This is a genomic window from Agrobacterium sp. El2ro-1b, assembly GCF_048298475.1.
Lineage (GTDB): Bacteria > Pseudomonadota > Alphaproteobacteria > Rhizobiales > Rhizobiaceae > Agrobacterium > Agrobacterium fabrum.
On the sequence record NZ_CP103458.1, the window covers coordinates 564,371 to 1,016,788 of the forward strand.

Below are 452,418 nucleotides of genomic sequence, written 5' to 3' on the forward strand. Positions count from 1 at the left end.
GCCATGAGCCTCTACACCGTGCAATTGGTGTTTATTGCCGTCTGGCTCGCCGTGACGGGCAGCCTCACGCTGGCGAATATCGTCTTCGCCCTCATCGTTTCGACGCTGGCTCTCGGGCTGATCCGCCATCAGCTTCCTGGCGGGCGAAGCCACTGGCTCAAGCTTTTGCGTGTGGTGTCGCTGGTGCTGCTGTTCTTCAGGGAATTGGCGCTGTCGGCCTGGAAGGTCGCGGTGTTGGTGACGCGGCCGAAGCTCGACGTACAGCCCGGCATTTTCGCCTACCCGCTGACGGTGACGACGGATTTCGAAATCACGCTGCTTGCCAATCTCATCACGCTCACGCCGGGCACGCTCTCTGTTGATGTTTCGGCGGATAGAAAGACGCTCTACGTGCACGCAATTGATTGCAGCGATATCGAAGCCACGAAAAACGACATCCGAAACGGCTTCGAAAGAAAGATCATGGAGGCGTTTCAGATATGACGCCGGAACTCACAGTTTCATTCGCAACTATACTTGCAACGGTTATATTGTCGGTCGCCTTTTTGCTGACAGTCTATCGTGTCGTCGTTGGCCCGACCCTGCCGGATCGCATCGTTGCGCTCGACATGCTGGTCGGCATCGCCATCGGCTTTATCGCTGTTATCGCCATCCGCACCGGCTTTACCCTTTACATCGATATCGCCATTGCGCTCGGGCTGGTCGGCTTTCTGGCGACGGTGGCCTTTGCCCGTTTCGTCCTGTCGCGTGGTCCTGAGGATCGACGCAGGAGAGCGACGGTTCTCGATGGGGACAGGGCATCTGAAGTAATTGAAAAAACTATGGAAAACGATGCGCGGGGCAAGAAGGAGAGGGGCAGGCGATGATGGGCTGGATCGTGGCGATATTCGTTGCGGCGCTGACGGTTTCCGGCGCCCTCTTCTCTTTGATTGCGGCAATCGGGCTCAATCGGCTGCCTGACGTCTATACCCGCATGCATGCCGCTTCCAAGGCGGGAACGGTGGGGTCGGGCCTGTTGCTTCTGGCGGTGGGCATCCATTCCATGGAGCTGTCGACACTGGCGCGTGCATTGGCTGGTTTCCTGTTCTTTATCCTCACCGCACCGGTGTCTGCACATCTTCTTGCCATGGCGGCACATAAGGCAGGTTATCCGCTGGCCGATAAATCGGTAGTTGATGACCTCAAGAAAATGTGAAGTTGAAAATCCCCCCAATAATTGGGGGTATTCATTTTCAATTACTACTAGGCATAGTATTTTATTACCCGTAATTTTTTGTATTCGAATTAGACTGTTTTGAACTGAAAAATTGACACTAGGAATTTGACTTTTGCTGTTTTGCTGTTATCCAAATTAAGTGTAAAGTTGCTCATCGCGATTTGCATCTAGCCTCTTCATAGTCGGCATAGGCATTTTATTGATGTCTAATCTATGGCCCATCGGACCATTGCTGCCCATGTCGCCGGCCGTAAGTTGAATCTCGGATTAATTCGTTTCCGGTTTTCGCTTGAAATCTAGGGGTAGATTTCACGTTGGTTTCAACAAAGCGAAGGTGGGGCACCGGGTAACTTCACATCGCTCGACGCGGCGTTCGCCTGCGTCAGGGGATCAATAAACAGGAGATACTTAAATGACGGAAACTGCATACGGTAACGCCCAGGATCTGCTGGTCGAACTGACGGCGGATATTGTGGCTGCCTATGTTAGCAACCACGTCGTTCCGGTCACAGAGCTTCCCGGCCTTATTTCGGATGTTCACACGGCGCTCAGCGGAACATCGGCACCGGCATCGGTGGCGGTCAATGTTGAAAAGCAGAAGCCTGCCGTCTCGGTCCGCAAGTCGGTTCAGGACGATCACATCGTCTGTTTGGAATGTGGCGGCTCGTTCAAGTCGCTGAAGCGGCATCTCACGACGCATCACAGCATGACGCCGGAAGAATATCGCGAAAAATGGGATCTGCCGGTCGATTATCCGATGGTTGCTCCCGCCTATGCCGAAGCCCGCTCGCGGCTCGCCAAGGAAATGGGTCTCGGCCAGCGCCGCAAGGCCAGCCGCTGATTGTAACGACGCTCCGGCCTGTTCTTCTCCCCGCCGGGGAGAAGGCGGCAGGGCTCATCCGTTCCCGGATGGCCTGTCTTCGAGGCCGTTTCTTTCCGTATGAAAATGTCCAGCCGGTCCATCGACCGGCTTTTTTATTGCCGCGCGGAATTTCGGTAGAGGAAAAAAATCCTTCTCCGGCGCTGCCTCGATCCAAAAAATGATGTGAAATCAATTGGTATATTCGCGGGGGCAAATTCGCACTTCCCCGCATCCGTCAACAGGTGTATGAATTAATTCCTATTCGTAGAGGAGTTGCATATGCCGTCGGATACATTGCTTCTGTCTGCCGCCGCGCGGCCTCGCATGCAGGCCGTCGATCGCCCTTTCCGTCACTGGCCGCCGGCTGCCGGACGGGAGGAGGTTGTCCGTCTTTGCCGTCTGGTGCGGCAGCTCACCGGCGAGATGGTGCAATTGACGGGTGATCGCTTTGCGGCGCGCCGCGACCGCCGGCGCATCGAATGCCACATCCGCCAGATCGCCATGTATGTCTGCCATGTCGCGCTCGGCATCCCCATGTCGGATATCGGCCCCTGTTTTGGCCGGGACAGGACGACGGTGGGCCATGCCTGCCAGGTGGTCGAGGATCGGCGTGACGAGCCGGCATTCGATGAGTTCGTCGCCGTGCTGGAGCGGCTGGTCGTCGGTATTTTCAGCGTGATGAAAGGGGGAAGGGATGAGTGAATTGAAAAACGCCCCGACCGCTTCGGCTCATCGCGTCCTGCTGCGGCTTCTGCGTTGCATCGCATCCGGCGCGGCTGACATCACCGAGGAGGGGAACGAGATCGTCCTGCGCCGCAAGCGCCCGGGGCAGGCGGTTCAGCGGTTTCCGACCGAGACGGTGCGACTTGCCGTTTCCTCTGGTCTCGCCGAGTGGCGGCAGAACAGCCTTTCCGCCGCACCGCCGCTTGCCTCCTATCTGAAACGGGCCATGGCAAAGGACCGGGACGAGGTGTTTCAGGAGCAGCACCGGGATATACAGACCGTGGTGGTTGAGATCGATAAAACGAAGCAGCGGGCCCGGCGCAACCTCAACACCGCGCCGCTCACCAGCCTTTCACGATTGAAGGAGCGGGATGGCAGCGCATTTTTCCCTGAAGACGCGCTGGCGGCGGGCGAGCGCCTTGCTGCCGATTTTCATCGCGGCCATCTCAATCCCAGGGTCACGGCGACATGGGAACCGCGCATTGCCAGCCGCAGCAAGGGGGAGGCGGGAGGCACCCTTGATCTGACCGAAGCTGCAATGGCCGCAAGGACGCGGTTTTCCCGCGCGGCGGATGCGGTGGGTCCGGAACTTTCGGGCGTCGCCATCGATATCTGCTGCTTCGAAAAGGGGCTGGAGACGGTGGAGCGGGAAAGACTATGGCCGGCACGCTCGGCAAAATTATTGCTCAGGGCAGCGCTGCTCTCGCTCGCCCGCCACTACGCGCCGCCTGTTCCGCCTGCGCGGGGTAAGGACCGCCCCAAGGAACGCCATTGGGGCGACGCGGATTACCGCCCTTCTCTCACATAGGGATGGCAAGGGTATGAGGGCTCAGGCCGCCAGCAGCCGGGCTTCGTCGCGGATGCGCTTGATCATCGAGCGCAGGCCGTTGGCGCGCTGTGCGGAGAGGTGCTCCACCAACCCAATCTTGCTGAACACCTCGATGGCATCCAGATCGGCAATTTCGGATGCTTTTCTGCCGGAGTAAACGGTGAGCACGATGGCGACGAGGCCGCGCACGATATGTGCATCCGAATCGCCTTCAAAGGCCATGAGCGGGTCTTCCGCGCCATCGCTGTGGCTGACGAGCCAGACCTGGCTGGCGCAGCCCTGCACTTTGTTCTCGGGCGTGCGCTTCTCTTCCGGCAACTCGGGAAGGGCCTTGCCGAGTTCGATCACATAACGATAGCGATCCTCCCAGTCGTCGAGGAAAGCGAAGTCGTCGAGGATCGTTTCGAGAGAGGCCATGGGCACGCCGTATCATCCGTTATTCAATGTCTTTCCCAGCATATAGGGGAAGTGTGCGGGGTTTTGAACCATGGGCCATGAAAAAGCCCACGGAAAACAGGTTTCCGTGGGCAAGTCAGGCAGGCAGTGGGCGGACGGATATCTCCGTCTGCAAGTAAATGGCGCGGCGGTCGGCAGGATCAGTGCCGAAATCTTAGGGAGCAGGGCGCTTCTGCGGCAGGGGAATGACGGTGCCGGTCTTCAGCATGTCGGGCTTCCCGGGAAATTCGACGCTGACAACGGGTGCTGCCGCCAGTTTTTCGGCATCTGCGGCAATGTCGGCAACATCAGCGGGCTTTTCACCGGAGGCAAGCTGCTTGTCCAGCAGTTCATAGGCAACCTTTGCGCCTTCCTTTGCCCGCTCTCCGAGAGCATGGAAGGTTTCGGCGCCCTTGACGCAGACATCGGGTTTTTCGATGCAGATGGCGCTGACATAACGATAGGCTTCCCCTGCGGCCGAAACGGCGCTGGGAAGATCAAATGCCGAAGGTTCCTTGGCCGGATCGTTGCTGCTGCCGATATAGGACAGCGCCACGAGCACCAGCGAAAACCAGAATGTTCCTTTGATCAGAAACCACATTGTCAGACACCCTGCCAGATGATCTTTGTTTTCTAAAGCCCCGCCCGGTTTCGGATCATCGGCCTTTGTCCCGTTTTTCGGGCTTGTGATGAAGCTACAGGCGACCGGCGAACAGCCGATTGCAAAAAGCGGCGCAATTTAATTCAAATTGTATCTATTCTCCTCGTATCGGCACGCCCGCCATCAATTCATTCGCATTTTAACAGTCCATGTTAAGCATAATTGCGACAGAGCCCACGCGTTCCCGGGCAAAGCGGCGGCAAGCCTTGCCACAAAGGTTAACACGATGGCGAAAATGAAGCGAAATCCGTCGCTTACCCGTCATTAACCATGATTGGCAAAGCTTGGAATAAATGCCCCGTATTGGGACTGCGGCGCATTTGACAGACCTTTGGCGCCATTCTTTTTATCCATTCCTTAAGCCGCCGCCTTCTATTGTCGAGGCCGTTGGAACCGCCTTTAAGATTCGGGTTTGGTATTGCGTAATATGAGAGAAAAAGCGGTCGCACTGGTCGACCATGCCGCGGGCAGATGGCTTGCGCGCATGGAAGAGGACGCCGAAAGGCGCGCCGGAACCATTGCACGCCTGCGCCGGCTGATCGCCTTCAGCGCCGTCGGCCTTTTTATTGTACCAGCCTTGTTCAGCCTTGTTTTCAGCCCCGCCATCGCGCTGCCCATCGGCGCGGCCGTGGTGCTGGCGCTTTATCTCGCCGCCGCCGCGCTGCTGATTGCCTTTTCGCGTCCCGCACGCGGCTTCTCCTCGCCTTCGGCGCCTTCCGGTGATGAGGATATGATCGCGGCCGCGCAGGTGCCCGGCCTCGTTCTCACCCTCAATGAAAACGGTCTCGTCGAGCGCGTCTCCGGCCGCGACCGCGACAGTTTCCCCGCTGATCTCAAGGCCAGCAAGGGCGAGATCTTTGCCGAATATGTCTATGTGTCCGATCGCATCGAACTGATGCAGGCTTTCGACCTGCTGCGGCAGGGCGAGGACAAGGCGACGGCCGAGCTTCGGTTCGAAACGGGTGCAAAATCGCGCCAGACGCAATTCATGCACGTCCGTATCGAGATGACTGCAATCCGCGGCGCGACCGGCCGTCTGCGCCGCATCGTCGCCCAGCTTTCCGACGTCACTGAGATGGAGCGCCTGCGCCGGGACGTTGCCCGCAAGGCGGCGGAGGCGGAATCGGCCAATGACGCCAAGTCGCGTTTCCTTGCAGCCGTCAGCCATGAGCTGCGCACGCCGCTCAACGCCGTTCTCGGTTTTTCCGATATTTTGGCCGGCGAATATTTCGGCCGGCTGGAGAATGATCGCCAGCGGGAATATGTCGGCCTGATCCGCCAGTCCGGCGCGCATCTCCTGTCCGTCGTCAACACCATGCTGGATATGAGCAAGCTCGAAGCCGGTCGTTACGAATTGCTGATGGAAAGCTTCCCGATTTCGGAGACCATAGCGTCCTGCGAAGCCATGCTCGGCCTGCAGGCGAAGGAAAAAGGCCTGACATTGACCAGCCGCATCCAGCGCGGTATCGGCGAAATCTCGGCCGATCAGCGTGCCATCCGGCAGGTCCTCATCAATCTCGCGGGCAATGCCATCAAATTCACCGATACGGGTGGTGTGGTGTCGATCGATGCCGCGCGTGAAGGTGGGATGCTGAAGTTGACGGTGAGCGATACCGGCATCGGCATCGCGTCCGACAAGATCGAATTGCTGGGCCAGCCTTTCATGCAGGTTCAGAATGAATATACCCGTCGCTATGAGGGCACGGGTCTGGGATTGTCCCTGGTCAAGGGGCTTGTGGCACTGCATGGCGGCACTTTCGTCATCACCAGCAAGCCCGCCGAGGGAACGGTCGTAACGATCACCTTGCCTGCCGACGGTTCCGGCATGGTAGGTGGCGGTGAAAACGCTGAAACCGAATGCATGGTGGAATTCCCGCCACGCATCCGCCAACTCGGCGACATGGCTGCGAAAATGAAGAAGGATGGTGACGATGGCCCCGCGAAAGCGAAAATCGCCTAAGAAAACAACGGCCCAGATTGGCGCCGGGTTTGTTTCCTTGGTGGTTTCGGCCATCGGGCGCGAAATCCTGCGCCATCCGAAACTGGTCGGCGGCTGCGGTGCCTTTGCGGTCGTCTTCGGTTTTGTCGCCGCCAATGCGCTCTGGTATCAGCCCGGCGTCCACCCGACCCCCTTCCTGCGCACGCGCGATGCGGAAAACCCGAACGGCATTGCCGGTTATCGTCCCACCGAACCGCTCGGCACCCACGGCAACGTCACCACCTTCCGTATAGAGCGGCCGGCGGAAAACGAGACGGTGCAGCCTCCGGCCGCCGCTGAAACTGCGGCACTTCCCGCCGCCGATACCCAGAAGCCGCAGCAGATCGTCGCCGATATTCAGGCTGAGCTGAAGAAGCGCGGACTTTATGAAGGCGAGGCGGATGGCCGCATGGGGCCGAAGACCGCCGCCGCCATCATGTTCTTCGAGGAAACCCTCGGCATGGAACAGACCGGCGAGCCGACGACCCGGGTGCTCGCGGCGCTGAAGATCGACGGCGCGACCGTTGCCGCGATCCCGAAAGACCGGCCTTCCGACACCAACACCAGCGGCGGCGTCGAGATCGATCCCGTGGCAGCTGCCATCCGCAAGGCGGAGGCACCGCGCCCGAAAGCCGAGCCGGCCTCCCTCAACACTTCGGCCAATGCCGCCAAGCCGGTAAGCCGCGACCTGATCTCCAGGATCCAGCAGGGGCTGATCAACATCGCTTATGCCGATGTGAAAGTGGACGGTGTGGCTGGCCAGCAGACCCGCAATGCTATCCGCGCGTTTGAAAAACACTATCGCCTGCCGGAAACGGGTGAGCCGAGTGAGGCTGTGCTGAAGAAGCTGAAGTCGATCGGGGCGCTTTAGATTTTGACGGCAGCGTGGGGCGTGTGTGGCTTTACCCCCCTCTGCCCTGCCGGGCATCTCCCCCTCAAGGGGGGAGATCGATATGCGGATAAGTCTCGCCCATCTTAACGTTTGCGAATGAAGTGGTGGTAGTGCCTCCTGCCGATCTCCCCCCTTGAGGGGGAGATGCCCGGCAGGGCAGAGGGGGGTAAGCCACACGCACCTTCGGCAGCGTAAAATCGAAAGCAACCCCATGCGCCTCAAATCCGAAATGTTCGTCTCAGCCCTCATCCGCCGCGTTTTTGCCGCCGGTGGATTTGCCGCTGTCGAAAAGAAAGGCGCGGAGGCGGCGGGGGCGATCTTCATCCGCCAGCGGCTGCGCGACGGCCGCGAGAACCTCTATGGACCCGCCCCGCAGAGCTTCGCCGATGACGAGAACATCATGCGCGCCGAGCGCCGTTTCGAAACGCGTCTGGCCGGCGTGGAGGGCGAGGAGATTGCCGCCCTGCTGGAACGGGAAAGGCGGTTCGACAGCGACCTGTGGGTCGTGGAGATCGAGACCGATGAAATCGGAACGTTGCTGACGCTGGTGGACCAGCCGCAGGCCTAGAACTACCCGGCCAAAGGCCTGCCGTTTGAACGGGTGAAGGCGTGGACCTGCCTGCCTAACCCTGCGTCCCGGTTCTCTGCGTGGCCGGTGCGCTGCGGCTCTCCCGTTCGCGGCCATGCGTATAACTGTCGGCCCGACGCCAGCTTTCCAGCCGCTCTTCGCATTGCACGATGTCGAGGCCGTCGAGCAGGGCTTCGGCACGGCTCATGTCGCCGGCGGCGGCGGAAAGATGCGGATAGAAGCATTGCAGCACGAAGGCCGCTTCGGAAAATTCCATTCCGAGGCCGGTCAGCGTCGTCGCCAGCTGCACGCCTGATATATCGAGCATGATGCGCTCCGACAGCCAGTAGCTGGAGGAGAGAGAATCCGCCAGCGCCACCGCAAATTGCCGGGCGTTGCGCTCGCGCGCGAAACGCACGAGCAGCGCTTCCTGCACCTCGCTCAGGCGGCGAAGGCCGAGAATATCGTTTTCCGGGCGGTTGAGGTGATGCGCCATCTGCTTGATGCGCTGGCGCATTTCTTCTTCGAATGCGGAAGCGGCGGCGATGTTGTCGATCTTTTCTTCCGCTTTCGGCTCTTCAGGACTTGCTACCGCCTGCGGTTCGGCGACGTCAGCGTGATCGTCCGGCCGTTTCAGATCTTCCGCATGGCGAAGCCCGACAAGCGCATCGATGACGGTGGGGGAGAGGTCTTCGCGCCGCACGATGGTGCGCGCATGGGCCGCCCCTTGCGTGCGGGCAATGGTGATCAGCGTGTCATCGTCAAGGCATTTGGAGGAGATGAGGAAGGGTGCCGAAAGCGAAATCGGCTGGCAGGCAATGAAGAAGGCGACAGCCGAAGGCACGCTCGGATGCTGCGAGAGCGCGGCGATCGCTTCGCGCTTGGCTTCTTCGGTGGAGGCGTTGAAAAGCGGCATGAAAAGTTCGGCGAATTGCCGAAGGTCCGTTTTTGACGGATGGGACACAGACTCGAAATTCGTCACCGTGGCCATAAGCACCACATCTTTCTTCCTAATGGCTCTTGGCCTCTCAAGTTCTCGAAACCGGTCGGTCAACGCACTACCCAACAAACGCAAACACAATATCGGCTCAAATTAGAGCAAATGCGTTGACGTCCTGTTAACTATGGGGGGTGGCAAGAGGGAATCTGCCTCTTTCAACAAGGAAATTTTAAAACCTTGATGACGCCGGAAATCCGATGGAACTTTGCTGCATCGCCTTAGTTTTCAACGGGTCCGGCTCGCAGAGAAAGAAATGAGGGTCCGGCAATTAGGGTTAACGGATCATTAACCTCTGTCTGTTTGTAATTCCATGGGCAGTATTAGGATTCCATGTTATTCTGATCTACGAAATAAATACAAAAATGGCATGTGAAGCCTGAATCTGCGCACGATCCCCTTATAAGAATCACTTTGGATTTTTGGATCGTGCGAAAACCAGTCTGTGGACTGGCCTATGCGCAATGTGATGGTGATGACATTCCCGACGCAGGACGAGGCTTGCGCGGTTCCCATGGGCAACATTGACAATCATGTCCCGAAGAGGAGATGAGCATGGCAGAGATTATTGCAATTGGCGACGCCCGACGAAGCCTGCGCCCCGCTGGCGTGGTTGCACACGTTATCGGCCCGGCGAAGGTCGTGCTGTTTACCGGCGTTCGTTATGAGAAACGCGATACCGAACCGACCGGAAAAGTCGCGCACAAGGGCAAATCCGCAGCGGAAACCGCCCTCAAGTCCTGATTATCGACAATGAACCGACGTTATTTCCACGGCGTCGGCTGGCATTTCGCCTCGTTCAGGAACCGCTCCGCTTCTTCGCCGAAACTCGGCTGCGGCACCATGGTTCGCAACACCACATACCCTTCCGTCTGATCCGATTCCGCCAGAATGGCCTGCGAGAGCGCGGGCGGCTGTGCCTTGCGGATGGCGGCGATCTGCACCGCATCGGCCACCAGAATATCCATCTCGCCGCCGGCGGAGGTGCGGTCGTTCATGCTGAACACCTCGTTCGAGGCCTTGTCGTAAACCGCGACCGACCAGAAGGGCACGGCGCCGATGGCGGTGAGCCTGACCGGCTGTTCCTCGATATTGAAGGTGCAGACGGCCACCCGCATAAAGGGATCGCCGCTTCCGAGGGTCTTTTTCTCCGCCGTCTCCTCGAGCAGATGAAACACATGCGGTTTTCCTTCCGCCAGCGCGCGCGTATAGGCGTCGCGATTGCTGAAATGCGGTATCGCCAGAATGACGATGACATGCAGCACGGCGGCGGCAACGAGGCCGGTGACGATGGCGAGCAGGACCCTAAGCATTGCCACACCCCAGCTTGCGGATCTGCGGCATGGAAATGTCGATCAGGCCGGAACTGCCGGCAACCGGCGTATCCAGCAGCGTCATGACGAGTTTGAAGGTCTGGCCCTGCGGCACCGCCAGCCAATTATAGGTCTGGGCATCGGGTGCGATGGTGATATCGATGCCGCCATCGGCGCTGCGCAGCAGCGTGCGGGAGTTGAGCGCGAAGGGTCGCCCCGCATCTTCGGCCAGCACATTACCCTGCTGGTCGGCCGTATAGAGCGTCCAGAACCGCGCCGGTGGCACGGCGCCGGCCAGACGGTAGCGGCATTCACCGCTCAGGCGCTGGCCGTCGCTATCGACGGCGGCGGTGAAGGACAGTCCCTCGGCCGTGCCGTAAAGCAGCTTGCCGGCGTCGGCGCGGTGCGATTTCGCGTAAGGGTCGGCCTCGATCGTCTGCGCCTCGGGAAAGGCATCCCAGGAGCCGATGCGGATCGAGCCGAAACCGGATGTCGCTTCAAGCGCTGCCATCGTCGCGGCAATACCGCCGCCAAAGGCGATCAGAAGGGCGATGCCGACAAGAAATGGAACTCGGAACACGCTATTTTCCCGTTTTTGAACAGGTCGAGGACTATCACTGATTCCCCGTTTGGAAAATGGCGTGGCCTGTTTAGTCCTCTTGAAAGTGACGCTAGCGCGAAATTCCTGCCCTTATGCACTCCCCTATGCACCCATGACCAGCTTGAACGCGATGGCCCACATGGTGATGGCGATGACACCTTCGAGAATGCGCCAGGCGGACGGTTTTTCGAAGATCGGCCGCAGCCAGCGCGCGCCGTAACCCAGCGAAAAGAAGAACAGCAGCGAGCCGGTTGCCGCGCCGGCCGCAAAGGTCTTTTCGAAACCGGGAAACTGCGTGGAAATCGTGCCGAGCAGCACGACGGTATCGAGATAGACATGCGGATTGAGGAAGGTGAGCGCCAGGCAGATGGCGAGCGTCTGCCACAGGCTCGCCTCCCGCCGCTCGGCCACAGACAGCACCTCGGATGAACGCAGCGCCGAATACAGGCTTTTGGCGCCATACCAGAGGAGGAAAGCCGCCCCCGCATAACGCATGATCGGATCGAGCGCCGGCATAATCGCGCTGATCCGCTGAAAACCGAACACGCCGACCGTAATCAGCAGCGCATCTGATATCGCGCAGGTGGCGCAGACGGCAAACACATGCGAACGCGCCAGCCCCTGTTTCAGCACAAAGGCATTCTGCGCGCCGATGGCAACGATGAGGCTGAGGCCCATGGTGAGACCGGTGAAGAAGATCTGGATGTCCATGCGCGTCGAAGCCTCTGCCCTGTCCCTATGACATGCCAAGGGCGTCGCCTCGGCTGAGCGCTTGGATATTTCTTTCAGATGGTTTAATCCAGTTAAACAAATTCATTCCAGATAAGCTTTCCTAATGTCGCTCTCTCGAAACCAACCTCGATATCCGGTGCCATAATGCTCGACTATCCTTCCATGCGCGCCGTAGCGCTCGTTGCCCGGACCGGCAGTTTCGAAAAGGCGGCGCAGGTGCTGTGTGTCACGCCATCAGCCGTTTCCCAGCGCATCAAGCAGCTGGAGGAGCGGCTGGGCGTGGTGCTGATCGTGCGCGGCAACCCTTGCGTGGCCACGGAAAAGGGCGAATGGCTCTGCCGGCACATGGATCATGTCGGCATGCTGGAAAGTGAATTGTTCCGCCAGCTTCCGGCGCTCGCGGAGGCAGGCGATGCGCAGGAGCGGGTGACGCTCAATATCGCCACCAATGCCGACAGCCTTGGCACCTGGTTTCTGGATGCGGTATCGAAATTCACTGGCGGCAGCGATTATCTCGTCAATATCGCCGTCGACGATCAGGATCACACGGTGGAATGGCTGCGCGGCGGCAGGGTGCTCGCCGCCGTCACCGCCCACGACAAACCGGTGCAGGGCTGCCGGGTAACGCCGCTCGGCGTGCTGCGTTATCATGCCACCGCCAGCCCGGATTTCATGGCCCGCCATTTTCCCGAAGGCGTCACCCCCGCAGCCCTTGCCCGCGCGCCGGGATTGACCTTCAACCAGAAGGACAGGCTGCAGGCGAGCTGGATCAGGACGGCGCTGGGGGAGGATGTCTCCTATCCCACCCACTGGCTGCCTTCGACTGATGGTTTCGTGAAAGCGAGCCTTGCCGGCATGGGGTGGGGGCTCAATCCGGTACAGCTCGTCGGGCAACACCTGAAGGCGGGGCGGCTGGTGGAGCTTATGCCCGGCACGCCGCTTGATATTCCGCTTTATTGGCAGGTTAACCGGCTTGCCGGCGACCGCCTCGGCGTGCTGACATCGTATATGGTGGAAACGGCGAGGGCAGTGTTGTTGCAGTGAGGCGTTTTGCGCCGGGTTGCGGTTTTGCGATTTGGATAGACGGGAGCTGTAGAGCGAGTGGCTCACCCCCCTCTGTCCTGCCGGACATCTCCCCCTCAAGGGGGAGATCGGCAAGCGGCGTTACCGCCACTTCAGTCACAAAGGTTGAGATATGCGAGACCTCGCCGCATATCGATCTCCCCCCTTGAGGGGGAGATGCCCGGCAGGGCAGAGGGGGGTAAACCTCACCCACTGCCGGTAACCTCTCAACGCGATGTGTTATCACCGCCGCGTGGCGTCGATGCTCTCATGCGAAGAAGCATCCGCCACCTTCTGCGTCGTCACACTCAACGCCGTGGCTTCCTTCATCTTCCGGCCGATCGAGCGGATTACCCGCGTCGCCTCTGCCGAAAGCGAGCGCGGACGTGTGAGCGCCGGCATCGCGGGCGTGCCGGCGGATGCGGATGCGACTTCTGCCGAAGGTTGCGGGCGGGCGCCCGTCGGCAGCGGGTTCTGGATGCCGGGGATGGGGCGCAGCTCCATGCCCTGATGGGCATAATCCATCAGCCGCTTGTAGGTCATGGCGGGCAGCGCGCCGCCAGTCATGTTGTTCATCGGCGTGAACTCGTCATTGCCGAACCAGACGGCGGTCGTATAGTTGCCGGTAAAGCCCACATACCAGGCGTCGCGATAGGCCTGCGAGGTGCCGGTCTTGCCGCCGGAGACGATGCCGTTATCCAGTGCGCCGCGCCGGGCCGTGCCCATGACCGGAATGGTCACCAGCATCTGGTTCATCTTGGAATTGGCTTCTTCGGAAAGCACCCGTTTGGCGGGCGGCTCGTCATGGCTGAAATCGTAGAGAACCTTGCCCTCGTAATCCAGCACCTGCTCGATGCCGTGGCGGCGCGACTGCATACCATCGGCCGGGAACACGGCATAGGCGGTGGCCTGATCGAGAACGGTGACTTCCGAGGTGCCGAGCGGAATGGTCTTGTCGCTGCGCAAAGGTGTCGCCACGCCCATGGCCTTGGCGGTATCGACGATCACCTGCGTGCCGAGCACGTCCTTGGCGAGCCGAACAGGCACGGTATTGTAGGATTTGGCGAGCGCTACCTGCAGCGTCACCTTGCCGGCATAGGAACGGCCGTAATTCTGCGGCGACCAGCCGCGCCAGGTCACCGGCGCATCTGATATCAGCGTGTCCGGCTTCATGCCCTTTTCCATGGCGGCCGAGTAGGTGTAGACCTTGAAGGAAGAGCCCGGCTGGCGCAGCGCCGCCGTGGCGCGGTTGAACTGGCTTTCGCCATAGTCGCGCCCGCCGACCATGGCGCGCACGCCGCCGCCGTTCTCGATCATCACCATCGCGCCCTGTTTGACGCGGTAACCCTCGCCATATTCGCGCAGTTCCATTTCCATCGCCTGTTCGGCCGCCTGCTGCAGGCCGGTATCGATGGTGGTGCGCACAACGACGGTATGATCCCTAAACTTGCCTTCCGCGGCCAGCCGCTGCACCTCGTCGAAGGCCCAGTCGAGGAAGTAATCCGGGGCCTTCACATCGGCGCGGTCAATGACGGTGGCCGGGTTGCGCCGTGCGCCGATCACCTGGCCCTCGGTCATAAGCCCGCTCTGAACCAAATTGGAAAGCACGGTATTGGCGCGGGCGCGGGCCGCCGGCAGGTTGACATGCGGCGCATATTTGGCCGGCGCCTTGAACAGGCCGGCCAGAATGGCGGATTCCGAAAGCGTCACGTCGGTCAGGTTCTTGCCGAAATAAAACTGCGAGGCTGCCGCCGCCCCGAAGGTGCCGCCGCCCATATAGGCGCGGTCGAGATAAAGGCTGAGGATTTCCTTCTTCGACATGTTGCTCTCAAGCCAGAGCGCGAGGAAGGCTTCCTTGATCTTGCGCTCCAGCGAGCGCTCATTGGTGAGAAACAGGTTCTTGGCGAGCTGCTGCGTCAGCGTCGAGCCGCCCTGCACCACGCCGCCGGCGCGGGCATTTTCGCTCATGGCGCGGGCAAGGCCGATGAAGTCGATGCCGAAATGCTCGAAGAAACGCCGGTCTTCGGTCGCCAGCACCGCCTTGATGAAATGGTCAGGCATCTGGTCGATCGGCACGCTGTCTTCATGGATGATGCCGCGATGGCCGATGGTATTGCCGTAACGGTCGAGGAAGGTGACAGCGAAGTCGCCGCGATACCGCCAGTCCTTCTTGGTTTCTTCGAAAGCGGGCATCGCCAGCGCCAGAAGCACGACGGCACCAGCGGTTCCGAAGGTCAGCGCATCACAGGTGAGGTTGACGACAAGCTTCTTCCAGCCGCGCACATGTAATTTGCGCGAGGCGATGGTGACGTCTTCCCAGAAATCCACCAGCCGTGCCGCAGCTGTCCACAGGCCGCTATCGATGAAGCTATCGATCCGGAGCAGGATATGCCGCTTCCTGCGGCCTTTATTATCGTCTTTTTCTTCCTGCACCTGGCGATGTTTTCCTGTTCGAGGCAACGAGGCCGTCGGTATTTCTGCGTTTCAACCCATTCCCGACGCAAAACCATGGCATGCTTGTGTCGGAATTGCTTGACGCGGCGGCTTCTTGCGGGCCAATGACCCTCTGCCGTCCGCCAATCGTCATAAAATATCGTACAAACCAGCCCTTGGCGATACGATATAAATGATTAGGGGCCGGTTAAACACTCCCGTCCAAGAGATCAAAATGAAACGGAAATGTTAACGATGAATGACGCGCCGTTCTGGAAAACCAAATCACTCACCGAGATGACCGGCGAGGAATGGGAAAGCCTGTGCGACGGCTGCGGCCTGTGCTGTCTCAACAAGCTGGAAGACTGGGACTCCGGCGAAGTGGTGTTTACCTCGGTTCGCTGTGTGCTGCTTGATGGTGAGAGCTGTCGATGCTCCGACTATGAAAACCGCCGCGCCACCGTGCCGGACTGTATCCAGCTCGACCTGAAGAAGGTGCATGAGATCGGCTGGCTGCCGCCCACCTGCGCCTATGCGCTGGTGCGTGATGGCAGGGATCTCTACTGGTGGCATTATCTCGTCTCCGGCGATACCGAGACGGTGCATGAGGCCGGCATTTCGGCGCGTGGGCGCACCGTCAGCGAGGCCCATGTGGATGTTGACGACTTCGAGGATTATGTGGTGGACTGGCCCCTGACAGTGGGTGAGAAGGCGGGCCAAAAGCAGCGGACCTGACGGAAAAGATCAATTTTCGTTTTGGTCCTATTCCTGCCCCATCCGTTACCTAAACCGCTCCGGCCATTCCGGCAAATGATCCGCAAAAGCGGACGAGGGACATCAAAACGCATGCGCTACCGGCTGCCCGCCATCGTTCTTTCGTGCCTTGCCCTTCCGGGCCTTCTGCCGCTTTCCGCTTTTGCCCAGCAGCAACCGCAGGCCTTTGAATGCACATTGGTCACATCAATCGAGACGGGCGCCATCATCAACCAGCAGGGCGCCTGCGACCAGCGCGTGGCCCCGGCCTCCACCTTCAAGGTGCCGCTGGCGCTGATCGGTTTCGATGCCGGTATTCTTCAGGACGGCAAGACGCCCGCCTGGGACTGGAAACCCGGCACCGAGGCCCGCGCTTCCGACAGGAAGACGGTCGATCCGACGATCTGGGAGCAGGATTCGGTGCTGTGGTATTCGCGCGAAATCACCCGTCGGCTCGGCCCGGAAAAATTCGCCGCCTATGTGAAGCGCCTCGGTTACGGCAATGCCGATGTGTCCGGCGAACCGGGCAAGAATAACGGCCTCACCCATTCCTGGCTTGGCGCGTCACTTACGATTTCGCCGGTGGAGCAGGTGGGTTTCCTTCGCCGTCTTCTCGGCGGCAATCTGCCTTTCTCCCGCGATGCGCAGGCCAAGACGCGAGCCATCGTCCCCGTCTTCGATGCGCCGGAAAGCTGGGCCGTACACGGCAAGACCGGTACCGGCTATATGCGTGACGAAAAGGGCAATCCCGACCGCAATCGTCCCTTCGGCTGGTTCGTCGGCTGGGCCGAGCGCGAGGGCCAGCACATTGTCTTCGCAAGGCTGCGGGTCTCCGACAAACCATCGAACGAGCCGCTCGGGCCGGCGGTGCGCGATGCGTTTCTGCGCGATATTCCTCGGCTGGCCGTGCATCGGTAGCAAGATCGTGTCTTTCAGATTGCACATTTACCTGAAAAGCTCGGCATGCGTTCCCGCGCGGGTGAAGATGAGAAGGTTCTGCTTCTCATCGACTGTGTAGATCAACAGAAAATCCCCGCCGAAATGGCATTCCCGGTGATCGCGCCATTCTCCGGTCAGCTCATGGTCACGAAACTGCTTGGGTAACGGCGCGTCGTTGGCGATAAGAAGGAGCATGATTTCCTTCAGTCTCACCATGTCGTAACGCCCGGAATTGTTCAGCCGTTGCCAGTCTTTGATAAAGTGCTTGGTGAAATCCGACCTGCGCGGGAGGGTGGCTCGCTTCAATGCCGCGTCTTTTCCGTGATCTTTCTTATTCGTCACCGTTTGCCAGCGTCCAGCGCCTCAAACAATGCTTCCGACGTGCCGAAACGACTGCGCCCGGCGGCCGCGATGGCGCGTGCTTCTTCAATCGCGGCAAGGGTTTCAGCGTTTGGTTGTGTCAGTTCTATCGGCAGAGCTTTTTCTCGGGCAATGCGCGTCAGCATCATTCGCATGACATCTGAAACAGTCAGTCCCAGACTGTCCAGCACGGCCGTCGCGTCATCCTTGAGTGCCTGATCGATGCGCGCTCTTACATAAGCATTTGCGGTCATGATAGACCTCCTTTTGATAGTTCGATATGTAGCTCAAATGAGCATCATTTTCAATGACCGCTGCACAATTGACGGTGGGTTGCTGAAATCGGAAAGGACATCAGCATATGTCGGACGCCTCCCGCGAAGTCATCAAACTCTATACGGATCACGGCGCTGATTTCGACAAGGCGCGTGGCCGCTCCCTTGCCGAAAAAACCTGGCTGGACAGGTTCACCTCGCTCTTGCCTGACGGCGGTTCCATTCTTGATATCGGCTGCGGCTCCGGCGAACCGATCGCCGGTTATTTCATTGCCCAAGGTTTTGACGTCACCGGCATTGATGCGTCCCTGCCGCTGATCGAACTCTGCCGCAGCCGGTTTCCGGAAAATCTCTGGACCGTCGCAGATATGCGCGAACTGGCCCTTGGCCGCCGCTTCGACGGCCTGATCGCCTGGCACAGTTTTTTCCATCTGAGCCCCGAGGACCAGCGCGGAATGTTCGCCATCTTCCGCCAGCATGCCAATGATGGTGCGGCCCTGATGTTCACCGCCGGGCCAGGCTGCGGTGAAGCAATCGGCACGTTTCAGGGCAGGCCGCTTTATCACGCCAGCCTTGCGCGCGAGGACTATGAGAGCCTGCTCGCCGCCGATGGGTTCCGGCTTCTCGATCATATTGTCAATGACCCGCAATGCGGCGGGGCGACGGTTTATCTGGCCAGACGCGTGGCGGCGTGAGAGGCTGCTTGCATAGCCCTGGCGGATCGCGCATTGGATCCACAGGCCGGATGTTTCAGGGATTTCCCCATACTCGAAAAGCTCAAGCGATGGGCGAAATCCATCAAGCGGGATGTTCACGCCCTCTATCTTGCAGCACGCGATCCGTGCACGCCGTTTCTGGCCAAGGTGGTAGCGCTGCTGGTGGCCGCCTATGCGCTGTCACCGATCGATCTCATCCCGGATTTCATTCCCGTTATCGGATATGTCGATGACCTCGTGATCGTCCCGCTCGGTATCCTGCTGGCGGTGCGCCTCCTGCCACCGCCACTCCTGGCGGAACATCGGCTGGCCGCCGCCGCCGCGCAATCGCGCCCCGTCAGCCGTGTGGCTGCGGCCATATTCATCGTCCTGTGGCTGTCGGCTGCGCTCACGATTTTGTTGATGGCAAAATTTTTCTTCTTCCCTTGACCTTCCCATCATGGGAAGCCCTACATAATGTCTCGAAAGGGGATATCCCATGAACGAGACAGTCAGACACGCCCATCAAAATCAACTGGTTTCCGTGCCCGTGGAAGGCATGACCTGCGCCTCCTGCGTGCGGCGTGTTGAAACCGCCGCGGCCAAGGTGCCGGGTGTCGCTTCGAGCTCCGTGAACTTCGCCACGAAGAAGCTTACCGTCGAGCCGGCAGACGGTTTTTCGGCCAGGACGCTCGGCGCGGCCATCAAGAAGGTCGGTTACGATATCGCACCGGACCGGCATGAATTTGCCGTCGAAGGTCTGCGTAGCGATGCGGATGCCGGGCGGTTGAAGGCCGTTCTGGACGCCGTCGCGACCACCGTCGACGTGAAGGTCGACGCTGCTGCCGGTAAGGTCGCGGTGGAAACCATCGGCGGCCGACGGGAGCGGGATGCGCTGGTGGAAACGGCGAAGCTTGCCGGCTTTGCGTTGAAGACACCCAAACCGCACGGACATTCCGCCCATCAAGACCACAGCCAGCACCATGGGCATCATCAGGGCCACAGCCAGATGGCGACGGCCGGCGAAAGCGGTGGCCATGACCATATGCAACATGCCGGTGAGGAGGGCGCGCTGAAACGCGACCTGACGATTGCCGCGATCCTGACCGCGCCGCTTTTCGTGCTGGAAATGGGCGGCCATATTTATGAGCCGATGCATCACTGGCTGATGGGCATCATCGAGACGCAGAACCTCTATTACATCTATTTCGTGCTGGCGACGGCGGTGATTTTCGGGCCGGGCCTGCGCTTCCTCAAGACCGGTTTTCCGGCACTCCTGCGCGGCGCGCCGGAAATGAACTCGCTGGTGGCGCTAGGCGTCACGGCGGCCTATCTCTACTCCGTCGTGGCGACCTTCGCGCCCGATCTGCTGCCGGCGGAAGCCCAGTTCGTCTATTATGAAGCGGCAACCGTCATCGTGACGCTGATCCTGATCGGACGGCTTCTCGAAGCGCGTGCCAGCGGCCGCACGGGAGACGCCATCCGCAAGCTGATGAGCCTGCAGGCGAAGACCGCCCGGGTGGAGCGCAACGGTGCGACTATCGATATTTCCCCTGATGATCTGGTGGCCGGCGATATCGTCGTCATCCGTCCCGGTGAAAGGCTGGCGGTGGATGGCGAAGTCGTCGAAGGCTCGTCCTATGTCGATGAATCCATGATCTCTGGCGAACCCGTGCCGGTGGAAAAGACGGTCGGCGCAGCGGTTGTTGGCGGCACCATCAACAAGACCGGCGCTTTCAAGTTCAGGGCGACCAAGGTCGGCGCCGATACAATGCTGTCGCAGATCATCCGCATGGTGGAGGAGGCGCAAGGCTCCAAACTGCCGATCCAGCTGCTGGTCGACCGTGTTACCGCGCTGTTCGTGCCCGTCGTCATCGCAATCGCGGTGCTGACCTTCATCGTCTGGGCGATCTTCGGTCCTGAGCCTGCCTACACATTCGCACTGGTCAATGCGGTCGCGGTGCTCATCATCGCTTGCCCCTGCGCCATGGGCCTCGCCACGCCGACATCCATCATGGTCGGCACCGGAAGGGCGGCGGAACTGGGCGTGCTGTTCCGTAAGGGACAGGCCCTGCAGGAACTGCGCTCGGCGCAGATCGTCGTGGTCGACAAGACCGGCACGGTGACCAAGGGCCGTCCGGAACTGACCGATCTGGTGGTTGCGGAAGGATTTGCCGATAACGAGGTTCTGGCGCTGGTCGCCGCTGTTGAGGGCCGCTCGGAACACCCGATAGCCGAAGCCATCGTCCGGGCTGCGGAAGAAAAGAATGTGGCGACTCCTGCAGGACTCGCGCCTACCACTGTCGAGAACTTCGAAAGCGTCACGGGTTATGGCATCGCAGCAACCGTCAATGGTCGCAAGGTCGAAGTCGGCGCGGATCGCTACATGGCGAAACTCGGCCATTCCGTCGATATCTTCGCTGAAGCCGCCGCAAGGCTGGGCGACGAGGGCAAGACACCGCTTTATGCCGCCATCGACGGCAGGCTGGCGGCTGCGATCGCCGTCGCCGATCCGTTGAAACCCTCAAGCGTCACCGCCATCAAGGCGTTGCAGGCAATGGGCATCGAAGTGGCGATGGTGACGGGCGACAATGAACGCACGGCAAACGCGATAGCCCGGCAGGTCGGCATTTCCCGCGTGGTGGCGGAAGTGCTGCCCGAGGGCAAGGTGAAGGCGATCCACGAAATGCGCGCCGGCGGCAAGGTGCTGGCCTTCGTCGGCGACGGCATCAATGATGCACCGGCGCTCGCCGAGGCCGATATCGGCATCGCCGTTGGCACCGGCACGGATGTCGCCATCGAAAGCGCCGATGTGGTGCTGGTCGGCGGTGATCTTCTGGGGGCGGTCAATGCCATCGAGATGAGTCGGGCGACCATGCGCAACATCAAGGAAAACCTGTTCTGGGCTTTCGGTTATAACGTGGCGCTGATACCGGTTGCGGCGGGCGTGCTTTATCCGGCCTTCGGCATCACGCTGTCGCCGATGATCGGAGCGGGCGCGATGGCGCTGTCCAGCGTCTTCGTTCTTGCCAATGCGCTGCGGTTGAAACGGGCGAAGGTTGCGCACAGGGAGGTGACGTCGTGAATATCGGTCAGGCATCGGAAGCATCGGGCGTTTCCGCCAAGATGATCCGTTATTACGAGCAGATCGGCCTCATCACCCCCGCCGCCCGCACCGGCAATAATTACCGGGTCTACGGCGAGCAGGACGTGCACAATCTGCGCTTCATCAAGCGGGCGCGTACACTCGGTTTCTCGCTGGAAGAAACCGAGACGCTGCTGAAACTCTGGCAGGACAAGAGCCGCGAGAGTTCGGCCGTGAAGGAAATCGCGCTCGTCCATATCGCCGATCTCGAGCAGAAGATCGCCGAGATGAAGAGCATGGTGAAGACGCTCTCCCATCTCGCCCATTGTTGCGGCGGCGACCACCGACCCGATTGCCCCATTCTCGACGATCTCGCGGGCGCCGACAAGACAGACGGCAAGCCGGCAAGAACCCACTGAATTGCAATAGCCGGCGCGAAAAACAGGCGTGCCGGTCAAAAGGAGAAAACCATGAATGCAACCACTTTCCTCATCCCTGATATGACCTGTGGCCATTGTGAGAAAACCCTGCGCGGCGCACTTGCGGATGTACTTCCCGGTGCGTCAGTGGCCATCGATCTCGATGCCCACAAGCTGACCGTGACGGGCGACGCCGCAACCGCGGAGGAGGCTATCCGCGAAGCCGGTTATTCGCCCGAACGGGCGGGCTGACGCATCTCATCGCTGGAATGATGGGGAGGGATATGCTACTGAGCAGCATCGTCTTTCCGTTGAAGGTAGTACCCCAATGTCCGTCAAGGCGTCAGTCTCCATTTCCGATCAGCAGGACAGCTTCGCCCGCAGGCTGGTGGAGGAGGGGCGTTATGCCAGCCTTAGCGCTGTCGTGCAGCGCGGTCTGGATCTGCTTCGGCAGGAAACCGAGGTGAAGGATGCGGAGCTTGCGGCGCTTCGCGACCTGCTGGCCGAACGTGGGGAGGGAGAGTTCGTCTCGCTCAAGGACGGCAAGGACAGAACCGCAGCGATGATAGCAGCCAGGAAGGCCGGTTATGGTCTTTAAGATCCTGCGTTCGGCGCGAACGGATCAGGATCTCGGCCTCATTCTCGACCATCTCGTTCAATCCTATCAATATCTTGGCGAGGGCCTGCCAGAGGCTTTTGAGCGGGCAGCTCTGCGAATCGGCGATATCGAGGCGGATATGCAGGCGCTCGGCAAAGCGCCGTTTCAGGGGACATTGATGCCGGAATTGTTGCCCGGCCTTCGTCGGGTCACAAAAAATCAGGCGATCTTTTATTTCGATATCGATGAAGGCGAGAAGACCTTACGCATTCTCGCCGTCTTCTTCGGCGGACAGGATCATCAGCGTCACATGTTGAAACGCCTCGTATCCGGCTGGCCAAGCACTTAAACCTCGTCGAACGCTCCGCCTTCACGCGAAGGATTGCGGTCGATCACCCGCTCCTCGGCGTCGTCAGGCAGGGCCTCGTCGCTTTCCTGGTAGGGGTCGTCCTCGGTTTCGGCCTCTTCTTCCTCGATTTCCTGTTCGATCGATTGCGGAATTTCTCCCTTGGCGGGAAGGGCGTCGACGTCGAGATCGAGCAAATCCTCGTCCATGGCGTCTTCACTGCGAGGCAAGATCTTATTGCGGTCCATGACGGTATCCTTTCTAGCGGTTCACTCGGCAAACGACCGGCGGGGCAGGTGGGTTCCTGCCGCCGGTCAATTCCCTGATTTCGGATCGGATGAAAAGCCCGCTTGACCTCAATGGCGCTTGAGGTTCTAGTTTGCCCGCCGTATCGCAAAAATGGAAAGGATACGGCTTTGTCGAGTATGGAAATGGTGGAGAAAAACGGCTGGGGCGAATTGCTGAGCGGGGCTAACCTCTCGCTTCTGACCGTCATCTCCGCCGGTATAGGTCTGCACGCCTTTAATCAGTTTGCTGTCGTCACGGCCTTGCCCGTCGCCGTCAACGACATCGGCGGTGCGGGCTTTTATAGCTGGGCCTATAGTCTCTATTTCGTCGGCTCCGTGGCGGGCGGCGTTACCGCGGTGCTGTTTCGCGAACGCTTCGGCGCTCGCGCCATCCTGCTTCTGTGCTGCCTCATCTTTTCCTTCGGCTCGGTTCTTTCGGCCCTCGCCGGCGATTTTTTATGGGTCGTCGTCGGCCGGGCGTTGCAGGGGGTGGCGGACGGGCTGATCGTGGCGGTGTGCTACAGCCTCATTCCCGCCGGGTTCCGCTCCGGCCTGTTGCCGAAGGTCTTTGCCATCGAGGCGGCGATCTGGGCAGTCGCCTCCTTCATCGGCCCGCTGACCGGTGGTTTTGCCACCCAGCACATTTCGTGGCGCGCCACCTTCCTGCTCTCGGCACCGCTGATCATCGTGCTCGTGGTCTATACGGTGGTTGCGGTCTCCGCTGAGCGGCCGGTGGTGGCCACGCGCAGGCCGCTGGTGCCGCTGCTGCTCTGCCTTGTTGGCGCATTGGCCTTTTCCGCGCCTTCCGCCTTTGAGGATGCGAGCCTGCGGGCGATTTCGCTGCTGGCGGGCGCGGCCTTGCTGTGGGCTTCCCTGCGGGCTGGCATCCGGCCTTCCTCCGGCCTGTTCCCCAGGGATTCGTTCCGGCTGAAAACGGTGCTCGGCAGCGGCTTCTGGGTGCTGTTCCTGATGTCCTATGCCCATGCGCTGGGCAGCGTCTACCTCGCTTATGTCGCCATCAACCTTTGGCAGCATGAACCGACTTTTGCCGGTTTCATCGTCGTCACCATGCCGCTCGCCTGGAGCTTCGTGGCCATGCTGATCGGCAGCCTGCGCTCAAACCGCCTGCGGGAAATCTGCCTGCATTACGGCCCCTACCAGATGGTGCCGGGCTGCGTCCTGCTGGGGCTCGGGCTTGCGACGGGCAACTGGGGAGATATGCTGCTCGGGCAGGTGCTGATCGGCTCTGCCTTCGGCATGTCCTGGGCCGGTATCAGCCAGGCGGCCATGGAGGCCGCGCCGGAAGAGGAGCGCAAGATGACAGGCGCATTGCTTCCGACGGTCGCAACGCTGGGTTCGGCGGCCGGTGCGGGTGCCAGCGGCACCGTCGCCGCCGCGACCGATCTCGTCGTGCAGATCGATCGTGCTGATGTGACGACGCCTATGCTTTATCTTTATGGGCTGGGTGTGGTTGTGTCGCTGCTGGCGATCATGACGGCGAGGGGCCTGCGGAGCGCGCGCCGGTAGAGCATTTCCAGAAAAAGTGAACCCGGCTTTTCGTCCAAAAATGCGACAAAACCAGACGAAGGGCCGTTCGCCCACCCGGTCAGGACTGGGTAGTGGCGATGGTGATCGCCGCCAGATAAACGACGAAAGCCATGATCGCGACCGCGCCGATAATGATGATAATACCCTTGCCGGCGCGTTTCTTCTCCACCTTGTTTTCATTGGCTTCGGTCGGAAACAGGATGGGATCGCTGGTATCGCGGATTTTGGTCATGCCGTTTCTCCTTATCAGTGGATTGGGCGGTTTCGGTCTATCAACCGCCCAGTCCGCCAAAAGGTTCCTCACGGTTTCAGTGCCCAGCTGGTGGCATGAACCACCGCTCCGGGGTCGGCGCGAAGCAGCGCCGAGCGCACCGGTTCGAAACCTTCGATGCGCTTGGTGCCGACATAACGGCCGCGATTGGCAAAGACCTCGATGGAGCCGTAGTCGAGGAAAATGCGGATGCGGGACGCCCGCGCGCCCTTGGCGATGTAGTGGGGCGAAGCACCGTCGCGCCCGTCCTCATGGCGGATCCACAGTCCAGTCTCGTCGGAGACGAGACCGAGCGTGACGGTCGGATGATCGAGCGCCAGCTCGAAGGCCGCGCCTGACGAGGCGAGCTCGATTAATATTTCCACCGCGCCGTTGATGAAGGTGACGCGCTCACCGGCCGCCAGCCGCGTGCGGTCGAGAATATGGCTGCGCAGGCTTTCCGCCGCGCCGATCGGCGGGGTCAGAAGTTCGCCGTTCGCATAGTGAATTCGGCGCGGCAGGGTCATGGAGGTGGGGAAATCGATTTCCGGATTGGCATCCGCCCAGTTTGCCAGCCAGCCGATGCCGATGATACTGTCACCATCGAGAAAGGCCTGAAAGGCGTAATTATCGGTGCCGAAATCCAGCTCCTGACCAAATTCCTTGGTGAAGACCTTGCCGTCAAACCAGCCGACATCGGCCATGGTCAGGTTCTTGCGGCCGGTCTCCGGGTCTTCGGAATGCATCAGCCCGTAGATCAGCACCCAGCGGGTTGAGCGGGCATTGGCGGGGCCATCGAGGGGCAGCAGGCAGGGGCATTCGATGGCCGTGGTCTTGTAACGCGTTTCCACCCACAGCTTGCCCACATAGGTCCAGCCGGAGGCGGCCGTGGGGTCCAGCGTCTCGTAAAGCAGGATCACGCCGCCGCCATCGCTCTGGCTGCCGAGCAGCATTTTCCACAAGCCGTCTGGTCCGCGAAACACGTAAGGGTCGCGGAAGTCAGGTGTCAGACCCTGCCCATCCGGGCGGTGGGCGAGAATGACGTCTGCCTGCCCGGCCATGATGAGATCGGACGAGGTGGCGGTAAGCTGGATCTGCTGCTCGGGAATACGGTCCTGCACCTGCTCGGTGAAGAATACCCGGATGCCGGAGCCTTCCACCAGCGGAATGGTCGAGCCGGAATAGGCGCCGCCGCGTTTGTCCGGCCGTGTCGTCAGGTCCTCGGAGGGGAAAAGGAAGATCGGCAGATGCCGCCAGCGCAGATAATCCGAGGAGACCGCATGGCCCCAATGCATCGTGTTCCAGCGCAGCCCGTGCGAGTAATGCTGATAGAACAGATGCGGCCTGCCCTCGAAACGGCCAAAACCGTTCGGGTCGTTCATCCAGCCGAAGGGCGGGCGGAAGTGATAGCTGCCGGGGAGTTCGGGTGCAGCATTGTCCGGTTTGGTGTGGACGACAGTGATGCCGGTTTCCAGCACATCCGAAGCGGTGAACCAGTAGATGACGGAAACGGCCGTGGTCACCGTGTCGTAGCTCAGCTCCACATGGCCGCCGCCAAAGACCTGATAGATTCTAAAACTGAACTCTTCGGTATTGACGCTTGAAACTTCGGCGAATTTTCCATTCTGGTTGGAGAAGGAGACAGCGCCGGCTTCGGCGTCTTTTTTCGCCTTCAGCCACACATGGAAGGTGGCGTTGACCGGCAGGTCGGTGTGAAGAATGCGGATGGCGCTTTCCGGTTCTGCGGTTACGGCTTCAACGACGGTCATTCCCGTTCCTTTCGTTGCGGCAATTCTGGCTCAGAGAACGCAACGAATGGGACGAAAGAAAGTTCAACCGCCGCCATGCTCCCGCATCGCCGTTTCGTATTTACCGCCGACACCCCTCGCAACCGGAAGCAAAAACCGCCATACCAGGCAAAAGCAGGGAGTTTATCCGTGATGAAATTCGACAATTCCTATGCCCGCCTGCCGGAGCGGTTCAGCGCCGCCGTGCTGCCGACACCGGTGAAGGCGCCGCGCCTCATCGCTTTCAATCGGGCGCTGGCGGAGGAGCTTCTTCTTGACGTTGCGGACCTCGACGATGACAGGCTGGCGGCGATCTTTTCCGGCAATGTCGTGCCTGAGGGGGCAGAGCCGTTGGCCATGGCCTATGCCGGCCACCAGTTCGGCGGCTTCGTGCCGCAACTTGGCGATGGCCGCGCCATTCTTCTCGGCGAAGTGATCGACGCAAATGGCAAGCGGCGGGATATCCAGCTCAAGGGTTCAGGCCCGACGCCGTTTTCGCGCCGGGGAGACGGGCGCGCAGCACTTGGCCCGGTGCTGCGCGAATATATTGTTTCGGAAGCGATGTTTGCGCTCGGCATACCCGCCACAAGGGCGCTGGCGGCCGTTCTTAGCGGCGACAGGGTGCAGCGTGAAGTGGGCCTGCCGGGCGGCGTTTTCACCCGTGTCGCGTCAAGCCATATCCGTGTCGGCACCTTCCAGTTCTTCGCCGCGCGCGAAGATGACGAGGGCATCAGAAGCCTCGCGGACTATGTCATCGACCGCCACTATCCAGACGCGAAAAACACCGACAATCCCTATCTCGCTTTGCTGCGCGGCATTGCTGAAAGGCAGTGCGCCCTTATCGCCCGCTGGATGATGGTGGGCTTCATCCACGGCGTGATGAACACCGACAATATGGCGGTCTCCGGTGAGACCATCGATTTCGGCCCTTGCGCCTTCCTCGATGAATACCATCCGAACAAGGTGTTCTCGTCCATCGATGCGCAGGGCCGTTACGCCTACAACAACCAGCCCGGCATTGCCCAATGGAACATAGCGAGGTTGGCGGAATGCCTGCTACCGCTGCTCGATCCTGAGGTGGAGAAAGCAGCCGAACTCGCCAACGCCGTCCTGGCCGATTTCGCCGCCGCCTTTCCCCAACGCTGGCTCACCGGCATGCGCGAAAAGCTCGGCCTGACCACCGAGGAGGAGGGCGACATGGATCTGATCCAGTCGCTTCTTTCGCTGATGCAGGCATCGGAAGCCGATTTTACACTGACCTTCCGGCGTCTTTCCCATGCGACCAATGGCGATGCCGAGCCGTTCCGCGGCATGTTCATCGATATTGCCGGCGCGGACGCGTTTCTGACCCGCTGGCGGGAGCGAGCCGGTCGAGACGGGATTTCCGATTCCGAAAGGTCAGCGGCGATGCTGTCGGTCAATCCGGCCATCATTCCGCGCAACCACCGCATCGAAGAACTGATCGAGGCGGCAGTGGAGGATGGCGATTTCGAGCCCTTCCACGCCATGCTGACGGCCATTGCAACGCCCTTCGAGGAACGGCCGGACAATTTCGTCTACATGCAGCCGCCGATGAGCCATGAGCGGGTGTTCAGGACGTTTTGCGGGACGTAAGCGAAGGTTGAGCGGCAACGTTGGAGCGAGCGCGTGCCTCTTGTTTCTTCTCCCCGGTGGGGAGAAGGTCGCGGCAGCGGGATGAGGGGGGGCGAGGGTCGTGAGATACGGCAACGTTGCCCCCTCATCCGACCCTTCGGGCCACCTTCTCCCCGGCGGGGAGAAGAAATACGCGGCAGCGTTTTGCCCTAATAGCTAGTCTTCAATCACCCCACCCGGGCCAGCGGCTCATGCGCGCCGTAGTACCGGCCGAACCGGTTCTCGAGGAACTTCGGCAGCGCCACTTCCTCCTGTCGCACGAAACCCTTCTGTGGCAGGGCGCCCTCGGCCAGAAGGTCGAGAACCGTGCAGATGCCGGCGGCGGTGGTGATTTGGATGGCGCTCATCATCCGGCCGGAAACCGGGCCGGCATAGACCTTGTTGGCATAGGTTTCCTGCAGGAAACGGCCGTTGCGAGTGCCGCAGACGGTGACGAAGACGATGACCACATCCTGCATGGTGCCGGGCAGGGCGTTTTCGAACAGGTCCTTCAGCACGTCGCGGCGGTTGCGCAGGTTGAGGTCGTTAAGAAGTGCCTTCATGATTGCCACATGGCCGGGATAACGGATGGTGCGGTAATTCATCGTCCGCACCTTGCCTTCCAGTGTGGCGCACAAGGTGCCAAGCCCGCCCGAGGTGTTGAATGCCTCATAGGTGACGCCATCAAGCGAGAATTCCTCACGCTCTTCCAGCGCCGGAACGGCAGTGAGGCGGCCTTCGACGATGGCTTCGCAGGGTTCGATATATTCGTTAATCAGCCCGTCCGTGCTCCAGGTGAGATTGTAGTTGAGCGCGTTGGATGGATATTGCGGCAGCGCGCCGACGCGCATGCGCACACTGTCGAGCTTATCGAAGCGGGCGGCGAGATCGGCGGCGACGATGGAAATGAAGCCGGGCGCAAGGCCGCATTGCGGGATGAGCGCGCTTTCGGCCGTTTCCGCCAAGGCCTTGACCTTGCGGGTGGATTCCACGTCTTCGGTCAGATCGAGATAATGGGTGCCGACGGCGACCGCCGCTTCGGCGATGCCCGCCGTCAGATGGAAGGGGGCGGCGGAAAGCACGGCGAATTTGCCTTTCAGCAGTGCTTCCAGCGCCGGGCGGTCGGCGATGTCGACGATCTCGGTATCGACGCGCTCATGTGCCGGCACATTCGCCAGCTGATCTGCCGAACGGTCGGCGACGGTGATGCGGTAATCGCCCGTTGCGGCCAGCATCCAGGCAATGGCCGAACCGATGTTGCCTGCGCCGATGACGACGATGTTTTTCATATTTTTGTTCCCCGCAGAAAAATTCATAGGGCACAGTCATATTGCGGTTCTGCTACGATTCGAAGCTTCACTATGTGCATAGTGAAGTCTATTATTAGACGATAAGACGACAGGATTGAACACTATGGCAATCGCCGACAAGGACCGGGCGCTGCTGGCCCTGCTTTCCGAAAATGCCCGCATGCCGGTGGCGGAACTGGCGCGCAAACTCGGGCTTTCCCGCACCACCGTGCAGGCGCGAATCGAGCGGCTGGAGGCCGACGGTGTGATTGCCGGTTATGGCTTGCGGCTGTCGGAAAGTTATCTTTCCGGGCTGGTGCGCGCCCATGTGCTGATCACCATCGGGCCAAAGGCACTGCCGGCGGTAACGGCGGCGCTTGCCGCCATAAAAGAGGTGACGACGCTGCATTCGGTCAGCGGCACCTTCGATCTCATCGCCATCCTTGCCGCACCCTCGATCCTCGATCTCGATCGGCTGATCGACAGGATCGGCGCACTTGATGGCGTGGAGCGCACGCTGTCGTCGATCATTCTGTCGACGCGGATTTCGCGGTAGGGGGCGGTTGGCGTTTGATGAGGGCGTGCGGTAAACCCGACCTCCGTCATGCCGGACCCGATCCGGCATCCAGCCGACGCGCGTCTGCGCGGCAAGGAGAGTCCTTTCAGCCCAAGGACTTGGGCTGGCTGGATACCGGCTCAAGGCCGGTATGACGGAACGAGGCCCTAAACCGCCGCCCTCTCATCATAAGCCCTCTGCGCCGCCATCACCGCATCGATATTGCCTTCCGCCCAATGGGCGAGCGCGGCCACCGTTTCGGTCAGCGTCCGCCCCAGCGGCGTCAGCGAATATTCGACCGTCACCGGCACGGTCGGAAAGGCCTGCCGTGAAATCAGGCCGTCGCGCTCGAGCTTCTTCAGCGTCTGCGACAGCACCTTCTGCGAAATGCCCTTGATCTCCCGCCGCAGCAGGTTGAAGCGCACCGCATCCACCCGCAATTTGTCGAGTATCAGCAGCGCCCATTTGTCGGCGATCCTGTCCAGCACCATGCGGGTGGGACAGCGATCCTCATAGACGTCATAGATGTGTTCCATCGGTTTGTTCCGTGCTTTCAGCGGCATCTTTCGGGAGAAATCCGGTTTCCACGAGGAAACCAGATAACCGAAAAGTGCTCTCTTTTCATGATTTCTCTAACGCAGTATCTGTGTTTTCGAAACATGGTTTCCATTAGATACTAAGGATATTTGAGATGACAGGCAAGATACTCGTAGTCGGTTCGACAGGCACGATCGGCACGCCGCTGGTCAAGGCGCTGCTCGCCAAGGGTGAAAGCGTGAAGGCGGCGTCGCGCAGCGGCAACGCCACGGACGGCGCGGAAGGGGTGCGCTTCGATTATACCGACCACGCCACTTTCGCGGATGCATTTGACGGCGTTGATCGCCTGTTCCTCATGCTGGCCGGCGGGCGTCTGGATGCCATCGATGCACTGACCCCTGTCGTCGAGGAGGCGGCGCGCCGCAAGGTGAAGGTCGTGTTCCTCAGCGTCCTCGGTGTCGACGCCGACGATTCCATTCCCTATCGCCAGATCGAACTGAAGATCATTGCGTCAGGCACGCCTTACGTCATCCTGCGCCCCAACTGGTTTGCGGATAATTTCCACAGCTACTGGAAGGCCGGCATCGAGCACGGTCAGATCGCCGTTCCCGCCGGCGAGGGCAAGTCAAGCTTCATCGATGTGCGTGATATCGCCGACAGCGCTGCCGCCGCACTCACCTCCGACGCCTTTAATGGCAAGGCTTTCAACCTCACGGGCCCGCAGGCCTTCGGTTACGCCGAGGCGGCTGCGCTGATCTCGCAGGCGATCGGCAAGCCGGTGTCTTATAGCGCCGTTTCGGACGACGTCTTCATCGGCATCCTCACCGGTGCCGGCGTGCCGCAGGACTACGCGTCCTTCCTTGCCTCGATCTTCTATCCCGTGCGTGAAGGCTGGACGGCCGTGGTGACCGGCGACGTGGAAACGCTGACCGGCCATGCTCCGCGTTCGCTCCAAACCTATATTGCCGACAATCTGGACCGGCTGAAAGGCTGAGGCTCAAAGCGAACCCGCCGCGCTCACGCCGGATCGGTGGAGCCGCGGCGGGCCTTGAAGAGCATCTTCAACCGCTGGATATCCTCCGCATTCCAGCCTTGCGGCTGGGTCACCTCCATCCACGCATCGATATAATGCTCCGGCGCATAGACATGGCCATAACCCATCGGCGCCGTGGTCGCGGCGGCAACATCGAGACCGAGCTGCAGCAGGGTGACGACCGGGAACCAGCGGAAGGACGTGGAAACGTCGGGACCATGATGCACCATCCATTGCGGCCGCCGGTAAAGCGAGGCGGCCTCGAAGAAGGTGATGGGGTCGCTGGCATATTGCAGATAGACGATCCGCATCGGACCCCAGTTCACACCGGGCATGTGGGCTGTCGTATATTGGTTGGCAAAGCGGATGACGGAGGAATCGCGGAAACGCGGCAACCATTCCGGCGTGCCCTCCACCCGGCCATTTGTGGCCATGCGCCAGGTGGGACTGGAAAAGGGCGGGCCGCTCCACAAGGCGCCCTGGAACGGATCGGACAGCACATCGTAGAGATCGGATGATTTCTGCGAATTGAGCGAACCGAGGCTGAGGCCATGCAGGTAGAGCTTCGGCCGCGTCTCCTTCGGCAAAGTGGTCCAGTAGCCATAAACGGCTTCGAACAGGGCGCGCGCCGTCTCGACGCCGTAATCCGGTTCGGTCAGCAGAGCGATCCAGCTGGAGAGATAGGAATATTGCACGGCGACGCTGGCGATATCCCCATCATGCAGGTATTCCACCGTATCGAGCGCTTCCGGATCGATCCAGCCGGTGCCGGTGGGGATGACGACGAGCAGCACCTTGCGCTCGAAACCGCCGACGCGCTTCAACTCCTGCAGCGCCAGCGCCGCCCGCTCTTCGGGTGTGGAGGCGGAATTCAGGCCCGCATAGACCCGGAGCGGCTCCTTGGCCGGGCGATGGGTAAAGGCGGAAATCTGCGTGCCGGCCGGGCCTTCCGCGACGAATTCCCGCCCGCGGCGGCCAAGCGATTCCCATGTCATCAACGAGGCGCTGCTGCCGGTTTTCAGCGGATCGGCCGGGCGCGGCACGTCAGGTTCGATCAGCGAATCCACCTGTTTGAGCGAGGAATCGGCAAACTTCAGGCCGATATCGAAGATCAGCCCGTTGAGCAGCATCCATGACAGCACGATGGCGGCGGCGATGCCGAGAACATTGGCCAGCCGGCGCGGCAGGAAGTGACGGCTGCGGGCGGCAAAGAACCGGCGGATCAGCTGGAAAAGCCGACCAGTGCCGATGAGCAGGGCCGCGACCAGCACGGCAAGGCCGCCGGTCTTGGTGGGGTGGGCGCTGGGGAGCGGATCGAGCTCCATCAGCACACGAATGGAATTCTGCCAGTCCTTCGCCTGCCACAGGAAGGCAATCGCCGTGATGGCAGCGGCAAGGGCGATGAGAAACCGGACGCCGCGGACATTGTGGCGCGAGGGCTCGGGCAGCTCCAGATAGGCCCAGATGGCATGCAGGGCAACGCCGATCATGTAACCGATGGCGAAGGAAAAACCGCACAAAACGCCTTGCATCAGCCATGTGCGCGGCAGAAGCGAGGGTGTGAGAGACGCGCAGAAGAGTATCGTGCCAAAGACGATGCCGGTTGCCGAAAGACCTGCAAACAACCGCTCAACCCATTGTTTCACCAACTTGACTTTCCTTTTCTCTCACCGCTTGCGGCGTGAGTGTAATATGGGGCGATGCAGGGTGCAAATGCTGCTGGCAGGATAAAAATCACGAAGATAGGAAAATAATCCTTTGCAGCGTGACGGTGGTTTGATAGTGTTTGGTTACGGTCGGAGATTTGCGGCTAACAGGCGGTTTTGCCCCTTGCCAGCGCTCCTGAATAACCCATCATTTGCTCGCAGGCCAATCCGATGACAAGCTCACACGATTGCGACCCGGCGCTCTATGGAGCCTGGCCGGACAGGCCCGCTTATGCGGGTGAGGACACCGCGGAAGCGGCCCCCGAGACCAAATCGCGGGCTGACAGGCTGGCGGCCGAGGATGCGGCGCGCAATGGCAGTCTGCGACAATTGCTGAATGAGCTGACGGTGGAAATGCGCCAGCAATTCTCGGTGTACCGCAATCTGCGGCAGGCCGGAGAGGCGGGGCTTTTGCCCGATGCAGACGATGCGCAGGCCAAGCAGGCGCGCGCCGACGTGAAAATCGCAACGGATCAGCTGTCGCTTATCGTCCGCACGCTGGAACGGATCGATGCCCTGCAACGGGTGTTGGCAGAGGAACGGCAGGCGCTTATGGGCGAGGATGAAACCGATACCAAAGATTATGAGGCGGCGGTGGCGCATTTCCTTGGACGCATCGACGATTTGGCCGAGCAGAAATGCCGCGAGAGGCTGGAGGCGATCGCTGCGTCCGCCACTTCCGTCGGGTCTGGCTGAGGCATGGCGGAATTTTTGACTGAAACCCGCTTGCAGAAACAGGTCTTCAACCTCCTGCGCGACTGGCGTTTCATCGGCAACCTGCCGCAGCAGGCGCCGGAGGGTGAGTGGCGAACATGGCTGCTGATCGGCGGACGTGGATCCGGCAAGACCCGCGCCGGGGCCGAATGGGTGCACGCCGTCGCTTCCGCCGGCAAACAGTCGGATCTACGCATCGCGCTGGTGGCTGAAACACTGGGCGATGCCCGCGAGGTGATGATCGACGGCATTTCCGGCATCTGCCGCATTGCCCGCCGCCATCGGCCCGCCTTCGAAGTGTCGCGCCGCCGGCTCCTCTGGCCGAACGGGGCGATGGCGCAGGTGTTTTCCTCGGAAGACCCGGAAAGCCTGCGCGGCCCGCAATTCCACATGGCCTGGGCGGACGAGCTGGGCAAATGGAAATATCCGCAGGAGACGTGGGACATGCTGCAATTCGGCCTTCGCCTGGGCGACGCGCCACGGCAACTGGTGACCACCACGCCGCGGCCCATTCCGCTCCTGAAAGCGCTGCTTTCCGATCCGGCAAGCCGGGTGGCGCGGATGCCGACGGCCATGAATGCGCAGAACCTGTCGCCTGGCTTCCTGAAGGCCATGCAGGAGCGTTACGGCGGCACGCGGCTCGGCCGTCAGGAAATCGGCGGCGAGCTGATCGACGAACGGGAGGGCGCGCTGTGGAAACGCGCCGATCTGGAGGCGATCATAGAGGCGATGCATGAGCCGCTGTCACGGATCGTGGTGGCGGTCGATCCGCCCTCCGGGGTGGGCGAGAGTTCCTGCTGCGGGATCGTTGTGGCGGGGCTTGGCATGTCCGGGCGGCTCACGGTGCTGGCGGATTGCTCGGTGGAGGGCGAAACGCCGGCCGGCTGGGCGCGCGCCGTGGTCGCCGCCTTCCGCCTCCACGAGGCAGACCGGGTGGTGGCCGAGGTCAATCAGGGTGGCGAAATGGTGCGGGCCATGCTGCAAAGCATAGACGCCAACCTGCCGCTGACGCTGGTGCGCGCCAGCCGCGGCAAATTCACCCGCGCCGAGCCGGTCGCGGCCCTTTACGAGCAGGGCCGGGTGCGCCACGCGGGGAGATTTGAAAAGCTGGAGGACCAGATGACGGATTTCGGGCCCGATGGCCTGTCATCCGGGCGCTCGCCGGACCGGCTGGACGCGCTCGTCTGGGCGATCACGGCGCTGACGACAATGGTGGTGAATGAGCCGAGGGTGCGGGGGATGTGAGGTCGATGACTATGGCTCCCGCGAATGAGAGCCAATTACCGGTCGACCGGGTGCCACCTGTTTCTTCTCCCCGCCGGGGAGAAGGTGGCGCGCAGCGCCGGATGAGGGGGCCACCGTCAAGATGTGCTGAGAGAGCAGACAGATTCGGAGAGCTTGCCCCCTCATCTGACCCTTCGGGCCATCTTCTCCCCGGCGGGGAGAAGAAAAGTGAGGCACCCTCAACGCCCGATTTCGGGCGTCTGGTCGATATTACTTCTTTGGAGATTGCGCGGGCTTCGGCTGGGAGCCGGTTTCGCGCATCTGGCGCCACTCGTTTTCGAGGCGGTCATAAACGGTCTGGGGGATTGTCGCTGTCATGGTGGCATTCCTCCTTGATTGGTTAACGCAGCTGAACTGCGCGGTGAATGGAGTTAGCGCGCTAAGGTTCCGGAATTCAAGGAATTTTTTACCCCAAAACCCCGGGCGGCGGATTAAAATCGATTAAGGTTTTTTCAAATCGATTTAGTCGTGACGGCCGTCATGTGGAAAAACCGGGCGTCCTGTCGCCCGTCACTTTCAGGAGCCTGATATGGCCTATGACGAGGCGCGATTCTTCGCGTCGGTGCGAATTTCCATCTTTGGGGGCCGCCTGCGCGCCGCCCAGCTAGCCGGCACGAAAACGGTGCTTGCCGGTTTCGAAAAGGCGCTGCCGGGCGGCGATCCGCGCTGGCTGGCCTATATGCTCGCGACGGCCGTTCACGAGACGGCGGCGACAATGCAGCCGGTGCGCGAGACATTGGCGGCAAGCGATGCCGAGGCGATCGTGAGACTCGACCGCGCCTTTGCGGCGGGCAGGCTGCCCATGGTGCGCAAACCCTATTGGCGGCTCGATGCCGAAGGAAAAAGCTGGCTGGGGCGCGGTTTCGTGCAGCTGACCCATCGCCGCAACTACGAAGCCATGTCTGCGCTGACGGGCATCGACCTGGTGAAGCGCCCGGAGCGGGCCATGGAGGCGGACGTGGCAACGGCGATCCTGATCCACGGCATGGTGGCCGGCAGTTTCACCGGCCGCAGCCTTGCCGATTTCTTCAGCGGCGAAGACGAGGATTGGGATGGCGCACGCGCCATCATCAATGGCAGCGACCGGGCGCGGCTGATCGGCAGCTACGGACGGGCATTTCATCGCGCCCTTGTCACGGCACGGATTGTCACGGCCCGGATTGAACCCGCGTCGGCCAGATGATAACCCGTTACACCGTGCCGCTGAGGCCGCTCTTGAACTTTGCATGACAGGTGACACCGTGATCCGCCATATCGTCTTTTTCACCGTTCCCGAAGAAAACCGCGACGCCGTGCGCAAGGGGCTTTCGGGCCTCACCGCCATACCGCATGCGCTGAAGCTGGAAATCGGCGAGAACGTCAAGAAGGATCAATGGGGCAACTCGGTCGATTTCATCGTCTATGGCGAGTTTGAAAACGAGGCGGCGCTGGCGGCCTATAAGGCCGATCCGGCCTATGACCTTTCGACCCGCACGGTAAAGCCACTGCGCGAGACCCGTGTCGCGGCGGATTTCAACAGCGATACGGCGGTGAAGGCTCCGATCCGGTAACGTCTCGTTTCGTCTGCGAAGTGACGCGCATGCACATTTAGTCTGCTGACAACGGGCGCAAACCTTCCTCCGTCATAGGGCTCAGGCCCCTCCGCCCTCATTCCTGTGCTTGTCACAGGAATCCGGTCGACGCGTGTCTGCGCGGCGAGAGGACTCTTTTCAGCCCAAGTACTTGGGCTGGCTGGATCCCTGTGACAGCACAGGGATGAGGACCGGGCAGGAGGCTGAGCCGGAATAAAAACAAGGATAATTCCATGCGATTTCCTTTCTCCCTGCCGTGGCTGCGCCCGGCGGATGGCAAAGCCGTGCCTGAAAGCCGGAAAATGGCCGAGGGCTTCATGACCGTCGCGGTGCAGGGCGGGCAGGCCTTCTGGTCCGGCCGTTCCTATGCCGCTCTGGCCCGCGAGGGTTTCATGAAAAACCCGGTCGCCCACCGCGCTGCCCGCATGGTGGCGGAAACGTCCGCCGCCGTCAGCTGGCTGATTTATGATGGCGACGAGGAGCTGGCCGATCATCCGCTGCTGGCATTGCTGTCGCAGCCGAGCGCCCATATGGGCGGGCCGGATTTTTTCGAGGCGCTTTACGGCCATCTCATGCTCTCCGGAAACGCCTATATCGAACCGCTGATGGTTGGCGGGCGGTTGCGTGAGCTGCATCTCCTGAGGCCCGATCGGGTCAGCATCGTCGAGGGGCCGGATGGCTGGCCAGCGGCTTATGAATACCGCGCCGAGGGCCGTGCCGAACGGCGCATCGCCGCCGAGCGTGACGGGCTGGGGCTTCTGCATCTGAAGCTTTTCCATCCGCTGGACGACCGGGTCGGTTTTGCGCCGCTCGCCTCTGCCGGTGCGGCGCTCGATCTCCACAATGCCGCAAGCCATTGGAACAAGCGCCTGCTCGACAATTCCGCCCGCCCTTCCGGTGCGCTGGTCTATCAGCCCAAGGAGGGCGGCAATCTCTCCACCGAGCAATATGAGCGGCTGAAGCGCGAGCTGGAGGAGGGCTATCAGGGCGCCATGAATGCCGGCCGGCCGCTGCTTCTGGAAGGCGGGCTGGACTGGAAAGCCATGGGTCTTTCGCCGCGCGACATGGATTTTCTGGAAGCACGCAACGGTGCTGCCCGCGATATAGCGCTCTCGCTCGGCGTGCCGCCGATGCTGATCGGTATTCCCGGTGACAATACCTATGCCAATTACCAGGAGGCGAACCGCGCCTTTTATCGCCTCACCGTGCTGCCGCTGGTTTATCGCACGGCGGCAAGGCTCTGCGGCTGGCTGGCGCCGGTCTTCGGCGGCGGGTTGAGGCTGGAACCCGATCTCGACAGGATCGCCGGGCTTGCTGGCGAACGGGATGCGCTGTGGACACGCATCGGCGCGGCATCCTTTTTGAGCGACGAGGAAAAACGCGAAGCCGTCGGTTACTGAGCGGCCGGAACCACACCCTTGGAAGCGGGCGGGTTCAGTTGAATCACTTTCTGAAGAAGCGGACTCTCTTTGTGAGGTCTTCCGCACAAGCGATTACGAATATTCGAAAATAACCCATCACAGGCGTGCAGAAAACGCCGGCGGGCGGCGCGGCGCGTCGGCCCGATAACACCATCCTAAACGGGAATGATTACCCATGTCTGAATTCGCCAATGAGGCCGGAATCTGGGCCGCCCGCATCACCGGCGCCGTGGCGGGCGCGGGTGTCTCACTCGTTTACCTGCTGCCGAAAAGCAAACGCGAGGCGGCGAGCCGTTTCGTCACCGGCGTTTCCTGCGGCATGATCTTCGGCGGGCCGATCGGCCTGTGGATCGTGCAGCAGCTCGATATTGCCGGGGCGCTTTCAGGCCGGGAAATCATGGTGGCCGGCTCCGCAGCCGCCAGCATGGGCGCCTGGTGGGGGCTCGGCGTTCTGGTGCGCATTGCCGACCGATACGGCACACGCCCGCGCGCCTGAGAGCCCGGAGCCCGAGAGCCCGGAGCCTGAAACCGGCGTCGTTTTCTCCCTTCACATCGCAGGAGTTTTTCATGCACGTCTATCGCGGGCCGCGTCCCGCCACGCGCAAATTCGCCAGTCTGGAACTGCGCGGCATCACCAGCGACGGCACCTTTTCCGGTTATGCCAGCGTCTTCGGCGAAGTCGATCTCGGTAAGGACGTGATCGAACGCGGCGCTTTCCGTCGCTCGATCGAGGAGCGCGGAGCGGCGGGTATCCGCATGCTCTACCAGCATGATCCGGCCGAGCCGATCGGCGCATGGCGCACCATCCGTGAGGATGAACGCGGTCTTTATGTCGAAGGCATCCTCGCACCCGGCGTCAGCCGTTCCCGCGAGGTACATTCACTGATGAAGACCGGCGCGCTGGACGGGTTGTCGATCGGCTTTCGCACCGTTCGTGCCGGCAAGGGCGCGGGCAGTGGTGTGCGGCGGATTCTGGAAGCCGATCTCTGGGAAATCTCGGTCGTGACCTTCCCGATGCTGCCTTCGGCGCGGGTCTCCGACGTCAAGCATGCCCGCTTCTTCCGGGACCGCGAGACCGAACTGGTGCGCGCGATGCGCCGTGCCGCCCGCTCGCTGTTCAACACAACCTTCAAACGCTGACCCTCCAGGTATAAACGAACAAGGAAAACCACATGACGGACCAGATGACGACACCGGCCCCGATGACCGTTGCGCCGCAGGTGAAAGCCGTGCCGGATACGGTGACGGCCGCCTTCGACGACTTCATGGAGGCCTTCGAAGCCTTCCGCGAAACCAACGACCAGCGGCTTGCCGATATCGAGCGCAAGATGGGGTCGGATGTCGTGACCCGCGACAAGCTCGACCGCATCGACAAGGCGCTCGACGACAACCGCAGGATCATGGACGATCTCGCGCTCAAAAAGGCGCGACCCGCACTTGGCCGCAAGGACGCTCTTTCCCACGATGCCGGGGAGCATAAGGCGGCGTTCGAAGCCTATATCCGCCGTGGCGAGGAAGGTGCGCTGCGCGATCTCGAGGCCAAGGCCTTTGCCGGCTCGACTGGCGCGGATGGCGGTTTTCTGCTGCCGAGCGAGACGGATGGCGAGATCGGCCGGCGCATGACGGCGATTTCGCCGATCCGGGCGCTGGCGACCGTGCGGCAGGTTTCTGCCGCCGTGCTGAAAAAACCCTTCGCACTCGGTGGGATGACGACCGGCTGGGTTTCCGAAACGGCGGCACGTCCGCAGACGGCAACACCGCAGCTTGCCGAGCTTTCTTTCCCGACCATGGAGCTTTACGCCATGCCGGCGGCGACGCAGGGGCTGCTGGATGACGCGGCGGTTGATATCGAAGCCTGGATCGCTTCCGAGGTGGACATCGCCTTTGCCGAACAGGAGGCCGCCGCCTTCATCGCCGGTGATGGCGTCAACAAACCCAAAGGTTTTCTGTCCTATACCCCTGTCGCCAATGATGGCTGGAACTGGGGCAATATCGGTTATGTCGCGACCGGCGTTTCGGCCGGTTTCGCCTCGGCCGGGCCGATGGACGTGCTGCTCGATGCCGTTTATGCGGTCAAGGCTGGCCATCGCCAGAACGGCACCTTCCTGATGAACCGCAAGACGCAGGGAGCGCTGCGCCGCTTCAAGGATACCAGCGGCGCCTATCTCTGGCACCCGCCGGCCGCCGCCGGCCAGCCGGCCTCGCTGATGGGCTTTCCGGTAACGGAGGCCGAGGACATGCCGAATGTGACGGCCAACAGCTTTGCCATCGCCTTTGGCGATTTCCGCGCTGGTTACCTCGTCGTCGACCGTACCGGCGTGCGTATCCTGCGCGATCCCTATTCGGCGAAACCCTATGTGCTGTTCTACACCACCAAGCGGGTGGGTGGCGGCGTGCAGAATTTCGAGGCGATCAAGCTGGTGAAATTCGGAGTGAATTGATAGGCGCAGTGCTGCCCTTTTCTTCTCCCCGCCCGGGGAGAAGATGTCCCGAAGGAACAGATGAGGGGGCCAGCCCTCCGCATCTCTCTACCGTAGCCCCCTCATCCGGCGCTGCGCGCCACCTTCTCCCCGGCCGGGGAGAAGAAACAAGCGGCACTCGCCCGCTCCCCATTCGACCATCTTCTTTCCGGAGACCCCATGACCTATGCCCTCATTCATCCGCCTCAGGCGGAGCCGCTGACGCTTGCCGAGGTCAAGGCGCATCTGCGTCTCGACGGCGGCGAGGAGGACGCGCTTCTGGCCGCATTGCTTCGCACCGCCCGTGAGCATCTGGAGCGGGTGACCGGCCTTTGCCTCATCCGCCAGACCTGGCGGCTTTATCTCGACCGATGGCCTGAGGCCGGCGTGATTCTGATTGGCAAGGGACCGGTGCAAGCCATCGAAACGATTCTGGTTTTTGACGGTCAGGGCCGCGCGGCAGATGTCTCCGGCGCTGACAGATTGCTCGACGGCGTGGCGCGCCCGGCGCGGCTGTGGCTGCGCGATCCGCCGAGCCCCGGCCGGGCCATGAACGGCATCGAGATCGATTTTATCGCCGGTTACGGCGAGGCCAGCACGGATGTGCCCGACACGCTGAAACGCGCCATGCTGATCCATGTGGCACAGATGTTCGCCTTTCGCGGCGAGGTCGCGCCGGAAAACCAGCCTGCGGCGGTTCCTGCCGGTTATGAGCGGCTGGTGGTGCCCTTCTGCCGTCTGGGGCTTTGAGCCATGAACCTCGTTTTTCTCGACCCCGGCCAGCTGACCGCGCGGCTGGACTTGGAAATGCGCACCGACGTGCCGGACGGGCAGGGCGGCGCAACGGAAAGCTGGACTGTCCTGCGATCGCTCTGGGCCGCCATCGAACCGGTGTCCGAGGCCTCCCATGAGCGAGCCTCAGCCGAAGGTGTGACAATCACCCACCGCGTCTGGCTGGCCTTTCGCAGCGACGTCACTGCCGGCATGCGCTTTCGCAAAGGCCGTCGCATTCTGGCGATCCGGGCGACGATAGATCCCGACGAGACGCGCCGCTTCATCGTCTGCCGCTGCGAGGAGGAAAGCCGATGAGCGCTGCCAACGCGTTGATGCAGGCCATTTTCGCGCGGCTGATGGGTGATGCGGCGCTCGTGGCGCTTAACCCCGGCGGCATTGTCGACAGGCTTCTGCCGCGCGCAGTTCTGCCCTGCATCGTGATCGGTGATCTCGAAAGCCGGGACTATTCGACGGCGACGGAAAAGGCCGAAGAGCATTTCCTGTCGCTGCAAATCTGGAGCGACGCCAATGGCCGCAAGCGCGCGGGGGAAATCGCCGCTCGGGTGAAAAACCTGCTCGACGATGCGGCGCTGTCGATCGCAGGTGTCTCCCTCGTCAATCTGCAGCTTCTATCAATTCGCTCGCGGCGCGAGACGAAGACCCGGAACTTTGTTTCGGAGATGCGTTTCAGGGCCGTAACGGAATAGTGCTGCGTCAGGCTCGCTGGCGGACTGTTCTCCACAGCAGGATCAACAGCAGTACCGAAAGGCCGATCAGAATGGAGGCGATGCCCAGCATGGCTTCCACGCCGCCGCGATCCAGCGCCATCGTGAAAATGACCGGTGCGAAGGCGATGGCCAGATTTTGCGGAAGCGAGATGCGGGCAGCCTGAAGGCCATATTGCTTCGGGGAAAACACCGCGAGCGGCAGCACGGCGCGGCTGACCGTCAGCACACCCGCACCAAAGCCGAAAAAAGCGATGAAGCCGATGAAGGCGGGCATGGCCGGCGAAAAGCCGAGCAGCAGCACGAAGGAGACGAGCAGCAGACAGAGGCCGATCATGCAGGTGACAAAGGGATTGCCACGCTTTCCAAGCAGAAAATCCAGCCCTCGTGCCGTAATGGCAAGCACGCTGCGCACCGATGCCAGCTGGATGGCAAGTGCTTGCGAGGCGCCGGAATGGACCAGAAGCAACGGCAGGAGCGGTGAGAAACCAAAGGCGGTAAAGGCGCTGAGCGTCGTCATTGCTGCCAGAAGCAAAAATACGCGGCGCGTATCGGCTGGCGCCTCTGAGGCATCTGCCGTTTTCAAGCTGTGGTCGGTATTGGGTACCGTTCTTTGCGGAAGGACGAAAAGATAAAGCGGCAGAAGGATGAAAACCTGCAGACAGCCATAAAGGACAAGGGTGCCGCGCCAGCCAAGATGCTGGTCTGCAAAGGCGGTGACAGGCAGAAAAACAGCTGCCGAAAGGCCTGTGAACACCATGAGCAACGTTAGCGAGCGACCGCTTTTCGCCCCGACGCGTTCCACCACCGCCGTGTGGGCCGCCGTCGTCAACCCGCATGTTCCCGCAAGACCCATCACGGCCCAGCCGAGAAGATAGCTCACCACGCCACCCGCAAAGGCAAGCAAGCCAAAACCAGCCGCAAAGAGAATGGTGCCGGTTACCAGGACGGGGGCCGCGCCGTGTCGCACGAGCATGCGCCCAAGCAGGGGCCCGCAGAGCGCGCTGATCGTCATCATGACGGTGAGGCCGGCAAAAACGACTTCATTGGGAATGCCGAGTTCACTACCCATCCTCGGGCCAAGAATGGCCAGCATGTCGAAACCCGAACCCCAGCTGACGACCTGGCCAAGCGCAAGCACGCCGATAAGGCGCGAGCGGGACGTCAGGGAGGCGGCATCGGACATGGCGAGATCGCTGAATGCGAGAGGAAGGAACATTTTTGGTCGCAGGCCGCAAAAACCTGCAACCGCAATCGAAACGGAAGGAAACATGATGGTCGCGCAGAAGGGTAAGGATTTTCTGCTGAAATTCAACAATACCGGAACATATGTCACTGTTGCCGGGCTCAGAACCCAGCGGCTGGCCTTTAACGCCCAGGCGGTGGACATTACCGACGGCGAAAGCGCCGGGCGCTGGCGCGAGTTGCTGGCGGGTGCTGGCGTGCAAAGGGCCGCGCTGACGGCGTCGGGCATCTTCAAGGATGCGGCCAGCGATGCGCTGGTGCGCGGCGCCTTTTTCGCCGGCACCATTCCCGGCTGGCAGATCCTCATTCCCGATTTCGGCACCATTGCCGGGCCGTTTCAGATCGTGGCGCTTGAATATTCCGGCCGCCACGATGGCGAGGTGCAATTCGAGATCGCGCTGGAATCCGCCGGTCTTCTCACATTCGGAGTGCTGTGATGCCTGAGCGTTTGCGTTACGGACGGGCGAACCGTCATCGCGGCGAGATCGAGGCGCTGATCGACGGCGAAAGGCGCATCCTGTGCCTGACCCTCGGCGCGCTTGCCGAACTCGAAACCGCCTTTGCGGCCGACGACCTCACGGCACTCGCCGGGCGTTTCGCCAGCGGCCGCATGAAGGCCGCCGACATGATCCGGGTCATCGGCGCGGGCCTGCGCGGTGCCGGCAACGTTTATTCCGACGAAGATGTGGCCACGGCGACGGTGGAAGGCGGCATCGCCGGCCACGCCGCGATCGTCGCCGATCTCCTGACCGCCACCTTCGGCGGCCTGAAGGATGATGCAACACCGGACCCTTGAATGCCGCAGCAGGCGAGGCGGCAACACGTCCCTTTCCCTGGCCGGCGGTCATCCATGCCGGCCTCTGCCTGCTGCGGCTTTCTTCTGAAACCTTCTGGCGGCTGACGCCAAGGGAGTTCTTCGCGATGACAGGCGGCAACGCCGCTCCGCACGGCCCTGATCGTCAGGCGATGGAGGCCATGATGCGGCAGTTTCCGGATGGGTAATGGCGTCAGGGCATCTTTCGCGGCCGCCCGCCCTTGGCGCCGTTGGCGCGGCTGGCGGCCGTCTTGGCCGGGGAACGGGATTGCCCGCCCCTGCGCTGCGCTTCCATGAAGGTGCGGCTGCCAAAGATGCCGTTCATCAGGCCGGCGATCGTATAGTCGACATCGAGGTTCTCCCAATGCAGGCCGGTCTCGCCGAGAAGTTCGACTTCGGCGAGTTGCTCTGCCGTGGCGTCCTGCAAGCCTTCCAGCGCCCGGGCCGGAAACATGAAACAGGCGCCATTGGTGAAATCGACGATGACGCTCGCCGACGCCGCTTCGAAACGCACGGAGACCGGAATGGGACGCCCGGCGCGCTCCTTTTGCCAACGCTCCTTGGCGGCGGCGAGTTCGGTGTCGCTGACATCAACCATGATATCGTCTCCAGGTTTCCATAAACAGCGTCCGGTTCTCTTCGATCACGGCAACGGCGCGACGAACGTCCCGGTCCGACATGCCGCCCTGCGTGAGAACGGTGAGGCTGACGATATCGATACGGGCTTCACCCTCTCCATAGACATGGGCATGCGGCGGCTCGTGATCGGCCGTGTAGATGACGAAACGCATGCCATGCTGGCGCAGAACGGTGACCACGATAAACATAACCCATGAAGTTGGGTTTTGAAAGGACTTGGGCTGAAGCAATGGTTTTTTAAAAAGCTATTTCAGCACCATGCATTCCCCAGTTGAATCAGAAAGGCAAGCGCGATGGCGGGCGAAGGATCGATTGCGGAGAACCGGGAGGACGCGGAAGCGCTTTCCGAGGTGATGGGTGATCTCGAACGGCGCTCGGAGCGGTTCGGGGCGGCGCTGACCTCCGCCTTTCAGGCGGCGACGACGGGCGGCAAGGGGCTGGACGATGTGCTGCGCGGGCTCGGGCAGCGGCTGTCCGGTATTGCGCTTTCGGCCGGGCTGAAACCGCTGGAGAACATGATCGGCAACGCCGTCGGTGGATTGTTGAATGGCGGTGGTTCGCTCTTCGCCTTTGCCGAGGGTGGTGTGCCGGGGCGCGCCATCACGCCTTTTGCGGAGGGCGGGGTCGTCTCAAGCCCCGCCTTTTTCCCGATGGGCGGCGGGCTTGGACTGATGGGGGAAGCCGGCGCGGAGGCGATCCTGCCGCTGAAGCGTGGTTCGGATGGTGCTCTCGGTGTCGCCGCACCCTCGGGCGGCGGCGGGGCGCAGATCGTTTTTAACGTGACGGCGACCAATGCGGCGAGTTTCCGCAAAAGTGAAGGGCAGATTGCCGCGATGCTGGCGCGCAGCGTCGGGCGTGGCCAGCGGGGATTGTGACGCGGGCGCTGCCCGCTTCTCCTACGTCCCAACCAGCAAAATGAATCCAGGAACAACCACATGGCGGCATTTCATGAAGTGCGGTTTCCGCTGCGGCTGGCGCTCGGCGTCAGCGGCGGGCCCGTGCGGCGCACCGACATCGTCAATCTGTCCAACGGCCGGGAGAACCGCAACCAGCGCTGGCGGAATGCCAGGCGAGCCTATGATGCCGGCTCCGGCATCCGCTCCGTCACAGATCTCTACGAGGTACTGGCTTTTTTCGAGGCGCGGCGCGGGGAGCTTTATGGTTTCCGTTTTCGCGATCCGGTGGATTTCAAATCCTGCCCGCCGGGAGAGACGACCGCCGCGACGGACCAGAGGATCGGCACAGGTGACGGCGTGGTGACGGGCTTTCAGCTGGTGAAGACCTATGCCGATGCCGGCGGCTCATTCTCGCGGCGGATCGACAAGCCGGTCGAAGGGTCGGTCATCGTTTCGGTCGAGGGGGTGAAGGCAGCGCCGACCGATGTGTCCGTCGATCATGCGACCGGCATGGTGACATTCCGGGCGGGGCGTGCGCCGCCCACCGGTGCCGTGATCCGCGCCGGTTTTGAATTCGACGTGCCCGTGCGCTTCGCCATCGACCGCATCGACATCAACGTAACCGCCTTTGAAGCCGGCCGCATTCCCTCCATTCCGCTGATGGAAATCCTGCCATGAAGACCCTGCCAGCTTCCCTTGCCGATCATCTGAAAGCGGATGCGACGACCACCTGCCATTGCTGGCGGGTGACGTTGAAGGATGGCGTCGTGATGGGGTTTACCGACCACGACGAGACGCTATCTTTCGGCGGCACATCCTATCTCGCTGCCAGTGGTTTTTCGGCAAGCGACAGTGACAGCGAAACCGGCCTTGGCGCGAGCGCCGGCGAGGTGGCGGGTGGTTTTTCGAGCGAGGCGATTGCCGAAGACGATCTTGCCGCCGGTCGCTTCGATGGCGCCAGGGTGGAGCTTTTCCTCGTCAACTGGCAGGCGCCGGATGAGAATGTGCTGCTGAGCCTGCGCGAGATCGGTGAGGTGACGCGGGCGGGCGGGGCCTTCCGCGCCGAATTGCGCAGCATCGCTCATCGCCTTGGCCAACCGCAGGGCAGAAGCTATGGGCGGCGCTGCGATGCCGCGCTGGGCGACGGGCGTTGCGGTGTCGATCTCACACGGTTCACCGGCCATGGCAACGTGGCGGCGGTGGATGTTTCAGGCAAACTGCGGGTCTCGGGGCTCGATGCCTTTGCCGAGGGTTTCTTCAGTCGCGGCAAGCTCAGATTTTTGACCGGCAGTCTCGCCGGCAAGACTTTCGACCTCGACGGCCACGAGCGGCGTGACGGCGGCGCGCTTCTTTTCTTCTGGCTGACACCAGAGGGGATGCCGTCGCCGGGAGACCGCTTTTCGGTGACTGCCGGCTGCGACAAGAGTTTCGCCACCTGCAAGGCGAAGTTCGGCAATCACCTGAATTTTAGCGGATTTCCGCATCTGCCGGGGGCGGATTTTGCCTATTCCTACGCGAGCGGCGGCCAGAGCCACGACGGCGGAGTGCTGTTTCCATGAGCGACACGGCGGAAAGAGTGCTGGCGATGGCCGAAAGCTGGATCGGCACGCCCTACAGGCACCAGGCTTCGTTGTTGGGTGTCGGCTGCGATTGCCTGGGCCTCATCCGCGGCATCTGGCGCGGCCTTTACGGGCACGCACCGGAATTGCCGCCGCCCTATGCGCCTGATTGGGCCGAACGCGGCGGCGAGGACCGGCTGATGGCGGCGGCGAAGCGCCATTTTCTGACGGTGCCGGACATGGGAGAGGCGCAGCCCGGAGACCTGCTGCTGTTTCGCTGGCGCGCCGATGCGGCGGCGAAACATCTCGGCATCCTCGCCGGGCCGGAGCATTTCATCCATGCCTATGAGCAGGCCGCGGTGGTGCGGTCGGCGCTGGTGCCGGGCTGGAAACGGCGCATTGCCGGGACATTTCGTTTTCCCGATCCCTGAAACTCCTCGAGGCAAACATGGCGACAATCGTTTTTCAGGCGGCCGGTGCGGCGCTCGGTGGCATTTTCGGCCCCGTGGGTGCGATTATCGGCCGAGCGGCGGGGGCGCTGGCCGGCAATGCCGTCGACCGTGCACTGCTTTCGAATGGCCGCACGGTAGCAGGCGCGCGGCTTTCGACGGCGCGCATTCCCGGTGCGGATGAGGGCGCTGCTATCAACCGGCTTTATGGCACCGCAAGGATCGGCGGCACGCTCATCTGGGCGACACGTTTCGAGGAAAGTGTCGAGGTGCAGCGGCGTGGCGGCAAGGGCAGTCGCGGCCCGAAGGTGGAGAGCTTCCGTTATTTCGCCAATCTCGCCATCGGCCTCTGTGAAGGCGAGGCAGCCCTGGTGCGGCGCGTCTGGACCGATGGGCGTGAAGTTGATCTCACCGGCGTCGAGATGCGCTTTTATCCCGGCAGCGAGACACAATTGCCCGATCCGCTGATCGAGGCGAAACAGGGCACAGGCAACGCGCCGGCCTTTCGCGGACTTGCCTATGTGGTGTTCGAACGTCTGCCGCTTGAGAGCTATGGCAATCGTATTCCGCCGGGCGTGGAAGTGGCGGGCCGCGATGGGGAAACCACGCCCTGGTCCGTTGCCGGCCTTTCGCGCGGTGATGCGCATCTGGTCAGCCATCACGGTGGCGGCCCGGCCTATGGCGGCACGCCTGACGATGCCAGCGTGTTGCAGGCCATCGCCGATCTCAAGACCCGGGGCCTGCGGGTCTGCCTTTATCCTTTCGTGATGATGGATGTGCCCACCGGCAACGGCCTGCCTGACCCCTATGGCGATCGCGAGCAGGCCGCTTATGGCTGGCGCGGTCGCATCACCTGTTTTCCCGCACCCGGCAAAGCCGGCTCGCCGGACCGTAGCGCGGCTGCGCGGGCACAGGTTTCTGCCTTCTGCAACCGTGAGGAAGGCTATCGCCGTATGATGCTGCATTATGTGGCGCTTGCGGAGCGGGCGGGCGGGGTGGACACTTTCCTGATCGGCTCGGAACTGCGCGGGCTCACCGCCCTCCGGGACCAGAACGATGTCTTTCCCTTCGTAGAGGAGCTAGTGCGGCTGGCACGCGATGTACGCAGCATTGTCGGACCGGCGACGAAGCTGACCTATGCGGCGGACTGGAGCGAATATTTCGGCCACCAGCCCGCGGACGGTTCGGGCGACGTGTTTTTCCACCTCGATCCACTCTGGGCGAGCCCGGATATCGACGCCATCGGTATCGACAACTACATGCCGCTTTCCGACTGGCGTGACGAGGATGCCGCCAATGGCAATCCCGACGGCATGACCGGCCCCGATGATGCGAGCGTGTTCCGTCGCACTATTGCGGCAGGCGAGGGTTTCGACTGGTATTATGCCAGCGATGCCGACCGGGCCGCGCGGCGCCGCACGCCCATAACGGATGGGCTGAAAGGCAAGCCGTGGGTGTTCCGCTACAAGGACCTTCGCAACTGGTGGGGCAACCTGCATTACGATCGGGTGCGTGGTGCCGAAAAATCTACGCCGACCGCATGGGTGCCGGGCGCCAAGCCGATCTGGTTCACCGAACTCGGCTGCCCGGCGGTGGACAAGAGCGCCACGCGCCCCAATGTTTTTCCCGATCCGAAATCGGCCGAAAATGCCTTTCCCCATTTTTCCCGTCGCAGCCGTGCCGACAGCCAGCAGCGACGGTTTCTGGAAGCGCATCTCGACCACTGGGGTGACAGCGAGACGGCGATGGTGGATAAAGGCCGGGTCTATCTCTGGACCTGGGATGCACGGCCTTTCCCCGCCTTTCCGCAAAATGGCGCGGCCTGGAGCGATGGCGCAAACTGGCGAACCGGCCACTGGCTGAACGGCCGGCTGGGCACGGCCACGCTGGCCGACACCATTGCCGCGATCCTGACCGATCACGGCTTTTTCGCCTTCGACGTCTCGGCCGTCAGCGGCGATCTGACGGGGTATGTGCAGGGAGACATAACCTCGGCCCGCAACCTGCTGGAGCCGCTGATGGTGGCGTTCCAGGTGGATGTGGCGGAGGATGGCGGAACCCTGCGCTTCCGCTCCCGGAATACGGCAGTCATGCCCGTCCGCGATATCGCCGTGCTGGCGGATATCGAGGACGAGCCGCTCTGGTCGGAAAATCGCGGTCATGACAGCGATTTCGCGGCGGAAGCTGTCTTGACCTCGTTTAATCCGACGCTCGATTACGAGCAGGCGAGCGCGCGTTCCCGCCGCATCGACAATGCCGGCAGCCGGGTGTTGCGGCTCGATCTCAACGCCGCCTTGCCGGCGGAAACGGCGGAAATGGCCGTCGAGGCGCTGCTGCGTGACAACCGCCAGGCACGGCGCAGCCTGCGCTTCGCGCTGCCGCCATCCGATATCATGCTTGAACCTGGCGATTGCATTCGCCTGCCGGAGGGTCTCTTTCCGCAGGCGCCGGCCGGGCGGTTTCTGGTCAGCCGCATCGAGGATGGCGCGGTGCGGCAGGTGGAGGCGCGGGCTTTTTCCCCGGCCTTTTCAGCCGCCGCCGGCGGTGCGGAGGAGCGGCGCAGTGCCGGCGCAAGCGGCGCCGAAGGTTTCGCCCCGGAAGTGCTGTTTCTCGATCTGCCGTATTACGATGGCGCTGCGGCGGAACAATCGGCGCGGATTGCCGCCTTCGCTAAACCCTGGCGGCCCATCGTCGTGTCTTCATCATCAGGCACGGAAGGTTATCGCCAGCGCGTGCTGCTGGACCGGCCAGCAATGATCGGTGCGCTGGCAGAGCCGCTGATATCAGGCCCCTCCGGCCGGTTTGACCGCAAGAACACCATCCTGATCGATCTGCTCGCCGGTGAAGTGTCGTCAGCCGCAGAGCTTTCGGTGCTGAATGGCGAGAACCGTCTCGCCATCAAGGCCGCAAACGGCGTGTGGGAAATTGTCGCCTTCGCAAAGGCCGAGGAAATCGCACCTTCGCGCTGGCGGCTCTCCGCGCTCCTTCGGGGGCTTGCCGGCACGGAGGATGCGCTTGCCGCAGGTGCGCCGAAGGGGGCTCCGGTGGTGGTTGTCGATGCGGCGGTGCAGCCGCTCGGTCTTGCCACAAGCGAGCGCGGGCGACGGCTGAACTGGATTGCGGAAGCGGCGGACATGGCGGGTGCACCGGCCGGGCCTTTTGCCTTTGAGGGCGGCGTGCGGGCGCAGACGCCGCTTGCGCCGGTGCATCTTTCCGGTAAGCGCCGGCGGGACGGCATTCTCCTCAAATGGAAGCGTCGAGGTCGCATGGAGGCCGATGGCTGGGATGCGAGCGACATTCCGCTGGACGAGCCTTTCGAGCTTTATCGCGTCGAGGTGATGGACGGCGGGACCGTGCGCCGTGCGGTGGATGTGCCGGAACCCTTCTGGCTCTACCCCGCAGGGGACGAACTCACAGATTTCCCGCAGCTACGGGATCACATTTCCGTGCGTGTCCGCCAGCTGGGCCGCGCGGTGCCGCTGGGGGTGGTGTCTCAGGCCCTTCTCCCGCTCTGACATGTGCCTGAAAAACAACGCAAAGGACGAGATTATGGACAGTACCAAAGCATGGTATCAATCCCGCACGATCTGGGGCGCGCTGATTGCGGTTTTCGCACCGCTTTTCAGCATTGCCGGCTTCGATCTGCCCGCCGGCCTGCACGGGGAGCTCGCTGAAGGGCTGGTGACCGTTGCGGGCGGAATCGGCGGTCTGATCGCACTTTACGGCCGCCTTTCGGCAACCCGCTCCATCCGCTGACGGGGCTCACGAAAACGCCGGCCCCGCCGCGCACCGCGGCGGCGGGGCCGGCATTCATTTGCCATTCAGACGCTTTGCGCTACATATTCGCTCACACTAGGGTTCGAGACGCACCCGGTTTTTTGCGGAAGTTTGTAGAATGGCATCACCTCTCATCATCGCGACGCTTGCAGCCGGGCTTTCCGGTTTCACGGCGCCCGAGGCTGATCTGCAGGGCCACTACATTCTGGCTGCCAGCGATTGTGGCGCAGCCGTCGCCCGCGTGGTGCGCGAAACCGGTGGTCAGCTGCTTTCAGTCTATCCTTCCGGCGATGGTCAGTCCTGTGTCGTCACCGTTCTCGTCCAGGGGAATGGCGAACGTCCGCGCAAGGTAACGATGCGCGTGCCGATGTAGCTTGCCCGCATCGCCGAAATATCGGAAAACAACCCGACACATGTAGCATGACCGGCCACCCGCGTGGGCCGGGACGGAAGGAAAGGGCGGACAATGCGTATTCTCGTTGTTGAGGACGATGCCAATCTAAATCGTCAGCTGACCGACGCCCTGAAAGAGGCCGGTTACGTCGTCGATCAGGCATTCGACGGCGAGGAGGGGCATTACCTCGGCGATACCGAGCCCTATGACGCCATCGTCCTCGATATCGGCCTGCCGCAACTCGATGGCATCACCGTCGTTGAAAAATGGCGTGCGGCCGGCAAGGCCATGCCGGTCCTCATCCTCACCGCCCGCGACCGCTGGAGCGACAAGGTGGCAGGCATCGATGCCGGTGCCGATGACTACGTGACCAAGCCTTTCCATGTCGAAGAAGTGCTTGCCCGCGTGCGCGCGCTCATCCGCCGCGCCGCCGGCCATGCCTCTTCCGAGCTGGTCTGCGGCCCGGTCCGGCTCGACACCAAATCCTCCAAGGCGACCGTCAACGGCACGACGCTGAAACTCACCTCGCATGAGTTCCGGCTTCTGTCCTATCTCATGCATCACATGGGCGAGGTCGTTTCGCGCACGGAGCTGGTCGAACATATGTACGATCAGGATTTCGACCGCGATTCCAACACGATCGAGGTGTTTGTCGGACGTTTGCGCAAGAAGATCGGGGTTGATCTGATCGAGACGATCCGTGGTCTCGGTTACCGGATGCAAGCGCCGGCAGATGCGAAGTAACTCTCTCACCGCCCGCGTTCTGCTGCTCGCCTCTGCCTGGTCGGCGCTGGCGCTGGTGGTGATCGCCGTCGTGATCTCGACGCTTTACCGCCAGGGCGTGGAGCGCAGTTTCACCGATCTTCTGCGGGCACAGCTCTATAACGTCATCAACTCCGTGACGATTTCCAACGAAAATACGCTGGCCGGCAGCCCGCAGCTTGGCGATCTCCGGTTCTCACAGCCGGATACCGGCTGGTACTGGGTGGTGGAGCCGCTCGGTAATTTCCAGACCGCGCCGCTGGTGTCCTCCTCGCTCGGTGTCTCGACGCTGCCGGTGCCGAGCATTATCGACGCCCCCTTCGACAACAGATACGAGCGTTTTTATGCCGTGACCGACGAGGCCGGCAATCAGGTGCGCGTGGCGGAAACGGAAGTCGTGCTTGACGGTGAGGGGCGCGCGGCGCGGTTTCGTGTTTCCGGCAATCTGAACGTTGTGGAAGACGATGTGCGCGATTTCTCCAACAGCCTTTATCTGGCGCTGGCCGTCTTTGGTGTCGGCAGTCTGGTCGTCAACGGTCTTGCGATTCTCTACAGTCTGAGGCCTCTCGATCAGGCCCGCCGGGCGCTCGGCAAGATCAGAGGCGGAGAGGCGGAAAGCCTTGAAGGCGAATTCCCGCGCGAAATCCAGCCGCTCGCCAATGAGGTCAATGCGCTGATCGACAGCAACCGCCGCCTTGTGGAGCGCGCCCGCATGCAGGTCGGCAATCTCGCGCATTCGCTGAAAACGCCGATCGCCGTCCTCCTCAACGAGGCCCGCACGCTGGATCCGCAACATGGTGATCTGGTGCGGGCGCAGGCGGATGCCATGCAGGCGCAGGTGCAATCCTACCTCTCCCGCGCCCGCATCGCCGCCCAGCGCGGCTCGATCCTTGCCCGCGTGGAAGCGGAACCGGCGCTGGAACGGCTGGTGCGGGTGATGCGCCGCCTGAACCCCGACAAGCAGTTCGTACTGAATTTCGAACAGCCGGGCGCGGTGCTGGGCATGGAACAGCAGGATCTCGAAGAGGTCGTCGGCAATCTCCTGGAAAATGCCGCGCGTTTTGCCGAAACCAGAGTGGTCGTCACGCTTGCCACCGGCACGCATCCGTCTTCCGACGCCGAAATCGGCCGCCGCTCCTGGGTGGAGCTGACGGTGGAGGATGACGGCCCGGGGCTGGAGCCGGAACAGATCAGCGAAGCGATGAAACGCGGCCGCCGGCTGGACGAGAGCCGGCCGGGCACGGGCCTCGGCCTGTCGATCGTTTCTGAAGTGGTGTCTGAATACCACGGCCGCTTTTCGCTGTCGCGCAGCGCCATCGGTGGCCTGAAAGCCGATCTGATTTTGCCGGGCCTTTCGAAAGAGCTTGCGTGAGCCGCGAAAAAAGGCAAGAAATTCAATACCGGTACATGACAGCGTTTCCAGGGAAAGTGGACCCCGGTTTCCCGTCAGGAAATGCGGAAGAACAAAAATCTAGGGTGTTTTCACGGTTCGAAGAACAGCGAAAATGCTCTGGGTGCAATGCGATAGGAAAGAGGACAGGGTTTGGTTGACGTGTATGATGGCTGTCGCTCCGTGACGATGCGTTCGCTGGTGTCACGCCCGGCACTTCTCTCGATCCTGTGTGTCTCGATGCTGAGCGCCTGCACCACCACGGGCACCCGCCCCGCTGGCGGCGGCCTGTTCGGCCGTTCGGCCCAGCCTTCCACGCCTTTCCTTGCCAATCTGCAAGGCGGCATCGTCGGGAAAAGCGGCGTGGAGCTCGACAGGGGCGACCAGACCAAGGCGCTGGAGGCGGAATACAAGGCGCTGGAAACGGCCCCGGTTGGCACACCTGTTATCTGGACCGGTGATGACGTCAAGGGTCAGGTGGTGGCCAATGCGCCCTATCAGGTCGGCAACCAGAACTGCCGGCAATATTCCCATACGCTCACTGTCGACGGGCGCGACACCAGGGTGCGCGGCGCGGCCTGCCGTAATGACGACGGAAGCTGGTCTCCGCTGATCTGATCAGTTTGACGTAAATCAAGGTCACGGGCCTTCCGCGGTGACAGGAAGAGGCACGGCGGAACAGCGAAACGCGATCTCCGGTGCGGCGTGATGTCTCAAATTCACGTCATCCCCGCGCTTCGTGTTTCCATGTGCCGCGCATTCGAGTAATTGAGCCTTATGTTCTGGATTGTCGTTGCGATATTGACGGCGGCTGTCGCCATCGTCCTGATGTACCCGCTGATGCGGAAGACCGAGGCGCCGCAGACGCGCCGCGACGGTGAGGTTGCCGTTTATCGCGACCAGCTGGCCGAGCTGGACCGCGAACGCGCCGCCGGCCTGATCGGCGAAACCGAAGCGGATTATGCCCGCGCCGAAATCGGCCGCCGCCTGCTGGCCGCCGCCGAGGCGGAAGAGGCGACGACGAAAGAGGCCCGGCCGCGCCGGCACAATCTTGCCGCCAGTCTCATAACCATTCTGCTGCCTGCACTTGGCCTCTGTCTTTACATCTGGAACGGCAGTCCGGACACGCCGGACATGCCGCTCGAGGCACGTCTTGAAAGTCCCGGCAACGACATGAACCTGCTGGTCGCGCGGGCCGAGAGGCATCTGGCGCAGAACCCGGAGGATGGCGGCGGCTGGGATGTTCTGGCGCCGATCTATTTCAAGACGCTACGGCTTGGCGATGCCGAGCTTGCCTATCGCAACGCGCTTCGTATTCTCGGACCAAGCGCCGAACGGCTGACGGGCCTTGGCGAAACGCTCGTAGCCGGCAATGACGGCATCGTCATCGAGGCGGCGCGGGATGCGTTTTCTCAGGCCGAACAGCTGAAGCCCGGCAATCCGCGCGCCCGTTTTTATCTGGCGCTGTCGCTGGAACAGGCCGGCAAGGCGCAGGAAGCACGCGCGGCCTTTGCGGCGCTGGAGGCCGATGCGCCGGCCGGCGCGCCCTGGCTGCCGCTGGTGCGTGAACATATTGCCCGGACCGGCGGCGGAGCGACGCCTTCCGCACCCGGCCCGACCGCGCAGGATATGGCTGCGGCCAATGAGATGACGGCCAACGACCGGCAGGCGATGGTCGAGGGCATGGTGGCAAGCCTCGATGCCAAGCTGAAGGATAACCCGGCCGATTTCGAAGGGTGGATGCGCCTTCTGCGCGCCTATTCTGTGCTGAAGAACGAGGCCAAGGCCGGTGAAGCCTTGCGGGCCGGCCTGCAGGCTTTCCCGCCGGAGGGTGAAGAGGGCAGGCAGCTTCTGGCGCTGGCGAAGGAATTGGGCGTTTCCGCCGGACCGATCCGCATGGATGGGCAAAAGGATTCCGCGCCGCAGGGAGTGACGCAATGACCCGCAAACAGAAACGTCTCGCGATCATCGGCGGCGGCATGAGCTTCATCGTGGCGGCCGTGCTGCTGGTCATGTTCGCCTTCGGCCAGTCGATCGCCTATTTCTACATGCCCGCCGATCTGGAAAAGACGCCGGTCAATCCCGGCACCCGCATCCGCCTTGGCGGGCTGGTGGCGGAAGGTTCGATCAAGCGCGATGAGGGCCGCACGGTGAGCTTTACGGTGACGGATGGCGAGGCGACCGTGCCGGTCCGCTATACCGGCATCCTGCCCGATCTCTTCCGCGAAGGGCAGGGCGTGGTGACTGAAGGCATGTTCGATGCCGCCACCCACGGTTTCGTGGCCGACAGCGTTCTCGCCAAGCATGACGAGAACTATATGCCGAAGGAAGTGGCCGACCGGCTGAAGGACAAGGGCCTGTGGCAGCAGGGCGCTGAGGGCGAGGAGCCTTCCAATGCGACGCCGTCGACCAGTGCGGCTTCGGCCGACAAGACCGGAGCGACGAAATGATCAATGAGATCGGCCATTATGTTCTGGTTCTGGCGCTCGGTGTGGGGCTGATCGTCTCGACGCTGCCGGTCATCGGCGCGCGCCGCAACGACCGGGCGCTGATGGATATCGCCTCGCTCGGCTCCGTCATGATGTTCCTGCTGGTGGGTTTTTCTTTTGCCGCGCTGACGCGCGCCTATGCCGTCTCGGATTTTTCCGTGCGCAACGTCTGGGAAAATTCCCATTCGCTGATGCCGATGCTCTACAAGCTGACCGGTGTTTGGGGCAACCATGAAGGCTCCATGCTGCTGTGGCTGCTCATTCTGGTGTTTTTCAGCGCGCTCGTCGCCGCCTTCGGCCGCAACCTGCCGGAAACACTCAAAGCCAATGTGCTTGCGGTACAGGCATGGATTTCGGTTGCCTTCCTGCTGTTCATCCTGCTCACCTCCAACCCGTTTCTGCGGCTGGAGCGGGTGCCGGCCGAAGGGCAGGACCTCAATCCCATCCTTCAGGATTTCGGCCTCGCCATCCATCCGCCGCTGCTCTATCTCGGTTATGTCGGCTTTTCCGTCTGTTTCTCCTTTGCCGTCGCAGCACTTCTGGAAGGTCGCATCGACGCCGCCTGGGCGCGCTGGGTAAGGCCGTGGACGCTCGCCGCCTGGACGTTCCTGACCGCCGGCATCTCCATGGGCTCCTATTGGGCCTATTATGAACTCGGCTGGGGCGGCTGGTGGTTCTGGGATCCGGTGGAAAACGCCTCCTTCATGCCGTGGCTTGCCGGCACGGCGTTGCTGCATTCGGCGCTCGTCATGGAAAAACGCGAAGCGCTGAAAATCTGGACGGTGCTTCTGGCGATCATGACCTTTTCGCTGTCGCTGCTCGGCACGTTCCTCGTGCGCTCCGGCGTGCTGACCTCCGTGCATGCTTTCGCCACCGATCCGAGCCGCGGTATCTTCATTCTCGGCATTCTGACGATCTTCATCGGTGGCGCCTTTGCGCTCTTTGCCTGGCGCGCACCCTCGCTGAAGGCCGGCGGCCTGTTCGCGCCGATCTCGCGTGAAGGCGCGCTCGTCCTCAACAACCTCATCCTGACGGTTTCGACCGCCACCGTGCTGATCGGCACGCTCTATCCCCTCATTCTCGAAACCCTGACGGGCGAAAAAATCTCGGTCGGTGCGCCGTTCTTCAATCTCACCTTTGGCCTTCTGATGATCCCGATCCTGATCGTCACACCGTTTGGGCCGATGCTCGCCTGGAAGCGTGGCGATCTTCTCGGCGCCTTCCAGCGACTGTATGTGGCCGCGGCTGTCGCGGCTCTGGCCGGGCTGGGGCTCTGGTATATCGAAAATGGCGGCCCCGTGCTGGCAGCCCTTGGCATTGCGGCCGGTTTCTGGCTGATCTTCGGGGCGCTCACCGATCTCTGGTATCGCGCCAATTTCGGCAAACTGGCCTTCGGCATTGCATTTCGCCGCCTGAAAGGCCTGCCGCGTTCGGCCTTCGGCACGGCGCTGGCGCATATGGGCCTCGGCATCACCGTGCTCGGCATCGTCATCGTCACCACCTATGAGACCGAAACGGTTCTGGAAATGAAACAGGGCATGGTGGCGGAAGCGGGCGGCTACAGCCTGACCTTCGACGGCATCCGCCACGCCGTCGGCCCCAATTTCACCGAGGATCGTGGCCATTTCACCGTGCGCAAGGCGGGTGTTGAAGTGGCCGACGTCTGGTCGTCCAAGCGGCTTTATACCGCGCGCCGCATGCCGACGACGGAAGCCGGCATCCTGACCTTCGGCCTCAGCCAGCTTTATGTTTCGCTGGGCGATCCCATGGCCGATGGCGGCATGGTGGTGCGCATCTGGTGGAAACCCTTTATCCTCTGCATCTGGGGCGGCACGCTGTTCATGATGGCGGGCGGTTTCATCTCGCTCTCCGACAGGCGTTTGCGGGTGGGTGCGCCGACCCGCAAGGCGAAGCCTGTACGGGCTGCAATGCCGGAGGCGGCGGAATGAGTGTCGCCTCGCTACCCTCATTCCTGTGCTTGTCACAGGAATCCGGCCGACGCGCGTCTGCGCAGCGAGAGAGACCTTCCAGCCCAAGGACCTGGGCTGGCTGGATTCCTGTGACGGGCACAGGAATGAGGGAGTGTGTGGTGGCGCTCGGGCTGCTTCTCACCCTCATCTTCGCTGCAGCTTCTCCCGCTCTCGCCTTTAACCCGGACGAAGTCCTCAAAGACCCCGTGCTGGAACAGCGCGCCCGGAACCTGACGTCGCAGCTCCGCTGTATGGTCTGCCAGAACCAGTCAATCGACGACAGCAATGCCGAGCTGGCGCGTGACCTGCGCGTCCTCGTGCGCGAAAGGCTGGTTCAGGGTGACAGCGACAAGGCCGTCATCGATTATGTCGTGTCGCGTTACGGCGAATTCGTGCTCCTGAAGCCGCGTCTCAGCCTGCGCACCGTGCTTTTGTGGGGCGCGCCCATCGGCCTCACCCTTGCCGGGATTTTCGCCGTCTTCGTGTTTTCGCGCCGCCGCGCCACCCAGGAACACCCACAAAAACTGAGTGCGGATGAAGAAGCGCGGATTCGCAATCTCATTGAAAAATAACCTGATTTCATTTTCGTCCTCGGTTCTTTTTCAACATTACGGATTTTTCATTCCTCAGACACTTCGCCGTAAGGTGTTGCCTCCTATATCTTCATCATCCACCGCTTCCCCGGTCACACGGGTTTCAGTCTGAATGAAGAAAGAAGGTACACCATGTCTCATTCGCAAAACGGCCATTCCTCGCTGAAGACGGCCTCGCTGAAGACGGCCCTGAAGGCCACGACCGTTGGCGGCCTCGCGGCGCTGATGCTGTCGACCGGTATCGCCGCACCGATCCTCCACTCCTTTGCTGCCCCCGTCGAAGTGACCGCACCGCAGGTTCCGAGCTTCGCCAATGTGGTTGATGCCGTCTCGCCCGCCGTCGTTTCCGTTCGCGTCCAGTCGAACGTGCAGCCGGCTTCCGACGATTCCAGCAACTTCTCCTTCAATTTCGGCGGCCGCGGCCTCGACCAGCTGCCGGACGACCATCCGCTGAAGCGTTTCTTCAAGGAATTCGGCGGCCCCAACCAAGATCGCTCCGACCGTGGTCCGAACCGCCATCGTGACGGCAAGGGTCCACTGCGCCCGGTCGCGCAAGGCTCCGGCTTCTTCATCTCCGAAGACGGTTATGTCGTCACCAACAACCACGTCGTTGACGACGGTTCCGCCTATACGGTTGTGATGAATGACGGCACCGAACTCGAAGCCAAGCTTGTCGGCCGCGATCCGCGTACCGATCTGGCGCTGCTGAAGGTCGATGTGAACCGCAAGTTCACCTATGTGAAATTCGCCGATGACACCAAGATTCGCGTCGGTGACTGGGTCGTCGCCGTCGGTAACCCCTTCGGTCTCGGCGGTACGGTGACGTCAGGCATCATTTCGGCCCGCGGCCGTGATATCGGCTCCGGCCCCTATGACGACTATCTGCAGATCGACGCTGCCGTGAACCGTGGTAACTCGGGTGGTCCCGCCTTCAACCTTAACGGCGAAGTGGTGGGCATCAACACCGCCATCTTCTCGCCCTCCGGCGGCAATGTCGGTATCGCCTTCGCCATCCCGTCCTCGGTCGCCAAGGATGTGATCGCCGACCTGCAAAAGGACGGCAAGGTCGAACGCGGCTGGCTCGGCGTGCAGATCCAGCCCGTCAGCAAGGACATCGCCGAATCGCTCGGCCTTGCCGAAGCCAAGGGCGCGCTGGTCGTTTCGCCGCAGTCCGGTTCTCCGGGCGACAAGGCCGGCATCAAGCAGGGTGACATCATCACCGCCGTCAATGGCGACCCGGTCAAGGATGCCCGCGATCTGTCGCGCCGAATCGGCGGCATGGCGCCCAACAGCAAGGTTGAAATCTCGCTGTGGCGTGGTGGCAAGTCGCAGTCCGTGACGGTGACGCTCGGTGATCTCACCAGCGATGAAGCCTCCAAGGCGACGCCAAGCCAGAACGACGACAAAGGCGGCAGCCAGTCCTCCAGCGAGAAGGTGCTGTCCAGCCTCGGCCTGACGGTTTCGCCTTCCGATGACGGCAACGGCCTTGCCATCACCGATGTCGACCCCGATAGCGACGCCGCTGCCCGGGGCCTGAAGACTGGCGAGAAGATCACCTCTGTGAACAACCAGCAGGTGGCTTCCGCAGCTGATATCGAGAAGATCCTCGAGCAGGCCAAGAAGGACGGACGCTCCAAGGCGCTGTTCCAGATCCAGACGGATGACGGCAGCCGCTTCATCGCGCTGGATATCGACCAGGGTTGATAGGCTGAAAGGCGATGCCGGTTCCTTTGGCATCCGGCATCGCATCTCGCTCTTGAGACGGGGCGGTTGAGTATGGCACGGCGTCGCGGCCCGTTTCTTCTCCCCGCCGGGGAGAAGGTGGCCCGAAGGGTCGGATGAGGGGGCTAGCCCTCGTTTTATCTTGACCCTTGCCCCCTCATCCCGCTGCCGCGGACTTCTCCCCGGCGGGGAGAAGAAACAAGCGGCGACCACTCGCTCCACAGGTAGTCGCCCGTCTTGAAGTACGATGGTGCCAATGACCAAGTCTTCGGAGGAAACCTCATGGAAAACAAGGTTCAGGAAATGTCTGTCGCATCTGTTTCCGGTTGTGCGGAAAAGGGCGAGAGCGCTATTGTCCCGCACATGAAGATTCTTGTCATTGAAGACGACCTCGAGGCTGCGGCCTATATGACCAAGGCGTTCCGCGAAGCCGGAATTGTCGCCGATCACGCCAGCGATGGCGAGAGCGGTTTGTTCATGGGCTGCGAGAATTCCTACGACGTGCTGGTGATCGATCGCATGCTGCCGCGCCGTGACGGACTTTCCGTTATTAGCGAGCTGCGCCGCCGCGGTATCGAGACGCCGGTGCTGATCCTTTCCGCATTGGGCCAGGTGGATGACCGCGTGACCGGCCTGCGCGCAGGCGGCGATGACTATCTGCCGAAACCCTATGCCTTTTCCGAACTGCTCGCCCGCATCGAGGTGCTCGGTCGCCGCAAGGGCAAGCCCGAGCAGGACATGATCTACCGCGTCGGCGATCTCGAACTCGACCGGCTGTCGCATGATGTCCGTCGCAACGGCAAGGAAATCCTGCTGCAGCCGCGCGAATTCCGCCTGCTGGAATATCTGATGAAGAATGCCGGCCAGGTGGTCACCCGCACCATGCTGCTGGAAAACGTCTGGGATTACCACTTCGACCCGCAGACCAATGTCATCGACGTCCATGTTTCCCGCCTGCGCTCGAAGATCGAGAAGGACTTCGAGAAGCCGCTCTTGAAGACCATTCGCGGTGCCGGTTACATGATGAAGGACGAGGGCTGATTGGCGAAAATGGCCCGCCTCAAAATATTGTTCCGATCGACAGCGGTGCGCCTTTCGGCGCTTTATATCCTGCTCTTCGCACTCTGCGCCGCCTTCCTCGTCTTTTACGTCACCGCCCTCTCCGAACGGCTGCTGAACCAGCAGACGCGCGATGCCGTGTTGCAGGAAGTCTCGGATGTTCAGCGCATCTATAATCGCGGCGGCATCAACCCGCTGCTGCGGATGATGGAGCGCCGCGCCCGTCAGCCGGGTGCGAGCCTTTACATCATCGCCGGTCCGAACGGCGAAATCCTGGCCGGCAACGTCGCCTCCGTGCAGCCCGGCGTCTTCGACAAGGAAGGCTGGACGGGTTTCCCCTTCCGTTACGAGCGTTATTCCGAAAGCGGCGACAGCGTGCAACATCTCGCCACCGCCAATGTTTTCATGCTGGACAACGGTCTGCGCATCCTGATCGGCCGCGATCTTGGCGAACCGACGAAGTTCAGGGCACTGGTGCGCAATGCGTTGATGGTGGCGCTTGCGATCATGAGCGGCGGTGCCTTGCTCATCTGGTTCGGTATTGGCCGCAATGCGCTGAAACGCATCGACCGCATGTCGGCGGCGACAAAGAGGATCATAGCCGGCGACCTTTCCCAGCGCCTGCCGCAGGGCCGCTCCGGTGACGAATTCGACCGGCTGTCCGGCTCGCTCAACGCCATGCTCGGCCGCATCGAAAAGCTGAACGAAGGCCTGCGCCAGGTCTCCGACAACATCGCCCATGACCTGAAGACGCCGCTGACGCGTCTGCGTAACAAGGCCGCCGCAGCCCTCGATGACAATGACGAGACGAAACGGCGCGCCGCCCTTGAAGGCATCATCGCCGAATCCGATCAGCTCATCCGCACCTTCAATGCGCTGCTGATGATCTCCCGCGTCGAGGCAGGCTCTATCGCCGCTGAAATGACCGATGTGGACATGTCGGCGATTGCCGCCGACAGCGCCGAACTCTACGAGCCGGTGGCCGAGGATGCCGGCCTTGCGCTGGAATCGCAGATAGAGCCGGGCCTTTCCGTGCAGGGCAACCGCGAACTGATCGGCCAGGCGCTTTCCAACCTCATCGACAATGCCATGAAATATGCCTGCGAAGGCGACGGCGACAAAAAACTCGTCGTCCGTCTGGTGAAAGAACCCGAAGCAATCGTGCTCTCCGTTGCCGATAATGGTCCCGGCATTCCCGCCGACAAGCGTGGTGAGGTGCTGAAACGCTTCGTGCGGCTTGATGAGAGCCGTTCCAAGCCGGGCACCGGGCTTGGCCTCTCGCTGGTGGAAGCCGTGATGGAACTGCACGGCGGATCGCTGGTGCTCTCGGACACGGACGCCACCAATACGGCCTGCCCGGGACTGACCATTTCGATGGTTTTCCCCATTTCGAAGCCTTGGTCGAGCGATCTGCGATAATTCGCCGATATTCCCGCGGAAATCTTCCTTCGGGAAATAACTGTCTTTTGAGATTGAATTGAAAGACGAACGGAAGAATATTGTAAGTATTATTGCTGGACTTTATTGGTCGGTTGCATCGTAATCGACAAAGGGTGTGTGACGGATGGCAGGTATAATTCCTTCGGCAAACGGCCGGCATCAACCGATCATCCTGTTCGACGCCGAATGTGTTCTGTGTTCCGCCAATGCGCAATTCGTGCTGCGGCATGACCGGGCCGGCCATTTCCGGCTGGCCTCCATGCAGGGGGCTGTCGGCGCGGAAATCTACCGGCGTTACGGCATGGACCCGAAAAACCCCGCCAGCATGCTCGTTGTCGATGGCGACAGGATGCGGCAGGACAGCGATGCCGTCCTGAGCATCTACGAGGCGCTTGGCATGCCCTGGCGGCTGGTGTCCGTCTTGCGGATCATTCCCGCATTTTTGCGCGATCCCGTCTATCGCTGCTTTGCCCGCAACCGCAACCGCTGGTTCGGAAAGCGCGAACAATGCTGGGTGCCGCCGCCGGAATACCGGGACCGTATCCTTTGAATGGGGCAAGGACCACCCGATCAGGCAATCCCGGCATCGGCAAAAATGTGATGGCGACACGATGAAAATATTGATCCTTGGTGGTTATGGCGTGTTCGGCGGCCGTTTGACGGAATTGCTTGCCGATATTTCCAGCGTTGAAATTCTTGTCTGCGGTCGCAGCCTTGCACGGGCGCAGGCCTTTTGCGCTGGATGGCACGGAGAGGCGCATTTACGTCCCCTGATGCTTGATCGCCGCGATATCGCCGAGGCCTTGCGCATCTACAAACCCGATCTCGTGGTCGATGCCTCCGGGCCGTTCCAGAATTACGGCGACGCCTGTTACGCCGTGATCGAGGCCTGCATAGAAGCTGGAACCGATTATCTCGATTTTGCCGATGCCGCCGATTTCGTTTTCGGGGTGAGCCGGTTCGACACGCGAGCCAAAGCCGCCGGTATTTTTGTACTGTCCGGCGTCAGCAGTTTCCCCGTCCTGACGGCGGCTGTGCTGCGCGAGATGGCAAAAACCATGGAGATCGCCACCGTCGAGGGCGGCATTGCGCCATCCCCCTATGCCGGGATCGGTCTCAACGTCATGCGTGCGGTCGTGGGTTATGCCGGTGCGCCAATCAAGCTCTGGCGGCATGGCAGGCTGGCGCACGGCATCGGTCTGGCGGAAAGCATGCGTTTCACCGTGGCCGTGCCCGGCAGGCTGCCGCTGCGCAATATTCATTTTTCGCTGGTCGATGTGCCGGATCTGCAGGTGATCCCGCCCGAACATCCGTCGATGACGGATCTATGGATGGGTGCCGGTCCGGTTCCGGAATTTCTGCACCGCATATTGAATCTTCTCGCGAAAGTTCGGGCGCGGTTCGGCCTTCCTTCCTTCGCGCCGCAGTCACCGCTCTTTCATGCCATGCTGAACCGCATGCGGTTTGGCGAACATCGCGGCGGCATGTTCGTTCGCGCAAAGGGCAGGGCATCGGGCACGCCGGTGGAGATGAGCTGGCATCTGCTGGCCGAAGGCGATGACGGCCCCTACATTCCCTCCATGGCGATCGAGGCCGTTATCTGCAAGATGCTGAATGGTGAGCCGCCGCAGCCCGGCGCACGCGCCGGCACTGGGGCACTGGAACTGACGGATTACGACCGGCTCTTTCAAAGCAGAACCATCTTCACGGGGTTTCGCAGAGAAGAACCCGGTGCGCCGTTGTTCCGCAGGCTTCTCGGCCCGGCCTTCGATGATTTGCCGCCGCTTGTGCGGGAGTTGCACGACAGCAATGAAGCGCGAGAGTGGCGCGGCGTTGCAGACATACGACGCGGAAAAGGCGTGCTGGCGCGCATGATTTCCGCGGTTCTCCGCTTTCCGCCGGCGGGGAAACGGGTGCCGGTGAGCGTCGCCTTCACACCGGAAAACGGGACGGAGCGCTGGATACGGAATTTCGGCGGCAGACGCTTCTCGTCCATGCTTTCGGCAGGAACGGGCAAGGATCAATATCTGCTGGCGGAGCGCTTCGGTTTCGTCACCGTCGCCTTGGCGCTGGTGATCGATGGCGGCCGGCTGGCTCTCGTGCCCCGGCAATGGCGACTTCTGGGTGTGCCTTTGCCCGGCTTTCTTCTGCCCCAGGGCGTGAGCTTCGAGGCCGAAACGAACGGTCGTTTCTGCTTCGACGTTGAAATTTCCTTGCCCTTCGTCGGTCTCCTCGTTGCTTACAAGGGCAATCTTGAACCGGCTGCCGCTTCCATCGGGCGTAGCGGTCCCAGTGAAGCGCCGTGTAGCGCTTCACTGGGTTGAGGGGTGCGTAGGGGACAGGGACGCTTCCTCAAGGCATCAAGCGACACGACTGGCGGTGCATGGCCCGATTTTGCCGCTCAGAACGTGTAGGACATGCCGATCATGGCGAAGGGCTGGATGTCTTTCTTGGTCAGCGGGCTGTCCTTGGCGTCGCCAATCAGGAAGCCGGCACCACCCATCCCCGTCACCGACCAGTTTTCGGTCATCATGTAAGACTGGCATCGATGCGCTTGAAGCCGGCCTTGGCGTCATAGCGGCGAAGGCCAGAGCGGGCAGATTGCGCCGAAGTCACGCCAAAATAGGATTTCATATGTTTGTCATCGGCCCAGGTGGCGGAGAGGTCGGCGCCGAGGATGAACTGGTCGACCTTTTGCGAAACGCTTGCGCCGATGGTTGCGGTCAGGCCTTCGCTACCTCCAATAGTTTTGTCCACCTTGGCGTAGATTTCGAAGGGCTCGACACTATAGGCGATGACGCCGCCGACGACGCCGCCGGCCTTGATGTCGCCCAGACCGCGCAGGTTCTTCCGGTCATCCTTTTCCTTGCGGCCACCTTCCCAGCCCCCCTTGATGCCAAGCCTGAAACCGTTCTGGTTCAGGAGGTTGACGGTGGCGCCGCTGAAATCTGCGGTGAAGACGTCCCCGTAATTGACGGAGATAAGCGGGACGGCGCCCACTTCCAGCTTGTCCGAACCTTTATATTTCGGGGCGTAGGCCGCGCCGACGCCGAGCGTGATTTTCCACTCACTGGACTTGCTGTAGCGGGCATTGTCGAAACCCGTGCCCGGATCAGTCATGCGGTCCGATTTGCCGATATTGGCGGCAAAGGCCGGGGCATGGAGCGCCCCGACAATCGGCAGGGCGGCAAGGCAGAGCGCCGCAGCGCGCAGTTTTTTTGAAATATCATCTTAAAAATCTTCTTCATGATCCTATTCGTTGCAGCACCAGGCCTCGGAAACCGGGGGAGTCGGGTTTCGTTGAGGATGACGCTACGCGGGCACAATTGCGGAGACACTACGCGGTCACGGGCCTGGTAAAACATCGCCGTCGGCGGTTTTCTGGTCGCAAAGCGCGCGGCATTTGTTACAACGCCAGAGAGGCGCGCCGGCAGGCTTTGGCAGGACGGGCGGAAGAGGGAGAGAGACAGTGACGAAACGGGAAACCGTCGAAAGGCGGCTGAGCGAGGTTCTGCCGGGCGTGATCCGCCCCTATACGCAGACGGAACTGAAATCCGTTCTTTCGACGCTGAAGGACATCGGCAAGGCCGAGCCGGCGGTGGCCACGCTGCTGGCCGGCGAAAGCCCGCTAAAGGATTTCATCGCTGCCGCTTTTACCCTGTCGCCCTATTTGCGCGACATGGCGGCGGCAGATGAGGGGCTTCTGACGCTGGCGATTTCGAAACCGCTGGAGCCGCTGCTGACTGATCTGGTCCGTGACGCTCGCGATTGCTGGAAGCCCACCGAGGGCGCCATACCCGTCGAAAACGAGGTGATGTCACGGCTTAGAATCGCCAAGCGGCGGCTTTCCTTCGTTGCGGCCCTTGCCGATCTCGCCCGCATCTTCACCGCCCGCGATACGACGCGCTGGCTGAGCGACATGGCGGATGCATCGCTCTCTGCCGCCATCGACCACCTGCTGCTCTCCGCCCATGAAAGCGGCAAGCTGAAGCTGAAGAATGTTGCAGCACCCAGCGAGGGTTCCGGCCTGATCGTGCTCGGCATGGGCAAGCTTGGCGCGCGCGAGCTCAACTATTCCTCCGATATCGATGCCGTCGTGTTTTTCGAGCCTTCGGCCGGCATCATCGACGATCCCTATGATGCGACCGAGAATTTCGGCCGCATGATGCGCCGCCTCGTGCGCATCATGCAGGAGCGCACCGCCGATGGTTACGTCTTCCGCACTGATCTCCGGCTTCGGCCAGACCCCGGCTCAACGCCGCTCGCGATCCCCGTGGAGGCGGCGCTGCTTTATTACGAGGGCAGGGGCCAGAACTGGGAACGTGCCGCTTATATCAAGGCGCGGCCGGTTGCCGGCGATATCAAGGCGGGCGGGAACTTCCTGCGCGAGCTGACACCCTTCATCTTCCGCAAATATCTCGATTATGCGGCGATTGCCGATATTCACTCCATCAAGCGGCAGATCCATGCGCATAAGGGCCATGGCGCCATTGCGGTGAAGGGCCACAATGTCAAACTCGGGCGCGGCGGCATCCGCGAGATTGAGTTCTTCGCGCAGACGCAGCAGCTTATCGCCGGCGGCCGCATGCCGCCGCTGCGCGTGCGCGCGACCGAGGAGGCGCTGGCAGCGCTGACCGAGGCGAAATGGATCGACGCCGAAACACGTGACAGCCTGACGGAAGCCTACTGGTTCCTGCGCGAGGTGGAGCACCGCATCCAGATGGTGCGCGACGAGCAGACCCATGTGCTGCCGGATACCGAGGCCGAATTGAAGCGCATCGCCTTCATGCTCGGTTTCGAGGACACCAAGGCCTTTTCGGAAAAGCTGGAAGAGGTGCTGCGGTTGGTGGAGCGGCGTTATTCGGCGCTGTTCGAGCAGGAAACGAAACTTTCCGGAGAGGCCGGCAATCTGGTTTTCACAGGGCAGAAGGACGATCCCGATACGCTGAAAACGCTCTCCACGCTTGGTTTTCAACGGCCAGAGGATATTTCCCGCGTCATCCGCACCTGGCACAATGGCCGTTACCGGGCGACACAGTCGGTCGAGGCGCGTGAGCGGCTGACGGAGCTGACGCCCGATCTGCTCAGGGCTTTCGGCGAAAGCAAGCGGGCGGATGAGGCGCTGCTGCGCTTCGACAATTTCCTTTCGGGCCTGCCGGCGGGCATCCAGCTTTTCTCGCTGCTCGGCAATAATTCCGCACTCCTGTCGCTGCTGGTGACGATCATGTCTTCGGCCCCGCGTCTTGCGGAAATCATCGCCGCCCGCCCGCATGTGTTTGATGGCATGCTCGACCCGGCGCTGATGAGCGACGTGCCGACCCGCGATTATCTCGCCCACCGCATGGGCAATTTCCTCTCCAACGCCCGCCATTACGAGGATATTCTCGACCGGCTGCGCATCTTTGCCGCCGAACAGCGGTTCCTCATCGGTGTCCGGCTGCTGACCGGCGCTATTCGCGGCGAGGTCGCCGCCCGCGCCTTCACCCACCTCGCAGACCTGGTGATCGAGGCGGCGCTGAATGCGGTGCTTTCGGAAATGGAGGCGGCACATGGGCCTTATCCCGGCGGTCGCGTGGCCGTCATGGGCATGGGCAAGCTCGGCTCCTTCGAGCTGACAGCGGGGTCGGATGTCGATCTCATTCTGCTTTACGATTATGACGACACCGCCCAGGAATCCACCGGCGCCAAACCGCTTGATGTGGTGCGTTATTTCACCCGCGTCACCCAGCGGCTGATCGCCGCCCTGTCGGCCCCGACGGCGGAAGGCGTGCTCTACGAGGTCGACATGCGGCTGCGCCCCTCCGGCAATAAAGGCCCGGTGGCGACCCGCATTTCCGCTTTCGAGAAATACCAGCGGGAGGAAGCCTGGACCTGGGAGCACATGGCGCTCTCCCGCGCGCGCCTCATTTGCGGCGATGCTTCGCTGATGGAGGATGCCCGCAGCATCATCGCCTCCATCCTTTCGCAAAAGCGAGATGTGGCCAAGGTTTCCACAGACGTGCTGGACATGCGCAGCCTCATCGAGCAGGAAAAACCGCCGGAAAACAACTGGGATTTCAAGCTCATCAATGGCGGGCTGATCGACCTCGAATTCATCGCCCAATATCTGACGCTGATCGGGCCGGTAAAGGGCCTTGCTGTGCACGAACCGGGCCGCAACACGGCGGAAGCGCTGCAGGCGCTCGCCGCACCCGTGATGGAGAGCCAAGCCTTCGACGACTGCATGGCGGCGATGGGGCTCTACACGGAAATCTCGCAGATCGTGCGGCTGTGCATCGATGGCGCCTTCAATCCGAAGGAAGCGCCGGCCGGATTGATCGATCTTGTGTGCCGGGCCGGGGATTGCCCTGATATCCCGACGCTCGAGGGAGAGGTGAAGCGGTTGTCGAAGGCGGTGCGGAAGGCGTTTGTGGCGGTGGTGAAGAATGGCGGGTAGCTCGGCGGGTGCCGCTTCACCCCCCTCTGCCCTGCCGGGCATCTCCCCCTCAAGGGGGGAGATTAGCTAGAGGCTAGCGCTCACCCATTCGCAACGTAAGAGATGGCCGAGAGGCCGCCCCATGTCGATCTCCCCCCTGAGGGGGAGATGCCCGGCAGGGCAGAGGGGGGTAAACAGCACTCGCCAACGCAAAGGTGCGCAAACCACGCCCACCAACCTTCAATGCACCGTCCCACACACCCCCGCCGCATGCGGAATGATGATCGTCACCACCGTACCGCGGCCCTCACACGAGCGGATTTTCATCGTACCGCCATGCAGCTTCACCAGCGAGCGGGAAATCGCGAGTCCGAGGCCGGAGCCGCCCTGGCTCTTGGCATATTGGCTCTGCACCTGTTCAAAGGGCTGACCGATCTTTTGCAAGGCCTGCGCCGGAATGCCAATGCCGGTATCGGCGATGGTGAGGATCATCGCTGCCTCATGCACATGGGTGCGCAGCGCGATGCGGCCGCCATCGCCGGTGAATTTCACGGCGTTTGAAAGAATGTTGAGCATGATCTGCTTCATGGCCCGGCGGTCGCCCTGCATCGTTAGACCGGCGCAGACCTTCTGCTGCACGGTGATGTTCTTCTGCTCGGCCTGAATGGCGGTCAGCCGCAGGGTTTCCTCGATCAGCGGTGCGAGATCGATGGTCTCACGGTTGATGCGCATATGGCCCGCCTCAATCTTCGACATATCGAGAATGTCGTTGATGACGTTCAAGAGGTGTTTGCCGCTGTCATGGATGTCGCGGGCATATTCCGAATATTTCGGCGAGCCGACCGGCCCGAACATCTCGTTTTGCAGGATTTCGGAAAAGCCGAGAATGGCGTTGAGCGGCGTGCGCAGCTCATGGCTCATATTGGCGAGGAATTCCGATTTCGCCCGGTTGGCGGCCTGGGCGCGCTCTTTTTCGGCAAGATAATTGGCGTTGGCGTCGGAAAGCTCGGTCTTCTGCCGCTCCAGCTTGTGCTGTGAGGCGGAGAGATCGCCGATGGTAGCCATCAGACGGCGCTCGGAATCGCGCAGGCGTTCCTGATGGCGCTTCAGAAGCGTGATGTCGGTGCCGACCGAGACGAGGCCGCCATCGCGGGTGCGGCGTTCGTTGATCTGCAGCCAGCGGTCATCGGCAAGCTGCACTTCCGTGGTGCGCGACAGGCCGGACTGATCCGGATCGGCAACGCGCCGTTCCACGACCGGGCGGGCGGCGGCGGCATGGACCGTGCTCTTTTCGGTGCCGGCCACCAGCACACTATCAGGCAGGCCATAGGCCTTCTGGTAATGGATATTGCACATCACGAGGCGATCGTTCTTGTCCCACAGCACGAAGGCTTCCGAGGTGGATTCGATGGCGTCGGCAAGGCGCTGGTCGGCTTCGGCATAACGTTGTGCAAGACGGTGCTGTTCGGTGACATCCATGGCGATGCCGATGACGCGTGGACCGTTATTGGTGCGGATCACCTGGGCGCGGGCCCGCAGCCAGACATAGTGCCCTTTGGAATGACGCATGCGAAAAATCTGGTCGATCTGGCGCAGGTTACCGCAGCCGACGGCGCGTGCCAGTTCATAGAGGTTGCCGTCTTCGGAATGCATCATCCGGGCCGCATCGGAAAAGGAAAGTGGTGCGGCCTTCGGCGGCAGCCCAAGAATTTCGTAGAGCGAACCGGACCAGAACATGCGTCGGCTGGAAAGATCGAAATCCCACAGACCGCAGCGACCGCGCGAGAGCGCCGTCTCGACCCGCAGGTTCGATTCGGCGAAGATGTCGTCGGCATCGCGGGCGCGCTTCACCTGCATGTAATAGGCATAGAGCACGACGAGCAGGATGGAGGAGATGCCGGCAAACAGCGTCACGTTCATGGCGATTTCGCTGCGCCAGAATGAGCGAATAGGCTGCAGCGAGCGTGCCGCGATCACCATCGCGCCGTCATCGCCAAAGGGGATCATCGTCGCATAGTGCTGCTGGCCGTCTATATTGGTCTCGATGGTGCCGGGCGCACCGGGGAAACGCTGCACGATGGCGATTTCGGGAAGCAGGGCCGGCAGCGAGGTGCCGACATAAAGCGAGGCTTCCTTGCCGGCGCCCGCGAAGATGCGGCCATTGCTGCCGGAGAGCAGCACCATGGTGCCATCGGCAAGACTGCCCGACGGCAAGGCGGCGACAAGGCTCGCCTCGGCGCGGGTGCGATCCTGCGCGGTAAAGATCGTATCATTGTTGAGAAGCGCTGCCTTGGCGGTGAGCGCCGTCAGCGCGGTGGAGTGGCGGGCGGCTTCTTCCATGCGGCCATATTCTGCGGTGATGCCCAGCATGCGCGAGGCCGCGACGACGACAAGGAAGGCGAGGATGAGAATGGGGATCAGGCGTTTCAGCAGGGTCTCGACCTGCGGCATCGGGCGGTCGGAGCCATTCATCAAACCCATCAGGTCGCTGGAAAGCCTTTCGCCCCAGGCCGCAAGATCAGAAAATTTGGCATACGGCCGCTCATCGCCCGCAGTCGCCCGCCGCACGTTCGTCATTGTCCCGCCTTTTAGAAGTCCCCACTGATTCGAAGCGCCGCCGCTCGAATATCCCTAATGAATCAAATGCGATTCGCCGTGTCCAGAGGCAAAAGTTAAAAGAATTTTAACCCCTTGAACCGACTCCGTATTTTTTCGGGACAATCTGTGCCTGCCTTCGGGAAAGCGGGATTCATGAAGAAAAACAGTGAGCCGCACCTCAATTCCGGGCGGTGCGGGGATGTGGTTAAACGCCGTCGAAAGCATCCAGTGCAGGCCCGAGCGCGCCGATCACGCCATTGCCGGCGGCGGGGAGGCCGGTGAGAACCGCGCTGATGATATCCTCGCGGCTTGCACCGCGCGCCTTGGCTTCCATCACATGAAAACCGATGCCGCTTTCCAGGCGCAGTGCGGCCAGAATGCCGATATAGATCAGGCTCTGCGTTTTCACATCCAGCGTGGAGGCCGCACCGAGACCCTGAATGGCCTGAAACCATGCCGCCTTGTGGGCCGGGGCATCGGTCATGAAGCGCTGAAACGAAGCGCTGGTCCTCGACATGTCCGTCATCTGCAATTCCTTTCTGATCGCGGGCGCCTTCGGCCCTTCGCACAGCATGATGCCGCCCAATGCATGACGCCGCCTTGATGGAAATCAAGACGGCGTCATGGCATGGATCAGAATGGTAGGGCAGCTTCGGCGGATGTTCAGCCCTTCAGGATGCGTCCGACAATATCGCTCACATCCGTCGACAGGCCCTTTGCCTCGGCAATGGTCGAAAGCGCGGCTTTCGCGTGTTCGGCACGGCTTGCCTCCAGCGACCGCCAGGAGCGCATGGAGGTGAGAATGCGGGCGGCAAGCTGCGGATTGCGCTTGTCGATGGCGATGATTTGCTCGGCGAGGAAGCGATAGGCAGCGCCATCGGCACGGTGGAAACCGGTGGGGTTGGCGAAGGCGAGCGTGCCGACCAGCGAGCGCACCCGGTTCGGATTGGTGGCGATGAAATGTTTCGATTTCATCAGCGTCTTGATGCGGTCAAGCGCACCGTCGCCGGGAATGGCGGCCTGCAACGAGAACCACTTGTCGAGAACGAGCGCATTGTCGGCAAAGCGCGTTTCGAAGGCGGCAAGGGCTTCCTTCGTCTCGGCGCTGTCAGGGAAACGCTGGGTCAGGACACTCAGCGCATGTGCGAGATCGGTCATGTTGGTGGCGTCGGCATAGGCCTTCGCCGCCCGCTCCGGCGTTCCCTCGGCAAAGGCGAGGAAGCTCAGGGCGCCGTTTCGCAGGGAACGGCGGCCGGCGCTGTCGGCATCGGGGCTGTAGGCCTCGCCATTAGCAGCACCATCGGCAAGGCGCCGCAGCGTTTCGATGCCGGCCGCGGCAATCGCCGCGATCGTGGCATTGCGTGCCTTGTGGATGGCGTCGGGATCGGTGTTGCCACCGAGTTCGCGGGCGATATCCGTTTCGCTCGGCAGGGCCAGCGCCTGCGCCCGGAATGCCGGTTCCAGCGCGTCGTTGCCGACGATTTCGATAAGCGTGGCGGAGAGATCTGCATCCGTGCGGATTTCTTGGCCGTTCTGCACCGCCCTGGTGGCGGCAATCAGCGCCGGCAGGGCGAGATCGGTCAGCGCCTGGAAACGGGCGAACATGTCGGTTTCATGCCGGGCGATCTGCACCAGATCATCAGCATTCTGTTCGAAATCCAGATTGATCGGCGCCGAGAAACTGCGGTTGATCGACAGCACCGGCCGCGAGGAAATACCGGAGAAGGAGAAGGTCTGGTTGCGTTCGGTCAGATGCAGCACACCATCGCGATATTCGCCGCCTTCGACGGCCTGCGGTTCGGCGATCTGGCCGTTATCGAGGATCAGCGCCAGCGATAGCGGAATGTGGCGCGGCTGTTTTACCGGCTGGCCGGGCGTCGGCGCCACGGTCTGTTCCAGCGTCAGCTTGAAGGCGGCATTGCCGGCATCATAAGCGCATGAGACGGAGACGAGCGGCGTGCCAGCTTCCGTATACCACAGCGAAAACTGCGACAGATCGCGGCCGCTGGCGTCAGCGAAGCTCTTGACGAAATCCTCGACGGTTGCCGCTTCGCCATCATGACGCTCGAAATAGAGGTCCATGCCCTTCTTGAAATCGTCAGCGCCGAGAATGGTGGCGATCATGCGGGTGACTTCGGCGCCCTTTTCATAAACGGTCGTTGTGTAGAAATTGTTGATTTCACGATAGGTGTCCGGGCGCGGCGGATGCGCCAGCGGGCCGGAATCCTCCGGGAACTGCTCCGATTTCAGATGGCGCACATCGGCAATGCGCTTGACCGGGCGCGAGCGCATGTCGGCGGAAAATTCCTGATCGCGATAAACCGTCAGGCCTTCTTTCAGGCAGAGCTGGAACCAGTCGCGGCAGGTGATGCGGTTACCCGTCCAGTTGTGGAAATATTCATGCGCGATGATGCGCTCGATATTGGCGTAATCCGCGTCGGAGGCGGTTTCCGGGTCGGCGAGCACGAATTTGTCGTTGAAGACGTTGAGACCCTTGTTCTCCATCGCGCCCATGTTGAAATCGGATACGGCGACGATCATGAAGATATCGAGGTCGTATTCGCGACCAAAGCGCTCTTCGTCCCATTTCATCGAACGTTTCAGCGCATCCATGGCATAGGCCGCGCGTGGCTCCTTGCCGTGTTCGACGTAAATCTTCAGCGCCACAACGCGGCCGGACATGGTGGTGAAGGTGTCTTCCACCACGCCGAGATCACCGGCAACCAGTGCGAAGAGATAGCTAGGCTTCGGATGCGGATCGAACCAGGCCGCGAAGTGACGGCCTTCGTCGTAATTACCACCGCCGAGGAAATTGCCGTTCGAAAGCAGTAGCGGATTGCCTTCCTTCGCCGCGATGATCGTCACCGTATAGGGCGCCAGAACATCCGGGCGGTCAGGGAAATAAGTGATGCGGCGGAAGCCTTCCGCCTCGCATTGGGTGCAATAGACGCCATTGGTGCGATAAAGCCCCATCAGCTGCGTATTGACCTGCGGGTTGATGTAATTGGTGACGCAGATCTCGAAGGGAGATTCGGTCGGCAGGTCGCGGATCGTCAGGCTATCGGGCGTCGCCTCATATTGGCCGGCGGGTAGCTCCACCTGGTCGAGCAGCAGGCTGGAAAGCGTCAACTCGTCGCCATCGAGAATCAGCGGTGCCTGCTGGTCTGCGCCTTCGCGCCGGTTAAAGATCAGACGGGCTTCGACCTTGGTATTCTTGGGGTCGAGTTCGAAGGTGAGATCCACCCGCTCCAGAACGAAATCGGTGGGGCGGTAATCTGCCAGGTGAACGATCTGGCCCGTGTCTGTTCGCATGACTATCCCTGAATAACTTGGCGTGGTCTTCCCGGCATCATGTCGTCATAAGGCCCGGATGTAAAATAGGTGGAGTATTCGTCACGTTCATGTGCGCATCGGAGGACATTCTGTCCCGCCATGGAAGGCTTTGTCGGCCCTGCAGACGATCCTCCCGCCGCCGGACATCAGGACCATCGCAGCAAATGTTGAACGATTGCTGAAATTATATTTTATTTTCTTCAAATTTTAGCGGTGTCGCTAGCGCTCTGATTTTTTGTTCATCACGCCAGCTTGGATCAGGTGCCGGTCGATGCGTTTTACGCGCAGACCCGATCAACCGAATTCATGGGTAAATAACATTTTTTGTTGTAAAGCGGCCAGGGAATGCTCTAGCCTTGCGCCAATCCAATTCCCCCGCGTCGTCTCCCCCGCATGAAAACCTCCCGATGGCGTGTCTGCGCAGCCGATATGAGTAACTGCCAATGAACGCCGAACCGATGAGCCCCTTCCGCGGGATCAGCTTGAAGCTGATTTCGGTTGGCTTTTTTCTGGTCATGCAGACCTGTATCAAGGCCGCGGGCGATGTGCCTGCGGGTCAGATCACCTTCTTCCGCTCCGCCTTCGCGATTTTGCCCATTGTCGTTTATCTCGCCTGGCTGCATGCGCTGGCAAGCGCGCTGCACACCAACAATCTTCTCGGCCATTTCAAGCGCGGTTTTCTCGGTATTCTTTCGATGGTCTGCGGTTTTTACGGGCTGACCATGCTGCCGCTGCCGGAATTCATCGCCATCGGTTATGCTTCACCGCTGCTTGCCGTCGTTTTCGCCGCCTTCATCCTACGGGAGAAGGTGCGCATCTATCGCTGGAGCGCAGTCTTCGTCGGCATGATGGGGGTGCTGGTCATTCTGTGGCCGAAGATGACACTTTTGCGGGAAGGCGGCTTTGCTGCGGGCGAGGGGCTGGGCGCCATTGCCGTGCTGTGCGGCGCGGCACTCGGCGGGCTGGCGATGATCCAGGTGCGGCAGCTGGTGGAGACGGAAAAGACCCCGACCATAGTGCTCTATTTTTCGCTCACCGCCACATTGTTGTCGCTGATCAGCGTGCCCCTCGGCTGGAGCGCGCTGACGATGACGCAGGCCATGCTGTTGATCACCAGCGGCATCTGCGGCGGCGTCGCGCAAATCTTCCTGACGGAAAGTTATCGCCACGCCGAAGTCTCCGTCATCGCGCCGTTCGAATACAGTTCCATCGTCTTCGGGATCGCGGTTTCCTATATCCTCTTCGGAGATATTCCCACCATCACCATGCTGGTCGGCACGGCGATCGTCATCCTCGCCGGCATCTTCATCATTTTCCGTGAGCATCAACTGGGTCTGGCGAGACGGGCGGCGCGCAAGGCCTCGACGCCGCAGGGGTGAGGGGTGTTTATCCCCGCGGTACACTTGTCGCATTGTATCGAGTTGATGACGACGGGTCTCTCTTCTCTCGGCGTCATCCTCGGGCCTGTCCCGAGGATCTGCCAACGTTTTGATTTTGTTGAGGTGCTTAGATCCTCGGGTCAAGCCCGAGGATGACGTCAGAGCATGGGGGGCAAAAACCTCGCAACCCTCTCGCGAAAAAAAGCTCCACAAAATGCAAAAGGCGCCTTCCCGAAGAAAGACGCCAGCGCGCAATCATATCTATGGACCAGTGTTAAACTGGTCTGAGTGCTTCTCAGCCCTCGCGGAAATCCGCAAAGACTGCCGAGGGACGCGTCACGCGGACCTGCTGCATGGCAGCGCGTGCGGTCATCTGTTCGTTTGCGGCTGCGCCGAAACGATGGTAACCCTGACTGGAGCGAGGGCCGAGGCCCGCCAGGCGGAGCGTTTCAAAGCCGGAATGTACCGGACGGAAGCGTGTGGTCATTGCCTTGGTTCCTTTAACCGAATTCCTCCCAAGACACGTCCAGTATATCGCAGCGCAGCATGGATTCGGCAAGCCGGCCAAATGCGCCGCTGTTATGCGTAATGCGCATGGCTTTTTTCATAATTCATTTACATTGATCAGGAATGAGGCAATCAGCCTTCAGTGATCTTTGCCTGAAAAGCCAATAAATCCTGCCAGGCCAAGGACTTGCTGGCTGGCGCGTTGAGCAGTTCCTGGGGGTGCAGGCTTGCGAGCGCCGGCAGAATCAGGTGTCCGGCTGCGACATCACGCCACTGTCCGCGCAGCGTATGGATGGTGCCGGTGCCGCCAAAGAAGAAACGTGCGGTGAAGTTGCCGAGAAGCAACAGGTGTTTCGGCTCCGCCAGCGCGATCTGGCGCTCGATGAAGGGGCGGCAGATATCCATCTCGGCCTGAGTCGGCGGACGATTGCCGGGCGGCCGCCACGGCACGACATTGCCGATCATGATGGCGCTGCGTTTCAGGCCGATGGCCGCCAGCATGCGCTCGAGCAGCAGCCCGGTCTTGCCGGCAAAGGGCGTGCCCTCGCGGTCGTCATCGGCGTCAGGCATGGGGCCGATGACCATGATGGCGGAGGCGGGGTCGCCCTCGCTGAAAATCGTATTGCGCGCGCTGTTCTTGAGGTTGCAGCCGTTGAAACCCTCAAGCGCGGTTTTCAGTTCGCCAAGCGAGCGCGCGCTTTCCGCCGCAAAACGCGCGGCAGACACGGCCTGCTCGTCCGGTATGGCGACATTTTGCTGGATGGCGGGGGTTGCCGGTGCACCGCGCGCCGGAGCGCTCCGGCCTGGCGCTTGCCGTTGAGGGGCGTCGGCACGGTGATTGTCCGGGCTCTGCGCCTGCCTTGCCGGTGCGGCAGTGTCCTGCCCCGGCTCCCGTCCGGGCATCGGGCGGGCAGGACGGGCGGCGGCAAATTCGGCGAAGCGGTCGACCGGGTTCTCTTCCAGCATCCAGTCCACGCCCGCATCCGCATGGAAATGCAGGAGGGCGGCAAGTTCGGCCGGGGAAAGGTCGTGGGCGGCGATCATGGGTGGAAATTACCCCATGTTCGCCGCTCGCGATACCCGCTAATCACGCTGTCCAGCGCTGAATATCGCCGCTTTCGCCGATCATGGCGAGACCATGGGCGATCGAGAGCAGCTCGCCACCGCTTTCGATCCGGTCTGCATCGAAACGGCGGGTGAAAAGCTCCCGCACCGCCGGCACGAAGGAGGTGCCGCCGGTGAGGAACACCTTGTCGATCGCCTCTGGTGCAACTTTCGTCTTCTCCAGAACCTCGTCCAGCGCACCCTCGATCTTGGCCAGATCGTCTGCGATCCAGTTGTTGAAATCGCTGCGTTTCACCATCTTGCGTCCGGCCTTGCCGAGCGGCGAGAAGTTGAATTCCGCCTCTTCGGCAGACGACAGCGCCATCTTGGTGGCGGAAATCGCCTGATAGAGCGGGTAACCTTCATCATGCTCGACGAGGTCGATGAAGAGTTCCAGCTTGTCCGGCTCCAGCGCCGAGCGGACCAGCGATTTGAGGTCGGTGAATTCCTTGGAGGTCTTGAAGATCGACAGCTGGTTCCAGCGGCCGAAGTTCACGTAATAACCCGAAGGCACGTCCAGCACCTTGTCGAAGCTTTTGAACTTGCTGCCTTTGCCGATCTCAGGTGAGACCAGATTGTCGATCATGCGGAAGTCGAAATGATCGCCCGCCACGCCGACGCCGGAATGGCCGATGGGGGTGGCGGAAAGCTTGCCGGCATGGGTCTCGAAACGGATCAGCGAATAGTCCGTCGTGCCGCCGCCGAAATCCGCCACCAGCACGTTGGCGTCCTTCTTCAGGCTCTGGGCGAAATAATAGGCGGCCGCCACCGGCTCGTAGACATAGTGGATTTCCGGGAAACCGGCCCGGGTGAGCGCTTCGTTGTAACGGGCAAGCGCCAGCGTTTCGTCCGGATTGCTGCCGGCAAAACGCACCGGCCGGCCGGCGACGACGGTCGACACATCACCCGGCCATTCGGACCCCGCATAGGTCTTCAGCTTGCGCAGGAACACCTCCATCAGGTCTTCGAAGCTCTGGCGCTTGGCGAAGATCAGCGTGCCCTGAAACAGCGGCGAGGCCGCAAATGTCTTGATCGACTGCAGGAAACGACAGTCGCCGGCATTGTCGATGAATTGCCGGATGGCGGCTTGTCCCGCCTCCACATGCAGGGCGGCGGCACCCAGGCCGGCATCCTTCATGAAAGAGAGCGCCGTGCGCATGCTGTCATCCGTGCCCGCACTGCTGGTGAAGCGCATGGAATGGCTTGCGCTGCCAGTGTCGGAAAGAGCCATGACCGTGTTGGTCGTGCCGAAATCGAGGCCGAGAGCCCGCTTTTGCGTCATCGCCATATTCCTTGTGCCGATAGAAGAACCCGCCCGGCCCTTGGGCGGCCCGGCGTGAAGATAAGGGATGCCCTTGGCACCCCGATGTCAGAGGAGGGCGGTTGATTGCACAAGGCCAACGGAATGGCAAGCGCCGCCCATTGTTTTTGCGCCCTGTGCCGCCTGTCTTTGGTTTTTGAAAAGGGACGGCACCGTCGCGGCGCATGGTAAACAGAATGATTATTCCATGATGAAACAACACGGTAGTTTTGGAAAATAACTTTAGGGATTCGCTGCTAAGGTAATGCACATCAAGTAACAGGCATGAAGACAATGCTGATTTGTTATGTGAAATAAATATTTTATTCAATAATTGTATGTTTTTCTGGCGCAATTTATTTGATCGCCTGTCGTTTTCGTAGCCGTGGAAATTCGATGCCCTACAAGATCAGCCAATACGTATTGGACGAGGCGACGCCTGACCGCAGCGGTATCGTTCAGGGTGATATGGACGTTTTCATCCACCAGCTCATGACACTCATGGAGGTGTCGCAACAAGGCTTCGCGCTATTTGACGGAAATGATGAGCTTCGTTTCGCCAACAGCGCCTTCCGCGCCGCGCTTGGCATAGGACGGAGTGAATTCCCAAGCTGGGTGGATATGATGCGCAGCGGTTATCGCACGGCCACCGGCACGAGCATAGAGACTTCGGATTTCGAATTGTGGCTGCGCTCGGCAAAGACGCGGCGTGGCAAATTGCCGTTTCGCACCATCGAAACCAGCCTGAAGGACGGGCGGTGGATGCTGACGACCGAAACGACGTTGCCGGGCGGCTGGATGCTGTGCGTCATCACCGACGTGTCTGAACTCGGCATCGAATTGCGCGATCTGCGCCAGGAGCGGGACCGGGCGCTCAAATCCGCGCTGAGTGACGAACTGACCGGACTTGGAAACCGCCGTTATGCGATGGATACACTCAACCATCTGCTGGGTCCGAACAAGGCGCAGGCGCTCGCCGTCATCATCATGGATATCGACCACTTCAAGAGTGTCAACGACCGCTTCGGCCATGCCTATGGCGATCTCGTGCTGAAAGATTTTGCGGCCCGCCTTTCCGCCACCGCCGGCCGTGATGATCTTCTCGGCAGGATCGGCGGCGAAGAGTTTCTGCTGGTCCTCAGCGGGTCGCGGATGCACAGCGCCGATAGTCTGATGCGGCAGCTTTTGTCATCGCTGGCGCAGGCTTCGCCTTTTGGGGACAGGCCGGATTTCCGTTACAGTTGCTCCGCCGGCATCGCCTATGCCAATCCCGGCGAAAGCGCCAGCGACGTGCTGCGCCACGCCGATACCGCGCTTTATGAAGCCAAGAATACGGGGCGAAACCGTTACGTGATCTACGGAACGGTTCCTTGATTGGCCTTGAGGCGGAAGCCTTTAATTCGACTTCGCCGCACCGCCATCCACCCGCAGCATCGTGCCGGTAATATAGCTCGCCGGCACCGAGCAGAGGAAAGCGCCCGCGGCGGCAAATTCTTCCACGGTGCCGAGGCGACCGGCCGGAATGCTCTTGACCGAAGCTTCACGGATTTCCTCGACGCTTTTGCCGAGACGCTTGGCATTGGCGCCATCCAGCTCGTCGATGCGGTCTGTGTGGATGCGGCCGGGCAGCAGCAGGTTGGAGGTGATGCCGAAGGGGGCCACTTCGGAGGACAGCGTCTTGCTCCAGCCAACAAGCGCGCCGCGCAACGTGTTGGAAAGGGCGAGATTGGGGATGGGTTCGAACACGCCTGACGAGGCAACGGTGAGGATGCGGCCGAAACCCTGTTCCTTCATCTGCGGCAGCAGAGCGTTGGTCAGCGTGATGACGCGCAGCACCATGGACTGGAAGAAGGTGTCGAGCTTGTCAACCGTCATTTCCTGCGCAAGGCCGGGCGTCGGGCCGCCGGTATTGTTGACGAGGATATCGATGCCGCCGAGCTTGTCCTTGACGGCTTCAACCATGGCCGCGACGAAATTGTCATCGGCAAGATCGCCCCACACCCAGTCGGCCTTGCCCTTGCCGAGCGCATTGATCGCCTTGCAATTTTCCGCCAGCTTTTCACCGCTTCGGCCAACCAGAAGAACGTTTGAGCCTTCTTTCGCCAGCGCGGTGGCAATGCCCAGCCCAAGGCCGCGAGAGGAGGCGAGAACGAGGGCGCGTTTGCCGGAAATGCCGAAATCCATGGAGTTTGTCCTGTCCTGTGAGTGCCGTATGTGCTGTTTATAGGAAGGTGGCGTCCGATTTTGAAGGTCAAATACACGTCATGACAGAACAATCCCTGCTGAAGTTTTCCATCGCCGTCACGGTCCTGCTGGCCGCGTTCGGCATTGGCGCCGGCCTGTTTTCCGGTTCTTTCGCGGTGGTGTTCGATGGTGTTTATGCGCTCACCGACGCCTTCATGACGGTGCTGGCGCTGCTGGTGGCGCGGCTGATCGCGGCCTCCGCTGCGCCGCGCCCCGGTGGCCGGCTGGCGGAGCGCTTCACCATGGGCTTCTGGCACCTGGAGCCGATGGTGCTCGGTCTTAACGGCACGCTTCTGATGGGCGCGGCGATCTATGCGCTGATCAATGCCATCGACAGCCTGATGGATGGCGGCAGATCGATCGAGTTCGACTACGCCATCATCGTCACCTTCTTCAGTTTCGCCGTCTCGCTTGCCATGGCATGGTTCGTCAAACGGCAGAACCGCAGGCTGAAATCCGCCTTCGTTTCGCTGGACGCCAAAAGCTGGCTGATGAGCGCGCTCTTGAGCATTGCGCTGTTCGTCGCCTTCGCCATCGGCTACGGGCTGACGGGAACATCGCAGGCGTGGCTTTCACCCTATATCGACCCGGCCGTGCTGGCGCTGGTCTGCCTCGTCATCATTCCCATGCCGCTCGGCAATGTGAAACAGGCGCTCGCCGACATTCTTCTGGTCACCCCGCTGGAATTCAAGCAGCATGTGGACCGGGTGGTCGCGGAAACCGTGGAAAAATTCGGCTTTTCCTCGCATTATTCCTATGTCGCCCGCGTCGGCCGCGGCCGGCAGATCGAACTCTTCTTCATCGTCCCCAGGAACTGGCCACCCCGGCGCCTGGAGGAATGGGACGCGATCCGCGACGAGATCGGCAATGCGCTCGGCGGCGAGGGGAGTGACCGCTGGCTGACGATCGTGTTCACGACGGATGAGGAATGGGCGGTTTGAATGCTCCGTGCGTCAGCCTCAGTAGAACTGTATTTACGGTGCTGTAGCCGCTCTGCGATCTCCCGCCAAATACCACGCTACAGACATTATCACGATGCCGCCTCCCGTCAGGACGATGGGCGATATGACTTCATTGTAAAATAGCCAGACCCATACTGGTCCGAGAATAACATCCAGCATGGAAATTAATCCGGCCTCGCCGGCGTTTATACGCCGGGATCCTTGGAGCAGGAATATATAGCCGAATGCCGTGGTGAGGACGCCGTAAAGTGCGCAGGCGATGATCTGCGTCGCAGCGGGTATCTCAAATTGCATCAGCGGCAGCGCGACGCAAATGCAGATCAGGGCTGCAAGAGCGGTCATCAGGGTGGTGTCCATGTCCGGAAAGCGCTTCGCGATAACGATTTGCGTGGAGCATCCCGTGGTCATGATGAAGGCGGCAAAGATACCGAGCATGTCCTGGTGCGATACTGCCGCGCCAACCGAAATCAATACTCCGACGAAAGCCACGCAGCCAGCGATGACGAAACGGTAGGTAACCCGATCCCGCAAGCACACAAATGCGATGCCGGCCACTATAAATGGGAGTGTCGCATAGATCGTCATCACGTTGGCGACGGTCGTCCATCGCAGGGACGCGATATATGTAATCGCCGCGATCGCAGACACCAAGCATCCGGCAACGCCGGGGAAACCGAATGACATCGACGACCGTTGTCTGGCAAATCTATTTCGAAGCAGAAAAAACGCCCCGAGAGCCAAAAAGGTGAAGGCAGAACGCCACGCCACCATCGACCACATATCCATATCCGCCATTCGGACGAAAAGCCCAGCCGTGCTCCATAAAACTGCCGAGGCTGCTACAAGATATATGCCACTAGAACGTTCATGTGCTAGACTCATATAGGCATCGCTCCAAGGAGGGAAGTATGTATAATCAGCAATGTAGACGATCGGTCTAATTATGAGTGGTCAATCTGCGACGCGCACGCGTCTCATTTCGGAGGGAATGCGCCAGCTGCTCGCTCACGGGTATGAGGGCGTGGGGATCGGCCCGATCCTGAAGGAAGTGGATGTCCCAAAAGGGTCGTTCTATTACTTCTTTGCGAGCAAGGACGACTTCGTGGTGGCGGTCATCGAGGCCTACGAGCAAAAGTATGCGCATATCAGGGAGCGACTTTTTTCGGATACATCGTTGCGCGCGTTGCAGCGCCTATCGGTATATTTTGAAACGCTGGAACTGGAGCTTAAGCAAGACGGGCCTTATGCAGGGTGCCTTTACGGCGTCATTGCGCAGACTTCCGCCGGCCGTAGCGCTCTGGTTCGGGGCGCGCTTGCTATTTCATTCGGGCGATGGGAGACGAGTATTCGCGAACTGCTCACCCAAGCCCAATATGAAGACGATGTTGCCGACGATGAGGATGTTTCGGATCTTTGCGCTTGTATCATCGAGGCTTACGAGGGTGCGCTTATTCGCGTGAAAGCCACGGGCGATATAGCCGCTTTCACCCGGTTTAGAATCAAAGGCTTACAAAGGCTGATAGCGAACATGCAACACAATGACCGCGTGGTTTCTGAAGACGGGCGATAGGCTGACATTATTCAAGACGGTGCCTAACTCAAGGATCGAAAACATGCTTTTGCGATCTCTCGTTTCGAGACGTTAAACCAATCATACTTGACGGCCGAAGGGGCGGAGCCTATTCTTTTTGTTACGTGCACGTAAAAGTAATCCGTATTCATCAGGTTGTCTGACAATTGACTGGCGCACGACCTGATTTGGCATTATAGACGCTCGACAAAGGCGTCTCGCTTTGCGAAGACAGATGCCGATCGCTGCGGTGTCGCGGATGGGCTTTTTGTCTGGCGCAGGCGGTGCGACCCGGTGGTACGAAAGACGATAACAACAGCCGGATGGGACCGGCGATCTGAGAGGACAAGATGACGGAAGCGATGGAACTGCCCGAACGCGAAGCGATGGAATTCGACGTTGTGATCGTCGGCGCTGGTCCTGCTGGTCTTGCCGCTGCGATCCGTCTGAAGCAGGTCGAGCCGGAGCTTTCGGTCGTCGTTCTGGAAAAAGGCGCTGAAGTCGGCGCGCATATCCTCTCGGGCGCCGTGGTCGATCCCATCGGCATCGACCGGCTGCTGCCGGGCTGGCGGCAAGAGGAGGGGCATCCCTTCAAGACAGAGGTCAAGGATGACCAGTTCATGTTCCTAGGCCCGGCCGGCTCCATCCGCCTGCCGAATTTCATGATGCCGCCACTGATGAACAATCACGGCAATTACATCGTCTCGCTTGGCCTCGTCTGTCGCTGGCTGGCGGAAAAGGCGGAAGCGCTCGGAGTCGAGATCTATCCGGGCTTTGCCGCCACCGAAGTGCTTTATAATGACGAAGGCGCCGTCATCGGCGTCGCCACCGGTGATATGGGCATCGAAAAGAATGGCGAGCCTGGCCCCGCCTTCACCCGCGGCATGGAGCTGCACGGCAAATATGTGCTTGTTGGAGAAGGCGTGCGTGGTTCGCTTGCCAAGCAGCTGATTTCCAAATTCGACCTGTCGAAAGATCGCGAGCCGCAGAAATTCGGCATCGGCATCAAGGAACTCTGGCAGGTCAAGCCGGAGCACCACAAACAGGGCCTCGTGCAGCATTCCTTCGGCTGGCCGCTGGGTTTCAAGACCGGTGGCGGCTCGTTCCTCTATCATCTCGAGGACAATCTCGTCGCGGTCGGCTTCGTCGTCCACCTCAACTACAAAAACCCCTATCTTTACCCCTTCGAGGAATTCCAGCGCTTCAAGACCCATCCGGCCATTCGCGATACCTTCGAGGGCGGCAAGCGCATTTCCTATGGCGCGCGCGCCATCACCGAGGGCGGTTACCAGTCGGTGCCGAAACTCACTTTCCCCGGCGGCGCGCTGATCGGCTGTTCGGCCGGTCTCGTCAACGTGCCGCGCATCAAGGGTAGCCACAATGCCGTGCTGTCGGGAATGCTGGCGGCGGACAAGATCGCGGCAGCAATTGCGGCCGGCCGCGCCCATGACGAGGTGGCGGAGATCGAAGTCGAATGGCGTGACGGCGATATCGGCAAGGACCTGAAGCGGGTGCGCAACGTCAAGCCGCTCTGGTCGAAATTCGGCACGCTGGTTGGCGTCGGCCTCGGCGGTCTGGACATGTGGACGAACCAGCTGTTCGGCTTTTCCTTCTTCGGCACGCTGAAGCACGGCAAGACGGATGCGCAAAGCCTCGAACCGGCGTCAAAGCACAAGCCGATCGCCTATCCGAAGCCGGATGGCGTGCTGACCTTCGACCGGCTGTCGTCGGTGTTCCTGTCTTCCACCAACCATGAGGAGGACCAGCCGGTGCATCTTCAGGTGAAGGACATGGAATTGCAGAAGCGCTCCGAACACGACGTCTTTGCCGGTCCTTCGACGCGTTACTGTCCGGCCGGCGTTTATGAGTGGGTGGAGAAGGATGGCGAGGAAGTTTACGTCATCAACGCGCAGAACTGCGTGCACTGCAAGACCTGCGATATCAAGGACCCCAACCAGAACATCAACTGGGTGCCGCCACAGGGCGGCGAGGGGCCGGTTTACGCCAATATGTGACGGGGTGAACGTATCACTCTTCGTCATGCTCGGGCTTGTCCCGAGCATCTGCAACGAATGATTTTACGATACTTGGACGAATCCTCGGGACAGGCCCGAGGATGATGTCGGGACCGCGCGCGTGACCGAATGGACGGCCCCTGCGGAGCGTGCCGTTTCTGCCTGCAAAAACTCATTCCAACAACATAGACGCAATAAGCCCTCGCCGCCGCATCGCGTCCGCCATGACGCAACAGTAGCGACCATTGCCTCTTTTCCCTCAGTATTTGTGGATTGCTCTTCGATTTCTTACATATAGGATGTTGGGGTATTGTAACGTCATCCGGCCCGTGGATTGCGGGGCGATAATGCGGTAACGCCTTGAATGTGCATATGGTCCCGGTTCGGCTCAAGAGCTGTTGCGTTTGCGCCGTCGCCCGGCGACAGGGAGTGAAAGAATGTCCGGCTTTCAGAGGCTGAATATCGTAGGAAAGACACGGTTTGGCGCTGCTGTGGCGGCGGGGGTGGTTTTGGCGGCCGTTTTGCTGAGCGGCGGCCCGCTCGGGGCTGCCAGCTGCCGCACCGATGCCATGGCCGGCATCGACTGGCGCGAATGCAACAAGCGCATGCTGATGCTCGGCAGCAGCAATCTCGATTCGGCGATGCTTTACGGCACGGATTTCACCTATACCGACCTGCGCGGCTCGTCGCTGAAGGGGGCCAATCTTGAAAAGGCCAAGCTCATCCGCACGGCGCTGGGCGAGTCGAACCTGCAGGGCGCCAATCTGACCAAGGTGGAAGCCTATCGCAGCGATTTTTCCGCTGCCGACGCCACCAATGCCAAATTCATCAATGCAGAAATGCAGCGAACCAGATTCGAGAAGACCAAGCTCGACGGTACGGATTTCACCAAGGCCGAACTCGGGCGTGCGGATTTCGAAGGCGCGTCGCTGAACGGCTCGAAGTTTTCCCTGACCAACCTGTCACGTGCCCGCTTCGGCGGCGCCACGCTTGGCGGTCCGGTGGATTTCACCAGCGCCTTCCTGCTGCTTACCCGCATCGAAGGTGTCGATCTCTCGACGGCCACCGGCCTCGACCAGAAGCAGATCGACATTGCCTGTGGCGACGCCAAAACCAAATTGCCGAATGGCCTCACCGCGCCGGCTTCCTGGCCGTGCCCGGAAGATCCTGATGATGATTGATGGAACGGCCGCGCGGTTTTCGCGCGCGGCACGGATATCTCCTTAAGGGGCAGAGGCGTCCGCGATGCGGAGGCCTCGCCGTCGATCAGAAGCCCGAAAGCACGATCTTGCCCTTGGCCGTGTTGCTCTCGATCAGGGCATGCGCCTTGATGAGGTTTGCGGCATTAATGGTGCCGAAAACCTCCGTCAGCGTCGTCCTGATCTTGCCGGCGTCGACCAGTTCCGCGACGTGATTGAGCAATTTGTGCTGCTCGATCATGTCAGGTGTCTCGAAAACCGCGCGGGCGAACATCATTTCCCAATGGATCGACACGCATTTGCGCTTGAAGGCCATGACGTCGAAACCGCCGGCCGGATCGTCGATCAGCGCAAAACGGCCCTGCGGCGCAATCGTCGCCACGCTGTCGGCGGCGTGGATATCACTATGGGTGGTCGAGAAGACAAAGCCTGGCGCACCGAGGCCAAGCGCTTCCACCTGCGGCGCGATCGGCTTGCTGTGATCGATGACGTGGTGCGCGCCGAGTTCCTTCACCCACTCCATGGTTTCCGGCCGCGATGCCGTGGCAATGACGGTGAGATCCGTCAGGGCACGCAGAAGCTGGATGGCAATAGAACCGACGCCGCCGGCGCCGCCGATGACAAGAACGGCATTGGCAGCACCCGGAACCGGCTCCTTCACCCGCAGCCGGTCGAACAGAGTCTCGTAAGCGGTGATCGCTGTCAGCGGCAGGGCGGCGGCTTCTTCGAAATTCAATGATTTCGGCTTTGCGCCGACGATGCGCTCGTCGACCAGATGGAATTCGCTGTTGGAGCCCGGACGGTTGATGACGCCAGCGTAAAACACCTCGTCGCCCGGCTTGAACAGCGAGACCTTGTCGCCGATGGCCTTCACCACACCCGAAGCGTCGAAACCCAGCACGCGGGTGGCGCCATTTTCCGGCGACTGGTTGCGGCGCACCTTGGTGTCCACAGGATTCACCGAAACCGCCTTCACCTCCACCAGAATGTCATGCCCCTTGGCTTCCGGCTGGGGCAGATCGATGTCGATGAGGGCATCCGCCGCAGTGACGGGCTGGCTGGTCTTGTAACCGATGGCGCGCATGAACAGTCTCCTTTGCTTGTTTGCGTGCCTCTTACTTGATACATATGAACATCAATCGCAAGAATGCACATTTTGTGGTGATACATACAAAAAGGATACTGTAGATGTCGCGACCGCGCGCCAAGCTCACCGGCAACTTTCCCGGCTGCCCGGTGGAATCGACCTTGAGTTTTCTCGATGGCAAATGGAAGGGCGTGATCCTTTATCACCTCATCAACGAGGGCACGTTGCGCTTCAACGAACTGCGCCGCCACATTCCCAGTGTCACCCAGCGTATGCTGACCAAGCAACTGCGCGAGCTGGAAGAGGCGGGCCTGATTTCGCGCACCGTTTTCCCGGTGGTGCCGCCGCGGGTGGATTATGCGCTGACGCCGCTTGGCGAGACGATGCGGCCGGTCATTTCGGCGCTGAAAAGCTGGGGCGACGCGCATGTCGTGTGCAGGAACGGCGAGAAATATACGCGGGCGCCCACGGTTGCGGAGAAGGCGGCCTGAGAGAAATCACGGGTAAAAGCAAGGTCGCGCGCAGGCCATTTCATGGTGCGATGCAACACGGATTTGCCCCGATTGATGCATAATGCTGCGAAACTCGATTCGCAGCAGGGACATCAAAGCACATGAGCATGGGTTGGATGGAGGCCGGATTTCTCGGTCTATTGCAAGGACTTACGGAATTTCTTCCGGTTTCTTCAAGCGCGCATCTCAGGATCGCCGGGGAGTTCCTGCCATCAGGCGCAGATCCAGGCGCCGCCTTCACCGCCATTACCCAGATCGGCACGGAAATGGCGGTGCTGGTCTATTTCTGGTCCGACATCATGCGGATTGCGGCCGCCTGGCTGCGGCAGAACCTGCGCCTTGGCGAATATAACAAGGCCGATGCCCGGCTCGGCTGGCTGATCATCGTCGGTTCGGTGCCGATCGTGTTTCTGGGGCTGTTATTCAAGGATGCGATCGAACATTCGCTGCGCAATCTTTATATCACCGCGGTGATGCTGATCGTCTTCGGCATCGTTCTTGGCCTTGCCGACAAGATCGGTGAGAAGCGCTACAAGCTGAACCAGTTGATCTGGCGCGATGGTATTCTCTTGGGTTTCGCGCAGGCCATGGCGCTCATTCCCGGCGTCTCGCGTTCGGGCGGCACCATCAGCGCCGGCCTTCTCCTGGGGTATACCCGCGAGGCAGCGGCGCGGTATTCCTTCCTGCTCGCCGTTCCCGCCGTCTTCGGCTCCGGCTTCTACCAGCTGTTCAAGAGCATCGGCGAGGACAATCCGGTCGGCTGGGGCCAGACCGGGCTTGCCACTCTGATCGCCTTCATCGTCGGTTATGCCGTGATCGTCGTGTTCCTGAAGCTGGTCTCGACCAAGAGCTACATGCCCTTCGTCTGGTACCGCGTGGTCATCGGCTTCATTCTGCTCGCCCTTTTGGGAACGGGCGTCATTAGCGCCGGCGGCTAAAGGGGCGGGCCTCGCGCTTTTCCCGCTACAAATGAAAAGGCCCGCTCTTTCGAGCGGGCCTTTTGTCTTTAGAGCAACGTGCCGCTCAAAATAACCAGCGCCACCGAGAAGTAGATGACGAGGCCGCTGACATCCACCAGCGTGGCGACGAAGGGTGCCGAGGCGCTGGCGGGATCGAGCCGCAGGCGCTGCAGCAGGAAGGGCAGCATGGAACCGGCGAGCGAACCGAAGGTGACGATGCCGACCAGTGCCGCAAAGACGGTGGCACCGACCAGCAGCCAGTGTTCGCCGTAATTGTAGAAACCTGCCTGCTGCCAGATGGTCAGCCGCAGGAAGCCGATGGCGCCGAGGATGCAGCCAAGCGTCAGGCCCGTCGGGATTTCCCGAAGCAGCACCCGCCACCAGTCCGAAAGCTTGAGTTCGCCGAGCGCCAGCGCCCGGATGATGAGCGAGGTGGCCTGCGAACCGGAGTTGCCGCCAGACGACATGATGAGCGGAATGAACAGCGTCAGCACGACGGCTTTTTCCAGCTCGCCCTCGAAATGCTGCATGGCGCTTGCCGTCAGCATTTCACCGAGGAACAGGGCTGCGAGCCAGCCGGCGCGCTTGCGGATCATGTCCGGAAAGCCCATCGCCATATAGGGCTTGCCGAGCGCTTCCATACCACCGAACTTGTGAGCATCTTCCGTGGTGTCGGCGATCATGGTGTCGATCACGTCGTCAACGGTGACGATGCCGAGAATATGCGAGTGGTCGTCGACGACGGGAAGCGCCAGAAGGTCATGCTTGCGGATGAGCCGGGCCACATCCTCCTGCGACATCAGCGGGCTTGCATAGGCAATGCCCTCCTTCGACGCGACGGAGAGGATGGAAGCGCCGGGCTCGCCGGTCAGCAGGCGACGCAGCGTCACGACGGTCGTCAGCGTCCCGTCCTCAGCCAGCACGTAGATGGCATAGACCGTTTCACGCGACCGCTCGACGACGCGGATGTGCGAAAGGGTCTGTTCCACCGTCCAGTCAAGGGGCACGCTGACGAATTCCGTGGTCATGATGGAACCAGCCGTGCGCGGCGGATATCCCATCAGATGTTTGATGGAGAGCGCGGTCGTGCGGTCCAGCCGGGCAAACAGCTTGGCACGCGGCTCTTCTTCCATTTCCGCCATGACGTCGGCGACGCGGTCGTCGGACATCAGGTTGACGAAGCGGGCGGCCTGTTCAAGGGGAATGCCAGCAATGATGGCGGCTGCGTCATGCAGTTCCGGCCGGTCGAGAATGGCCACGGCCTTTGCCTGCGGCATGGCAAGCAGGGCAGCGACGGCTGCGTCGGTATCAAGCGTGTTGAGGTGCTCGACACGTTCTGCAATGGTGGTGGAACCGGCATTTCCGCTGCGGAGAAGACGTGCGGCCTTGCTGGCTCTCTGGGAGAGAGTGTGGAAGTTCATGATTGCTCACCTTTCCGTCGATTCGCCGATTACGGCGAACGCGGTGGTGAGCCGACAGAGGTCGGATCAGTTCCCGTTCGCCGCTTTCGGCAAAGGCAATCGACTACTACTGTCGCTAGACATCTAATGATGCTCCGTTGAAATCCGCACTGTGCCGGGTCACGGCCGGTGCGTAACGCCGTGTTGCGCCTGAAACGAAAAAGAGTCAAGCGAGCCGATTGTGAAATTTCCGTAAGGTTTATGAGGCGTGCCGGAGAGGGCGTTTTGACCGCTGAAAAACCGGCTGTCAGCCGGCTTTTGCGCGCCGTTCAACGGTGACCGAAACAAGGAAAACGCCAAGCCCGAGAAGGGAGAGGACCGCGCCGACATACCCTGTCGAGGCGTAACCGAAACCCATGGCGATGACGAGGCCGCCAAGCCAGGCGCCGAGCGCATTGGCAATGTTGAAGGCGGAATGGTTGGAGGCGGCGGCCAGTGTCTGCGCATCCTGCGCCACATCCATCAGCCGGGTCTGCACGGCCGGGCAGGCGGCAAAACCGCAGCCGATCAGGAACACGCAAAGGCACAGCATGAACGGGTTGTCCGCCGTCATGCCGAACACCGTCATGACCAGCACGTTGAAGGCCAGCATGCCGCCAATCGTGCCATTGAGCGAGATATCTGCGAGCCGCGAGCCGACCACATTGCCGACATTCATGCCGATGCCGAACAGCGCGAGCACCATGGAAACGGTGGAGACAGGCATCATCGCCACATCGGTGGTGGTCTTGGCGATATAGCTGAACACCGAGAACATGCCGCCGAAACCGACGGCGGCGATAGCGAGCGTCAGCCACACCTGCACGCGCCTGAATGCGCCGAGTTCGCGCCACACGCTTGCGCCTTCCTCCACCTTGTCACGCGGCTGGAACAGCCACAGAAGCGCGACTGTCAGGAGCCCGATGCCGCCGACCAGCATGAAGGCCGCACGCCAGGACAGGAGCTGGCCGAAGAAGGTGGCAAGCGGCGTGCCGAGCAGGGTGGCGATGGTGAGACCGAGCATGACGCGGCCAACCGCGCGGGCACGCTTGTGGATAGGCGCCATAGAGGCCGCCACCAGTGCTGCAACGCCGAAATAGGCGCCATGTGGCAGGCCGGTAACGAAACGCAGCAGGGTGAAGCTCAGAAAGTCAGGCGCAAGCGCACTCAGGATATTGCCGGCCGCAAATAGCCCCATCAGGCCAAGAAGCAGCGTGCGGCGCGTTATGCGCGCGGCGAGAACCGCAATGATCGGCGCGCCGATGACGACGCCCAGCGCATAGGCCGTGATGACATAACCCGCCTGCGGAACGGTGACGCCATAGGTGGTGGCGACGTCAGGCAGCAGGCCCATGATGGCGAATTCGCCGGTGCCGATGCCGAAACCGCCGGCGGCCAGCGCCAGTTCGATCAGCGCGATGGCAAGCGGTGAAAGGGCGACGGCTGGTGCTGCCGTGTAAACGGTTTCACTCTCCGCACCAGGGCGGGCTTCGGACATATTCGACTGGCTCATCGTGACCTGAAAAACGGGAAGGGCCCACAGAAAAAAGGGCAAGACCGTATGGGAACGGTCTGCCCTGACTGGAGATGCGCGGTCATGAAAATGACCTTAAGTGACCCCTAACATGAAATGACGCATTGCGGTAGAGCGATTCGCGGTAAAAAAACATCTTCACGCGATGGTGTTCGGAACTCTATTGGAAGCCAGGCATTTACGCGCGGCTGCGTTGCGGGATCGGGTTGGAAACATGAAGCTCATAGCAATTTTCAATCGCGACGGTGGCACATTTCGCACCACTGATATGGACGCCTATTGCGATCATGCTCGCGCGGTCTTCTCCCGCGCCGGCCACGAAATCGACTGCCGTCTGGTTTCCGGCAAGGACATCGTCAAGGAGATGGAACGCGCCGCCGAGGAGCCGGGCATTGAAGGCATCATCGCCGGCGGCGGTGACGGCACGATTTCCGCCGCGGCGGCAATCGCCTGGAAACACGGCATCGCGCTTGGCATTGTTCCAGCCGGCACCATGAACCTCTTCGCCCGCTCGCTGAAACTGCCGCTCGACATTCGCCAGGCCTTGGAAACACTGGCGCATGGCGAAATCGCCAGCGTCGACATCGCCAGCGTCAATGGCCGCCTTTTCGTGCACCAGTTTTCCGCGGGCCTGCATTCGCGCATGGTTCGCTATCGCAACAATCTCGCCTTCGCTTCCCGTCTCGGCAAGATCAAGGCGAGCATCCGCGCTGCCATCAGCGTCATCCTCAATCCGCCGGTCTTCGAGGTGGAATATACCGTTAATGGCAAAACTCAGCACCGCAAGGTCTCGGCGATCTCCGTCTCCAATAACGAGTTCGGCCAGAATTCCCTGCTCGTGGCGGAGAATGTCTCGGGCGGCCATCTCGGCTTTTACCTCACCGATCCGCTGCGCCCCTCGGGCGTTGCAAAACTCGCCCTCGACATTCTGCGCGGCAAGCTCAAGGAAAACGCTGCTGTGACGGCGATGACCGTAACGGAAGTGGAACTGCATTTTCCGAAGAAACGCCACGATGTGCGCTGCGTCATCGACGGTGAACTGTTGCCGATGGAGCGGGACGTCGCGCTGAAGGTTCACGCCGGCGAGTTGAAGGTACTGGTGGGGCGGGCGTTTTTCGCATAGCGCAACCGACTGTAAATTCAGGGGCTGCGCCGAGCCAATCAATATTCCCTTAAAAACCACCAGCCTTGCCAAATCGAAGCTGCCCGGCCATGTTCGGCGGGCGCGGTGGCGCGAGCGCCGTTGCCTTTATGGGAGTGCGATCTGTCATGAATGAAGTCTCCAAGCCGATGTCCAATCTCGCGGCCATCGATGCCGCCCATCACCTTCACCCCTTTTCCGACATGGGCAAGCTGAACGCTAGCGGCACCCGCATCATCGAACGGGCCGAAGGGGTCTTCATCTACGACAGCACCGGTAAGAAATATCTCGATGCCTTTGCCGGCCTCTGGTGCGTGAATATCGGTTATGGACGCCGCGAGATCGCCGATGTCGTGCAGCGCCAGATGAATGAGCTACCTTATTACAACGCCTTTTTCGGCACCACCACGCCGCCCGCGACGCTTCTGGCGCAAAAGATCGCCTCGCGCGCCGGACCTGGCATGAACCATGTGTTCTTCACCAATTCCGGTTCGGAAGCCACCGACACCTGGTTCCGCATGGCGCGGGTCTACTGGAAGGCGCTCGGCCATCCCACGAAGACCAGGGTGATCGCAAGACGCAACGGCTATCATGGCTCGACGGTCGCAGGCGCTTCGCTCGGCGGCATGAAATGGATGCACGAACAGGGCAACCTGCCCATCGAAGGCATCGCCCATATCGGCCAGCCCTATTGGTATGCCGAGGGTGGCGATCTCTCACCGGCTGAATTCGGCCTGAAAGTGGCCCGCGAACTGGATGCGAAAATCGATGAACTCGGCGAGGAAAATGTCGCTGCTTTCGTGGCCGAACCCATTCAGGGCGCAGGTGGTGTCATCGTGCCGCCGGAGACCTACTGGCCGGAAATCACCCGCATCTGCAAGGCGCGCAACATTCTGCTGGTGTCCGATGAGGTGATCTGCGGTTTCGGCCGTCTCGGTTCGTGGTTCGGATACCAGCATTTTGGCGTGGAACCGGATCTCGCTCCCGTCGCCAAGGGCCTGTCATCGGGTTATCTGCCGATCGGTGGTGTCATCGTTTCCGACCGGGTGGCGGAGGTGATGCTTTCCGAGGTCGGTGATTTCAACCACGGCTTCACCTATTCCGGCCATCCCGTCTGCGCCGCCGCGGCACTGGAAAACCTCCGTATCATTGAGGATGAGGGGCTGGTGGAGCGGGTACGTGACGATATCGGCCCCTATTTCTCCGAGGGCTGGAAAAGCCTTACCGATCATGAACTGGTGGGCGAGGCCGTGAATGTCGGCCTGATGGGCGGTTTGCAACTGACGGCGGACAAGGCAACCCGCAGACGTTTCGCCAAGCCGGACGATATCGGAACCGCCGTGCGCAATCATTGCCTGGCAAACGGCCTCGTCATGCGCGCCACGGGAGATCGCATGCTGGCCTCGCCGGCGCTGACCGTCAGCCGTTCCGAAGTGGACGAGATCATCGAGACGCTGCGCCAGGGGCTCAACCACCTGCGCGATACACGCGAGCATTTCTAGGAAAAGTGGACACCGGTTTTCCGTTAGGAAATGCGGAAAAAAGATTCCGAGGGAGGAATAATCACATGGCAGGACAGGAACATCATTACGCCGTGCAGGTGAAATGGACCGGCAATCGCGGCAAGGGAACGTCTGGCTACCGCGATTATGAGCGCGACTACACGATTTCCACGGCGGGCAAGGCGGATATCGCCGGCTCCTCGGACCCCGCCTTCCGCGGTGATCCCTCCCGCTGGAACCCGGAAGACCTGCTCGTCGCCTCGCTCTCGGCCTGCCACAAGCTCTGGTACCTGCATTTTTGCTCCGTCAACGGCATCATCGTCGAAGACTATGTCGACAATGCCGAAGGCACGCTTGTCATGGAAAAGGATGGTGCCGGGCAGTTCAGCGAAGTGGTGCTGAAACCGGTCATCACCATTTCGAAGGGTGATCCCGCCCGGGCGGATGAGCTGCACCATGACGCGCACGACAAATGCTTCATCGCACGGTCGGTGAATTTCCCCATCCGCGTGGAGGGGACGGTGAAGGTGGTTTGAGGTTCAGACAAATTGCAGACCGAGATGATCGGCCATCGGCTGAAAGTCCCGGTCATTGTGCAGCAATTTATGTCCGTGCTCGATACAATAGGTGCCGATGATGAGGTCGTTGCTTTTCCGTATGGTATAGCCGCGGCCGCGCAGAAAGCGATAATTTGCAGCAGCCTTGATCGCGAGTTGAGGAGACATCATCACAACGCAGGGAAATTCGCTCAGCATCTGTTCAAGATGGCGCGCATGATAACCATCGCGCGCGCCTCTCAGCACTTCCAGAAGAATGATGTCGCCGATCATAACTTCGCCCTGTGCCATCAGGGTGCGGAATTTGGCGGAAAGGGCAGGGGCGTCTTTTCGAATGAACGAAATCCAGGCAGAGGTATCTGCGACGATCATTTGGCGTTCTTCACGTCCCAATCCGTATCGGCATTCCAATCCGTCCGCATTTCATCCAGATTGCCTTCCCAGCCCATGCCTTCCAATGCATCGAGGGCGCGCATCTGGCGATGAATGCGCACGAGATCGCGCAACGCCTTTTCCACGGTTGCCTTCTTGGTAGACAGACCAGTGATTTCCATCGCTTCTGCGATCAAGGCGTCATCAAGCTCAATATTCGTGCGCATAGAAAAATCCTTGGTGTATCGATTTTCGAAATCATACACCAAAGCAGGGCGCCGCGATATCTGTTTTTACTGGAACGCCGTCTCGTAAAAACTTCTGAGCTTGCGGGAATGCAGGGTTTCCTTCTGCATGGCGGCTAGTTTCTGCACGGCGCGGATGCCGATCTGCAGATGCTGGGCGACCTGGGTGCGGTAGAACTCCGTCGCCATGCCCGGCAGCTTTAATTCGCCGTGCAGCGGCTTGTCGGAAACACAAAGCAGGGTGCCATAGGGGACGCGGAAGCGGAAGCCGTTGGCGGCGATGGTGGCCGATTCCATGTCGAGCGCGATGGCGCGGGACTGCGACAGGCGCTTGACCGGGCCGGCCTGATCGCGAAGCTCCCAGTTGCGGTTGTCGATGGTGGCGACGGTGCCGGTGCGCATGATGCGCTTCAGCTCGAAACCCTCGTAACCCGTGACTTCGGCGACAGCACCTTCCAGCGCCAGCTGCACTTCGGCAAGCGCCGGGATCGGCACCCAGACCGGCAGGTCGTCGTCGAGAACATGATCCTCACGCACATAGGCGTGGGCCAGAACATAGTCGCCCAGCCGCTGGCTGTTGCGCAGGCCGGCGCAATGGCCGACCATCAGCCAGGCATGTGGGCGCAACACGGCGATGTGGTCGGTGATCGTCTTGGCGTTGGAGGGGCCAACGCCGATATTGACGAGCGTGATGCCGGCATGACCCTTCTTCTTCAGGTGATAGGCGGGCATTTGCGGCAGCCGCGCCAGCGTCATATCGGTTGTCGGCCTGTCGGAACCGGCAAGCGTGACGATGTTACCCGGCTCCACGAATTCCGTATATCCTTCACCGCCGTCGGCCATCAATTTGCGCGCCCAGGCGGCGAATTCATCGATATAGAACTGGTAGTTGGTGAACAGCACGAAGTTCTGGAAATGGCTGGCGCTCGTCGCCGTATAGTGGCTGAGGCGGGCCAGCGAATAATCGATGCGCTGCGCGGTAAACGGCGCGAGCGGCGCGGGTTCGCCCGGCACCTGATCATATTCGCCATTGGCGATGAGGTCGTCCGTATTGTTGAGGTCGGGCGTATCGAACAGATCGCGCAGCGGCACGTCGGAGAGCGACGAAGCCGCCGCCGCCTCGACATAAGCGCCTTCGCCGAAAGCGAAATGCAGCGGAATGGGCGTGGCCGATTCCGCCACCGTGACCGGAACGCCGTGGTTCTTGATCAGAAGCCCCAGCTGCTCTTTCAGATAATGGCGGAACAGATCCGGCCGGGTGATCGTCGTCGTGTAGACGCCGGGGGAGGTGACATGCCCGTAGGAAAGGCGTGAATCGACATGACCGAAGGTGGATGTCTCGAGGCTGACCTGCGGATAGCAGGCGCGGTAACGGCCGGTAATCGGCGCGCCCTTGGCAAGGTCGGTGAAGGAATTGATCAGGAACGCCGTATTGCGTTCGTAAAGCGCGGTCAAAGCCTCAACAGCTTCTTTCGGGTCCGTGAAGGACTGCGGCGCGAAAAGCTCGGGGCTGATGAAGGTGAAGGGCGGAATCGTTGGTTTTGCTATTGTCATGGCCCATTATAAGAGGCCTATTTCGACAGGCAAGCGACAGAAATACGAAGAAACTGAAAAGAAACGGAAAAAGCTGCTGGATCGATGAAGGGTGCGCGAAATCTCAGCCGAGCGCGCCGCGTTGCAGGCTCATCAGCAGCACAAAACCGGCGCCCTTGGATGCCGGGCGGGGATCGGCCTTGTAGACGGCAAGTCCGGCTACCGGGCCGAGAAAGATCGAGGCCATCAGCACCAGCCGCAGGGCGGAGAACAGGCCGTTGGAAAAGCTTGTCGTCATCATCAGGTCCTCAGAGTACGACGGGGCAATTGGTGGCGGGCGCCGGGCTATGCTGGCAGGCAATCGCCGCACCGGCATTCACCCGCTGAAAGCTGCGGTTGGGATTAACGACGAGCGAGGCGAAGGACATGGCGAAGATCGCCATGAGAAACGCGAAGATTGCCAGCCGGCTGATCAACTTTGTCATGTCCATTCCCCTTTATTGGAGTTCATGGACAGAGTTTTGCCATAGTCGGACTGAACGGACCCTGAGGCCCCGGTTCATATGGTGTTCAGGGATGTTAACAGGTGCTGATACGGCGGCTTGATGCCGCAATGGCGCAGCGCGCGTCACAAATCCCGCGATTTTTCTTCAGGCAGGAGCAGCCGTTGCCCGCGCTGCGAGATCGGCCACGAAGGTTTTCAATGCTTCCGGGCTGGTCACATCGACAATCGGCAGGTGGTGTTCCCGCGCCGATGCCAGCATTTCGGTATTTTCCCGCAGCGAACGCTCGATGAAGGCGTCCATGATGTGCCGCTGGCCAGCCGTTGCATCCTCATATCGGGCGTGAGAGCGCATTCTTTCGAGAAGGAAATCATTCCCGGCATGAAGCAGGACGCCGGAAACCGTGCTGCCGAGCAGGGGCGATATGAATTCCGGGCGCAGGGCCGCACCCTCGAAGATTGCGGGATTGCCGGTATGGGAACTGCTGTCGATCATCGGGCGGATCAGCGGCCAGATGTTCTGATGATGCACCTTTAGAAACCAGTGGATCGTCTCGGTCGAGAGCACCGTGTAATATTCCTCCACCGGTGCCGGAATGCCTGACCAGGGCCTGCCGGGGTGGCGGGCGAGACTGTCGGTGGATATCGCCTGCCAGCCAAGCCTTGTGCTCAACAGGCCGGCAAGAGTGCTTTTGCCCACATGTGATGTGCCGGCAATCAGGATCGTCGAAAGGCTAGGGGGCATCGTCGTTCTCACTGATATTCGGCTCGAAGCAACGATACATCAACGGGCCTATGTGTTCCACGCGCGATGTCTGTGCAGGTCGCATGACGCCGTGCTGGCGGGCGGCTGAAAGCCTGCCCGCCGCTTTCTCGGTTACAGCCGTGTCCAGGTCTGCGATTTGCACAAAATCTTCAGCACGCAGCCCTTCATGCTCAGCGAATTGCCGGAAACGGTGCCGGTGCCGCTATAGGTCTTGTCATTGGCGGGGTCGGTGATATCGCCGGAATAGCTGTTTCCCTTGCCGGAAAGCTTGCCGATCTGTTTTCCGGCATGTTTGCCGGTCTTCAGCGTCACGCAGAAGGCGCCGCCACAGGGGCCGATCACGGCGGTTTCGCCGCTGGCCGTCTTCCAGTTGCCCTCGATTGCCTCGCCGGCAAAGGCAAGGTTACCGCTCATCACAAGGGCAGCCGCAATCATCATTATACGCTTCATAAAATTCCTCCCGAAATTCGCGCAGGCTTTCCTGAGCCGGATCGACCCGAAGACGCGGCTTGCGCAGATCAAACCTCTTTAGCGTGCCATGCGCCGTCTCTGGCCCAAAGCCGCCTTGCGGTGCAACGATTACTCCTCCCACCGCGCTATCCTGTACCCGCTTCATCCTCATGACGGGCAGGCGGATAGTATTTGACGTTAACGTAAAAGGAAACAAAAATTTGCGGCTGCGGCGTGGCATTTGCACCGGCGGAAAGAGGAAAAAAGGCCAATTTCGAAAATTGCTGTTTTGATCGTGGTGAAGGAAGGGTTTAAATCCAATTCTGAAGTTTTCGTAAAATTCGCCGCAAAGTCCTTAATTTCCGCGGCTCGTGATATTTAACAAAAACCCAATTTTACCAATCGTTTGCAGTTTGTTTGCGACGCATTAATCATGCCTTTTAAGCGAGCGTTGAAAGCCCCGTGGCATAGTGAAGTCATCAAAAGCGCAGGGAAAACCTGCCGGACGGAAGGACGAAAAAAGCCGCAAAAGACGGCGGGTCCGGACGATAGCCTCGACAAGAAGGCAGTGATGAAACAGGCAGAAGGACAGGGATAAAAACGATGGCACGCTTTGACATCAGCGATATCGAAATGGCTGCCGGTGGCGAAACCCGCGCCGACACTCTTTGCAATCTCGGCCTGGTCTATGCGACCGGCCGGGGCTGCAAGGTGGACCTGATCGCGGCCCATAAATGGCTCAACATCGCCGCGATCCGCGGATCGGAAAGAGCCGCTTCACTGCGCGCGGACCTCGCCCGCAACATGACGAAGGCGGAACTGGCCGAAGCGCTGCGCGCCGCCCGCGACTGGATGACGATGCACTGATTTACCCTTGGTATCATTGAGATTTCCGGTCCGGTTCCCTCCAGTCCCGATGACCGGTGCAAAGGAAAGTAAACCCGAAGGGGAACGCGGCGAGGGCTTTGAAAACAAGCTTTTGCGCTGACACATCAAACCGCGACCGGCAGGAACAAGGCCGGCGCGGTTTTCTTATGTCTGGCGGAGCAGAAAATGATTCGTGAACAGGGGTTTGTGAGGGGAAATTGAATCGATGCGTGCAACCCGCGGCATCCTCCAACCCTCATTCCTGTGACGAGCTAAGGAATGAGGGTGGGTTGGGAATTTACCCGATCGCCTTGAGAACCTTCGGCAGCGCCTGCTCGAAAAGATCGAGCTTGTCGCCGGTTCCGGCGCTCACACGAATGCAGCGGTTGAGGGGGGCAACGCCCGGCATGCGGATGAAGACGCCATGGTCCATCAGCCCATCAACGATCCCCCGGGCATAAGCGCCGTCGCGGTGGCAATCGATGGTGACGAAATTGGTGGCCGACGGCAGCGGCGAAAGGCCGTTATTACGGGCGATCGCGGAAATACGATCGCGGGCATCGGAAATCTTGCCAACCACCTCATGCAGATAGGCCTGATCCTTCAGCGCCGCCAGGGCGCCGGCGACGGAAATGCGGGCCATGCCGAAATGATTGCGGATCTTGTCGAAGGCTTCGACATTGCCGAGCGTGCCGATGGCATATCCCACGCGCGCGCCGGCCAGCCCATAGGCTTTCGAGAAGGTACGCATGCGCAGGATATTCGGCTGGCCGATCAGCGCGTCGATGGCCGGCACGGCGCTGGCGGGCCCGGTTTCGCAATAGGCCTCGTCCAGAATGAGCAGGCAGGTTTCCGGCAATGCGCGGGCGAAGGCGACGACTTCGCTCGCCTCCCACCAGCTTCCCATCGGATTATCTGGGTTGGCGAAATAAACGAGCGGCGCATTTTCCCGGATGACGAGATCGAGAAGCCCGTCAAGATTTTCGTGATCATCGACATAGGGCGTGGTGACGAGTTTGCCGCCAAAACCGTTCACATGGTAATTGAAAGTGGGATAGCCGCCAAACGAGGTGACGACAGGCGTGCCCGGCTCGACGATCAGCCTGGCGATCTCCCCCAGCAATCCATCAACCCCGCTGCCGATGGCAATATTGCCGCGCGCAACGCCGTGGTGGATGGCAAGCGCTTCCTTCAGCTCGAAATTTTCCGGATCGCTGTACATCCAGGTCTCCGCCGCCGCGTCCCGCATGGCGAGAAGCACTGAAGGCGCGGGGCCGAAGCCGCTTTCATTGGCGCCGATGCGCGCTTCCACCTTGAGGCCCCGGCTGCGCTCGATGGCCTCAGGGCCAACGAAAGGAACGGTTGAAGGAAGCGAGACGGCAAGCGGCGTGAGGCGTGAAAAAGCGGACATTGGCTGAAAGTTCCGGTAGCTGTGTTTGAAAACCCGGCTCACAATAGGTGCAAAAACACCGGACGCAAGACGCGCCCGGTTATCCAATGGCTGTTTTAGAAGAGTTTTTTCCTAGCGCGACACGGTAGGAATAGCTGCCGGCAAATCGCTGGCTCTGTGCGGCCGGCTCAGGCGCTGGTCTCGAAACTCAGCCGGCGGACATGGTGCAGGAATTCCGCATCGATCAGCATGTTGAAACCGATGGTGACCTTTTCTTCCTCCCGGCGGATCAGCGTGCAGCCGATCTCGTCGCGGATGCCGAGAATCTCCAGATAGAAATTGGTCGGCATTTCCAGTTCGGGGCTCACATCCAGTTCCGCACCGTAGAGGGAAATGCTGCGCACCAGGCAACGCATGGTGTCCTTGGCGCTGAGATGATGCCCGATGAAGGTGATCTTGCCGGGCCGGTCGATCGGAAATTTCTCGTACTTCTCGTCTTGGGGGACGTTCTGACGCGGATCCATATGCAAAGCCATGACAACCTCCCGGATTGCCTCTTACCTGTGCTGATTTTAACGCGGCTTCCTTGCCAGGTCGTGAAGGAAATCCGCGCGATTGTCTGTTGTGCGTCTCGACATGGGCCAATATTGCCTTCGCAAGCCGATGTTTCTTTTGATAGAATGCGTTCGGCTCGGTCTGGTTGCAGGCGTGTCGCAACCTGTGCTGATAATGTGTCATGCTTGCACCGGGCTGGCGTCGCGGTGCTGTTGACGCGGGCCGTACTTGGCGTTACGCCTGATCCGACAATATGGCGTCGCGCGCATGGCAGGATTGCCCGCCGCGATTCGAGTCTGGGAGTTTACTGTGACGGGAAGGCTGGTAATCGTCGGGGCGGGGCAGGCCGCTTTTGCGCTGGCGTCGAAGCTTCGGGCGCTGAAGGACGAGCGTCCCATCACCATCATCGGCTCCGAGGATACCTATCCCTACCAGCGGCCACCGCTCTCCAAAAAATACCTTCTCGGCGAGATGAGCTTTGACCGGCTGATGTTCCGCCCGGAGGAGTGGTACGCGGAAAACAACGTCGATATCCGGCTCTCCACCTGGGTGGAGGAGATTGACCGCGCGGCGAAAACCGTGCGCATGCAGGACGGCAGCACAGTTTCCTATGACAAGCTGGTGCTGGCGACGGGTGCGGCACCCCGCCTGCTGCCCGCCAGCATTGGCGGCGATCTCGAAGGCGTGTTGACGGTTCGCGACAAGCGCGATGCCGACCGGCTGGTGGAGGAGATGAAGCCAGGCCGCAGGCTGCTGGTGATCGGCGGCGGTTATATTGGCCTCGAAGCGGCGGCGGTTGCCCGCAAGCTCGGCCTTGAAGTGACGCTGATCGAGATGGCCGACCGTATTCTCCAGCGCGTGGCGGCGAAGGAAACCGCCGATATCATGCGCGGCATCCATCAGGCCCATGGCGTCTCCATCCGCGAAAAAACCGGCCTCGTGCGCCTTGTCGGCATGGATGGCCGGGTGGCCGCTGCCGAACTCTCCGACGGTTCGATACTCGATGTCGATTTTGTCATCGTCGGCATCGGCGTGACCCCGAATGACCGGCTTGCCCGCGAATCGGGCCTTGATGTCGGCAATGGCATCGTGGTCGACGCTCTTACCCGCACATCGGATGCGGACATTCATGCGGTCGGCGATTGCGCCATGTTGCCGTGGCGTGGTCAGCATGTGCGTCTCGAATCGGTGCAGAATGCCGTTGATCAGGCTGAGGCCGCCGCTGCCGTGCTGGCCGGCACCGAAGCCGCCTATGAGGCGAAACCGTGGTTCTGGTCGGATCAATATGAAGTGAAGCTGCAGATTGCCGGCTTCAATCTCGGTTATGACGAAACGATGCTGAGGCCCGGTGCGCGCGAAGGCAGCTGGTCCGTCTGGTATTTCCGCGACGGTCGATTCGTGGCTGTCGATGCCGTCAACGATGCCAAGGCCTATGTCGCCGGCAAGAAACTGCTCGATACCGGCGCGGAGCCGGATCGCGCCATCCTGGCGGACGCTGCCGCCGATCTGAAATTACTGCTTTCCTGAGGATATCATGCCCGCTCCCGAAAATCGTTTCAAAACCGCCATCCATGCGGGCAAGCCGCAGATTGGCCTCTGGCTCGATATGGGCGAGGCCATCACGGCGGAAATCGCCGGCACCGCAGGTTTCGACTGGCTGGTGATCGATGGCGAGCACGGGCCGAATGATCTGCGCAGCATCATCGATCAGCTGCGGGCGCTTGCCACATCGTCCGCCGAGCCTGTCGTGCGCGTGCCCGTTGGCGAAAGCTGGATGATCAAGCAGTTGCTGGATGCAGGCGCACGTACGCTCCTCGTGCCGATGGTTGATTCGGCGGAGCAGGCGAGCGACCTGGTCAGCGCTATGCATTATCCGCCGCGTGGCATTCGCGGCATGGGCGCGGCGGTGGCCCGTGCCTCCGCCTTCAACACGATAGCCGATTATGCCGACAGCGCCTCGGATGGCGTCTGCCTGCTGGTGCAGGCCGAAACGCGGGCGGCGATCAACGATCTCGACAATATTCTTGCGGTGGAAGGTGTGGACGGCGTCTTCATCGGCCCGGCCGATCTCGCCGCCGACATGGGTTATCTCGGCCGGATCGACGAGCCTGAAGTGCAGGCCGTGATCGAAGCAGCGATCGTGAAGATCGTCGCGGCCGGCAAGGCTGCCGGCATTCTGACCTTCAACGAGGCCTATAATCGCCGTTATCTTGAACTCGGCGCATCCTTCGTAGCTGTTGGTGCCGATGTGACGGAATTCGCCAATACGCTTCGCGCGCTCTCCGCCCGTTACAAGGGCGGAGCGGCACCTCAACCATCCAGATCGGGCTATTGATCAGTCGTCGTTGCTGGCGTTCAGCTTTTCCGGCGGAATGCCTTCTTCGCCGGAAGCGAGATAACCGCCGTTGATCAGAGCGGCGCGAATGATGCGCTGCACGGCTTCATCCCTGTCTATGGCGTGATCCCTCGCGAAATCCGACAAGGCTGTTTCAAGATCGTCGCTGAATCGCATATTCGCCCCCATTTTCACTGCGCTTTAAACCAACAGGCAAAGGCAAGGCAGGAGAGTCCCGCCTTGCCTGAACCCCAATTTATACGGCGATCAGCGCCAGCGATACAGGCTGCTGTTGGACGAGCTCTGCTGTGTGCTCGTGCCCACCGCATAACCGATCGCAAAACCGAGTGCGCCGACGATCGTCAGCAGCGAGGTTGCCGTACCCGGATTTTCCTTCACGGCTTCCACAACGTTCTGGCCCTGGGCGCGGACATTATGGGCAGCCTTGCGAACCCGGCCGCGCGCCTCATCCAGAAATTCGGACGCGTCTTCGCTCACACCTTCAGCGCGGGCGGAAACGGACTTCGAGAGAGACGAGATCTGCGAACGCAGCTCGGCAATCTGGTTTTCGATCGTATCTTCGACAACATTCAGTTTGGTCTGAGCCATGAGAACACCTCTTTTGTTACCGAAGCCAGAACGTGCCGGCCTGCAAGAAGTTCCCGAATCGCCTGCAAAGTTTCACTGAGCCCTATTTGCCAAACAGGTTTTTCGGCTTCTTGGCGAAAAAGCCTTGCATTCATTTTTTTTAAGCAATAATCAGGCCGCACCGGAGAGGTGGCCGAGTGGTCGAAGGCGCTCCCCTGCTAAGGGAGTATACGTCAAAAGCGTATCGTGGGTTCGAATCCCATCCTCTCCGCCATCAGTTTCTTTCAAAACGAATAGTCTCTTCGGCATGTCTCCCCGGCTGCAGGCCGAACGCGATATAAAACTTCGCTGTTTGAATAACGAAATGCCGTCGGTGACGGCGGGCCAGGTAGCTAACAGCCGGTTTCCTCCTGTAAATAGGCTTGCTACCTTCAGCAATTGTCTGCGTTCGTCAGCACTCGCGGTAAAGAACGAACCGACGCCTATGGATTGATCACGGATATTTTAGAAATTCGAGTCGATCTTTTATGCGGATGAGCCTTCAAGGCATCTCGTTCTTGGAAAAAGATCGCCTATCTAAATCTTCACCCGCACGAAGGAGATTTGATGATCGACGAATACGGTCCCTACACGCAGATGGCCACGCTTGCTGAGCAGATGGCTTCTCACTATCAGACGGACGCCAATCTGGAACTGGGTCCACACCTCGCACACTATATGGACGAGGTTGAAATCAACATATGCGCCCACCGCTTTGACCATGTGGGGTTTATGGAGAAGATTCGCGCACGGCTGACGACGACTTTGGAGAAAACCACCGCGCCTCGACGCCGGGAATTCCTGCTGGCCGTCGTGGTTGCGTTGCAGGAGCGAATCGATCGGCATTCAGTTACTGTCGCTCTGGACCCCACCTGAGTCCTGACACGGGCGCGGCTACACCCAACAGGAAAGTGGCGTCGTTGGTGGCATGCGGCACATGCCCAGGCACATCACCCAGTTAGGCTGAATATCTATCCATCCGTCGAATCGCTGCTTGGTGAATCAGCGTCGGGCAAGCGGTCTTTCCCGCTTTTGCCTCTCTGTGCATTCCAGATGCACTTTGATTCCAAATCTATCCACGCACAAAATCCCGATGTCGAGCTCCCCGAGAGCAAGGATTGGCTGGAAAGGCCGGTAGTTTAGAAAGACCTTGTTAACTTCGCTAACTAACGGATTTTCAACAAAAATCTTAACGCATTGTAAAAGCAGCCATCGCCCTGTTGCACAGGGTGTGTTGTTTCCGCAACAAACCGAAATGAAGCATATACGTAAATGCGCTTTATCGGATGTTGCCGATTGCAAGCAGCGAAACCTTTTGTATTTTCACGACCAGAAGCGAGGCGGTGGATCGTTTGGCTTCTAAGAACACGGGAATGGGGCAGGGAATGCTGTCCTTCAGCGAAAGTACCCAGACCCACTTAAAAACTTTGACTGGAGGTCAACCATGAACATCAAGAGCCTTCTCATCGGCTCCGCTGCGGCTCTCGCAGCAGTATCCGGCGCTCACGCTGCCGACGCTATCGTCGCTGCTGAGCCTGAGCCCCTGGAATACGTTCGCGTTTGCGACGCTTTCGGCACCGGCTTCTTCTACATCCCCGGCACCGAAACCTGCCTGAAGTTCCAGGGCTACGTTCGTTTCCAGACCGATTTCGGTCGCGACAAGTCCGGCACCTCTGACTGGGATTCGTTCACGCGCGCTCAGTTCGAAGTTGACACCCGCACCGACACCGAACTCGGCGCTCTGCGCGGCTTCATCGGCTTCCGCGGCAACGCTGACAGCGGCAGCGCATTCGCTTCTTCGACCAATCCGTCGAACACCGGTTCTGGCGTATTCGTTGACCAGGCCTTCATCGAACTCGGCGGCCTGAAGGTCGGTAAGTTCTACAGCTGGTGGGACGATGGCCTCTCTGGCGAAACGGACGAGCTGTCTTCCAACGCTCTGTTCAACTCCATTCGTTACACCTACGACGCTGGCTCCTTCTGGGCAGGCGCTTCGGTTGATGAACTCGAAGGCATCAACGTTCAGGGCTTCAACGAAGCTGACAACAACGTTGGTATCGCTCTCGGCGTTGGCGCCAAGCTCGGCGCAGCTTCGCTTCAGCTCATCGGTGGCTACGACGTTGACCGCGAAAACGGCTCGGTACGTCTGATCGCAACGGCTGACGTTGGTCCGGGTACGCTCGGTCTGGCCGGTGTTTGGGCTTCTGGCGCGAACGCTTACTACAACGTCTCCGAGTGGGCTGTTGCAGCTGAATACGCCATCAAGGCGACTGACAAGCTGACGATCACTCCCGGCGCTCAGTACTACGGCAACTACGGCCTCGTATCGTTCGACGACTTCTCGAACGACGACGGCTGGAAGGCTGGTCTGACGGTTGATTACAAGATCACCCAGGGCCTCTCCACGAAGATCGCTGTTAACTACGTCGACATCGACAACCGTGACGACCAGGTTACCGGCTTCGTTCGCCTTCAGCGTTCGTTCTAATCTGATCTGACATTGTCAGTGATGGAAACCCCGGCAAAAATGCCGGGGTTTTTGCATTTTTATCCTCTTGCAGATGTGACGGATATTGAGTTCAATCGATTGACGGGACTATTTCGATCGCGCTTACGCGCTCTGCCGAATCGGTCCCGTTGCGGTTGGGAATCGCAATTCGCCCCGTGCTTCTTTCGGCGAGATAACGAGATCATCGATACCGTGGCGTCGCAGATCAATTTTTGGACAATTTCCTAAGTCCGGATTGTGACCGGATTCTCCGTCAACATTTCTTTCGCTTCTGGTTAAGCGTTGAATTTATTAAGTAAGTGCTTGAAGTGAATGAGAAATTAACTGCTCATTAATAAATCGAGCGGGGTCCATTGGAATTGTAGCTATTTCGCAACAATGAAAAACTAAGGACACCTTACTGTCTTCCTTTTGTCATGATTACGATTGCCCATCCCGCCGGTTTTGGCTCTAATCAGCGTCATAAGCAGCACGCATTGATTTGTGTTTCCCACCCGCTGTTTACGAAGATTAAGCGTTTGACTGGAGGTCAACCATGAACATCAAGAGCCTTCTCATCGGCTCCGCTGCGGCTCTCGCAGCAGTATCCGGCGCTCACGCTGCCGACGCTATCGTCGCTGCTGAGCCTGAGCCCCTGGAATACGTTCGCGTTTGCGACGCTTTCGGCACCGGCTTCTTCTACATCCCTGGCACCGAAACTTGCCTGAAGTTCGGCGGTTACATTCGTTTCCAGACCAACTTCGGTCGTGATTCGTCTGGTACGTCTGACTGGGATTCTTTCACACGCGCTCAGTTCGAAGTTGACACCCGCACCGACACCGAGCTCGGCGCTCTGCGCGGCTTCATCGGCTTCCGCGGCAACGCTGACAGCGGCAGCGCATTCGCTTCTTCGACCAATCCGTCGAACACCGGTTCTGGCGTATTCGTTGATCAGGCATTCATCGAACTCGGTGGTCTGAAGGTCGGTAAGTTCTACAGCTGGTGGGATGACGATCTGAACGGCGAAACCGACATTCTGTCGACCAACACCCTGTTCAACTCGATCAAATACACCTATGACGCAGGCTCCTTCCAGGCTGCGCTCTCGGTTGACGAGCTTGAAGGCCAGTACGGCCAGTTCCAGTACGGCGCTGACAACAACGTCGGTATCGGCGGCATGATCGGTGGCAAGTTTGGCGCTGTTACGGCTAACCTGATCGCCTCCTACGACTTCGACGCAGAAAACGTTGCTATCCGCGGTATTCTGTTCGCTGATATCGGTCCGGGCACCTTCGGTCTCGCTGGTGTATGGGCTTCGGGCGACAATGCCTACTATGCAAAGTCTGAATGGGCTGTTGCAGTAGAGTACGCGATCAAGGCGACCGATCGTCTGACGCTTACCCCCGGCTTCGAATACCTGAGCAAGCTCGACGTCAACCCTGTTGATGGCGATTTCGTTGGCGATCGTGACGCTTGGACGGCTGGTTTGACGGTTGATTACAAGATCACCGAAGGTCTGAGCACCAAGATCACTGCCAACTATTACGACGAAGATGGCGCTGACGATCAGGTCACTGGCTTCGTTCGCCTTCAGCGCACGTTCTAATCTGATCTGACATTGTCAGTGATGGAAACCCCGGCAGAAATGCCGGGGTTTTTCTTTGAGCGCTTCCGGTGCCAGGAAAGGTTACCGGCGAGCGAAAACAAAAAAAGCACCGGGCGAGCCGATGCTTGAATGTTCTTGTAGTGATCACGGTTCGCCGAAGAATACCGCCCTTACCCCGCACGCCCATGTCGCAGGTCATCAACGATATCGGCCTGTTGTCCGAGCCGCGTCTTATAGACCTGATAATTCTCCATCACCCGCTGTACATAATTGCGCGTCTCGGGGAAGGGGATGCGCTCGATCCAGTCGACCACCTCGTCGATGGGCTTGCCGCGCGGGTCGCCATAACGGGAGATCCATTCCGGCACGCGCTTCGGCCCCGCATTATAGGCGACGAAGGTGAGGATGTAGGAGCCGCCAAAACTATCGATCTGCTCACCGAGATAGTGGGCGCCGAGCGTGGCATTGTAGCCGGCATCGCTGGTCAGCATCGCCTGCGTGTAGGGCAGGCCGTGGCGGCCGGCCACGCCTTTGGCGGTTCCAGGCAGCAATTGCAGCAGGCCGCGGGCATTGGCGGCGGAGACGGCAGCCGGGTTGAAGGCGCTTTCTTGCCGGGCGATGGCATAGGCGAGCGCCTTGCCGGAGCCGGCAATATTGGCGCTGGCCGGAATGACGCCGAGCGGATAGGCGAGTGCGGCCGCATCGATGCCGCGGCTGAAAGCCGTCTTGCCGATCTGCAGCGAAACCTGATGATTGCCGTTGCCCTCCGCCCGCGCCGCCAGAATCGCAAGTTCGCCGGGGCTGTCGAGCTGTTCGGCAAGCGACCGGTAAAGACTGTCGGCACGCCAGCCGTAACCTGCTGCCTCCAGCCGGTCGATGGCGCGCACGGCCTCACGGCCGGCAAAACGCTCCCGGTCGCCGTTGCTGGGGTTGGGGTAGCTGACGTTCAGGGTCTTGGTACCGATTCGCGCGGCGGCAAGCTGGCCATAGAATGTGCCGGGATGGGCGGCTGCCTTGGCGAAGAAATCACGGGCATTGCCCGGCCCGCCGGCTTCCGCCGTCCGTCCAAGCCAATAATAGGCGCGCGAGGCCGAAAGCGGCCGGTTCGAGGTTTGCAGCAGCGTATTGAAGTGGCGCGCCGCCGTCGCCGGATCACGCATCGCCCTCAGCGCATACCAGCCGGCATGGAACTCGGCATCGGCAATATCGACGGAGGAGGTTGCCGAATGATTGGCGACGATGCGATAGGCCTCGGCAAAATCGCCGAGATCGGCAACACCACGCGCGATGATGCGGCGCTCATTCCACCATTCGCCGGGATTGACGAGCTTGGCCGTGTCCTTCGGCGCCTGCCGCAGAAGGGCGGCGGCTTCGGGATATTTCTGCTGGTTGCGCAGGTTTTCGATGCGCGCGAAGAGATAGGTCGGATCGTTGCGCCAGGAGGCGTCGACCTTGCCCAGCAACGCTGTTGCATTGGCGGATCGCTGCAGCACCGCCGCCCAGGCATTATAGAGCGACTGCGCCTTGCCGAGATCGCCGAAACGCTTCGCCTGGCCGATGCGGCTGCGATACATCAGATAATCCATGCGCGCCTTGTGATCGGCCGGCGTCAGATAGGCAGGAAATTCGGCAAGCACACGGTCTTCCATGTCCTTGTCCATGCCTTCGCTGACCCAGAGCTGGCGAATGAGACGCTGTGATTCGTCTGTTTTACCGGACGAGGCGAGCGCCTTGGCAAGTACGACCGTGCCTTCCGCGGTTTCCGGCCGGCTGCTGCCGAAGGCTGAAAGCACCTGCGCGGCCGGAGGATTCTCGCGGTAAAGCGCCTTTTCGGAATTGGCGCGGAGGGTGGCGGCACCTGGCCAGCCGGCCAGTTCGCGCTGGGCGGTGGCGATTTCGGCTGATGGCACGTCCTTCTGGCCGGAAACGGCAATCGCCCAGGAGAGAATATGCCGGTCGACGCTGCCGCTCGGCATGGTGTTGCGCAGCGCGATTGCCCTGGCTGCATCGCGGCTGGACAGCGCGTCGAGGCCGGCCTTCAACTGGCTGGTATCATCGGGACGGTTGAGGCGCGGTATGGCGCCGGTGATTTCGGGCGAGGCGGGCATGAAAGCGGGAACGGCCGGCGCGTTCGGCTTGACATAGGAAAGGGGGGCCGCACCTTCCGGCAACGGTCCGGCCAGTGCGTTCCAAACGGTTGCGGCAAGCCCCGCCGCCATCAATCCCCAGACTGTCTTTTTCATGCCGCTCTTCATCGTGTACGGATTTGTCGACTTTCTTGTAATATCGCTTCATTGCAGCGGGATTGCCGAGAAGGTTTTCAGTCCCGCACCGGAATCTTGGGATTTCAGGCTTAATGAAATCTTAATTTCCGCCCTGCAATTCGATCAACTTTTATTCACCGGCCCGCGAGCGGCGTCGCTTTTCGGCGCCAGCTTTTTGCGCTCGCCGATCCCGGCCCGGAGACTGTCACACTTCCGACAATTTCGGACAAAATACGCTGCCTTTGCGCTTGTCGGCGCCAAGGGCTGGCTCTAATGTGTGCCGGTTTTAACCATCGAATGCGGCCGAAGCATGAACCGGCTCGGCGCCAGGAGCTTTGCATGTTCAAGGGATCAATTCCCGCCCTCATTACCCCGTTCACGGACAATGGTGCCGTGGACGAAAAGGCCTTTGCCGCCCATGTGGAATGGCAGATCGCCGAAGGCAGCAACGGCCTTGTGCCCGTGGGCACGACGGGGGAATCCCCGACGCTCTCTCACGATGAGCACAAACGGGTCGTTGAGCTGTGCATCGAGGTTGCGGCGAAACGGGTTCCGGTCATTGCGGGTGCTGGCTCCAACAATACCGATGAAGCAATCGAGCTTGCGCTGCACGCGCAGGAGGCCGGTGCGGACGCGCTGCTGGTCGTCACCCCCTATTACAACAAGCCGACGCAGAAGGGCCTGTTCGCGCATTTTTCCGCTGTCGCCGAAGCGGTGAGACTGCCGATCGTCATCTACAATATCCCGCCGCGCTCGGTGGTGGATATGTCGCCGGAAACCATGGGTGCGCTGGTCAAGGCGCATAAGAATATCGTCGGCGTCAAGGATGCGACCGGCAAGCTCGACCGGGTTTCCGAACAGCGCATTTCCTGCGGCAAGGATTTTGTCCAGCTGTCGGGCGAGGATGGCACGGCGCTCGGCTTTAACGCCCATGGCGGCGTCGGCTGCATTTCGGTCACCGCCAATGTCGCGCCGCGCCTTTGTTCCGAGTTTCAGGCGGCAATGCTTGCCGGTGATTACGCCAAGGCGCTTGAGTATCAGGACCGCCTGATGCCGCTGCACAGGGCAATCTTCATGGAGCCCGGCGTATGCGGCACCAAATATGCGCTGTCGAAGACACGCGGCGGCAATCGCCGGGTCCGTTCACCCTTGATGAGCACGCTGGAACCGGCAACGGAGGCGGCGATCGATGCGGCGCTGAAGCATGCCGGCCTGATGAACTGAGATACGCCTGAAGAGCTTGAAAGGCGCGCCATGGACCGCTTCGTAACAGAAGCTGTCCCGCGCGCCTTTTCTTTTTGCGGCGACAACATTAAATAGATGTTCGAAAACCGCTTTCGGCGGCAAGGCCGAAGGTGCAATAAGAAAAACAAGGGATTGAAATATCATGGCCCCCAAAGGCAGCCAGCGCGTGGTGAACAAGATCGTTGCGGAAAACCGCAAGGCTCGTTTCAACTATGAAATCATCGATACCTATGAGGCGGGGCTGGTACTGACCGGCACCGAGGTCAAGTCGTTGCGCGAAGGCAAGGCGAATATCGCCGAATCCTATGCCTCGGACGAGGGCGATGAAATCTGGCTGATCAATTCCCACCTGCCGGAATATCTGCAGGCCAACCGCTTCAACCACGAGCCGCGCCGCCGCCGCAAGCTGCTTCTGAACAAGCGCGAGATCAACCGCCTGCGCGCCGGCATCAACCGCGACGGCATGACGCTGGTGCCGCTGAAGGTCTACTTCAACGACAAGGGCCGCGCGAAGCTGGAACTGGCGCTTGCCAAGGGCAAGAAGCTGCACGACAAGCGCGAGACCGAGAAGGAACGCGATTGGAACCGACAGAAGTCGCGGCTGTTGAAGGGTGGCAACGCCTGAGCGGCAATAAATTTTGCCGGGCAGGGGGATTACTGCCTTTCACTACCTGTTCCTCCGTCATGCCGGACTTGATCCGGCATCCAGTCACGGCGCGTCTGCGCCGTGGAAAGAGTTCTTTCAGCCCGAAGACTTAGGCTGGCTGGATCCCGGCTCAAGGCCTGGATGACGAGGTGAATGTCTTCCTGCCGTTTCTCAAGCAGCCCGATACGTCCGCTCCACATGCGCCCGCGTTGCCGAAACGCTGAACCGGCTCACCAGCGCCGCCAGATTGGCGCTGACATCGCTCAGATTATGCGTGGCCGCATTGGTTTCTTCCACCATGGCCGCATTCTTCTGGGTCAGATTGTCCATGCTGTTGATGGCGGCGTTGATTTCCTGAATGCCGACAGACTGTTCCTGCGCCGCCTTTGTCAGCGAGACGATATGTTCCTGAATATGATCGACCTTGTTGCCGATCGTATTTAAGGATTCGCCCGTCTTGTTGACCAGCGAAACGCCCTGCATCACATCGTCGGAAGACTTGGCGATCAGCGTTTTGATTTCCCTGGCGGCATTGGCGGAGCGCTGCGCGAGCTCGCGCACTTCCTGGGCGACGACGGCGAAACCCTTGCCGGCCTCACCGGCGCGTGCGGCTTCCACGCCGGCATTCAGCGCCAGAAGATTCGTCTGGAATGAAATCTCGTCGATGACGGAAATGATCTGGGTGATCTTCTGCGACGATTCCTCGATGGCGCCCATCGCCTTTACCGCATCCGTCACCACATCGCGCGAGCGGGCTGCTTCGACGGCCGAGCTTTCGACGATGGCCTTGGCCTCTTCGGAACGCTGCGCTGAGAGTTTCGAAATGGTGGTGATTTCCTCGACGGCGGCGGCGGTTTCCTCCAGCGCGGCGGCCTGCTGCTCCGTGCGGCGGGCCATGTCGTCGGTCGCGGCGGTCAGCTCACGCGTATTGCCGGAAATCTTGTTTGCCTCTTCGACGATCTGCGCAAATGCACCCGAGAGATTGCCGACTGCGGCATTGAAATTGGCGATCAGCCCTTCGAATTGCGGCGCGGTCTTTTCGCCGATGCTGGAGGCGAGATCGCCATTGGCAAGCCGGTCGAGGGCGTTGTTGAGCAGTTCGAGAACGTGATCCTGCTCTTTCTTCATCTGCGCCTGTTCAGCCTCCGCCTTCTGTCGTTCCGTGGCCAGAACGTCGAGATAGACGGAGATCGAATAGTCCATGTCGAGAAGGGCGGCCTTGATGGTGGCGGAGAGGGCGTCCTTTACCTTCTTCGCCTTCTTTTCCATAAAAAGGCCCTTCAATTCGGACTCGATTATCGCCTTGACGATGCCATCAAGCATCAGGGCGTAACCGCCAATATACCAGCGCGGCTCCAGCCCCAGCCTCGCATGGGTGCGGCCGATGGCGGTCACGGCATTGGTGTAATCCTCGTTGAAAGTGCCGGAGGCGATCCTCGACCAGTGTTTGAGCTGCATGCTCTTGGCATGCTGGATATGGGCCTCGCTGGAGAAAAACTTCGCCGTCTCCGGCACGGAGCGCGCCTTCGCGTAAAAACGATCGAGGGAGGCGTCGAGGGATCCGGTAATGACGCCCTTCATGTCTGAAAGATTTTGCCGCTCACCGTGGCCAAGCCCCAGAAAATTCAGTCGTTCATCAAGTTGTCGATCGGTTTTTGCTTGGCCGTGCATGTCTAGTCATCCTGCTCTGACACCCCAATTCATGTCGCTGGTGTCTTTGCGTGATTTAGACACGTCTAAAATTAACCAAGATATAATTTCGACTGGCCGGATTTGATGTTTGTTAAGTTTAAATGCAAATTTTACTCCGGCCATCGGCACAAACAAAAACGCGCCCGTTTTTCAACGGACGCGTTTTAAAAGTCAGCGGTGCCTTAACCGGTATCAGACCGTCTCCGGACCTTCGGCGTGACGCACAGGGCGCTCGCTCGGATCGCGCCCGATTTCGGCCTTCAGTGTCATCAGATCGATGAAGTGGTCAGCCTGGCGGCGTAGGTCGTCGGCGATCATGGCAGGCTGTGTGGCCATCGTTGAAACAACGGAGACCTTGCGGCCCTTGCGCTGCAGCGCGTCCACCAGCGTGGTGAAATCGCCGTCGCCGGAGAACAGAACCAGGTGATCGACCGTCTCGGACTGTTCCATGGCATCGACTGCGAGTTCGATATCCATATTGCCCTTGATCTTGCGGCGGCCGAGCGCGTCGGTGAATTCCTTCGCCGGCTTCGTCACGACCTTGTAGCCGTTATAATCCAGCCAGTCGATCAGCGGACGGATCGAGGAATATTCCTGATCCTCGATAAGCGCGGTGTAATAATAGGCGCGCAGCAGATAGCCACGCTTCTGAAATGCCTTCAGAAGCTTGCGATAGTCGATATCGAACCCCAGGCTTTTTGATGCTGCATAAAGATTGGCTCCGTCTATGAAGAGCGCAATTTTCTCCCGTGGATCGAACATTCCATCCCATTCCTTTTTTTGGAAAGGCCATTATCTGGCTTTTATTTCCGGTCGCAAATGCAAAAAATCATGTGGTATCAACGAATTTTACGGTGCGCCGTTGCGTTTTAAGTAAGGTAACTTCACCCGTATTCCAAGACAATTCTTCTAGACATTTTGTTCATCAGACGCCAAACAAGGGCGATAAGTTGCCAAAAGACGCCAAAGACAGGAAAAACTTGAATTCCGCGGCCAATGGCTGTATCGGAAGCTGGAAGGCTTCGTCGCGAGGAATCCCAAGCGTTTTTCGCAAGGCACGAAGCGCAGATTCAATAGGTTAGAGCATCCCTTGTGCATCCCAAAGAAAGCACGGCGCTCTGATCCACGACATTACGACTCGCAAAGGACAGGCAATGGCCCGCGTCACAGTTGAAGATTGCATTGATAAAGTAGACAACCGTTTCGAGCTGGTGCTTCTCGCGAGCCACCGTGCGCGCCAGATTTCTCAAGGCTCTTCCATCACGGTTGACCGCGACAACGACAAGAATCCGGTCGTGGCGCTGCGCGAAATCGCCGACGAGACGCTGTCTCCCGACGACCTGAAGGAAGACCTCATCCACTCGCTGCAGAAGCATGTGGAAGTGGACGAGCCCGAGCCCGATCCGGTCACGCTTGCCGCCTCCGCTGCGGATGGCGAAGACGACGACCAGCCGGAAACGGTTACTTTCGACCAGATGTCGGAAGAAGAACTGCTGGCCGGTATCGAAGGCCTTGTGCCGCCGGAAAAAAATGACGATTATTGATCCGGTTTTATGATGCCTTTGGCAGGCGGTGGTTACCGTCTGTCAATAGTTGCCGTCATAATCTGATCCCTATTGATGCAGCATTGTGCGCCGACCCCAAGGTTGGCGCGCTTTCTTTTTGTGGAATATCGCATGATGCGGCAATACGAACTCGTCGAGCGGGTTCAAAAATATAAACCGGATGCGAATGAGGCCCTGCTGAACAAGGCCTATGTTTACGCGATGCAGAAACATGGCCAGCAGAAGCGGGCCAATGGCGACCCCTATATATCGCATCCGCTGGAAGTTGCCGCGATCCTCACTGAAATGCATCTCGACGAATCGACCATCGCGGTGGCGCTGCTGCACGATACGATCGAGGACACCACCGCCACCCGCGCTGAAATCGATGAACTCTTCGGCGAAGACATCGGCCGGCTGGTGGAGGGGCTCACCAAGCTCAAGAAGCTCGACCTCGTTACCCGCAAGGCCAAGCAGGCCGAAAATCTGCGCAAGCTGCTGCTCGCCATTTCCGACGACGTGCGTGTCCTTCTGGTCAAGCTCGCCGACCGCCTGCACAATATGCGCACCATGGAATACATGCCGGCCGACAAGCGCAGCCGCATTTCTGAGGAGACGATGGAAATCTATGCGCCGCTCGCCGGCCGCATGGGTATGCAGGATATGCGCGACGAGTTGGAGGACCTGTCCTTCCGTTATCTCAATCCGGAAGCCTACCAGACGGTGACCAACCGCCTGCTGGAACTGGAAACGCGCAATGAAGGCCTCATCAAGAAGATCGAGGACGAGTTGCGCGAGCTTCTGGTGGCCAACGGCTTGCTCGGCACCCACGTCAAGGGGCGTCAGAAGAAGCCCTATTCGGTGTTCCGCAAAATGCAGTCGAAGTCGCTCTCCTTCGAGCAGCTTTCCGATGTTTACGGTTTCCGTATTCTGGTGGATGATATTCCCGGCTGCTACCGGGCGCTTGGCATCGTGCACACCCGCTGGCGCGTGGTGCCGGGCCGCTTCAAGGACTATATCTCCACCCCGAAGCAGAACGATTATCGCTCCATTCACACCACCATCGTCGGCCCGTCGCGCCAGCGTATCGAGCTGCAGATTCGCACCAAGCGCATGCACGAGATCGCCGAATTCGGCATCGCCGCCCATGCGCTTTATAAGGACGGCGAAAACGGCGAGGGCGATCTGCTTTCGAAAGAAAGCAATGCCTATTCCTGGCTGCGCCACACCATCGAATCGCTGGCAGAAGGCGACAGCCCGGAAGAGTTCCTGGAGCACACCAAGCTCGAACTGTTCCAGGACCAGGTGTTCTGCTTCACGCCCAAGGGCAAGCTGATTGCCCTGCCGCGTGGCGCCACCCCCATCGATTTCGCCTATGCGGTGCACACCAATATCGGCGACACCACGGTTGGCGCCAAGATCAACGGGCGGATCATGCCGCTGGTGACCCGGCTCAACAATGGCGACGAGGTGGAGATCATCCGCTCCGGCGTGCAGGTGCCTCCCGCCGCCTGGGAAGAGGTTGTGGTGACGGGCAAGGCCCGCTCGGCCATTCGCCGCGCCACCCGCATGGCCATTCGCAAGCAATATTCCGGCCTCGGTTACCGTATTCTCGAGCGAACCTTCGAACGTGCTGGCAAGGCCTTTTCGCGTGAAGCTTTGAAACCCGTGCTGCATCGCCTGGCGCAGAAGGACGTGGAAGACGCCATCGCCGCCGTCGGCCGGGGTGAGGTCTCCTCGCTCGATGTGCTGCGTGCGGTGTTCCCGGATTATCAGGACGAGCGCGTGACGGTGAAGATGACCGGTGACGACGGCTGGTTCAACATGCGCAGCGCTTCCGGCATGGTCTTCAAGATTCCGGGTAAGTCGCGCTCCGTTCTGGAGGACGATGGCGCTGCCGAGATGCTGGACGGACCCGACCCACTACCGATCCGTGGCCTTTCCGGCAATGTCGACGTGCATTTCGGTGCGGCTGGTGCCGTTCCGGGCGACCGCATTGTCGGCATCATGGAAAAAGGCAAGGGCATCACCATCTATCCCATTCAGGCGCCGGCGCTCCAGCGTTTCGACGATGAACCGGAGCGCTGGATCGATGTGCGCTGGGATCTGGACGAGGCCAACAAGTCGCGCTTCATGGCGCGGGTAATGATCAATGCGCTGAACGAGCCGGGCACGCTCGCCTCCGTCGCGCAATCGATCGCGACGCTTGACGTCAATATCCGCGGGCTCAACATGGTCCGCATCGGCACTGACTTCTCCGAGCTGGCGCTGGATGTCGAAGTCTGGGATCTGCGGCAGCTGAACCAGTTGCTGTCGCAGCTCAAGGATCTCGATTGCGTGTCGACTGTCGCGCGTGCCTTCGATTGAGGCATTTTTGATCTTCTGCAAATACCAAAAGGCCGTTGTTATGCGTTCAATGCATGGCAGCGGCCTTTTCCTGTCTCTGGTCGTTGATGGGGTTTGCGACTATCTTCCTTTCAGAAATTGAAAACGGAAAACGCGGCGTGCCGGTGGTCCTACACCGATGAGAAACGCCATTTCCAAACTGAAAGGACATGAAACCATGTTTACTCCGCTTCGCAAGATCGCCCGTGCCGTTCGTGGCAAGACCACCCAGGAACGCGAATTCGATTATCTCAGCGGCTCCGTGTCGAATGTCGACCTCGAGTTCCGCCAGCGCGAAATCGACCGCGGCCTGTTCCGCCGGTAATGCGCTCAGCGCATGGCAGCCCTTCGCCATGCGTATGTGGTTCACGAGTTTCGCAGCCATTGTGACGCGGTCTCGTGCTCTGCCAGAAAAACAATGCGGATGCGCACCAACAAGCGCGCATCCATGACGGGAACATCCTTCTTACTCCCGTTCCCCGGAACAGTCCGGCTCAACGCCGGAACGATGGCGAGAAGAATGTCCGGCAAAAGTCCTTTGTCGTCTGCCAACCTCTTGGCGCGGCCCGGGCGATGAAATAAACTGCACCCCATGCCATTTCGTCGCCGTGAACCCGTTGGTTTTTCAGAGAAGATTCGTGACCTCTTCTGGCCGCGCACGGGTTTTTCCCGTTCGCTGCGCTACATGAAGCTGCGTCTGCTCAGGTTGTCGGCCTCTCCGCATTCGGTTGCCGCCGGTGTCGCCATCGGTGTGGGTGTGGCGTGGACACCCTTTCTCGGTGTCCACATCGTCATCGCCATGGCGCTCGGTTTTCTCCTGCGCGTCAATCTCGTGGCGGCAGCCCTAGGCACGACCTTCGCCAATCCGCTGACATTTCCGTTCATCTGGGCATCCACCTGGGAACTGGGGCACTTCATCCTCGGCCGGCAGAAGACGGAAAGTGTGGCGCATGTGGATTTCGTGGCGCTGTTCAGCCATCTCGAATTCCGGCAGATATGGACGCCGGTGCTGGAACCCATGACCATCGGCGCGTTGTTTCCCGCCGCCATCAGCGCCGTCATTACCTATATCGCCGTCTACGGCCTCATCAGCGGCTTCCAGCGACGCAAGATGGAAAATCTCGCCCACCGTGCCGCCAATAAAAATGCTTCTCTGGAGATGTTGAAATGATCATTGGATTGGGCAGCGACCTGATCGACATCCGCCGCGTCGAAAAATCGATCGAGCGTTTCGGCGAACGTTTCACCCATCGCTGTTTCACCGATATCGAGCGGGCGAAATCGGATGGCCGGAAAAACCGTGCCGCGTCTTACGCCAAGCGTTTCGCCGCCAAGGAAGCCTGTTCCAAGGCGCTTGGAACCGGGCTTGCGAACGGCGTTTTCTGGAAGGATATGGGCGTCGTTAATCTGCCGGGCGGCAAACCGACCATGATCCTGACCAACGGGGCAGGGGAGAGGCTGGCGGCGATGCTGCCCGCCGGTCACCGCGCCAATATCCATCTGACGATCACGGACGACTTTCCCTATGCTCAGGCATTTGTGATCATCGAGGCGCTTCCCGTGAATGGGTAAGGCGCGCTGCCGCCGTAAAGGCGCTCTATTTGCAGAGGTGTCACAGAAGCGCTTCCCTTCGGGCTGGAAAGGTTCTAGAGAAGTCGCAGAAATATGAAAGCGTTGCCGGCTGCGTGAAACAGCATCACCCGCCGCAGGCGCGATAAGCAACGGCCCGGGAGCTTCTGAAATCGAAGGAGCCGGGGAACAATCAGGCAGGTCTATAAGTGTCCGAAAAAGCTGAGAAGAAGCAGAACGCCCTTTGGGAGAACGTCAAGGTCATCATTCAGGCGCTGCTGTTGGCAATGGTCATCCGCACCGTGCTGTTTCAGCCCTTCACGATCCCGTCAGGCTCGATGATGCCGACGCTTCTGGTTGGCGACTATCTGTTCGTCAACAAGTTCTCCTACGGCTATTCGAAATACTCGCTGCCCTTTTCGCCGAACCTCTTTTCCGGCCGCATCCTCGAATTCAGCAAGCCCAAGCGCGGCGATGTCGTGGTCTTCCGCCTGCCGCCCAATCCTGAAGTGGATTACATCAAGCGCCTGGTCGGCCTGCCCGGTGACCGCGTTCAGGTGACGAATGGCGTGCTGTTCATCAACGGCCAGCCGATTCCGAAGCAGCCGGATGGCACCTTCACCTCCGATTATCGCGCCGATCCGGGCACCAATGTGCCGGTCTTCCGCGAAACGCTCGACAATGGCGTCACTTACGACACGCTCGACCAGTCGCCCGACTCGCGCGGCGACAACACCCGCGAATTCGTGGTGCCCGAAGGCCATTATTTCATGATGGGCGACAACAGAGACAATTCGCTCGACAGCCGTTTCGACGTCGGTTTCGTACCGGAAGAAAACCTGATCGGCCGCGCCAGCGTCATCTTCTTCTCGCTGGGCAATGACACGCCGTTCAGCCGCATTTGGGAATGGCCCGCCAACATGCGTTGGGACCGCCTGTTCAAGGTTGTGGGATGAGCAAGACCAAGCCGCTTTCCGCGGACGAAATTTCCCGTCTGGAAGCGTTGATCGGATATGAATTCAAGGAAAAGGCCCGGCTCGACCGGGCCTTGACCCATGCCAGCGCCCGGTCCGCCGCGGCCGGAAATTATGAGCGGCTGGAATTTCTGGGCGACCGCGTTCTCGGTCTTTGTGTTGCCGAACTGCTGTTTTCCACCTTCCGTAACGCCAGCGAAGGCGAGCTTTCCGTTCGCCTGAACCAGCTTGTCAGCGCTGAATCCTGCGCCGCGATCGGCGACGAAATGGGCCTGCATAATTTCATTCGCACCGGATCGGACGTGAAGAAATTGACCGGCAAGGCGATGCTGAACGTGCGCGCCGATGTGGTCGAAAGCCTGATCGCCACCATCTATCTGGATGGCGGCCTGGAAGCGTCGCGCAAATTCATTCTGAAATACTGGCAGGGCCGCGCAACCAGCGTGGATGCCGGGCGGCGTGACGCCAAGACCGAATTGCAGGAATGGGCGCATGCCCGATTTGCGGCGACGCCCGCTTACCGGGTTGACGATCGCTCTGGACCGGATCACGATCCGAGCTTCACCGTGACGGTGGAAATTCCCGGCGTGAAGCCGGAAACCGGCGTCGAGCGCTCCAAGCGCGCGGCCGAACAGGTGGCGGCAACCAGATTGCTGGAACGCGAAGGCGTCTGGCGGAAAAGCCCCACCGGAAACTGAGCACCCGACGACAGGGTGCTGCAACCGAGCGCATGGCGGACCCTCTGGCCGCATGTTGAATACCTCTGACCTTGATGGATATCATGACCGATCACGAAAACCCCGCCGTAACGGGCGAAGACAATGCCCTTCCGACCCGTTCCGGTTTCGTCGCCCTCATCGGCCCGACCAATGCCGGCAAATCGACGCTGGTGAACCGGCTGGTGGGCGCCAAAGTCTCGATCGTCAGCCACAAGGTGCAGACGACGCGCGCCGTGATGCGCGGCATCGCCATTCACAAGAACGCGCAGATCGTTTTCATGGACACGCCCGGCATCTTCAAGCCGCGCCGCAGGCTCGACCGCGCCATGGTCACTTCGGCCTGGGGTGGCGCAAAGGATGCCGATCTCATTCTGCTGCTGATCGACAGCGAGCGCGGCCTGAAGGGTGATGCCGAGGCCATTCTCGAAGGGCTGAAGGATGTTCCGCAGAAGAAGATCCTGTGCCTTAACAAGATCGACCAGGTGAAGCGCGAAGACCTCCTGAAGCTCGCCGCCGACGCCAACGAAAAGGTCGCGTTTGACCGCACTTTCATGATTTCCGCCACCAACGGTTCCGGCTGCGAAGACCTGATGGATTATCTGGTGGACACCCTGCCGGAAGGCCCGTGGTATTATCCGGAAGACCAGATTTCCGATCTGCCGATGCGCCAGCTCGCCGCCGAAATCACCCGCGAAAAACTCTTCCTGCGCCTGCATCAGGAACTTCCCTATGCCTCGCATGTCGAGACGGAAAAGTGGGAAGAGCGCAAGGATGGTTCCGTGCGCATCGAGCAGGTGATCTATGTCGAGCGTGACAGCCAGAAGAAGATTGCGCTCGGCAAGAACGGCGATGCGATCAAGGCGATCTCCACCGCCTCGCGCAAGGAACTGTCTGAGATCCTCGAGCAGCCGGTGCATCTCTTCCTGTTCGTGAAGGTGCGCGAGAACTGGGGCGACGACCCCGAGCGCTTCCGTGAAATGGGTCTGGAATTTCCGCGGGGCTAAAGCTGCAAGACATCCTCCCTCGACCCTGTGCCTGTCACGGGGTTGCAGCCGACGCGGCTCGCGCGCGGCGAGTAGAGCCTTTTCAGCCCAATGACTTGGGCTGACCAATTTCCTGTGACGAGCACAGGAATAAGCGGCGCAAGGGCTTTGAATATCTTCAACATTTATCGGGAACCGAATACGTTCGGGCGGGTTGTTCCAAAACGATTGGGCGCAACCTTTTTTGATGATGGATATTCATGTCGCCGAAAAAACCGAACGGAATTTCCACCACCCCCTGCCAGCAATGTCCCCTGCGCGACCTGCCGCATTTCCGGGACTTTTCCTCCCCTGAACTCGATTTCGTCTCCCGTTTCAAGACAGGAGAACTCGCGGTTGAAAGCGGCTCTGTCATCCTGATGGAAGGCTCGCATAGCGCCCATCTCTATACCGTTCTCCAAGGCTGGGCCTTCCGATACAAGACGCTGGAAGACGGGCGGCGACAGATCCTCAATTATGTCATGCCGGGTGACCTCGTCGGCCTTCAGGGCACGGTGATGGGAGAAATGGAGCATTCGGTCGAGGCGTTATCGCCGGTGACGCTCTGCGTGTTCGAGCGATCGCGGCTGAACAATCTCTTCACCGATCACCCGACTCTTGCCTTTGATCTCACCTGGATCGCGGCAAGCGAGGAGCGCATGCTCGACAACCACCTCCTCAGCATCGGCCGACGCACCGCACTGGAGCGCGCGGCCTATCTCATCGCCTTCCTGTATAGCAAGGCGAAGGCGGTTGATCTCATCCGCAACGAAACACCTATTCCCGTCACCCAGCAGCATGTGGCAGATACGCTCGGCCTTTCCATTGTGCACACCAACAAGACCTTGAGAAAGCTTGTTGATCGCGGCCTCATACGCTGGACGGACAAGGGTTGTCTGGTGCTTGATAATGCCGGGCTGGCCAATGTTGCCGGCTGGGAAAGCGACGAAAAGCGCCAAAGACCCTTCATTTGATCTTCATCCGACATGTCTTTTTTAAATGACGCTGGGGCCGTAATTTGCGACTTCTGTGGTGATATCTCGCTTGAGATCACGTCGCAGACTGCGACTTTGAGCCATGGGCTCTCTATTTAGGAAGAAGAAAAGATATGGTGCCACAACGGGTTATCATCGTTGAGGATGAATATCTGGTGGCCCTTGATGTCGAAGCGGTTCTCCAGTCCATGGGCGTGGAAACGATCGTGATCGCAACGACGCTTGGGCAAGCAAAGCAAGCCATCGAACAGGATGGTGCCGATTGTGTTCTTCTCGATGTTAGCCTGACAGACGGCAAGAGCTATGATTTCGCGCGCGGATTGCGGGCAGTGGGCATTCCCTTCGGTTTCGTCAGCGGTTACGGCGACACGACGGGTTTTCCCGACGATCTCTCGCATGCGCCTCTGCTCGGCAAGCCCTTCGGGGAAACTGAAATCATGGATTTTGTTCTTGGACTCGTCGGCATGCCGCGCGACGCCGTAAAAGAATAACGTTTCGCCGCCAGATCGGTTATGATCGGGCTTGAATCGAAATTCGGACAGGTTTCATGCAGTGGCAGGATGAGGCGATCATTCTCGGCGTTAAACGCCATGGCGAGACGAGTGTCATCGCCGAGGTGATGACCCCTTCGCGCGGCCGCCATCTAGGCATGGTGCGCTCCGGCCGTTCCCGCGCCATGCAGCCGGTGCTGCAGGCGGGAAACCGGGTGGATGTCATCTGGCGGGCGCGCCTGCACGATCATCTCGGTGAATTCCGTATCGAACCGCTGCAATTGCGCGCAGGACAGCTGATGGAGACGGCGACAGCCGTTTACGGTGTGCAGGCCATGGGCGCTTTGCTCAGGCTTCTGCCGGAACGCGATCCGCATCCGCATCTTTACCAGGCGCTCGATGTCATTCTCGACAATCTCCACGATCCCGTCGATGCCGGCGAACTGTTCGTGCGCTTCGAATTGGCGGTGCTGAACGATCTCGGTTTTGGCCTCGACCTCAGCGAATGTGCGGCGACGGGGCTGCGCAGCGATCTCATCTATGTCTCGCCGAAGACGGGCAGGGCGGTCTGCCGTACGGCGGGCGCGCCCTATGCGGCAAGGATGCTTGCGCTTCCCGCCTTTCTCGGCGAAGGCCAGTCGACGGCCGCCGATCCCGAAAGCCTCGCGGCGGCGTTCCGGCTGACCGACCATTTCCTCCACCGGCATGTTTATGATCCGCGCGGCCTCAATGAAAACGCCGCCCGCGACGGTTTCGTGCAGGCGGCGTTGAAGGCGCTGGAGCGTAAGGCGACACCGCCCGCTCTTGATAAGGCGATCTGATTAGGCCATCGCCGGCCGTGGTGCCGGTCGCTCCTGAATGGGCCAGTGCACGATGGCCGCAAAAATCCCGAGGCCAACGCCGAGCCACCAGACGATATCGTAGGTGCCGAACCTGTCATAAAGGAAGCCGCCCAGCCAGACGCCAAGGAACGAGCCGATCTGGTGGGTGAGGAAAACCACGCCGCCCAGCATGCCGAGATGGCGGGTGCCGAACATGATCGCCACCAGCGCGTTGGTAGGGGGGACGGTGGAAAGCCAGAGAATACCCATGACCGAGGCGAAGAGGATGACCGAAAGCGGCGATTGTGGCAGCAGCAGGAAGGCCGTGACCACGACCGAGCGGGCGATATAGATATAGGCCAGCAGATAGGGTTTCGAGTAACGCTGGGCGATAACCCCGGCGGCAAGCGACCCGATGATGTTGAAAAAGCCGATCAGCGCCATGGCGATGACCGCGTAACGTGGTTCGATGCCGATATCGCCGAGATAGGCTGGGAAATGCGCTGTTATGAAGGCCACCTGAAAACCGCAGACGAAGAAACCGGTTGTCAGAAGCAGATAGCTCTTGTGGCCGAGCGCCTCCTTGAGCGCTTCGCCCACCGTCTGCTGAAACTGCGCCTGCGACTGGCTGCCGGAGGAGGAATTGCCGCGCATCGGCCATGCCAGCAGCGGAACGAGCACCATCATGGCAGCCAGCCAGACGAGGCTGTCCGACCAGCCATAGGCGGAAATCAGCCCCTGGCTGATGGGCGCAAACAGGAACATGCCGGCCGAACCCGCAGCCGTGCCGATGCCGAAGGCAAGCGAGCGCTGCTGCGGCGTGACATGGCGCGCGAAGGCGGAAAGAATGACGCTGAAGGAACCGGCGGCAATGCCAAGCCCGACGAGCACGCCGCCGCCAAAATGCAGCCAGAAAGGCGAGGTGCCGAAGGACATGCAGACAAGGCCTGCGGCATAAAGAATGCCTGACAGAACGAGCACGCGGCCCGTACCGTATTTATCCGCAATCGCGCCGAAGAACGGCTGGCCAAGGCCCCAGAACAGGTTCTGCAAAGCCATGGCAAGACCGAAGGTGGAACGGTCCCAGCCGGTATCGGCAAGCATCGGCAACTGGAAGAAACCCATGGCCGAACGGGGACCGAAGGTCATGACCGCAATCAGCGACCCGGCTGCGATGATCAGCCAGGGCATGGTCTGGCGTGTGGCTTGCGACATGAACATTCCCCCATCGCAGCGTGCGCCCAAAAAGAAGGGCCATGGCTTGCTGCGGATTCCTCTATGATGGGATGAATATTATCTTTTGTCAGCCCGTCCCACTAGCGACTTTTCTTGACGGCCATTATTCATGGCGTTGATGGAATACGGTCGGAGCGACGACGATGAAACAGAATATCTACGATGACGCAGGCTTTTTCGAGCGTTACAGCGCCATGCCGCGTTCCATCGAGGGTTTGCGCCAGGCCGGCGAATGGCATGAGCTGCGCGCCATGCTGCCGGACCTGAAAGACAGGTCTTTTCTCGATCTTGGCTGCGGTTTCGGCTGGCATTGCCGTTATGCGGCGGAGCAGGGGGCGGCCCACATTGTCGGCGTCGATCTCTCGGAAAACATGCTGAGCCGCGCTGCCGAAATCAATGGCGGGCCGGGCATCGATTATCGCCGGGCGGCGATCGAAGACATCGATTTCCCGCAGGAGAGTTTCGACGTGGTGCTGAGTTCGCTCGCGCTGCACTACGTCCGTGATCTCGACGGGGCATTCGCAAAGATTTTCGCGGTGCTGAAGGCGGGTGGTGATTTCGTCTTTTCCATCGAGCATCCGGTCTTCACTGCGCTGGAAAAACAGGACTGGTTTTATGGTGAGGACGGCGAAATCCTGCACTGGCCGCTCGACAACTACCAGAACGAGGGCGTGCGCCACTCCAACTGGATGGCGGATGATGTGGTCAAATATCACCGCACCGTGTCAGGTATTCTCAACGGCTTGCTGTCCGCCGGTTTTGCCCTGACGCAGCTGGCGGAACCACGGCCTGATCCGGCTTTGATGACCGAGCGCCCGGAATTGAAGCACGAGGATCGCCGCCCGATCTTTCTGATTGTCGGGGCGAAGAAGCGGTGACTTGAGACTCCGCATCGCATTTGCGGGGTGTGAAACAATGATGGAGATCGGCGCGTCCAGCTCGGAGCTGGTTGTTGACCGATGACCGTAGCGCGCTCCTCCTCATCCCTGTGCTCGTCACAGGGATCCAGCCAGCCCAAGTCCTTGGGCTGAAAAGAGTCTCTCCGCCGCGCCGACGCGCGTCGGCTGGATTCCTGTGACGAGCACAGGAATGAGGGAGAGAGAGTGTGCCATCTATGAGAACATGGAGCCTGCTGCAGGTCTCGTTAGAACCAAGCCCCCGGCCTACCGCCGCTTGATCGCCCAGCCCTCCGGCCGTTCCTCGACCACTCTTGCCACATCGCCGACGGACAGACTGCCTTCCCCGCGCGGCGTCACGTTCCAGCCGAAGAGCGGCCCCGGCACGCGCCGGTCGCCGGACATGCGGATGCGGCCCATGGCTTTCATGGGGGAGGGCACGTCGCGGGAGCCGGTCATCTGGTCCTGCGTGGTCATGATGCAGCGGGCGCAGGGTTTGACGAGATCGAAGCGAATGCCGCCGATCTCGATGGCTGCCCAGTTATCCTCCGCCCAGGGCTCTTCCGTCTCCAGCACGATATTCGGCCGGAACCGTTCCATGCCCACGGCGTCCTCGCCATTTCCGTGCATATTGTCGTTCAGGGCAGCAAGCGAGGCGGTGGTAGTGACGAGGATCTGGTAGCCATCGGCAAAGGTAACGGGGGTTTCATTGCCCGTCCATTCGAGGCTTGCGATGCGGTTCGAGGTATCATCGAAGAATACCAGCTTCACCTCGCGCCCAAGCCAGGCCGAGAGTGTGTCGTTGGTTTCACCATCGGCGATATTGGCGCTGACGATCGATTTCCACACCGCCACATCCATACGCTGCCCGGAGGGTCTTGCGAAAATCTCGCCGCTGTTCTCGCGCGAAAGCGCCATGCCGCCATCCGCATGCCGTGCCAGCACGGTGGCGATGGCGGGCAGCTCGCGCTGGGTGATGAAATGGCCGGAAGGGTCGGTCAACATGGCGCGGCGGTCTCCCGGCAGGCCTTCGGCCGAAACGGCGCTTTCCTTAAGCGCAATGCCGCGCGCGCTCTTCAGCGGATAGATGTTGAGTTCGGTCACGCGCATCTTCGATATCCTCAAATCTCGTCGAGAAACAGGTCCAGCACCTGTTTCAGCCGCTCATGCCGGGCTTTGGCCATCTGCCGCCCCGTTTCGGTGCGGAAGCCATCGGCCAGTTTGAACAGTTTGGTTTCGAAATGGTCGATGGCAAAGGCGCGGTCGTCAAGCGGTCGCTCCTTTGCGAGCGGATCGGCCGGGTCGTAAAGCGCCGAGCCCATGCGCCCGGCAATATAAAAGCAGCGGGCCGCGCCCACCATGCCGATGGCATCCAGCCGGTCAGCATCCTGAAGGATTTTTGCCTCCAGTGTCCGCGGCTCGATATTGGCGGAAAAGCTGTGGGTGGTGATGGCATGCGCGGCGGCGTCGATATCCTGCTTCTGCCAGCCGAGCCCGGCCAGAATGCCTGATGCTTTTTCCGCTGCCAGTCGCGAGGCCTGCGCCCGCAAGGGAGAATTCTTCTCCACCGCCACGCAATCATGCAAAAGCACGCTCGCGGCCAGCACGGTGCCATCCCCGCCTTCGCCCGCATGGATGCGCATGGCGTTGCGGAAGACACGGTGAATATGGGCAAGGTCGTGCGAGCCGTCGCTGGTATCGGCGGCATGCGGTATCAGGGCTTCGGCAAGCGATTCGTAAGGCGCGAAAGATTGGGCCTGCATTGCAACTCCATCGGCTTTGGCCATGCTGTTTAGACACGGAATCGCACCCGCGCAATTGACATCATGTATCGGCTTGTCGCGGGTCGCGAAGGGCAGGCTTCCGGGTCAGGATTTTCTGGTAGAAAAGGCCGATACCGATCAGCACCGCGCCGAGGCCGATGAAGGACAGGGCTCTGAGTACACCTTCAAGGTTGCTCATGTCGATCAGGAAAGCCTTGGCAACCGAGATCAGCACGAAGGCGGCCGATGCCAGACGCAGGCTGCGGGCATTAAAGCGCGAGCCGAGCACGAGGAGCAGCACGCCGATCAGCAGCCAGACCACCGAATAGCTGTAGGTCTCGCCCTGCATAAAGCCTTTCCAGTCGGCAATGTTTTCGCCCTGCCAGAAACGCCGCACCGAAAGCGTGGCCCAGGCGAAGCCGAGTGCTGCACCCGCCACCGCCAGCATGCTGACATAGGGCGGGGGACGTTTTCCCCGCGCATAATAGGCAAGGCCGCCATAAGCGAGCGCCGGCAACAGGTAACCGATTAGCAGCAGGTTGAGGACTGGTATGCGGCCAGTATTTTCGCCGGTGAAATAGGGGTTGAGCGTGAAGAAATGCATCGTCAGCACGTTGATGACGGCGATCACGCCGGCAATCATCGAACCGTAACGGAAGACGGGGCTGGGGCTCTTGAGATCGAGGGTCATCAGCACGCCTGAGAAACCGATGGTCAACAGTGTGTAGATCGATTGTTCGCCAAGCGTCGGCACGCTGTTGTCAAGCGTCCCGCCATTCATCGCGTGGCGGATGAGGATGGCGACGGCCAGAAGACCCATGACGCTGGCAATCGCCTGCAGGAAATTCTTGGCCCTAACCCCCGGCCAATCACGCAGCAGCCAGGCAGAGGCGACGGCCAGCAGTGCCGGAATGCCATAACCCGGCAAAAGCGCGTTGAAGACCGGTGTGGTGCCGAGGTTCTGCGGCCCGACGATGGTGGGTTCCCAGGCGATGCGGCCGAGAACGGCAACACTTGCCACTGCCATCACCCAGGGCAGCACCTCCCACTTGCGGTAACGGCTGGCCAGCACATAGACAAAGCCGATGACAGAAAGCAGCACGGTTGTCACGAGCCCTTCCGTCAGCGTGTGCAGGCTGAGCGCGAAGGCGGCAAAGGAACCGAGCACGAGAATGTTGAGCGGCTTGCGATAGGCTTCATCGTTCTGGCGGTGCAGCCATTCGGCACCTGCAAGCAACACGAAGCCAAGCCCGAGGCCATAGGCCGCGTGCAGCCAGTCTCGGCCGAGATTGCCATATTCGACGAAGCTTGCCGTGGCGAGCCAGACCGGGAAAAGTGCTGCGATACCGGCCCAGAGCTGGGCGAAATCCGCATCTTCGGCGCCCTTGCGTTTGAGGAAGGAGAAGGCACACAGCACCAGGATCGCGCCGAGGCCGAGCGCCATGGCGATTTCCGCGGTGTAGCCTGTTCCGACGGGCGGAAGCGTGACGCCGGTATCATTGATGAGACCAATGAAGTCGATGCCCTGCCGCGACATCAGCGATACCGCAGCCTGCGCGCCGAGCGCGGCGATGATCGCGGGCCAGACCGCATAGTGGCGGGCAGCGCCAAGCGCGGCAAGTGCAGCAATGAGCGCCGAAACGATCAGGGCCGGATGGGTGTCGACGCTGCCCTCGGCAAACAGGAAACCGATGGCCGGCAAGATCACGGCCATGGATACCGTGAGATTGATGGCGAGTGACGGGCGCAGCAGAAGCCGCATGATGCGAACCGCGCGCCGCTCGGGAGCTGCGGTTTCGGCCGCTTCTGCGGGCGGGGTGTCGAGCTGCTTTCCGGGCCACAGGAAGATCGTGCCGGCCAGCATGACGAGCAGGGCAAGCGTCGGCGGTTCGGCTCTGATCGTATCGGAAAAGCCGATATAACCCAGCGCCCAGAGACCGATGCCGGCATTGGCAAGCGATGGAACCACCGTCCAGCCCTGCCGGCGCGCTGCCGCGGCGGTCGCCAGCCAAGAGATCGTCAGGAACACGAAAAGCGCCCAGATATTTGGCGTTTCGCTGGAAATCAGCGCCGGAGTCAGCATCGAACCGAGAAGGCCGAGACCGGCCAGCGCCTGTCCGTGCAGAAGCGACAGTCCGATGGTGGCAAAGGCGACAAGCCCAAGCAGGATGAAAGCCGTTCCAGACCCGATATAATCGTAAATGCCATAGGCCGCGTAGACCACGCCGAACAGCGTCAATGCGCCGGCTGCCGTCAGCACGCCCGGGATCATCGCGTTGGAATAGGCGGTGGCAATGCCCGGCACCGCCTTGCGGCGGATCGCCTCGCCGGCAAGCCCGAGAACGAGACCGAAAATGGCGGCGAGCGAAAGCCTGACCGCCGGGCTCAAGAGCCCCGATTCGATTGAATATTTGACGAGGAAAATGCCGCCAAGCGCAAGCGCCAGACCGCCGGCCCAGACCGCCCAACGTGCGCCGAGCAGGCTTTCGAAGCTCTCCTTCGCCGCCGGTGTTTCGACAATCGCCGCGGCAGGCGCAGGCTGTGCTTCTTCGCGTGCGACTTCTTCCGGTGCTGCCGGGGCTACCGTTTCGCCGGGCTCGGATGCTTCTTCAGCTTGGAAGGCTGTTGCTTCCGGTGCGGCTTCGCTTTCCGCTTCTGCTACCAAATCCGGTTTTTCCGCTGTTTCCGCGCTCTCTGCCTGCGTCATCGCCGGAGCGACCACACCCGCGGCCATCAGCCGCTTGAGGCTGTGAACCTCCCGTTCCAGAGACTTGATTCGGCCTGAGTTGCGGATGCTCGCGACCAGCGTGTAGATGAAGGCCGCGACGAGGGCGAGGATAAACAGCGGGATTTCCAAACGGACTCTCCAATTACGAAGCTGTTTTTAAAGCCCTTTTGGTGAATTTATGCAAGGCCCGGTTGATGGAGGTGTGGGTAACGGGGAGAGCGAGCGAGTGCCACTCTTGGGTGACACCCGAACCGCCTCGTATCAGGACGCATCCGCCAGCCAGCGCCGTGCCGCTTCGATATCGGGAAGCCCCAATTCGTGTCCATCCTCGACCGTTTCCACCTCAGCCCTCGCGCCGCTTGCCGCAAGCCTGCCTTGCAGCTCGCTTGCCCCGTCGCGGTATTTGTCGCGTTCTCCCGCTACAAGAACGAAATGGCGGCCGGAAAGATCGCTCTGCGGCCATGTTTCAAGAACCGGCATCGGGCGGTAGAGTAGGGCGTCGCCGGCAAGCGCCGGATAAAGCGCCGCAAAGGCCGCATAGAAGTTCGCGCCATTGGAATGGCCGATGAACCGCAGTTTCGAGCGATCGAGACCATAGGCGCGGATTGCCCCTTCCACGAAGGCGGCAAAGGCCTCCGCTTCCAAGAGGATATCCTTCTGGTCGAAGCTGAAATCGGGGAAGCGCCGGAACCAGCGGGCGATATCTTCTTCCGTGCTGCGTCCGCGCACGCCGAGAAGGGTGGCGCCGGGCGCCGCCCGGTGCGCGAGCGGCATCAGGCTCGTTTCGCTGCCGCCAGAACCATGCAGCAGGATGATGGTGCTGCCGTCAGGCTCCTCCGGCGTGTAGAAACGATGCACGAAAGGCAGGTCGCGATAAACGATCCGCTCTTCGCCCGGCATCGCAAATTGCGGCAGGGCAACGCGCACATCCGCTTCATCCTTCATGAACAGCGGTGGAATGAACAGTTCCTCGCCAAGCGTCGCCAGCGGCTCGTCCACCGTCATGCCGGGCGCATCGGTCGCCATCTCAATCAGCACGCCGCCCGGCTCGCGGACGTAGAGCGAGTGGAAATATTTCCGGTCATGGGCATTGGTGGTGCTGGAATTCAGCGATTTCAGCCCGGTGAGAACCGTGTTCAGCTCATCCATGTCCTTCGCACGGAAGGCGATGTGGTCGACCGTGCCGGTGCCGGGCGCGCTGGACCAGAAGCCGGTCGCATCGCGCACATCGATAATGTCGCCGCTGTCGGAAACGAGCCGGCGGATCGCGCCCGCCTGGCTTTCCTGCCGGTAACCGAAGTGTTTTTCCAGAAACGCCACGGTTTCTTCCGGCACCTCGCTCAGCATGGTTGCGCCATAGATTCGGCGAATGGCGTCTTCGGCGGAGATATCGGCCGTCACATGCGGCGTCGCATCGGCAAAGGCACGGGTGCCAACCAGCTTGACAATCAGGCCATCAGGGTCTTTCAACCGAATGACGGGCGCGCCGAATTCATCTGACGGTCCCTCGGCGCGCAGGCCGAATTTCAGCGCCCGTGTCAGCCAGAATCCGATCGCCGCGGGATCGATCGCCACGGAAATTTCCAGCGTCTGCCCGTAACCGACGCGGCCCTGGCCGCCATCTTCCCAGACCAGAAAGGTCAATAGCGAGCCGGGAGAGCCAATATCGTCGCCGTAAAGCAGGTGCAGCTGCATGGCGTCTTCGAAGCCGGCCGTGCGCTTGACCAGCCGCAGCCCCAGAAAGCCGGCGTAAAAATCCACATTCGCCTGCACCTTCCGGGTGATCATGGTGATGTGGTGTATGCCAAGTGCAGAATTCATGTCGCCGTCCCGCCGTTTCGCCTGCTGTTTGTGGCCCTATTTGTCCCAAGCTGCCCCTGATCCGCAACCCCGGCAAATGAGAACGATGTGTTCTCCGTGTGAACGATATTTCCGCACCTTCGTTGCACGCGGGGTGGGCAGAATTGCCAGCTGTTTGCCTGTATATCGATCATATTTGCATACAAAATAAGCATACAAAATAACGGCTATTTTGTATGCAATTTTATCTTGCCTTGAGGGTTGGAATTGGGTCTTATGCAACCAATCCAGCAAAACCATCAGGGGGAATAGATGATTTTAACGCGCAGGTTGTTGTCCAGAACGCTGGCCATTGCCGCCATCGGTGCGGTCGCTGGCTTTTCGCTGCCGGTGACGGGTGCTTATGCTGAAACGCCGGTGAAATTCACACTCGACTGGAAATTCGAGGGACCGGCCGCCGGTTTCCTGCTGGCGCTCGACAAGGGCTACTTCAAGGACGAAGGCCTCGATGTCACCATCGATAGCGGCAACGGCTCGGTGGAGGCGATCCCGCGTGTTGCGACCGGTGCCTATCAGATGGGTTTTGGAGATATCAACTCGGTGATGAAGTTCCTCGACGAGGATCCGAGCCAGAAGATCAAGGCCGTTTATATGGTCTATGAGCGCCCGACATTTGCCGTGGTCGGCCGCAAGTCGCTCGGTGTTACCGGCGATCCGAAGTCGCTGGAAGGCAAGAAGCTCGGCGCGCCGCCGCCGGATGGCGCTTTTGCGCAATGGCCGGCATTCAAGCAGGTGGCGGGCCTCGATGACAGCAAGATCAAGATCGAATCGATCGGTTTTCCGGTGCGTGAACCGATGCTCGCCAAGGGTGACGTCGATGCCGTCTTTGGTTTCGCCTTTTCCGTAATTCTCAATCTCAAGAAACAGGGCATTGCCGATGACGACATCTCGACCATCCTGATGGCCGAGCACGGGTTGAATCTTTATGGCAATGCGGTGCTGGTAAACACTGATTTCGCTGAGAAAAACCCTGATGCCGTGAAGGGTTTCCTGAAAGCACTGGCCAAGGGCTTCGCCGATTCCGTCAAGACCCCGGAAGAGGGTGTGGCGGCGGTGCTGAAGCGCAACGAGACGCTCGACAGCGCCATCGAGCTGGAACGCCTCAACATGGCCAACAGCATGAATATCAAGACGCCCTACGTGGTGGAGAACGGCATGGGCGGCGTCGATCCGGCCCGGCTTGCCGCCTCTCTGGATACACTCAAGGTTTCCATGGGCCTGAAGGGCAACGTCAAGGCGGAGCAGGTCTTCGACGCGACTTATCTGCCGGCCAAGGAAGAGCGCATGCTTCCCTAGAGGATAGAGTGAGTGGATGCCGCGAGCTTCTTCTCCCCGCCGGGGAGAAGTCCGCGGCAGCGGGATGAGGGGGCAAGCTCTCCGTATATCTCTGCGCTTGCCCCCTCATCCGACCCTTCGGGCCACCTTCTCCCCGGCGGGGAGAAGAAACAAGCGGCAATGCCGGGGGTAGCCGGCAGCCTTGGAATTGCGGCGGGAACAACGAAGGCCGTAAGCGTCCGTTCCCGCCAAAGACATAGGGGACTTCGTTGTCACATCTCGTGGAAATAGACAGTGTCGACATGCGCTACGGCGGCTCTGCCGGCACGCTTGCCGTCTCGGGCCTGAACCTGACGGTCGACAAGGGTGAATTCGCGGCCGTGGTCGGCCCGTCGGGCTGCGGCAAGTCCACGCTGATGAAGCTGGTGACGGGGCTGCATATTCCGCAGAAGGGCAATGTCATCGTCGCCGGACGGCAGGTCACCGAACCCGTCTCCATCGTCGGCATGGCGTTTCAGAACCCGACGATGCTGCCCTGGCGCACGACGCTGGAAAACATCCTGCTGCCGCTCGAAATCGTCGAGAAACACCGCCGCCGTCTGCGCGCCCATAAGGCGAGCTATGTCGCAAAAGCCGAGCGTCTTCTGGAAATCGTCGGCCTGAAGGGGTTTGGCTCCAAATACCCTTGGCAGCTTTCCGGCGGCATGCAGCAGCGCGCCAATCTCTGCCGGGCGCTGATCCACGAACCGGAACTGCTGATGCTGGACGAGCCTTTCGGCGCGCTCGATGCCTTCACGCGCGAAGAACTGTGGTGCGTCATCCGCGATCTGCACGCCGCGCAGCGCGTCACCATCATTCTCGTGACCCATGATCTGCGCGAAGCGACCTTTCTGGCCGACAAGATTTTCGTGATGAGCGCAAGGCCCGGCCGGGTGCTGGCGGAACATCGCGTGCCCTTCGCCCGTCCGCGCCAGCTCGATATCATGTATGACAAGGGTTTCAACGACATGGTGCAGGAACTGCATGGCGAAATCGCGCAGGCGAGGGTGGCGGCATGAGCGCGATCATGGAAAGCTCCGTGGCGGCCGAACCGCGCAAGCCGCTGATTGACCGGGTCAACTGGGTGAAGGCCGCGCCATGGCTCTATACGCTGGCGCTTTTCGCGCTGTGGGAACTGCTCGTTTATGCGCTGAAAATGCCGCCCACCATTCTGCCGTCGCCGATCAGGGTCGGGCAGGCCATCGTGCAATATTGGTCGCCGATCTGGAAGAATTCGCTGCAGACGCTCTACACCACGACACTGGGTTTTGCCATTGCCGTCGCCGCCGGTCTTGCCATCGGCCTGTTCATCGGCTGGTCGAAAACCATCTATGCCGGCCTTTATCCGCTGATGATCGGTTTTAACGCCATTCCGAAGGTGGCGCTGGTGCCCATCCTCGTCATCTGGTTCGGCATCGGCACCGTTCCCGCCGTTCTGACTGCCTTCCTGATTTCCTTCTTTCCCATCGTCGTGAATGTCGCCACCGGCCTTGCCACCATCGAGCCGGAAACGGAGGACGTGTTGCGCGCACTCGGTGCAAAGAAGATGGACATCATGCTGAAGGTCGGCATTCCGCGATCCATGCCCTATTTCTTCGGCTCGCTGAAAATCGCCATCACGCTCGCCTTCGTCGGCTCGGTCGTCTCGGAAACCGTCGCCTCCAATTACGGCCTCGGCAATATGATGAGTTCGGCGCAGAGCCAGTTCAACGTGCCGCTGGTCTTTGCAGGCCTGCTGATGCTCGCCGTGGAAGGTATTGCCATGTATGCGGTCATGGCCTGGCTGGAAAGGCGCATGACCGGCTGGGCCCATCGTTCGACCATGGGGCAGTGAGCGGTTGCCGCTTGTTTCTTCTCCCCGCCGGGGAGAAGGTGGCCCGAAGGGTCGGATGAGGGGGCAACGTTAGCGATAGACCGCACCCGTGCCCCCTCATCCCGCTGCCGCGACCTTCTCCCCAGCGGGGAGAAGGCGAAAGAGACACTCGCTCGGCATTCTTACGGTTACGGAAAACCGTGAGCCTGCGATGGCTCAATGCGCCGCCATTTCCTCAACGATGTCAGCGCCGTCCATCAGGAAGGGGTAATAGGTCGGCCAATTGGTGACTTCGTCCAGAAGCGCCTTGCGGTCGTTGCCCCAATAAAGATGATAATGTCCGGCCTTCTTCGGTGCGATGGTGTGGTCGCTAAACTGGATGAACTGCGGTGCGGCCTCGTCGCCGGCAGTTTTCTTGAAAATGTAACGGACACCGCGGTTGCCCTTCTTGTAGGTCAAAATCTCCTGACCGTCGCTGACATAGGTGCCCTTGGTCGGCTTGCCTTCCTTATAAAAGGTAACGCTGTCGGGCGCGATCACGATGCGGTTCACATCGGTCTTGTAGCCGATTTCGTAATAGGCGCGGTATTCTGCGGCGGTCTTGTCGCCATGAGCGGCCTTTTCAGCCATGACGGAATCCAGCGAACCGTTCAGCAGGTAAGGATAGACCGACTGCCAGTCGCCTTCCCAGTCCGTCAGCGGGCGCGGCTTTACCTGCGCATCTTCGAAATACCCCTTGTAAACCTGCTTTTCCGCCTCGGTCATCTGGCTGTGGTCATGACCATGGCTGTGGCTGTGAGCCGCGGGTTTGTCGCCGCCGGCAGCCGTTGCCGCGGCAGCCGCCAGCAACATGGAACCAAGTGCGAGCGCGCCGGTGACGCGGGTCAGTGTCTTCTGCATTGTTTCGGCCCTCTTCAGTCTGCGATCAAAAAGCGAGTAACGTAATAACATTACATTTCGACCTATAGAGGCGTCTTCGGCAGGATGCAAGGGCGGGCGTTGACGTCGGATCATGAAAAAACGCGATGGCTATTGAACCACCGCGCTTAAAATATACGGGCAGGATTAACCGTCAGGCCTCAGGCAGGCTGTGCGCTCACCTCGGCCTTGCGTTCGTCAAAAGCGAGCCGCATGGCTTTTGTCACGTCGCGCGTCGTTACGAAATAGTTGTCGCTGCGCACCCAATACCGCAATTTAACGGTGGCGCTGTCGGCGGTAACGGAATCCACGAATGTGACCGGGGCGGGGTCGAGCAGGATACGACTTTCCGAGCGCACCACGGTCATCAGCATATCCTGCGTGGCAGCCATATCCTCGTCGTTCTTGACAGTCAGGCTGAGTTCGTGGCGGCGTGAAGGAAAGCGGCTGTAATTTGTGATAGGCACGTTCCAGAGTGTGGAATTCGGCGCAAGCCGGTAAAGCCCGTCACTGGTCTTGAGTTCGGTTGCGAAAAGCCCGATTTCGATGATCGTGCCGCTGACCGTGTTGGTTTCGATATATTCGCCAACCCGAAAGGGGCGCAGCACAAGCAGCATGATGCCGGCGGCGATGTTCTGCAGCGTGCCTTGTAGCGCAAGACCGATGGCGAGGCCGGCAGCGCCGAGGGCAGCGAGAATCGAGGCCGTCTGCACCCCGAACTGGCCGAGCACCATAACGATGACCAGAATGAGCACGACATAACGGATGCCGCCCGCGAAGAAACCGGCGAGCGTCGCATCAAAACCGCGAATGCGCGACAGGCCCTGAAACGCCCAGCGCTGCAGGAAGGCGGCGGCCAGCCAGCCAATGATCAGCAGCAGCAGCGCACCAATGACCGAAAAGGAATATTGCACCGCCAGCGCGCTCGCTTGCCGTACGGCCGTCTGCGATGCGACCAGGATATCCGTTGCCTGTTGTTCCATGAATTATCCCGTGATTCTATTGCCGTTCAGGTTTGGTAACGAATGGGTGTCGCAGCGGTTCCGCCCAAAATCGGGCCTCAGCCGGCAAGCGGCAGCACGAAAGGCACGTTGCCGTCGGTATCCGCCCCCCGGCCGATCGCTTTGATTGCCTTGATAAGCCTACCTTCGCGCCCTAGCAGCCGGTCGCCGATGGCGATGATGCGGGCATTGGGCGTGGCATAGGGTGAAACGTTGCGCAGGCGTTGCGCAAGCTCAGTCTCGTCCTGATCGGGATAAAGGCTGAGTGCGGCGATGACGGCGGCGGCCGGCGAGCGCGAAATCCCCATCCAGCAATGGATGAGCAGCGGCGTGGACTGGTCCCATTCCCGCGCAAAATCGATCAGCTTCAGCACATGCGCATCATCGGGTGCAATGAGATCACCGGTGCCCTTGAAGGCGATATCGTTCATGGCAAGCGTCAGATGCCGCTCGGCGGCGATGACGGCCGGGCGGTGAAAGTTCTGCTCCTTGGCGATCAGCGTCACCATTTCTCGAGCCTTGTGCTTAACGGCCATTTCGGCGATCCGCGACAGCGGCGATACCACGATGGCCGTCATGTCGCACTCCCGGTTCTGGTCACGCGCAGCGTCTCGATTGCCTCGAAGCGGGCGATGAACAGTCTTTGCGCCTCAGTCGAGGGAAGGGGGATGATATCGAACATATCGCGGGTGATGCCGCGTGGCAGGCCGAAGAATTTCTGCGCCTCGGCGGTGGAAAAACCGGCAAGCTCGGTCGCTTCGAAAAAGGCGGCCACTGTGTCGGCCTTCTTGATGCGATCCTTCAATTCGCGCGATGCATGCGGTGGCAGGCCGAAACGCAGATGCACGGCGGCTTCCAGCCGCTTTTCCACGGTCTTGTAACCGCCGCCGACCACGGATTTGAACGGCGAGATCATGTCGCCGATCACATATTCCGGCGCATCGTGCAGAAGCGCCATCTGCATCTCGTCAGGCGTGGCACCCGGGCACATGCGGCAGAAAATGGTCTCGACGATGAGGCAATGCTGGGCGACGGTAAAGGCGTGGTCGCCGCGCGTCTGGCCGTTCCAGCGGGCGACGCGGGCAAGACCATGAGCAATGTCGGAAATTTCCACATCGAGCGGGGAAGGGTCGAGCAGGTCGAGCCGTCGTCCCGACAGCATGCGCTGCCAGGCGCGCGGACTTTTTGCGGGAGCCACTGTTAGTCCTCCGCCCGAGCCGCCGGATCGGCCGCCGGGAATGAAAGCCCGCTCCACGCTGGCAGGGCCACGCTTACCGCGACATTGTCGGCAAGAAGCGGCGTGCCGGCGGCAAGCGCATCGGCAACGCGGTCGGTCCGCACGATGGCAAGGGCCCTGTTGCCGTAGACGGTTCCCAGTGCACCGACGGGTTTTCCATTGGCGGTAATCTCCGTCCCGCTGGCGGGAAGCGTGCCATCGGCCGAAACGGTCACGACGCGCCGTCTTGCAGTGCCGCGATGTTTCATGCGGGAAACGACTTCCTGGCCAACGAAGCAGCCCTTCTTGAAGGAAACGCCGTCATTCATATCCATCAGCACATCATGGGGAAAAGCATCCTGCAGCGCATAATCTCGGCCGGATTCGGCAATGCCGTGCTCGACGCGCAGCGCCTCATAAGCTGCAGCCTCGCCAGAGGCGGATGCGCCGGGCACACGCCAGAGATCGACACTCGCCTTGGCGAAACGGTCATCGCGCACGCCTGCCTCCGGCACGCTTTCGCCCCAGAAAACGCTGATGCCTTCCAGATCTTCAGCTTTCAGCTCGACGGGCGCGCGCAGTTTGTACATGGTCAGGCGGCGCAGCAACGCGTCCTGTTCGGTGGCACCCGTTTCAACAAGATAATCTCCACCGTCGCGCCAGATCAGGAAATCGAACAGGATTTTGCCCTGCGGCGTGAGAAGCGCCGACGCACGGGCTTCGCCCTCCGGCAGATTTTCGATATCGGCCGTGATGAGATTGTTCAGAAACTCTTCGGTGCCGGTGCCGGAAACCCGGATCAGGCGGCGGTCGACAAGAAAGGCGGAAGGCATGGCGTCACCATTCGGTTCATCGAGACTGCGCGATATCAGGCAAAATGCAGATGCACTTTCCCTGGATGCTCATTTCGCACAGTTAGGATTTTTACCCGAGAACGGCAAGCGCCGGGATGCGATCAATCGCCGGCGGTGAAGAACTTCCATTTGCCATCGGGCGAAATGCCGATGCGGTAGAAGCTGTAATTGCCATATTCCTGCATGTCCGCCAGATCGCCCGCCGTGATGATGCGCAGCAGCTCCACCTTTTCCGGTGCAGTCAGCGTATTCAGCGGTTTCCCGGCGAAATAGGGAAAGACATAGGCTTCGTCAGGGGTGCCGGCATCGATATGGGCGTAACCGGTCGATAGCAAATCGATGATGATCGCCAGCACTTCCAGGCCATCAGGATCACCGGAATAGCTTTTCAATGCCGCGATCGGGTCTTCGCTGTCACTGCCTTCGATGCGGAATTGATTCTGTCCGGCAACGATGAAGGGCCGCAGTTTCTCGATATCGCCTGATGCGGCGGCATCGATGATCTGCTGGCGCAGCTTGCGCACGGGCTCGGACGCCTTGGAAATATCGTGCTCGATGACAACGGACATTTCCGGCGTCGTGTCGGGCTTGGCGGATTGCTGGTTCGCTTTGCCGGCGGAACGGTCGACCAGCGGGTCGGGCAGGGGAATGCCATCCGAATCGCCTTCGACTTCGTCGGGCTCCGCAGGCTGTGCCTGCTGCGGCTGTTCGCCGTTTTGTGCCTGCGGTTCGCTTTCGCCCTTTTGCGCCGGCTTCAGCTCGGAAAGGGCAAAGGCTTTTTCAGGCAGGCCGATAGGGCCGGCGGTGAGCGCAAGCAGGATGGACAGCAGGGCGGAAGAGCGCAAAAGCCCCTTGCTCAGGCAAGACATGATAGACTCCGGCTTTACTGTATGATCCGCTGCGGCGAAAATTCGCCCTGAAGCATACGCTGGCGCAGCGATTCCAGCATTGCTTCCGCGCCGGCCTCGCCGTGGATACGGATGGTTTCACGCATGGCCAGAGCGATCGCGGCATCGGCGATGATCTCAGGCTCGATGCCGTCGGCCATGCCGTCAGCCCATGCCTCGTTCTGGTGTTCCAGAGCGACCTGCATCTTTTCATGCACGATCATATCGTCGATTTCGTTACGGCTCGTCTGCATTTTTCATCCTCGACAGGGCGGGCAAGTCCTTACCACCCTGTTAACAACACTAGCAGCCTTTTATCAAAACGGCACGGGCTGCGGCGAAAAGAGGTTAATAAACCTTTAATTTCCGAACCTGGACGCGATTTCCTGCGCGAGTGTTGCCCCTTCGTTACGGTAGTTCTCTTCTGCCATGATGGCGGCGCGTGTGCAACTGGTGTGGATGGCTGCAAAGGAGCGGTATCCACGGTTGAATGCAGCCGTCATGCGCTGGCGTCGTTCGGGTTCGCTCGCCGTGTCCGCAGCCAGAAGGTCGCTCATCGATTTGCGCCAGTCCTCCGGTCCGGAAGAGGGGCACAGCGTTCTCAGATATTGCACCGCGCCCAATATTTCCGAAAGCCGCGCCAGCTTGTCGTCATAAGGGGCAGGTTTGGGCGGCGCCGCTTCCGCAGGACGTGCCTCGGAAGCGGATTTTGAAGGCTGCGCATAAGCGACGCCTTCCTGCCCTGATATGGCAAGCATTGTCAGAAAAAGAGACAGGAAGATGGTTGGTCGTATCAAAATTCTATTCTGCCCCACACATACTCGTGAACTGTTGGCTCGTGACCATCCGGCGGGCGGATCGGTCCTAGATAATAGCGATTCTGGCTGGCTGGCAATCATGCAAGCAGGCGCTCGGCACATTCGACAACGCTTTCGGGCGCCGGCAGAAGGCGAATCTCCGCCAAGGTGTACCAGCCCGCATCCGCCGCATCATCACCCACTGTCACCAGCGGATCTGCATCTGTTTCCACGGTGAAGACTGATAGGAAATAGTGGCTCGTCAGCACGCCTTTAGCGTCACGGGTGGGAAGATCGTAGGTCGCGAAAAGCTGCGGCCTGCGGGCGATGATACCGGTTTCCTCGTGCAGTTCGCGCAATGCCGTCTCGTCCGGAGTTTCCCCTTCTTCGGCCCGTCCGCCGGGAAAGGCGAACATGTCCTTGGAGGGCGGGTTGATACGGCGCACCAGAAGCAGCCGGTCTCCGTTCCTGACGATGGCGGAGGAGGCGGCACGGGGCTTGATACGAAGGGTCATGAATGGTTTCGCTTGTTTCGGCCGTTTCCGGCCTGTCTATCGTGGTATCGTGGCCCGGAAAAATCGATTCCGGTTTCCGCGCCGATGGTTATAGTCCGGAACTGACGAGATTGTGCAGACTAAAGACGGTGGAATGAAGGTCTATCTTATCTATGTTCTGGCGGCCGTTGCCGAAATCGCCGGCTGTTTTTCCTTCTGGGCCTGGCTGAAACTCGGCAAGACCGGCTGGATATTGCTGCCCGGCATGGTGGCGCTGGCCGCTTTTGCGTGGCTTCTGACACTGGTCCCGACAGAGGCGGCGGGCAGGGCCTATGCCGCCTATGGCGGGATCTATATTACCGCCTCGCTGTTCTGGCTCTGGGGCGTGGAAGGCCATGCGCCGGACCGTTGGGATATTGCCGGCGGCGTCGTCTGCCTTGCCGGCACCGCCATCATCCTGTTCGGACCACGGGGTTGAGGAGAAGGCCATGTGCGGGCGTTTCGTGCTAAAGGCAACGCCGGAAGAGATCGCCGATTATCTCGATCTGATCGGCCTTGAGGATTTTCCCGCCCGTTTCAACATCGCGCCGACCCAACCCATTCTGGTCGTCATGGAAGGCGAGCGGCAGGAGCGCGGCAGCAACCTGCCCAACCGCCGGGCCGTGCTGGTGCGCTGGGGTTTCATGCCGGGCTGGGTGAAGGATCCGAAGGACTTTCCGCTGCTCATCAATGCCCGTTCCGAAACCGCAATCGGCAAGGCCTCCTTCCGCGCCGCCATGCGCCATCGCCGCGTGCTCATCCCGGCAACCGGCTTTTACGAATGGCGACGCCCGCCAAAGGAGGAGGGCGGCAAAGCCCAGCCCTATTTTATCCGCCCGAAAAACGGCGGCATCGTCGCTTTCGCCGGCCTCATGGAAACCTGGTCTTCTGCCGACGGCTCGGAGGTCGATACCGGCGCGATCCTCACCACCGCCGCCAATGCCGCGATCGGCCGTATTCACGATCGTATGCCCGTCGTTATCGCGCCAGAGGATTTCAGCCGTTGGCTGGACTGCAAGACCCAGGAGCCACGCGAGGTCGCCGACCTGATGCGACCGGTTCAGGATGATTTCTTCGAGATGATTCCGGTCTCTGACAAGGTCAACAAGGTCGCCAATGTCGGGGCCGATCTCATCGATCCGGTGCCCGAAAGCGCGCCGCTGGCGAAGGTCAGGCCGGCGAAGGATGACGGGCAGATGTCGCTGTTTTGAGGCGTTTTCTGTGCCTAGAGACTAGAGCTGAGCGTTGCCGCGGCCTTCAGCCGTTCAGCCCGATTTTCTGCAGGCCTTCCTGGATCATGATGTCGGAATAAACGCGGTTGCGGCCATTCGCCTTGGCGAGGTAGAGCAACTGATCCGCCGCATTCAGCTGGTTGTCGAAGGGCTCTCCCTTTTCTATCTCCACGACACCGAGTGAAATTGTCAGTGCCAGGCTGCTGCCGCTCAGCTGCCGGCCGTTCTTTTCCACCCGTTCGCGCAGTTCCTCGCAGAAGGCATAGGCAGCCCGCGCATCCAGCCCGCGCAGGAACACGGCAAATTCCTCGCCGCCGAGGCGGGCAGGAATATGGCGTTGCTCGTCGCACATGTCATGCAGCAGTTCGGCCAACTTCTTCAGCGCCCTGTCGCCGGCATCGTGCCCCAGCGTGTCGTTGATCTTCTTGAAATGGTCAATGTCGAGAATGGCGACTGCGCCGCTCTCGTCATTGTCATTGATGACGTCCATCAGCGCCCGCGTGCGCTCGAAAAAGGAGCGACGGTTGGGCAGGCCGGTGAGGTGGTCCCGTTCGGCCAGTTCACGCAGGCGCTTGAGCTGCTTCAGTGTCTCGATATTGTTGTCGATGCGGCACTGCAATTCTTCCGGTACGAAGGGGCGGTAGACGAAATCCGACGCGCCGGCCTTGAGGAAGCTTGCCGAAAGCAGGCGGTCCGTGGAGGAGGATATGCCGATCACCCGCAGGTCTTCGGAGGACCTGCTGTCGCGGATGCGCCGCGTCAGTTCATAACCGTCCATATCCGGCATGTGGTAATCGGTAATGACGAGCTGGATTGACGGGTCCTGCGAGAGGATTTCCAGCGCCCGGTTGCCCGAATGGGCTTCGCTGACCTTGAAATTCTGCCGCTCCAGAATTTCCACGAGGCCGGAGCGTGCGGTGCGCGCATCATCGACCACCAGAACTGAAAAACGCTTGTTGGTCATAATCCGGTCGACCGTCTTGACCACGGCATCGACGGTGCGATGGCCGTCCTTGACAATATAGTCTATGATCTTCTTTTCGGCATAACGCTTGCGCGCTTCCTCATCCACCGTTGCAGTGAAGACGATGGCCGGCACCTTGCGCTCGGATAGAAGCGTCAGAATTTCCCCCTTGGGCGCATCGGGCAGGTTGAGACCCGTCAGCGCCAGCGTGAAATTATTGGCCTGCATCAGGGCATCGGCCTCGGCCATGCTGGCGCAATGGACGACCTCGGCTTCCGTTTCATCCGAAAGCCGCGTCCTCAGCAGCATGGAAAGAGCAACGGAATCTTCAATCAGAAGGATTTTATCCTGCATGCCGCCCAAGCCCCCCATGGCCGCGTTCTTGTTTTCCCGCAAAAGCTGAATTGTCTCGCGAGTGCATCTCAAGGTACTGAGAACCATATTCGCTGTATCAAGATGAATCGCTAAAGTAGAAAAACTTAAATTTTCAATAACGGAAGCGAAACTATCCGTATAGCCATCCAATGGGAATCGAATAGTTTACTCGGTTTCGTTGCTGTAATGTTACACCATTACGAATGCGGCCATGCGTTCCGTTTATACGGATCGGGTCATCAATAAAAAGAGACGGCGCTTTGATAGCGCCGCATCGTGTTCTCAGGTCGTATATCGGCTATTGTGGGCCGGAACGGACATCGTTGGCCCCAAGCATAAGCGGTTGTTTTCAGGCGATTTTGGCGGCGGGCTTACGCTTCAGCATCAGGGCTGCGGCAGCAACGGCCTTCAGTCCGAGCGGGCGGTAGTGGCTCTTGAGGTCGGGCTTCGCCTGCGGCTGTGCCTTCGTCTCGTTCGTCATTTCTCTCTCTCCACAATTCACGCCAATCGCCTTTGCGATGCGTGTGCGCCTCTTCTTTCGAGGCTAATCTTGACGGATTCGAGGCGAAAGAAACGAAGACGGTTTTTCAGGCTGCGACATTTTGCGTCACATCCTGCGCCGGCTTGTCTGGCAAAAAATAAACTTGCGGTTTTAAATACCGCGATCGAGGCCATTGCCGCCATTGGCATCGTCATGCGCGTCTTCCTCGATGGTCAGCGTACCGTAGCGGCGATGCCAGAGGCGGGCGCTGATGGGAATGAAGACGAGATAGGCGGCGACCGTCAGAACCAGAACTTCCCAGGTGAAGCTCATCAGCATCGCCACATAAAGCACGACGACGAGGATCATCGGCAGCACCAGATCACGGCGGATGCGGGTACTGGACTTTCCCGACCAGACCGGTAGGCGGCTGATGAGAAGATAACCGATCAGGACCGTATAGGCGGCGGCGACATAAGCGAAGGGCTTGTCCGGCTCCACGCCGAGGAAGCCGAGATAGACCGGTAGAAGCACCAGCATCGCGCCCATCGGCGCTGGCACGCCGACAAAAAATTCGCTCTGCCAGGGCGCCTTTACCGGCCGCTCGATCATGACGTTGAAGCGCGCCAGGCGAAGGCCGGCGGCAATGACATAGATGAGGGCGCCAATCCAGCCGATCGAACGCGCCTGATCGAGCAGATAGATATAGACGACGAGGGCGGGGGCGACACCAAAATTGACGATATCGGCAAGCGAATCCATCTGTTCGCCGAATTTGGAGGTCGCCTTCATCATGCGGGCAACACGCCCGTCCACGCCGTCGAGAAAGGCGGCAAGGAGTACCATGCCGACGGCGAGTTCAAAGCGGCCTTCGATGGCAAGGCGCACGCCGCTCAAGCCTGCGCAGATCGCGAGAACGGTGATCAGATTAGGCACCAGGAGGCGAAAGGGAATCTCCCGCAGCCGGGGCCCACGACCGCTATCACTGCGGCCCTCCTGTTTTCCGTTCTGCTGCGGCTCCGAAATCGGCGTTTCCATGCGCATGCCCTTCCTGTTTGTCCTCAGCCGCGACGGCTGAGGACCGGACCCTTGGCCGAGCCGAATTCGGCAAGCACGGTCTCACCGGCGATTGCCGTCTGGCCAACCGATACACGCGGCTCGAAACCTGCGGGAAGGAAGATATCGAGGCGCGAACCGAAACGGATAAGGCCGAAACGCTCACCGGCATCAACAGGTTCATTCGGTTTCACCCAGCAGACGATGCGGCGGGCGACCATGCCGGCGATCTGCACCACGCCGACCTTGCCATGCGAGGTCTCGATGACGAGGCCGTTGCGCTCATTGTCTTCCGAAGCCTTGTCGACTTCGGCATTGAGGAAGAGGCCGGGACGGTAAGCGACATTGACGATGCGGCCACGCACGGGCGCACGGTTCACATGGCAGTTGAACACGTTCATGAACACCGAAATACGCACCATCGGTTCCTTGCCGAGTTCCAGTTCCAGCGGCGGAACGACGCTCTGCACGGCGGAAACCTTGCCATCGGCCGGGCTGATGATGAGGTCGTCATCCTGCGGCGTGACACGCTCGGGATCGCGGAAGAAATAGGCGCACCAGGCCGTCAGCACGAGACCGACCCAGAAGAGCGGTTCGGCGATCCAGCCGAGCACCAGCGATGCGACGAAGAAGGCCGCCACGAAGACATAACCTTCCTTGTGGATCGGTACGATGGTGTTGCGAATGGTGTCGAACAGATTCATATGGTTCCTTGCTCCGGTTTTTGTCTGCGCCTTCATATGTGGTCTTCATACGACACGATCCATACGGGCATGCGACAAACTTCGCCTTGCTGGTTACAGCCAAACGTCCCGCCCGGCAATGGCCCGGCGGGTCTCCCACCCCGGTTCCCCCGGAGTTTATGCCGAGTTTATGCCGTCAATGCGCCGGTTCGCCGCGGTCCACCACGCCGAGGTCGTCGCTTTCGCGAACGTGGCGCAGCATCTCTTCGGCGCGGATCGCCTCGCGCTGGCGGCTCCACATCGAGGCGTAGAGGCCATCATGCGCCATCAGCGAGGCATGCGTTCCCCGCTCAGCAATCAGTCCTTCCTTCAGCACGATGATCTCATCCGCGTGGATGACGGTGGAGAGGCGGTGGGCGATGACCAGCGTGGTGCGGTTTTTCGAGACGATGTCGAGGGCACTCTGGATTTCCTGCTCGGTATGCGTATCGAGCGCCGAGGTCGCCTCGTCGAGGATCAGGATTGGCGGTGCCTTTAGAATGGTCCGGGCAATCGCCACGCGCTGCTTTTCGCCACCCGAAAGCTTCAAGCCGCGTTCGCCGACCATGGTGGCGTAACCGTCCGGCAGTTTGCCGATGAAGGCGCTGATCTGCGCCGCATCCGCCGCTGCCTTCAGCTCCTCGTCGGTGGCGGAGGGGCGACCGTAGCGGATATTGTAGGCGAGGGTGTCGTTGAACAGCACGGTATCCTGCGGCACCATGCCGATCACCGAGCGCAGGCTCTTTTGCGTCACGTCGCGAATATCCTGCCCGTCGATGGTAACGGCGCCCTCCTGAATATCGTAGAAACGATAAAGCAGCCGCGAGATCGTCGATTTTCCCGCACCGGAAGGGCCGACGATCGCCACCGTTTTGCCCGCCGGCACATCGAAGGAAATGCCCTTGAGGATCGGTCTTTCAGGGTCGTAGGCAAAATGCACGTCGCGGAAGGAGATCGCGCCGGGGCCGGCCGCAAGCGGCTTCGCATCCGGCCTGTCGGTAACTTCGGCCTCTACTTCCAGAAGATCGAACATCTGTTCGATGTCAGTCAGGCCCTGGCGGATTTCGCGGTAGACGAAGCCGATGAAATTGAGCGGCACGGAAAGCTGCAGCAGCAGCGCATTGACGAACACGAAATCGCCGATGGTCTGCTCGCCGCGCTGCACGGCCAGTGCCGACATCACCATCATGACCGTAGAGCCGATGCCGAAGATCACGCCCTGACCGAAGTTCAGCCAGCCGAGCGAGGTCCAGATCGAGATCGCCGATTTCTCGTAACGCTCCATGGCGACGTCGAAACGCCGCGCCTCCATTTCCTCATTGCCGAAATATTTGACGGTCTCGAAGTTGAGTAGCGAATCGATCGCCTTGGTATTGGCGTCGGTATCGCTGTCATTCATGGCGCGGCGGATGCCGATACGCCAGTTGCTGGCCCTGACGGTGAACCAGATATAGGCCCAGACGGTGACGACGGTGACCAGCACATAGGAAAAACCGTAGGACGCCCAGAAGATGATGGCCGTCAGCAGGAATTCGATGAAGGTCGGCGCGGTATTGAGAATGGTGAAGCGGACAATGGTTTCGATGCCCTTCGTGCCGCGCTCGATCACCCGCGACAGCCCGCCGGTCTTGCGCTCCAGATGGAAGCGCAGCGAAAGCCGGTGCATGTGCACGAAGGTACGATAGGCGAGCTGGCGCACCGCATGCTGGCCGACGCTGGCAAACAGCGAATCGCGCAGCTGGTTGAGCCCGACCTGGATCAGCCGCGTCAGATTATAGGCGATGACCAGCGCCACCGCGCCGAGCAGGAAGGCCGGAACCAGCCCTGCCATGTCGAGCTTGCCGTTCAGCGCATCCGTCGCCCATTTGAAGAAATAGGGAACCGCGATCAGCACCAGCTTGGCGACGATGAGGAACACGGTTGCCCAGATCACCCGCATCTTCAGGTCCCATCGGCCCTCTGGCCACATATAGGGCCAGAGATTGATCAGGGTCTGGGTCGGATTGCTGGAATCCGCCGAAATGGTTTTTTTCTTCGTGGCCATCATTCTCTCCGGTCACTGCCGGAAGCCGACAGCAGGACGGCGGCTTTGGTCAAGCCGCCGCGCGTGTCACAGATAGGATCGTTGCGGGTTCACCGCAACGTCTTCACATCCTCAGGAGCCGCTCTTCAGCCGCTTGCGGTGGAGTTCCTCCGCGTTCGGCAGTGCCTCTTTCGGCACGCCGAAAATCTGGCCGGGCTCGATCAGATCAGGGTTTCTGATCTGGTCCTCATTGGCGAGGTAGATCGTGGTGTAACGCACGCCCTGTCCGTAAACGCGCCGGGAAATCTGCCACAGCGTGTCGCCGCGGCGGATGATGACGCTGTTCTGGCTTTCGGCAAGCGGTGCCTGCTCGAAGGTCTGCGGGCCGGCAGGAGCCTGCGGCGCAGGGGCAGGCGGAGCGATGATGTGCAGTTCGGCAAGGCGGCTTGCCAGCGAGGCGATGCCCTTGCCGATGGCGGCCACATCGTTCGGCCAGGCTTCGACCGTCGCAAGCAGCTGACGCGCCTTGCCCGTGATATCGCCGGCAAAAGCGGTGAAGTCAGGCTCCGTGGCAGCGGCTGTGCGGAACTCGGAGAGCGATTTCAGCGCGATCACTACAGCGGAGCGGCCGGCAATGGCCTGATCGAGCGCCGGCGTCGCCTGATCCTTGTAGAGACTGGACAGGATGCCGAATGCCTTGGCGACATCGGTGCGCAGCTTTTCAAATGCGGCGCGGTCGCTTGCCGTGCTCTGGTTTTCAGGCTGTGCCGCGGTCGTGTTGGCCGAAGATGAGGCCGATGGGGCCTGCATGGCGACGGTTGCCTGATCGGTCTGCGGCCGCTCGAAGGGAACGCGTACGCGCACCTTCGCCGTGCCATCGGCATTCAGTTCCTCGACGGTGATGATGTGGCTGCCGATGGCCAGCTCAACATCGCCTTCGATGACGAAATGGCCGGAAGCCTCAGTCGTGCTCTTGCCGATTTCCTTGTCATCGACAAGCGCGCGCACGGTCGAACCGGCAGGCGCGGAACCCGCGACGAAGATCTTCGATCCCTCGAATTCGACGGCGGTGACCTGAACGCTCGACGTGAGCGGGGCAACGGCAGTCGATCCGGCAGCGGCGGGGGCGGCAGTGCCGGAAGAGGGCACGGGCGTATTGTTGGCGGTGGTTTCGGAGGTTGCCGCAGAGGGTTGCGACGGCGTGGCCTGCTGCGGCTGGAGCGCTGGAGGTGCTGCCTCGGGCATGGCCAGCACACGGCTTGCCTTGCCGGGTTTGGAAACCATGGCCAGAAGCTCGCCCGACTTGTTCTGCGGCACGGAAACGGTCGCCACTTCCTCGGACTGCGTCGCCTTGCCGTTGGCATCGGTTGAACGCAACACCAGCTCATGATCGCCGGGCGGCAGGGGATTGTCGAAAACGGCGGCGAAATCGCCCGTGCCGTCGATGGTCGTCTGGGCGATCACCTTGCCGTTGCTCAGAATTTCAAGCTTTGCGCCAGGCTGCGCCTTGCCGGCGATCACGGCCGAACCATCGGGCTCGACGCGCAGCACGTCGAAAGTCGGTGTGCCGGAAGAGGCCTGGGCAGCATCGGCAGGCGCAGCGGCCGGTTTTGCGGCTTCTGGCGCCCCATCGTCGGTGCCGGCGAATACGCCGGCCAGACGGCGGACCTGTGCTGCCGCGGCGGCCGCATTGTCAGGCAGGCCGCGCAGGAAGGCGGTGGTACGTTCGGCCGCGGCACGCGCCGTGGTGATGAGCCGCGACGTGGTTTCGTCCAGCGACTCGGGAATGTCGATATTCGTCAGTTCCTTCAGCGAAGCCTCGACCTTCTTGCGGGCGGCTGCGAAATCGGCGTCGGACGGAACCTTGTTGTCGGCGAAAAGCGAGGCCATGTCCTTGATCGACTGGGTTGCGGAAGCCGCACGGCGGCCGACCTTGTCGGCAATATTGGCCGTCTCCTCGGCCGCGTCGGAGAGGATGTCACCCGCCTTGTCGGCTCCCATTTCAACGCTGTTCTTCACCGCGTTGCCCGCCTCATTGATGGCGTCGCCGATCGGTTTGCCGTCGTTGGAAATCCTCGGCAGGACGAAAAAGATCATGAGCAGGGACGCAATGCCCAGCACGATCAGCGGCAGCAAACCGGCCTTATTGTTTTTCATCCTGGAATCTCCGGATATTTCAAGCTTTTCACACGAGTTGAGATTGCTAGCGTCTTACCCTTCGCCAGACAAGCGGCGAGTGGGCAAAAGGCCATATTTGCAAGGGATTTCCCAAATTTTCTTGACGTGCCGCATCGCACATTGTTCCTTCCCTCCATGACCGACAAAAATACAGCGATTCGATCCATCTGCGTTTATTGCGGCTCCCAGCCCGGACGTGACCCGGCTCATATGGAAGCAGGCCGCGCGCTTGGGAAATCCATTGCCGAAAACGGCATTCGCCTCGTCTACGGCGGCGGCACCAAGGGCATCATGGGCGCGGTTGCCAGCGGCGTTCTCTCCAATGGCGGCGAAGTAACCGGCATCATACCGGAATTTCTGGTCGATATGGAGGCAACACGCCATTCTCTCGGACAATTGAACGAGCTTGTCATCACCAAGGACATGCATGAGCGCAAACATATGATGTTCGAGCGCTCGGACGCCTTCGTGACCCTGCCCGGTGGCGTCGGCACGCTGGAAGAGATCGTCGAGATCATGACCTGGGCCCAGCTCGGCCGTCACGCCAAGCCGATGGTCTTCGCCAATATCAACGGCTTCTGGAACCCCATGCTGGAACTGGTGCAGCATATGCGCGACCAGGGGTTCATCCACCGCGCCCATCTTCTGAACCCGCTCATCATCGACGAGGTGAAGGACATCGTGCCCGCCATCATCGACCGGGCGCTGGCGCAGCAAAACCCGGACGGCGATCCTTCGGTGATTTCCCGGCTCTGAAGTGCGTCGCGTCTCGTCGTCTTCACGCGACGCGCTCATCCAGAACCGCCCCACAGTCTGGCAGACTCGCGTCATGCGCTACGATTGTTAATGGCGGCCCGGCGGCTCGTTACAATTTTAAGTGTATATTAATACAGATTTAACAGCGGCATCGTTTAGCCCGCTCTTTTCATGGTCCCGCGACTGATCCTGTGCCAGCCTCTCCAGAGGCGTTGGTGGTGCGGAATTTTCTTCTGCCGCCATGAAGTGGGTGGCATCAGACATGATTGCTTTTGTGATGCGGCTCAGGAGCCGGGCGCATTTTATTATTCAGAGACATCCCGGCAAGACTGGCGATGCCATCCTCGGTTCCGCCGCCCGCCGCCGGGTCGATGCGCGGGTGAGGCTCGGTATCGTGATCGCCGTCTTCGCCGCCATCTATGTCGTCGTCGCCGCGCGTCTCGTCCAATATGGCCTCGCCGAACCCGTGGCGACCGCCTGGATCAATACCGGGGCCAATGCGGTGGCTTCCCGGCCTGATATTGTCGACCGCAACGGCATGCTTCTGGCGACCGATCTCAACATGGTGTCGCTTTATGCGGATCCGCGCCGGGTGGTCGATCCCGATGAGGTGGTGGAGAAGCTCGCGAGCGTCATCCCCAATCTCGACTGGCGTGAAACGCATCGCCGGTTGCGCTCGGACACCGGCTTCCAGTGGCTGCGGCGCCAGCTGACGCCGCGCCAACAGGCGGATATTCTCAATCTCGGCATACCAGGCATCGGTTTTCGGCCGGAAAAACGGCGGTTCTATCCGGGCGGGCCGGCCGCTTCGCATATTATCGGCCACGTCAATGTCGACAATCAGGGTCTTGCCGGCATGGAGCGATATCTCGACCAGCAGGGGCTGGCTGATCTGCGCGCCGTCGGCCTTGCCAGCGGCGCACCGCTGGAGCCGGTGAAGCTTTCCATCGATATGCGGGTGCAGAACATCGTCCGCGAGGTCGTCGTGAAGGCGAAGAGCGCCTATGAGGCGGAAGCTGCGGGCTCGGTCATCCTCGATGTGGAGACCGGCGAGGTGCTGGCCATGGCCTCGGTGCCGGACTACGACCCCAACGAACCATCCCGCACCCTTGCCGATGGCAGCATCGACAGGGACTATGAAAAGGGCTGGTTCAACCGCATGAGCAACGCCACCTTCGAAATGGGCTCCACTTTCAAGAGCTTCACGCTCGCCATGGGGCTGGATGCCGGGGCGATCACCCTCAATTCGGTGGTGGACGCCTCGCGGCCGATCCGCATGGGCGGCTTCACCATCAAGGATTTCAAGGGCCGGAACCGCCCGCTGTCGATCCCGGAAGTGTTTCAATATTCATCAAATATCGGCACGGCGGCGGTGGCCGACAAGGTGGGCGTCGAAGGTCACCAGCAGTTCCTGACGAAACTCGGGTTGCTGACGAAAATGGACACGGAAATGCCTGGAGTCGCCACGCCGACCCAGCCGAGAGTGTGGAAGAAGATCAATTCCGTCACCATCTCCTTCGGCCATGGCGTTGCCACCACGCCGCTGCAGACGGCCGTGGCGGCCGCAGCCCTCATCAATGGCGGCAACCTGATGTCGCCGACTTTTCTGCCTCGTTCGAAAGAGGATGCGGCCTCGATTTCACGCAGCGTCATCGAGCAGAAGACGAGCGCGGATATGCGCTACCTGTTCAACTGGAACGGCATCAAGGGTTCCGGCCGGGGCGCGCAGGTGGAGGGATTTCATGTGGGCGGCAAGACCGGAACGGCCGACAAGGTCATCAACGGCCGTTACGCCAAGGATATCAATTTCAACGCCTTCGTCGCCGGATTTCCCATGCACAAGCCGAAATATGTCGTGCTGACGATGATCGACGCGCCGAAAACCGGCGTGAATGGCGGACGCACGGCGGCATCGACAGCTGCCCCCATGACCCGCGAGATCATCGCCCAGACGGCAGGGCTTCTCGGTGTGAAGCCGCGTTTTGGTTATGACGCGACGCCGCAATTGCCGGTGGATTATTGAGCCCCGGCTTGGTGAGGGAGGCGGCAGTACACCCGCCTACCGCTTGAGCCGCATCAGGCTGGAGCCGGTATAGATCGCCAGTGCCACCCAGATCATCGCGAAGGCTGCCATCCGCACCATGTCGAACGGTTCCTTGAAGATGAAGATGGCGATGAGGAAGATCATCGTCGGCGCGATATATTGCATGATGCCGATGGTCGACAGCCGCAGCAGCTTGGCGCCATTACCATAGAGAATGAGCGGAACGGCGGTAATCACGCCGCTTGCCGCCAGAAGCCATGTGTCGGCGGAATTGCCGCCCATGAAATGCGCCTGTCCGCTGAAGGCAAGCCAGATCATGACCAGCACGGCGGGAATGGAGAGAAGCATGACCTCCAGCAGGAAGCCCTGCGTCGCGCCGATCGGCAATGTCTTGCGGAAGAAGGCGTAAAAACCCCAGGACACGGTGAGCGCGATGGAGACCCACGGCAGGCTGCCCGCATGCCAGGTGAGGATCGCAACGGCCAGCCCCACGAGGCAGATGGCGGCGATCTGCGCCGGATAGAGTTTCTCCTTCAGGAGAACGGCGCCGAGGAAGATGCTGAACAGCGGGTTGATGAAATACCCCAATGCGGCATCCAGCGCGCGGCCCGCACCGATCGACCAGATATAGACGCCCCAGTTGATGCTGATGAGGGCTGCGGTCAGGCTCGCCATGGCCAGCATTTTCGGATTTCTCAGCGCGGTTCTGATTTCCGCCGTGCGCCCGAGCGCAATCAGCACGACCGCCGCAATCGGCACCGACCAGATGACGCGATGCACGATGACCTCGATCGGCGAAATATGCGCGACCGCTTTCATGTAAATGGGAAGGAAACCCCACAGCAGATATGCGGAGAGCGCGAAAGCAAAACCGCGCGCGCTATCGCCGCCCTCTTGGGCCGGGAGCGTTTTGTCGAGTGCCATGGGGACTACCGCCAATTGTTCGGATGGTATTTTATACCGGATCGGCACTGCGGCGGCCAATTCATTTCCGTGAAGGGTCCATGAGAAAAACTGCACGAATAACAGGCACGGTGCCCTTGAAATAAGCTCACGTCGCAACAGGCCGGCTGATCTTCGCAGGAACCCTGCTTTAAATCACGTGTGAATCAATGTCTCATCAGGCCGCCTCAAGCATCTGAAAAGACTCTTATTTCCCCGCAAAGCGATCGTTTGCGCGGATCAGCTGGTCAAGAATGCCCGGCTCGCTCAGCGCATGCCCGGCCGCCTCGATGATGTGGAAATCCGCCTTCGGCCAGGCCTTCGCCAGCTGCCAGGCATATTTCAGCGGGCAGGGCATGTCGTAACGCCCGTGCACGATAACACCGGGAATATCTTTCAGCCTGCCGGCGTTCCGCAGCAATTGCTCTTCCTCCAGCCAGCAGTCATTGACGAAGAAATGGTTCTCGATGCGTGCAAAGGCGATAGCGTATTTATCTTCACCGAAATCATCCACACGGCTGGGGTCGGTGACGAGAGCAATGGTCGCCCCCTCCCACTGGCTCCAGGCCTTGGCGCATTCCAGTTTTTTCGCCTCGTCGGCGCCGGTAAGATAGCGGTTATAGGCCTGCATCATCTCACTGCGCTCCGCCTCCGGAATGGGCGCAATGAATTTTTCCCAGTGGTCCGGATACATTTCGGAAACGCCGAACTGATAATACCAGTCCAGCTCCGGCCTGGTGACGGTGTAGATGCCGCGCAGGACGAGTTCGCTGACGCGGTCGGGATGGGTCTCGGCATAAGCGAGCGCCAGCGTCGAACCCCAGGAGCCGCCGAAAACAAGCCATTTTTCGAAACCGCAGAGTTCACGCAGCCTTTCGATATCGGCAACCAGATGCCAGGTGGTGTTGGCCTCAAGCGCCGCATGCGGTGTGGAGCGGCCGCAGCCGCGCTGATCGAACAGGATGACATCGTAAAGTGCGGGATCGAAAACCCGCCGATGGGTGGGGTTGACCCCGCCACCCGGCCCGCCATGCAGGAAAACCGCCGGTTTCGCGCCACGCGTGCCCACCCGTTCCCAATAGACCACATGCCCGTCGCCGACATCCAGCATGCCGGTTTCGAAAGGTTCGATCTCGGGATAAAAGCCGCGCAGTTCTTCAGTCATGTCTTATCGTTCCTCAGGCGGCCATTTGGCCGTGTCGTGATCCGGATGCTGGTAGGACGTCATCTGAGTTTCGTCCAGTCCCTGTTCCACTGCAGGTTTACTGAAGAGATTCTCTATCCAAGGTATCCGCTTGTGGATATTGACCTGCACCTGCGGCTCGATTTTTTCGGGATGGTCGAAAGCGCCGATCGCGATCTCAATGCCACCCGAATAATGATAGGTCAGCGGCGTACCGCATTTGTTGCAGAACCCACGGAGAATTTTGTCAGACGACCTGAAAAGGGTCGGCTGGCCGCGGGTCCATGTCAGATGTGCCTGATCGGCGGTGACGAGCGCGCCGAAGAAATTGCCGAAATGTTTCTGGCACATGCGGCAATGGCAGATGGAGGGCCGGCCGAGTTTGCCCGCATGGAACCGCACGGCACCACATTGGCAGCCGCCGGAAAAACCGTTTTCGCTCATTGTCTGTTCTCCGGTGGCCATTGTGTCGTGTCATGGTCGGGGTGCTGATAGGAGACGAGGTTGGTGAGATAGTCCACCGAGGTCAGGTCGTCGTCGGTCGGAACGGCGGGCAGCGTGTGAAGACTGTCGACGAAACCGATCTTGCGTTCCACCCCCCACTGGATTGTCGGCGGCAGTGCCGCTGGATCGTCAAACGCGCCGGCCGCAACCGCCACGCCATCCGGTGCTTCATAGGTCAGCGGCGTGCCGCATTCCGGGCAGAAGCCGCGCTTGACGACGCTGGAGGATTGAAACCGTTTCGGCTCGCCGCGCGTCCATTCGAATTCCACGTTGCGCACCGAAACCAGCGGCGCGTAATAGGCGCCGAAGGCCTTCTGGCACATTCGGCAATGGCAGATGGAGCTGTCTTGCAGGTCTCCGGTCGCGCGGAAACGGACCGCGCCGCATTGGCATCCACCGGTATGGGTGGTCATGATTGGTTCTCCTCTGCCGTTCGGATAATGTGGAGACAGACGTTGTCGATGTCTTTGAGGATATCATCGTTCCAGAAACGGAGGACGGTCCAGCTAGTTCCTCAAGTGTCCGTGTTCTCTGCTGGTCGTAAGTTGCCGCAGCATCTTCCGCGTGCTGAAATCCATCCAGCTCGACGATGATCTTATGAGATGGGCAGGCGAAATCAACGATGTATCCGGCGACAGGCAGTTGGCGTCTGAAAGAGAGGCCGTCGAGGCGATGAGCACGGACCGCGTTCCAGAATTTCAGTTCGGCGTCGGTCAGAGCCTTTCGCATTTGCCGCGCATGTTCACGATGCTGAGGTTTGACCTTGGCGTGGGGCATGAGCGGCTCGCGGCTTGACAGGGTGCGGCGAGATTGAAACATCGACAGGGTTAAAGCAAGGTCTCGTCGTGCGGCGTCACCCCCCTCTGTCCTGCCGGACATCTCCCCCTCAAGGGGGGAGATCGATATGCCGCTAGGTTTCGCCCATCTCAACGTTGGCGAATGCAGTGGTAGTAGCGCCTCTTGCCGATCTCCCCCCTTGAGGGGGAGATGCCCGGCAGGGCAGAGGGGGGTAAACCCCAACCACCAACGCAAGCCTACCGCTTCAACTCCCACGTCGTTGTCCGCTCCCCGGTCTCCTTGTCCTTGCCATCCTTCAGCTGAATGCCCTTTTCGGAAAGCTCATCCCGCAACCGGTCCGCCTCCGTAAAGTTCTTTGCCTTCAGCATTTCAAGGCGCAATTCCACCAGCGCATCCACAGCCGAAACGATGGCCTCGTCCATCTCCGTTTTCTTCGGCAGGACACCCAGCAGGGCGGCGCTTGCGGCGAAGGCGGGCAGCATGGATGGGTCGGTATTTGCCGCATGCGCCAGCGCATGCAGCGCCTGCACGGCGGCAACCGTGTTGAGATCGTCGGCGAGGGCATCCAGAACGGTGTCATGCGGCGCGGCGTCGGAGGTCTCGGCTGCCGGCCATTTGGCGAGCAGGCGTTCGGCCTCTTCCAGACGCTTGACCGAAAAATCGATCGGCTCGCGATAGTGCGTCATCAGCATCGCAAGGCGCAGCGCTTCGCCCGGCCATTGCCGTCCACCGAACTTGTCCGTGTGCAGCAATTCGTAGATCGTCACGAAGTTGCCCTCGGATTTCGACATCTTGCGGCCTTCCACCTGCACGAAACCGTTATGCATCCACACATTGGCCATGACATGTGTGCCATGGGCGCAGCGGGATTGCGCGATTTCGTTTTCGTGGTGCGGGAAGATGAGGTCGAGCCCGCCGCCGTGAATATCGAAGACTTCGCCGAGATAGCGGCTGGCCATGGCCGAGCACTCGATGTGCCAGCCCGGGCGACCGAGACCCCATGGGCTCTCCCAGCCCGGTTCGCTCTCGGAGGAGAGCTTCCACAGCACGAAATCGCCGGGGTTCTTTTTGTGGGCCTCCACCGCAACGCGCGCGCCGGCCTGCTGTTCGTCCAGCGGGCGTTTGGAAAGCTGGCCATAGTCGGCCATCGACCGTGTGTCGAACAGAACCTCGCCGCCCGCCTTATAGGCGTGGCCGCGTTCGATGAGCCTCTCGATGAGGTAGATCATCTCGGCAATATAGTCGGTGGCGCGTGGCTCCACGGTCGGCTGAAGGCAGCCGAGTGAGGCGACGTCATCATGGAACTGGTCAGCCGTCTTTTTCGTCACCGCATGGATGGCGTCGTTGAGCGGCAGATGCGGATAGTCGCGCAGTGCCCGCGCGTTGATCTTGTCGTCGAGATCGGTGATGTTGCGGGCATAGGTCACATGGTTTTCACCATAGACATGGCGCAGCAGGCGGAAGAGAACATCGAACACGATGACCGGACGCGCATTGCCGATATGGGCGAAATCATAGACCGTTGGCCCGCAGACATACATGCGCACATTATCACGGTCGATCGGCGCAAATTCCGACTTTTCGCGGGTCAGGGTATTGTGGAGTTTCAGGCGCAAGGACATGCGGGTGTTCCCTAAAGGCAGTCAATTGTCCTGACCGGACCGTTTGTCTGTTGGACCTTGCGGGAAGACGAAAACGATCTGGCCGGTGGCGAACCAGCAAAAATTATTCAGCAGCAGGTGCAGATCGTTGTTTTCATACCTTGCCTTATGGCGCGGCGGTTCTGTGTGGTCAAGCGTTTCTCGTGGGTGCCGCAATGACGCGGGCCAAAAGCTTATTCCGGCTGGCGATATTCCACGAATTTCCTGTCGCGCACCAGGAAGAGCTTGCCGGTTTCGGTAAGATCGGGCGAGGCGAGGGGAAGGATGGCGGCGGCAACTTCTGACGGATGTGGCACGGTTGCCGGGTCCTCGCCGGGCATGGCCTGCGCGCGCATGGCGGTGCGCGTGGCACCGGGATTGATGCTGTTGATGCGCAGCGGGGACTTTTGCGTTTCCGCGGCCCAGGTGCGGGCGAGCGCTTCCACGGCCGCCTTGGAGGTGGCGTAGACGCCCCAGAAGGGACGACAGCTATGGGCCACACCCGAAGACAGGATCAGCGCACGGCCGGCATCCGATTTCAACAGCAGCGGCTCGACCGAACGGATCAGCCGCCAGGTGGCGGTGACGTTGATGTTCATGACCCTTTCGAAGACCTTCGCCTCGATATGGCCAACCGGGGAAATCACACCGAGAACGCCGGCATTGGCGACCAGAATATCGAGCTTGCCCCAGCGCTCGTAGATATTGGCGCCCAGCGCATCGATGGCTTTCATGTCGGCGAGATCGAAGGGGACCAGCGTCGCCGTACCGCCAACAGCCTTGATGGCGTCGTCAAGCTCCTCAAGGCCGCCGACCGTGCGGGCGCAGGCGATGACATGCGCGCCAGCCTTGGCCAGTTCCAGCGCCGTGAAATAGCCGATGCCGCGCGAAGCGCCGGTAACGAGAGCGATGCGGCCCTTGAGATCGATAGTCATGGTCTCCCCCGAAATGATTGCGCTTCCTTCTACGAAGCGCTGCTGGCCTTTCGCAAGCGATCATATCGTCGCATGCGACGGCCTGAACAAAAGACAAGAAAAAAGCGGCCCCGGAAGCCGGTGGCCGCTTTGTCGTTGTTAAAAATCAGCCGTTGCTGGCCAGCATGGAAATCTTGCTGCCCATGGCCTCGCCGTTCTGGTCGAGAAGACGGGTCGGATAATCGCCGGTGAAATAATGGTCGGTGAACTGCGGGCGCGCATGGTTGCGGTTTTCACCGCCAACGGCGCGGTACAGCCCGTCGATCGACAGGAAAGCCAAAGAATCGGCGCCGATGAATTTCGCCATGGCGTCCACATCGGCATATTGGTTGGCGAGCAGCTTGTCGGCGTCAGGTGTGTCGATGCCGTAGAAATCCGGATGGAAGATCATCGGGCTGGCAACGCGGATATGCACTTCCTTGGCGCCGGCTTCGCGGATCATCTGCACGATCTTGACCGACGTCGTGCCGCGCACGATGGAATCATCCACCAGCACCACGCGCTTGCCTTCGATCATTGCCCGGTTGGCGGAATGCTTGAGCTTGACGCCGAAAGCGCGGATTTGCTGCGTCGGCTCAATGAAGGTGCGACCGACATAATGGTTGCGGATGATACCGTATTCGAAGGGAATACCGCTTGCCTGCGCAAAACCGAGCGCTGCTGGCGTGCCGCCATCGGGAACCGGAACCACGACATCGGCTTCCAGCGGTGCTTCCTTGGCAAGGTTCATGCCCATGTTCTTGCGCGTCGTATAGACGTTGCGGCCGCCGACGACGGAATCGGGGCGGGCGAAATAGACATATTCGAACAGGCAGAGACGTTCCGGCTGCGGCTTCGACGGCTTGCGCGCATCGATGGTGATAGAACCGTCAGGCTGGATTTCGCAGATGATGACTTCGCCGTTTTCCACGTCGCGCACAAATTTCGCGCCGATGATGTCGAGCGCGCAGGTTTCCGAGCAGAAGATCGGCTTACCATCAAGCTCACCCATGACCAGCGGGCGGATGCCGATCGGGTCGCGGGCGGCGATCAGCTTGGTCCGCGTCATCGCCAGCATCGAATAACCGCCTTCCATCTGCCTGATAGCATCGATGAAACGATCGGCGGTGGAAGAGTGGCGCGAACGGGCGATGAGATGAAGCACGACTTCGGTATCCGATGTCGACTGACAGATGGCGCCGGTGGCGATGATCTGGCGACGCAGCGTCAGGCCGTTGGTGAAATTGCCGTTATGGGCAATCGAAATGCCGCCTTCTTCCAGCTCGGCAAACAGCGGCTGCACATTGCGCATCGCCACTTCACCTGTCGTGGAATAGCGGGTGTGGCCAATTGCGATGGAGCCGGGCAGGCGGGCAAGGGTTGCCGGATCGGTATAATGATCGCCGACGAGGCCCATATGGCGTTCCTGGTGGAAGCGCTTGCCATCAAAGGAGACGATGCCGGCTGCTTCCTGGCCGCGATGCTGAAGCGCATGCAGGCCGAGAGCGGTCAGCGCCGAGGCATCGTCATGGCCGAGAATGCCGAAAACGCCGCATTCTTCATGCAGCGTATCGCCGTCGATCTCTTCCTTGAAAGTGGACCCAGAAAACGGGGAATGCGAAAGCGGCTCAATCATCCGGCTTGCCCTTGCTCTCTACCGAGAAAAAAGAAAGACCTCTCCGGTAAGTATCTCTTCCGGTCGGCCCATCTGTGTCGTGCTTGATATTTAGCACAAATAGCGCGCCTTGCATGCATTGCAAGGCGCGACACTGTGTCAATTATTCGTTGCCGGTTGATTTGTTGCCGGCACGTCTTCCGCAGGCGTCTGCGCGGCTGCCGGTTCCTGTGGTTTTCCAAGGATGCGGGCGCGGATCTGCGGTTCGATATCGTCAGGCAGAACCGCCTCCAGCTTGCCCACCAGCCCGTCGAGAAAGGGCTTGGACTTGGCCTGCGTCACCCATTGCGGCTGCGTCTTCACATCCACCAGCCAGTTCCAGAAGGCGACCGCGACGACCAAGAGCAGGATGCCGCGGGCCGCGCCGAACAGGAAACCGAGCGTGCGGTCCAGTGCGCCGATGCGGCTGTCGATGATGAAATCGGCAATGCGTGAGGTGATGAAGGAAATCACGATCAGCGAGACGAGGAAGACCACGCCTGCCGAACCGGCAATCGCGATCTTGTCATCATCGGTATAGTTGCGCGCATAGGGCAGCAGCACCGGATAAAGATAATAGGCCGCGGCGACCGAGCCGCCCCAGCTCGCAATCGACAGAATCTCGCGGGAAAAACCGCGCACCATCGCAAGAAGGGCGGAGAAAAGAACAACGGCGATGACGATGCCGTCGAAAATTGTAATGGGCATATACCAACTCCGGAGGTGCGACGCCTTGTCAGACGCTGCCTTGCCAATTTTGCGATCCTCTTACACCACTGTTTCCCTTGGCGAAAGGATCAATATTCGTCGTCCTCAACCTGTTTGAACCGGTTGCCGGAGCCGGCGATGCGGGCCACGAGGTCCGGAAGGCTTTCAATTTCCGTCCAGCGACCCTTGCCCGCTTTCGGCAATTCAGCCGAACCTGACGGCAGAAGTGCGGCGGAAAAGCCAAGTTTTTCAGCTTCTTTCAACCGCTGCACCGTATGCGCCACTGGCCGCACCGCACCCGACAGGCTGATTTCGCCGAAATAGACGCAATCGGCGGGCAGGGCAAGACCGGCAAGCGAGGAAACCAGAGCCGAGGCAATCGCCATATCCGCCGCCGGTTCGGAAATGCGGTATCCGCCGGCAACGTTCAGATAGACGTCATGCTGGCCGAGCTTCACGCCGCAATGGGCCTCCAGCACGGCAAGGATCATGGCAAGCCGCGAACTGTCCCAGCCGACCACGGCGCGGCGCGGCGTGCCAAGCGACGTGGCGGCGACCAGCGCCTGCACTTCGACAAGCACCGGACGGGTGCCTTCGATGCCGGCAAAAACCGCAGCACCGGGGGATTTTTCGTTGCGCTCGCCGAGGAACAATTCGGAGGGGTTGGAGACTTCCCGCAGACCGCCATCCGACATTTCGAACACGCCGATCTCGTCCGTCGGCCCGAAGCGGTTCTTGACGGTGCGCAGGATTCGATAGTGATGGCCACGGTCGCCCTCGAAGTAAAGCACCGCATCGACCATGTGCTCCACCACGCGCGGACCGGCGATCTGACCTTCCTTCGTCACATGGCCGACAAGCACCATGGTCGCACCCGTCTGTTTGGCGAAACGGATCATCGCCTGCACGCCGGTGCGCACCTGCGTCACCGTGCCGGGGGCGGAATCAGCCGTGTCGCTCCACAATGTCTGGATGGAATCGATGATGATGAGATCGGGCCGCTTGCCTTCCGAAACCGTCGCCAGAATATCCTCGACATTGGTTTCCGCCGCCAGAAGCACGTCGGTATCCGCCGAACCGAGCCGCTGGGCGCGCAGGCGCACCTGCGCCACCGCCTCTTCGCCCGAGACATAGATGACGCGGTGCCCGCGCCGCGAAAGGGCGGCCGCTGCCTGCATCAAGAGGGTGGATTTACCGATGCCCGGATCGCCGCCGATCAACACAGCCGAACCGCGCACGAAACCGCCGCCGGTCGCCCGGTCCAGTTCGCTGATGCCGGTCGGAATGCGCGGCGCTTCCTCGATTTCGCCGGACAGCGAGGTGAGTGTGACGGGTCTGCCCTTCTTCGGCACCTTGCCCGGCCCGGAGCCGATGCCGCCCATCGGGTCCTCTTCGACGATGGTATTCCACTCGCCGCAGCCTTCGCATTTTCCTGCCCAGCGGTTATGCACCGTGCCACAGTTCTGGCACACGAATTGGGTCTTGGCTTTGGCCATGTTTTGTCAGTTTTCTTCTTGTTTGAAATTGTCGGCGGAAATGTCTTGATGGCCGTGCAGCACTCGCAGCACATACATCTTCTTGTCATCGACAACGAAATAGATGCATCGATCACGATAGGGGAAAGCCCGCAAATTCGGCGCGAAGCTCCGAGGCACGCCTGTTATCCCGTATCGCGCTAGCGAGATCATTTTGATGTTGATGTCGTCCAGAAAGCGCTTGGCCGCGACGGGATTGAATTGCGCGATATAATTATGATCGGCGAGAAGATCGTCCAGCGCCCGTGCGGTGACCACTAGACGCCTTCGCTTCATTCTGCTCCTCCGCGAGCTTGATTATGTGCGCTGTTAAATCGTCCGCCGTGGAAAATGCCATCACCCGGCCAGCCTCCACGTCGTCGAGCCCTTCCTGAATCAGCCGTTGAAGCTCTACGAGTTTGCCTTCCTTGCTACCGAGCAAACGTAAACCAGCCGAGACGACCGAGTCCGCATCCTTGAAGATGCCCGCCGCCACCTGCTCCTCAATGAACTTCTCGTCCTGCTCGCTCAAATGGATTTCGGGCATTTCGATCTCCTTTTGTTCTCTTTTAACACAGGTCGCGTCGGCTTTCCAAGAGCTAAAGGCGGCGCTCAGTCATCCGCCATCAGATATTGCCGTTCGTAACGCAGGCCGAGCCCCGTCAGCATCTCGTAACCGATCGTGCCGGCCGCCCGTGCGGTTTCATCGACCGGGACGTTCGGGCCAAAAAGCTCGATATAATCGCCAGCGCGGATGGCATTTGCCGGAATATCCGTTACGTCGAAAATGGTCAGGTCCATGGTCACGCGACCGGCGACGGGCACTTTATGGCCGTTGACGACACCGTAAGCGCCGCCATGGCCCATTTCACGCAGCGGAATGCCCGAGCCTGAGAGCGAGCGCTGATATCCATCCGCATAACCGACGGATGCGATGGCAAGCCGGCTGGCGCGCTTGAGCAGGAAGCTGCCGCCATAGCTCACCGTCTGGCCTTCGCCTGCTTCGCGTATCTGGATGATCCGCGCCTCGGCCTTTGCCACAGGCCGCATCGGGTTCGCGACATCGTTGACCGCCTCGCCGCCATAAAGGGCGATGCCGGGGCGGGTGAGGTCGAAATGATAGTCGGGACCGAGAAAGATACCGGCAGAAGCCGAAAGGCTTGATTCGATACCTTCGAAAGCAGCGCTAATCCTGCGGAATGATTCGAGCTGGACCCTGTTCATCGGCGAAGATGGCGTGTCGGCACAGGCGAGATGCGACAGCACCAGAACCGGGTCGAAACTTGCCGGGCGGGTGACGTCGTCGGCCAGAAACAGCGCGTCATCGAGCGGCAGTCCCAAGCGGTTGAAGCCGGTATCCACATGCAGCGCGCAGGGGTGGTCACCCCGCTCGGCCACCGTCGCCATCCAGAAGGAAAGCTGTTCCTCGGAGGCCAGCACCGGCACCAGATCATTGTCGAAGACCTGCCGTTCCTGGCCCTGCCAAATGCCTGACAGCACGAAGATGCGCGCTTCCGGGGCGTAGGAACGCAGGGTCGCACCCTCGGCCACCGTCGCCACGAAGAAATCCCGCGCGCCGGCATGGTAGAGGGTCGCGCCACAATCCTCGATGCCGAGGCCATAGGCATCGGCCTTGACGACGGCTGCCGTCCGCGCGCTTCCGGAACGCTTCTTCATGTCTCGCCAATTGTCGGCGAGAGCGCCGAGATCGACGGTCAATCGCAGCGGGGCTTGCTCGAAAGCATCGGTTTCGTTTTCGGGAAAGCTGTCTTCGAAGTCGTCTGTCATGCCATTGCGTCCGGTTGATTTGGAACCGGCCAGACCCTAGCACTTTTGTTCAAGACGGTAAGGATCGAATGCTTTAAACCTCGCTCATGCACAATGTTTCGCAGAAACAGGCTCTGGATGTCATGCCCGTTGCCACGACGGAAACCACGCGTTTCTGGCGTGACCGGCGTTTTGGCGGCATGGAATGCCTGAGCGCGACGTTCCTCACCCATGAATATTCGCCGCATGCGCACGACACGTTTTCCATAGGCGCTATCGAAAGCGGCTCGCAGATTTCCACCATTCAGGGCACCACCGAGCAGACGGGGCCGGGACATCTTTATCTCATCAATCCCGACGAGGTTCACGACGGTGCGCCGGGCGGCGGCGGCTATCGTTATAGGATGATCTATCCCGACGCGGAACTGTTGCGCGACATCATCGAGGACGTGACGGGCCGGGTCTTTCACGGCATGCCGTCCTTTCCAAAATTCCTGCCGCGCGATCCGCAGATGGCCGCAGCCTTCCAGATGGCGCACCGGCGGCTGGAGGCTAAATCCGGCGCGCTGGAAGCGGATGAGGGCATGTTCTCGGTTCTCGCAGCTCTCTTCGGCAGGCACGGCAGCACCATTATCCTGCCAGTCGAAACGCGCGAAAAAACGGCGGTCTATACAGTCCGCGACTATCTTGCCGATAATTACGAAACCGATATCGGCCTCGAGGAATTGGCATCTATCGCCGGTCTCAGCCGCGCCCATCTTATCCGTGCTTTCCGGAAGGAATTTCACATCACCCCGCATGCCTATCTGACCGATGTACGCATCCGGCAGGCGCGCCGTCTGCTACGCGCCGGTGAGATGCCGGCCGAGGTGGCGGCACTGTGCGGTTTTGCCGATCAGGCGCATTTCACCCGGCATTTCAAGGCGCGCACCGGCGTCACGCCGGGCCAATTCCGGCTTGGGTGAGGGCAACGGTTTTCCATAAAAACCGTTCGGCAGCACTTTCGTTCAAGACCACCCTGGCGTCCCCGGCGTAATTCCTCCCGCCTGAAAGGGAGAATGCGATGTCCATATCGGAAAAACGAGCAGAACTGATTGCGGGGCTGAGGTCCGCCGCTCCATTGCTGGTTGCCATGGTGCCGATCGGCGTCGTGTTCGGTGCAGTCGCCATCAGCAAAGGCCTGTCGCCGCTCGAGGCCTCGCTGATGTCGCTGCTCGTCTTTGCCGGCGGCTCGCAGTTCGTCGCCATGGATCTCTGGACTCACCCGGCGAGCTGGACCGCGCTCGGTTTTGCGGCGCTGCTGGTCAATCTGCGCCATGTGCTGATGAGCGCCTCCATTGCCGGCAAGCTGGATGATTTCAAGGGCTGGCGGAAATACGCGGCCATGCTGGTGCTGACGGATGAATCCTGGGCCCTGGCGGAATTCCGGGTCATCGCCGGCAGGCTCACGGCAGCCTTTTTCGCCGGTGCCGCGCTCTCCATCTATCTCGTCTGGAATCTTGCAACACTCGCCGGCGCGCTACTCGGTGCGGTGGTGGGAGACATGTCGGTGATCGGTCTGGACTTTGCCTTTCCCGCCGTCTTCATCGTGCTGCTCATGGGCTTCTGGAAGGGCAAGGAAACCGGCTTGGTGCTTCTGGCAAGCGCATCCGCTGCCTGCCTCACCCACGCGCTGGTCCCAGGCGCCTGGTATATCGCCGCCGGCGCGCTGGCGGGGCTTGCGGTCGCCGCCTTCAGCCGTGAGGAACAGATAGAGCAGCTGGCATGACGCTCGACCTGAACACGCTACTGACGATCCTCGCTATGATGGCGGCAACTGTTGCAACGCGCCTTGGGGGCCTGCTGCTGGTCAGTCATTTCACCCTGACGCCGCGTCTGAAGAAGGCGCTCGGCGTGGTACCACCCGCCGTTCTGATGGCCGTGGTCACGCCGACGGCGCTCGCCAGCGGATTGGCGGAAACCATCGCCTGCGCCATAACCGCCGCCGCGGCGCTGCGGCTCAGCCTGCTGCCGGCAGCAGCCCTCGGCGTTGCATCCGTGGCGCTGCTGCGCGGAATCGGATTGTAAGAAAATCGCGCCAACGTCCTGAAAAGACTCTGGACTCGGCGTCTGGAATGCGGAACGGACAGCGAGGGTGAAAATACGTCACCCTCGCTGTGTTTTGGATCAATGCTCTTCGTACTGGGTGAAGCTCGGATCGGCCAGATCGGCGAAGCGTGTGAATTCGGACTGGAAGGCGAGTTTCACGGTACCGGTCGGTCCGTGACGCTGCTTGGCGATGATGACGTCCGCCGTGCCTTTCACCTTGTCGAACAGCGCTTCCCACTCGGCATATTTGGGGTCGGAAATATCGCGCGGCTCCATGTTCTTGACGTAATATTCCTCGCGGAACACGAAGAGAACCACGTCGGCGTCCTGCTCGATCGAGCCCGATTCACGCAGGTCGGAGAGCTGCGGGCGCTTGTCTTCACGGTTTTCCACCGCACGGGAGAGCTGTGACAGCGCGATGATCGGAACGTTGAGTTCCTTGCCCAGCGCCTTGAGGCCGGTGGTGATCTGGGTGATTTCCTGCACGCGGTTTTCGCCGCTCTTGCCGGCGCCGGTCATCAGCTGAATATAGTCCACGACCAGAACATCGAGGCCGCGCTGGCGCTTCAGGCGGCGGGCGCGGGCGGAAAGCTGGGCGATGGAGATACCACCGGTCTGGTCGATATAGAGCGGCACCTTCTGCATCATCTGGGAGCAGGCGACGAGCTTTTCGAAATCCGCTTCGGTGATGTCACCACGGCGGATTTTCGAGGAGGAGACTTCCGTCTGCTCGGAAATAATACGGGTGGCCAGCTGTTCGGACGACATTTCGAGCGAATAGAAACCGACGACACCGCCATTCTTCGCCTTGAACGAACCATCCGGCTGCACTTCCTGCTCATAGGAGGCGGCAATATTATAGGCGATGTTGGTCGCAAGCGAGGTTTTGCCCATACCCGGACGACCCGCCAGCACGATAAGGTCGGAACGCTGCAGGCCGCCCATGCGGCCATCGAGCGAATGAATGCCGGTGGAAATGCCGGAGAGGTTGCCATCGCGCTCGAAAGCGGCGCCCGCCATGTCGATCGCCAGCGCCACCGCATCGTTGAACGACTGGAAACCGCCGTCATAACGTCCGGTTTCCGCCAGTTCGAACAGGCGGCGCTCGGTGTCTTCGATCTGCGCCTGCGGCGGCATGTCGAGCGGCGCGTCATAGGCGATGTTGACGACATCCTCGCCGATCTGGATCAGCGCACGGCGCAGCGCCAGATCGTATATCGCCCGGCCGTAGTCTTCCGCGTTGATGATCGATACGGCTTCGGCCGCCAGGCGCGCGAGATATTGCGCCACCGTCAGGTCGCCGATCTTGTCATCGGCCGGCAGGAAGGTCTTGATCGTCACCGGATTGGCGGTCTTGCCCATGCGGATGATATCGCCCGCCACCTCGAAAATCTTGCGATGCAGCGGTTCGTAGAGATGCACGGGCTTCAAGAAGTCCGAGACGCGGTAATAGGCGTCGTTGTTGACGAGGATGGCGCCAAGCAGCGCCTGTTCGGCCTCGATATTGTTCGGCGCCTCGCGGTAATGCGGTTCCGCCGGTTGCGCGGGAGTGATCTTTCTCACAGCGTCGTTCATGGTTTGCGCGATCTCCCTTTGCCTTTGTCCTTAAACCTCGGGTTTGGCTTCCTGGGGCATGGCAGTCAATGATATTGTTGCAACACTATACGGCAGGCTGGTGTCCGGTCCGCAAAGCTGGATCACATCTTCAGTTGTCCCCAGCAATCCACAGGGGGGTGGGGACAAGGTGCCGGGAATTTTCCGGCAACGTGATTCGCTGCCATGAGTTTACCGCATGGCAGACCCGGCACGAAAGAAACTTGAAAATCGTCAGGCTTGCGAATAAATAGGCAGTAAATAAGTAGTGTGCTAATTATAAGGCTTACTGACATGTCCCGCGAGACCGACAAGGAGCAGCTTCTGGATGAAGTCTCCGCTTTCACCCGCAAACTGCGCGCGTTTTTCGATGCGCGGGTAGGGGAAAGCGGCCTGACGCTTGCCCGTGCGCGGGCGCTTTTTGCGCTCTCGCGGCGCGGTCCGCTGACGCAGACGGAACTTGCCGAGGAAATGGAAATCGAAACCCCGACGCTGGTGCGGGTGCTTGACGGCATGGAGAAACAGAACCTTATCGAACGTCGCTCCGATGAGAACGACCGCCGCGCCAAGCGCATCCATATGACTGAAGAAGGTGAGAAGACTTCGGGCACGGTGCAGGCGGTGGCAAAGTCGCTGCGTTCGGAAATCACCGCCGATATTTCCTCTGAAGATCTGGCCATGGCACTCGATGTGATGCGCCGCCTTTCGGCCAATCTGCAGAACCTCGCAGCGGGGAGGGCCCAATCGTGAGCAGCACGTTGCCGCAGACCACAGGCGATGCCACGTCCCAAAATACCGAGGTGACCGCCAAATCCTCGGAGCTTCCGGGAGAGGTAGCGACTGTACCGCAAGGTGCCGCCAGCGCAAACGAGACCGTGGTGGAAGCCGCCGTTCCCGCCGCACCACAGCCGGTGGAGCGGCCGTTATGGCTCCGGCTCTGTTTCATCTTTGCCGGCTTGTCGTTTTTCATCACGCAAGGGCTGGGCATGAACCTCGTCATGGCCAATATCTACCAGTTGCAGGGCGAATTTTCCGCGACGGTGGCCGAGGTCGCCTGGCTTTCCGCCGCCTATATGGCGCCCTATGCCACCTTTTCCATCGCGCTTTTCAAGGTGCGGGCACAATATGGCCTGCGGCCCTTTGCCGAACTCTCGATTATCGCTTTCGTCGTTGCCTCCTGCCTCAATCTTTTTGTGACGGACCTGCATTCGGCGATCGTCATCCGCTTCGTCAGCGGCATGGCGGCGGCGCCGATCTCCTCGCTCGGCTTTCTTTATATTCTGGAGGCCTTTCCGCCGGCGCGGAAATTCTCGCTCGGCTTCAGCATCGCGCTGACAGGCACCCTGTTGTCGGCGCCGCTGGCCCGCATCGTGTCGCCCTCCCTGCTGGAAATCGACGGCTGGAACGCGCTTTATTCCATGGAAGTGGGGTTTGCGCTGATCTCGCTCGCCGTGATCCATGTTCTGAAAGTCACGCCGCCGCCGCGCGCGAAAGTCATCGAGCGCATGGATATCTTGAGCTACGTGCTGTTTGCTGGTGGTCTCGGTTGCCTCGCGGTCATGCTGACGCTCGGCAGGTTTTACTGGTGGTTTGAAACGTGGTGGCTTGGGGCGCTGCTGGCGACATCCATTGCGCTTCTGACGTTGATGGCCTTCATCGAACTGCCGCGCAAGAACCCGCTGCTTGACCTGCGCTGGATTTTTTCCAAAACCAACCTGCATGTGATGGCTGTGTTGCTTATCTACCGCGCGGTTTCTTCCGAGCAATCCTCAACCGCCGTCAGCTTTTATCAGCAACTCGGTCTTTTGAACGACCAGACGACAACGCTTTATGCCCTTGTGCTGCTGGCGACCGTACTGGGCGGTGCGGCCTGCGCGTGGCTGATGTTGAGCAAATATGTCGATACGGCCCACGTCATTGCGCTCACGCTGATTGCTGCCGGTTCGTTTTTGGACAGCCAGTCCACCAATATGACTCGGCCGGAACAGATGTATTTCAGCCAGATGATGATCGCTTTCGGGGCAGCCATGTTCCTGCCGCCGGTCATGGCCAAGGGCTTTGCGGCTGCCCTTGGTCGGGGAGCGCCCTATCTGGTGAATTTCATTGCCATCTTTCTGTTCACCCAGATCACCGGCTCGATGCTGATGACTGGTCTGCTCGGCAGCTTCGTGACGCTGCGTGAAAAGTTTCACTCCAATATTCTGGTGGAGAATATTCTCCTTACCAATCCGCTGGTTGCCCAGCGCGTGTCCCAGCTTTCCGGGGCTTACAGCCACGTCATTACCGATCCGGCGCTGCTGAAGGCCGAGGGCCTGACATTGCTTGCCCAGCAGGTGAGCCGGGAAGCCTATGTGCTGGCCTATAACGATACGTTTCTGCTCATCTCCGTCGTTTCCGCGCTGGCGCTGGCAGTCCTTTTAATCCACCTTGTCTGGATGCGTGTCCGGCCTTTCCTATCGCGGGAAAAGACCGATACCGCGCCGGCGCTACAGTCATGAAAATTCCAAGAGTGACAAAATGCTGAAGAAGTTTTTTACCCCCGTTTCCATCCTCGTGCTGCTCGGCGGCATCGCCGGCGTTGCGCTGGTGCTTTACGCCTGGCGGCTGCCGCCTTTCCTGTCTACCGTCGAAATGACCGACAACGCCTTCGTGCGCGGTTATGTGACGACCATGAGCCCGCAGGTCAGCGGTTATGTCGTGGATGTCCCGGTGAAGGACTATCAGGAAGTCAAGCAGGGCACGCTGCTGGCCAAGATCGATGACCGCATCTACCACCAGAAACAGGCACAGGCGGAAGCCACACTCGATACCCACAAGGCAGCACTCGACAATTCCCGCCAGCAGGAAAATGCCGCGAATGCCAATATCCGCTCCAGCGAGGCGGCGGTTGACAGTGCCGAGGCATCGCTGAAGCAGGCGCAGCTCGCCTCCGACCGGCAGGATAATCTGATCAAGAGCGGCGTGGGAACTTCCAGCCTTCAGGAAGAGGCCCATGCGGCGCTTGAAAAGGCGCGCGCCTCACTGTCGCAGGCGAAAGCGGCGCTTGAGGTTTCACGTCAGGATTTGCAGACCATCATCGTCAACCGCAGCTCGTTACAGGCGGCCGTCGCCAATGCCGAGGCCGCCGTTGAACTCGCCCGCATCGATCTTGCCAATACCGAGATTCGCGCGCCGGTGGATGGCAGGCTCGGCGAAGTCGGCGTGCGCACCGGCCAATATGTCACCGCTGGCACGCAATTGATGGCCGTCGTGCCGCATGATGTCTGGGTTATCGCCAATTTCAAGGAAACCCAGCTTGCCGGCATGCAGGTGGGCCAGCCGGTGACGATTTCGGTCGATGCGCTGCATCGCCGCAAGCTGACCGGCCATGTGGAGCGCTTTTCGCCCGCCACCGGCTCGGAATTCGCCGTCATCAAGCCCGACAATGCGACCGGTAATTTCGTGAAGATCGCCCAGCGTCTTGGCGTACGGATCGTGATCGATGCCGATCAGCCGCTCGCGGCGGAACTTTCACCTGGTATGTCGGTGGTGGTGCATCTGGATAAGAGCAAGGCGCCTGATGGGGCGGAGACGGCGGCGAAGTAGTTGGTAAAGGTTGGGGGGGTGTGGTTTATACCCCCCTCTGTCCTGCCGGACATCTCCCGCTCAAGGGGGGCGATCAACAAGAAGCTCTCCCGTTGCTTCATTCTCAAATGTCGAGATTGCCGCGACCTCGCCGCGGGTCGATCTCCCCCCTTGAGGGGGAGATGCCCGGCAGGGCAGAGGGGGGGAAACCTCTCCGCAAACTCGAAGCCCGCAAACAAAAAACCCCGGATGTCGCCATCCGGGGTTTTCCTATGACCACAAGGGCCAGATCTTATTCGTCGTCTTCGTTGCCGTCAGCTTCCGGATCAAAGAAGTCTTCCGGACGCAGGGCATCTTCGTCAACGCCGTAGATAGCGTCAGCGGAGGTGAGGCTTTCGCCCTTGGACTGACGTTCGGCTTCTTCGGCGGAACGGGCAACGTTCAGCTCGACCTGAAGCTCGACTTCGGCGTGCAGGTGCAGGGTAACGTTGTGCAGGCCGATGGTCTTGATCGGCGTGTTCAGTTCAACCTGGTTGCGGCCGATGTTGAAGCCTTCGGCGCCGAGGATTTCGACGACGTCGCGGGCAGCAACAGAACCGTAGAGCTGGCCGGTTTCGCCAGCCGAACGGACGACGATGAAGGACTTGCCTGCAAGCGCTTCGGCAACCGTCTGGGCTTCCGACTTGCGCTCGAGGTTACGGGCTTCAAGCGTTGCGCGCTCGGTTTCGAAACGGGTCTTGTTGGCGGCGTTGGCGCGCAGCGCCTTGCCCTGCGGCAGCAGGAAGTTACGGGCATAACCGTCGCGAACCTTGACGGTTTCGCCCATCTGGCCGAGCTTGTTAATGCGTTCGAGAAGAATAACGTCCATCTTCTTGATCCTTTCTATGGTTTGGTTTCGTTCGTTGTGTCGGTTTTCCGTGCCGGCGTCAGAGAGATCGTGCTGCGCACGTCGCTCAGGCCGAGCACGAGAATGATGAACAGCGGAAAGACAAAGACCGCCGAGAGATAAGCGAGCATGAGAACCGGCAGCCGCCAGTCCTTTCCGCGCGCCTTTTTATGCAGCGAGGCATAACCCGCCATCAGGAAGCCAGCGCCGAAGGTGCCGCAGATGACGGCGCCAATCATGGCGGCGACGCCCCCGAAGAACATGGCGACGATGCCGCCAAGAAAGATGAAGATCGCATTGCGGTGCATGCGCAGCGCGGAAGCAATGTCTTCGCGCGGACGAAGGCCCTTGCCGAAGGAGCCGACCAGCCGGGTCGCGACATAATAGGCCGCAAACAGCAGGATGACCCACAGGCCACCCTGGACGATCGGCAGCATCAGCACCAGCAGCGACTTCGTCTGGGTAAGCGCTTCGGCATTGGGTTCGAACAGGGGTTCGCGGTTCTGCACCGAGGTCATCATGATGTCGACCATGCGGGCGACGAGATCGGGACCATAACCGATCATCCAGCCGAGAATGACGACGGCGACCGAGACCAGAATGCAAAGATGCAGGACGATGCCGGACAGCGGATACCAGGCGAGCAGATCATCAGGACCGCCGAGTTCGGAGGCCGGGCGCGCCAGATTGGCGAGATGCGAAAGCCAGCCCGCCGGGATCAGCGTGAAGATCGCAATGGTCAGCGCGAAAAGCGGCGACATGACGAGCGCGCCGATGATGGCGGTGGTGATGATCGCGATAATAGCGGCGCGGTTGCCCCAGCCCATGCCGGCGATGAAGATGGGCATGGCCGAACCGGCGTAAAGCAGGAAAGAAAGCGACGACTGTGCCGTTGCGCCAAGCGTCAGAAACGCGGCGCATATGCCGGCGAGAACGCCGGAGATCAGCACTGTCTGGTTCAACTTCTGCACGTCGCTGTCCTGCTGAAACTAAGCAGTTAGAGGATCGCTCCAGAGAGCCTCATCCCCAACATGGGTTTTATGGTATCGATCCGCGCCCAACGCGGAAGGATTGCAATTTCGACCCGCTGATTAAGAATCAGCTGGTCGAGAAAACGAGGCCGCGTTAAAAACGCAGCCTCGCTTCAATTCATTACGCTACGACGTAGGGCAGCAGGCCGAGGAAACGGGCGCGCTTGATCGCCTGGGCGAGTTCGCGCTGCTTCTTCTGGGAAACGGCCGTGATGCGGGAAGGAACGATCTTGCCGCGCTCGGAAATGTAGCGCTGCAGGAGACGAACGTCCTTGTAGTCGATCTTCGGAGCGTTTGCGCCGGAGAAGGGGCACGTCTTGCGACGGCGGTGGAACGGGCGGCGTGCCTGGGAAGAGGATGTATCAGCCATTGGTCAATTCTCCTTATGCACGGTCTTCGCGCGGACGGCGCGGACGGTCTTCGCGGTCGCCGAAGCCACCTTCGCGCGGTGCGCGGGGACCACGATCTTCACGCGGGCCACGGTCCGGACGGTCGCCATCGCGGCGCGGACGGTCGTCACGGTCGCGCTTCTGCATCATCGCGGACGGGCCTTCTTCGTGGGCTTCGACGGCGATGGTCATGTAGCGAAGAACGTCTTCGTTGATGCGCATCTGGCGCTCGACTTCATGAACCGCAGCCGCCGGAGCGTCGATGTCCATGAGAGCGTAGTGAGCCTTGCGGTTCTTCTTGATGCGGTAGGTGAGGGACTTCAGACCCCAGTTCTCGACGCGTCCGACTTTACCGCCGAACGATTCGATAACGCCCTTGTACTGCTCGACAAGTGCGTCGACCTGCTGGGCAGAAATATCCTGCCGGGCAAGGAAGATGTGTTCGTAAAGAGCCATTTAAGCTTTGCCTTTCTTGCGTTTCGTCCTTCACCCGGCAACGGCGCTAAGCCTCAACGACTGCTCTTGGGTTAGGCGATAAAGCCTTAAAGCAAGAAAAGCGTTGTTCGAGACGGTCGAGAGCGGAGACACGGGAGGCCGGAAAAACCTTATGGTTCCTGCTGTTCCGTTACCGGAACCAGCCCTCCGTTCAGCCACCAGCCAATTGGACCGGATGTTGTGAACAGCGCGCTTATACGCAAATTTGCCTGGAATGCAAGGGCAAAGGGCGAAAAAGCGCGCTGTGATCCCGTCAGATCGGCATCGGATATTGCCGGTGGATCGCCGCGATACCCTTCAGTAGGTCTTCCGACAGGGCCACATCCGCCGCCGCAATATCCACCTTCAACTGTTCCATGCTGGTCGCGCCGATGATGGCGGAGGCCATGAACGGGCGGGTGAGGCAGAAGGCGATGGCGAGCTGGGCCGGGTCTACCCCGTGTGCGGCGGCAAGGTCCAGATACGCCTTGACCGGCGCTTCCTGATGCGGCTGCAGGCGGCCGCCGAGATCCTTGTTGATGGTGCCGCGCGAGCCCGCCGGGCGGGCGCCGTTCTGGTATTTGCCTGTCAGCAGCCCCGCCGCCAGCGGCGAATAGGCGAGCAGGCCGACATCTTCGTGATGGGCGACTTCCGCCATGTCGAGGTCGAAGCTGCGATAGAGCAGATTATATTCGTTCTGGATGGTGGCGACGCGCGGCAGGCCGTTGGCCTCGGCGATATCGATATATTTCTGGGTGCCCCAGGCGCTTTCGTTGGAAAGGCCAATGGCGCGGATCTTGCCCGCCTTCACCAGTTCGCCGAGCGTCTCGAGCTTTTCGGTGATTTCGGCAAGCGTGCGCTTGGTGTCCTGCCCGGAAGCATCGAAACCCCAGGCGCCGCGGAAATGGTAGGTGCCGCGGTTAGGCCAGTGAATCTGGTAAAGGTCGATGTAATCGGTCTTCAGCCGCGTGAGGCTGGTCTCCACCGCCTCGCGGATCGAGGCGGCATCGATGTCGCGACCGCCGCGAATATAGTCACGGCCCGAGCCGGCGACCTTGGTAGCGAGCACGACCTGGTCACGCTTGCCGGTCTTTTCGAACCACGCACCGATATAGTCTTCCGTTCGTCCCTGCGTTTCGGCGGAAACCGGGGTGGTGGGATAAAGCTCGGCCGTATCGAAGAAATTGACGCTGTTTTCGATGGCGTAATCCATCTGCGCATGCGCTTCGGCTTCGGTGTTCTGCGTGCCCCACGTCATGGTGCCGAGGCAGATTTCAGACACGGAGATGCCCGTGCGACCCAATAGTTTCTGTTTCATGGAGGTATCCCGGTGCTTGGCCAGTTTTGGAAGGTGGTGTGAAACTAATCGGGAATTGCCGCAGTGCAAGAAAAAATATGACTAAAAGAAAGGGGAAAACAGGTTTGTAAAACCCCGGGCAATGGCGCGTTATAGGGCTTCAAGCTTGACTTCGCCGGCGGGAATGTGAATGGAAGTCGACAAGAATAAAGGCAACGCCAGACAAGAAGGACGACATCCCATGGGTATTGCATTCACATTTCCCGGTCAGGGAAGCCAGGCCGTCGGCATGGGCAAGGAGCTGGCGGACACCTACCCGGAAGCGCGCTCCGTGTTCCAGGAAGTCGATGACGCGCTCGACCAGAAGCTCTCCGACATCATGTGGAACGGCCCGGAAGAAACGCTGACGCTGACCGCCAACGCCCAGCCGGCCCTCATGGCCGTCTCGATGGCAGTGATGCGCGTTCTGGAAGCGCGTGGCCTGAAGCTGTCCGATACGGTGTCTTATGTGGCCGGCCATTCGCTCGGTGAATATTCGGCGCTCTGTGCCGCCGGCACCTTCTCGATCGCCGATACTGCGCGTCTTCTGCGCATCCGCGGTAATGCCATGCAGGCCGCCGTACCGGTCGGCGAGGGCGCCATGGCTGCAATCATCGGGCTCGAGCACGATGCCGTTTCCGCCATTTGCGAGGAAGCCGGCATTCTCGGCGTCTGCCAGATCGCCAATGACAATGGCGGCGGCCAGCTGGTCCTATCAGGCGGCAAGGCTGCCGTCGAAAAGGCGGCGGCGATCGCCTCCGAAAAGGGTGCCAAGCGCGCCATCATGCTGCCGGTTTCCGCACCCTTCCACTCCGCGCTGATGGCGCCGGCAGCGGAAGCGATGCGCGAGGCGCTGGGGAAAGTCGAAAAGCACAATCCGGTGGTGCCTGTTATCGCCAATGTGCGCGCCGCTCCCGTTTCGGATGCCAATGAGATCGCCGCTTTGCTGGTCGAGCAGGTGACGGGCCAGGTGCGCTGGCGCGAGACGGTGGAATGGTTTGCCGCCAACAACGTGACCCAGCTTTATGAGATCGGCTCCGGCAAGGTGCTGACGGGCCTTGCCCGCCGCATCGACAAGACGGTGAACGGCGTTGCCGTCAACGGTGCGGCCGATATCGACCAGCTGCTTGCCACGCTTATCGGCTAAGGCTGAAGAGCCGCCAAAATATTCATCGGGCGCGACAGCGCCAACCATTTGGTCCGAAGCTCTAAAGAAGGAATAGGACATGTTAGATCTGACAGGCCGCAAGGCTCTCGTAACCGGCGCGACCGGCGGCATTGGTGAGGAAATCGCCCGCCTTCTGCACAAGCAGGGCGCAACCGTCGGCCTGCACGGCACGCGCGTTGAAAAGCTCGAGGCTCTGGCGGCGGAACTTGGCGACCGCGTCAAGATTTTCCCGGCTAACCTTGCCGACCGCGCCGAGGTCAAGGCGCTCGGCGAAAAGGCCGAAGCCGAGCTGGAAGGCGTCGACATTCTCGTCAACAATGCCGGCATCACCAAGGACGGCCTCTTCGTGCGCATGAGCGACGATGACTGGGACAACGTCATCGAGGTGAACCTGACCGCGATGTTCCGCCTGACGCGTGAGCTGACGCATCCGATGATGCGCCGCCGTTTCGGCCGCATCATCAACATCACCTCCATCGTCGGTGTCACCGGCAATCCCGGCCAGGCCAATTATTGCGCCTCCAAGGCCGGAATGATCGGTTTTTCGAAGTCGCTGGCGCAGGAAATCGCCACCCGCAACGTCACCGTCAACTGCGTGGCGCCGGGCTTCATCGAAAGCGCGATGACCGGCAAGCTGAACGATAAGCAGAAAGACGCCATCATGGGCGCCATTCCCATGAAGCGCATGGGCACCGGTGCCGAGGTTGCGTCGGCCGTTCTTTATCTGGCTTCCAATGAGGCAGCCTACATGACCGGCCAGACCCTGCACGTTAATGGCGGCATGGCGATGATCTGACGGCGCTCCACGCCGTCGTGAAAAGGATTGCGGCGCTGTTTAAGCACCTTCTTGGGTAGCTTGCGCCGCAAGGCCCGACTTGCCGGTTTTCGGCGAAATTGCCTGTCATACGCTGTGCTTAGCGCGTTTTCAGGCTTTTCGACCGATTGAAACCATGTTAAGCGGGCCAAGACTGTGAACAGTCGTCCCGGAGAGACAGGAAGCCGTTGCGATTTTGCGTGACGATGTCTAGCTTGGACCGGGTTGAACGGGTTTGCCAGCGGTGCCGGATTTGAACGGCGCATGAGGGCTTCTAACAGGGCAGGGTGCCGAAAGGCATTCCCTTTCAAAATAAAGGTCGAGGAAACCGACATGAGCGATATCGCAGAACGCGTAAAGAAAATTGTAATTGATCATCTTGGCGTTGACGCCGACAAGGTTGTCGAAGGCGCCAGCTTCATTGACGATCTGGGCGCTGATTCGCTCGACACCGTTGAACTGGTCATGGCTTTCGAAGAAGAATTCGGCGTTGAAATTCCCGACGACGCAGCTGACTCGATCCTGACTGTCGGCGACGCCGTCAAGTTCATCGAGAAGGCCCAGGCCTGATCGACCTTCATCGGGAAGGTGACATATCTTCCCGTCTTGGCCCGGCTTGTCCGGGCCAATGTTTTATAGGCAGACGGTACGTGCCCCGAAGGGTGTGCGTTCCCGATGTCGCAATGGGTCACGGGCCGCGACAGCGCTGCCTGTAACCTTCATACAAAGATTGAGACATACTGCAGCCTGCCGTGCGTACTATCCCATGGCGCCCGGTGTTGCAGAAAGACCGATGATTTGGATAAGGGCGGAGCATTGGCGATGAGGCGTGTCGTTATCACCGGTACCGGCATGGTATCTCCTCTTGGATGCGGAACGGAAGTGACCTGGGAGCGGCTGTTGGCCGGCCAGAACGGCGCTCGTCTCGTGACTGAATTCGAGGTCGAAGACCTGCCCGCGAAGATCGCCTGCCGCATTCCCGTTGGTGACGGCTCCAACGGCACCTTCAATGCCGATGACTGGATGGAGCCCAAGGAACAGCGCAAGGTCGATCCTTTCATTCTCTACGGCATGGCTGCCGCCGACATGGCGCTTGCCGACGCAAACTGGCATCCGGAAACGGACGACGACCAGGTCGCCACCGGCGTTCTGATCGGCTCCGGCATTGGCGGTCTGGAAGGCATTGTCGAGGCGGGTTACACGCTGCGCGACAAGGGCCCACGTCGCATTTCTCCATTCTTCATTCCCGGCCGTCTGATCAACCTCGTATCCGGCCAGGTTTCCATTCGCCACAAGCTGCGTGGACCGAATCATTCCGTGGTAACGGCCTGCTCGACCGGCGCACACGCTATCGGCGACGCCGCCCGACTGATCGCGCTTGGCGATGCCGATGTCATGGTCGCCGGTGGTGCCGAATCGCCGGTCTGCCGCATTTCGCTTGCCGGCTTTGCCGCCTGCAAGGCGCTCTCCACCCAGCATAATGACGATCCGCAAAAGGCCTCGCGCCCCTATGACCGCGACCGCGACGGTTTCGTCATGGGCGAAGGTGCCGGCATCGTTGTTCTCGAAGAACTCGAACACGCCAAGGCGCGCGGCGCGAAGATTTACGCCGAAGTTGTCGGTTATGGCCTGTCCGGCGATGCCTTCCACATCACGGCTCCGTCCGAGGACGGCGACGGTGCGTATCGCTGCATGTCCATGGCGCTGAAGCGCGCTGGCCTCACGCCTGACGATATCGACTATATCAACGCCCACGGCACCTCCACCATGGCCGACACGATCGAGCTTGGCGCGGTCGAACGGCTTGTCGGCGAATCGGCTCCGAAGATTTCCATGTCTTCCACCAAGTCGGCCACCGGCCATCTTCTCGGCGCTGCCGGCGCGATCGAAGCGATTTTCGCGACGCTTGCGATCCGCGACAATATCGTTCCGCCGACGCTCAACCTCGACAATCCCGATGTCGAGACGAAGATCGACCTCGTGCCGCACAAGGCCCGCAAGCGGCAGGTCAACGTGGCGCTTTCGAATTCCTTCGGTTTCGGCGGCACCAACGCCTCGCTCGTGCTGCGTCGTTACGAAGCATAATCGCGGCGGCGACCCGCCGTCGCAGAGGGTGTCCCGCGCCGCAAGCCGTTCGTGGTTTCTGCGGCGCTCCCTGCGGGGCGCTGACAAGCATGTTCTTTCCTTTGAAGAACAGATTGCGGCTTGCGAAAGCCATTCCGCTTTTCGCGCCGATATTGTAGTCGTTTATGGAAGGCGCTTGGCGGTTCGGGATATCATCCGGCCGCGAACGGCTTTCTCCAGCGGCTTTGTCCGAAACGATGGTCGTGAAGCGCAATCGGGGCTTCACGATATCTCCATGTGGTGCGGGACGGCATTCCGAACCTGTTTTTGCCGCATTACCTGCGCAAAAAGCGCTGACAACGCCGAACTGAAAAGGACCGACGGTGAGCGACACGAATCAGAACAGCCAGGGACCATCAGGACAAAATGGCGCGGGCGAAGGCAATCGCGGCCCGATCATCCCGAAGTCCCCGACCGAGGCGCTGAGGCCGGAAAAAGTGCCGGCGCCGCCGAAGCGTTCCCGCAAGGCCCATGGCCAGCTGGTGATCTTCCTGAATTTTCTGATGACGCTTGCCGTTGCCGTCTGTGTGCTGGCCATTGCCGCCTTCTATTACATGATCAATTCGTTTCAGGAGCCCGGTCCGCTCGAAACGAACACCCATTTCACCGTCCGCAACGGTGCTGGCCTCATCGAGATCGCCAATAATCTCGAACGTAACGACATCATCTCCAACGCCCGCGTTTTCCGCCTGATGACCGGCAGCTATCTGCAGAAGGATCAAACGCTGAAAACAGGCGAATATGAGATCAAGGCCGGCGCTTCGATGAAGGACATCATGCTGCTGCTCGAATCCGGCAAGTCGATCCTTTATTCCGTATCGCTGCCGGAAGGCCTGACCGTGAAGCAGATGTTCGCGCGCCTTGCCGCAGACGAGGTGCTGGACGGCGAACTGCCCGCAACGCTGCCACCTGAGGGCAGTCTGCGCCCGGATACCTATCGTTTCACCCGCGGCACCAAGCGCGAAGAAATCATCAGCCAGATGAGTGCTGCGCAGGACAAGCTGATCGACATGGTCTGGGAGCGGCGCGATCCCGACCTGCCGATCAAGACCGTCGAGGAATTCGTCACGCTCGCCTCGATCGTCGAGAAGGAAACCGGCAAGGATGACGAACGCGCCCATGTCGCCTCCGTCTTCTATAACCGGCTGAAGAAGGGCATGCGCCTGCAGTCCGATCCGACGATCATCTACGGCCTGTTCGGTGGCGACGGCAAGCCTTCCGACCGGCCGATCTACCAGTCGGACCTGCAGAAGCAGACGCCGTTCAATACCTATGTCATCAAGGGCCTGCCGCCATCGCCCATCGCCAATCCGGGACGGGCAGCACTTGAGGCAGTCGCCAATCCATGGCGCACGGATGACCTTTATTTCGTGGCCGATGGGACGGGCGGCCACGTCTTTGCCAAGACGCTTGAAGAGCACAACGCCAATGTCCGCCGCTGGCGCAAGATCGAAGCCGAAAAGGCTGCTTCCGGCGGCAATCCCGATGTGGTCGTGGATGGCCAACCGGGCGGCGCCGAGGCGGAAAAGCCTGCCAACAACTGATAATCTCGATCGGGCCTTGTCATCCACAAGGCCCGTTTTGCGCTGCATGACAGGGGGCTTCCAGATATGACATTGCAATCGATGACCGGCTTTGCGCGCAGCGAAGGAACCTCCGGCCGTTACCGCTGGGCCTGGGAGTTGCGTTCTGTGAACGGCAAGGGGCTCGATGTGCGCCTGCGTCTGCCGACCGGTCTTGAAGCGCTCGAAACCGGCCTGCGCGAAATCGCCGGTGAGCATCTTTCCCGCGGCAATATTCAAGCGGGCCTGACGCTGGCGATTGCGGAAAACCGGCTTGAGGCCGTGATCAACCGCGATGCGCTGGCCGCCGTTCTGGCGCTCAAGAAGGAGCTTGGTGATGTCGTGGACGACAAGCCGCTGAGCTTCGATACCTTGCTCACCTTGCGCGGTCTGGTCGATTTTCGTGAGGCGGAAGACGATGCGGAAGCGCAGGCAGCGCGCAATGGCGATGTGCTTGCCGGTTTCGCCGCTGCCGTGGAGAAGCTGAAGGACATGCGCGAGCGGGAAGGGGCGTCGCTGTTTGCCATCCTGTCTGGCCATATCAACCGCATCGAGCAGCTCGTGGACATCATCGAGAATGATCCATCCCGCCAGCCCGAGCAGATCGCGGCACGGCTCGCCCAGCAGATCGCCCTCATCGGTGACGGCATGCACGGGCTCGACCGTGACCGCCTGCATGCCGAGGCGGCGCTGATCGCCACCAAGGCGGATCTGCGTGAGGAGATCGACCGGCTGCACGCCCATGTCCAGGCTTCACGCGAACTGTTGGAGAATGGCGGACCTGTCGGCCGCAAGCTCGATTTTCTTGCACAGGAATTTAACCGCGAGTCGAATACAATCTGTTCCAAATCGAATGCCAGTGCGGTAACCGCAGCGGGCATAGAGTTGAAAGTGGTGATCGACCAGTTTCGCGAACAGGTCCAAAATCTGGAGTAGACCCCATGGTCCCGGTGAATAATTCTCCCGTCACGATTGCCCGCAGAGGGCTGATGCTGGTGATTTCTTCGCCATCGGGCGCGGGCAAATCCACGATCGCGCGCAACCTGCTCGAAAAAGACAAGAATATCAGCCTCTCCGTCAGCGTTACGACGCGTCCGCGCCGCCAGAGCGAGATCGAAGGCATCCACTACCACTTCATCTCCAAGCGTGATTTCGAGCGCATGCGCGATGGTGACGAGTTGCTGGAATGGGCCGAAGTTCACGGCAATTTTTACGGCACGCCGCGCGAACCGGTCGAAGCGGCGATGGCCGCCGGCCGCGACATGCTGTTCGATATCGACTGGCAGGGCGCCGAACAGCTTCAGGACAAGATGAAGGCCGACGTCGTCTCGATCTTCATCCTGCCGCCGACCATGACCGAGTTGCAATCACGCCTGCACCGTCGCGCCGAAGACAGCGAAGAGGTCATCAAGACCCGCCTCCTTAACTCCCGCGCAGAGATCGAGCACTGGCGCGATTATGACTATGTCATCCTCAATGACGACCTGCAGGCCGCCTTCGAGGGCATAGAAGCGATCGTCAAGGCCGAACGCGTCCGCCGCGACCGCCGCCACGGCATGTTCGACTTCGTGCGGTCGTTGCTCGAGGAAGAGCCGAAGCTCGGTTGAAAGCCGTTTTGTTCTATTTCTGGAGTGAGGCCGGCAAATTGACTTGAATTCCCAACGGAATGAAGTGCTTAAGGTTTTCGGTTGTCACAGTCAGATTATAGACTTGAGCCGTGGCGGCAATGATCAGGTCAGCAAGGCCGGGATGACGGCCTTTGCTGTTTGCCACATCCTCCATCGCACCCGCTACACGGGCAACCGCGACATCCATTGGCAATATTCGATCCCCGAAGTTTCCGGTTAGAGAACTCAACCAGCCATTCAGACGGTTGGCGCGATCGACGGCGCCCTTGCGGACAAGATATCCTATTCCTTTTTGGATTTCGGCAACGGTCATTGCTGACAGATAAAGTGCATCAGCTTCGCCCTGTACATGGAACCATGTGCGGGTCGCTTCGAATGGGATGGGCTTGTCGGGAGCAAAACGGGATATGATATTGGTATCGAGCAGGAAGCCGTTACTCAAAATCGATTTCCCTCATAGTCGCTGGATTGCGCGACAGATCCACACCGCCCGGATAGGTTAGCAGGAAGTCACCGAAATTGGCGGGCGGGGTCTTCAGCGCCTTTTTTGCTGCTTCGGCGGCCTCAACGGAAACGAGCACCGCCGCCGGTTTGCCGTGACGTGTGATCGTCACGAACTCGCCCTTCGCTGCTTCATCGATCAGTGTGGCAAAACCGGCTTTTGCTTCGGCAACGCTCATGCTCGACATATCTGCCTCCAAAAATGACCATATATGGACATAATAGTTGAGCGCAGAATTGCAAGCAACCTCCGTCGGTGCCATCTGCCTTACCTTACAGGCAATTCGCCAACGTCACGAATTCTTCCACCGAGAGCGTTTCCGCCCGGCGCGTGGGATCGATGCCCGCCTTTTCCAGCAGCGTTTCTCCGCCAAGGCTCTTGACGCTCTGGCGCAGCATCTTGCGACGCTGGCCGAAGGCCGCCTCCGTAACCCTTTCAAGCTTCGCGACGTCGCAGGGCAACGGCTTGTCCTTGGGCAGCAGGTGCACGACCGTCGAAGTCACCTTCGGCGGCGGGCTGAAGGCCTGTGGTGGAACGTCGAAGGCCATTTCGGAAACGGTGCGCCATCCGGCGAGCACGCCGAGGCGGCCGTAGTGATTGTCGCCTTCTTCGGCGACGATGCGTTGGCCCACTTCCTTTTGGAACATCAGCGTCATGGAGAGCCAGAAGGGCGGCCACTCCTTTGGCAGCAGCCAGTTGACCAGCAATTGCGTGCCGACATTATAGGGCAGATTGGCGATGATGCGCACAGGCTCGCCGGCGGGAACCAGTGCCTCGAAATCCGTCTTCAGCGCGTCGCCCTCGATGACCTCGAGCCGTCCGGGATAATGTGCTTCGATTTCCGCAAGAACGGGCAGGCAGCGGCTGTCGCGCTCGACGGCGATGACCTTTTTCGCACCGAGCGACAGAATGGCACGGGTAAGGCCGCCGGGGCCGGGGCCGACCTCGATCACCGTCACCCCATCGAGCGGCCCGGCGGTGCGGGCGATCTTCTGGGTCAGGTTGAGGTCGAACAGGAAATTCTGGCCGAGCGATTTCTTCGCATCAAGCCCATGGCGCTGGATGACATCGCGCAGCGGCGGCAGTCCGTCGATGGCGGCCATTACGCGCCAACCCGGCTGCGGGTGGAAATCTCCGCGGCCATCTTCAGCGCCGCCACGAGGCTCGCCTCATTGGCAATGCCCTGGCCGGCAATGCCGAAGGCAGTGCCATGGTCGGGCGACGTGCGGATGAAGGGCAGGCCGAGCGTGACGTTGACCGAATCGTCAAAGCCGAGCGCCTTGGCCGGAATGAGTGCCTGATCGTGATACATGCACACCGCCACGTCATAACGCTTGCGGGCGGCATCGTGGAACATGGTGTCGGCGGGCAGGGGACCGAAGGCGTCGATGCCGTCCTTGCGCAACCGTATGGTCGCGGGATGAACCACATCGCGGTCCTCCGTGCCCAGCGCGCCATCTTCACCCGCATGCGGGTTGAGACCGGCGACAGCCAGACGCGGTGCAGTTATGCCGAATTTTTCCCGCAGATCGGTATCGATGATCCGGCAGGTCGTGACGATCAATTCTTCACTGAGGGCGGCCGGCACGTCCTTTATCGGAATATGGATGGTTACCGGCACGACCCGAACCTTGGGACCGGCAATCATCATCACCGGCATCACCGGCTTGCCCGTCTGGCGCAGGGCGAGATCGGCCAGAAATTCCGTATGACCGGGAAAACCGAATCCGGCTTCGTAAAGCACGGATTTCGCAATCGGATTGGTGACGACAGCCGCAGCCCTGCCTTCAACCGTCAGGGAAACGGCCATCTCGATGGCCTTGATCGTCGCGTGGGCAGCGCCGACATGCGGCTGACCCGCCTGCACGTCAAACCCGACAGGAAGGGGGAGTATGGGGAAAGCGCGCTCGAACAGGCCAACGGCGCCTTCCGGATCGCAGGTCTCGATATTGACCGGCACGCCGATCAGCGCCGCACGGCTCGCCACCACATCGGGATCGCCGATGAAGATAAATGGCGGCACGTCGTTCTCCCGGCGCTTCGCCCAGGCGTTGATGGCGATATCGGGGCCGATACCGGCTGGATCTCCCTGGGTCAGGGCAAGCGGCAGGGATGCATGTGTCACGGAAAGAACCGGCTCTCGTATCAATATCAGGTATTGACGATCTGCGCCTTCTTGCGCAGCTCATCCATGTATTTCTTTTCGTTCGGGTTTTCGCCGTCCTTGGCCTTCATCAGGTCTTCGGCCTTGAACACCATTTCCGCGGCGTAGTCGTCGGAAACCTGACGCTGCTTGCAGATGGCCAGATATTCGACACCCTTCTCGGTCACACGCGTGCCGGTGGTGCCGCCTTCCTTGGTCTTCTCCACCAGCGCCTTCCAGTCTTCCGGCAGTTCCGGCGCGAGAATGCGTCCGAGGTCCTTGATCGCCACGTCACGCATGGTTGCGGCGAAGCTCATGGCTTGGTCGCAGCCGGGGTAGCGCTTGCGCGAGGCTTCGGCCTCGGCCTTGCGCTTGCCGGTAATGGCGTTACGCTTTGCTTCCGGGATGACGAAGATGACCTGTTGCAGGAAATATTCCGTGGTCACGGGCTTTTCGCCGCGTTCCTTCAGGCGGGTGACGAGATCCTGGTTCGACATCTTGCCGCGTGCGCCATAACGGGCGTTGACGAGGCGCGGCCAGCTCATCTGAACGGCGATGAAGGCTTTGAAGTGCTCGGCGCCAACACCCGCCTGCGCAAGCACTTTCGTCAGTTGCTCGGGCTTCATTTTGTTATTGCCGGCAAATCGCGCGAATGCGGCGTCGACGTCCTGCGTGCTGACTGACATCTTCACGCGGCCGATCTCTTCGCGCTTCAGTGCCTCGTCAACCAGCTGTTCGCGGGCCTTTTCGTTGAGATTGCCCGACTGGCGCTGCAGCTTCAGGAAGGCGACGCGTCTTGCAATATCATCGTTGGTGATGGGCGTCTTGTTGACGACGATCTTGACGGTGCTGTCGGCGAAGGCCTGGCCGGCATAAGGCACGATGGCCATGGGAACGGCGAAAATCGCAAAGGCAAAAGCAGCGCCACGCAAAGCCGACTTTCCGAAATTCATCATATGCTTCTCCCTTTCGTCGGCCAGGGTCCTTGCCCTGTTCCGCCAATCTGTTCCGCCCGAAGCGGGGAATATCGAACTCCCCGGCTTTTCAGACCTGCACCTGCGCATCCGCACCGCGAATTTGCCACGTATATATCATCGCGATCCGCAAGACGGCAATGTGTCGGTTTGTTGAAAGAAAACCCGGTAGGTTTCATGTCCGGCCGACACTGGCGTGTTGTTGCGGCAAAACCGTGGCTTTACTGAGCAAATGGCAAAAGGCAGGCCACGATGCTGCGTGACCTGCCTTTAAACTCAGTAGTTGTTTGGTTTCCAGCCGATATCCATGTCGTTCCAGTCCTCATTGGCCGAACCGACGCTGACGTCGCCGAGCGTGCGGAAGGCGAGGCGCGCATTGATCGACCAGTCATTGGCGGCCTGGCGGCTGGAATTGATATTACCCTCGTCGGAATAGCTGACCGTCAAGATCGTGCATTCGTCCTGATAGGCAATGCCGATACGACGCTCTGCGGCAAATTTTCCGTTCAGATCGTAATTGATCGAACCGAATAGCGACCAGTTGTCGTCCATGCGCAGCGAACCGGAAGCCTGAATGATATCGCGGTTTTCGTTATATCCGTATTCCGGCTGTGCCTTGACCTGCGTGTAGCTGAGCTTGCCGTTGATGCGGCGATCCGAATAGCTGATGCCCGTTTCAGACCGGTTGATTTCGAAATTGTCCTTGTCGAGACGCAGGCTCGAGGACAGCGAAAGACCGATCGGGGCATCGAAGGCTGCCATGGCGACATAATCCGAACGATCGGATTCGAGGCCGGAATTGGCGCCCACATTCAGCAAGTCGTAGGAGGCGAAGGAATTTTCGCCCGCCAGATGGAAGGACTGACCGGCAATGGCGCGGATGCCGTAACCATTGTCAAACGTGCCGTTATAACGGAAGCCGATATTCGCACGCGTGCCGCCTTCGATCCGGTCGAAGCCGGAGAACTTGTCGCGCTCGAAGAGGTTTGTGGCGTCGAACACGAAGGCCTGCGCATCCTCGTTCGGGAAACGACCGGAATATTGCTCGTTTGGCCGCACGAAGATTTGCGCGATCGGCTCGATGACGTGATTGCTGTTCAGCGCCGTGAACAGCCATGGGTAACGCAGTTCGAGACCGCCGGTAACCATGCCGCGCAATGCTGCGTCGTCATTGATCATGCCCTCATAGGCATAGGATGTGCCACCGGAGGTGAAGCTTGCCGCGGTCATGTCGGTCCACAGCGCGTCGCCGCGCGCCGCGAGGATCGGCGTGATCTGCAGGCCGCTATCCATCGTGATGGTGCGCTTCCATTCCGCTTCGGTGGTCCAGCGCGTATACGACCCTTCCAGACCGTTGAAGCGCGGGAAACCGCCCATTGCGTAGGAATCCTGCGTCGAACGGCTGATGCTCGTGAAGTTCGTCGTCAGCGAAAGTTCGCCGCCATAGATCGGATCCGGAAGGAAGTAACGATAGTCTACAACAGGATGAACGATCGCCTGCTTGCGTTCCTTCAGCTCCGAATTATCCGTGTCCTGCACATTGAAGTAATAACCGCGGGCATCAAAGCTGTTACGTTCGCCCGTACCCGCCAGATAAATCTGATTGGTCTGGACGTCGTTCTTGTAGCCCTTCAGGTTGTAGGTACGCGAGAAGTTGTTGTCGGACTGCACCATGGCGTCCCAGCCGAAGGCCCAGCGTGGGTTGATGCTGAAATCACCCTTAGTCGCCACCATGCCGCGCTGATCGTTCAACGCGTCACTCGTTCCGGAGATGAACGTATCCGAAGACTGCTGGCTGATGCCGGCAATCGTCAGCGTGTGCATGCCGGTCTCGAAACGCTGGCGCAATTCGGCCTGAAGGAGCAGACCCTGCTTTGTGTAGTAGGTCGGCGTGACCGTGAGGTCGGACGTATCGGACAGAACCTGGAAATAGGGGACACCGATACCGAAGCCGAGCTTGTTGGTCATGCTCATCTGCGGGAACAGGAAACCGGACTTCCGCTTGACCGTATTATCCGGAACCGTGAGGAACGGAATATAGGCGATCGAATGGCCGAAAAGCTGCAGGCGGGCCTTTTCCAGCCGCACCGTATGGGTCTTGCCGTCCTGAATGACGCGCTCAGCCTTGACCTGCCATAGCGGCGCCTTTTCGGGGCGCTCGGCGCAGGGCAGGCAGGCGGTGTAAACGCCGTTATTAAGGACCATCGTGTCGCTGTTGAGACGCTCGGCGCTTTCACCCGCGATACGGGTATTGTCCGTGGTCTCGACGCGCAGGGCATTCACGAATCCCTGACCGAAGTCGTCGGTGACGTCCATTTCGTCGGCATAAATCTTGTTGCCGCCCGGCTCGATCAACTCGATGTTGCCATGGGCAATCACGCGACCGGTCTGCTGGTTGTATTCCACTTGCTGGGCCACCATGCGGTAGCCCGAATAATTCATGCGAACCACACCCTTGGCGATGACGCGCTGGGAATCGCGGTTATAGGTCAGTTCATTTGCTGTAAGCAGGAGTTTCGAATCGTCTTGGCTTGCCGACGCAAGCAGTCCATCCTGGCCGAAAGCGACCGGGCTGGATGCCAAATACGCGCACACAGCGGCACCTGTCAGAAGGGCCGTCCAAAGCCGCCTGATATTCCCGCGGTCATATACCGCCACTAGCCGTCCTCCTGATGAAGCAGAATGGTTGCCCCCAAAGCCAACGCCACGATAACTGGAACCCAGACCGCGACGGAGGGAGGGACAACACCACCACTCCCGAATGCCCTTACGAGCACGGTTACTACATAAAGCACGAAGCCGGAAACGATTCCACCCAGAATCACGGAGCGCGATTGGGCGAAGCGGCTGAACTTTAGTGAAACGGTCGCGGCGATCAAGGTCATCGCGACCAGAAGCAGGGGCGTCGATAGCAGGAAATGATACTGCGTCTCAAGCGCCTTTGAAGATAGTCCAAAGGACTTTGCAACTTCGATCTTGTGAGAAAGGTCAAAGAAAGCAACGGTTTCCGTCTGCGTCATGCGCTCCTGGACGAATTCCCGTCTCAGATTGGTACTGATCTGCATGCTTTCTTGCCGAACTGGCACATGTCCGGCGCGTGTTTCCGAAACGCCGTTAAGAAGCCAGTAACCATCTTCCAATTTAGCCGACTTCGCATCCTTTCGCGAGACGATGTTTCCGTCCTTGTCGAGGTCGATGAGAACCACGTCGAGAAGCATCGTTCCGTTGTCTTCGAAGCTCTTGGCGCCGATGATCGTATCCTGGCCGCCGCTCGACTGGCGCATCCACGGAATGATCTCCTGTTGGCGGCCGCCGCCTGCGTCGTTGCGCAGACCTGCCTCCATGGCCAGTGACTTGTTCTGGCCCCATGCGGCGATGGGGTTGAGGACCATGACGGACAGGATGCCGATGAAAACTGCGCCGAGCACGAAGGGGAGGATGAATTGCCAGGCGGAAATGCCCGCGGCACGCGTCACCACCAGTTCGTAACGCCGGTTGAGCGAGATCAGCGTCGTCATGCCGACGAAAAGCGCGATGAAAGGAACGGTTTGCTGCAGGATCAGCGGCAGGCGAAGCGCCGTCAGGCCAAGGGCGGCCGGAACGGAATAGCCGGGCAGGCCGGACATGCGCCGTGCCGTCTCGCTGAAATCGGCGAGATAGATGATCGACGATACGCCGAGCACGAACCAGATGGCTGTCATCAGATATCGCTTCAGGAAATACCGGGCGAGCGTGTTGAAAATCATACGTTACCGCTCCCCGGGTTTTTCACCATCCGGCTGGAGAAGAGACGGCGTAGGCGACCTGCCGCATCCGCAATCACCTTCGGCATTTTCGGCTTACGGCCGGTCATCAGCACGAAGGCGGCAGCGGCACCGCTGAGGCCCGGCACGGCATAGACCAGCGGAATGAAGGCAGCACTCTGCTTGACCTGATTGGTGACGTAAAAACCGAGCCAGCGCAGCATGAATGCCGTTACCAGCGCGGCGACCATCGGATGCAGGCGCGCTTCGCGGTGCGACCGGGAATCGGCGGCGATGGTGAGCGAAATCAGCGCGAAGGCGAAGGCGAACATCCAGTCCGACAGGCGCTTGTGCAACTCGCTGCGGAAGGTCTCCGGCGAGCGCTTGTAGCTCGCATTGTTCTCGTCCGGTGAGAGAAGGAAGCCGAGGCTCGCATCGCCGGGCGAAAGCGACGGCTCCGAATCCTGCTTTTCCGACATGGTCGAAAGGTCGAAGGCGTAGGACAGGAACTTGACGATCGAGACCTTGCCGTCGGGCGTCTTCTGCTGCACTTCGCCGTCGCGCATGGTCAGCGACGTGCCGCTTTCATCAATCATGCCTTCCTTGGCATAATAGATGAGGTCGAAATTCGGATCGCGGCGATCGGCCACGAACAGGCCCTTGAGGATACGGCCCTGCCGCTGGGCGATCTGCACGTAAAGGCCGTCCTGAATGGTGCGGAAGGTCTTTTCCTCGATGACCGAAGACAACAGGTCAGCATAAGCGGCGGCCACCATCTGCCGGGCGGAGTTGCGCGCTGGCGGCTCGATGAAATTGGTGATGGTGAAGGAAAACAGGCTCAGAACGGCGGCCAGAATGAGAACCGGGCGATACATCACCGAACGCGGCGCTCCGGCCGCATCGATGATGGCAAGCTCGGAATCATTGTTCATCGTCGTGAAGATCTGGGTGATGCCGATGACAAGTGCGAACGGCAGAACCACGGGGATAAGCGTCGGCAGAATCATCGTCGCGAGCGCCATGAAGGAACCCATCGACTGGCCCGTATCGGTCACGAGATTGATTCTCTGGAGAACCTGGATGGTCCAGATGATGGCCAGCACCGGCAACAGCGCGACCAGAAACATCTGCGTTGTCCGCCGCAGGATATAGTTCTCGAGAAGCTTCATACGGCCCTGTTCGATATTGTTTTTTCGTGCGATCGCTCGCCGAATTTCCGCCTATCTAATCGCATCGTTGGCAATTGGCTATTCCGGCATGCTCACAAATATGTTTTGCGCGATGATTTTTCCACGCCCTGTGTCTTTTTGTGAAACAAGCTGTCGGTTTCATGACGTGATGTCGTCTTCCACAAAAATGCCTTTCCTTTAACGACTGTAGGCCTTTAAAGAATGCGGGTTGCGCCCCGGGCCGAAAAGGCCATGATCACGCGCATCGTGCAAGTCGTCCAAGAAGAGCAGGAAAACATGTCCGCTAAATTCGATATTTCTTTCGCCAATTCCGCCTCGCTGGAAAATGCCCTGGCCATCGTGCTGCAGGCCTCGGGCGAGGCGCAGGCCGTTGCCGGTGCTTCTGAGGCCGATCCGGGTGGTGTGATCGAGAGGGCGTCGAAGATTTCCGGCTTTTCCGCAAAGTCGATGGCGACGCTAGACGTCATCGCGCCGCAGGGTTCCGCTGCCGACCGTCTGCTCGTCATCGGGCTCGGCAAGCCGTCGAAGCTGGTCGCCCATGACTGGCTGCGCGCCGGCGGCACCGCGACTGCCCATTTCAAGAAGGCGGACCGGGTCGTCATCTATCTCGATGCCCCGGGTGTCGAGATGAACGCAGAGGTGGCTGCGGATTTCGCGCTTGGCCTCCTGCTGCGCGCCTATAGTTTCGATGCCTATAAGACCAAGAAGAAATCCGACGATGAAAAGACGCCGAAGAAAGTCGATGTCACCATCGTAACCGCCGCCCATAAGGACGCGGAAAAGGCCTTTGCCGTGTCGGAAGCCATTGCGGGCGGCGTGGTTCTGGCGCGTGATCTCGTCAACCTGCCGCCGAATGTGCTTGGCCCGGTCGAATTCGCCGAAAAAGCGGAAGAGCTGCGCAAGCTTGGTGTCGATGTCGAGATTCTCGGCGAAAAAGAGCTGAAGAAGCTCGGCATGAATGCGCTTCTCGGTGTTGCGCAGGGTTCGGCTCGCCCGCCGCGGCTGGCAGTCATGCAGTGGAACGGTGGTTCCAAGAAAGACGAGCCCATCGCCTTCGTCGGCAAGGGCGTCGTTTTCGACACCGGTGGCATTTCGCTGAAACCCGGTCTCAACATGGAAGACATGAAGGGTGACATGGGCGGTGCTGCTGCCGTCACCGGCCTGATGCATGTGCTTGCGGCCCGCAAGGCCAAGGCAAACGTGATCGGCGTCATCGGCCTTGTGGAAAACATGCCTGATGGCAATGCCCAGCGTCCCGGCGATATCGTCACCTCCATGTCCGGCCAGACCATCGAGATCATCAATACCGATGCCGAAGGCCGGCTGGTTCTGGCTGATGCGCTCTGGTACACCAAGGATCGCTTCAACCCGAAATTCATGATCAATCTCGCCACGCTGACGGGTGCGATCACGGTTGCGCTCGGCAATCTTCAGGCCGGTCTTTTCTCCAACGACGACGAGCTGGCCACGCGGCTTGCACAGGCCGGAGAGGCGACGGCCGAGAGGCTGTGGCGCATGCCGCTCGGCAAGGATTACGACAAGATCATCGATTCCAAATTCGCCGATATGAAGAATAGCTCCGGCCGGCTGGCGGGTTCCGTCACCGCCGCGCAGTTCCTCAAGCGTTTCGTTGGCGAAACGCCGTGGGCGCATCTCGATATTGCCGGCACCGCCATGGGTTCACCGCTGACCGAGATCAACCAGTCCTGGGGCTCGGGCTACGGCGTGCGTCTGCTGAACGAACTCGTTCGTGCCCATTACGAAGATTGAAGCGAGCGGAGCGGCGCGTCTGCGAATGACTGAAATTCTGTTCTACCATCTGACGGAATCGAAGCTGGAGGATGCGCTGCCGCCTTTGCTCGAGAAATCGCTGGAACGCGGCTGGAAGGTCGCGATCCAGACTGTCGACGAGGAGCGCCGCGATTTCCTCGACACACATCTGTGGACCTTTCGCGACGATAGTTTCCTGCCGCACGCCACCGATGCGTCATCTGCGCCGCAGAACCAGCCGATTCTTCTGACGGCGTCGAGCGAGAACGGCAATGCGGCGAACGTACGCTTTCTGGTCGACGGCGCCGAGCCGCCAGCGGTGGAGACCTATGAGCGCGTCGTCTTCATGTTCGACGGATACGACGCCTACCAGCTGGAAATGGCGCGTAACCACTGGAAAACGCTGAAGGCAGAGGGGCATTCGCTGACCTATTGGCAGCAGTCTCCCGAAGGTCGCTGGCAAAAAAAGGCCTGACTGCCGCCCGGCCATATTCAGACCAGCCCACTGGAATGGACTGGTAAGAAATCGCATGTGGCATCGCTTGCAACCTTTTGCTCTATGAAGTGCTTAAATAATCGGCTTGATATCCAGTCGCAGGCTGAGGGCAAAAGCGTTTGCGGCGCGGTAAAATAGAAGGATCTGGCATGGGACAGGCGATTTCTAGACCGGATCGGGAGGTGGAGCGTCTTGTGGCCGTGCGGTCGGTTGTCGCCTTCAAGAATGCCGAAACTGACGAATTGAGGGCAATCTCCCAACTGGCGCAGGGCGTGTTCGACGTGGCACGCGCGGCAGTTCACATTCTGGACGAGGACTGGCTGCATATCGCCGAGCAGGCGGGCCTGCAATTTCAGGAGTGTTCCCGGGATATCGCCATCTGCGACCGCGTGGTCGTGACACAGAATGTTTTGACGGTGTCTGATCTGAGCGTCCACCCGGAATTCGGCTGGCTTCCCTATGTGAAAGGTAGCCCTGAATTGCGATCTTATGCGGGCGCGCCGATCGAACTTGAGCCCGGTCTCGTTGTCGGCACCTTCTGTCTGCTTGATCCCAACGTGCGTGACTATTCACCGGCCGAGATCGACAATCTGAGATATTTCGCGACGCTTGCCGGAGCGCTTCTGAGACTGCAAAAAGCCAATTTCACCATGAGCCTTGCCGCTCGTGAATTGCGCGACGCGGCCATGACCGATCCTCTCACGGGTTTCTATAACCGCAAGGCTCTGGATTCCATCGTTGATCTGGAACTTGGCGCAGCGCTTTGCGAGAAGGAAACCTTTGGTGTTCTCTATCTCGATCTCGACGGTTTCAAGGCCATCAACGATACGCTGGGTCATGCCGCAGGAGACAAGGTTCTTGTCGAGGCGGCCGCACGCATTCGCGACGTTGTCAGAGCTGAAGATACGGTGGTCCGTATGGGTGGTGACGAATTCGCGATATTCGTTCCGCGTCCGACGTCTGCGTCCATCATTGGCAGTCTAGCGGAAAGGCTGCTTGAAGCGTTTCGGCAGCCGTTTCATGTGGAGGGCGAAAACGTGCTTGCACGTCTCAGCATCGGCGGCGCAATTGCGCCGCAGGCCGGTGCCGATCGCCCGACACTGCTGCGCAGCGTCGACGAAGCCCTCTATCAGGCCAAAAAATCAGGGCGCGACCGCTTTGTCAGCCGCGCCCTCTGAGGCTTGTATGTCTGGAAGCGTTGAGGCTTCTCAGTCGTAGAACGAATCCACGAATTTGTGGCGGCCGAGCAGGAAGGCGTCAGCCACATGGGTCAGCGGCGCAAGATCGACGTCGGAGCGGCCGGCCTTGATGATCTCGGCGAAGCGCTCGTAAAGCGCCGGATATTCCCGTTCCGGCTGGGACAGTTTTTCCTCGCCGTTGATCGAGAGCTTCGCGCCGCCTTCCGAAAGTACCATCCGTCCCGCTGCCGTTTCGGCAACAATATCCCAGCTCTGCTTGCCGGTCTGGCGCCAGTCGAATTCGGCATGGACGGGCGTTTTTTCAACGTCGGAAAAATGCAGGTCGGCGGCGATCGGGGCGTCGCGGTTTTCAGGGAATTCCAGCGTCGCCTTGGTCAGGAACAGTGCGCGGGGCAGGATATGGGTGATGATCGACAGCGCATTGATGCCGGGATCGAACACGCCGAGACCGCCCGCCTGCCAGATCCAGGCCTGGTTCGGATGCCAGTGGCGCACATCCTCTTTCCAGATGACATGCACGCTGTCGATTGTCGTCGAGGCCAGAAACGCCTTCGCTGCCTCCACCGCCGGCGCATAACGGGAATGCCAGCTGGCAAACAGCGAAAGACCCTTCGAATCCGCCAGACGAGCGAGATCCTGCACCTCCGAAAGCGTAGCACCCGGCGGCTTTTCAAGGAAAACATGCTTGCCGGCATTCAGCGCCGCGTAAGCTGCCTCGTAACGATATTGCGGCGGCATGCACAGCGAAACCGCATTGATTGCCGGCTCCGCCTCCAGCATGGCCTCGATGGTGCCATAGGAGGAAACACCGTCCACGGTGCCGTGGCGGCTGGCGGTGCAGATCAATTCGAAATCCGGATTGCCTGCGATGGCGGGGAGATGCTGGTCGCGAACGATTTTGCCGACGCCTACAATGGCAAGCTTGGTGGCTGACATGGAGAGGGATCCGTTTGAGTGCTTCATGGGATAAAGTGTGACTTTACAGGTTTTTAGCAGAAACAACCGAAGGGGCAAGGCGATGATCCCGCCCGTCGCGTCATTTTTGTATCGCCGGGATGTGGCGCAATATTCAAATGTATATTCGAAAATAATAAAGAGGCGAGGTGCAGTAAATATTTTTATATATAAATGTCATTCCATTGAAATTGATATTTCAATTATGATCTTTTTCGGTAATCTCCAATCGATATTGTTTGTTGTTTATTTTATTTTGATTTTTTATTTCCGGTGGAGGCGCTATGATTATATTGCGAAACTTAAGTGTAGGCGGTGTCTGCGATGCCGTTGCCCACGCTTAGGTCGGATTTTACCAATTGACCGCGCGTGAAATCCAGCATCCTTATCAAGATGTGCTGCAATTGCGCTGCTGCCGTCATCCGGCGGTGAAGTGCCAATGATGGAATTGGTCTTCCCCCAGCTATCCGCTTCAGTAGCCGAGCTTCCATTTCTGCTTCTTCAGGCCGCGGCTGTTGTCGGCATGGTGTCCATATTGATGTTGTTGCGGCGAGACGTGGCAATCACTGACGCGCGTTACAGAATTTACTACGGCTTTGTGTTTGGAGTGGCCGGCTTTTTATTGACGATGCTGGTTTCCGACTTCATCAAGCTGCCCTCGAAACCCTATATCCGTTCGGACCTGCTGTTTCTGGCAGGAGTGCTGGGCTCCTGGCAGGGAGGGCTGATCGGTTTCGCGTTAATCGCCGCGGGACGCTTCCTGTTCGGCGGGCCGGCATTGTTCGGTGCCGCAATTTTGGACATGGGCGTCATCTCGGCGTTTGGCATTGCCATGTATGCTTGGCTGCGCGGTCGCCCCCTGACTGACCTCGGCGTTCTGGAGATCGGCGGCGTTTTCGCGATCAGGATTTTCGCCGCCTTGTTCGCCGTGTCCCTGACCTATGGTTTCGACATGATTGGACAGGAGGTGTTTCTGAGCAATGTCGGGCGGCGCATTGTCGGCTCATCCGTGGGTCTGCCCATGATCGCATGCCTTTTCCTGCTGTTGCGCACTGAGGCGCGGGCGCGGGAGGCGGCAAAGAAACGTGATCTTGCCGCACTCACAGATCCCTTGACAGGTCTGCCCAATCGGCGTGCGCTTAAAGATCATATCGAACTGGCCATTCAGGGGACGCCTTCGGCCCCCCACGCGCTTCTTTTGATCGAAATTGTCAACATTGCCGATGTCGCGGCCCATCAGGGCGAGGATTGGGCGGATTTATTCTGGCCAAAACTGGCGCAAGAAATCTGCGATGGCGACAATGGGCTCTTGTCGAGGTTCCTGGCGCCGCAGAGCTTCATGTTCAGCGATGCAACGCTCGCGGTCCTCATAGAAGGGGTCTCGTTCGACAAGTCGGAGAGCGCCCATCTGGTCATGCATCTGCACGAGGCGCTGATCGCTTTTTCGCGCTCCACCGAGGCAGGCCCGGTTCCGTATCTGAAAATCGGGGCCGCGAATTTGGATAGGCTCTCCCATCAGAACATCGCGTCATTCCTCAAACACCTCAGCCTCGCCCTGCAGAGAAGCGAAAGTGCCGTGCAGATATTCCCTTTTTCTTTTGCCGAAAAAGCGGCACGGGACGAGGGGGTCCGGCAGATGCTGGTCCGGTGGATCAAGAACGGAAACCCGCCAATATTTTACCAGCCTAAGTTTGAAATCCATACGCGCCGCATGATTGGCGCCGAGGCGCTTTTACGTGCCGTCGATGCGCATGGGCAGACGCTTTCGCCCTACTACGTGCTGGAAATCGCCGAGCGTCACCGACTGCTGGCGGAATTCGAATGGGCGACTATCGACGCGGTGGTCCGAGACCTTGCGGCGTTACACGAGGTTGATCCTGGCTTTCATCTCGCCGTGAATGTCTCCGCTTCCTCCTTTGCGATGCCATGTTTCGGGGAGAGGGTGGTGGCATTGCTGCAGACGGCGGCGGTGCCGGCGCAGCGCCTGTCGATCGAGGTGACGGAAATGAGCAAGATGCCGAGCATCGATGCCGTGCAACACAACTTCGATACGCTGATTGCGGCTGGCGTAAGGCTGGCTCTCGACGATTTCGGCACCGGTTATGCGGCGCTCACCTTGCTGGCAAGGTTTCCCTTCGAAGAGGTGAAGATCGATCATTGGATGACATCACGGCTCGATCAGGCACGCTTCAGGGACGCTGTTGTCCTCGCCTTCGAAAGCGCCGAACGATATGGCGCCAAGCTGGTGACGGAAGGCATAGAGACCGAAGAGCAGTGCCGGATATTGATGCAGATGGGAATCCGCTTCGGCCAGGGTTATCTCTATTCGCCTGCAGTCCCGCTTCAAAACCTGCTTCGCCAGAAGAAATGCGCGTAACGCATTGCGCTAGAACGTCGCCGTGATCTTACCGTTGCAGCCGCAGGCATCGCGGAAGCTGGAGACCTTCGAAACGGGGGGATGTTACCCGCCCGTCGTTATCGCACGATCACTGCGCCATCGCATCCTCATATTCGCTCGAAAGCACCAGCCATTGCTCCTCGGCGTCGGAAAGCTTGGCAGCGGCCTCGCCGCGCTCCTTCACTTTCAGCGCGGCCTTGGCAGGGGCTTTTTCGTATAAAACAGGGTCCGCCAGTTCCTTGTCGAGCGCCTGAATCAGTTTCTCAAGCTTTGCCGTCAGGGATTCGATTTCGTTGATCTTTTTCTTGAGCGGCGCCAGCTGGGCGCGCTTTTCTGCATTGGCCTTGCGCTGGTCGGCTTTCGAGGTCTGGTCGGCGGCGGCCTCGGTCTTGTCGTCCTTCTTCCTGCCGGAGGAAATAACGAGATCGCGATATTCCTCCATGTCGCCTTCGAAGGTCTTGACCGTGCCGTCGGCCACCAGCCACAGCCGGTCCACCGTCGCTTCGATCAGGTGGCGGTCGTGCGAAATGAGGATGACCGCGCCGCTATAATCGTTCAGCGCCTCGATCAGCGCCCGGCGGCTGTCGATGTCGAGATGGTTGGTCGGTTCATCGAGGATCAGAAGGTTCGGCGCATGGAAGGCGGCAAGCCCCATCAGCAGCCGGGCCTTTTCACCGCCCGACAAGTCCTTCGCCGCCGTCGCCATTTTTTCCGTCGCAAGACCCATTTGCGCCACGCGAGCGCGCACCTGCGCTTCCGGCGCCAGCGGCATCAGCTTGCGCACATGTTCGACGGGCGTTTCATCCGGCACGAGGTCGTCGAGCTGATGCTGTGCGAAGAAACCGATCTTGAGGCTCGAGGCGACGCGAAGATCGCCCGCCTGCGGTGCAAGCCGGCCGGAGATGAATTTCGCGAAGGTCGATTTGCCGTTGCCGTTCGAGCCGAGCAGCGCGATGCGGTCGTCATTGTCGATCCTGAGATTGAGCTGTTTCAGGATGGATTTGCCCGGCTCGTATCCGACTGCGCCGCCATTGATGGCGACGATGGGGGAGGCGGGCTGCTTTTCCGGCTCGGGAAATGTGATCGGCTGGACATGGTCCTCGATCACGGCGGCAACGGTGCCCATGCGCTCCAGCGCCTTGATGCGGCTCTGGGCCTGGCGTGCCTTGGTGGCCTTGGCGCGGAAACGGTCGATGAAGCTTTGCAGATGTTTGCGCGCCGCGTCGTTCTTGACCTTGGCCTTCATCTGCAATTCGTCGGCCTCGGCCTTCTGCCGCTCGAACTGGTCGTAACCACCGCGATAGAAGGTCAGCTTCTTCTGGTCCAGATGCACGATGGAATTGACGGCATTGTTGAGGAGATCGCGGTCATGGCTGATGATGATGACGGTATGCGGATAACGCCGGATATAGTCTTCCAGCCAGAGCGTGCCTTCGAGGTCGAGATAGTTGGTCGGTTCGTCGAGCAGCAACAGGTCCGGTTCGGCAAACAGCACTGAGGCGAGCGCCACGCGCATGCGCCAGCCGCCGGAGAAGGAGGAGGCGGGCCGAAGCTGCGCCTCGTGATCGAAACCGAGACCGGCAAGAATGCTGGAGGCGCGCGCTTCCGCCGAATGGGCATCGATATCGACAAGCCGCATCTGGATTTCAGCGATCCGGTGAGGATCGGTTGCGGTTTCCGCTTCGGCCAAAAGCGCGCTGCGCTCCTTGTCGGCGGCAAGCACGATGGAAATCAGTGATTCCTCCGTGCCCGGCGCTTCCTGTGCCACCTGGCCGATGCGGGCGAGTTTCGGGATCGTCACCGAACCGCCTTCCGCCGCAAGATCGCCGGTGATGATCCGGAACAGGGTGGATTTTCCGGCACCGTTGCGGCCGACGAGACCCGCCTTCACACCGGCGGGAAGCGCCACGCTGGCATGGTCAAGAAGCAGACGCCCGGCGATGCGGGCGGAAAGATCGGTAATCGTAATCATGGCGCCGTTTTGGCCGAACTGTCTGGCCAAGGCAAGAGCCTCTGCGCCACACCGCGAGAGATTGCCGCTTCAGGAGCCGAGCTGTGCCAGATAGCTGTTGCGGCTGTGCTGCGCCACCTCCCGCGAGTAGCCGATAACGCAGTTGCGCGTGCCGCTGCGGGCCGAGAGCAAAGCGAGTTCGGCATGGCCGAAAAATTCGGCGGCTGTGGCGGTGCCATCCACCGCCGCGACACCGATCGAAACCGTCAGATGCTCGCCATCGCCACCACTGGTCGCGAAGTGCAGGGCCTCTACGCTTTGCCGCAGCCGCTCGGCGATCGCCTCGGCCGTATTCTGCGGTACCCCGGCAAACAGAAAGGCGAATTCATCGCCACCGATGCGAGCGACGAAATCGTCCTTCTTGATGGTCTTGCGAAACAGCGCGGCGAGCCGTCGCAGTGCCTTATTGCCGGCGGAAGAACCATATTTGCCGTTGATTTCCCGGAAATGATCGATGTCGAGCAATACCAGCGAGGTGGCGGACGCGGCCCGATCCTTTGCAAAAAGGGCGCCGAGCTTTTCCAGAAAGGCGGCCCGGTTGGGAAGCGCCGTCAAGCTGTCGCGCAGGGAGGCGGCCTGAAGTTCCACCCGGTTTCTTTCGGCTTCACGGATTTTCACCAGCCCCATGGCAATGAAATGCCGAAGGCTCGTCTGCTCCTCGTGAATGTCGCCCAGAAGCTCCAGGAAACGCTCCGTTGCCGGCGGCTCGCTGTCCTCATCCTGCTGGAGGGCGTCCATGAAGGTCTCGGTGCGTTTAAGGCTTGCCTCCAGCCGCGCGGAAATCTGCGTCAGCGTGTCGAAGGTCGCGCTCGCCATCTGTTCGGCTTCGATCCGGGAAAAGCCGGGCAGATTGTGCCGCTGGCCAATAATATCGATCTCGTGCTGCTGCGGCGCATTGCCGAGCGCTAGAATGTCGCGGCCCATGGCCGGGTTGTGTCCTGATAATATTTCATAGATCAGTTCGTAATTGCGCGGGAATGGCGCAATGTTCATCTTGGCGATGAATTGGGTGATTTTGGTAACGACAAGAGAACTTCTTGCCTGATCACGTTTCTTATCGCCCGCCGATGTCGTCACTGACAGCCCCAATACCGAGATTATTATGAATAGACCGGCGATAACCGATTGTTGAATGGGTTTATTCTTACAAGCAACGGTTTAAAATTGACTGAATCCGCGAAAAGTTTTGGCGCTGCGAAGCGAAAATTTTCACGCCGGACAGACGTGCGGACCGCACGCGTTTCCTGATCGATCACATGACAAATCCTGATTTGATTTCATGGCCCGGCCGTTCTTATATCGTTTCATCAATATTGCAGAAGAGGGTAGCTTATGACGAATTCCAGAACGCTCTACTCGTTGTGCGGAAGCGATATTTCCAGACCGTTTTCTCCCCATTGCTGGAAAACCGTGCTTTCGCTGGCCCATAAGGGGCTGGATTTCGAGGAGCGCCCCTTGCCCTTCACGGTCATTCCGACGGTGGAGGATGGGTTTTCGAAGACGGTGCCGATCCTGCGCGATGGCGACCAGCTGGTGAGCGACAGTTTCGAAATCGCGCTTTATCTGGATGACGCCTATCCGGAGCGGCCGTCGCTGTTCGATGGGGAGGGTGGCAAGGCGATGGCCCGCTTTGTTGAAAGCTGGTCACAGACGGTGCTACATCCGGCTATCACCCGTATTGCCCTGCTGGATATCCACAACATGCTGGATGAGCCGGATCGCCGTTATTTCCGTGACAGCAGGACGAAAGCGCTTGGCCGCCCGCTTGAGGACGTCACGGCGAACCGCGAGGCGGAAATCGCTGCTTTTCCGGCATTGCTCGCGCCGATCCGCCGCATGTTGAGCTTCCAGCCCTTCATTGGCGGCACGTCGCCGCTGTTTGCGGACTATATCGTCTTCGGCGCGCTGCAATGGGCGCGCATCACGTCAGGGGCGGATCTGTTTGCCGATAATGATCCGGTGCGGGACTGGTTCGAAGGCTGCCTCGATCTCTACGATGCGCGGGGCCGCAGTGTGACAGCGGCGTGAAATGTCTGGCGTCATCGTCGCAATCTCGTTGATCCCCCTTGTTTTCGGGCCTTTGGGCGGGTAAAGACCGCCCACTTTCTCTGAAGGAAAAGGAAACGGACACATGGCGATTGAACGCACATTTTCGATGATCAAGCCGGACGCAACCAAGCGTAACCTCACGGGCGCGATCACCAAGGTATTTGAAGACAACGGTCTGCGCATCGTCGCCTCCAAGCGCGTCTGGATGAGCAAGCGCGAAGCCGAAGGCTTCTACGCCGTTCACAAAGAGCGCCCCTTCTTCGGCGAACTCGTTGAAGGCATGACCTCCGGCCCGACCATCGTTCAGGTTCTGGAAGGCGAAAACGCCATCCTCAAGAACCGCGAAATCATGGGCGCCACCAACCCGGCCCAGGCTGCTGAAGGCACCATCCGCAAGTCCTTCGCGCTTTCCATCGGCGAAAACTCCGTTCACGGTTCCGACGCTCCGGAAACCGCCGCACAGGAAATCGCCTACTGGTTCGCCGAAACCGAAATCGTTGGCTGATTCAAAACCTCAACGGCTTGAATCGCTGTTGCAGGCGATTGGCTGAGACCGTTGAAAAGACTCGAAGAAACGGGGCCGAAAGGCTCCGTTTTTTGTTTGACAGGCGGTAAAGCAACGCCACTCCCTACGACGCCGGGCACCCCTGAACCGGGCGCATATCCGTCGTGCCGTCAGGCTTGAACACTTCCGGATTGGGCGTATAGAGCGGGCCGATCACCAGAGGCTTGGCCGGCAGAGCCGACTGGTCGGTATCGGAGCGGATCGTGGTCTCGATTGTCTGCATGACATCGCCATCCGGGCCCTTGATGCGGATGGTGACCCTGTAGGGCCGGTCCTGCTTCACGCATTCGACCGGCGGGCTCTGAACGCTGATCTTTTCGTCCTTCGGAAAAATTCTCTCCTTGGTCGTGAGATCGGGGCCGCCGCGCGGGTTTTCGAAAACCGCCTCCACGCTGCTGCCGTCGCGGATGGGGGCGATGCGCTGAAGCGTCACCAGATAGGTGGCGATGGCGACGCGGTAATTGAAGACGAACATCCGCCCGGACAGCTTGGCCACTTCACGCGGTTCATCGCGCTGGCAACCGGAAAGAGACAACATTGCTGCAATCGCCAGCAGGGCCAGGGCAATTCTCACGGCTGCACCTCCTTCTTGCGCTGATAATGCCGGCTGGCTTTTTGCCGGTTGCCGCACACCGCCATGTCGCACCAGACACGGCTTCTGTTTTTGCTGCGGTCGATGAACAGCCAGCCGCAATTGCCACAGATCCGCAGCCGTTCCCGTGTCTCGCTGGCAAGCAGCGACAGAGCGGAATGGACGGTGGCGTTGGCGAGACTTTCAGACGCCGGGAATAGCCGTAGCGCCGTGCCGCCCGCAGAGAGAAACCGCGCCAGCTTGCCATCATCATCCGCCCCGCCTGAGACAGACGAACGGAAGTGATCGTCGATCGCCTCGCGCAGTTCGAGAAAAATGGGCCGTTTGTCCGCCTCCGGCGCGATGAGGATAGGAAACCTGTCCCGTTCCGCACCAAGCCGCATTGCCGCTTCGGCAAAGGCGGCGATCTGCTCCGGCACGGCAAAACGGTCGAGCGTCCTTGCCGCGTCCGAGCGCAGGATCACGCTGTTGGCGACATCGAGCGCCAATGCTCCCCCTGCAAAACGATGTTCCGTCCAGCGAAATGTCATGCGCATATTATAACTATCAAAATGTGTTTTAACAGTTATAATCGTGGCAGGAGGACGGGCTTGGCTTATTTCCTGCAACAATTGCTGAATGCCGTGCCGGTCGCAGCCCTTTATGCGGTTCTGGCCTTCGGTTATGCCATCGCCTTTTCGGTCACGAAACGCGCCGATGTGACCTATGGCGCCATATTCGCCTTTGCCGGCCAGACCTGCCTCCTGTTTGCCGATTTCGGTTGGAACCGGCTGTGGCTCGTTCTGCCGGCAACATTGGCGCTGGGGGCGGGGGCAGGCCTGTTCGGCGGGCTTTGGGCCGCGGGTTTCATCGGCAGAGCGGTGATGCGGCCGCTGGCAAAGGCTTCTCCCAACGCGGTGACCGTCGCCGGCGTCGGCGTATTGATCGCGCTCACGGAAAGCGCAAGGCTTGCCGCCGATACAAGGCAATTATGGTTGCCGCCGCTTTTATCGCAGCCGGTGCGTTTCTGGACCGAGGGCGGCTTTGCCGTAACCCTCACACCGATGCAGATGCTGAACACGGCAATCTTTTGCCTGCTCATTCTCGCAGGCTCGCTTTATCTCAGCCATTCCGCCTTTGGCAGGCGCTGGAAGGCGGTGTCGGATGATGCCTTCGCTGCCTCGCTCTTCGGGGTGAATGCGGGCAGGGTGTTTCTGCTGTCCTATTGCGCGGCGGGTCTCGTTGCGGCCATCGCCGGTGTGCTGGCCACGTTTTATTACGGCACCATGGATTTCGGCGCCGGTCTCGTTTTCGGTCTGAAAGTCGTGCTGATCTCGGCGGCGGGCGGATATGCCAGCCCGCTCATCTGCGGCCTCGGGGCTGCCGCCGTCGGTTTTGCGGAAACATTCTGGGTCGGTTACGGCCCGGTCGCCTGGCGGGATGCGGCGGTTCTGGCTTTGCTTGTCGGCTGGCTGATCGTCATGCGCAGCAGGGTGGAAGCGCCTTAGGACATTCGAGGAAAAGCGGACTCCGGTTTTCCGTCCGCGAAAACAGGCGCTATCGCCACTTGTCCTTCGCCATATCGTCGGTCGCCTTCGCAACCACCCAGTCACCCGATGTGCCATCCCTGCCATGTTCCTTTTTCCAGAACGGGGCTGAGGTCTTGAGATAGTCCATCACGAAATTGGCACCATCGAAGGCGGCCTGTCGATGCGATGAAGCGGCGATGACAAGGACAATGTTTTCGCCGGTGGCGATCTTGCCATGGCGGTGGATGGCGGTGAGGCCAAGCAGGCCGAAGCGCTCCACCGCAAGTTTGGCGATGCGGGTGATTTCCGCTTCCGCCATGCCGGGATAATGTTCGAGTTCCAGTGCGGTCAGCGTGCCGCCATCGTCCCGGCAGAGCCCGGTGAAGGCCACGACGGCGCCGATGCTTCTGTCGCTTTGCGTCAACAGGCGTGTTTCGTCAGCGGCGTCGAAGTCTTCTGCCTGCACGCGAACCGTCGGCTGAGAGACTTTCTGCATCCGCTCATCCCCCCGTCATGGGCGGGAAAATGCCGATCTCGCGTGCGCCGACAATGCTCTCGTCATGCTCGACATGTTCCTGATTGACGGCGACCCTGATGACATTGGGAAACTCGAAGGCTGCTTCGTAATTTTCACCGCGTGTCGAAAGATAAGCGATCAGCTCGCCGGCGGTGGTGACGGAGGAAGGGATATCCAGCTCTTCCTCATCGGTGCCGATCTTCTCGCGAACCCAGGCGAAATAAACGATCCGCGTCATCACTCTTCGTCCACGATGTGCTTGAGGCCCGCCTTGAAGTAATCATAACCGGTATACATGGTCAGCGCCGCGGCGAGCCACAGAAGCGTAATCCCCATCTCGGTCGTATAGGGCAGCACCTTGTCGCCGGCAGGACCTGCGAGAAGAAAGGCGATGGCCACCATCTGGATCGTGGTCTTCCATTTGGCGATCTGGGTGACGGGGACGCTGACCTTCAGCGCCGCCAGATATTCGCGCAGGCCGGAAACCAGAATTTCACGGCAGAGAATGGTAATCGCTGCCCAGAGCGACCAGCCGGCAATTGTGCCATCCGCCGCCATCAACAGCAGCACGGAGGCGACCAGCAGCTTGTCGGCGATCGGGTCCAGCATGCGGCCGATATTGGACGTCTGATTCCAGATACGGGCGAGATAACCATCGAGAAAATCGGTCAGCGAAGCGACGATGAACAGCCAGAGCGCCGTCCAGCGCGCGAAATCCGAGCTTTCCAGCTTTCCTTCGATAAAGAAACACAAAACGATGACAGGAACCGCAAGGATGCGGGCATAGGTGAGGAGGTTGGGAATGTTGTATGCGCGCGAAGCCATGGGAAACCTGTCAGTCTGGATAAGCTGCCTTGATGCCGTCCCTGACGCATAGGGTCAACACGTTATTATGGTTTTTTAGCAGATCGGTCTTACCGTTCTGCGTCAATCGCTGCCGCTCTCGTGGAAGTGATTGTAAATTTGCCGCGCCACCGTCTCGGAAATGCCGGTAACCGTCATAAGATCGTTGAGGCCGGCACGGGAAACCGCCTTGGCCGTGCCGAAATGCTGCAACAGGGAACGCTTGCGCCCCGGACCTATCCCTGAGATTTCATCCAGCGGATTGCGCACCATTTCCTTCTTGCGTCGCGCCCGGTGAGAGCCGATGGCGAAGCGGTGGGCCTCGTCGCGCATACGCTGGATGAAATAAAGCACGGGATCGCGCGGCGGCAGGGAAAAGTCGCTGCGGCCATCCGCGAAGAAGCGCTCGCGCCCTGCCTCGCGGTCCACACCCTTCGCCACGCCGATGGCCGTCACGCAGTCGCGAATGCCGAGTTCGTCGAGAATTGCCCGCACCGCGGTCATCTGCCCCTGGCCGCCGTCGATCAGGATCACATCCGGCCAGGCGGGGAAGGGCAGGTCGGCGGCTTCTTCTGGTGTCGGCGTCTGCGTGCGATCAGGCTTGCCCTCTTCCTTCAGCAGGCGCGAGAAGCGACGGGTCATCACCTCGCGCATCATGCCGAAGTCGTCGCCGGGGGTGATGTCGGTCGATTTGATGTTGAACTTGCGATACTGGTTTTTGACAAAGCCTTCCGGCCCCGCCACCACCATGCCGCCCACGGCATTAGTGCCCATGATGTGCGAGTTGTCGTAAATCTCGATGCGTCGCGGCACGGTGGAAAGGCCGAAGGTCTCCGCAAAACCTTTCAGCAGTCGCGCCTGAGACGAGGTTTCCGCCAGCTTGCGGCCATGCGCCTCGCGGGCATTGGCCAGAACATGGTCGGTAATGTCCTTTTTCTCCCCACGCTGCGGCACGCTGATCGTTACCTTGTGCCCCGCCTTTTCGCCAAGTGCTGCGGCCAGCAGCTCCTGTTCTTCCACCGTTTCGGAAAGCAGGATCTGCTTCGGCACCGGCTTGTCGTCGTAGAACTGCGCGAGGAAGGCGTTGAGGATTTCCGAGCCGGGCAAGGATGGATCGGCCTTCGGGAAATAGGCGCGGTTACCCCAGTTCTGGCCGGTGCGGAAAAAGAATACCTGAATACAGGAAATACCGCCTTCATGGTGGATGGCAAAGACATCCGCTTCCTCGATGCCGGCGGGATTGATGCCCTGATGGCTCTGGACGTGCGAGAGCGCCGCCAGCCGGTCGCGATAGACCGCGGCGCGCTCGAAATCGAGATCCTCTGATGCCTCATTCATCTGCCGCGCGATCGCGGTCTTGACGCTCTGGCTCTTGCCGGAGAGGAAATCCTTGGCTTCCTTGACGAGTTCCGCATAGCCCTCGTCGCTCACCTCATGCGTGCAGGGCCCAGAACAGCGCTTGATCTGGTAGAGAAGACAGGGGCGGGTGCGGGTCTCGAACACGCTGTCGGTGCAGGTGCGGATCAGGAAGGCGCGTTGCAGCGAATTGATCGTGCGGCCAACGGCGCCGGCCGAGGCAAAGGGGCCGAAATAATCGCCTTTCCGCGCCCGGGCGCCGCGATGTTTGAAGATCGCCGGCGCGCGATTATCCGCGGTGATGAGGATATATGGAAACGACTTGTCGTCGCGCAAAAGCACATTAAAGCGCGGCCGTAAGCGTTTGATGAGATTCGCTTCCAAGAGAAGCGCCTCAGTCTCCGTGCGGGTGGTGACGAATTCCATATGGGTGGTGAAACGCACCATCTGGGCGATGCGGTTGGAATGCACGCGACCCTGGGCGTAGTTACCGACACGCTTCTTCAGCGAACGGGCCTTGCCGACGTAAAGAACGTCGCCCGCCTCGTTGAACATGCGGTAGACACCCGGCGAATTCGGCAGGTGTTTGACGAATTCGCCGATAAGATCCATGCCCTTCAGGCCGGATTCGTTCTTCCAGCCCGCATTCCAGTCCATGCCGGCAACGCTGCGCGACGCCTCGGCCGTATCTGTTGCGGCAAGGTTGGCATCGTCGTCTTCGTCGTCGGTTTCATCGAACAGAATACCGCCATCAGGCAGCTTCTTTCCGTTCATTCATTTATCTCCGCCACGTCAGGGGTTTCCCAGCCAAGGTGCTGGCCGCCGTCGAGCGCGATCATTTGTCCGGTGACCGACGGCGTATCATAAAGAAAGCGAATCGTCCGGCCGAACTCGTCCGGCGCGGGACCACGCTTTAATATAAGGCCGTCGATCTGCGCCTGAAAGTCCTGGGGCGCCTGTCTTTCGCTTTTGAAGGTGGGACCCGGCCCGATGGCATTGACCCGCACGCGCGGCGCAAAGCTCTGCGCCATGGTCCTTGTGGCGGTCCACAGCGCCGATTTCGAAAGTGTGTAGGAATAAAAACGCGGCGTGAGCGCAAGCACACGCTGGTCGATGATATTGACGATCAGCCCGGATTTCTCCGCAGGCAGTTGCTCGACAAAGGCGGCGGCGATGAGGGAAGGGGCCCGCACATGCACCGCGAAATGGGCATCGAAAACGGCCGGATCGGGCGTTTCGGCGGTATCTGCGAGAAAAACCGATGCATTATTGACGACGACGCCGATCGGGCCAAGCGCGGCGGCGGCCTTTTCGATAAGCGCCATGGTGGGCGCAGATTGTGTCAGATCTGCCTGAACGGCCGCGGCCCTGCCACCCTTTTGCCTTATTTCGTTAGCGAATTCCTCCGCCTGCGCCATGGATTCATTGGCATGGACGGCGATCGCAAAGCCGTGGGCGGCGAGATCGGTGGCGATCGCCCGCCCGAGCCGGCGGGCGGCGCCCGTTATCAAGACTGTCTTCGGTATATGTTCTTTCACGGCGGACCTGCATTTGCTCATACATGCCCTATTTGCTGGATATAAATGCAAATCGCAAGCTGTCACTCAGCCCCAAAAGAATTGGACGATTTTTTATTCACAATGCAATTTCGGTTTAATTTTAATATAACTAAGTTTAAAGGCGATCTATTGCTGGTTAGGCTTCTGTTAGGGTTAATAAAACCCTTGTGGCAATTAGGCAACGTCTAATTCTAGTCACGTCTCTGCCCCAAACAATTCACATTTTGGCTCTTTGATCTCCGCATTCTCCCATCAAGTTCAGTTTCCAGAGGGGCAAATTAACCCGACGATTTTACCGCGTCTGAAAACAATGTTTTGAGTGCAGAGCGGTCCTGAAAGGAGAATAACATGCGTATTTTCGTAGCAACCCTTATGGCTTCGACCATGGCAGCCGCCGGTTTTTCGGCTGCTTACGCTGCCGACGCCGTAAATGAAGTGCCGCAGGCACCGGTAGCCTACGACCAGCCCGCCGCGGTCAAGGATTGGTCCGGCGCCTACCTCGGTGGTACGGTCAACTATGACTGGGGTCGTTTCAGCTCCAGCAATGACGGTCGTGACGCCAAGGGCTTCGGTGGCGGCGTCTATGGTGGTTACAACATGCAGAGCGGCCAGATCGTTTACGGTGCTGAAGCAGACGTGAACATGGGCGACGAGAAGGGCTCCGCCGGTACGGTTGCCGGTCGCGCCGTCGAAGGCAAGCAGGGCGTCAACGGCTCGCTACGTGGCCGCGTCGGTTACGACATGAACCCGTTCCTGCTCTATGGTACGGCCGGTCTTGCTGTCTCCGACAACAAGGTTCGTGACGGTGTCAACAAGGACAGCGCCACTGCTCTCGGTTACACGGTTGGTGCCGGTGTTGAAGCCATGGTGACCGACAACATCACCGCTCGTCTGGAATATCGCTACAGCGATTACCAGAAGAAGGACTACACGCTCGGCAACGACGCCTTCTCGCGTGGTTTTGACGACCACTCGGTCAAGGCCGGTATCGGCGTCAAGTTCTGATCCTTCTCGGATCGGTCAAGGAAAAGCCGGGGTTTACACCCCGGCTTTTTTTGTTTCTGTGATTGGCCATCGCCGGTACGCCCGGCGGAAAGAACCGGGCGTTGTGTTCGGCGGGTTTAGGCGGCGGCTTTCATTTCCGCATAGGCGTCGAAACGCTTGCCGAAGGTTTCCGGCCACGCTGCCAGCGCATCACGTCCCTCGGCCCACTCACCGGCAAAACGCAGGTCGAGATAGCCGATCATAGCCGCAAGGGCGAAATGGCCGCCATGCAGCTTCTTGCCGGTTTTCGGCAGGTTGGCGTTGAGGTGATCGAGCCCGCGGACCACCTTGCTCCACTGCTTGTCGATCCACGGCTGGTGGATCTTGTCTTCCGGGCGGAAACGCCGTTCGTAAACGATGGCGAGCAGGCAATCCATGATGCCGTCGCACAGCGCTTCCAGGATTTCCGCTTCGGTGCGCTTGCCGTTCTTCTTGGGGTAAAGCTTGCCGCCCGAAAGACGGTCGAGATAATGCATGATCGTCACGCTGTCATAGACAGAGCCGCCTTCGTCCAGCAGCAGGACCGGGATTTTGCCGAGCGGATTGTTGTCCATCAGCGTGGCCGGCTCGGCATTGGTGTCGACCCGCACGGAGGTGACATCGATGTCGAGATGGCGGGCGGCCATGCGCACCTTGGCGGAGTAGGGGGAGGCGGGCGAATAAAGCAGTTCCATGGTCGGGTCCTATGGGGTTGATATGGGGTAATCAGCGTATGGGGATGATCTCGGTCGCGCTGGCGCGGCAGCCCTTGCGGTCCAGTTTAGGGCAATCGCGAAAGGTCATGTCCTTGTTGAGGCAGATGCGCACTTCCTCAAGGCGCCTGCCGTCACAACTGATCGAGACGGCGCGTTTCGACAGGCCCGGATTGGCGTCGGTGAAGGCGGTTTCGATGGCATCGGCGGAGAGCGTATTGGTCTGCGCGCCGGAGGAAATTTTCCCCGGCAACCGGATGGCCTGAAACGCCGCCCGTGTCGCGGCAAAATAATCCTTCTGCGACAGGCCGGAACAGGCGCCGTGTTTGCGCCATTGGTGGCCGATCAGGCCCATCGATGGCATGATGTCGAACATGCTGCGGCCGATCGCGTCGGGAACCCGCTCCGGCTCGCTGCTTTGGCAGAATTCGGGATAGCCGTTTTCGTTCTGCGGCCACAGCCCGTGCACCACGAAACCGTAACGCCTGTCGCTGCCGCATTGTTGGCGGTTGCCGGAACCTTCGGAGCTGGCACAGAAGGCTGGCGACCAGGACAGGGAGAGCACGTAGAAATCGAAACCCGTACCGCGAGGGGGGTGGGCATTGTCCGCATTCTGCCGGGCTGTATTCTGTTGCGGGCGTGCAGCGGGCTGCTGCTGAGCGGGCGTCTGCCGGTCGTTTTCCGGTCCTTTCGAAACGGGTTTTTCCTGCGCAAACCACAGTGCTGCAAGCGACAGAAGACCCAAGGCGATGAAACCTGCATACCGTTTCATTCCGTGCATGTTCCCCGGAAACTGGACCACTCCATATCGCCTTCGGGCGACGATCCGGTCTTACATAAATTTGTGAACGAGGCAAACGGGCAAAAAGGTTGAAAGCTTCGCCGCATAACGAATAGACTCTACCGAATCTTCCGCGAAAGACGGAAACAGGGCTGGGGCGATGTTGGGGGAAATAGGCGGCATGACCGCATGAAATTCAAAAAATACATCTGGCCCCTCGTTGGTTTCGCGACGATCGGTTTTTCCGCCTGGCTGCTCTTCCACGAATTGCGTGGCCTGTCGCTCGATGATCTCTGGGACAGCCTGAGAGCCATTCGTGTACGGGACTGGCTGTGTTCCGGCCTTGCAACCTTGCTGGCCTATGCCGCGCTGGCCGGTTACGACCGCATCGCGCTGCAACATATTGGCCGCAAGGTAAACTGGTTCTTCATCACGCTCACCTCATTCACCACCTATGCGCTGTCCCACAATGTCGGGGCATCCGTATTTTCAGGGGCCGTGGTGCGATACAGGGCCTATACGGCCAAGGGGCTGAGCGTTGCGGAAGTGGGCGTCCTCGTCGGCCTCTGCTCCTTCACCTTCCTCATCGGGACGATCATGCTGATCGGTCTGGTGTTGTTATACGAGCCCGACATCACCGAACGATTTACCGGCATCCTGCCCGTCGAAGCCTCCACCACGACGGGCATTGTGCTGCTTCTCTTCGTCAGCCTTTATGTCCTTGGCAGTCTGCTCAGGCTGAAGCCCTTGAAAATCGGCTCTTTCATGCTGCCTTACCCCGCGCCGAAGCTGGTGGCGCAACAGCTCGTCATCGGCCCGATAGAGCTGATCGGCGCGGCTGGCATCATCTATTTTGCCCTGCCGGAGGCCGGGAACCCCGGTTACATGGTCATTCTCGGCATTTTCCTGGTGTCTTTTTCGGCCGCGCTCATCTCGCATGCGCCGGGCGGGCTCGGCGTGCTGGAACTGGTCTTCGTCACCGGCCTGCCGGATATGAACCCCGCTGATGTCATTGCCGCACTTCTGGTGTTTCGCCTATTCTACCTCATCATACCCTTCATCATGGCGCTGTTCGTGATCCTGTTCTTTGAACGATCACAGCTTGCGCAGGCGCAGAAACGGGAAGGGTTGCGGTAGAACCTCAATCCTCTTCCGGCTTCTCCTCACCGCGCAGCCAGAAGGCGCGGTGCGATGCGTACCGGTCCTGCGCCATCACCGTTTTCAGGAAGGGCAGCAGCGTGTGTAGCTCGTCCTTCAGCGTATAGGGCGGGTTGACGACGATGAGGCCCGAACCGCTCAAGCCCTCGAGCCGGTCGCTTTTGACTGATAGTTCCGCACACAGCATCTTCGGAATATCGAAGGATTGCAGCCGCTCATGGAAATCCCTGATCGGCGCGCCTTTTTTCAACGGATACCAAAGGCAATAGGTGCCGGTTGAAAACCGCCGGTAAGCCTTGTTCAGACCATCCGCCAGCCGCTGATATTCATTCTCAAGCTCGAAAGGCGGATCGACGAGGATGAGGCCGCGCTTTTCCTTCGGCGGCAGATGCGCGCCGAGCGATAGCCAGCCATCCAGCTCGGTGATGCGAACCTGATAATCCCCCTCGAACAGACGTGACAGGGCGCGTGCGTCGTCCGGATGTAGTTCCATGGCCGAAAGCCGGTCCTGCGGACGGAACAGCATGCGCGCGAGTTTCGGCGAGCCGGGATAAAATTGCATGCCGCCATCAGGGTTAAGCTCCCTGACGGCGGCAAGATAGGGCTCCAGCAATTCGGCGATGGGGGCGGGCAGATCGGCATCCATCAGCTTGCCGATGCCGGTCTGCCATTCGCCGGTTTTCTGTGCCTCTTCCGAGGAGAGGTCGTAAAGCCCGATGCCGGCATGGGTGTCCAGCACCCGAAACGCCTTGTCCTTGTTCTGGAGATAACGCACGAGGCGGGCGAGAACGGCATGTTTGAGGACATCCGCGAAATTGCCGGCGTGATAGATGTGGCGGTAGTTCATGGATATGTCTCGCTTGCCGTTTACCGGGATGAATGGTCAGGATGAATATTCTTGATGGACGTCACTTCGGCCTTTTTGCCGCATCATTGATGCAATATACAAAAGGGATGAACGTTGCGACCCCGATTTCCGCTGAAAAAGCCGCCTCCAGGGCCGAAGTCCGTATTGGCCATACGGTCTGCCCGCATGACTGTCCGAGCGCCTGCGCGCTGGAGGTCGATATCAATGCCGATGGCCGCATCGGCCGTGTGCGCGGCGCCAATGCCAATACATATACCGCCGGCGTCATCTGCGCCAAGGTGGCGCGTTATTCCGAGCGCATCTACCATCCCGGCCGCCTGCTGACGCCGAAGCGTCGCAAGGGCGCAAAAGGGGCGGGCGACTGGCAGGAAATCTCCTGGGAAGCGGCGCTGGACGAGGTGGCCGACGCTTTCGTCAAGGCGGAAGCCCGGCACGGTGCCGAGGCCATCTGGCCCTATTTTTACGCCGGCACGATGGGGCAGGTGCAGCGAGACTCCATTGAACGTCTGCGCCACGCCAAGAAATATTCCGGCTTCTTCGGCTCCATCTGCACCAACATGGCCTGGACGGGCTATGTGATGGGCACCGGCGCGCTGCGCGGCCCCGATCCGCGCGAGATCGGCAAGGCCGATGTCGTCGTCATCTGGGGCACCAATGCGGTGGCCACCCAGGTCAACGTCATGACCCATGCGGTGAAAGCCCGCAAGGAGCGTGGCGCAAAGATCGTCGTGGTCGATATCTACGACAATCCGACCATGAAACAGGCGGATATGCGCATCGTCCTGCGTCCCGGCACGGATGCGGCACTGGCCTGCGCCGTCATGCACATCGCCTTCCGCGACGGTTATGCCGATCGCGATTACATGGCGCGCTTCGCCGATGATCCGGCGGGGCTCGAAGCCCACCTGAAGTCAAAGACGCCACAATGGGCATCCGAAATCACCGGTCTTTCCGTGGAAGAGATCGAGGCTTTTGCGCGGCTTGTCGGCACCACGAAAAAGACGTTCTTCCGGCTGGGTTACGGTTTTGCCCGCCAGCGCAATGGCGCAGTCGCGATGCATGCGGCGCTTTCCATCGCCACGGTTCTCGGCTCCTGGCAATATGAGGGCGGCGGGGCCTTCCACAATAATGGCGATATCTTCCGACTCAACAAGGCGGAGCTGATGGGCAGCTCTTACGCCGACCCTGAAGTTCGCCAACTCGACCAGTCGCAGATAGGCCGCGTGCTGACGGGGGACGCAGAAGCGCTGCGCCATGGCGGCCCGGTGACGGCGCTGCTCATCCAGAACACCAATCCCGTTAATGTCGCGCCTGAACAGCGGCTGGTGAAACAGGGGTTCCTGCGCGACGACCTCTTCGTTGCGGTGCATGAGCAGTTCATGACGGAAACGGCCGAGGTGGCCGATATCGTGATGCCCGCCACCATGTTCCTCGAACATGACGATATCTATCGCGCCGGCGGCCAGAACCACATTCTGCTCGGCCCCAAACTGGTGGAGCCGCCGGAAACGGTGCGCACCAACCTCTTCGTCATCGAGGAGCTGGCAAAGCGCCTCGGTGTCGACCATATGCCCGGCTTCGGCCTCTCCGCCCGCGAGCATGTCGACCGTATGCTCAAAGTCAGCGGCTGGGGCGATTTCGACACGTTGGCGGAAGAGAAATGGATCGATGCGCAGCCGCCTTTCGAGGTGGCGCATTATCTCGAGGGTTTTGGGTATGGCGACGGAAAATTCCGCTTCAGCCCCGACTGGGCAACCGGACCGTCTCCGAACAAGCCGCCGAAGAACATCGGCGTCATGGGGCCGGTATCGGAGTTTCCGAAATTTCCGGATCAGGTCGATGTCATCGAGGTTGCGGATGCGGACCATCCCTTCCGGCTGGCGACCTCGCCAGCGCGCAACTTCCTGAACTCAACCTTCGCGGAAACCAAAACCTCCGTGCAGAAGGAAGGCCGTCCGGAATTGATGGTCTGTCCCGAGGATGCGGCCAGCAACGACATTATGGATGGCGATATCGTCCGCATCGGCAATACACGCGGCGAAGTGCGCCTCCATGCGAAGATCGTGGAGGGCGCAAGGCCGGGTGTGCTGATTGCCGAGGGCCTGTGGCCGAACAGGGCGCATCTGGACGGCGAGGGCATTAATGTTCTGACCGGTGGCGACGCCGTTGCGCCTTACGGGGGAGCTGCCTTCCACGACAACAAAGTATGGCTCCGCCGCGACGACGAGGCCGGCGAGGCTTGATACGGCACCGCCATACAGACGATCTGAAGCAATCCCACGACAGGCAAGGACATATCCGGTGACACAGACGCAGGCGAAAAACTTCCCAGCCGACATCGATTCCGGCAGAATCCAGCTCGTGGAAAAAGAAACGGTGTGGAAGGGCTTCGTGCACATGCAGAAGCTCATTTTCGACCAGCGCATGCCCGATGGCAGGACGATGCGCATCGTGCGGGAAGTGCATGACCATGGCAGCGCCGCCGCCATTCTTCTTTATGACGTGAAACGCGACAGCGTGGTGATGGTGCGACAGTTCCGCCCCGCCGCTTTCGTGAACGGCGATCAAAGCTTTATGATCGAGGTGCCGGCAGGGCTTCTCGATGACGACGGTGCGGCCGATGCCATTCGCCGTGAGGCGATGGAAGAATCAGGCTACGCGGTCGAAAAGGTCGAGTATCTCTTCGACATGTATGCGAGCCCCGGCACGCTGACGGAGAAGGTCAGCCTCTTCGTCGCCCGCATCGACCTCGACGTGCAGGCCGGCGACGGCGGCGGGCTGGAGAACGAAGGTGAGGATTTGGAGGTTCTGACCTATGGCCTCGACGAGGCCTTCGCGATGATCGCCTCCGGTGAAATTACCGATTCCAAGACGATCATTCTGTTGCAATGGGCGATGTTGAATCGCGACCGTCTTCTTTCCAGAGCGTAATTTCATCCGCGGTTACGTTTGAGCGCCCTGAGCGCTCGGCCCGTATAGCGGCAATGAGCTTTGGGCGGGTCTGAGGGGTGCTGACTTTGACCAGACACGCTACGACCTCATCTTCGCGCTTAACCACCAACTCGTCCCCGCCCTTAACCTTGTTATCAAAACCGGCCTTTGACACCGGCGCCTACGAAAAGAGACTGGATATCGCCGCCCCCCGCATTATTGTAGACGAGGCCGGTTGAGCTTCCGAATGGCGTAGCGGTTTTATCGCCGCGAGAAAAACTGGTATATTCGTAAGCGCCGTCGAGATAGAGGGAGGCATTGTCAGTCAGGTCATAGGCTATCCCCGCTTTCGCTCCGAACATCCCGCCTATGTCGAACTTATCGGCAAAACGTAGCGAGCGCATCCAATGATCGTCCGTGGCTTTCGCATAGACCATTGCGCCGCCTTCAAGACCCGCATTCAGCGACCAGTTGCCGAATTTGCGTCCACCGCTCAGGTTGCCGTAAAACACCGGAATTTGCTGTCTGTAAGTAATCGCTTTTTCGCTGTTTCCGAACTCACCGACATTATCGCGGAAACCTCGGGAACTGTAGATGTAGTTTCCGCCATATGAGGACCATTGCACGTCGGTGTAACGAAAGCCGACGCCGGCGCTGAGGTGCTGCAGCGGGTCCTCCAGCAGGGTGCGGTTTAATTCTATACTTCCAGTCAGGTAGTGGTCCAGCCGCGTGTCGCCGTGCTCTGAACGGTGGCTCCATCCATTCTTCGATGTATCTCTGTAAAACGGGCTGAGCCAATCGTAGTCGGTCATGAAGCCATCACCTGCAAAGCCGATACGACCTTCCGTTTTGATGCGCCAATCGGGTGAAAGCTCAAATCCAAGCGATCCGCGCAGAGCCATCGCGTTTGTCGTTTTCCAGTCGAGCTGACTGTTTTTATGACTGCCGCTATAGAATTTTTCCGTTGCCTTAATGTTAAGAACGCCGACATCCAGTGAGGCAGTAATGCCGCTTTGTTCGGCGGCGAGTGGGAGGCTCGTGCCTATCAACAAAACCGCAGAAAGCGGCAGGGAAAATTTCGAAAATCGCATAATCGCTCCTGAATGACCGGAGGGCCTGAAATGGGGGCCGTTGCGGGCATTAAAGGTGATTATGGTAAATGATCGGTTTATTCGTAATAAATTACAATATTACTCGTTTTTTAATTTAGTAATTAAGAAATTATGAGGCGGATATTATGCTTTCACGTTCGGATTTAATCGCGCTGGAAGCAAATATAGTCTTGCCACCTTCCATTCGCACTTTGCCATCCGCAAGAAGTTTCAGCGCAAGCGGGTAAAGGTGGTGCTCGACGGTCAGAATGCGTGCCGCCAGCGTATCGGCCGTGTCGCCGGAAAGCACCGGAACAGCGCCCTGCGCGATGGTCGGGCCTTCATCCATGCCTTCGGTGACGAAATGCACGGTGCAGCCGGAAATCTTCATGCCGCTATCGATGGCGCGCTGATGGGTGTGAAGACCGGGGAAAAGCGGCAGCAGGGAAGGGTGGATATTGATGATCCGGCCCTCATAGGGGGCGATGAAATCCCCCGATATCAGCCGCATGTACCCGGCAAGGCAGATGATATCAGGCGCGATCTCGCCAAGCGCTGCCAGAATGGCGCCTTCATGTTCGGCCTTGCTGCCATAGGTTTTGCGTTCGAACACCAGCGTCGGAATGCCGAGGTCACGGGCTTTTTCCAGCCCGCCCGCGGACGCCTTGTCGGAAATCACGCAGGCGATTTCGGCCGGAAAATCCTTCGCCTGACAGGCCTTGGCCAGCGACACCATGTTGGAGCCGCCGCCGGAGATGAAAACGACGACACGTTTGCGACCGGACGACAAGGCGGCGCTCATCATAGGCCGAGAGTGCCCTTGTAGATCGTGCCGTGCGCGCCGTCTTCGCGGGCGACCATGCGGCCGAGCGGGAAGACGGTCTCGCCTTCCGCCGTGAGCGCCTCGGTGACCTTGGCAGCATTTTCAGCCGAAACGACGACGATCATGCCGACGCCGCAATTGAAGGTGCGCAGCATTTCATGGGCTTCGACGCCGCCGGTCTTGGCGAGCCAGGAGAAGACGGCCGGAACCTTGATGGCGGCAAGATCGATCTCGGCGGCGAGATGCTTGGGCAGAACGCGCGGAATGTTTTCCGGGAAACCACCGCCGGTAATATGTGCCAGCGCCTTCAGCGCGCCGGTTTCGCGGATCGCCTTCAGAAGCGGCTTCACATAGATGCGGGTCGGGGTCAGCAGCGCTTCGCCGAGCTTCTTGCCGTCAGCGAAGGGTGCGGGAGCACTCCAGTCCAGACCGGAGATCGATACGATCTTGCGGACCAGCGAAAAGCCGTTGGAGTGAACGCCGGAAGAGGAGAGGCCGAGAATGACGTCGCCTTCGGCAATATCGCCGGCCGGCAGAAGCTGGCCGCGTTCGGCTGCACCGACGGCAAAGCCGGCGAGATCGTAATCGCCATCGGAATACATGCCGGGCATTTCAGCGGTTTCGCCGCCGATCAGCGCACAGCCGGATTCGCGGCAACCGGCGGCGATGCCGGAAACGATGGCGGCACCCTGGTCGGGATCGAGCTTGCCGGTGGCGAAATAATCGAGGAAGAACAGCGGCTCTGCGCCCTGGACGACAAGGTCGTTGACGCACATGGCGACGAGGTCGATGCCGACGGTGTCGTGATAGTCAGCGTCGATGGCGATCTTCAGCTTGGTGCCGACGCCGTCATTGGCGGCGACCAGAACCGGATCGGTGAAACCCGCGGCCTTCAGATCGAACAGGCCGCCGAAGCCGCCGATTTCGCCATCCGCGCCGGGACGCCGCGTGGAGCGCACCGCCGGTTTGATCTTCTCGACCATCAGGTTGCCGGCGTCGATATCCACACCTGCATCACTATAGGTAAGACCGTTCTTGCCCGACTGGCTCATGGCTCTCGTCTCCGCTGGTTCCTTTGGCGTCGCCATTCGCACGGGACGGGGCCTGATGCAAGGGTTTGAGTGGCAAAAGCTCCGGTTTTTAACGGCTTTGGCATCGGCGGTGACCGGGTGTCGCCATGGCTGAGCCTGCGGCGGGGCAGGCCGCAACGGCCCCGTGGCGTCTTTCAATAGACAAGTCGTCCATGGCTTTGATGCTGCAGTCTTGACCATATGCATACGCACATCCTATCTCCATGATGGGCGATGACGGCATCGGCGACAGAAGGAAGAACGAATGCAACCCCATGTGAGCGGCACGAGCCTGCGCCGGCAGGTGTTTTTCTGGATTGGCGTGCTTGCCGTCTTTGTCCTCTTCCTGATGGTTTTCAGCTCCATTCTGCTGCCTTTCGTGGCGGGCATGGCGCTTGCCTATTTTCTCGATCCGGTGGCCGACTGGTTGGAGCGGCGGGGCTTGAGCCGGTTGATGGCGACCGTCGTCATCCTCGTTTCCTTCGTGCTGATCTTTGCGCTGTCGCTCATCATCATCATTCCGCTGATCGCCGCCCAGGCATCGGAATTCATCACACGCATCCCGCAATATATCTCGTCGTTGCAGCAGCTGATCGCCGGTGCAGATACCAATCTTCTGCCGGATTGGGTGAGCGGCCAGATCAACTCGGTAAAGGAGAATTTTTCAAAGCTCCTGACCGAGGGCGCCGGTTTCATCGGCACGCTTTTGACGCAGATATGGAATTCCGGCAAATCGCTGGTCGATGTCCTGTCGCTTCTGGTCGTCACGCCCGTCGTTGCCTTTTACCTGCTGCTCGACTGGGACCGGATGATCGACAAGGTCGACAGCTGGATCCCGCGTGACTACGTGCACACCGTCCGCCAGATTGCCCGCGACATGGACAAGACGATTGCCGGCTTCGTGCGCGGGCAGGGGTCGCTCTGCCTCATTCTCGGGGTTTATTATGCCGTCGGCCTGTCATTGGTGGGCCTGAATTTTGGTCTACTGATCGGCCTTTTCTCCGGCCTCATCAGCTTCATTCCCTATATCGGCTCCATGGTCGGCCTCATCCTCGCGGTCGGCGTCGCCATCGTGCAGTTCTGGCCGGACTATATCTATGTCTTCCTGACGCTCGTCGTGTTCTTTTCCGGCCAGTTCATCGAAGGCAACATCCTGCAACCGAAGCTTGTCGGTAAAAGCGTCGGCCTGCATCCGGTCTGGCTGATGTTCGCGCTCTTCGCATTCGGTGCGCTTTTCGGTTTCGTCGGCCTTCTGGTCGCGGTTCCCGCTGCCGCTGCGGTCGGCGTGCTTGTCCGCTTTGCATTGTCGCGGTATCTTGAAAGCGATCTGTACCACGGGCACGCCGCCAATCTTCCCTGGGACGCCAACCCTGCCCTGGAAGAACGGGAAGCGTCCGCTGGCAAGATTGACTCTCAGAGCTGACAATGACTGACCAAATCAAAACCGACAACGCCCGGTCGAAGGCCGAGCAGCTGCCGCTCGCATTTTCGCACCAGTCCGCTTCCGGCCGGGAGGATCTCCTCGTTTCCGCCTCGCTTGCGGCTGCCGTCAGCCTCGTCGATGAATGGCCCAACTGGCCGTCGCCTGTGGTGGTGCTGGCCGGGCCGCCGGGTTCGGGAAAATCCCATCTCGCCAATATCTGGAAAAACATCAGTGATGCCCGCGACATTCACCCGCATGCGGGCGCGGATGCCGCGCGTGCGGCTGAAACGGGGCCGGTTCTTTTCGAGGATGCCGACCGGCGGGGTTTCGACGATACGGAACTTTTCCATGTCATCAACAGCGTGCGCCAGCACGGCACGACGCTTTTGATGACCAGCCGGCAATGGCCCGCCGCATGGCCGGTGACGTTGCCGGACCTGCGTTCCCGCCTGAAAGCCGTCACCGTGGTGGAAACCGGTGAGCCGGACGAGGGGCTGCTGGCGCAGGTGCTGGTAAAACTCTTTGCTGACCGGCAGCTTTATATGGATGACAAACTCATAGGCTACATCGTCAACAGGATGGAGCGTTCGCTCGACACGGCGCAGACAATCGTGGAGCAGATCGACCGCCTGGCGCTTTCGCGCGCAACGAGGATCACCCGCCCGCTGGTGGCGGAAGTCCTCAACGCGATGGACAATGCGGCGGCAGGGGACGGGCCGGACGGCGATTGACTGTCACAGTTCCGTCGTCAAACTGTTATACGGGCAAGAAGGACGATCACGCGATGCAGCAGGATCACGGCACGGAAATCGGTCAGGGGATGGAACAGGGCATGGACGCTATCGCGCAGGAAGACTTCAACAAGGTTCAGCCGGTCGCTGAGGGCGAGAACCTCTGGGACAGCCCGGCGCGTTTCATCAACCGCGAATTCTCCTGGCTGCAGTTCAACCGCCGCGTTCTCGAGGAAACGCTGAACACGGATCACCCGCTTTTGGAGCGGCTGCGCTTCCTGTCCATCTCGGCCGCCAATCTCGATGAATTCTTCATGGTCCGCGTTGCCGGCCTTGAAGGCCAGGTGCGCCAGAAGATCACCGTCAGGACACCCGACGGCAAGACCCCGGCCGAGCAGCTGGAAGATATTCTGAAAGAGATCGACAATCTGCAGATGGAGCAGCAGGCCTCGCTTGCCGTCCTGCAGCAATATCTCGCCAAGGAAGAAATCTTCATCGTGCGGCCTGCCGCACTTTCCGAAGCGGATCGCACCTGGCTGGGTACCGAATTCGAGGAACGCATTTTCCCGGTGCTGACGCCGCTCTCCATCGACCCTGCGCACCCGTTCCCCTTCATTCCGAACCTCGGCTTCTCCATGGGCCTGCAGCTTGACAGCGTCAACGGCCGCGAGCCGATGACGGCGCTGTTGCGTCTCCCCACGGCGCTCGACCGCTTCGTTCGTTTGCCGGATGAAAAAAACGCCATCCGTTACATCACGCTCGAAGATGTGGTCGGCCTGTTCATTCACCGGCTTTATCCGGGCTATACCGTTCGGGGATTCGGCACGTTCCGCATCATCAGAGACAGTGATATCGAGGTGGAGGAAGAGGCGGAAGATCTGGTTCGCTTTTTCGAAAGCGCGCTGAAGCGCCGCCGCCGTGGTTCCGTCATCCGCATCGAGACCGACAGCGAAATGCCGCCGTTGCTGCGCCAGTTCGTGGTGCATGAGCTTGGCGTGCCGGATAACCGCGTTGCCGTTCTGCCCGGCCTGCTCGCGCTCAATACCATTTCGGAAATCGTGCGCGCACCGCGCGACGACCTGAAATTCGAGCCTTACAACGCCCGTTTCCCGGAGCGCGTGCGCGAACATGCAGGCGATTGCCTCGCCGCCATCCGCGAAAAGGACATGGTGGTTCACCACCCCTATGAAAGCTTCGACGTAGTTGTGCAGTTCCTGTTGCAGGCTGCGCGCGACCCCGAAGTGCTCGCCATCAAGCAGACTCTTTACCGCACCTCCAACGACAGCCCGATCGTTCGTGCGCTGATCGATGCCGCGGAAGCCGGCAAATCCGTGACCGCGCTGGTCGAGTTGAAGGCGCGTTTCGATGAAGAGGCGAATATTCGCTGGGCGCGCGATCTGGAGCGCGCCGGTGTGCAGGTCGTGTTCGGCTTCATCGAACTCAAGACCCATGCCAAGATGTCGATGGTGGTGCGCCGCGAAGACGGCAAGCTCAGAACCTATTGCCACCTCGGCACCGGTAACTATCACCCGATCACGGCGAAGATTTATACCGACCTGTCCTTCTTCACCTGCAACCCGAAGATCGCCCATGACATGGCGAATATCTTCAACTTCATCACGGGTTACGGCGAACCGGAAGAGGGCATGAAGCTCGCCATTTCACCTTACACGCTGCGCGCCCGCATCGTGAAGCACATCAATGAAGAGATAGAGCACGCCAAGCGCGGTGCGCCGGCGGCGATCTGGATGAAGATGAATTCGCTGGTCGACCCTGAAATCATCGATACGCTTTACCGCGCCAGTGCGGCGGGCGTGGAGATCGATCTGGTGATCCGTGGCATTTGCTGCCTGCGCCCGCAGGTGGCGGGCCTGTCGGATAATATCCGCGTCAAATCCATCGTCGGCCGCTTTCTGGAACACAGCCGCATCTTCTGCTTCGGCAATGGTTTCGGCCTGCCATCCGACAAGGCTCTGGTCTATATCGGCTCGGCAGACATGATGCCGCGCAACCTTGATCGGCGTGTGGAAACGCTGGTGCCGCTCACCAATCCCACCGTGCACGAGCAGGTTCTTTCACAGATTATGCTGGGCAATCTCATTGACAACCAGCAGAGCTACGAGATACTTGCGGACGGAACGTCGAGGCGCATCGAGGTGCGTAAAGGCGAAGAACCGTTCAACGCGCAGCACTATTTCATGACTAATCCCAGCCTTTCCGGACGTGGTGAAGCCTTGAAGTCCAGTGCGCCCAAATTGATTGCCGGGTTGATTTCGTCCCGCAAGAAACAGGCTGAATGACTCGATCAGAAGCACAGGGGCGGCTGACCGGCCTTGCCCCCGTTTCCGTCATAGATATTGGTTCGAACTCCGTTCGTCTTGTCGTATATGAAGGTCTTTCCCGCGCGCCCGCGGTGCTGTTCAATGAAAAGGTCCTGTGTGGCCTTGGCAAGGGACTGGCGCTGACGGGCCGCATGCATGAGGAAGGCGTCACCCGGGCGCTGATGGCGCTCAGGCGCTTCCATGTGCTTTCCGAACAGGCGCAGGCGCAGAAGCTTTATGTGCTCGCCACGGCGGCGGCGCGCGAGGCGGAAAACGGCCCGGATTTCATCCGCGAGGCCGAAGCCATTCTCGGCTGCGAGATCGAGGTGCTGTCAGGCGAGAAGGAAGCGCTTTATTCGGCCTATGGCGTGATCAGCGGTTTTTATCAGCCCGATGGCATCGCCGGCGACCTTGGCGGCGGTTCACTCGAACTCATCGACATCAAGGACAAGAGCTGCGGCGAGGGCATCACCCTGCCGCTCGGTGGCCTTCGGCTGTCGGAACAATCGGACGGTTCGCTCGAAAAGGCGGCCACCATCGCCAGAAAACACGTTAAATCCTTCGCGAAGCTTCTGGCAGCCGGCGAGGGGCGCACCTTTTATGCGGTTGGTGGTACATGGCGAAACATCGCCAAGTTGCATATGGAGATATCAGGCTATCCGCTGCACATGATGCAGGGATATGAATTGCCGCTGGAAGAAATGCTGAATTTTCTGGAGGAGGTTATCGTCTCCCGGGACAGCAAGGATCCGGCCTGGCAGGCGGTCTCCAAGAACCGCCGTTCGCTGCTGCCCTTCGGCGCCATCGCCATGCGTGAAGTTCTGAGAGCGATGAAGCCGGCCAAGATCGCCTTCTCCGCGCAGGGCGTGCGTGAAGGTTATCTTTATTCGCTGCTGACGGAAGCCGAGCGCGAATCTGATCCGCTGCTGGTCGCGGCGGATGAGCTTGCCATTTTGCGCGCCCGTTCGCCCGAACATGCGCGCGAACTGGCGGATTGGAGCGGTCGCACCTTTCCTGTCTTCGGTATCGACGAGACGGAAGAAGAAAGCCGCTACCGGCAGGCGGCCTGCCTGCTGGCCGATATCAGCTGGCGCGCGCACCCGGATTACCGCGGCCTGCAGGCGCTGAACATCATCGCCCATTCGTCTTTCGTGGCGATCACCCATCCCGGCCGCGCCTATATTGCGCTCGCCAATTATTATCGCTTCGAAGGCCTGAACGATAACGGTACGACTGAACCGCTCGCCGCCATGGCGGGCGAACGCCTGCAGGAACTCGGCAAGCTGCTGGGCGGCTTGCTGCGCGTCGTTTACCTCTTCTCGGCCTCGATGCCTGGTGTCGTTGACCACCTGAAATTCCGCAAATCCGACAACCCCGATATCGATCTGGAATTCGTGGTGCCGCATGATTATTGCGATTTCGCCGGCGAGCGGCTGGATGGCCGTTTGCAACAGCTGGCGAAGCTGACGGGCAAGCGGCTGGCGTTTGTGTTTGAGTAACGAACGGCAATGCCCTGTTTTGCGGCGCTGGCTACGACCAGCGCTCGCAAAAGGCTTCGATATCACCTGACTGGAAGTCGGCGAGCCGCGCCATGATCGTCTCGAATGGCCAGTCCCACCAGGCGATGGCGGCAAGCTTCTCCGCGATGGATCGTGAAAAGCGCTCGCGAATGATTTTTGCGGGAACGCCGCCGACGATGGTGTAGGGCGGCACATCTTTGGTGACAACGGCACCGGCGGCAAGAACCGCGCCGTCTCCAACCGTTACACCCGGCAAGACGATGACCCCGTGGCCGATCCAGACATCGTGACCGATGATGGCGCGATCCTGCTTTCGCTGGGCGAAGAAGGCGTCGTCGCGCACCGCATCGGCAGCGTAATATTCCGGGCAGTAGCTGAAACGATGCATGGATGGCCGGTCCATCGGGTGGTTCGGAGCGCCTATCCTGACCTCCGCAGCAATGGCGCAGAACTTTCCGATTATCGCATCACCCACCATGCAGCGCGGCCCGAGATAGGAGTAATTCCCGAGTTCAACATTGTGCAGCGAGGTGTCAGCCAGGACCTCGCAGCATCTGCCAATGTTCGAATCTCTTATGCTCGCCGTGGCATCAATGACGGTCTCTGCGAGTTTCGGGCGCTTGATCTGTACGGTCGAGTCCATTCCAGTCTCCGATTTTGCGCTTGCTTAACCGGGGATGATGAAGAGCCTGTGACGTGAGGTGGCAAAGCAGTCCGGTCGTAACAGGCTTTTTTTCAAGTGCGGATCAGGTGGGTTTCCTCATGCAGCATCTTCTCGTCATCGATGAATGTCACTCATCGGTGATATTGGCCGCCGAATCCTTTTTCTTCCAGTAATGCTCAGTTATGTTCTGAGCGTTCCGAATGATATGACCAGCGATTTCGGGGTCTCCGCCCTCGAAGGTTTTCGGATCGGCCCCACATAACATCAGAAAGAGCTGCTGATGTGCGACAGCGGCAAAATAGTCGTGAGGCGGTGGCTGCATATCTGAATCAACGGCCTGGAATGCGTCATTGACCTCTTTGCTGGCACGCTCAAGCGCTGCGTGAATGGTGGCCATCATCGCCGCTTCCTTGCGTTCCAGTATATCCTGAATTTGCTGTTCCGCCGGCGTCAATACCGGGCAACTCTCACTCATCAACGTCTCTCCTGTTGGAGCATCCATTGCGCCGGCGAGGATTATCGCATTGATTGTGACCGCTTTGCGGAAAGATGGAAATCGCGGTTGTGGATGAGGCGGGATGCCTGACCGCCATGCCTGAAATCGCCTGACAAACGCGCACGGCCGGCACTGCCGTGCAAAAGGCTCAGCTGTGCCCCAACGCCTTTCGGATGCAGGCGCTGAGATAGGCATATTGCAGCGGCGTTATCGTTGCCATGGCTTCCGTGCGGCTGGCGAGTTGGTCCTGATAACCGACCGGAATATCGAATTGGGCGAAGGTAAAATCCCAGCGGGTGCCTTCGACGATATTGTAGAAATGCTCGGCACCGTTGACAGCGGTTTTGGCAAGCTCGCCGCCGAAGATGTCCTGAACCACCAGCGCGGTCACGCTGCCTTGTCCCTTGGCAGGGTTTTCGCGTGACCAAAGGTTGCTGGTCTCACCCGACCAGCTTTTCTTCAGGGCGTAATAAAGTCTCTCTGCATGGTCCTGCATGAAATGCCTTCTTTTCCGCAAGCATGTTTCGGTTAGAACATTTCCAGCAAAACTGGGCTCCGTTTTGTGTCCGGAAATGCGTAAAAACAAAGAGTTAGAGCAATGGAGTTGAACCGGTGTTCACCGGAATTGCCCTGGCTCTGGAGAATCGGAACGGAGCGCCATGCAAATATTGGTCTGCGGGGCGCTCCGTGGGGATCATTCGCGGCTGCCAAAGCGATTGGCAGCAGCCCTGGTCTTACTTCGCGTCCAGCAGGTCCTTGACCTCAAGCAGGACGAATTCGTTGTCGTCAGCCTTGTCCAGCGCGCGGCCGGCAGAGAAGGGCAGGTTGTTGTCGTTGCCGACGATGATATGCGTGGCGTCAACGCGGTCGACATTCTCGATGGTGACGAAAGGCATGTCGTAATAACCATTGCCGCCGCCCTGACGCTTCTTGTTGTCGGGATCGGAGATTTTCAGAAGATCGATATAGCCGATCTTGCGGGCGGCCTTGCCGACATTGGCGTCATTAAATTCGATCTTGTAGATGCGCTTCACCTTGGCGGGCACGGCAAAGCAGTTTGCTTCCGGCTTTTTCGGGTCGGCGCAGGCCTTGTCGGCGGTGCCGGCACCATTGTCGCGTTCGATGACCAGTGCGGTGCTGTCATCAAGCATGTTGAAGTCGCCGATGGCTTCGCCGCCCTGTGCCAGCGGATAGAGCCAGGTGCGGCCGGTCCATTCCTTCTTGGCGGTGTCGAGTTCGATGATGCGCAGTGCGGTCGCGCCATCTTCGGTCTTCTCCACCTGGCCATCGGCCATGTAAAGCGGGCCTTCCAGAAGGCCGTAAAGCTTCGAGCCATCCTTGGAGAGCGCCATGCCCTCATAACCGCCTGACCGCTTCAGATTGAAGGCCGGCATTTTCTGCGTCGGGTTGCCGGGCAGGGCAAGCGTGGGATGATCGGGAGACTTCACCTCGATGTCACCGGCCTTGGTGGAGATGACATCGGTCAGCTTGCCGTCGCGGGTGAATTTCAGGATATAGGGGCCGAATTCCTCGCCCACCCAGAAACCATCGGCAACCGGCTGAATGGATTCCACGTCGAAATCCGCACCGGTCAGATAACGCTTGCTCGACCCTTCGAGAACGATGGGGAAGGGCGCCTTCATGTCGGGATCGGAAAGGAACACGGTTTCCAGCGCGTTGACCTTGCCGGCGTCCCAGTCGAACTTCAGGTGGTGAAGCATCAGCATCGCGTCGCTGGAATTGAGCTTGGAACCGAAGCCATTGTCGGAAAGGCTCCAGAAGCTGCCGTCGGGCATCGCCTTGATGCCGGAGAAACCCTGCATCGGCTGGCCGTTAAACGGCATGGAAAGACCGGTCAGTCGCACGCCATCCTTGCCCGGCACGGTGCCGAGACCTTCCGCGCGCTTGCGGTCGGCGGTGGTGAACTTGGCGGAGGTCTTGAGGTATTCAGGCGCGTCAGTGGGCGCCGGGATGATGGTGTTCGCCGGCAGGATGGCGTGGGAGACCAGCTTTGCAGGGAATTCCTGTTCGGCCGCGTGCGAGATGGAGGCGAACGCAAGGATGGCGCAGGACGCAAAAAGAATGTGCTTCATGATGGAGACCCCTCTCAATACCTGTTGAAGACAGGATTGACGCGATAGGGTCGCCGCATGACAGGCAGGTGATTGCCGTTTGAAGCTTTGATGAAATTTTGTGACGGCCGTCGCCGGCAAATAGCCTCCGGGCGCCGATAAGCCTTATGCGGCAGGGGCCTGATATTGGCTGAGCGTGCAGACGCCGAGCGTCTGGCCACGGCCTTTTACCGCATGTTCGCCGAGATATTCGCTGCGTACGCCCTTCGGAAGCACCAGCTGGTGGGCGAGATCGGCGGAAATCAACACCGGATGGCCGAGCATCTTGCTCAGTGATTCGAGCCGGGATGTCGTGTTCACCGTATCGCCGAAATAGGTGATCTTGTGGTGATCGACACCGATTTCTGCCGTGATGACCGGCCCGCCATGGATGGCGAAACGCAGGCGCGGCACTTCGCCGAAGCGGGAGAGCCACATGTCGCGTTTTTCCTCGATGGTCGCCTGAATGTCGAAAACGCAGCGCACGCAGGCCGCCCGCCGGATCGCCATATGATAGGGCCAGGTGATGATAGCGGCATCGCCGATGTAATCGTCGATGACGCCGCCATGCCGTCTGACCGGTGCTGCATAGCTGGCAAAGATTTCGCCGAGGAATTCCTGGGCCTTCAGGTCGCCATGGGTTTCGGCAAAGGAGGTGGAGCCGACGAGATCGATGAAGATGAAGACGCGGTCTTCGCTGACCGGGCGGCGATAGCGCCCAAGAATAAGATCGATGAAGATATCGCGGCCGAGAAGCTCGCGCACGCGCATGATAAACACGATGATGCCGCAGACGATAAGCGTGAAGATCAGTGTCTGCACTTCGGCATGCACCGCTCGCTTCCAGGTGCCGGGAAATATCCCGCTGAGCCACAGGATCGTGCCACCGAGCCCGAAGCCGCAAAAAACGAGAATGGCGTAAATGATAAGGCCGACGGCGATATAGGCCGGTGTCGGCAAGGCGCTCACCTGCCGCGACAGGCCGGGCAAGATGTAACCGCGCTCAAAGGCGAGAATCGGTGCGCAGGCGAAAAGCGCATAGGTCGCGCCGATCAACGCGCCGCCGCCATATTCCAGAAAGGCGTAGGCCACCCCGGCGCCGGCCACGGCAACGAAGAGCACCACGTAATCCAGAATGGGCAGCAATTTTCTCATGTCGGCTCTGATCTCGAAAAGGGAAGCCGGCGCTCCCTTCGGGCAAAGCTTCTGTTCAGGTCATATGCGACATTAGTGTGGAAAAAGCGCCGCAAAAAGTGAGCAATCGGTAAGGTTGCATGAAGGATTGGTAAGGCTGTTGCCCGGTTGCCGCAAACGCCTGCCGATGAGGCACTACTTCTAATAGGATGTTCTGTAATAGACGGTTTCAAGCGGGGATTGTGGCCGGTCGTCGGGCGTGTGGTTCGACCATTTGACCGGAAAGGCGGCAAAACGAAGCTTGTTGCCATCGATCCAGGCGCGGTCGAACAGGGTTTCCCCCTTGCGGGCAAAGGTGATGGCGGCGCAGGTGCGGCCATCGACGTCGAGGGCAATGTTCTCTTTCCAGTCGCTCAGGCCACAGCCCATGCCTTTCGGATCGCGATTATAGTGTTCGACGACATCGCCATCATTCGGGGTCATGGTGATCGAGGTGACGGTGTGGGCAAAGAGCAGGCTGTCCTGATCTTTCAGGCCGCCATCCAGCGTGCCCTCGTAACGCACCTGCACCGTCGGCCGCTGGCAGCCGTTGCTGGCATAAATCTGCGACACCGCATGTATGCGGCTATCGCGAATGGTAATGCGCGTGATGATGCCGTGGCGGTCGTTTTTGCCGATCTTCAGGCAGTCGGTCGTCCATTCACCCTGCAGATCGACCTTGTCCTGGGCCGCCCGGGCGGGAACAGAGGGGAGAATGCCTGCCGCCGCAACAAGTGCGGCGAGCAGCAGAGTGTGGGCAGGTTTCATGGCAAGACCCTCAAATCGCGCGACCATCGCCAAAGAGATGAGGCGCGATGCGGGCAAAATTGGGGTGAGAAAGGCGGGCGGTTACGACTCGCTTGCCGCAACCTCAACTTCCACGGCCTCGACCTTCTTACCGGCGAAACGCAGGGCCACTTCGCCATTGATGAGTTTCAGCGCCACATCGCCAAACAGCTCGCGCCGCCAGCCGGTCAGCGCCGCAACGGTTGCGTTTTCACCTTCGGACGCGATCTTGTCCAGATCGTCGCTGTTGGCGATGACCTTGGCCGCGACGCCGTGCTTGTCTGCCGTCAGTTTCAGGAGAACCTTCAAAAGCTCCACGGCAGCACCGGAACCTTCCGGTGCGTGGCTGTGGCGCGGTGCCTTCGGCATCTCTTCTTTCGGCAGCGCCAGCGCCGCATTCACCGTTTCGATGATGGCGGTGCCGGAGGCGGACCGTTCCCAGCCCTTCGGAATGGTGCGAAGCCGCGACAGCGCCTCGGCGTCCTTGGGCTGCTGCTGGGCGATTTCGAAGATCCCATCGTCCTTCAGCACGCGGGAGCGCGGCACGTTGCGCGACCGCGCCTCACGCTCGCGCCAGGCGGCGACGAATTTGAGGATGGCGAGTTCCGTCGGCTTGCGCAGGCGCGATTTCAGCCGCAGCCACGCATCGTCGGGATGCATGTCATAGGTGTCACGCGATTCCAGAATGTTCATCTCTTCGGTCAGCCACAACGAGCGGCCTTCGCGCTCCAGCTGCGTCTTCAGCGCCAGATAGACGTCGCGCAGATGCGTCACGTCGGCCAGCGCGTAATCCAGCTGCTTTTCGGTGAGCGGACGGCGGCTCCAGTCGGTGAAGCGCGAGGATTTGTCGATCTGCACATTCTTGATCTTCTGGACCAGCTGGTCGTAGGAGATCGAATCGCCGAAACCGCAGACCATGGCCGCGACCTGCGTGTCGAAAATCGGATGGGGAATGAGCCCGCCGAGATGGTAGATGATTTCGATGTCCTGCCGTGCGGCGTGGAAAACCTTCACGACGTTTGGATTGGCCATCAGTTCGAACATCGGCGTAAGATCGATACCCTTGGCCAGCGGATCAACCAGTACTTCGAGCGTCGGGCTCGCCATCTGTACGAGGCACAGCTCCGGCCAGAAGGTTGTTTCCCGCAAAAATTCGGTGTCGATGGTAATGAATTCCGATTTCGCCAGTTCCGTGCAGGCTTCGGCGAGGGCGGCAGTCGTTTCAATCATTGCAAATGGCCACTCGTGAAAATTATCCGTCTTACTTTCTCTTTGGCGGGCGCATGTCAATACAAAGCCCGCTTTTCCGGCCTCAAGGATCGTTTTTCTCGGGCGGATCGGGGTCTTTCCTGTCGTTTTTGGTAGGCGGCGGGGCCGCCAGCTTCTGAAAGTAGGCCGAGGTGCGCAACAGCGAGCTGAACCGCCAGTTCCGCTCCTCCACGGGTACGCCCTCGCGCACCCGCAGCCTGTATATGGTGTAGGCGATGAAAACGATCTGGATCGCGGCCGTATAGCTGAACAGCGCCTTGGGCCCGAACTGGTCGATCAGCAGCGAAGCGAGCAGCGGTCCGACCGTCGCGCCCACCGACCAGAAGAACAGCAGCCCGGCGGACATCATCGCATGTTCGCCTTCCCTGGCGTGATCGTTGCCGTGCGCGGAACTCAGCGAATAGAGCGGCAGGGCAAAGGCGCCGAAGACGAAGACGCCGATGATGTTGCTCCATTCATCCGTGCCGGCGAAGAAGGCGAGGAACAGGCCGACGATGACAGAGCCGGCGGTGGTGGCGAGAATGATGATGCGCCGGTCATAGCGGTCGGAATAGACGCCGAGCGGATATTGCAGCACCACGCCGCCGATGATGCCGGCGCTCATGAAGGTGGCGATGGCGGTGACGGACATTCCGATCTGTTCGGCATAGATCGGCCCCATGTTGCGAAACGCCGCCATGCTGAGACCGACGGCCACGCAACCGACAACGGCAAGCGGCGAGATGCGCCAGACCGCAAAAAGATTGAAGGGAATCTGCTTCGGCGGCGTGGGGTTGGATTTGTCGGCAATCGAGATTGGCACCAGCGACAGCGTCAGCGCCATGGCGATCAGCGAAAACACCACGGGTCCATCAATGCCGGCGACGGGAATTATATATTGGGCAAGCGTCACGGAACCGAGATCGACGAAACGATAGATCGACAACGTGCGCGCACGGTTGGAATTCGTCACCTGCGCATTGATCCAGCTTTCTATCGCGGCAAAAAGACAGGCGACGGCAATGCCGATGACGAAGCGCATCAACATCCAGAACAAGGGATGGAGGACGAGCGGCATGGCAATTGAGGCGGCCGATGCGACCGCCGCCATCGTGGCGAAGGTTCTGATATGGCCGATCCGGCGCATGAGCTGCGTCACCGAAATGCAGCCGAGCGCGAAGCCGATGCTATAGGCGGCGCTGATGAGGCCTATGGTGCTGGCCGAAAATCCTTCGGACAGGCCCCGCAGCGCGATATAGGTTCCCTGCAGGCCGTTGCCGCCGATCAGAATGCCGGCGGTGACGAGAAGCGGAATAAGAGGTCTGATCTGGCTCATTGCGGGCCGACTCGGTTTGGCGGGCTGGATTAGCCCTATCTAAAGCCAAGGCGGGCGAAAGGACAGGCGGAAGGCGACAATCTTGCGCTTTGCCTTGACAAATCAGGCTGGTCATGCGCTTTTCCGGCAAATTTCGACAGTGCCGCCGCTCTGGCCCACGACACGTTCCAGGATAAAAAAATGCATCGTTATCGCAGCCACACCTGTGCCGCTCTCCGCAAGTCCGACGTCGGTGAAACCGTTCGCCTTTCCGGTTGGGTTCATCGCGTGCGAGATCATGGCGGCGTTCTCTTCATCGACCTTCGCGACCATTACGGCATCACCCAGGTGGTGGCCGATCCTGATAGCCCGGCCTTCAAGGTTGCAGAAACCGTGCGCGGCGAATGGGTCATCCGCATCGACGGTCTCGTCAAGGCGCGCTCAGAGGACACCATCAACAAGGGCATGGCGACCGGCGAGATCGAGCTTTACGCGCAGGAGATCGAGGTTCTCGGCGTTGCCAAGGAACTGCCTCTGCCGGTGTTCGGCGAGCCTGAATATCCCGAAGACGTTCGCCTGAAATACCGCTTCCTCGATCTGCGCCGTGAAACCCTCCACAAGAACATCGTCAAGCGCACGCAGATCATCTCCTCCATGCGCAAGGGCATGGGCGATCTGGGCTTTGCCGAATATACGACGCCGATCCTCACAGCCTCCTCGCCGGAAGGCGCGCGCGACTTCCTCGTGCCCTCGCGCATCCACGAAGGCCAATTCTTCGCGTTGCCGCAGGCGCCGCAGCAGTACAAGCAGCTTTTGATGGTTGCCGGTTTCGACCGCTATTTCCAGATCGCTCCGTGCTTCCGCGATGAAGACCCGCGTGCCGACCGTCTGCCGGGCGAGTTCTACCAGCTCGACGTCGAAATGAGCTTCGTGACCCAGGAAGATGTCTGGACCACGATGGAGCCGATGATGACCGCCGTGTTCGAACAGTTTGCCGAAGGCAAGCCGGTGACGAAACAGTGGCCGCGCATTCCCTATGACGAATCGATCCGCAAATACGGCTCCGACAAGCCGGACCTGCGCAACCCGATCGTCATGGAAGCCGTGACCGAACATTTCGACGGTTCGGGCTTCAAGGTCTTCGCGAACATGATCGCTTCCAACCCCAAGGTCCAGGTCTGGGCGATCCCTGCCAAGACCGGCGGTTCGCGCGCTTTCTGCGACCGCATGAACGTCTGGGCGCAGAGCCAGGGCCAGCCCGGCCTCGGCTACATCTTCTGGAAGGAAGAAGACGGCAAGGTTGGCGGCTCCGGCCCGCTCGCCAAGAACATCGGCGAGGAACGCACCGAAGCGCTTCGCCAGCAGCTCGGCCTGGAAGTGGGCGATGCCTGCTTCTTCGTCGCCGGTGATCCCGCCAAGTTCTACAAGTTTGCCGGCGAGGCGCGCACCCGCGCTGCTGACGAGCTGAATCTGATCGACCGCGACCGTTTCGAAATGTGCTGGATCGTCGATTTTCCGTTCTTCGAATACAACGAAGAAGAAAAGAAGATCGACTTCGCCCACAACCCGTTCTCCATGCCGCAGGGCGGAATGGAAGCGCTGGAAGGGCAGGACCCGCTCTCCATCAAGGCGTTCCAGTATGACGCGGTCTGCAACGGTTTCGAAATCGCTTCCGGTTCGATCCGTAACCAGTCCCCCGAGCTGATGGTCAAGGCTTTCGAGAAGGTTGGCCTCTCGCAGAGCGATGTGGAAGAGCGCTTCGGCGGTCTCTACCGCGCCTTCCAGTATGGCGCGCCTCCGCATGGCGGTTGCGCCTTCGGCATCGACCGTGTGGTCATGCTCTTGGTTGGTGCGAAGAACCTGCGCGAAATCACGCTGTTCCCGATGAACCAGCAGGCGCAGGACCTTCTGATGAACGCGCCGTCGCCGGCAACGCCGACGCAGCTTCGCGAACTGGCGCTGCGCGTCGTTCCGTCCAAGAAGGACTGATCATGTTGAAGACGCTGCTCGAACGTGTTCGCGCAGCCTTCACCCGTGCATTGGCGGCCGCGCTTGCGGCCGCTTTTGCGTTCTGGATCGCGCATCGGTGGCTCGGCCATCCGCAACCCGTCTTTGCCGCGATCAGCGCGCTGATTTGCCTGTCTCCCGGCATTCCAAGCCATGTGCGTCAGGGGCTTGGGCTAATGGTCGGCGTCACCATCGGCATTCTTGTCGGGGAGGTCGCGCTTCTCGTGCCGCATGATTTCGCTGAAATCCGGCTGGCCTCTGCAACCTTCATCGCCATGATCCTCGCCACCCTGTTCGGCCTGCCTGCCGTCGTCCCGATACAGGCTGGCGCTTCGGCCATGCTCGTCCTGCTGATGGGGCCGCAGATCGCCGGTTTTGTCCGGTTTGTTGACGTCATCGTCGGTGTGGCAGTCGGCGTCGTCGTTGCGCTGGTGTTTTTCCGCGAGCGTCTGAAACTCTAGCTCCGCGTACGCTCATCGATTTGACCTCAAATCTCGCTATCATCGGGAGTGTCGAGTGTAGCCTCTACGCTCATCCCGGCATCGCCACAATTTTACCGCGAGATTTACCGAATTCCGCGAATAATCAGCCGAAATCCCATTCCAGTATAGCTCCTGTGTCCGCTTGGGCACGCAAAGCAACTCGATTTTAATCCGGGACGGCGCCAGCCAATCTTTTTTCCGGTTCTGGCGCGATCATATTTAAGAGGATTTCCGAATGGTAAACGAGACGGACAAAGACCCGGCGCCGGCGGTTGGGCCGCTTGCTTCAGCCATGCCGCGCGGCAATTTTGCCGCCAGCCTGCGTTCACCCGGCGCGAAGTTTCTGATGATAGGTTTCATTTCGTTGGTTCTGCTCGTTCCGCTCTTGCTCGTCTGGGGTTTGACGGAAGAGCGCGCCTCGCGGGCGAGGGAGGTTTCCGCCCGGATCGCGAACGGGTGGGGCGGCGATCAGGTTGTGAACGGCCCCTATCTTGCCGTACCCTTCGATGTCGATCGCCGCCGCGAGGTCGATGGCCGACCCATTGTGGATCGCACGACAGAATGGGCGCTGGTCATGCCGGAAACGCTGCAGGTGACGGCCGACCTCAAGACCGAGGAAAAGAAGCTCTCGATCTACAGCTTGCCTGTCTATAACGGTGCTATCGTGCTCAAGGGCCGCTTCGGGCAGGGCGTCCTGCAAGATCTCGCCCGTTTTGCCGGCACACCGCGTCTCGACAATGCCATCCTCGTCCTCAGCATAGGGGATATTACCGGCATAAGATCGAGCGCCGGGGTTCGCATAAACGGCGGCGCAGTTTTGCCCTTCGATTCCGGCATGCGCGATATGTCCGTTATCGCAAGCCGCGCCCTTGAAAATAACTCGATAAGATCAGATGCGGGCGTGCACAGGCCGATCGACAGGAACCTCATCGAGAGCGGCTTTGATTTCGATATCGCATTTTCGCTGAATGGTTCTGGCAGTTTCGCAGTTGCGCCGGCCGGCCAGACAACGAGCTTCACGGCAAAAGCCGACTGGCCGCATCCCGGTTTTGAAGGTTTGTTCCTGCCGGAGGTCAAAACGGTCACGGCTGCGGATTTCAACGCCAGCTGGACGATTCCCTATCTCGCAAGGGGAATAGATCGCGTGGTGGAGGGTCCGCGACTGCCGCTCTCCAACAGCCTGATGACGATCAATCTCGTGGAACCGGTGAAGTTCTATCAGGTCATCGCCCGGACACTGAAATATTCCATCGGCTTCATCTCGATTGTCTTCCTCGCCGTCTTCATTGTGGAACTCAAGGGCGGCAGCGTTGTGCACTGGATACAATATGTTCTGACGGGTCTGGCGCTCATCGTCTTCTATGTGCTGCTGCTCGCGCTCGCCGAACATACGGGTTTCACCGTTGCCTATGTCGCGGCCTCCTTCTCCACGGCGGCCCTGATTGCCTTTTATCTTGGCAGTGCCACCCGTAGTCGCAGGAACGGTCTTGCACTTTTCAGTGTTCTGGCAGTGGCCTACGGCGTGATGTATCTGGTTCTGAACGAGGACGAATATGCGCTGCTGGCCGGCGCGGTCATATCGTTTATCGCCATCGCTGCAACCATGTTTGCGACGCGCAGAGTCGATTGGTCTGGAGCCAATGCCGCCGCGAACAGCGAGTTCTCCAACCGCGCCTGACGCGAGATCGCATGGTCTGAAAAGCGGGCTGCTTAACTTGCGGCCCGCTTTTTTGCCGTTTATAGGTGGATTACTCACCACGGACCCGGTGAAATCCCGGGTGGCTCTTCTGGCCGCCGATCCGCCAGACAACGCAAAGCACCGACATTCCTTTTTAATCTACCGGACATAGCTCCGGCCGGTGCGTCATTCTTTGCGAAAAAATCAGATGAACAGATTTCAGACTTACAGACGTGAGTGGTTTTCCAATATTCGCGGCGATGTGCTTTCCGGCATCGTCGTGGCACTTGCCCTCATTCCCGAAGCCATCGGCTTTTCCGTCATTGCCGGTGTCGATCCGAAAGTGGGGCTGTTCGCCTCCTTCGCCATCGCCTGCGTTTCCGCCTTCACTGGAGGCCGTCCGGGCATGATTTCGGCGGCAACCGCCGCGACAGCCGTCCTGATGGTCACGCTCGTCAAGGAACACGGGCTGCAATATCTCTTTGCCGCCACTATCCTCATGGGCGTGCTGCAGATCGCTGCGGGCTTCGCGAAACTCGGCCGGGTGATGCGCTTTGTATCGCGCTCGGTGATGACCGGTTTCGTCAATGCATTGGCGATCCTCATCTTCATGGCGCAATTGCCCGAACTGATCGGCGTGCCGGTTGAAACCTATGTCATGATCGCGGCCGGTCTTGCGATCATCTATCTCTTTCCGCTGGTGACGAAGATCATCCCGTCACCGCTGGTCGCCATCGTCGCCCTGACCTGCGTGGCGGTTTTCTCCGGCATGGACATCCGCACGGTTGGCGATCTCGGCGAATTGCCCTCGACGCTGCCGATTTTCGCCCTGCCGCAGGTGCCGCTAACCTTCGAGACGCTGCAGATCATCTTTCCCTATTCGATTGCACTGGCTGCTGTCGGCCTGCTGGAATCGCTGCTGACGGCACAGATCGTCGACGACATGACGGATACGGGCAGCAACAAAAGCCAGGAATGCATCGGGCAGGGGACCAGCAACATCGCGTCGGCCCTCATCGGCGGCATGGGTGGCTGCGCCATGATCGGCCAATCCGTCATCAATGTCCGCTCCGGCGGCAGGGGCCGCTTGTCTACCTTCGTGGCGGGCGCTTTCCTGCTGTTCCTCATTCTGGTGCTGGATGATCTCGTGCGTATCATTCCCATGGCAGCGCTGGTGGCTGTCATGATCATGGTGTCGATCGGGACCTTCTCGTGGCGCTCCATCCTCGATCTCACCCGAAACCCGCCATCATCAAGCATCGTCATGCTGGTAACCGTCGGCACGGTGCTCGCAACGCATGACCTTGCAAAGGGCGTGCTGGCCGGCGTCCTTCTCTCCGGCGTGTTCTTTGCGGGCAAGGTTTCAAAGCTTTTCCATGTCCGGCCAGAGCTTTCAGCCGATGGCCGGGAGCGAATCTATCGCGTCGACGGCCAGATTTTCTTCGCTTCGACGGAAAGCTTTATCGCTGCCTTCGATTTTGCCGAAGAGGTGGAGGCGGTGACGATCGATGTCAGCCAGGCGCATCTGTGGGATATTTCGGCGGTTGGCGCGCTGGACAAGGTGGTCCTGAAGTTCCGTAAGGTCGGCAAGCGGGTCGAAGTGATCGGCGTCAATGAGGCGAGCGCCCATATGATCGACCGCTTCGCCCTGCACGACAAGCAGGAAGGCGCTGCGGCACCACTGCATTGAGTGCAAATGAAAAGCCCCGGTCTTGAACCGGGGCTTTGTCGTCCTATTCGTTTGCGGTCACCGTCACGCCGAGCATTTTCGGCAGGGTGTTCGGTGCGCCCATCGCAGCGCCCATGATCATCGGGAAAGGAACCGGCTTTTCCGGCTCGGCCGTGATCGAGAAGTTCTTCGGGTTGTCGATGTAGGCGTTGATGGCCGTCGACACCATGTTCTGCAATTCCGGAACGTTGAGCGAGGCCATCATGATCGGCGCCATGCCCTTGATGGTCTGGGCAAGCTGGTCGCCCGTCATGCCCTGCTGGCTTGCCGCATAGTCGATGGCGCGCTTGGTGATGCTGGCATCTTCGAAGCTAATTTCGGCATTAACGAAGGAAAGCTGCTGCATCAGGCCGAGCATGGCAAGGCTTGCCGCCTGGTCCGCCTGTTCCTTGTTCGGGTTGGCAGCCTGTGCCTTCACCGTCTCCTGCATCGACTTGATGAAGGCGAGCGTGTAGCCGGAGAAACCGAACGACATGTTGAGACGGCCGACGTCATCGAGGTCGATGGCGTATTCCTCGACGTCAACAGTACCGGAGGCGACTTCCCAGCTGCCGCTCATGGTCATGTCGCCGGAAAGCGCCTGCAGCTTCAGTTTTTCGATGGCGTCCTTGGTTGCCGGATCGTTGACTTCGCTGAGATCGGCCTTGAAGCCGGATGCATCCAGTTCGAAACCGATCGAGCTCTTGTCATCGCTGACGGACATCGTCGCGCTGGTTTCTTCAAGCGAGAAAGTCGGCTTGCCGTCGACGGAAACGGAGATCGGACCGCTATGGGCTTCGTCATAGAACATCAGCGCATCGACATTGCCCGTGGTCGCATCAGCCGGAATGACAAGGCCGGACATGTAGATGTCGCTCGCCTTGATTTCTACCTTTTCCTGCTTGTAGTCGATGTTGTCGAAACGGGCGTTCTTGATCTTGTAACCGCCGTTGTTTTCCTCGACGCCTTCAAGCGTGATGTTGCCGACCGGGATTTTCTTGGCCGGATCGGCGGCCGCGTTGAAGGTCACACCGTTCAGCGTCACCGTCGAGCCGTTGACGGCGACGGAGCCGGCGGCGATCTCGCCGCCCTGGGCGGCATAGGCTGCATTGATCTTCTTTAGCACATCCCCGCCATCCAGCGCAAAAGCCGGCGCCGAAAGCGTAAGAAGCGCGGCACTTGCGAAAAAAACCTGCCGGGTGGATTTCAGTCTCATGATGTTTCTTCCCTCAACGTACGGATGTGTTCCGTGTCTCAATGCTAATGGTGATACTTATATTCGCGATTATTCAAAGGTCTAGGGGATTTAGATCGATTCCCATGACGGCGGCATTGCGGCATTTGCAACGCGGTTAACAAAAAATCGCATGAAAGGGTTGCTTTCATCCACAGGTGCGCCCCCTGAATTTCTTGCCGGTTATCGGCATTTCCGCTAGTCAAGCACCATGGGAAAAAATCTTGTACCTCCGTCCGGCGGAGACGATAACATTCATCCGGTCGATTTGAAGGCGGCGCTTGAAGAGCGCTACCTCGCTTATGCCTTGTCCACGATCATGCATCGTGCGCTGCCGGATGTGCGTGACGGCCTGAAGCCGGTGCATCGCCGCATCATTCACGCCATGAGTGAAATGGGTATCCGCCCCAACTCGGCCTTCAAGAAATGCGCCCGTATCGTCGGTGATGTGATCGGTAAGTTCCACCCGCATGGCGACCAGTCGGTCTATGATGCGCTGGTGCGTCTCGCACAGGATTTCTCCCAGCGTTATCCGATTGTCGACGGGCAGGGCAATTTCGGCAACATCGATGGCGACGGTGCCGCCGCCTATCGTTACACCGAAGCGCGCATGACCGATGTGGCGGCGCTGCTGCTGGAAGGCATCGGCGAGGACGCGGTGGATTTCCGCGCCACCTATAATGAGGAAGACGAAGAACCGGTGGTCCTGCCGGGCGCTTTCCCGAACCTTCTGGCAAACGGTGCCTCCGGTATTGCCGTTGGCATGGCGACATCGATCCCGCCGCACAATGCCCACGAACTTTGCGACGCCGCGCTGCATCTCATCAAGCACCCCGATGCGACGGTTGAAAAGCTGGTGGAGTTCATTCCCGGCCCCGACCTTCCAACCGGTGGTATCATCATCGAAAGCCGTGAGAATATTCTCGATGCCTACAAGACGGGCCGCGGCGGTTTCCGCGTGCGCGCCAAATGGGAAACGGAAGATCTCGGCCGTGGCGGTTATCAGATCGTCATCACCGAAATTCCCTTCCAGGTGCAGAAATCGCGCCTGATCGAAAAGATCGCCGAGCTGTTGCTCGCCCGCAAGCTGCCGCTTCTGGAAGATGTTCGCGATGAATCCGCCGAAGACGTGCGTATCGTGCTGGTGCCGAAGAACCGCACCGTCGACGCGACGCTGCTGATGGAATCGCTGTTCCGCCTGTCCGACCTCGAAAGCCGCCTGCCGCTTAACATGAACGTGTTGTCGCTTGGCAGGGTGCCGAAGGTCATGGCGCTGAACGAGGTGCTGAGCGAGTGGCTGGCGCACCGCAAGGACGTGCTGGTCCGACGTTCGCGCTATCGTCTGGCCGCCATCGACCGCAGGCTTGAGATCCTCGGCGGCCTGCTGGTCGCCTATCTCAATCTGGATGAGGTGATCCGCATTATCCGCGAGGAGGACGAGCCGAAACAGGTGATGATGGCCAGGTGGTCGCTCACCGACAATCAGGCCGAAGCCATCCTCAACATGCGGCTGCGCAATCTGCGCAAGCTCGAGGAATTCGAGATCCGCAAGGAACACGACGACCTCAGCAAGGAAAAGTCAGAGATCGAAGGGCTACTCGCCTCCGATGACAAGCAGTGGCAGACCGTCGCCTGGGAAATCGGCGAGGTCAAAAAGAAATACGCCAAGGCAACCGAGATCGGCCGCCGCCGCACGCAGTTTGCCGATGCACCGGATGCCGATATCGAGGCCATCCAGCAGTCGATGATCGAAAAAGAACCGGTCACCATCGTCATCTCGCAGAAGGGCTGGATCAGGGCGCTGAAGGGGCACATGTCCGATACCTCGGCCCTGACCTTCAAGGAAGGCGACGGCCCGAAGCTCGCCTTCCCGGCGCAGACCACCGACAAGCTGTTGCTGCTGACGACGGGTGGCAAGGCCTATACGCTCGGCGCCGATAAGCTGCCGGGTGGACGTGGCCATGGCGAGCCGATCCGCATCATGGTCGATATGGAGAACGATCAGGATATCCTGACGGCCTTCGTCCACGACCCGTCGCGCAAGCTGCTGCTGGTCTCCACCGGCGGCAACGGCTTCATCGTCGCCGAAAGCGAAATGATCGCGAATACCCGCAAGGGCAAGCAGATCATGAATGTCGCCATGCCTGATGAAGCCAAGCTTGCCGTACCGGTGACGGGCGACCATGTCGCCGTCGTTGGCGAGAACCGCAAGCTCGTGGCCTTCCCGCTATCGCAGGTGCCGGAAATGTCACGTGGCAAGGGCGTGCGCCTGCAACGCTACAAGGATGGCGGCGTGGTGGACGTGAAGTGCTTTGCGCTCGCCGATGGCTTGAGCTGGTCGGATACGGCCGGACGTTTGTTCAACAAGGTCGGCGAGGAACTTCGCGAATGGCTGGCCGACCGCGCCACCGTTGGCCGCACCGTGCCAAAGGGCTTTCCGCGCAGCGGGAAATTTGGCGGGTGATATTTGAGCGGCGTCCCGGGAGATCATTCGGGACGTCTTTCATAGCGTCTGTTTCGCTATTCCAACTGAGTATTTTGTTTCAGGGCTACGCGACGCTTATTCTTCTTTGGGAGAGTAAATCTCCCACCCGCGTGGCGTCAGATGCTCCTGCGGATGGTAGCGGGTCTTGTAACCCATCTTTTCCGAACCATCGACCCAGTAGCCGAGATAGACATGCGGCAGGCCGAGGGCGCGGGTGCGGGTGATGTGATCGATGATCATGAAGGTGCCGAGCGACCGTTTTTCAAGCGCAGGATTGAAGAAGGAATAGACCATCGACAGGCCGTCGCTCATCACGTCGCTGAGCGCCACGGCCAGAAGCTCGCCACGCTTGCTGGAATCGATGCCGGAGCCGGGTTCGCGCACGCGGTATTCGATGATGCGGGTGTTCACATGCGTGTCTTCCACCATGATCGCATAGTCTAGCGCCGACATGTCGGACATGCCGCCGGACTGGTGGCGGTGATCGAGGTAGCGGCGGAAGAGGGCGAATTGTTCGGTGGAGGGTTCGGCAGCATGAACCGTGGCGACGACATCGCTGTTGGCGGCAAGAACGCGCCGCATCGATTTCGTCGGCTGGAATTGTTCGGTCAGGATGCGCACGGAGACACAGGCGCGGCAGGTTTCACAGGCCGGGCGATAGGCGATGTTCTGCGAGCGTCTGAAACCGCCCTGGGTCAGAAGATCGTTCATTTCGGAGGCGCGCGGGCCAACGAGATGGGTAAAGACCTTCCGCTCCATCTGGTTCGGCAGATAGGGGCAGGTGGCCGGCGCCGTAAGATAGAATTGAGGAGAGGGCGTCGCCTGCGTGTTCATCGAACCGTGATCGCCTCCTGCGTCAGTTGTGAAAGCGCGCCGCGATTTCACGGGGCCGGCGGCGGCGCTTCAAGCGACATGCATAATGTCACAGAATGGCAAAATGACGGAAAACGTCAACTGCGGGATGAGCTATTGGACGGGTAGAAAGCCACGTTTGCGCGGCTTTCTCCGATATCAGCGTGTTCTGACCATGACGGTGCCGAGCAGGAAGTCGTGAACGAGGCGCGAGCGCTCGGTAAACAGGCCTGCGAGAAGAATCAAAGGCGTCAAAACCGAGTTGATGACCCAGAAAAGCACGATGTGCACGGTGGCCAACAGGAAATCGATTCGCCGTCCGTCCATGCGCGCCATTGCGATGCCCATCGCCCGCATGCCGGGTGTGGCCTGTGAGGGACCGCCCAGCGAAACGCCGAAATAAAGCACCGCGACGATGACGAACAGCGCCGGGTAGAGGAAAAAGCCAAGACCCAGCGTGATCACGCCGAGAAAGAAAACGATCACGGCCGCCGGGATGCACAAGAGGAGAACGATCGCGTAATCGATCAGGAACGCGAAGACGCGCCGGCTCAGGACGCCGCTATAGGCGCGCCAGTCATCCGGTGCGGCATAGGTGGGGTTCTGGTCGAGGCTCATCGGTCGTTTTCTCCTGAGGGGATCTGACAGCGCGGCATATTTGCCGTGTCAGCAGACAATATGGGAAGAAAACGACCGAATACAATAAGCGCCGGCCTCAGCCCTTTGCCAGTTTGCGTGCTGCCTCGATGGCGAAATAGGTAAGGACGCCGTCGCAACCCGCACGCTTGAAACAGAGAAGCGTTTCCATCATCACGCGCTCGCCGTCGATCCAGCCATTCATGGCCGCGGCCTTGATCTGGGTATATTCGCCGGACACCTGATAGGCGAAGGTGGGCAGGCCGAAATTCTCCTTCAGCCGCCAGCAGATGTCGAGATAGGGCAGGCCGGGCTTGACCATCAGCATGTCGGCGCCTTCCTCGACGTCGAGTGCTGCGTCACGGATTGCCTCCATGCCGTTGGCGGGGCTGATGTAATAGCTGTTTTTGTCGCCCTTCAGCAGGCCGGCGGTGGAGATCGCCTCGCGATAGGGACCGTAATAGCCGGAGGAGAATTTCGTCGCATAGGCCATGATTCCGACATTCTGGTGCCCGGCGGCATCTAGGCCGCGACGGATGGCGCCTATACGGCCATCCATCATCTCCGAGGGGGAGATAATGTCCGAACCGGCATCCGCCTGCAGGATGGCGGCCGTGACGACCTGCTCGACGGTTTCGTCATTGACGATCTCGTCGCCCCGCAGAATGCCGTCATGCCCATGGCTGGTGAAGGGATCGAGCGCGACATCGGTGATCATGCCGATATTAGGGACGGCTTTTTTTACGGCGATCGTCGCCTGATTGATGAGATTGTTGGCCTCGAGCGCATTCGAGCCGGTGTCGTCGCGCAGTTCCATCTCGATATTTGGAAAGGTCGCGATTGCGGGAATGCCAAGACCGGCCGCTTCCTTCGCCGCTTCCACCAGCCGGTCGACGCTCATGCGGTTGACACCGGGCATAGCCGGAATGGGCTCGACAATATTGCTGCCAGGCACGATGAAAACCGGCCAGATGAGGTCATCAACGGTCAGCCGATTTTCCTGAACCAGACGGCGCGTCCAATCCGCCTTGCGATTGCGCCGCATGCGGCGATGGCCAGTGATCTCGTCGACCAGATGCGTTTTGTCCTGCATGTCAGAATGTCCTTCGATCAAATTTGGAAAGCTGCATACCATGAACATTGGCCCATGCGAATGCGACAATCTTCCCTCATCGGCTGCCTGACTGACGATGGTGTTTTGACAAGGCAGGCGGCGGGATTCAATATGGACTGGTCGCCCGCCCGTTGAGACCTTATCTTCCGGCCATGGAACCTGATTCTCAACCTCTGCCGAAACGCCCGCTGACGGAAATCCTGTTTCTGGTCTTCATGAGACTGGTTGCGGTTTCCTGTTTCTGGTTCGGCCTGCAATATTGGGCGATGCTGACCGGCTATTCGCTTGGCGGTCACGGGCGCTTCGATATGCTGAACCTGCCCTGGCGAGTAGCGGGCAGCGCGCTGGCGGTTATTTTCCCGGTGGCAGCTCTCGGCCTGTGGCTTGGCGCCTCCTGGGGGGCGGTCATGTGGGTCATGGGCGCCGGCACGCAGATAGCCATGTATAAGGTATGGCCGCATATCTTCGGTGCCAACACGTTGGTGCCCGTCATGCACGGTCTCGTGGCAACCATTTATATACTATTCCTGGTCGCTTTCTGGCTGGATCACCGCCAAAATGAAGAGCGCGCAAGAATTGATTTACCATAAGAATAAAGCAATTCGGCCTGTTTTCAGGCCGGTTTTTCCGCTTAAGTCATTGATTTATAACGTACTGGCTCTGAGCATTCCCGCTTCGCCACAAGTTCGGCGCCTTTGGGAAAATGCAGGTAACCATTTGTTAATCGTAGCTTTTAAGTAGAATTTTATGCGCATTGATTAGGTTCTCACTCAAGGCGGGAGACAAACAAACACACCGCCAAACAAAACAGTGAGGCAGTCATGATCAATAGCAAAGTTAAGCCGCAGGCCGTTGTTGCCGACGCACACGAAGATACCATCCGTTCGCTCTACATGGAGTCGCTGCATCTGGTGGAACGCCTCCACCGCCGCCTCCTCGATGTCATCAAGGACGAGTTCGACCGTCAGGGTCGCGATGACGTCAACGCCGTTCAGGCCCTGCTGCTGTTCAACATCGGCAACTCCGAACTGACGGCTGGCGAACTTCGTTCCCGCGGTTATTACCTCGGCTCGAACGTCTCCTATAACGTCAAGAAGCTGGTCGACCTCGGTCTCATCAACCACCAGCGTTCGCGTGTCGATCGCCGCTCGGTCCGCATCAGCCTGACCGAAGAAGGCCAGGCCATCGCCGAAACGGTTGCCCGCCTCTATGAACGCCACGTCGGCTCGATCGAAAAGGTCGGCGGCATCGGCACCGGCGAGTTCTCCGAAATGAACAAGCTGCTGCAGCGCCTCGACCGTTTCTGGAACGACTCAATCGCTTACCGCCTGTAATTCCGCGACGGTTTCACTGTTTAAGCCGGGGGCATCCTTTGCTCCCGGCCTTTGGATTCCGCGCCCTGCCGCCACGCTTTTTTGCCTGTCAAGCCCGACTGTCCATAACGCATTCGCCCTGTTTTTCAGGGGAACACAGCTTCGTGAGAAGAGGGCAGTGACACGAATCGGCCATATTGATATGGGACGCGCAAGTCTAAGGAGCCGGCTGTTTCTCCTGTTGTTGCGGCAAGTTGTCGACTGTACTGCCAGACATCAGCGCCCTGATGATGCGTATCGGGTATTACCGGCCGGCAGACACGTTGTACGTGTTTGTTAATCATATTGATTTAGGCATTGTTCAGAATGCCGAAGAGAGTGGCTGGTAGGTAGAATGACAAAGAAATCCGTTTCCGATTCCGTATCGCGCCGTGCGCTTCTGCGCTCTGCCGTTTCTGTTGGTGTTGCCGCGCTTGCTGCGCCGGCCTTGGCGCAGAACGCGCTCAACGATCTCATGGGCTCTTCGCGCCGCGGCAACTGGGATGACCAGTTCGACGCCAATACCTCGCGTTCGGCCGTGGGCGTTGTTTCCAACAACCCGGTTCTCGGACGGGAAGCGCCTGTCTACATGCAGCAGGCGATCATGCAATATCAGCAGATCGTGCAGAATGGCGGCTGGCCGGACGTGCCCACGTCCCAGCAGCGTCTCCAGATCGGCGTTTCCGATCCTTCCGTTCAGGCGCTGCGTCAGCGACTGATGGTATCGGGCGACCTGCCGCGTGAAGCCGGTATTTCCAGCGCCTTCGATTCCTATGTCGATGGCGCGCTGAAGCGTTTCCAGGCGCGTCATGGCCTTCCCGCTGACGGCGTCAGCGGCGAATACACCACCAAGGCGCTCAATGTTTCCGCGCAGATCCGTCTGGCGCAGTTGCAGACCAATCTCGTGCGCATCCAGTCCATGTCCGGCGATCTCGGCCAGCGTCACATGATGGTGAATATCCCGGCGGCTGCCATCGAAGCCGTTGAAAATGAACGCGTCGTGCTGCGCAATACCGCCGTTGTCGGCCGCGCCAGCCGCCCGACCCACGTCATCAACTCCAAGGTTTACGAGGTCATCCTCAATCCTTACTGGACCGCGCCGCGTTCGATCGTCGAAAAGGACATCGTGCCGCTGATGCAGAAGGACCCGACCTATCTGGAGCGGAATAACATCCGCCTCATCGACGGCAAGGGACAGGAAGTCTCGCCGACCACGGTCGACTGGTTCGCGCCGAAGGCTCCGAACCTGATGTTCCGTCAGGACCCCGGCAAGATCAACGCCATGTCCTCGACGAAGATCAACTTCCACAATCCGAACAACGAATATATGCACGACACGCCGCAGCAGGGCCTGTTCAACAAGCTGATGCGTTTCGAGTCCTCCGGCTGCGTGCGTGTGCAGAACGTGCGCGACCTGACGTCCTGGCTGCTGCGTGACACGCCCGGCTGGTCGCGCCAGGAAATGGAACGCGTCATCGCATCGCGCGTCAACACGCCGATCAAGCTCGCGCAGGAAGTACCCGTTTATTTCGTCTACATCACCGCATGGTCGGCGAAGGACGGCGTGGTTCAGTTCCGCGACGATATCTACGGCAAGGACGGCAATGCCGAACTGGCGCTCAACACCACCGCGGGCATGGAGCAGCCGGCAGGTGCAGTGGACGACGATCTCTTGCCGCGCAACTGATCGGGCTTTTTGCCGTCAGCGTGGAATTGTGGGCGAGGGGAGAGGTGATCGCTGGAAAGCCAGCCAGTCCCTCCGCCGTCATCCTCGGGCTTGTCCCGAGGATCTAATCACCTATCGTAAAATAGAAGCGTTGCAGATCCTCGGGACAAGCCCGAGGATGACGCGAGTGTGTGGCTTGGCCGCGCATCATCGAAGCGCCGCCTTTATTTTCCGTCGTATCCTGTTTTTCATAAAAACATCTGTCACTTTTCGCCGCAACGTCGCAGTTTGACGGGCAAATCTCGCTGCCCGTATTGCTCTTGTTCGGGCAGGGCGCTAAGACGCCATCGCATTACTGTTTCAGGAGCCTTCACCATGTCGAACACAGATGCTTTCTTCTCCCGTCCGCTTGCCGAAGTCGATCCGGATATTTTCGGCGCGATCGAGAAGGAACTGGGTCGCCAGCGCCACGAGATCGAACTGATCGCCTCGGAAAATATCGTTTCCCGCGCTGTGCTTGAAGCGCAGGGTTCGATCATGACCAACAAATATGCGGAAGGTTATCCGGGCAAGCGTTATTACGGCGGCTGCCAGTTCGTCGACATCGCTGAAGAGCTTGCCATCGAGCGCGCCAAGAAGCTGTTCGGCGTCAACTTCGCCAACGTCCAGCCGAACTCCGGTTCGCAGATGAACCAGGCCGTGTTCCTCGCGCTGCTGCAGCCGGGCGACACCTTCATGGGTCTCGATCTGAATTCGGGAGGCCACCTGACGCATGGTTCGCCAGTCAACATGTCCGGCAAATGGTTTAACGTCGTGTCCTACGGCGTGCGCGAAGGCGACAATCTGCTCGACATGGACGAGGTAGAGCGCAAGGCCAAAGAAACCCGGCCGAAGCTGATCCTTGCCGGCGGCACTGCCTATTCGCGCGTCTGGGACTGGAAGCGCTTCCGCGAGATCGCCGATGAAGTCGGCGCCTATCTTATGGTGGACATGGCTCACATCGCCGGTCTCGTCGCCGGTGGCCAGCATCCGTCGCCGTTCCCGCATTGCCATGTTGCCACCACCACGACGCACAAGTCGCTGCGCGGCCCGCGTGGCGGCATGATCCTCACCAATGACGAGGATCTGGCCAAGAAGTTCAACTCGGCCGTCTTCCCCGGCCTGCAGGGCGGCCCGCTGATGCACGTCATCGCCGCCAAGGCCGTTGCCTTCGGTGAAGCTTTGCAGCCGGAATTCAAGGACTATGCCGCACAGGTCGTCAAGAACGCCAAGGCGCTCGCTGAAACCCTGATCGAAGGCGGTCTGGATGTCGTCTCCGGCGGCACCGACAACCACCTGATGCTGGTCGACCTTCGCAAGAAGAACGCCACCGGCAAGCGCGCGGAAGCAGCCCTTGGCCGTGCCTACGTCACCTGCAACAAGAACGGCATTCCGTTCGACCCGGAAAAGCCCTTCGTCACCTCGGGTGTCCGTCTCGGCACGCCGGCCGGCACGACGCGCGGTTTCAAGGAAGCGGAATTCCGCGAAATCGGCAAGCTGATCGTCGAGGTTCTCGACGGCCTGAAGGTTGCCAATTCGGATGAAGGCAATGCCTCCGTCGAGGCCGCCGTGCGTGAAAAGGTCGTCGGCCTGACCGACCGTTTCCCGATGTATCCGTACATGTAAGGAAAGAAAAAAGATGCGCTGCCCATTTTGCGGTTCCGAAGACACACAGGTCAAGGACTCGCGTCCGGCGGAGGACAACACCTCCATCCGTCGGCGGCGCATCTGCCCGGATTGCGGCGGCCGCTTCACGACCTATGAGCGCGTGCAACTGCGCGAGCTGATGGTCATCAAGAAAAGCGGCCGCAAGCTGCCCTTCGACCGGGAAAAGCTGGTGCGGTCCTTCGAGATCGCGCTGCGTAAACGCCCGGTTGACCGCGACCGGATCGAGCGGGCCGTGTCAGGCATTGCTCGCCGCCTGGAAAGCTCCGGCGAGACGGAAATTCCCTCGGAAGAGATCGGCCTGCAGGTTCTCGAAGCGCTGAAAAGCCTCGATGACGTGGCCTTCGTGCGCTACGCCTCGGTCTATCGCGATTTCAGCCATGCCGAGGATTTCGAGAACGTGATTGCCGAAATCAACGCCAAGATCGCCCGCGATACGGACGCCGGAGTCTAGCCGTGACGAGCCGTGCCGATGACGAAAGGTTCATGGCCCGCGCCATCGAGGTTTCGCTTCGCCACCAGGGCCAGACGCTGACTAATCCCTCGGTTGGCTGTGTTCTCGTGAAAGACGGAAAAATCATTGCCGAAGCGGTGACCGCCATTGGCGGCCGGCCGCATGCCGAACGGCAGGCGCTGGAAATCGCCGGCGAGGCGGCGCGTGGCGCGACTGCCTATGTCACTCTCGAACCCTGTTCCCACTGGGGCAAAACCCCGCCCTGCGCCAACGCGCTGGTGGAATACGGCGTGGCGCGCGTTGTGGTGGCGGTGGACGATCCGGATGAGCGCGTTTCCGGCCGTGGTTATACGATTCTACGGGATGCGGGCATCGTCGTGGAAACCGGGCTGCTGCGTGCCGAGGGTAAGCGGGCGCTTGCCGGTTACCTCACACGGCAGATGAAAAAACGCCCGCATGTGATTCTGAAGCTTGCCATTTCTGCCGATGGCATGATTGGCCGGGAAGGCGAGGGGCAGGTGGCGATTACCGGTGCGGAGTCGCGTCGTGCTGTCCATGAACTGCGGGCGCGCTGCGATGGAATTCTCATCGGTATTCGTACCGCGATTGCGGATGATCCGGAGCTGACGGTGCGCATTGCCGGGATGGAGCAGCGCTCGCCGGTGCGCATCGTGCTGGATCGGCAGTTTGAGTTGCCGCTGATGTCGAAGCTGGTGCTGAGTGCGCGTGACGTTCCGGTGGTGGTTGCGGCGTTACCCCCCTCTGCCCTGCCGGGCATCTCCCCCTCAAGGGGAGAGATCGATGGAGCGCCCTCTAGCCCTGCATCAGGTGCCGGAGAGGCGAGATCGGAGTTAGCACGAGCGGCCAGCCCCTTGCCGATCTCCCCCCTTGAGGGGGAGATGCCCGGCAGGGCCGAGGGGGGTAACCGCGAGTCAAAGCGCCAACTCCTGACCGCCGCCGGCGTCGAAATCCTCGAAGCTACAACCCTCGAAAACCTCCTCCACATCCTCGCCGAAAGCGGCATGTCGGAACTTCTGGTCGAAGGCGGCGCCTTTGCCGCAAAATCATTCCTTGAAGCCGGGCTGGTGGATCGTATCATGCTGTTCGAAAGCCCTGTCGTGATCGGCGAAGGCGGCATTGAAACGCCGCTTCGCCGTGCCGATATCACGGGCGACTACGCTCTTGTCAGCGAGACAGCCTACGGGCCGGATCGCTGCTTCGATTATGAAAGGCCGATTTGATGTTTACCGGAATTGTCACCGATGTCGGAACCGTATCCGAGCTGGAAGCGCTGCCGGAGGGTGTCCGCCTGCGCGTGGCGACCAATTACGATCCGAAGACCATCGATATGGGCGCATCCATTTCCCATGGCGGCGTGTGCCTGACGGTGACGAAGCTGCCGGATGATGGCAGCAATGAGCGCTGGTACGAGGTCGAAGCCTGGGAAGAGGCGCTGCGCCTGACGACGATTGCCGGCTGGCAAAAGGGCACCCATGTCAATCTGGAGCGGGCGCTCAAGATCGGCGACGAACTTGGCGGCCACATTGTTTCCGGCCATGTCGATGGCAGGGCGGAAATCCTGTCGGTTGATCCGGAAGGTGAGGCGGTGCGCATCCGCCTGCGCGCGCCGGAGCATCTGGCGAAATTCGTTGCCCCCAAGGGCTCCGTGGCGCTCGACGGTACGTCGCTGACCGTCAATGCAGTTGAAGGCACCGATTTCGACGTGCTGCTGATCCGTCACACGCTTGCGGTCACCACCTGGGGTGAACGCCAGCCGGGTGATTTCGTCAATTTCGAGGTTGATACGATGGCCCGTTATGCCGCAAGGCTTGCGGAGTTTCCGTCTGCGTAAACCGACAAGGAACACGGCGGCTTATAATGCTCGCTGACGCCTCATCCACCCGTCATTCCGGCCATGAGCCGGAATCCAGCCAGCCCAAGTCCTTGGGCTGAAGAGAGTCTCTTCGCCGCGCAGACGCTCGTTGACTGGATACCGGCTCGAGGCCGGTATGACGGAGTAGAATGATCGGCATCGACGCTGACACACGTGCAATTGCTTCGCTTCCGGTCGAACAGGAAAGATTGTAAAGATGTCGTTCGGTCGTGTGAAATCGACTGCTGGCCGACGGGGTAGGGGAAATAAATCATGCCGTCTTTTGAACTACTGACAGCCTTTTTCATCACCACTGCCCTGTTTGCCTATATTCCCGGCCCGGCCATGCTTTATGCGGCGGCGCAGACCATGGCGCGTGGCCGGTTTGCCGGGTTAATGGCAGTGCTCGGCATCCATGTCGGCTGCTATTTTCACATTTTCGCGGCGGCTGCGGGCCTCTCGGTATTGTTTCAGGCGGTGCCGTGGCTTTACCTTGCAGTAAAGCTCTGCGGCGCGCTTTATCTCATCTGGCTAGGTTTCTCGATGCTGCGCAGCAAGATGGAAGGCGAGGCGGTCAATCTGACCATCGAGCCGAAATCGGCCCGCCGCGCCTTCATCGACAGCATCATCGTTGATGTGCTCAACCCGAAGACCGCGCTGTTCTTTCTGGCCTTCCTGCCGCAATTCGTCGATCCGGCGGCCGCCTTTCCGGTCTGGCTACAGTTCCTGATCCTCGGCATCGCCGTCAATTTCATTTTCTCCTCCGCCGATCTCGTCGGCGTGCTTCTCGCGGGCGCCATGGTCGGGCGTCTGAAAAGGTCCAGCGCCGTGCAGGCTCTCGCCCGACGTGCCGCCGGAACGGTGCTGATGGGGCTTGGTGTCCATCTGGCTTTCCAGAAAAGCTGATTTTTCAGCCTTGCCGCACAGACATTAAGCCTTGCAGCAGCCCGTGCAAACGGGTCATGCTGCGCGGGCAATGCATGAAAATACTTGCCAAGAACGGCCAGCCGTGGTTTGACCGCCGCAAATGCCGGTATGATCCGGCGTAAAGCTTTTCGGGAAAATCCCCCAGGAACCCTCACATGTCCAAACCCCATCTTCTTATCGTGGAAGCACGTTTTTATGACGATATGGCGGATGCCCTTCTCGAAGGCGCGAAGTTCGCGCTTGAGGAAACCGGCGCCACCTATGACGTCATCACCGTTCCCGGCGCGCTGGAAATCCCCGCCGCTATCGCCATGGCGCTCGATGGCGCCGACAATGACGGCACCGAATATGACGGTTTCGTTGCGCTCGGCATGGTCATTCGCGGCGAGACCTATCATTTCGATATCGTCTCCAACGAATCCTCCCGCGCCCTGATGGATCTCGCCGTTAGCGAATCGCTGCCGATCGGCAATGGCATCCTCACCGTCGAAAACGACGAGCAGGCCTGGGCGCGCGTGCGCCGCTCCGACAAGGACAAGGGCGGTTTTGCCGCCCGCGCGGCGCTCACCATGATCGAGCTGAAAAAGAAACTGGGTGGCTGAACGCATGTCGGATGTTGAAAACGGCGGCGAACCGCGCCAGCCTTCGGTAAAGCCCGCCAACCAGCGTGGCGCTGCCCGTCTTGCGGCCGTGCAGGCGCTGTACCAGATGGATGTCGGTGGAACCGGCGTGATGGAAGTCGTCGCCGAATATGAGGCGCACCGTCTTGGCCAGGAAGTCGATGGCGATACCTATCTGAAGGCCGATCCTTCGTGGTTCCGTTCGATCGTCTCTGGCGTCGTGCGCGATCAGACGAAGATCGACCCGCTGGTGCGCTCCGCCCTTCTGGAAGACTGGCCGCTCTCGCGTCTCGATGCCACCGTGCGCGCCATCCTGCGTGCCGGCACCTTCGAGATTCTCGAGCGCAAGGACGTACCGGTTGCCGTCATCGTCACCGAATATGTCGAAATCGCCCGCGCTTTCTTCGAACATGACGAGCCCAAGCTGGTGAATGCGGTGCTTGACCGCATTGCCAAGCAGGTGCGCGGCGAGGCAAAGCGCTAATAACAGGGCAGGTGAGGAAGAGATGAGCGCAGTTTCCGTCCCCGGACTAGAGGTTCAACTGGACGAGGCGAAGCGCAACGTCTTTCTTCTCACCATGGCGCAGGCGATCATGGGATCGGCCGCGCCCTTGAGCTTTTCGGTCGGCGCGCTCGCAGGGTATCAACTGCTCGGCGCCGACAAGTCACTGGCAACTGCGCCGCTTACCGGCTTCAATATCGGCGTGGCGCTTGGTGCGATCTGCGTTGCGGCCGCATCCCGTTTCCTTGGCCGCAAGGCCGGATTTATGGTCGGCGCGCTGATGTGCTCCATCGGCGGCGGCATCGCCTCTGTCGCGCTCTTCCGCTCGGATTTCTGGCTGTTTGCCGTCGGTCTGCTGCTGATCGGCATTTCCGGCGGCTTCACACAGAAAATCCGCTTTGCGGCGGCCGATGCATCGCCGTCCTTTTACAAGCCGAAAGCAATCTCGTGGATTTTGGCGGGCGGCATCATCTCCGCCATTGTCGGGCCGCAGCTTGCCATCTTCGGCAAGGATCTGCTTGCACCGGTCACCTTCGCCGGCGCGTTCATCGCACTGGTGCCGCTCGGTCTCGTCTCGATCGCCATTCTGTCATTTCTGAAATTGCCCGACCCGAAGGCCGCGTCCACCCATACGGAGGCGGTGAGGCCGCTTTCGGAAATCGTCCGCACCCAGCGTTTCGTCACCGGCATGATCTGCGGTATCGGCTCTTACGCCTTGATGACCTTCATGATGACCGGTGCGCCGCTTGCCATGGTGGTCGGCTGCGGTTTCCCGACCGAACTCGCGACGCTCGGCATCCAGTGGCACGTTCTGGCCATGTTCGCCCCGAGCTTCTTCACCGGCATGCTGATTTCCCGATTTGGTGCGGAAAAAATCGTGGCGGCTGGCCTCATCGTGCTGATGGCCTGCGCCATCGTCGCGCATATGGGCATAGAACTGTGGAATTTCTGGGCGGCGCTCATCCTTCTCGGTCTCGGCTGGAATTTCGGTTTTATCGGCGCAACCGCCATCATCACGTCAAGCTACCGCCCGCATGAGGCGGACAAGGTGCAGGGTTTCCACGATATCGTGCTGTTCGGCACGGTGGCGTTGTCGTCCTTTTCGTCCGGCAAGGTGTTTACGGCATGGGGTTGGTCGGTGATGAACCTCGTCATCTGGCCGGTTGCGGGCCTTTGCCTCGTGCTCGTCCTGTCGCTTCTGCTGAGGCAGCGCAGGAACGTCGAGTAAGGTCGCGCTCGTTCTCTACCCCTTTCATGTTTCAGGCAAATTTGTGGGCTTGACGCCGCACCTTTCGCCAACGCAATCTTGCCGCGCAGGTCGTTTTTCCTTGGGAGGGGAAGAATTGGCCAAGACAGGACCCGGCGTGCGTTTATCGCCCGGTCCTTGCACATGGTTCGCCACGCCGGGGAGGGAGTGAGACCCGGCCTTTTGGGAGGTAAGTGCGCATGACCGTAATACCCATAGTAATTTTATGCGGTGTCCTGTCCGTTGTTTACGCGGTATGGACCACCAAGAGTGTTCTCGATGCCGATCAGGGCAACGAGCGTATGCGTGAAATAGCTGGTTATATCCGTGAAGGCGCACAGGCTTATCTCACCCGTCAATATCTCACCATCGCCATCGTCGGACTGATCGTCGCCGTTCTCGCCTGGTATCTGCTGTCGGCCATCGCGGCCATCGGTTTCGTTATCGGCGCGGTATTGTCAGGCGTCGCCGGTTTCGTTGGCATGCATGTTTCCGTGCGCGCCAATCTGCGCACCGCACAGGCCGCATCTCATAGCCTTGGAGCCGGCCTCGATATCGCCTTCAAGTCGGGCGCCATTACCGGCATGCTGGTTGCCGGCCTCGCGCTGCTTGGCGTTTCAATCTATTATTTCGTTCTGACTTCCGTCCTTGGCCATCCGCCCGGATCACGCGCTGTTATCGACGCGCTGGTTTCGCTCGGTTTCGGCGCTTCGCTGATCTCCATCTTCGCCCGTCTCGGCGGCGGTATCTTCACCAAGGGGGCGGATGTCGGCGGCGATCTCGTCGGCAAGGTGGAAGCGGGCATTCCCGAGGATGATCCGCGCAATCCCGCAACCATTGCCGACAATGTCGGCGATAACGTCGGTGACTGCGCCGGTATGGCGGCCGACCTGTTCGAAACCTATGCTGTCTCCGTGGTCGCGACCATGGTCCTCGCCGCGATCTTCTTTGCGGGAACGCCGATTCTGGAAAGCGCCATGGTCTATCCGCTGGCGATCTGCGGCGCCTGCATCCTGACCTCGATTGCCGGTACCTTCTTCGTGAAACTTGGCACCAACAATTCCATCATGGGCGCGCTCTACAAGGGGCTCATCGCCACTGGCGTGTTCTCCGTCGCCGGCCTTGCCGTGGCAACCTATGCCACGGTCGGCTGGGGAACGATCGGCACGGTGGCCGGTATGGAGATCACCGGCACCAACCTCTTCTTCTGCGGATTGGTTGGCCTCGTCGTGACGGCGCTGATCGTCGTCATCACCGAATATTATACCGGCACCAACAAGCGGCCGGTCAACTCCATCGCCCAGGCATCGGTCACCGGCCACGGCACCAACGTCATCCAGGGCCTTGCTGTCTCGCTGGAATCGACGGCGCTGCCGGCCATCGTGATTGTCGGCGGTATCATCGGAACCTATCAGCTTGGCGGCCTGTTCGGCACCGGCATCGCCGTCACCGCGATGCTCGGGCTGGCGGGCATGATCGTCGCGCTCGACGCCTTCGGCCCGGTCACGGACAATGCCGGCGGCATTGCCGAAATGGCCGGCCTTGATCCCGATGTGCGCAAGGCGACCGATGCGCTGGATGCCGTCGGCAACACCACCAAGGCGGTGACCAAGGGATATGCCATCGGCTCGGCCGGTCTTGGTGCATTGGTGCTGTTTGCGGCCTATGCCAACGACCTGTCCTACTTCGCCGCCAATGGTGATATCTATCCTTACTTCAAGGACATTGGAGAAATCTCCTTCAGCCTCGCCAACCCTTACGTGGTTGCCGGTCTGCTGTTCGGCGGTCTCATCCCCTATCTCTTCGGCGGCATCGCCATGACGGCGGTGGGCAAGGCGGCAAGCGCCATCGTTGAGGAAGTCCGCCGCCAGTTCCGCGAAAAACCCGGCATCATGGCCGGCACGGAAAAGCCTGACTACGGCAGGGCCGTGGACCTGCTGACCAAGGCGGCGATCAGGGAAATGGTCATCCCGTCGCTTCTGCCGGTTCTGGCGCCTCTCGTGGTTTATTTCGGCGTTCTGCTGATCTCCGGCTCCAAGGCATCCGCCTTTGCCGCGCTGGGTGCATCCTTGCTGGGTGTCATCATCAACGGGCTGTTCGTGGCAATTTCCATGACATCGGGTGGTGGCGCCTGGGACAACGCCAAGAAGAGCTTCGAAGATGGCTTCATCGATAAGGACGGCGTGCGCCACGTCAAGGGTTCCGAGGCGCACAAGGCATCCGTAACGGGCGACACGGTCGGCGATCCCTACAAGGATACCGCGGGTCCGGCCGTCAACCCGGCCATCAAGATCACTAATATCGTGGCGCTGCTGCTGCTGGCGGTTCTTGCCCACTGAAGGCCAGCGTTTTGGACAAATGAAAAGGCCCGGGGAGCGATCCCGGGCCTTTGAATTTTTCGTTCCTGCTGAGGTCAGGGGGCGTTGTTGCCGCCCTGGCCGAGAATGCTCTTGGCGATATTGGCGCCCGAGGTGCCGCCGGAGAGCAGCTGCTGCAGGAAGGTGAGATCCTTGCCGCCGGTCGGCGTGGTGCGCGAAATCGAGTCGAAGACCTTGCCGTCCTGCAGCGTATAATTGGCCTTGCGCTCGATCACGCCGTCCTTGTTGAAATAGATCGCGAGAATGTTCTGCTCGACCAGCGACGGCTTCAGGAAGGCCGCGCGGCGCACGCGCTTCTGCGAGATGTAATAGAACACCTCGTTACCGAAAGTCGCAGTGGTGGAGGGCGTGCCCATGGTCAGGAGAACCTGTTCACGGCTCGAGCCTTCCGGGATCAGCTGCAGCGACTGATCGTCCATGACATAGCCGTTATGGAATACATCTGTCGTGCTGGTGCAGGCGGAAAGCAGGCCGGACGCGAGCACGATTGCGATGGCGGTTTTGCTCAGAATTTTGCCGTGACTTGCGGATTTCTGCTTGCTCAACTGCTTTTCCCCGACTGCGATCATGAATGGCACCTTCCGGCATTGCGTGGTGCACAGTGTCTGTGCACATGATTGTGTCAATCCGGGGACGGAAAATCCCGATCACCCCCCAAATTCAATGCTTTCCCGGCCTTTTGGAACTCCTCCGGTTCTCTTCGACTGTTTCAGCCAAAAGACGAACGTGACCGTGACAGCATTGCAATTCGTGGATGCTTCGGTAAACCAGCTTTGACGATCATGCAACAAGTGCGATGGGCGGTAAGCGCATTCACCCGTCCCCTTCGGAAAAAAAACGATGATATTCGGGCTGTTCAGACACAAAAACAACAACCGCACCATAGTCGACCGGCAATATGCGACCTTGACGGCGGCTGCCCGCACGCCCGCCTTTTATCTCGATCTAGGCGTTCCCGATACCGTCATGGGCCGTTTCGAGATGCTCTCGGTCATCATGATTCTCTATTTCCGTCGCACCAAATCATCAGGTGTCAGCGGGCAGGAAATCGCCCAGGAGATCGTCGATGCCTTTTTTCAGGATATCGATCATTCCATCCGAGAACTTGGTATCGGCGATCAGGGCGTGCCGAAACGCATGAAGAAATTCGCCGGCATGTTCTATGGGCGGCTCGAATCCTATGCGGCGGCACTGGATGCATCTGACCGCGCTGCTCTTGCTGCAGCGCTTCGGCGCAATATATATCCGCAGGTAGACGACGAGGCCCCCGAGATGGAGGGGCTGGCGGGCTGGATGATGGAAACATCCGATGCCCTTGCCGCCCAGTCCGAAGAGACGATAGCAACCGGAAGCCTGACGCTGCCCCTGCCTATATGATGAGGTTCACGATGAACGCGCGACACGCCGCAAATGACGACCTGCCTTTTTCCTATCCCGTCAAGGTAGGCCATATTTCCGCCAATCCGGTCAGGATTGGTCTCGAAGCCAGTGCTGAGGAGCTGAAGGCGCTGGCGAAATTCTGGGATGTGGTCTCCGTTGAATATCTGAAGGCGGAGCTGCAGGTTACCCGCTGGAAGAGGGATGGCATCAAGATCAAGGGCGAGGTGCATGCGGCGGTCACTCAATCCTGCGTCGTCACGCTGGAACCGGTTTCGAGCAGGATCGACGAGACCGTGGAACACATTTTCGTGCCGGAAGGATCGAAGCTGGCGCGGATGGTGACGAATGAAGAAGGCGAGATCGTACTCGATCCGGATGGCCCTGACATTCCCGACCAGTTCACCGGCGACAGCATCGATGTCGGTGCCGTGGTTGCCGAATTTGCGGCCCTTGCCATCGACCCTTATCCGCGCAAGCCGGACGTGGAATTTGCCGAAAAGGCTGAAAAAGAGACCGACGATGACAAGCCGCCATCGCCCTTTGCTGTGTTGAAAGATTGGAAAAAAGACTGAATGGCCCAGCCGGGCTGAAATAATTTTATTGTAACAAGAGCCGGAAAAGGTATTTTCGCGCGAAATCCGCTTGAGTGGCGGCAAGAAGGATAAGGGACGAGTGATCAGAATTGCAATTGACGTCATGGGTGGCGATTTCGGCCCAGATGTTGCCATACCCGGTGCCGCCAAGGCGCTTGAACGGCACAACGATGTAACTTTTCTGCTCTACGGGCAGAAGAGCAAATGCGACCCCATTCTGGCACAATATCCCGTCCTTCGGGAAAAGTCGGTCTTTCACGATTGTGAAGTCTCGGTCAGCATGGACGAAAAGCCGAGCCAGGCGCTGCGCCGTGGCCGCTACGTCTCCAGCATGTGGCGCGCCATCGAGGCCGTAAAGCTCGGTGAGGCGGATGTTGCGGTTTCCGCCGGCAATACCGGCGCGTTGATGGCCATGGCGAAATTCTGTTTGCGCACCATGGCGCGGGTGGAACGCCCGGCGATTGCCGGCATATGGCCAACGCTGAAGGGCGAAAGCATCGTGCTCGATGTTGGCGCCACCATCGGCGCCGATTCCCAGCAGCTTCTCGATTTCGCCCTGATGGGCGGCGCCATGGCGCGCGCACTTTTCGATATCGACCGTCCGACCGTCGGCCTGCTGAATGTCGGCGTCGAGGAGGTCAAGGGCCAGGAAGAGGTGCGTGAGGCCGGACGGCTGATCCGCGAGGCCGACCTCGGCACCATCGATTATCGCGGTTTCGTCGAAGGCGACGATATCGGCAAGGGCACAGTGGATGTCGTGGTGACCGAAGGTTTCACCGGCAATATCGCGCTGAAAGCCGCCGAAGGCACGGCGCGCCAGATCACCACGCTTCTGCGTGAGGCGATCTCCCGCAGCTTCTTCGCCAAGATCGGTTATATTCTCGCAAAAAGCGCCTTTGATGTGCTCAGGGAAAAGATGGACCCGCGCAAGGTCAACGGCGGCGTGTTTCTCGGCCTGAACGGCATCGTCATCAAGAGCCATGGCGGCACGGATGCCATCGGTTTTGCCTCCGCCGTCGATGTCGGTTACGACATGGTCCACAACGGCCTGACGGCAAAAATTGAAAATGATCTGAAAATTTACCACGCAAGACGGCTTCCGCCCCCGGCGCCCGAAGCTCTCGTGGCTGACGAGGAATAAGGGAATGATCCGCTCTATAGTCCGTGGTTTCGGGGCAGCGCTGCCGAAGCGTGTCATGACCAACAGTGAAATCGAAGGGGTCGTCGAGACCTCCGACGAATGGATCGTGCAGCGCACCGGCATCCGTCAGCGCTATATCGCCGGCGAAGGTGAAACCACCGCGTCTCTCGGCGAGGCGGCGGCGCGTGCAGCGCTCGACAATGCCGGTCTGACGCCCGACGATATCGACCTCATAATTCTGGCCACCTCGACCCCGGACAACACCTTTCCGGCAACCGCGGTGAACATCCAGAACCGTCTTGGCATGACCCACGGTTTCGCCTTCGACATGCAGGCCGTCTGCTCCGGCTTCGTTTACGCCGTGGCGACCGCCGATCTCTATATTCGCGGCGGAATGGCCAAGCGCGTGCTGGTAATCGGCGCCGAGACCTTCTCGCGCATTCTCGACTGGAAGGACCGCACCACCTGCGTTCTGTTCGGTGATGGCGCCGGTGCACTCGTTATCGAGGCCGGCGAAGGCGAGGGCACTTCAAGCGATCGCGGCATCCTGACGTCGCAGCTGCGCTCTGACGGTTCGCACAAGGAAAAGCTGTACGTCGATGGCGGACCGTCCACGACGGGCACGGTTGGCCATCTGCGCATGGAAGGCCGGGAAGTGTTCAAACATGCCGTCGGCATGATCACCGACGTCATCGAGCAGGCTTTCGAGGCGACGGGCACGACGGCGGACGATCTCGACTGGCTCGTTCCGCATCAGGCCAACAAGCGCATCATCGACGGATCGGCGAAGAAGCTCAATATCGATCCGGAAAAGGTCGTCATCACCGTCGACAAGCACGGCAATACCTCGGCCGCATCGATTCCGCTCGCGCTTGCCGTCGCGGCCAGCGACGGCCGTATCAAGAAGGGCGATCTGGTGATGCTGGAGGCCATGGGCGGCGGTTTCACCTGGGGTGCGGTGCTGCTGCGCTGGTAACCGCGCATTCCCGTCTCTGACGGGGTGCCGGCGCGAAATCGGTTATGTTTTTCGCGCTCACGCCCCGATCAGATGTGCCCAAGCGGCACCAGCCTGTGGCAAAACCGTACCGGCTGCTCTAAGCCCTTGCACTGATTGCCGAAAGCCTCAAATGAATCTGGAACAATCCCTTGACCGGTCGCCACAAGGGAAATAATCTCGGCGGCTCCTAGAGAAAAATTCAGACACGGTTTGTGGGGAAAAATGGCCGGGAAGACAGTGACACGCGCAGATCTTGCAGAATCTGTGTTTCGTAAAGTCGGGCTGTCCCGCACCGAATCCGCCGAACTGGTCGAAACGATCATCGACGAGATTTGTAACGCGATCACCCGCGGTGAGGTGGTCAAGCTTTCGTCCTTCGCCACTTTCCAGATCCGGGAAAAGAACGAGCGTATCGGCCGCAACCCGAAGACGGGTGAGGAGGTTCCGATTTCGCCGCGCCGTGTCATGACCTTCAAAGCTTCGAATGTGCTGAAACAGCGTATTCTCAAGGCCCATACGGCCCGCAAGGCCAAGCAGAAGGGCCAGAAGGCCGGGGTGTAAGCCGGACTTGAAGCCGCTGCGACACGCGCTTTTTGCCGTATCGCAAGCCTTTTTATCCATTCTTCCTGTGAACATACTTGAATTTCAACGTGCAAGCCGTTGAAATCCGGTCGACTCACATCATAATCAATTTTAGTGATTTGTATCTCGCCGCAATGGCGCCGGCGCGAAGGTCTGACGGACTTGCGCGTGGTATTTGACCGGTGAGTGTAAAGCGTTCTCGTTCAGTGTCCGGCCGGATGCATGGCGCCTCAGTTCGGATGGGAGTGGAAATTTGGACAAAAGCCCCGACGCGTTTCGGACGATCAGTGAAGTGGCGGATGAGCTGAACCTGCCGCAGCACGTGCTGCGTTTCTGGGAAACGCGCTTTCCGCAGATCAAGCCGATGAAACGGGGTGGGGGCCGCCGTTATTACCGCCCTGACGATATCGACCTTCTGAAGGGTATCCGCCACCTTCTTTATGACCATGGCTACACCATCAAGGGTGTGCAGAAGCTTCTGAAAACCAATGGCAACCGTTTCGTGGCGGCAATCGCGTCCGGCGATCTGGCAACCATGGAAGCCATCATGGCGGCGAGCGGTGAAAAGGAAGTCGCCGAACCGCGCGTCGTCGATCCGGACGGGGACGAGGTCGTTGGCCGTCCGAAGGCCAGGCCGAGCGGCCGCTTTTTCGGCTTCGGTGGCGGCAACAGCGATGCCGAAATATCGGTCGGCAAGTCGAGCATCGGCAAGGACGATCAGGCGCTGTTGCAGGAAGCCCTGTTCGATCTGCTCGAATGCAAGCGCCTGCTCGATCAGGTTCGCTGAGGCTTTATCCACAGCTGTTTTGAAATGCCAACCTTTCGGAAACTCCTTTGGCCGATAATGCGGCTCCGTTGAAAGGAGTCCGATCGTGAGCAACCGAAAATCGACAGCGCGACGCCGCACGGCGAAGAAATCGAGCGGCGGCAGCGTTTGGCCCTGGGTGCTGATGCTGGGCGTCGTTGCCGGCGGCATTCAGGCTTACGAATATCGCGACAGCCTTCTGCCGCAGCGGCATGCTGCGAAGGCGACATCGTCAGCCACAAATTCCCCGAAAGTCGCGACGGCCGCCAAACGCGATACCGTCACCACCGAGAAAGTGGCATCCATTCGCCCCGCATCACCCGTTCTGCCCGGCAATGGCCCTGTGCCGCCGCGTCCGATCGCCATGCCATCCGTCGCACAGCCAAGCCAGGTTGCCGCCATCCTGCCGGAAACGCGTCTATCGGTCGAAAAAATCTCTCTGGGCGAAAAAAGCGGTGCCTTTGCCTTCTGCGGTCGCTCCGGTCTTAATAACTGTGTCGCCGATGGCAATACGTTCTGGATGAAGGGCGTGAAGATGCAACTCGCCGGCATCGATGTTCCGCAGATCGACCGCGCTCGCTGCATGGAAGAGCGCCAGCGTGGTTTCATTGCAAAGGTCAGGCTTCGCGACATGCTGAATGCCGGCACCTTCGATGTGGCGTCCTCCAGCGATGCGGGTGGGCAAGCCACGGAACGCAAACGGCTTTCACGGTCGGGCGTCTCGTTTGCCGATCAACTCGTGCGGGAGGGGCTGGCGCATCCGGTCTCGGCAAAAAATCAGTCCTGGTGTGGCTAAGGCCCCGTTGACCGAAACCGCCCTGCCTGTGTAGATGAGGCTCCGTCGCGTTTGGGATCGGCCGTTTGGCCGGGCGCCCTGGGGATGACGGTTTTTTGCAGTGCCTTGGTCGCAAGGCGCGGCAATGCGGACGTGGCGAAATCGGTAGACGCAGCAGACTTAAAATCTGCCGACCATTGGTCTTGCGGGTTCAAGTCCCGCCGTCCGCACCACCTTACTTTATAGACGATGTGCGCCGTTCAACGCAGATGGAATCGGTTAGATCATAAAGGCGCAATTCATGTGTGTGCGTCGATTGACCTCATTCCTATTTGGTTCGCCTAAAAAATAAGCCTGCTCAAGTAATTAGCATTTTTCTCTGAAAATCACCCAAAAGAACCTCTTGACCTTGCCACGATGGGAAGCCCTATCTTTTTCGATATAAAGAAAAGAGGGGTCATACGCATGTCACAAATGGAGATCCGGGCGAGTCACCAGATTGCGATCGACGGCATGACATGCGCCTCCTGTGTGGGTCGTGTGGAGAAGGCGATCGCCAAGGTGCCGGGCGTTTTGAAGGCCTCGGTCAATCTCGCGACGGAACGCGCCGATATCTCCTTTTCCGGGCCACCCGATGTGCCCGCCGTGATTGCCGCTGTCCGGCATGCGGGTTATGGCGTCGAAGAAAAAACCGTCGAACTCGATATTGAAGGTATGACCTGCGCCTCCTGCGTCGGACGTGTCGAAAAGGCGCTGAAGGCTGTTTCCGGTGTTTCCGATGCAAGCGTCAATCTTGCGACCGAGCGCGCCACCATTCGTGTGGCGGGCAACGCCGCTTCCGCCGCCACCCTGGCGGAGGCGATCAAGCGGGCGGGCTACCAGGCGAAAGAGATCGTCGCCGACAAAGCCGGCGATGCGGAACAGGACAGGCGCGCAGCGGAAATGCGCAGCCTGAAAATCAGCCTTGCCGTCGCCGTTGTCCTGACATTGCCGGTCTTCGTGCTGGAAATGGGTTCGCATCTGGTGCCCGTCATCCATGATTTCGTCATGGAAACGGTCGGCATGCGGGAAAGCTGGTATCTGCAATTCGTGCTGACGACGCTGGTCCTGTTCGGGCCCGGCCTGCGCTTCTTCAAAAAGGGCATACCTGCCCTTATGCGGCTCGCGCCGGACATGAATTCGCTTGTGGTGCTGGGCACTGCCGCCGCCTGGGGATTTTCGGTAGTCGCGACCTTCCTGCCTGAAATCCTGCCGCGCGGCACGGCCAATGTCTATTATGAGGCCGCCGCGGTCATCGTCACGTTGATCCTGCTCGGCCGTTTCCTTGAGGCGCGCGCCAAAGGCCGCACCAGCGAGGCGATAAAGCGGCTCGTCGGCCTGCAGGCCAAGTCGGCCCGCGTGCTGCGCGACGGTGAGACCATCGATGTGCCTCTTCAGGATGTGCGAACGGGCGATGTGATCGTCGTTCGCCCGGGCGAGAAAGTGCCGGTCGATGGTCTGGTTCTCAGCGGCTCTTCTTATGTCGATGAATCGATGATCACGGGTGAGCCGGTTCCGGTTACCAAGACCGAGGGTTCCGAGGTCGTCGGTGGCACGGTGAACCGCAACGGCTCCTTCACCTTCCGCGCCACCAAGGTCGGCAGCGATACGCTGATCGCGCAGATCATCCGCATGGTGGAGGAAGCACAGGCCGACAAGCTGCCCATTCAGGCACTGGTGGACAAGGTGACCAACTGGTTCGTGCCGGCCGTCATGCTGGCCGCGGTCGTCACCTTCGCCGTCTGGTTCGTCTTTGGGCCCGATCCGGCCTTGACCTTCGCGCTCGTCAACGCGGTTGCGGTTCTCATCATCGCCTGTCCCTGCGCCATGGGCCTTGCCACGCCGACGTCGATCATGGTCGGCACCGGTCGCGCCGCCGAAATGGGCGTGCTGTTCCGCCGCGGTGACGCGCTCCAGACGCTGCGCGACGCCGATGTCATCGCGGTCGACAAGACCGGCACGCTGACACTCGGCAAGCCGAAACTGGTGCATTTCAACACGACCCAGGGTTTCGATGCGGATGAGGTGCTGCGGCTCGTCGCCTCGCTCGAGAACCGGTCTGAACATCCGATTGCCGAGGCGATCGTCGAGGCTGCAAAACATGGTGGCCTGACGCTTGCCGAGGCCGAAGCTTTCGAAGCGACCCCCGGCTTCGGTGTCGCGGCGATGGTCGATGGTCGCCGGGTAGAGGCGGGTGCTGACCGGTTCATGGTGAAACTCGGTTATGATGTCGGGGCCTTTGCCTATGATGCCGAGCGGATGGGCAGGGAAGGGCAGTCGCCGCTTTATGCCGCCGTCGATGGCCGGCTGGCCGCGATCATCGCCGTTGCCGATCCCATCAAGCAGACGACACCGGAGGCGATCGCGGCGCTGCATGCGCTGGGCCTCAAGGTCACGATGATCACGGGTGATAATCGCCGCACGGCGGAAGCCATTGCCCGTCGCCTCGGCATTGACGAGGTGGTGGCGGAAGTGTTGCCCGATGGCAAGGTGGAGGCGGTCAAGAGACTTGCCGCCGGCGGACGCCGTGTCGCCTTTGTCGGCGATGGCATCAATGATGCGCCGGCGCTTGCCGCAGCCGATGTCGGGCTTGCCATCGGCACGGGCACGGATGTTGCGATTGAAAGTGCAGACGTGGTGCTGATGTCCGGCGATCTGCGCGGTGTTGCCAACGCGATTGCTCTCTCCAAGGCGACAATCAGCAATATCCGCCAGAATCTCTTCTGGGCCTTCGCTTACAACGCCGCGCTTGTTCCCGTGGCGGCCGGCATATTGTATCCTGTCAACGGCGTTCTGCTGTCGCCAGTCCTTGCTGCCGGAGCCATGGCGCTTTCCAGCGTCTTCGTATTGACGAATGCACTGCGTCTGAAAAGCTTCCGTGCGCCGCTGGTGGACAGATCGCCCGACCTGCAGCTCGCAGCGGCGGAATAGGAGGCGGATGTGGTGATGCCTGGCAACACAATCTATCTGCCGCAGATCGGCCGCAGCATCGTGGCGGCTGAGGGTGAGACCGTGCTTCAGGCCGCGCTTGCCGCCGGCATTGCCTATCCGCATGGCTGTCGCATGGGCCGCTGCGGCGCCTGCAAATCGCACCTCATCTCCGGTGAGATCGATCTTCTCAAGCATACGCCGTTCTCATTGACCGAAGAGGAAAAGGCAGAAGGCCTCACACTTGCCTGCCGCGCCGTACCCGCGAGCGACGTGACGATCGGCTGGCTCGACGGCGAGGATGAATTTGCCGATATCCCGACCGGCCGTTTCGAGGGTGTGGTTGAGGAAGCGGTGGATGCGACCCATGATATCAAGCTCATCCGCGTCAGGCTTGAGGATCGCGCGCAGTTCACCTTCAAACCCGGGCAATATGTGCGCCTGCTTTATCCGGACTGTTCGCCGCGCGATTATTCGATCGCGAGCAGGGTGGACGAGGAGCTGATTGAATTTCACATCCGGCATGTTCCCGGCGGCATGACGAGCGGCCGCATCTTCTCGCTCGCCAGGGCGGGTGATCCCGTCACGATCGTGGGGCCTTTCGGCTCCTCCTTCCTGCGGGAAAAACATTGCGGACCGATCCTCGGTATTGCCGGCGGCTCGGGGCTTGCCCCCGTGAAGGCCGTGGTCGAAGCGGCGCTCGCAACCGGCCGCGAACGCCCGGTTCACGTCTATTTCGGCGCCCGCGCCGAGCGCGACCTTTATATGCTCGACCGTTTTCAGGACCTCACCACCCGGCACGGCAATCTGAGCTTCGTCCCGGTTCTCTCGAATGAGGACCATGCGAATATCCGTCGCGGTTATGTCGGCGCCGCGGTGGCGGATGATTTCGACGATCTCGATGGCTGGAAAGCCTATATTGCCGGCCCGCCGGCCATGATCGAGGCAACGGTGCCGCAGCTGCTGGCGCGCGGCATGCGGACGGCGGACATTCATGCGGATGTATTTTTCACCCCGGAAAGATAGGAGCAGGATCGATGAACATTGGCACAGCCGCCACCGCCTCCGGTGTTTCTGCAAAGATGATCAGGCATTACGAGATGATCGGCCTGATCAAATCGGCAAACCGCACGGATTCCGGCTACAGGGTCTATACGGCCAATGATCTGGAAACGCTGCGCTTCATCCGGCGCGGACGCGATCTCGGTTTTTCCATCGAAAAGATCAGGCAGCTCATGACCCTCTGGCGCGATCCGGGCGGTGCCTCCTGCGATGTCAAACGCATCGTCATGGAACATGTCATCGACCTGGAAGCGAAGATGGATACGCTGCGGGAAATGGCCGATACGCTCCGCAACCTCGCGACCTATTGCCCTGACAATGGTGAGCCGGAATGCCCGATCATTCATGACCTCGCCCATGCGGAAGACCTCGAATTTTCGGCGGTTGCCGTCGTGCCCAAACGCACCGGCATGCTGAAGGGGACATCAGGCCCGGCGATGGATTTACAGCGCCAGGCGAAATAAGCCGCCGGCTCCCTTTTGGGAGCGGGCATCGAATGCAGTGTAAACTGCCAATCTTGATGAAGGAAAGCAGGCCATGTGGATCCAGATAATACAGCGCTTCTTTATTCTGTGCCTGATGCTGGCCATTGTTTCCGTCATCGCGTTTCTGTTGCCCTATATGACGGGCGGTGACCCGGCACGCACGATCCTGTTTTCGCGCATGCGCGATACTGCGCTCGATCCGCATGCGGTGGAGGCGTTGAGGGTCAGTCTCGGGCTCGACCGGCCGCTTTACGTGCAATATTTCACATGGCTGTGGAATGCACTGCGCGGTGATCTCGGTTTTTCCTTCACCAGCAGTCAGCCCGTCGCCAACGAGCTTTTGCGCTCTCTCGGCGTATCGGTGACCCTGGCGCTGACGGCATTGGCCGTCGCGGTCGCCGTGGCGCTGCCGCTCGGCACGCTGGCGGCCATGCGTCCGGGCGGACGGCTCGACAATTTCGCGACGCTGATGATCCAGACTTTCGTCGCGACACCGGAATACTGGTTTGCGCCCATGTCCGCGCTGGTCTTTGCGCTTTATCTCGGCTGGTTGCCCTCTGCCGGATGGGACAGCTGGCGTTCGCTGGTGCTGCCTGCGCTCACCCTGACACTGCGGCCACTCGCCTATTTCACCCAGGTCACCCGTGCCGCCATGGCCGAGGTCTTGCGCGCGCCCTATATCACGGCGGCACGCAGCCGCGGCCTCGGCATGCATGGCACGGTCATGCGCCACGGCATTCGTAACGGCTCGCTGCCGGTGGTCACCTTCTTTGCCCTGTGGCTTGCGGGCCTACTCGGTGGATCGGTTGTGGTGGAAGTGATCTTCGCCATTCCCGGCATGGGCCGGCTTCTCTACGACGCCGTGATCAATCGCGACATCCCGATGCTGCAGGGCGGTTTCATCTGCATCGTGGCCCTGTCCATCCTGGTCAATACCCTGGCCGACAGCTTCTATGTCCTGATCAATCCAGCCATGCGAGGTCAACATGACCACTAGTCTTTTCCCGAGCGCGCCTGCCGCCGCCATGCCGATGACCTTGCCCACGCGCCCGTCGACACTCTCCCGGTTCACGGATTTCATCCGCCGGCGGCACTGGACCTTCTATGCGGGATCGGCAATTTTTCTCGCCATCGTCCTGCTCCTGGTGATTGCGCCCTGGATTTCGCCCTATAATCCGGCACAGCAGAACCTTCGCCTCAGGCTGAATGCGCCGAGCGCCACCTATTGGCTTGGAACGGATCATCTCGGTCGCGATGTCCTGAGCCGGCTCTTGATCGGCGGCCGTTTCACCGTCACGATTGCCGCCATCACCGTCATTCTGTCGGTTTCCATCGGCATCTTTATCGGCATCATCAGTGGCCGCAGCCGCGGTATCCTCGATGAAGTGCTGATGCGCGTGGTCGATCTGCTTATCGCCATACCCGATGTGGTGATTGCGATTTTCCTCGTGGCCATCTTCGGCCCCGGATACGGAACGTTGATCGCCTCGCTGACGATCGTCGGCTGGACGCCTTTTGCGCGGCTGGCGCGGGGACTGACGCTGTCGATCAATTCCCGCGAATATATCCGCGCCGCCGAGGTGCTGGGCTGCACGCGGCGCTTCATCATCTTCCGGCATATCATTCCCAATACGATCTGGCCGATCGCGGCCGTGGCGTTCCTGCGCTTTGGCCACAAGCTGATCACGGTGGGCGGTTTGTCATTCCTGGGGCTCGGCGTGCAGCCGCCGGCCGCCGACTGGGCGCTGATGCTGTCAGATGCTCAGGCCTATGCCGAGCGCATGCCAATTCTCGTCATCGCACCGGGTCTCGCGATCTTCCTGTCGGCACTCAGCGTGACGTGGATCGGCCATGGCCTCAACCTGGAAACGAAGAAAACGAACAATCATTGACGCCTGCAAACAGGCAAAAACAGATTTGACTAATGTCAAACATAGATGAGGCCGCAGGGCCGGAAGGAGAGTAATATCGTCTGAAGCCGCATGAATACGCAAATGCCTCCGATTCAATAAAAATAAGGGGAACTCTTATGAATATCGAAGGGCAAACGCTTGCCAACACGGGCCTGTCTCCCGAGCGCGCACCGCTTCTGGAAATCGAGGATCTGCACGTATCGGTGCCGACGCCAAATGGCCGCAAGTTTGTTATTTCGGGCCTGACGCTTTCCGTCAATGCCGGTGAAGTCGTCGCTCTTGTCGGCGAATCCGGATCGGGAAAGAGCATGACGGCTCTGTCGCTGATGCGGCTTTTGCCGCAGGGCGTGGAAATCGATTCCGGCCGCATTTCCTTTGCCGGACGCGACATTCTCGCTCTTTCATCCTCCGAACTCGATGCGCTGCGCGGCGCCGATATCAGCATGCTGTTCCAGCAGCCGCAGGCCATGCTGGACCCGACCAGCCGGGTGAGGACGCAAGTGGCCGAACCGCTCTGGATCCACCGCAAGATGAGCCGAAGCGCGGCACTGAACCGGGTCGTCGGTCTCCTGTCCGATGTCGGCATTCCCGACCCCTCGGCGCGGGCGCAATGTTTCGCGCATGAGCTTTCTGGCGGCATGGCGCAACGCGTGATGATTGCCGCAGCATTGTCGGGCAATCCGCAGTTGCTGATCGCCGATGAGCCGACGACGGCGCTCGATGTCACCGTCCAGGCACAAATCCTGCGCCTGCTGGATGATGAACGTCGCAAGCGCCGGCTGGCGACGCTGCTCATCACCCACGATCTCTCGGTCGTCGCCGCTTTCGCGGACCGGATCGCGGTCATGTATGCCGGCCGCATCGTCGAGGAGGGGCCAACGCAGGCGATCCTCAAGGCGCCGCAGCATCCCTATACCAAGGCGCTTATCAGTTGTTCCCTGCTGACCACGGACAGCGAGGGACATTTGCTGACGATCCCCGGCTCAAGCGCACAGGCCCATGACATGTCCTGCGGCTGCCGATTTCATCCGCGTTGCGCGCTCGCCAAGTCTGCAGGCATGGGAGGTCGCTGCATGGCGACCGAACCGGCTTTGAACGCCTTGCCTGAAGGGCGCAAGGCGCGGTGCTGGGCAGTCGGCGACGATCATGCCGATCACGACCATTCCAGCCATGCGGTTTGTTGAAGGAGGCGATGATGTTTTCCAAAGCCATGACACAGATGCCACCATCGGCGGCGAACGGCAGCCGGCCCTATGTGGTCGCGAAGAACCTCTGCAAATATTATCCCATATCGGGCCTCGGTCACCGCGTGGTGAAATCCGTCGACGATGTTTCCCTGACGATCGGCGAAGGGGAGGTGCTGGGCCTCGTCGGTGAATCCGGATGCGGCAAAAGCACCGTTGCCGGGTTGATCACGCGCCTGACACACGCGACGCGGGGTGAGGTCAGCATAGGGGATCACGACATATTGCATATGCAGGGCGAAGCGCTCCGGCGTGTGCGCCGGGTCGTGCAACTGGTGTTTCAGGATCCCTATTCCGCGCTCGATCCGCGTATGCGCATTGGCCAGAGCATGGAGGCGCCGCTTGCCCAGCACGGCATCGGCACCCGCGAGGAGCGCACGGCGCGTGTCTTCGGCATGCTGGAGGAGGTTGGTCTGGACGGTTCCTTTTATGATCGGTATCCGAGCCAGTGTTCCGGCGGCCAATTGCAGCGCGTCGTCATCGGCCGCGCGCTTCTTCTCAATCCGAGTTTCCTTGTCTGTGACGAACCGACATCGGCGCTCGATGCCTCGATGCGGACGCAGATCCTGAACCTCCTGATGGACATGAAGCGCCGTCACGGTCTCACGGTTTTGATGATTTCCCATGACTTGCGTGTCGTGCGTTATCTCTGTGATCGCATCGCGGTGATGTACCTCGGACGCATCGTTGAAATCGCTGATCGTGAAGAACTTTTCCGGGCGCCCAAGCACCCCTATACCAAGGCTCTTATCGCCTCGTCGATGCTTGACGAGACCGGGTTATATGCGCCGGAAATGCTTCTGGACGGCGATCTACCGAGTCCGCTCAATCCTCCAGGTGGCTGCAAGTTTCACACCCGCTGCAAATATGCGACCGCGATCTGCGGTGAGGTGGAGCCAGTGCTGGAAGGCGTTTCCGGGGAGCATTTTGCACGCTGCCATCGCTGGCGGGAATTGGGCTGAGGGCGACGCAGTTACAGTTTTCTGTTGCGGTAAAAACAGATGAATTGTGTGTTTGCGAATTAATATCGGAATAAAATTCCGAGTATAAAAACATAAAATGAATAATATTCAGGTGGATTTTCGAAAGATTTCCATGGGTATTATTTTTGTCTGTTGAATTATCGCAAGTATTGAGCAGAAATTCGTAAAATATGTGAATTGAGAGCGTTGTCATCAAAAATAAAAGGGGAATATTCTATGATGAAGCACGCACTTTTGGCGACATGCGCCATTGTCGTCTCGTTTGGAACGCATGCGGCGAACGCCGGAACGATCACCTATGACGATTATACGGGCGTCAAAACCGGCTGGCAAATGGCCTCCGACGATGCCTATCTCGGTTCCCGCGCAGGCTGCTTCGAAAGCCTGGTCCGCGTCGGTTATGACACGAAACTGGAGCCGGGGCTTGCCGAATCCTGGACGCAGACCGCGCCGAAGGTCTGGGAATTCAAGCTGCGCAAGGGTGTGAAGTTCCAGAATGGCGAGCCGCTCAATGCCGCGGCAGCCGTTAATGCGCTCACCAATCTCTTGAAGGCACCGGTTCCGGCCCGTGCCTTTTCGCCGAAGCTGATCGCGGCCGTCGAGGCGGGCGGCGACGATATCGTGAAGATCACGACCATCGAGCCATCGGTGCTGCTGCCGGCGCAAATGGGAAGCCCCGCGACCTCGATCCTCGCACCATCAGCCTATAAGGATGGCAAGATCGATCCCATCGGAACCTGCACCGGGCCTTTCAAGATCACCAAGGTCGACGCTAACCAATATATGGAGCTGACCGCGAACCATGAGTATTGGGCCGGTATGCCGAAGCTTGCGGGCGGCCGTGTGAACTTTATTCCGGATGCCGATACGCGCGCCACCCAGATAAGAAGCGGTGAAGTGCAGATTTCGCGCGTGATCCCACCCTGGGCGGTAAAGACCATAGAAGCCGCGAAGGGTGTCAAGGTCGCGCCGATCATCGTGCCCCGGATTACGGAGATGCTGCTCAATAATTCGAAGGCGCCATTCAAGGATATCAAGGTTCGTCAGGCGATCCGGGCCGCCATCGACACCGCCGGTATTGCCGACAGCATCTATGAAGGCGTGGTAAAGCCCGCAACGATGCCTTTCGCACCGGGAGAGCCTTGGGCACCGCAAAACGTCACGCCCGCTTATGACGTGGAGAAGGCAAAGGCTCTGCTGAAAGAGGCGGGAGTTGCTCCCGGCAGCCTGAAGCTGACGCTTCTGGCCTACACTGAAAGAACCGAACTCAAGGATGTTGCCGCCGTTATCCAGGCCCAATTGCAGGAAATCGGCATCAAGGTCGATGTTCGCGTTGCCGATTACACGGCGATCGAGCCCGATCTCTTGTCCGGCAATTTCGATATGGTCCTTCTCTCACGCGGTTATGCCACTGATGTTGCGGAACCGATCGGCTTCCTCAACGCCGACTACACTTGCGGAGGCGGCTACAACATCTCGCATTATTGCAGCGAGGAGACGGACAAGCTGATCAAATCGGCCTATGCGGTGGCTGAGCCGGCCAAGCGTTACGCCATCTATGCCGAGGCGGCGAACAGGGTTTTCGATGAAGCCGTCACAGTCTACCTCATCCATGAGACCGCTTTCGATGCCTATTCGGAAAAGGTCGAGAACTTCAAGCCGCATCCGATCAACTTATTCATCATGACCAAGGATCTGGCGACGAAATAAGCCGATGTGACTTGGCTGACGAGGTATGGCCCGGCTCGCAGGAGTCGGGCCATATTGCTGATACTCTGCCGCCATGCCGTGGCGGGATACTGTACGAGGCCCATCGCCGTCCGGGCTAAATTTCTCGACAATGTGCGCGATATTGATTTGCAATGACGCGCTACGCCAAACACTCCGACGTCATCATCGGGCTTGCCCCCGGGGATCTGCATTGGTCCCGTTTTGCTGACGTGTTTAGATCCTCGAGACAAGCCTGAGGATGACAGCGAGAGGCGTGAAACTGTCGCCACCGGTTTTTGGGAGAGATATCTGTTCGGAGGGCTGAAAGGACGAAAGGTGATGTCGTCCAAAGGCCGTCACACAAGGTTCAGCGTGAGGCGGGGCAGGCAGGCGACCCGGCGGCAAGATAAAACGCCGCCGGTATCTCTTCGGATCAGGCGCGTGCTTCCGGCGTATAGCCCGCAGCGGTGATGATTTCAGCAATGTGTGCCGCGTCGGAGACGCCGCCGACCACGACCGTGCGGCTTGCAGGGTCCGCATGCACAGCAGCACCGGGAACGGTCTTTTCGATCGCGCCCTTGATCACGCCGGCGCAGTGACCGCAGGTCATGTCCTCAACATGAAAGGAAAGGTCTGCGTTGACAGGGGCGGCGGCAGTTTCATGATGGTGCTGATGGCCATTGCACATAGGCGGTTCTCCATGGTTTGGAATTCTAACAGGTGGAGCCTGAACTATTCCAACGTGGGAAGGTCAAGCGCTTTATTCGCACCTGCGCGACATGTGTATCGACGGATCAGCTGCGCCAGAAAATCGGCATCAGCAGCACGAGCACCGTCAGGATTTCCAGGCGCCCGAGTAGCATCAGAACGGACAGGAGATAGAGCGCCGGTTCGCTGATGGTGGAGAAATTGCCGGCCGGGCCGATGATCGGGCCGATACCCGGGCCGACATTGCCTAGTGCCGTAGCAACGGCTGAGGTGGCGGTGAGAAAATCGTAGCCCATCAGGCTTATGGCGAGGCTACCGGCGATCCAGAGCGCGATGTAACAGCTGACGAACAGGAATATCGTCCGGATCGTATCGGGGTCGACCACCTGCTGCCCGTAACGCACTGAATAGACGGCGTTCGGGTAGATCAGTTTTTTGAGGCCGGCCCGCACCACGTTGAACATGATGAGAAAACGATATGCCTTGATACCGCCCGCCGTCGAGCCGGAACAGCCGCCCATGAAGGTCGCGAAAAAGGCGACGACAATGACGAAGGGTCCCCAGAGAGTATAATCATCGCTCGCGAAACCGCCGGTCGAGAGAATCGAGGTCATGTTGAAGAAGGAATGGCTGAGCGCATCGTCCAGCGGCACGCCGTTCCTGAGATGATGATAGACACCGACCGCAATCGAGATCGCGCAGAGATAACCGAGGAAGACGGCGATCTGCGGGTCACGCAGCGTCTCCAGTCGGCGGCGCACCGCAAGCAGGATCATCACCGAAAAGGGCAGGCTGCCGAAGATCAGGAAGATGGTGGCGATCCACAGAAGTGCGGTATTGTTGAAATAGGCAAAGGAGGCGTCGTGGGTGGAAAACCCACCGGTTGCGACCGTCGACATGGCATGGTTCAGCGCATCGAAATGTGACATGCCGGCAAAGTCATAGGCCATGGTGCAGGCGAGCGTCATGATGATGTAGATCGCCACGAAAGCCCGGGTGAAGCTTGCCAGCCGGGCGAAGGGCCGGTCGTTGCCGGTATCGGAAGACTCCATGCGGAAGAAGGTCATGCCGCCGACACGCAGGAGCGGCAGGATGAAAAGGCCGAGTGCGACGATACCAATACCGCCGAGCCAGCAGAGCAGCGAACGCCAGAGAAGAATGCCCTGCGGCGCGTGGTCGAGACCGGATATGGCGGTTGACCCTGTCGTGGTGATGGCGGAAACGGATTCAAAGAGGGCCTGGCCAAATGTCAGGTCTAGCTCGGACAGGTAAAGCGGTACCGCGCCGACGATGGAAAACACCAGCCACAGCAGGTTGACGAGCAGGAAGCCGAAACGTTTGTTGAAGGAGGTGATGGGGCCGCGGGTGGCGAGCGCGCAGGCCAGCGAGAAGCCGCCGCACATGAAACCCGAAAGCGCAAACACCATCCAGTCGTCATTGCCATAATAAAGATCGGTCAGCGCCGGCAGGAACATGGCCGTTGCGAGGTAGAGCCCGAAGATGGACGCCACATAGATGACGGAGCGCAGGAGGTTACTGTTCAAGAAATGAAACCCAGAGTTCGTGGCCGCGCTGAAATGAGTCTTTGTCTCCGACGCCTTCCTATGGCATAGCGGGTGCCATTATGAATTTCAATGGATTGACTATCGTGGACAAGCAGCTTGTGGAAGCAGCGCGGCGGGAAGTGCGGGAAATATTCCCGGAAACGCCGCTGCAGTTGAATGAACATCTCAGCCGTCGGTATGGCGCGTCGATTTGGCTGAAGCGTGAAGACCTGTCCCCGGTTCGTTCCTACAAGATTAGAGGCGCATTCAATTTTCTCCGCAAGGCGGTGGCCAAGGCTGGCAAGGACAAGGTTTTCGTCTGCGCATCTGCCGGCAACCACGCGCAGGGCTTTGCTTTCGCCTGCCGCCATTTCGGCGTCCATGGCGTCGTTTTCATGCCGGTGACGACACCGCAGCAGAAGATAGAAAAGACCCGCATCTTTGGCGGAGAATTCATCAAGATTCGTCTGGTAGGCGATATATTCGACCAGTGTTACGCCGCCGCGCGTCAACATGTGCAGGACAATGACGGCTACATGGTGCCGCCTTTCGACCATGAGGATATCATCGAGGGTCAGGCGACGGTCGCCGCCGAGATCATGGACCAGCTGCCGGAAGGCACGAAGCCTGACATCGTCGTCATGCCGGTCGGTGGTGGCGGTCTTTCTGCCGGCCTGACCGGGTTTCTGGCCGGCACTGTGAAGAAGGAGAACTTCGTGTTCTGCGAGCCTGAAGGCGCGCCAAGCCTGAAGAAGAGCCTCGAACGCGGCGAACCGGTGACGCTGAACAAGATCGACAATTTCGTCGACGGCGCCGCCGTTGCCCGCATTGGCGACCTGAACTTCAAGGCACTGAAGGATTTTCCGGCCGAGCAGGTGATGCTCATCCCGGAAAACGCGATCTGCGTGACGATCATCGAGATGCTGAACCTGGAAGGCGTGGTGCTGGAGCCTGCGGGCGCCCTGTCCATCACCGCGCTGGAAAAACTAGGCCGCGAGAGGCTGGAAGGCAAGACGGTCATCGCCGTGGTCTCCGGTGGCAATTTCGATTTCGAGCGCCTGCCGGACGTCAAGGAACGCGCCATGCGTTACACCGGCGTGAAGAAATACTTCATCCTGCGCCTGCCGCAGCGCCCCGGTGCGCTGCGCGATTTCCTCAACCTGCTCGGGCCGGACGACGATATCGCCCGTTTCGAATATCTGAAGAAATCCGCCCGCAACTTCGGTTCGATCCTGATCGGCATCGAAACCAATGCGCAGGAAAACTTCGCAGGGCTTCTGGAGCGCTTCGAGGCGGCCGGTCTCGGCTATGAGGATATTACCGAAAACGACATCCTGTCGAACCTGATCATCTGATCGGGAACGAACGACAGGGAAGGGCGGAGCATATTCGCCCTTCGAATGCGACATAGATCAGGGAGTGAAAGCCATGGCATCGTTTTTTTCCAAAATCCTCTCGGCCTTCGGCTCCGGCCAGCCGTCTTCCGACGCGCCGCAAAAGGTGGCGCAGGCCGAGCCGCATGCGCATGGCGACTATCTGATCTATGCGACCCCGATCAAGGAGGGCGGCCAGTTCCGCCTGGCGGGCCGTATCGAAAAAAAGGCCGGTGACGAAGTGCTGGTGCATGAATTCGTGCGCGCCGATGTTTTCACCAGCCTGGACGATGCCGTGGAGTTCACGATCCGCAAGGCGAAACTCATCATCGACCAGAACGGCGCATCACTTTTCCCAGGAAAATGATGACGTTTTCTTGCTCCGGACATTAAGATTCCGTTGTTTGCTTCGGCCTATCGTTCACAGAGCATTTCCAGCAAAAGTGTACTCGGTTTTGCGTCCGGAAATGCGCAGAACAAAGAGTTAGAGCAATTCCGGTGAACCGCGTTCACAGCAATTGCTCTAGAGGGCGTGGAGTCGCGTCAATCAACCAGCGCGATATGGATCGATAGGGCGTGTGCCGATGCAATGGGCAAATCTGGCCCTCTTTCTGACGGAGGCCATCGTCTATTTTTCGGTGATGACGGCATTCCTTCATTACCGGCATATTCTTGGCATCGGTGTTTTTCTCACCGCGCTGGGCGTCATGCATTTCCTTGAAACCTATCTCGCAGCCGTTTTTTACGTGCAGCTGCCCTTTGGCGTGGCATCGCCCGGCTCCTCGATCCTTTTTGCCGGCAAGCTGATGATGATCCTCATGCTCTATATGCGGGAGGATGCCGCCGTGGTGCGGCAGCCGATATACGGGCTGTTTCTCGGGAATATAGTGACCGTCATCATGGCGCAGATCATCCGTTTTCACCAAACGGTGGCGATTGTTCCCGGCCAGTCGGTCAGTACCGGCTTTCTCGATGAGATGGGCATCCTGATGGTCTGGGGAACCAGCCTTCTCTATCTCGACGCCATCGCCATTATCCTGTTTTACGAGAAGCTCGGGCGTTATCTGCAGCGCCATATCGTGCTGCGCTTCGCGATCTGCGGCGTCGTTATCCTGAGCTTCGATCAGGCGGGTTTTTATGGGGCGTTGCGGTTGTTGTTCAACGCACCTGTTGATGTCTTTTACGATGGCTGGAAGGCGAAGATGGCGGCGGTCTGCATCTATTCGCTGCTCTTTGCCACCTATCTCTGGCTGACAGCGGCCAAGGGCCGCTTTCTGACACGCCGCAGCGTTGCCGATGTCTTCAACGACTTGACCTTCCGTGAACGCTATGAGGAGCTTTTGTCCCGCTCGGGACGCGATATGCTGACCGGCGTATCGGACCGCGCCCGCATGGAGCTTGATGCGCCGTCCATCGTGCTGGACTGCACTGAGAAGAGACGGCCAGTCAGCGTGCTGATTGTGGATATCGACCATTTCAAGACCGTCAACGACAGCTTCGGCCATCTTCAGGGGGACGAAATTCTGCGGGAATTTGCGGCAGTACTGAAGCGAACCGTCCAGCCGCACGGGCATCTTTATCGCTTTGGCGGCGAAGAATTTGTCGCCCTGCTTCCGGCGATGAACCACGAAACGGCGCTCGCTTTTTCCGAAGGGCTGCGGGCCGCCGTACTGGCGGGCCTTCGCCGGCCTGATGGCACGCATCTCACAGTCAGCATCGGCGTGGCGACCGGTCTTGAGGATGGCCGCCTTTTTCTGGAACTTCTTTCCGAAGCCGATGCGCGGCTCTACGCGGCAAAAAATAACGGCCGGGACCAGGTCCACGGCCGTTATGGCATGTGGGTTGGCTGATACCGGCGCTAGCCCGCATCAGCCTTCATTCAACGGGAATCAGGCGGCCTGCGCCAGTTCTTCGACCTTGGCTTCGGCGGCCGCAACGGCCTTCTCGACGGCTTCCGGGCCGAACGCCAGGCCTTCTACATAGATGACTTCCACATCCGTCATGCCCATGAAACCGAGAACGGTCTTGAGGTAGGGAACGGCATGGTTCATCGAAACGGCCGGGCCTTCGGAATAAACGCCGGCAGCAGCAAGCACGATGTAGACCTTCTTACCGGTGGCGAGGCCAACCGGGCCGGTTTCGGTGTATTTGAAGGTCTGGCCGGCGCGGGCGACATTGTCGATCCACGACTTCAGGCCGGAATAGATGTTGAAGTTGATGAGGCCGGTGCCGATAACGACCGTGTCGGCGGCCAGAAGCTCGGCGACGAGCTTGTCGGAGTAATCGGCGGCGACCGATTCTTCGGCCGTGCGCTGGTCGGCGGGCTTGCGGATCGCAGCGGTCTTGACGGTGTCGAGATGCGGGATCGGATCTGCAGCGAGATCGCGGTGGACAAGGGTGTTGGAAGCCGACTTGGCCTTCAGCTTGCCAGCCAGCTCACCGGCGAACTTGTTCGAAACGGACTCGTCGCCGCGTGGGCTGGAGGTGATGAGCAGAATGTTGGACATGGTCTTTTCCTTGCTTGTGCGATGAATTGACGGGCGCCTTGGGAGGGCGGGAGAGCACGATGCCCTGCCTTTGCGCTCTATATGAAAAATTACTGCCATCAAGAAAACCGTGATAATGTGGAAGCAATCTATCGATGAAATGGATGGCACATGGACGCGAACCCGACGCTCGATCAATTGCAGGTGTTTTTGACGGTTGCGGAGACCGGAAGTTTTTCTGCCGCCGCCCGAGCGCTCAATCGCGCCCAGTCTGTGGTCAGCTACACCATCGCGAATCTTGAGGCGCAGCTTGAGGTGGTTCTGTTCGAGCGCAATGGCGTGCGTCAGCCCAGGCTGACCGATGAGGGCCGCGCCATGCTGGAGGATGCACGACGCATCGTCGCCGGCCTGCAGGAAATGCGCGCCCGCGCCAAGGGGCTGAAGCAGGGGCTCGAGGCGGAGCTTTCCGTCGCCATCAGCACCATGGTGCCGGCGGAGGCCGTCGTCGCAGTGCTGCGGGATTTCCGCGAACAGTTCCCCACCGTCACGCTCAGCCTCAATGTCGGCGAACTGGGCATGGTCATGGACATGGTGCTTTCCCGCAAGGCCGGCATCGGCATCGGCGGGGCGGTGTTGCGCCAGGACGATGACCTCGTCATGGAAAAGGTCGGCCATTCCTTCATGTTGCCGGTGGTTGCTGCCGATCACCCGCTGGCGCAGATCGAGCGGCCGCTGGTTCTCGCTGACGTGCGCGAGGAGGTTCAACTCGTGGTGACGGATGCCTCGGGCCTGACCAAGGGACGGGATTTCAACGTGCTGTCCTATAAGACATGGCGCGTCAGCGACATCGCCACCAAATACCAGCTCATCAAGGGTGGCCTCGGCTGGGGCGGTCTGCCTGCCTCGATCGTGCGTAATGATCTCACCAATGGCAGCCTGAAGGCGCTTGAACTCGAAGCCTATGAGCAGGGCGAATATCCGCTCTTCACACTGCGGCGCGTCGACTCACCGGCAGGACCCGCCGGCCAATGGCTCGCGCAAGCCTTTCAGCAGCGCCTGTCGGCCTGCCCGAATCATAAGGATTTCAACGGGATGCTGGAGGCGAGCAAGCAGAGGACAATGGCTGTCGCCGCAGAGTGACATCTGTTGTTGGCGTGACGATCAGACATGGTCTGGGAAAGCGCCGCTTGTTTCTTCTCCCCGCCGGGGAGAAGGTCGCGGCAGCGGGATAAGGGGGCAAGCTCTCCGCTTATCGCCAGCGTTGCCCCCTCATCCGACCCTTCGGGCCACCTTCTCCCCGGCGGGGAGAAGAAACAAACGGCATGTCAGTTCTTTGCCCCAGCGTCCAATTCATGTCTGAAGAAACACTCTCCCGCCGATATATTCGCCGGGAGAGCTGTGTCCCTAGAGAACCAGACGGAACTTCGCGAAACCTTCCGCACCGTCGCCGGCATCCTCGATTTTCGCGCCCTTGATTTCCGCCGCATAGTGGCGGCCCTTGGGGCCGGTCTCGAAGATTGCCGAGGTATTGGCCACCGGTGCAAAGGACCAGTTGGCATCCGCGGACGGATTGATGGTGCCCTGATCGATGATATAGCGCACGATCACGTCGCGGTTGGTATCGGGCGCTACGAAGATCACCTTGTCGCCGGCGATGTCGGGGAATTTGCCGCCGCCGCTCGCGCGGTAATTATTGGTGGCCACCACGAATTTCTGCTCGGGATCGATCGGCTTGCCGTTGAACTGAAGGTTCACGATGCGGTTGCTGTCGGGATTGACTGCCTTGCCGTCCTTGTCGAATTTCGCCGGCTTGGAAATGTCGATCTGATAGGTGACACCATCGATGACATCGAAATTATAGGACGGGAAGTCGGCATTCAGCAGCGGTGCGTCCTTGGCACCGGCCTCCACCGTGTTGAACATGCCGGCCGACATTTCCAGCCAGTTCTTCACCTGCGCGCCGTTGATCAGCACCGCCTGCACCGTATTGGGATAGAGATAGAGGTCGGCAACGTTCTTGATGGCGATGTCACCGGCAGGGACATCGGTATAATAATCCGCGCCCCCGCGACCGCCCGACTTGAACGGCGCCGCTGCCGAAAGCACCGGCAGATCCTTATATTGCCCTTCCTTCAGCATGTCCTTGATGTACCAGGTCTGGGCGTTGGAGACGATCTGCACGGACGGATCGTCGGCCACCAGCGCGAAATAGGAATAGAGCGGCGCGGAGGTCTTGCCCACGGGGCGGCGCACATAGGCGAGGGCCGCCTCGTGATCGGCTTTGGCGGCGGCGAGAACCTCGGGCTTGTCGGTGTAGTCGGCAACGACCTTGCGGCTGTCGTCACGATGATAGATCGGCCGGGCTTCGGAGGTGAAGTCGACGATCTTCCAGTTCTTGCCATCCTTTTCGAGCAAGAGATCGATGAGACCCATATGCGAACCCCAGAAACCGGCCATCACGGCCGGCTTGCCCATCAGCGTGCCCTTGACCGCATCGGCACCCTCGATGCCGTCCCAGGTCTTCGGACCGGGGAAGACAAGATGCTGGTGGCCGGTGAAGATGGCATCGATGCCTTCGACGGCGGCCAGATAAAGCGAGGCGTTTTCCATGCGCTCCGTCTGGCCCTTGCCGTCGATGCCGGAATGGGAAAGGGCGATGATGATATCGGCGCCTTCTTCTTTCATGACAGGCACCCAGGCTTTCGCCGCCTCGACGATGTCGCGCGTCTGGGCCTTGCCCTCGAGGTTCTTGGAATCCCACATCATGATCTGCGGCGGCACGAAGCCGATGATGCCGACCTTGACCGGGCTCGTCACGCCGCCGCCATCGCGGATCTGCTTTTCCACAATGACATAGGGCTTGAAGAAGAGCTCGTCGTTTTTTGGATCGGAAGCGAGCTGGCCCTTGGTGAGGTTGGCGCAGACATAGGGAAAACCGGCGCCCGCCAGCGTGTTCGACATATAGTCGAGACCGTAATTGAATTCGTGGTTGCCAAGCGTGCCGCAATCATAACCCAGCACGTTCATGGCGTTGATGACGGGATGCTTGTCGCCGGCCTTCATGCCCCGCTCATAGGCGATATAGTCGCCGAGCGGGTTGCCCTGCAGGAAGTCGCCATTATCCACCAGCATCGAATTGCCGGCCTCGGCGCGGATCTTGTCGATGATCGAGGCAGTGCGCGAAAGCCCCATCGTGTCGTTCGGCTTGTCGGCGTAATAATCATAGGGAAAGACGTGAACATGGATGTCAGTCGTTTCCATGATGCGCAGATGCGCCTGATTGGCCGCCGCGCGTGCGGCAAAGGGATGCAGCAGCACCAGTGCCGAGGAGGCCGCAATGCCGCCGAGAAGCGAACGGCGGGTGATGGGGTGGAGAGCGAGAAGCGACGACATGGGAACTCCTTCGGATGAAGCTTGCTCTGTCAGGAAAACGACAGGGTAGAAGCAATCGCCGAGGAGTCCATCACCAAAATGACAAGCCCGTGACAGTCTGGCCTGTTTTCAACCGTTTGATAAATTTTTTGTCAGGAGGCGCGGCGCACATGTCGGCGCACTCCGGTTTTGACGTTGGCGGATCAGCGGGCGAGGGTCGGTTTTACTTCTTCATGGAAGAAGCGGAAATAGGAGGAGAGCTGCGCCAGCGTGTTGGTGGAAAGCTTCAGCTGCAGGCCGAGGCGGTTCTGGTGCTGCCACTGCACCACACCCTCGATGAAGCCCAGATCGTCGCTCTGCACCTTGACCCGGCTGCCCTTGGCGGCGGCAAAAGGTCCGTCCAGTTCAAGCGCCATGCCGGTGGCGGAAAGATCAACCACACGGCCGCGGGTGGACTGGCTGAAATAATGTACCGTCGCAAAGATCCTCGTCTTGCTGCGGGCTGCGCTGCGGGTCACCATATTCAGGTTGTTTGTCATGTCGCTGCTCAAATCAATTTGTTTCCGATACCATGCATCATGCTGCGGAAAGCTTGAGAGCCATTTAGTTCTTCAGTTAAAATTGCAGGTAATTGCCGATTATGCTGTATCGATACGGCACTGATAGCAATTGTTGCGGGCGGAGCGCACATGTACATAAGCGACATCCGCACGCTCAAGAAGATGCCCCGCGCGCGACACGATCTCACCCGTCGCAGTCACCGCGCCGGTGCCGTAGACGATGCGATCGTCGGCCCCATATCCGCGCACGATATAATCCGGGCTGTCCAGCATCGGCGGAACGGCCGCCGTCTGCGGATAACGCTTACATGCTTGCGCATGCAGAAATACCGGCCCGGTTTCCGCATAGGGTTGAAGCGATGGAAAAGGCCGGTAGGCGAGGATCAGCATCGCTTCGCCTTCTTCGATTTGCGACAGGCAGTGGCGGCAGGGCATTCCACCCGGCGAAACGGCCTTTTCCGGCATGAGGCCGTAGGCGTCGGGAGCACCCGCCCGAAAGGCCTCTGCGTCCTTAGCCGGCATTGCAGTGAAGATAAGATCGGTCATGGTGGGGCCTCTTCAAGGTGGGGTCAGCGTTGCTTGTTTGCAGCTATGATCCCGAAATGGAGCGCTATCCACCCGATTCTTGACGGGTGATGCAACCAGCCCATTGCGTGACTCGTTAGCTTCGGGAATCAGTGGCGTTCCTCGTTTCCGGAAGGTCTGATTTTATGTTGCGTCGTTTTCTGGCCGCCGTTCCGCTGGCTTTCGTCTCGTTGACGCTTCCGATCGAGGCGGGCGCGCAGGTTGCCTCCGGTCTTGATGGCCTGTCAGACGATCAGCTGCAGCAGTCGGTCAATTTCGTCATCGGCAACGCGATCTTCTCGCTCTATCACGAGGGCGCACGCATGCTGATTTCGGATTTCGGGACGGCGGAGACCGCAAGCGTCCAGGCCCCGGCCGATCAGCTGGCTGGCACGCTCATCCTCCAGGCCAATGAGGAATGGCTCGACACCGCGCTCGTCAACGCCACAGACAGCTGGTATCTGGCGCGCGAGGCAGACACCTTGCCCGAGCACGAGGCCCCCGTTTTTTCCGCGCTGGTGCCCGACAGGAGCCGCGACCGCAACATGGCCTGCCTGATGGTGGGCCGCGACAAGGACGGTTATGGCGATCTGGCCGCGATGATGGGGCTTCCCAATACCGAATTCGACAAATGTGTTGCCGCCTATCCGGGTGTAGCCTCGGCCTGGGAGAATTTCCTCGCGCCTCACCGCAGCCAGACACCCTCGAAATTTTCCGTCAGCTACGTGCCGCCGCGTGATCCGGAACTTGAACCTTATGCCATCATGGTCAAGGAATCGAAGGTTCTCGATCTCATCAGCCGCAGTTTCAGTGGTTATGGCCTGAAGGGCGACGTCAAGCTGACGGCCAAGTCCTGCGGCCGTCCCGATGTCTACTGGTCGGCCGAAAAGCGCGAAATCACCTATTGCTACGAGCTTGGTAAATTCCAGGCGGAGCTGATCGCCGATCATCTCCTGAACAGTGTCACGGAAGACAAGGGCGCGGCCGGCGGGCAAATTCCCACGGCCGTCAATCTGGAACGCGAAATCTGAGGCTAGTTGCCGGACGCTGGTGAGCTGGCCTCCCTGATGGAGGAAAATGCCATGCCGAAGGTAGTTGTTCGCAATTTCGCCATTTCGCTTGACGGATATGGCGCAGGACCGGACCAGAGCCTGCAGAACCCCTTGGGCGTGAAGGGCGAAGAGCTGCATCAATGGGCCTTCAAGACCCGCACCTTCCACCGGATGTTCGGTAAGGAGGGTGGCTCGACCGGGACGGACGAGAATTTTTCCGAAAAGAGCTTCGAAAATATCGGCGCATGGGTTTTAGGCCGTAACATGTTCGGTCCCGTGCGCGGTGCATGGCCGGATGAAAGCTGGAAGGGCTGGTGGGGCGAGGAGCCGCCTTATCATGTCCCGGTCTTCGTCCTGACCCACCATGCGCGCCCTTCCTTCACCATGAAGGGCGGCACCGAATTCCATTTCGTCACCGATGGCATCGAGGCAGCGCTCGATCGGGCGCTAACAGCTGCGAATGGCAAGGATGTCCGCATCGGCGGTGGCGTCTCGACCATCCGGCAATATATGGCGGCGGGCATGATCGATGAGTTGCATCTGGCCCTTGCACCGGTGTTTCTCGGCAAGGGAGAGCAGCTTTTCGAAGGGCTGGATTTGCCAGCACTCGGTTATCGCTGCACGGGAACGGTGCCGGGCGAGGGCGCAACGCATCTGATTATCGAGAAGGTTTGAGAGCCTGCGTCCTTTCCGCCCATGCCGTGACAGCAATGGGCGGCGAGGAGACGGGCGTGGCGACATCTCAGTTCCGCAGTGAAATTTCCAGAAGCTCCGTATCGGCAAGCGGCTCCACCCAGGCCTCATAGGTGCCGACAGGCGAGAAGCCCATCATCTGGTAAAGCTGCAATGCGCGCGGATGGTCGAGCGTATTCGTGGTCACCGTCACCCGCTGCGGATTGTCCTGCCAGGCGGCGTAAAGCGCCTGCAAAAGGAACCATTTGCCGACGCCGGCGCCGATCGCCTCTTCGAGCAGCCCGAAATAGGAAAGCTCGGTCACTTCGTCGCTCGCCTTGTTCAGTTCGAAGAAACCGGCCGGCGCGCCGTTCATATAGAGAACCGTGACGCTGTTTTTCGGATCGCGCAGGATGGCGGAAAGCTCGGCATCGCTCATGCGCATGCGCTTCTGCCAATGCCAGCGTTTCCCCACCCGCCAGTAGAGATAGCGGTAGAAGTGCAGGGGGATGTTATTGACCCGCATCAGCGCCGTCTGGAGGTTGACCGGGATCGGCAGGCTGACCTTTGGCGGTGCGGTCATTTCCAGCTGTGTCACATGCGCCTTCAGCGGGCCATGGGACATGACGGGCAGGGGATCGGCAGCGCCGGTGACGACGGGCGTATCTTCCAGCCCACCCCATTCCGACCACGAGCCGTCATAGAGCGAATTATCGTGATGACCGAGCGATTCCAGCGCCAGCGTAACGACGGCGGCGGTGACGCCCGAGCCGCAGCTTGTGACCACGGGCTTGGAAAGATCGATGCCGGCATCGGTGACCATCTTGCGGATGGCGGTCAGATCCTTGAAGTGACCGTTTTCGGAAAAGGCCGTCGCAGGCAGGCTGCGCGCGCCCGGCATGTGGCCGGAGCGCATGCCGGCACGCGGCTCGACCTCGTCGCCGGTGAAACGTCCGGTCCCCCGGGCATCGGCAATCTGCTTCTCGCCGCTGTCGACGATACTGCGCATGGTCGATAGCGAGGTCACGCGCTTGTCGTTGAAGTCGGGTGTGAAGGTGGCGGGTTCGATCTCCGGCGTGCCGGTTTCAAGCGGCCGGCCTTCGCGTTTCCAGCCGTCGAGGCCGCCATCCAGCACATAGGCCTTGCGCACGCCCATCACCCGCAGCATCCACCACACACGCGGCGCGGAGAAGAAACCGGGGCCGTCATAGACCACGATCGTATCATTCTCGCTAAGACCAAGTTCGCCGGCCTCTTGCGCGAAGAACTCCGGTGAGGGCAGGGAATGCGGCAGGCCGGTGGTGTGATCGGCGATCTTGTCCTGATCGAAGAACACCGCACCCGGCAGATGCCCCGCCGCATATTCCTCCGCGCCGTTGCGCTTGTGCGCCGGCAGATACCAGGACGCATCAACGACACGAAACCCGGATGTGCCGAGTTGTTTTTCCACCCAGTCCGCCGAAACGACGAAACGGCTCTTATCCGTGCTCACGATGTCTCTCCTGATTTCAGGCAGCAGCTTCAGGCGCGCCGAAACGAATGCGGAACCGCCTGTTCTCCTTGCCCTTCTTTTCTATCTTGGCAATGTGAATATCGCCCACTTCCTGCGTTTCGGAAACATGGGTGCCGCCGCAGGGCTGGCTGTCTATGCTGGAATTTTCGCCGATGCAGACGAGGCTGACCCGGCCGAGGCCCACCGGCGGGCGTACATTCTTGGATTTGACGATGCCCGGATTGGCTTGCAACTCCTCGTCGGTGATCCATTGCAGGAAGACGGGATGGTTGGCTTTCACCAGCTCCATCAGCTTTGCCGTCACTTCATCCTTGTCGATAGTCTCTGACATGTCGAAATCGACACGCGATTCGTCCTCGCCGACCGCCGCACCCGTGATCGGCCACTGGCAGACGACGGAAAGCAGGTGGCAGGCGGTGTGCATGCGCATCAGCTTATAACGGCGCGGCCAGTCCACATGCAGGGTCAGCTTCTCGCCGATCTCGGGGGAAGGCTGGCCTTCCAGTGGTACATGCACGATGATGCTCTTGTCGGCACCATTTTTGGTGATGCCAAGCTCGATGCGCGAGCCGTCGGCCCGCTCGAGAAAGCCGCTATCGCCGGGCTGGCCGCCGGATGTGGCGTAAAAGCAGGTCTGGTCCAGTTCGATGCCGCCATCCTCATGCACCGCCGTGACGATCGCTTCTGCGGTAGAAAGATAAAAATCGTCACGGAACAGGGCATTCACAGGCATTTCGGCATGTCCTCAAACGGTTTCGTAGGGAACCGGAATCTCGCTCTTGGTCGCCAGCCACTGCGGCACGGGAAGCCCCTTGGAGCGCAGGAAATCCGGATTGAAAAGCTTCGACTGATAACGATTACCGTAGTCGCACAGTATCGTCACGATTGTATGCCCCGGACCGAGCTCGCGGGCAAGGCGGATTGCGCCGGCAATGTTGATGCCGGAAGAACCGCCGAGGCACAGGCCTTCCTTGGTGACGAGATCAAAGAGGATAGGCAGGGCTTCCGCATCCGCGATGCGATAGGAGAAATCCGGGGTGAAGCCTTCCAGGTTGGCGGTAATGCGCCCCTGGCCGATGCCTTCGGTAATGGAAGAGCCTTCCGACTTCAGCACGCCGTGCTTGTAAAATTCATAAAGGGCGGCACCTTCAGGGTCTGCAAGACCGATCTTGATATCAGGGTTGAAATCGCGCAGGCCGTCGGCTACGCCGGCCAGTGTTCCGCCTGATCCAACCGAGCAAATAAAACCATCCACCTTGCCGTCTGTCTGGTCCCAGATCTCAGGCGCGGTCGTTTCGATATGCGCCTGCCGGTTGGCGATATTGTCGAACTGGTTGGCCCAGATCGCGCCGTTTTCATCCGTGGCGGCGAGCTGTTTTGCCAGCCGTCCCGAGACTTTCACGTAATTGTTCGGATTGGAATAAGGAGCGGCCGGAACCTCGACCAGCTTGGCGCCGAGAAGCTTAAGCGCGTCCTTCTTCTCCTGGCTCTGAGTCTCGGGAATGACGATCACAGTCTTGTAGCCGAGCGCATTGGCGACCAGCGACAGGCCGATGCCGGTATTGCCGGCCGTGCCTTCCACGATGGTGCCGCCGGGGCGCAATTGGCCGCGCCGTTCAGCGTCGCGGATGATGTAGAGCGCGGCGCGATCCTTCACCGACTGGCCGGGATTGAGGAATTCCGCCTTGCCGAGGATTTCGCACCCCGTCGCTTCAGAAGCAGCCTTCAAACGGATGAGCGGCGTGTTGCCGATAGCACTGAGCGCAGAGGGATGAATGGTCATGATCGAGCCTTCTTGTCTGAGCGGAAATTAGGTGCCGTTATGTCCCGTTACAACCGCCTCAAGGCAAGAAATTATCTTCCCGGCTTCGGCTTAGCCACGCAAAATTTTGCCGATACCCAGTTTTATGTGGTCTTCTTCACTGCGGCATAGGCGGCAAGCGCTCTTTCCCGCGCCTTTCCATGGTCGACGATCGGCAGTGGATAAGTCTTGCCGAGTTCGACGCCCGCCTTTTTCAGCACATCTTTGGGCGCTTCGAACGGCTTGTGGATGTATTTCCGCTCAAGCTTTTCAAGCTCGGGCACGAACCGGCGCACATATTCGCCATCGCCGTCGAATTTCTCTCCCTGCAAAATGGGGTTGAAGATGCGGAAGAACGGAGATGCGTCCGCCCCCGAACCTGCCACCCATTGCCAGTTGGCGGCATTGGATGCCGGGTCTGCATCGACGAGCGTATCGCGAAACCACTTCTCGCCCTTCCGCCAGTCGATCAGCAGATGTTTGATGAGGAAAGACGCCACGATCATGCGCACCCGGTTATGCATGATGCCATGTTGCCACAATTGCCGCATGCCGGCATCGACGATCGGGTAACCCGTCATGCCGCGCGTCCACGCCTTGAAGGATTTTTCATCGTCCCGCCAGGGAAAGGCGTCGAAACTGTCGTTCCAGTTCCTCTCGTCCAGCTCCGGGAAATGGAAGAGCAGATGGTAGCAGAATTCCCGCCAGACGATTTCCTTGCGGAAACGGCTGACATCGTTGGAGGCGATATGTCGCGAAAGCCCTTTCGTCGCATGCCAGACGGCCGCCGGCGATATCTCACCCGCGGCAAGATGCGGTGAAAGCAGCGACGTCGCGGGTTTTGCCGGGAAATCCCGACCTTCTTCATAACCTTTCAGGGCGCCGTCGATGAAATCATCGAGTTTCTCCAACGCACCGTTTTCGCCGGGGGTCCAGATGTCACTGAAATCCTTCGCCCAGTCCGGCCTGGTGGGCAGCAGCTTCCAGTCGGCGAGTTTTTCGGACTTCGGCCACACCTCTGGCGCCTTGAGGCTCTTGGGCGCATCCGCCGGCGCATGTGGCTCCTCGCCACCCTCCAGCGCCCGCCAGAAGGGCGTATAGACGCGGTAAGGCCCGCCCGATTTCGTCTGTAACCGCGACGGCTCATGCAGCAGCTGGCCGGAGAAGCTTCGAACCGTCAGCCCGTCGTCCCGCAGCTTCTGTTTGAGCGCCTTGTCGGTGGCCATGCCGGTCGGATCATAACGGCGGTTCCAGAGCACGGTGTCTGCCCCGGTTTCGGATATCAGGTCACGCAGTATCCTCTCTGCATCGCCGCTTGCGAGCACGAGGCGGCTGCTGGCTTTTTCAAGCGAGGAGGAGAGAGCGGCAAGCGAATGGTGAAGCCACCATTCCTGTGCGCCCCCCAAGGGACCGGAGGATTCTTCCCTCACATAGACCGGGATCACCGGTCCGCCATGCTCCACTGCGGCGAGCAAAGCAAGATTGTCAGAAAGACGCAGATCCTTGCGGAACCAGACGATGACGGCGGCGGTTTTTAGCGACATGAGAGGTCCCGGTTCACTTCCGCTTGAACGAGTGTTGAAACGCTTTGTTCCGCAAATCGGCTACAATGAGAAGATGGGGCACATGGTTTTTCGAGGGTTATTTTTTCGCTCTTGAAGCCGCAGGCGGAGGGAACCAACTGGAGGAGCCGGCGTTTGTCGCGGGTTAATGAAGCATGGAAGTGCAATCAATGTTGCTGAATGATGTTAAGTGGGAAAAGCCCGTTACCATATCCCTTCAAAACGGTGCTCCCCGGATTTTCAACGGCGTTTACGAAGCCTTCGATTTTCTCCAGCACGAATGGCCTGCGCGCGGCGACAAGGCGCATGAGCAGGCTTTGCGCCTGTGCCGCGCCTCGCTGATGGGCGACGTGGCGGGTGAAATCGCCCGCACCGCCTTTGTCGCCGCCAGCCGGCAGGCGCATTGCCTGATGGAGGACAAGGCGGAGGCACCGAATACGATCGCATCCTGAGCGTATTCACGACCGATGCACTGGAAGGCCACCCGGCAAAATCGGGTGGCCTTGTTTTTTTGAGATAGGCTTTTTGGGAGATCAGGAAACGGGTTGTTTCGGATGCAGGATATGGCATCGTGTGCGCCCGAAAGCGGATGATGAATGCGATGACCAACCATTACGGCTATATTGTTTTTCCCACAGCGCTCGGCCATTGCGGCCTCGCATGGGGAAGGCGTGGCATCGCCCGTCTGCAATTGCCTAGTCCTGACGCCGGCGAAACCGAAAAGCTTCTCCTGCGCCGTCTGCCGTCATCCACGATTGCGGTGCCGGAAACACGCACGCGCGAAGTGATCGCGATGATCACCCGTTATTTCAGCGGTGAGGCGATCGATTTTACCACCGTGGAACTCGATCTGGCCGGACAGGAGCGCTTCTTCCTCGATGTCTACGCGGTTGCACGGCAGATCGGCTGGGGCCGCACGACGACCTATGGCGGCATCGTGAAAGACCTCGGCCTTGGCATGGAGAAAGCCCGCGATGTCGGTCAGGCGATGGCGAAAAATCCGGTGCCGCTCATCATTCCCTGCCACCGTGTTCTGGCCGCAGGCGGCAGGCTCGGCGGCTTTTCCGCACCGGGTGGAACCACCACTAAATTGCGCATGCTGGATCTCGAAAATTCCGGCCGCAGCCGTGCCGATGAGGCGCAGGGCAGCCTGTTTTGAAGCAATGACAGATCAGTCCCTATGAATAGGCGTCCGATTTTTGCCCATTTCTCGTCAAATTGTCGCTAAATTGTCACAATACACGGGCGCCCTCTAACATAAGGGCGAGACGTTTGAGAGTATCCGCGTTAATTCTATCCGTTGCCTTGTCTTTTACAGTCGTTGCATCGGCCTCTGCCGGTATGCTGAACCAGGCAGAAAAATACACCGGACTGCATGAGTCCAAGAACAATAAGAGCCTCAAGAACATTCTTGGCGCAAATCCGCGCAGCACTCCTTGGTGCGGTCTTTTCCTGCATGCGGTGGCCAGCAAGGCGGGCCGGCAGTCTCCTAAATCCTTTGGATTTGCGAAATCCTGGACATCCTTCGGTTATGCCGTTCCGGTCAACCAAGCCAAACCCGGCGATGTCGTCGTCATTCGTAACGGCCGCGGTTATCATGCCGGTATTCTAAAGAGCATGAGCGGCAAGACGGCCCAGATCCTCGGCGGCAACCAGTCCGGCCGGGTGCAGGTCTCCAATTTCAACCGCAAGGCCATCGTTTCCGTCCGTCGCTGACGAGGGGACGGCAGCATATTTCTGATAAAGGCGGGCTCTGACCCGCCTTATTCATTTCAACAAGCCTATGGCTGCTCCCTGACGCCAGGTGCCGCCTCGCGCTGGTCGTCGTCCTCAAGGTCCGTGGCGACGATGAAGGCGTCCTCGTGCTGCCGCGCCGCCTGCCGGCGGGCACGCAGGTTCATCGATTCATCCGGATAAATCTCGCCGTCCTTGCCTTTCAACTCACTGTCTGTCTCGAAGCGGGCCACGTCCTCATCGCGAATGTCGAGCGGTTCGGTTTCACTCTTTTTCGGGGTGGTCATGAAATTATCTCCTGAGGGTTTCTGCAGGACAAACGATCCCAAGTCTATGCCGGTTCCCTTCACGCGGAAATGCGCATTCGTTGGGGTCTTTGCGGAACAAACTCTGGCTTTTTCTGTTTTTTCAGTGGCACAATCGAAACCGGTGCAACAGGAAGAGGAGGCCCGTTATGAGCCATGACCGCGAAGCCGCAATCCGTGAAAAAGCGCGCGCAATATGGGAGAGGGAAGGAAGACCCGACGGGCATCATGAAAGACACTGGATCGAGGCGGAACGGGAAGTTTCCGCTGAAGCGGCAAAGGGCAAAAGCGGAAATGGCGTGAAGAAACCTGCCGCCGCGAAAGCTTCGACGGAAAAGGCGACGGCCAAGAAGATGCCGACGAAGAAGGCATCCTCGGCAAAAGCCAAATCCCCGGCGGTAAAATCCCTCGAGAAAGAGCAAAAATCTCCAGTCAAGGACAGGGAAGACGATCTGACCGAGAGCCTTGAGGAGAGTTTTCCTGCAAGCGATCCGCCAGCGTTGACCAACGCCGCGAAGGCGACGAAACGGGCGGTCAAGAAAAGCTGATCATCGGACCGGCGATTGACCGGGCAGAGACGAAAATCCCCGGGTAGGATCGGACGAATTGCGGCTGTGCGGTATGTTCCCCGAGATAGGCGCAGCCAGCGTCATTTGCCGACTGTCACGCACTTCCTTCCGCGAAGCGCATGTCTCGCTTGGCCGGTCACTTGGGCCGGCTAAAAGCAATATTGCAGCCGTTAACGGACAATCACGCCGTACATTTGAGCGTCAGAAGGTCCGCGGGGACGGTAACGATGATCACCGCGGTAATCCCGGCGATCGCGCCATTCTCTCTGGTGTCGCCAGTCTCGGGGGTAATAGTCGCGATAATATCTGTCTCGATCATAAGAACGATAAGAAATTCCAGACGAATAGTACCCGCCCGTCCGGTATCCACTGTCGTCAACGCATCCGCTCAGGATGCCAACTGATACAAGGCAGATTGCTGCGGTTAGAAGCTTCATGATCTCGTCTCCCAATGAGCGACTTTAACGCGCCCTGATCTGCTCAGTTCCATTGCCCTGAGAGTGGGACTGTCGTGCTGAACCTCGGCTGAACAAATTTACTTCCGCGATTAGCCCAACACAGCGCCATAACCACAATCAGGAGGACAACATGGCTCGGGAACTCTTGCCTTCGTTCTCGACCCTATGCTTGCCAGAAGGGCGGCTGGTCTATGCCCAATCGGCCCGCAGCGGTTGTTGCGGAGCAGATGAAGGCGATGATGCTGGAAAAGGTCACCAGAAATCTACCGCCGGTCCTGCCAGATGCCGGGCAATGAATCTTTCAGCATCTATTTTGAAACATCTTGCGACTTCGTCCGTTTCCCCACGGGTAAACGGGAATGTAGCCAAAAAGTATCTGAAATAGCAGCAATAGAAGTGGTGAACGACACCGTCTCGCGAGTATGGGCTAGGTAAGTGGACTATTGCGATGGGATAGTGAGCGGTATGTTACTTTTCTCATTCGTAGAAAAGTGGCTCCCCGGGCCGGATTCGAACCGGCGACCTGTCGATTAACAGTCGAATGCTCTACCGCTGAGCTACCAGGGAACGTACGCCGCTTGGCGCGGTGTGAGCGGGGTAATACAAATGCTTTTCCGATTTGCCAAGCGGTTTTTTCAAAAAAAACGCATTCCTCTTGTTTTATCTCGCCGGAGTCCCGATTTTCCGGGCTTATCGGCACTGAAAAAATTATCCACAGGCCAGATCAAAAAGGGCAGCAGGGAATGAAATTCGGTATGGACCACAGGACGGGTCGCCTCAACCTCGGAAAATGGAGCCTTGCCATGCCCCGCTCGCGCGTCGGCAGGATCGCCACCGGTTCCGCTCTGGTGGTCGGCGGAACACTTGGGTTTTTGCCCATTCTCGGTTTCTGGATGATTCCGCTCGGTTTGGTCGTGCTCTCGCATGATCTGCCGGCGGTGCGCCGCAGGCGGCGGCGGCTGACGGTGTGGTGGGCATCGCGGCAGAACCGCCGCGAGACCCGCAACAGGAACCGTTGAGGGGTTTAGCCGCCGATGGAGCTGCTGATGCCCTGTCCGGCCCAGAAGGCGGCATAGGCCAGCGCGGTAAAATAAATCGCCGTCAGTCCCAGAAACAGATAACCGCCGAGCACGGTGACGCCATCCCTCTGGATCATGCCGGCGGACAAAAGCAGGATCGCGACACCAGGCAATGTGTTGGAAAAGGGAATGAATCCAAGCGGCATCATCAGCAGCACGCCCGCCGTCATCAGTGCGAGCCCGTTTATCCGGTTGGTGACGACGCCCGTCGTCAGGGCTGGAATGCGCGGGCGGATATAACCATCGAGCTTGGAGACGATCGCGACGCCTTTCTGCAACGCGGGAACAAGCTTTGCCGTTTCCATCTGGCGGTCGAGGATTTTTGCCGGCAGCCATGGCAGGCGGTTCAGCGTGATTGCCAGACTGACAAGGATGATTGCCGCACCAAAGACCGTGCTGACGCCCGGAATGGAAACCGGAATGAGAAATGGCAGGGACGCAATCGCGCAGATAAGCAAAAGGCCCTGTTCGCCGATCGCTTCCATCAACTCGCGCAACGTGATCGTCTGGCCCTGCAGCTTTCCGATCAGCTTTTCAAGCGTCGTGCTGAGCTTTTCAGACGTGTCAGTGAATGCGAATTCGTTCGTCATGCGGTTTCCCGGGAGTTGTTTTACCTCCGGGATTGATAACATTCATCCGGCCACATGCCTATCACCGATAGAAACGCAGCCTTCACATTTGGTCGAGTGATCCCGGTAAGATCAGTGCGAAACCCAGCTGCTGTAAGCGCCTGCGAGAAGAACCACCAGCAGTATGACAAGTATGACCGGATTGATTGATGTAACGAAGCCTACATATTCCATGATAACTTCCTCCTCATTCCTCCATCTCTCATTCTACAGCAAAAGCGCGAGTTAATCTACCGCAGGCTGAAATTTCGCATTGCAGCAACCGGCTTTGGTGGGGGCTTGAATTGCTTGGCTTTATGATTTTTTGCGATGCAAAAATAAATCTTCCAACATTTGCCATTCTGTTGCGTTGTCTCTAATCCTCATCCGCAAGCCGGTCACACCGGCCCGCGGTCTGCCATCGGCAAACCGCATGACGCACCACCGATATGCCTGCACTCCCTTCGCAACATTTTTCCCGGGGACACGAAATGCTGAAAAACATCTATGCCTGGACGATGGCGCTCGCCGCGCGCAAAACCGCCGTGTGGTGGCTGGCGATCGTCGCTTTCGTGGAAAGCTCGGTTTTCGTCGTGCCTGCGGATGTGCTTTTCCTGCCCATGGTGCTGGCCAAGCCGAAAAAGGCGATGTTTTATGCGTTGGTGGCAACCGTCGCTTCGGTTCTCGGCGGCATTGCCGGCTGGTTTCTCGGCCATTATGCCTTTGAAAGCATCGCCCGGCCCATTCTTGAATTTTACGGCAAGCTCGACAGCTTTGAGCAACTGAAGAACTCGGTAAACTACGAAACCATCGTTCTGCTGCTGGTGACCTCGGGGCTCGCGCATCTGCCGCCCATCAAGGTCGTGACGATTCTCTCCGGTGCGGCCAATATCAGCCTCGGTCTGTTCATTCTTTCGGCCATCGTCGCACGCGGCGCGCGCTTTTTCATCCTAGCCGGATTGCTGCAGCGATACGGGGAATCGGTGCGCCACTTCATCGAAAAACGTCTCGGCGCCATAACGGCCGCCGCTGCTGCTGCCCTCATCGCCATCTATGCGGTTTACGTTTTCGTGCGTTGATCAAACGCAATTTTTTCACTCTTACAATACTGTCGCATATCTTTCAGCTTACTGTCAGAATCTACATGTATCCGTTCTCTCGTCCAATGAGGGAACCGTTTTATTATGCGAAGATTCTGGAAGTGCTCGCTTTGGGGCATGGGTTTTGTTGTGCTTGCGGCAGGCGGTTACCTCTACGCAATCCAGCTCCTCGGTAATTTTCACGAGGTTGTCGCGGGACAGTTTTATCGCTCCAACCAGCCCAGCAGTGAAGAGCTGGTTCGTTATACCGAGGATCACGGAATAAAGACCGTGATCAATCTGCGCGGTTCCAACGAAGCGGAGAGCTGGTATCGCGACGAGGTGGAAACGTCGAAGAAGCTAGGCCTGAACCACATCGATTTCGGCATGTCGGCCAGCCGGGAACTGGACATGAATCAGGTCAACCAGCTGGTTGCCATCATGCGCGATGCGCCGAAACCCATTCTCATCCATTGCAAGTCGGGCGCGGACAGAACCGGGCTGGCGACGGCGCTCTATCTCAGCCGCGTCGCACGTCTCGGTGAAGAGGAAGCGGAGAGCCAACTCTCCATTCGTTATGGACATGTCAGCATTCCCTATCTTTCCGCAGCTTACGCCATGGACCGCACCTGGGAAAATGCGGAAAAAATGCCGATCACCGACGACTTCGCCATCGCATCCAACGAATATTGAGCACGGCTTCGCACCTGCCTCGCAGGGGATGCCGTCGCCCTTCTTTATCCCTAAATTCCATCAGCGGCCATGTTGCCCTGAAATTGCCCCTTCGTCTTGTGGCCTAACGTCGACAGGGCGGGGGCTTTTGCCTGAATGCGTAACCGTCATAACGCAGGCTTGCCGGTGTCAGGGCGCCTGACAGGGGCCGGCTGCGAAGATAGTAATTTTAATCTTGCCCCGTGCCGGGCTTCCATCCGCGTGTATATCCTTTTCCCATGATGGCGACCGCAAGCGAAAGCTGTTCCTGCAAATGCTCGATTTCGCCGAGAAGGGCCTCGATGGCCGCCTTCGCATCGCCGTCGTGACACTGGATAACGTATCCCGCGATGTCGTCAGGCCTGATGGGGATGATTTTTTCAGCGTCGGACATATTGGGTGACCTCTCTTTTGTTCACTAAATGTTCTAATTTTAGCAGAGAGTCAACAAGGCAATGCGCGCCGTCCTTCGACGGTCGGCCAGGTTGAAATTGAGCTCATATTTTCGGGGATTTAACCGGAGAACGCCTGAGCAAAAGAAAAGCCGAGGGAGCCAAGGGCCGGAGGGGGACTTGGGCCCAAACTCTAAGGTTTGGTGTCACCGATCCCCGTCAATGCACCGATGGATCCTCGCCATCCAGAAAGCTGCGAATCCCATCTTTCTCACAGGTGGCCAGGAATTCTTCCCAGGCGTCCTTGTCGGTCGCGAAAGGTTCGTCCCAGGTGGTGACGTCGTCGTGCTCGCTGATGACCTCGAGCGTCCAGTCCTGCTGGGTGCCGGCGGGCCGGTAAATATCAACGAGAACGGTGATACCGTCATCCTCAAACTCGCCCGAGAATTCCGAGTGTTCTATTTTTGGTTCTTTTGCCATCTCAGCACACCTGATTATCAAGGCTAGGACAAATGCACACCCGAAACGGGTCTTTTCAATTCGCGCATAGCGCCGTCTACAGATAGCTAAAACAAATATAGCCAGCTCTGGGGGAACTGGCTATCTATCTGATTTTAATGGTCGGAGCGGCGGGATTCGAACCCACGACCCCTTGACCCCCAGTCAAGTGCGCTACCGGGCTGCGCTACGCTCCGAACCTGAAAGCCGTTTATATATAAGCCTGTTAGGGCGCAAGCGGAAAATGGTCTTTTCATAAAAAAAGGATCAAAGGGTGTGGATGGCGGGGGAGGGCCGGAATGGGGCAATGCCTCCTCCAGATGAACAACCGTCAAACGCTTGACATATCCTCTTCCCATCATGGCCGGAACAAGCCACCTTGTTTGGCGTTCAATCGCAACGGAATTGAAACTCAGGGAGACAACCATGTCCGAACTCGTCGTTGTTGGTTTTGACGGAACGGAAGAGGCCGATCGGGTCCTTCTGAAGCTTGCGGGTCTGCGAAAGGAATATCTGGTCGATCTTGAGGATGCTGTCGTCGTCGTTCGTGATGAAAACGGCAAGGTGCATCTGAAACAGAGCGTCAATCTGACGGCAATCGGCGCAAGCTCCGGTTTCCTGTCCGGCGGTCTGTGGGGCGGTCTCGTCGGCCTGCTGTTCCTCAATCCGCTGGCGGGCTTTGCCATTGGCGGGGCGATTGGCGCCGGCACGGGCGCGCTGGCGGGGTCGCTCACGGATTTCGGCATCGATGACGATTTCATCAAATCGCTGGGTGAGACCATTCCGAATGGCTCTTCGGCGCTCTTCGTGCTGATCCGCAAGGTGCAGCCGGAAAAGGTGCTGGCGGAACTGGAAGGCCTGCGCGGGCGCGTCATCAAGACCTCGCTGTCGCCGGAACAGGAAGCGCAGCTGCAAAAGGCGCTGTCCGGCGGAGGCGAACCGGCTGCCGCGCCAGCTATCTGAATGCGCAAAACAGCAACGCTGCGGCATGGTCCTCCATGCCGCAGCGTTTCGTTCGGGGTGCCGGAGCCATGAACTAGATAGTCAGGCTGCCGTTTTTCCCCTGTGGCCAGGTGAGATAATAATAACGGCTACCCACACTGCCGAAAAACGCATTGTCACCGGAGATGGTGTCGACATAGGCGCCGCTGGCACCCTTGGCATAGGTCGAACCATCGCGTTTCAGATGTTCCTTCAGAAAGTCGCTCCATCCAGCCGTGGTGATCTCACTCGAAGGTTTGGAGGTGGTTTCTGAATCGGATGCCACATCCCAGGCCTTGATCTGTACACCCTCGGCGGGATCGGAGACCGTCAGCGTTCCGGCCTTCAAGGCTTCAAGCATGGCGTTGGCCTGCGATGCCTTGTCCGGATCCTTGCTCAGCTCCTCCAGCATCCCCTTCAGCCCTTTCATGAAATCGGCCTTGGTGATGTCGCCGGAAGAAGGCTGCGTATCCGTGACCTCGGTCTGCGTGTCGTCGCCGGAAGCCTGGCCATATTGCGCCAGAAGCTGTGTCAGCCTGGTATTGGTGGAAGAAGAGCTGTCGAGCCCATAGGAGCCGAGAAGGGCCGTCCGCGTCGAAGAGGATTGGGCGACGGAACTGTCTTCCTGCTCCTTGATGGCCTTGAGGGCCAGTCTGGTGGCGGTGAGGCGGGTGGAAAGGTCGATGGAGGAGACCATAACGAGCTGTGTCCATGATCGGGCGATACGCATCATTCGTACCGAACCGGCTCGGCGGAAATTTATCCCGCCTTTCGTCTCCTCTCATAAGAAGACCGGGTGCATCCAGGCCGTATTTCGGCTTGGGATGCACCCGGTCTTAAAGGCCGGACTTTGCGCGACGCTTGCGGCTTAATTCTCCTGAACGGAAACGCCGTTCGGGCCGATATTCATCTCGATCCCCTTCGGCTTGCTTTCCTCATGCCAGACATAGGCTCCAAGGCCAACGAGGACCACAAGGAGTGCACCGATGATGAAATAGAGATTATTGGTCTGCGTCATAAGATGTCTCCCCGTTTGACGATCAGAATCGGGGGCTAAACGCATGAAATGGTGTAAGGTTCCGTAAGGGGAGGTCTTTATGCGGCGCGCGGGCGGCGGCGCAGGCTTTCACGTTTTTCCAGCGCCATGCACCCCCACAATATGCCGAGCAGCAGGAAGAAATGCCGCCAGTGGTCGGTATCGATGACGGCGCCGATCATTACATGCCCGACGAAGGTCACCCAGGAAATGATCAGGAACGACTGCCAGGGGCGTGGCCGCAGCAGATGTCGGAAACCGGCGGCAATCGTCCAGCAGATGAGGGTGAGATAGATGACGAAACCAAACCAGCCATGGGTAGTCAGGCTTTTCAGCCAGATATTATGTTCGGCGGCAGGAAAGATATCGTCGAACACCATCGGGCCAATGCCCAGCGGATGTTCCATGGCAAGCAGGAAGCCGAGATAGTGGCGGGCAAAACGCCCGAGATGCCCGCCATCATAAGATTGCACCGCCGAGGCACGGCTGGAGAACAGATCCGCCACCTGTTTGAACTGCAGCGCGATGATGACAGCCGCGACCATGAGGCCAGCCGCGACGAGGAACAACACAAGGATTTTCAGGCGAAATGCCGCCGTCCGCTCCTTCAGGAGCATGACAAAGACGAGGAGAATGGTGGCGAACAGAAAAAGGCCCCACGCCGCGCGTGAAAACGACAGGAAGATGCCAAGCGCGAGAATGAGCAGCCCGAGGATGCGCCAGGGCGCATGCATCGCCTTGCCGGTGAGAAGCCCATAGATGAGGTAAAGCGACGGTGTCACCAGAAAGGGACCAAAGACGTTGGGGTCCTGAAAGGCACCTTTGGCACGATCGTAAAGGGTGAAGACCTCGAAGCCCGGAATCGCGTGGAAATAACCGATGATGCCAAGCAGCGCGGTGATGAGCGCTGCCGTCAGCCAGGCCCGGAAAATCAACAACAGCCGCTGGTATTTGTCCTCCACGATCGCCGCATAAAACACCGAGGTCAGCGCCAGAAAGGTCGACACGGCGAGATAAAGCGGTCCCTCATCCAGATCGGCCATCGTGGTGAGCGAAAGATAACCGCCGACGTTGAAGGCAAGCAGCAGGCATAAAAGCAGGACGACGGTGCGCGAAAGGCGAAGGCCGAGCAGGAACCACAAGGCCACCTGTCCCACCATCATCAATTCGTAAGGTGCCGGTTCGGAAATGACGAAACCGGAGAGAAACACCCCAAATGCGATGAAGAACGCGCCGATGAGCCGCATGGTGGCCAAGGGTGCGTCAAAATCCGCCGCGTGCTGGTAACCGGTATGGGTCAATAGGCGTTTTCCGATTTCAGCAGCCGGATCGGCGTGAGGAATAGGATCTTCAGATCGAGAAACAGTGACCAGTTCTCGATGTAATAGAGATCATATTCGGTCCGGAACTTGATCTTGTCGCCGTGGTCGATCTCGCCGCGCCAGCCATTGATCTGCGCCCAGCCGGTCACCCCGGGCTTGACCTTGTGGCGGGCGAAATAATGTTCCACCACCTCGGTATATTTCAGATCGCCCGTCTGCGCGTGAACGGCGTGCGGGCGCGGACCGACCAAAGAGAGGTCGCCGTAGAGAACGTTGAAAAGCTGCGGCAACTCGTCCATCGAGGATTTGCGCAGGAAGCGGCCGACCGGCGTGACGCGCGGATCGTTCTTCGTGACGGCCTTTTTTGCCGTGGGATCGCTGAGTTCCGTATACATCGAACGGAACTTCCAGACGTTGATCGTTTCATTGTTGAAGCCGTGACGCTTCTGCTTGAAGAGGACCGGGCCTTTGGAGGTCGTTTTCACGGCAATTCCCGCAGCCAGCATCACCGGCCAGAAAAGGGCGATCCCCAGAAGGCTGAAAGTGATGTCGAACAGCCGTTTCGCCACCGAATCCCAGTCGCGGATCGGCTTGTCGAACACATCGAGCATCGGCACCTTGCCGACATGCGAATAGGCGCGCGGGCGGAAGCGCAATTTATTGGCATGGGCGGCGATGCGGATATCGACCGGCAGAACCCAAAGCTTGCGCAGAAGCTGGAGAATGCGCGCCTCGGCGCTGAGCGGCAGGGCGATGATCAGCATGTCGAGCTTCGTCAGGCGGGCGAATTCCACCAGTTCCGCAAAGGTGCCGAGCTTGGGATAACCGGCGACGACCTCGGGTGAGCGCTCGCTTTTCCGGTCGTCGAAAATACCGCAGATGCGGATGTCGTTGTCGGACTGCTGCTCCAGCGAACGGATAAGGTCTCTCGCGGCATCGCCGCCGCCGACGATGACGGCGCGGCGTTCCATCACGCCGTTGCGGCCCCAGTGGCGAATGGCAAAGCCGAGGATCAACCGACCGGCGAAAATCGCGATCGCGCCCGTTGCATACCAGATGGCGAAGGCCTGCCAGGACTGCAGCGTTTCGGGAAAGAAAAGGAGAAGGAAACAGGCAGTTCCCACGAAGGAAAGGCAGACGGCACCCTGAATGCGGGTGAACATTTTCAGCGGCGTGCGCAGCGTGGGAAGCTGATAGCAATCACTCGCCTGCAGCAGGAAGACGCAGAGTGCCGCACCCAGCACGCCGCCGCTGAAAACCTTCAGGAAGCTTTCAAGGCCGCGATCGGCTGCAATGCCGTTGACGACGGCAGCTATGACGACGAGCATCGTGAATTCGAGAAGCCGCAACTGCCCGATCACCATATTGGGCGAATGGTTGCCGGCGCGAAGCTGGTTGGCAATCTGCCGTGCAAGCGGATTGAGAACGACGGTTTCGGATGCCGCAGCCCCCCCGGCTTCGTAGTCGGAAAGTTTCTTGCGCAATGACGCCAGATCGAATTGCAGTCTGTCCTTGTCAGTCTTGGTCATTGCTTTGGTCCGCACCCTCCAGCGCATCGGCCCGAAAGTCGCATTCGATTTTCGACCGGACGATACGCAACTTCTAAGTGGTAAAGCCTCCCAGTCACGTCTGGATGGACGAAAGGGGGCTCTACAAGCTGGAAACTAGCCGAAACATGCTAAGAAACGTTTATGATGGATTTCTACAGGACGGCTGGAATATACAATTAAAAATCGTGTTTTTAAAATGACTTTAGGTCGTCAGCAGGTCACGATAGAGTTTCATCATCTCATCGGCCATAACAGGGGTTGAAAATTTCGCCTTGAAGCTGTCGGGATGGGGCATGACCCGCTGCGCCCAGTCGGCATCCTCTGCATCCTTGACCATGATCCGCGCCAGCGCATCTGCGTCACCGGCGGGAACAAGCGCTTCGCTATCTTCTCCGAGAACTTCGGGAATACCGCCAACATGCGAGGCGATGACGGTTTTCCCCGCCGCAAGCGCTTCCAGAACGATATAGGGCATGGCTTCGGCGCGCGAAGGCACCACTACCGTGGTGGCGAGTTCGAAGGCCTGTCTGGCGGGCATCGCCGCATGCATGGAAATCCGCCGGGAAAGCCCGGCCGTGGCGATCATCGCCGCATATTTGTCCCTGTCTGGTCCGTCGCCGACGATGACGCCGGACATGGGCTGGCCGATGCTGCGCTCCATTTGTGCGAAGGCCCTGATGAAGACATCGGGTCCCTTGAGGTCACGCAGCATGCCGATATAGAGGAAACGGGCAGCACCTTCGCGGGGAGGGACGGTTTCGAATTCGCTCTCCTGAACGCCGTTATAGATCATCGCGGTGCGGGTGCGCGGCTTGCCGACCTTGGTTTCGTAAGTCTCCTGCTCGAAATTGCAGACGAAACAGAGCGCATCGGTGAAATGCTCCTGAAAGCGCTCCAGCCGCAGGAAGAGCTGCCCCTTGAGGCTGTTTCGGGCATAGTGCAGGCTGCCGCCATGCGGTGAATAGAGGCGGGCTACGCGATACCTGTTCGCCCGCAGGAGTGAGCCGATCAGCCGGGCAAGAGCGCCACCCTTGGCGCTGTGCCCGTGCAGAATGTCCGGCCGCAAACTTTTGATGTGCTTATAGGATTTCCACAGCGCCAGGAGGTCGCCGGGGCTGATCGACCGGCGGATGGGCAGGCGGGTGAGGCCAAGCTCCAGCATCGGGGTGATCTGTGCGAAAAGCCGTTCCTCATGCGCACCGCCGGTGGAGCTGTCGCAGACGATGCCGACCTTGTGGCCTTGCCTGACATGTTCCTCGATCAGATCGCGCACATGGCGGAAAACGCCGCCCACGGGTGAGCGGAAACAATGAATGATGCGCAGGGGAGGGCCGTCATCCGACACGTTCACCGCTCCGTTTTCAGAAGAAGCGTTCGCGTACATAGACGGTATCGCCCGCCAGAATTGGCGCGCTGATCCCGATGCGGCCGGTCATCACCTCGGCATTGATCTTGCGGGTAATGTCGACATCCGCCTGGTTGGCGCGCGGGGAAAAACCGCCGGCAATGGCGATGGCGTTTTGCACGGTCATGCCCGGCACATAGGAATATTGGCCGGGGCGACCGACTTCACCCATGATGAAGACAGGACGGTAACGGTCGATTTCGATGGTTACGTCGGGATCGCGCAGATACCCCTGCCGGAGCTTGGCGGCGATCGCGGCTTCGAGCTGCGGCAGCGTCTTGCCGCGGGCGGGAACCTGACCGACAAGCGGGAAGGCGACGTAACCCGCCTGATCGACGGTGTAGGTATTGGTCAGCCCGACCTGTTCGAAAACGTTGATGCGCAGCCTGTCGCCGCTATCGACGTGGTAGGGTTGCAGCGCGGCCTCATTAAATGAGCGCGGTGCGGGTTGATATGCCGCGCAACCGGAAAGGGCCGTTAAAACGGCTAGCGTCAGTGCGGTGACATGTCGTGATCCGGCGAGCGGCATCTCATCTGGCTCCGAGTCGATCTTTGACCATTCTTATCGTTCTGTTAGGGTTAATGGCCGGTAAACATCAGGCGCGAGCGATGGTAATATCGGCTTTATTTCGTCGGATTCTCCGAGATTAACGGTTGTGTTACCGGCAAGACTTAAACTTCGCGAAAATTGGCCATCTATATTTGAGCGCCCGAGGTTTGTCTCGGTTACGGAGCTTACATGAACGGCGATCGCATGGACGACAGGGATGTGGATATCGACCTTGCGCAACTTGTTGCGGCGATATGGCGACGCAGGGGGCGGATCGCAGCGATCACCCTTCTCTCCGGAGGCGCCGCCTTCGTGGCTGCCAGCATGATGTCGCCCGCCTATAAGGGCGAGGCGCGCGTGCTCATCGAATCCCGCGCGGCCTCTTTCGGCGCGTCGCAGCAGTCCAATGCGCCAGCCGAACCCGTGCTCGATGAATTGACCGTTTCCAGCCAGGTGCAGATCCTGCAATCGGTCGACCTCATCAAGCAGGTCGCGAAAGACATGAAGCTTTATGAGCTTGATGAATTCGATCCGGAAGCCCATCCTTCCTTCGTCTCGCAGCTGCTGGTCGGGGTCGGTCTCAAAAAGGATCCGCTGCAGGTGCTGCCCGAGGAGCGTGTCTTGACGGCTTTCCGGGAGAAGCTGCAGGTCTATCAGGTCGAAAGCTCACGCGTCATCACGGTCGAATTCTCCTCGAAGGATCCGAAGCTCGCCGCCGCCATCCCCAATGAGATGATGAAGGCCTATATTGCGTTGCAGAGCGGCGCGAAGCTGGGCACCAGCACGGAAGCGGCACGCTGGCTGGAGCCGGAAATCGCCAGTCTGCGCGAGAAGGTGCGCGATGCGGACCGGAAAGTCGCAGATTATCGCGCCTCGTCCGACCTTCTCTCGGCCGGGCAGGGCGAAACGCTCGCCACCCGCCAGCTCAGCGATATCTCTACCGAACTCGGCCGTATCCGTGGCGAGCGCGCCAATGCGGAAGCGCGGGCCGAAGGCGTGCGCAATGCGCTGGCAAGCGGCCGCGCGCTCGATACCTTCCCCGATGTCGTCGCCTCCCCGACGATCCAGAGGCTGAAGGAAAACGAAACGTCGATCCGCAGCCAGATTTCCGATCTCACCTCCTCGTTGCTGGAAGGCCATCCGCGCATCAGGGCGCTGCGCAACCAGCTTGCCGGCATAGAGCGGCAGATTCAGGAAGAGACCCGCAAGGTACTCGCAAGCCTTGAAAACGAGGCAAACCTATCGCGCCTGCGCGAGCGCCAGCTCGTTCAGCAACTGAACGTGCTGAAATCGGAAAGCGTGCGCGCCGGCGAACAGCAGGTGGGCCTCAACGATCTCGAGCGCGAGGCCTCGGCCCAGCGGCAGCTTCTAGAAACCTATCTCGCCCGTTACCGCGAAGCGACGTCGCGGGCAGGCTCGGTGGATTCCACACCCGCCGATGCGCGTGTCATTTCGGCGGCGGTGGAGCCGCGTGAACCCTATTTCCCGAAAACCGGCGCCATCACCATCGTCGTGACGCTAGCAGCCTTTCTACTCTCCTGCATCGTCGTCATGCTGGTGGAACTCTTCACCGGCCGGGCTCTGAAGCCAGTGGGCCGGAGCCAGGTTCCGCCGCTCTCCGATCCGCCACCGCCGGCGCGCGCGCGCGTCGAAACGGATGAGGCCACGGACGTAGCGGAACAGCCCGTTGCCGCGCGTCATGAGACAATCCAGCCGGCTGCCCAAGCCATTCCGGTCGCGGCGCACCATAAGGTCGCCGAGGAAGAGCGACAGATGCCTGTCGCGGCCATGGCTGCGATACCGGCCTTGCCAAAGGAAGAAGTGGTTGCGGCGCAAGAGACAGCGGCGGAAGAGAACGTCGACACGTCAGACGATTTTTCAATCGATGCCGTTGCGGGCTTCCTTGCCACGCGGCTTGCCAAACCGGTCGCCGCTGTTGTATCCCCGGCCGGTGATAGCGGTTCGACCTCAACAGTGATGCTGGCGCGCGCCTTGTCCGAAATGGGCCGGTCGGTCGTTCTGGTCGACATGACGGCGTCCGGTTGTCCGACGCGGCTGATGGCACCGGAAGCCGGGCTTCCCGGTGTCATGGACCTTCTGGCCGGTGCGGCCGCCTTTGGTGAAACCATTCACGGAGACCGGCTGTCCGACGCCCATATCGTCCCGCGCGGCAACGCCCAGCCGCGTGAGGCCATGCGCGCCATAGACCGCCTGACGATGATCCTCAGTGCGTTGTCCGACGCCTATGATACGGTTCTTGTCGAATGCGGCGCGGTGCAGATTGCAAGTCTTGAAAAAATGCTACGCAATCTGCCGGCGGAAATTATCGTTTCCGTTCCCGGCCGGGATGGTGAGATGCTGGAAAAGACGCTCGATGACCTGGTGGCACAGGGCTATGAGCAGGCGTTGCCGATGACCGGCATGCGCAAGCCGGATCATCTGAGCGCCGCCTGACGGGCCGCGAAACCCGGCTCAGTCGGCGGCCGAGGCTTCCGCCCTTGGCCGACCGGCGCGAAAACGCTGGATCAATGCATAAAGCGCCGGATTGGATTTGATCAGGCTCTTCGTCCGGGCGATGGCGGCATAGGCGCAAGCCGCTGCCCGGCCTTTCAACGTTACCGGCAGGAATATATCGTGTTGCGCGGTGAAAAGCGGGCACCAGCTGCGTTTATAAAGTTGGTCGCCCACGCCGAAATCGAAAATCGCCGCCTTTTCGCGGCATGCCCTTTCGATCATCAGCCAGAACAGCAATTCGCCGGGGCTGAGCTCTGAAAAAGATTCATCGATCGAACCGAACTGGCAGATGATGTGATCCTGCTCGCGCGACAGACCGGCCACCGCAGTGATGATGCCTTCATGGGCGCCATGCAGGCGAATGGCATGCAGCTCCAGCAGGGTATCCGTCCCGGTTTCCGGAAAATTGGCGAGATCGTAGAAAAAGTCTTTTACCGATTGGTCACGAAATACATCGGGAATGCCCTGCGAGGCAAAACGGTTGGCCTTTTGCCGGAAGAATGTCTGCAATAATTCGCATTTTTCCTTCGGGGATCGGGCGATCACATGGGTGTAGCCGCCCATTTCCTCGGCCCTACGGCTCTGGATGCGAAATTTCTTCCGGCGTCTCTTCGCATTGACCTGCCGAAGCGTGGCTTCGAAACTGTCGAGCAAGGGAAGCTGGAAGGCCGGGTTCTGGTTTTCGACGGAGGCCAGATAGGAGAGCGGACTGGTCCTGCCGCGCCAGATCAAAGGGATGTTCTGCAGAGCGAGAATATCGGCCCGGCCATCAAGCAGCTTGCGCGCCTCGCGGGCAATCGCGGCGGCGATTTCCTGGCCGGCACGCGCTGCAAAGGCCGGTTCGAAAAGCCCTGTATTGATGTTGTTGAAGCGGCCGCCCGGAAAACGCGCCTTGCGGATGCCACCTTCCTGCACGATTTCGAGCGGCAGCAGGAAGATGGTCCTGCCATCCTGCCGGCCGCGCAGGGTCAGGAGGGCGCTCTCCTGCGTCTGTGCCCAGATGGAACACCAGCCAAAGCCCTGATGCAGCGAATTAAGCGGGTCCTTTTCCAGCTGTTCCCAGTCGGAGCGGATGGCCGTGGCGTCGTCGACGAGATCGATGACCAGACGATCGGCACCGCGCCGCTCGTTGTGCACGGCGATCGGCGCTTTATCCTCGCTGATTGTGACCGGCCCCTCAGCCACCATCCACTCTCTCCGGTTGTTTCGGTCGGACTATATCGTTGAGCGGCAAACAATCTGTTTATAAAATTGCGACCTCAGGGTGTCGTGTGGCCGCCTGCGATTAGCCCTGTTTTTTAGGACCGGCCATCCATTTGATAATCAGCATCGCCGGCAGGATCCACAGGATCCCGCTCAGCACGAAATAGGCGAGATGCACCCACCACGGCGATTGCGCCAGCGTCGCGGATGCGATGGCCGTCGCCGCGACGGCGTAAATGACGACGAGGCAGATAATGACGACGGTGCCGATGAGCGATCTGAGGCGAGGATGCATGAAATCTTCCGTTATTGAATATGTGGCGCGACTATAGCGCCGCGACCCCATGCCGCAAACCCTGAGGCCTTGTTTTGTAGTGCCGGTTGAGGCTAATCAACATGACTGTATGAGGGAGACCTGAAAGATGCGTTCGAACGGCATGACGATGGCAAATGGTTCTGTGGACATGGCGGTGGAGGCCGCCCTGCAGAAACAGGAAAAGGACCGCCGCCTGCTGCGCATCTGGCTGCGCGTCGTGCTTTTCACGCTATTCTGTCTGGTCCTCGTCGGCGGCGCCACGCGGCTCACCGAATCCGGCCTGTCGATCACGGAATGGAAGCCGATCCACGGCGCCATTCCGCCGCTTTCCGTGGCTGAGTGGGAAGAGGAATTCCAGCTCTACAAGCGTATTCCTCAATATCAGGAAATCAATAAGGGCATGTCGCTTGATGAGTTCAAGGCGATTTTCTGGTGGGAATGGGCCCATCGCCTGCTCGCCCGCACCATCGGCCTCGTCTTCGCCCTGCCGCTTGCCTTCTTCTGGCTCACCGGCAGGGTCGAAAAGCGCCTGCGCTGGCCGCTCGTCGGCCTTCTGGCGCTTGGCGGTTTCCAGGGCTTCGTCGGCTGGTGGATGGTGTCATCAGGCCTCGTCAACCGCACGGATGTTTCGCAATATCGCCTCGCCACCCATTTGACGATCGCCTGCCTCATCTTCGCGGGCTGCATGTGGATATTGCGCGGCCTGTCGCATCATTCGCCTGATGCGGCGGATGAGCGGACTGGCAGGGGCTTTGCCGCGCTGCTGACGGTGCTCTGTCTGTTCCAGATCTATCTCGGCGCACTGGTGGCGGGGCTGAATGCCGGCCTTTCCTATAATACCTGGCCGCTGATGGATGGTTCGCTGGTGCCGGGTGATCTCTTCCTGCAACAGCCCTGGTGGATCAACCTGTTCGAAAACCCGAAGACGGTGCAATTCATCCATCGCCTTGGTGCCTACACGCTGTTTGCCGCCACGCTGTGGCATATGGTGTCGATGGCCCGCGCCTTGCCCGGCACGCCACATGCCCGCCGCGCGGTGCTGTTCTTCGTGCTCATCTCCATTCAGGCGGGGCTCGGCATCACCACGCTGCTGATGCATGTCGATATCCACGTTGCGCTCGCCCATCAGGGCATGGCGCTCATCGTGCTCGGCTTTTCGGTCGCCCATTGGCGCGGTTTCATCGGTGAATATCCGGCACCCGTTGCGGTCGAAGTCAGGGACTGACCGCGCTTAAAACTGTTTGAGGACTGCCTTGATGGTTGCCGCGACGGCGAGTTCGTTGTCGCGCTCTTCCGCATTGCCTTCCTCTTCGTGCCACGTGGCGGAAAGGCAGCCATAGGCGAAGGCATATTGCAGCAATAGCCGTTCGTCCCGTTGCAGCGCCCTTGAAAAGATCGCTGCCATGGAGGCGATGCGGGCTTCGCTGCGGGTGAGGTCGAAACGGTCGAGCGGATTGGAGAACATGTTGGCGACATCGAGCGCCGCATCGCCGATCAGGCCGGCCGGATCGATGATGATCCAGCCGCGATCGCTGTGCATGATATTCTCATGGTGCAGGTCGCCATGCAGCGGCTTGATATCCCGCTGTTGGTCAATCAGCTCCTGCGCAAGCCTTGCTGCCTCGACAAAGGGGCTGTCGACCCCGTCGCGACGATCCTGTTCGGCCTTGCGGAACAGGCTTTCGAAATAGAGCGGCAGCGTCAGCAGGCTGGACGGCGGCGACCGCTTAGATGGCTGGTGATATTTAAGCAGGACCTCGGCGGCGATTTCTGTGGTGGCATCGTCGTTGCCATCGCGGAACAGCACGTCGCGAAGGGTCTCCGTGCCGGCATGTTCCATTAGCAGAATAGTGTCGGACCGGTCGAGCAGTTCGACGCAACCGATACCCGCGCGCCATGTGATGAAATCCGCGCCGCGAAGGCTGTCTTTCAGCACCTTCTTTTTCAGAACCTTGGCAATGGCAAGGGAGCCGTCCTTGCGCGTCAGTTCGTAAACAACGCCGGCCGGTGTATCGGCGATGCGTTTTGCGGCCTCGATATTCCACGAGGCCGGAAAAGACGGCGTATTGCTGCTCATGCCGAGAGCATCAATTCCATGTTTTGCACGGCTGCACCCGATGCGCCCTTGCCGAGATTGTCGAGCAGCGCCACGAGATTGATATGCTCACCGCCCGGCGTACCGAAAACGAAGAGCTTCATCGTGTCCTTGCCCGCCAGCTCCTCAGCGTCGATGCGGGAAATCCCCTTGCTTTCGGCAAGCGGCACGACGCTGACAATGTCCTGGCCCGCATAATGGGCGGTCAGCGCCGCATGGATTGTTTCGATCGTGGTGCCTTCCGCAAGGTCCGCTGCAAACAGCGGAACCTGCACGATCATGCCCTGCGGGAAACGCCCAACGGACGGCGCAAACAGCGGTGCGCGGTCGAGCTGGCCGTGAATGGTCATTTCCGGCACATGCTTGTGCTTCAGCGTCAGGCCATAAAGGAAATTATTGGCGCTGATCGCATCGTCGCGGCTTTGGTCCTCCATCTGCGCGATCATCTGCTTGCCGCCGCCGGTGTAACCGGAGACCGCATTGACGCTGACCGGATAACCGTCGGGCAGGATGCCGCTAGCGCGCAGCGGACGGATGAGGCCGATTGCGCCGGTTGGGTAGCAGCCGGGATTGGCGACGAAACGGGCCGAGCGAACCTTGTCGCCCTGGTCTCGGTCCATTTCGGCAAAACCGTAAGCCCAGTCCTGATGGACGCGATAGGCGGTGGATGTGTCGATGATGCGGACATTGTTGTTGCCGGCCACCATGGAGACAGCCTCCTTCGAGGCATCATCCGGCAAGCAGAGGATCGAAATGTCGGCGTTGTTGAGCATATCCTCGCGCATCGCCGCGTTGCGGCGCTCGGCCTCTGGAATGGACAGCAGCTCGATATCGCGGCGACCGGCAAGGCGCGTGCGGATCTGCAGACCCGTGGTGCCGTGTTCGCCATCGATGAAGATCTTCGCTGTCATGTCCTTGTCCTGCCTTTTCAAAGGGTTGCGAGGGTATTCGGAATCAGTTCGGCAAGTGCCGTTTTATTCGTCAGCCAGCCTTCGCCAGCCGTTCAGCACGCAGGCCAAGCATATACATTGCAACGGTGGCCCCGGCAATGGCGGTAATATCCGCATGGTCGTAAGCGGGTGCCACCTCCACCACGTCAGAGCCGCGAATATCGAGCTGTCCGAGCCCGCGCAGAACCGAGAGAATCTTGGCGCTGGTCGGTCCGCCGGCGACGGGTGTGCCGGTGCCAGGCGCGAAAGCGGGATCGAGGCAATCGATATCGAAGGTGAGGTAAGCAGGCATGCCGCCCGCGTGCTTGACGATCAGCGAAGCAATATCGCTCGCCCGCATGTCCTCCACCTCGTAGCCGTGAAGAATACGGATGCCGAAATCATCAGGCGCATGGGTGCGGATGCCGATCTGGATCGAACGGTCAGGATCTATCAGCCCGTCGCGCACCGCACGCGCGACGAAAGAGCCATGGTCGATGCGCTTGCCATCATCGAACCATGTATCCTGATGCGCGTCGAACTGCACCAGCGCCAGCCGCCCGTGCTTGGCCACATGCGCTTTCAACAATGGCCAGGTGATGAAGTGATCGCCGCCGAGCGTCAGCAGATAATCCGTCTTGGAGATGATCCTGCGCGCTTCCTTCTCGATCGTGTCAGGCGTTTTCCAATGGTTGCCGTAGTCGAGCATGCAGTCGCCATAATCGATGGTCGGCATATGGGAGAAAAGATCGCGCGCGAAGGGATATTGCGGATCATTGTCGAAGATCGCGGAAGCGCGGCGGATGGCCTGCGGCCCGAAGCGGGCACCGGGCCGGTTGGACGTTGCCGCATCAAAGGGAATACCCCAGATCGCCGTCGAAACGCCCTTGAGGTTCTTTGTATATTTGCGTCGCATGAAGGAGAGGACGCCCGCATGGGTCGGGTCGGTTGCGGCCGAGGTCAGCGTTGTCGCGGTAAAGGCATGGTCGATTGTTTTATCGGCCATTATTTTTCCGCCTTTTCAGCGAGATCGGCGAAATTGCGGATTTTGATCGCTCGGCCGTCGAAGCGCGCAACGATTTCCAGTTCGCCGCCCATCGCCTCGATAAAGCGGCGTAACGTCCCGACATACATATCAGCGCGCTTTTCCAGTTTTGCGACGGAGCTTTGACCGATATCCAGGGCCTGCGCTATTTCGTCCTGCGAGAGTTTTAGTGCCCTGCGTACATCCGCAAGGTCCATTTCTTCTTCGAGGCGATCTGCTTCGGCTTTCGATTTAACACGCGCGTCGCCTGACATCCGGTTGCGCAACTGCGCAAAACTATGTCTACCGCTCATTGTGTTTCTCCTTTTCAAGCTCCGCCAGATGCTCGTCGTAAAGATTGTCTGCAATCGGGATCATACGATCATAGAACCGCTTGTCGCCCGTTTTATCGCCGCCAATCAGCAAGATTGCGGCCCGACGCGGATCGAAAACATAAAAAATCCGCAGTGGCTTTCCGCTGCTTTGAATGCGCAATTCACGCATATGCGCGTGCCGCGATCCATGAATGCCGCTCGAGTAAGGGAACGGAAGGCGAGGGCCGCGTTCCTCGAGTTTCTGCACATAGGCGTCGATGCTGATGTGCTCGCTCTCGTCAAGCGTCTCCCACCATGTTCCGAATTCATTCGTATACTCGACGAGATAACTCATAAAGCAATATTATTCCCTTGGAGGAATAATTCAAGCCGCCGCCGATCATCAAAATAAAAAAAGGCGGAGCCGAAGCCCCGCCTTTTGAAGTTCTGATCGAACTGTTCCGATAAGCGATTAACGCTTGGAGAACTGGAACGAACGGCGGGCCTTGGCCTTACCGTACTTCTTACGCTCGACAACGCGGCTGTCGCGGGTCAGGAAGCCACCCTTCTTCAGAACGGGGCGCAGGCCCGGTTCGAAGTAGGTGAGAGCCTTGGAAACACCGTGACGAACGGCACCGGCCTGGCCGGAAAGACCGCCGCCTGCAACCGTTGCAATGATGTCGAACTGACCGGCGCGGGCAGCTGCGACCAGCGGCTGCTGGAGGATCATCTGCAGAACCGGACGTGCGAAATACGTGGTGAAATCGCGGCCGTTGATGATGATCTTGCCAGAACCGGCCTTCACCCATACGCGGGCTACGGCGTTCTTGCGCTTGCCGGTCGCGTAGGAGCGGCCGAGGGTATCAACCTTGCGGACGTGCACGGGAGCCGAAGCTTCCGATGCCGGGGCGAGGTCTTTCAGAGAGGAAAGATCGGCCATTATCAGGCGCTCCTTACGTTCTTCTTGTTAAGCGCGGCCACGTCGAGAACGGTGGGCTGCTGTGCTTCGTGCGGGTGGTTAGAGCCGGCGTAAACGCGCAGGTTCTTCATCTGGCGACGGCCGAGCGGGCCGCGCGGGATCATGCGCTCGATAGCCTTTTCAACGACGCGCTCCGGGAAGCGGCCTTCGATGATCTGGCGAGCGGTGCGCTCCTTGATGCCACCCGGGTGACCGGTGTGCCAGTAGTACTTCTTGTCGGAATACTTCTTGCCGGTGAAGGCAACCTTTTCCGCATTGATAACGATGACGTTGTCGCCATCATCAACGTGGGGGGTAAAGGTAGCCTTGTGCTTGCCGCGCAGGCGGGTTGCAACGATGGTGGCGAGGCGACCAACAACGAGGCCTTCGGCGTCGATGATGATCCACTTCTTCTCCACCTCAGCGGGCTTCTGAACGAAAGTAGACATGGATTTCACTTTCTAACGTGGACCCGTCACACTCTTGATTAAAGAGCATACGGGCGTTTCTTGTTGCTTGATTTGGTTGCCGTCAAAGGCAACCGTAAATGACCCTATTCCGGCTGGAATCCGATCTGGCGCGCTTATACGGTGTGTGCGTGAACGCGTCAATATGACCGACTTTGCTGGCCGTAAAAATAAATAAATAAAAACAGTACGTTAGATTTGGGGTATTATTTTACCCCATCAAGTCGACCCTTTTTAGCCGAGCCGCATCACCAGAACACCCGCTGCAATGATACCGCCGGCGAGATAACGCCAGATGCTGGCGCGTTCCTTCAGGATGACGACGGAGATCACCAGCGCAAAGAGAATGGAGGTTTCCCTCAGTGCCGCGACGACGGCGACGGGAGCCTTGGTCATGGCATAGAGCGCCAGACCGTAGGACAGAATGGAGCCGCCGCCGCCGATCAGGCCGCGCCACCAGTTGCGCTGCACATGCCGCGCGACCGGGCCGACGCCACGCTGGTAAAAGGCAAACCCGAACAGCAGTACCGGCGGCAGAAGCGACATCCACAGCGTATAGGAGATCGCATTGCCCGAAAGCCGCGCTCCCACACCGTCGACAAAGGTGTAGGAGGCGATCACGAAGGCATTGAGAAGAGCGACCAGGATCGCCTTTCCGCCGCCGCGCCGCGCTTCGAAAGCCAGCGTCAGGATGCCGCCGGAAATGACGGCAATGCCGGCGAGTGCGAGCGGGCTCAACACCTCGCTGAGGAACAGGCTGCTCGTTGCAGCAACGATCAAAGGCGCCACGCCACGCATGACGGGATAAACGAGGCCGATATCGCCGATCGTATAGGCGGCGGCGACAAGGCGGAAATAGGCGAATTGCAGAACGGCCGAGGCAATCAGAAAAGGAATGGCCACCGGCGCGGGAAAGGGCAGGAAAGGCAGAAAGGGCAAGGAGCAGGCCGCAGCCCCTGCCGCAATCAGCGAGGCGTCCAGCGATTTGTCGGATCCGGATTTGACCAGCGCATTCCATCCGGCATGCAGCACCGCGCCGAGGAGCACCAGAAGAAGAATGTCAAATGTCACAATAGAGACTCGCTCGCCGGCTACTTTGGGAAACCTATAACACGGGTTTGAAAACCGGAATCGATTTCCGGCGGGCGGCAAGTCTTTTGCGATTGTCCGCACACGCGTTTTCCACCGCAAGCGACCGAGGCGGCATGTGCCTGCCGCAAATATTGCTACACGCGTAAAATTTGCGCTTTGTCCATGTCGTGGGAAGGCGGAATGATTTTGCGCGGGTTCGATACCGGGTTCTGCTCATGATTTCATCTGTCGGACGCACGCATAGGTTCTGATTGCACGGCTTGTCGTTCCGCCAAGAGGCGTTTTCAGGCTGAAAATATGATCTGTTTCACCAAATGTTCCTGCTTATCCCTATCGGCGGATTGAATAAGAGATGCATCAATTGGGTGGCAAGATTTCTGAAAATAAATTTCAAATATTCTCGTGGTGATGAACTATAACGTTGTAGTGCGGTGTATTGATTGGTTTACGACATAACTTCTTGAAAATTAGATATAGCTAATTTAACTGTGAACGGAATGAAAACAAATAGGAGACGAACGGCGCATCAATTGCACGTCAATGTTGTTTGCACCTGTGTTTTGGTGCTCCTGCGACCCTCATGAAAACTGGACAGGAATAGTCAATAAACTCTGGATTCCTGTGCTGGGTGAAATCATTTTGCGTGCACGAAACCGGCTGCAGCAGAACGCAGAACCCTTCGTGGCGGCGATTTTCATGTGGGCAGGGGTTCAAGAAAACGGAGAGGCTGCCTAGATTGGAAGGGTGGGCGCAATCGCCGGCGTCAGGACTGTGTTCGCGAAATCATGCAGGAGACGCTACGCTTGCTGGGTTTTCGGATGGTGCATTTGTGCCGGCATTATTCAAACCAGGTGATGTTCCAGAAGGGAGAAGTTGACATGCAGCATGATACTTACGAGCCCGACTATCTCAGGAAAATTCTGACTGACGTCAAAACCATCGCCCTGCTCGGTGCTTCACCCAATCCCGACAGGCCGAGCCACGGCGTGATGCGCTTTCTGCTGTCCAAGGGATATCGCGTGTTTCCGGTCAATCCCGGCCAGGCGGGCAAGGAGATATTGGGGCAGAAGGTCTATGCCAGGCTTGCCGATATCCCCGAGGCGATCGACATGATCGACGTTTTCCGCGCGCCCGAATATCTGTCGGCCATCGTTGAAGAGGCGATATTGCTGCCTGAGCGGCCATCGGTGATCTGGGGCCAGCTTTCCGTGCGCGACGACAATGCCGCCGCCAAGGCGGAAGCCTATGGCATGGAGGTGGTGATGGACCGTTGCCCCGCAATTGAGTATCCGCGTCTCAATATTGCGCGATAGTTGGTACGGATTGCACTTATCATTTGGCGCCAAGGCATTATGATCCCTCCAAAATTCCAATGGAGGAAACATAATGTCGAGCAACAATCCCGGATTTTCGACGCTGGCCGTTCATGCCGGCGCGCAGCCTGATCCGACCACCGGCGCGCGCGCGACGCCGATTTATCAGACGACGGCCTATGCTTTCCGCGATGCCGATCACGCCGCCGCTTTGTTCGGATTGAAAGAGTTCGGCAATATCTACACCCGCATCATGAACCCCACCCAGGCGGTTCTGGAAGAACGCGTGGCGGCACTCGAGGGCGGCACGGCGGCGCTCGCCGTCGCTTCCGGTCACGCAGCACAGTTGCTGGTGTTCCATACGCTCATGCGATCCGGTGACAATTTCGTCGCGGCCCGCCAGCTTTATGGCGGCTCGATCAACCAGTTCGGCCACGCCTTCAAGGGTTTCGACTGGCAGGTGCGCTGGGCTGATGCCGCAGACCCAGCGAGCTTCGAGGCGCAGATCAATGAGCGCACGCGCGCCATCTTCATTGAAAGCCTTGCCAATCCCGGCGGCACCTTCGTCGATATTGCCGCGATTGCCGATGTCGCCCACCGTCACGGCCTGCCGCTCATCGTCGACAATACCATGGCGAGCCCCTATCTGCTGCGGCCGCTGGAACACGGCGCTGACATCGTGTTGCATTCGCTGACGAAATTCCTTGGCGGACACGGCAATTCCATGGGCGGCATCATTGTCGATGGCGGCACCTTCGACTGGTCGGCGACCGATAGATTCCCGGCGCTGTCGCAGCCGCGGCCGGAATATTCCGGCGTCGTGCTACACCAGACCTTCGGCAACTTCGCCTTCGCCATCGCCTGCCGCGTTCTGGGATTGCGTGATCTCGGCCCGGCAATCTCGCCCTTCAACGCCTTCCTTATCCTGACGGGCATCGAGACGCTGCCGCTGCGCGTTCAGCGCCATTCCGACAATGCACTCGCCGTCGCGAAATGGCTGAAGGCACATCCAAAGGTCGGCTGGGTGCACTATGCGGGCCTGGAGGACAGCAACAACCACGCCATCCAACAGCATTATTCGCCGAAGGGGGCGGGCTCCGTCTTCACCTTCGGCGTCAAGGGCGGTTATGCCGCCGGCAAGGCGCTGGTGGAAGGGCTGCAGCTATTCTCCCATCTCGCCAATATCGGCGATACGCGCTCGCTCGTCATCCACCCGGCCTCCACCACCCATGCCCAGCTGACACCGGAACAGCAGACGGCGGCCGGCGCCGGGCCGGATGTGGTGCGCCTGTCGATCGGCATCGAAGACGTCAAGGACATCATCGCCGATCTCGAACAATCATTTGCCAAGGTGTGAGGATCCTGCCGCGATGACAAATCTCCTGTCTTTTGAAAGCAGTGCGGTGGAGGTGGAGTACGGCGCGCCCGCGCCGGAAAGACTGATATCCGGTGATCCCAAGTTCACGACATGGAATCTGGAAGAGGCTCCCGGCGGCATCTATGCCGGCATCTGGCAGTCCACACCTGGCAAGTGGCGGGTGGTCTACGATGAATGGGAATATTTCAACATTCTCGAAGGCCATTCCATCCTGACCGAAGACGGCGGCAAACCGCGCGATCTGAGGCCGGGTGACAGGGTGGTCCTGCGCCCGGGCTTCACCGGCACCTGGGAGGTCGTGGAAACCACGCGGAAGGATTACGTCATCCGGCTTTGAGGCGGGATCACGGTTTGAAGCTGCTATTGCCCATCGAATTTGAGAATTGATGGAAGGAGCCCGGGAAAGCGGGCTTCCATGTCCTCGAGACGGACGACGCTGATGTTTTCGACGCCCTGTTTGTGGGTGCGGATCAATCCGGCCTCACGCAGAATTCGCATATGGCTGGAGAGGGTTGAGCGCGGCATATCCTGACAGGGCGCTGCCGCGCCGCAATTTTGCCCGGACTCGGACCCCCATAATTTGCGGATGATGCCCATTCGTGCCGGCTCGCCAAGGGCAGCCAGCACGGCCGTGAGCGATATGTCCTCGCGAGCGGGATGAAAAAACTGAACCATGGCTCGGCTCTAGCATATGGATTGACAGGCTTCAATATTTCAATAAAACCGAAATACCGAATTACGGTTATTCGGAAATTTAGATATTTTATGGAGTTTTTAATGTCTGGAATATTCAGCGGGCAAGTGGTCGTCGTCACGGGCGGATCGACCGGCATCGGCTTTTCAGTCGCCAAATTGTTTCTGGAAGGTGGGGCGTCTGCGGTCTATGTGACGGGCCGCAATTCGGCCAATCTCGATGCCGCCGTCGCCAAACTTGGGAAGGGGGCATTAGGCTTCGTTTCCGACGTTGCGAAGCTCTCCGACCTGGAACAGCTCAAGAGCCGCATAGAAGCAGACGGGCGGAAAGTGGATGTACTGGTCGCCAACGCCGGCATCGCGGAGAATAACGATCTTGGCGAGACCCACGAGGCACTTTACGACCGGATTTTCGATATCAACGTGAAGGGCGTATTCTACACGGTGCAGACTTTGTTGCCCTTGCTGCGCGATGGCGGTTCGATCGTATTGACGGGGTCGATCGTCGGCAACAAGGGGATGGAAAGGCTGAGCGCTTACAATGCCTCGAAAGCGGCGGTTCGGTCATTCGCCCGCAGCTTTGCCAATGACCTGAAGGGGCGGGGAATCCGTGTCAATACGGTCAGCCCGGGTGTCACCCGCACGCCGATCATGGAAAATGGACTGAAGATGGACGATGAAAAGATCGCCGGTTTCAAGGCCTATCTGAAGGATGCGGCACCGATCGGCCGGATGGCCGACCCCGACGAAATTGCCGAGGCGGTGCTGTTTCTGGCGTCTTCCAAGGCCAGCTATATTACCGGTGTGGAACTTTCCGTCGACGGTGGGCTGGCGCAAATCTAAGGGCGACGCTTCGCCACCCCGATCTACCAGCTGAGATCGAGCCGCTCCAGACCATGGAAATGATAGACGTCCTTCACCTTGGGCGGCTCGGCAATCTTCAGGCCCGGCAGACGTTTGAAAAGCAGGGGCAGGGCGAGGTTGAGTTCCAGCCTCGCAAGCGGCGCGCCGATGCAGAAATGGATGCCGGCGCCGAACGAGACGTTGGCGCCCTCGTTCCGATCCGGCTGGAAGGCCAGAGGATCGGAAAATTTCGCCGGATCGAGGTTGGCAGCGGCTAGGATGAGACTGACCTTGTCGCCACGCTTGAACTGCACGCCGTCGATCTCGACCGGTTCGAGAACCCAGCGCTGGAAGATGTGGACCGGCGCGCAGATGCGCAGCGTTTCCTCGACCGTGCGTTCCGTGGCGGTCTCGTCATGGAACAGGGTCTCGGGGTTGAGGCCGCTTTCCAGAATGATGCGCACGGAATTGCCGATCTGGTGCACCGTCGCCTCGTGACCGGCATTCAATAACACGATGGTGGTGGAGACCAGCTCGTCGTCTGTCAGGTACTGGCCCTTGTGCTCCGTATGGATCATGTGGCTCAGCAGATCGTCCTTCGGCTCCGCCCGCCGCTCGGCGACCACGCTGCGCACATAATCTGAAAATTCCTGCGCGGCCTTGTCGGCCAGAAGCTCGTCTTCGGGCGTGCGCTTGAACATGTACATGCCGACATAGGCATGCGACCACTTCAAAAGCTGCGGCCCCATCTCTTCGGGAATGCCGATCATGCGGGCGATCATCGTCACCGGAATGATGTCGGCATAGGAGGAGAGCAGCTCCGTCTCACCGTTCGCTTCAAAGGCGTCGATCAGGCGGTTGGCGAGTTCCTCGATTTCCGGCTTCATCTTGTCGACATGTCGCGAAACGAAGGCGCGGTTGATCAGGGTGCGCAGCCGCGTGTGCTCCGGCGGCTCCAGCTCCAGAAGCGAATGCTGCTCGGCGAGGTCGAAATGCTTCACATGCTCAAGCGGCTCCGGCAGGCCAATCTCTTCACGACTTGCTACATGCAATATCTGCCGCCCGAACCGGCGATCGCGCAGCAGGGTGCTGACATGGTCATAGGAGGTGAAAAACCATTGCCGCTGTTCTTCCCAGTAGAAGGTGGGACATTGCGCGTGCAGGGCGGCATAAACCGGGTTCGGATCGTTGTAGAAGGCCGGATCTCGGGCATCAAGGGAAACGCGGCGGGTGGCGGGGTCGATTTTGAGAAAGGGAAATGTCGCTGTCATGCTGATGGTTTAGTCCGCGTGTGGTGCTTTGAAAAGGGCGGGAAATGGCCAGTGCGTTCGCCGTCATCTGTCGCTGTACGGTGACATCCTCACCGGCTGGCGATGGCGGATATCCGGTTCAGCGCCGCGACCTGCCGGTCTGCATTGTTGTCCATCGGGTTTTCGTCCCGGTCCGGGGCGGGCACGACGACATTGGCCGAATTCACATGGATGACGGTCCGGTTGCGCCCCGCTTTCTTGGCGGCATAAAGTGCGCGGTCCGCCTCGGTCATCATCACGCTCAGGTCGGCATCCTTGATCATCGCTTCGGATATGCCGACGCTGGTCGTCACCTTGATGGCTTCGTTGCGTGCGGTGATTTTCGAGAGGCGCAGATTGCTACGGATGGCCTCCGCAAGTGTCACGGTGCTGGACGGGCTCTCGACTTCGGCCACTAGCGCAAATTCCTCGCCGCCCATCCGGACGAAAAGGCCGCGCTCGCCGATCACGCGTTGTGCGATATTGCAGAAATGCACAAGCACGGCATCGCCGGACTGATGTCCGTATCTGTCATTGATCTTCTTGAAATGATCGATGTCGAAGAGAACCAGCGCCACGTAGCGGTCGGAGCCGTGCGAGCGCTTCTTGATGCGGTCGAACTCCTCCAGCAGACCGCGCCGGTTGAGAACACCGGTCAGATGATCGGTCATGGCGAGCCGGTGGAGCCGCATCTCCGTATCCTCCATGATGATCTTGGCGCTGATCATGATGATGGCGGTGAAGCCGAGCATGCCGGAAATGGAGAGCGCCGATGTCATGGGAATGGCGTTGGGAACCGCGGCATTGGCCGGGATGACGATGGCGGCGACGATCGCTCCGGCAAAAGCCTGCAGGATCAGGATCGTGGCCAGCACCTTTCGGCTGCGTGATGCACGCGCCCTGCTGCCCAGAAGCACGCCGGCGAGCATGAAGTATCCGGTGGCCGCGCTGGCATGATAAAGCAGGATACGCGCGACCATGTCTTCACGCACGGATGGCACGAACATTCCGGCGATCCATAGCAGGGCCGGAATGGCGACCCAGCCGCCGAGTTTGCGCTGCTCCAGATATAACAGGCCTGCAAGCCAGAAACCGAAGGCGGAAAGTGCCAGCGTGTTGCTGACCTGGATGGATAAGAAACTGGAGATTTCTCCACGAAACGCCACCATGACGGCGCCGATGCCGGTAGTGAGGAATCCGGCGGCGAAACAGAGATTATGCCGGCGGGAAGGGCGGTGCAGCCACAGCGTTCCCAAAAGCACGGCAAGGGTGAACGTCTCCGCCGCCCACAGTAGCGTGCTCGTCTTTGCATCCAGCATTGCAAAATCCTATCTGCGCCATCATGCGGTAAAAGCGGAACCTTTCGCACGAGGTGCGTTATGCCCGCTGGAATTGTTGAGCTGCCATTTCGCCCGGAAGGGCCCATTCCCTGACGGGAACCGGAAATTCGCCGGGCAATATCAGCAGCAAATACCTAACGAGTTCTTGCCGGTGAGAAGTTATATCTGTGCATGGCAGGCGATTTTTGCCGTCGTTGCCCCGCATAGTAAAAAAATGGTGGCGGCAGGTGAAAGGGCCTCGGCAGGCGCCGTCCGGTTCAAAACCCTTGCCAGGCCGGGCCCCAACGGCCTGCAAACGCTGTTGAGCCGTTAAGGATATGCGGCTTCGTGTCTTGAAGTGCGGGGCAGGGACACTCTATGTAGGGAGAATGAAGGTTAGAAGTGATTCCGGAGCGGTTATCCGCGAAGGGCAGAGTTGACAAAGGACGGACATGAAAAATCCAGTTGATACCGCCATGGCTCTGGTGCCGATGGTCGTTGAGCAGACCAATCGCGGCGAACGCTCCTACGACATATTTTCCCGTCTTCTCAAGGAACGCATCATTTTCCTCACCGGACCGGTGGAAGACCAGATGGCCTCGCTCGTCTGCGCGCAGCTGCTTTTCCTCGAGGCTGAAAACCCGAAGAAGGAAATCGCGCTCTACATCAATTCGCCGGGTGGCGTCGTGACCGCCGGCATGGCGATCTACGATACGATGCAGTTCATCCGCCCCGCGGTTTCGACGCTCTGCGTCGGCCAGGCGGCCTCCATGGGCTCGCTGCTTCTGGCTGCCGGCGAAAAGGGAATGCGTTTCGCAACCCCGAACGCCCGAATCATGGTGCACCAGCCTTCCGGCGGCTTCCAGGGGCAGGCATCGGATATCGAACGTCACGCCCGTGACATCATCAAGATGAAGCGTCGCCTCAATGAAGTCTACGTGAAGCACACTGGCCGCACCCTCGAAGAGGTTGAAAAAACCCTTGATCGCGACCATTTCATGGATGCTGACGAGGCGAAGGACTGGGGCGTGATCGACAGGATCCTGACCTCGCGCCAGGAAATGGAAGGCGCCGCCGCGAATTGAGGCGCGCCGCTCTCTGACGTTTGTTTGACCCCGCAAAAGTAATTTCGGGGCTTTCAACCGCAACAGAAAGCGATATTAGTATATATAAAGGCTATGTTGAGTTTTTATGACGTAGCCTTGTTTGATGGGGAATTCGTTGCAGCCGGTGGTCAGCTCATGTATCTGATACCGGTTAGTACCCCGGGAAACGAGGCGGATACGGCGATGCACCCCAAGGCGAGCCGTATCGGCGGGCGGTAAGTTGACCGCGATCCGTTTGGCGGACCTGCGGCGTGCTGGAAGGAAAGTGATATGAGCAAAGTCAGCGGCAGCAACGGCGGCGACTCTAAGAATACACTCTATTGTTCATTCTGCGGCAAGAGCCAGCACGAAGTCCGGAAACTCATTGCCGGACCGACAGTATTCATCTGCGATGAATGCGTCGAATTGTGCATGGACATCATCCGCGAGGAGAACAAGACGTCGATGGTGAAGTCGCGTGAGGGTGTTCCCACCCCGCAGGACATCATCAAAATCCTCGACGAATATGTCATCGGTCAGAAACAGGCGAAGAAAATCCTGTCGGTGGCCGTTCACAACCATTACAAGCGCCTCGCGCACGCCTCCAAGAATGGCGATGTCGAGCTTGCGAAGTCGAACATCATGCTCGTCGGTCCGACGGGTTGCGGCAAGACCTATCTTGCCCAGACGCTCGCCCGCATCATCGACGTTCCCTTCACCATGGCAGACGCAACGACGCTGACCGAAGCCGGTTATGTCGGCGAGGACGTGGAAAACATCATCCTGAAGCTGCTGCAGGCTGCGGATTACAATGTCGAGCGCGCCCAGCGCGGTATCGTCTATATCGACGAAGTCGACAAGATTTCCCGCAAGTCGGACAACCCGTCCATCACGCGCGACGTGTCGGGCGAGGGCGTTCAGCAGGCGCTTCTGAAGATCATGGAAGGCACGGTCGCTTCCGTTCCGCCGCAGGGTGGCCGCAAGCATCCGCAGCAGGAATTCCTGCAGGTGGATACGACCAACATCCTGTTCATCTGCGGCGGCGCTTTTGCCGGCCTCGACAAGATCATCTCGGCCCGTGGTGAAAAGACCTCGATCGGCTTCGGTGCGACCGTCAAGGCGGAAGACGATCGTCGTGTGGGCGAGGTGCTGCGCGAGCTGGAACCGGAAGATCTGGTGAAGTTCGGCCTCATCCCGGAATTCATCGGCCGTCTGCCCGTTCTCGCGACGCTGGAAGACCTTGATGAAGATGCGCTGATCCAGATCCTGTCTGAGCCGAAGAACGCGCTGGTCAAGCAGTATCAGCGCCTGTTCGAGATGGAAGATGTGGAGCTGACATTCCACGAGGACGCGCTCCGCGAGATTGCCCGCCGGGCGATCACCCGCAAGACGGGCGCCCGCGGTCTGCGCTCGATCATGGAAAAAATCCTTCTGGATACCATGTTCGAACTGCCGACGCTGGAAGGCGTACGCGAAGTGGTGATCTCCAACGATGTCGTCAGCGGCGTCGCTCGTCCGCTCTACATCTATGCGGATCGTCAGGAAGAAAAGGCCAATGTTTCGGCTTGATTGACCGATCCGGCGCTTTGAAGAATTCGAAAGGCCCGCGCTCGTGCGGGCCTTTTCTGTTGTGGCAGGTGCGAAACTTGCAGCTAACTTAGAGTAACCCGATTTTGCGTTTGGAGCGGATTGCGCTTTGCTGATAAAGTCTTACAACTGATTTGCAGCGCGATATGACGGAAATGTGAATTGCCGTCGGCGACCCGGTTCCTGGCCTTCAAGGATAACCGGAAATGTCGGGAGTATAGCCGGCGCTGGGTTTTGTTGAATTTCACGGTTCTGCCGGTGCGCGGGACCGTCTCTTCCGGCGACTTGAAATCGGTGTTTCGAAACTCCACTTTCAGTCTCGAGAAATGAATGTGCCGGATGCCCCCAAGATGTCCGGCAAAGTGTCCCGAAAGGGACCAGGAAAGGAAATGATATGACGAACATCACGTCTGCGGCATCTGGCGGTACCTATCCGGTACTTCCCCTGCGCGACATTGTCGTTTTCCCGCATATGATCGTTCCCCTGTTCGTCGGGCGGGAAAAATCCATTCGTGCGCTCGAGGAAGTCATGGGCTCGGACAAGCAGATCATGCTTGTCACCCAGATCAACGCCAGCGATGACGATCCGGCTCCCGAAGCCATCCACAAGGTTGGCACGGTCGCCAATGTGCTGCAGCTTCTGAAGCTTCCCGATGGCACCGTGAAGGTGCTGGTGGAAGGCAAGGGCCGCGCCCAGATCGACAACTATACCGGCCGCGAGGATTTCTACGAAGCCTCCGCGACGCCGCTACAGGAACCTGCCGAAGACCCGGTCGAGATCGAGGCGCTGTCGCGTTCGGTCGTTTCGGAATTCGAGAGCTACGTGAAGCTCAACAAGAAGATTTCGCCCGAGGTTGTCGGCGCTGCCGGCCAGATCGACGATTATTCGAAGCTTGCCGATACGGTCGCTTCGCACCTGTCGATCAAGATCACCGAAAAGCAGGAAATGCTTGAAACCGTCAGCGTGAAGCAGCGGCTTGAAAAGGCGCTCGGCTTCATGGAAGGCGAAATTTCCGTGCTTCAGGTCGAAAAGCGCATCCGCTCGCGCGTCAAGCGCCAGATGGAGAAGACCCAGCGCGAATATTATCTGAACGAGCAGATGAAGGCGATCCAGAAGGAACTCGGCGACGGCGAAGACGGCCGTGACGAGATGGCCGAACTGGAAGAGCGCATCGCCAAGACCAAGCTTTCCAAGGAGGCCAGGGAAAAGGCCGACGCGGAAATGAAGAAGCTTCGCCAGATGAGCCCGATGTCAGCCGAAGCGACTGTCGTGCGCAACTATCTGGACTGGCTGCTTGGCCTGCCCTGGGGCAAGAAGTCGAAGATCAAGACCGATCTCAATGCCGCCGAGACGATCCTCGATCAGGATCACTTCGGTCTGGACAAGGTCAAGGAACGCATCGTCGAGTACCTGGCGGTACAGGCGCGCGCGACCAAGATTCGCGGACCCATCCTGTGCCTCGTCGGTCCTCCCGGCGTCGGCAAGACCTCGCTCGCCAAGTCGATCGCCAAGGCGACCGGCCGCGAATATGTGCGCATGGCGCTCGGTGGCGTGCGTGACGAGGCGGAAATCCGTGGTCACCGCCGCACTTATATCGGCTCCATGCCGGGCAAGATCGTCCAGTCGATGAAGAAGGCCAAGAAGGCGAACCCGCTCTTCCTGCTCGATGAAATCGACAAGATGGGCATGGATTTCCGTGGCGACCCGTCATCTGCGCTTCTGGAGGTTCTCGATCCGGAACAGAACTCCACCTTCATGGACCACTACCTTGAAGTGGAATACGACCTGTCCGACGTGATGTTCGTGACCACCGCCAACACGCTGAACATTCCGGGTCCTCTGATGGACCGTATGGAAGTGATCCGCATCGCCGGCTACACCGAAGACGAAAAGCGCGAAATCGCCAAGCGTCACCTGTTGCCGAAGGCGATCAAGGAACACGCGCTGCGTCCGGAAGAGTTCTCGGTCAGCGACGATGCCCTGATGGCCATCAGCCAGCAGTATACACGTGAAGCCGGTGTTCGTAATTTTGAACGCGAATTGATGAAGCTTGCCCGCAAGGCGGTGACCGAGATCATCAAGGGCAAATCCACGTCGGTTGCGGTCACGGCTGCAAACATCGAGGATTATCTGGGCGTTCCGCGGTTCCGCCACGGCGAGGCCGAGCGCGAGGATCAGGTTGGTGTCGTCACCGGTCTGGCATGGACGGAAGTCGGCGGTGAACTGCTCACCATCGAAGGCGTGATGATGCCGGGCAAGGGCCGCATGACGGTCACCGGCAACCTCAAGGAAGTGATGAAGGAATCCATTTCCGCGGCGGCATCCTATGTCCGTTCGCGCGCCGTGGACTTCGGCATCGAACCGCCGCGCTTCGACAAGAGCGACATCCACGTCCACGTTCCAGAAGGCGCAACCCCGAAGGACGGACCGTCCGCCGGTGTTGCCATGGCAACCGCCATCGTCTCCATCATGACCGGTATTCCGGTCTCGAAGGATGTGGCGATGACGGGCGAGATCACACTTCGTGGTCGCGTGCTGCCGATCGGCGGCCTGAAGGAAAAGCTGCTTGCGGCTCTGCGCGGCGGCATCAAGAAGGTGCTGATTCCGGAAGAAAACGCCAAGGATCTGGCGGAGATTCCGGACAATGTGAAAAACGAGATGGAAATCATCCCGGTTTCGCGCATGGGCGAGGTTATCAAGCACGCCCTCATTCGCCAGCCGGAACCCATCGAGTGGGACGGCAGCATCGAGACGCCTGTTATCGCAACGGTCGAAGGTGTCGACGACGGCAACCAGACGATCGCGCATTGATGGTGCGCATCGTCGCGGGGCGGGAATCGCCTTTCGCGACGGGCAGTGCATAGAATCAATGCGTTAGGTGTCAGAGCGCGTGCGCGGTGCTCAGCTCCGCGCAACTGATGCCAAATTGGCACGAATATGTGGAAGGCCGGCAGAAATGTCGGCCTTTTTTGTGAAAAAAATCGCAGACCCCTTGTTTTTCAGGCGATTCCAGCGCTTTTGAGTTGCTGTGCGCGGATGCGAATGTATTCTGCGCCGGCTTAATTTTAGTCGTTTCAAACCATTGAAAGGGGTGGAAACATGAACAAGAACGAGCTCGTCTCTGCTGTTGCCGAAAAGGCTGGTCTCACGAAGGCAGATGCTGCTTCCGCTGTTGATGCCGTATTCGAAACCGTACAGGGCGAACTGAAGAACGGTGGCGACATCCGTCTCGCCGGCTTCGGCAGCTTCTCCGTAAGCCGTCGTGAAGCCTCCAAGGGCCGTAACCCTTCCACGGGTGCTGAAGTCGATATCCCGGCTCGCAACGTGCCGAAGTTCTCCGCAGGCAAGGGCCTGAAGGACGCCGTCAACTCGTAAGGTTTCCGGAAAGTCGCGATGTCCGGCGGCGGGCATGCGGCTTTTCAGGCTCACGAGGAAACATGTTTTGACGCGCTCATGCCATTATCAGGTGTGAGGTGGCCTTCGAAAGCTCTTTGGGGCGGCCCGATTTCACCCCGTATGGTGTGAATTGAAAGTCTCGAGGCGCCTGTGTAGCTTCCATCCGGACACACGGCGTTTCGAAAAGCGGAATGTGCGCATAAACACGAAAGCCCGGCCTCCACGGCCGGGCTTTTTGATTCTCCGCCATGAAATGTCATGCCACTGTCACGTCTTTGACGCAGAAGCCATGGGGTGTTTCTGGATCCAAGGGGGATTAAAATGGCGTTCCGATTTTCTCATGTGGCTTTGACCGCGGCGTTGCTCACATCCGCTGCCTTTCCGGCCGCTGCCGAACCGGTTTTCAACCGCATCGCGTCTTTTCCTGTCGCGAAGAACCTGCCTGCGGACAAGGACGCCAAGTCCGTCACCTCGGCTGAAATCGTCACCGCCAGTGAAGATGGCAAGACGCTGATCTATTCGGACAGCCCGCTTGGCGGCATCGGTTTCATCGACATCACCGACGCAAAGGCCCCGAAGGCCGGCGGCGCGTTGCTGCTGCAGGGCGAGCCGACCTCGGTTGCCGTTGCCGGTGCGAAGGTTCTGGCTGGCGTCAACACGTCGGAAAACCGTGCCAAGCCCTCGGGCAAGCTGGTGACGGTCGACATCGCCACCAAGAAGATCGAAGCGAGCTGTGATCTCGGCGGCCAGCCTGATTCCGTTGCCGTTTCTCCAGACAAGACCTTTGTCGCCATCGCGATCGAAAACGAACGTGATGAAGAGGTGAATGAAGGCGCGCTGCCGCAGATGCCGGCCGGTTATCTGGTTACGGTTGGCCTGAAGGACGGCGCGGCCGATTGCGCGACGCTGAAGAAGATCGACGTCACCGGTCTTTCTGAAATTTCCCCTGAGGATCCGGAGCCCGAATTCGTCTCGATCAATGCCAATGGCGAGATCGCGCTCACGATGCAGGAGAACAACCATATCGTCATCATCGACGGCAAGACCGGCACGGTGAAGACGCATTTCTCCGCCGGCACCGTCAATCTGGAAGGCATCGACACCAAGACCGATGGCCAGCTGAAGTTCACCGACAAGCAGGAAGGCCGCAAGCGCGAGCCGGATGCAGTGAAGTGGCTGTATAATGACCGTATCGTCATCGCCAATGAGGGCGACTGGCAGGGGGGCGCGCGCGGCTTCACCATTTTCGACAAGACCGGCAAGCTTCTTTATGAAGCCGGTGCTTCGCTCGAACACGCGGTTGCGGCTATCGGCCACTATCCGGAAAAGCGCTCCAAGGCCAAGGGCATCGAGCCTGAAGGTCTGGAGGCAGCAACCTTCGATGGCCAGAAGTATTTCTTCGTTCTTGCCGAGCGCGCCTCGGTCGTTGCCGTTTACAAGGATACCGGCGCAGAGCCGCAGCTGACCCAGCTCCTGCCTTCGGGCATTTCGCCGGAAGGTGCTGTTGCCATTCCCTCGCGCAACCTTCTCGTCACGGCTAACGAGGCCGATCTGGCCGAGGGTGGCGGTGCTCGTTCGCATGTCATGCTCTATGAACGTGCCGAAGGCCAGGCGGCCTATCCGCAGCTCGTCTCCGCCACCGTCGATGGTGCGCCGATCGGCTGGGGTGCTCTTTCGGGTCTGGTTGGCGATGCCGAAAAGCCCGGCATTCTCTACGCCGTGTCCGACTCGGTCTATGGCAACCAGCCGTCGATCTACACCATCGACGCCACCAAGAAGCCCGCCACCATCACCAGCGTCCTGCGAGTGAAGCGTGACGGCATCGCGGCCCAGAAGCTCGATATCGAAGGCATTACCCTCGATGGCAAGGGCGGCTTCTGGCTGGCTTCGGAGGGCGACAGCGCCAAGCTCGTCCCGCACGCGCTCTACAACGTCAACGCCAAGGGTGAAATCAAGGCTGAGATCGCGCTGCCTAAGGAACTGCTTGCCGGTGATACCCGCTTCGGTTTCGAAGGCGTGACCATGGTCGGCAAGGGCGATGATGCCACGCTGTGGATGGCCGTGCAGCGCGAATGGGGCACGGATGAGAAGGGCTTCGTGAAGCTCGTCTCCTATAATCCGAAGTCCAAGGAGTGGGGCGCCGTGCGTTACCCGCTCGACAAGACCGAGGCAGGCTGGGTTGGCCTTTCTGAAATCACCGCGCAGGGCGATAATGTCTATATCGTCGAACGCGACAACCAGATCGGCGACAAGGCCAAGATCAAGAAGCTCTACCGCGTCGCGATCGCCGACCTGAAGCCGGGCAAGATCGGTGGCGAACTGCCGCTGGTGGCCAAGCAGGAAGCGCATGACTTCCTGCCCGATCTCAAGGCGCAGACCAACGGTTACGTCGTCGACAAGCTGGAAGGCTTCACCTTCGACAAGGCGGGAACAGCGTATGCCGTGACCGACAATGACGGTGTGGACGATTCTTCCGGCGAGACGCTGTTCTTTAAGGTCGAGATGAAGGCGATCAACTGATTGCGCCGAGTAGTATCGAAAAAAGAGAAAAGCCGGGCGATGCCCGGCTTTTTTGTTTGGCGAAGGGAGGCCCATAAGGGCTATCGCCGCTCTTGAACGATGCGTCATGAGGCAAGCCGCAACATCCGCGTTGCTCTTTCAGTATCGACTCGTGGTGAATTTCGTCCAGGTGCGATCCGTTAGAATGCCGCGGACCGATCCTGACAGATCAGCGTCCCATGGACTTCGGACTTTTGGGAGTATCTTGTTTTTCCGAGTCCTGCTGAACCCAGCGGAAAAAAATATAAACAGGCAGCGCAATAAGCGCGAGAGTTACAAACGCGTCGATCGACATGGTTTCATCCATCAGTTCAGCCGTTCATCATGAAACGGTACGCAAACAATGCCCGAAATCTCTTTAAAAAGTCTGAATCTGCTTATTTTTCGGTATGTTACGGAGTGGAACACAGATCCGGCCCACTTGTCGGAAACCGGAACAGGAGTCCCGATTTGGAATAGATGAGGGGCGGGAAAAAACGATTGCCGCCGTTCCGGAGTACGAATCCCGTCCTCTAGCGCAAAATCGGGGAGGGCTGTCTGATTCCCGTACGGGAAATTAAAGATGAAGTGCTTAGCGATGCGCAAAGCAATCGTCCTGGAGAACGTATATCGGGAGGTTTTAAGAAAATGGTGGGCGATGAGAGACTCGAACTCCCGACATCCTCGGTGTAAACGAGGCGCTCTACCAACTGAGCTAATCGCCCTTCGCGTCTTTCGGATCATGTCCGCCGCGTCGGTGGCCGTGATGTATTCGGATCGGAAAAAAACCGCAAGAGCTTTTATGAAGTTTTTTTGTTTTTTTTCCGGGCAGCTTTTCCGGACGCGAAAGGCGAGGGGCAAAAAGCCGGGAACTGCGGGCTTTTTGGCAAAACCAGGCCTCGGCGACGCCCTTACGGCTTTATAGAAAACCTGCGCTGGAGGCCTGAGGCTGTGGACAAGTTTTTTGTTTTCGTTGGGAAAAGCCCGGAAAACAGGGGCTTTGCAGCAATCGTGTTTAAAGGTCTTCCGGTTTTTCCCGATCAAAATGAAGAAGCTTATTCTTTTGTCGTGAAACCTGCTTGACACCCCCGCACGAACGCCGTAGTTAGCCGCTCAACGAACAGCCGAGGCTGGTTCGTACGGCGGGACAAGCTCCTGTCGTCAGGATAAGCGGGTGTAGCTCAGTTGGTTAGAGTGCCGGCCTGTCACGCCGGAGGTCGCGGGTTCGAGCCCCGTCACTCGCGCCATCCTGTTCCTCGGAAAATACGCAGACGAATGTCTGTGGAGCGCGGGTGTAGCTCAGTCGGTTAGAGTGCCGGCCTGTCACGCCGGAGGTCGCGGGTTCGAGCCCCGTCACTCGCGCCATTTCTCTCTCATGAAATGTCTCCCCAAAAACGAAGCAGTCGCCTCGAGCGCCCACTTTGGTGCCGGTGTTTCTGGTGGCTGATTCCAGCTTTTTATGCACGTTTTTTCCTGTATTTTTCAGTCAAGTTTCGATTCCCAAAAACCGTCACTTCACCGCCATTCCGACGTAAAATTCGTGTGACTTTTTTGCGGTTGCGTCCTTCAATCGATTATTATTGTATTTGAGGGGCTTAGGCCGGAATTGTGGCCCAAATTTGCGTCAATCCCGGCAATATTGTTGCCAATCAATGCGGCAGGTGTCTTGAATTGGTGCCTAAACTCTTGCAGAGAGGGCGCGGCTGCGCTAACCACTTTGGCGTTGCAACATATTTGTCCGCTCTTTGAGACTCCGGTCAAAAAGGCAGGTCCGGCACCCGGCCGGGCAAGGAAGAGACCATGACTGAACTCCTCAGTTCCTACATTCCGATCGCAATTTTCATTGGTATCGCTCTCGTCATCGGCCTGGCGCTTCTCATTGCGCCTTTCGCTGTCGCCTATAAGGCACCGGACCCTGAAAAGCTCTCCGCTTTCGAGTGCGGTTTCAATGCCTTCGACGACGCCCGCATGAAGTTCGATATCCGTTTTTATCTGGTGTCGATCCTCTTCATCATCTTCGATCTGGAAGTCGCCTTCCTGTTTCCCTGGGCGGTGTCTTTCGGCGAGATGGGTTGGTTCGGTTTCTGGTCGATGATGGTGTTCCTCGCGGTCCTTACCATCGGCTTTATCTATGAGTGGAAGAAGGGAGCGCTGGAATGGGCATGAGCCAGAACAACAGCACGCTCGTTGCGCCGCAGCCGAAGGGGATCATCGATCCCGCAACCGGCAAGCCGGTTGGCAGCAACGACGCCTACTTCACGGAAATCAGTGACGAGCTGGCCGACAAGGGCTTTCTCGTCACCTCGACCGACGAGCTGATCACCTGGGCGCGCACCGGCTCGCTGATGTGGATGCAGTTCGGTCTTGCCTGCTGCGCCGTTGAAGGTCTGATGCAGGCTTCCGGTCCGCGTTATGACATGGAGCGCTTCGGTGTCGCCCCGCGCGCCTCACCGCGCCAGTCGGACGTCATGATCGTTGCCGGCACGCTGACCAACAAGATGGCGCCCGCTCTGCGCAAGGTCTACGACCAGATGCCTGAGCCGCGTTACGTCATCTCCATGGGCTCCTGCGCCAATGGCGGCGGCTATTACCATTATTCCTACGCCGTGGTGCGTGGCTGTGACCGCGTTGTGCCGGTGGATATCTACGTTCCGGGCTGTCCCCCCACGGCCGAAGCACTGCTTTACGGCGTGCTTCTGCTGCAAAAGAAAATTCGTCGTACCGGTACGATCGAGCGCTAAGGGCAAAGGACGGATTTCTGAATGAGCGAAGCTCTCAATGATCTTGCTGCTTACGTCAAGGAAGCGCGTGGTTCTCTCGTGGTATCGGCCGATATCGCCTATGGCGAGTTGACGCTGAATACCACGCCTGAAAACGTGATCGCGCTTTTGACCTTCCTGCGCGACGACGTGCAGTGCGGCTTCGTCAACATCATCGATATTTGCGGCGTCGACTGGCCGCAGCGCGAGAAGCGCTTCGATGTCGTCTACCATCTGCTGTCGCCACGCCAGAACCTGCGCGTGCGCATCAAGCTGCAGGTTGCGGAAGACGAAGGCGTACCGTCTTCGACACCCGTTTACATGGGCGCGGAATGGTTCGAGCGTGAAGCCTGGGATATGTATGGCATTCCTTTCGAAGGCCATAAGGACCTGCGTCGCATCCTCACGGATTACGGCTTCGAAGGCCATCCGCTGCGCAAGGATTTTCCGGTTACCGGCTTTGTAGAAGTGCGTTACGATGACGTTCTGAAACGGGTTCTTTATGAACCGGTCGAATTGAAGCAGGAATTCCGCAATTTCGATTTTCTTTCCCCTTGGGAAGGAACCGAATATGTTCTCCCGGGTGACGAAAAGGCCAAGCAATGAGCCAAGCCCCCGCGACAGAGCATGGACAATGTCTTTGCGGCGCCGTTGGCTTCACAGCCACGCTCGGTGCCCGCGAATTCGGCGTCTGCCATTGCTCCATGTGCCGCCGCTGGTCCGGTGGTGTGTTCATGGCTGTCGAATGCACTGATATCGCCTTTGAAAACGAGCAAAGCCTCGGCGTCTATTCTTCGTCGGAGTGGGGCGAGCGTTGCTTCTGCAAGAACTGCGGCAGTACGCTGATGTGGCGTTCCAAGGATGGCAAACATTTTGCCGCTTCGCTGCAGGCTTTCGACAAGCCGTCCAGCTTCACTTTCGCGCAGCAGATTTTCACGGATGAAAAGCCTTCGAGCTATTCTTTCGCGCAGACCACGCAGAACATGACCGGCCCCGAATTCATCGCCATGATCACCTCGGCGGAGCACTAGAATGACTGAGCATAACGTCCGCAATTTCACGATCAACTTCGGTCCGGAACACCCTTCCGCGCACGGCGTGCTGCGTCTGGTTCTGGAACTGGACGGCGAAATCGTCGAGCGTGTCGATCCGCATATCGGTCTTCTGCATCGCGGTACCGAAAAGCTGATCGAGACCAAGACCTATCTCCAGGCCGTTCCCTATTTCGACCGCCTCGATTACGTCGCGCCGATGAACCAGGAACACGCTTTCGCGCTTGCCGTCGAAAAGCTGCTCGGCCTTGAAATCCCGATGCGCGGCCAGCTGATCCGCGTTCTCTATTCGGAAATCGGCCGCATCCTGTCGCACATCATGAACGTGACGACGCAGGCCATGGACGTCGGCGCGATGACGCCGCCGGTCTGGGGTTTCGAAGAGCGCGAAAAGCTGATGGTGTTTTACGAGCGCGCCTGTGGCGCCCGCATGCACTCGGCCTATGTGCGTCCGGGCGGCGTGCATCAGGACCTGCCGCCGGAACTGGTGGACGATATCGGCAAATGGTGCGATCCGTTCCTGACCGTCCTCGACAACATCGAAGGCCTGTTGACCGACAACCGCATCTACAAGCAGCGTAACGTCGATATCGGCGTCGTCTCGCTGGAAGATGCGTTTGCCTGGGGCTTCACGGGCGTGATGGTGCGCGGTTCGGGCGCTGCCTGGGATCTGCGCCGTTCGCAGCCCTATGAATGTTATTCCGATCTCGAATTCGACATTCCCGTTGGCAAGAACGGCGACTGCTATGATCGTTACCTGATCCGCATGCAGGAAATGCGCGAATCGGTGAAGATCATGAAGCAGTGCGTCGATCGTCTGTCAGGCAAGCATCGCATCGGCCCGGTCTCCTCGCTTGACGGTAAGGTGGTTCCGCCCAAGCGCGGCGAGATGAAGCGTTCGATGGAAGCTCTGATCCATCACTTCAAGCTCTATACCGAAGGTTACCACGTTCCGGCCGGCGAAGTTTACGCCGCCGTCGAAGCGCCGAAGGGCGAGTTCGGCGTTTACGTGGTCGCCGATGGTTCCAACAAGCCCTACCGCTGCAAGATCCGCGCGCCGGGTTATGCGCATCTGCAGGCGATGGATTTCCTGTGCAAGGGCCATCAGCTTGCCGACGTTACAGCCGTGCTCGGCTCTCTCGACATCGTGTTCGGGGAGGTCGACCGCTGATGCGTCTGCCGCTGGCCATACCGGCTTTTCTCGCTGCGATGTCCACCCCCGTTCTCGCCCAGACGGCGACGGATGAGGGCGGTATATCGCTGTCGAGCGGCGGCTCTTCGACCATCAAGCAACTTCTGTCGTCGGGATACGAGATCAAGGCCTCGGTTCCCAATGGCAGCAAGTTCATCGTGTTCATGCAAAAAGACAAGGCGGCTTACGCCTGCGAATTCGTCACGGTGGCGAGATCGCGTTGTGAGACGTTAAACTGAAAAGGCGTGAGGAAGTATGTCCGTTCGTCGACTAGCCGAAGATCAGTTCCAGCCCGTGGCATTTGCCTTCAATGCGGATAACACCGCATGGGCGGAAAAGACGATCCAGAAATATCCAACGGGACGCCAGCAATCGGCGGTTATCCCGCTGCTCATGCGTGCGCAGGAGCAGGACGGCTGGGTTACCCGCGCCGCCATTGAAAAAGTCGCCGACATGCTGGATATGGCCTATATCCGTGTCCTCGAAGTCGCGACCTTCTATACCCAGTTCCAGCTGAAGCCGGTTGGCACGCGCGCCCACGTTCAGGTCTGCGGCACTACGCCGTGTATGCTGCGCGGTTCCGAAGCGCTGATGGATGTCTGCCGCAAGAAGATCCACCACGATCCGCTGCACACCAATGAGAGCGGTACGCTGTCCTGGGAAGAAGTGGAATGTCAGGGCGCCTGCGTCAACGCGCCTATGGTGATCATCTTCAAGGATGCCTATGAGGACCTGACGCCCGAGCGTCTCGAAGAGATCATCGACACGTTCGAGGCAGGCAAGGGCGATACGATCAAGACCGGCCCGCAGATCGACCGTCACGAATCGGTTCCGGTCGGTGGGCTGACGACGCTGACGGAAGAGATCAAGCCTGATCGTTCCAATCTCGACAAACCCGCTGAAGCGCCTGCCGCGGCAGCACCGGCACCCGCACCATCTGAAGCCGCCAAGCCCACGACGACTGCGCCGGAGGCCGATGCCAAGCTGAAAACGCCGGTAACCGAGCCGAAGGCTGCGGAAGCTAACGCCAAGGCCGCCGAAAAGGAAGCTTCGGGATCTGCTAAGCCGTCGCTTGATTCCAAGGATCGTCCGGCCGGTATCGAAAAGCCGGCGACGCCTGACGACTTGAAGCTCATTTCCGGCGTCGGCCCGAAGATCGAGGGCACGCTGCACGAGCTCGGTATCTTCACATACGCGCAGATCGCCGGCTGGAAAAAGGCCGAGTGCGACTGGGTTGACGGTTATCTGAATTTCAAGGGCCGCATCGAACGCGACGAGTGGATCAAGCAGGCTGAGGCGCTCGCCAAGGGTGGCGAAGCCGAGTATATCAGGGTCTTCGGCAAGAAGCCGCGGTAAAGGGTGAAGCATGTTAAAAGATCAGGATCGCATCTTTACCAATCTCTACGGCCTCAAGGACAAGTCCCTGAAGGGCGTGATGGCGCGCGGCCACTGGGACGGCACCAAGCAGATCATCGAAAAGGGTCGTGACTGGATCATCAACGAGATGAAGGCTTCCGGCCTTCGCGGTCGCGGCGGCGCTGGCTTCCCGACGGGTCTCAAATGGTCCTTCATGCCGAAGGAAAATGACGGCCGTCCGCATTATCTCGTCGTCAACGCCGACGAATCCGAGCCCGGCACCTGCAAGGACCGCGAAATCCTGCGCAACGATCCGCATACGCTGATCGAAGGCTGCGTGATCGCCGGTTTCGCCATGGGTGCGCATACCGCCTATATCTACGTGCGCGGCGAATATATGCGTGAGCGCGAGGCGCTGCAGGCCGCCATCGACGAATGTTACGATGCCGGTCTGCTCGGCAAGAACAACAAGAACGGCTGGGACTACGACATCTACGTCCATCACGGCGCTGGTGCCTATATCTGCGGCGAAGAGACGGCGCTGCTCGAAAGCCTCGAGGGCAAGAAGGGCCAGCCGCGTCTGAAACCGCCGTTCCCCGCAAATATGGGTCTTTACGGCTGCCCGACGACGGTCAACAACGTTGAATCGATCGCTGTTGCGCCGACCATCCTGCGTCGTGGCGCTTCGTGGTTCTCGTCCATCGGCCGTCCGAACAATGTCGGCACCAAGCTGTTCATGGTCTCCGGCCATGTCGAGCGTCCGTGCACCTTCGAAGATGCGCTGGGCCTGTCCTTCCGCGAGCTGATCGAGCACCATTGCGGTGGCATTCGCGGCGGCTGGGATAATCTGCTCGGCGTCATCCCCGGCGGCGCATCCTGCCCCATCGTGCGCGGTGAGGACATGAAGGACGCCATCATGGACTTCGACGGCATGCGCGAAGTGAAGTCTTCCTTCGGCACCGGTGGCATGATCGTCATGGACAAGTCCACCGACGTCATCAAGGCGATTGCCCGCATCGCGGCTTTCTTCAAGCATGAAAGCTGCGGCCAGTGCACGCCGTGCCGTGAAGGCACCGGCTGGATGTGGCGCGTGCTGGAACGCATGGTCAAGGGTAACGCGCAGAAGCGCGAAATCGACATGCTGTTTGAAGTGACGAAGCAGATCGAAGGCCACACCATCTGTGCGCTCGGCGACGCCGCCGCATGGCCGGTACAGGCGCTGATCCGCAATTTCCGTCCGGAAATCGAAAAGCGCATCGACCAATATACCTACAGGGCCATGGATGATGGCGCTGTTCTGGAAGCCGCTGAATAAGCATCAAAGGCTTCGGGCGGAGCTGGAATTTCCGGCCCCGCAACACCATGAAGCGCCTGGCGAATTTCGGATGCCGGGTGTGATTAAGGATTTGTTGCGGACCGTGTGAGAGACACGGGACGGACAGGCAACAGGACGTAAGTAGAACCATGGCAAAGCTCAAGGTTGACGGTAAAGAGATCGAGGTTCCGGATCATTTCACGCTGTTGCAGGCGTGCGAGGAGGCTGGTGCCGAAGTTCCGCGCTTTTGTTTTCATGAGCGCTTGTCGGTCGCGGGTAACTGCCGCATGTGTCTCATCGAGGTGAAGGGCGGACCGCCCAAGCCCGCCGCCTCCTGCGCCATGGGCGTGCGCGATGTTCGCGGCGGCCCGAACGGCGAATTGCCTGAGGTTTTCACCAATACGCCGATGGTCAAAAAGGCCCGCGAAGGCGTGATGGAATTCCTGCTCATCAACCATCCGCTCGATTGCCCGATCTGCGACCAGGGCGGCGAATGCGACCTGCAGGACCAGGCCATGGCCTTCGGTATCGCCGGTTCGCGTTACGCGGAAAACAAGCGCGCGGTTGAAGACAAATATATCGGACCGCTCGTCAAGACGGTCATGAACCGTTGTATCCACTGCACACGCTGCGTCCGTTTCACGACGGAAGTTGCCGGCATTGCCGAACTTGGCCTGATCGGCCGCGGCGAAGATGCCGAAATCACCACCTATCTCGAACAGGCGATGACGTCTGAGCTTCAGGGCAACGTCGTTGACCTTTGCCCGGTTGGTGCGCTCACCTCCAAGCCTTTCGCCTTCACCGCCCGTCCGTGGGAACTGAACAAAACCGAAACCATCGACGTGATGGACGCTCTCGGATCGGCCATCCGCGTCGATACCCGTGGCCGCGAAGTCATGCGCGTCATGCCGCGCGTCAACGAGGCGATCAACGAAGAGTGGATTTCCGACAAGAGCCGTTTCATCTGGGACGGCCTGAAGACGCAGCGCCTCGACCGGCCTTACGTCCGCAAGGATGGCCGTCTGCAGCCCGCCACCTGGGGTGAAGCCTTCGGTGCGATCAAGCAGGCTGTTGCCGCAACATCCGGCAACAAGATCGGCGCGATCGCCGGCGATCTGTCCTCCGTCGAAGAAATGTTCGCGCTGAAGTCACTGCTCGCTTCGCTCGGTTCGGCCAATGTAGATTGCCGTCAGGATGGCGCAGCGCTTGATCCGTCTTTGGGTCGCGCCAGCTACATCTTCAATTCCACCATTGAAGGCATCGAACAGGCCGACGCCCTGCTGATCGTGGGTTCCAACCCGCGCTTCGAAGCGGCCGTGCTCAACGCTCGTATCCGCAAGCGCTGGCGCCGTGGAGGTTTCCCGATCGGTGTGATCGGCGAGGCCGGCGAGCTGCGCTACGATTACGAATATCTCGGCTCGGGTGCTGAAACGCTCTCCGATCTGGCCAATGGTTCGCACAGCTTCGTCGAGAAGCTGAAGTCCGCCAAGAACCCGCTGATCATCATCGGTCAGGGCGCTCTGGCACGTGCCGATGGTGCAGCGGTTCTCGCGGCTGCTGCAAAGCTTGCCGTTTCGGTTGGCGCTGTCAGCGAAGAGTGGAATGGCTTCTCGGTGCTGCACACTGCCGCTGCCCGCGTTGGTGGTCTCGATGTCGGCTTTGTGCCGGGCGAGGGCGGTGTCGCCGCAGCAGACATGGTCGCCTCCATGGATGTTCTCTTCCTGCTGGGCGCCGATGAACTCGACCTTTCGAACAAGGGCGCAAAGTTCACCGTCTATATCGGCAGCCATGGCGATCAGGGCGCGATGCACGCCGACGTCATCCTTCCGGGTGCGGCCTATACCGAAAAATCTGGTATCTGGGTCAACACCGAAGGACGTGTGCAGGTTGGCAACCGTGCCGGTTTCGCACCGGGCGAAGCCCGTGAAGACTGGGCGATCCTGCGCGCGTTGTCCGATGTTCTCGGCAAAAAGCTGCCGTTCGATTCGCTGTCAGCACTGCGCGGCCAGCTTTATGTCGCGCATCCGCATCTGGCGGAAACCGACGAGATCGTTGCTGGTAATGGCACGGATATCGAGGCGCTGGCTGGTAAAACCGGCTCGCTTACCAAGTCGGCGTTTGCCTCGCCGGTAAAAGACTTTTATTTGACGAACCCGATTGCGCGCGCCTCTGCTGTCATGGCCGAGTGCTCCGCATTGGCCCGCAACAATTTCCAGGCTGCGGCAGAGTAAGGGTAGGGGATTTATGGAACAGTTTTTCTGGAGCTACGTCTGGCCCGCGCTGATCATGGTCGGCCAGTCCCTGCTGCTTCTCGTTTGCCTTCTGGTGGCCATCGCCTTCCTGCTGCTTGCCGACCGCAAGGTCTGGGCGGCCGTGCAGCTGCGCCGTGGTCCGAACGTCGTTGGTCCTTTCGGTCTCTTCCAGTCCTTCGCCGACCTTTTGAAGTTCATCCTGAAGGAGCCCGTCATTCCGGCCGGCGCCAACAAGGCGGTCTTCCTCTTGGCGCCGCTGGTTGCCGTGACGTTGGCGCTCGCCACCTATGCCGTCATTCCGTTCGCTGATGGCTGGGTTGTCGCGAATATCAATGTCGGCATTCTCTACATTTTCGCGATTTCGTCGCTTGAAGTGTACGGCATCATCATGGGCGGCTGGGCTTCGAACTCGAAGTACCCGTTCCTTGGCGCGCTGCGTTCTGCCGCGCAGATGGTGTCCTATGAAGTGTCGATCGGTCTCGTCATCGTCACCGTTCTGCTTTGCGTCGGCTCGCTGAACCTGACGGACATCGTTCTTGCCCAGCGCACCGGTCTCGGCACCATGATGGGCCTGCCTGCCTCGTTCCTCGACTGGCACTGGCTGTCGCTGTTCCCGATGTTCATCGTGTTCTTCATTTCCGGCCTTGCCGAAACCAACCGTCCGCCCTTCGATCTTCCGGAAGCGGAATCGGAACTGGTCGCCGGTCACATGGTCGAATATGGCTCGACGCCTTACATGATGTTCATGCTCGGCGAATATGCTGCGATCGTCCTGATCTGCTGCCTGACGACGATCCTGTTCCTCGGCGGCTGGCTGCCGATCGTGGATGTGTGGTTCCTGAACTGGGTTCCGGGTATCGTCTGGTTCGCGTTGAAAGGCTGCATGGTCTTCTTCATGATCGCGCTCACGAAGGCTTTCGTTCCGCGTTACCGTTATGACCAGCTCATGCGCCTTGGCTGGAAGGTCTTCCTGCCGCTGTCGCTCGCCATGGTCGTTATTGTTGCATTCGTATTGAAGCTGACGGGGTGGGCCGGTTGATGTCCGTATTCCTCGCTCAGAAATCTGGAGACTGAGATGGCAAGCCTCTCCCAAGCCGTCAACTCGCTGTTCCTGAAGGAATTCGTAGGCGCGATCTTCCTGACCATGCGCCACTTCTTCAAGCAGAAGGCGACGATCAACTATCCTTTCGAAAAGGGTCCGGTGTCTCCGCGCTTCCGTGGTGAGCACGCGCTGCGCCGTTATCCGAACGGGGAAGAGCGCTGCATCGCCTGCAAGCTGTGTGAAGCGATCTGTCCTGCTCAGGCGATCACCATCGAAGCCGGTCCGCGCCGCAATGACGGCACCCGCCGCACGGTGCGTTACGACATCGACATGGTGAAGTGCATCTATTGCGGCTTCTGCCAGGAAGCCTGCCCGGTGGATGCGATCGTCGAGGGTCCGAACTTCGAATTCGCGACGGAAACCCGCGAGGAGCTTTATTTCGACAAGCAGAGGCTTCTCGACAATGGCGACCGCTGGGAGCGTGAAATCGCACGCAACCTCGCACTGGATGCGCCTTACCGTTAAGGTGCAACCGTCTTTCCGGGGGAGCCCCCGGAAAGCGATGAAAAAGTAAAATGCCTGCGCGGTTTTCGCCGGCGGGGACGAAACGGGTGAGGGGGCTACGAGCCATCTTCTCCCGATGAGGACAAGAAGGCACCAAGATGGGTCTGCACGCTGTATTCTTTTATATATTCGCTTTCGTCGCCGTGGCGTCTGCGTTCATGGTCATTGCATCGAAGAACCCTGTTCATTCGGTGCTCTTCCTGATTTTGACCTTCTTCAACGCAGCCGCGCTGTTCCTGCTGACGGGAGCCGAGTTCCTCGCCATGATCCTGCTTGTGGTCTATGTCGGCGCGGTCGCGGTGCTTTTCCTCTTCGTCGTCATGATGCTGGATGTGGATTTTGCCGAGCTTCGTTCCGGCGTGCTGCAATATGCCCCGGTCGGCGCGCTGATCGGCGTCATTCTGGCGGCTGAACTCATCGTCGTGGTCGGTGGCAGCGTGCTGAACCCGGTGGCCGCGAAATCGATCACCATGCCGATCCCGTCGCCGGCCGTGCGCACCAATACGGCAGCACTCGGTGATGTGCTCTATACCAACTACGTCTACTTCTTCCAGCTTGCCGGTCTCGTGCTGCTTGTGGCCATGATCGGCGCCATCGTGCTGACCCTGCGTCACCGCACCGACATCAAGCGGCAGGATATTTCCACGCAGGTCGGCCGTGACCCCAAGACCGCCGTCACCACGGTCAAGGTCAAGCCGGGCCAGGGCATCTGAAGGCGCGAACGGATCCAAGGAAACAGAATATGGAAATCGGTCTTTCCCACTACCTGACGGTCAGCGCGATCCTCTTCACGATCGGCGTCTTCGGCATCTTCCTCAACCGGAAGAACGTCATCGTCATCCTCATGTCGATCGAGCTTATCCTCTTGGCGGTCAACATCAACATGGTGGCGTTTTCGGCCTTCCTGAACGATATCGTCGGCCAAGTCTTCGCTTTGTTCATTCTGACCGTCGCAGCTGCCGAAGCGGCCATCGGTCTTGCAATACTCGTTGTCTTCTACCGCAACCGCGGATCGATCGCCGTCGAAGACGTCAATATGATGAAGGGCTGATAAGGCTATGATCTACAAGGCTATCGTCTTTCTTCCACTGATCGGCTTCCTGATCGCCGGACTGTTCGGCCGCTCTATCGGCGCCAAGGCCTCGGAATATGTCACCACCGGTCTGATGATCGTGGTCGCCATCCTGTCGTGGATCGTCTTCTTCAACGTGGCACTCGCCCATGGCGAGCCGGGTGAGGTGATCAAGGTCACTGTTCTGCGCTGGATCCAGTCCGGCGGCATCGACGTCGAGTGGGCGTTCCGCATCGATACGCTGACGGCCGTCATGTTCGTCGTGGTCAACACCGTCTCGACGCTGGTGCACCTTTATTCGATCGGATACATGCACCACGATCCGCATCGTCCGCGTTTCTTTGCCTATTTGTCGCTCTTCACCTTCGCCATGCTGATGCTGGTGACCTCCGACAACCTGCTGCAGATGTTCTTCGGCTGGGAAGGCGTGGGTCTGGCGTCCTATCTGCTGATCGGCTTCTGGTTCAAGAAGCCTTCCGCATCGGCCGCCGCCATGAAGGCCTTCATCGTCAACCGTGTCGGTGACTTCGGCTTCATCCTCGGTATTTCCGGCGTCTTCGTGCTGTTCGGCTCGATCAATCTCGAAACCGTCTTCGCTGCCGCCGGCACCTATCTGCCGGCCGAAGGTGCCGCTTCCACCGACACCGTGATCAACCTGTTCGGCATGCAGCTGGACAAGGCCAATGCGATAACGGGCGTCTGCCTGTTGCTCTTCATGGGTGCCATGGGTAAGTCGGCGCAGTTCCTGCTGCACACCTGGCTGCCGGACGCGATGGAAGGCCCGACCCCGGTTTCGGCCCTCATTCACGCCGCAACCATGGTCACCGCCGGCGTCTTCCTCGTCGCCCGCATGTCGCCTTTGTTCGAACTGTCGCCGGATGCGCTCACCGTCGTGACGCTGATCGGTGCGATCACCGCCTTCTTTGCGGCAACCGTCGGTCTCGTGCAGAATGACATCAAGCGCGTGATTGCCTACTCGACCTGCTCGCAGCTCGGTTACATGTTCGTGGCGCTCGGCGTCGGTGCTTATGGTGCCGCCGTGTTCCACCTCTTCACACACGCCTTCTTCAAGGCTCTGCTGTTCTTGTGCGCCGGCTCGGTCATCCATGCCGTCGATGGCGAGCAGGACATGCGTTACATGGGTGGCCTGCGCAAGCATATCCCCATCACCTTCTGGACCATGACCGTCGGCACGCTGGCGCTGACCGGCGTCGGCATCCCGGGCACGATGATCGGTTTTGCCGGCTTCTTCTCGAAGGACGTCATCATCGAATCCGCTTATGCGTCACATTCGGTGCTGTCGGGCTTCGCCTTCACGCTGCTGGTCATCGCGGCGCTGTTCACCAGCTTCTATTCCTGGCGTCTGGCGTTCATGACCTTCTTCGGCAAGCCGCGCGCTTCCGCCGACGTCATGCACCATGTGCATGAATCGCCGATGGTCATGCTGATCCCGCTCTTCATCCTCACGGTTGGCGCGATCTTTGCCGGCGTCCTGTTCGAAGGTCATTTCTTCGGTGAAGAATATGCCGAATTCTGGAAGGGCGCTCTGTTCATGCTTCCGGAAAACGAAATCCTCGAGGAGTTCCACCACGTTCCGCTGTGGGTGAAATGGAGCCCGTTCTTTGCGATGGCGCTTGGTTTCGTGACCGCATGGTACATGTACATCAAGTCGCCGGAGACGCCGAAGCGTATGGCAGCGACCCATCGTGGTCTCTACCAGTTCCTCTTGAACAAGTGGTACTTCGACGAACTCTACGACTTCCTCTTCGTTCGTTCCGCAAAGGCGCTTGGCCGCTTCCTGTGGAAGAAGGGCGACGTCGCCGTCATCGACCACTATGGACCGAACGGCATTGCAGCGCGTGTGGTTGACGTGACCAACCGCATGGTCCGCTTGCAATCCGGTTACCTTTATCATTATGCCTTTGCGATGCTGATCGGCATCGCGGCGCTTGTCACCTGGATGATGCTCGGGAGTGCCCTCTGATGACCGATTGGCCTATTCTTTCAACGGTCACCTTTCTGCCGCTCGTCGGCGTGGTGCTCCTGCTTCTGACAAATGAGAACGGCCCTTATGGTCGCCGCAACATTCTCAACGTCTCGCTGCTGACGACCGTCTTCACCTTCATCGTGTCGCTGTTCGTCTGGATCGGTTTCGACAATTCGAACCCCGGTTTCCAGATGGTGGAAAAACACGCCTGGTTCGGTAACATCGCCGCCTATCATTTGGGTGTCGACGGCATCTCCATGCTGTTCGTCATCCTAACCACCTTCCTCATGCCCTTCTGCGTGCTGGCAAGCTGGAATTCGATTGAAAAGCGCGTCAAGGAATACATGATTGCCTTCCTGCTTCTGGAAGTCGTCATGGTCGGCGTCTTCGTGGCGCTGGATACGGTTCTTTTCTACGTGTTCTTCGAAGCGACGCTGATCCCGATGTTCATCATCATCGGTGTCTGGGGCGGCAAGGATCGCGTCTACGCATCCTACAAGTTCTTCCTCTACACGCTGCTCGGTTCGGTCCTGACCATGCTCGCCATCATGGCGATGTATTGGCAGTCCGGCACGACCGACATGACCGAGCTGCTGAAATACGGCTTCCCGGCTGGCATGCAGACGTGGCTCTGGTTCGCCTGTTTCGCCGCCTTCTCGGTGAAGATGCCGATGTGGCCGGTCCACACCTGGCTGCCGGATGCGCACGTTCAGGCACCGACCGCAGGTTCGGTCATCCTGGCCGGCGTCATGCTGAAGCTCGGCGGTTACGGTTTCATCCGCTTCTCGCTGTCGATGTTCCCGCTGGCGTCTGACTATTTCGCCCCCTTCGTCTTCACCCTGTCGGTTCTTGCCATCATCTATACCTCGCTGGTGGCGATGATGCAGGACGACATCAAGAAGCTGATTGCCTATTCGTCGGTCGCCCACATGGGTTACGTGACCATGGGCATCTTCGCCGCCAATGTGCAGGGCGTGCAGGGCGCAATCTTCCAGATGCTGTCGCACGGCATCGTGTCGGGCGCGCTCTTCCTCTGCGTCGGCGTCGTCTATGACCGCCTGCATACCCGCGAGATTTCCGCCTATGGCGGTCTCGTCAACAATATGCCGAAATATGCCGTCGCCTTCATGATCTTCACCATGGCCAATGTCGGTCTGCCCGGCACCTCAGGCTTCGTCGGTGAATTCCTGACGCTGATCGGCGTCTTCCGCGCCAACACGCTGGTCGCGCTGTTTGCGGCAACCGGCGTCATCCTCTCGGCCGCTTATGCGCTGTGGCTTTACCGCCGCGTGATTTTCGGCGCGCTCGAGAAGGAAAGCCTGAAATCGATGCTCGATCTGTCGACCCGCGAAAAGGTCATCCTTTATCCGCTGGTTGCACTGACGATCTTCTTCGGCGTTTATCCGGCTCCGGTGTTCGATGCGACAGCCGCATCGGTCGATCTTCTGGTAAACAACTATACGGCTGCATTGCAGGCGGCGCAAAATGTTGCGCTCACTATGAATTGACGACAGGACCCGTTGGACATGACCGCTGAAATCCTTTTTGCCAGTCTGCACATCGCGACGCCCGAGCTGATCCTTGCGGTCGGCGCGCTGGCGCTGCTCATGATTGGCGTCTTCTCGGGCGACAAGTCGACAACGACGGTAACCGGCCTTGCCGTTGCCCTCCTGCTCGTCGTCGGTCTCTGGATCATCTTTGCCCCGGCATCGGGCGTGGCCTTCGGCGGTGTCTACATCGCCGATGCCTTCGGTAACTTCATGAAGGTGCTGGCGCTGATCGGCTCCATCACCGCCATGATCCTCGCTGTCGGCCAGGGCCGCTTCGAGCCGATCGGCCGTTTCGAATATCCGGTGCTGCTGGTGCTCGCGACGCTGGGCATCTTGCTGATGATCTCGGCCAACAACATGATCTCGCTCTACATGGCGCTGGAGTTGCAGTCGCTGGCGCTCTACGTCGTCTGCGCCATCAACCGTGAGAGCCTGCGCTCCACGGAAGCTGGCCTGAAGTACTTCGTTCTCGGCGCGCTCTCCTCCGGCATGCTGCTTTACGGCATGTCGCTGGTCTACGGCTTCACCGGCAACACCGGCTTCACCGAAATCGCCCAGGTTCTGGCATCGGAAACCCGCTCGCTCGGCCTCGTCTTCGGTCTGGTCTTCGTTCTCGCCGGTCTCGCATTCAAGATTTCCGCCGTGCCGTTCCACATGTGGACGCCAGATGTTTATGAAGGCGCACCGACCCCGGTTACGGCCTTCCTGTCGGCCGCACCGAAGATCGGCGCCATGGCGATCCTCGTCCGCATCGTCGTCGAAGCTTTCCAGCCCGTCTTTGCCGACTGGCAGCAGATCGTCGTCTTCATCTCGATTGCCTCCATGCTGCTCGGCTCCTTTGCCGCAATCGGCCAGAAGAACATCAAGCGCCTGATGGCCTATTCATCCATCGGTCACATGGGTTATGCGCTGGTCGGTCTTGCGGCCGGTACCGAAGCCGGTATCTCGGGCGTCATTCTTTACATGACCATCTACATGGTCATGACGCTCGGCACCTTCGCCTGCATTCTCTCCATGCGCCGCAAGGAAATCGGCAATGTCGAGAATGTCGAGGATCTTGCCGGTCTTTCGTCCTCCAACCCCTTCATGGCGGTTGTGCTGACGATCCTGATGTTCTCGCTTGCCGGCATTCCGCCACTCGCCGGCTTCTTCGGCAAGTATTACGTCTTCCTCGCCGCCATCGAAGCGAAGCTTTATCCGCTCGCCATCATCGGTGTTATCGGCTCGGTTGTCGGCGCCTATTATTATATCCGCGTCGTGAAGGTCATGTGGTTCGATGAGGCCAAGGACAAGTTCGAACGTCCGGCCGGTGAACTGAAAGTCGTTTATGCGCTTTCGGCCCTGTTCGTTGTCGCCTTCGTCGTCTTTGGCGGTGCACTTGGCAACGCGGTGACTGTTGCGGCGAAGACCTTCTTTTGAGCAGCACACACAAGCATACGGGTCGGATGTCCATCGATGACTTCCGGCACGAGGTGATGGCGGAGACGCCATCGACCAATCTGGAATGTTTCGCCCGGGCACGGGCGGGTGATGGCGGCAAACTTTGGGTTACCGCCATCCGCCAGACCGGCGGTCGCGGCCGTCGCGGTCGGCCGTGGGTATCTGAACCCGGCAATCTCTATGCCTCGCTTCTTCTGATCGATCCCGCGCCAGTTGAGCGTATCGGCTCCCTGCCGCTTGCTTTTGCGCTTGCCGTCTACCGCGCCATTCGCGCCGTGTTGCCGACAGCTGGTGAGCCGCTCGAAATCAAATGGCCGAACGACGTGCTGATCGGTCGCCGCAAGACCTGCGGTATCCTGATGGAGGCAGAGCTTCTACCAGACGGGCGACGCGCCATCGTCATCGGCATCGGCATCAATATTGCCCACAAGCCGGACAATCCGCTTTATCCCGTCACCATGCTCTCCGAGCACGGTGCGTCCTGTTCGTCCGACGAGTTGTTCGCTCATCTCTTTCGCGAGACGGCGGAGGTTCTGCGGAACTGGGATGAGGGCAGGGGCGTTTCCGGCATCATGACCGGATGGAGGGCGGCGGCCTGCGGTATTGGCGAACATATCACCGTCAATTTCCCGGACCGTTCGATCGGCGGGCGTTTTGTCGGCATTGATGATAATGGTTATCTGCTGCTGGATGAGGATGAGGGCGCAAGGCGTTCCATTGCCGCCGGCGACGTGTTTTTCGGATGAGGTGAACGGTGCGGCTCAGGAACCCGCGCCGAACCGGATCCCACAGGTTGGAGCTTTCCTGCAGCTCATGAAATGCAGGGTGACAAACCGGTTCCGCATCGGCCCGGTCGATCAGATGGTTCAACAGGTCCGATGCTGGATAAAGGTGACGGGCGCGGCAAATTGCCGACGCCTGTGCGCATTCGTGAATGGATAAGAAAAACAATGGCTAAACAGGACGAACTGGTCTTTGTGCCGCTTGGCGGCGTTGGTGAAATCGGCATGAATCTGGCGCTTTACGGTTATGGGCCGGAAAGCAAGCGCGAATGGATCATGGTGGATTGCGGCGTGACTTTCGCCGGCCCGGACCTGCCGGGCGTCGATCTGGTTCTGCCTGACATCAGCTACATCGCCGAGCAGAAAAAGAACCTCAAGGGCATCATCATCACCCACGCCCATGAGGACCATTATGGTGCAATGAACGATCTCTGGCCGGGTCTCAACGTGCCGGTCTATGCCTCGCCTTTCACCGCCGGCATGCTGGAAGCCAAGCGCGCCTATGAGGGCACGCGCGCCGAAATTCCTGTGACGATCTTCAAGGCCGGCGACCGTATCAATGTCGGGCCGTTCGAAATCGAGGCTGTTGGCGTCAACCACTCCATTCCGGAGCCGATGTCGCTGATCATTCGCACGCCGCTTGGCAATGTCATCCACACCGGCGACTGGAAGATCGATGAGGCCCCGTCGCTTGGGCCGTTGACGGACGAGGCCCGCTTCCGCGCGATCGGTGAAGAGGGCGTGCTGGCGCTGATGTGCGACAGCACCAACGCGCTGCGCGACGGCGTGTCGCCCTCCGAACATGAGGTTTCCGAAGGCCTGCGCCAGATCATCGAAAGTGCCGAAGGCCGCGTGGCCGTCACCACCTTCTCCTCCAATGTCGGGCGCATCCGCTCGATTGCGCAGGCGGCGGAGGCGGCTGGCCGCGAAGTATTGCTGCTCGGCTCCTCGCTGAAGCGTGTCGTGAATGTCTCGCAGGATCTTGGCATCATGGAAGGCATCAAGCCGTTCCTCGCCGAAGACGAATATGGCTATATTCCGCGCGACCGTGTGGTGGTGATCCTGACCGGTTCGCAGGGCGAACCACGCGCAGCGCTCGCCAAGCTTTCCCGCGACGAGATGCGCAATGTGGCGCTCGCTTCGGGAGATACCGTCGTATTTTCCTCGCGTGCCATCCCCGGCAACGAAAAGGCGATCATCGAGATCAAGAACGGCCTGATCGAACAGGGCGTTCACATCGTGACCGACAATGAAGCTCTGGTGCATGTCTCCGGCCATCCGCGCCGCAACGAGCTTTTGCGGATGTATGAGTGGACGAAGCCGCAGATCCTGGTGCCTGTCCACGGCGAGGCGGCGCATCTGGTGGCGCAGAAGGAACTGGCCGAGCAGGCCGGTATTTCCCAAGTGCCGAAGGTACGCAACGGCAACGTTCTGCGCCTGGCACCCGGCCCGGCGGAAGTCATCAACGATGTGCCGCATGGACGCGTCTTCAAGGACGGTAATCTCGTCGGCGATATGGACGAGATGGGCATCAGCAATCGCCGCAAACTGTCCTTCGCCGGCCATGTCGCCGTCAACGTCGTGCTGGACAGCCGTTACGACTTCCTCGGCGATCCCGATGTCGTGCCTTTTGGCCTGCCGGAATTTGATGACGAGGACGAGGCGATGGAGGACACGCTTTATGACGCCGTCCTCGGCGCCGTCGAAAGTATTCCGCGCGCCCGCCGCAAGGACCTGGCACTTCTGCGCGAATCGGTGCGCCGCGCCGTGCGCGCCGCCGCCAACCAGAGCTGGGGCAAGAAGCCGATCGTGACGGTTTTCGTAACGAAGGTATAACCCGGGAGATGAGGGTGGGGCTTACGCATCCTCCTTCGTCGTTTCGTTGAATTAAGGGGCCGTGCCGAAAAGCGCGGCCCTCTTTGTTTCTTTGTGGCTTTTTGCGCTTCTTGCCGAGAATTGATTCCGGTTCGCCGATGAATGCGTTACAAGAGCGCATTGTGCAGGAGGATCACATGCCGCTTCTTTCGGTCTTCGCCGTTTATTTCATCGTCTGGTGGACGGTGCTTTTCATCGTGCTTCCGATCGGCCTGCGCACCCAGGACGAGGAAGGCGATGTGGCACTGGGCACGGTCGCCAGCGCGCCAACCACATTCAAAGGCGGGCGGATCGTTCTGTGGACGACCCTGATCTCGGCGCTGATCTGTGGGCTTTGGTACGGCGCAACTTGGTGGTTCGGCTTCAGCCTTGACGACCTGCCGCGAATTATCCCAGTTTTCGACTGAAAAACGCGCTGACGATGTCGGCCGCGCCTGCATCCGTGCACTCAGCCTGACGGCAATCCGAAGTCTCTGCCCATGCATGTGGCAATTTCCGGCAGATCTGGCTGAGGCCCTGTCATATGGATGTCATATCTATCGTGCACACAGCAGCAACGTGGCCGATTGCGTGATTCATCGCCGTATTCTTGCTGGAACAATGGCAGGGAGCAGGGGCCGCGCGTAAAAGCAAAAAAAAACAAGGCATTTCAGCCTTGTTTTTCAGGTTTCGCGTGATCTGTAACCGTTGCCGGGGCAGCGACGAGCGCGCCTAAGATCTGATCCTCCCAAGACTGACCGCGAAAATGACAAGAATTTAAACTTCCTGCCTCTTTTGTAAGCTAAAGCTAGCCCAAACCCCCATGCTTGTCATCTCATTTTTTGCATATTTGTTACAGTCGGCAAAAAATTCTCTGTGGTGCATTATGTCGCACCCAATCAAGAATATTATTCCGGCCAAAGCGTTTTGACGCGAATTAGCTATCGCGAAAATACCTTCAAATGGCCTTTATCACTCTTTTCATGCCGGGTTTTCTTCTTGGCGGGAAACGGCTATATCCGGCGCCAATATCCCTCTATTCGGGGCGATTCCCGCGCCTTTGGTCGCTATCGTCCGTATCAATGGAAGCCGTCATGCGTCTTAGCCGTTATTTCCTGCCCATCCTCAAGGAAAACCCCAAGGAAGCCGAGATTGTTTCTCACCGCCTCATGCTGCGCGCCGGCATGATCCGGCAGCAATCGGCTGGCATCTATTCCTGGCTGCCGCTTGGCAAGCGCGTGCTGGACAAGGTCAACAAGATCATCCGCGAGGAGCAGAACCGTGCCGGCGCCATCGAGCTTCTGATGCCGACACTGCAAACGGCCGAACTCTGGCAGGAAAGCGGTCGTTACGATGACTACGGCAAGGAAATGCTCCGCATCAAGGACCGCCAGGACCGCCAGATGCTCTACGGCCCCACCAATGAGGAGATGATCACTGACATCTTCCGTTCCTATGTAAAGTCCTACAAGAACCTGCCGCTGAACCTCTATCATATCCAGCTAAAGTTCCGCGACGAGGTGCGTCCGCGCTTCGGCACCATGCGCTCGCGCGAGTTCCTGATGAAGGACGCCTATTCCTTCGACCTTACCAAGGAAGACGCGATCCATTCCTATAACAAGATGTTCGTGGCCTATCTGCGCACCTTCGAGCGTCTTGGCCTGCGTGCCATTCCCATGCGCGCCGATACCGGCCCGATCGGCGGCAACCACAGCCATGAATTCATCATTCTGGCCGATACCGGCGAATCCGAAGTCTTCTGCCACAAGAGCTTCCTTGACCGCGCCATCCCGGCCGAAAGCACCGATTTCGACGATGTCGCGGCGTTGCAGAGCGTGTTCGACGAGTGGACGGCCGATTACGCCGCGACCTCTGAAATGCATGACGAACCCGCCTATGATGCCATTCCCGAAGGCGAGCGCCTTTCGGCACGCGGCATCGAGGTTGGCCACATCTTCTATTTCGGCACCAAATATTCCGAGCCGATGGGCGCGAAGGTGCAGGGCAAGGATGGCAAGGAACACCCTGTCCACATGGGTTCCTATGGCATTGGACCGACACGCCTTGTTCCCGCCATCATTGAAGCATCGCATGACGAGAACGGAATCATCTGGCCGGCCTCGGTTGCTCCTTTCGATGTCGTGATCATCAACATGAAGGCTGGCGATGCGGCCTGCGATGCGGCTTGTGAAAAGCTGTATTATCAGCTCTCCAACGCCGGCAAGGATGTTCTCTACGACGATACCGACGACCGTGCAGGCCAGAAGTTTGCCACAGCCGATCTGATCGGTGTGCCGGTGCAGATCATCGTCGGCCCGCGTTCCGTTGCGAACGGCGAAGTCGAAGTGAAGAACCGCAAGACCGGCGAACGTGAAACCGTCACAATCGAGGCGGCAATGAACAGGGCGCTTGGCTAAGCGCAAAGGGAAAGATGGGAGCGGCCTTCATGTGAAGACCGCTCCGGTTTTATGGCACAGGCGCCGCTACGATTGGGACCGATCTTTGGAAAAGACCGATCCTGCAAATTGAGATCAGGGAGACGACATGGCAAAAGCCGATGCTGACAAGGGTGCGGCTCCTTCCGCCCGGGAAAGGACCGCCCGGCCTTTTTCCGCTTTTGAACGCATGGTAGCCTGGCGTTATCTGCGGTCGCGGCGCAAGGAAGCGTTCATTTCCGTCATCGCCGGTTTTTCTTTCGTCGGCATCATGCTGGGCGTGGCGACGCTGATCATCGTCATGGCTGTCATGAACGGTTTCCGCACCGAACTGATCTCGCGCATTCTCGGCATTAATGGTCACATGATCGTGCAGCCGATCGATCAACCGTTTAACAATTACGATGAACTGGCGAAGAAGTTTTCAGCCGTGCCGGGTGTCACCATGGCCTTGCCGTTGGTGGAAGGCCAGACACTTGCCTCCGGCCGTGGCGGTGCAGGCTCCGGCGCGCTGGTGCGCGGCGTGCGCCAGGAGGACATCGACAAGATCAAGGAAGTCGCGACCAACATCAAGACCGGCGATCTCGTCGGCTTCATGGCAGGTGACGGCGTTCTGGTCGGCTCAAGGCTGGCGGCGCAGCTGGGCGTGACGGCGGGCGACGATATCACCCTTATTTCGCCGGAAGGCGACGTGACGCCGATGGGCGTCAATCCACGCGTCAAATCCTACAAGATATCAGGCGTCTTCGAGATCGGCATGTCGGAATATGACGCCTCGATGATCTACATGCCGCTGTCCGAGGCGCAGCTTTATTTCAATGCTGACGGCATTGTGCAATCCATCGAGCTTTATGTCAGCCGGCCTGATGATGTCGACGGCATCCGACCGCTGGTGGAGCAGGCCGCCGAACGGCAGATCTATATCACCGACTGGAGACAGCGGAACCAGACCTTCTTCTCTGCCCTGCAGGTGGAACGGAACGTGATGTTCATGATCCTAACCCTCATCGTGCTGGTGGCGGCACTGAACATTATTTCCGGCCTCATCATGCTGGTGAAGGACAAGGGCAGCGATATCGCCATCCTTCGCACCATGGGTGCCAGTTCGGGCGCCGTCATGCGCATCTTCTTCATGACTGGGGCTGCCATCGGCACTGTCGGCACCTTTGCCGGCGTCGCACTCGGCGTGCTTGTCTGCCTCAATGTGGAATCCATCCGGCAGTTCTTCTCATGGGTATCGGGCACGGTGCTGTTTGACCCGCAGCTCTATTTCCTGAGCCAGCTGCCGGCCGAAATGGATTTGAGCGAGACCATCACCGTCGTCATCATGGCGCTGACGCTTTCTTTCCTGGCAACGATCTTTCCGGCCTGGCGGGCTTCCAAGCTCGATCCGGTGCAGGCCCTGCGTTACGAATAAGGACCGCTTCGCAATATGGCAAAAAAAACAGTGCTGCGGCTTACCGGTGTCGAGAGAACCTATGGTCAGGGCGAGACATCGCTTTCCATTCTGCGCAAGGCCGATTTTGAATTGAAGAGCGGTGAGATGGTGGCGCTTGTCGCCCCTTCGGGCACCGGCAAATCGACGCTGCTGCATCTGGCGGGGCTTCTGGAGCATCCCGATGCGGGTGAGGTCCTCATCAACGGTGCGCCCTGCAACGGCCTGCCGGATGAGGCGCGCACCGCGATCCGCCGCAGCGATATCGGTTTCGTTTATCAGTTCCATCACCTTCTGCCGGAATTCACCGCGGTGGAAAATGTGATGATGCCGCAACTTATCGCTGGCCTCACACAGGCGGAGGCACGCAAGCGTGCAAGCGCGCTGCTCGATTATATGCGGGTAGGCCATCGTGGTGAGCACCGTCCGGCCGAACTTTCGGGCGGTGAACAACAGCGTGTCGCCATTGCCCGCGCCGTCGCCAATGCGCCGCTGCTGCTGCTGGCCGACGAGCCGACCGGCAATCTCGATCCGGAAACCGCGCATTATGTTTTCGATGCGCTGGAGGCACTGGTGCGTCAATCCGGCCTCGCGGCGCTGATCGCGACCCACAATCACGATCTCGCCAACCGCATGGATCGCCGCGTGACGCTCGCCGACGGCAAGATCGTCGATTTTTAAAGCGCATTGCCGCGCGAGGCCTAACCCCGCGCATCGCACCTTGTGTCAGCTGTCGAACGGATGTCTTCCTTTTAGGAGACGGACCCCGAACTGCATGTCGCGAGAAACCGACTCCTTGGGTGCGCCTTGAGCACACCCGTTCCCCACATTTGATTTTTTCTCGGACCCGGAGGTGTTTTCACCTCCGGGTTTTTCGCTTTGGAGTCAGCGGCTTGCAATTCGCCCGGGCGGAACCGAAGGCGATTCTCGAACATTAGCAATAGCAATATCAGCAGAACCCTGTTGACAATCGAACAAAATGAGAACAAAGTTGGAACATAACGAGTAAGGAGAGACCAATGACCGATTTCATCCGTGACGTTGCCGCTTTCGCCTCCATCGCTGTCTTTGTTGCCAGCTTTTCGGTGATCCTCACCGCCCTGTGAAGAAGACACCGGCGCAGAAGACTGTATGGACGCCGCAAATTGGTGGACATTGAGCGCCGGAAATCGGAAAATCGCCCCCTCGATTCAGAATGACAGGAAGACGATATGGGCGATACGGTTGTGCGTGGAGAGACCTCTGGCGAAACGTTGAAGACCCCCGGTTTCGTCCATCTTCGGGTTCATTCCGCTTATTCCCTGCTTGAGGGGGCATTGCCCCTCAAGAAGATCATGTCCAAGGCCGTTGGGGACGGCCAGCCGGCCATCGCAATTACCGATACCAACAACCTCTTCGTCGCGCTGGAATTTTCCGAAAAGGCGCGGGACGAAGGTTTGCAGCCGATCATCGGCTGCCAGCTGTCCATCGACATGCAGGATGCGGCGGAGGATCGCCGCAATCATAACAGCCATTTGCAGAAACTTCCCGCCATCGTTCTTCTTGCGGCCGATGCGGAAGGATATGAGCGGCTGGTGGATCTCGTCAGCCGCGCCTATCTGGACGGTGAGGGCAGCAGCCATTCCGTGCACATTACCCGTGCATGGCTGGAGGAGGCCTCCAATGCCGGTCTCATTGCGCTGACCGGCGCTTCCGGCGGCCCCGTCGATATGGCGCTGAAGGAAGGCCACGCCGCGCAGGCGAAAGAGCGGCTGCTGACGCTGAAGTCACTCTTTGGCGACAGGCTTTATATCGAATTGCAGCGCCAGTCCGGTTACGACCGTTCCCATGAGCGGCGCTTGATAGGGCTGGCTTATGAACACGATATCCCCCTCGTTGCCACCAACGAGGCGTTTTTCCCGTCCAAGGCCGATTACGAAGCACATGATGCACTGATGGCGGTGGCACATAACGCCATCGTGTCCGATGACAGCCGGTTCCGCCTGACGCCCGATCATTATCTTAAAAGCCGTGACGAGATGACGGCGCTGTTTGCCGATCTTCCCGAGGCGCTGGAGAACACCGTCGAGATCGCGCTCCGCTGCTCCTATGTGCTGAAAAAGCGCGGGCCGATCCTGCCGCGTTTCACCGGCGCCAGCGACGATCCGGAAGCGGCGGAACGCGCCGAAACCGAGGAACTGCGCCGACAGGCGGTCGAGGGGCTGGATCAGCGGCTTGCCGCACTCGGCATGTCGCCCGGTTATACCGAACAGGATTATCGCGAGAGACTGGATTTCGAACTCGGCGTCATCTCGCGCATGAAGTTTCCGGGTTACTTCCTGATCGTTGCCGACTTCATCAAATGGGCCAAGCAGCAGGATATTCCGGTCGGCCCCGGCCGCGGTTCGGGTGCGGGCTCTCTCGTCGCCTATGCACTGACCATTACCGATGTCGATCCGCTGCGTTTCTCACTGCTGTTCGAACGCTTTCTCAATCCCGAACGCGTTTCGATGCCCGACTTCGATATCGACTTCTGTCAGGATCGCCGCGAAGAGGTGATCCGCTACGTGCAGCGCAAATATGGCCGCGAGCAGGTGGCGCAGATCATCACCTTCGGTTCGCTACAGGCGCGTGCGGCCCTGCGCGACGTCGGCCGTGTGCTGGAAATGCCCTATGGCCAGGTGGACAAGATCTGCAAGCTGGTGCCCAACAACCCGGCCAACCCGACGCCGCTTTCCAAGGCGATCGAGGAAGAGCCGCGCCTGCAGGAGGAGGCGGACAAGGAGCCGGTCGTCGCCCGCCTGCTGGATATCGCCCAGAAGATCGAAGGACTTTACCGCCACGCCTCTACCCATGCCGCCGGTATCGTCATCGGCGACCGCCCGCTCTCAAAGCTCGTGCCGATGTATCGCGATCCGCGATCCGATATGCCGGTCACCCAGTTCAATATGAAATGGGTGGAAAGCGCCGGCCTCGTCAAATTCGACTTTCTCGGCCTGAAGACGCTGACGGTTCTGAAAGTCGCCGTCGATTTCGTCGCCAAGCGCGGCATCAAGGTCGATCTCGCGGCCATTCCGCTTGAGGACGCCAAGACCTACGAGATGCTGTCGCGCGGCGAAACCATCGGGGTGTTCCAGGTGGAAAGTGCCGGCATGCGCAAGGCGCTGATCGGCATGCGCCCCGACTGTATCGAGGACATCATCGCGCTGGTGGCGCTTTATCGCCCCGGCCCGATGGAGAACATTCCGGTCTATAATGCCCGCAAACACGGCGAGGAGGAACTCGAATCGATCCATCCGACCATCGACCATCTCCTCAAGGAAACCCAGGGCGTTATCGTCTATCAGGAACAGGTGATGCAGATCGCCCAGGTTCTTTCCGGTTATTCGCTCGGCGAAGCCGATCTTCTGCGCCGTGCCATGGGCAAGAAGATCAAGGAGGAAATGGACCAGCAGCGCGAGCGTTTTGTCGATGGCGCCATTAAAAATGGTGTCTCGAAACCGCAGGCCAACACCATTTTCGACCTTTTGGCGAAGTTCGCCAATTACGGCTTCAACAAGAGCCATGCTGCCGCTTACGCCATCGTGTCCTACCAGACCGCCTATATGAAGGCGCATTATCCGGTGGAGTTCCTCGCGGCCTCCATGACACTCGATATGGCCAACACGGAAAAGCTGAACGATTTCCGTCAGGATGCCGGTCGTCTCGGTATCGAGGTTGTCGCCCCCTCGGTACAGACCTCCTTCCGCCAGTTCGAGACGGGCGAAAACCGCATCTATTATTCGCTGGCCGCCATCAAGGGCGTGGGTGAGGGGGCCGTGGAACACATCGTCCAGGTGCGTGGCGAAAAGCCATTTACGAGCCTTGAGGATTTCTGCCTGCGCATCGATCCCAAGCAGATCAACCGACGTGTGCTGGAAAGCCTGATCAATGCCGGCGCTTTCGATTGTTTCGGCCGTGACCGTGCAGAGCTGATCGGCGGGCTGGACCGCATCATCGGTTATGCCCAGATGGCGCAGAACAATCGCACCATTGGTCAGTCGGATATGTTCGGCTCCGGTGGCGGGACAGGCCCGGAAAAGCTCATTTTGCCGGCGTTCCAATCCTGGCTACCATCGGAAAAGCTGATACGCGAATATCAGGTGCTCGGTTTTTACCTCACGGCCCATCCGCTGGATACCTACCGGCCGCTGCTGGAAAAATTACGGGTACAGAATTTCGCCGATTTTTCCGCGGCGGTTAAGCAGGGGGCGTCCACGGTCGGGCGTCTGGCCGGGACCGTCACCGGCAAGCAGGAGCGCAAGACCCGGACCGGCAACAAGATGGGTATCATCACTTTTTCCGACGCATCCGGCCAGTATGAGGCAGTGCTGTTTTCCGAAGGGCTCGCCCAGTTCCGTGATCTGCTCGAGGTCGGCAAATCGCTGGTCATCAACGTCCAGGCGGAAGAACGCCCTGAAGGCATCGGTCTGCGTATCCAGACGGCTCAGTCGCTGGAAGAAAAATCCGTGCAGATGCAGAAGGCGCTTCGGGTTTATGTGCGCGATTCGGGCCCGCTGAAGACGGTGGCCCGTCATCTCAACACAAAGGGCGACGGATCGGTTTATTTCATCGTCATCAAGGATGAGGGCAGTCGCGAGATCGAGGTGGAGCTGACGGAGAAGTACCGCATTTCACCTGAAATCGCCGCCGCGCTACGATCCGCACCCGGCGTCGTTGATGTGGAACTGGTGTAAGGCGAAAGCCCTCACACCGGTCCCTCTTTCGTGACCGTGATAAAGTCGGTTCCGGTTCCTGTCTCCATCTGGTGACTGATATCGGAAACGGTGATCGAGCTTCCGCTTGAAAGCTCCTGCTCGATCCGGTGGCGTATCTCCGTGGGGATGTCGAGGCGACTGAGCACGGCGCTCAACTGGTCGAAGCCGCCGGGCGCTTCGGTAACGGTAATGCCAAGCCGCTTGCGGGCAGCGGCCGGCAGATGATTTTCGAGCGTCACGCCGTTCCATTCGGCGGTTCCGGCTGCGCGGTCCACGGAAACGGCCTCGAGGAAATGGGTGCCGAGCGCCACTTCCGGATTCTTGATATCGATGGCCGCTTCGAACAGCGGCTTGAAGTCCTGCCGCACCATGATCTGGCCATTCGGCGGATGATCCTCACCGGCAGACGCGTAAAGCGCCGTCACAAAGGCGTCGGTCAGAAGCGGTCCGGTGGTTTTCAGCCCTTTCCAGCGCTTGAACCCGTTGATGGCGTTCACCGTCATCTCGCCGGCATAACCATCGGCGGAACCGGCGTCGAAGCCGAGGCGGGTCAGCACGGTCTGGATATCGATCACCTTTTCCCGCTCGCCACGACGCGTAATGAGAATGCGCAGCGGCGAGGAGGCTTTGGTCTTTGCCGCCGGTTTGATGGCCTGCGTCTTTTCATTGACGGCAACCTCAACCGCACCCAATGCCGCATCGAAGGTCGCCGGACGCAACTCCACATCCGACAGAAGCAGTTTGCCGTCATCGGCATCGTCGCGTGGCGCAAACAGCGCCGGATGCTCTACGAAGCGCAGGGAAACCGGGCGATCGGTGATGATGACATGCACACCGGCCTGCGTGTCGCCGAAGAGTGACTTCGCAAATTTCGAGGGCAGGCGCACGCAGCCATGCGAGGCTGGATAATTCGGCACCTTGCCCTCGTGTAGCGCGATGCCGGACCATGTCAGCCGCTGCATGAAGGGCATGGGCGCGGCCGAATAGATATTCGACTCGTGGTATTTACGCTTTTCCAGAATGGAGAAGATGCCACTCGGCGTCTCGTGCCCGGCCTTGCCGGTGGAGACTTTCGAGGTAGCGATGATCTCACCATTTTCATAAAGCGAGAGTGACTGGTCGCTTTTGGACACCAGGATCTGCAGCGACCGGCTGTCGGCGGCAAGTGCCGGAAAGGCAAGAATGCTGGCCGACAGCATGCCGGTCAGAAGACGGAGGCGAAGGGACATGACGCAATACACCACATGCACAAAACTTCCCTCACTCAATCATGCGAAGTTTAATGAAGTTTAAGGAAGCGGCGACGGCAACATCACTAATTTGTGTAAAATCTAAAATACATTGGGCAGGGTGGTGGTCGGCGTGAGTGGAAAGGTTCGCATGGCCGTCTTCAAGCCCTATTTGCGGGTACCGAAGGTATAGCCGGTCTCGACGCTGCCCTTGCCGAACTTGTCGCGCAGCTTGTCCATTGCCGCCTCCGCCGCTGCCCGCCGTGTGGCCTGCCTGTCAACGAGATCGGGCGGATCGGCGAGGCCGGCATCGCGCAGATCGCTGACGCCGATGCCGATGAGGCGGAATTTGGTACCGTCGGTTTCTTTCTCCAGCAGCGCAAGGCCGGTGCGGAATATGCGGTCGGCAAGCTGGGTAGGGTCATCAAGCCTGCGGTTGCGGGTGCGGCTCTTGAAGTCCGCCGTTTTCATCTTCAGCACCACGGTCTGGCCGGCAATACCGCTTTTCTTCAGTCTCCAGGCAACTTTTTCGGAGAGTGATCGCAGGATCGGAACGAGGTCCTCATGGCGGGAGATATCGTTAAAGAAGGTGGTTTCGGACGATACGCTTTTGACCGGATCGTTATTATGCACATGCCGTTCATCAATGCCGCGCGAAAGCCGGAACAGCCGCTGCCCCATCACGCCGTAACGGCGCATCAGCTCGCTCTCCTCCATCTCCTGCAATTGCGCGATCATGCGGATGCCATCCGCCTCCAGCGTCGCTGCAAATGCCTTTCCCACGCCCCAGATGGTGGTCACCGGGCGCGCTGCGAGAAAGGACAGCGCCTCCGCTTCGCCGACAACAGAAAAGCCGCGCGGCTTTTGCAGGTCCGAGGCGACCTTGGCGAGAAACTTGCAATAGGAAAGCCCGGCAGAAACACTCACCCCCACCTCTTTTTCCACGCGTCGGGTGAACTTCGCCAGCACCCGCGCCGGCGGATCATGATGCAGCTTCTCGGTACCTGAAAGATCGAGAAACGCCTCATCGATGGAAAGCGGCTGCACCAGCGGCGTCAATTCCTGCATCATGGTCCGGATTTCACGGCCGACACGGCTGTATTTTTCCATGTCGGGCTTGATGACCACCGCGTCCGGGCAGGCTTCCAGCGCCTTGAACATGGGCATGGCGGAGCGCACGCCGTAGATGCGGGCGATATAACAGGCGGTGGAAACCACCCCGCGCTTGCCGCCGCCAACGATGACAGGCTTGTCGGCCAGTTCCGGATTGTCGCGCTTTTCGACAGAGGCATAAAAGGCATCGCAATCGATATGGGCGATGCTCAGATCGTAGAGTTCGGAATGGTAGAGAAGACGCGGGCTGCCACAGGCGCGGCAACGCCTCAGCCCTTCTGGCTGGCCAGCCAGACAGTCGCGGCAAAAACCGGGATCATAGCGGTGCGACGTGGACATGGGCCGAAAACAAAACCAGAACGTAGCCAACCATACTCCGGCTGTGGCGATGGCTCAAGAGCGTCCCGGACAAAGCCAGGATTTGGAGGCTGCGGCACGCTGGAAAAACTTGCATATCGTACAGAAATATTTGATCTTGATCCATATTGTAGTTACAATTGTAGATGATTTTTTACGCATGTTCGAATGGGATGAAGACAAAAACCGGTCCAATATCCGAAAGCACGGCGTCGGATTTCAGACCGCGATTCGAATCTTCGAAAACGCGGTTCTGTCCTGGGCCGATGAGCGCGCAGCCTATGGCGAGATGCGCCATCACACCATAGGCCAGATCGAAGGAGTTGTATTTCTGGCTGTCATTCATACCGATCGCGCCGGCAAAATCCGCATCATCTCCGCCCGGCCGGCGAACCGCCGCGAAAGGAAACGTTATGACGAAGAAATACGAAAAAGAGCTGAGCCTTGAAGAGCTTTCAGCCTTGCCCGACGAGAAGATAGACTACACGGATATTCCGGAACTGGATGAGAACTTCTGGGCGAATGCGACGCTCGTGGAGCCGGAAGGAACGCAGCAGATCACGCTAAGGGTCAAGAAATCCGTGATCGAGGCCTACAAATCCACAGGCAAGGGATACCAGACGCGCATGAACGCCGTTTTGGAATCCTACGCCCGCACATTGCGAAAACGCTGACTCTTGCTGCCTGCTCGTCCCGTCAATACACACCTGAATCCAGCCCCGGCCCGGAAAAATGGTGCCAGGCGGCGGCCACCGTTTCGGGGGATGTATCGGTGGCGGCGCAGAACGCCATCAGGTCCGGCTCGTGGCTCATCAGGAAATCCGTCAGCCCCGCCAGAAAGCCGGGATCATTGACGGCCTGGCGCAGCATATTGGCCTGTAACCCGCTCAAGGCCAGAAAACGCGACAGCATGTCCGGTTCGTTTGCCAGCCAGCCAAGTATGGCGGCCGCCGTTTCTTGCGGATCCTGGCCGGCATTGCCTTTGTTTTTTGTCTCGCGCAGCATTTCTTCCCCGAAGTTACCTATTTTGAAACCAAATCCCTCTAGCCTTGCGCAACGAATGGACGATGGAATCGGCATCCTGGCAACTTATATGTCTGGATGAAGGTTTCAAAGCGAAACGGGGACTGCCCACCATGCCCAAGCAGGTCATGATAGTCGAAGACAACGAGCTGAACATGAAGCTCTTTCGCGACCTGATCGAGGCGTCTGGTTATACCACCATACAGACGCGCAACGGTATGGAGGCTCTCGATCTCGCCCGCAAGCACCGCCCGGACCTCATCCTCATGGATATCCAGCTGCCGGAGGTTTCTGGGCTGGAAGTGACGAAGTGGCTGAAGGAAGATGACGAGTTACACGTCATCCCGGTCATCGCGGTCACGGCCTTTGCCATGAAGGGTGACGAGGAGCGTATTCGCCAGGGTGGATGTGAGGCCTATGTGTCCAAACCGATTTCCGTTCCGAAATTCATCGAAATCATCAAGACCTATCTTGGCGATGCGTAAGGCGGTTGGGGAACTGTTATGACGGCGAGAGTTCTGGTTGTTGACGACATACCCGCAAACGTGAAGCTTCTCGAAGCCCGGCTTGTCGCTGAGTATTTCGACGTCGTCACCGCAGAGGATGGTTTCAAGGCGCTGGCGATCTGCGATGAGGAGCAGGTAGATATCATCCTTCTCGATATCATGATGCCGGGCATGGATGGTTTCGAGGTCTGCGAAAGGCTGAAGGCCAATCCAAATACCGCGCATATTCCGGTTGTCATGGTCACCGCGCTCGATCAGCCATCGGACCGTGTGCGCGGCCTGAAAGCCGGCGCCGATGATTTTCTGACCAAACCGGTCAATGATCTTCAGCTGATCGCCCGCGTCAAAAGCCTCGTCCGTCTGAAGGCCGTCAGTGACGAGTTGCGGCTGCGTGCGGAAACCGCACGGCAGATCGGCATCGAGGAGATGCTGCGGAGCGATGGCCTGATGCAGACGCCGGGCCGCGTGCTGGTTGCGGATGGCCGCGCCAGTTCGCAGGAACGCATCATCCGGGCGCTGAAGCCGGTTGCGGAGGTCGATGCCGTCACGGAACCGCAGGCGGCCTTGCTCAAGGCGGCGAGCAATCCTTTCGAGCTCGTCATCGTCAATTCTAATTTTGAGGACTACGATCCGCTGAGACTGTGTTCGCAGTTTCGCTCGCTGGAGCGCACCCGTTTTCTGCCGTTGCTTCTGGTGGCGGAGCAGGGGGCGGATGAGATGGTGGCGCGTGCGCTCGATCTGGGGGTGAACGATTATATTCTCCGCCCGATCGATCCGAATGAACTCGTCGCCCGCTCGCTGACGCAGATCAGGCGCAAGCGCTACAATGAACATCTGCGGCTCAATCTGCAGCACACGATGGAGCTTGCGATTGTGGACGGGCTGACGGGCCTCAACAATCGTCGTTATCTCGATAGTCATCTGAAGATACTTTTCGACCGCGCCGCCGTGCGTGGTCGCCCGATTTCCATCTGCATGACCGATATAGACCGCTTCAAGCTGGTCAATGACACCTATGGCCACGATGTCGGCGATGAGGTGCTGCGAGAATTTGCAGCACGCATCCGCAGCACGGTGCGCGGTGCGGATCTCGCCTGCCGTTATGGCGGAGAGGAATTCGTCGTCGTCATGCCGGATACGCCCATGGAGCTTGCGGCAAGCGTCGCCGAGCGCCTGCGGGCAATCGTGGAAGACAAGCCCTTTTATGTTCGTTCCATCGATCGGGAACTGAGCATCACCGCCTCCCTCGGCATCGCCACCAGCAGCGGTGCCTTCGGCGCGCCGGACGAGATATTGAAGCAGGCCGACAAGGCGCTTTACGAGGCGAAACACGCCGGACGCAACCGCGTCGTGGCCGCCGCGGCCTGAGCCGGCCGCGGCCAATTAACCACGATTGTTTGCGCAGCCTCTCCGGCATATCCCGGCGAAATAGCTATTCGCAAATCGAAGCGGACGTCGCGAGACCGCAAGCTATTGACCCCAGATGTATTTTATCTCTTTGCAATGAAGGGATGAATTCGGGCGGCATCAATAGAGTTCAAGTTGAAAAATACGTTGAATTCAAACTCGCGGGGAACTATAGTGTGCCAGCTTGGTATATTTAACCATGTTTCTCAGGGAATGTATCTCTGGCTTAAGAATTTGTTGATTTTTATTTTACTTCTGCGCACACTCACAATCGAGAGTAACAGTTCTTCCGGCGGTTTGTCGGTCTTGCGATGATGGAATGATGCGGCTTTTGCCGTTTCGATTTCGCTCGTCAGGGGCTGGTATTGCGTAGTTTGAATGCCCCATGATGCTCAGGTCCGCCGCATCTCCTGAATCGTGGGGTCGGTCGGCTGACGATGTCCGAATCGGTTCCTCGTGCCGTAATCACATCGTTGGCCGACCGCCTTCTTCCCGAAAACAGCCCGTTGGTGGCGCTCGTATTGCGAGGTGCCAGTTCTTGTGCCGATTTCTGGCATGGCTGTGCGACGTCGATAGAGGGGCAGGGGGCGGATACAGGCCTGGGGGTGCTTGGAGCAGCCTTCGTGAATGCCCGCGGATATCTTGGCGATTTGTTTATTGAGCGGGCGGCAGACTCGAGCCCGTCAGTACCTTCACGCGTACTTTGCCAATGGCGGCAGGCAATTCCGCGGGCGTGTGGGGAGGCGCTGCCTTTATTTCCACGATAGGGAAGCCTGTGGACGCGAATAACATCTGAGTGGCTTCTCCTGCAGCACAAACAAAAAACGCGCCCATTGGGCGCGCTATTTGCCGGAGAACCGATCAAGAAATTACTTGATCTTGGTTTCCTTGAATTCAACGTGCTTGCGTACGACCGGGTCGTACTTCGTCTTCGTCATCTTGTCCGTGAACGTACGGCTGTTCTTGGTGGTGACGTAGAAGGTACCGGTGTCGGCTGTCGACAGCAGCTTGATCTTGATTGTTGTAGCTTTCGCCATGGTCGTCCTGCCTTTAAACAAATGAGAAGCCGCAGGCGCTTCTCACCTCGGCTAAATCTGGCGCGAAACTACGTATCGCGCCCAAAAAGTCAAGCCTGTTTTGCCCGGAAAACAAAACGGAACCCATAAAGCACCACGTAAAGCCCGAAAAATACGGCAAGCGCCCAGGCGAAACCGTCAGTGCCCGCAACATCCATGGAAATGCCGACGGCCTGCGGTCCGGCGATCGTACCCATGGCGTAACAGAAGATAAAGGCGGCATTGGCGGAGACCAGATCGGCCCCCTTGAGTCGTGAACCGAGATGGGTCAGGCCGACCGTGTACATGCCGGAGACGAGGCCACCCCAGAAGAGCAGCAGCGCCGCCACCAATATCCAGCTATCCACCAGGAGCGGCAATGCCAGTGTCCCGCAAACGCCCGCAAAGGCCATCAGGGCGAGCAGGGTGCGCCGATCCTTCAGCCGGTCGGAAAGCAGGCCAATCGGTATCTGGAAGACCATGTTGCCGATTCCCATCACTGTCAGCAGAAGGGCTGCCTGCGATTCGTTGAAACCCTCACGGGTGGCGTAGATGGGAAAGAGCGACAGGCCACCTGCCTGCACCGAACCAAACACGAAAGCTGCGGCCGATGCCATCGGCACCAGCCAGACGTAACGGATGAAATGGTGATTGGGGTGCTCGTCCAGTTCCGGGCTTTCGCCGCGCGCCATGAAGATGGGGATGGCGGCCAGAAGGATGATCGCGGCGCCAACGATAAAGGGCAGGATGCCTTCGCTGCCGACGACGGAAAACAGCAACGGGCCAACGGCAAAACCGACTGCAAGGCCGGTGGCGTAGATGCCGAGAACCATGCCGCGTTTTTTCGGCGGCGCGGTCATGTTGATCCAGTATTCGGAGAGAATGAACAGCGTGGTGGTGGCGCCGTGGAAAACGATTCGCAGCGGAAACCACATCCAGAAGGCATCGGCGAAATAGAAGCAGAGCGCGCTCAGCGCCGAAATAACCACGGCGAGCAGCATGGTTCGCGCCACGCCGAAATCATGGGCGATCTTGGTGGTGACCGGAGCCGCCATCATGGCCGCAACGCCGGCCATCGCCGAATTCACCCCGATCATGGTCGAGGAGATGCCGCGCTTTTCAAGAATGATCGATAGCAGCGGCAGCCCAAGGCCGATGGCGACACCGACTGCACTGATGGCGGAAATTGCGGCGATCAGTGAGGGCCAGTGGATGGCGTCCGCTTCTTCGCATTTCATTTGTGACATGACGGCCTTTATACAAACTCTCGAATGAACCGGCCGTGGCGCGTGACGTAGAGCCGCGCGGGGCTTTCAAATGGCAGTGAGGGATCACCTATCATGAGTTTTGTGACATCTTCGAGAACCGTGCGTGTGATTTTGGGCATGTTCAGACCGGAAAGGTCTGTCATGTCAAGCCATTGCACGTTGGAGAGTTCATTGGAATCACGGGTTAGCCGGACATCGAGCCCCAACTCGTCGCTATAACAGCAGAAGAACCGCGTGTCGTAGCGCCGCACATTGCCGGGCGGCGTGATGGCGCGTGCAACATATCTGAAACGGGAAAGATCCGGACCTCCGGCGCCCAATCCGAGATCCACGCCCGTTTCCTCGAAAAGCTCACGCGCAGCCGCAAGCGCCAGAGCTCTTGCACCGGCGGAACTGAGACGGCGCGCCGCGGAAGCGGTGAGGCTACGGAGGACGGCGGGATGCAGATCGCCGGAAAAGGGCAGCGCATGGTCGCGCGGATCGCGTTTGCCGCCCGGAAACACGTAAGTGCCCGGCATGAAGACATGGGCGTTGCTGCGCTGACCCATCAGCACCCTGAGTTGCGGGCCGGAACGGTCGAACAGGATGAGTGAGGCGGCATCGCGCGGCCGCAGAGGCGCGTGCACCGTCTCGGCATCCCGGGCGCGCTGAGGTTCATGCAAAGTCCGGCCCACGGTCAGTGAGAAGAGCCGTCTATCTGCACTTTTGGTTGTTTTCGGTCGAAGCCGTGCATCCGCAGCGCCCATTGCAGGCCGATGACGCCGCCCTTGATGGGTTGCAGCGTCAAAAGTGCAGCCAGAATGGTGATCGGCACCCAGATGGCAAAATGCGCCCACATGGGAATGTTCAGGATCATATCCGTCATCATGAAGCCGCCAACGGCGATATGGCCGATGATGACGATGGAGATATAAGGCGGCAGGTCGTCCGAACGGTGATGATGCATTTCTTCACCGCAGGCCGCACAGGCATCCACCGGCTTCAGGAAAGCCCGGAACAGGCGGCCGCTGCCGCAGGCCGGGCAGCGGTTGGCAATGCCCCGCATGATCGAGCGGCCAAGCGGCCTCTCCGCGCTGCTGTCTCCGAAGGTGACCGTTTCCGAGCCCTGATGTGCACTCATCCTTAAGTCCTTCTCCCGTTCTTGAACCGCTTCGCGGTCTTGTTAGCGTCGTCCTACCGTCGCCCTCTGGGCGGCCGCGTTCCGGGCTTCGCGCCAGGACGCGATGTCCGCCGGCCTGCCTTGTGGAACGACCGCGAGCCGACCGGCATCTTACGCCCAGGGCTCAGCATTTCAAAACGCAATGCGCCCGCAAGAGGCACCGCTTCTGCAAGCCGTACCTGAACCGTGTCGCCAAGCTGATAACCGAGACCGGTCTTTTCCCCCGTCAGAGCCTGATGGGCTTCATCATAGAAGAAATAATCGGTTCCGAGTGTAGATATAGGAACAAAGCCATCAGCGCCAAACTGCGGCAGCGCGACAAATAGTCCCGCCTTGGTGACACCGCCGACGCGGCCCTCGAATTCCTCGCCCACCCGTTCGGAAAGATGATGCGCGATCAGCCGGTTGACGGTGTCGCGCTCGGCCGCCATGGCGCGGCGCTCGAAGGTCGAGATTTCTGCGGCGATATCGTCCAGCGTCGCTTCTTCCTGCGGCGTGATACCGCCTTCGCCAAGTCCCAGCGAGCCCACCAGCGCACGATGCACGATGAGATCGGCATAACGGCGGATCGGTGAGGTGAAATGCGCGTATTTCATCAGGTTGAGGCCGAAATGGCCGATATTTTCGGGGCTGTAAATCGCCTGGCTCTGGCTGCGCAGCACCATCTCGTTGACCATGATCTGGTGCGGCGTGTCGAGCGCGCGTGCCAGAATGCCGTTGAAGGAGTTGGCGCGCATTGCCACACCCTTGGCCATGGAAATGCCGATGGTACCAAGGAATTCGCGCAGCACCTCCTGCTTGGAGAGTGTCGGGGCGTCGTGCACGCGGTAGACCAGCCGCTGCTTTTTCGTTTCCAATGTCTCGGCGGCGGCGACATTCGCCTGGATCATCATTTCTTCGATCAGCTTGTGCGCATCGAGGCGTTCGGGAATGACGACCTTATCCACCGTGCCGTCGGGCCGCAGCTGGATCTTGCGCTCCGGCATGTCGAGTTCAAGCGGCTGGCGGCGGTCGCGGCCGCGCTTCATCACCGCATAGGCATGCCACAGCGGCTTGAGGATCGGCTCCAGCAGCGTGCCGGTCTTGTCGTCGGGGTTGCCGTCGATCGCCGCCTGCGCCTGCTGGTAAGAGAGCTTGGCCGCGCTCTTCATCATGATGCGATGGAAGGTGTGGCCCGCTTTGCGGCCTTCCTTGGAGAACGTCATCCGCACGGCAAGGGCCGGACGGTCGACGCCTTCCTTCAGCGAGCAGAGATCATTGGAGATGCGTTCCGGCAGCATCGGCACGACACGGTCGGGGAAATAGACCGAGTTGCCGCGCTTCAGCGCCTCGCGGTCGAGTGGCGCGCCCGGCCGCACATACCAGGAGACATCGGCAATGGCGACGGTGACGATGACACCGTCAGGATTGTCGGGCGAGGGGTCCAGTTCGGCATAGACCGCATCGTCATGGTCCTTGGCGTCGGCAGGATCGATGGTGATGAGCGGCAGGTTGCGCCAGTCCTCGCGGTGCGACATGGTCGCTGCCTTGGCCGCATCGGCTTCCGCCAGAACATTCGACGGGAAGATATGCGGAATGCCATGCGCATAAATGGCGATCATCGAGATCGCCTTTTCCGAGGCGACCGAGCCGACGACGGACAGAACCTTTGCCCGCGTCAGGCCGTAACGGCCGCTATTGCGAGAGGTTTCCACCTCGATCAGATCGCCGTCCTTGGCATCGCCGACACCATCGGGATCGATGACCATTTCTTCGCCGCGCCGGTCGATCGGCATCAGCCGTCCGCCGCCGCCTTCCGTCTGCTTGAACACGCCAAGCAGCGCGTTCTGGCGACGGTCGATGAGCTTCACGACACGGGCCGTATAGGCCGGGCCGACGGTGTCCTTGGAAGGGAAAATCTTTGCCAGAATGCGGTCACCGAGACCGGCGGCGGGAGCCTTCTTGCCGCGATCCTGCGAAGACTGGCGGATCAGCACGGCGGGTGCAGCACCCATATCCTCCGGCCATTCCGCCGGCCGGCCGATCAATTCGCCGTCCTTGTCGCGGGTGGTGATGTCGAGAACCGTGACGGGCGGCAAGCCGCCTGGCCGCGTCAGCGACTTGCGGCTCTTGTGCACCATGCCATCGACTTCGAGTTCCTTCAGCAGGGCTTTCAGAACGATGCGGTTTTCGCCCTTCAGCCCGAAAGCCTTGGCGATTTCGCGTTTGGAAGCCTGCTGCGGATGGTCGGCGATGAATTTTAGCAGCACTTCGCGGGAAGGCACCTCACCATGGATGATGCCTTCACCTTCGCTCACCCGCTTGCCGCGCCCGGTGCGTCCGAAACCGTCACTGGCGGAACCCTGTCTCTGACGTGGCGCCTTGCTCACTCTGCTGCCTTCTTGGTTTTGGCCGCTGCCTTCGGCTTGGCGGCCGCCTTGCTCTTGGTTGCCGCCTTGGCCTTGGTGGTTTTCGGCTTTGCCGCTGCTTCACTATCGGCCTTCTTGGCGGTGGTCTTCTTGGCCTTGGCGGGCTTGCCGCCGGTGCCGGTCTTGGCGATGCGCTCGGCGATCAGCACCAGCGACTCGTCCAATGTCACAGAAGCCGGGTCCTGCCCCTTCGGAATGGTGGCGTTGACCTTGCCCCAGTTGACGTAAGCGCCATAACGCCCGTCGCGAACGGTGATGGCACCACCATCGGGATGGTCGCCCAGTTCTTTCAGCGCGGCCGGCGTGCCGCTGCGGCCCGGTCCCTTGGCCTGCTTTTCGGCAATGACGGTCACGGCGCGGTTGAGGCCGATCGAGAACACGTCCTCGATGCTTTCGAGGTTCGCATAGGAACCGTCATGCAGAAGGAAGGGTCCGTAGCGACCGAGACCGGCAGAGATCATCTTGCCAGTTTCCGGATGTTTGCCGATATCGCGCGGCAGATTGATGAGCGCCAGCGCCTTTTCGTGGTCGATATCCTCAGGCTTCCAGCCCTTGGGCAGTGAGGAACGCTTGGCTTCCTTGCCATCGCCGCGCTGGATATAGGGTCCGAAGCGGCCGGACCGAAGCGTCAGCTCCTCGCCGGTCATCGGATCGGCACCGAGTGCTTTCGGCTCGTTAGAGGCCGCAGCATCCGCTTCCGCACCATCGGAGGTGAGCTGGCGGGTAAAATTGCACTCCGGATAGTTGGAGCAACCAACGAAAGCGCCGTATTTGCCGAGCTTCAGCGAAAGATTACCCGTGCCGCAAACCTGACAGATGCGCGGATCCGATCCATCCTCGCGCTTGGGGAAGACCAGCGGCGCCAGAACCTCGTTCAACGCATCAAGCACGTTGGTAACGCGCAGTTCCTTGGTATCTTCGATCTGCGCGAAGAAATCCTTCCAGAAATCGCGCAGCACCTGCTTCCAGTCCAGCTCGCCGGCCGAAATGCGGTCGAGCTTTTCTTCGAGAGCGGCGGTGAAGTCGTATTCCACATATTTGGTGAAAAAGCTCTCAAGGAAAGCCGTCACCAGCCGTCCACGCGAATGCGGGATCAGCTTGCGCTTGTCTATGACGATATATTCGCGGTCGCTCAGCGTCTTCAGCGTCGCGGCGTAGGTGGAAGGACGGCCGATGCCGAGCTCTTCCATCTTCTTGATGAGCGAGGCTTCCGAATAACGCGGCGGCGGTTCGGTGAAGTGCTGGCTGGCATTGATCTTCTGCTTGGCGAGATTTTCGCGCGCATTGATCTGCGGCAGACGGCCTTCGTCGTCACCATCGTCGCTCTGTTCGCCATCTTCCTTCTGGTCGGTATAGGCGGCAATGAAGCCGTCGAACCGGATGACGGAACCGACGGCGCGCAGGCCGGCCTTCTCACCGTTCTTGTCCGCGAGGATTTCGACCGTTGTTCGCTCGATTTCTGCGGACGCCATCTGGCTGGCGATACCGCGCTTCCAGATCAGGTCGTAAAGGCGTAGCTGGTCGGCATCGAGATAACGCTTCACCTGGTCCGGCGTGCGCGTGAAATCGGTCGGGCGGATCGCTTCGTGCGCTTCCTGGGCGTTCTTGGCCTTGGTGGAATAGAAGCGCGCCTTTTCCGGCACGTAACGCTCTCCGAACTGCTCGCCGATGGCGAGGCGGGCAGCATCGATCGCCTCCGGCGCTATCTGCACGCCGTCGGTACGCATATAGGTGATCAGGCCGACGGTTTCTCCGCCGATATCGATGCCTTCATAAAGCTTCTGCGCTACCTGCATCGTCCGCGAGGCACCAAAGCCCATGCGCGAAGACGCGGCCTGCTGAAGCGTCGAGGTGGTGAAGGGCGGGCCGGGATTACGTTTGACGGGCTTTGCCTCGACCGTGTCGACAACATAGGTCGCGCCTTCCAGCAGCACCTTCAGCCGGTTTGCATCTTCGCCGGTCTTGATCCCGCGGCTTTGCAGCCGCTTGCCGTCGGCCGAAACCAGCTTCGCCTCGAACTCGTCACCGCGCGGTGTCTTCAAAAGCGCGCTGATGTTCCAATATTCTTCGGAGACGAAACGCTCGATCTCGGATTCACGGTCGCAGACAAGACGCAGCGCAACCGACTGCACACGGCCGGCGGAACGCGCGCCCGGCAGCTTGCGCCACAGAACGGGAGAGAGGTTGAAGCCGACGAGATAATCCAGTGCACGGCGGGCGAGATAGGCGTCGACCAGCGGCACGTCGATGTCGCGCGGGTTCGCCATGGCGTCCAGAACCGCCTTCTTGGTGATGGCGTTGAAGACCACGCGCTTTACCGGCTTGTCGCCGAGAACGCGCTTCTTCTTCAAAAGATCGAGAACGTGCCAGGAAATGGCCTCACCTTCGCGATCAGGGTCGGTTGCGAGAAACAGGCCATCAGAGGATTTTACCGCATCGGCAATATCCTTCATGCGTTTGGCGGATGCGCTGTCGACTTCCCAGGACATCTCGAAATCCTGGTCGGGCAGCACCGATCCATCCTTGGCGGGAAGGTCTCTGACGTGACCAAAGGATGCAAGAACCTTATAGCCCGAACCAAGATACTTGTTGATCGTCTTGGCTTTGGCAGGAGATTCTACGACAACGACATTCATATTGTTCTTCTCTGGAACTGGTCCGTTAACGTGGCCCCGGTCGCGGCGCGGTGCCGCAATTGGCCTTCTTTATAATTCGACATGGACAGGTAATGCCCGCGGGTCAAGAGGCAAGCCCGAATTTATCGCATCCAGGCGATTGCAACCTATGGATAATCTATCGTTGTATTGCAATCTTTGGTAAATTGGTTATGATGGGCAACATCATTTGAACAGACTTAATGCTTCCCGTTTCAGGCTGACTTTCCAGGATAAATATATGGTCCCGAACGCAACAAACAATAATGCCGATAATGAAGGGACCAAAGAGAGCTTGGCTTACATTCGCCAGATGCTGGCGGAGCTGCGCCAGGTCGCCAGCCGCGAGGGCGCCGACATGCTGTGTTACCTGATCGAGATGGCCTATGTCGAAGTCGGCGATATCCAGAGCGGGCGACGCAAACTGTCAATCCGCGACGACCAGCGAAACACGCCCCCCGGCATGCTGGTTTAGACGCCCGGCTATATCAAGCTCCAGCAGCACCAGATGAACGCTGGCAGCGGAAAAACCCGTATGGCGGATGATGTCGTCAATCTCGACGGGCGAGGGGCCGAGTGCGGAAGCGATGACGCTGCGCTCATCATCTCCGGGCGGTGACATGTCTTCGTCGGAGCGCGGTTCCTCGATCTTGCGGTCATAGGGCAATTGCGGCTCCATCAGTGGTCGCAGCGCTTCGAGAATATCGGCAGCGCCCGTGGTCAGCATGGCGCCTTCCTTGATCAGCCGGTTGGTGCCTTCGCAGCGTGCATCGAGCGGGGAGCCGGGCACGGCAAAAACCAGACGACCCGCTTCGCCGGCAAGCCGCGCCGTAATCAGCGAACCCGAACGCTCCGCCGCCTCCACGATGACGACGCCGAGCGAAACGCCCGCGATCAACCGGTTGCGGCGCGGGAAATCGCGGGCGCGCGGTTCCCAGCCAAAGGGCATTTCGCTGATCGTCGCGCCGCCCTGATCGTATATGTCCTGCAAAAGCCCGAAATTTTCCTGCGGGTAGGGCCGGTCGAGACCGCCGGCCAGCATCGCCACCGTGCCGGTTGCAAGGCTTGCCCGGTGCGCGGCCGCATCGATGCCGCGCGCCAGTCCTGATGCAATCGTATAACCGGCCCGTCCACAGTCGCGTGCCAGCATGGCAGCAAATTTCGCGCCGTTGATCGACGCGTTGCGCGAACCCACGATGCCGATGCAGGCTCTTGTCGCCGCGTCCGTCGACCCCTTCATGGCGATCAGCGGCGGTGCGCCATCGAGCTGCCGCAGGGCAGGCGGATAATCCGGTTCGCCGATACCCACGAAACGTGCACCAAATTTTTCGGCCGTTTCGATTTCGCCTTCCGCCTCCGACGGCGTGGCGATGCGCGGGCTGCGGGAGGAGCCGCCGCGCTTTGAAAGCTCGGGCAGGGCATCCAGCGCCTTTTCGGCGCTGCCGAAATGATTGATGAGTTCGCGGAAGGTGACGGGGCCGATATTGTCACTGCGGATCAGCCGCAGCCATGCGACTCGCTGCCGTGCGGAAAGCTCTATGCCCTGCCGTGTCGTTTCCTCATGCGGCATGGCATATCCTCAAGATGGGGTTTAGCCCTTTTTACCGATCCTGCTTTCGGTGCCGGCCATCAGACGCTTGATATTCTCGCGATGTTTCCACCAGGAAATTACGCTGAGCAGCGTCACCAGCAGTGCCGTCTTTTCAGGACCGAGCACCCAGAGCGCGACGGGAATGATCAGCATGGCCAGCAGTGCCGACAGCGAGGAGTAGCGGGTGATGAACGCGGTTGCGAGCCAGATCAGCGCGAAGGCCAGCATCATCAGCGGTGCCGCACCGAGAAGGACGCCGATATAGACGGCGACGCCCTTGCCGCCCTTGAAGCCGAGCCACACCGGAAACAGATGACCGAGAAAGGCGAAGAAACCGGCGACCAGCGACGCCTCGTAACCCCAGAGCGCATTGGCGACCAGCACCGCCGCGGTGCCCTTCAGCGCGTCGAGCAGCAGGGTCGCGGCGGCGAGCTTCTTGTTGCCGGTGCGCAGCACATTGGTGGCGCCGATATTGCCCGAACCGATCTTGCGCACGTCACCCAGCCCCGCCATACGGGTGAGGATGAGGCCGAAGGGGATGGAGCCAAGCAGATAGCCGATCAGCGCTGCCAGCGCGAGAAGGGCAGGCGCCGTCTGCCAGTCAGTCAAAGCACTCATTCAAACGTCCCCTCTGTCGCGCTGTCAGCGTGATCTCTTGCCGTGATCTTATGCCAAGGAATGAACGGCTTTGCCAGCCACATAAGTGGCGACAGCACGGCCGCTGAAACGGGCATCTTCGAAAGGCGTATTCTTGGATTTCGACACCAGTTGGTCGCGTGCCACGAGCCATGGCTCATCGAGATCGATCAGCGTGATATCGGCCTTCGCACCGGCTTTAAGCGTTCCAGCGTCGAGACCGAAAATCTTTGCCGGGCGGGTGGAAAGCGCATCGATCAGCCGCATCAGCGGAACTTCGCCGCTATGGTGAAGACGTAGTGCTGCCGCCAGCATGGTTTCCAGCCCCACCGCACCGCTCGCCGCATCCGAAAACGGCAGGCGTTTGGTATCGACATCCTGCGGATCGTGTGAGGAGACAATAATATCGATGGTACCGTCCTTCAGCGCTTCCACCATGGCCTTGCGGTCGTCTTCGGCGCGCAGCGGCGGCGAAAGCTTGAAGAAGGTGCGGTATTCGCCGATATCGTTCTCGTTCAGTGTCAGATGATTGATCGAGATGCCGCAGGTGGCTTTCACACCCCGCTGCCGGGCGACACGGATCGCCTCTGCCGATTCCGGTACGGAAATCTTAGCGGCGTGGTAGATCGCCTGCGTCAGGCCGGCAATGCGCAGGTCACGCTCCAGCGGAATGATTTCGGCTTCTTTCGGAACGCCTGACAGCCCGAGCCAGCTTGCAAAAAGCCCCTCGTTCATGTCGCCGCCGCCGATATATTTGTCGCGGGTCTCGAGCGCGATCACAGCACCCAGTTCGCGGGCATAGGTCATGGCGCGGCGCAGCACCAGCGTGTCGGAAAGCGCCTTGCGGCCATTGGTGAAGGCCACCGCACCGGCTTCTTTCAACATGCCGAACTCGGTCATCTCCTCGCCGCGGAGGCCCTTGGTCAGGGCCGCTGCCGGGTGGACATTGACGATTGCCTTGTCGCGCGCCGTCTTCTTCACATATTCGACCAGCGCAATGTCATCGATTACGGGGTCGGTGTCCGGCATCACGATAATGCTGGTGACGCCGCCGGCCGCTGCCGCGCGCGAGGCGGATTCGATGGTTTCACGATGTTCGCCGCCGGGTTCGCCGACAAAGACGCGGGCATCCACCAGACCGGGAACGGCCAGCAGCCCCTTGCAGTCGCGCACCGTCGCACCATCAGGCGCGCCTTGATTGTGCCCATCCTTGCCTGCTGCGAGAATGGTGCCATCGGCGCCGATGACGATGCTGCCGGTCTCATCCAGATTGCGGGAGGGATCGACGATGCGGAGGTTCTTGAGAACGGTCACGGCACTCATACGCGCTCACCCTGATTTTGCGAGACAAGCAGGGTTTCCATCACAGCCATGCGCACAGCAACCCCCATTTCCACCTGGCTTTCGATAACGCTCTGCGGACCGTCCGCCACTTCGGAGGCGATTTCCACGCCACGGTTCATCGGGCCGGGGTGCATGACCAGCGCATCTTCCTTCGCCGCTTTCAGCTTTTCGGCGTCGAGACCGTAATAATGGAAATATTCGCGCACCGAAGGCACGAAGGAGCCGGACATGCGCTCGCGCTGCAGGCGCAGCATCATCACCACATCGGCATTCTTCAACCCTTCCTTCATGTCGTGGAAGACTTCCACGCTCATATCGCGAATGCCGGAGGGCAGAAGCGTGGCGGGGGCGACAACGCGAACCCGCGCACCCATCTGGTTGAGAAGAATGATATTGGAGCGGGCGACGCGCGAATGCAGCACGTCACCGCAGATCGCGACCGTGATACCGGAAAGCTCGCCCTTGGCGCGGCGGATGGTCAGCGCATCCAGCAGCGCCTGTGTCGGGTGCTCGTGCTGGCCGTCGCCGGCATTGACCACGGAGCAGGCGACCTTTTGTGCCAACAGCGCTGCGGCACCGGCCGACGAATGGCGAACCACCAGCACATCCGGGCGCATGGCGTTCAGCGTCATCGCCGTATCGATCAGCGTTTCGCCCTTCTTCACCGAGGAGTTGCCGACTGACATGTTCATCACGTCTGCGCCAAGGCGCTTTCCGGCCAGCTCGAAGGAGGATTGCGTGCGCGTCGAGGCTTCGAAGAACAGGTTGATCTGCGTCAGGCCTCGCAGCGTCGAGGTCTTTTTCTCGCGCTGGCGGCTGATTTTCACCGCCTCGTCGGCTTTGTCGAGAAGCAGGGTAATATCCTGATGGGAAAGCCCCTTGATGCCGAGGAGATGGCGATGGGGGAAGAAGACCATGCGGTTTGCCTCCTGACGGGCGCCGCATTTTCCCGTGAAAATGCCCGGAACGCCCGAATGCTGATCCGTGCGCTCCATTCGCTGTGAACACGCCTCAGGAGTGCCGCGGAATTCGGTCCTGCGCTCTATAGAGATTGCATGGTCGCGGGGCAAGCGCCCGTAACCGCTGAAATGAAAACACGGCGATGTTTCCCCAACCCGGCAAAGATGGTGTCCATCGTTCTGCACCGTCAGGCAATACCGTGTTCCTTCAGGAGCGCCTGCTCGTCACCCGATACCCAGCCGAAAACCTTCGGTTCGCCATCCAGTGTCTGAACGAAATAATGAACGTCGAAATCGATTGCGACATTCGATTGTCCTTTTCGGGTAAAGTTCGCTGTCCAGGACACATGCGCAATACAATGATGGTCATCGATCGCGGAAATGCGGATATCGCGGATACGTATTCCCTCCGTTCCTATGACCCGATAACGCTCATAAGCCTTCGTCATGGCCTCCTTGAGGTTGTCATCGTTTTTTCCGGTCATGACACCGGCTGGGGAAGCGGTGATGAAGTCGGATGCATAGAGGGATTCGATCTCCTCCGCATTTATGTCACCTTTGAGAGATGTGTTGAAAAATCGTTCATATCGCTCGAAGAGCTTCTTCGCACTCGCCTCCATGGTTTCCTCCTGTGCAGGCTTTCAGCATGTGGCGAACCAAAAAAGCCTATGGCAGGTTCCACATCAGGTGGTGGATTAAGCGGAATGCGCGCGATGGCACGTGCACAACCAGTCAGACTGGCTGTCGCAGGCCGCGATAGGTATGGATATAAGGGGCCGCTTGCGGAAGTGTATCGGGTTTTGTCGCTGCATCTTGCCGGAAACGTGTCTGGCATTCTCGCCGCTGCGGACTTAAATCGGCCTCTCCCGAAAAATACTGAAAGCGGCGGCTTAATCGTCTCAATCGCTTCCTGTGGGCGGAATTATGCAATATCACCCCACTATGCAATGCCAGTACAAAACAGCTAGAAGCAGCGGATGACCCAGAATTCCCGGACAGAAGAAACGCTCGCCGAACTGAACCAGCCTAGCCTCTGGTCCGGTATCAACGCCTATCGTTCCGATCCGCTGATCGTCGATCTCACCTCCGGCCTGTCGCGCAATCTGAGGGACGAGTACGACCAGCTCGGCCGTTACGTCACCTCGCATGAGGCGCAGGAACTGGCGCGCATGGCCAATCAGGGCGTGCCGCAGCTGCATACCCACGGCCCGCGCGGCGAACGTCTCGACCAGGTGGAATTCCATCCCGCCTGGCATGCGCTGATGCGCCGTTCCATGTCATCAGGTCTGCACTCCAGCGTCTGGGAGAATTCCCCCGATACGCGCGGGAGTGAGCACAAGGCCCGCGCCACGAAATTCTACCTCACCTCGCAGCTGGAGGCAGGGCATCTCTGCCCGCTGACCATGACGAGCGCTTCGGTTGCCGCCATCATGACCTCGCCGCGGGTGCAGAAGGAGTGGATGCCGAAGATCCTGTCGCGCAAATATGACAGCTCGCAGAAACCGGCCCTGCAGAAAACCGCCGTCACCGTCGGCATGGGCATGACGGAAAAGCAGGGCGGCACGGACGTGCGCGCCAACCGCACCACGGCCGAGCGCGTGGGCGAGGGCATCTATCGCCTCTCCGGCCACAAATGGTTCCTCTCCGCGCCGATGAGCGACGGCTTCGTGATGCTGGCCCAGATGGGCGACGGCATGGGCTGCTTCCTGGTGCCGCGTTATCTCGAAGACGGTTCAAAGAACGGCCTGCATTTCCAGCGCCTGAAGGACAAGCTCGGTAACCGCTCCAATGCGTCGGCCGAAGTCGAGTTCACCGATGCTTTCGGTTATCTGCTCGGCGATCCCGGCAGCGGTATTCGCACCATCCTCGATATGGTGACGCTGACGCGGCTGGATTGTGCGCTGGCGTCCGCTGGCATGATGCGCGCTTCCCTTGCCGAAGCCGTTCATTTCGCCCGCGGCCGTTCGGTTTTCGGCAAGATGCTGGTCAGCCAACCGATCATGACCCGCGTTCTTGCCGATATGGCGCTGGATGTGGCCGCTGCCACGGCGCTCTCTTTCCGGCTGGCAACGGCCTTCGACGCCGCCCGCAACAATCCGGCAGAAGCCGCTTATGCCCGCGTCATGACGCCTATCGTCAAATACTGGTGCTGCAAGATCGCGCCGGCGCTTATCTATGAGGCCATGGAATGCCTTGGTGGCAACGGCTACGTCGAAGAGCGGCCGATTGCCCGTCACTATCGCGAAGCGCCTGTTAACGCCATCTGGGAAGGGTCCGGCAACGTCATGGCGCTGGATGTGCTGCGGGTTCTCCAGCGCGGCAAGGATTTGTTCGATCTCGTCTTCCAGACGCTGGAGCGCGATCTCGGACCTGCCGGCAAGAAGACCACCGATGTGTTGCGTGCCGCGATCGCCCTTGCAGAACGCGACGAAGGGGCAGCCCGCCTGCTGGTGGAGCAGTTCGCGCTTGCGGCCGCTGCCGCCGAGCTTTGCCGTCTGGGCGCCGGCAAGATCGCCGATGCCTTCCTCGAAACCCGTCTCGCAGGCGGCTGGCGGCACACTTACGGCATGCTCGATTCCCGCTTCGATCCGAATTATATAATCGATTTATTGTATCCGCCCGCATCCTGACGGATAAAGGGTGGAGGGCTATTTTTTGCAGTCCCTGTGGGAGGGGTATCGGATTTGAGAAAATGCGTTGGCGTGGGGAGTATTCCTGTCTTTCAGACGGCTGGCGCGTGTCCGCGCACGAAGATGGAGGGCGCCTGCAAATGCTGACCTTCCGCTCCGCCCGCCCTGAAGATGAAGACGCGCTTTACGCCATAAGCCTTGCCACCGGCGATGCCGGGCAGGATGCCACCCCGCTCTACAATGATGGCCGTATGGTGGGGCATATCTATTCCGCGCCCTATCTGCGCCTCTGGCCCGATGCCGTTTTCGTGGCCGAGGATGAGGAGGGTGTCTGCGGCTACATCGCCGGCGCGCTCGATACAGTCTTGCACGAGCAACGGCTGGAGCAGGAGTGGTGGCCGCATCTGCGCGCCCTTTATCCCGATCCCGGCGGCGACCCGCAGACATGGGACGCCGACCAGCGCCGCGCCCATTTCATCCATCATCCACGCAACACGCCCTCCTGGCTTGCCGATCCCTTTCCGGCTCATATCCACATGAACCTCCTGCCACGCACGCAGGGCAAGGGCGGCGGCACCCGGCTTCTGTCCCGCTGGCTGGACATGGCAAGGCAGAACACCGTCTACGGCATCCACCTCGGCGCCAGCGAACGCAACCATGCCGGCATGCGGTTCTGGGAAACTCGCGGGTTCAAGCGCCTCGACAGCCACGAAACGCCCGGCAGCGTCTGGTTTGGCATGGCTTTGGAATGATATTGGCAGATTATGCCAATCGGTGCTATTGCTAGGCGTAAATGAAGTGTGGTGGAGGCCCCGATGCCAACGCGTAACGTCGTCCTGACACAGCATCACGAAGAGATCATAGACGAGCTCGTCAAATCCGGCCGCTATCAAAACGCCAGTGAAGTGCTGCGTGAAGGCTTACGGTTAATTGAGAAGCGAGAGCTTCTTGAGGCAACCAGACTGGAAGCCCTGAAGGTCGCGGCGCAACAGGGCTTCGCCGACCTTGACCAGGGACGTTATATCGATGTTTCGGATGATGCCCTTGACGATTTCATTTCCGCTTTCGGGCGCGAGGCTGAAGTGCGCCTGACCAAGTCCGACGACAAATGACAACGTATCGTCTGTCCGATGCCGCACAATCGGACATCATTGAAATTCTGGGATGGACACACGCGACGTTTGGAACTGCAGCGAGAAAACGCTACGAAAAGTTGCTTGCAACAGCATTGCGTGATGTTGCTATTGATCCGCTACGCGCCGGCACGAATATTCGCGCTGAACTTGGTGAAGACGTGCGTAGCTACCACCTGCGTTATAGTCGTGAGCGGGCAAAAAGCGAAACGGGCCTCGTTAAAAATCCGAGGCATCTGTTACTCTATCGTGCACTACGACCCGGTTTGGTGGGTGTCGGTCGCGTTCTTCACGATTCGATGGAAATCGAGCGCCATCTTCCGGACGATTATGGTGATATTACTTTCTGAGAATGTCTGGAGGCGTCCCTGTTGCGTATTGAAAACGGTATGGCGGGCCCGTCATCCACAGGAACCTTCTCACCATCCACCCACCCACATTGTTCTTCCCTTCATGCTTTGTTAACCCCTTCAAAAGGCCTTTCAGAAAACGGGTAGGGAATCATGCTGGCGACCGCAGAGGCGATTTCAGCCGACAGACCGGAAAAGCGCATCAAGGACCGTGCTCAGACCGAGAAGGCGATTTTTAATGCGGCGCGGTCGCTGCTTGCCGAAGAGGGGTTCCAGGGGTTCGGCATCAATGCCGTCGCCCGCCGCGCCGGCTGCGACAAGCAGCTGATCTATCGATATTTCGGCGGCCTTGATGGTCTGATCGAGGCGATCGGCGAGGATCTCGGCTCCTGGGTCAAGGATCGTATTCCCGAAGACACCGGCGGCATGTTTCTGCTGACCTACGGCGATCTCATGGAAAAGCTGGCGCTTTATTTTATCGACGCGCTGCGCAGCGACCCGCTCGTCTGCAAGATCATTGCCTGGGAAGTTTCGGATGGTTCGCCGCAGGTCCGCCAGCTGGCCGAAGCCCGCGCCAAGTCGCTGGGCAAATGGCTGGAGCGCATGCGCGGCTCGCTTGCGGCTCCCAGGGGCGTAGATACCGCTGCCGTCAACGCCGTATTGTTTGCCGCCATCCAGCATCTCGTCATTTCCGCGGCCACCAGCGGCCAGTTTGCCGGCGTGCCGCTCAAATCCGATAAGGACTGGGATAAGATCACCACCGCCGTCAAAAGGCTGGTGCGCGGCGTTTACGGCTGACTGAAGTTGCCGCGGCGGGTGGAGGCACCCGAGGCAGGCGCGACGTTAGTGAAAAATCAGCCATGTTTTCACCGGGCGCGCAACCGTCCGGTGTTCCGTCCGTTCACAAGGGCATATTGTTTTCCACATGTCGCCCGCCCGTCGTTAACCATAATGACAGCTTTCATTTGCCTCGCCATGACGGCGGGTCCAGTGTGAATTAACGAAATGTTAACCATGCGCAATGACTGCGCATAAGGGAGCCGCAAGTGAACCGCTGGACAGCCTTGGGCGTCATGATGACGTTTTTTGCTATGCTGCCGTTGGATATTGACGCGCCAGCGCTCAACCTATGCCTGATGGCTGCGGTGCGCTGGGCGGTGCTTGCTGGCATTCCCGATACGTTTTTTGTGCGGGGGCAGACGGCATGAAGTGGTTTTTGATCCTCTGGGCCGGTCCTGTCGCGCTGCTGGGCAGCTGGTACTGGCTTTCCTATTACGACATGAGCTTTGGCTTCTACATGCTCACGCGTCAGACCCATGACCTGGTGTTCGAGATTTACGGCAATATTCTCGGCATTCCACCGGAAAACCTGCCGCCAATGGTCGCCCGCGCCATAGCGGTCGATAGCCTGATCGTTTTTGCGATCCTCGCTTACCGCAAGAGAAAGCAGATCGCTGCCTGGTGGCAGGGCCGTCAGTCGGCCGCGCGGGTCAGCGCGGAAAGCCTGTCCAGCGCGCCCTGAAGAATGAAACTCGCGGCCGCCGAATCGATGCGTTCGGCCCGCTTGGCGCGTGAGACATCCATCTCCAGAAGCGCCCGCTCTGCCGCGACGGTTGAAAGCCGCTCATCCCAGTAAATAAAGGGCAGGGCGGTTTTTTCGCCCATGGTGCGCACGAAGGCGCGCGTCGCCTGCGCGCGTGGTCCGGCTGATCCGTCCATATTTATCGGCAGGCCGATGACGAAGGCGGCAACTTTCTCCTTTTCCGCAAAAGCCAGCAGCACCTGCGCATCCTGCGTGAATTTCACCCGCTTGATGACTGGGCGCGGCGTCGCGAAACGACGTGAGAGGTCCGACATGGCAAGCCCGATGGTCTTCGTACCGAGGTCGAGGCCGGCAATCGCCTGTGCGGGCTGCAGCGTCTGCGCCAGTTCCTCGATGGTGAGTGTTGCCATATCGCGTGTTGCCTTTATCTTTTACGGACGAATTCGGTGCGCAGCACCAGACCCTTGACCGCATCATGCCTGCAATCGATCTCTTCGGGATTGTCGGTCAGGCGGATCGACTTGATCACGGTGCCCTGCTTGATGACCGTGCTGGTGCCCTTGACCTTCAAGTCCTTGATCAGCGTCACGGAATCGCCATCTTCAAGCACATTGCCGGCGGCATCACGCACTTCCTTTGCACGGGCCGCCTCGGCGGCCAGTTTGGAAGCCGGCCGCCATTCGCCGCTCGCTTCGTCATACACGTAATCGTCATTATCCGCGGCCATTGTCGCCTCTCTGAAATATCGGTAGTGCGGTTGTTCAGGCCGTCCTATGTCATAATATACCGGCAATACAAAGGAGAACTTCCCATGAAAATCACCTGGCTCGGCCATTCCGCCTTCCGTCTTGAAAACGGCAGCGCGAAGATACTCATCGATCCGTTCTTCACCGGCAATCCCGGTTTTGCCGGGCAGGATGGCAAATCGGCGGCCGAAGGCATCACCCATATTCTCCTGACCCACGGCCATGGCGACCACGTCGGCGATACCGTGCAGCTTGCCCGCGAAACGGGAGCCACCGTACTGGCGAATGCCGATCTTGCCGCCTGGCTGTCCGCAAAGGGTGTCGCGAAAGTCGATATGGGCAATACCGGCGGGACCGTGCATTTCGACGGTTTTTCCGTCACCTTCACCAATGCGCTGCATTCCTCGGCACAGATCACCGAAGATGGCGTCTCTCATTCGCTCGGCAATGCCAACGGTCTGATGCTGCATTTCGAGGACGGCCCGGCCGTCTATCACATGGGCGACACCGACATCTTCTCCGACATGAAACTCATCAATGAACTGCACCAGCCGGATATCGGCCTGGTGCCGATCGGTGATCGCTTCACCATGGGCGGTGCCGTGGCGGCGCTCGCCTGCCAGCGCTTTTTCAAGTTCCAGAATGTCCTTCCTTGCCACTACGGCTCCTTCCCGATCATCGATCAGACGCCGGACAAGTTCGTGGCCGGCATGGAAGGCTCGGAAGCGCGTGTCCACACGCCGAAGGCGGGCGATACGTTGTCCTTCTAAAGCTCCCTGAAGAGCATGTCGTTGCCGCAAAACCGCTCCGCAGTTTGACGCGACATGCTTTCTACCGTTGCGAAGGACGGACATGGTGATTATAGCGAATGGGAAATATCCCATCGGAGTAAAACCATGTCCGTCGATCTCGCCACCGTAAAGCGCGTTGCGCGCCTTGCCCGTATCGCTGTCAGCGAAGAAGAAGCACAGAATATGCTCGGCCAGCTGAACGGCATACTCGGTTTCGTGGAGCAGCTTTCGGAAGTGAATGTCGACGGCGTCGAGCCTATGACCTCAGTCACGCCGGTGGAGATGAAAAAGCGCGCCGATGTGGTGACCGACGGCAACAAGGCGGAAGACATTGTTGCCAATGCGCCTGCGACCGACCGGGACTTCTTCATGGTCCCGAAAGTGGTCGAATAATCCGACCGCAGTTTGCCGCCTGATTTTTCCGAGATTTTCGAAAGCCGTTGCCGACCATGACCGACCTGACGAGCCTGACCATTGCCGAAGCCCGCGAAAAGCTGAAGGCAAAAGAATTTTCCGCCCTCGAGCTGACCGACGCCTATCTCTCCGCCATCGATGCGGCCAATGGCGCGCTGAACGCCTATGTCGTGACGACGCCTGAAAAGGCCCGCGAGATGGCCAGCGCCTCCGACGAGCGTATCGCCGCCGGCAAGGCGGGCGAGCTGGAAGGCATTCCGCTCGGCGTGAAAGACCTTTTCGCCACCCGTGACGTGCACACGCAGGCGTGCTCGCATGTTCTCGATGGCTTCAAGCCGAAATACGAATCGACCGTCACCCAGAACCTCTGGGATCAGGGCGCCGTCATGCTCGGCAAGCTCAACATGGACGAATTCGCCATGGGCTCGTCGAATGAAAGCTCCTGGTACGGCCCGGTCATCAACCCGTGGCGCGCCAACGGTTCCGAGCAGAAGCTCGTTCCCGGTGGTTCCTCCGGCGGTTCGGCCGCTGCCGTTGCCGCGCATCTCTGCGCCGGCGCGACCGCAACCGACACAGGCGGCTCCATCCGCCAGCCGGCGGCCTTCACCGGTACTGTCGGCATCAAGCCCACCTATGGTCGCTGCTCGCGCTTCGGCATCGTCGCCTATGCTTCCTCGCTCGATCAGGCTGGCCCGATTGCCCGTGACGTGCGTGACGCGGCAATCCTGCTGAAGACCATGGCAAGCGTCGATGCCAAGGATACGACCTCCGTTGATCTGCCGGTGCCGGATTATGAAAAGGCCATCGGTCAGTCGCTGAAGGGCCTGAAAATCGGCATCCCCAAGGAATACCGCGTCGATGGCATGCCGGAAGAGATCGAAAAGCTCTGGGCCAAGGGCGTCGAGTGGCTGCGCGATGCCGGCGCGGAAGTGGTCGATATCTCGCTGCCGCACACCAAATACGCGCTTCCCGCCTATTACATTGTCGCCCCCGCCGAAGCCTCGTCCAACCTTGCCCGTTATGATGGCGTGCGCTACGGCCTGCGCGTCGACGGCAAGGACATTGCCGACATGTACGAAAAGAGCCGCGCCGCCGGTTTCGGCAAGGAAGTGCAGCGCCGCATCATGGTCGGCACATACGTGCTTTCGGCCGGTTATTACGACGCCTATTACCTCAAGGCGCAGAAGGTCCGCACCCTCATCAAGCGCGACTTCGAAAACGTCTTCCATGAGGGCGTAGATGCCATCCTGGCGCCGATCACGCCGTCTTCCGCCTTCGCTGTCGGTGACGAGGAACTCGCCTCCGATCCGGTGAAGATGTACTTGCAGGACGTTTTCACCATCACCGTCAACATGGCTGGCCTTCCAGGCCTTTCGGTCCCGGCCGGTCTCGACGGCAAGGGTCTGCCGCTTGGCCTGCAGCTCATCGGCAAGCCTTTCGAGGAAGAAACGCTGTTCAAGACGGCACATGCCATCGAACAGGCCGCCGGCAAGTTCACGCCCGCCAAGTGGTGGTGAAGCCATCCACCAAGTTTTGTACAAGAACGGGCGGCATCAAATGCCGCCCGTTTTTACTTCAGCGATTGTCCAGCTCACCCCGCACCAGTTCCAGGCCGCGTGTGGTGATGCGGTAAGGCTTGCCGCCGGAAGAGGCTATCGCTCTCTTCTGTTTCAGCTTGCGGAAGGTGGGGAGATCGAGACCGCCGAAAATCCAGCCGTCGCGCGTATAAAGCGTGATTTTTTCGATTTTGCGGGTATCGTCTCGAACGAGTTCAATTCTGCCGCCTTGGGCGAGCAGGTGAAGAATGCGCTGTTCGGCGCGGGAAATGTCCATTTTTGGAAGTCCGGTCGGCGTCATCTAGACGCGTGAAAGCAAACCCGGGTGCCTTTAAGGCAGCCGGCTCGGTTTCATCTGGCCCGGCGCGCAAGAAACTTGCGGGCAGGGCCGTTACCGGGACTCCGATTGAGCGAACATAAAAACTCCGTTCTTGCCAGTTCTGGATATGGGGCAAGGCGGGCACGGTCAAGTCTGCTGTGAGCACAGCGAAACCACACTGGCCGAATCGCGCCACCGATGTTCTACTTTCCACGGCCATGGAGGGCGCGGCTTGATCGTCATTCGCAATGCGCATGAGCAGGAAGCGGAGGTTCTCGCGACCATCGGCCTCAGGGCATGGCGGCAGGCGACCGCGGCGCTTGGCATCACATCCACGCTTTACGACAATGCGGCCAGCGCCTTTTCCAATTTCACCCGCTCGTCATGGCTTGCCATCCGCGTGGCGGAATTCGGCGGCTCGGCTGCCGGTTGGGCGGCGCGGGAACATTTCGACGAGGCGATTACGGATTTCTGGATCGATCCGGATTTTCATCGCAGGGGGATCGGCAGCCGCCTGTTGGGCGACGTCGAACGTCTGATAGAGGAGAAGGGTTTCGATGCCATCCGGCTTGAAACCCACGCCCAGAACGAACCGGCCGTCGCCTTCTTCCGCCACCATGGCTATAGCGTCCGCTGGCTCTCCGTGTCCTATGCGCCAAAGCTCGATCGCGAGGTGCAATCGGTGGGCCTGCAGAAGCAGTTGGCCGAGGTGGAAAGCGGCCTTTATGGACCTATATTCTGAAGCAGGGTTTTCAGAACGCCTGCAAGCCGCATCGGCCAGTCCGGCATGATGGTGAGCGATGCGACAAGACCCGCCTGCAATATCACGATGGACAGCAGGATGCTGCGGAACGGTTCCTTGCGTGTTTTATGCCGCAGCAGCCGTTGCGCCGAAATCGCGCCCAGGCTGCCGCCCACGAGAGCAAGCGATAACAGCGTGCTTTCCCGAATGCGCCAACCGCTGCTTCTCGCAGCTTCCTTGTCCCACCAATAGACAAGAAAGACGAAAAGATTGAAGGCGATATAGGTCATGAAGCAGAGAGCGATCATGGTCATGACGTGAATTGAAACTGAGAAGCGTAAAAAACACGTATCCGATGCTGGCGAAAATCCCGCGTCTGGCGCGACGGGGTGCAAGATGTCTTGCGCCCGCGCTGCATTTGTTCTACCCACCAAGGCCAAAGAACCCGTATATCGTGAGCTTCATATGACCCTTGTAGACGTGCGCACCCCCGACCCGAAACGCTTCATTCCCGGCGCCACCGGCGATTGGGAAATCGTGATCGGCCTCGAAGTCCATGCGCAGGTTCTCTCCAATTCCAAGCTGTTTTCCGGTGCGTCCACCACCTTCGGCAATGCGCCGAATTCCAACGTGTCGCTGGTCGACGCCGCGATGCCCGGCATGCTTCCCGTCATCAACGAGGAATGCGTGAAGCAGGCGGTACGCACCGGCCTCGGCCTGAAGGCGAAGATCAACAACCGTTCTATCTTCGACCGTAAGAACTATTTCTATCCGGATTTGCCGCAGGGCTACCAGATTTCGCAGTTCAAGGACCCGATCGTCGGCGAAGGCACCATCACCATCTCGCTGGGTCCCGACCGCCAGGGCAATTTCGAGGACATCGAGATCGGCATCGAGCGCCTGCATCTGGAGCAGGACGCCGGCAAGTCCATGCACGACCAGCACCCGACCATGTCCTTCGTGGACCTGAACCGTTCAGGTGTGGCGCTGATGGAAATCGTCTCCAAGCCGGACATGCGCTCCTCGGACGAGGCCAAGGGTTACCTCACCAAGCTGCGCTCTATCGTGCGTTATCTCGGCACCTGCGACGGCAACATGGATGAAGGCTCGATGCGCGCCGACGTCAACGTCTCCGTGCGCCGCCCGGGCGAAGGTTTCGGCACGCGCTGCGAAATCAAGAACGTTAACTCCATCCGTTTCGTCGGCCAGGCCATCGAATATGAGGCGCGCCGTCAGATCGCCATTCTCGAAGATGGCGGCGTCATCGATCAGGAAACCCGCCTGTTCGATCCCGGTAAGGGCGAAACGCGTTCCATGCGCTCCAAGGAAGACGCGCATGACTACCGTTATTTCCCCGATCCGGACCTGCTGCCGCTCGAATTCGACGATGCCTTCGTCGAGGCGCTGAAGGTCGATCTGCCGGAACTTCCCGACGACAAGAAGGCCCGTTTCGTGGCCGATCTCGGCCTGTCGGTCTATGACGCCTCGATCCTCGTCTCGGAAAAGGCGATTGCCGATTATTACGAGGCGGTTGCTGCCGGTCGCGATGCGAAGACCGCCGCCAACTGGGTGATCAACGATCTGCTCGGTGCGCTGAACAAGTTCGGCAAGGACATCGAGACGACGCCGGTTTCACCCGAACAACTGGGCGGTATCATCGATCTCATCAAGGCTGAGACCATTTCAGGCAAGATCGCCAAGGACCTGTTCGAAATCGTCTGGAACGAGGGCGGTAATCCGGCTGAAATCGTCGAAGCCCGCGGTATGAAGCAGGTGACCGATACTGGCGCCATCGAAAAGGCTGTTGATGATATCATCGCCGCCAACCCGGATCAGGTCGAGAAGGTCAAGGCGAAGCCGACGCTTGCCGGCTGGTTCGTCGGCCAGGTGATGAAGGCGACGGGCGGCAAGGCCAACCCGCAGGCGGTGCAGGCGCTGGTCAAGGCCAAGCTCGGCATCGAGGACGAGTAAGCGGAGGCTGCCTCTTGCCGTAGAAGCATTGAGGCCGACAGCTCTCATTCGTCATCCTCGGGCTTGTCCCGAGGATCTAACGACCCACAAGGTCAAACGTGCTCAGATCCTCGGGACAAGCCCGAGGATGACGTCGAGTACGAAGGACTGACATCACTTCTGCCGGGATCAAAGCCCGGCATTTCTGTTTCAAAACGGAGCCCCATCATGTTTTTCATCCGCACCGCAGGTCTGCGAGATATCGAGCCGGTACGCACCCTGCTCGCCACGACATGGCACGCCACCTATGACGCGATCTACGGCGCGGACAAGGTGAACGAGCTGATTGCCGCCTGGCATTCGCCGCAGGCCATGAAGGACCGCGTTGAGAAAAAGGGCGGCGAGTTTCTGGTGGCCGATGACGGCAAGCGGATCGGCGGCATGGCCTACGGCTCCATGTCCACCAAGATGGCGAAGACCGCGCTGCTGCACCAGCTTTATGTGGCGCCCGATCTTCAGCGTCAGGGTGTCGGCCGCGATCTCTTCGCCGAACTTGAAACCTGTTTCCCGGATGCGGAAATCATGCGTCTTGAAGTCGAGCCCAAAAATACTGTCGCAATCGCCTTTTATGAACGCGTCGGATTTGTCGAGGTGGACCGAATCGAGCGCATGGCGGGGATCGAAGGTTTGTCCGGCATCGTTATGGAAAAGAGCCTGACCCGATGACTGCAACATTGCAGAAACTGATTATCCGCACCGCACGCGAAGACGACCTTCCCGCTCTTGCCGCCATTTTTGCCGCCGATGAGATCGGCGGTCATGGCGATACGGCCGACGAATCGGCGCAGCCGGACTATCTTGCCGCCTTCCGGGCGATCGACGCGTCGCCCAGTGAAACGCTTTATGTGGCGGAACTGGATGGCGAGGTGGTCGGCACCTTCCAGACGGCGATCCTGACCAAGCTGGTCGGGCGAGGGGCGAAGTCGATGGTGATCGAAGCGGTGCAGACGCGTGCCGACATGCGCGGTCGCGGCATCGGCGCGGTGATGATCAATCATTGCCTGGAAGAAGCCCGCCGTCAGGGCGTGAACGCCGCGCAGCTCACCTCCAACATGGCCCGGCTGGACGCGCATCGATTCTACGAGCGGCTGGGTTTCGAGAAGCGGCATCTGGGCTTCAGGATGAAGCTGAAATAGCGCGGATATATCTCGAAATGCTGGACAATTGCCGTGAGGGGCGGCATAAGCATGTCTTGTGCCGTGCACGGAAAATCGCTGCGGCGCATTCAAGCCCGAGGAACGTAGAATGAAGACTCTCCTGACGCAAATCTTCACCTGGTGGAATGGCCAGACGATCGGAACGCGGTTTCACACCTGGCGTTTTGGCAAGAAGGTCGGACAGGACGAGCTGGGCAACACCTATTATGAAGGCGGCACCACCTCCTGGGGCATGCCGCGCCGCTGGGTGATCTACAACGGCTACGCCGAAGCGTCGGCCATTCCGCCGGGCTGGCATGGCTGGATGCACTACCGCACCGACGTGCCGCCGAGCCAGGAAAGCTACACAGCTCGCGACTGGCAGAAGCCGCACCAGCCCAACCACACCGGCTCGTCGAAGGCTTACCGCCCGCAGGGATCGCTGGCCGTGGCCGGCGAGCGCCCGCGTGTGACCGGCGACTACGACGCCTGGACCCCCGGCAACTGAATTATCGCGATGCGCGGTGTTGTGCAAAACACCGCGCTTGTATCCGGCTTCACCGGTTTTTGCCACATTCCGCCCTTAGGCGTTGATCCGGTCGGCGTCTCGACACAGGCAAATATTTGGAGACATATCGTATGAGGAAAATCACGCGGGATCGTTCTTTGCGTGCGCTGACAGTCTCGCTGTTTGCGGCGGTCTCTGCTGTCCTCATTGTATCACCCGTCGCCGCCGCCCGTCTGGAAAATCGCGTCGCAGTGTTTTCCGGCATCGACAAGATCACCGGCCGCATCACTTCCTTTGATGTCTATATCGACGAGACGGTGCAGTTTGGCGCTCTTCAGGTAACGCCGAAGGTCTGTTATTCCCGCGACCAGACGGAAACGCAAAAGATCGACGCCTTTGTCGAAGTCGACGAAATCACCCTCGATCGCAAGATCCGCCGTATCTTCACCGGCTGGATGTTTGCCGATAGCCCCGGCCTCAACGCCGTGGAGCACCCGATCTATGACGTGTGGCTGACGGGTTGCAAGCAGGACTCAGAGGTTCCGGCTCCCTCTACGGCAAGCAAATAACCTAACGTAAAGACTAGAATTGCAGGCTCGGCCGGTTGACCGCGAGATCGAGCATTCTGGCATAGTCCAGCTTCGGCACGTCTATCGCGCCGAACGTCTTCAGATGTTCTGTGGTGAATTGCGTGTCGAGCAGCACGAAGCCGCTGGCTCTCAGCCGTTCCACCAGATGCACGAGGCAAATCTTCGACGCATTGGTGCGGCGGGAAAACATGCTCTCGCCGAAGAAGGCAGCGCCGAGCGAAACGCCGTAAAGCCCACCGACAAGCTCATCACCCTCCCATGCCTCAACGCTGTGGGCATGGCCGATCTGGTGCAGCTCGGTATAGAGCCGGCGGATGGTGGCGTTGATCCAGGTGCTTGGCCTGTCCGCCGCTTCCGCCGCACAGCCCGCCATGACAGCTTCGAAAGCGGTGTTGAAGCGGATGTCGAACGGCTTCTTGCGCATCGCCTTGGCGAGGCTTTTGGAAACATGGAAATCATCGAGCGGGATGATACCGCGTATTTCCGGCTCGACCCAGAAAAGCTCGGGATCATCAGCCGAATCGGCCATGGGAAACAGGCCGGCAGAATAGGCGCGCAGCAGAATATCGACCGTTATGTCGTTGTTTCTGCTGCGCCGCCCAGCCATATCGTCTTAGTGAGACGCGTCACCGGCCAGATACTTCTCCAGCCAGTGAATGTCGTAATCGCCTTTCAGAATATCCTCGTTCTGGAGGAGATCCTGGAAAAGCGGCAGCGTGGTCTTGATGCCATCGACGACGAATTCGTCCAGCGCCCGACGCAGACGACGGATGCACTCGTCACGGTCGCGACCGTGAACGATCAGCTTGCCGATCATGCTGTCGTAATAGGGCGGGATCTTGTAGCCCTGATAGGCACCCGAATCGACGCGAACGCCAAGGCCGCCCGGCGTGTGGAAATAGGTCAGCGTGCCCGGCGACGGAACGAAGGTGCGCGGGTCTTCGGCATTGATACGGCATTCGATGGCATGGCCATGGAATTCGATATCCGCCTGCGTGACCGACAGGCCCTGGCCGGAAGCGACCCTGATCTGTTCCTGCACGAGGTCCATGCCGGTGATCGCTTCCGTGACCGGATGTTCCACCTGCAGACGGGTGTTCATTTCGATGAAATAGAACTCGCCGTTTTCATACAGGAACTCGATGGTGCCGGCGCCGCGATATTTCAGCTTGCGCATCGCGTCGGCGCAAATTTCGCCGATCTTCATGCGCTGTTCGACAGTAAGGGCCGGTGAATTGGCTTCTTCCAGCACCTTCTGGTGACGGCGCTGCAACGAGCAATCGCGTTCGCCTAGGTGAACGGCATTGCCTTCGCCATCGCCGAAAACCTGCACTTCGATATGGCGCGGCTTGCCGAGGTATTTTTCCATGTAGACGGCATCGTTGCCAAAGGCTGCTGCCGCTTCGGAACGGGCGGTTGCAACCGCTTCTTCCAGATCGGCTTCGGTCTTCGCCACTTTCATGCCGCGGCCGCCACCGCCTGCCGTCGCCTTGATGAGAACGGGGAAACCGATCGTCCGGGCGATCTCAAGCGCATTTTCAGGCTTCACTTCGCCATCCGAACCCGGAACAACGGGAATGCCGAGTTCCTGCGCCGTCTGCTTGGCGGTGATCTTGTCGCCCATGATGCGGATATGTTCGGCGGTCGGCCCGATGAAGGTGATGCCGTGGGCGTCGAGAATATCGGCGAACTTGGCGTTTTCCGACAGGAAGCCGTAACCGGGGTGAACGGCATCCGCACCGGTGATTTCGCAGGCCGCAACGATCTGGTGGATGTTGAGGTAGCTGTCACGCGAGGGCGGTGGGCCGATGCAGACACTTTCGTCCGCAAGGCGAACATGCATCGCATCCGCATCTGCCGTGGAATGCACGGCGACGGTCGGAATGCCAAGTTCTTTCGCGGCGCGCAGGACGCGCAGCGCGATTTCGCCGCGGTTGGCTATGAGGATCTTCGAAACCATGCTGAACCGCCTTTATTCGATGACCACGAGGGCTTCGCCATACTCCACGGGCTGTGAGTCGTTGACGATGATTTCCACCACCTTGCCGGACTTGGGGGCCGGGATCTGGTTCATGGTCTTCATGGCCTCGACGATGAGGATTGTCTGGCCTTCCTTGACGGTCGCGCCAACTTCGATGAAGGGGCGGGCGCCCGGGGCAGGCGAGAGATAGACCGTGCCAACCATCGGCGAAGATACGGTGTTGGCCGGGTTGCGGGCCTGTGCTGCAGGTGCGGCCGGGGCAGCAACTGCCGGTGCGGCTGCAGGCGCTGCTGCTGCCGGTGCGGGCGCATAAGCGGCGGGTGCTGCGGCATAGACCGTGGCGGGAACGGGAGCCGCGCGGGAAACGCGGATACGCAGGTCTTCCTGCTCCACTTCGATTTCCGAAAGGTCGGTATCATTGAGGATATTCGCGAGTTCGCGGATCAGTTCCTTGTCGATACCCTGTTTCTTTTCAGACATGACAAACCCTATTCTTTGTTTCTTTTTATGCCGTGATGTTCTTCAGCGCGTGAAGCGCCATGACGTATCCATATGGTCCGAAACCGCAGATCATGCCCTTGGCTGCGGGCGAGACCATCGATTTGTGACGGAATTCTTCCCGTGCATGGATATTGGAGATGTGCACTTCCACGACCGGAGTCGAAATTGCGCGAATGGCGTCGTGCAGGGCGATGGAGGTGTGGCTGTAAGCGCCGGGATTGATGACGACACCCGCCGCCCGCTCGCCCGCCTCATGCAGCCAGTCCACGAGCACGCCCTCGTGGTTGGATTGGCGAAATTCCACCGAAAAGCCGAGATCGGCTCCGGCGTTCACACAATCGTTTTCTATGTCTTTCAGCGTTTTGCCACCGTAGATACCCGGTTCCCGTTTTCCCAGCATATTGAGATTGGGGCCGTTGATGACGATGATGATATTGCTCATTCGCGTTTCCATAAGAAAATCAGCGACACCTATAGACTGCGCAGCCTTCAAGGAAAAGCCCCTGCAAGCCGTAAAGCGCAGGGGCTGCCCCTTATCTCACAGGCAATAAAGGCCTTTCGTCTGAATCACGAGCAGGTTGCTTTACCGCAGCTGCGCATGTTGGCAATTTTTTCCTTCAGCGGGTCGGCGCCAACAGCACCGAAAACCGCCTCGTCGCCGACGATATATGAGGGTGTTCCGGTGATGCCGAGGCTGGTTGCCAGCTTGTAGGTTTCCTGCACCTGCGCGTCATTGGGGTTATCAGCCATCGATTTGCGGATATCGGCTTCCTTGAGGCCAAGCGAGGTTGCGACTTCCATGGCGCTGTCCTCATTGGCCCGTCCACGGCCGCCGAGCAGGGTGCGCTGGAATTCGGCATATTTGGCCGGCGCCAAAAGCTTCACGGCGTTGGAGACGCGGTGTGCGGCAACCGATTCCGGTCCGAGGATCGGAAACTCCTTAAGGACGACGCGCACCTTCTTGTCGCCCTTCAGGATATTGTCCATATCGCCCATGGCGCGTTTGCAATAACCGCAATTATAGTCGAAAAACTCGACCAGCGTGACGTCGCCATCGGGATTGCCGAGCGCCAGATCGTATTTCGATTCGAAGATGGCCTTCTTGTTGTCGGCAACCGCTTCCGCGGCCTTGGCGTTGCGCGAAGCATATTGCTTGCGTTCAAGCGCGTCCTGAACCTCGAGCATGATTTCCGGGTTCTCGATCAGATACTGCTTGATGAACTCGCCCATTTCTTTCTTCTGCTGCTCATCGAGCGCATGCGCGGGCAGGCAGGCGAATACCGTTGAAAGGGCCGTCACGCTGGCGAGAAGGGTGGAACGGAGAAAATGCGCCATATCGGTCCTCATTCTGTTCGGCCGCAGCCTCTTGAAATCTTATGAAGGCAATTACCTTACTTTAAGCCAAATGCCATACGGCAAAAATACTTGTCCGCATTATGATCGCATGATTGTGAAGATCGTGATTCTGCGGCAAGTCTGCGAAATACGGTTCAGGAAAGAGCATGCCCTTGATTACGATGTCGAAGCGGAGCGCAGTCGAACCCTTTCACGCTATGGATATCCTTGCGGAGGCGAACCGGCGACGGCAGGCGGGACGCCCCGTCATTTCCATGGCGGTCGGCCAGCCATCCCACCCCGCACCGAAAGCCTCGCTGGCAGCCGCGCAGGAGGCGTTAAAGCACGGGCGGATCGGCTACACTGATGCGCTCGGCCTGCGCGAGCTGCGCGAGGCAATCGCTGGCCATTACCGGCTGCGCCATCAGGTCGCCATCGATCCGGCGCGCATCGCCGTGACGACAGGTTCGTCCGCCGCCTTCAATCTCGCCTTCCTGAGCCTTTTCGATGCCGGCGATCATGTTGCCATCGCAAGGCCCGGTTACCCGGCCTATCGCAATATTCTGAAAGCCCTCGGCCTTAATGTCGTGGAAGTGCCGGTCACGGCCGAAACCGGCTACACGCTGACACCGGCAAGTCTCGAACGCGCGGAAACGAAAGCCGGCTGCAAGCTGAAAGGCGTGCTTCTGGCAAGCCCCGCCAATCCGACCGGCACGGTCACCGGCCGCGAGGCGCTGAAGCGGTTGGCGAGCTATTGCGAAAGCCGCGACATGGCCTTCATTTCCGATGAGATCTATCACGGACTGACCTTCGTCGGGGAGGAGACGAGCGCGCTCGAAATCACCGATGGTGCCGTGGTCATCAATTCATTTTCCAAATATTATTGCATGACCGGCTGGCGTATCGGCTGGATGGTTTTGCCCGAAAATCTCGTCCGTCCGGTCGAGTGCCTGGCCCAGAGCCTCTATATCTCGCCGCCGGAACTCTCGCAGCTTGCGGCGACCGCTGCCTTTTCGGCGGCGGAAGAGCTCGACGTCTACCGGGAAAGCTACCGCACCAACCGCGATTTCCTGATGGCGCGCCTGCCGGAAATCGGCCTGCCGCTGGCATCCCCGATGGATGGGGCATTTTACGCCTATGTCGATACCAGCCGTTTTTCCAATGACAGCATGGATTTCGCCAAGCGCATGCTGGCGGAAATCGACGTGGCGGCGACACCGGGCATGGATTTCGATCCCGAGGAGGGCCACAGGGCGCTGCGCATTTCCTATGCGGGTTCGGTATCTGACATTGCCGAGGCGGTGGGACGTATTGCCGGCTGGCTGAAATAAGCCCGCAACGCCCGCCTTTTTACGAAATCAGGCGGGCATGCAGCCGAAGGTGCTGGTGAAGGCCTTTTCGCCTTTTGCCGTGAAGGTCAGCACGCGACCGTTTCCGCGCCGCAGCCAGTCGCGCTGCTGCATGGCCTCGAGCAATGATGCGCCGAGCCCGCCGCCAAGGTGATGGCGGCGTTCACTCCAGTCCAGACAATGCAGACACAACGGCCGCCGCGCCTTTTCGAGCGGCGAAAGATCGATACCGAAGCTCGAGAAGAAATCGCGCCCGTCATCCGTCAGCGCCGGGTCGTCACCTGATGTCACCAGCCCCTTGGCCGTAATCGCGGAAAGCAGCGCAACACCGCTTTCCCCAGCCAAGTGGTCGTAGCAGATGCGTGCCTCACGCAGCGCCTTGTCCTTCGGCCCGGTGCGCACGCGGACCGCGCCCGTGCGCTGCGCAAGTCCCATCAAGGCTTCCAGAACCTGCGCCACATCTTCGTCGGAGAGACGGAAATAACGGTGCCGCCCCTGTTTTTCCGCCTTCAGCAATTTTGCCTCTGAGAGCTTGGAAAGGTGCCCGCTGGCGGTTTGCAGGGTTACGCCGGCGGCTTCCGCAAGCTCGCTTGCCGTCAGCGCACGTCCATCCATCAGCGCCGTCAATATGTTGGCGCGGGCAGGGTCCCCGATCAGGGCGGCGACATTGGCTATAAGAGGTCCGTCTTTCATGCTTCGATGGTAGCCGAAGCATTGATGTCGCGCAATGGTATAAAAAGGAGAGACAGAACACGAGGAGACCAACGATGTTGACCTGTTTCATCCGTTACGAGATCGACCCTTTCAAGGTCGATGCCTTTGAGCGATATGCCGGAAACTGGGGCGAGGCGATCCCGCGCTGCGGTGCTGATCTCATTGGTTATTACGCGCCCAAGGAGGGGTCGAGCACCATTGCCTATGGCGTCTACAACATCGAAAATCTCGCCGCTTACGAAGCCTACAGGGCGCGACTTGCCGCTGATCCGGCAGGGCGGGAAAACTATGAATTCGCCCGCCGGGAACAGTTCATCCGCCGCGAGGACCGGCTGTTCCTGCGCCTCGCTTCCGCCCCGCAGACGGGAGGCGGGCAATGATCGCCGTCATCTTCGAGGTCTGGCCGGCTGAGGGCGAAAAACAGCATTATCTCGATATAGCCGCCGGCCTGCGTGCCGAACTCGAAACAATCGATGGTTTCCTGTCCATCGAAAGGTTTCAGAGCATCAGCAATCCGGAGAAGATGCTCTCTCTTTCCTTCTTCCGGAATGAGGAGGCGGTGAGGGCGTGGCGCAACACTCTGCCACATCGCACGGCGCAAGCTCTGGGCCGATCCGGTGTCTTTTCCGACTATCGGTTGCGTATTGCACATGTGATCCGCGATTATGGCTTGTTGAAACGGGAAGAAGCGCCGGCCGACAGCCGGGACGCCCATTCGGTAGAGGGGAGCAGCTTGGGCTGAGATTTGCAGCATCAGTTTTTCTGTATGCCGCTGCAAGGCTTTCTGGTTCGAACTCGTCCTTGAAACCCGTTATAGATGGGGCAATGTGGTGCAGGACCACCCGTTGGATTGGACATGGAGAAAAGCGATGTCGGCAGAAAAAGTGGCTATTGTAACGGCAGGTGGCAGCGGCATGGGCGCGGCCGTGGCGAAACGCCTGGCGGCGGATGGTTACAGGCTCGCGATCCTGTCCTCCTCCGGCAAGGGCGAGGCGCTGGCGAAGGAACTGGGCGGTATCGGTGTCACCGGCTCCAACCAGTCCAATGACGATCTCCAGCGACTGACGGATCAGACGCTCGAGAAATTCGGCCGCATCGACGTGCTGGTCAATAGCGCCGGGCATGGCCCACGCGCCTCCATTCTCGATATTACCGACGAACAATGGCACACCGGTCTCGATGTATATCTGATGAACGTCATCCGCCCGACGCGGATCGTCGCGCCCATCATGGTGAAACAGAAGGCCGGTGCGATCGTCAACATCTCGACGGCCTGGGCTTTCGAACCGAGCAGCATGTTCCCGACATCGGCAGTGTTCCGGGCCGGTCTTGCCTCCTATACCAAGATTTTCGCCGATACCTATGCAGCCGACAATGTGCGCATGAACAATGTCCTGCCCGGCTGGATCGACAGCCTGCCGGCGACGGAAGAACGCCGCGACAGCGTGCCGATGCAGCGTTACGGCAAGAGCGAGGAAATCGCTGCCACCGTGGCATTCCTCGCATCCGAAGGGGCAGGGTATATTACCGGGCAGAATATCCGTGTTGACGGCGGGCTGACGCGGTCTGTTTGACGGGCGGTTATATCGACCCTCTTTCATGTGACATCGTCTGGCGCTCCAGCATCGACAAAACAAAACGCCCGCAACGATGTTGCGGGCGTTTTTTATTCAGTGTCGCTTCTCTCAGAAGAAACCTTTGCGCTGCCACCAGCCACCCTTGCGTGGCTTCGGCTCGTCTCCATCAGGGTTGCTCGCGGGCGAACCGGAAGAGGTGACGACCGGTTCCGAACTGGAGACATTGCTGCCCCGGTTCGCGCGGGTCTTTTCTTCCGTCGCAGGAGCGTCCGCATCCGGTGCCAGATCGGCCGAGGCTTCACCGATCTCTTCGATGGCGACATCGACGACGGTTGCTTCAACGACGACCGGCTCGATGATTACCGGCTCGACCGTTTCGACGGTTTCAGCCTTCGGCGCCTCTTCGGTTTCGGTATCGGTCTTGGTTTTCGCCTTGCGGGTGCGGCGGGGCTTCTTCGGGGCTTCTTCTGCCACGACGTCGGCAACCACACCTTCCACCACTTCAGCGGCGGTGGGGGGCTCTTCCGTTACCGGCGCTGCAGCGGAAACCTCTTCGCCTTCCGCGCCTTCCGCGCCTTCACCTTCCGTCTCGCCGTCGGTGCCTGCAGCATCGAGAGCATCGTCACGGTTGCGGCGGCCGCCACGCTTGCCGCGACGACGGCGCTTGCGCTTGCCGTCTTCGTCGGCGTTGGCAGCTTCATTCGCACTGTTTTCGTCGGCATCTGCACCGGCCTCATCAGTTTCGACGCCATCGTCGTCGCCTTCGGCATCGTCGTCTTCCGCGTCATCACCGGCCTGGCCATCGAGCGCACCGTTCTGGTCGTTCTGGCCACCCTTGCCACGACGACGGCGGCGACGCTTGCGCTTGCGCTTGCCGTCCTCGCCATTGTCGCCCTGCGGCTGCTGGCGTGGCTGGGCGCTCTCGGCCTTGACGATTTCTTCCTCGTCTTCGTCCTCTTCCGCCTCGATGACGATATCGTCTTCTTCTTCGACGAAGTTCGGCAGCATCTGGATGAGGCTTTCGATCTTCACCGGATTTTCGACGGCTTCGCCGCGATCGATGGCGAAATGCTGTGCGCCGACACCGGCATCAGCTGCGATGATGATGGCGACGCCGAAGCGGCCTTCATAATCAACGATCGTGCCGCGTTTGTGGTTGAGCAGGTAGAGCGCCGTTTCCGGCGTGCAGCGCACCGTGATGTTGTGGGTGGTGTTGCGCAGCAGATATTCCTCGACGCCGCGCAGCACATGCAGCGCGATGGAGGATTCTGAGCGCACATGGCCCGTGCCGCCGCAATGCTGGCAGACCTGCGTGGTCGATTCCAGCACCGACGCGCGGATGCGCTGGCGCGACATTTCCAGAAGGCCGAAATGCGAGATGCGGCCGACCTGGATGCGGGCGCGGTCGTTTTTCAGGCAATCCTTGAGCTTCTTCTCGACGGAGCGGTTGTTGCGCTTTTCTTCCATGTCGATGAAGTCGATGACGACAAGACCGGCAAGGTCGCGAAGACGCAGCTGGCGAGCCACTTCTTCCGCCGCTTCCAGGTTGGTCGTCAGCGCGGTTTCCTCGATGGAATGCTCGCGGGTCGAACGACCGGAGTTCACGTCGATGGCAACCAGAGCTTCCGTCTGGTTGATGATGAGGTAACCGCCGGATTTCAGTGTCACCTGCGGCTGCAGCATCCGGTCGAGCTGTGCTTCGATGCCCGAGCGCGAGAAGATCGGGTGAATGTCGCGGTAAGGCTGAACCACCTTGGCGTGGCTCGGCATCAGCATCTTCATGAAGTCTTTCGCTTCACGATAGCCTTCCTCGCCGGAAACGATGATCTCGCTGATATCCTTGTTATAAAGATCGCGGATCGAGCGCTTGATGAGCGAGCCTTCCTCGTAAACGAGGCAGGGGGCGGTGGAATTCAGCGTCAGCGTGCGGACGTTTTCCCACAGGCGCATCAGATATTCGAAGTCGCGCTTGATCTCGACGCGGGTGCGGTTGGCGCCTGCGGTACGCAGAATGACGCCCATGCCCTGCGGAACCTCCAGATCACGCGCGATTTCCTTCAAGCGCTTGCGGTCGGTCGGCTGGGTGATCTTGCGGGAAATGCCGCCGCCACGCGCCGTATTCGGCATCAGCACGGAATAACGGCCGGCAAGCGACAGATAGGTGGTGAGGGCGGCACCCTTGTTGCCGCGTTCTTCCTTGGCGACCTGGACCAGAAGGATCTGGCGGCGCTTGATGACTTCCTGGATACGGTACTGCTTGCGCGGCTTGCGGGCGACGCGATCCGGAACTTCTTCCATGGCGTCTTCGGCGCCAACGGATTCGATCACTTCCTTTTCGTGATGATCGTCATCATCGTCGTCATCATCGTCATTGCCGCGACGAAGGCCTTCGACTTCCTCGGAAATCGTATCTGTGTCGACCATTGCGGCCATGTCGCCGCCGGTGCTGCCGTCGTCTTCGGAAGATGCTTCTGCCGCCTCGGCTGCGATTTCTTCAGCCGTCTTCTTCTTGGCGCGGGGGCGGCGAACGCGCTTCTTCGGCTTTTCTTCCTCAGCCGGCGCTTCTTCCGCGACGACCTCGACGGCCGTTTCCTCAGAAACTGCTTCCGAAACGGGTGCGACTTCTTCCGTGACGGCGACTTCAGTGGTTTCGCTTGCGGCAACGATGCCGACATCCGGCTGATCCACCTGCGACAGGTCGATCATCGGCGCGCCGGGCTCGGGCGCATCGGCCGATTCGAAATCGTCGCTGCGACGGTGATCCTCGGCTTCCGCCTTCAAGAGGGCCTGACGGTCCGCGAGCGGAATCTGGTAATAATCCGGATGAATTTCCGCAAAGGCGAGAAAGCCGTGGCGATTTCCACCGTAATCGACGAAGGCCGCCTGAAGAGAAGGCTCAACGCGCGTCACCTTGGCAAGGTAGATATTGCCGCGGATCTGTTTCTTGTGCTCCGATTCAAAATCGAATTCTTCGATCCGGTTCCCACGGACAACGACTACGCGTGTCTCCTCTTCGTGGGAGGCGTCGATAAGCATTTTGTCTGCCATGTAAGCTGTGCTCCTCGGCGCAGCCTTGTTTTATACGAGAACAGGCCCGCCGCATGGACGAGCCTTTCATATGAGTGCAAGGATGTGCCGGAAATGAAGTCTCCTGCCGGGCCTCTGTAAACTGGCAGCATCCGGACCGACGGCGAGGCGCTTGGCCTGCTCCTGGTATCCGGTTCATGTGAAAACTGCTGCGACATCATTGGCCAGGCGGAACGACAATAATATATAGACCCCTTGGGGTCCGATGAATTTGCTCTCCTCAGAGCGGCGGTGGCAGCGCCACCGGGTAGGTCTCCGGCCACGGCCGGAATTGATCCAGTTTCAGGATAAATGTAACGACGGCAGATGATTGCCCGATGTGCAGCGCCAGCGTCTTTTTCGATTGGCAGCCGGCGGGCATCTATCCCGTCAACACTTTTAACCCTCACATGCGTTGTATGTTTTCTCTGTCATAATAGCAATAGGCTGGCTAAATATGCCATATTGTTGGTGGAATTTCCGGGTTAAGAATTGGTTCACCAAGGCCTGCGATTGTGGGGCGCAAAGGCGCAAACACTCGTACAGCGTGGTTGAAACGGTACCGTTACCGGCGTTTTCCCGCGCTGTTTATCGAAAATGACTGATATACGGAATTTCTTGAAGACCATGGATTTCACGCGCAACGCAGCGATTTCAGGTGGGGCAGGGCGGCTTGGCGCGCGAATCGCGCGGCTTGCCTTGGCCCTGGCATTTTATGCCGCCACCGCTGTCTCCGTCCTGCCGGCAGCCCATGCGGCGGAGCCGCTTGTCGCCCACCAGGCGCGGATCATCGGTGATGAGGCGCGCACGCGCATCGTTCTCGACTTTGCCGAAGAGCCGGAATTCGACGTTCACTATCTCGATTCGCCCGCCCGCATCGTCGTCGACTTTCCCGCGGTGAATTTTGCGTTTCCCACGTCCGACCTCAAACCAACAGGCCTTTTTTCGGATATTCGCTTCGGCACCATGGGGGAGAATAGTGCCCGCATCGTGCTGACGGCGAAAAAGCCGGTTCAGGTGACGGTTGCCGAAACGAAAAAGGGCGATGACGGGCAGTCTTTCCGTTTTGTGCTTGATGCCGAGATCACAACCAAAGGCAAGTTCGCGGAACTGGTGAAGAACCAGCAATGGCAGGCGCCAGCCCCGGTGACGACAGCCGCGATTACGCCCGATGACAAGACATCACGGCCGGCGGAATTCGTCATCGCGGTCGATGCCGGCCATGGCGGCATCGACGCAGGCGCCACTGGCGGCACGACGGGCACCGAGGAAAAGGTCATCACCTTGACTTTTGCGAAGGAGCTTGTGGAGCGGTTGAACCGCGAACCCGGCATCAAGGCCTTCCTCACCCGCGATTCCGACACCTTCCTCGCTTTGTCCGAACGGGTGACGATCGCCCGCCAGAACAACGCCAATCTTTTTATATCCCTGCACGCGGATACGCTGAAGCAGAAGGGTATCCGTGGTGCCACCGTTTATACCCTGTCGGACCGGGCATCCGACCGGCAGGCGCAGGAGTTGGCAGAGCGCGAAAACAAGTCAGACCAGATTGCCGGCGTTGCCGCTTCCACAGAGCCGCCGGAGGTCGCCGATATTCTCCTCGATTTCACCCGCCGTGAAACCCAGGCCTTTTCGGTGACGCTGGCCGAAAACATCGTCTCTTCTTTCGAGGGGCAGGTTGGTCTTATCAACAATCCACACCGTTATGCCGGTTTCATGGTTCTGCGCGCCCATGACGTGCCGTCGGTACTTCTTGAGCTTGGGTTCCTTTCGAATGCGGAAGACGAAAAGCTGCTTCTCGATATCGAGTGGCGCAAGAAAGTGGCCGACACATTGGCAACGGCCGTCGGACGATACCGTTCCAAGGCCCTGGCGAACGGCGGCTGATAGCGGTGGAGACGCTGTTGCCGCCCGGCCATTGATCGTGGAAAAAGCTGTTCAATTCTTTGGCCTTGCGGTCGATTAACGACCCCGAGCCCTATTTTACTCACATTCGCCGCGTTACTCGGAAACAGGATTCGGTGGCAATCCGTAAAGCGTCGGTGCGTGATTGCGGGCCTGCGGCCCGGTAACATATCAGCGAATGCTGCCATATCCGGCTTGTCATCGAAGGTATGGTGTGCAAAACGGCACGCGATATGCAAGGATGCGCCCGTATCTCGTCGGGCGTGGATGGTTACGATTCGAATTATCGGTAGCTTGGTATGATCAGACTAATTGGATATTTTTTCGGCTTGGCCAGCGTGCTCTTCCTGTGCGCCGCCGTCGTCGGTGCGATTTATTTGCACGGCGTGACGAAGGACCTGCCGGATTATGCAGTTCTGAGCACGTATGAACCGCCGGTAACGACCCGCGTGCACGCCGGCAACGGTGCGCTGATGGCGGAATATGCCCATGAGAAGCGCTTGTTCTTGCCGATCCAGGCTATCCCGGACCGTGTGAAGGCAGCCTTCCTTTCCGCCGAAGACAAGAATTTCTACAATCACCCCGGTGTCGATATCTGGGGTCTTGGTCGCGCTATTCTCGTCAATCTCCAGAATGTCGGTTCCGGTCGCCGTCCGGTCGGTGCATCCACCATCACCCAGCAGGTGGCGAAGAACTTCCTTCTGACCAACGACCAGACCATCGACCGCAAGCTCAAGGAAGCCATTCTTTCCTTCCGCATCGAGCAGACCTATTCCAAGGATAAGATCCTCGAGCTTTATCTCAACGAGATCTTTTTCGGCCTGAATTCCTACGGCATCGCCGGCGCATCACTCACCTATTTCAACAAGTCGGTAACGGAACTGACGATCGCCGAGACCGCTTATCTCGCATCGTTGCCGAAGGGGCCGGCCAACTACCATCCGATTCGTCGCGAAAAGGCTGCTCTGGAGCGCCGCGACTGGGTGATCGACCGTATGGCCGAAAATGGCTACATCACGGTGGCCGACGCTGCGGATGCCAAGAAGCAGCCGCTCGGCGTCAACCTGCGCCGCGGCGGCGCGCATATTCCCGCCTCCGATTATTTCGCCGAGGAAGTCCGCCGCCAGATCGTCGAAAAATTCGGCGAGGAAGCGCTTCTTGAGGGCGGTCTTTCTGTCCGCACCTCCTTCGATCCGAAAATCCAGATGGAGGCGCGCAAGGCGCTTCAGGACGGACTTGTGCAATATGACGAACGCCGTGGTTTCCGTGGACCGGTAGAGAAGATCGAGACGGCTGGCGACTGGACGGCGGCGCTGGCCAAGGTCAAGGGTCTCCGGGACGTTCCCGAATGGAAGCTTGCGGTCGTCCTCGCAGTTGCCGCCGATGGCGTCGATATCGGTGTTCAGGCCGACGCTGATGCGGAAGATGGCGACAAGCGCACGCGCGGTCATATCTCCGCTGAAAACATGCGCTGGGCGTTCCGTGATGCGAGCGGCAAGAAAGCGACAGCCAAGTCTCCGGTCGGCGTTCTGACGGCGGGCGACGTTGTCTATGTGCAGCCGCTTTCCGGCTCCGGCAACGAATACCGTCTGCGTCAGCCGCCCAAAGTGCAGGGTGGCATGGTGGTGATGGACCCGCATACCGGCCGCGTTCTGGCCATGGTAGGCGGTTTCTCCTATGCGCAGTCGGAATTCAACCGCTCCACGCAGGCCATGCGCCAGCCGGGTTCCTCCTTCAAGCCGTTCATCTATGCGGCCGCGCTCGACAATGGCTACACGCCGGCATCGGTCATTCTCGATGCTCCGATCGAAGTCGTGTCGGGTGGTCAGGTCTGGAAACCGCAGAATTACGGCGGGGGTTCCGCCGGTCCGTCGACGCTGCGTCTCGGTATCGAAAAATCCCGTAACCTCATGACCGTGCGCCTGGCGCAGGATATGGGCATGAACCTTGTGGCGGAATATGCCGAACGCTTCGGCATCTACGACAAGATGCCGCCGCTTCTGTCCATGTCGCTCGGTTCGGGTGAAACCACTGTGATGCGCATGGTCTCGGCCTATTCGGTTCTTGCCAATGGCGGCAAGCAGATCAAACCGACGCTGATCGACCGCATTCAGGACCGTTACGGCAAGACGATCTTCCGTCACGAGGAGCGTGCCTGCGAGGGCTGCAATGCGACGAGCTGGCAGAACCAGGACGAGCCCGTCATCGTCGACAATCGCGAGCAGGTTCTCGATCCGATGACCGCTTACCAGACGACCTCCATGCTGGAAGGCGTGGTGCAGCGCGGTACGGCGGCGGGCAAGATCAAGGTCGATTTGCCTGTTGCCGGCAAGACGGGCACCACCAATGATGAAAAAGACGCTTGGTTCGTCGGTTATACGCCGGACATGGTTGCCGGTCTCTATATCGGTTTCGATTCGCCGGCGCCTCTGGGTCGCGGTGGCACGGGTGGTTCGCTGTCGGCGCCGATCTTCGGTGAATTCATCGCTGATGCGGCCAAGCACATGGAGCCGAGCAAGTTCATCGTGCCAACCGGCATGAACTTCGTCGCCGTCAACCGCAAGACCGGCATGGCGGCGGCTGAAGGCGAACCGGACACGATCATGGAAGCCTTCAAGCCCGGCACGGGTCCGGCTTCCACCTTCTCGGTGATCGGTGCGGAAGGCTACATGTCGCAGGAAGACATTCTGAAGACGTCGCCGCAGGCGCAGCAGGCCATCACCGGCGGTGGCGGCGGTCTTTATTGATCTCAAGTTCCGGGGTCATCGGGGGGCGTGGGTCTTTACATCCGCGCGCCCCGCATTTATTTGAGCAGCAAGTTTCAATGAAGGCGAAGAACCAGCGAAATGCGCAATGAAATTGTGAACGTAGTCGACGAAATCAAGCAGGCCATAAGCCTGCTGAGGAGGCATCTTTGACTGGGACCAGGCGATAAGACGACTGGACTGGTTGAATAACAAGGCAGAGGACCCGACCCTCTGGAACGATGCTTCCGAGGCCCAGAAGCTGATGCGCGAACGCCAGCAGCTGGATGACAGCATCAACGGCGTCAAGGCGCTGGAGCAGCAGCTCAAGGACAATATCGAGCTGATCGAACTCGGTGAGATGGAAGGCGACGACGAGATCGTCAAGGACGCCGAAGATGCGCTGAAGGCGCTGAGAAGCGAAGCGAACCGCCGTCAGGTGGAAGCCATGCTTTCCGGCGAGGCCGACAGCAACGACACCTATGTGGAAGTGCATTCCGGCGCGGGCGGCACCGAAAGCCAGGATTGGGCGAACATGCTGCTGCGCATGTACACCCGCTGGGCTGAGCGTCAGGGCTTCAAGGTCGAAGTTCTCGAAATTCACGATGGCGATGAAGCTGGCATCAAGTCGGCAACAATTCTGGTCAAGGGCCACAATGCCTTTGGCTGGATGAAGACGGAATCGGGCGTGCACCGCCTCGTTCGCATCTCGCCCTATGACAGCAATGCCCGGCGTCACACCTCGTTTTCCTCCATCTGGGTCTATCCGGTGGTCGATGATTCGATTCAGATCGACATCAATGAAAGCGATTGCCGCATCGATACCTATCGTTCATCCGGTGCGGGCGGCCAGCACGTCAACACCACCGACTCGGCCGTGCGTATCACGCATATTCCGACCGGCATCGCTGTAGCCTGCCAGCAGGAGCGCTCCCAGCACAAGAACCGCGCCAAGGCGTGGGACATGCTGCGCGCCCGTCTCTATGAAGCGGAACTGCAAAAGCGGGAAGAGGCGGCCAATGCGCAGGCCGCATCCAAGACCGATATCGGCTGGGGCCATCAGATCCGTTCCTACGTTCTCCAGCCCTACCAGCTGGTCAAGGACCTGCGCACCGGCGTGGAAAGCACCGCACCCGGCAACGTGCTGGATGGGGATCTGAACGAGTTCATGGAAGCCGCACTCGCCCATCGCATCAGCGGCGGCGCGGATGTGGAAGTCTCGGATATCGATTAAGACGCCCCAGCGCGTCGATCGGAAAATTGCCCCTCGCAAACCCGTTGCGAGGGGTTTTTCGTTGGAGGACACGCATGAAACAGGCGCTTTATATCGTCGACGTCCAACTGAGCTTCAATCCGCCGGCCCCGCTGGTGGCGGAGATATCCGCGCTCGCCGGAACCATGCCCAGTATCGCCACCGTCGAACGCCACGATGAAAGCGTAACGCCCTTCGAACGGCAACTGGGCTGGAAACCGGGCAGGGATGATGTGTCGCTGGTGCCGGCAGACCGCATATTCATCAAACACGGTTATGGGCCGCCCCGGGAGGTTATCGACCATCTCCTGTCCCTGAAACTCGACCGGGTGCTGGTCTGCGGCATTCAGGCCGATACCTGCGTGCTGGCGGCCGGTTTTGCCCTGTTCGATGCAGGGCTGCATCCCACACTTCTGCCGTGGCTGACGGTGGGCTCCAGTCTCGACCGCAGCGGTGAACTTGGCGCTAGACTATGGAAGCATCATTTCGGAGCGGTTCTCACAGGGCCGGAGGCACTTGCGGGGTAGCCTCGCCGAACCTGCGCACCGGCCCGATCAGTTCGAGGCTTTCTCGACCTTCATCTCACCCAGTTCATCGATCAGGATGGTCCAGCTTTCCGCCTCCTTGGCCATCGGGTCCGTCTTCAGATAGACGGTGACGAACAGGCCGGGTGAGGCGGAGGCGCCGTTCGAGCTTTCCGGACGGATATCCGTGACATAGGATTTCATCTGGCTGAATTCTTCCAGCTCGATATTTTCGAGAAGGCTCGGTCCATCTGCGGTAAAGACGATGCGCTGCAGGTAGATTTTCGCCGTGCCGTCGCCCTGGCGGATGGCGATGACCTTGTAATAGCCCCGCGTGGGCGAGGCAGGCGGTGGCCGCAATTGTCCGTCAGGGCCTTTTACCGGCTCGAGGTTCCGGTCCTCCCACATGCCGCTGCTGACGACGAATATGGCGGAAACGGGCAGCGTGTCGATCGCCTGCGTCTGTGCCCGCGCGGGCAGGACGGTCGTGGCAAGAAGCAGAGCAGCGAGGAGCGATTTTTTGGCGTACATGGCAATCGTGATGGTTGGTTTAATTGTTGAACTGTTCGGCGAGAACCCGGTCCGACCATGAGCGATCCGGATCCGAGAGAATTTTCGCCGTCCTGTCCTGCGATTGTGCGATCCTGACGTGACGAACGGATTTCACCTCGGTGTGATCGGCCACGGCATTCACAGGCCGCTTGTCGCGCTCCAGGACATGAATATCGACAGTCACCTTATTCGGCAAAAGCGCCCCGCGCCAGCGTCTTGGCCGGAACGCGCTGACCGGGGTCAGCGCCAGAAGCGGTGATTCCAGCGGCAGGATCGGCCCGTGGGCGGAGAAATTGTAGGCCGTCGACCCTGCTGGCGTCGCCACCATCATACCGTCGCAGATCAGCTCTTCCAGCCGCACCTTGCCATCCACCTCGACACGCAGCTTGGCGGCCTGATGCGACTGGCGAAACAGGCTGACTTCGTTCATGGCGAGCGCGGTAAACTCGTCGCCATCGGAATCCGTCGTCGTCATGCGCAGGGGATGGAAATCATTGCCGCTCGCCACCGCGATGCGCTGGATGAGGCCTTCCACCCGGAAGTCATTCATCAGGAACCCGACTGACCCCCGGTTCATGCCATAGACCCGCTTACCTGAATTCATCGTTTCGTTGAGAATTTGCAGCATGAAACCGTCGCCGCCAAGCGCAACGATCACATCGGCCTCTTCGAACGGCGTATCGTCATAAACGGCTTTCAGCTCTTTCAGCGCCATCTGCGCCTCCTCGGATGGGGAGGCGACGAAGGACAGTGAATAGGTAGAATGCGACATCCGCTTCCCTCAACAACGGCGCAGACCGGAACCGGTCCGCGCAGGACGCTGTAACCCGTTGAAGCGGCTCGAAATCTTTAAACCTCAACCAAGAGGGGATAACAAGCCGCCAGACGCACCCTTGGTACATGAAGACGGCGGCAGGCGACAAGGCCTTTCGCACCGCCAGGCGTTCCGTTGCGACGGGTCTTGCGGTTCCGGTCCACAGCTTCTTGATTTGTGCCCGCCGAGAAGGGTTGCGATGCGGGGCGACGTGATGCAGTTTGCCAAAGCAGCCGGAATGACGACGAGTGGCAGGAGACGGATGTGGCGCTGAACTACGATATCTATGATGTCTTTACCGAGACGAAGATGGCGGGAAATCCGCTGGCGGTCATGTATGACGCCGATGATCTTTCACAGGACACCATGCAGGCGATTGCGCGGGAAATGAACCTCTCCGAGACGGTTTTCATCAACCGTTCGAACAATCCTTCCCATGCGGCTTCGCTGCGTATCTTCACACCGTCAGGCGAATTACCCTTCGCCGGCCACCCGACCGTCGGCGCGGCCGTTGCCATTGCCGAGCGCAATCGCGGCGAGGGCGATGATGATATCGACATGGTCTGCGTGCTGGAAGAGAAGGTAGGTCCGGTGCGCTGCGCGGTGAAGATGCGCGCCGGCGCCGTCAGCTTTGCGGAATTCGACCTGCCGCGCAAATCCTCCCGTGTCGAACTACCGCTTAATCATGCCGCACTGGCCGATGCGCTTGGCGTCAGCGAGGGACATCTGGGCTTCGAGAATCATGTGCCGTCGATCTGGACCGCCGGCGTGCCTTTCCTGCTCGTGCCGATGCACAATATCGCCGCCGTGCGTGACATGGATTTCGACGCCAATCTCTGGCTGCGCACCGCGCCGCTGGTCGGAGGCTTGCTGACAGCTGCCTATATCTACTGTCGCGGCGGCGTCAACCACGCGGCGAAGTTCCATGCCCGCATGTTTTCCCCGGAGATGGGGATTGCGGAAGACCCGGCCACCGGCTCGGCCGCCGCCGCTCTCTCCGGCGCCATCCACCATTTCGACGGGCTGACGGACGGCCACTATCCGCTCCTGATAGAGCAGGGCGTGGAGATGGAAAGACCATCCCACATCCACCTGCGCATGGACATCAAGGACAACGAAATCGCCCGCGCCCGCATCGGTGGCCATGCGGTGCGGGTTGCATCGGGTACGTTCGAACTTTGACGTGGAAGAGGTATTGCGATGTATCGTGTCCTGCATGACGGCAAAGGTACGACCTGACCATGCTTGACATATATCGCGACACGAGTTCTAAATTCGTTTGCATCTCCGTGAACTGGCGGAGATTTGCGCGCCAACCTACGGTTTTCAGCACATAGAGGTCCCAATGCGCCGAGTCCCTTCTCAAGAAAATCACCTAAGAATTTCTGAGAAGTTGAGGGTTCATGCGCACTTTGAATCTGGGCATCCTCGCCCATGTGGACGCAGGCAAGACTAGCCTTACGGAGCGTCTCCTTTTCGACGTCGGTGTTATCGACAAGCTGGGTAGCGTCGATACCGGCAACACGCAGACGGACAGTCTTGAACTGGAACGGCAGCGCGGTATCACGATCCGGGCCGCCGTTGTTTCCTTCACGATCGGCGATACGGTCGTCAATCTTATCGATACACCTGGCCATCCAGATTTCATTGCGGAGGTGGAGCGGGTGCTGGGTCTGCTCGATGCCGCGGTTGTGGTCGTCTCAGCCGTAGAAGGCGTGCAGGCGCAGACGCGCGTGCTGGTGAGGGCGTTACGACGTCTTGCGGTCCCGTTCCTGTTCTTCATCAATAAGGTGGATCGCGTCGGTGCACGCTATGATGAGGTTGTAAGGGACCTTGCCGATCAATTGAGAGTGCGCCCGGTTGTCATGTCGACGGTTACTGGTGCGGGTAGCAAACACGTGCAGGTGGCTGCAACTGATACAAAGTGCGAGCCATTATTCACCATCCTCTGTGAAACCCTTGCGGAAAACGACGATGAATTGTTGCGCGACTATCTTCTAACGCCGGATCGGGTGGATGCGGGCAGGCTGTCGCTATTGCTTGGGCAGCAGACTGCTTGTGGTGTGGTACATCCCGCATTTGCCGGCGTGGCAATGACCGGGGCAGGCTTGCCGGCTTTGATAGCGGCCATTACGGAAATGCTGCCTGCTCGTGATCCGGACCCCGAAGGGGAAATTTCGGGCAAAATCTTCAAGATCGAACGCGGCTGGGGTGGTGAAAAACTGTCCTATCTCCATCTCGCATCGGGAACGGTCCGGCTTCGGCACGATCTGCCTCTGCCGCAGGGACCGGCAAGACTTACCGGAATACAGCTGTTCAAAGACGGCCGTGTTCAAAACGCAACTAGTCTCGGCGCCGGTCAAATAGCCCGCGTCACCGGTCTGGCCGGTGCCAGAGTTGGCGACAGTGTGGGGGTGAACGCCGTTGCAGACGGAGCGTTTCATTTTGCTCCACCAACACTTGAAACGCGCGTCGTTTCTCGACGGCCATCTGAGCATGCGGCGTTGTGGCTCGCACTGAACCAGATGGTCGAGCAGGATCCCCTGATTGGTTTGCGTAGGAACGACGAGACAAACGAGGTCTTCGTCTCCCTTTACGGCGAAGTGCAAAAGCAGATTATTCAGTCGGAACTGTCGACGGGGTTCGGAATCGAGGCCGAATTTGAAGACAGTACGGTTATTTGCGTGGAGAAGCTCTCAGGTTCCGGGCAGGGGCTTCAAACCATTTTCAGGGAGCCCAATCCCTTCCTCGCCACCATAGGTCTACGAGTCGAGCCACGGCCGGATGGCGCCGGCAACAGTTTCGCATTGGAGGTGGAATTCGGTCAGATGCCTGCAAGCTTTTACCGTGCGGTGGAGGAGACCGTATTCGATACACTGAAACAGGGTGTCTTCGGCTGGCAGGTGCAGGATTGTCATGTCGCCATGACGGCTGCGCGTCATACCTCCCCTTCGAGTACTGCTGCGGATTTTCGAAAATTGACACCGTGGGTGCTCGGGACCGCGCTCAAACAAGCTCAACCCTTCGTCTGTGAGCCCTTTGATCACTTCCATATCGAAGCGCCCGCCGCAGCTATGACGCGTCTGATTGCGTTGCTTGCCAAGGCGGGTGCAGCCACCAAAAACTCCGTTATCTCGGGTGGTGTGGCAAGGCTTGAAGGGACCATAGCGTCGGCGGCGGTTCAAGGTGTTCAGCAGCAGGTGCCGGGACTGACGAGCGGCCTGGGCGGAATGGAAACATCGTTCAGCCACTACGCGCATGCTGAAAGTCCACCGTCCCCGCGGCGACGCTCCGGCCCTGATCCGTTCAACGAGCGCGATTATCTGCTGCGCATACGTCGGAATGCAGAATGACCGCCGGGTAGACGAATGCTACACGACGGTCATTTTTCATTTCAGGTTAGACGGGTGACGCGGAGAAGATTCCTCTCCGCGTTACCTTTCTGTCAATTAAACCGGCCGGCCGCATGGGCAAGCATCGTATAGACCTTGCCGGTATCGGAGGTGAGGTAGGACTGGGTGACGCTCCGGTCGCGGTCGGTGCGGGCCACGTCGGCGAGAAGCTTCTCGAAATCCGTGATATAGCGGTCCACGGCGGTGCGGAATTCCGCTTCCCGTTCGTATTTGCGCTTGATCTCGTCAAACGTCGTCTGGCCCTTCAGCGTGTAGAGGCGACGGGTGAAGACGTCACGCTCGCCACGCTGGTAGCGGCGCCACAGTTCCACGGAGGCATCGTGATCGATGGCGCGGGCGATATCGACCGAAAGCGAATTCAGCGATTCCACCATGTGCCGGGGATTGCGGGTGTCGGCCGCACGGGTGGGCTGCTGCTCAGTGCTGGCGCGCGGTGTGGATGCAACCGGCGTCTCCTGGGATGCACCGCGCAGGAGATCGCTGATCCAGCCGCCACCTTCTTCCCGGCGTCCGGCCGGGTTGGTTGCGACCGGCTGTGCCGGGGCGGGTGCCTGACGATTTTCGACTTGGCGGTTTTCGACCTGGCGGTTCTCAAGCGGCAGCGTGCCACGCAATGCGGGGGCAGGCTGAGGCTGTGCCGGGCGCTGCTGCTGCACCGGAGCGGCTGCCGCCGGCTGCGGACGCGGCTCGACGCGGCGTTCTGCGGCCGGCTGGGTTGCGGCGATGGCACGGGCGACCGGTTCGGACACTTCCATCTGGTGGGTCGAACGACCGACTAGCTGGGAAATATCCTGCAGGGCCTTGATCTGTTCGGAAACGGCGCGGCGCATGGCGGCCGCACTTTCCTTGGCCTCTTCCGGCAGGTCGAAGGCGCCACGCTTCAGTTCGGCGCGGGTCGCATCCAGCTCGCGGCGGATATCGTGGCTGGAACGGCGGATTTCGTCTGTCGCTCCTGCGAAGCGGCTGACGGCCTCCTCGACGGCTTGACGTAGCGTTTCCTTGAGGTTGGCGGCGGCAGCATTGGATTTCTCCGAGGCACTACCGAGAAGATTGTCGACTTCCGACAGCGAGGATTCGACGCCACCACGCAGGCGGTTGACCAGCTCATCGGAATATTTCTGCGCGTCGGACAGCGTGCTTTCGATCGAGCGGCTGGCATCCTGACCGGCAGAGAGCAGGGCGCCCCGCATGGTCTGTGCCGCAGAGCGCGCGCGCTGTTCGGTCTCATCGAGCGAGCGGCCGATATCGGAGAAGGAGGCCTGCAGATTGTCACGCAGATTACCGGCGACATTCTGCGAACGCTCCTCGGCCTCGTTGAGGGTGTTTTCCACGACGCCAACGACATTGCGCATGGCGCTTTCGATTTCTTCGGAGCGCTTGACGAGGCCGACCGACAGGCTGCGCAGCGCATCCTGACGCTCTTCCAGTGTACCGACGAGGCTCGACTGTGCCGCATTGAGAAGTTCCGACGCCTGGCTCAGCACCTTCGAATGTTCCTCGAAGCGGCCAACGATGCCAGCGACCTGCGCCAGTGTCTGGCCGGAAATATTCGACAGACGGTCGATCTTTCCTTCGAGCAGACGGCTGGAGCTGGAGACCATGTCGGCAGCCTGCGAGGCCGATTCGGAGAAGCGGGTTGCAGAGGCATTCAATGCTTCATCGGCCGCGCCGAAGCCCTGTGCCGCACGCTCGACGGCGGAGTTGAAGTTGGTCGCCGACTGCTCGACGATCTCGGCCATGCTGTTATGGGTCTGCGACAGCATATCGGTGCTCTGGCGGGTAGCGGCGACAAGTTTGTTGGCCGCATCGCTGCCCGAGCGGGCATATTTCTCGATACCCTCTTCGACGGCATCCGCCATGGCGGTATGCGTCTGCGACAGCATGTCGGTGCTCTGGCGGGTAGCGGCGACGAGTTTGCTTGCCGCATCCGTGCCGGCATTGGCGTAGTCACTGATCGCCTGTTCCACCATGCCGACCATGCCGCTGTTGCTCTGCGACAGAAGCTCTGCGCTCTGCTGGGCAGCGGAAACGATCTTCTCGGCGGCTTCGCGGCCGATGGTGGCATATTCGTCGACGACGGGTTTCGCCTTCTCCTCGATCAGGCGCGACAGTTCCGCAGAACGGCTGGCCAGCATCGAGTTGAGTTCGCGGGTGCGGTTATCAAGCGCCGAGCGGATGGATTCACCGCGTGCATCGAGGGCGGATTCGACACCCGTCAGGGTCTCGGAAATGACGCCGACTTGCGAGCGGACGACGGCTTCAGCCTCGGCAACCTTGTTGACGATGATGTTGCCGGCTTCGGAGAAGGTCTGGGCGACGGCAGCGGCCTGGCCGGAGAGACGCGTCTGCGCATCCGAGATACGATTGACGATCTCGCCAGAACGTTCCTCGATGGCCTTGGTGAAGGCCTCGTTCTGCGCCTGTACCTGGTCGGCAAATTCCGAACCGGACTTTGCGAGCAGGGCGGAGGAGCGAGCCGCTTCGTCGCCGATGTTCTGTGTGGCGGAGACAACGGCGCCGCGCAGGCTGACGGCGAGATCGCTTGCCTTGCCCTCAATGGTGCGGTTGACGTTTTCGAGACCGATCGTCAGCGCCCGGTCCATGGTGCCGAGGCGTTCGTCGATACGGGCCGTGCCGGCATCGAAGGTTTCGGCCAGACGGCTGGTACGGTTTTCGAACGTGTCTGCGACGCGGGTCGTCTGCTCGTCCAGAATGCCGGTAATGCGCTCGGCGGCCTCGTCGCTGGTGCGGGCAAACACAGCCGTCTTGTCTTCCAGCGCGTCGGCGAAGCGGCGGCCGGCATCTTCGATCGAATTGTTGACGTTGGCCAGATCACCGCCGACGCGGGTCTGCAGGGCGTCGAGAGAGGTCTCGATGCGGGCGCCGGTCTCGTCGAGACGTGTGGTGACATTGCCGATCGAGGTTTCGATACGGGTGGAGAGGGCGTCGGTCGCCCCGCCGATTTCACGGGCGGCTTCACCGATCTTGACGGCAATGTCGCCGGCGCTGTTGCGAAGGCGCTCTTCCAGCGTTGCCGCACTGCCGTCGATTGCCTTCTGCAGCGTCTCCTGCTGGGTTTCGAGCGACAATTCGAGCATGCTGGCGCTGGAGGCGACCGTGGTGCCGATCATCATCGCCTGCTCGGAGAGCATGTCGCCCATCTGGGTGGTGGCGGAGCTGAGCGTCGCGGCAAGGTCCGCCTGGCGCTGGTCAAGCGCGGTACGGATTTCTTCGTGCGATTGCGACAGATTGTTTTCGAGACGCGAGACGCCTTCTTCCACCGTCTGCGCAAAACGGCTGCTGCCATCTTCCACGACGTTTTCGATGCGGTTGGCGGCAACGGACACGCTCTGTTCGATCAGGCCGCTATTGCGCTCCAGCGAACCGGCAATACGCTCCGCCTGCGAACCAAGCATGGTTTCCAGCCGCTCATGGCCGCTGGCAAGGGCATTCTCAAGCGTGAAGGCCGTGGCTTCGAGACGCTGGCCGACGCCGGCAGCGGCAAGCGAAAGCGACGAGGCTCTTGCATCCATCGCTTCAGCGATTCGCTCTTCGACACCGGAAATCGTCATGTCGAGTGCCATGGTGCGGCTGTCGAGCGCCTCGGCGATGCGTTCTTCCGCGCCTGACACGATGCCGGAAAGGGCAGCGGTACGGCTGTCGAGCGCACCGGCAATGCGGTCCTCAACGCCGGCAACGGCGCTCTGCAGGGCGGCGGCGCGGCCATCGAGAATATCAGTGATCTTTTCCTCGACGCCGGAGAAGCTCATGTCGAGCGCCATGGTGCGGCTGTCGAGCACATCGGTGATTCGCTCTTCCGCGCCGGAAACGACGGTTTTCAGCGCATCCGTGCGGCTGTCGAGCGTGCCGGCAATACGGGTCTCGGCATTTGCCACCAGTTCGCCAAGGGCGGCGGTGCGTGTGTCGAGCGCTTCGGCTATCTTTTCCTCGGCGCCGGAGAAGGTCATGTCGAGCGCCATGGTACGGCTGTCGAGAGCATCCGCGATGCGCTCTTCGGCACCCGAAACCACGGCATTGAGCGCGGCGGTACGGCCATCAAGCGTTTCGGCGATACGGGTTTCAGCACCGGCAACCACGTCGCCGAAGGTGGCCGTGCGGCTATCGAGCGCCCCGGCGATCTTTTCTTCGGCGCTGGCAACAATGCCTGTCAGGGCGGAGGTGCGGTTATCGAGCGTCTCGGAAAGCCGTTCCTCGACATTGGCAAAGGTCATGTCGAGTGACAGCGTGCGGCTGTCCATCGTGTCGGCAATACGTTCCTCGACACCGGAAATCGCGCTGGAAAGAGCGGCGGTGCGACCGTCAAGCGTATCGGCGATACGGCTCTCAGCGCCGGAGACGACATCATGCAGGGCGGCCGTGCGGCTTTCCAGCGTGTCGGAGATGCGGTCCTCAATGCCGGAAACGGCGCCGGTGATGGCTGCGGCCCGGGTTTCGAGCGTTTCCGTCAGGCGACGTTCGACGTCGGCAACAACGCTGTTGATCGCGGCGGCGCGTTCATCGAGCATTGCGGCAAGGTGTTCGGCCGTGCCGGAAACCGAGCCGGTAATGGCGAGAGAACGGCTGGCAAGTGCTTCGTCGAAACGGTCCTGGCTGGCCGAAAGCGCGCCGAACAGGGCGTTGCTGCGTTCCGCCAGAACGGTATCGATCTTCGCGTGCGAATTGGTGAAGGCATCGGTGATTTCGGCGGTGCGCTGGCCGATGGCGTCGCTGAAGGCCTTGGTCCGGCTTTCAAGCGCGCTTTCCAGCATTTCCTGACCCGTGCCCAGCGCAGTTGCGAGCGCCAGCGACTGGTCGGTCATGGTGCTGCCGATGCGCTCAAGACCGCTTGTCAGCATGGTGTCGAGGGCTTCGGAGCCGCCGGCAACGGTTTCGTTGATGCGGGCGAGGCTTTCCATCAGCTTGCTGTCGAGGCTGCCGGCGCGCTGGTCGAAGGCGCTGGCAAATTGCGCCACATGCTCGTCGAAGGCCGAATTGACCTGGCCGACCGTCGCTTGCATGCGCTCTTCGTAGAGGCCGGAGCGAAGATCGAGATCCATGATCGCATCGTCGGCGGTGCTCTGCAGGCTCTGGCGGAAGGAGAGGCCCTTTTCTTCAAGTGTCGTGGACAGCTTGTCGAGAACCGTATCCAGCGAACCGCCGATGACCTGCTGGCCGCGTTCGATATTGCGGTTGAGTTCCAGCGAGCGCGTGGACAGCGTCTCGTTGAGCTGGCGGGTGCGTTCCTCAAGCGCGCTGTTGAGGCTTTCCACGCCGCTATCCAGCGTCGATGCATGGATCGCAAAACGCTCCAGCAGTACTTCACCGCGCTCGTCCAGCGTCGAGGTGAGGTTATGCAGGCGCATGTCGAATTCGTTTGATATCGTCGAGCCGGAGGAGTTCAGCGCCTGCAGCAGGTTCTCGGTCTTGGCGGCGATCAGGCTGCCCATCGCTTCGGTAGAGGCGCGCGATTTTTCAAGCAGCGCAGCCGAGCGTGTATCGATCATCGAGGCGAAAGCCTCGCCGGTTGTGGCGATCCGCATCGAAAGCTCTTCGCCGACGATGGAGAGTTCTTCCTTGATCTGTTCCTGCGCGCCGACGATGGAGGAGCGGATGCGCTCGGCATGGTTGACGATGGCGTCGCGCTCGGCGGTCAGTTCCTGCACGAGGCTGCGCACGCGCAATTCGTTGTCGGCGTAGCTGCGCTCAAGCGCGTTGACTTCGGAATGTACGAGTGTTTCGAGTTCCGTCGCGCGGGCAATGGTGCGCTCGATACCGTCATTCATGGCCGAAACTTCGCGGCGAACCGCCTGGCCGACGGACATGATGCGGTCGGACGCCACCGTTTCGGGTTCCGCAAGGCGAAGGGCAACTTCGGCCATGGAGCGGGCGGCGTTGCGCAGATCGCGGGCGCGCGCCATCATGATCGCGAAGGCGAAGAACAGCATGACGGGAACGAGGATGCCGACGACGATCGCCATCAGGCCGGGGATGGCGGTGAGATCGGCGAGCGAGCCGATACTCCACAGCGCATTGCCGTAAAGAAGATGTGCGATGCCAAGACCGCCAAGCGCCCAGATCACCGACATGATCGTGGCGTTGCGCAATGCGCCGCCGATGGAGCCGCCTTCCAGCGATTTCAGGATCATCGCCGGGCTGCGCTTGGAGCCGTCATTGGCGGCTTCGAGATTGGGCGATCTGGGCGTCTGTTCGGTAGGCGCGCGGGCGGCCTCGGGAGCAGGGGTCTGTCTGCTTGCTTCCTTCACTCTGGCCTCCGGCTGCTTCGGCTTTGCAGTTTTCCGCGTCTCCGGCTTTTCTTCGAAAGCGCCAAGCTGCAAGGCATCTTCCAATGCCTGAAATGCAGTCTCGTCGACAGAGTCGCTGATCTTGTTATTCGCCATGCGGTTACGCCTCGTTACACATACGCCCGGCTTCATGCCGTTGACCCACTTGCGATCAGCAAGCGGACTGCCGCCATCATGCCAACGAAACTTTCCCTCAAGAAAGAGCAGTTCCGCCACTTACCAAATCCCGAATTGCTGGTGGTCCAGCTTTCGGGCGAAATTACATCACTGTGCCGCAATAACAAAGCTTGAGCTTAAGCCCTGCGAGAACGGCAGTACCGTAGTGACACATTTAGGTGTTCGAAACAATTAATGCGGATTTGCGACGGCAGCGAAGTGTCGGCTTTTTAACAGTTTTTAAACCTGAGTTTCACGCTGAACGCCTTGTTTCGCATAAGTTTAACATAAATTAACCATAGCAGAAGATTTTCGCCTGCGTCACGCCGTAATTTAAGCCGATAGCAGCCGCCAGCATGCGTGAATACGACACATATGTGACACGAAACAGGAAACGGCGAGACAGGATTCCAGCCATGGCAGCGGTCAGTATTGTTTTCGAAGCTCCCGATAATTACGGCGGCGCACCTTCCGTCAGCAAGAAGCCAATCGATTTCGATCACCTTGCACAGCAGACGATGGGCGACAAGGATCTGGAAATCGAGGTGCTGCAGCTGTTCAGCCGCAGCGCCCGCGCAGCCCTGCATGAAATGGCGGGCGCAGACACCAAGACCGTCATGGCCACCGCCCACCGTCTGAAGGGATCGGCGCAGGCCGTCGGCGCCTCCGCCGTTTCCGCGGCCGCGGCAGCGGTGGAGGAGATGGGCAATGACAGCGCGCTGATCGCAAAACTCGCCGCAACCATTGTCGAAGCTGAAAATTTCATCCTCAAGCTCTGTCGCTGAGACGCAAGCGATCAAATTTGCCATTTTGCAAGGCCGGGTTCAGCCTGTGTGTCCCGAAGCGGGTTGCCAAGGCGGGCCGGCCTTTCTATGTGTTTAGAACAATTCTCAGATCACATTTTGGATTTCCGGCATGACAAAACTCACCATCGTTGCCTTTGACGGCACGCCTCATGAACTCGACGTGAGCAACGGCTCCACTATCATGGAGAATGCGGTGCGCAACTCCGTTCCCGGCATTGATGCGGAATGCGGCGGCGCCTGCGCCTGCGCCACCTGCCACGTCTATGTCGACGATGCCTGGGCAGAGCGCGTCGGCGGACCAGAGCCGATGGAAGAAGACATGCTGGATTTCGCCTTCGAGGTTCGTCCCACCTCGCGGCTTTCCTGTCAGATCAAGATGAATGACGAGCTGGATGGTCTCGTTGTTCATGTTCCCGAACGCCAGGGCTGAAAACTTTCGGCATTGCCCCGCGCAGAAAAAGCCCCGCTCACCTGGTAGTGGGGAGCGGGGCGAGGCGGGTACGCAGCATGCAGGCGAGGGAGGAAACACCTGCGAGCCCTCAAGTGCGCACCGGGAGAACCGGAGACGGTTGCAACCGTTGCACCGCCGTGGGTCGCAACCATTCCAAACCGTATAAACAAGCTACAATGAGTCTTGCCGCCCGCACCATGACGAGAATTCACGGGTGATATCGGACATGACGTTACGTCATGTCCCTGTTGTTCCTTGATATTTGGGAAGGGCTGCCAACAACCGTCAGCGGCGGGCCTGACCCTGTTCCAGCCGGTTTTTCAATAGCCGGGTCATGCGGGCATCGAAGTTTTTCGATTCCACCACGTCGAAGCGCATCTGGTCGCGGTCGTGCTCGTCCATCACGGTCTGGGTGATCTTGCCGACCATTTCCTGCAGCGCCTCGCAGCTTTTCTGCGGGCGAAGCGACGTCAATTGTCTTTCAAGCGAACGGGCATGGGTACGGGCGATTTCCGCGTGGCGTTCCTCGTGGCGCTTGATGTCGGCAAGCAGCGTATCCCAGATGAAGGCCAGTTCCGCCGTGGTGCGGCGGCGGTTTTTCCATTGCGGCAGCAGAATGCGGGTGTTCAGGAGCACCTTGGCCGTGCCGACGCTGCACATGCCGTTTTTTTCGACATAGGTGAGTTCACCGCCGAACTTGATCTCGGTCGCACCGGGATGGCGCGCGCCGGTATTGCGGGTCAGCGGGCCGTGCTTGGAAAGCTGCTGGTCAAGATCGGCTGCGGTTTTGCCGCTGACCGAAAAATAGGAATAGGTCTTGCGGACGATGGTTTCGGAAAAAGCCGGTCCGGACAGGGAAAGGGCCAATGCGCATGCGAAAACGGCGCAGAGAGCGCTTGATGATTTGGTCATGACCCGGCCTTCCGGTTGAACTTGAAAAAGGTTTGCTGCATAGGCGGAGCGGAACTTATAAGAATTGACATAACACTCCGTTATTCCCGAAAGGCGCGTGTTACGTGATAACAGTCGGCAGCAACGCGTGGCAAGCGGCCCATGGCCGCTCCCTGAAACTTGATGGGCGTGGCCGTATTATGGCCATCGTCAATGCAACGCCTGATTCCTTCTCCGATGGCGGCCGTTATCTTGCCGTCGATGCGGCTTTTTCCCATGCGCTGACCTGTGTGGAGGAGGGAGCCGATATCATCGATATCGGCGGCGAATCGACACGGCCGGGTGCTGCCGCGGTGACGGAGGCGGAAGAACAGGACCGGGTGCTGCCGGTCATCGAAAAATTACGCCGCGAGACCGATGTCCTGATTTCCGTCGACACCTATCGCGCCTCGACGGCAAGGCTGGCAATTGGCGCCGGCGCGCATATCGTCAATGACGTTTTCGGCCTGCAAAAGGATCCTGATATGGCGGGCGTGGTTGCCTCCACACGCGCCGGTATCTGCATCATGCATACCGGCCGCGACCGACAGAAGCTTGCCGACGTCATCGACGATCAGTTTGAATTCCTCAATCGCTCGCTTGATATCGCCGAGGCTGCGGGAATTGCCCGTGATGCCGTAGTGCTCGATCCCGGTTTCGGGTTTGCCAAGGATGAAAGCGAAAATGTCGCGCTGATGGCCCGCTTCGGTGAACTTGCCGCTTTTGGCCTGCCGGTTCTTGCCGGCACGTCGCGCAAGCGTTTCATCGGGTCGCTGACGGGCAGGGATGTGGCGGAGGAACGCGATATCGGAACGGCTGCGACCACCGCGATCCTGAGGCTCGCGGGTGCTTCGATTTTTCGCGTGCATAATGTCGCCGCGACCCGCGATGCGCTGGCTATTGCCGATGCGGTTCTTGCCAAATCGTCGGCAAAGGCCGATGCGTAGATCAACGAGTGCCGGAATGCCGTGTCCCGAAGATGGCGCGGCTTTCAGGCGAAACAATCCTGCCATGGAGGCGATGCGATGAGCCGCTATACCATCATCCTGAAAAACTGTTCCTTTTTCGCCCGTCATGGCCTTCTCGAGCAGGAGGAGGTGCTGGGCCAGCGCTTTTTCGTCGATGCCGAGATGGAAGTCGAGGCGGGTGACGCGCTGGAAACCGACGATATCGAAAATACCGTCGATTACGGCGTGGCTTTTGCCGTCATCGAAAAAAGCGTCGTCGGGCAGCGCCGTTATCTCATCGAGGCGCTGGCGAACGACATCGCCAAGGCGCTGCGGGCGCGTTATCCGCAGATCGTCTGGCTGAAGATCACGGTGCGCAAACCCTCGGCACCGGTTCCCGGCATTCTCGATTATGCGCAGGTGAGCGTTGAGCATCGTGCCTGAAAAGCTGACTGTCGCAGCACTGGGCCTCGGCGGCAATATCGGCGATCCCACTGCCGCCATGGCGCGGGCGCTGCGCGAACTCGACGCGCATGATGATTGCCGGGTGCAGGCCGTTTCCGGCCTCTACCGCACACCGCCCTGGGGAAAGACCGATCAGGCGGATTTCTTCAATTGCTGCGCCCTCGTAGAAACGTCGCTGACTGCGCCGGCGCTGCTGCAACTCTGCCTCGATATCGAAAGGGGCATGAAGCGGGTGCGAACGGAACGCTGGGGACCGCGCACCATCGATATCGACGTACTGACCTATGGCAATGAGGCTATCGTAACGGAAAGCATCGAGGTGCCGCATCCACGCATAACCGAGCGCGCTTTTGTGCTGATGCCACTTGCCGACATTGCACCCGATCTCGACGTCAAGGGAAAGCCGGTGCGGCAATGGCTCCAGCAGGCGGACAGGAGCGGCATTGTCCGCGCAAACGAAAAGCGGGAGTGGTGGACACTCCCGCTCGGCGATGACTGAGAAGATTATGGCTCTTATGGCTTGATAGAGCCGACGGCGATCTGGTCGATATCACGCGCCAGCGTGACGCCGATGACAGGGATCATCTGATCGGCGACCTTGACCGAAATGGTGATGTTCATCGAATTATCGCTCGAGACGCGGGCGACCATGGCGCCGTTCAGCTTGGCGCGGTTGATGCCGACGACGACCTTGTCACCGCTCACCTGTCCGGAGGTGATGTCGAGACCCTTGCCGGCGGAGCCGTCGAGGAACTTGCCCTCGTAGCTGTTGCCCTTCTGGCTGATGACAGCCGACATGGGCTGGCTGAAGACGCCGACGCGGCAGGTACCGCCGAGCTTGATGCCGGTCTGCTTGTCGTCGAGCGGTTCGCCCGTCAGATCGCAGGTGAATTTCGTGCCCTTGTATTTGCCGGCGACGATTTCGCCGGGGCCTTTCCAGCTGCCGGCCACCGAGCGGAAAAAGACGTCGTCGCGATCGCGTGATGCCGCATGGACGTCAGACAGGCCGAAACCGCCGCTGACGGACAAAATGGCGGCAAGTCCGCCCATAAGCGAAAAGAAGCGCGAATACATGATACTTTCCCCGGCGAAGAAGCCTGTTCGATAGGCTGCAATCTACCGGCGGAATGGTTAATGCTTGGTTTATTTCGCGCTCATTTGCGGCTCCGTCCGTAACCTTTTGAACCGGCAATGCCCGGCAGATCAGGCTTTTTCAGCGTTTTTTCCGCCGCTTAAATCAGGCGTAAGGTCCGACATGAAATCGCCGATGCCCGGCCGCTTCACCGCCCTGAACGGCAGTGGACGGCAAAGATCCATGGCGGCAATGCCGATTCGCGCCGTCATCAGACCGTTGATGACGCCTTCGCCGAGGCGGGCCGAGAGTTTGGAGGCAAGGCCATGGCCGAGAACCTGTTGGGCAAGTCCGTCACCCACGGCAATCGAACCCGTGACGGCGAGATGCGCAACGACATCGCGCAGGAGCTTCAGCATGCCGAGCGTGCCCGGACGGCCGCCATAAAGCTCCGCCATGGCGCGCACCAGCCGCGTCACCTCGAACAGCACATAAGCGAGATCGACCACGGCGCGCGGGCTGACGGCGGTGACGACCGACACGCGCTTGGAGGAATTGAGAATAAGGGCACGGGCCTGCCTGTCGAGCGGCACCAGCAATTCGCGTTCGGCAAGCTCGATCAGATGCGGGCCGTCGATGACGTCATTTTCCGTTTCCTTCAGCGCCGCGCGCCCCTTGGCCGTTTCAGCTCGATGGGAGAGGACGGCATTCAGGCGGGTGACGATGGCGCGCGCGGGTTTCGGGCTCTTGTCGAGGCTTGCCGTCTCGGCATCGGCCTTGAGAGACTGCACGGCATTGAGCCGCATGATGCCGAAGACCTCGCCGCCGACAAGGGCGAGAACCGCAAAAAGCGCCACGATAAGCGCGATCGTCGCCGTGTAACCCAGCCAGTCGGAGCGGGAAAACAGATTGCGGATCAGCTGATCCGCCCAGAGCCCGAAGGCGAGTGAGAAGAGCACACCAAGCGCCCCGAGCGCCAGCTTGCCGAAGGAGAAGCGGCTTTTCTTCGGTGTTGCCACCGGCAATGCTGCGGCGTCGATATCCGCAGGCGCCATAAACGGGTCATCCTCGTCCGGCGTCAGCGAAATCTCGGCGTCGAAGCTGCGCGGCGCGCGTTTTTGTGTGGTGGACGGCCGTGCCGCCTCCTCGGTATCGAGCGCGAAAGCCGCCGGGCGGCGTGTATTCGGATCGTTTTGTGTGGGAGCCTTCATGCGAGCTTGTCTCCGAACAGGAACTGCATGGCGCGGTCGAGCCTGATATGGGGAACGGAAAGCCGGATGCCGCCGCTGCCCGGCTCGTCGATATTGGGCGGGCGGAAACGCACGACATTGACGTCAGGCAGTGTCGCCTTGTCGCTATCCTGGTCTATGCTGCGAAACAGCGGCTCCGGATCCTCTGGCAGATCGCCTGGAAAGATCGCCGTCTTGCGATTGCCGTCGAAAATCTCGCCATTGATGGTTTCACCGGCCATGGGTGTGCCGACGATAACGGGCAGCTCATGGCCATCCTGGCGCACGCTTGCCTCTCGGGTCGCGCGCACTGAGGCAAGCGCCATGACCTCGATGCCGGCGCCGTTCATGCCGATGGTTGTGATGGCGCGGTCGACCAGACGGCGGGTCAGCCGCTCCAGCCGGTCATGGCTTTCATGATGCAGATGATCGGCCTTGGTGGCGGCAATCAACACCTTGTCGATGCGCCGGCGGATCAGCGACGACAGTATGCTATTGGTGCCGGGGCGGAAACAGGCAAGCACATCGCCCAGCGCCCGCTCCAGATCCTGCACGGCCTCCGGACCGCGATTGACCGCCTGCAGCGTGTCGATCAGCACGATCTGTCGGTCGAGACGGGCGAAATGTTCGCGGAAGAAGGGTTTGACCACGATTGATTTATAAGCGTCATAGCGTCGCTCCATCATGGCGCGCAGCGAGCCCTTCGGTGCCTTTTCGTCGGTCAGACCCGGCAGGGGGGCAAATGTCAGCGCCGGCGATCCCTCGAGATCACCAGGCATCAGAAAGCGGCCCGGCGGCAAAGTGGAGAGCGACCTTTCGTCGGATTTGCAGGCTTTCAGATAGGCCGCAAAACTTTCCGCCAGACGGCGCGCCGTCATTTCGTCAGCGGGCGCATTGATATCCAGCGAGGAGGCGATCGCCAGCCATTCCTGCGCAAGTTCTGCGCGAATGCCGCTTCCGGCAAGTGCGACAGTTGCATCGCTGAACTGCTTGTAGTCCTGCGACAGCAGTGGCAGGTCGAGCAGCCATTCGCCGGGATAGTCGACGATATCGATGGAGAGCTTGCCGGCCGAAAACCACCGGCCCCAGCCGCTGGCGCTCTGATAATCGAGCGTGATCCGCAGTTCCGAGATCGCCCGTGTCGAATCCGGCCATAGCCTGTCACGCACCAGCGCCTGAATATGGTCTTCATACTGGAAGCGCGGAATCGCGTCGTCAGGCTGCGGTTCCAGACGCACATTGGAGACGCGCCCGGATCGCATCGCCTCGAACAGTGGCAATCTGCCGCCATTCAGCAGGTTATGCACGAGGGAGGAGATGAAAACCGTCTTGCCCGCGCGCGAAAGGCCGGTGACGCCAAGCCGCAATGTCGGATGGGTAAGGTTGCCCGCGCGGTCGGCCAGATTATCGAAAGCGATAAGCGCGCTGTCTGTCAGGGACGTAAGAGAAGGCGGCAATGGCAGTTTCCTGGCTGTGTTTCACGGTCACTGCTGCATATAGGAAGTTGCGGCTGCACAAAAAAGAAGCGCTCCAACGGATTTTCGGCAGTGCTGCTTCCCAACGCCTTTGTTGCACGCGGCAGCGGTTATTTGCCCGGCGCAAGGAAATCGATCAGCCGCCAGCGATTTTTACCGCTTGCCGCGCTGTCGTCCTGATCCAGAACCGCAAGACCCGAGGTGGGAAAACCCGAGGGCAGGGCGGCGTGCAGCAGATCTTCGCCGATCATGGCCTCCAGCGTCGCCTCCATGGTCGGGTTATGCCCCACCAGCATCACCGACTGCACTTCCGTTTGCGCGGCGATGAGCGACAGATAGGTTTCGCTGCGGGCATTGTACATCTCATCGATGTAGACGATATCGATGCCTTCGTTGAAAGCCCGCTGCCAGGCCTGCGTGGTCTGCCGGCAGCGCGTGGCCGTGGACGACAGAATGAGATCGGGACGGTAGCGCCGGTCTGTGGCAAGGTCAGCGATGATCTCCGCTTCGCCAAAGCCGGCCTCGTTCAATCCCCGGTCGAAATCCCTTTCTCCCGGCGCCGCCCAGGCGGCCTTGGCGTGGCGCAGAAGATAAACTCGGCTCGGGAAAGTTGCTGTCAAGGGCGGGGACCGGCGTTCGAATGTCAGGACACGGACTGAATGCTACAGGATAGGGTTGCAGGACCGCAAGTCCCCTTTCCTGTTGGTAAGTCGCATTGAAGTGATTGAAGAAGAAATCGCTTCAATACGAATAAAGGATAAAAATTAGTCATTTAGATGATTTTTGTGTCAGTTTTAAAAATGCCTGAAAACTGATCTGTAGACTTGAATCGGTCTATATCATTGGAGTATACACCGCCGCATTGAGATGTTCTTCGAGGAGAATCGCGTTGAGTGAGAAGATCGATCTTAGCAAATATGTGCTCTCGGAAGACGATGAGTTCATGAATGCCAGCCAGCGTGCCTATTTTCGCGCGAAGCTCATAGCCTGGAAAAATGATATCCTGAGAGAAGCGCGCGAGACGCTCGGACATCTCGCCGAAGAAAGCGCCAACCATCCCGATCTCGCTGATCGGGCATCTTCCGAAACAGACCGGGCGATCGAGCTTCGCGCCCGCGACCGTCAGCGTAAGTTGATCTCGAAGATCGATGCAGCCCTTCAGCGGATCGACGACGGCACTTACGGTTATTGTGAGGAGACGGGCGAGCCTATCGGTCTCAAGCGTCTGGATGCCAGACCGATCGCAACGCTTTCCATCGAGGCGCAGGAGCGTCACGAGCGTCGCGAAAAAGTCTATCGCGACGAATAAGGCGTTTCCGCCGACAGGCTGAAAACCGCATCAATAAAAAAAGGGCACGGAATTCGTTTCCGTGCCCTTTTTGCTGTCGTGAATTTGTCTCGGAATACACCCGCCCGTCAGCGGTCGCGGCTGACGGAAAGCTCTCCGAAGATACGCGCCATTTCTTTCTGCATGTCTCCATCCGGTGAAGCGCCGGTGACGCGCGGAGAGGCGGGTTGCGTTTTGACATCTCTGTCTGCCACAGGCGTGACGGAAGGTTCGTTATCCGCTTCCTTGCTCTTGGCGATTTCCGCTTCCAGAAAGCTTTCGAAATCACTGGCAAGCTCATCGGAAAATTTCGGTTCGGCGTCGGCTGAAGCCACAGGCGGGTTTTCAGGCCTCGGCGGAAGAGCAGCGGGCGGCGTATTCTGGCCCGGCTTCAGGTCGGGAAGAACCCGGTTGCGGGCAGCGTCGAGAAAATCGGCGGCGATGGATTGGTCGATCAACGGCTCCCGCGCCGCAAAGACCGGCGGCGCAAGCTCCACGGGCCGCTCTTCCGCTAGCTTTGCCTGTTCGGGCATCTGGGCGGGGATCGGCGGCGCGACGGGTGCTGGGGCCGGAGCCTGTACGAAAGGCTCGGTCCGCTTTGGCTCTGCTGGTGCCGCCGGCATATCGAGTGATGCAGCGGCAATGGGCAGGACGGTTGCGGCCGGGACGGCTGCCACCGGGATAGGCGGCGGCGCGGGGCGGGTCCGCTCGGGTGCGGCCTGCCTTGCCGGCGGAGCGGGCTCCCGCGAGATTGCCGCAGGCGGCGCGGGTTGCGGTGGTGTCGATGGACGTGGTGGCATGGGGGCGGCGGTTGCCGTAACAGGGGCGGGACGCGAAACGGGCGCCGGCTTGGGCGGCTCCGGCCGCTGCGTTTGCTTGGCGGGTTCTTCGGGGCCGGAAACAGGAGCTGCGGCCACAACAGGCTGCTGCGGCAAGGCGGCGCGGCGTTCCTGCGGGATCGACGATTCGGCTCTGTTCTGTTCGATGTCCTGGCGCGGTAGTGCCTTCAGTTCCGGCTCCTGCACGTCCCTGACGATCGGGATCGCACCGATACCGCTTTCGATGACGATATCGGTCGGGCCGCCGATCATGACCAGATGTTCGACGTTATCGCGACGCACGAGAACCAGACGGCGGCGCGCATCCACGGCCGTCGCGTCGAGAACCTGCAGGCGCGGCTGCCGGTTGCGACCGCCACGGATGAACGGCGACGAACCGCTTCGCCTGCGCAGAAGCCACAAAGCGATCGCCAGAACGAGAAGCGCCACACCCACACCGACAACGGCGACGATGAGATTGTTGCCATAGGTGCCGATAAAATCTTCCATCATGGAGATCATCCCTTCAGATTTTTTGGCATTTCAGTTTCTTGGACAATTAATATTGCCGTGGTTCTTATAGTGTGAACGCGAAACAGGAAAAGACGATTTTTTTAAGTGTGATACAAGGTTTATTCATTTCGCCTCACAGGATAGCCGTATCGATCGCAACGACGCCACCAAAACGCCATATCCTCTCCTTCAATGCTGGGAGGCAATGAAGGTTGCAATCCTTTCGCTTCGGGAGAGACTGAATGGTCAAGGCATCGCGCGTAGACGGGTTTCCTGCGCCACGTCTCATTGCCGTTGTTTTTTTGTTGCTACCGATTTTCAGTTCTCCACACCAGGCAACGGCGACGGAAGACAAAGCATTGGAGGCTTCCGCCACCATGAAGGACTTCGTGCGGGACAATCCGTCCTGCATTGATTTCACGGACGGATGCTCGGTCTGCACCGTCGCTGACGGCGAGATCGCCTGCTCCGCGCCCCGCATTCAATGCCAGGTGAAAGAGCTGAGCTGTACGAGACGGTAGTCTCTGAGGCATTTATACCGCTTTCAGGCTGTTTTCGCTGTGCGTTTTTAAGCCTTTGTGTGGTAGCGGAGCTTTTTGACGGTCAAGCGAGTTGCTACAACAAATTCTGCTGCCCGATTCCGTCGAGGAAATAAGGCTGACCGAATGACGACCTGCACGACTGCGAGGCCAAGATGACACGGGTGCGCGAGACAAGCGACAACGACCTTCCGCTGGTGGACAGGCGTGCCCGTTCCGGCACGGTCTTGCGCATTCTGCTTCTGGCGCTGGTTCTGATCGCGGCGGCGGCCGCCTTCGTCTATTTCAAGGATTCGCTGGAAAACGAAATCGTGCTCGGCATTCTCGGCGTGCTGGCCATGATGGGCATCTTCTTTCTGGTCTCGTCGATCATCGGCTTCATCGAGGTGATGCCGCAGTCGCAATCCGACGGCCTTGCCCGCCGGTTTCTTTCGGCCCATCCCGAAGGCACGCTGATCACCGATGCCAAGGGGCATATGGTCTATGCCAACGCCACCTATTGCCGCATGAGCGGCACCACCAAGGCGAGCGATATCCAGAGCCTCGAGACGCTTTTGTCGCGCAGCCGCGAATCGACAGAAGCGCTTTATCGGCTGATCAACGTACTGCGCGAAGGCCGCGACGGTTACGAGGAGTTCCGGTTGCTGAAACCGCTCGGCGAGGATTCCGGCGCGGGGCCGCATTGGTACAGGCTGAAAGGCAGGGTGCTGAAGGATGCGAGCGGCGAGGGGCTGCACGTTTTCCAGATCGCCGATATCACGCCGGAACGCGAGGACCAGGAGCGTTTCTTCCGCGAATTGCAGAACGCCATCGATTACCTCGATCATGCGCCGGCCGGTTTTTTCTCCGCCAGCCGCAAGGGCGAGATCGTTTATCTGAACGCCACTCTGTCCGAATGGCTCGGTATCGATCTCGCACAGTTTTCGCCGGGTTCGATGACCATATCGGATATCGTCGCCGGTGAAGGCATGGCGCTGATTGAATCCGTGCATCCGCAGGGCACGGCCAAGCGCACAGAAATCCTCGATCTCGACATGCGACGGGTGAACGGCCAGAGCATGCCGGCCCGCCTCGTGCATCAGGTCACGGCAAAGGATGGCGCGCCGGGTGAGAGCCGGACGATCGTTCTGATGCGTCCGAAGGGGCAGGAGGACACGGAATCCTCCTCCGCCATGCGCTTCACCCGCTTCTTCAACAATACGCCGATGGCGATCGCCTCGCTTGACGGCGAAGGCCGCATCCTGCGCATCAACGCGCCGTTCCTCAAGCTCTTCTCCGGCGTCGTCGGGCGTGACGATATCGACCGTGGCGTGGCACTCGAAACCGTTCTTCACGACAATGAGAAGCCGCGGCTTGAGCAGGCTTTGGCCGAAGCCAAGGATCGCCAGGGTGATATCGCACCGTTCGATTCCCGCCATCCGAGCAACGAGACCAGGCATTTCCGTTTCTACGTCAACGCCGTCATCGACCAGGACGACGAGGCGCCGGAAGAAGTGGCGATCGTTTACGCCATCGAGGTGACCGAGCAGAAGGCGCTCGAAACCCAGATGGCGCAGACCCAGAAGATGAATGCGGTCGGCACGCTGGCAGGCGGCATTGCCCACGACTTTAACAACGTTCTCACCGCCATCCTGCTGTCGTCCGACCATCTGCTGCTGCAGGCGCGGCCCGCCGATCCGAGCTTTGCCGATCTCATGGAGATCAAGCGCAATGCCAACCGCGCCGCCGTGCTGGTGCGCCAGCTTCTCGCTTTCTCCCGCAAGCAGACGATGCGTCCGGCCGTTCTCAACCTGACCGACGTAATCGGCGATCTTCGCATGCTGGTCGACCGGTTGATATCAGGCACCAATGTCAAGCTTGAGGTCGATTACGGCCGCGATCTCTGGCCGGTAAAGACCGATCTTTCGCAATTCGAGCAGGTGCTCATCAATCTCTGCGTCAACGCCCGCGACGCCATGCCTGATGGTGGCAAAATCACCATCAGGACGCGCAACGTCGATGAGAAGGAAATCGCAGCGCTTGGCCGCCCCGAATTCCCGGCCGAAGACATGGTCATGGTGGAGGTTGCCGATAACGGCACGGGCATTCCGCCTGAAATCATGGACAAGATTTTCGAGCCCTTTTTCACCACCAAGGAAGTCGGCAAGGGCACGGGCCTTGGCCTTTCGATGGTCTATGGCATCGTCAAGCAGTCGGGCGGTTACATCTATCCCGAATCGGAAGTGGGCAAGGGAACCGCCTTCCGCATCTATCTGCCGCGCCATGTGGTTGAGGTCGTTCAGGTGATGGGGCAGGATGGCGAGATGATTGCCGCGCCGGTCGTGGCGGCGGAGCCGGTGAAGGAAGAACCGCTGGATCTCACCGGCAAATCCGCCGTCGTGCTGTTGGTCGAGGACGAGGAAGCGGTGCGGCGCGGTGGCAAGCGCATGCTGGAAACCCGCGGCTACACCGTGCACGAGGCCGGATCCGGCATTGAGGCACTGGAAGTGATGGAAGAACTGGAAGGCAAGGTCGACATCGTCGTCTCCGACGTCGTGATGCCGGAAATGGATGGTCCGTCGCTGCTGAGAGAATTGCGCAAATCCTATCCGGACCTGAAATTCATCTTCGTTTCCGGTTATGCCGAGGATGCCTTTGCCAGAAACCTGCCGGCGGATGCCAAGTTCGGTTTCCTGCCGAAACCCTTCTCGCTGAAGCAACTCGCCATCGCCGTTCGAGAAATGCTCGACGAGAAGGAGTGACGCTGGCGGCGGCGAACCGGATTCGCCCGCGTCATTCGCTCTGCGGAACCGGTCTGCATGCGGCCGGAGTTGCGCCATTCCCGCCGCTTTGTTCCGCTCGTCCGTCGTATGCCGCCTTCACAGCCTCACTTTTCCCGAGGTTTGCCTCTTCGCAAACGCAATAGTGATTGCACCGTTGCGCAAGGGGCTTAAAATCGCATCTTAACGACCTAGATATGGAGAGGCGAAGTTCTCCCTTCTGGCAATCAGCTGTCGGTTTGAGAATAGTTTGGAGAATGATGAAAGATGATCGCTAAGCCGATCTACATGCAGGGCGAAGGCGACGGGGAAGACGGCGGCACCAACCGCGGAACGTCTGTTATCACCCGCGTTAAGCCGAAAACGAAAAGACCGAATTTGTACCGTGTTCTTTTACTGAATGACGACTACACTCCCATGGAATTCGTCATCCATATTCTGGAGCGTTTTTTCCAGAAGGATCGCGAGGCGGCAACCCGCATCATGCTGCACGTGCACCAGCACGGCGTGGGCGAATGCGGGGTGTTTACATATGAGGTCGCAGAGACGAAAGTAAGCCAGGTCATGGATTTCGCCCGACAGCACCAGCACCCGCTGCAGTGCGTCATGGAAAAGAAATGAGGATCGCAACGTGCCAACTTTTTCCCCAAGTCTCGAGAAGGCGCTGCACCAGGCACTGACCTTTGCAAATGAGCGTCACCACGAATATGCGACGCTCGAACACCTGCTTCTGGCGCTGATCGACGACGCGGATGCCGCCGCCGTTATGGCTGCCTGCAATGTCGATCTCGACGCACTGCGCAAGACCGTCAGCGATTACGTCGACAATGAACTGACCAACCTCGTCACCGGTTATGACGAGGATTCCAAACCTACATCCGGTTTCCAGCGCGTCATCCAGCGCGCCGTCATCCATGTTCAGTCGTCCGGCCGCGAGGACGTGACTGGCGCCAACGTGCTGGTGGCCATTTTCGCCGAGCGCGAAAGCCATGCCGCCTATTTCCTGCAGGAACAGGAAATGACCCGTTACGATGCGGTCAATTACATCTCTCACGGCATCGGCAAGCGTCCGGGCACGTCGCAGACGCGCGCGCCGCGTGGCGCTGATGAGCCGGAAAGCGAAAGCAAGCCCAGCCGCGGTAATCCCGAGGAAGACGGATCGTCTGCCAAGAAGCAGCAGGATGCGCTGAAGGCCTATTGCGTCAACCTCAACGACAAGGCGAGGAACGGCAAGATCGACCCGTTGATCGGCCGTCACGACGAGGTCAACCGCACCATCCAGATTCTCTGCCGCCGCTCCAAGAACAACCCGCTTTATGTGGGTGATCCGGGCGTGGGCAAGACGGCGATTGCCGAAGGCCTGGCCAAGCGTATCGTCGAAGGCAAGGTCCCGGAGGCGCTCGCCAATGATACCATCTTCTCGCTCGACATGGGCACACTGCTTGCCGGAACCCGTTATCGAGGTGATTTCGAAGAGCGTCTGAAGCAGGTCGTCAAGGAACTCGAGGAGTTTCCGGGCGCGGTGCTGTTCATCGATGAAATCCACACCGTCATCGGTGCCGGCGCCACGTCCGGCGGCGCGATGGATGCATCGAACCTGCTGAAGCCTGCGCTGTCATCGGGGGCTATCCGCTGCATCGGTTCGACCACCTACAAGGAATATCGCCAGTTCTTCGAAAAGGACCGTGCACTCGTGCGTCGTTTCCAGAAGATCGATGTCAACGAGCCGTCGATCGATGATGCGATCGCGATCATGAAGGGTCTGAAGCCTTATTTTGAGGATTATCATCACCTGAGATATTCCAACGAGGCGATCAAGGCCGCCGTCGAATTGTCGGCACGCTATATTTCCGACCGCAAGCTGCCGGACAAGGCGATCGACGTGATCGACGAGACCGGTGCCGCACAGATGCTGCTGCCTGCCTCCAAACGCCGCAAGCTGATTACCGAACGGGAAATCGAGGCCACCATCGCGACGATGGCCCGCATTCCGCCGAAGACGGTTTCCAAGGATGACGAGATGGTTCTCGCCAATCTTGAAAAGGAACTGCGCTCGGTCGTTTATGGTCAGGACATCGCCATCGAGGCACTGGCGACCGCCATCAAACTGGCGCGTGCGGGCCTGCGCGAACCGAACAAGCCGATCGGCTCCTATGTCTTCTCCGGCCCGACGGGCGTGGGCAAGACGGAAGTGGCCAAGCAGCTTGCCGCCTCGCTCGGCGTCGAGATGCTGCGCTTCGACATGTCGGAATATATGGAGCGCCATACCGTGTCGCGCCTGCTCGGCGCACCTCCCGGTTATGTCGGCTTCGATCAGGGCGGTCTCCTGACCGATGGCGTCGACCAGCATCCGCATTCCGTGGTGCTGCTGGACGAAATCGAGAAGGCCCATCCGGATATCTACAACATCCTGTTGCAGGTGATGGACCACGGCTCGCTGACCGACCACAACGGCAAGAAGATCGACTTCCGCAACGTCATCCTGATCATGACGACCAATGCGGGTGCGTCCGAAATGGCGAAATCGGCCATCGGTTTCGGTTCTTCGCGGCGCACGGGTGAGGATGAAGAGGCGATCAACCGCCTGTTCACGCCGGAATTCCGCAACCGTCTGGATGCGATCATTCCGTTCTCGCCGCTGCCCACAGCCGTTATCCACAAGGTCGTGCAGAAGTTCGTCATGCAGCTGGAAACCCAGCTCTCCGAACGCAACGTCACCTTCGACCTGCATGAGGACGCGATCTCCTGGCTGGCGGAAAAGGGTTACGACGAAAAGATGGGTGCCCGCCCGCTGTCGCGCGTGATTCAGGAACACATCAAGAAGCCGCTTGCCAATGAAATCCTCTTTGGCAAGCTCAAGAAGGGTGGCGTCGTCAGCGTCACCGTCGGCAAGAAGGATGACGGCTCCGACGGTCTGATACTCGAGGTTCTGCCGGAGACCGCCCCCGTGAAGCCGCAGCCGGAAGCCGAGTTGAAGGCGGCGAAATCGCCGGGCAAGCCGAAGGCCAAAGCGAAAACGGCTTCCAAGGCGGCAAAGACTGCCGATGAGGCTGAGATTCTGGTGGCCGAGGCCGACAAGTCTGATGAGGACAAGCCGCGCCGCAAGACCAATACGGTGCCGAAAGTACCGAAGAAAAAGTAATCCAGCTCTTTGACCGATAGACAATGCCGGGCGAGAGCCCGGCATTTTCATGCCTGTCCGTTCCTGATGGAATTCAAATGCAGACTGCCGAAAGCGACGTCATCCCCCTCAGCGGCTGGTTCTTCCGGGGAATGCGGGGCATTTTCTCGCTACCCTCGCTCATTCTCATGACATCTTTTGTCGGTTTCAGCGCCTTTGCGCTGGAATCCGGGGTGGCGCGCGGCGAAGCGGTGTTCATGACGCTTGTCATCTGGGCCTTGCCGGCGAAGATGATCCTGATCGGCTCCATGGTCGGCGGCGCCAACCTTGCCGCCTGTTTTCTGGCGGTCACGCTGTCTTCGGTGCGGATGATGCCGATGGTCGCCTCCATCGTTCCGGAAATGCGCGGTGCGAAGACGCCGACATGGATATTGCTGTTTCTCTCGCATTTCGTCGCGATTACTGCCTGGGTCTTTGCCACGCAAAATCTTTCCAAGGTGCCGCGTGAAGCACGCGCCGCCTGGTTCGCCGGTTTCGGCATCACGCTCACCGTCGTCAATGCCATCATCGTTGGCCTGTGTTACGGCGTGGTCGCTGCGTTTCCGCCGCTCGTTGCGGGTGTGCTGTTCTTTCTGACGCCGGTCTATTTCATCGCATCCATCTGGGCTTCGGCCCGCCATTCCGTCGTCAAAGTCGCCTTCGTCATCGGCGTGATTGCCGGACCAGCCTTTGCGGTGGTCGCGCCGGAATTCGATATTCTCTATGCCGGTATCGGTGGCGGCACTTTGGCCTATGTGATCGACCGCTTCGTCTTTCGCCGCGGGATCAAACCCGTCTCACCGAAGGGCGAGCCATGATGACCGAAAACTGGTGGGCGCCCTATCTGTTCATTGCCATCGCCGGCTGGCTGGCGACCGATCTCTGGCGCTGGCTCGGCGTCCTCGCCGGTAACCGGTTGAAAGAGGATTCCGAGGCACTTTATTGGGTGAGGGCGGTTGCCACCGCACTGGTCATGGCCGTCACCGCCAAGCTTATCGTCTTTCCAACCGGATCGCTGGAAGCGTCACCCATGTGGCTGCGCATCGGCGCGGCCGCCCTCGGCTTCATCGCATTTCTGGTTGCCGGCCAGCGCGTCATCGTCGGTGTGGCGGTTCCAATTGCACTTCTAGCCGCTGGGCTTTTTTTGCGCGGTTTTTAATGCCAGCCTTATCCGAATATTAAGCGCGCTGTCTTAATTTGTCGCTGAATGGAACAGGGGCGCAATTCCATGCGGCTATTCGCGGCAGAACGCTTTGTACTTGGCTTCATCGCCATATTATTCGCTATTGATGCGATGTTAATTGCCGACAAGGGCATACCTGTCGATTATGCCGGATATCTTGTGTGCGTGGTGGCAGGTGCCGGCGTGTTCAGCCTCGGTCAAATCTATCGCAAAAGCGGTCGCGATTTTCGCATCGCCGCGGCCCTGACGTCCGGAGGGCTTTTCATCCTCTTCACGCTTGCCGCCTCGATTTTTAATTACATGTTCCTGCCGGTCGCCTTTCCGGCGATCGATGATGTGCTTTTCAGCGTGGATGCTGCGTTCGGTTACAGCTGGGTAGGCGTCGTCGTGTGGTCGGCGACACATCCGTGGGTCGGAACAATACTGTTCTTCGTTTATGCGACATCGTTGCTGCAGCTTCTAATGATTGTCCTGACGCTGGGCTTCACCGGCAGGGAACGGCAGCTCCACCACTTTCTTTTGACAGGTGTGCTCGGCGCCTTTGCCAGCATTGTCTTCTGGATATTCTTTCCGACATTCGGACCGTCTGCCTATGTGCAACTGCCGCAGTGGGTTTCGCAGACGATTCCTCTGGCGGTCGACAATGGTTACGGTCAGGAACTCAATCGTCTCGCAGTAGAAGGCGTCAGCTATCTCTCTCCTAAAAACGTGCTGGGTCTAATCGGCTTCCCGTCGTTCCATATCTTCATGGCGGCAATGTCGGTTTGGTTCGTGCCGCGTCACTGGCTGGCGATGGTGGTGATACTGCCGCTGAACCTCTTGATGCTGCCCGCCGTTCTCGTGCAGGGCGGACATCATCTGTCGGATGTTTTCGGCGGTCTCATCGCATTTGGCATCATCTGCGCCGCCTCTGGACGATTGCTTGATCGGCTGTCGGCGAGGGAGCGCATCGGCGCGGCGGCAACCGTTCCCGCTCAGGTCGTTGCGGCTGAATAGTCATTTTGGCTTGCGTGCTTCGGCAACCAGCCAGTCGGCCAGAATTTTCGCGGGTGCGGTCATTTCCTCCGGCCGGATGAGCCAGTAATATTTGTTCGTGTCAGCAGGCCTATCGAAAAGCACTGTCAACTGGCCCTCGGCGATCTCTTTACGAAGAAGTGCCGTCGGGCAGAGGCCGATACCCTGTCCCGCTTTCAAGGCTGTAACCAGCAGATTAAAATCCGCGAAAATCGGACCTGCACCGTAAGGTAGCGACATGTCACCAACCGCAAACCAGTCTCTCCATGCCGTCTCGGTATCATCATGCAGCAGTTCCGCGCGTAACAGGCTGGCCTTGTCATTGAAGGGACCAGCATTGGCGATATAGCCGGGCGCACAGGTTGGGCGTGTTTCGGCGCTGAACAGGGCCACGGCATTTTCCCCGAAGGATATCCCGTGCCCGATGGTGAGATCGGAAGCGCTTGTATGCTGCGCGCCGGAATAGCTGATCGACACCTGTATGTCGGGATGCAAGGCCCGGAAGCGGGGCAGCCGGGGCGTGAGAAAATGCGCCACCACCGAAGGCAGGCTGGCAAGGCGCACGGTCATGCGGTCGTGACCCCGGCGGATGCGTTCCGCGCCGGAAGCGATCTGCCGCAGGCTGCCGGAAACCGTGTTGCCAAATTCCTGTCCGGCGGGGGTAAGCCTGACGCCGCGCGCGTGGCGCTCGAAAAGTGCGACCCCAAGCCATGCTTCCAGATTGCGCACATGCTGGCTTACCGCGGTCGCCGTCATGCCAAGCTCCTGCGCGGCTAGGGCAAAACTTGCCTTTCTGGCAGAGGATTCGAAAGCACGAAGGGTGGCGAGTGGTGGCAGTGTCATGATCGATGAGGGTAAGTGACACTTGGGCTGAGCGCAAGAAAAACCTGTCTTGTCAGCGGGGTGGCCATCGCGCAATTATCAGGTCGATAACGTCTTTCTCCGAGGATTTCATGACCACCATGCCTGCTGCCGAACCCGTGGATGCCGCCGAGCGCCGCGCCATCAGTCCCGTCGTCGTTTATCCGAACGGCACGCTGGAGACCCCGGACCTCGCACGCCTGGAGCAGGCAAAGAACGGCATGGAGAAGATCGATGAGGTCATCGTGCCCCCGCGTGACGGCCGCACCTTCACTGTACCCAAAGGGCATTTTTTCCGTATCGTCAGCATCGAAGGCCCGCAGGTGGGGGATTTGAACCTCTGGAACGCCCATGATCTGAACGAGCGCTTTTTCAGCGGTAAGACACGCGCACTGCACGCCACCCATGTTTCCGTCGGCAACCGGCTATGGAGCAACTTGCCATCCCTGCGGCCGATGGCGACCATCACCCATGATACGCTGTCATGGTATGGCTTCGACGAGGATGGCGGCGGTGTGCATGACGTGATCGGCACCCGTTGCGACCCCTATACCAACAAGTTGCTGAGCGGTGGCGATTATCACCATTGTTGCCATTCGAACCTGATAAATGCGCTCGCCTCCGCCAAAGGCCTGTCGTTCCGAGAGGCCGAGCCGCATGTTCATGATGTGCTGAATGTTTTCATGTGCACCGGTTTCACCCGCGATACACACCAATATTTCATGAAGGCGAGCCCGGTGCGGCCGGGTGACTATCTGGAGTTTTTCGCGGAAATCGATCTTATCGGCGCGCTTTCCGCCTGCCCGGGCGGTGATTGCAGCGCCACGCATTCAAGCGACACGGCGGCCTGTTATCCGCTGAAGGTGGAAATATTCCGGCCTGATATGGCGGTGCTGGAAGGTTGGCCGTGGCCGGAGCGGAATGCCTACCGTCCTGTCGAGTGATAGGTCAGAAAACCTATCCTCCGTCATGCTCGGGCCTGTCCCGAGCATCTGCAACCGATTGATTTCACGATACGTGGTTAGATCCTCGGCACAAGGCCGAGGATTGTTGCGTGTTTAGCCAGCGTCACGAAGCGAGCGCCGCCCTTATCTTCTCCGCATGAGCCTTCAGCACCTCGCCGTCGGCCATGGTACCGGAATGCGGCTTCAGAGGCTCGCCTTCCTTGCGCGGAATGACGTGGAAATGCAGGTGGAACACCGTCTGGCCAGCCGCCGGTTCGTTGAACTGCGCGACGAAGACGCCATCCGCATCGAAAGCTTCCTTGGCGGCTACGGCGAGTTTCTGCACCACGGCAATGGTTCTTGCCAGCACTTCGGGGTCGGCATCGAGTAGATTGCGCGAACCGGTCTTGGGAACGACGAGCAGATGGCCGGGTGCCTGCGGCATCACATCCATGAAGGCCAGCGTATGCTCATCTTCGTAGAGCTTGTGGCTCGGAATTTCGCCGCGCAGGATTTTTGCGAAGATATTGTTGTCGTCATAGGCGCTGGTCATCGGTGATCTCCTCGTCGCGGACTATGCGTCCGGTTCGTGTTCCTGTCTTTCGCCCTTGCGGAAGGGCGTGTGTTCATCAAGATAATCGCCGATATGCTCGACTTCTTCGCGCTCGCGCTGAAGATAATCTGCAATGGCGCGGCGCAGGCCCGTATGGGCGATGAAATGCGCCGAATGGGTGGTGACCGGCACATAACCACGCGCCAGCTTGTGTTCGCCTTGCGCACCGGCTTCCACCCGTTTCAATCCCTTCGCCAGCGCGAAATCGATCGCCTGATGGTAACAGACCTCGAAATGCAGGAAGGGATGATCCTCGATGCAGCCCCAGTGGCGGCCATAAAGCGCATCCGAACCGATGAAGTTGATCGCCCCGGCAATGTAGCGCCCCTCGCGTTTCGCCATCACCAGCAGCACGTCATCGGCCATGCGTTCGCCGATCAGCGAGTAGAACTTCCGCGTCAGATAGGGCCGGCCCCATTTGCGGCTGCCGGTATCCATGTAGAAGGCGAAGAACTGGTCCCAGATATCTTCGGTCAGATCGCTTCCGGTCAGCCAGTCGATCTCGATGCCATGTTCCAGCGCGGCGCGGCGTTCCTTTTTCAGCCCCTTGCGCTTGCGCGAGGAGAGGGCGTCGAGAAAATCATCGTGGTCGCGATAACCGTCATTGATGAAGTGGAACTGCTGGTCGGTCCGATGCAGGAAATCGCGCAGCAGCACGGCGGACAGATCGTCCTCTTCCAGAAACGTGACATGCGCGGAGGACACACCGATCTTTTCCGTCACCTGCGCGAGACCCGAGGCCAGAAGCGGCTTGAAGCGGGTGGCATCCAGGGCTTCGGAAACAAGCAGCCTCGGCCCGGTTGCAGGCGTGAAGGGAACCGAACATTGCAGCTTTGGGTAATAATGGCCGCCGGCCCGTTCAAAAGCGTCCGCCCAGCCGTGGTCGAAAACATATTCGCCCTGGCTGTGGTTTTTCAGATAGGCCGGCACGGCGCCGACAAGCGTTCCCGCGGCATCTTCCAGCAGCAGGTGATGTCCAAGCCAGCCGGTCTTTGCCGTCGCCGAGCCGGAATCTTCCATGGAGGATAAAAACGCGTGGGAAATAAAGGGGTTGTAGTATTTTCCTAATATGTTGCGTGAAACTCCGGAAAGCTGGTTCCAGCTTTCCGGATCGATATCCGTGAAGGATTGCGCAACGCGTATGGAATAATCTTCTGTCATGCCGTGGCGGATGGGTTCTCTCTCGGGTCGAAACCTTCGAATGTCATCTGGTCCGCATATTTATAGGTAGTCGCGCGCGCATTTTCATCCCTTACCGTCCAGGTAATCACCGGAAGCCCGAGTTTTCTTTGCGCTTCTATGAAGCTGTTGGGCAGATGCCCCCAATGATAGGAGATGAAATCGAGTCCCAGCTGCATCGCTTCGTCATGCCTGAAGAAGTCTTCCGGCTTGTCGCCTTCCGCCGTCAGCCCGATCGGCCAGGGCGAGCCCGCAGCCTTCAGGTCCTTCAGCAGATGATGATCGAAGCTCATCAACGCCACATGGCCCTTATAACCCTCGAGGTCTTCCAGCACCGCTTCGGCAAAACCATCGTCGACCCCTTCGCCTTCACGGCCTTTCAGCTCGATGACGAGCGGCGCCTTGCCGGCGCAGAGCGTCAGAAGCTGCTTGAGGGTGGGGACGCGGTCCTTGGTCTGCCCAACGGAGAGCATCGCCAGTTCCGCCGACGTGCGTTCACGCACATCGCCCTTGATGCCGGTCAGCCTTTCCAGATCGTGGTCGTGGAAAACCACCGGCACGCTGTCGGCGGCCAGCTGCACGTCGCATTCGATGGCGAAACCGGCCTCAATGGCGCGGGAAAAGGCGGAAATCGTGTTTTCCCAGACCGCCTTGTTGAGATCATGATAACCGCGATGGGCGACGGGTTGCGCCGTCAGCCAGGAAAGCTTGAGCGTCATACGTCGATTTCCACGATGGCGTCGATTTCGACTGATGCGTTGAAGGGCAGGGACGCCATGCCGACGGCGGCACGGGCATGTTTGCCGGGCTCACCGAGAACTGTGGCAATGAGATTGGAAGCGCCGTTGATGACGAGATGCTGCTCCACGAACTCCGGAACGGAGGCAACGAAGCCATTCAGCTTGATGACGCGGCGGATTTTCGAGAGGTCGCCATTCAAAGCGGCCTTGACCTGTGCGAGAATGTTGACGGCGCATAATTCGGCCGCGCGCTGGGCGCTTGCAACGTCGACATCGCGGCCGACAAGGCCCGTCACCGCAATCTTGCCCGATTCCATCGGCAGTTGACCTGATACATAAAGAAGATTGCCGCTGATGGTGAACGGAACGTAGTTTGCGGCTGGTGCTGCGGCGACAGGAAGCGTAAAGCCAAGTTCCTTGAGGCGGCCTTCGATGACGTCAGACATTTTCGTCTCCGGTTTTGTTGTAAATCCTTCAAGAATCCGGCATTCAGAAGATGTTGATCCAAAAGCCGGGCGGTTGCTTGTACAATATGAGCAGCGAGTCCAACAGGAGATATTGCATGTTTGTCAGGACGCTTGGTTTCGTTGCCGCAACAGGGCTTATGACCGGCCTGTCAAACGCTGCCAATGCCTTGCCCATCGCTGTTCCGGATCTCGTTGCCCATCGCGCCGTTTACGATCTCGAGCTCAAGGATGCGTCTGATCGTTCCGGCATCGAGGGCATGACCGGCCGCATGGTTTATGAATTCACCGGCTCGGCCTGTCAGGGTTACAAGACGGATTTCCGCTTCGTGACGCAGATCAACACCGGCGATGCGGTTCGCATGACCGACCAGCAGACCAAGACCTTCGAGGACCTCGCTGCCAAGAAATTCACCTTCGAGACCAAGTCCTACACCGATGACAAGCTGGACAAGGAAGTGCAGGGGGCTGCAATCGACGGCACCGATGGCGTGAAGGTCGATCTGACCCGCCCGGATGCCCGACAGGTCAGTCTCGTCGCCAGCGAATTCCCGACGCAGCACATGTTCCAGGTCATCGAGCATGCGAAACAGGGAAAACGCATTTTCGAATCGCGCATTTTCGACGGTTCGGACGATGGTGATGAAAGCCTGATCACGTCCACACTGGTCGGCAAGTCGCAGATGCCGAAGGATGGCGATGCCGACGCCGGTAAGGCTGGAGAATTCGCCAAGGCGGCATTCTGGCCGGTGACCATCGCCTACTACAACGACAAGACCGGCACCGACGCCCTGCCGATCTACCGCATGTCGTTCAAGCTTTACGAAAACGGAATCACCCGCGATCTGACGATGGATTACGGCGATTTCGTCCTGACGGGAAAGCTTGCGAAGCTTGATATTCTCAAGCCCGAAACCTGCGAAAACAAACCGGTTCGCTGAAACGCGGGCCGTTCTTGCGGTTTTTTCGCATAAATGCTTGCATTTTCATGCGGGCGACTGTATGCGGCTCACCATTCCACACGCGAAGCTTGGGATGTTCCGGGAGAAATCCGGTCCGTTCCGCCCGGTGGTATCGATGAAAATCGGTGCTGTTCGCTTCGCGGGGGTTAAACCGGAAAAGGAGTAACAAGGCATGGCATTGCCCGATTTTTCTATGCGTCAGCTTCTCGAAGCTGGTGTTCACTTCGGCCACCAGACGCATCGCTGGAACCCGAAGATGAAGCCGTACATCTTCGGCGACCGTAACAATATCCACATCATCGACCTGGCTCAGACCGTTCCGATGCTGTCGCGCGCCCTTCAGGTCGTGTCCGACACCGTTGCCCGTGGCGGCCGCGTTCTGTTCGTTGGCACCAAGCGCCAGGCGTCGGAAATCATTGCCGACAGCGCAAAGCGTTCGGCCCAGTACTACGTCAACTCCCGCTGGCTCGGCGGCATGATGACCAACTGGAAGACGATTTCGAACTCGATCCAGCGTCTGCGCAAGGTTGACGAAATCCTCAACTCGGAAGGCTCCGGCTATTCCAAGAAAGAGCGTCTGACGCTTGAGCGCGAACGCGAAAAGCTTGAAAAGGCTCTCGGCGGTATCCGCGATATGGGCGGCGTTCCTGACCTGATGTTCATCATCGACACCAACAAGGAAAAGATCGCGATCGAAGAAGCCAAGCGTCTTGGCATTCCGGTCGTTGCGATCATCGACAGCAACTGCGACCCGGATCACATCGACTATCCGATCCCCGGTAACGACGATGCCTCGCGCGCCAT

446 protein-coding genes, 7 tRNA genes, 2 pseudogenes and 1 other annotated feature (2 of these 456 only partly in view) are annotated in these 452,418 nt (G+C 59.7%); of the genes and pseudogenes, 258 read left to right on the plus strand and 197 right to left on the minus strand.

What is annotated here, in order from left to right; all coding sequences use genetic code 11:
* The 7 genes from NYR50_RS02765 to NYR50_RS02795 form a co-directional block, all read left to right on the plus strand.
* A protein-coding gene (locus tag NYR50_RS02765) for a Na+/H+ antiporter subunit D (RefSeq protein WP_418136701.1) crosses the window boundary here: on the plus strand, positions 1-7 show its 3' portion. Its footprint begins 1,571 nt before the window's first position; 7 of the gene's 1,578 nt are visible here — the last part of the coding sequence; the start codon falls outside the window, past its left edge; it ends in the stop codon at positions 5-7.
* Positions 4-483 carry a Na+/H+ antiporter subunit E gene (locus NYR50_RS02770; RefSeq protein ID WP_418136702.1) on the plus strand — a complete coding sequence of 160 codons (480 nt, stop codon included), beginning with the start codon at positions 4-6 and terminating at the stop codon, positions 481-483. Before NYR50_RS02765 ends, NYR50_RS02770 begins: the two co-directional genes overlap by 4 nt.
* Complete coding sequence (locus NYR50_RS02775) at positions 480-866, plus strand: cation:proton antiporter (RefSeq protein ID WP_418136703.1); 387 nt, start codon at positions 480-482, stop codon at positions 864-866. The genes NYR50_RS02770 and NYR50_RS02775 overlap by 4 nt, the downstream gene beginning before the upstream one ends.
* Entirely contained in the window at positions 863-1,195 is a 333-nt protein-coding gene (gene mnhG / locus NYR50_RS02780) for a monovalent cation/H(+) antiporter subunit G (protein WP_418136704.1), read from the plus strand. The genes NYR50_RS02775 and mnhG overlap by 4 nt, the downstream gene beginning before the upstream one ends.
* A gap of 433 nt (positions 1,196-1,628) precedes the next feature.
* Positions 1,629-2,057, plus strand: a complete 429-nt coding sequence (gene ros / locus NYR50_RS02785; RefSeq protein ID WP_003509257.1) for a MucR family transcriptional regulator Ros — start codon at positions 1,629-1,631, stop codon at positions 2,055-2,057.
* A 300-nt stretch (positions 2,058-2,357) separates the two neighbouring features.
* Entirely contained in the window at positions 2,358-2,780 is a 423-nt protein-coding gene (locus NYR50_RS02790) for a helix-turn-helix domain-containing protein (protein WP_418136705.1), read from the plus strand.
* Entirely contained in the window at positions 2,773-3,609 is an 837-nt protein-coding gene (locus tag NYR50_RS02795) for a DUF6456 domain-containing protein (protein ID WP_418136706.1), read from the plus strand. Before NYR50_RS02790 ends, NYR50_RS02795 begins: the two co-directional genes overlap by 8 nt.
* A 21-nt stretch (positions 3,610-3,630) precedes the next feature.
* On the opposite strand, the gene NYR50_RS02800 is transcribed toward NYR50_RS02795, so the two are convergent.
* Positions 3,631-4,047, minus strand: coding sequence for a SufE family protein (locus NYR50_RS02800; protein ID WP_418136707.1), 417 nt, complete (start codon positions 4,045-4,047; stop codon positions 3,631-3,633).
* A gap of 193 nt (positions 4,048-4,240) precedes the next feature.
* Positions 4,241-4,666: a DUF5330 domain-containing protein gene (locus tag NYR50_RS02805; protein WP_418136708.1), complete on the minus strand. Its 426-nt coding sequence runs from the start codon at positions 4,664-4,666 to the stop codon at positions 4,241-4,243.
* A 487-nt stretch (positions 4,667-5,153) separates the two neighbouring features.
* Between NYR50_RS02805 and NYR50_RS02810 the strand changes: the two genes are divergently transcribed.
* The 3 genes from NYR50_RS02810 to NYR50_RS02820 all read left to right on the plus strand — a co-directional run bounded on the left by NYR50_RS02810 (position 5,154) and on the right by NYR50_RS02820 (position 8,164).
* Positions 5,154-6,686 (plus strand): sensor histidine kinase, encoded by a 1,533-nt coding sequence (locus tag NYR50_RS02810; RefSeq protein WP_418136709.1) that lies wholly within the window; start codon positions 5,154-5,156, stop codon positions 6,684-6,686.
* Positions 6,658-7,575 carry a peptidoglycan-binding protein gene (locus NYR50_RS02815; protein WP_418136710.1) on the plus strand — a complete coding sequence of 306 codons (918 nt, stop codon included), beginning with the start codon at positions 6,658-6,660 and terminating at the stop codon, positions 7,573-7,575. The genes NYR50_RS02810 and NYR50_RS02815 overlap by 29 nt, the downstream gene beginning before the upstream one ends.
* 232 nt (positions 7,576-7,807) lie before the next feature.
* A complete protein-coding gene (locus tag NYR50_RS02820) occupies positions 7,808-8,164 on the plus strand; it encodes a DUF1491 family protein (RefSeq protein ID WP_418136711.1) in 357 nt (118 codons plus the stop codon).
* 55 nt (positions 8,165-8,219) lie between these two features.
* On the opposite strand, the gene NYR50_RS02825 is transcribed toward NYR50_RS02820, so the two are convergent.
* Positions 8,220-9,155: a DUF2336 domain-containing protein gene (locus tag NYR50_RS02825; protein WP_418137238.1), complete on the minus strand. Its 936-nt coding sequence runs from the start codon at positions 9,153-9,155 to the stop codon at positions 8,220-8,222.
* A 561-nt stretch (positions 9,156-9,716) separates the two neighbouring features.
* Between NYR50_RS02825 and NYR50_RS02830 the strand changes: the two genes are divergently transcribed.
* The gene (locus NYR50_RS02830; protein ID WP_035214766.1) at positions 9,717-9,905 is read left to right on the plus strand and encodes a hypothetical protein; all 189 of its coding nucleotides are present in this window, start codon (positions 9,717-9,719) and stop codon (positions 9,903-9,905) included.
* A 20-nt stretch (positions 9,906-9,925) separates the two neighbouring features.
* Here the strand turns inward: NYR50_RS02830 and NYR50_RS02835 are convergent, their stop codons facing one another.
* From NYR50_RS02835 to NYR50_RS02845, 3 genes are all read right to left on the minus strand, one after another.
* Positions 9,926-10,474, minus strand: coding sequence for a DUF1254 domain-containing protein (locus NYR50_RS02835; protein WP_418136712.1), 549 nt, complete (start codon positions 10,472-10,474; stop codon positions 9,926-9,928).
* Positions 10,467-11,054, minus strand: a complete 588-nt coding sequence (locus NYR50_RS02840; RefSeq protein WP_010971257.1) for a DUF1214 domain-containing protein — start codon at positions 11,052-11,054, stop codon at positions 10,467-10,469. Before NYR50_RS02840 ends, NYR50_RS02835 begins: the two co-directional genes overlap by 8 nt.
* 123 nt (positions 11,055-11,177) lie before the next feature.
* Entirely contained in the window at positions 11,178-11,786 is a 609-nt protein-coding gene (locus NYR50_RS02845) for a LysE/ArgO family amino acid transporter (RefSeq protein ID WP_418136713.1), read from the minus strand.
* A gap of 165 nt (positions 11,787-11,951) precedes the next feature.
* Here NYR50_RS02845 and NYR50_RS02850 point away from each other — a divergent pair, with 165 nt between their 5' ends.
* On the plus strand, positions 11,952-12,851 hold the full coding sequence (locus tag NYR50_RS02850; protein ID WP_418136714.1) for a LysR family transcriptional regulator ArgP: 900 nt from the start codon (positions 11,952-11,954) through the stop codon (positions 12,849-12,851).
* A 261-nt stretch (positions 12,852-13,112) separates the two neighbouring features.
* Here the strand turns inward: NYR50_RS02850 and NYR50_RS02855 are convergent, their stop codons facing one another.
* Entirely contained in the window at positions 13,113-15,302 is a 2,190-nt protein-coding gene (locus tag NYR50_RS02855; protein WP_418136715.1) for a transglycosylase domain-containing protein, read from the minus strand.
* A gap of 255 nt (positions 15,303-15,557) precedes the next feature.
* Between NYR50_RS02855 and NYR50_RS02860 the strand changes: the two genes are divergently transcribed.
* Both NYR50_RS02860 and blaOXA read left to right on the plus strand, forming a co-directional pair.
* On the plus strand, positions 15,558-16,037 hold the full coding sequence (locus NYR50_RS02860; RefSeq protein WP_174007940.1) for a YcgN family cysteine cluster protein: 480 nt from the start codon (positions 15,558-15,560) through the stop codon (positions 16,035-16,037).
* 111 nt (positions 16,038-16,148) lie between these two features.
* Complete coding sequence (gene blaOXA / locus NYR50_RS02865; protein WP_174007942.1) at positions 16,149-16,973, plus strand: class D beta-lactamase; 825 nt, start codon at positions 16,149-16,151, stop codon at positions 16,971-16,973.
* A gap of 27 nt (positions 16,974-17,000) precedes the next feature.
* Here the strand turns inward: blaOXA and NYR50_RS02870 are convergent, their stop codons facing one another.
* Both NYR50_RS02870 and NYR50_RS02875 read right to left on the minus strand, forming a co-directional pair.
* Entirely contained in the window at positions 17,001-17,336 is a 336-nt protein-coding gene (locus NYR50_RS02870) for a type II toxin-antitoxin system YafQ family toxin (protein WP_418136716.1), read from the minus strand.
* Positions 17,333-17,608, minus strand: coding sequence for a type II toxin-antitoxin system RelB/DinJ family antitoxin (locus NYR50_RS02875; protein WP_418136717.1), 276 nt, complete (start codon positions 17,606-17,608; stop codon positions 17,333-17,335). The genes NYR50_RS02870 and NYR50_RS02875 overlap by 4 nt, the downstream gene beginning before the upstream one ends.
* Before the next feature lie 107 nt (positions 17,609-17,715).
* Between NYR50_RS02875 and NYR50_RS02880 the strand changes: the two genes are divergently transcribed.
* The 7 genes from NYR50_RS02880 (at position 17,716) to NYR50_RS02910 (ending at position 22,775) form a co-directional block, all read left to right on the plus strand.
* Positions 17,716-18,324 carry a class I SAM-dependent DNA methyltransferase gene (locus NYR50_RS02880; protein ID WP_418136718.1) on the plus strand — a complete coding sequence of 203 codons (609 nt, stop codon included), beginning with the start codon at positions 17,716-17,718 and terminating at the stop codon, positions 18,322-18,324.
* A 33-nt stretch (positions 18,325-18,357) separates the two neighbouring features.
* Positions 18,358-18,774 carry a YkvA family protein gene (locus NYR50_RS02885; RefSeq protein ID WP_418136719.1) on the plus strand — a complete coding sequence of 139 codons (417 nt, stop codon included), beginning with the start codon at positions 18,358-18,360 and terminating at the stop codon, positions 18,772-18,774.
* 49 nt (positions 18,775-18,823) lie between these two features.
* Positions 18,824-21,409, plus strand: coding sequence for a heavy metal translocating P-type ATPase (locus NYR50_RS02890; protein WP_418136720.1), 2,586 nt, complete (start codon positions 18,824-18,826; stop codon positions 21,407-21,409).
* The gene (cueR, locus tag NYR50_RS02895) at positions 21,406-21,828 is read left to right on the plus strand and encodes a Cu(I)-responsive transcriptional regulator (protein ID WP_006311241.1); all 423 of its coding nucleotides are present in this window, start codon (positions 21,406-21,408) and stop codon (positions 21,826-21,828) included. Before NYR50_RS02890 ends, cueR (NYR50_RS02895) begins: the two co-directional genes overlap by 4 nt.
* Before the next feature lie 51 nt (positions 21,829-21,879).
* Entirely contained in the window at positions 21,880-22,080 is a 201-nt protein-coding gene (locus NYR50_RS02900; protein WP_418136721.1) for a heavy-metal-associated domain-containing protein, read from the plus strand.
* Positions 22,081-22,156: 76 nt separating this feature from the next.
* Entirely contained in the window at positions 22,157-22,426 is a 270-nt protein-coding gene (locus tag NYR50_RS02905) for a ribbon-helix-helix domain-containing protein (RefSeq protein ID WP_174007951.1), read from the plus strand.
* Positions 22,416-22,775 (plus strand): type II toxin-antitoxin system RelE/ParE family toxin, encoded by a 360-nt coding sequence (locus tag NYR50_RS02910; protein ID WP_418136722.1) that lies wholly within the window; start codon positions 22,416-22,418, stop codon positions 22,773-22,775. The genes NYR50_RS02905 and NYR50_RS02910 overlap by 11 nt, the downstream gene beginning before the upstream one ends.
* Here the strand turns inward: NYR50_RS02910 and NYR50_RS02915 are convergent.
* Positions 22,772-23,020 (minus strand): hypothetical protein, encoded by a 249-nt coding sequence (locus NYR50_RS02915; RefSeq protein ID WP_418136723.1) that lies wholly within the window; start codon positions 23,018-23,020, stop codon positions 22,772-22,774. The two genes, NYR50_RS02910 and NYR50_RS02915, sit on opposite strands and share 4 nt — an antisense overlap.
* Positions 23,021-23,197: 177 nt before the next feature.
* Here NYR50_RS02915 and NYR50_RS02920 point away from each other — a divergent pair, with 177 nt between their 5' ends.
* A complete protein-coding gene (locus tag NYR50_RS02920; RefSeq protein WP_418137239.1) occupies positions 23,198-24,586 on the plus strand; it encodes an MFS transporter in 1,389 nt (462 codons plus the stop codon).
* A gap of 79 nt (positions 24,587-24,665) precedes the next feature.
* Here the strand turns inward: NYR50_RS02920 and NYR50_RS02925 are convergent, their stop codons facing one another.
* Both NYR50_RS02925 and NYR50_RS02930 read right to left on the minus strand, forming a co-directional pair.
* Positions 24,666-24,839: a hypothetical protein gene (locus tag NYR50_RS02925; RefSeq protein ID WP_006311253.1), complete on the minus strand. Its 174-nt coding sequence runs from the start codon at positions 24,837-24,839 to the stop codon at positions 24,666-24,668.
* A 68-nt stretch (positions 24,840-24,907) separates the two neighbouring features.
* Entirely contained in the window at positions 24,908-26,626 is a 1,719-nt protein-coding gene (locus NYR50_RS02930) for a GH32 C-terminal domain-containing protein (RefSeq protein WP_418136724.1), read from the minus strand.
* Between the two features lie 171 nt (positions 26,627-26,797).
* Here NYR50_RS02930 and NYR50_RS02935 point away from each other — a divergent pair, with 171 nt between their 5' ends.
* A complete protein-coding gene (locus NYR50_RS02935; protein ID WP_418137240.1) occupies positions 26,798-28,258 on the plus strand; it encodes a protein adenylyltransferase SelO in 1,461 nt (486 codons plus the stop codon).
* A gap of 206 nt (positions 28,259-28,464) precedes the next feature.
* Here the strand turns inward: NYR50_RS02935 and NYR50_RS02940 are convergent, their stop codons facing one another.
* Positions 28,465-29,565 carry a saccharopine dehydrogenase family protein gene (locus NYR50_RS02940; RefSeq protein WP_035214773.1) on the minus strand — a complete coding sequence of 367 codons (1,101 nt, stop codon included), beginning with the start codon at positions 29,563-29,565 and terminating at the stop codon, positions 28,465-28,467.
* Positions 29,566-29,689: 124 nt separating this feature from the next.
* Between NYR50_RS02940 and NYR50_RS02945 the strand changes: the two genes are divergently transcribed.
* Positions 29,690-30,121 (plus strand): Lrp/AsnC family transcriptional regulator, encoded by a 432-nt coding sequence (locus tag NYR50_RS02945; RefSeq protein ID WP_080809970.1) that lies wholly within the window; start codon positions 29,690-29,692, stop codon positions 30,119-30,121.
* A 167-nt stretch (positions 30,122-30,288) separates the two neighbouring features.
* Here the strand turns inward: NYR50_RS02945 and NYR50_RS02950 are convergent, their stop codons facing one another.
* Entirely contained in the window at positions 30,289-30,657 is a 369-nt protein-coding gene (locus tag NYR50_RS02950) for a winged helix-turn-helix transcriptional regulator (RefSeq protein WP_418136725.1), read from the minus strand.
* 155 nt (positions 30,658-30,812) lie between these two features.
* Between NYR50_RS02950 and NYR50_RS02955 the strand changes: the two genes are divergently transcribed.
* Positions 30,813-31,652 carry an SDR family oxidoreductase gene (locus tag NYR50_RS02955; protein ID WP_418136726.1) on the plus strand — a complete coding sequence of 280 codons (840 nt, stop codon included), beginning with the start codon at positions 30,813-30,815 and terminating at the stop codon, positions 31,650-31,652.
* A 23-nt stretch (positions 31,653-31,675) separates the two neighbouring features.
* Here the strand turns inward: NYR50_RS02955 and NYR50_RS02960 are convergent, their stop codons facing one another.
* Positions 31,676-33,316 (minus strand): alpha/beta hydrolase, encoded by a 1,641-nt coding sequence (locus NYR50_RS02960; protein WP_418137241.1) that lies wholly within the window; start codon positions 33,314-33,316, stop codon positions 31,676-31,678.
* A gap of 252 nt (positions 33,317-33,568) precedes the next feature.
* Between NYR50_RS02960 and NYR50_RS02965 the strand changes: the two genes are divergently transcribed.
* The 11 genes from NYR50_RS02965 (at position 33,569) to NYR50_RS03015 (ending at position 42,327) form a co-directional block, all read left to right on the plus strand.
* The gene (locus NYR50_RS02965; RefSeq protein ID WP_418136727.1) at positions 33,569-34,093 is read left to right on the plus strand and encodes a hypothetical protein; all 525 of its coding nucleotides are present in this window, start codon (positions 33,569-33,571) and stop codon (positions 34,091-34,093) included.
* Between the two features lie 3 nt (positions 34,094-34,096).
* Positions 34,097-35,356, plus strand: coding sequence for a DNA-packaging protein (locus tag NYR50_RS02970; RefSeq protein ID WP_418136728.1), 1,260 nt, complete (start codon positions 34,097-34,099; stop codon positions 35,354-35,356).
* Positions 35,357-35,924: 568 nt separating this feature from the next.
* Positions 35,925-36,578, plus strand: coding sequence for a hypothetical protein (locus tag NYR50_RS02975; protein ID WP_174007975.1), 654 nt, complete (start codon positions 35,925-35,927; stop codon positions 36,576-36,578).
* Between the two features lie 58 nt (positions 36,579-36,636).
* The gene (locus NYR50_RS02980; protein ID WP_010971282.1) at positions 36,637-36,945 is read left to right on the plus strand and encodes a Dabb family protein; all 309 of its coding nucleotides are present in this window, start codon (positions 36,637-36,639) and stop codon (positions 36,943-36,945) included.
* 254 nt (positions 36,946-37,199) lie between these two features.
* Positions 37,200-38,366 (plus strand): phage portal protein, encoded by a 1,167-nt coding sequence (locus NYR50_RS02985; protein WP_418136729.1) that lies wholly within the window; start codon positions 37,200-37,202, stop codon positions 38,364-38,366.
* A 196-nt stretch (positions 38,367-38,562) separates the two neighbouring features.
* Entirely contained in the window at positions 38,563-38,883 is a 321-nt protein-coding gene (locus NYR50_RS02990; protein WP_092769526.1) for a DUF6107 family protein, read from the plus strand.
* A gap of 71 nt (positions 38,884-38,954) precedes the next feature.
* Positions 38,955-39,527 carry an HK97 family phage prohead protease gene (locus tag NYR50_RS02995; protein ID WP_418136730.1) on the plus strand — a complete coding sequence of 191 codons (573 nt, stop codon included), beginning with the start codon at positions 38,955-38,957 and terminating at the stop codon, positions 39,525-39,527.
* 32 nt (positions 39,528-39,559) lie between these two features.
* Entirely contained in the window at positions 39,560-40,828 is a 1,269-nt protein-coding gene (locus NYR50_RS03000) for a phage major capsid protein (protein ID WP_418136731.1), read from the plus strand.
* 198 nt (positions 40,829-41,026) lie between these two features.
* The gene (locus tag NYR50_RS03005; RefSeq protein WP_418136732.1) at positions 41,027-41,596 is read left to right on the plus strand and encodes a head-tail connector protein; all 570 of its coding nucleotides are present in this window, start codon (positions 41,027-41,029) and stop codon (positions 41,594-41,596) included.
* 3 nt (positions 41,597-41,599) lie between these two features.
* Entirely contained in the window at positions 41,600-41,935 is a 336-nt protein-coding gene (locus NYR50_RS03010; RefSeq protein ID WP_418136733.1) for a phage head closure protein, read from the plus strand.
* Positions 41,932-42,327 (plus strand): DUF3168 domain-containing protein, encoded by a 396-nt coding sequence (locus NYR50_RS03015; RefSeq protein WP_418136734.1) that lies wholly within the window; start codon positions 41,932-41,934, stop codon positions 42,325-42,327. The genes NYR50_RS03010 and NYR50_RS03015 overlap by 4 nt, the downstream gene beginning before the upstream one ends.
* Positions 42,328-42,334: 7 nt before the next feature.
* Here NYR50_RS03015 and NYR50_RS03020 read toward each other — a convergent pair whose 3' ends face one another.
* Complete coding sequence (locus NYR50_RS03020; protein ID WP_418137242.1) at positions 42,335-43,531, minus strand: MFS transporter; 1,197 nt, start codon at positions 43,529-43,531, stop codon at positions 42,335-42,337.
* Positions 43,532-43,619: 88 nt separating this feature from the next.
* Here NYR50_RS03020 and NYR50_RS03025 point away from each other — a divergent pair, with 88 nt between their 5' ends.
* The 3 genes from NYR50_RS03025 to NYR50_RS03035 are packed head-to-tail and all read left to right on the plus strand — an operon-like array spanning position 43,620 to position 44,592.
* Positions 43,620-44,027, plus strand: coding sequence for a phage major tail protein, TP901-1 family (locus NYR50_RS03025; protein ID WP_418137243.1), 408 nt, complete (start codon positions 43,620-43,622; stop codon positions 44,025-44,027).
* The gene (locus tag NYR50_RS03030; RefSeq protein ID WP_418136735.1) at positions 44,027-44,386 is read left to right on the plus strand and encodes a gene transfer agent family protein; all 360 of its coding nucleotides are present in this window, start codon (positions 44,027-44,029) and stop codon (positions 44,384-44,386) included. Before NYR50_RS03025 ends, NYR50_RS03030 begins: the two co-directional genes overlap by 1 nt.
* Entirely contained in the window at positions 44,383-44,592 is a 210-nt protein-coding gene (locus NYR50_RS03035; protein WP_418136736.1) for a rcc01693 family protein, read from the plus strand. The genes NYR50_RS03030 and NYR50_RS03035 overlap by 4 nt, the downstream gene beginning before the upstream one ends.
* A 5-nt stretch (positions 44,593-44,597) precedes the next feature.
* On the opposite strand, the gene NYR50_RS03040 is transcribed toward NYR50_RS03035, so the two are convergent.
* Both NYR50_RS03040 and NYR50_RS03045 read right to left on the minus strand, forming a co-directional pair.
* Positions 44,598-45,002 carry a DUF2442 domain-containing protein gene (locus NYR50_RS03040; RefSeq protein ID WP_418136737.1) on the minus strand — a complete coding sequence of 135 codons (405 nt, stop codon included), beginning with the start codon at positions 45,000-45,002 and terminating at the stop codon, positions 44,598-44,600.
* On the minus strand, positions 44,995-45,231 hold the full coding sequence (locus tag NYR50_RS03045; protein WP_418136738.1) for a DUF4160 domain-containing protein: 237 nt from the start codon (positions 45,229-45,231) through the stop codon (positions 44,995-44,997). The genes NYR50_RS03040 and NYR50_RS03045 overlap by 8 nt, the downstream gene beginning before the upstream one ends.
* Positions 45,232-45,336: 105 nt before the next feature.
* On the opposite strand from NYR50_RS03045, the gene NYR50_RS03050 reads away from it, so the two are divergent.
* From NYR50_RS03050 to NYR50_RS03140, 19 genes are all read left to right on the plus strand, one after another.
* Positions 45,337-45,918 (plus strand): phage tail tape measure protein, encoded by a 582-nt coding sequence (locus NYR50_RS03050; RefSeq protein WP_418136739.1) that lies wholly within the window; start codon positions 45,337-45,339, stop codon positions 45,916-45,918.
* A gap of 60 nt (positions 45,919-45,978) precedes the next feature.
* The gene (locus tag NYR50_RS03055; protein ID WP_006311293.1) at positions 45,979-46,617 is read left to right on the plus strand and encodes a TIGR02217 family protein; all 639 of its coding nucleotides are present in this window, start codon (positions 45,979-45,981) and stop codon (positions 46,615-46,617) included.
* Positions 46,614-47,498 carry a DUF2163 domain-containing protein gene (locus NYR50_RS03060; protein WP_418136740.1) on the plus strand — a complete coding sequence of 295 codons (885 nt, stop codon included), beginning with the start codon at positions 46,614-46,616 and terminating at the stop codon, positions 47,496-47,498. The genes NYR50_RS03055 and NYR50_RS03060 overlap by 4 nt, the downstream gene beginning before the upstream one ends.
* A complete protein-coding gene (locus NYR50_RS03065; protein WP_174008011.1) occupies positions 47,495-47,929 on the plus strand; it encodes an NlpC/P60 family protein in 435 nt (144 codons plus the stop codon). Before NYR50_RS03060 ends, NYR50_RS03065 begins: the two co-directional genes overlap by 4 nt.
* Before the next feature lie 17 nt (positions 47,930-47,946).
* On the plus strand, positions 47,947-51,462 hold the full coding sequence (locus NYR50_RS03070; protein ID WP_418136741.1) for a baseplate multidomain protein megatron: 3,516 nt from the start codon (positions 47,947-47,949) through the stop codon (positions 51,460-51,462).
* A 34-nt stretch (positions 51,463-51,496) separates the two neighbouring features.
* Complete coding sequence (locus tag NYR50_RS03075; RefSeq protein ID WP_035214779.1) at positions 51,497-51,703, plus strand: hypothetical protein; 207 nt, start codon at positions 51,497-51,499, stop codon at positions 51,701-51,703.
* Between the two features lie 139 nt (positions 51,704-51,842).
* Positions 51,843-52,097 (plus strand): hypothetical protein, encoded by a 255-nt coding sequence (locus NYR50_RS03080; RefSeq protein WP_003497070.1) that lies wholly within the window; start codon positions 51,843-51,845, stop codon positions 52,095-52,097.
* A gap of 93 nt (positions 52,098-52,190) precedes the next feature.
* Positions 52,191-52,862, plus strand: a complete 672-nt coding sequence (locus NYR50_RS03085) for a response regulator transcription factor (protein ID WP_006311298.1) — start codon at positions 52,191-52,193, stop codon at positions 52,860-52,862.
* On the plus strand, positions 52,852-54,252 hold the full coding sequence (locus NYR50_RS03090; RefSeq protein ID WP_258114030.1) for a sensor histidine kinase: 1,401 nt from the start codon (positions 52,852-52,854) through the stop codon (positions 54,250-54,252). The genes NYR50_RS03085 and NYR50_RS03090 overlap by 11 nt, the downstream gene beginning before the upstream one ends.
* A 207-nt stretch (positions 54,253-54,459) precedes the next feature.
* On the plus strand, positions 54,460-54,888 hold the full coding sequence (locus tag NYR50_RS03095) for a membrane protein (RefSeq protein ID WP_035214780.1): 429 nt from the start codon (positions 54,460-54,462) through the stop codon (positions 54,886-54,888).
* Between the two features lie 159 nt (positions 54,889-55,047).
* Positions 55,048-56,211, plus strand: a complete 1,164-nt coding sequence (gene ccmI, locus NYR50_RS03100) for a c-type cytochrome biogenesis protein CcmI (protein ID WP_418137244.1) — start codon at positions 55,048-55,050, stop codon at positions 56,209-56,211.
* On the plus strand, positions 56,208-56,720 hold the full coding sequence (gene ccmE / locus NYR50_RS03105) for a cytochrome c maturation protein CcmE (protein WP_418136742.1): 513 nt from the start codon (positions 56,208-56,210) through the stop codon (positions 56,718-56,720). Before ccmI ends, ccmE begins: the two co-directional genes overlap by 4 nt.
* Complete coding sequence (locus tag NYR50_RS03110) at positions 56,717-58,708, plus strand: heme lyase CcmF/NrfE family subunit (RefSeq protein ID WP_418136743.1); 1,992 nt, start codon at positions 56,717-56,719, stop codon at positions 58,706-58,708. Before ccmE ends, NYR50_RS03110 begins: the two co-directional genes overlap by 4 nt.
* Positions 58,709-58,833: 125 nt before the next feature.
* Entirely contained in the window at positions 58,834-59,301 is a 468-nt protein-coding gene (locus NYR50_RS03115) for a cytochrome c-type biogenesis protein (protein WP_174009073.1), read from the plus strand.
* 153 nt (positions 59,302-59,454) lie between these two features.
* The gene (locus tag NYR50_RS03120; RefSeq protein WP_006311305.1) at positions 59,455-61,026 is read left to right on the plus strand and encodes a Do family serine endopeptidase; all 1,572 of its coding nucleotides are present in this window, start codon (positions 59,455-59,457) and stop codon (positions 61,024-61,026) included.
* A gap of 300 nt (positions 61,027-61,326) precedes the next feature.
* Positions 61,327-62,085, plus strand: a complete 759-nt coding sequence (locus NYR50_RS03125) for a response regulator transcription factor (RefSeq protein ID WP_418136744.1) — start codon at positions 61,327-61,329, stop codon at positions 62,083-62,085.
* 9 nt (positions 62,086-62,094) lie between these two features.
* A complete protein-coding gene (locus NYR50_RS03130) occupies positions 62,095-63,522 on the plus strand; it encodes a sensor histidine kinase (RefSeq protein WP_418137245.1) in 1,428 nt (475 codons plus the stop codon).
* 145 nt (positions 63,523-63,667) lie between these two features.
* Positions 63,668-64,093, plus strand: coding sequence for a thiol-disulfide oxidoreductase DCC family protein (locus NYR50_RS03135; protein WP_418136745.1), 426 nt, complete (start codon positions 63,668-63,670; stop codon positions 64,091-64,093).
* Between the two features lie 61 nt (positions 64,094-64,154).
* Entirely contained in the window at positions 64,155-65,867 is a 1,713-nt protein-coding gene (locus NYR50_RS03140; protein WP_418136746.1) for a DUF4166 domain-containing protein, read from the plus strand.
* A 77-nt stretch (positions 65,868-65,944) separates the two neighbouring features.
* On the opposite strand, the pseudogene NYR50_RS03145 reads toward NYR50_RS03140, so the two are convergent.
* Positions 65,945-66,791 (minus strand): annotated as a pseudogene (locus tag NYR50_RS03145) (MipA/OmpV family protein).
* A gap of 221 nt (positions 66,792-67,012) precedes the next feature.
* Between NYR50_RS03145 and NYR50_RS03150 the strand changes: the two are divergent.
* Entirely contained in the window at positions 67,013-69,979 is a 2,967-nt protein-coding gene (locus NYR50_RS03150; RefSeq protein WP_418136747.1) for a bifunctional [glutamine synthetase] adenylyltransferase/[glutamine synthetase]-adenylyl-L-tyrosine phosphorylase, read from the plus strand.
* A 219-nt stretch (positions 69,980-70,198) separates the two neighbouring features.
* Here NYR50_RS03150 and NYR50_RS03155 read toward each other — a convergent pair whose 3' ends face one another.
* The 3 genes from NYR50_RS03155 to pepN all read right to left on the minus strand — a co-directional run bounded on the left by NYR50_RS03155 (position 70,199) and on the right by pepN (position 75,868).
* A complete protein-coding gene (locus NYR50_RS03155) occupies positions 70,199-72,535 on the minus strand; it encodes a PAS domain-containing sensor histidine kinase (protein ID WP_174008039.1) in 2,337 nt (778 codons plus the stop codon).
* Positions 72,536-72,761: 226 nt separating this feature from the next.
* Positions 72,762-73,082, minus strand: coding sequence for a carboxymuconolactone decarboxylase family protein (locus tag NYR50_RS03160; RefSeq protein ID WP_418136748.1), 321 nt, complete (start codon positions 73,080-73,082; stop codon positions 72,762-72,764).
* Between the two features lie 137 nt (positions 73,083-73,219).
* Positions 73,220-75,868 carry an aminopeptidase N gene (gene pepN / locus NYR50_RS03165; protein WP_418136749.1) on the minus strand — a complete coding sequence of 883 codons (2,649 nt, stop codon included), beginning with the start codon at positions 75,866-75,868 and terminating at the stop codon, positions 73,220-73,222.
* Between the two features lie 464 nt (positions 75,869-76,332).
* Between pepN and NYR50_RS03170 the strand changes: the two genes are divergently transcribed.
* Complete coding sequence (locus NYR50_RS03170; RefSeq protein WP_080809876.1) at positions 76,333-77,268, plus strand: DMT family transporter; 936 nt, start codon at positions 76,333-76,335, stop codon at positions 77,266-77,268.
* 295 nt (positions 77,269-77,563) lie between these two features.
* On the opposite strand, the gene NYR50_RS03175 is transcribed toward NYR50_RS03170, so the two are convergent.
* The 3 genes from NYR50_RS03175 to NYR50_RS03185 form a co-directional block, all read right to left on the minus strand.
* Positions 77,564-77,755, minus strand: a complete 192-nt coding sequence (locus NYR50_RS03175) for a hypothetical protein (RefSeq protein WP_418136750.1) — start codon at positions 77,753-77,755, stop codon at positions 77,564-77,566.
* 152 nt (positions 77,756-77,907) lie between these two features.
* Positions 77,908-78,819, minus strand: coding sequence for a uracil-DNA glycosylase family protein (locus NYR50_RS03180; RefSeq protein ID WP_418136751.1), 912 nt, complete (start codon positions 78,817-78,819; stop codon positions 77,908-77,910).
* Between the two features lie 43 nt (positions 78,820-78,862).
* Positions 78,863-80,161: an Hsp70 family protein gene (locus NYR50_RS03185; RefSeq protein ID WP_092770422.1), complete on the minus strand. Its 1,299-nt coding sequence runs from the start codon at positions 80,159-80,161 to the stop codon at positions 78,863-78,865.
* 414 nt (positions 80,162-80,575) lie between these two features.
* On the opposite strand from NYR50_RS03185, the gene NYR50_RS03190 reads away from it, so the two are divergent.
* Entirely contained in the window at positions 80,576-81,553 is a 978-nt protein-coding gene (locus NYR50_RS03190; RefSeq protein ID WP_418136752.1) for a diguanylate cyclase domain-containing protein, read from the plus strand.
* A gap of 21 nt (positions 81,554-81,574) precedes the next feature.
* On the opposite strand, the gene NYR50_RS03195 is transcribed toward NYR50_RS03190, so the two are convergent.
* Positions 81,575-82,363 carry an SDR family oxidoreductase gene (locus NYR50_RS03195; protein WP_174008055.1) on the minus strand — a complete coding sequence of 263 codons (789 nt, stop codon included), beginning with the start codon at positions 82,361-82,363 and terminating at the stop codon, positions 81,575-81,577.
* A gap of 80 nt (positions 82,364-82,443) precedes the next feature.
* Between NYR50_RS03195 and NYR50_RS03200 the strand changes: the two genes are divergently transcribed.
* Positions 82,444-83,364 (plus strand): cation diffusion facilitator family transporter, encoded by a 921-nt coding sequence (locus tag NYR50_RS03200; protein WP_418136753.1) that lies wholly within the window; start codon positions 82,444-82,446, stop codon positions 83,362-83,364.
* Between the two features lie 33 nt (positions 83,365-83,397).
* On the opposite strand, the gene NYR50_RS03205 is transcribed toward NYR50_RS03200, so the two are convergent.
* Positions 83,398-84,267: a DMT family transporter gene (locus NYR50_RS03205; RefSeq protein WP_418136754.1), complete on the minus strand. Its 870-nt coding sequence runs from the start codon at positions 84,265-84,267 to the stop codon at positions 83,398-83,400.
* A gap of 106 nt (positions 84,268-84,373) precedes the next feature.
* On the opposite strand from NYR50_RS03205, the gene NYR50_RS03210 reads away from it, so the two are divergent.
* The 3 genes from NYR50_RS03210 to NYR50_RS03220 all read left to right on the plus strand — a co-directional run bounded on the left by NYR50_RS03210 (position 84,374) and on the right by NYR50_RS03220 (position 88,151).
* Positions 84,374-84,955 (plus strand): TetR/AcrR family transcriptional regulator, encoded by a 582-nt coding sequence (locus tag NYR50_RS03210; protein ID WP_418136755.1) that lies wholly within the window; start codon positions 84,374-84,376, stop codon positions 84,953-84,955.
* A gap of 350 nt (positions 84,956-85,305) precedes the next feature.
* Positions 85,306-86,970 (plus strand): electron transfer flavoprotein-ubiquinone oxidoreductase, encoded by a 1,665-nt coding sequence (locus NYR50_RS03215; protein WP_418136756.1) that lies wholly within the window; start codon positions 85,306-85,308, stop codon positions 86,968-86,970.
* Positions 86,971-87,407: 437 nt separating this feature from the next.
* Entirely contained in the window at positions 87,408-88,151 is a 744-nt protein-coding gene (locus NYR50_RS03220) for a pentapeptide repeat-containing protein (protein ID WP_418136757.1), read from the plus strand.
* An 85-nt stretch (positions 88,152-88,236) separates the two neighbouring features.
* Here NYR50_RS03220 and NYR50_RS03225 read toward each other — a convergent pair whose 3' ends face one another.
* Positions 88,237-89,253, minus strand: a complete 1,017-nt coding sequence (locus NYR50_RS03225; protein WP_418136758.1) for a zinc-binding alcohol dehydrogenase family protein — start codon at positions 89,251-89,253, stop codon at positions 88,237-88,239.
* A 104-nt stretch (positions 89,254-89,357) separates the two neighbouring features.
* Here NYR50_RS03225 and NYR50_RS03230 point away from each other — a divergent pair, with 104 nt between their 5' ends.
* Together NYR50_RS03230 and NYR50_RS03235 are read left to right on the plus strand one after the other, a co-directional pair.
* On the plus strand, positions 89,358-89,747 hold the full coding sequence (locus NYR50_RS03230; protein ID WP_174008070.1) for a winged helix-turn-helix transcriptional regulator: 390 nt from the start codon (positions 89,358-89,360) through the stop codon (positions 89,745-89,747).
* A 122-nt stretch (positions 89,748-89,869) separates the two neighbouring features.
* Entirely contained in the window at positions 89,870-90,706 is an 837-nt protein-coding gene (locus tag NYR50_RS03235) for an undecaprenyl-diphosphate phosphatase (RefSeq protein ID WP_418136759.1), read from the plus strand.
* A 68-nt stretch (positions 90,707-90,774) separates the two neighbouring features.
* Here NYR50_RS03235 and mgtE read toward each other — a convergent pair whose 3' ends face one another.
* Both mgtE and NYR50_RS03245 read right to left on the minus strand, forming a co-directional pair.
* Positions 90,775-92,148: a magnesium transporter gene (mgtE, locus tag NYR50_RS03240; RefSeq protein WP_092769462.1), complete on the minus strand. Its 1,374-nt coding sequence runs from the start codon at positions 92,146-92,148 to the stop codon at positions 90,775-90,777.
* Between the two features lie 286 nt (positions 92,149-92,434).
* On the minus strand, positions 92,435-93,679 hold the full coding sequence (locus NYR50_RS03245) for an MFS transporter (RefSeq protein ID WP_174008074.1): 1,245 nt from the start codon (positions 93,677-93,679) through the stop codon (positions 92,435-92,437).
* A gap of 235 nt (positions 93,680-93,914) precedes the next feature.
* On the opposite strand from NYR50_RS03245, the gene NYR50_RS03250 reads away from it, so the two are divergent.
* The 3 genes from NYR50_RS03250 (at position 93,915) to NYR50_RS03260 (ending at position 96,879) form a co-directional block, all read left to right on the plus strand.
* On the plus strand, positions 93,915-94,823 hold the full coding sequence (locus NYR50_RS03250) for a diacylglycerol/lipid kinase family protein (RefSeq protein WP_080809831.1): 909 nt from the start codon (positions 93,915-93,917) through the stop codon (positions 94,821-94,823).
* 146 nt (positions 94,824-94,969) lie between these two features.
* Positions 94,970-96,343, plus strand: a complete 1,374-nt coding sequence (locus NYR50_RS03255) for an aspartate aminotransferase family protein (protein WP_418136760.1) — start codon at positions 94,970-94,972, stop codon at positions 96,341-96,343.
* Positions 96,344-96,408: 65 nt separating this feature from the next.
* Positions 96,409-96,879, plus strand: coding sequence for an OsmC family protein (locus NYR50_RS03260; RefSeq protein WP_080809823.1), 471 nt, complete (start codon positions 96,409-96,411; stop codon positions 96,877-96,879).
* Between the two features lie 3 nt (positions 96,880-96,882).
* Here NYR50_RS03260 and NYR50_RS03265 read toward each other — a convergent pair whose 3' ends face one another.
* The 7 genes from NYR50_RS03265 to NYR50_RS03295 all read right to left on the minus strand — a co-directional run bounded on the left by NYR50_RS03265 (position 96,883) and on the right by NYR50_RS03295 (position 100,768).
* Entirely contained in the window at positions 96,883-97,272 is a 390-nt protein-coding gene (locus tag NYR50_RS03265) for a PIN domain nuclease (RefSeq protein ID WP_418136761.1), read from the minus strand.
* On the minus strand, positions 97,269-97,499 hold the full coding sequence (locus tag NYR50_RS03270; RefSeq protein WP_121690111.1) for a type II toxin-antitoxin system VapB family antitoxin: 231 nt from the start codon (positions 97,497-97,499) through the stop codon (positions 97,269-97,271). Before NYR50_RS03270 ends, NYR50_RS03265 begins: the two co-directional genes overlap by 4 nt.
* A 66-nt stretch (positions 97,500-97,565) precedes the next feature.
* Positions 97,566-99,071, minus strand: coding sequence for an AMP nucleosidase (gene amn / locus NYR50_RS03275; RefSeq protein WP_418136762.1), 1,506 nt, complete (start codon positions 99,069-99,071; stop codon positions 97,566-97,568).
* A 103-nt stretch (positions 99,072-99,174) separates the two neighbouring features.
* Positions 99,175-99,351: a hypothetical protein gene (locus tag NYR50_RS03280; protein WP_162180287.1), complete on the minus strand. Its 177-nt coding sequence runs from the start codon at positions 99,349-99,351 to the stop codon at positions 99,175-99,177.
* A gap of 7 nt (positions 99,352-99,358) precedes the next feature.
* Positions 99,359-99,541 carry a hypothetical protein gene (locus NYR50_RS03285; RefSeq protein WP_162687947.1) on the minus strand — a complete coding sequence of 61 codons (183 nt, stop codon included), beginning with the start codon at positions 99,539-99,541 and terminating at the stop codon, positions 99,359-99,361.
* Between the two features lie 159 nt (positions 99,542-99,700).
* Positions 99,701-100,297, minus strand: coding sequence for a hypothetical protein (locus tag NYR50_RS03290; RefSeq protein WP_418136763.1), 597 nt, complete (start codon positions 100,295-100,297; stop codon positions 99,701-99,703).
* Positions 100,298-100,429: 132 nt separating this feature from the next.
* On the minus strand, positions 100,430-100,768 hold the full coding sequence (locus NYR50_RS03295) for a DUF2147 domain-containing protein (protein WP_418136764.1): 339 nt from the start codon (positions 100,766-100,768) through the stop codon (positions 100,430-100,432).
* A gap of 603 nt (positions 100,769-101,371) precedes the next feature.
* Here NYR50_RS03295 and NYR50_RS03300 point away from each other — a divergent pair.
* On the plus strand, positions 101,372-101,635 hold the full coding sequence (locus NYR50_RS03300; protein WP_004440874.1) for a sel1 repeat family protein: 264 nt from the start codon (positions 101,372-101,374) through the stop codon (positions 101,633-101,635).
* 298 nt (positions 101,636-101,933) lie between these two features.
* Here NYR50_RS03300 and NYR50_RS03305 read toward each other — a convergent pair whose 3' ends face one another.
* The gene (locus NYR50_RS03305; protein ID WP_418136765.1) at positions 101,934-103,046 is read right to left on the minus strand and encodes a pyridoxal phosphate-dependent aminotransferase; all 1,113 of its coding nucleotides are present in this window, start codon (positions 103,044-103,046) and stop codon (positions 101,934-101,936) included.
* 167 nt (positions 103,047-103,213) lie between these two features.
* The gene (locus NYR50_RS03310) at positions 103,214-103,561 is read right to left on the minus strand and encodes a hypothetical protein (RefSeq protein ID WP_174008092.1); all 348 of its coding nucleotides are present in this window, start codon (positions 103,559-103,561) and stop codon (positions 103,214-103,216) included.
* A 328-nt stretch (positions 103,562-103,889) separates the two neighbouring features.
* Between NYR50_RS03310 and NYR50_RS03315 the strand changes: the two genes are divergently transcribed.
* Positions 103,890-105,107 (plus strand): NAD(P)/FAD-dependent oxidoreductase, encoded by a 1,218-nt coding sequence (locus tag NYR50_RS03315; protein WP_418136766.1) that lies wholly within the window; start codon positions 103,890-103,892, stop codon positions 105,105-105,107.
* Between the two features lie 7 nt (positions 105,108-105,114).
* The gene (locus NYR50_RS03320) at positions 105,115-105,915 is read left to right on the plus strand and encodes an aldolase/citrate lyase family protein (protein WP_418136767.1); all 801 of its coding nucleotides are present in this window, start codon (positions 105,115-105,117) and stop codon (positions 105,913-105,915) included.
* On the opposite strand, the gene NYR50_RS03325 is transcribed toward NYR50_RS03320, so the two are convergent.
* Both NYR50_RS03325 and NYR50_RS03330 read right to left on the minus strand, forming a co-directional pair.
* On the minus strand, positions 105,916-106,092 hold the full coding sequence (locus tag NYR50_RS03325) for a hypothetical protein (RefSeq protein WP_418136768.1): 177 nt from the start codon (positions 106,090-106,092) through the stop codon (positions 105,916-105,918).
* 90 nt (positions 106,093-106,182) lie between these two features.
* Complete coding sequence (locus NYR50_RS03330) at positions 106,183-106,524, minus strand: hypothetical protein (protein WP_006311517.1); 342 nt, start codon at positions 106,522-106,524, stop codon at positions 106,183-106,185.
* 162 nt (positions 106,525-106,686) lie between these two features.
* Between NYR50_RS03330 and NYR50_RS03335 the strand changes: the two genes are divergently transcribed.
* From NYR50_RS03335 to NYR50_RS03350, 4 genes are all read left to right on the plus strand, one after another.
* Positions 106,687-106,777, plus strand: a tRNA-Ser gene (locus tag NYR50_RS03335).
* Between the two features lie 332 nt (positions 106,778-107,109).
* On the plus strand, positions 107,110-107,418 hold the full coding sequence (locus NYR50_RS03340) for a hypothetical protein (RefSeq protein WP_418136769.1): 309 nt from the start codon (positions 107,110-107,112) through the stop codon (positions 107,416-107,418).
* Between the two features lie 568 nt (positions 107,419-107,986).
* The gene (locus tag NYR50_RS03345; protein WP_418136770.1) at positions 107,987-109,030 is read left to right on the plus strand and encodes a porin; all 1,044 of its coding nucleotides are present in this window, start codon (positions 107,987-107,989) and stop codon (positions 109,028-109,030) included.
* 556 nt (positions 109,031-109,586) lie between these two features.
* Complete coding sequence (locus NYR50_RS03350) at positions 109,587-110,636, plus strand: porin (protein WP_418136771.1); 1,050 nt, start codon at positions 109,587-109,589, stop codon at positions 110,634-110,636.
* A 170-nt stretch (positions 110,637-110,806) separates the two neighbouring features.
* On the opposite strand, the gene NYR50_RS03355 is transcribed toward NYR50_RS03350, so the two are convergent.
* On the minus strand, positions 110,807-112,879 hold the full coding sequence (locus NYR50_RS03355) for a lytic transglycosylase domain-containing protein (protein WP_418136772.1): 2,073 nt from the start codon (positions 112,877-112,879) through the stop codon (positions 110,807-110,809).
* Here NYR50_RS03355 and NYR50_RS03360 point away from each other — a divergent pair.
* The 3 genes from NYR50_RS03360 to smpB all read left to right on the plus strand — a co-directional run bounded on the left by NYR50_RS03360 (position 112,878) and on the right by smpB (position 114,770).
* A complete protein-coding gene (locus NYR50_RS03360) occupies positions 112,878-113,174 on the plus strand; it encodes a hypothetical protein (RefSeq protein WP_418136773.1) in 297 nt (98 codons plus the stop codon). The genes NYR50_RS03355 and NYR50_RS03360 overlap by 2 nt on opposite strands.
* Positions 113,175-113,239: 65 nt before the next feature.
* Positions 113,240-114,124: a 4-hydroxy-tetrahydrodipicolinate synthase gene (gene dapA, locus NYR50_RS03365; RefSeq protein WP_418136774.1), complete on the plus strand. Its 885-nt coding sequence runs from the start codon at positions 113,240-113,242 to the stop codon at positions 114,122-114,124.
* Positions 114,125-114,287: 163 nt separating this feature from the next.
* Positions 114,288-114,770, plus strand: coding sequence for an SsrA-binding protein SmpB (gene smpB, locus NYR50_RS03370; protein WP_386906223.1), 483 nt, complete (start codon positions 114,288-114,290; stop codon positions 114,768-114,770).
* A gap of 192 nt (positions 114,771-114,962) precedes the next feature.
* On the opposite strand, the gene NYR50_RS03375 is transcribed toward smpB, so the two are convergent.
* Positions 114,963-116,462: a methyl-accepting chemotaxis protein gene (locus NYR50_RS03375; RefSeq protein WP_418136775.1), complete on the minus strand. Its 1,500-nt coding sequence runs from the start codon at positions 116,460-116,462 to the stop codon at positions 114,963-114,965.
* A 213-nt stretch (positions 116,463-116,675) separates the two neighbouring features.
* The gene (locus NYR50_RS03380) at positions 116,676-117,245 is read right to left on the minus strand and encodes an NYN domain-containing protein (protein WP_006311529.1); all 570 of its coding nucleotides are present in this window, start codon (positions 117,243-117,245) and stop codon (positions 116,676-116,678) included.
* A 392-nt stretch (positions 117,246-117,637) separates the two neighbouring features.
* Between NYR50_RS03380 and rpoZ the strand changes: the two genes are divergently transcribed.
* From rpoZ to recO, 11 genes are all read left to right on the plus strand, one after another.
* Positions 117,638-118,027: a DNA-directed RNA polymerase subunit omega gene (rpoZ, locus tag NYR50_RS03385; protein ID WP_006311530.1), complete on the plus strand. Its 390-nt coding sequence runs from the start codon at positions 117,638-117,640 to the stop codon at positions 118,025-118,027.
* A 132-nt stretch (positions 118,028-118,159) separates the two neighbouring features.
* The gene (locus NYR50_RS03390; RefSeq protein ID WP_418136776.1) at positions 118,160-120,394 is read left to right on the plus strand and encodes a RelA/SpoT family protein; all 2,235 of its coding nucleotides are present in this window, start codon (positions 118,160-118,162) and stop codon (positions 120,392-120,394) included.
* Positions 120,395-120,590: 196 nt separating this feature from the next.
* Positions 120,591-120,737, plus strand: coding sequence for a hypothetical protein (locus NYR50_RS03395; protein ID WP_035214828.1), 147 nt, complete (start codon positions 120,591-120,593; stop codon positions 120,735-120,737).
* 267 nt (positions 120,738-121,004) lie between these two features.
* Complete coding sequence (locus tag NYR50_RS03400; RefSeq protein ID WP_418136777.1) at positions 121,005-121,583, plus strand: DUF2062 domain-containing protein; 579 nt, start codon at positions 121,005-121,007, stop codon at positions 121,581-121,583.
* Positions 121,580-121,984 carry a holo-ACP synthase gene (acpS, locus tag NYR50_RS03405; RefSeq protein ID WP_006311535.1) on the plus strand — a complete coding sequence of 135 codons (405 nt, stop codon included), beginning with the start codon at positions 121,580-121,582 and terminating at the stop codon, positions 121,982-121,984. Before NYR50_RS03400 ends, acpS begins: the two co-directional genes overlap by 4 nt.
* Positions 121,985-122,190: 206 nt before the next feature.
* On the plus strand, positions 122,191-122,937 hold the full coding sequence (gene lepB, locus NYR50_RS03410; RefSeq protein WP_418136778.1) for a signal peptidase I: 747 nt from the start codon (positions 122,191-122,193) through the stop codon (positions 122,935-122,937).
* The gene (gene rnc, locus NYR50_RS03415; protein ID WP_006311537.1) at positions 122,934-123,653 is read left to right on the plus strand and encodes a ribonuclease III; all 720 of its coding nucleotides are present in this window, start codon (positions 122,934-122,936) and stop codon (positions 123,651-123,653) included. The genes lepB and rnc overlap by 4 nt, the downstream gene beginning before the upstream one ends.
* Positions 123,654-123,727: 74 nt before the next feature.
* Complete coding sequence (era, locus tag NYR50_RS03420; protein WP_162687945.1) at positions 123,728-124,678, plus strand: GTPase Era; 951 nt, start codon at positions 123,728-123,730, stop codon at positions 124,676-124,678.
* Positions 124,679-124,917: 239 nt separating this feature from the next.
* Positions 124,918-125,670 (plus strand): Crp/Fnr family transcriptional regulator, encoded by a 753-nt coding sequence (locus NYR50_RS03425; protein WP_080809772.1) that lies wholly within the window; start codon positions 124,918-124,920, stop codon positions 125,668-125,670.
* A gap of 134 nt (positions 125,671-125,804) precedes the next feature.
* Positions 125,805-126,182: a response regulator gene (locus NYR50_RS03430; protein WP_174008105.1), complete on the plus strand. Its 378-nt coding sequence runs from the start codon at positions 125,805-125,807 to the stop codon at positions 126,180-126,182.
* A gap of 56 nt (positions 126,183-126,238) precedes the next feature.
* Positions 126,239-127,003 carry a DNA repair protein RecO gene (gene recO / locus NYR50_RS03435; protein WP_174008106.1) on the plus strand — a complete coding sequence of 255 codons (765 nt, stop codon included), beginning with the start codon at positions 126,239-126,241 and terminating at the stop codon, positions 127,001-127,003.
* Here recO and NYR50_RS03440 read toward each other — a convergent pair whose 3' ends face one another.
* Entirely contained in the window at positions 127,004-128,218 is a 1,215-nt protein-coding gene (locus NYR50_RS03440) for an MFS transporter (protein WP_162687944.1), read from the minus strand.
* Positions 128,219-128,382: 164 nt separating this feature from the next.
* Between NYR50_RS03440 and NYR50_RS03445 the strand changes: the two genes are divergently transcribed.
* Positions 128,383-129,117, plus strand: a complete 735-nt coding sequence (locus NYR50_RS03445) for a class I SAM-dependent methyltransferase (RefSeq protein ID WP_418136779.1) — start codon at positions 128,383-128,385, stop codon at positions 129,115-129,117.
* Between the two features lie 285 nt (positions 129,118-129,402).
* Here NYR50_RS03445 and NYR50_RS03450 read toward each other — a convergent pair whose 3' ends face one another.
* The 4 genes from NYR50_RS03450 to NYR50_RS03465 form a co-directional block, all read right to left on the minus strand.
* Positions 129,403-130,245, minus strand: coding sequence for an MOSC domain-containing protein (locus NYR50_RS03450; protein ID WP_418136780.1), 843 nt, complete (start codon positions 130,243-130,245; stop codon positions 129,403-129,405).
* Positions 130,246-130,256: 11 nt separating this feature from the next.
* Positions 130,257-130,898 (minus strand): HD domain-containing protein, encoded by a 642-nt coding sequence (locus tag NYR50_RS03455; protein WP_418136781.1) that lies wholly within the window; start codon positions 130,896-130,898, stop codon positions 130,257-130,259.
* A gap of 61 nt (positions 130,899-130,959) precedes the next feature.
* Entirely contained in the window at positions 130,960-133,755 is a 2,796-nt protein-coding gene (locus tag NYR50_RS03460; RefSeq protein ID WP_418136782.1) for a DUF2339 domain-containing protein, read from the minus strand.
* Positions 133,756-133,887: 132 nt separating this feature from the next.
* A complete protein-coding gene (locus NYR50_RS03465) occupies positions 133,888-135,447 on the minus strand; it encodes a VOC family protein (protein WP_418136783.1) in 1,560 nt (519 codons plus the stop codon).
* A 291-nt stretch (positions 135,448-135,738) separates the two neighbouring features.
* Between NYR50_RS03465 and NYR50_RS03470 the strand changes: the two genes are divergently transcribed.
* The 3 genes from NYR50_RS03470 (at position 135,739) to NYR50_RS03480 (ending at position 138,634) form a co-directional block, all read left to right on the plus strand.
* Positions 135,739-136,782: an ABC transporter substrate-binding protein gene (locus NYR50_RS03470; protein WP_174008112.1), complete on the plus strand. Its 1,044-nt coding sequence runs from the start codon at positions 135,739-135,741 to the stop codon at positions 136,780-136,782.
* Positions 136,783-137,030: 248 nt separating this feature from the next.
* Positions 137,031-137,819, plus strand: a complete 789-nt coding sequence (locus NYR50_RS03475; RefSeq protein ID WP_418136784.1) for an ABC transporter ATP-binding protein — start codon at positions 137,031-137,033, stop codon at positions 137,817-137,819.
* Positions 137,816-138,634 carry an ABC transporter permease gene (locus tag NYR50_RS03480; protein WP_418136785.1) on the plus strand — a complete coding sequence of 273 codons (819 nt, stop codon included), beginning with the start codon at positions 137,816-137,818 and terminating at the stop codon, positions 138,632-138,634. Before NYR50_RS03475 ends, NYR50_RS03480 begins: the two co-directional genes overlap by 4 nt.
* Before the next feature lie 195 nt (positions 138,635-138,829).
* Here the strand turns inward: NYR50_RS03480 and NYR50_RS03485 are convergent, their stop codons facing one another.
* From NYR50_RS03485 to NYR50_RS03525, 9 genes are all read right to left on the minus strand, one after another.
* Positions 138,830-139,513: a metal-binding protein ZinT gene (locus NYR50_RS03485; protein ID WP_418136786.1), complete on the minus strand. Its 684-nt coding sequence runs from the start codon at positions 139,511-139,513 to the stop codon at positions 138,830-138,832.
* Between the two features lie 179 nt (positions 139,514-139,692).
* Positions 139,693-140,514 carry a mechanosensitive ion channel family protein gene (locus NYR50_RS03490; RefSeq protein WP_418136787.1) on the minus strand — a complete coding sequence of 274 codons (822 nt, stop codon included), beginning with the start codon at positions 140,512-140,514 and terminating at the stop codon, positions 139,693-139,695.
* Between the two features lie 77 nt (positions 140,515-140,591).
* Positions 140,592-141,110 carry a tyrosine phosphatase family protein gene (locus NYR50_RS03495; protein ID WP_418136788.1) on the minus strand — a complete coding sequence of 173 codons (519 nt, stop codon included), beginning with the start codon at positions 141,108-141,110 and terminating at the stop codon, positions 140,592-140,594.
* A complete protein-coding gene (locus NYR50_RS03500; protein ID WP_418136789.1) occupies positions 141,107-141,730 on the minus strand; it encodes a hydrolase in 624 nt (207 codons plus the stop codon). Before NYR50_RS03500 ends, NYR50_RS03495 begins: the two co-directional genes overlap by 4 nt.
* A gap of 2 nt (positions 141,731-141,732) precedes the next feature.
* Positions 141,733-142,581, minus strand: coding sequence for a YgfZ/GcvT domain-containing protein (locus NYR50_RS03505; protein ID WP_418136790.1), 849 nt, complete (start codon positions 142,579-142,581; stop codon positions 141,733-141,735).
* Between the two features lie 122 nt (positions 142,582-142,703).
* Complete coding sequence (locus NYR50_RS03510; protein WP_418136791.1) at positions 142,704-143,471, minus strand: hypothetical protein; 768 nt, start codon at positions 143,469-143,471, stop codon at positions 142,704-142,706.
* Between the two features lie 14 nt (positions 143,472-143,485).
* Positions 143,486-143,743 (minus strand): hypothetical protein, encoded by a 258-nt coding sequence (locus NYR50_RS03515; RefSeq protein WP_006314521.1) that lies wholly within the window; start codon positions 143,741-143,743, stop codon positions 143,486-143,488.
* Between the two features lie 105 nt (positions 143,744-143,848).
* Positions 143,849-144,286, minus strand: a complete 438-nt coding sequence (locus tag NYR50_RS03520) for a TIGR02301 family protein (protein ID WP_006314523.1) — start codon at positions 144,284-144,286, stop codon at positions 143,849-143,851.
* Between the two features lie 98 nt (positions 144,287-144,384).
* The gene (locus tag NYR50_RS03525; RefSeq protein ID WP_006314525.1) at positions 144,385-144,801 is read right to left on the minus strand and encodes an NUDIX hydrolase; all 417 of its coding nucleotides are present in this window, start codon (positions 144,799-144,801) and stop codon (positions 144,385-144,387) included.
* A gap of 133 nt (positions 144,802-144,934) precedes the next feature.
* Between NYR50_RS03525 and NYR50_RS03530 the strand changes: the two genes are divergently transcribed.
* Both NYR50_RS03530 and NYR50_RS03535 read left to right on the plus strand, forming a co-directional pair.
* Positions 144,935-145,258: a YnfA family protein gene (locus tag NYR50_RS03530; protein WP_418136792.1), complete on the plus strand. Its 324-nt coding sequence runs from the start codon at positions 144,935-144,937 to the stop codon at positions 145,256-145,258.
* A gap of 10 nt (positions 145,259-145,268) precedes the next feature.
* A complete protein-coding gene (locus NYR50_RS03535) occupies positions 145,269-146,030 on the plus strand; it encodes an SOS response-associated peptidase (RefSeq protein ID WP_006314531.1) in 762 nt (253 codons plus the stop codon).
* Between the two features lie 46 nt (positions 146,031-146,076).
* Here the strand turns inward: NYR50_RS03535 and NYR50_RS03540 are convergent, their stop codons facing one another.
* The 6 genes from NYR50_RS03540 to NYR50_RS03565 form a co-directional block, all read right to left on the minus strand.
* Entirely contained in the window at positions 146,077-147,369 is a 1,293-nt protein-coding gene (locus NYR50_RS03540) for a response regulator (RefSeq protein WP_080809696.1), read from the minus strand.
* A 370-nt stretch (positions 147,370-147,739) separates the two neighbouring features.
* On the minus strand, positions 147,740-147,871 hold the full coding sequence (locus tag NYR50_RS03545; protein WP_272447940.1) for a hypothetical protein: 132 nt from the start codon (positions 147,869-147,871) through the stop codon (positions 147,740-147,742).
* Between the two features lie 171 nt (positions 147,872-148,042).
* Complete coding sequence (gene pssA, locus NYR50_RS03550; RefSeq protein ID WP_010971369.1) at positions 148,043-148,909, minus strand: CDP-diacylglycerol--serine O-phosphatidyltransferase; 867 nt, start codon at positions 148,907-148,909, stop codon at positions 148,043-148,045.
* A gap of 23 nt (positions 148,910-148,932) precedes the next feature.
* On the minus strand, positions 148,933-149,631 hold the full coding sequence (locus tag NYR50_RS03555; RefSeq protein WP_010971370.1) for a phosphatidylserine decarboxylase: 699 nt from the start codon (positions 149,629-149,631) through the stop codon (positions 148,933-148,935).
* 175 nt (positions 149,632-149,806) lie between these two features.
* Positions 149,807-151,693 (minus strand): ABCB family ABC transporter ATP-binding protein/permease, encoded by a 1,887-nt coding sequence (locus NYR50_RS03560; RefSeq protein WP_418136793.1) that lies wholly within the window; start codon positions 151,691-151,693, stop codon positions 149,807-149,809.
* A gap of 111 nt (positions 151,694-151,804) precedes the next feature.
* Positions 151,805-153,829 carry a LysM peptidoglycan-binding domain-containing protein gene (locus NYR50_RS03565; RefSeq protein WP_418136794.1) on the minus strand — a complete coding sequence of 675 codons (2,025 nt, stop codon included), beginning with the start codon at positions 153,827-153,829 and terminating at the stop codon, positions 151,805-151,807.
* Between the two features lie 156 nt (positions 153,830-153,985).
* On the opposite strand from NYR50_RS03565, the gene NYR50_RS03570 reads away from it, so the two are divergent.
* Together NYR50_RS03570 and NYR50_RS03575 are read left to right on the plus strand one after the other, a co-directional pair.
* Positions 153,986-154,606 carry a TIGR00730 family Rossman fold protein gene (locus tag NYR50_RS03570; RefSeq protein WP_418136795.1) on the plus strand — a complete coding sequence of 207 codons (621 nt, stop codon included), beginning with the start codon at positions 153,986-153,988 and terminating at the stop codon, positions 154,604-154,606.
* A 262-nt stretch (positions 154,607-154,868) separates the two neighbouring features.
* Complete coding sequence (locus tag NYR50_RS03575) at positions 154,869-156,629, plus strand: peptidoglycan D,D-transpeptidase FtsI family protein (RefSeq protein WP_418136796.1); 1,761 nt, start codon at positions 154,869-154,871, stop codon at positions 156,627-156,629.
* A gap of 36 nt (positions 156,630-156,665) precedes the next feature.
* Here the strand turns inward: NYR50_RS03575 and rarD are convergent, their stop codons facing one another.
* The 13 genes and pseudogenes from rarD to alr form a co-directional block, all read right to left on the minus strand.
* Entirely contained in the window at positions 156,666-157,574 is a 909-nt protein-coding gene (rarD, locus tag NYR50_RS03580) for an EamA family transporter RarD (RefSeq protein ID WP_418136797.1), read from the minus strand.
* Positions 157,575-157,800: 226 nt separating this feature from the next.
* Positions 157,801-158,757 carry a prolyl aminopeptidase gene (gene pip, locus NYR50_RS03585; protein WP_418136798.1) on the minus strand — a complete coding sequence of 319 codons (957 nt, stop codon included), beginning with the start codon at positions 158,755-158,757 and terminating at the stop codon, positions 157,801-157,803.
* Positions 158,758-158,760: 3 nt separating this feature from the next.
* Positions 158,761-159,219 carry a GFA family protein gene (locus tag NYR50_RS03590; protein ID WP_418136799.1) on the minus strand — a complete coding sequence of 153 codons (459 nt, stop codon included), beginning with the start codon at positions 159,217-159,219 and terminating at the stop codon, positions 158,761-158,763.
* Entirely contained in the window at positions 159,216-159,692 is a 477-nt protein-coding gene (locus NYR50_RS03595; RefSeq protein ID WP_418136800.1) for a GFA family protein, read from the minus strand. The genes NYR50_RS03590 and NYR50_RS03595 overlap by 4 nt, the downstream gene beginning before the upstream one ends.
* Positions 159,689-160,056, minus strand: a pseudogene (locus tag NYR50_RS03600) (endonuclease domain-containing protein). The gene NYR50_RS03595 and the pseudogene NYR50_RS03600 overlap by 4 nt, the downstream one beginning before the upstream one ends.
* Positions 160,057-160,313: 257 nt before the next feature.
* A complete protein-coding gene (cysS, locus tag NYR50_RS03605) occupies positions 160,314-161,699 on the minus strand; it encodes a cysteine--tRNA ligase (RefSeq protein ID WP_418136801.1) in 1,386 nt (461 codons plus the stop codon).
* Between the two features lie 212 nt (positions 161,700-161,911).
* On the minus strand, positions 161,912-162,652 hold the full coding sequence (locus NYR50_RS03610; protein WP_418136802.1) for an SDR family NAD(P)-dependent oxidoreductase: 741 nt from the start codon (positions 162,650-162,652) through the stop codon (positions 161,912-161,914).
* 145 nt (positions 162,653-162,797) lie between these two features.
* Entirely contained in the window at positions 162,798-164,306 is a 1,509-nt protein-coding gene (purF, locus tag NYR50_RS03615) for an amidophosphoribosyltransferase (protein WP_006314558.1), read from the minus strand.
* Positions 164,307-164,444: 138 nt separating this feature from the next.
* Entirely contained in the window at positions 164,445-165,032 is a 588-nt protein-coding gene (locus tag NYR50_RS03620; RefSeq protein WP_006314559.1) for a CvpA family protein, read from the minus strand.
* Positions 165,033-165,121: 89 nt separating this feature from the next.
* Positions 165,122-166,528 carry a DNA repair protein RadA gene (gene radA, locus NYR50_RS03625; RefSeq protein ID WP_149897960.1) on the minus strand — a complete coding sequence of 469 codons (1,407 nt, stop codon included), beginning with the start codon at positions 166,526-166,528 and terminating at the stop codon, positions 165,122-165,124.
* A gap of 6 nt (positions 166,529-166,534) precedes the next feature.
* On the minus strand, positions 166,535-166,825 hold the full coding sequence (locus tag NYR50_RS03630; protein WP_174009077.1) for a type II toxin-antitoxin system RelE/ParE family toxin: 291 nt from the start codon (positions 166,823-166,825) through the stop codon (positions 166,535-166,537).
* A complete protein-coding gene (locus NYR50_RS03635; protein ID WP_418136803.1) occupies positions 166,782-167,078 on the minus strand; it encodes a type II toxin-antitoxin system ParD family antitoxin in 297 nt (98 codons plus the stop codon). The genes NYR50_RS03630 and NYR50_RS03635 overlap by 44 nt, the downstream gene beginning before the upstream one ends.
* Positions 167,079-167,158: 80 nt before the next feature.
* Complete coding sequence (gene alr / locus NYR50_RS03640) at positions 167,159-168,334, minus strand: alanine racemase (RefSeq protein WP_418136804.1); 1,176 nt, start codon at positions 168,332-168,334, stop codon at positions 167,159-167,161.
* An 86-nt stretch (positions 168,335-168,420) separates the two neighbouring features.
* Between alr and NYR50_RS03645 the strand changes: the two genes are divergently transcribed.
* The 3 genes from NYR50_RS03645 to NYR50_RS03655 all read left to right on the plus strand — a co-directional run bounded on the left by NYR50_RS03645 (position 168,421) and on the right by NYR50_RS03655 (position 170,380).
* Complete coding sequence (locus NYR50_RS03645; RefSeq protein ID WP_418136805.1) at positions 168,421-169,278, plus strand: AraC family transcriptional regulator; 858 nt, start codon at positions 168,421-168,423, stop codon at positions 169,276-169,278.
* Positions 169,279-169,376: 98 nt separating this feature from the next.
* Positions 169,377-170,081, plus strand: coding sequence for an AzlC family ABC transporter permease (locus NYR50_RS03650; protein ID WP_418136806.1), 705 nt, complete (start codon positions 169,377-169,379; stop codon positions 170,079-170,081).
* A complete protein-coding gene (locus tag NYR50_RS03655) occupies positions 170,078-170,380 on the plus strand; it encodes an AzlD family protein (RefSeq protein WP_418136807.1) in 303 nt (100 codons plus the stop codon). The genes NYR50_RS03650 and NYR50_RS03655 overlap by 4 nt, the downstream gene beginning before the upstream one ends.
* Before the next feature lie 99 nt (positions 170,381-170,479).
* Here the strand turns inward: NYR50_RS03655 and NYR50_RS03660 are convergent, their stop codons facing one another.
* Positions 170,480-171,976: a replicative DNA helicase gene (locus NYR50_RS03660; protein WP_006314568.1), complete on the minus strand. Its 1,497-nt coding sequence runs from the start codon at positions 171,974-171,976 to the stop codon at positions 170,480-170,482.
* A gap of 312 nt (positions 171,977-172,288) precedes the next feature.
* Between NYR50_RS03660 and NYR50_RS03665 the strand changes: the two genes are divergently transcribed.
* Genes NYR50_RS03665 through NYR50_RS03675 form a run of 3 tightly spaced genes read left to right on the plus strand, consistent with a single transcriptional unit; the run spans position 172,289 to position 175,579 of the window.
* Entirely contained in the window at positions 172,289-172,744 is a 456-nt protein-coding gene (locus NYR50_RS03665; protein WP_006314569.1) for a MarR family winged helix-turn-helix transcriptional regulator, read from the plus strand.
* A complete protein-coding gene (locus NYR50_RS03670; RefSeq protein ID WP_418136808.1) occupies positions 172,741-174,492 on the plus strand; it encodes an MFS transporter in 1,752 nt (583 codons plus the stop codon). The genes NYR50_RS03665 and NYR50_RS03670 overlap by 4 nt, the downstream gene beginning before the upstream one ends.
* 19 nt (positions 174,493-174,511) lie before the next feature.
* Positions 174,512-175,579 carry an HlyD family secretion protein gene (locus NYR50_RS03675; protein WP_121690147.1) on the plus strand — a complete coding sequence of 356 codons (1,068 nt, stop codon included), beginning with the start codon at positions 174,512-174,514 and terminating at the stop codon, positions 175,577-175,579.
* Positions 175,580-175,850: 271 nt separating this feature from the next.
* On the opposite strand, the gene rplI is transcribed toward NYR50_RS03675, so the two are convergent.
* The 5 genes from rplI to NYR50_RS03700 form a co-directional block, all read right to left on the minus strand.
* A complete protein-coding gene (gene rplI / locus NYR50_RS03680; protein WP_006314572.1) occupies positions 175,851-176,426 on the minus strand; it encodes a 50S ribosomal protein L9 in 576 nt (191 codons plus the stop codon).
* A 14-nt stretch (positions 176,427-176,440) separates the two neighbouring features.
* Positions 176,441-177,415, minus strand: coding sequence for a DUF2232 domain-containing protein (locus tag NYR50_RS03685; protein ID WP_418136809.1), 975 nt, complete (start codon positions 177,413-177,415; stop codon positions 176,441-176,443).
* A 181-nt stretch (positions 177,416-177,596) separates the two neighbouring features.
* The gene (gene rpsR, locus NYR50_RS03690) at positions 177,597-177,845 is read right to left on the minus strand and encodes a 30S ribosomal protein S18 (RefSeq protein WP_003496832.1); all 249 of its coding nucleotides are present in this window, start codon (positions 177,843-177,845) and stop codon (positions 177,597-177,599) included.
* Positions 177,846-177,858: 13 nt separating this feature from the next.
* Positions 177,859-178,320, minus strand: a complete 462-nt coding sequence (gene rpsF, locus NYR50_RS03695) for a 30S ribosomal protein S6 (protein WP_003496829.1) — start codon at positions 178,318-178,320, stop codon at positions 177,859-177,861.
* A 292-nt stretch (positions 178,321-178,612) separates the two neighbouring features.
* Positions 178,613-179,656 (minus strand): aldo/keto reductase, encoded by a 1,044-nt coding sequence (locus NYR50_RS03700; RefSeq protein WP_418136810.1) that lies wholly within the window; start codon positions 179,654-179,656, stop codon positions 178,613-178,615.
* 220 nt (positions 179,657-179,876) lie between these two features.
* Here NYR50_RS03700 and fabD point away from each other — a divergent pair, with 220 nt between their 5' ends.
* The 7 genes from fabD to gmk all read left to right on the plus strand — a co-directional run bounded on the left by fabD (position 179,877) and on the right by gmk (position 186,949).
* Positions 179,877-180,821, plus strand: coding sequence for an ACP S-malonyltransferase (gene fabD, locus NYR50_RS03705; protein ID WP_418136811.1), 945 nt, complete (start codon positions 179,877-179,879; stop codon positions 180,819-180,821).
* Positions 180,822-180,900: 79 nt separating this feature from the next.
* Positions 180,901-181,638, plus strand: a complete 738-nt coding sequence (gene fabG / locus NYR50_RS03710) for a 3-oxoacyl-[acyl-carrier-protein] reductase (RefSeq protein WP_174008147.1) — start codon at positions 180,901-180,903, stop codon at positions 181,636-181,638.
* A 351-nt stretch (positions 181,639-181,989) separates the two neighbouring features.
* Complete coding sequence (locus NYR50_RS03715; protein WP_003502080.1) at positions 181,990-182,226, plus strand: acyl carrier protein; 237 nt, start codon at positions 181,990-181,992, stop codon at positions 182,224-182,226.
* 252 nt (positions 182,227-182,478) lie between these two features.
* Positions 182,479-183,741 carry a beta-ketoacyl-ACP synthase II gene (gene fabF, locus NYR50_RS03720; protein ID WP_174008148.1) on the plus strand — a complete coding sequence of 421 codons (1,263 nt, stop codon included), beginning with the start codon at positions 182,479-182,481 and terminating at the stop codon, positions 183,739-183,741.
* Positions 183,742-184,103: 362 nt separating this feature from the next.
* A complete protein-coding gene (gene mltG, locus NYR50_RS03725; RefSeq protein ID WP_174008149.1) occupies positions 184,104-185,324 on the plus strand; it encodes an endolytic transglycosylase MltG in 1,221 nt (406 codons plus the stop codon).
* Positions 185,325-185,390: 66 nt separating this feature from the next.
* Positions 185,391-186,278 carry a YicC/YloC family endoribonuclease gene (locus tag NYR50_RS03730; protein ID WP_174008150.1) on the plus strand — a complete coding sequence of 296 codons (888 nt, stop codon included), beginning with the start codon at positions 185,391-185,393 and terminating at the stop codon, positions 186,276-186,278.
* Between the two features lie 5 nt (positions 186,279-186,283).
* Positions 186,284-186,949, plus strand: coding sequence for a guanylate kinase (gene gmk / locus NYR50_RS03735; RefSeq protein ID WP_092769384.1), 666 nt, complete (start codon positions 186,284-186,286; stop codon positions 186,947-186,949).
* 13 nt (positions 186,950-186,962) lie between these two features.
* Here gmk and NYR50_RS03740 read toward each other — a convergent pair whose 3' ends face one another.
* The 8 genes from NYR50_RS03740 to NYR50_RS03775 all read right to left on the minus strand — a co-directional run bounded on the left by NYR50_RS03740 (position 186,963) and on the right by NYR50_RS03775 (position 195,501).
* Entirely contained in the window at positions 186,963-187,412 is a 450-nt protein-coding gene (locus NYR50_RS03740; protein ID WP_418136812.1) for a type II toxin-antitoxin system VapC family toxin, read from the minus strand.
* Positions 187,405-187,659, minus strand: a complete 255-nt coding sequence (locus tag NYR50_RS03745; protein WP_092769380.1) for a type II toxin-antitoxin system Phd/YefM family antitoxin — start codon at positions 187,657-187,659, stop codon at positions 187,405-187,407. Before NYR50_RS03745 ends, NYR50_RS03740 begins: the two co-directional genes overlap by 8 nt.
* Before the next feature lie 85 nt (positions 187,660-187,744).
* Positions 187,745-188,575 carry a 16S rRNA (adenine(1518)-N(6)/adenine(1519)-N(6))-dimethyltransferase RsmA gene (gene rsmA / locus NYR50_RS03750; RefSeq protein ID WP_174008152.1) on the minus strand — a complete coding sequence of 277 codons (831 nt, stop codon included), beginning with the start codon at positions 188,573-188,575 and terminating at the stop codon, positions 187,745-187,747.
* Positions 188,575-189,597: a 4-hydroxythreonine-4-phosphate dehydrogenase PdxA gene (gene pdxA, locus NYR50_RS03755; RefSeq protein ID WP_418136813.1), complete on the minus strand. Its 1,023-nt coding sequence runs from the start codon at positions 189,595-189,597 to the stop codon at positions 188,575-188,577. The genes rsmA and pdxA overlap by 1 nt, the downstream gene beginning before the upstream one ends.
* A 26-nt stretch (positions 189,598-189,623) precedes the next feature.
* The gene (locus NYR50_RS03760) at positions 189,624-190,571 is read right to left on the minus strand and encodes a SurA N-terminal domain-containing protein (protein ID WP_418136814.1); all 948 of its coding nucleotides are present in this window, start codon (positions 190,569-190,571) and stop codon (positions 189,624-189,626) included.
* Between the two features lie 294 nt (positions 190,572-190,865).
* A complete protein-coding gene (locus tag NYR50_RS03765) occupies positions 190,866-193,247 on the minus strand; it encodes an LPS-assembly protein LptD (protein WP_418136815.1) in 2,382 nt (793 codons plus the stop codon).
* Positions 193,247-194,335 (minus strand): LPS export ABC transporter permease LptG, encoded by a 1,089-nt coding sequence (gene lptG / locus NYR50_RS03770; protein WP_174008156.1) that lies wholly within the window; start codon positions 194,333-194,335, stop codon positions 193,247-193,249. The genes NYR50_RS03765 and lptG overlap by 1 nt, the downstream gene beginning before the upstream one ends.
* A complete protein-coding gene (locus tag NYR50_RS03775; protein WP_418136816.1) occupies positions 194,332-195,501 on the minus strand; it encodes an LptF/LptG family permease in 1,170 nt (389 codons plus the stop codon). Before NYR50_RS03775 ends, lptG begins: the two co-directional genes overlap by 4 nt.
* A 297-nt stretch (positions 195,502-195,798) precedes the next feature.
* Here NYR50_RS03775 and NYR50_RS03780 point away from each other — a divergent pair, with 297 nt between their 5' ends.
* The 3 genes from NYR50_RS03780 to NYR50_RS03790 all read left to right on the plus strand — a co-directional run bounded on the left by NYR50_RS03780 (position 195,799) and on the right by NYR50_RS03790 (position 198,966).
* Positions 195,799-197,292: a leucyl aminopeptidase gene (locus NYR50_RS03780; protein ID WP_418137246.1), complete on the plus strand. Its 1,494-nt coding sequence runs from the start codon at positions 195,799-195,801 to the stop codon at positions 197,290-197,292.
* Positions 197,293-197,317: 25 nt separating this feature from the next.
* On the plus strand, positions 197,318-197,767 hold the full coding sequence (locus tag NYR50_RS03785) for a DNA polymerase III subunit chi (RefSeq protein WP_418136817.1): 450 nt from the start codon (positions 197,318-197,320) through the stop codon (positions 197,765-197,767).
* Positions 197,768-197,937: 170 nt separating this feature from the next.
* Positions 197,938-198,966, plus strand: coding sequence for a diguanylate cyclase domain-containing protein (locus NYR50_RS03790; RefSeq protein ID WP_418136818.1), 1,029 nt, complete (start codon positions 197,938-197,940; stop codon positions 198,964-198,966).
* 30 nt (positions 198,967-198,996) lie between these two features.
* Here the strand turns inward: NYR50_RS03790 and NYR50_RS03795 are convergent, their stop codons facing one another.
* Positions 198,997-199,923, minus strand: a complete 927-nt coding sequence (locus NYR50_RS03795; protein WP_010971402.1) for a Gfo/Idh/MocA family protein — start codon at positions 199,921-199,923, stop codon at positions 198,997-198,999.
* Between the two features lie 457 nt (positions 199,924-200,380).
* Here NYR50_RS03795 and NYR50_RS03800 point away from each other — a divergent pair, with 457 nt between their 5' ends.
* On the plus strand, positions 200,381-202,318 hold the full coding sequence (locus NYR50_RS03800) for an EAL domain-containing protein (protein ID WP_418136820.1): 1,938 nt from the start codon (positions 200,381-200,383) through the stop codon (positions 202,316-202,318).
* A gap of 109 nt (positions 202,319-202,427) precedes the next feature.
* Here NYR50_RS03800 and NYR50_RS03805 read toward each other — a convergent pair whose 3' ends face one another.
* Together NYR50_RS03805 and NYR50_RS03810 are read right to left on the minus strand one after the other, a co-directional pair.
* Positions 202,428-204,311 carry an ABC-F family ATP-binding cassette domain-containing protein gene (locus NYR50_RS03805; protein ID WP_418137247.1) on the minus strand — a complete coding sequence of 628 codons (1,884 nt, stop codon included), beginning with the start codon at positions 204,309-204,311 and terminating at the stop codon, positions 202,428-202,430.
* Positions 204,312-204,380: 69 nt separating this feature from the next.
* Entirely contained in the window at positions 204,381-205,427 is a 1,047-nt protein-coding gene (locus NYR50_RS03810) for a GGDEF domain-containing protein (protein ID WP_418136821.1), read from the minus strand.
* A 255-nt stretch (positions 205,428-205,682) separates the two neighbouring features.
* On the opposite strand from NYR50_RS03810, the gene NYR50_RS03815 reads away from it, so the two are divergent.
* Positions 205,683-206,378, plus strand: a complete 696-nt coding sequence (locus tag NYR50_RS03815) for a glutathione S-transferase family protein (RefSeq protein ID WP_306018497.1) — start codon at positions 205,683-205,685, stop codon at positions 206,376-206,378.
* A 103-nt stretch (positions 206,379-206,481) separates the two neighbouring features.
* Positions 206,482-206,904 carry a nucleoside-diphosphate kinase gene (ndk, locus tag NYR50_RS03820; protein WP_003502118.1) on the plus strand — a complete coding sequence of 141 codons (423 nt, stop codon included), beginning with the start codon at positions 206,482-206,484 and terminating at the stop codon, positions 206,902-206,904.
* Between the two features lie 124 nt (positions 206,905-207,028).
* On the opposite strand, the gene NYR50_RS03825 is transcribed toward ndk, so the two are convergent.
* Positions 207,029-207,502, minus strand: coding sequence for a hypothetical protein (locus NYR50_RS03825; RefSeq protein WP_418137249.1), 474 nt, complete (start codon positions 207,500-207,502; stop codon positions 207,029-207,031).
* 32 nt (positions 207,503-207,534) lie between these two features.
* On the minus strand, positions 207,535-208,086 hold the full coding sequence (locus tag NYR50_RS03830; protein ID WP_418137250.1) for a CGNR zinc finger domain-containing protein: 552 nt from the start codon (positions 208,084-208,086) through the stop codon (positions 207,535-207,537).
* Between the two features lie 60 nt (positions 208,087-208,146).
* Between NYR50_RS03830 and NYR50_RS03835 the strand changes: the two genes are divergently transcribed.
* On the plus strand, positions 208,147-209,043 hold the full coding sequence (locus NYR50_RS03835; RefSeq protein WP_418136822.1) for a branched-chain amino acid ABC transporter permease: 897 nt from the start codon (positions 208,147-208,149) through the stop codon (positions 209,041-209,043).
* A 49-nt stretch (positions 209,044-209,092) separates the two neighbouring features.
* On the opposite strand, the gene NYR50_RS03840 is transcribed toward NYR50_RS03835, so the two are convergent.
* From NYR50_RS03840 to NYR50_RS03860, 5 genes are all read right to left on the minus strand, one after another.
* Positions 209,093-209,560, minus strand: a complete 468-nt coding sequence (locus NYR50_RS03840) for a molybdenum cofactor biosynthesis protein MoaE (protein ID WP_418136823.1) — start codon at positions 209,558-209,560, stop codon at positions 209,093-209,095.
* 4 nt (positions 209,561-209,564) lie between these two features.
* Positions 209,565-209,819 (minus strand): molybdopterin converting factor subunit 1, encoded by a 255-nt coding sequence (moaD, locus tag NYR50_RS03845; RefSeq protein ID WP_418136824.1) that lies wholly within the window; start codon positions 209,817-209,819, stop codon positions 209,565-209,567.
* Complete coding sequence (pgsA, locus tag NYR50_RS03850) at positions 209,819-210,406, minus strand: CDP-diacylglycerol--glycerol-3-phosphate 3-phosphatidyltransferase (RefSeq protein WP_006312874.1); 588 nt, start codon at positions 210,404-210,406, stop codon at positions 209,819-209,821. Before pgsA ends, moaD begins: the two co-directional genes overlap by 1 nt.
* Before the next feature lie 102 nt (positions 210,407-210,508).
* A complete protein-coding gene (gene uvrC, locus NYR50_RS03855) occupies positions 210,509-212,554 on the minus strand; it encodes an excinuclease ABC subunit UvrC (RefSeq protein ID WP_418136825.1) in 2,046 nt (681 codons plus the stop codon).
* Positions 212,551-213,339 carry an SDR family oxidoreductase gene (locus tag NYR50_RS03860; protein ID WP_418136826.1) on the minus strand — a complete coding sequence of 263 codons (789 nt, stop codon included), beginning with the start codon at positions 213,337-213,339 and terminating at the stop codon, positions 212,551-212,553. The genes uvrC and NYR50_RS03860 overlap by 4 nt, the downstream gene beginning before the upstream one ends.
* Before the next feature lie 348 nt (positions 213,340-213,687).
* Between NYR50_RS03860 and NYR50_RS03865 the strand changes: the two genes are divergently transcribed.
* Positions 213,688-214,344 (plus strand): outer membrane protein, encoded by a 657-nt coding sequence (locus NYR50_RS03865; protein ID WP_006312871.1) that lies wholly within the window; start codon positions 213,688-213,690, stop codon positions 214,342-214,344.
* Positions 214,345-214,460: 116 nt separating this feature from the next.
* Here NYR50_RS03865 and NYR50_RS03870 read toward each other — a convergent pair whose 3' ends face one another.
* Together NYR50_RS03870 and NYR50_RS03875 are read right to left on the minus strand one after the other, a co-directional pair.
* Positions 214,461-215,057 carry a glutathione S-transferase gene (locus NYR50_RS03870; RefSeq protein ID WP_010971416.1) on the minus strand — a complete coding sequence of 199 codons (597 nt, stop codon included), beginning with the start codon at positions 215,055-215,057 and terminating at the stop codon, positions 214,461-214,463.
* A 31-nt stretch (positions 215,058-215,088) separates the two neighbouring features.
* On the minus strand, positions 215,089-215,847 hold the full coding sequence (locus NYR50_RS03875) for a ribonuclease T2 family protein (protein WP_418136827.1): 759 nt from the start codon (positions 215,845-215,847) through the stop codon (positions 215,089-215,091).
* A 198-nt stretch (positions 215,848-216,045) separates the two neighbouring features.
* Between NYR50_RS03875 and NYR50_RS03880 the strand changes: the two genes are divergently transcribed.
* Entirely contained in the window at positions 216,046-216,993 is a 948-nt protein-coding gene (locus tag NYR50_RS03880) for a lysylphosphatidylglycerol synthase domain-containing protein (RefSeq protein WP_174008171.1), read from the plus strand.
* Between the two features lie 4 nt (positions 216,994-216,997).
* Here the strand turns inward: NYR50_RS03880 and NYR50_RS03885 are convergent, their stop codons facing one another.
* A complete protein-coding gene (locus NYR50_RS03885; protein WP_418136828.1) occupies positions 216,998-217,861 on the minus strand; it encodes a 23S rRNA (adenine(2030)-N(6))-methyltransferase RlmJ in 864 nt (287 codons plus the stop codon).
* Between the two features lie 41 nt (positions 217,862-217,902).
* Between NYR50_RS03885 and NYR50_RS03890 the strand changes: the two genes are divergently transcribed.
* Positions 217,903-220,125, plus strand: coding sequence for a molybdopterin-containing oxidoreductase family protein (locus NYR50_RS03890; RefSeq protein WP_418136829.1), 2,223 nt, complete (start codon positions 217,903-217,905; stop codon positions 220,123-220,125).
* A 58-nt stretch (positions 220,126-220,183) separates the two neighbouring features.
* Entirely contained in the window at positions 220,184-220,813 is a 630-nt protein-coding gene (locus NYR50_RS03895; protein ID WP_418136830.1) for an NUDIX domain-containing protein, read from the plus strand.
* Positions 220,814-220,968: 155 nt separating this feature from the next.
* Here NYR50_RS03895 and NYR50_RS03900 read toward each other — a convergent pair whose 3' ends face one another.
* The 3 genes from NYR50_RS03900 to purM all read right to left on the minus strand — a co-directional run bounded on the left by NYR50_RS03900 (position 220,969) and on the right by purM (position 223,779).
* Positions 220,969-221,904 (minus strand): omptin family outer membrane protease, encoded by a 936-nt coding sequence (locus NYR50_RS03900; RefSeq protein ID WP_418136831.1) that lies wholly within the window; start codon positions 221,902-221,904, stop codon positions 220,969-220,971.
* 130 nt (positions 221,905-222,034) lie between these two features.
* On the minus strand, positions 222,035-222,709 hold the full coding sequence (purN, locus tag NYR50_RS03905; RefSeq protein ID WP_418136832.1) for a phosphoribosylglycinamide formyltransferase: 675 nt from the start codon (positions 222,707-222,709) through the stop codon (positions 222,035-222,037).
* Positions 222,706-223,779, minus strand: a complete 1,074-nt coding sequence (purM, locus tag NYR50_RS03910) for a phosphoribosylformylglycinamidine cyclo-ligase (RefSeq protein ID WP_269710546.1) — start codon at positions 223,777-223,779, stop codon at positions 222,706-222,708. Before purM ends, purN begins: the two co-directional genes overlap by 4 nt.
* A 283-nt stretch (positions 223,780-224,062) precedes the next feature.
* On the opposite strand from purM, the gene NYR50_RS03915 reads away from it, so the two are divergent.
* Genes NYR50_RS03915 through ppx form a run of 4 tightly spaced genes read left to right on the plus strand, consistent with a single transcriptional unit; the run spans position 224,063 to position 229,771 of the window.
* Complete coding sequence (locus NYR50_RS03915) at positions 224,063-225,220, plus strand: AI-2E family transporter (RefSeq protein ID WP_174008178.1); 1,158 nt, start codon at positions 224,063-224,065, stop codon at positions 225,218-225,220.
* 2 nt (positions 225,221-225,222) lie between these two features.
* Positions 225,223-225,951, plus strand: coding sequence for a DnaA regulatory inactivator HdaA (gene hdaA, locus NYR50_RS03920; protein ID WP_418136833.1), 729 nt, complete (start codon positions 225,223-225,225; stop codon positions 225,949-225,951).
* The gene (locus tag NYR50_RS03925) at positions 225,948-228,251 is read left to right on the plus strand and encodes an RNA degradosome polyphosphate kinase (RefSeq protein ID WP_418136834.1); all 2,304 of its coding nucleotides are present in this window, start codon (positions 225,948-225,950) and stop codon (positions 228,249-228,251) included. Before hdaA ends, NYR50_RS03925 begins: the two co-directional genes overlap by 4 nt.
* Positions 228,248-229,771 (plus strand): exopolyphosphatase, encoded by a 1,524-nt coding sequence (gene ppx, locus NYR50_RS03930; protein WP_010971426.1) that lies wholly within the window; start codon positions 228,248-228,250, stop codon positions 229,769-229,771. Before NYR50_RS03925 ends, ppx begins: the two co-directional genes overlap by 4 nt.
* 31 nt (positions 229,772-229,802) lie before the next feature.
* Here ppx and NYR50_RS03935 read toward each other — a convergent pair whose 3' ends face one another.
* The 8 genes from NYR50_RS03935 to NYR50_RS03970 form a co-directional block, all read right to left on the minus strand.
* Positions 229,803-230,435 carry a DapH/DapD/GlmU-related protein gene (locus NYR50_RS03935; RefSeq protein ID WP_418136835.1) on the minus strand — a complete coding sequence of 211 codons (633 nt, stop codon included), beginning with the start codon at positions 230,433-230,435 and terminating at the stop codon, positions 229,803-229,805.
* Between the two features lie 148 nt (positions 230,436-230,583).
* Complete coding sequence (locus tag NYR50_RS03940) at positions 230,584-230,931, minus strand: hypothetical protein (RefSeq protein WP_418136836.1); 348 nt, start codon at positions 230,929-230,931, stop codon at positions 230,584-230,586.
* A 169-nt stretch (positions 230,932-231,100) separates the two neighbouring features.
* Positions 231,101-231,448, minus strand: a complete 348-nt coding sequence (locus NYR50_RS03945; RefSeq protein ID WP_418136837.1) for a YunG family protein — start codon at positions 231,446-231,448, stop codon at positions 231,101-231,103.
* 238 nt (positions 231,449-231,686) lie between these two features.
* The gene (locus NYR50_RS03950) at positions 231,687-233,045 is read right to left on the minus strand and encodes an esterase-like activity of phytase family protein (protein ID WP_174008183.1); all 1,359 of its coding nucleotides are present in this window, start codon (positions 233,043-233,045) and stop codon (positions 231,687-231,689) included.
* 144 nt (positions 233,046-233,189) lie between these two features.
* Positions 233,190-234,218 carry an adenylate/guanylate cyclase domain-containing protein gene (locus NYR50_RS03955; protein WP_418136838.1) on the minus strand — a complete coding sequence of 343 codons (1,029 nt, stop codon included), beginning with the start codon at positions 234,216-234,218 and terminating at the stop codon, positions 233,190-233,192.
* Positions 234,219-234,398: 180 nt separating this feature from the next.
* Positions 234,399-235,004 (minus strand): hypothetical protein, encoded by a 606-nt coding sequence (locus NYR50_RS03960; protein WP_418136839.1) that lies wholly within the window; start codon positions 235,002-235,004, stop codon positions 234,399-234,401.
* Between the two features lie 81 nt (positions 235,005-235,085).
* Positions 235,086-236,252: a ribonuclease D gene (gene rnd / locus NYR50_RS03965; RefSeq protein ID WP_418136840.1), complete on the minus strand. Its 1,167-nt coding sequence runs from the start codon at positions 236,250-236,252 to the stop codon at positions 235,086-235,088.
* 82 nt (positions 236,253-236,334) lie between these two features.
* The gene (locus tag NYR50_RS03970; protein ID WP_418136842.1) at positions 236,335-237,606 is read right to left on the minus strand and encodes an MFS transporter; all 1,272 of its coding nucleotides are present in this window, start codon (positions 237,604-237,606) and stop codon (positions 236,335-236,337) included.
* 180 nt (positions 237,607-237,786) lie between these two features.
* Between NYR50_RS03970 and aspS the strand changes: the two genes are divergently transcribed.
* The 4 genes from aspS to NYR50_RS03990 all read left to right on the plus strand — a co-directional run bounded on the left by aspS (position 237,787) and on the right by NYR50_RS03990 (position 243,442).
* Entirely contained in the window at positions 237,787-239,574 is a 1,788-nt protein-coding gene (aspS, locus tag NYR50_RS03975; protein WP_174008188.1) for an aspartate--tRNA ligase, read from the plus strand.
* A gap of 2 nt (positions 239,575-239,576) precedes the next feature.
* On the plus strand, positions 239,577-240,053 hold the full coding sequence (locus tag NYR50_RS03980) for an FUSC family protein (protein WP_418136843.1): 477 nt from the start codon (positions 239,577-239,579) through the stop codon (positions 240,051-240,053).
* 256 nt (positions 240,054-240,309) lie between these two features.
* Positions 240,310-241,752, plus strand: coding sequence for a cell envelope integrity protein CreD (gene creD / locus NYR50_RS03985; protein WP_418136844.1), 1,443 nt, complete (start codon positions 240,310-240,312; stop codon positions 241,750-241,752).
* Between the two features lie 78 nt (positions 241,753-241,830).
* Positions 241,831-241,886, plus strand: a sequence feature (sul1 is cis-regulatory element that is thought to sense ions involved in sulfur or methionine metabolism; They are found in Alphaproteobacteria).
* Positions 241,887-241,960: 74 nt separating this feature from the next.
* On the plus strand, positions 241,961-243,442 hold the full coding sequence (locus NYR50_RS03990; RefSeq protein WP_418136845.1) for a SulP family inorganic anion transporter: 1,482 nt from the start codon (positions 241,961-241,963) through the stop codon (positions 243,440-243,442).
* A 43-nt stretch (positions 243,443-243,485) separates the two neighbouring features.
* Here NYR50_RS03990 and NYR50_RS03995 read toward each other — a convergent pair whose 3' ends face one another.
* Positions 243,486-244,676, minus strand: coding sequence for a hypothetical protein (locus NYR50_RS03995; RefSeq protein WP_418136846.1), 1,191 nt, complete (start codon positions 244,674-244,676; stop codon positions 243,486-243,488).
* 229 nt (positions 244,677-244,905) lie between these two features.
* Between NYR50_RS03995 and parC the strand changes: the two genes are divergently transcribed.
* Complete coding sequence (gene parC, locus NYR50_RS04000) at positions 244,906-247,158, plus strand: DNA topoisomerase IV subunit A (protein ID WP_418136847.1); 2,253 nt, start codon at positions 244,906-244,908, stop codon at positions 247,156-247,158.
* A 96-nt stretch (positions 247,159-247,254) separates the two neighbouring features.
* Here parC and NYR50_RS04005 read toward each other — a convergent pair whose 3' ends face one another.
* The 3 genes from NYR50_RS04005 to hemB form a co-directional block, all read right to left on the minus strand.
* The gene (locus NYR50_RS04005) at positions 247,255-248,013 is read right to left on the minus strand and encodes an arginyltransferase (RefSeq protein ID WP_418136848.1); all 759 of its coding nucleotides are present in this window, start codon (positions 248,011-248,013) and stop codon (positions 247,255-247,257) included.
* A gap of 177 nt (positions 248,014-248,190) precedes the next feature.
* The gene (locus tag NYR50_RS04010; protein ID WP_046798865.1) at positions 248,191-248,649 is read right to left on the minus strand and encodes an RDD family protein; all 459 of its coding nucleotides are present in this window, start codon (positions 248,647-248,649) and stop codon (positions 248,191-248,193) included.
* 97 nt (positions 248,650-248,746) lie between these two features.
* A complete protein-coding gene (gene hemB, locus NYR50_RS04015; RefSeq protein WP_418136849.1) occupies positions 248,747-249,760 on the minus strand; it encodes a porphobilinogen synthase in 1,014 nt (337 codons plus the stop codon).
* 173 nt (positions 249,761-249,933) lie between these two features.
* Between hemB and NYR50_RS04020 the strand changes: the two genes are divergently transcribed.
* The 12 genes from NYR50_RS04020 to NYR50_RS04075 all read left to right on the plus strand — a co-directional run bounded on the left by NYR50_RS04020 (position 249,934) and on the right by NYR50_RS04075 (position 262,464).
* A complete protein-coding gene (locus NYR50_RS04020) occupies positions 249,934-250,371 on the plus strand; it encodes a DUF6163 family protein (protein ID WP_006312832.1) in 438 nt (145 codons plus the stop codon).
* A gap of 234 nt (positions 250,372-250,605) precedes the next feature.
* Positions 250,606-251,115, plus strand: coding sequence for a transcriptional regulator LdtR (gene ldtR / locus NYR50_RS04025; protein WP_169539083.1), 510 nt, complete (start codon positions 250,606-250,608; stop codon positions 251,113-251,115).
* Between the two features lie 373 nt (positions 251,116-251,488).
* On the plus strand, positions 251,489-252,820 hold the full coding sequence (locus NYR50_RS04030) for a L,D-transpeptidase family protein (RefSeq protein ID WP_006312830.1): 1,332 nt from the start codon (positions 251,489-251,491) through the stop codon (positions 252,818-252,820).
* A gap of 354 nt (positions 252,821-253,174) precedes the next feature.
* On the plus strand, positions 253,175-254,464 hold the full coding sequence (glyA, locus tag NYR50_RS04035) for a serine hydroxymethyltransferase (RefSeq protein WP_174008200.1): 1,290 nt from the start codon (positions 253,175-253,177) through the stop codon (positions 254,462-254,464).
* A 13-nt stretch (positions 254,465-254,477) separates the two neighbouring features.
* Positions 254,478-254,957, plus strand: coding sequence for a transcriptional regulator NrdR (nrdR, locus tag NYR50_RS04040; RefSeq protein ID WP_006312828.1), 480 nt, complete (start codon positions 254,478-254,480; stop codon positions 254,955-254,957).
* Positions 254,958-254,959: 2 nt separating this feature from the next.
* The gene (gene ribD / locus NYR50_RS04045) at positions 254,960-256,198 is read left to right on the plus strand and encodes a bifunctional diaminohydroxyphosphoribosylaminopyrimidine deaminase/5-amino-6-(5-phosphoribosylamino)uracil reductase RibD (RefSeq protein ID WP_418136850.1); all 1,239 of its coding nucleotides are present in this window, start codon (positions 254,960-254,962) and stop codon (positions 256,196-256,198) included.
* Positions 256,198-256,809 carry a riboflavin synthase gene (locus tag NYR50_RS04050; protein ID WP_418136851.1) on the plus strand — a complete coding sequence of 204 codons (612 nt, stop codon included), beginning with the start codon at positions 256,198-256,200 and terminating at the stop codon, positions 256,807-256,809. The genes ribD and NYR50_RS04050 overlap by 1 nt, the downstream gene beginning before the upstream one ends.
* Before the next feature lie 294 nt (positions 256,810-257,103).
* Positions 257,104-257,736 (plus strand): LysE family translocator, encoded by a 633-nt coding sequence (locus NYR50_RS04055; protein ID WP_418136852.1) that lies wholly within the window; start codon positions 257,104-257,106, stop codon positions 257,734-257,736.
* Positions 257,737-257,912: 176 nt separating this feature from the next.
* On the plus strand, positions 257,913-258,359 hold the full coding sequence (locus NYR50_RS04060; protein WP_418136853.1) for a 6,7-dimethyl-8-ribityllumazine synthase: 447 nt from the start codon (positions 257,913-257,915) through the stop codon (positions 258,357-258,359).
* A 4-nt stretch (positions 258,360-258,363) separates the two neighbouring features.
* Complete coding sequence (nusB, locus tag NYR50_RS04065) at positions 258,364-258,861, plus strand: transcription antitermination factor NusB (protein ID WP_010971444.1); 498 nt, start codon at positions 258,364-258,366, stop codon at positions 258,859-258,861.
* Between the two features lie 22 nt (positions 258,862-258,883).
* A complete protein-coding gene (locus tag NYR50_RS04070; RefSeq protein WP_418136854.1) occupies positions 258,884-260,107 on the plus strand; it encodes an MFS transporter in 1,224 nt (407 codons plus the stop codon).
* 218 nt (positions 260,108-260,325) lie between these two features.
* Entirely contained in the window at positions 260,326-262,464 is a 2,139-nt protein-coding gene (locus NYR50_RS04075; protein ID WP_418136855.1) for a sodium-translocating pyrophosphatase, read from the plus strand.
* Positions 262,465-262,538: 74 nt separating this feature from the next.
* Here the strand turns inward: NYR50_RS04075 and NYR50_RS04080 are convergent, their stop codons facing one another.
* Entirely contained in the window at positions 262,539-263,072 is a 534-nt protein-coding gene (locus NYR50_RS04080) for an outer membrane protein assembly factor BamE (protein ID WP_006312820.1), read from the minus strand.
* Between the two features lie 271 nt (positions 263,073-263,343).
* Here NYR50_RS04080 and NYR50_RS04085 point away from each other — a divergent pair, with 271 nt between their 5' ends.
* The 16 genes from NYR50_RS04085 (at position 263,344) to NYR50_RS04160 (ending at position 279,140) form a co-directional block, all read left to right on the plus strand.
* The gene (locus tag NYR50_RS04085) at positions 263,344-263,880 is read left to right on the plus strand and encodes a ubiquinol-cytochrome C chaperone family protein (RefSeq protein WP_418136856.1); all 537 of its coding nucleotides are present in this window, start codon (positions 263,344-263,346) and stop codon (positions 263,878-263,880) included.
* An 11-nt stretch (positions 263,881-263,891) separates the two neighbouring features.
* Entirely contained in the window at positions 263,892-264,455 is a 564-nt protein-coding gene (locus NYR50_RS04090; protein ID WP_418136857.1) for a YceD family protein, read from the plus strand.
* A gap of 100 nt (positions 264,456-264,555) precedes the next feature.
* On the plus strand, positions 264,556-265,617 hold the full coding sequence (gene plsX / locus NYR50_RS04095; RefSeq protein WP_174008208.1) for a phosphate acyltransferase PlsX: 1,062 nt from the start codon (positions 264,556-264,558) through the stop codon (positions 265,615-265,617).
* A 4-nt stretch (positions 265,618-265,621) separates the two neighbouring features.
* Entirely contained in the window at positions 265,622-266,593 is a 972-nt protein-coding gene (locus NYR50_RS04100) for a beta-ketoacyl-ACP synthase III (RefSeq protein ID WP_418136858.1), read from the plus strand.
* 243 nt (positions 266,594-266,836) lie between these two features.
* Positions 266,837-267,175, plus strand: a complete 339-nt coding sequence (locus NYR50_RS04105) for an integration host factor subunit alpha (RefSeq protein ID WP_006312805.1) — start codon at positions 266,837-266,839, stop codon at positions 267,173-267,175.
* Positions 267,176-267,449: 274 nt separating this feature from the next.
* Positions 267,450-267,983, plus strand: coding sequence for a MerR family transcriptional regulator (locus NYR50_RS04110; protein WP_010971449.1), 534 nt, complete (start codon positions 267,450-267,452; stop codon positions 267,981-267,983).
* An 85-nt stretch (positions 267,984-268,068) separates the two neighbouring features.
* Positions 268,069-268,797, plus strand: coding sequence for a nuclease (locus NYR50_RS04115; protein WP_418136859.1), 729 nt, complete (start codon positions 268,069-268,071; stop codon positions 268,795-268,797).
* A gap of 126 nt (positions 268,798-268,923) precedes the next feature.
* Positions 268,924-269,009: transfer RNA gene (locus tag NYR50_RS04120), tRNA-Leu, on the plus strand.
* Positions 269,010-269,241: 232 nt separating this feature from the next.
* The gene (locus NYR50_RS04125; RefSeq protein ID WP_418136860.1) at positions 269,242-271,746 is read left to right on the plus strand and encodes a heavy metal translocating P-type ATPase; all 2,505 of its coding nucleotides are present in this window, start codon (positions 269,242-269,244) and stop codon (positions 271,744-271,746) included.
* A gap of 12 nt (positions 271,747-271,758) precedes the next feature.
* Positions 271,759-272,769 carry a 2Fe-2S iron-sulfur cluster-binding protein gene (locus NYR50_RS04130; RefSeq protein WP_174008212.1) on the plus strand — a complete coding sequence of 337 codons (1,011 nt, stop codon included), beginning with the start codon at positions 271,759-271,761 and terminating at the stop codon, positions 272,767-272,769.
* 11 nt (positions 272,770-272,780) lie between these two features.
* A complete protein-coding gene (cueR, locus tag NYR50_RS04135) occupies positions 272,781-273,269 on the plus strand; it encodes a Cu(I)-responsive transcriptional regulator (protein ID WP_010971464.1) in 489 nt (162 codons plus the stop codon).
* Positions 273,270-273,342: 73 nt separating this feature from the next.
* Positions 273,343-274,287, plus strand: coding sequence for an ABC transporter permease (locus NYR50_RS04140; RefSeq protein WP_092769302.1), 945 nt, complete (start codon positions 273,343-273,345; stop codon positions 274,285-274,287).
* Positions 274,277-275,182, plus strand: coding sequence for an ABC transporter permease (locus tag NYR50_RS04145; protein WP_418136861.1), 906 nt, complete (start codon positions 274,277-274,279; stop codon positions 275,180-275,182). Before NYR50_RS04140 ends, NYR50_RS04145 begins: the two co-directional genes overlap by 11 nt.
* Positions 275,183-275,319: 137 nt before the next feature.
* Positions 275,320-276,387, plus strand: coding sequence for an ABC transporter ATP-binding protein (locus tag NYR50_RS04150; RefSeq protein WP_418136862.1), 1,068 nt, complete (start codon positions 275,320-275,322; stop codon positions 276,385-276,387).
* A gap of 11 nt (positions 276,388-276,398) precedes the next feature.
* Positions 276,399-277,409: an ABC transporter ATP-binding protein gene (locus NYR50_RS04155; protein WP_418137251.1), complete on the plus strand. Its 1,011-nt coding sequence runs from the start codon at positions 276,399-276,401 to the stop codon at positions 277,407-277,409.
* A 237-nt stretch (positions 277,410-277,646) separates the two neighbouring features.
* Positions 277,647-279,140, plus strand: a complete 1,494-nt coding sequence (locus NYR50_RS04160; protein ID WP_418136863.1) for an ABC transporter substrate-binding protein — start codon at positions 277,647-277,649, stop codon at positions 279,138-279,140.
* A 433-nt stretch (positions 279,141-279,573) separates the two neighbouring features.
* Here NYR50_RS04160 and NYR50_RS04165 read toward each other — a convergent pair whose 3' ends face one another.
* Entirely contained in the window at positions 279,574-279,828 is a 255-nt protein-coding gene (locus tag NYR50_RS04165; RefSeq protein WP_418136864.1) for a heavy-metal-associated domain-containing protein, read from the minus strand.
* A gap of 106 nt (positions 279,829-279,934) precedes the next feature.
* Entirely contained in the window at positions 279,935-281,392 is a 1,458-nt protein-coding gene (locus tag NYR50_RS04170) for a TrkH family potassium uptake protein (RefSeq protein WP_418136865.1), read from the minus strand.
* 80 nt (positions 281,393-281,472) lie between these two features.
* Here NYR50_RS04170 and ilvA point away from each other — a divergent pair, with 80 nt between their 5' ends.
* From ilvA to NYR50_RS04185, 3 genes are all read left to right on the plus strand, one after another.
* The gene (gene ilvA, locus NYR50_RS04175) at positions 281,473-282,747 is read left to right on the plus strand and encodes a threonine ammonia-lyase (protein WP_418136866.1); all 1,275 of its coding nucleotides are present in this window, start codon (positions 281,473-281,475) and stop codon (positions 282,745-282,747) included.
* A 73-nt stretch (positions 282,748-282,820) separates the two neighbouring features.
* On the plus strand, positions 282,821-283,132 hold the full coding sequence (locus tag NYR50_RS04180) for an HlyU family transcriptional regulator (protein ID WP_006312784.1): 312 nt from the start codon (positions 282,821-282,823) through the stop codon (positions 283,130-283,132).
* A 217-nt stretch (positions 283,133-283,349) separates the two neighbouring features.
* Complete coding sequence (locus NYR50_RS04185) at positions 283,350-284,615, plus strand: diguanylate cyclase (protein WP_418136867.1); 1,266 nt, start codon at positions 283,350-283,352, stop codon at positions 284,613-284,615.
* A gap of 39 nt (positions 284,616-284,654) precedes the next feature.
* On the opposite strand, the gene NYR50_RS04190 is transcribed toward NYR50_RS04185, so the two are convergent.
* Positions 284,655-285,272, minus strand: coding sequence for an FMN-dependent NADH-azoreductase (locus tag NYR50_RS04190; protein ID WP_080809404.1), 618 nt, complete (start codon positions 285,270-285,272; stop codon positions 284,655-284,657).
* Between the two features lie 150 nt (positions 285,273-285,422).
* On the opposite strand from NYR50_RS04190, the gene NYR50_RS04195 reads away from it, so the two are divergent.
* On the plus strand, positions 285,423-286,391 hold the full coding sequence (locus tag NYR50_RS04195; RefSeq protein WP_174008219.1) for a LysR family transcriptional regulator: 969 nt from the start codon (positions 285,423-285,425) through the stop codon (positions 286,389-286,391).
* Between the two features lie 264 nt (positions 286,392-286,655).
* On the opposite strand, the gene NYR50_RS04200 is transcribed toward NYR50_RS04195, so the two are convergent.
* The 3 genes from NYR50_RS04200 to NYR50_RS04210 form a co-directional block, all read right to left on the minus strand.
* Positions 286,656-288,644, minus strand: coding sequence for a bifunctional 2',3'-cyclic-nucleotide 2'-phosphodiesterase/3'-nucleotidase (locus tag NYR50_RS04200; protein WP_418136868.1), 1,989 nt, complete (start codon positions 288,642-288,644; stop codon positions 286,656-286,658).
* Between the two features lie 182 nt (positions 288,645-288,826).
* Positions 288,827-289,162: a PilZ domain-containing protein gene (locus NYR50_RS04205; protein WP_174008221.1), complete on the minus strand. Its 336-nt coding sequence runs from the start codon at positions 289,160-289,162 to the stop codon at positions 288,827-288,829.
* Positions 289,163-289,261: 99 nt separating this feature from the next.
* On the minus strand, positions 289,262-289,729 hold the full coding sequence (locus NYR50_RS04210; protein WP_418136869.1) for a DUF1203 domain-containing protein: 468 nt from the start codon (positions 289,727-289,729) through the stop codon (positions 289,262-289,264).
* A 164-nt stretch (positions 289,730-289,893) separates the two neighbouring features.
* Here NYR50_RS04210 and NYR50_RS04215 point away from each other — a divergent pair, with 164 nt between their 5' ends.
* Positions 289,894-290,778 carry a DUF4344 domain-containing metallopeptidase gene (locus tag NYR50_RS04215; protein WP_418136870.1) on the plus strand — a complete coding sequence of 295 codons (885 nt, stop codon included), beginning with the start codon at positions 289,894-289,896 and terminating at the stop codon, positions 290,776-290,778.
* Positions 290,779-290,829: 51 nt separating this feature from the next.
* Positions 290,830-291,474, plus strand: coding sequence for a dihydrofolate reductase family protein (locus tag NYR50_RS04220; protein WP_418136871.1), 645 nt, complete (start codon positions 290,830-290,832; stop codon positions 291,472-291,474).
* A 67-nt stretch (positions 291,475-291,541) separates the two neighbouring features.
* Here the strand turns inward: NYR50_RS04220 and sseA are convergent, their stop codons facing one another.
* The 4 genes from sseA to NYR50_RS04240 form a co-directional block, all read right to left on the minus strand.
* Positions 291,542-292,963 carry a 3-mercaptopyruvate sulfurtransferase gene (sseA, locus tag NYR50_RS04225; RefSeq protein ID WP_418136872.1) on the minus strand — a complete coding sequence of 474 codons (1,422 nt, stop codon included), beginning with the start codon at positions 292,961-292,963 and terminating at the stop codon, positions 291,542-291,544.
* A 16-nt stretch (positions 292,964-292,979) separates the two neighbouring features.
* Positions 292,980-293,717 (minus strand): alanyl-tRNA editing protein, encoded by a 738-nt coding sequence (locus tag NYR50_RS04230; RefSeq protein WP_418136873.1) that lies wholly within the window; start codon positions 293,715-293,717, stop codon positions 292,980-292,982.
* Between the two features lie 12 nt (positions 293,718-293,729).
* Positions 293,730-294,767: a cysteine synthase A gene (locus tag NYR50_RS04235; RefSeq protein ID WP_174008227.1), complete on the minus strand. Its 1,038-nt coding sequence runs from the start codon at positions 294,765-294,767 to the stop codon at positions 293,730-293,732.
* A gap of 122 nt (positions 294,768-294,889) precedes the next feature.
* Entirely contained in the window at positions 294,890-296,329 is a 1,440-nt protein-coding gene (locus tag NYR50_RS04240) for a cryptochrome/photolyase family protein (protein ID WP_418136874.1), read from the minus strand.
* A gap of 188 nt (positions 296,330-296,517) precedes the next feature.
* On the opposite strand from NYR50_RS04240, the gene NYR50_RS04245 reads away from it, so the two are divergent.
* From NYR50_RS04245 to NYR50_RS04255, 3 genes are all read left to right on the plus strand, one after another.
* Positions 296,518-296,799 carry a DUF982 domain-containing protein gene (locus tag NYR50_RS04245; RefSeq protein WP_167304314.1) on the plus strand — a complete coding sequence of 94 codons (282 nt, stop codon included), beginning with the start codon at positions 296,518-296,520 and terminating at the stop codon, positions 296,797-296,799.
* A gap of 149 nt (positions 296,800-296,948) precedes the next feature.
* Complete coding sequence (locus NYR50_RS04250) at positions 296,949-297,506, plus strand: methylated-DNA--[protein]-cysteine S-methyltransferase (protein WP_418136875.1); 558 nt, start codon at positions 296,949-296,951, stop codon at positions 297,504-297,506.
* Positions 297,507-297,619: 113 nt separating this feature from the next.
* Positions 297,620-298,063 (plus strand): TIGR02594 family protein, encoded by a 444-nt coding sequence (locus NYR50_RS04255; RefSeq protein ID WP_010971481.1) that lies wholly within the window; start codon positions 297,620-297,622, stop codon positions 298,061-298,063.
* 65 nt (positions 298,064-298,128) lie between these two features.
* On the opposite strand, the gene NYR50_RS04260 is transcribed toward NYR50_RS04255, so the two are convergent.
* Positions 298,129-298,368, minus strand: coding sequence for a hypothetical protein (locus NYR50_RS04260; protein WP_418136876.1), 240 nt, complete (start codon positions 298,366-298,368; stop codon positions 298,129-298,131).
* A 167-nt stretch (positions 298,369-298,535) separates the two neighbouring features.
* On the opposite strand from NYR50_RS04260, the gene NYR50_RS04265 reads away from it, so the two are divergent.
* Entirely contained in the window at positions 298,536-298,934 is a 399-nt protein-coding gene (locus NYR50_RS04265; RefSeq protein ID WP_418136877.1) for a DUF2934 domain-containing protein, read from the plus strand.
* A 202-nt stretch (positions 298,935-299,136) separates the two neighbouring features.
* Here the strand turns inward: NYR50_RS04265 and NYR50_RS04270 are convergent, their stop codons facing one another.
* Entirely contained in the window at positions 299,137-299,334 is a 198-nt protein-coding gene (locus tag NYR50_RS04270) for a hypothetical protein (protein WP_418136878.1), read from the minus strand.
* A gap of 571 nt (positions 299,335-299,905) precedes the next feature.
* Positions 299,906-299,980 (minus strand) — tRNA-Asn (locus NYR50_RS04275).
* Between the two features lie 176 nt (positions 299,981-300,156).
* On the opposite strand from NYR50_RS04275, the gene NYR50_RS04280 reads away from it, so the two are divergent.
* Complete coding sequence (locus tag NYR50_RS04280) at positions 300,157-300,432, plus strand: hypothetical protein (RefSeq protein WP_174008232.1); 276 nt, start codon at positions 300,157-300,159, stop codon at positions 300,430-300,432.
* Between the two features lie 5 nt (positions 300,433-300,437).
* Here the strand turns inward: NYR50_RS04280 and NYR50_RS04285 are convergent, their stop codons facing one another.
* Positions 300,438-301,082, minus strand: a complete 645-nt coding sequence (locus tag NYR50_RS04285; RefSeq protein ID WP_174008233.1) for an exopolysaccharide biosynthesis protein — start codon at positions 301,080-301,082, stop codon at positions 300,438-300,440.
* 509 nt (positions 301,083-301,591) lie between these two features.
* Here NYR50_RS04285 and NYR50_RS04290 point away from each other — a divergent pair.
* Positions 301,592-302,179, plus strand: coding sequence for a YqaA family protein (locus NYR50_RS04290; RefSeq protein WP_006312762.1), 588 nt, complete (start codon positions 301,592-301,594; stop codon positions 302,177-302,179).
* Positions 302,180-302,317: 138 nt separating this feature from the next.
* On the plus strand, positions 302,318-302,872 hold the full coding sequence (locus NYR50_RS04295) for a dual specificity protein phosphatase family protein (RefSeq protein WP_006312761.1): 555 nt from the start codon (positions 302,318-302,320) through the stop codon (positions 302,870-302,872).
* A 208-nt stretch (positions 302,873-303,080) separates the two neighbouring features.
* Here the strand turns inward: NYR50_RS04295 and NYR50_RS04300 are convergent, their stop codons facing one another.
* The 3 genes from NYR50_RS04300 to NYR50_RS04310 form a co-directional block, all read right to left on the minus strand.
* Positions 303,081-303,284, minus strand: a complete 204-nt coding sequence (locus NYR50_RS04300; RefSeq protein ID WP_167305591.1) for a hypothetical protein — start codon at positions 303,282-303,284, stop codon at positions 303,081-303,083.
* A 217-nt stretch (positions 303,285-303,501) separates the two neighbouring features.
* Positions 303,502-303,762, minus strand: a complete 261-nt coding sequence (locus NYR50_RS04305; protein ID WP_006312756.1) for a hypothetical protein — start codon at positions 303,760-303,762, stop codon at positions 303,502-303,504.
* A gap of 138 nt (positions 303,763-303,900) precedes the next feature.
* Positions 303,901-303,977 (minus strand) — tRNA-Pro (locus NYR50_RS04310).
* A 229-nt stretch (positions 303,978-304,206) separates the two neighbouring features.
* Between NYR50_RS04310 and NYR50_RS04315 the strand changes: the two genes are divergently transcribed.
* Positions 304,207-304,743, plus strand: a complete 537-nt coding sequence (locus NYR50_RS04315; RefSeq protein WP_080809335.1) for a DUF1269 domain-containing protein — start codon at positions 304,207-304,209, stop codon at positions 304,741-304,743.
* Between the two features lie 73 nt (positions 304,744-304,816).
* Here the strand turns inward: NYR50_RS04315 and NYR50_RS04320 are convergent, their stop codons facing one another.
* From NYR50_RS04320 to uppC, 6 genes are all read right to left on the minus strand, one after another.
* Positions 304,817-305,494 (minus strand): hypothetical protein, encoded by a 678-nt coding sequence (locus NYR50_RS04320; RefSeq protein ID WP_418136879.1) that lies wholly within the window; start codon positions 305,492-305,494, stop codon positions 304,817-304,819.
* Between the two features lie 135 nt (positions 305,495-305,629).
* Complete coding sequence (locus NYR50_RS04325) at positions 305,630-305,779, minus strand: hypothetical protein (RefSeq protein WP_003512607.1); 150 nt, start codon at positions 305,777-305,779, stop codon at positions 305,630-305,632.
* Between the two features lie 77 nt (positions 305,780-305,856).
* A complete protein-coding gene (uppF, locus tag NYR50_RS04330; protein ID WP_418136880.1) occupies positions 305,857-307,098 on the minus strand; it encodes a polysaccharide biosynthesis O-antigen ligase family protein UppF in 1,242 nt (413 codons plus the stop codon).
* The gene (uppE, locus tag NYR50_RS04335) at positions 307,095-308,648 is read right to left on the minus strand and encodes a polysaccharide biosynthesis glycosyltransferase UppE (protein ID WP_418136881.1); all 1,554 of its coding nucleotides are present in this window, start codon (positions 308,646-308,648) and stop codon (positions 307,095-307,097) included. Before uppE ends, uppF begins: the two co-directional genes overlap by 4 nt.
* A 223-nt stretch (positions 308,649-308,871) precedes the next feature.
* Positions 308,872-310,014 carry a polysaccharide biosynthesis type 4 glycosyltransferase UppD gene (uppD, locus tag NYR50_RS04340; RefSeq protein WP_174008236.1) on the minus strand — a complete coding sequence of 381 codons (1,143 nt, stop codon included), beginning with the start codon at positions 310,012-310,014 and terminating at the stop codon, positions 308,872-308,874.
* Between the two features lie 16 nt (positions 310,015-310,030).
* A complete protein-coding gene (uppC, locus tag NYR50_RS04345) occupies positions 310,031-310,603 on the minus strand; it encodes a polysaccharide export protein UppC (protein WP_010971492.1) in 573 nt (190 codons plus the stop codon).
* Positions 310,604-310,813: 210 nt separating this feature from the next.
* Here uppC and uppB point away from each other — a divergent pair, with 210 nt between their 5' ends.
* The gene (gene uppB, locus NYR50_RS04350) at positions 310,814-313,078 is read left to right on the plus strand and encodes a polysaccharide biosynthesis protein UppB (protein WP_418136883.1); all 2,265 of its coding nucleotides are present in this window, start codon (positions 310,814-310,816) and stop codon (positions 313,076-313,078) included.
* 18 nt (positions 313,079-313,096) lie between these two features.
* Here the strand turns inward: uppB and uppA are convergent, their stop codons facing one another.
* Together uppA and NYR50_RS04360 are read right to left on the minus strand one after the other, a co-directional pair.
* Complete coding sequence (gene uppA / locus NYR50_RS04355) at positions 313,097-314,326, minus strand: polysaccharide biosynthesis GNAT family N-acetyltransferase UppA (protein WP_418136884.1); 1,230 nt, start codon at positions 314,324-314,326, stop codon at positions 313,097-313,099.
* 97 nt (positions 314,327-314,423) lie between these two features.
* A complete protein-coding gene (locus NYR50_RS04360; RefSeq protein ID WP_174008239.1) occupies positions 314,424-314,636 on the minus strand; it encodes a DUF2842 domain-containing protein in 213 nt (70 codons plus the stop codon).
* A gap of 142 nt (positions 314,637-314,778) precedes the next feature.
* On the opposite strand from NYR50_RS04360, the gene NYR50_RS04365 reads away from it, so the two are divergent.
* Positions 314,779-315,882 carry a COX15/CtaA family protein gene (locus NYR50_RS04365; RefSeq protein ID WP_418137252.1) on the plus strand — a complete coding sequence of 368 codons (1,104 nt, stop codon included), beginning with the start codon at positions 314,779-314,781 and terminating at the stop codon, positions 315,880-315,882.
* Between the two features lie 6 nt (positions 315,883-315,888).
* Here NYR50_RS04365 and NYR50_RS04370 read toward each other — a convergent pair whose 3' ends face one another.
* From NYR50_RS04370 to NYR50_RS04405, 8 genes are all read right to left on the minus strand, one after another.
* Positions 315,889-316,734, minus strand: a complete 846-nt coding sequence (locus NYR50_RS04370) for an aminoglycoside phosphotransferase family protein (protein ID WP_418136885.1) — start codon at positions 316,732-316,734, stop codon at positions 315,889-315,891.
* On the minus strand, positions 316,731-317,663 hold the full coding sequence (argC, locus tag NYR50_RS04375; RefSeq protein WP_418136886.1) for an N-acetyl-gamma-glutamyl-phosphate reductase: 933 nt from the start codon (positions 317,661-317,663) through the stop codon (positions 316,731-316,733). The genes NYR50_RS04370 and argC overlap by 4 nt, the downstream gene beginning before the upstream one ends.
* 70 nt (positions 317,664-317,733) lie before the next feature.
* On the minus strand, positions 317,734-318,687 hold the full coding sequence (gene speB, locus NYR50_RS04380; protein ID WP_418136887.1) for an agmatinase: 954 nt from the start codon (positions 318,685-318,687) through the stop codon (positions 317,734-317,736).
* Positions 318,687-319,019, minus strand: a complete 333-nt coding sequence (locus NYR50_RS04385; protein WP_418136888.1) for an XRE family transcriptional regulator — start codon at positions 319,017-319,019, stop codon at positions 318,687-318,689. Before NYR50_RS04385 ends, speB begins: the two co-directional genes overlap by 1 nt.
* The gene (locus tag NYR50_RS04390; protein WP_418136889.1) at positions 319,009-319,374 is read right to left on the minus strand and encodes a type II toxin-antitoxin system RelE/ParE family toxin; all 366 of its coding nucleotides are present in this window, start codon (positions 319,372-319,374) and stop codon (positions 319,009-319,011) included. Before NYR50_RS04390 ends, NYR50_RS04385 begins: the two co-directional genes overlap by 11 nt.
* A 117-nt stretch (positions 319,375-319,491) precedes the next feature.
* Positions 319,492-319,959: a 30S ribosomal protein S9 gene (rpsI, locus tag NYR50_RS04395; protein ID WP_006312739.1), complete on the minus strand. Its 468-nt coding sequence runs from the start codon at positions 319,957-319,959 to the stop codon at positions 319,492-319,494.
* Positions 319,960-319,961: 2 nt separating this feature from the next.
* Positions 319,962-320,426: a 50S ribosomal protein L13 gene (rplM, locus tag NYR50_RS04400; RefSeq protein ID WP_006312738.1), complete on the minus strand. Its 465-nt coding sequence runs from the start codon at positions 320,424-320,426 to the stop codon at positions 319,962-319,964.
* A 252-nt stretch (positions 320,427-320,678) separates the two neighbouring features.
* Complete coding sequence (locus NYR50_RS04405) at positions 320,679-321,515, minus strand: EamA family transporter (protein ID WP_010971497.1); 837 nt, start codon at positions 321,513-321,515, stop codon at positions 320,679-320,681.
* An 899-nt stretch (positions 321,516-322,414) separates the two neighbouring features.
* Here NYR50_RS04405 and NYR50_RS04410 point away from each other — a divergent pair.
* The 3 genes from NYR50_RS04410 to NYR50_RS04420 all read left to right on the plus strand — a co-directional run bounded on the left by NYR50_RS04410 (position 322,415) and on the right by NYR50_RS04420 (position 324,564).
* Positions 322,415-322,849, plus strand: a complete 435-nt coding sequence (locus NYR50_RS04410) for a CoA-binding protein (RefSeq protein WP_174008244.1) — start codon at positions 322,415-322,417, stop codon at positions 322,847-322,849.
* A gap of 73 nt (positions 322,850-322,922) precedes the next feature.
* Positions 322,923-324,206 (plus strand): O-acetylhomoserine aminocarboxypropyltransferase, encoded by a 1,284-nt coding sequence (locus tag NYR50_RS04415; protein WP_418136890.1) that lies wholly within the window; start codon positions 322,923-322,925, stop codon positions 324,204-324,206.
* A 13-nt stretch (positions 324,207-324,219) separates the two neighbouring features.
* Positions 324,220-324,564 (plus strand): cupin domain-containing protein, encoded by a 345-nt coding sequence (locus tag NYR50_RS04420; protein ID WP_418136891.1) that lies wholly within the window; start codon positions 324,220-324,222, stop codon positions 324,562-324,564.
* Between the two features lie 23 nt (positions 324,565-324,587).
* Here the strand turns inward: NYR50_RS04420 and NYR50_RS04425 are convergent, their stop codons facing one another.
* Positions 324,588-324,902: an ArsR/SmtB family transcription factor gene (locus NYR50_RS04425; RefSeq protein ID WP_006312731.1), complete on the minus strand. Its 315-nt coding sequence runs from the start codon at positions 324,900-324,902 to the stop codon at positions 324,588-324,590.
* Between the two features lie 90 nt (positions 324,903-324,992).
* Here NYR50_RS04425 and NYR50_RS04430 point away from each other — a divergent pair, with 90 nt between their 5' ends.
* Positions 324,993-325,763, plus strand: coding sequence for an SDR family NAD(P)-dependent oxidoreductase (locus tag NYR50_RS04430; protein ID WP_418136892.1), 771 nt, complete (start codon positions 324,993-324,995; stop codon positions 325,761-325,763).
* Between the two features lie 23 nt (positions 325,764-325,786).
* Here the strand turns inward: NYR50_RS04430 and NYR50_RS04435 are convergent, their stop codons facing one another.
* Together NYR50_RS04435 and NYR50_RS04440 are read right to left on the minus strand one after the other, a co-directional pair.
* A complete protein-coding gene (locus tag NYR50_RS04435; RefSeq protein ID WP_418136893.1) occupies positions 325,787-327,034 on the minus strand; it encodes a cytochrome P450 in 1,248 nt (415 codons plus the stop codon).
* Between the two features lie 89 nt (positions 327,035-327,123).
* The gene (locus tag NYR50_RS04440) at positions 327,124-328,371 is read right to left on the minus strand and encodes a diguanylate cyclase (protein WP_418136894.1); all 1,248 of its coding nucleotides are present in this window, start codon (positions 328,369-328,371) and stop codon (positions 327,124-327,126) included.
* Between the two features lie 452 nt (positions 328,372-328,823).
* Here NYR50_RS04440 and clpP point away from each other — a divergent pair, with 452 nt between their 5' ends.
* From clpP to NYR50_RS04465, 5 genes are all read left to right on the plus strand, one after another.
* On the plus strand, positions 328,824-329,456 hold the full coding sequence (gene clpP, locus NYR50_RS04445; protein ID WP_092769246.1) for an ATP-dependent Clp endopeptidase proteolytic subunit ClpP: 633 nt from the start codon (positions 328,824-328,826) through the stop codon (positions 329,454-329,456).
* 291 nt (positions 329,457-329,747) lie between these two features.
* Positions 329,748-331,025 carry an ATP-dependent Clp protease ATP-binding subunit ClpX gene (gene clpX, locus NYR50_RS04450; RefSeq protein WP_006312723.1) on the plus strand — a complete coding sequence of 426 codons (1,278 nt, stop codon included), beginning with the start codon at positions 329,748-329,750 and terminating at the stop codon, positions 331,023-331,025.
* Between the two features lie 412 nt (positions 331,026-331,437).
* Complete coding sequence (lon, locus tag NYR50_RS04455; RefSeq protein WP_174008251.1) at positions 331,438-333,855, plus strand: endopeptidase La; 2,418 nt, start codon at positions 331,438-331,440, stop codon at positions 333,853-333,855.
* A gap of 288 nt (positions 333,856-334,143) precedes the next feature.
* A complete protein-coding gene (gene hupB, locus NYR50_RS04460) occupies positions 334,144-334,419 on the plus strand; it encodes a DNA-binding protein HupB (protein ID WP_006312721.1) in 276 nt (91 codons plus the stop codon).
* 342 nt (positions 334,420-334,761) lie between these two features.
* A complete protein-coding gene (locus tag NYR50_RS04465) occupies positions 334,762-336,960 on the plus strand; it encodes an esterase-like activity of phytase family protein (protein ID WP_418136896.1) in 2,199 nt (732 codons plus the stop codon).
* A gap of 208 nt (positions 336,961-337,168) precedes the next feature.
* Here the strand turns inward: NYR50_RS04465 and NYR50_RS04470 are convergent, their stop codons facing one another.
* Positions 337,169-337,306, minus strand: a complete 138-nt coding sequence (locus tag NYR50_RS04470) for a hypothetical protein (RefSeq protein WP_269710457.1) — start codon at positions 337,304-337,306, stop codon at positions 337,169-337,171.
* A gap of 321 nt (positions 337,307-337,627) precedes the next feature.
* Positions 337,628-337,703 (minus strand) — tRNA-Val (locus NYR50_RS04475).
* Between the two features lie 226 nt (positions 337,704-337,929).
* Here NYR50_RS04475 and NYR50_RS04480 point away from each other — a divergent pair.
* The 26 genes from NYR50_RS04480 to dnaE all read left to right on the plus strand — a co-directional run bounded on the left by NYR50_RS04480 (position 337,930) and on the right by dnaE (position 365,780).
* Positions 337,930-338,061: a hypothetical protein gene (locus NYR50_RS04480; RefSeq protein ID WP_258113978.1), complete on the plus strand. Its 132-nt coding sequence runs from the start codon at positions 337,930-337,932 to the stop codon at positions 338,059-338,061.
* Positions 338,062-338,148: 87 nt separating this feature from the next.
* Positions 338,149-338,225 (plus strand) — tRNA-Asp (locus tag NYR50_RS04485).
* Positions 338,226-338,266: 41 nt separating this feature from the next.
* Positions 338,267-338,343, plus strand: a tRNA-Asp gene (locus tag NYR50_RS04490).
* Positions 338,344-338,778: 435 nt separating this feature from the next.
* Positions 338,779-339,144 carry an NADH-quinone oxidoreductase subunit A gene (locus NYR50_RS04495; RefSeq protein ID WP_006312714.1) on the plus strand — a complete coding sequence of 122 codons (366 nt, stop codon included), beginning with the start codon at positions 338,779-338,781 and terminating at the stop codon, positions 339,142-339,144.
* Positions 339,135-339,719 carry a NuoB/complex I 20 kDa subunit family protein gene (locus tag NYR50_RS04500; RefSeq protein ID WP_418136897.1) on the plus strand — a complete coding sequence of 195 codons (585 nt, stop codon included), beginning with the start codon at positions 339,135-339,137 and terminating at the stop codon, positions 339,717-339,719. The genes NYR50_RS04495 and NYR50_RS04500 overlap by 10 nt, the downstream gene beginning before the upstream one ends.
* A 21-nt stretch (positions 339,720-339,740) precedes the next feature.
* On the plus strand, positions 339,741-340,343 hold the full coding sequence (locus tag NYR50_RS04505) for an NADH-quinone oxidoreductase subunit C (RefSeq protein WP_006312713.1): 603 nt from the start codon (positions 339,741-339,743) through the stop codon (positions 340,341-340,343).
* Positions 340,340-340,768, plus strand: coding sequence for a GFA family protein (locus NYR50_RS04510; protein WP_418136898.1), 429 nt, complete (start codon positions 340,340-340,342; stop codon positions 340,766-340,768). The genes NYR50_RS04505 and NYR50_RS04510 overlap by 4 nt, the downstream gene beginning before the upstream one ends.
* Before the next feature lies 1 nt (position 340,769).
* Positions 340,770-341,960, plus strand: coding sequence for an NADH-quinone oxidoreductase subunit D (locus NYR50_RS04515; protein ID WP_006312711.1), 1,191 nt, complete (start codon positions 340,770-340,772; stop codon positions 341,958-341,960).
* Positions 341,960-342,220 carry a hypothetical protein gene (locus NYR50_RS04520; RefSeq protein WP_059752671.1) on the plus strand — a complete coding sequence of 87 codons (261 nt, stop codon included), beginning with the start codon at positions 341,960-341,962 and terminating at the stop codon, positions 342,218-342,220. The genes NYR50_RS04515 and NYR50_RS04520 overlap by 1 nt, the downstream gene beginning before the upstream one ends.
* Positions 342,221-342,236: 16 nt before the next feature.
* A complete protein-coding gene (locus tag NYR50_RS04525) occupies positions 342,237-343,337 on the plus strand; it encodes an NADH-quinone oxidoreductase subunit E (protein ID WP_418136899.1) in 1,101 nt (366 codons plus the stop codon).
* Positions 343,338-343,347: 10 nt separating this feature from the next.
* Entirely contained in the window at positions 343,348-344,652 is a 1,305-nt protein-coding gene (gene nuoF / locus NYR50_RS04530; RefSeq protein ID WP_006312708.1) for an NADH-quinone oxidoreductase subunit NuoF, read from the plus strand.
* 149 nt (positions 344,653-344,801) lie between these two features.
* Entirely contained in the window at positions 344,802-346,883 is a 2,082-nt protein-coding gene (gene nuoG, locus NYR50_RS04535) for an NADH-quinone oxidoreductase subunit NuoG (protein ID WP_418136900.1), read from the plus strand.
* Positions 346,884-346,896: 13 nt separating this feature from the next.
* Positions 346,897-347,943, plus strand: a complete 1,047-nt coding sequence (gene nuoH / locus NYR50_RS04540; RefSeq protein ID WP_010971512.1) for an NADH-quinone oxidoreductase subunit NuoH — start codon at positions 346,897-346,899, stop codon at positions 347,941-347,943.
* A gap of 36 nt (positions 347,944-347,979) precedes the next feature.
* On the plus strand, positions 347,980-348,471 hold the full coding sequence (gene nuoI, locus NYR50_RS04545; RefSeq protein ID WP_006312705.1) for an NADH-quinone oxidoreductase subunit NuoI: 492 nt from the start codon (positions 347,980-347,982) through the stop codon (positions 348,469-348,471).
* A gap of 137 nt (positions 348,472-348,608) precedes the next feature.
* Positions 348,609-349,223 (plus strand): NADH-quinone oxidoreductase subunit J, encoded by a 615-nt coding sequence (locus NYR50_RS04550; RefSeq protein ID WP_080809276.1) that lies wholly within the window; start codon positions 348,609-348,611, stop codon positions 349,221-349,223.
* A 29-nt stretch (positions 349,224-349,252) separates the two neighbouring features.
* Complete coding sequence (gene nuoK, locus NYR50_RS04555; RefSeq protein ID WP_003521516.1) at positions 349,253-349,561, plus strand: NADH-quinone oxidoreductase subunit NuoK; 309 nt, start codon at positions 349,253-349,255, stop codon at positions 349,559-349,561.
* A 7-nt stretch (positions 349,562-349,568) separates the two neighbouring features.
* Complete coding sequence (gene nuoL, locus NYR50_RS04560) at positions 349,569-351,566, plus strand: NADH-quinone oxidoreductase subunit L (protein ID WP_418136901.1); 1,998 nt, start codon at positions 349,569-349,571, stop codon at positions 351,564-351,566.
* Complete coding sequence (locus NYR50_RS04565; protein WP_418136902.1) at positions 351,566-353,077, plus strand: NADH-quinone oxidoreductase subunit M; 1,512 nt, start codon at positions 351,566-351,568, stop codon at positions 353,075-353,077. Before nuoL ends, NYR50_RS04565 begins: the two co-directional genes overlap by 1 nt.
* An 18-nt stretch (positions 353,078-353,095) precedes the next feature.
* Positions 353,096-354,538 carry an NADH-quinone oxidoreductase subunit NuoN gene (gene nuoN / locus NYR50_RS04570; protein WP_080812015.1) on the plus strand — a complete coding sequence of 481 codons (1,443 nt, stop codon included), beginning with the start codon at positions 353,096-353,098 and terminating at the stop codon, positions 354,536-354,538.
* A gap of 26 nt (positions 354,539-354,564) precedes the next feature.
* Entirely contained in the window at positions 354,565-355,305 is a 741-nt protein-coding gene (locus tag NYR50_RS04575) for a biotin--[acetyl-CoA-carboxylase] ligase (protein WP_418136903.1), read from the plus strand.
* A 204-nt stretch (positions 355,306-355,509) separates the two neighbouring features.
* Complete coding sequence (locus NYR50_RS04580) at positions 355,510-357,177, plus strand: ribonuclease J (protein ID WP_174008260.1); 1,668 nt, start codon at positions 355,510-355,512, stop codon at positions 357,175-357,177.
* A gap of 176 nt (positions 357,178-357,353) precedes the next feature.
* Positions 357,354-357,623 (plus strand): DUF1467 family protein, encoded by a 270-nt coding sequence (locus NYR50_RS04585; protein WP_010971518.1) that lies wholly within the window; start codon positions 357,354-357,356, stop codon positions 357,621-357,623.
* A gap of 666 nt (positions 357,624-358,289) precedes the next feature.
* Positions 358,290-359,612, plus strand: a complete 1,323-nt coding sequence (proS, locus tag NYR50_RS04590; protein ID WP_418136904.1) for a proline--tRNA ligase — start codon at positions 358,290-358,292, stop codon at positions 359,610-359,612.
* A 127-nt stretch (positions 359,613-359,739) separates the two neighbouring features.
* Complete coding sequence (locus NYR50_RS04595) at positions 359,740-361,047, plus strand: lipoprotein-releasing ABC transporter permease subunit (RefSeq protein ID WP_174008262.1); 1,308 nt, start codon at positions 359,740-359,742, stop codon at positions 361,045-361,047.
* 15 nt (positions 361,048-361,062) lie between these two features.
* The gene (locus tag NYR50_RS04600; RefSeq protein WP_006312688.1) at positions 361,063-361,746 is read left to right on the plus strand and encodes an ABC transporter ATP-binding protein; all 684 of its coding nucleotides are present in this window, start codon (positions 361,063-361,065) and stop codon (positions 361,744-361,746) included.
* A 530-nt stretch (positions 361,747-362,276) separates the two neighbouring features.
* Positions 362,277-365,780, plus strand: a complete 3,504-nt coding sequence (dnaE, locus tag NYR50_RS04605) for a DNA polymerase III subunit alpha (protein ID WP_418136905.1) — start codon at positions 362,277-362,279, stop codon at positions 365,778-365,780.
* An 11-nt stretch (positions 365,781-365,791) separates the two neighbouring features.
* Here dnaE and NYR50_RS04610 read toward each other — a convergent pair whose 3' ends face one another.
* Both NYR50_RS04610 and NYR50_RS04615 read right to left on the minus strand, forming a co-directional pair.
* Positions 365,792-367,030: a L,D-transpeptidase family protein gene (locus tag NYR50_RS04610; RefSeq protein WP_418136906.1), complete on the minus strand. Its 1,239-nt coding sequence runs from the start codon at positions 367,028-367,030 to the stop codon at positions 365,792-365,794.
* Positions 367,031-367,198: 168 nt separating this feature from the next.
* A complete protein-coding gene (locus tag NYR50_RS04615; protein WP_418136907.1) occupies positions 367,199-368,482 on the minus strand; it encodes a DNA polymerase IV in 1,284 nt (427 codons plus the stop codon).
* On the opposite strand from NYR50_RS04615, the gene NYR50_RS04620 reads away from it, so the two are divergent.
* Together NYR50_RS04620 and NYR50_RS04625 are read left to right on the plus strand one after the other, a co-directional pair.
* The gene (locus tag NYR50_RS04620) at positions 368,481-368,948 is read left to right on the plus strand and encodes a BrnT family toxin (RefSeq protein ID WP_418136908.1); all 468 of its coding nucleotides are present in this window, start codon (positions 368,481-368,483) and stop codon (positions 368,946-368,948) included. The genes NYR50_RS04615 and NYR50_RS04620 overlap by 2 nt on opposite strands.
* A complete protein-coding gene (locus NYR50_RS04625) occupies positions 368,914-369,174 on the plus strand; it encodes a BrnA antitoxin family protein (RefSeq protein WP_418136909.1) in 261 nt (86 codons plus the stop codon). The genes NYR50_RS04620 and NYR50_RS04625 overlap by 35 nt, the downstream gene beginning before the upstream one ends.
* A gap of 22 nt (positions 369,175-369,196) precedes the next feature.
* Here NYR50_RS04625 and NYR50_RS04630 read toward each other — a convergent pair whose 3' ends face one another.
* A complete protein-coding gene (locus NYR50_RS04630) occupies positions 369,197-369,505 on the minus strand; it encodes a DUF3572 domain-containing protein (protein ID WP_092769230.1) in 309 nt (102 codons plus the stop codon).
* Positions 369,506-369,636: 131 nt separating this feature from the next.
* Here NYR50_RS04630 and NYR50_RS04635 point away from each other — a divergent pair, with 131 nt between their 5' ends.
* Both NYR50_RS04635 and NYR50_RS04640 read left to right on the plus strand, forming a co-directional pair.
* Positions 369,637-370,008, plus strand: a complete 372-nt coding sequence (locus NYR50_RS04635) for a response regulator (protein ID WP_003496409.1) — start codon at positions 369,637-369,639, stop codon at positions 370,006-370,008.
* Between the two features lie 18 nt (positions 370,009-370,026).
* Positions 370,027-371,397 (plus strand): PleD family two-component system response regulator, encoded by a 1,371-nt coding sequence (locus tag NYR50_RS04640; protein WP_080809247.1) that lies wholly within the window; start codon positions 370,027-370,029, stop codon positions 371,395-371,397.
* A 908-nt stretch (positions 371,398-372,305) separates the two neighbouring features.
* Here NYR50_RS04640 and rpmG read toward each other — a convergent pair.
* The 6 genes from rpmG to topA all read right to left on the minus strand — a co-directional run bounded on the left by rpmG (position 372,306) and on the right by topA (position 379,962).
* Positions 372,306-372,473 carry a 50S ribosomal protein L33 gene (gene rpmG / locus NYR50_RS04645; protein ID WP_003496403.1) on the minus strand — a complete coding sequence of 56 codons (168 nt, stop codon included), beginning with the start codon at positions 372,471-372,473 and terminating at the stop codon, positions 372,306-372,308.
* 89 nt (positions 372,474-372,562) lie between these two features.
* A complete protein-coding gene (locus NYR50_RS04650; RefSeq protein ID WP_162688197.1) occupies positions 372,563-373,729 on the minus strand; it encodes an MFS transporter in 1,167 nt (388 codons plus the stop codon).
* A 17-nt stretch (positions 373,730-373,746) separates the two neighbouring features.
* The gene (locus NYR50_RS04655; RefSeq protein ID WP_418137253.1) at positions 373,747-374,373 is read right to left on the minus strand and encodes an NUDIX hydrolase; all 627 of its coding nucleotides are present in this window, start codon (positions 374,371-374,373) and stop codon (positions 373,747-373,749) included.
* Between the two features lie 62 nt (positions 374,374-374,435).
* On the minus strand, positions 374,436-374,879 hold the full coding sequence (locus tag NYR50_RS04660) for a DUF983 domain-containing protein (RefSeq protein ID WP_418136910.1): 444 nt from the start codon (positions 374,877-374,879) through the stop codon (positions 374,436-374,438).
* Between the two features lie 53 nt (positions 374,880-374,932).
* Entirely contained in the window at positions 374,933-377,287 is a 2,355-nt protein-coding gene (gene rnr / locus NYR50_RS04665; RefSeq protein WP_230057957.1) for a ribonuclease R, read from the minus strand.
* Positions 377,284-379,962 carry a type I DNA topoisomerase gene (gene topA, locus NYR50_RS04670; protein WP_418136911.1) on the minus strand — a complete coding sequence of 893 codons (2,679 nt, stop codon included), beginning with the start codon at positions 379,960-379,962 and terminating at the stop codon, positions 377,284-377,286. Before topA ends, rnr begins: the two co-directional genes overlap by 4 nt.
* 259 nt (positions 379,963-380,221) lie before the next feature.
* Here topA and NYR50_RS04675 point away from each other — a divergent pair, with 259 nt between their 5' ends.
* Positions 380,222-380,455: a hypothetical protein gene (locus tag NYR50_RS04675; protein WP_418136912.1), complete on the plus strand. Its 234-nt coding sequence runs from the start codon at positions 380,222-380,224 to the stop codon at positions 380,453-380,455.
* Here NYR50_RS04675 and dprA read toward each other — a convergent pair.
* The 5 genes from dprA to NYR50_RS04700 all read right to left on the minus strand — a co-directional run bounded on the left by dprA (position 380,408) and on the right by NYR50_RS04700 (position 385,130).
* Positions 380,408-381,550, minus strand: coding sequence for a DNA-processing protein DprA (gene dprA, locus NYR50_RS04680; RefSeq protein ID WP_418136913.1), 1,143 nt, complete (start codon positions 381,548-381,550; stop codon positions 380,408-380,410). The two genes, NYR50_RS04675 and dprA, sit on opposite strands and share 48 nt — an antisense overlap.
* A gap of 21 nt (positions 381,551-381,571) precedes the next feature.
* Positions 381,572-382,189, minus strand: coding sequence for a glycerol-3-phosphate 1-O-acyltransferase PlsY (gene plsY, locus NYR50_RS04685; RefSeq protein WP_418136914.1), 618 nt, complete (start codon positions 382,187-382,189; stop codon positions 381,572-381,574).
* A 48-nt stretch (positions 382,190-382,237) separates the two neighbouring features.
* Positions 382,238-383,530: a dihydroorotase gene (locus NYR50_RS04690; RefSeq protein WP_418136916.1), complete on the minus strand. Its 1,293-nt coding sequence runs from the start codon at positions 383,528-383,530 to the stop codon at positions 382,238-382,240.
* Positions 383,527-384,468, minus strand: a complete 942-nt coding sequence (locus NYR50_RS04695; protein ID WP_003502441.1) for an aspartate carbamoyltransferase catalytic subunit — start codon at positions 384,466-384,468, stop codon at positions 383,527-383,529. Before NYR50_RS04695 ends, NYR50_RS04690 begins: the two co-directional genes overlap by 4 nt.
* Positions 384,469-384,698: 230 nt before the next feature.
* Positions 384,699-385,130 (minus strand): nuclear transport factor 2 family protein, encoded by a 432-nt coding sequence (locus NYR50_RS04700; protein WP_418136917.1) that lies wholly within the window; start codon positions 385,128-385,130, stop codon positions 384,699-384,701.
* A 357-nt stretch (positions 385,131-385,487) separates the two neighbouring features.
* Between NYR50_RS04700 and NYR50_RS04705 the strand changes: the two genes are divergently transcribed.
* The 7 genes from NYR50_RS04705 to NYR50_RS04735 all read left to right on the plus strand — a co-directional run bounded on the left by NYR50_RS04705 (position 385,488) and on the right by NYR50_RS04735 (position 390,145).
* Positions 385,488-387,140 (plus strand): acyl-CoA dehydrogenase family protein, encoded by a 1,653-nt coding sequence (locus NYR50_RS04705; RefSeq protein WP_418136918.1) that lies wholly within the window; start codon positions 385,488-385,490, stop codon positions 387,138-387,140.
* Positions 387,141-387,280: 140 nt separating this feature from the next.
* Positions 387,281-387,892 (plus strand): GNAT family N-acetyltransferase, encoded by a 612-nt coding sequence (locus tag NYR50_RS04710; RefSeq protein ID WP_418136919.1) that lies wholly within the window; start codon positions 387,281-387,283, stop codon positions 387,890-387,892.
* A gap of 63 nt (positions 387,893-387,955) precedes the next feature.
* Positions 387,956-388,252: a type II toxin-antitoxin system ParD family antitoxin gene (locus NYR50_RS04715; protein WP_418136920.1), complete on the plus strand. Its 297-nt coding sequence runs from the start codon at positions 387,956-387,958 to the stop codon at positions 388,250-388,252.
* On the plus strand, positions 388,249-388,623 hold the full coding sequence (locus NYR50_RS04720) for a type II toxin-antitoxin system RelE/ParE family toxin (protein WP_418136921.1): 375 nt from the start codon (positions 388,249-388,251) through the stop codon (positions 388,621-388,623). Before NYR50_RS04715 ends, NYR50_RS04720 begins: the two co-directional genes overlap by 4 nt.
* A gap of 153 nt (positions 388,624-388,776) precedes the next feature.
* Entirely contained in the window at positions 388,777-389,421 is a 645-nt protein-coding gene (locus NYR50_RS04725) for a TetR/AcrR family transcriptional regulator (protein WP_080809212.1), read from the plus strand.
* A gap of 248 nt (positions 389,422-389,669) precedes the next feature.
* The gene (locus NYR50_RS04730; protein ID WP_158523269.1) at positions 389,670-389,831 is read left to right on the plus strand and encodes a hypothetical protein; all 162 of its coding nucleotides are present in this window, start codon (positions 389,670-389,672) and stop codon (positions 389,829-389,831) included.
* Positions 389,828-390,145, plus strand: a complete 318-nt coding sequence (locus tag NYR50_RS04735; RefSeq protein WP_010972656.1) for a DUF6105 family protein — start codon at positions 389,828-389,830, stop codon at positions 390,143-390,145. The genes NYR50_RS04730 and NYR50_RS04735 overlap by 4 nt, the downstream gene beginning before the upstream one ends.
* Here NYR50_RS04735 and ruvX read toward each other — a convergent pair.
* Both ruvX and NYR50_RS04745 read right to left on the minus strand, forming a co-directional pair.
* Complete coding sequence (ruvX, locus tag NYR50_RS04740; RefSeq protein ID WP_010971538.1) at positions 390,097-390,576, minus strand: Holliday junction resolvase RuvX; 480 nt, start codon at positions 390,574-390,576, stop codon at positions 390,097-390,099. The two genes, NYR50_RS04735 and ruvX, sit on opposite strands and share 49 nt — an antisense overlap.
* A 14-nt stretch (positions 390,577-390,590) precedes the next feature.
* Positions 390,591-390,893 carry an alkylphosphonate utilization protein gene (locus tag NYR50_RS04745; RefSeq protein ID WP_418136922.1) on the minus strand — a complete coding sequence of 101 codons (303 nt, stop codon included), beginning with the start codon at positions 390,891-390,893 and terminating at the stop codon, positions 390,591-390,593.
* Between the two features lie 84 nt (positions 390,894-390,977).
* Between NYR50_RS04745 and NYR50_RS04750 the strand changes: the two genes are divergently transcribed.
* The 3 genes from NYR50_RS04750 to gatA all read left to right on the plus strand — a co-directional run bounded on the left by NYR50_RS04750 (position 390,978) and on the right by gatA (position 393,634).
* A complete protein-coding gene (locus tag NYR50_RS04750) occupies positions 390,978-391,682 on the plus strand; it encodes a metal-dependent hydrolase (RefSeq protein ID WP_269710429.1) in 705 nt (234 codons plus the stop codon).
* A 126-nt stretch (positions 391,683-391,808) separates the two neighbouring features.
* Positions 391,809-392,096, plus strand: coding sequence for an Asp-tRNA(Asn)/Glu-tRNA(Gln) amidotransferase subunit GatC (gatC, locus tag NYR50_RS04755; RefSeq protein WP_003496362.1), 288 nt, complete (start codon positions 391,809-391,811; stop codon positions 392,094-392,096).
* Between the two features lie 56 nt (positions 392,097-392,152).
* Positions 392,153-393,634, plus strand: coding sequence for an Asp-tRNA(Asn)/Glu-tRNA(Gln) amidotransferase subunit GatA (gene gatA, locus NYR50_RS04760; RefSeq protein WP_418136923.1), 1,482 nt, complete (start codon positions 392,153-392,155; stop codon positions 393,632-393,634).
* A gap of 58 nt (positions 393,635-393,692) precedes the next feature.
* Here gatA and NYR50_RS04765 read toward each other — a convergent pair whose 3' ends face one another.
* Positions 393,693-393,950, minus strand: coding sequence for a YjhX family toxin (locus tag NYR50_RS04765; protein WP_174008283.1), 258 nt, complete (start codon positions 393,948-393,950; stop codon positions 393,693-393,695).
* Positions 393,951-394,224: 274 nt separating this feature from the next.
* Between NYR50_RS04765 and NYR50_RS04770 the strand changes: the two genes are divergently transcribed.
* Positions 394,225-394,734 carry an N-acetyltransferase family protein gene (locus NYR50_RS04770; protein WP_418136924.1) on the plus strand — a complete coding sequence of 170 codons (510 nt, stop codon included), beginning with the start codon at positions 394,225-394,227 and terminating at the stop codon, positions 394,732-394,734.
* Here the strand turns inward: NYR50_RS04770 and NYR50_RS04775 are convergent.
* The gene (locus tag NYR50_RS04775) at positions 394,716-395,048 is read right to left on the minus strand and encodes a DUF1294 domain-containing protein (protein ID WP_418136925.1); all 333 of its coding nucleotides are present in this window, start codon (positions 395,046-395,048) and stop codon (positions 394,716-394,718) included. The genes NYR50_RS04770 and NYR50_RS04775 overlap by 19 nt on opposite strands.
* Before the next feature lie 151 nt (positions 395,049-395,199).
* Here NYR50_RS04775 and gatB point away from each other — a divergent pair, with 151 nt between their 5' ends.
* The 5 genes from gatB (at position 395,200) to NYR50_RS04800 (ending at position 398,957) form a co-directional block, all read left to right on the plus strand.
* Positions 395,200-396,705 carry an Asp-tRNA(Asn)/Glu-tRNA(Gln) amidotransferase subunit GatB gene (gatB, locus tag NYR50_RS04780; RefSeq protein ID WP_418136926.1) on the plus strand — a complete coding sequence of 502 codons (1,506 nt, stop codon included), beginning with the start codon at positions 395,200-395,202 and terminating at the stop codon, positions 396,703-396,705.
* A gap of 207 nt (positions 396,706-396,912) precedes the next feature.
* On the plus strand, positions 396,913-397,410 hold the full coding sequence (locus tag NYR50_RS04785) for an N-acetyltransferase family protein (RefSeq protein WP_418136927.1): 498 nt from the start codon (positions 396,913-396,915) through the stop codon (positions 397,408-397,410).
* The gene (locus NYR50_RS04790) at positions 397,407-397,880 is read left to right on the plus strand and encodes an N-acetyltransferase family protein (protein WP_418136928.1); all 474 of its coding nucleotides are present in this window, start codon (positions 397,407-397,409) and stop codon (positions 397,878-397,880) included. Before NYR50_RS04785 ends, NYR50_RS04790 begins: the two co-directional genes overlap by 4 nt.
* A 109-nt stretch (positions 397,881-397,989) precedes the next feature.
* On the plus strand, positions 397,990-398,388 hold the full coding sequence (locus tag NYR50_RS04795; protein ID WP_006312623.1) for an NADH:ubiquinone oxidoreductase subunit NDUFA12: 399 nt from the start codon (positions 397,990-397,992) through the stop codon (positions 398,386-398,388).
* Positions 398,389-398,519: 131 nt separating this feature from the next.
* Complete coding sequence (locus NYR50_RS04800; RefSeq protein ID WP_006312621.1) at positions 398,520-398,957, plus strand: DUF2155 domain-containing protein; 438 nt, start codon at positions 398,520-398,522, stop codon at positions 398,955-398,957.
* A gap of 13 nt (positions 398,958-398,970) precedes the next feature.
* Here NYR50_RS04800 and aat read toward each other — a convergent pair whose 3' ends face one another.
* The 5 genes from aat to NYR50_RS04825 all read right to left on the minus strand — a co-directional run bounded on the left by aat (position 398,971) and on the right by NYR50_RS04825 (position 402,795).
* A complete protein-coding gene (gene aat / locus NYR50_RS04805; protein WP_418136930.1) occupies positions 398,971-399,585 on the minus strand; it encodes a leucyl/phenylalanyl-tRNA--protein transferase in 615 nt (204 codons plus the stop codon).
* 6 nt (positions 399,586-399,591) lie between these two features.
* Complete coding sequence (gene accC, locus NYR50_RS04810) at positions 399,592-400,938, minus strand: acetyl-CoA carboxylase biotin carboxylase subunit (protein WP_080825234.1); 1,347 nt, start codon at positions 400,936-400,938, stop codon at positions 399,592-399,594.
* A 12-nt stretch (positions 400,939-400,950) separates the two neighbouring features.
* Positions 400,951-401,439, minus strand: coding sequence for an acetyl-CoA carboxylase biotin carboxyl carrier protein (accB, locus tag NYR50_RS04815; RefSeq protein WP_418136931.1), 489 nt, complete (start codon positions 401,437-401,439; stop codon positions 400,951-400,953).
* Between the two features lie 25 nt (positions 401,440-401,464).
* Positions 401,465-401,902 (minus strand): type II 3-dehydroquinate dehydratase, encoded by a 438-nt coding sequence (gene aroQ / locus NYR50_RS04820; protein ID WP_006312617.1) that lies wholly within the window; start codon positions 401,900-401,902, stop codon positions 401,465-401,467.
* A 125-nt stretch (positions 401,903-402,027) separates the two neighbouring features.
* A complete protein-coding gene (locus NYR50_RS04825; protein ID WP_006312616.1) occupies positions 402,028-402,795 on the minus strand; it encodes a DsbA family protein in 768 nt (255 codons plus the stop codon).
* 173 nt (positions 402,796-402,968) lie between these two features.
* Here NYR50_RS04825 and NYR50_RS04830 point away from each other — a divergent pair, with 173 nt between their 5' ends.
* Positions 402,969-404,126, plus strand: a complete 1,158-nt coding sequence (locus NYR50_RS04830) for a pyridoxal phosphate-dependent aminotransferase (RefSeq protein ID WP_418137254.1) — start codon at positions 402,969-402,971, stop codon at positions 404,124-404,126.
* 27 nt (positions 404,127-404,153) lie between these two features.
* Here NYR50_RS04830 and NYR50_RS04835 read toward each other — a convergent pair whose 3' ends face one another.
* Complete coding sequence (locus NYR50_RS04835; RefSeq protein ID WP_418136932.1) at positions 404,154-404,837, minus strand: ArsR/SmtB family transcription factor; 684 nt, start codon at positions 404,835-404,837, stop codon at positions 404,154-404,156.
* Between the two features lie 74 nt (positions 404,838-404,911).
* Here NYR50_RS04835 and NYR50_RS04840 point away from each other — a divergent pair, with 74 nt between their 5' ends.
* The 3 genes from NYR50_RS04840 (at position 404,912) to NYR50_RS04850 (ending at position 406,432) form a co-directional block, all read left to right on the plus strand.
* Entirely contained in the window at positions 404,912-405,238 is a 327-nt protein-coding gene (locus tag NYR50_RS04840) for an NIPSNAP family protein (protein ID WP_418136933.1), read from the plus strand.
* Positions 405,235-405,600, plus strand: coding sequence for an antibiotic biosynthesis monooxygenase family protein (locus NYR50_RS04845; protein ID WP_418136934.1), 366 nt, complete (start codon positions 405,235-405,237; stop codon positions 405,598-405,600). The genes NYR50_RS04840 and NYR50_RS04845 overlap by 4 nt, the downstream gene beginning before the upstream one ends.
* Positions 405,601-405,727: 127 nt before the next feature.
* Positions 405,728-406,432: an SDR family oxidoreductase gene (locus NYR50_RS04850; protein ID WP_006312611.1), complete on the plus strand. Its 705-nt coding sequence runs from the start codon at positions 405,728-405,730 to the stop codon at positions 406,430-406,432.
* A gap of 111 nt (positions 406,433-406,543) precedes the next feature.
* On the opposite strand, the gene NYR50_RS04855 is transcribed toward NYR50_RS04850, so the two are convergent.
* Positions 406,544-409,483, minus strand: a complete 2,940-nt coding sequence (locus NYR50_RS04855; RefSeq protein ID WP_418136935.1) for an Rne/Rng family ribonuclease — start codon at positions 409,481-409,483, stop codon at positions 406,544-406,546.
* Between the two features lie 645 nt (positions 409,484-410,128).
* Between NYR50_RS04855 and NYR50_RS04860 the strand changes: the two genes are divergently transcribed.
* The 4 genes from NYR50_RS04860 to NYR50_RS04875 all read left to right on the plus strand — a co-directional run bounded on the left by NYR50_RS04860 (position 410,129) and on the right by NYR50_RS04875 (position 415,929).
* Positions 410,129-411,388 (plus strand): N-acetylmuramoyl-L-alanine amidase, encoded by a 1,260-nt coding sequence (locus NYR50_RS04860; protein WP_418136936.1) that lies wholly within the window; start codon positions 410,129-410,131, stop codon positions 411,386-411,388.
* Between the two features lie 317 nt (positions 411,389-411,705).
* Entirely contained in the window at positions 411,706-414,153 is a 2,448-nt protein-coding gene (locus NYR50_RS04865; protein WP_174008298.1) for a penicillin-binding protein 1A, read from the plus strand.
* Positions 414,154-414,252: 99 nt separating this feature from the next.
* Positions 414,253-415,384 (plus strand): peptide chain release factor 2 gene (gene prfB, locus NYR50_RS04870; RefSeq protein WP_121690235.1). Its coding sequence is split into 2 segments (ribosomal slippage): positions 414,253-414,321 and positions 414,323-415,384, totalling 1,131 coding nucleotides; the frame shifts between segments, so codons are not numbered across the junction.
* Positions 415,385-415,458: 74 nt separating this feature from the next.
* On the plus strand, positions 415,459-415,929 hold the full coding sequence (locus NYR50_RS04875; RefSeq protein WP_418136937.1) for a hydrolase: 471 nt from the start codon (positions 415,459-415,461) through the stop codon (positions 415,927-415,929).
* A gap of 27 nt (positions 415,930-415,956) precedes the next feature.
* On the opposite strand, the gene NYR50_RS04880 is transcribed toward NYR50_RS04875, so the two are convergent.
* Together NYR50_RS04880 and NYR50_RS04885 are read right to left on the minus strand one after the other, a co-directional pair.
* Complete coding sequence (locus NYR50_RS04880) at positions 415,957-416,457, minus strand: hypothetical protein (protein ID WP_418136938.1); 501 nt, start codon at positions 416,455-416,457, stop codon at positions 415,957-415,959.
* A gap of 19 nt (positions 416,458-416,476) precedes the next feature.
* A complete protein-coding gene (locus NYR50_RS04885; protein ID WP_006312587.1) occupies positions 416,477-417,250 on the minus strand; it encodes an NAD kinase in 774 nt (257 codons plus the stop codon).
* Positions 417,251-417,556: 306 nt separating this feature from the next.
* Here NYR50_RS04885 and NYR50_RS04890 point away from each other — a divergent pair, with 306 nt between their 5' ends.
* Both NYR50_RS04890 and NYR50_RS04895 read left to right on the plus strand, forming a co-directional pair.
* On the plus strand, positions 417,557-418,474 hold the full coding sequence (locus NYR50_RS04890) for a PhzF family phenazine biosynthesis protein (protein ID WP_418136939.1): 918 nt from the start codon (positions 417,557-417,559) through the stop codon (positions 418,472-418,474).
* A gap of 221 nt (positions 418,475-418,695) precedes the next feature.
* Positions 418,696-420,645 (plus strand): GTP-binding protein, encoded by a 1,950-nt coding sequence (locus NYR50_RS04895; RefSeq protein ID WP_418136940.1) that lies wholly within the window; start codon positions 418,696-418,698, stop codon positions 420,643-420,645.
* 92 nt (positions 420,646-420,737) lie between these two features.
* On the opposite strand, the gene NYR50_RS04900 is transcribed toward NYR50_RS04895, so the two are convergent.
* Positions 420,738-427,103 carry a hypothetical protein gene (locus NYR50_RS04900; protein WP_418136941.1) on the minus strand — a complete coding sequence of 2,122 codons (6,366 nt, stop codon included), beginning with the start codon at positions 427,101-427,103 and terminating at the stop codon, positions 420,738-420,740.
* Between the two features lie 476 nt (positions 427,104-427,579).
* On the opposite strand from NYR50_RS04900, the gene NYR50_RS04905 reads away from it, so the two are divergent.
* Both NYR50_RS04905 and NYR50_RS04910 read left to right on the plus strand, forming a co-directional pair.
* Positions 427,580-427,948, plus strand: coding sequence for an Hpt domain-containing protein (locus NYR50_RS04905; protein WP_418136942.1), 369 nt, complete (start codon positions 427,580-427,582; stop codon positions 427,946-427,948).
* Positions 427,949-428,078: 130 nt separating this feature from the next.
* Entirely contained in the window at positions 428,079-428,399 is a 321-nt protein-coding gene (locus tag NYR50_RS04910) for a 2Fe-2S iron-sulfur cluster-binding protein (RefSeq protein ID WP_418136943.1), read from the plus strand.
* 306 nt (positions 428,400-428,705) lie between these two features.
* Here NYR50_RS04910 and NYR50_RS04915 read toward each other — a convergent pair whose 3' ends face one another.
* The gene (locus NYR50_RS04915) at positions 428,706-429,332 is read right to left on the minus strand and encodes a DUF922 domain-containing Zn-dependent protease (protein WP_418136944.1); all 627 of its coding nucleotides are present in this window, start codon (positions 429,330-429,332) and stop codon (positions 428,706-428,708) included.
* 179 nt (positions 429,333-429,511) lie between these two features.
* On the opposite strand from NYR50_RS04915, the gene folP reads away from it, so the two are divergent.
* The 3 genes from folP (at position 429,512) to folK (ending at position 431,261) form a co-directional block, all read left to right on the plus strand.
* Positions 429,512-430,297, plus strand: a complete 786-nt coding sequence (folP, locus tag NYR50_RS04920; RefSeq protein ID WP_418136945.1) for a dihydropteroate synthase — start codon at positions 429,512-429,514, stop codon at positions 430,295-430,297.
* Between the two features lie 78 nt (positions 430,298-430,375).
* Complete coding sequence (gene folB, locus NYR50_RS04925) at positions 430,376-430,741, plus strand: dihydroneopterin aldolase (protein WP_006312576.1); 366 nt, start codon at positions 430,376-430,378, stop codon at positions 430,739-430,741.
* Positions 430,725-431,261 (plus strand): 2-amino-4-hydroxy-6-hydroxymethyldihydropteridine diphosphokinase, encoded by a 537-nt coding sequence (folK, locus tag NYR50_RS04930; RefSeq protein ID WP_418136946.1) that lies wholly within the window; start codon positions 430,725-430,727, stop codon positions 431,259-431,261. The genes folB and folK overlap by 17 nt, the downstream gene beginning before the upstream one ends.
* A gap of 14 nt (positions 431,262-431,275) precedes the next feature.
* Here the strand turns inward: folK and NYR50_RS04935 are convergent, their stop codons facing one another.
* The 4 genes from NYR50_RS04935 to NYR50_RS04950 form a co-directional block, all read right to left on the minus strand.
* Entirely contained in the window at positions 431,276-431,836 is a 561-nt protein-coding gene (locus tag NYR50_RS04935) for a hypothetical protein (protein WP_174008308.1), read from the minus strand.
* A 129-nt stretch (positions 431,837-431,965) separates the two neighbouring features.
* Positions 431,966-433,045, minus strand: coding sequence for a TIGR01620 family protein (locus NYR50_RS04940; RefSeq protein WP_418136947.1), 1,080 nt, complete (start codon positions 433,043-433,045; stop codon positions 431,966-431,968).
* Positions 433,042-434,520, minus strand: coding sequence for a YcjX family protein (locus NYR50_RS04945; RefSeq protein ID WP_418136948.1), 1,479 nt, complete (start codon positions 434,518-434,520; stop codon positions 433,042-433,044). The genes NYR50_RS04940 and NYR50_RS04945 overlap by 4 nt, the downstream gene beginning before the upstream one ends.
* Positions 434,521-434,648: 128 nt before the next feature.
* Positions 434,649-435,125 carry a SixA phosphatase family protein gene (locus NYR50_RS04950; protein WP_418137255.1) on the minus strand — a complete coding sequence of 159 codons (477 nt, stop codon included), beginning with the start codon at positions 435,123-435,125 and terminating at the stop codon, positions 434,649-434,651.
* Between the two features lie 302 nt (positions 435,126-435,427).
* On the opposite strand from NYR50_RS04950, the gene dksA reads away from it, so the two are divergent.
* Positions 435,428-435,847: an RNA polymerase-binding protein DksA gene (gene dksA / locus NYR50_RS04955; RefSeq protein ID WP_006312570.1), complete on the plus strand. Its 420-nt coding sequence runs from the start codon at positions 435,428-435,430 to the stop codon at positions 435,845-435,847.
* 107 nt (positions 435,848-435,954) lie between these two features.
* Here the strand turns inward: dksA and NYR50_RS04960 are convergent, their stop codons facing one another.
* The gene (locus tag NYR50_RS04960; protein ID WP_418136949.1) at positions 435,955-437,205 is read right to left on the minus strand and encodes a flagellar biosynthetic protein FliO; all 1,251 of its coding nucleotides are present in this window, start codon (positions 437,203-437,205) and stop codon (positions 435,955-435,957) included.
* Between the two features lie 233 nt (positions 437,206-437,438).
* On the opposite strand from NYR50_RS04960, the gene NYR50_RS04965 reads away from it, so the two are divergent.
* The 7 genes from NYR50_RS04965 to NYR50_RS04995 all read left to right on the plus strand — a co-directional run bounded on the left by NYR50_RS04965 (position 437,439) and on the right by NYR50_RS04995 (position 445,833).
* A complete protein-coding gene (locus NYR50_RS04965) occupies positions 437,439-437,717 on the plus strand; it encodes a hypothetical protein (protein ID WP_418136950.1) in 279 nt (92 codons plus the stop codon).
* 173 nt (positions 437,718-437,890) lie between these two features.
* Positions 437,891-440,476, plus strand: coding sequence for a cell cycle histidine kinase CckA (gene cckA / locus NYR50_RS04970; protein ID WP_418136951.1), 2,586 nt, complete (start codon positions 437,891-437,893; stop codon positions 440,474-440,476).
* Positions 440,477-440,761: 285 nt separating this feature from the next.
* Positions 440,762-441,115 (plus strand): ATP-dependent Clp protease adapter ClpS, encoded by a 354-nt coding sequence (gene clpS / locus NYR50_RS04975; RefSeq protein ID WP_006312564.1) that lies wholly within the window; start codon positions 440,762-440,764, stop codon positions 441,113-441,115.
* A 10-nt stretch (positions 441,116-441,125) separates the two neighbouring features.
* A complete protein-coding gene (gene clpA, locus NYR50_RS04980) occupies positions 441,126-443,636 on the plus strand; it encodes an ATP-dependent Clp protease ATP-binding subunit ClpA (protein WP_418136952.1) in 2,511 nt (836 codons plus the stop codon).
* A gap of 77 nt (positions 443,637-443,713) precedes the next feature.
* Positions 443,714-444,472 (plus strand): AzlC family ABC transporter permease, encoded by a 759-nt coding sequence (locus NYR50_RS04985; RefSeq protein WP_418136953.1) that lies wholly within the window; start codon positions 443,714-443,716, stop codon positions 444,470-444,472.
* Positions 444,469-444,813 (plus strand): AzlD domain-containing protein, encoded by a 345-nt coding sequence (locus tag NYR50_RS04990; protein ID WP_418136954.1) that lies wholly within the window; start codon positions 444,469-444,471, stop codon positions 444,811-444,813. Before NYR50_RS04985 ends, NYR50_RS04990 begins: the two co-directional genes overlap by 4 nt.
* Positions 444,814-444,882: 69 nt before the next feature.
* Positions 444,883-445,833, plus strand: coding sequence for a phosphatase PAP2 family protein (locus NYR50_RS04995; protein WP_418136955.1), 951 nt, complete (start codon positions 444,883-444,885; stop codon positions 445,831-445,833).
* Here NYR50_RS04995 and NYR50_RS05000 read toward each other — a convergent pair whose 3' ends face one another.
* Positions 445,834-446,694: a LysR substrate-binding domain-containing protein gene (locus tag NYR50_RS05000; protein ID WP_418136956.1), complete on the minus strand. Its 861-nt coding sequence runs from the start codon at positions 446,692-446,694 to the stop codon at positions 445,834-445,836.
* 110 nt (positions 446,695-446,804) lie between these two features.
* On the opposite strand from NYR50_RS05000, the gene NYR50_RS05005 reads away from it, so the two are divergent.
* Positions 446,805-447,656, plus strand: a complete 852-nt coding sequence (locus NYR50_RS05005; protein WP_418136957.1) for an urea carboxylase-associated family protein — start codon at positions 446,805-446,807, stop codon at positions 447,654-447,656.
* Between the two features lie 124 nt (positions 447,657-447,780).
* Here NYR50_RS05005 and NYR50_RS05010 read toward each other — a convergent pair whose 3' ends face one another.
* Genes NYR50_RS05010 through NYR50_RS05025 form a run of 4 tightly spaced genes read right to left on the minus strand, consistent with a single transcriptional unit; the run spans position 447,781 to position 450,634 of the window.
* Positions 447,781-448,209, minus strand: a complete 429-nt coding sequence (locus NYR50_RS05010; protein ID WP_418136958.1) for an HIT family protein — start codon at positions 448,207-448,209, stop codon at positions 447,781-447,783.
* 21 nt (positions 448,210-448,230) lie between these two features.
* Positions 448,231-449,430, minus strand: a complete 1,200-nt coding sequence (locus NYR50_RS05015) for a GNAT family N-acetyltransferase (RefSeq protein ID WP_418136959.1) — start codon at positions 449,428-449,430, stop codon at positions 448,231-448,233.
* A complete protein-coding gene (locus NYR50_RS05020; RefSeq protein WP_418136960.1) occupies positions 449,427-450,167 on the minus strand; it encodes a glycerophosphodiester phosphodiesterase in 741 nt (246 codons plus the stop codon). Before NYR50_RS05020 ends, NYR50_RS05015 begins: the two co-directional genes overlap by 4 nt.
* On the minus strand, positions 450,164-450,634 hold the full coding sequence (locus NYR50_RS05025) for a RidA family protein (RefSeq protein WP_418136961.1): 471 nt from the start codon (positions 450,632-450,634) through the stop codon (positions 450,164-450,166). Before NYR50_RS05025 ends, NYR50_RS05020 begins: the two co-directional genes overlap by 4 nt.
* A 116-nt stretch (positions 450,635-450,750) precedes the next feature.
* On the opposite strand from NYR50_RS05025, the gene NYR50_RS05030 reads away from it, so the two are divergent.
* Both NYR50_RS05030 and rpsB read left to right on the plus strand, forming a co-directional pair.
* Positions 450,751-451,593, plus strand: coding sequence for a cell envelope integrity EipB family protein (locus tag NYR50_RS05030; RefSeq protein ID WP_006312548.1), 843 nt, complete (start codon positions 450,751-450,753; stop codon positions 451,591-451,593).
* Between the two features lie 193 nt (positions 451,594-451,786).
* Positions 451,787-452,418, plus strand: partial view of a 30S ribosomal protein S2 gene (rpsB, locus tag NYR50_RS05035; protein ID WP_006312546.1) — the 5' portion only. Its footprint extends 136 nt past the window's final position; only the first 632 of its 768 coding nucleotides appear in the window; the start codon lies at positions 451,787-451,789; its stop codon lies off the right edge, out of view.

Excerpts from the sequence above, each read along its gene's own strand:
- NYR50_RS02770 (WP_418136702.1), top strand. The coding sequence starts at position 4 with ATGAGCCTCTACACCGTGCAATTGGTGTTTATTGCCGTCTGGCTCGCC.
- NYR50_RS02775 (WP_418136703.1), top strand. The coding sequence starts at position 480 with ATGACGCCGGAACTCACAGTTTCATTCGCAACTATACTTGCAACGGTT.
- mnhG (WP_418136704.1), top strand. The coding sequence starts at position 863 with ATGATGGGCTGGATCGTGGCGATATTCGTTGCGGCGCTGACGGTTTCC.
- ros (WP_003509257.1), top strand. The coding sequence starts at position 1,629 with ATGACGGAAACTGCATACGGTAACGCCCAGGATCTGCTGGTCGAACTG.
- NYR50_RS02790 (WP_418136705.1), top strand. The coding sequence starts at position 2,358 with ATGCCGTCGGATACATTGCTTCTGTCTGCCGCCGCGCGGCCTCGCATG.
- NYR50_RS02795 (WP_418136706.1), top strand. The coding sequence starts at position 2,773 with ATGAGTGAATTGAAAAACGCCCCGACCGCTTCGGCTCATCGCGTCCTG.
- NYR50_RS02800 (WP_418136707.1), bottom strand. The coding sequence starts at position 4,047 with ATGGCCTCTCTCGAAACGATCCTCGACGACTTCGCTTTCCTCGACGAC.
- NYR50_RS02805 (WP_418136708.1), bottom strand. The coding sequence starts at position 4,666 with ATGTGGTTTCTGATCAAAGGAACATTCTGGTTTTCGCTGGTGCTCGTG.
- NYR50_RS02810 (WP_418136709.1), top strand. The coding sequence starts at position 5,154 with ATGAGAGAAAAAGCGGTCGCACTGGTCGACCATGCCGCGGGCAGATGG.
- NYR50_RS02815 (WP_418136710.1), top strand. The coding sequence starts at position 6,658 with ATGGCCCCGCGAAAGCGAAAATCGCCTAAGAAAACAACGGCCCAGATT.
- NYR50_RS02820 (WP_418136711.1), top strand. The coding sequence starts at position 7,808 with ATGCGCCTCAAATCCGAAATGTTCGTCTCAGCCCTCATCCGCCGCGTT.
- NYR50_RS02825 (WP_418137238.1), bottom strand. The coding sequence starts at position 9,155 with ATGGCCACGGTGACGAATTTCGAGTCTGTGTCCCATCCGTCAAAAACG.
- NYR50_RS02830 (WP_035214766.1), top strand. The coding sequence starts at position 9,717 with ATGGCAGAGATTATTGCAATTGGCGACGCCCGACGAAGCCTGCGCCCC.
- NYR50_RS02835 (WP_418136712.1), bottom strand. The coding sequence starts at position 10,474 with ATGCTTAGGGTCCTGCTCGCCATCGTCACCGGCCTCGTTGCCGCCGCC.
- NYR50_RS02845 (WP_418136713.1), bottom strand. The coding sequence starts at position 11,786 with ATGGACATCCAGATCTTCTTCACCGGTCTCACCATGGGCCTCAGCCTC.
- NYR50_RS02850 (WP_418136714.1), top strand. The coding sequence starts at position 11,952 with ATGCTCGACTATCCTTCCATGCGCGCCGTAGCGCTCGTTGCCCGGACC.
- NYR50_RS02860 (WP_174007940.1), top strand. The coding sequence starts at position 15,558 with ATGAATGACGCGCCGTTCTGGAAAACCAAATCACTCACCGAGATGACC.
- blaOXA (WP_174007942.1), top strand. The coding sequence starts at position 16,149 with ATGCGCTACCGGCTGCCCGCCATCGTTCTTTCGTGCCTTGCCCTTCCG.
- NYR50_RS02875 (WP_418136717.1), bottom strand. The coding sequence starts at position 17,608 with ATGACCGCAAATGCTTATGTAAGAGCGCGCATCGATCAGGCACTCAAG.
- NYR50_RS02880 (WP_418136718.1), top strand. The coding sequence starts at position 17,716 with ATGTCGGACGCCTCCCGCGAAGTCATCAAACTCTATACGGATCACGGC.
- NYR50_RS02890 (WP_418136720.1), top strand. The coding sequence starts at position 18,824 with ATGAACGAGACAGTCAGACACGCCCATCAAAATCAACTGGTTTCCGTG.
- NYR50_RS02900 (WP_418136721.1), top strand. The coding sequence starts at position 21,880 with ATGAATGCAACCACTTTCCTCATCCCTGATATGACCTGTGGCCATTGT.
- NYR50_RS02905 (WP_174007951.1), top strand. The coding sequence starts at position 22,157 with ATGTCCGTCAAGGCGTCAGTCTCCATTTCCGATCAGCAGGACAGCTTC.
- NYR50_RS02910 (WP_418136722.1), top strand. The coding sequence starts at position 22,416 with ATGGTCTTTAAGATCCTGCGTTCGGCGCGAACGGATCAGGATCTCGGC.
- NYR50_RS02915 (WP_418136723.1), bottom strand. The coding sequence starts at position 23,020 with ATGGACCGCAATAAGATCTTGCCTCGCAGTGAAGACGCCATGGACGAG.
- NYR50_RS02920 (WP_418137239.1), top strand. The coding sequence starts at position 23,198 with ATGGAAATGGTGGAGAAAAACGGCTGGGGCGAATTGCTGAGCGGGGCT.
- NYR50_RS02925 (WP_006311253.1), bottom strand. The coding sequence starts at position 24,839 with ATGACCAAAATCCGCGATACCAGCGATCCCATCCTGTTTCCGACCGAA.
- NYR50_RS02930 (WP_418136724.1), bottom strand. The coding sequence starts at position 26,626 with ATGACCGTCGTTGAAGCCGTAACCGCAGAACCGGAAAGCGCCATCCGC.
- NYR50_RS02935 (WP_418137240.1), top strand. The coding sequence starts at position 26,798 with ATGAAATTCGACAATTCCTATGCCCGCCTGCCGGAGCGGTTCAGCGCC.
- NYR50_RS02940 (WP_035214773.1), bottom strand. The coding sequence starts at position 29,565 with ATGAAAAACATCGTCGTCATCGGCGCAGGCAACATCGGTTCGGCCATT.
- NYR50_RS02945 (WP_080809970.1), top strand. The coding sequence starts at position 29,690 with ATGGCAATCGCCGACAAGGACCGGGCGCTGCTGGCCCTGCTTTCCGAA.
- NYR50_RS02950 (WP_418136725.1), bottom strand. The coding sequence starts at position 30,657 with ATGGAACACATCTATGACGTCTATGAGGATCGCTGTCCCACCCGCATG.
- NYR50_RS02955 (WP_418136726.1), top strand. The coding sequence starts at position 30,813 with ATGACAGGCAAGATACTCGTAGTCGGTTCGACAGGCACGATCGGCACG.
- NYR50_RS02965 (WP_418136727.1), top strand. The coding sequence starts at position 33,569 with ATGACAAGCTCACACGATTGCGACCCGGCGCTCTATGGAGCCTGGCCG.
- NYR50_RS02970 (WP_418136728.1), top strand. The coding sequence starts at position 34,097 with ATGGCGGAATTTTTGACTGAAACCCGCTTGCAGAAACAGGTCTTCAAC.
- NYR50_RS02975 (WP_174007975.1), top strand. The coding sequence starts at position 35,925 with ATGGCCTATGACGAGGCGCGATTCTTCGCGTCGGTGCGAATTTCCATC.
- NYR50_RS02985 (WP_418136729.1), top strand. The coding sequence starts at position 37,200 with ATGCGATTTCCTTTCTCCCTGCCGTGGCTGCGCCCGGCGGATGGCAAA.
- NYR50_RS02990 (WP_092769526.1), top strand. The coding sequence starts at position 38,563 with ATGTCTGAATTCGCCAATGAGGCCGGAATCTGGGCCGCCCGCATCACC.
- NYR50_RS02995 (WP_418136730.1), top strand. The coding sequence starts at position 38,955 with ATGCACGTCTATCGCGGGCCGCGTCCCGCCACGCGCAAATTCGCCAGT.
- NYR50_RS03000 (WP_418136731.1), top strand. The coding sequence starts at position 39,560 with ATGACGGACCAGATGACGACACCGGCCCCGATGACCGTTGCGCCGCAG.
- NYR50_RS03005 (WP_418136732.1), top strand. The coding sequence starts at position 41,027 with ATGACCTATGCCCTCATTCATCCGCCTCAGGCGGAGCCGCTGACGCTT.
- NYR50_RS03010 (WP_418136733.1), top strand. The coding sequence starts at position 41,600 with ATGAACCTCGTTTTTCTCGACCCCGGCCAGCTGACCGCGCGGCTGGAC.
- NYR50_RS03015 (WP_418136734.1), top strand. The coding sequence starts at position 41,932 with ATGAGCGCTGCCAACGCGTTGATGCAGGCCATTTTCGCGCGGCTGATG.
- NYR50_RS03020 (WP_418137242.1), bottom strand. The coding sequence starts at position 43,531 with ATGTCCGATGCCGCCTCCCTGACGTCCCGCTCGCGCCTTATCGGCGTG.
- NYR50_RS03025 (WP_418137243.1), top strand. The coding sequence starts at position 43,620 with ATGGTCGCGCAGAAGGGTAAGGATTTTCTGCTGAAATTCAACAATACC.
- NYR50_RS03030 (WP_418136735.1), top strand. The coding sequence starts at position 44,027 with ATGCCTGAGCGTTTGCGTTACGGACGGGCGAACCGTCATCGCGGCGAG.
- NYR50_RS03040 (WP_418136737.1), bottom strand. The coding sequence starts at position 45,002 with ATGGTTGATGTCAGCGACACCGAACTCGCCGCCGCCAAGGAGCGTTGG.
- NYR50_RS03045 (WP_418136738.1), bottom strand. The coding sequence starts at position 45,231 with ATGTTTATCGTGGTCACCGTTCTGCGCCAGCATGGCATGCGTTTCGTC.
- NYR50_RS03050 (WP_418136739.1), top strand. The coding sequence starts at position 45,337 with ATGGCGGGCGAAGGATCGATTGCGGAGAACCGGGAGGACGCGGAAGCG.
- NYR50_RS03055 (WP_006311293.1), top strand. The coding sequence starts at position 45,979 with ATGGCGGCATTTCATGAAGTGCGGTTTCCGCTGCGGCTGGCGCTCGGC.
- NYR50_RS03060 (WP_418136740.1), top strand. The coding sequence starts at position 46,614 with ATGAAGACCCTGCCAGCTTCCCTTGCCGATCATCTGAAAGCGGATGCG.
- NYR50_RS03065 (WP_174008011.1), top strand. The coding sequence starts at position 47,495 with ATGAGCGACACGGCGGAAAGAGTGCTGGCGATGGCCGAAAGCTGGATC.
- NYR50_RS03070 (WP_418136741.1), top strand. The coding sequence starts at position 47,947 with ATGGCGACAATCGTTTTTCAGGCGGCCGGTGCGGCGCTCGGTGGCATT.
- NYR50_RS03075 (WP_035214779.1), top strand. The coding sequence starts at position 51,497 with ATGGACAGTACCAAAGCATGGTATCAATCCCGCACGATCTGGGGCGCG.
- NYR50_RS03080 (WP_003497070.1), top strand. The coding sequence starts at position 51,843 with ATGGCATCACCTCTCATCATCGCGACGCTTGCAGCCGGGCTTTCCGGT.
- NYR50_RS03085 (WP_006311298.1), top strand. The coding sequence starts at position 52,191 with ATGCGTATTCTCGTTGTTGAGGACGATGCCAATCTAAATCGTCAGCTG.
- NYR50_RS03090 (WP_258114030.1), top strand. The coding sequence starts at position 52,852 with ATGCGAAGTAACTCTCTCACCGCCCGCGTTCTGCTGCTCGCCTCTGCC.
- NYR50_RS03095 (WP_035214780.1), top strand. The coding sequence starts at position 54,460 with ATGCGTTCGCTGGTGTCACGCCCGGCACTTCTCTCGATCCTGTGTGTC.
- ccmI (WP_418137244.1), top strand. The coding sequence starts at position 55,048 with ATGTTCTGGATTGTCGTTGCGATATTGACGGCGGCTGTCGCCATCGTC.
- ccmE (WP_418136742.1), top strand. The coding sequence starts at position 56,208 with ATGACCCGCAAACAGAAACGTCTCGCGATCATCGGCGGCGGCATGAGC.
- NYR50_RS03110 (WP_418136743.1), top strand. The coding sequence starts at position 56,717 with ATGATCAATGAGATCGGCCATTATGTTCTGGTTCTGGCGCTCGGTGTG.
- NYR50_RS03115 (WP_174009073.1), top strand. The coding sequence starts at position 58,834 with ATGAGGGAGTGTGTGGTGGCGCTCGGGCTGCTTCTCACCCTCATCTTC.
- NYR50_RS03120 (WP_006311305.1), top strand. The coding sequence starts at position 59,455 with ATGTCTCATTCGCAAAACGGCCATTCCTCGCTGAAGACGGCCTCGCTG.
- NYR50_RS03125 (WP_418136744.1), top strand. The coding sequence starts at position 61,327 with ATGGAAAACAAGGTTCAGGAAATGTCTGTCGCATCTGTTTCCGGTTGT.
- NYR50_RS03130 (WP_418137245.1), top strand. The coding sequence starts at position 62,095 with ATGGCCCGCCTCAAAATATTGTTCCGATCGACAGCGGTGCGCCTTTCG.
- NYR50_RS03135 (WP_418136745.1), top strand. The coding sequence starts at position 63,668 with ATGGCAGGTATAATTCCTTCGGCAAACGGCCGGCATCAACCGATCATC.
- NYR50_RS03140 (WP_418136746.1), top strand. The coding sequence starts at position 64,155 with ATGAAAATATTGATCCTTGGTGGTTATGGCGTGTTCGGCGGCCGTTTG.
- NYR50_RS03155 (WP_174008039.1), bottom strand. The coding sequence starts at position 72,535 with ATGACGAACGTGCGGCGGGCGACTGCGGGCGATGAGCGGCCGTATGCC.
- NYR50_RS03160 (WP_418136748.1), bottom strand. The coding sequence starts at position 73,082 with ATGACGGACATGTCGAGGACCAGCGCTTCGTTTCAGCGCTTCATGACC.
- pepN (WP_418136749.1), bottom strand. The coding sequence starts at position 75,868 with ATGCGAACAGACACGGGCCAGATCGTTCACCTGGCAGATTACCGCCCC.
- NYR50_RS03170 (WP_080809876.1), top strand. The coding sequence starts at position 76,333 with ATGAACGCCGAACCGATGAGCCCCTTCCGCGGGATCAGCTTGAAGCTG.
- NYR50_RS03175 (WP_418136750.1), bottom strand. The coding sequence starts at position 77,755 with ATGACCACACGCTTCCGTCCGGTACATTCCGGCTTTGAAACGCTCCGC.
- NYR50_RS03180 (WP_418136751.1), bottom strand. The coding sequence starts at position 78,819 with ATGATCGCCGCCCACGACCTTTCCCCGGCCGAACTTGCCGCCCTCCTG.
- NYR50_RS03185 (WP_092770422.1), bottom strand. The coding sequence starts at position 80,161 with ATGACGCAAAAGCGGGCTCTCGGCCTCGATTTCGGCACGACCAACACG.
- NYR50_RS03190 (WP_418136752.1), top strand. The coding sequence starts at position 80,576 with ATGCCCTACAAGATCAGCCAATACGTATTGGACGAGGCGACGCCTGAC.
- NYR50_RS03195 (WP_174008055.1), bottom strand. The coding sequence starts at position 82,363 with ATGGATTTCGGCATTTCCGGCAAACGCGCCCTCGTTCTCGCCTCCTCT.
- NYR50_RS03200 (WP_418136753.1), top strand. The coding sequence starts at position 82,444 with ATGACAGAACAATCCCTGCTGAAGTTTTCCATCGCCGTCACGGTCCTG.
- NYR50_RS03205 (WP_418136754.1), bottom strand. The coding sequence starts at position 84,267 with ATGAGTCTAGCACATGAACGTTCTAGTGGCATATATCTTGTAGCAGCC.
- NYR50_RS03210 (WP_418136755.1), top strand. The coding sequence starts at position 84,374 with ATGCGCCAGCTGCTCGCTCACGGGTATGAGGGCGTGGGGATCGGCCCG.
- NYR50_RS03215 (WP_418136756.1), top strand. The coding sequence starts at position 85,306 with ATGACGGAAGCGATGGAACTGCCCGAACGCGAAGCGATGGAATTCGAC.
- NYR50_RS03220 (WP_418136757.1), top strand. The coding sequence starts at position 87,408 with ATGTCCGGCTTTCAGAGGCTGAATATCGTAGGAAAGACACGGTTTGGC.
- NYR50_RS03225 (WP_418136758.1), bottom strand. The coding sequence starts at position 89,253 with ATGCGCGCCATCGGTTACAAGACCAGCCAGCCCGTCACTGCGGCGGAT.
- NYR50_RS03230 (WP_174008070.1), top strand. The coding sequence starts at position 89,358 with ATGTCGCGACCGCGCGCCAAGCTCACCGGCAACTTTCCCGGCTGCCCG.
- NYR50_RS03235 (WP_418136759.1), top strand. The coding sequence starts at position 89,870 with ATGAGCATGGGTTGGATGGAGGCCGGATTTCTCGGTCTATTGCAAGGA.
- mgtE (WP_092769462.1), bottom strand. The coding sequence starts at position 92,148 with ATGAACTTCCACACTCTCTCCCAGAGAGCCAGCAAGGCCGCACGTCTT.
- NYR50_RS03245 (WP_174008074.1), bottom strand. The coding sequence starts at position 93,679 with ATGAGCCAGTCGAATATGTCCGAAGCCCGCCCTGGTGCGGAGAGTGAA.
- NYR50_RS03250 (WP_080809831.1), top strand. The coding sequence starts at position 93,915 with ATGAAGCTCATAGCAATTTTCAATCGCGACGGTGGCACATTTCGCACC.
- NYR50_RS03255 (WP_418136760.1), top strand. The coding sequence starts at position 94,970 with ATGAATGAAGTCTCCAAGCCGATGTCCAATCTCGCGGCCATCGATGCC.
- NYR50_RS03260 (WP_080809823.1), top strand. The coding sequence starts at position 96,409 with ATGGCAGGACAGGAACATCATTACGCCGTGCAGGTGAAATGGACCGGC.
- NYR50_RS03265 (WP_418136761.1), bottom strand. The coding sequence starts at position 97,272 with ATGATCGTCGCAGATACCTCTGCCTGGATTTCGTTCATTCGAAAAGAC.
- NYR50_RS03270 (WP_121690111.1), bottom strand. The coding sequence starts at position 97,499 with ATGCGCACGAATATTGAGCTTGATGACGCCTTGATCGCAGAAGCGATG.
- amn (WP_418136762.1), bottom strand. The coding sequence starts at position 99,071 with ATGACAATAGCAAAACCAACGATTCCGCCCTTCACCTTCATCAGCCCC.
- NYR50_RS03280 (WP_162180287.1), bottom strand. The coding sequence starts at position 99,351 with ATGATGACGACAAGCTTTTCCAACGGCCTGTTCTCCGCCCTGCGGCTG.
- NYR50_RS03285 (WP_162687947.1), bottom strand. The coding sequence starts at position 99,541 with ATGGACATGACAAAGTTGATCAGCCGGCTGGCAATCTTCGCGTTTCTC.
- NYR50_RS03290 (WP_418136763.1), bottom strand. The coding sequence starts at position 100,297 with ATGCCCCCTAGCCTTTCGACGATCCTGATTGCCGGCACATCACATGTG.
- NYR50_RS03295 (WP_418136764.1), bottom strand. The coding sequence starts at position 100,768 with ATGAAGCGTATAATGATGATTGCGGCTGCCCTTGTGATGAGCGGTAAC.
- NYR50_RS03300 (WP_004440874.1), top strand. The coding sequence starts at position 101,372 with ATGGCACGCTTTGACATCAGCGATATCGAAATGGCTGCCGGTGGCGAA.
- NYR50_RS03305 (WP_418136765.1), bottom strand. The coding sequence starts at position 103,046 with ATGTCCGCTTTTTCACGCCTCACGCCGCTTGCCGTCTCGCTTCCTTCA.
- NYR50_RS03310 (WP_174008092.1), bottom strand. The coding sequence starts at position 103,561 with ATGGCTTTGCATATGGATCCGCGTCAGAACGTCCCCCAAGACGAGAAG.
- NYR50_RS03320 (WP_418136767.1), top strand. The coding sequence starts at position 105,115 with ATGCCCGCTCCCGAAAATCGTTTCAAAACCGCCATCCATGCGGGCAAG.
- NYR50_RS03325 (WP_418136768.1), bottom strand. The coding sequence starts at position 106,092 with ATGCGATTCAGCGACGATCTTGAAACAGCCTTGTCGGATTTCGCGAGG.
- NYR50_RS03330 (WP_006311517.1), bottom strand. The coding sequence starts at position 106,524 with ATGGCTCAGACCAAACTGAATGTTGTCGAAGATACGATCGAAAACCAG.
- NYR50_RS03340 (WP_418136769.1), top strand. The coding sequence starts at position 107,110 with ATGATCGACGAATACGGTCCCTACACGCAGATGGCCACGCTTGCTGAG.
- NYR50_RS03345 (WP_418136770.1), top strand. The coding sequence starts at position 107,987 with ATGAACATCAAGAGCCTTCTCATCGGCTCCGCTGCGGCTCTCGCAGCA.
- NYR50_RS03350 (WP_418136771.1), top strand. The coding sequence starts at position 109,587 with ATGAACATCAAGAGCCTTCTCATCGGCTCCGCTGCGGCTCTCGCAGCA.
- NYR50_RS03360 (WP_418136773.1), top strand. The coding sequence starts at position 112,878 with ATGCCGCTCTTCATCGTGTACGGATTTGTCGACTTTCTTGTAATATCG.
- NYR50_RS03355 (WP_418136772.1), bottom strand. The coding sequence starts at position 112,879 with ATGAAAAAGACAGTCTGGGGATTGATGGCGGCGGGGCTTGCCGCAACC.
- dapA (WP_418136774.1), top strand. The coding sequence starts at position 113,240 with ATGTTCAAGGGATCAATTCCCGCCCTCATTACCCCGTTCACGGACAAT.
- smpB (WP_386906223.1), top strand. The coding sequence starts at position 114,288 with ATGGCCCCCAAAGGCAGCCAGCGCGTGGTGAACAAGATCGTTGCGGAA.
- NYR50_RS03375 (WP_418136775.1), bottom strand. The coding sequence starts at position 116,462 with ATGCACGGCCAAGCAAAAACCGATCGACAACTTGATGAACGACTGAAT.
- NYR50_RS03380 (WP_006311529.1), bottom strand. The coding sequence starts at position 117,245 with ATGTTCGATCCACGGGAGAAAATTGCGCTCTTCATAGACGGAGCCAAT.
- rpoZ (WP_006311530.1), top strand. The coding sequence starts at position 117,638 with ATGGCCCGCGTCACAGTTGAAGATTGCATTGATAAAGTAGACAACCGT.
- NYR50_RS03390 (WP_418136776.1), top strand. The coding sequence starts at position 118,160 with ATGATGCGGCAATACGAACTCGTCGAGCGGGTTCAAAAATATAAACCG.
- NYR50_RS03395 (WP_035214828.1), top strand. The coding sequence starts at position 120,591 with ATGTTTACTCCGCTTCGCAAGATCGCCCGTGCCGTTCGTGGCAAGACC.
- NYR50_RS03400 (WP_418136777.1), top strand. The coding sequence starts at position 121,005 with ATGCCATTTCGTCGCCGTGAACCCGTTGGTTTTTCAGAGAAGATTCGT.
- acpS (WP_006311535.1), top strand. The coding sequence starts at position 121,580 with ATGATCATTGGATTGGGCAGCGACCTGATCGACATCCGCCGCGTCGAA.
- rnc (WP_006311537.1), top strand. The coding sequence starts at position 122,934 with ATGAGCAAGACCAAGCCGCTTTCCGCGGACGAAATTTCCCGTCTGGAA.
- era (WP_162687945.1), top strand. The coding sequence starts at position 123,728 with ATGGATATCATGACCGATCACGAAAACCCCGCCGTAACGGGCGAAGAC.
- NYR50_RS03425 (WP_080809772.1), top strand. The coding sequence starts at position 124,918 with ATGTCGCCGAAAAAACCGAACGGAATTTCCACCACCCCCTGCCAGCAA.
- NYR50_RS03430 (WP_174008105.1), top strand. The coding sequence starts at position 125,805 with ATGGTGCCACAACGGGTTATCATCGTTGAGGATGAATATCTGGTGGCC.
- recO (WP_174008106.1), top strand. The coding sequence starts at position 126,239 with ATGCAGTGGCAGGATGAGGCGATCATTCTCGGCGTTAAACGCCATGGC.
- NYR50_RS03440 (WP_162687944.1), bottom strand. The coding sequence starts at position 128,218 with ATGTCGCAAGCCACACGCCAGACCATGCCCTGGCTGATCATCGCAGCC.
- NYR50_RS03445 (WP_418136779.1), top strand. The coding sequence starts at position 128,383 with ATGAAACAGAATATCTACGATGACGCAGGCTTTTTCGAGCGTTACAGC.
- NYR50_RS03450 (WP_418136780.1), bottom strand. The coding sequence starts at position 130,245 with ATGCGCGTGACCGAACTCAACATCTATCCGCTGAAGAGCGCGCGCGGC.
- NYR50_RS03455 (WP_418136781.1), bottom strand. The coding sequence starts at position 130,898 with ATGCAGGCCCAATCTTTCGCGCCTTACGAATCGCTTGCCGAAGCCCTG.
- NYR50_RS03465 (WP_418136783.1), bottom strand. The coding sequence starts at position 135,447 with ATGAATTCTGCACTTGGCATACACCACATCACCATGATCACCCGGAAG.
- NYR50_RS03470 (WP_174008112.1), top strand. The coding sequence starts at position 135,739 with ATGATTTTAACGCGCAGGTTGTTGTCCAGAACGCTGGCCATTGCCGCC.
- NYR50_RS03480 (WP_418136785.1), top strand. The coding sequence starts at position 137,816 with ATGAGCGCGATCATGGAAAGCTCCGTGGCGGCCGAACCGCGCAAGCCG.
- NYR50_RS03485 (WP_418136786.1), bottom strand. The coding sequence starts at position 139,513 with ATGCAGAAGACACTGACCCGCGTCACCGGCGCGCTCGCACTTGGTTCC.
- NYR50_RS03490 (WP_418136787.1), bottom strand. The coding sequence starts at position 140,514 with ATGGAACAACAGGCAACGGATATCCTGGTCGCATCGCAGACGGCCGTA.
- NYR50_RS03495 (WP_418136788.1), bottom strand. The coding sequence starts at position 141,110 with ATGACGGCCATCGTGGTATCGCCGCTGTCGCGGATCGCCGAAATGGCC.
- NYR50_RS03505 (WP_418136790.1), bottom strand. The coding sequence starts at position 142,581 with ATGCCTTCCGCCTTTCTTGTCGACCGCCGCCTGATCCGGGTTTCCGGC.
- NYR50_RS03510 (WP_418136791.1), bottom strand. The coding sequence starts at position 143,471 with ATGTCTTGCCTGAGCAAGGGGCTTTTGCGCTCTTCCGCCCTGCTGTCC.
- NYR50_RS03515 (WP_006314521.1), bottom strand. The coding sequence starts at position 143,743 with ATGCAGACGAGCCGTAACGAAATCGACGATATGATCGTGCATGAAAAG.
- NYR50_RS03525 (WP_006314525.1), bottom strand. The coding sequence starts at position 144,801 with ATGACCCTTCGTATCAAGCCCCGTGCCGCCTCCTCCGCCATCGTCAGG.
- NYR50_RS03530 (WP_418136792.1), top strand. The coding sequence starts at position 144,935 with ATGAAGGTCTATCTTATCTATGTTCTGGCGGCCGTTGCCGAAATCGCC.
- NYR50_RS03535 (WP_006314531.1), top strand. The coding sequence starts at position 145,269 with ATGTGCGGGCGTTTCGTGCTAAAGGCAACGCCGGAAGAGATCGCCGAT.
- NYR50_RS03540 (WP_080809696.1), bottom strand. The coding sequence starts at position 147,369 with ATGCAGGATAAAATCCTTCTGATTGAAGATTCCGTTGCTCTTTCCATG.
- NYR50_RS03545 (WP_272447940.1), bottom strand. The coding sequence starts at position 147,871 with ATGACGAACGAGACGAAGGCACAGCCGCAGGCGAAGCCCGACCTCAAG.
- pssA (WP_010971369.1), bottom strand. The coding sequence starts at position 148,909 with ATGGAAACGCCGATTTCGGAGCCGCAGCAGAACGGAAAACAGGAGGGC.
- NYR50_RS03555 (WP_010971370.1), bottom strand. The coding sequence starts at position 149,631 with ATGAATCTGTTCGACACCATTCGCAACACCATCGTACCGATCCACAAG.
- NYR50_RS03560 (WP_418136793.1), bottom strand. The coding sequence starts at position 151,693 with ATGGCCACGAAGAAAAAAACCATTTCGGCGGATTCCAGCAATCCGACC.
- NYR50_RS03565 (WP_418136794.1), bottom strand. The coding sequence starts at position 153,829 with ATGAAAAACAATAAGGCCGGTTTGCTGCCGCTGATCGTGCTGGGCATT.
- NYR50_RS03570 (WP_418136795.1), top strand. The coding sequence starts at position 153,986 with ATGACCGACAAAAATACAGCGATTCGATCCATCTGCGTTTATTGCGGC.
- NYR50_RS03575 (WP_418136796.1), top strand. The coding sequence starts at position 154,869 with ATGATTGCTTTTGTGATGCGGCTCAGGAGCCGGGCGCATTTTATTATT.
- rarD (WP_418136797.1), bottom strand. The coding sequence starts at position 157,574 with ATGGCACTCGACAAAACGCTCCCGGCCCAAGAGGGCGGCGATAGCGCG.
- pip (WP_418136798.1), bottom strand. The coding sequence starts at position 158,757 with ATGACTGAAGAACTGCGCGGCTTTTATCCCGAGATCGAACCTTTCGAA.
- NYR50_RS03590 (WP_418136799.1), bottom strand. The coding sequence starts at position 159,219 with ATGAGCGAAAACGGTTTTTCCGGCGGCTGCCAATGTGGTGCCGTGCGG.
- NYR50_RS03595 (WP_418136800.1), bottom strand. The coding sequence starts at position 159,692 with ATGACCACCCATACCGGTGGATGCCAATGCGGCGCGGTCCGTTTCCGC.
- cysS (WP_418136801.1), bottom strand. The coding sequence starts at position 161,699 with ATGTCCTTGCGCCTGAAACTCCACAATACCCTGACCCGCGAAAAGTCG.
- NYR50_RS03610 (WP_418136802.1), bottom strand. The coding sequence starts at position 162,652 with ATGACTATCGATCTCAAGGGCCGCATCGCTCTCGTTACCGGCGCTTCG.
- purF (WP_006314558.1), bottom strand. The coding sequence starts at position 164,306 with ATGATTGAGCCGCTTTCGCATTCCCCGTTTTCTGGGTCCACTTTCAAG.
- NYR50_RS03620 (WP_006314559.1), bottom strand. The coding sequence starts at position 165,032 with ATGCCCATTACAATTTTCGACGGCATCGTCATCGCCGTTGTTCTTTTC.
- radA (WP_149897960.1), bottom strand. The coding sequence starts at position 166,528 with ATGGCCAAAGCCAAGACCCAATTCGTGTGCCAGAACTGTGGCACGGTG.
- alr (WP_418136804.1), bottom strand. The coding sequence starts at position 168,334 with ATGACAGACGACTTCGAAGACAGCTTTCCCGAAAACGAAACCGATGCT.
- NYR50_RS03645 (WP_418136805.1), top strand. The coding sequence starts at position 168,421 with ATGCACAATGTTTCGCAGAAACAGGCTCTGGATGTCATGCCCGTTGCC.
- NYR50_RS03650 (WP_418136806.1), top strand. The coding sequence starts at position 169,377 with ATGTCCATATCGGAAAAACGAGCAGAACTGATTGCGGGGCTGAGGTCC.
- NYR50_RS03655 (WP_418136807.1), top strand. The coding sequence starts at position 170,078 with ATGACGCTCGACCTGAACACGCTACTGACGATCCTCGCTATGATGGCG.
- NYR50_RS03660 (WP_006314568.1), bottom strand. The coding sequence starts at position 171,976 with ATGAACGACGCTGTGAGAAAGATCACTCCCGCGCAACCGGCGGAACCG.
- NYR50_RS03665 (WP_006314569.1), top strand. The coding sequence starts at position 172,289 with ATGTCCCGCGAGACCGACAAGGAGCAGCTTCTGGATGAAGTCTCCGCT.
- NYR50_RS03675 (WP_121690147.1), top strand. The coding sequence starts at position 174,512 with ATGCTGAAGAAGTTTTTTACCCCCGTTTCCATCCTCGTGCTGCTCGGC.
- rplI (WP_006314572.1), bottom strand. The coding sequence starts at position 176,426 with ATGGACGTTATTCTTCTCGAACGCATTAACAAGCTCGGCCAGATGGGC.
- rpsR (WP_003496832.1), bottom strand. The coding sequence starts at position 177,845 with ATGGCTGATACATCCTCTTCCCAGGCACGCCGCCCGTTCCACCGCCGT.
- rpsF (WP_003496829.1), bottom strand. The coding sequence starts at position 178,320 with ATGGCTCTTTACGAACACATCTTCCTTGCCCGGCAGGATATTTCTGCC.
- NYR50_RS03700 (WP_418136810.1), bottom strand. The coding sequence starts at position 179,656 with ATGAAACAGAAACTATTGGGTCGCACGGGCATCTCCGTGTCTGAAATC.
- fabD (WP_418136811.1), top strand. The coding sequence starts at position 179,877 with ATGGGTATTGCATTCACATTTCCCGGTCAGGGAAGCCAGGCCGTCGGC.
- fabG (WP_174008147.1), top strand. The coding sequence starts at position 180,901 with ATGTTAGATCTGACAGGCCGCAAGGCTCTCGTAACCGGCGCGACCGGC.
- NYR50_RS03715 (WP_003502080.1), top strand. The coding sequence starts at position 181,990 with ATGAGCGATATCGCAGAACGCGTAAAGAAAATTGTAATTGATCATCTT.
- fabF (WP_174008148.1), top strand. The coding sequence starts at position 182,479 with ATGAGGCGTGTCGTTATCACCGGTACCGGCATGGTATCTCCTCTTGGA.
- NYR50_RS03730 (WP_174008150.1), top strand. The coding sequence starts at position 185,391 with ATGACATTGCAATCGATGACCGGCTTTGCGCGCAGCGAAGGAACCTCC.
- gmk (WP_092769384.1), top strand. The coding sequence starts at position 186,284 with ATGGTCCCGGTGAATAATTCTCCCGTCACGATTGCCCGCAGAGGGCTG.
- NYR50_RS03745 (WP_092769380.1), bottom strand. The coding sequence starts at position 187,659 with ATGTCGAGCATGAGCGTTGCCGAAGCAAAAGCCGGTTTTGCCACACTG.
- rsmA (WP_174008152.1), bottom strand. The coding sequence starts at position 188,575 with ATGGCCGCCATCGACGGACTGCCGCCGCTGCGCGATGTCATCCAGCGC.
- NYR50_RS03760 (WP_418136814.1), bottom strand. The coding sequence starts at position 190,571 with ATGATGAATTTCGGAAAGTCGGCTTTGCGTGGCGCTGCTTTTGCCTTT.
- lptG (WP_174008156.1), bottom strand. The coding sequence starts at position 194,335 with ATGATTTTCAACACGCTCGCCCGGTATTTCCTGAAGCGATATCTGATG.
- NYR50_RS03775 (WP_418136816.1), bottom strand. The coding sequence starts at position 195,501 with ATGAAGCTTCTCGAGAACTATATCCTGCGGCGGACAACGCAGATGTTT.
- NYR50_RS03780 (WP_418137246.1), top strand. The coding sequence starts at position 195,799 with ATGTCCGCTAAATTCGATATTTCTTTCGCCAATTCCGCCTCGCTGGAA.
- NYR50_RS03785 (WP_418136817.1), top strand. The coding sequence starts at position 197,318 with ATGACTGAAATTCTGTTCTACCATCTGACGGAATCGAAGCTGGAGGAT.
- NYR50_RS03790 (WP_418136818.1), top strand. The coding sequence starts at position 197,938 with ATGGGACAGGCGATTTCTAGACCGGATCGGGAGGTGGAGCGTCTTGTG.
- NYR50_RS03795 (WP_010971402.1), bottom strand. The coding sequence starts at position 199,923 with ATGTCAGCCACCAAGCTTGCCATTGTAGGCGTCGGCAAAATCGTTCGC.
- NYR50_RS03800 (WP_418136820.1), top strand. The coding sequence starts at position 200,381 with ATGATGGAATTGGTCTTCCCCCAGCTATCCGCTTCAGTAGCCGAGCTT.
- NYR50_RS03805 (WP_418137247.1), bottom strand. The coding sequence starts at position 204,311 with ATGATTACGATTACCGATCTTTCCGCCCGCATCGCCGGGCGTCTGCTT.
- NYR50_RS03815 (WP_306018497.1), top strand. The coding sequence starts at position 205,683 with ATGACGAATTCCAGAACGCTCTACTCGTTGTGCGGAAGCGATATTTCC.
- ndk (WP_003502118.1), top strand. The coding sequence starts at position 206,482 with ATGGCGATTGAACGCACATTTTCGATGATCAAGCCGGACGCAACCAAG.
- NYR50_RS03825 (WP_418137249.1), bottom strand. The coding sequence starts at position 207,502 with ATGTTGTCTCTTTCCGGTTGCCAGCGCGATGAACCGCGTGAAGTGGCC.
- NYR50_RS03830 (WP_418137250.1), bottom strand. The coding sequence starts at position 208,086 with ATGACATTTCGCTGGACGGAACATCGTTTTGCAGGGGGAGCATTGGCG.
- NYR50_RS03840 (WP_418136823.1), bottom strand. The coding sequence starts at position 209,560 with ATGCAGAAAGTCTCTCAGCCGACGGTTCGCGTGCAGGCAGAAGACTTC.
- moaD (WP_418136824.1), bottom strand. The coding sequence starts at position 209,819 with ATGACGCGGATCGTTTATTTCGCCTGGGTTCGCGAGAAGATCGGCACC.
- pgsA (WP_006312874.1), bottom strand. The coding sequence starts at position 210,406 with ATGGCTTCGCGCGCATACAACATTCCCAACCTCCTCACCTATGCCCGC.
- uvrC (WP_418136825.1), bottom strand. The coding sequence starts at position 212,554 with ATGAACGGAAAGAAGCTGCCTGATGGCGGTATTCTGTTCGATGAAACC.
- NYR50_RS03860 (WP_418136826.1), bottom strand. The coding sequence starts at position 213,339 with ATGAGCAAATGCAGGTCCGCCGTGAAAGAACATATACCGAAGACAGTC.
- NYR50_RS03865 (WP_006312871.1), top strand. The coding sequence starts at position 213,688 with ATGCGTATTTTCGTAGCAACCCTTATGGCTTCGACCATGGCAGCCGCC.
- NYR50_RS03870 (WP_010971416.1), bottom strand. The coding sequence starts at position 215,057 with ATGGAACTGCTTTATTCGCCCGCCTCCCCCTACTCCGCCAAGGTGCGC.
- NYR50_RS03875 (WP_418136827.1), bottom strand. The coding sequence starts at position 215,847 with ATGAAACGGTATGCAGGTTTCATCGCCTTGGGTCTTCTGTCGCTTGCA.
- NYR50_RS03880 (WP_174008171.1), top strand. The coding sequence starts at position 216,046 with ATGAAATTCAAAAAATACATCTGGCCCCTCGTTGGTTTCGCGACGATC.
- NYR50_RS03885 (WP_418136828.1), bottom strand. The coding sequence starts at position 217,861 with ATGAACTACCGCCACATCTATCACGCCGGCAATTTCGCGGATGTCCTC.
- NYR50_RS03890 (WP_418136829.1), top strand. The coding sequence starts at position 217,903 with ATGAATATTCTTGATGGACGTCACTTCGGCCTTTTTGCCGCATCATTG.
- NYR50_RS03900 (WP_418136831.1), bottom strand. The coding sequence starts at position 221,904 with ATGCGATTTTCGAAATTTTCCCTGCCGCTTTCTGCGGTTTTGTTGATA.
- purN (WP_418136832.1), bottom strand. The coding sequence starts at position 222,709 with ATGATGAGCGCCGCCTTGTCGTCCGGTCGCAAACGTGTCGTCGTTTTC.
- purM (WP_269710546.1), bottom strand. The coding sequence starts at position 223,779 with ATGAGCCAGTCGGGCAAGAACGGTCTTACCTATAGTGATGCAGGTGTG.
- NYR50_RS03915 (WP_174008178.1), top strand. The coding sequence starts at position 224,063 with ATGCAACCCCATGTGAGCGGCACGAGCCTGCGCCGGCAGGTGTTTTTC.
- hdaA (WP_418136833.1), top strand. The coding sequence starts at position 225,223 with ATGACTGACCAAATCAAAACCGACAACGCCCGGTCGAAGGCCGAGCAG.
- ppx (WP_010971426.1), top strand. The coding sequence starts at position 228,248 with ATGACTCGATCAGAAGCACAGGGGCGGCTGACCGGCCTTGCCCCCGTT.
- NYR50_RS03935 (WP_418136835.1), bottom strand. The coding sequence starts at position 230,435 with ATGGACTCGACCGTACAGATCAAGCGCCCGAAACTCGCAGAGACCGTC.
- NYR50_RS03940 (WP_418136836.1), bottom strand. The coding sequence starts at position 230,931 with ATGAGTGAGAGTTGCCCGGTATTGACGCCGGCGGAACAGCAAATTCAG.
- NYR50_RS03945 (WP_418136837.1), bottom strand. The coding sequence starts at position 231,448 with ATGCAGGACCATGCAGAGAGACTTTATTACGCCCTGAAGAAAAGCTGG.
- NYR50_RS03950 (WP_174008183.1), bottom strand. The coding sequence starts at position 233,045 with ATGAAGCACATTCTTTTTGCGTCCTGCGCCATCCTTGCGTTCGCCTCC.
- NYR50_RS03955 (WP_418136838.1), bottom strand. The coding sequence starts at position 234,218 with ATGAGAAAATTGCTGCCCATTCTGGATTACGTGGTGCTCTTCGTTGCC.
- NYR50_RS03960 (WP_418136839.1), bottom strand. The coding sequence starts at position 235,004 with ATGAAACCTGCCCACACTCTGCTGCTCGCCGCACTTGTTGCGGCGGCA.
- rnd (WP_418136840.1), bottom strand. The coding sequence starts at position 236,252 with ATGATTGAAACGACTGCCGCCCTCGCCGAAGCCTGCACGGAACTGGCG.
- NYR50_RS03970 (WP_418136842.1), bottom strand. The coding sequence starts at position 237,606 with ATGAGCCAGATCAGACCTCTTATTCCGCTTCTCGTCACCGCCGGCATT.
- aspS (WP_174008188.1), top strand. The coding sequence starts at position 237,787 with ATGCATCGTTATCGCAGCCACACCTGTGCCGCTCTCCGCAAGTCCGAC.
- NYR50_RS03980 (WP_418136843.1), top strand. The coding sequence starts at position 239,577 with ATGTTGAAGACGCTGCTCGAACGTGTTCGCGCAGCCTTCACCCGTGCA.
- creD (WP_418136844.1), top strand. The coding sequence starts at position 240,310 with ATGGTAAACGAGACGGACAAAGACCCGGCGCCGGCGGTTGGGCCGCTT.
- NYR50_RS03990 (WP_418136845.1), top strand. The coding sequence starts at position 241,961 with ATGAACAGATTTCAGACTTACAGACGTGAGTGGTTTTCCAATATTCGC.
- NYR50_RS03995 (WP_418136846.1), bottom strand. The coding sequence starts at position 244,676 with ATGAGACTGAAATCCACCCGGCAGGTTTTTTTCGCAAGTGCCGCGCTT.
- parC (WP_418136847.1), top strand. The coding sequence starts at position 244,906 with ATGGGAAAAAATCTTGTACCTCCGTCCGGCGGAGACGATAACATTCAT.
- NYR50_RS04005 (WP_418136848.1), bottom strand. The coding sequence starts at position 248,013 with ATGAACACGCAGGCGACGCCCTCTCCTCAATTCTATCTTACGGCGCCG.
- NYR50_RS04010 (WP_046798865.1), bottom strand. The coding sequence starts at position 248,649 with ATGAGCCTCGACCAGAACCCCACCTATGCCGCACCGGATGACTGGCGC.
- hemB (WP_418136849.1), bottom strand. The coding sequence starts at position 249,760 with ATGCAGGACAAAACGCATCTGGTCGACGAGATCACTGGCCATCGCCGC.
- NYR50_RS04020 (WP_006312832.1), top strand. The coding sequence starts at position 249,934 with ATGGAACCTGATTCTCAACCTCTGCCGAAACGCCCGCTGACGGAAATC.
- NYR50_RS04030 (WP_006312830.1), top strand. The coding sequence starts at position 251,489 with ATGACAAAGAAATCCGTTTCCGATTCCGTATCGCGCCGTGCGCTTCTG.
- glyA (WP_174008200.1), top strand. The coding sequence starts at position 253,175 with ATGTCGAACACAGATGCTTTCTTCTCCCGTCCGCTTGCCGAAGTCGAT.
- nrdR (WP_006312828.1), top strand. The coding sequence starts at position 254,478 with ATGCGCTGCCCATTTTGCGGTTCCGAAGACACACAGGTCAAGGACTCG.
- NYR50_RS04050 (WP_418136851.1), top strand. The coding sequence starts at position 256,198 with ATGTTTACCGGAATTGTCACCGATGTCGGAACCGTATCCGAGCTGGAA.
- NYR50_RS04055 (WP_418136852.1), top strand. The coding sequence starts at position 257,104 with ATGCCGTCTTTTGAACTACTGACAGCCTTTTTCATCACCACTGCCCTG.
- NYR50_RS04060 (WP_418136853.1), top strand. The coding sequence starts at position 257,913 with ATGTCCAAACCCCATCTTCTTATCGTGGAAGCACGTTTTTATGACGAT.
- nusB (WP_010971444.1), top strand. The coding sequence starts at position 258,364 with ATGTCGGATGTTGAAAACGGCGGCGAACCGCGCCAGCCTTCGGTAAAG.
- NYR50_RS04070 (WP_418136854.1), top strand. The coding sequence starts at position 258,884 with ATGAGCGCAGTTTCCGTCCCCGGACTAGAGGTTCAACTGGACGAGGCG.
- NYR50_RS04075 (WP_418136855.1), top strand. The coding sequence starts at position 260,326 with ATGACCGTAATACCCATAGTAATTTTATGCGGTGTCCTGTCCGTTGTT.
- NYR50_RS04080 (WP_006312820.1), bottom strand. The coding sequence starts at position 263,072 with ATGATCGCAGTCGGGGAAAAGCAGTTGAGCAAGCAGAAATCCGCAAGT.
- NYR50_RS04085 (WP_418136856.1), top strand. The coding sequence starts at position 263,344 with ATGATATTCGGGCTGTTCAGACACAAAAACAACAACCGCACCATAGTC.
- NYR50_RS04090 (WP_418136857.1), top strand. The coding sequence starts at position 263,892 with ATGAACGCGCGACACGCCGCAAATGACGACCTGCCTTTTTCCTATCCC.
- NYR50_RS04100 (WP_418136858.1), top strand. The coding sequence starts at position 265,622 with ATGATCCGCTCTATAGTCCGTGGTTTCGGGGCAGCGCTGCCGAAGCGT.
- NYR50_RS04105 (WP_006312805.1), top strand. The coding sequence starts at position 266,837 with ATGGCCGGGAAGACAGTGACACGCGCAGATCTTGCAGAATCTGTGTTT.
- NYR50_RS04125 (WP_418136860.1), top strand. The coding sequence starts at position 269,242 with ATGTCACAAATGGAGATCCGGGCGAGTCACCAGATTGCGATCGACGGC.
- cueR (WP_010971464.1), top strand. The coding sequence starts at position 272,781 with ATGAACATTGGCACAGCCGCCACCGCCTCCGGTGTTTCTGCAAAGATG.
- NYR50_RS04140 (WP_092769302.1), top strand. The coding sequence starts at position 273,343 with ATGTGGATCCAGATAATACAGCGCTTCTTTATTCTGTGCCTGATGCTG.
- NYR50_RS04145 (WP_418136861.1), top strand. The coding sequence starts at position 274,277 with ATGACCACTAGTCTTTTCCCGAGCGCGCCTGCCGCCGCCATGCCGATG.
- NYR50_RS04150 (WP_418136862.1), top strand. The coding sequence starts at position 275,320 with ATGAATATCGAAGGGCAAACGCTTGCCAACACGGGCCTGTCTCCCGAG.
- NYR50_RS04155 (WP_418137251.1), top strand. The coding sequence starts at position 276,399 with ATGTTTTCCAAAGCCATGACACAGATGCCACCATCGGCGGCGAACGGC.
- NYR50_RS04160 (WP_418136863.1), top strand. The coding sequence starts at position 277,647 with ATGATGAAGCACGCACTTTTGGCGACATGCGCCATTGTCGTCTCGTTT.
- NYR50_RS04165 (WP_418136864.1), bottom strand. The coding sequence starts at position 279,828 with ATGTGCAATGGCCATCAGCACCATCATGAAACTGCCGCCGCCCCTGTC.
- ilvA (WP_418136866.1), top strand. The coding sequence starts at position 281,473 with ATGAATTTCAATGGATTGACTATCGTGGACAAGCAGCTTGTGGAAGCA.
- NYR50_RS04180 (WP_006312784.1), top strand. The coding sequence starts at position 282,821 with ATGGCATCGTTTTTTTCCAAAATCCTCTCGGCCTTCGGCTCCGGCCAG.
- NYR50_RS04185 (WP_418136867.1), top strand. The coding sequence starts at position 283,350 with ATGCAATGGGCAAATCTGGCCCTCTTTCTGACGGAGGCCATCGTCTAT.
- NYR50_RS04190 (WP_080809404.1), bottom strand. The coding sequence starts at position 285,272 with ATGTCCAACATTCTGCTCATCACCTCCAGCCCACGCGGCGACGAGTCC.
- NYR50_RS04195 (WP_174008219.1), top strand. The coding sequence starts at position 285,423 with ATGGACGCGAACCCGACGCTCGATCAATTGCAGGTGTTTTTGACGGTT.
- NYR50_RS04200 (WP_418136868.1), bottom strand. The coding sequence starts at position 288,644 with ATGTCGTCGCTTCTCGCTCTCCACCCCATCACCCGCCGTTCGCTTCTC.
- NYR50_RS04205 (WP_174008221.1), bottom strand. The coding sequence starts at position 289,162 with ATGACAAACAACCTGAATATGGTGACCCGCAGCGCAGCCCGCAGCAAG.
- NYR50_RS04210 (WP_418136869.1), bottom strand. The coding sequence starts at position 289,729 with ATGACCGATCTTATCTTCACTGCAATGCCGGCTAAGGACGCAGAGGCC.
- NYR50_RS04215 (WP_418136870.1), top strand. The coding sequence starts at position 289,894 with ATGTTGCGTCGTTTTCTGGCCGCCGTTCCGCTGGCTTTCGTCTCGTTG.
- NYR50_RS04220 (WP_418136871.1), top strand. The coding sequence starts at position 290,830 with ATGCCGAAGGTAGTTGTTCGCAATTTCGCCATTTCGCTTGACGGATAT.
- NYR50_RS04230 (WP_418136873.1), bottom strand. The coding sequence starts at position 293,717 with ATGCCTGTGAATGCCCTGTTCCGTGACGATTTTTATCTTTCTACCGCA.
- NYR50_RS04235 (WP_174008227.1), bottom strand. The coding sequence starts at position 294,767 with ATGACCATTCATCCCTCTGCGCTCAGTGCTATCGGCAACACGCCGCTC.
- NYR50_RS04240 (WP_418136874.1), bottom strand. The coding sequence starts at position 296,329 with ATGTCGCTAAAAACCGCCGCCGTCATCGTCTGGTTCCGCAAGGATCTG.
- NYR50_RS04245 (WP_167304314.1), top strand. The coding sequence starts at position 296,518 with ATGTTGCTGAATGATGTTAAGTGGGAAAAGCCCGTTACCATATCCCTT.
- NYR50_RS04250 (WP_418136875.1), top strand. The coding sequence starts at position 296,949 with ATGACCAACCATTACGGCTATATTGTTTTTCCCACAGCGCTCGGCCAT.
- NYR50_RS04260 (WP_418136876.1), bottom strand. The coding sequence starts at position 298,368 with ATGACCACCCCGAAAAAGAGTGAAACCGAACCGCTCGACATTCGCGAT.
- NYR50_RS04265 (WP_418136877.1), top strand. The coding sequence starts at position 298,536 with ATGAGCCATGACCGCGAAGCCGCAATCCGTGAAAAAGCGCGCGCAATA.
- NYR50_RS04280 (WP_174008232.1), top strand. The coding sequence starts at position 300,157 with ATGAAATTCGGTATGGACCACAGGACGGGTCGCCTCAACCTCGGAAAA.
- NYR50_RS04285 (WP_174008233.1), bottom strand. The coding sequence starts at position 301,082 with ATGACGAACGAATTCGCATTCACTGACACGTCTGAAAAGCTCAGCACG.
- NYR50_RS04290 (WP_006312762.1), top strand. The coding sequence starts at position 301,592 with ATGCTGAAAAACATCTATGCCTGGACGATGGCGCTCGCCGCGCGCAAA.
- NYR50_RS04295 (WP_006312761.1), top strand. The coding sequence starts at position 302,318 with ATGGGTTTTGTTGTGCTTGCGGCAGGCGGTTACCTCTACGCAATCCAG.
- NYR50_RS04300 (WP_167305591.1), bottom strand. The coding sequence starts at position 303,284 with ATGTCCGACGCTGAAAAAATCATCCCCATCAGGCCTGACGACATCGCG.
- NYR50_RS04305 (WP_006312756.1), bottom strand. The coding sequence starts at position 303,762 with ATGGCAAAAGAACCAAAAATAGAACACTCGGAATTCTCGGGCGAGTTT.
- NYR50_RS04315 (WP_080809335.1), top strand. The coding sequence starts at position 304,207 with ATGTCCGAACTCGTCGTTGTTGGTTTTGACGGAACGGAAGAGGCCGAT.
- NYR50_RS04320 (WP_418136879.1), bottom strand. The coding sequence starts at position 305,494 with ATGATGCGTATCGCCCGATCATGGACACAGCTCGTTATGGTCTCCTCC.
- NYR50_RS04325 (WP_003512607.1), bottom strand. The coding sequence starts at position 305,779 with ATGACGCAGACCAATAATCTCTATTTCATCATCGGTGCACTCCTTGTG.
- uppE (WP_418136881.1), bottom strand. The coding sequence starts at position 308,648 with ATGACCAAGACTGACAAGGACAGACTGCAATTCGATCTGGCGTCATTG.
- uppC (WP_010971492.1), bottom strand. The coding sequence starts at position 310,603 with ATGCCGCTCGCCGGATCACGACATGTCACCGCACTGACGCTAGCCGTT.
- uppB (WP_418136883.1), top strand. The coding sequence starts at position 310,814 with ATGAACGGCGATCGCATGGACGACAGGGATGTGGATATCGACCTTGCG.
- uppA (WP_418136884.1), bottom strand. The coding sequence starts at position 314,326 with ATGGTGGCTGAGGGGCCGGTCACAATCAGCGAGGATAAAGCGCCGATC.
- NYR50_RS04360 (WP_174008239.1), bottom strand. The coding sequence starts at position 314,636 with ATGCATCCTCGCCTCAGATCGCTCATCGGCACCGTCGTCATTATCTGC.
- NYR50_RS04365 (WP_418137252.1), top strand. The coding sequence starts at position 314,779 with ATGACGATGGCAAATGGTTCTGTGGACATGGCGGTGGAGGCCGCCCTG.
- NYR50_RS04370 (WP_418136885.1), bottom strand. The coding sequence starts at position 316,734 with ATGAGCAGCAATACGCCGTCTTTTCCGGCCTCGTGGAATATCGAGGCC.
- argC (WP_418136886.1), bottom strand. The coding sequence starts at position 317,663 with ATGACAGCGAAGATCTTCATCGATGGCGAACACGGCACCACGGGTCTG.
- speB (WP_418136887.1), bottom strand. The coding sequence starts at position 318,687 with ATGGCCGATAAAACAATCGACCATGCCTTTACCGCGACAACGCTGACC.
- NYR50_RS04385 (WP_418136888.1), bottom strand. The coding sequence starts at position 319,019 with ATGAGCGGTAGACATAGTTTTGCGCAGTTGCGCAACCGGATGTCAGGC.
- NYR50_RS04390 (WP_418136889.1), bottom strand. The coding sequence starts at position 319,374 with ATGAGTTATCTCGTCGAGTATACGAATGAATTCGGAACATGGTGGGAG.
- rpsI (WP_006312739.1), bottom strand. The coding sequence starts at position 319,959 with ATGGCCGATCTTTCCTCTCTGAAAGACCTCGCCCCGGCATCGGAAGCT.
- rplM (WP_006312738.1), bottom strand. The coding sequence starts at position 320,426 with ATGTCTACTTTCGTTCAGAAGCCCGCTGAGGTGGAGAAGAAGTGGATC.
- NYR50_RS04410 (WP_174008244.1), top strand. The coding sequence starts at position 322,415 with ATGCAGCATGATACTTACGAGCCCGACTATCTCAGGAAAATTCTGACT.
- NYR50_RS04415 (WP_418136890.1), top strand. The coding sequence starts at position 322,923 with ATGTCGAGCAACAATCCCGGATTTTCGACGCTGGCCGTTCATGCCGGC.
- NYR50_RS04420 (WP_418136891.1), top strand. The coding sequence starts at position 324,220 with ATGACAAATCTCCTGTCTTTTGAAAGCAGTGCGGTGGAGGTGGAGTAC.
- NYR50_RS04425 (WP_006312731.1), bottom strand. The coding sequence starts at position 324,902 with ATGGTTCAGTTTTTTCATCCCGCTCGCGAGGACATATCGCTCACGGCC.
- NYR50_RS04430 (WP_418136892.1), top strand. The coding sequence starts at position 324,993 with ATGGAGTTTTTAATGTCTGGAATATTCAGCGGGCAAGTGGTCGTCGTC.
- NYR50_RS04435 (WP_418136893.1), bottom strand. The coding sequence starts at position 327,034 with ATGACAGCGACATTTCCCTTTCTCAAAATCGACCCCGCCACCCGCCGC.
- NYR50_RS04440 (WP_418136894.1), bottom strand. The coding sequence starts at position 328,371 with ATGCTGGATGCAAAGACGAGCACGCTACTGTGGGCGGCGGAGACGTTC.
- clpP (WP_092769246.1), top strand. The coding sequence starts at position 328,824 with ATGAAAAATCCAGTTGATACCGCCATGGCTCTGGTGCCGATGGTCGTT.
- clpX (WP_006312723.1), top strand. The coding sequence starts at position 329,748 with ATGAGCAAAGTCAGCGGCAGCAACGGCGGCGACTCTAAGAATACACTC.
- lon (WP_174008251.1), top strand. The coding sequence starts at position 331,438 with ATGACGAACATCACGTCTGCGGCATCTGGCGGTACCTATCCGGTACTT.
- hupB (WP_006312721.1), top strand. The coding sequence starts at position 334,144 with ATGAACAAGAACGAGCTCGTCTCTGCTGTTGCCGAAAAGGCTGGTCTC.
- NYR50_RS04465 (WP_418136896.1), top strand. The coding sequence starts at position 334,762 with ATGGCGTTCCGATTTTCTCATGTGGCTTTGACCGCGGCGTTGCTCACA.
- NYR50_RS04470 (WP_269710457.1), bottom strand. The coding sequence starts at position 337,306 with ATGGATGAAACCATGTCGATCGACGCGTTTGTAACTCTCGCGCTTATT.
- NYR50_RS04495 (WP_006312714.1), top strand. The coding sequence starts at position 338,779 with ATGACTGAACTCCTCAGTTCCTACATTCCGATCGCAATTTTCATTGGT.
- NYR50_RS04500 (WP_418136897.1), top strand. The coding sequence starts at position 339,135 with ATGGGCATGAGCCAGAACAACAGCACGCTCGTTGCGCCGCAGCCGAAG.
- NYR50_RS04505 (WP_006312713.1), top strand. The coding sequence starts at position 339,741 with ATGAGCGAAGCTCTCAATGATCTTGCTGCTTACGTCAAGGAAGCGCGT.
- NYR50_RS04510 (WP_418136898.1), top strand. The coding sequence starts at position 340,340 with ATGAGCCAAGCCCCCGCGACAGAGCATGGACAATGTCTTTGCGGCGCC.
- NYR50_RS04515 (WP_006312711.1), top strand. The coding sequence starts at position 340,770 with ATGACTGAGCATAACGTCCGCAATTTCACGATCAACTTCGGTCCGGAA.
- NYR50_RS04520 (WP_059752671.1), top strand. The coding sequence starts at position 341,960 with ATGCGTCTGCCGCTGGCCATACCGGCTTTTCTCGCTGCGATGTCCACC.
- NYR50_RS04525 (WP_418136899.1), top strand. The coding sequence starts at position 342,237 with ATGTCCGTTCGTCGACTAGCCGAAGATCAGTTCCAGCCCGTGGCATTT.
- nuoF (WP_006312708.1), top strand. The coding sequence starts at position 343,348 with ATGTTAAAAGATCAGGATCGCATCTTTACCAATCTCTACGGCCTCAAG.
- nuoG (WP_418136900.1), top strand. The coding sequence starts at position 344,802 with ATGGCAAAGCTCAAGGTTGACGGTAAAGAGATCGAGGTTCCGGATCAT.
- nuoH (WP_010971512.1), top strand. The coding sequence starts at position 346,897 with ATGGAACAGTTTTTCTGGAGCTACGTCTGGCCCGCGCTGATCATGGTC.
- nuoI (WP_006312705.1), top strand. The coding sequence starts at position 347,980 with ATGGCAAGCCTCTCCCAAGCCGTCAACTCGCTGTTCCTGAAGGAATTC.
- NYR50_RS04550 (WP_080809276.1), top strand. The coding sequence starts at position 348,609 with ATGGGTCTGCACGCTGTATTCTTTTATATATTCGCTTTCGTCGCCGTG.
- nuoK (WP_003521516.1), top strand. The coding sequence starts at position 349,253 with ATGGAAATCGGTCTTTCCCACTACCTGACGGTCAGCGCGATCCTCTTC.
- nuoL (WP_418136901.1), top strand. The coding sequence starts at position 349,569 with ATGATCTACAAGGCTATCGTCTTTCTTCCACTGATCGGCTTCCTGATC.
- NYR50_RS04565 (WP_418136902.1), top strand. The coding sequence starts at position 351,566 with ATGACCGATTGGCCTATTCTTTCAACGGTCACCTTTCTGCCGCTCGTC.
- nuoN (WP_080812015.1), top strand. The coding sequence starts at position 353,096 with ATGACCGCTGAAATCCTTTTTGCCAGTCTGCACATCGCGACGCCCGAG.
- NYR50_RS04575 (WP_418136903.1), top strand. The coding sequence starts at position 354,565 with ATGTCCATCGATGACTTCCGGCACGAGGTGATGGCGGAGACGCCATCG.
- NYR50_RS04580 (WP_174008260.1), top strand. The coding sequence starts at position 355,510 with ATGGCTAAACAGGACGAACTGGTCTTTGTGCCGCTTGGCGGCGTTGGT.
- NYR50_RS04585 (WP_010971518.1), top strand. The coding sequence starts at position 357,354 with ATGCCGCTTCTTTCGGTCTTCGCCGTTTATTTCATCGTCTGGTGGACG.
- proS (WP_418136904.1), top strand. The coding sequence starts at position 358,290 with ATGCGTCTTAGCCGTTATTTCCTGCCCATCCTCAAGGAAAACCCCAAG.
- NYR50_RS04595 (WP_174008262.1), top strand. The coding sequence starts at position 359,740 with ATGGCAAAAGCCGATGCTGACAAGGGTGCGGCTCCTTCCGCCCGGGAA.
- NYR50_RS04600 (WP_006312688.1), top strand. The coding sequence starts at position 361,063 with ATGGCAAAAAAAACAGTGCTGCGGCTTACCGGTGTCGAGAGAACCTAT.
- dnaE (WP_418136905.1), top strand. The coding sequence starts at position 362,277 with ATGGGCGATACGGTTGTGCGTGGAGAGACCTCTGGCGAAACGTTGAAG.
- NYR50_RS04610 (WP_418136906.1), bottom strand. The coding sequence starts at position 367,030 with ATGTCCCTTCGCCTCCGTCTTCTGACCGGCATGCTGTCGGCCAGCATT.
- NYR50_RS04620 (WP_418136908.1), top strand. The coding sequence starts at position 368,481 with ATGGGCCGAAAACAAAACCAGAACGTAGCCAACCATACTCCGGCTGTG.
- NYR50_RS04615 (WP_418136907.1), bottom strand. The coding sequence starts at position 368,482 with ATGTCCACGTCGCACCGCTATGATCCCGGTTTTTGCCGCGACTGTCTG.
- NYR50_RS04625 (WP_418136909.1), top strand. The coding sequence starts at position 368,914 with ATGACGAAGAAATACGAAAAAGAGCTGAGCCTTGAAGAGCTTTCAGCC.
- NYR50_RS04630 (WP_092769230.1), bottom strand. The coding sequence starts at position 369,505 with ATGCTGCGCGAGACAAAAAACAAAGGCAATGCCGGCCAGGATCCGCAA.
- NYR50_RS04635 (WP_003496409.1), top strand. The coding sequence starts at position 369,637 with ATGCCCAAGCAGGTCATGATAGTCGAAGACAACGAGCTGAACATGAAG.
- NYR50_RS04640 (WP_080809247.1), top strand. The coding sequence starts at position 370,027 with ATGACGGCGAGAGTTCTGGTTGTTGACGACATACCCGCAAACGTGAAG.
- rpmG (WP_003496403.1), bottom strand. The coding sequence starts at position 372,473 with ATGGCGAAAGCTACAACAATCAAGATCAAGCTGCTGTCGACAGCCGAC.
- NYR50_RS04650 (WP_162688197.1), bottom strand. The coding sequence starts at position 373,729 with ATGAAATGCGAAGAAGCGGACGCCATCCACTGGCCCTCACTGATCGCC.
- NYR50_RS04660 (WP_418136910.1), bottom strand. The coding sequence starts at position 374,879 with ATGAGTGCACATCAGGGCTCGGAAACGGTCACCTTCGGAGACAGCAGC.
- topA (WP_418136911.1), bottom strand. The coding sequence starts at position 379,962 with ATGAATGTCGTTGTCGTAGAATCTCCTGCCAAAGCCAAGACGATCAAC.
- NYR50_RS04675 (WP_418136912.1), top strand. The coding sequence starts at position 380,222 with ATGGTCCCGAACGCAACAAACAATAATGCCGATAATGAAGGGACCAAA.
- dprA (WP_418136913.1), bottom strand. The coding sequence starts at position 381,550 with ATGCCGCATGAGGAAACGACACGGCAGGGCATAGAGCTTTCCGCACGG.
- plsY (WP_418136914.1), bottom strand. The coding sequence starts at position 382,189 with ATGAGTGCTTTGACTGACTGGCAGACGGCGCCTGCCCTTCTCGCGCTG.
- NYR50_RS04690 (WP_418136916.1), bottom strand. The coding sequence starts at position 383,530 with ATGAGTGCCGTGACCGTTCTCAAGAACCTCCGCATCGTCGATCCCTCC.
- NYR50_RS04695 (WP_003502441.1), bottom strand. The coding sequence starts at position 384,468 with ATGGTCTTCTTCCCCCATCGCCATCTCCTCGGCATCAAGGGGCTTTCC.
- NYR50_RS04700 (WP_418136917.1), bottom strand. The coding sequence starts at position 385,130 with ATGGAGGCGAGTGCGAAGAAGCTCTTCGAGCGATATGAACGATTTTTC.
- NYR50_RS04705 (WP_418136918.1), top strand. The coding sequence starts at position 385,488 with ATGACCCAGAATTCCCGGACAGAAGAAACGCTCGCCGAACTGAACCAG.
- NYR50_RS04710 (WP_418136919.1), top strand. The coding sequence starts at position 387,281 with ATGCTGACCTTCCGCTCCGCCCGCCCTGAAGATGAAGACGCGCTTTAC.
- NYR50_RS04715 (WP_418136920.1), top strand. The coding sequence starts at position 387,956 with ATGCCAACGCGTAACGTCGTCCTGACACAGCATCACGAAGAGATCATA.
- NYR50_RS04720 (WP_418136921.1), top strand. The coding sequence starts at position 388,249 with ATGACAACGTATCGTCTGTCCGATGCCGCACAATCGGACATCATTGAA.
- NYR50_RS04725 (WP_080809212.1), top strand. The coding sequence starts at position 388,777 with ATGCTGGCGACCGCAGAGGCGATTTCAGCCGACAGACCGGAAAAGCGC.
- NYR50_RS04735 (WP_010972656.1), top strand. The coding sequence starts at position 389,828 with ATGAAGTGGTTTTTGATCCTCTGGGCCGGTCCTGTCGCGCTGCTGGGC.
- ruvX (WP_010971538.1), bottom strand. The coding sequence starts at position 390,576 with ATGGCAACACTCACCATCGAGGAACTGGCGCAGACGCTGCAGCCCGCA.
- NYR50_RS04745 (WP_418136922.1), bottom strand. The coding sequence starts at position 390,893 with ATGGCCGCGGATAATGACGATTACGTGTATGACGAAGCGAGCGGCGAA.
- NYR50_RS04750 (WP_269710429.1), top strand. The coding sequence starts at position 390,978 with ATGAAAATCACCTGGCTCGGCCATTCCGCCTTCCGTCTTGAAAACGGC.
- gatC (WP_003496362.1), top strand. The coding sequence starts at position 391,809 with ATGTCCGTCGATCTCGCCACCGTAAAGCGCGTTGCGCGCCTTGCCCGT.
- gatA (WP_418136923.1), top strand. The coding sequence starts at position 392,153 with ATGACCGACCTGACGAGCCTGACCATTGCCGAAGCCCGCGAAAAGCTG.
- NYR50_RS04765 (WP_174008283.1), bottom strand. The coding sequence starts at position 393,950 with ATGGACATTTCCCGCGCCGAACAGCGCATTCTTCACCTGCTCGCCCAA.
- NYR50_RS04775 (WP_418136925.1), bottom strand. The coding sequence starts at position 395,048 with ATGACCATGATCGCTCTCTGCTTCATGACCTATATCGCCTTCAATCTT.
- gatB (WP_418136926.1), top strand. The coding sequence starts at position 395,200 with ATGACCCTTGTAGACGTGCGCACCCCCGACCCGAAACGCTTCATTCCC.
- NYR50_RS04785 (WP_418136927.1), top strand. The coding sequence starts at position 396,913 with ATGTTTTTCATCCGCACCGCAGGTCTGCGAGATATCGAGCCGGTACGC.
- NYR50_RS04790 (WP_418136928.1), top strand. The coding sequence starts at position 397,407 with ATGACTGCAACATTGCAGAAACTGATTATCCGCACCGCACGCGAAGAC.
- NYR50_RS04795 (WP_006312623.1), top strand. The coding sequence starts at position 397,990 with ATGAAGACTCTCCTGACGCAAATCTTCACCTGGTGGAATGGCCAGACG.
- NYR50_RS04800 (WP_006312621.1), top strand. The coding sequence starts at position 398,520 with ATGAGGAAAATCACGCGGGATCGTTCTTTGCGTGCGCTGACAGTCTCG.
- aat (WP_418136930.1), bottom strand. The coding sequence starts at position 399,585 with ATGGCTGGGCGGCGCAGCAGAAACAACGACATAACGGTCGATATTCTG.
- accC (WP_080825234.1), bottom strand. The coding sequence starts at position 400,938 with ATGGTTTCGAAGATCCTCATAGCCAACCGCGGCGAAATCGCGCTGCGC.
- accB (WP_418136931.1), bottom strand. The coding sequence starts at position 401,439 with ATGTCTGAAAAGAAACAGGGTATCGACAAGGAACTGATCCGCGAACTC.
- aroQ (WP_006312617.1), bottom strand. The coding sequence starts at position 401,902 with ATGAGCAATATCATCATCGTCATCAACGGCCCCAATCTCAATATGCTG.
- NYR50_RS04825 (WP_006312616.1), bottom strand. The coding sequence starts at position 402,795 with ATGGCGCATTTTCTCCGTTCCACCCTTCTCGCCAGCGTGACGGCCCTT.
- NYR50_RS04835 (WP_418136932.1), bottom strand. The coding sequence starts at position 404,837 with ATGAAAGACGGACCTCTTATAGCCAATGTCGCCGCCCTGATCGGGGAC.
- NYR50_RS04840 (WP_418136933.1), top strand. The coding sequence starts at position 404,912 with ATGTTGACCTGTTTCATCCGTTACGAGATCGACCCTTTCAAGGTCGAT.
- NYR50_RS04845 (WP_418136934.1), top strand. The coding sequence starts at position 405,235 with ATGATCGCCGTCATCTTCGAGGTCTGGCCGGCTGAGGGCGAAAAACAG.
- NYR50_RS04850 (WP_006312611.1), top strand. The coding sequence starts at position 405,728 with ATGTCGGCAGAAAAAGTGGCTATTGTAACGGCAGGTGGCAGCGGCATG.
- NYR50_RS04855 (WP_418136935.1), bottom strand. The coding sequence starts at position 409,483 with ATGGCAGACAAAATGCTTATCGACGCCTCCCACGAAGAGGAGACACGC.
- NYR50_RS04860 (WP_418136936.1), top strand. The coding sequence starts at position 410,129 with ATGGATTTCACGCGCAACGCAGCGATTTCAGGTGGGGCAGGGCGGCTT.
- NYR50_RS04865 (WP_174008298.1), top strand. The coding sequence starts at position 411,706 with ATGATCAGACTAATTGGATATTTTTTCGGCTTGGCCAGCGTGCTCTTC.
- NYR50_RS04875 (WP_418136937.1), top strand. The coding sequence starts at position 415,459 with ATGAAACAGGCGCTTTATATCGTCGACGTCCAACTGAGCTTCAATCCG.
- NYR50_RS04880 (WP_418136938.1), bottom strand. The coding sequence starts at position 416,457 with ATGTACGCCAAAAAATCGCTCCTCGCTGCTCTGCTTCTTGCCACGACC.
- NYR50_RS04885 (WP_006312587.1), bottom strand. The coding sequence starts at position 417,250 with ATGTCGCATTCTACCTATTCACTGTCCTTCGTCGCCTCCCCATCCGAG.
- NYR50_RS04895 (WP_418136940.1), top strand. The coding sequence starts at position 418,696 with ATGCGCACTTTGAATCTGGGCATCCTCGCCCATGTGGACGCAGGCAAG.
- NYR50_RS04900 (WP_418136941.1), bottom strand. The coding sequence starts at position 427,103 with ATGGCGAATAACAAGATCAGCGACTCTGTCGACGAGACTGCATTTCAG.
- NYR50_RS04905 (WP_418136942.1), top strand. The coding sequence starts at position 427,580 with ATGGCAGCGGTCAGTATTGTTTTCGAAGCTCCCGATAATTACGGCGGC.
- NYR50_RS04910 (WP_418136943.1), top strand. The coding sequence starts at position 428,079 with ATGACAAAACTCACCATCGTTGCCTTTGACGGCACGCCTCATGAACTC.
- NYR50_RS04915 (WP_418136944.1), bottom strand. The coding sequence starts at position 429,332 with ATGACCAAATCATCAAGCGCTCTCTGCGCCGTTTTCGCATGCGCATTG.
- folP (WP_418136945.1), top strand. The coding sequence starts at position 429,512 with ATGGCCATCGTCAATGCAACGCCTGATTCCTTCTCCGATGGCGGCCGT.
- folB (WP_006312576.1), top strand. The coding sequence starts at position 430,376 with ATGAGCCGCTATACCATCATCCTGAAAAACTGTTCCTTTTTCGCCCGT.
- NYR50_RS04935 (WP_174008308.1), bottom strand. The coding sequence starts at position 431,836 with ATGTATTCGCGCTTCTTTTCGCTTATGGGCGGACTTGCCGCCATTTTG.
- NYR50_RS04940 (WP_418136947.1), bottom strand. The coding sequence starts at position 433,045 with ATGAAGGCTCCCACACAAAACGATCCGAATACACGCCGCCCGGCGGCT.
- NYR50_RS04960 (WP_418136949.1), bottom strand. The coding sequence starts at position 437,205 with ATGATCTCCATGATGGAAGATTTTATCGGCACCTATGGCAACAATCTC.
- NYR50_RS04965 (WP_418136950.1), top strand. The coding sequence starts at position 437,439 with ATGGTCAAGGCATCGCGCGTAGACGGGTTTCCTGCGCCACGTCTCATT.
- cckA (WP_418136951.1), top strand. The coding sequence starts at position 437,891 with ATGACACGGGTGCGCGAGACAAGCGACAACGACCTTCCGCTGGTGGAC.
- clpS (WP_006312564.1), top strand. The coding sequence starts at position 440,762 with ATGATCGCTAAGCCGATCTACATGCAGGGCGAAGGCGACGGGGAAGAC.
- NYR50_RS04985 (WP_418136953.1), top strand. The coding sequence starts at position 443,714 with ATGCAGACTGCCGAAAGCGACGTCATCCCCCTCAGCGGCTGGTTCTTC.
- NYR50_RS04990 (WP_418136954.1), top strand. The coding sequence starts at position 444,469 with ATGATGACCGAAAACTGGTGGGCGCCCTATCTGTTCATTGCCATCGCC.
- NYR50_RS04995 (WP_418136955.1), top strand. The coding sequence starts at position 444,883 with ATGCGGCTATTCGCGGCAGAACGCTTTGTACTTGGCTTCATCGCCATA.
- NYR50_RS05000 (WP_418136956.1), bottom strand. The coding sequence starts at position 446,694 with ATGACACTGCCACCACTCGCCACCCTTCGTGCTTTCGAATCCTCTGCC.
- NYR50_RS05005 (WP_418136957.1), top strand. The coding sequence starts at position 446,805 with ATGACCACCATGCCTGCTGCCGAACCCGTGGATGCCGCCGAGCGCCGC.
- NYR50_RS05010 (WP_418136958.1), bottom strand. The coding sequence starts at position 448,209 with ATGACCAGCGCCTATGACGACAACAATATCTTCGCAAAAATCCTGCGC.
- NYR50_RS05015 (WP_418136959.1), bottom strand. The coding sequence starts at position 449,430 with ATGACAGAAGATTATTCCATACGCGTTGCGCAATCCTTCACGGATATC.
- NYR50_RS05020 (WP_418136960.1), bottom strand. The coding sequence starts at position 450,167 with ATGACGCTCAAGCTTTCCTGGCTGACGGCGCAACCCGTCGCCCATCGC.
- NYR50_RS05025 (WP_418136961.1), bottom strand. The coding sequence starts at position 450,634 with ATGTCTGACGTCATCGAAGGCCGCCTCAAGGAACTTGGCTTTACGCTT.
- NYR50_RS05030 (WP_006312548.1), top strand. The coding sequence starts at position 450,751 with ATGTTTGTCAGGACGCTTGGTTTCGTTGCCGCAACAGGGCTTATGACC.